This is a genomic window from Rhodococcus sp. Ni2 (assembly GCF_021352185.1).
GTDB classification, from domain to species: domain Bacteria; phylum Actinomycetota; class Actinomycetes; order Mycobacteriales; family Mycobacteriaceae; genus Rhodococcus_F; species Rhodococcus_F qingshengii.
Window position 1 is genome coordinate 2,450,062 of the sequence record NZ_WOXZ01000001.1, and the last position, 357,649, is coordinate 2,807,710.

The 357,649-nt window shown below is 62.5% G+C and carries 324 protein-coding genes, 7 tRNA genes, 1 other RNA gene and 1 pseudogene (1 of these 333 cut by a window edge); 211 read left to right on the plus strand and 122 right to left on the minus strand.

The annotated features are described in order from the left end of the window. The 3 genes from serS to GN300_RS11990 all read left to right on the plus strand — a co-directional run. A protein-coding gene (serS, locus tag GN300_RS11980) for a serine--tRNA ligase (RefSeq protein ID WP_007736032.1) crosses the window boundary here: on the plus strand, window positions 1–753 show its 3' portion. 501 nt of this gene lie to the left of the window's left edge; the window shows 753 of its 1,254 coding nt (coding positions 502–1,254); its start codon lies off the left edge, out of view; it ends in the stop codon at window positions 751–753. A 363-nt stretch (window positions 754–1,116) separates the two neighbouring features. Further along, a complete protein-coding gene (locus tag GN300_RS11985) occupies window positions 1,117–4,041 on the plus strand; it encodes an Ig-like domain-containing protein (protein ID WP_063315971.1) in 2,925 nt (974 codons plus the stop codon). A gap of 252 nt (window positions 4,042–4,293) precedes the next feature. Next, window positions 4,294–7,476 carry an Ig-like domain-containing protein gene (locus tag GN300_RS11990; RefSeq protein WP_063315970.1) on the plus strand — a complete coding sequence of 1,061 codons (3,183 nt, stop codon included), beginning with the start codon at window positions 4,294–4,296 and terminating at the stop codon, window positions 7,474–7,476. A gap of 10 nt (window positions 7,477–7,486) precedes the next feature. Here the strand turns inward: GN300_RS11990 and GN300_RS11995 are convergent, their stop codons facing one another. Continuing rightward, the gene (locus GN300_RS11995; protein ID WP_042921235.1) at window positions 7,487–8,326 is read right to left on the minus strand and encodes a hypothetical protein; all 840 of its coding nucleotides are present in this window, start codon (window positions 8,324–8,326) and stop codon (window positions 7,487–7,489) included. A gap of 93 nt (window positions 8,327–8,419) precedes the next feature. On the opposite strand from GN300_RS11995, the gene GN300_RS12000 reads away from it, so the two are divergent. From GN300_RS12000 to GN300_RS12010, 3 genes are read left to right on the plus strand one after another with little or no spacing between them, the layout of a single operon-like run. After that, complete coding sequence (locus GN300_RS12000) at window positions 8,420–9,175, plus strand: 1-acyl-sn-glycerol-3-phosphate acyltransferase (protein ID WP_042921233.1); 756 nt, start codon at window positions 8,420–8,422, stop codon at window positions 9,173–9,175. A 3-nt stretch (window positions 9,176–9,178) separates the two neighbouring features. Then, window positions 9,179–9,913 (plus strand): 1-acyl-sn-glycerol-3-phosphate acyltransferase, encoded by a 735-nt coding sequence (locus tag GN300_RS12005; protein ID WP_007731829.1) that lies wholly within the window; start codon window positions 9,179–9,181, stop codon window positions 9,911–9,913. Between the two features lie 53 nt (window positions 9,914–9,966). Next, the gene (locus GN300_RS12010; protein WP_063315969.1) at window positions 9,967–10,788 is read left to right on the plus strand and encodes a Cof-type HAD-IIB family hydrolase; all 822 of its coding nucleotides are present in this window, start codon (window positions 9,967–9,969) and stop codon (window positions 10,786–10,788) included. 37 nt (window positions 10,789–10,825) lie between these two features. On the opposite strand, the gene GN300_RS12015 is transcribed toward GN300_RS12010, so the two are convergent. Continuing rightward, entirely contained in the window at window positions 10,826–12,799 is a 1,974-nt protein-coding gene (locus GN300_RS12015) for an N-acetylmuramoyl-L-alanine amidase (RefSeq protein WP_030535825.1), read from the minus strand. A gap of 331 nt (window positions 12,800–13,130) precedes the next feature. On the opposite strand from GN300_RS12015, the gene GN300_RS12020 reads away from it, so the two are divergent. Continuing rightward, window positions 13,131–14,693 (plus strand): SpoIID/LytB domain-containing protein, encoded by a 1,563-nt coding sequence (locus GN300_RS12020; RefSeq protein ID WP_054827106.1) that lies wholly within the window; start codon window positions 13,131–13,133, stop codon window positions 14,691–14,693. Between the two features lie 102 nt (window positions 14,694–14,795). On the opposite strand, the gene GN300_RS12025 is transcribed toward GN300_RS12020, so the two are convergent. After that, window positions 14,796–16,289: a PucR family transcriptional regulator gene (locus GN300_RS12025; RefSeq protein ID WP_003943944.1), complete on the minus strand. Its 1,494-nt coding sequence runs from the start codon at window positions 16,287–16,289 to the stop codon at window positions 14,796–14,798. Between the two features lie 171 nt (window positions 16,290–16,460). Here GN300_RS12025 and GN300_RS12030 point away from each other — a divergent pair, with 171 nt between their 5' ends. The 17 genes from GN300_RS12030 to GN300_RS12110 all read left to right on the plus strand — a co-directional run bounded on the left by GN300_RS12030 (window position 16,461) and on the right by GN300_RS12110 (window position 42,722). Continuing rightward, complete coding sequence (locus tag GN300_RS12030) at window positions 16,461–17,864, plus strand: amino acid permease (protein WP_007731826.1); 1,404 nt, start codon at window positions 16,461–16,463, stop codon at window positions 17,862–17,864. Window positions 17,865–17,954: 90 nt separating this feature from the next. Then, window positions 17,955–19,136, plus strand: a complete 1,182-nt coding sequence (locus tag GN300_RS12035) for a thiolase family protein (RefSeq protein WP_007731825.1) — start codon at window positions 17,955–17,957, stop codon at window positions 19,134–19,136. Between the two features lie 2 nt (window positions 19,137–19,138). Then, the gene (locus GN300_RS12040; protein WP_063315262.1) at window positions 19,139–20,290 is read left to right on the plus strand and encodes an acyl-CoA dehydrogenase family protein; all 1,152 of its coding nucleotides are present in this window, start codon (window positions 19,139–19,141) and stop codon (window positions 20,288–20,290) included. A gap of 110 nt (window positions 20,291–20,400) precedes the next feature. Continuing rightward, window positions 20,401–21,324 carry an MBL fold metallo-hydrolase gene (locus tag GN300_RS12045; protein WP_063315968.1) on the plus strand — a complete coding sequence of 308 codons (924 nt, stop codon included), beginning with the start codon at window positions 20,401–20,403 and terminating at the stop codon, window positions 21,322–21,324. A 69-nt stretch (window positions 21,325–21,393) separates the two neighbouring features. Then, window positions 21,394–22,608 carry a UDP-galactopyranose mutase gene (gene glf / locus GN300_RS12050; protein ID WP_063315967.1) on the plus strand — a complete coding sequence of 405 codons (1,215 nt, stop codon included), beginning with the start codon at window positions 21,394–21,396 and terminating at the stop codon, window positions 22,606–22,608. After that, complete coding sequence (locus tag GN300_RS12055) at window positions 22,605–24,518, plus strand: glycosyltransferase (RefSeq protein WP_007731821.1); 1,914 nt, start codon at window positions 22,605–22,607, stop codon at window positions 24,516–24,518. The genes glf and GN300_RS12055 overlap by 4 nt, the downstream gene beginning before the upstream one ends. Beyond that, a complete protein-coding gene (locus GN300_RS12060; RefSeq protein WP_003943893.1) occupies window positions 24,499–25,032 on the plus strand; it encodes a phosphatase PAP2 family protein in 534 nt (177 codons plus the stop codon). The genes GN300_RS12055 and GN300_RS12060 overlap by 20 nt, the downstream gene beginning before the upstream one ends. Beyond that, a complete protein-coding gene (locus tag GN300_RS12065; protein ID WP_063315261.1) occupies window positions 25,029–25,934 on the plus strand; it encodes a decaprenyl-phosphate phosphoribosyltransferase in 906 nt (301 codons plus the stop codon). The genes GN300_RS12060 and GN300_RS12065 overlap by 4 nt, the downstream gene beginning before the upstream one ends. Then, window positions 25,912–27,831, plus strand: a complete 1,920-nt coding sequence (gene zomB, locus GN300_RS12070; protein WP_063315260.1) for a flagellar motor control protein ZomB — start codon at window positions 25,912–25,914, stop codon at window positions 27,829–27,831. Before GN300_RS12065 ends, zomB begins: the two co-directional genes overlap by 23 nt. A gap of 331 nt (window positions 27,832–28,162) precedes the next feature. Next, window positions 28,163–29,173 carry an alpha/beta hydrolase family protein gene (locus GN300_RS12075; RefSeq protein WP_007731818.1) on the plus strand — a complete coding sequence of 337 codons (1,011 nt, stop codon included), beginning with the start codon at window positions 28,163–28,165 and terminating at the stop codon, window positions 29,171–29,173. Window positions 29,174–29,425: 252 nt separating this feature from the next. Beyond that, window positions 29,426–31,309 (plus strand): alpha/beta hydrolase-fold protein, encoded by a 1,884-nt coding sequence (locus GN300_RS12080; protein WP_003943922.1) that lies wholly within the window; start codon window positions 29,426–29,428, stop codon window positions 31,307–31,309. 106 nt (window positions 31,310–31,415) lie between these two features. Continuing rightward, a complete protein-coding gene (locus GN300_RS12085) occupies window positions 31,416–31,967 on the plus strand; it encodes a DUF732 domain-containing protein (RefSeq protein ID WP_003943980.1) in 552 nt (183 codons plus the stop codon). Between the two features lie 9 nt (window positions 31,968–31,976). Then, window positions 31,977–32,930, plus strand: coding sequence for a cutinase family protein (locus GN300_RS12090; protein WP_003943848.1), 954 nt, complete (start codon window positions 31,977–31,979; stop codon window positions 32,928–32,930). A 205-nt stretch (window positions 32,931–33,135) separates the two neighbouring features. Next, on the plus strand, window positions 33,136–34,131 hold the full coding sequence (locus GN300_RS12095; protein ID WP_007731815.1) for an LLM class F420-dependent oxidoreductase: 996 nt from the start codon (window positions 33,136–33,138) through the stop codon (window positions 34,129–34,131). Window positions 34,132–34,313: 182 nt separating this feature from the next. After that, entirely contained in the window at window positions 34,314–36,203 is a 1,890-nt protein-coding gene (gene fadD32 / locus GN300_RS12100; protein WP_003943899.1) for a long-chain-fatty-acid--AMP ligase FadD32, read from the plus strand. 37 nt (window positions 36,204–36,240) lie between these two features. Then, complete coding sequence (gene pks13 / locus GN300_RS12105) at window positions 36,241–41,184, plus strand: polyketide synthase Pks13 (protein WP_063315259.1); 4,944 nt, start codon at window positions 36,241–36,243, stop codon at window positions 41,182–41,184. After that, the gene (locus GN300_RS12110; protein ID WP_003943957.1) at window positions 41,181–42,722 is read left to right on the plus strand and encodes an acyl-CoA carboxylase subunit beta; all 1,542 of its coding nucleotides are present in this window, start codon (window positions 41,181–41,183) and stop codon (window positions 42,720–42,722) included. The genes pks13 and GN300_RS12110 overlap by 4 nt, the downstream gene beginning before the upstream one ends. Here GN300_RS12110 and GN300_RS12115 read toward each other — a convergent pair. Then, window positions 42,719–43,630: a LysR family transcriptional regulator gene (locus GN300_RS12115; protein WP_007731813.1), complete on the minus strand. Its 912-nt coding sequence runs from the start codon at window positions 43,628–43,630 to the stop codon at window positions 42,719–42,721. The genes GN300_RS12110 and GN300_RS12115 overlap by 4 nt on opposite strands. Window positions 43,631–43,703: 73 nt before the next feature. Here GN300_RS12115 and GN300_RS12120 point away from each other — a divergent pair, with 73 nt between their 5' ends. Beyond that, entirely contained in the window at window positions 43,704–44,654 is a 951-nt protein-coding gene (locus GN300_RS12120; RefSeq protein ID WP_042447620.1) for a DMT family transporter, read from the plus strand. On the opposite strand, the gene GN300_RS12125 is transcribed toward GN300_RS12120, so the two are convergent. The 3 genes from GN300_RS12125 to GN300_RS12135 form a co-directional block, all read right to left on the minus strand. Further along, entirely contained in the window at window positions 44,651–47,953 is a 3,303-nt protein-coding gene (locus GN300_RS12125; protein ID WP_063315258.1) for an arabinosyltransferase domain-containing protein, read from the minus strand. The genes GN300_RS12120 and GN300_RS12125 overlap by 4 nt on opposite strands. A 73-nt stretch (window positions 47,954–48,026) precedes the next feature. Beyond that, window positions 48,027–51,281: an arabinosyltransferase domain-containing protein gene (locus GN300_RS12130; protein WP_063315257.1), complete on the minus strand. Its 3,255-nt coding sequence runs from the start codon at window positions 51,279–51,281 to the stop codon at window positions 48,027–48,029. A gap of 82 nt (window positions 51,282–51,363) precedes the next feature. Next, window positions 51,364–51,633, minus strand: coding sequence for a helix-turn-helix domain-containing protein (locus GN300_RS12135; protein WP_003943854.1), 270 nt, complete (start codon window positions 51,631–51,633; stop codon window positions 51,364–51,366). Window positions 51,634–51,682: 49 nt separating this feature from the next. Here GN300_RS12135 and map point away from each other — a divergent pair, with 49 nt between their 5' ends. Then, window positions 51,683–52,447, plus strand: a complete 765-nt coding sequence (gene map, locus GN300_RS12140) for a type I methionyl aminopeptidase (protein WP_063315966.1) — start codon at window positions 51,683–51,685, stop codon at window positions 52,445–52,447. 9 nt (window positions 52,448–52,456) lie between these two features. Here the strand turns inward: map and GN300_RS12145 are convergent, their stop codons facing one another. After that, a complete protein-coding gene (locus GN300_RS12145; RefSeq protein WP_063315256.1) occupies window positions 52,457–54,289 on the minus strand; it encodes a hypothetical protein in 1,833 nt (610 codons plus the stop codon). A 316-nt stretch (window positions 54,290–54,605) separates the two neighbouring features. Between GN300_RS12145 and GN300_RS12150 the strand changes: the two genes are divergently transcribed. Continuing rightward, window positions 54,606–55,295 carry an MspA family porin gene (locus GN300_RS12150; protein ID WP_063315255.1) on the plus strand — a complete coding sequence of 230 codons (690 nt, stop codon included), beginning with the start codon at window positions 54,606–54,608 and terminating at the stop codon, window positions 55,293–55,295. Between the two features lie 21 nt (window positions 55,296–55,316). Here the strand turns inward: GN300_RS12150 and GN300_RS12155 are convergent, their stop codons facing one another. The 5 genes from GN300_RS12155 to GN300_RS12175 all read right to left on the minus strand — a co-directional run bounded on the left by GN300_RS12155 (window position 55,317) and on the right by GN300_RS12175 (window position 60,866). Then, window positions 55,317–55,949 (minus strand): hypothetical protein, encoded by a 633-nt coding sequence (locus tag GN300_RS12155; protein ID WP_231915915.1) that lies wholly within the window; start codon window positions 55,947–55,949, stop codon window positions 55,317–55,319. A gap of 99 nt (window positions 55,950–56,048) precedes the next feature. Continuing rightward, entirely contained in the window at window positions 56,049–56,657 is a 609-nt protein-coding gene (locus tag GN300_RS12160; protein ID WP_003943927.1) for a TetR/AcrR family transcriptional regulator, read from the minus strand. A gap of 73 nt (window positions 56,658–56,730) precedes the next feature. After that, the gene (locus tag GN300_RS12165) at window positions 56,731–58,584 is read right to left on the minus strand and encodes a galactan 5-O-arabinofuranosyltransferase (protein ID WP_063315964.1); all 1,854 of its coding nucleotides are present in this window, start codon (window positions 58,582–58,584) and stop codon (window positions 56,731–56,733) included. Window positions 58,585–58,674: 90 nt separating this feature from the next. After that, complete coding sequence (locus GN300_RS12170; protein WP_007731800.1) at window positions 58,675–59,436, minus strand: decaprenylphospho-beta-D-erythro-pentofuranosid-2-ulose 2-reductase; 762 nt, start codon at window positions 59,434–59,436, stop codon at window positions 58,675–58,677. Continuing rightward, entirely contained in the window at window positions 59,433–60,866 is a 1,434-nt protein-coding gene (locus tag GN300_RS12175; protein ID WP_063315254.1) for an FAD-binding oxidoreductase, read from the minus strand. The genes GN300_RS12170 and GN300_RS12175 overlap by 4 nt, the downstream gene beginning before the upstream one ends. A gap of 63 nt (window positions 60,867–60,929) precedes the next feature. Here GN300_RS12175 and GN300_RS12180 point away from each other — a divergent pair, with 63 nt between their 5' ends. Genes GN300_RS12180 through GN300_RS12190 form a run of 3 tightly spaced genes read left to right on the plus strand, consistent with a single transcriptional unit; the run spans window position 60,930 to window position 63,372 of the window. Then, on the plus strand, window positions 60,930–61,406 hold the full coding sequence (locus GN300_RS12180) for a GtrA family protein (protein WP_078377459.1): 477 nt from the start codon (window positions 60,930–60,932) through the stop codon (window positions 61,404–61,406). Window positions 61,407–61,460: 54 nt separating this feature from the next. Beyond that, entirely contained in the window at window positions 61,461–62,369 is a 909-nt protein-coding gene (locus GN300_RS12185) for a PIN domain-containing protein (RefSeq protein ID WP_058038045.1), read from the plus strand. Window positions 62,370–62,388: 19 nt separating this feature from the next. Continuing rightward, window positions 62,389–63,372: an alpha/beta hydrolase gene (locus GN300_RS12190; protein WP_030535811.1), complete on the plus strand. Its 984-nt coding sequence runs from the start codon at window positions 62,389–62,391 to the stop codon at window positions 63,370–63,372. A gap of 13 nt (window positions 63,373–63,385) precedes the next feature. On the opposite strand, the gene GN300_RS12195 is transcribed toward GN300_RS12190, so the two are convergent. Next, window positions 63,386–63,994: a TetR/AcrR family transcriptional regulator gene (locus GN300_RS12195; RefSeq protein WP_158170230.1), complete on the minus strand. Its 609-nt coding sequence runs from the start codon at window positions 63,992–63,994 to the stop codon at window positions 63,386–63,388. Between the two features lie 209 nt (window positions 63,995–64,203). Here GN300_RS12195 and GN300_RS12200 point away from each other — a divergent pair, with 209 nt between their 5' ends. From GN300_RS12200 to GN300_RS12215, 4 genes are read left to right on the plus strand one after another with little or no spacing between them, the layout of a single operon-like run. Continuing rightward, window positions 64,204–64,995: a cyclase family protein gene (locus tag GN300_RS12200; protein WP_051649531.1), complete on the plus strand. Its 792-nt coding sequence runs from the start codon at window positions 64,204–64,206 to the stop codon at window positions 64,993–64,995. A gap of 53 nt (window positions 64,996–65,048) precedes the next feature. Beyond that, complete coding sequence (locus GN300_RS12205; RefSeq protein ID WP_030535808.1) at window positions 65,049–65,981, plus strand: fumarylacetoacetate hydrolase family protein; 933 nt, start codon at window positions 65,049–65,051, stop codon at window positions 65,979–65,981. Next, entirely contained in the window at window positions 65,978–67,216 is a 1,239-nt protein-coding gene (locus GN300_RS12210; RefSeq protein ID WP_082845698.1) for a thiolase family protein, read from the plus strand. The genes GN300_RS12205 and GN300_RS12210 overlap by 4 nt, the downstream gene beginning before the upstream one ends. Continuing rightward, entirely contained in the window at window positions 67,213–68,760 is a 1,548-nt protein-coding gene (locus GN300_RS12215; RefSeq protein ID WP_063315253.1) for an AMP-binding protein, read from the plus strand. The genes GN300_RS12210 and GN300_RS12215 overlap by 4 nt, the downstream gene beginning before the upstream one ends. Here GN300_RS12215 and GN300_RS12220 read toward each other — a convergent pair. The 4 genes from GN300_RS12220 to rfbA are packed head-to-tail and all read right to left on the minus strand — an operon-like array spanning window position 68,749 to window position 72,269. Then, window positions 68,749–69,609: a RimK family alpha-L-glutamate ligase gene (locus tag GN300_RS12220; protein WP_063315252.1), complete on the minus strand. Its 861-nt coding sequence runs from the start codon at window positions 69,607–69,609 to the stop codon at window positions 68,749–68,751. The genes GN300_RS12215 and GN300_RS12220 overlap by 12 nt on opposite strands. Window positions 69,610–69,643: 34 nt before the next feature. Next, window positions 69,644–70,735 carry a S1C family serine protease gene (locus GN300_RS12225; protein ID WP_063315251.1) on the minus strand — a complete coding sequence of 364 codons (1,092 nt, stop codon included), beginning with the start codon at window positions 70,733–70,735 and terminating at the stop codon, window positions 69,644–69,646. 51 nt (window positions 70,736–70,786) lie between these two features. Then, on the minus strand, window positions 70,787–71,392 hold the full coding sequence (locus GN300_RS12230; protein ID WP_042921219.1) for a dTDP-4-dehydrorhamnose 3,5-epimerase family protein: 606 nt from the start codon (window positions 71,390–71,392) through the stop codon (window positions 70,787–70,789). 1 nt (window position 71,393) lies between these two features. Next, entirely contained in the window at window positions 71,394–72,269 is an 876-nt protein-coding gene (gene rfbA / locus GN300_RS12235; protein WP_042447804.1) for a glucose-1-phosphate thymidylyltransferase RfbA, read from the minus strand. Window positions 72,270–72,365: 96 nt separating this feature from the next. Here rfbA and rfbB point away from each other — a divergent pair, with 96 nt between their 5' ends. Beyond that, window positions 72,366–73,367, plus strand: coding sequence for a dTDP-glucose 4,6-dehydratase (gene rfbB, locus GN300_RS12240; protein WP_063315250.1), 1,002 nt, complete (start codon window positions 72,366–72,368; stop codon window positions 73,365–73,367). A gap of 7 nt (window positions 73,368–73,374) precedes the next feature. Here the strand turns inward: rfbB and GN300_RS12245 are convergent, their stop codons facing one another. Then, complete coding sequence (locus tag GN300_RS12245) at window positions 73,375–74,394, minus strand: lysylphosphatidylglycerol synthase transmembrane domain-containing protein (protein ID WP_058038039.1); 1,020 nt, start codon at window positions 74,392–74,394, stop codon at window positions 73,375–73,377. A gap of 58 nt (window positions 74,395–74,452) precedes the next feature. Continuing rightward, the gene (locus GN300_RS12250) at window positions 74,453–75,169 is read right to left on the minus strand and encodes a DapH/DapD/GlmU-related protein (protein ID WP_058038038.1); all 717 of its coding nucleotides are present in this window, start codon (window positions 75,167–75,169) and stop codon (window positions 74,453–74,455) included. Between the two features lie 110 nt (window positions 75,170–75,279). Here GN300_RS12250 and GN300_RS12255 point away from each other — a divergent pair, with 110 nt between their 5' ends. Together GN300_RS12255 and GN300_RS12260 are read left to right on the plus strand one after the other, a co-directional pair. Further along, entirely contained in the window at window positions 75,280–76,380 is a 1,101-nt protein-coding gene (locus tag GN300_RS12255) for a DegT/DnrJ/EryC1/StrS aminotransferase family protein (protein ID WP_042950324.1), read from the plus strand. Window positions 76,381–76,383: 3 nt separating this feature from the next. Next, window positions 76,384–77,364, plus strand: a complete 981-nt coding sequence (locus GN300_RS12260) for a Gfo/Idh/MocA family protein (RefSeq protein ID WP_063315249.1) — start codon at window positions 76,384–76,386, stop codon at window positions 77,362–77,364. Here GN300_RS12260 and GN300_RS12265 read toward each other — a convergent pair. Continuing rightward, the gene (locus GN300_RS12265; protein WP_063315248.1) at window positions 77,319–79,529 is read right to left on the minus strand and encodes a hypothetical protein; all 2,211 of its coding nucleotides are present in this window, start codon (window positions 79,527–79,529) and stop codon (window positions 77,319–77,321) included. The two genes, GN300_RS12260 and GN300_RS12265, sit on opposite strands and share 46 nt — an antisense overlap. A 145-nt stretch (window positions 79,530–79,674) precedes the next feature. Here GN300_RS12265 and GN300_RS12270 point away from each other — a divergent pair, with 145 nt between their 5' ends. Together GN300_RS12270 and GN300_RS12275 are read left to right on the plus strand one after the other, a co-directional pair. Then, complete coding sequence (locus GN300_RS12270) at window positions 79,675–80,484, plus strand: glycosyltransferase (RefSeq protein ID WP_042921213.1); 810 nt, start codon at window positions 79,675–79,677, stop codon at window positions 80,482–80,484. Between the two features lie 68 nt (window positions 80,485–80,552). Then, a complete protein-coding gene (locus GN300_RS12275) occupies window positions 80,553–82,418 on the plus strand; it encodes a glycosyltransferase (RefSeq protein WP_082845741.1) in 1,866 nt (621 codons plus the stop codon). A 3-nt stretch (window positions 82,419–82,421) separates the two neighbouring features. Here GN300_RS12275 and GN300_RS12280 read toward each other — a convergent pair whose 3' ends face one another. The 6 genes from GN300_RS12280 to GN300_RS12305 form a co-directional block, all read right to left on the minus strand. Next, window positions 82,422–83,249 (minus strand): TylF/MycF/NovP-related O-methyltransferase, encoded by an 828-nt coding sequence (locus tag GN300_RS12280; protein WP_063315246.1) that lies wholly within the window; start codon window positions 83,247–83,249, stop codon window positions 82,422–82,424. A gap of 46 nt (window positions 83,250–83,295) precedes the next feature. Further along, window positions 83,296–84,366, minus strand: a complete 1,071-nt coding sequence (gene rsgA / locus GN300_RS12285; protein WP_063315962.1) for a ribosome small subunit-dependent GTPase A — start codon at window positions 84,364–84,366, stop codon at window positions 83,296–83,298. 174 nt (window positions 84,367–84,540) lie between these two features. Continuing rightward, on the minus strand, window positions 84,541–85,437 hold the full coding sequence (locus GN300_RS12290; RefSeq protein ID WP_054825477.1) for a glycosyltransferase: 897 nt from the start codon (window positions 85,435–85,437) through the stop codon (window positions 84,541–84,543). Beyond that, window positions 85,434–86,240 carry an ABC transporter ATP-binding protein gene (locus GN300_RS12295; RefSeq protein ID WP_007731776.1) on the minus strand — a complete coding sequence of 269 codons (807 nt, stop codon included), beginning with the start codon at window positions 86,238–86,240 and terminating at the stop codon, window positions 85,434–85,436. The genes GN300_RS12290 and GN300_RS12295 overlap by 4 nt, the downstream gene beginning before the upstream one ends. Before the next feature lie 9 nt (window positions 86,241–86,249). Continuing rightward, window positions 86,250–87,122, minus strand: a complete 873-nt coding sequence (locus GN300_RS12300) for an ABC transporter permease (RefSeq protein ID WP_029254233.1) — start codon at window positions 87,120–87,122, stop codon at window positions 86,250–86,252. Between the two features lie 64 nt (window positions 87,123–87,186). After that, a complete protein-coding gene (locus GN300_RS12305) occupies window positions 87,187–87,756 on the minus strand; it encodes a bacterial proteasome activator family protein (RefSeq protein WP_003943894.1) in 570 nt (189 codons plus the stop codon). Between the two features lie 132 nt (window positions 87,757–87,888). On the opposite strand from GN300_RS12305, the gene GN300_RS12310 reads away from it, so the two are divergent. Continuing rightward, entirely contained in the window at window positions 87,889–89,091 is a 1,203-nt protein-coding gene (locus tag GN300_RS12310) for a cysteine desulfurase-like protein (RefSeq protein WP_007731767.1), read from the plus strand. A gap of 15 nt (window positions 89,092–89,106) precedes the next feature. On the opposite strand, the gene GN300_RS12315 is transcribed toward GN300_RS12310, so the two are convergent. Continuing rightward, the gene (locus GN300_RS12315; RefSeq protein WP_007731765.1) at window positions 89,107–90,096 is read right to left on the minus strand and encodes an NAD(P)H-quinone oxidoreductase; all 990 of its coding nucleotides are present in this window, start codon (window positions 90,094–90,096) and stop codon (window positions 89,107–89,109) included. Here GN300_RS12315 and GN300_RS12320 point away from each other — a divergent pair. The 4 genes from GN300_RS12320 to GN300_RS12340 all read left to right on the plus strand — a co-directional run bounded on the left by GN300_RS12320 (window position 90,095) and on the right by GN300_RS12340 (window position 92,607). Next, window positions 90,095–91,333, plus strand: coding sequence for a lactate 2-monooxygenase (locus GN300_RS12320; protein ID WP_044480920.1), 1,239 nt, complete (start codon window positions 90,095–90,097; stop codon window positions 91,331–91,333). The genes GN300_RS12315 and GN300_RS12320 overlap by 2 nt on opposite strands. Window positions 91,334–91,461: 128 nt before the next feature. Next, window positions 91,462–91,887, plus strand: coding sequence for a MarR family winged helix-turn-helix transcriptional regulator (locus GN300_RS12325; protein ID WP_020968140.1), 426 nt, complete (start codon window positions 91,462–91,464; stop codon window positions 91,885–91,887). Window positions 91,888–91,937: 50 nt separating this feature from the next. Next, window positions 91,938–92,027 (plus strand) — tRNA-Ser (locus GN300_RS12330). A gap of 160 nt (window positions 92,028–92,187) precedes the next feature. Continuing rightward, complete coding sequence (locus GN300_RS12340; protein ID WP_156511698.1) at window positions 92,188–92,607, plus strand: phage major capsid protein; 420 nt, start codon at window positions 92,188–92,190, stop codon at window positions 92,605–92,607. 68 nt (window positions 92,608–92,675) lie between these two features. Here the strand turns inward: GN300_RS12340 and GN300_RS29985 are convergent, their stop codons facing one another. Further along, window positions 92,676–92,891: a KTSC domain-containing protein gene (locus tag GN300_RS29985; RefSeq protein WP_054827089.1), complete on the minus strand. Its 216-nt coding sequence runs from the start codon at window positions 92,889–92,891 to the stop codon at window positions 92,676–92,678. Window positions 92,892–93,370: 479 nt separating this feature from the next. Between GN300_RS29985 and GN300_RS12345 the strand changes: the two genes are divergently transcribed. Next, on the plus strand, window positions 93,371–93,811 hold the full coding sequence (locus GN300_RS12345) for a hypothetical protein (RefSeq protein ID WP_007731752.1): 441 nt from the start codon (window positions 93,371–93,373) through the stop codon (window positions 93,809–93,811). A gap of 231 nt (window positions 93,812–94,042) precedes the next feature. Here GN300_RS12345 and GN300_RS12350 read toward each other — a convergent pair whose 3' ends face one another. Both GN300_RS12350 and GN300_RS12355 read right to left on the minus strand, forming a co-directional pair. Then, on the minus strand, window positions 94,043–94,456 hold the full coding sequence (locus tag GN300_RS12350) for a hypothetical protein (RefSeq protein ID WP_007731749.1): 414 nt from the start codon (window positions 94,454–94,456) through the stop codon (window positions 94,043–94,045). 321 nt (window positions 94,457–94,777) lie between these two features. Further along, a complete protein-coding gene (locus GN300_RS12355; RefSeq protein WP_058038035.1) occupies window positions 94,778–95,272 on the minus strand; it encodes a YfbM family protein in 495 nt (164 codons plus the stop codon). A 251-nt stretch (window positions 95,273–95,523) separates the two neighbouring features. Between GN300_RS12355 and GN300_RS12360 the strand changes: the two genes are divergently transcribed. The 20 genes and pseudogenes from GN300_RS12360 to GN300_RS12455 all read left to right on the plus strand — a co-directional run bounded on the left by GN300_RS12360 (window position 95,524) and on the right by GN300_RS12455 (window position 115,273). Beyond that, window positions 95,524–96,375 (plus strand): glycoside hydrolase family 43 protein, encoded by an 852-nt coding sequence (locus GN300_RS12360; RefSeq protein ID WP_007731746.1) that lies wholly within the window; start codon window positions 95,524–95,526, stop codon window positions 96,373–96,375. 590 nt (window positions 96,376–96,965) lie between these two features. Then, a complete protein-coding gene (locus GN300_RS12365; RefSeq protein ID WP_020968149.1) occupies window positions 96,966–97,649 on the plus strand; it encodes an MspA family porin in 684 nt (227 codons plus the stop codon). 90 nt (window positions 97,650–97,739) lie between these two features. Then, complete coding sequence (locus GN300_RS12370) at window positions 97,740–98,132, plus strand: hypothetical protein (protein WP_020968150.1); 393 nt, start codon at window positions 97,740–97,742, stop codon at window positions 98,130–98,132. 62 nt (window positions 98,133–98,194) lie between these two features. Next, entirely contained in the window at window positions 98,195–98,533 is a 339-nt protein-coding gene (locus tag GN300_RS12375; protein ID WP_029254242.1) for a hypothetical protein, read from the plus strand. Further along, window positions 98,530–100,680 (plus strand): hypothetical protein, encoded by a 2,151-nt coding sequence (locus GN300_RS12380; RefSeq protein WP_063315245.1) that lies wholly within the window; start codon window positions 98,530–98,532, stop codon window positions 100,678–100,680. The genes GN300_RS12375 and GN300_RS12380 overlap by 4 nt, the downstream gene beginning before the upstream one ends. Before the next feature lie 1,022 nt (window positions 100,681–101,702). Further along, on the plus strand, window positions 101,703–102,380 hold the full coding sequence (locus tag GN300_RS12385) for an SMI1/KNR4 family protein (RefSeq protein ID WP_054781775.1): 678 nt from the start codon (window positions 101,703–101,705) through the stop codon (window positions 102,378–102,380). 330 nt (window positions 102,381–102,710) lie between these two features. Continuing rightward, window positions 102,711–102,950: pseudogene (locus GN300_RS12390) on the plus strand (hypothetical protein); the annotation flags it as partial. Window positions 102,951–103,042: 92 nt separating this feature from the next. Further along, window positions 103,043–104,038 (plus strand): hypothetical protein, encoded by a 996-nt coding sequence (locus GN300_RS12395; protein ID WP_063315244.1) that lies wholly within the window; start codon window positions 103,043–103,045, stop codon window positions 104,036–104,038. Between the two features lie 569 nt (window positions 104,039–104,607). Beyond that, complete coding sequence (amt, locus tag GN300_RS12400; protein WP_063315243.1) at window positions 104,608–106,293, plus strand: ammonium transporter; 1,686 nt, start codon at window positions 104,608–104,610, stop codon at window positions 106,291–106,293. A gap of 51 nt (window positions 106,294–106,344) precedes the next feature. After that, window positions 106,345–106,647, plus strand: coding sequence for an urease subunit gamma (locus GN300_RS12405; protein WP_007731718.1), 303 nt, complete (start codon window positions 106,345–106,347; stop codon window positions 106,645–106,647). Between the two features lie 29 nt (window positions 106,648–106,676). Further along, window positions 106,677–107,114, plus strand: a complete 438-nt coding sequence (locus tag GN300_RS12410) for an urease subunit beta (RefSeq protein ID WP_003943812.1) — start codon at window positions 106,677–106,679, stop codon at window positions 107,112–107,114. Window positions 107,115–107,149: 35 nt separating this feature from the next. Further along, window positions 107,150–108,868, plus strand: coding sequence for an urease subunit alpha (locus tag GN300_RS12415; RefSeq protein ID WP_003943847.1), 1,719 nt, complete (start codon window positions 107,150–107,152; stop codon window positions 108,866–108,868). A 9-nt stretch (window positions 108,869–108,877) separates the two neighbouring features. After that, on the plus strand, window positions 108,878–109,525 hold the full coding sequence (gene ureE / locus GN300_RS12420; RefSeq protein ID WP_050655600.1) for an urease accessory protein UreE: 648 nt from the start codon (window positions 108,878–108,880) through the stop codon (window positions 109,523–109,525). Continuing rightward, entirely contained in the window at window positions 109,509–110,222 is a 714-nt protein-coding gene (locus GN300_RS12425) for an urease accessory protein UreF (protein ID WP_063315242.1), read from the plus strand. Before ureE ends, GN300_RS12425 begins: the two co-directional genes overlap by 17 nt. 10 nt (window positions 110,223–110,232) lie before the next feature. Beyond that, window positions 110,233–110,874 carry an urease accessory protein UreG gene (gene ureG / locus GN300_RS12430; RefSeq protein ID WP_007731713.1) on the plus strand — a complete coding sequence of 214 codons (642 nt, stop codon included), beginning with the start codon at window positions 110,233–110,235 and terminating at the stop codon, window positions 110,872–110,874. Further along, the gene (locus GN300_RS12435) at window positions 110,871–111,818 is read left to right on the plus strand and encodes an urease accessory protein UreD (protein ID WP_007731712.1); all 948 of its coding nucleotides are present in this window, start codon (window positions 110,871–110,873) and stop codon (window positions 111,816–111,818) included. Before ureG ends, GN300_RS12435 begins: the two co-directional genes overlap by 4 nt. A 34-nt stretch (window positions 111,819–111,852) precedes the next feature. Then, the gene (gene yut / locus GN300_RS12440; RefSeq protein WP_030535783.1) at window positions 111,853–112,896 is read left to right on the plus strand and encodes an urea transporter; all 1,044 of its coding nucleotides are present in this window, start codon (window positions 111,853–111,855) and stop codon (window positions 112,894–112,896) included. Window positions 112,897–113,000: 104 nt separating this feature from the next. Further along, window positions 113,001–113,522 carry a gluconokinase gene (locus tag GN300_RS12445; RefSeq protein ID WP_030535782.1) on the plus strand — a complete coding sequence of 174 codons (522 nt, stop codon included), beginning with the start codon at window positions 113,001–113,003 and terminating at the stop codon, window positions 113,520–113,522. After that, on the plus strand, window positions 113,519–114,301 hold the full coding sequence (locus GN300_RS12450; protein ID WP_007731708.1) for an SDR family oxidoreductase: 783 nt from the start codon (window positions 113,519–113,521) through the stop codon (window positions 114,299–114,301). Before GN300_RS12445 ends, GN300_RS12450 begins: the two co-directional genes overlap by 4 nt. Window positions 114,302–114,346: 45 nt before the next feature. Next, window positions 114,347–115,273, plus strand: coding sequence for a D-isomer specific 2-hydroxyacid dehydrogenase family protein (locus GN300_RS12455; RefSeq protein WP_030535781.1), 927 nt, complete (start codon window positions 114,347–114,349; stop codon window positions 115,271–115,273). Here GN300_RS12455 and nac read toward each other — a convergent pair. After that, window positions 115,267–116,190: a nitrogen assimilation transcriptional regulator NAC gene (gene nac / locus GN300_RS12460; RefSeq protein ID WP_030535780.1), complete on the minus strand. Its 924-nt coding sequence runs from the start codon at window positions 116,188–116,190 to the stop codon at window positions 115,267–115,269. The two genes, GN300_RS12455 and nac, sit on opposite strands and share 7 nt — an antisense overlap. 191 nt (window positions 116,191–116,381) lie before the next feature. Here nac and GN300_RS12465 point away from each other — a divergent pair, with 191 nt between their 5' ends. The 6 genes from GN300_RS12465 to GN300_RS12490 all read left to right on the plus strand — a co-directional run bounded on the left by GN300_RS12465 (window position 116,382) and on the right by GN300_RS12490 (window position 122,192). Next, window positions 116,382–117,185 carry a LamB/YcsF family protein gene (locus GN300_RS12465; RefSeq protein ID WP_007731705.1) on the plus strand — a complete coding sequence of 268 codons (804 nt, stop codon included), beginning with the start codon at window positions 116,382–116,384 and terminating at the stop codon, window positions 117,183–117,185. Then, window positions 117,182–117,889, plus strand: coding sequence for an allophanate hydrolase subunit 1 (locus GN300_RS12470; RefSeq protein ID WP_172403470.1), 708 nt, complete (start codon window positions 117,182–117,184; stop codon window positions 117,887–117,889). The genes GN300_RS12465 and GN300_RS12470 overlap by 4 nt, the downstream gene beginning before the upstream one ends. Beyond that, on the plus strand, window positions 117,882–118,955 hold the full coding sequence (locus tag GN300_RS12475) for a biotin-dependent carboxyltransferase family protein (protein ID WP_063315241.1): 1,074 nt from the start codon (window positions 117,882–117,884) through the stop codon (window positions 118,953–118,955). Before GN300_RS12470 ends, GN300_RS12475 begins: the two co-directional genes overlap by 8 nt. Then, the gene (locus tag GN300_RS12480; RefSeq protein WP_042447696.1) at window positions 118,952–120,286 is read left to right on the plus strand and encodes an MFS transporter; all 1,335 of its coding nucleotides are present in this window, start codon (window positions 118,952–118,954) and stop codon (window positions 120,284–120,286) included. The genes GN300_RS12475 and GN300_RS12480 overlap by 4 nt, the downstream gene beginning before the upstream one ends. Before the next feature lie 95 nt (window positions 120,287–120,381). Further along, on the plus strand, window positions 120,382–121,137 hold the full coding sequence (locus GN300_RS12485; protein ID WP_007731698.1) for an SDR family oxidoreductase: 756 nt from the start codon (window positions 120,382–120,384) through the stop codon (window positions 121,135–121,137). A gap of 11 nt (window positions 121,138–121,148) precedes the next feature. Next, window positions 121,149–122,192 carry an L-idonate 5-dehydrogenase gene (locus GN300_RS12490; protein WP_030535776.1) on the plus strand — a complete coding sequence of 348 codons (1,044 nt, stop codon included), beginning with the start codon at window positions 121,149–121,151 and terminating at the stop codon, window positions 122,190–122,192. A 59-nt stretch (window positions 122,193–122,251) separates the two neighbouring features. On the opposite strand, the gene GN300_RS12495 is transcribed toward GN300_RS12490, so the two are convergent. The 4 genes from GN300_RS12495 to GN300_RS12510 form a co-directional block, all read right to left on the minus strand. Continuing rightward, window positions 122,252–122,920: a 4-carboxy-4-hydroxy-2-oxoadipate aldolase/oxaloacetate decarboxylase gene (locus tag GN300_RS12495; protein WP_007731695.1), complete on the minus strand. Its 669-nt coding sequence runs from the start codon at window positions 122,918–122,920 to the stop codon at window positions 122,252–122,254. A 25-nt stretch (window positions 122,921–122,945) separates the two neighbouring features. Continuing rightward, complete coding sequence (locus GN300_RS12500) at window positions 122,946–124,154, minus strand: aspartate transaminase (protein WP_007731694.1); 1,209 nt, start codon at window positions 124,152–124,154, stop codon at window positions 122,946–122,948. A gap of 160 nt (window positions 124,155–124,314) precedes the next feature. Then, window positions 124,315–124,719 (minus strand): DUF4259 domain-containing protein, encoded by a 405-nt coding sequence (locus tag GN300_RS12505; RefSeq protein WP_063315240.1) that lies wholly within the window; start codon window positions 124,717–124,719, stop codon window positions 124,315–124,317. Between the two features lie 24 nt (window positions 124,720–124,743). After that, window positions 124,744–125,364 (minus strand): LysE family translocator, encoded by a 621-nt coding sequence (locus tag GN300_RS12510; RefSeq protein ID WP_007731691.1) that lies wholly within the window; start codon window positions 125,362–125,364, stop codon window positions 124,744–124,746. 399 nt (window positions 125,365–125,763) lie between these two features. On the opposite strand from GN300_RS12510, the gene GN300_RS12515 reads away from it, so the two are divergent. Further along, a complete protein-coding gene (locus GN300_RS12515; RefSeq protein ID WP_063315239.1) occupies window positions 125,764–126,774 on the plus strand; it encodes an alpha/beta hydrolase family protein in 1,011 nt (336 codons plus the stop codon). Window positions 126,775–126,782: 8 nt separating this feature from the next. Here GN300_RS12515 and GN300_RS12520 read toward each other — a convergent pair whose 3' ends face one another. The 3 genes from GN300_RS12520 to hisC form a co-directional block, all read right to left on the minus strand. Further along, window positions 126,783–127,652 carry an MYG1 family protein gene (locus tag GN300_RS12520; protein ID WP_003943978.1) on the minus strand — a complete coding sequence of 290 codons (870 nt, stop codon included), beginning with the start codon at window positions 127,650–127,652 and terminating at the stop codon, window positions 126,783–126,785. A gap of 37 nt (window positions 127,653–127,689) precedes the next feature. Continuing rightward, complete coding sequence (locus tag GN300_RS12525) at window positions 127,690–129,384, minus strand: bifunctional UDP-sugar hydrolase/5'-nucleotidase (protein ID WP_030535773.1); 1,695 nt, start codon at window positions 129,382–129,384, stop codon at window positions 127,690–127,692. A 100-nt stretch (window positions 129,385–129,484) separates the two neighbouring features. Next, window positions 129,485–130,561, minus strand: coding sequence for a histidinol-phosphate transaminase (gene hisC, locus GN300_RS12530; protein ID WP_007731684.1), 1,077 nt, complete (start codon window positions 130,559–130,561; stop codon window positions 129,485–129,487). A 61-nt stretch (window positions 130,562–130,622) separates the two neighbouring features. On the opposite strand from hisC, the gene GN300_RS12535 reads away from it, so the two are divergent. From GN300_RS12535 to GN300_RS12575, 9 genes are all read left to right on the plus strand, one after another. Next, complete coding sequence (locus tag GN300_RS12535) at window positions 130,623–131,342, plus strand: dienelactone hydrolase family protein (RefSeq protein ID WP_003943860.1); 720 nt, start codon at window positions 130,623–130,625, stop codon at window positions 131,340–131,342. Window positions 131,343–131,438: 96 nt separating this feature from the next. Beyond that, a tRNA-Ser gene (locus GN300_RS12540) sits at window positions 131,439–131,530 on the plus strand. Between the two features lie 82 nt (window positions 131,531–131,612). Continuing rightward, a tRNA-Arg gene (locus GN300_RS12545) sits at window positions 131,613–131,685 on the plus strand. A gap of 46 nt (window positions 131,686–131,731) precedes the next feature. Beyond that, window positions 131,732–132,649: an AraC family transcriptional regulator gene (locus GN300_RS12550; protein ID WP_007731681.1), complete on the plus strand. Its 918-nt coding sequence runs from the start codon at window positions 131,732–131,734 to the stop codon at window positions 132,647–132,649. Window positions 132,650–132,805: 156 nt separating this feature from the next. After that, window positions 132,806–133,840 (plus strand): iron-siderophore ABC transporter substrate-binding protein, encoded by a 1,035-nt coding sequence (locus tag GN300_RS12555; RefSeq protein ID WP_063315238.1) that lies wholly within the window; start codon window positions 132,806–132,808, stop codon window positions 133,838–133,840. Then, the gene (locus GN300_RS12560; protein ID WP_063315237.1) at window positions 133,837–134,880 is read left to right on the plus strand and encodes an iron ABC transporter permease; all 1,044 of its coding nucleotides are present in this window, start codon (window positions 133,837–133,839) and stop codon (window positions 134,878–134,880) included. The genes GN300_RS12555 and GN300_RS12560 overlap by 4 nt, the downstream gene beginning before the upstream one ends. Further along, entirely contained in the window at window positions 134,877–135,929 is a 1,053-nt protein-coding gene (locus GN300_RS12565) for an iron chelate uptake ABC transporter family permease subunit (protein WP_063315236.1), read from the plus strand. Before GN300_RS12560 ends, GN300_RS12565 begins: the two co-directional genes overlap by 4 nt. After that, window positions 135,926–136,741 carry an ABC transporter ATP-binding protein gene (locus GN300_RS12570; protein ID WP_063315235.1) on the plus strand — a complete coding sequence of 272 codons (816 nt, stop codon included), beginning with the start codon at window positions 135,926–135,928 and terminating at the stop codon, window positions 136,739–136,741. The genes GN300_RS12565 and GN300_RS12570 overlap by 4 nt, the downstream gene beginning before the upstream one ends. Further along, window positions 136,738–137,367 carry a pyridoxamine 5'-phosphate oxidase family protein gene (locus GN300_RS12575; RefSeq protein ID WP_042447707.1) on the plus strand — a complete coding sequence of 210 codons (630 nt, stop codon included), beginning with the start codon at window positions 136,738–136,740 and terminating at the stop codon, window positions 137,365–137,367. Before GN300_RS12570 ends, GN300_RS12575 begins: the two co-directional genes overlap by 4 nt. Window positions 137,368–137,453: 86 nt before the next feature. Here GN300_RS12575 and GN300_RS12580 read toward each other — a convergent pair whose 3' ends face one another. Then, window positions 137,454–138,008: a DUF4352 domain-containing protein gene (locus tag GN300_RS12580; RefSeq protein ID WP_054827392.1), complete on the minus strand. Its 555-nt coding sequence runs from the start codon at window positions 138,006–138,008 to the stop codon at window positions 137,454–137,456. A gap of 357 nt (window positions 138,009–138,365) precedes the next feature. Here GN300_RS12580 and GN300_RS12585 point away from each other — a divergent pair, with 357 nt between their 5' ends. Next, entirely contained in the window at window positions 138,366–139,544 is a 1,179-nt protein-coding gene (locus GN300_RS12585; RefSeq protein ID WP_063315234.1) for a cation:proton antiporter, read from the plus strand. 1 nt (window position 139,545) lies between these two features. On the opposite strand, the gene GN300_RS12590 is transcribed toward GN300_RS12585, so the two are convergent. From GN300_RS12590 to GN300_RS12610, 5 genes are all read right to left on the minus strand, one after another. Continuing rightward, the gene (locus tag GN300_RS12590) at window positions 139,546–140,784 is read right to left on the minus strand and encodes a S9 family peptidase (RefSeq protein ID WP_063315233.1); all 1,239 of its coding nucleotides are present in this window, start codon (window positions 140,782–140,784) and stop codon (window positions 139,546–139,548) included. A 79-nt stretch (window positions 140,785–140,863) separates the two neighbouring features. Further along, entirely contained in the window at window positions 140,864–141,553 is a 690-nt protein-coding gene (locus tag GN300_RS12595) for a DUF998 domain-containing protein (protein WP_007731663.1), read from the minus strand. A gap of 10 nt (window positions 141,554–141,563) precedes the next feature. Beyond that, window positions 141,564–141,968: a very short patch repair endonuclease gene (locus GN300_RS12600; RefSeq protein WP_019746481.1), complete on the minus strand. Its 405-nt coding sequence runs from the start codon at window positions 141,966–141,968 to the stop codon at window positions 141,564–141,566. A 10-nt stretch (window positions 141,969–141,978) separates the two neighbouring features. After that, on the minus strand, window positions 141,979–142,839 hold the full coding sequence (locus tag GN300_RS12605; RefSeq protein ID WP_003943911.1) for a hypothetical protein: 861 nt from the start codon (window positions 142,837–142,839) through the stop codon (window positions 141,979–141,981). Beyond that, window positions 142,836–143,981 (minus strand): DNA cytosine methyltransferase, encoded by a 1,146-nt coding sequence (locus GN300_RS12610; protein WP_030535749.1) that lies wholly within the window; start codon window positions 143,979–143,981, stop codon window positions 142,836–142,838. Before GN300_RS12610 ends, GN300_RS12605 begins: the two co-directional genes overlap by 4 nt. Before the next feature lie 238 nt (window positions 143,982–144,219). Between GN300_RS12610 and GN300_RS12615 the strand changes: the two genes are divergently transcribed. Continuing rightward, complete coding sequence (locus tag GN300_RS12615; RefSeq protein WP_073512852.1) at window positions 144,220–144,807, plus strand: putative glycolipid-binding domain-containing protein; 588 nt, start codon at window positions 144,220–144,222, stop codon at window positions 144,805–144,807. A gap of 26 nt (window positions 144,808–144,833) precedes the next feature. Here the strand turns inward: GN300_RS12615 and GN300_RS12620 are convergent, their stop codons facing one another. Further along, window positions 144,834–145,808: a prephenate dehydrogenase gene (locus tag GN300_RS12620; protein WP_063315232.1), complete on the minus strand. Its 975-nt coding sequence runs from the start codon at window positions 145,806–145,808 to the stop codon at window positions 144,834–144,836. A 48-nt stretch (window positions 145,809–145,856) separates the two neighbouring features. Here GN300_RS12620 and GN300_RS12625 point away from each other — a divergent pair, with 48 nt between their 5' ends. The 4 genes from GN300_RS12625 (at window position 145,857) to GN300_RS12640 (ending at window position 147,335) form a co-directional block, all read left to right on the plus strand. After that, window positions 145,857–146,396 carry a tRNA adenosine deaminase-associated protein gene (locus GN300_RS12625; protein ID WP_003943823.1) on the plus strand — a complete coding sequence of 180 codons (540 nt, stop codon included), beginning with the start codon at window positions 145,857–145,859 and terminating at the stop codon, window positions 146,394–146,396. Then, complete coding sequence (locus GN300_RS12630) at window positions 146,397–146,858, plus strand: nucleoside deaminase (protein ID WP_003943976.1); 462 nt, start codon at window positions 146,397–146,399, stop codon at window positions 146,856–146,858. 138 nt (window positions 146,859–146,996) lie between these two features. Continuing rightward, window positions 146,997–147,188, plus strand: a complete 192-nt coding sequence (locus GN300_RS12635) for a CsbD family protein (RefSeq protein ID WP_003943869.1) — start codon at window positions 146,997–146,999, stop codon at window positions 147,186–147,188. Window positions 147,189–147,244: 56 nt separating this feature from the next. Continuing rightward, window positions 147,245–147,335, plus strand: a tRNA-Ser gene (locus tag GN300_RS12640). 52 nt (window positions 147,336–147,387) lie between these two features. Here GN300_RS12640 and GN300_RS12645 read toward each other — a convergent pair. Together GN300_RS12645 and GN300_RS12650 are read right to left on the minus strand one after the other, a co-directional pair. Then, window positions 147,388–148,875, minus strand: a complete 1,488-nt coding sequence (locus tag GN300_RS12645) for a DUF1254 domain-containing protein (RefSeq protein WP_231915696.1) — start codon at window positions 148,873–148,875, stop codon at window positions 147,388–147,390. Window positions 148,876–148,973: 98 nt separating this feature from the next. Next, a complete protein-coding gene (locus GN300_RS12650) occupies window positions 148,974–149,147 on the minus strand; it encodes a hypothetical protein (RefSeq protein WP_003943953.1) in 174 nt (57 codons plus the stop codon). 246 nt (window positions 149,148–149,393) lie between these two features. Between GN300_RS12650 and GN300_RS12655 the strand changes: the two genes are divergently transcribed. The 3 genes from GN300_RS12655 (at window position 149,394) to GN300_RS12665 (ending at window position 150,890) form a co-directional block, all read left to right on the plus strand. Further along, complete coding sequence (locus tag GN300_RS12655) at window positions 149,394–150,077, plus strand: YceI family protein (protein WP_063315231.1); 684 nt, start codon at window positions 149,394–149,396, stop codon at window positions 150,075–150,077. A gap of 123 nt (window positions 150,078–150,200) precedes the next feature. Next, a complete protein-coding gene (locus GN300_RS12660) occupies window positions 150,201–150,551 on the plus strand; it encodes a YidH family protein (RefSeq protein WP_003943804.1) in 351 nt (116 codons plus the stop codon). Beyond that, on the plus strand, window positions 150,552–150,890 hold the full coding sequence (locus GN300_RS12665; RefSeq protein ID WP_050655588.1) for a DUF202 domain-containing protein: 339 nt from the start codon (window positions 150,552–150,554) through the stop codon (window positions 150,888–150,890). It abuts the gene before it with no gap. Here the strand turns inward: GN300_RS12665 and GN300_RS12670 are convergent. Then, window positions 150,856–151,797 (minus strand): sterol desaturase family protein, encoded by a 942-nt coding sequence (locus tag GN300_RS12670; RefSeq protein WP_063315230.1) that lies wholly within the window; start codon window positions 151,795–151,797, stop codon window positions 150,856–150,858. The genes GN300_RS12665 and GN300_RS12670 overlap by 35 nt on opposite strands. 128 nt (window positions 151,798–151,925) lie before the next feature. Between GN300_RS12670 and GN300_RS12675 the strand changes: the two genes are divergently transcribed. Further along, complete coding sequence (locus GN300_RS12675) at window positions 151,926–152,381, plus strand: Rrf2 family transcriptional regulator (protein ID WP_003943908.1); 456 nt, start codon at window positions 151,926–151,928, stop codon at window positions 152,379–152,381. A gap of 12 nt (window positions 152,382–152,393) precedes the next feature. On the opposite strand, the gene GN300_RS12680 is transcribed toward GN300_RS12675, so the two are convergent. Then, complete coding sequence (locus tag GN300_RS12680; RefSeq protein WP_063315229.1) at window positions 152,394–153,503, minus strand: GGDEF domain-containing protein; 1,110 nt, start codon at window positions 153,501–153,503, stop codon at window positions 152,394–152,396. 250 nt (window positions 153,504–153,753) lie between these two features. Here GN300_RS12680 and GN300_RS12685 point away from each other — a divergent pair, with 250 nt between their 5' ends. From GN300_RS12685 to GN300_RS12705, 5 genes are all read left to right on the plus strand, one after another. Then, complete coding sequence (locus GN300_RS12685; RefSeq protein ID WP_007731646.1) at window positions 153,754–154,383, plus strand: TetR/AcrR family transcriptional regulator; 630 nt, start codon at window positions 153,754–153,756, stop codon at window positions 154,381–154,383. Between the two features lie 71 nt (window positions 154,384–154,454). Beyond that, the gene (locus GN300_RS12690) at window positions 154,455–156,809 is read left to right on the plus strand and encodes an MMPL family transporter (protein WP_063315228.1); all 2,355 of its coding nucleotides are present in this window, start codon (window positions 154,455–154,457) and stop codon (window positions 156,807–156,809) included. A 114-nt stretch (window positions 156,810–156,923) separates the two neighbouring features. Further along, a complete protein-coding gene (locus GN300_RS12695) occupies window positions 156,924–158,657 on the plus strand; it encodes an ABC transporter ATP-binding protein (protein WP_063315227.1) in 1,734 nt (577 codons plus the stop codon). After that, the gene (locus GN300_RS12700) at window positions 158,654–160,585 is read left to right on the plus strand and encodes an ABC transporter ATP-binding protein (protein WP_007731644.1); all 1,932 of its coding nucleotides are present in this window, start codon (window positions 158,654–158,656) and stop codon (window positions 160,583–160,585) included. The genes GN300_RS12695 and GN300_RS12700 overlap by 4 nt, the downstream gene beginning before the upstream one ends. A gap of 70 nt (window positions 160,586–160,655) precedes the next feature. Further along, the gene (locus GN300_RS12705) at window positions 160,656–161,399 is read left to right on the plus strand and encodes an IclR family transcriptional regulator (protein WP_007731643.1); all 744 of its coding nucleotides are present in this window, start codon (window positions 160,656–160,658) and stop codon (window positions 161,397–161,399) included. Between the two features lie 5 nt (window positions 161,400–161,404). On the opposite strand, the gene GN300_RS12710 is transcribed toward GN300_RS12705, so the two are convergent. Continuing rightward, window positions 161,405–162,586, minus strand: coding sequence for a multidrug effflux MFS transporter (locus tag GN300_RS12710; RefSeq protein ID WP_054780783.1), 1,182 nt, complete (start codon window positions 162,584–162,586; stop codon window positions 161,405–161,407). Between the two features lie 7 nt (window positions 162,587–162,593). Further along, window positions 162,594–163,445 (minus strand): alpha/beta fold hydrolase, encoded by an 852-nt coding sequence (locus tag GN300_RS12715; RefSeq protein WP_007731641.1) that lies wholly within the window; start codon window positions 163,443–163,445, stop codon window positions 162,594–162,596. A gap of 101 nt (window positions 163,446–163,546) precedes the next feature. Between GN300_RS12715 and GN300_RS12720 the strand changes: the two genes are divergently transcribed. The 15 genes from GN300_RS12720 to GN300_RS12790 all read left to right on the plus strand — a co-directional run bounded on the left by GN300_RS12720 (window position 163,547) and on the right by GN300_RS12790 (window position 177,248). Further along, the gene (locus GN300_RS12720; protein WP_007731639.1) at window positions 163,547–164,032 is read left to right on the plus strand and encodes a MaoC family dehydratase N-terminal domain-containing protein; all 486 of its coding nucleotides are present in this window, start codon (window positions 163,547–163,549) and stop codon (window positions 164,030–164,032) included. After that, window positions 164,029–164,427 (plus strand): hypothetical protein, encoded by a 399-nt coding sequence (locus GN300_RS12725; protein WP_007731636.1) that lies wholly within the window; start codon window positions 164,029–164,031, stop codon window positions 164,425–164,427. The genes GN300_RS12720 and GN300_RS12725 overlap by 4 nt, the downstream gene beginning before the upstream one ends. An 81-nt stretch (window positions 164,428–164,508) precedes the next feature. Beyond that, entirely contained in the window at window positions 164,509–165,798 is a 1,290-nt protein-coding gene (locus tag GN300_RS12730) for a Rieske 2Fe-2S domain-containing protein (RefSeq protein ID WP_007731634.1), read from the plus strand. A gap of 122 nt (window positions 165,799–165,920) precedes the next feature. Then, window positions 165,921–167,264 (plus strand): M20 family metallopeptidase, encoded by a 1,344-nt coding sequence (locus tag GN300_RS12735; protein ID WP_063315226.1) that lies wholly within the window; start codon window positions 165,921–165,923, stop codon window positions 167,262–167,264. Next, on the plus strand, window positions 167,264–168,220 hold the full coding sequence (locus GN300_RS12740) for a 3-(2,3-dihydroxyphenyl)propionate dioxygenase (RefSeq protein ID WP_007731630.1): 957 nt from the start codon (window positions 167,264–167,266) through the stop codon (window positions 168,218–168,220). The genes GN300_RS12735 and GN300_RS12740 overlap by 1 nt, the downstream gene beginning before the upstream one ends. 30 nt (window positions 168,221–168,250) lie before the next feature. After that, window positions 168,251–169,123 (plus strand): alpha/beta fold hydrolase, encoded by an 873-nt coding sequence (locus GN300_RS12745; RefSeq protein WP_019746500.1) that lies wholly within the window; start codon window positions 168,251–168,253, stop codon window positions 169,121–169,123. Between the two features lie 109 nt (window positions 169,124–169,232). Further along, a complete protein-coding gene (locus tag GN300_RS12750; protein WP_063315225.1) occupies window positions 169,233–170,189 on the plus strand; it encodes an NAD(P)-dependent oxidoreductase in 957 nt (318 codons plus the stop codon). A 204-nt stretch (window positions 170,190–170,393) separates the two neighbouring features. Then, window positions 170,394–171,377 carry an ABC transporter substrate-binding protein gene (locus GN300_RS12755; RefSeq protein WP_007731624.1) on the plus strand — a complete coding sequence of 328 codons (984 nt, stop codon included), beginning with the start codon at window positions 170,394–170,396 and terminating at the stop codon, window positions 171,375–171,377. Continuing rightward, window positions 171,374–172,237: an ABC transporter ATP-binding protein gene (locus tag GN300_RS12760; protein WP_197487704.1), complete on the plus strand. Its 864-nt coding sequence runs from the start codon at window positions 171,374–171,376 to the stop codon at window positions 172,235–172,237. Before GN300_RS12755 ends, GN300_RS12760 begins: the two co-directional genes overlap by 4 nt. Beyond that, window positions 172,234–173,070, plus strand: a complete 837-nt coding sequence (locus GN300_RS12765) for an ABC transporter permease (protein WP_019746502.1) — start codon at window positions 172,234–172,236, stop codon at window positions 173,068–173,070. Before GN300_RS12760 ends, GN300_RS12765 begins: the two co-directional genes overlap by 4 nt. Before the next feature lie 13 nt (window positions 173,071–173,083). Beyond that, the gene (locus tag GN300_RS12770) at window positions 173,084–173,869 is read left to right on the plus strand and encodes a class II aldolase/adducin family protein (RefSeq protein WP_054188628.1); all 786 of its coding nucleotides are present in this window, start codon (window positions 173,084–173,086) and stop codon (window positions 173,867–173,869) included. A gap of 150 nt (window positions 173,870–174,019) precedes the next feature. Continuing rightward, entirely contained in the window at window positions 174,020–175,030 is a 1,011-nt protein-coding gene (locus GN300_RS12775) for an NAD(P)/FAD-dependent oxidoreductase (protein ID WP_050655582.1), read from the plus strand. A gap of 3 nt (window positions 175,031–175,033) precedes the next feature. Continuing rightward, window positions 175,034–175,354, plus strand: a complete 321-nt coding sequence (locus tag GN300_RS12780) for a DUF362 domain-containing protein (RefSeq protein ID WP_007731605.1) — start codon at window positions 175,034–175,036, stop codon at window positions 175,352–175,354. Beyond that, entirely contained in the window at window positions 175,354–176,178 is an 825-nt protein-coding gene (locus tag GN300_RS12785; RefSeq protein WP_063315224.1) for an alpha/beta fold hydrolase, read from the plus strand. The genes GN300_RS12780 and GN300_RS12785 overlap by 1 nt, the downstream gene beginning before the upstream one ends. 167 nt (window positions 176,179–176,345) lie before the next feature. Next, a complete protein-coding gene (locus GN300_RS12790) occupies window positions 176,346–177,248 on the plus strand; it encodes an IclR family transcriptional regulator (protein ID WP_007731601.1) in 903 nt (300 codons plus the stop codon). Window positions 177,249–177,259: 11 nt separating this feature from the next. Here GN300_RS12790 and GN300_RS12795 read toward each other — a convergent pair whose 3' ends face one another. From GN300_RS12795 to GN300_RS12815, 5 genes are all read right to left on the minus strand, one after another. Continuing rightward, on the minus strand, window positions 177,260–178,783 hold the full coding sequence (locus tag GN300_RS12795; RefSeq protein ID WP_007731600.1) for an AMP-binding protein: 1,524 nt from the start codon (window positions 178,781–178,783) through the stop codon (window positions 177,260–177,262). Between the two features lie 15 nt (window positions 178,784–178,798). Beyond that, the gene (locus GN300_RS12800) at window positions 178,799–179,746 is read right to left on the minus strand and encodes a zinc-binding alcohol dehydrogenase family protein (RefSeq protein ID WP_007731598.1); all 948 of its coding nucleotides are present in this window, start codon (window positions 179,744–179,746) and stop codon (window positions 178,799–178,801) included. Window positions 179,747–179,796: 50 nt separating this feature from the next. Continuing rightward, on the minus strand, window positions 179,797–182,133 hold the full coding sequence (locus GN300_RS29900; protein WP_232329968.1) for a CoA transferase: 2,337 nt from the start codon (window positions 182,131–182,133) through the stop codon (window positions 179,797–179,799). A gap of 119 nt (window positions 182,134–182,252) precedes the next feature. Then, window positions 182,253–183,224: an ABC transporter substrate-binding protein gene (locus GN300_RS12810; protein ID WP_007731596.1), complete on the minus strand. Its 972-nt coding sequence runs from the start codon at window positions 183,222–183,224 to the stop codon at window positions 182,253–182,255. Between the two features lie 26 nt (window positions 183,225–183,250). Continuing rightward, window positions 183,251–184,042: an enoyl-CoA hydratase/isomerase family protein gene (locus GN300_RS12815; RefSeq protein ID WP_020723626.1), complete on the minus strand. Its 792-nt coding sequence runs from the start codon at window positions 184,040–184,042 to the stop codon at window positions 183,251–183,253. 191 nt (window positions 184,043–184,233) lie between these two features. On the opposite strand from GN300_RS12815, the gene tgt reads away from it, so the two are divergent. Next, window positions 184,234–185,523 carry a tRNA guanosine(34) transglycosylase Tgt gene (gene tgt, locus GN300_RS12820; protein ID WP_030535742.1) on the plus strand — a complete coding sequence of 430 codons (1,290 nt, stop codon included), beginning with the start codon at window positions 184,234–184,236 and terminating at the stop codon, window positions 185,521–185,523. Here the strand turns inward: tgt and GN300_RS12825 are convergent. The 3 genes from GN300_RS12825 to GN300_RS29990 form a co-directional block, all read right to left on the minus strand. Then, window positions 185,514–186,248: a queuosine precursor transporter gene (locus GN300_RS12825; RefSeq protein WP_030535741.1), complete on the minus strand. Its 735-nt coding sequence runs from the start codon at window positions 186,246–186,248 to the stop codon at window positions 185,514–185,516. The genes tgt and GN300_RS12825 overlap by 10 nt on opposite strands. Window positions 186,249–186,365: 117 nt before the next feature. Continuing rightward, window positions 186,366–187,331, minus strand: coding sequence for a hypothetical protein (locus GN300_RS12830; protein WP_207624207.1), 966 nt, complete (start codon window positions 187,329–187,331; stop codon window positions 186,366–186,368). A gap of 8 nt (window positions 187,332–187,339) precedes the next feature. Then, window positions 187,340–188,050 (minus strand): RDD family protein, encoded by a 711-nt coding sequence (locus GN300_RS29990; protein WP_007731590.1) that lies wholly within the window; start codon window positions 188,048–188,050, stop codon window positions 187,340–187,342. A gap of 130 nt (window positions 188,051–188,180) precedes the next feature. Between GN300_RS29990 and GN300_RS12840 the strand changes: the two genes are divergently transcribed. Beyond that, window positions 188,181–188,834: a DUF4190 domain-containing protein gene (locus GN300_RS12840; RefSeq protein WP_007731588.1), complete on the plus strand. Its 654-nt coding sequence runs from the start codon at window positions 188,181–188,183 to the stop codon at window positions 188,832–188,834. Between the two features lie 28 nt (window positions 188,835–188,862). Here GN300_RS12840 and GN300_RS12845 read toward each other — a convergent pair whose 3' ends face one another. The 5 genes from GN300_RS12845 to GN300_RS12865 all read right to left on the minus strand — a co-directional run bounded on the left by GN300_RS12845 (window position 188,863) and on the right by GN300_RS12865 (window position 193,096). Then, window positions 188,863–189,603 (minus strand): EAL domain-containing protein, encoded by a 741-nt coding sequence (locus tag GN300_RS12845; RefSeq protein ID WP_063315222.1) that lies wholly within the window; start codon window positions 189,601–189,603, stop codon window positions 188,863–188,865. Window positions 189,604–189,858: 255 nt separating this feature from the next. Then, the gene (gene gluQRS / locus GN300_RS12850; protein WP_054780786.1) at window positions 189,859–190,755 is read right to left on the minus strand and encodes a tRNA glutamyl-Q(34) synthetase GluQRS; all 897 of its coding nucleotides are present in this window, start codon (window positions 190,753–190,755) and stop codon (window positions 189,859–189,861) included. A 1-nt stretch (window position 190,756) separates the two neighbouring features. Further along, on the minus strand, window positions 190,757–191,365 hold the full coding sequence (locus GN300_RS12855; RefSeq protein ID WP_019746515.1) for a TetR/AcrR family transcriptional regulator: 609 nt from the start codon (window positions 191,363–191,365) through the stop codon (window positions 190,757–190,759). A 51-nt stretch (window positions 191,366–191,416) separates the two neighbouring features. Next, on the minus strand, window positions 191,417–191,977 hold the full coding sequence (locus GN300_RS12860; protein ID WP_050656464.1) for a TIGR03086 family metal-binding protein: 561 nt from the start codon (window positions 191,975–191,977) through the stop codon (window positions 191,417–191,419). A gap of 51 nt (window positions 191,978–192,028) precedes the next feature. Further along, entirely contained in the window at window positions 192,029–193,096 is a 1,068-nt protein-coding gene (locus GN300_RS12865) for an Lrp/AsnC family transcriptional regulator (RefSeq protein WP_064073653.1), read from the minus strand. 111 nt (window positions 193,097–193,207) lie between these two features. Here GN300_RS12865 and argE point away from each other — a divergent pair, with 111 nt between their 5' ends. Then, window positions 193,208–194,395, plus strand: a complete 1,188-nt coding sequence (gene argE / locus GN300_RS12870; protein ID WP_047271559.1) for an acetylornithine deacetylase — start codon at window positions 193,208–193,210, stop codon at window positions 194,393–194,395. 26 nt (window positions 194,396–194,421) lie between these two features. Further along, complete coding sequence (locus GN300_RS12875) at window positions 194,422–195,711, plus strand: MFS transporter (protein WP_063315220.1); 1,290 nt, start codon at window positions 194,422–194,424, stop codon at window positions 195,709–195,711. A gap of 22 nt (window positions 195,712–195,733) precedes the next feature. Here the strand turns inward: GN300_RS12875 and GN300_RS12880 are convergent, their stop codons facing one another. Continuing rightward, window positions 195,734–196,513: a helix-turn-helix domain-containing protein gene (locus tag GN300_RS12880; RefSeq protein WP_063315219.1), complete on the minus strand. Its 780-nt coding sequence runs from the start codon at window positions 196,511–196,513 to the stop codon at window positions 195,734–195,736. 39 nt (window positions 196,514–196,552) lie between these two features. Then, window positions 196,553–197,224 carry a response regulator transcription factor gene (locus GN300_RS12885; protein ID WP_007731581.1) on the minus strand — a complete coding sequence of 224 codons (672 nt, stop codon included), beginning with the start codon at window positions 197,222–197,224 and terminating at the stop codon, window positions 196,553–196,555. 134 nt (window positions 197,225–197,358) lie between these two features. Between GN300_RS12885 and GN300_RS12890 the strand changes: the two genes are divergently transcribed. Continuing rightward, the gene (locus GN300_RS12890) at window positions 197,359–197,667 is read left to right on the plus strand and encodes a DUF6191 domain-containing protein (RefSeq protein WP_007731580.1); all 309 of its coding nucleotides are present in this window, start codon (window positions 197,359–197,361) and stop codon (window positions 197,665–197,667) included. 61 nt (window positions 197,668–197,728) lie between these two features. Here the strand turns inward: GN300_RS12890 and GN300_RS12895 are convergent, their stop codons facing one another. From GN300_RS12895 to GN300_RS12910, 4 genes are all read right to left on the minus strand, one after another. Next, window positions 197,729–198,547 (minus strand): pentapeptide repeat-containing protein, encoded by an 819-nt coding sequence (locus GN300_RS12895; protein WP_063315218.1) that lies wholly within the window; start codon window positions 198,545–198,547, stop codon window positions 197,729–197,731. Window positions 198,548–198,603: 56 nt separating this feature from the next. Further along, window positions 198,604–198,822: a hypothetical protein gene (locus tag GN300_RS12900; protein ID WP_233405626.1), complete on the minus strand. Its 219-nt coding sequence runs from the start codon at window positions 198,820–198,822 to the stop codon at window positions 198,604–198,606. Between the two features lie 80 nt (window positions 198,823–198,902). Next, entirely contained in the window at window positions 198,903–200,030 is a 1,128-nt protein-coding gene (locus GN300_RS12905) for a Fic family protein (RefSeq protein WP_233405627.1), read from the minus strand. A 496-nt stretch (window positions 200,031–200,526) separates the two neighbouring features. Continuing rightward, window positions 200,527–200,614 (minus strand) — tRNA-Ser (locus GN300_RS12910). Window positions 200,615–200,750: 136 nt separating this feature from the next. Between GN300_RS12910 and ffs the strand changes: the two genes are divergently transcribed. The 4 genes from ffs to GN300_RS12930 all read left to right on the plus strand — a co-directional run bounded on the left by ffs (window position 200,751) and on the right by GN300_RS12930 (window position 204,238). Next, an RNA gene (ffs, locus tag GN300_RS12915) (signal recognition particle sRNA small type) lies at window positions 200,751–200,850 on the plus strand. A gap of 41 nt (window positions 200,851–200,891) precedes the next feature. Continuing rightward, the gene (locus GN300_RS12920; RefSeq protein WP_003943985.1) at window positions 200,892–202,184 is read left to right on the plus strand and encodes an aminotransferase class I/II-fold pyridoxal phosphate-dependent enzyme; all 1,293 of its coding nucleotides are present in this window, start codon (window positions 200,892–200,894) and stop codon (window positions 202,182–202,184) included. A gap of 98 nt (window positions 202,185–202,282) precedes the next feature. Next, entirely contained in the window at window positions 202,283–203,638 is a 1,356-nt protein-coding gene (locus tag GN300_RS12925) for a glycosyltransferase 87 family protein (protein WP_063315216.1), read from the plus strand. 18 nt (window positions 203,639–203,656) lie between these two features. Continuing rightward, window positions 203,657–204,238, plus strand: coding sequence for an HhH-GPD-type base excision DNA repair protein (locus GN300_RS12930; protein WP_003943868.1), 582 nt, complete (start codon window positions 203,657–203,659; stop codon window positions 204,236–204,238). Between the two features lie 7 nt (window positions 204,239–204,245). On the opposite strand, the gene GN300_RS12935 is transcribed toward GN300_RS12930, so the two are convergent. Then, window positions 204,246–205,154: a LysR family transcriptional regulator gene (locus GN300_RS12935; RefSeq protein ID WP_003943906.1), complete on the minus strand. Its 909-nt coding sequence runs from the start codon at window positions 205,152–205,154 to the stop codon at window positions 204,246–204,248. 101 nt (window positions 205,155–205,255) lie between these two features. On the opposite strand from GN300_RS12935, the gene GN300_RS12940 reads away from it, so the two are divergent. Beyond that, a complete protein-coding gene (locus GN300_RS12940; RefSeq protein WP_082845697.1) occupies window positions 205,256–206,302 on the plus strand; it encodes a YeiH family protein in 1,047 nt (348 codons plus the stop codon). On the opposite strand, the gene GN300_RS12945 is transcribed toward GN300_RS12940, so the two are convergent. Beyond that, window positions 206,295–207,299 (minus strand): AraC family transcriptional regulator, encoded by a 1,005-nt coding sequence (locus GN300_RS12945; protein WP_007731570.1) that lies wholly within the window; start codon window positions 207,297–207,299, stop codon window positions 206,295–206,297. The two genes, GN300_RS12940 and GN300_RS12945, sit on opposite strands and share 8 nt — an antisense overlap. Window positions 207,300–207,499: 200 nt before the next feature. Here GN300_RS12945 and GN300_RS12950 point away from each other — a divergent pair, with 200 nt between their 5' ends. From GN300_RS12950 to GN300_RS12980, 7 genes are all read left to right on the plus strand, one after another. Continuing rightward, a complete protein-coding gene (locus GN300_RS12950) occupies window positions 207,500–208,474 on the plus strand; it encodes a quinone oxidoreductase (protein ID WP_063315215.1) in 975 nt (324 codons plus the stop codon). A 30-nt stretch (window positions 208,475–208,504) separates the two neighbouring features. Then, entirely contained in the window at window positions 208,505–209,404 is a 900-nt protein-coding gene (locus GN300_RS12955) for a TauD/TfdA family dioxygenase (RefSeq protein ID WP_007731564.1), read from the plus strand. Window positions 209,405–209,456: 52 nt separating this feature from the next. After that, complete coding sequence (locus tag GN300_RS12960; protein ID WP_003943988.1) at window positions 209,457–210,509, plus strand: 3-keto-5-aminohexanoate cleavage protein; 1,053 nt, start codon at window positions 209,457–209,459, stop codon at window positions 210,507–210,509. A 97-nt stretch (window positions 210,510–210,606) separates the two neighbouring features. Beyond that, window positions 210,607–211,968 (plus strand): MFS transporter, encoded by a 1,362-nt coding sequence (locus GN300_RS12965; RefSeq protein ID WP_063315214.1) that lies wholly within the window; start codon window positions 210,607–210,609, stop codon window positions 211,966–211,968. Further along, window positions 211,968–212,591 (plus strand): alpha/beta hydrolase, encoded by a 624-nt coding sequence (locus tag GN300_RS12970; protein ID WP_042447831.1) that lies wholly within the window; start codon window positions 211,968–211,970, stop codon window positions 212,589–212,591. The genes GN300_RS12965 and GN300_RS12970 overlap by 1 nt, the downstream gene beginning before the upstream one ends. After that, window positions 212,584–214,173: a long-chain fatty acid--CoA ligase gene (locus GN300_RS12975; RefSeq protein WP_058038218.1), complete on the plus strand. Its 1,590-nt coding sequence runs from the start codon at window positions 212,584–212,586 to the stop codon at window positions 214,171–214,173. The genes GN300_RS12970 and GN300_RS12975 overlap by 8 nt, the downstream gene beginning before the upstream one ends. A gap of 8 nt (window positions 214,174–214,181) precedes the next feature. Then, window positions 214,182–214,553: a carboxymuconolactone decarboxylase family protein gene (locus tag GN300_RS12980; protein WP_020905896.1), complete on the plus strand. Its 372-nt coding sequence runs from the start codon at window positions 214,182–214,184 to the stop codon at window positions 214,551–214,553. Between the two features lie 6 nt (window positions 214,554–214,559). Here GN300_RS12980 and GN300_RS12985 read toward each other — a convergent pair whose 3' ends face one another. Further along, window positions 214,560–215,873: an ammonium transporter gene (locus GN300_RS12985; protein WP_003943791.1), complete on the minus strand. Its 1,314-nt coding sequence runs from the start codon at window positions 215,871–215,873 to the stop codon at window positions 214,560–214,562. A 162-nt stretch (window positions 215,874–216,035) separates the two neighbouring features. On the opposite strand from GN300_RS12985, the gene GN300_RS12990 reads away from it, so the two are divergent. The 7 genes from GN300_RS12990 (at window position 216,036) to GN300_RS13020 (ending at window position 233,298) form a co-directional block, all read left to right on the plus strand. Beyond that, window positions 216,036–218,255 (plus strand): DNA polymerase III subunit gamma and tau, encoded by a 2,220-nt coding sequence (locus GN300_RS12990; RefSeq protein WP_063315213.1) that lies wholly within the window; start codon window positions 216,036–216,038, stop codon window positions 218,253–218,255. 677 nt (window positions 218,256–218,932) lie between these two features. Continuing rightward, the gene (locus GN300_RS12995; RefSeq protein WP_063315212.1) at window positions 218,933–225,043 is read left to right on the plus strand and encodes a type I polyketide synthase; all 6,111 of its coding nucleotides are present in this window, start codon (window positions 218,933–218,935) and stop codon (window positions 225,041–225,043) included. Then, the gene (locus GN300_RS13000) at window positions 225,040–226,596 is read left to right on the plus strand and encodes a hypothetical protein (RefSeq protein WP_063315211.1); all 1,557 of its coding nucleotides are present in this window, start codon (window positions 225,040–225,042) and stop codon (window positions 226,594–226,596) included. Before GN300_RS12995 ends, GN300_RS13000 begins: the two co-directional genes overlap by 4 nt. An 88-nt stretch (window positions 226,597–226,684) precedes the next feature. Next, complete coding sequence (locus GN300_RS13005; protein ID WP_063315210.1) at window positions 226,685–228,496, plus strand: multicopper oxidase family protein; 1,812 nt, start codon at window positions 226,685–226,687, stop codon at window positions 228,494–228,496. A 222-nt stretch (window positions 228,497–228,718) separates the two neighbouring features. Then, window positions 228,719–229,933, plus strand: a complete 1,215-nt coding sequence (locus GN300_RS13010; RefSeq protein ID WP_007731553.1) for an acetyl-CoA C-acetyltransferase — start codon at window positions 228,719–228,721, stop codon at window positions 229,931–229,933. 45 nt (window positions 229,934–229,978) lie between these two features. Further along, complete coding sequence (locus tag GN300_RS13015) at window positions 229,979–232,120, plus strand: 3-hydroxyacyl-CoA dehydrogenase NAD-binding domain-containing protein (RefSeq protein WP_003943799.1); 2,142 nt, start codon at window positions 229,979–229,981, stop codon at window positions 232,118–232,120. A 140-nt stretch (window positions 232,121–232,260) separates the two neighbouring features. Further along, window positions 232,261–233,298: a type IV toxin-antitoxin system AbiEi family antitoxin domain-containing protein gene (locus GN300_RS13020; RefSeq protein WP_063315209.1), complete on the plus strand. Its 1,038-nt coding sequence runs from the start codon at window positions 232,261–232,263 to the stop codon at window positions 233,296–233,298. A gap of 36 nt (window positions 233,299–233,334) precedes the next feature. Here GN300_RS13020 and GN300_RS13025 read toward each other — a convergent pair whose 3' ends face one another. Together GN300_RS13025 and GN300_RS13030 are read right to left on the minus strand one after the other, a co-directional pair. Continuing rightward, window positions 233,335–234,636: a class I SAM-dependent methyltransferase gene (locus GN300_RS13025; RefSeq protein WP_063315208.1), complete on the minus strand. Its 1,302-nt coding sequence runs from the start codon at window positions 234,634–234,636 to the stop codon at window positions 233,335–233,337. Beyond that, window positions 234,633–236,036 (minus strand): FAD-binding oxidoreductase, encoded by a 1,404-nt coding sequence (locus GN300_RS13030; protein ID WP_007731548.1) that lies wholly within the window; start codon window positions 236,034–236,036, stop codon window positions 234,633–234,635. The genes GN300_RS13025 and GN300_RS13030 overlap by 4 nt, the downstream gene beginning before the upstream one ends. A 338-nt stretch (window positions 236,037–236,374) precedes the next feature. On the opposite strand from GN300_RS13030, the gene GN300_RS13035 reads away from it, so the two are divergent. Beyond that, entirely contained in the window at window positions 236,375–236,809 is a 435-nt protein-coding gene (locus GN300_RS13035) for an SRPBCC family protein (protein ID WP_003943959.1), read from the plus strand. A 54-nt stretch (window positions 236,810–236,863) separates the two neighbouring features. Here the strand turns inward: GN300_RS13035 and GN300_RS13040 are convergent, their stop codons facing one another. The 3 genes from GN300_RS13040 to GN300_RS13050 form a co-directional block, all read right to left on the minus strand. Then, entirely contained in the window at window positions 236,864–238,375 is a 1,512-nt protein-coding gene (locus GN300_RS13040) for an alpha/beta hydrolase (protein ID WP_063315207.1), read from the minus strand. Continuing rightward, window positions 238,375–238,671, minus strand: a complete 297-nt coding sequence (locus tag GN300_RS13045) for a hypothetical protein (protein WP_020905903.1) — start codon at window positions 238,669–238,671, stop codon at window positions 238,375–238,377. Before GN300_RS13045 ends, GN300_RS13040 begins: the two co-directional genes overlap by 1 nt. 84 nt (window positions 238,672–238,755) lie before the next feature. Next, window positions 238,756–239,556 carry an Rv3717 family N-acetylmuramoyl-L-alanine amidase gene (locus GN300_RS13050; RefSeq protein WP_058038226.1) on the minus strand — a complete coding sequence of 267 codons (801 nt, stop codon included), beginning with the start codon at window positions 239,554–239,556 and terminating at the stop codon, window positions 238,756–238,758. Between the two features lie 109 nt (window positions 239,557–239,665). Here GN300_RS13050 and GN300_RS13055 point away from each other — a divergent pair, with 109 nt between their 5' ends. The 4 genes from GN300_RS13055 (at window position 239,666) to GN300_RS13070 (ending at window position 242,765) form a co-directional block, all read left to right on the plus strand. Continuing rightward, window positions 239,666–240,004, plus strand: a complete 339-nt coding sequence (locus tag GN300_RS13055; RefSeq protein ID WP_003943929.1) for a YbaB/EbfC family nucleoid-associated protein — start codon at window positions 239,666–239,668, stop codon at window positions 240,002–240,004. A gap of 12 nt (window positions 240,005–240,016) precedes the next feature. Continuing rightward, complete coding sequence (recR, locus tag GN300_RS13060) at window positions 240,017–240,637, plus strand: recombination mediator RecR (RefSeq protein ID WP_003943917.1); 621 nt, start codon at window positions 240,017–240,019, stop codon at window positions 240,635–240,637. Further along, window positions 240,637–241,206, plus strand: a complete 570-nt coding sequence (locus GN300_RS13065; protein WP_054188608.1) for a TetR/AcrR family transcriptional regulator — start codon at window positions 240,637–240,639, stop codon at window positions 241,204–241,206. The genes recR and GN300_RS13065 overlap by 1 nt, the downstream gene beginning before the upstream one ends. An 86-nt stretch (window positions 241,207–241,292) precedes the next feature. Beyond that, entirely contained in the window at window positions 241,293–242,765 is a 1,473-nt protein-coding gene (locus GN300_RS13070; RefSeq protein ID WP_007731537.1) for an MFS transporter, read from the plus strand. On the opposite strand, the gene GN300_RS13075 is transcribed toward GN300_RS13070, so the two are convergent. Continuing rightward, on the minus strand, window positions 242,752–243,465 hold the full coding sequence (locus GN300_RS13075) for a TetR/AcrR family transcriptional regulator (RefSeq protein ID WP_172827063.1): 714 nt from the start codon (window positions 243,463–243,465) through the stop codon (window positions 242,752–242,754). The genes GN300_RS13070 and GN300_RS13075 overlap by 14 nt on opposite strands. A gap of 65 nt (window positions 243,466–243,530) precedes the next feature. Here GN300_RS13075 and GN300_RS13080 point away from each other — a divergent pair, with 65 nt between their 5' ends. The 11 genes from GN300_RS13080 to GN300_RS13130 all read left to right on the plus strand — a co-directional run bounded on the left by GN300_RS13080 (window position 243,531) and on the right by GN300_RS13130 (window position 255,166). Next, window positions 243,531–244,109: a MaoC family dehydratase N-terminal domain-containing protein gene (locus GN300_RS13080; protein ID WP_063315206.1), complete on the plus strand. Its 579-nt coding sequence runs from the start codon at window positions 243,531–243,533 to the stop codon at window positions 244,107–244,109. After that, the gene (locus GN300_RS13085) at window positions 244,106–244,534 is read left to right on the plus strand and encodes a Zn-ribbon domain-containing OB-fold protein (protein WP_007731532.1); all 429 of its coding nucleotides are present in this window, start codon (window positions 244,106–244,108) and stop codon (window positions 244,532–244,534) included. Before GN300_RS13080 ends, GN300_RS13085 begins: the two co-directional genes overlap by 4 nt. After that, window positions 244,531–244,944: a hypothetical protein gene (locus GN300_RS13090; RefSeq protein WP_063315205.1), complete on the plus strand. Its 414-nt coding sequence runs from the start codon at window positions 244,531–244,533 to the stop codon at window positions 244,942–244,944. Before GN300_RS13085 ends, GN300_RS13090 begins: the two co-directional genes overlap by 4 nt. Further along, complete coding sequence (locus GN300_RS13095; protein ID WP_063315204.1) at window positions 244,941–246,122, plus strand: lipid-transfer protein; 1,182 nt, start codon at window positions 244,941–244,943, stop codon at window positions 246,120–246,122. Before GN300_RS13090 ends, GN300_RS13095 begins: the two co-directional genes overlap by 4 nt. 32 nt (window positions 246,123–246,154) lie before the next feature. Beyond that, the gene (locus GN300_RS13100; protein WP_007731525.1) at window positions 246,155–247,363 is read left to right on the plus strand and encodes a DegT/DnrJ/EryC1/StrS aminotransferase family protein; all 1,209 of its coding nucleotides are present in this window, start codon (window positions 246,155–246,157) and stop codon (window positions 247,361–247,363) included. 1 nt (window position 247,364) lies between these two features. Continuing rightward, a complete protein-coding gene (locus GN300_RS13105) occupies window positions 247,365–248,219 on the plus strand; it encodes an SDR family NAD(P)-dependent oxidoreductase (RefSeq protein ID WP_042447783.1) in 855 nt (284 codons plus the stop codon). Further along, entirely contained in the window at window positions 248,216–249,346 is a 1,131-nt protein-coding gene (locus tag GN300_RS13110; RefSeq protein ID WP_042447785.1) for a steroid 3-ketoacyl-CoA thiolase, read from the plus strand. Before GN300_RS13105 ends, GN300_RS13110 begins: the two co-directional genes overlap by 4 nt. A gap of 27 nt (window positions 249,347–249,373) precedes the next feature. Next, window positions 249,374–251,584 carry an acyl-CoA dehydrogenase gene (locus GN300_RS13115; protein ID WP_063315203.1) on the plus strand — a complete coding sequence of 737 codons (2,211 nt, stop codon included), beginning with the start codon at window positions 249,374–249,376 and terminating at the stop codon, window positions 251,582–251,584. A 17-nt stretch (window positions 251,585–251,601) separates the two neighbouring features. Continuing rightward, window positions 251,602–252,807: an acyl-CoA dehydrogenase family protein gene (locus GN300_RS13120; RefSeq protein WP_047271591.1), complete on the plus strand. Its 1,206-nt coding sequence runs from the start codon at window positions 251,602–251,604 to the stop codon at window positions 252,805–252,807. Window position 252,808: 1 nt separating this feature from the next. Next, on the plus strand, window positions 252,809–253,936 hold the full coding sequence (locus GN300_RS13125; protein WP_063315202.1) for an acyl-CoA dehydrogenase family protein: 1,128 nt from the start codon (window positions 252,809–252,811) through the stop codon (window positions 253,934–253,936). Window positions 253,937–254,002: 66 nt separating this feature from the next. Beyond that, window positions 254,003–255,166, plus strand: a complete 1,164-nt coding sequence (locus tag GN300_RS13130) for a low temperature requirement protein A (protein WP_047271595.1) — start codon at window positions 254,003–254,005, stop codon at window positions 255,164–255,166. Window positions 255,167–255,172: 6 nt separating this feature from the next. Here GN300_RS13130 and GN300_RS13135 read toward each other — a convergent pair whose 3' ends face one another. The 3 genes from GN300_RS13135 to GN300_RS13145 are packed head-to-tail and all read right to left on the minus strand — an operon-like array spanning window position 255,173 to window position 258,099. After that, window positions 255,173–255,886 (minus strand): type 1 glutamine amidotransferase, encoded by a 714-nt coding sequence (locus tag GN300_RS13135; RefSeq protein ID WP_007731510.1) that lies wholly within the window; start codon window positions 255,884–255,886, stop codon window positions 255,173–255,175. Continuing rightward, the gene (locus GN300_RS13140; protein ID WP_003943457.1) at window positions 255,879–257,132 is read right to left on the minus strand and encodes a MurT ligase domain-containing protein; all 1,254 of its coding nucleotides are present in this window, start codon (window positions 257,130–257,132) and stop codon (window positions 255,879–255,881) included. The genes GN300_RS13135 and GN300_RS13140 overlap by 8 nt, the downstream gene beginning before the upstream one ends. A gap of 25 nt (window positions 257,133–257,157) precedes the next feature. Further along, a complete protein-coding gene (locus GN300_RS13145) occupies window positions 257,158–258,099 on the minus strand; it encodes an EamA family transporter (protein WP_050656967.1) in 942 nt (313 codons plus the stop codon). An 89-nt stretch (window positions 258,100–258,188) separates the two neighbouring features. Here GN300_RS13145 and GN300_RS13150 point away from each other — a divergent pair, with 89 nt between their 5' ends. After that, a complete protein-coding gene (locus GN300_RS13150; protein ID WP_003943476.1) occupies window positions 258,189–259,082 on the plus strand; it encodes a LysR family transcriptional regulator in 894 nt (297 codons plus the stop codon). Window positions 259,083–259,191: 109 nt separating this feature from the next. Here GN300_RS13150 and GN300_RS13155 read toward each other — a convergent pair whose 3' ends face one another. Both GN300_RS13155 and leuA read right to left on the minus strand, forming a co-directional pair. After that, complete coding sequence (locus GN300_RS13155; RefSeq protein WP_003943489.1) at window positions 259,192–259,569, minus strand: SHOCT domain-containing protein; 378 nt, start codon at window positions 259,567–259,569, stop codon at window positions 259,192–259,194. A 240-nt stretch (window positions 259,570–259,809) separates the two neighbouring features. After that, entirely contained in the window at window positions 259,810–261,618 is a 1,809-nt protein-coding gene (gene leuA, locus GN300_RS13160) for a 2-isopropylmalate synthase (RefSeq protein WP_003943488.1), read from the minus strand. A 270-nt stretch (window positions 261,619–261,888) separates the two neighbouring features. On the opposite strand from leuA, the gene GN300_RS13165 reads away from it, so the two are divergent. From GN300_RS13165 to GN300_RS13180, 4 genes are read left to right on the plus strand one after another with little or no spacing between them, the layout of a single operon-like run. Continuing rightward, window positions 261,889–262,254 (plus strand): hypothetical protein, encoded by a 366-nt coding sequence (locus GN300_RS13165; RefSeq protein ID WP_003943492.1) that lies wholly within the window; start codon window positions 261,889–261,891, stop codon window positions 262,252–262,254. Further along, window positions 262,254–263,207 (plus strand): hypothetical protein, encoded by a 954-nt coding sequence (locus tag GN300_RS13170; RefSeq protein ID WP_063315201.1) that lies wholly within the window; start codon window positions 262,254–262,256, stop codon window positions 263,205–263,207. Before GN300_RS13165 ends, GN300_RS13170 begins: the two co-directional genes overlap by 1 nt. Window positions 263,208–263,256: 49 nt before the next feature. After that, on the plus strand, window positions 263,257–264,522 hold the full coding sequence (locus tag GN300_RS13175) for an aspartate kinase (RefSeq protein WP_003943494.1): 1,266 nt from the start codon (window positions 263,257–263,259) through the stop codon (window positions 264,520–264,522). A gap of 6 nt (window positions 264,523–264,528) precedes the next feature. After that, a complete protein-coding gene (locus GN300_RS13180; RefSeq protein WP_042447794.1) occupies window positions 264,529–265,563 on the plus strand; it encodes an aspartate-semialdehyde dehydrogenase in 1,035 nt (344 codons plus the stop codon). Between the two features lie 62 nt (window positions 265,564–265,625). Here GN300_RS13180 and GN300_RS13185 read toward each other — a convergent pair whose 3' ends face one another. Continuing rightward, complete coding sequence (locus GN300_RS13185) at window positions 265,626–265,967, minus strand: Imm51 family immunity protein (RefSeq protein WP_063315200.1); 342 nt, start codon at window positions 265,965–265,967, stop codon at window positions 265,626–265,628. Between the two features lie 43 nt (window positions 265,968–266,010). After that, on the minus strand, window positions 266,011–266,661 hold the full coding sequence (locus tag GN300_RS13190) for a TetR/AcrR family transcriptional regulator (protein ID WP_007731498.1): 651 nt from the start codon (window positions 266,659–266,661) through the stop codon (window positions 266,011–266,013). Between the two features lie 149 nt (window positions 266,662–266,810). Between GN300_RS13190 and GN300_RS13195 the strand changes: the two genes are divergently transcribed. Continuing rightward, entirely contained in the window at window positions 266,811–268,592 is a 1,782-nt protein-coding gene (locus GN300_RS13195; protein ID WP_063315199.1) for an acyl-CoA dehydrogenase, read from the plus strand. Between the two features lies 1 nt (window position 268,593). Further along, window positions 268,594–269,526 carry an oxygenase MpaB family protein gene (locus GN300_RS13200; protein WP_081557256.1) on the plus strand — a complete coding sequence of 311 codons (933 nt, stop codon included), beginning with the start codon at window positions 268,594–268,596 and terminating at the stop codon, window positions 269,524–269,526. A gap of 88 nt (window positions 269,527–269,614) precedes the next feature. Here GN300_RS13200 and GN300_RS13205 read toward each other — a convergent pair whose 3' ends face one another. Beyond that, the gene (locus GN300_RS13205; RefSeq protein ID WP_063315198.1) at window positions 269,615–270,931 is read right to left on the minus strand and encodes an HNH endonuclease signature motif containing protein; all 1,317 of its coding nucleotides are present in this window, start codon (window positions 270,929–270,931) and stop codon (window positions 269,615–269,617) included. A gap of 273 nt (window positions 270,932–271,204) precedes the next feature. On the opposite strand from GN300_RS13205, the gene GN300_RS13210 reads away from it, so the two are divergent. The 3 genes from GN300_RS13210 to GN300_RS13220 are packed head-to-tail and all read left to right on the plus strand — an operon-like array spanning window position 271,205 to window position 275,135. Further along, window positions 271,205–272,971: a multicopper oxidase family protein gene (locus GN300_RS13210; RefSeq protein ID WP_063315197.1), complete on the plus strand. Its 1,767-nt coding sequence runs from the start codon at window positions 271,205–271,207 to the stop codon at window positions 272,969–272,971. 36 nt (window positions 272,972–273,007) lie between these two features. Beyond that, window positions 273,008–274,222 (plus strand): CaiB/BaiF CoA-transferase family protein, encoded by a 1,215-nt coding sequence (locus GN300_RS13215; RefSeq protein ID WP_007732303.1) that lies wholly within the window; start codon window positions 273,008–273,010, stop codon window positions 274,220–274,222. Between the two features lie 16 nt (window positions 274,223–274,238). Further along, the gene (locus GN300_RS13220) at window positions 274,239–275,135 is read left to right on the plus strand and encodes a hydroxymethylglutaryl-CoA lyase (protein ID WP_370852725.1); all 897 of its coding nucleotides are present in this window, start codon (window positions 274,239–274,241) and stop codon (window positions 275,133–275,135) included. A gap of 6 nt (window positions 275,136–275,141) precedes the next feature. On the opposite strand, the gene GN300_RS13225 is transcribed toward GN300_RS13220, so the two are convergent. From GN300_RS13225 to GN300_RS13245, 5 genes are all read right to left on the minus strand, one after another. After that, entirely contained in the window at window positions 275,142–275,447 is a 306-nt protein-coding gene (locus GN300_RS13225) for a hypothetical protein (protein WP_054781389.1), read from the minus strand. Between the two features lie 47 nt (window positions 275,448–275,494). Next, window positions 275,495–276,592 (minus strand): hypothetical protein, encoded by a 1,098-nt coding sequence (locus GN300_RS13230; RefSeq protein ID WP_058038241.1) that lies wholly within the window; start codon window positions 276,590–276,592, stop codon window positions 275,495–275,497. Then, the gene (locus tag GN300_RS13235; protein WP_058038242.1) at window positions 276,589–277,656 is read right to left on the minus strand and encodes a sensor histidine kinase; all 1,068 of its coding nucleotides are present in this window, start codon (window positions 277,654–277,656) and stop codon (window positions 276,589–276,591) included. The genes GN300_RS13230 and GN300_RS13235 overlap by 4 nt, the downstream gene beginning before the upstream one ends. 131 nt (window positions 277,657–277,787) lie before the next feature. Beyond that, entirely contained in the window at window positions 277,788–278,054 is a 267-nt protein-coding gene (locus GN300_RS13240) for a response regulator transcription factor (protein WP_370333094.1), read from the minus strand. Window positions 278,055–278,197: 143 nt separating this feature from the next. Further along, entirely contained in the window at window positions 278,198–278,908 is a 711-nt protein-coding gene (locus GN300_RS13245) for a LuxR C-terminal-related transcriptional regulator (RefSeq protein WP_058038243.1), read from the minus strand. A 183-nt stretch (window positions 278,909–279,091) separates the two neighbouring features. On the opposite strand from GN300_RS13245, the gene GN300_RS13250 reads away from it, so the two are divergent. The 8 genes from GN300_RS13250 to GN300_RS13285 all read left to right on the plus strand — a co-directional run bounded on the left by GN300_RS13250 (window position 279,092) and on the right by GN300_RS13285 (window position 287,715). After that, window positions 279,092–279,616: a TetR/AcrR family transcriptional regulator gene (locus GN300_RS13250; protein WP_202427151.1), complete on the plus strand. Its 525-nt coding sequence runs from the start codon at window positions 279,092–279,094 to the stop codon at window positions 279,614–279,616. Next, window positions 279,613–281,097 carry an NAD(P)/FAD-dependent oxidoreductase gene (locus GN300_RS13255; protein ID WP_058038244.1) on the plus strand — a complete coding sequence of 495 codons (1,485 nt, stop codon included), beginning with the start codon at window positions 279,613–279,615 and terminating at the stop codon, window positions 281,095–281,097. Before GN300_RS13250 ends, GN300_RS13255 begins: the two co-directional genes overlap by 4 nt. Continuing rightward, window positions 281,094–282,809 carry a GMC oxidoreductase gene (locus GN300_RS13260; RefSeq protein ID WP_007732329.1) on the plus strand — a complete coding sequence of 572 codons (1,716 nt, stop codon included), beginning with the start codon at window positions 281,094–281,096 and terminating at the stop codon, window positions 282,807–282,809. Before GN300_RS13255 ends, GN300_RS13260 begins: the two co-directional genes overlap by 4 nt. Next, window positions 282,793–283,440, plus strand: coding sequence for a hypothetical protein (locus tag GN300_RS13265; RefSeq protein WP_058038245.1), 648 nt, complete (start codon window positions 282,793–282,795; stop codon window positions 283,438–283,440). Before GN300_RS13260 ends, GN300_RS13265 begins: the two co-directional genes overlap by 17 nt. Window positions 283,441–283,725: 285 nt before the next feature. Then, window positions 283,726–284,280 carry a Fur family transcriptional regulator gene (locus tag GN300_RS13270; protein ID WP_003943517.1) on the plus strand — a complete coding sequence of 185 codons (555 nt, stop codon included), beginning with the start codon at window positions 283,726–283,728 and terminating at the stop codon, window positions 284,278–284,280. Window positions 284,281–284,311: 31 nt separating this feature from the next. After that, window positions 284,312–285,763: a catalase gene (locus GN300_RS13275; protein ID WP_003943483.1), complete on the plus strand. Its 1,452-nt coding sequence runs from the start codon at window positions 284,312–284,314 to the stop codon at window positions 285,761–285,763. Between the two features lie 269 nt (window positions 285,764–286,032). Continuing rightward, window positions 286,033–286,719 (plus strand): HAD family hydrolase, encoded by a 687-nt coding sequence (locus tag GN300_RS13280; RefSeq protein WP_003943463.1) that lies wholly within the window; start codon window positions 286,033–286,035, stop codon window positions 286,717–286,719. A 6-nt stretch (window positions 286,720–286,725) separates the two neighbouring features. Next, a complete protein-coding gene (locus tag GN300_RS13285; RefSeq protein WP_007732341.1) occupies window positions 286,726–287,715 on the plus strand; it encodes an LLM class F420-dependent oxidoreductase in 990 nt (329 codons plus the stop codon). Here GN300_RS13285 and GN300_RS13290 read toward each other — a convergent pair. Beyond that, a complete protein-coding gene (locus GN300_RS13290; RefSeq protein WP_042446646.1) occupies window positions 287,612–288,991 on the minus strand; it encodes a sensor histidine kinase KdpD in 1,380 nt (459 codons plus the stop codon). The genes GN300_RS13285 and GN300_RS13290 overlap by 104 nt on opposite strands. Then, the gene (locus GN300_RS13295) at window positions 288,988–289,692 is read right to left on the minus strand and encodes a response regulator transcription factor (protein ID WP_003943475.1); all 705 of its coding nucleotides are present in this window, start codon (window positions 289,690–289,692) and stop codon (window positions 288,988–288,990) included. Before GN300_RS13295 ends, GN300_RS13290 begins: the two co-directional genes overlap by 4 nt. A gap of 167 nt (window positions 289,693–289,859) precedes the next feature. On the opposite strand from GN300_RS13295, the gene GN300_RS13300 reads away from it, so the two are divergent. The 3 genes from GN300_RS13300 to GN300_RS13310 all read left to right on the plus strand — a co-directional run bounded on the left by GN300_RS13300 (window position 289,860) and on the right by GN300_RS13310 (window position 293,211). Then, window positions 289,860–290,324, plus strand: coding sequence for a hypothetical protein (locus tag GN300_RS13300; RefSeq protein WP_003943487.1), 465 nt, complete (start codon window positions 289,860–289,862; stop codon window positions 290,322–290,324). A gap of 219 nt (window positions 290,325–290,543) precedes the next feature. Continuing rightward, window positions 290,544–291,347 (plus strand): metal-dependent hydrolase, encoded by an 804-nt coding sequence (locus GN300_RS13305; protein ID WP_047270024.1) that lies wholly within the window; start codon window positions 290,544–290,546, stop codon window positions 291,345–291,347. A gap of 118 nt (window positions 291,348–291,465) precedes the next feature. Further along, window positions 291,466–293,211 (plus strand): cholesterol oxidase substrate-binding domain-containing protein, encoded by a 1,746-nt coding sequence (locus tag GN300_RS13310; RefSeq protein ID WP_058038264.1) that lies wholly within the window; start codon window positions 291,466–291,468, stop codon window positions 293,209–293,211. 5 nt (window positions 293,212–293,216) lie between these two features. Here the strand turns inward: GN300_RS13310 and GN300_RS13315 are convergent, their stop codons facing one another. Beyond that, the gene (locus GN300_RS13315; RefSeq protein WP_063315195.1) at window positions 293,217–293,885 is read right to left on the minus strand and encodes a hypothetical protein; all 669 of its coding nucleotides are present in this window, start codon (window positions 293,883–293,885) and stop codon (window positions 293,217–293,219) included. Between the two features lie 104 nt (window positions 293,886–293,989). Continuing rightward, window positions 293,990–295,606: a DHA2 family efflux MFS transporter permease subunit gene (locus GN300_RS13320; protein ID WP_063315194.1), complete on the minus strand. Its 1,617-nt coding sequence runs from the start codon at window positions 295,604–295,606 to the stop codon at window positions 293,990–293,992. A 120-nt stretch (window positions 295,607–295,726) separates the two neighbouring features. Here GN300_RS13320 and GN300_RS13325 point away from each other — a divergent pair, with 120 nt between their 5' ends. Next, window positions 295,727–296,203, plus strand: coding sequence for a MarR family winged helix-turn-helix transcriptional regulator (locus GN300_RS13325; protein ID WP_003943458.1), 477 nt, complete (start codon window positions 295,727–295,729; stop codon window positions 296,201–296,203). A 57-nt stretch (window positions 296,204–296,260) separates the two neighbouring features. On the opposite strand, the gene GN300_RS13330 is transcribed toward GN300_RS13325, so the two are convergent. Then, window positions 296,261–297,292, minus strand: a complete 1,032-nt coding sequence (locus GN300_RS13330) for an ABC transporter substrate-binding protein (RefSeq protein WP_003943522.1) — start codon at window positions 297,290–297,292, stop codon at window positions 296,261–296,263. 189 nt (window positions 297,293–297,481) lie between these two features. Between GN300_RS13330 and GN300_RS13335 the strand changes: the two genes are divergently transcribed. Continuing rightward, window positions 297,482–299,038 (plus strand): acyl-CoA synthetase, encoded by a 1,557-nt coding sequence (locus GN300_RS13335; RefSeq protein ID WP_007732369.1) that lies wholly within the window; start codon window positions 297,482–297,484, stop codon window positions 299,036–299,038. Here GN300_RS13335 and GN300_RS13340 read toward each other — a convergent pair. From GN300_RS13340 to GN300_RS13355, 4 genes are all read right to left on the minus strand, one after another. After that, entirely contained in the window at window positions 299,002–299,394 is a 393-nt protein-coding gene (locus GN300_RS13340) for a VOC family protein (RefSeq protein WP_063315193.1), read from the minus strand. The genes GN300_RS13335 and GN300_RS13340 overlap by 37 nt on opposite strands. 76 nt (window positions 299,395–299,470) lie before the next feature. Next, window positions 299,471–299,794 (minus strand): hypothetical protein, encoded by a 324-nt coding sequence (locus GN300_RS13345; protein ID WP_063315192.1) that lies wholly within the window; start codon window positions 299,792–299,794, stop codon window positions 299,471–299,473. A 74-nt stretch (window positions 299,795–299,868) separates the two neighbouring features. After that, window positions 299,869–299,942, minus strand: a tRNA-Pro gene (locus GN300_RS13350). 54 nt (window positions 299,943–299,996) lie between these two features. Next, complete coding sequence (locus GN300_RS13355) at window positions 299,997–300,965, minus strand: metallophosphoesterase (RefSeq protein ID WP_003943461.1); 969 nt, start codon at window positions 300,963–300,965, stop codon at window positions 299,997–299,999. Between the two features lie 132 nt (window positions 300,966–301,097). Between GN300_RS13355 and GN300_RS13360 the strand changes: the two genes are divergently transcribed. Further along, a complete protein-coding gene (locus tag GN300_RS13360; protein ID WP_003943491.1) occupies window positions 301,098–301,574 on the plus strand; it encodes a GatB/YqeY domain-containing protein in 477 nt (158 codons plus the stop codon). Window positions 301,575–301,669: 95 nt separating this feature from the next. On the opposite strand, the gene GN300_RS13365 is transcribed toward GN300_RS13360, so the two are convergent. Next, a complete protein-coding gene (locus GN300_RS13365) occupies window positions 301,670–304,030 on the minus strand; it encodes a transglycosylase domain-containing protein (RefSeq protein ID WP_047270021.1) in 2,361 nt (786 codons plus the stop codon). Between the two features lie 291 nt (window positions 304,031–304,321). On the opposite strand from GN300_RS13365, the gene GN300_RS13370 reads away from it, so the two are divergent. Then, window positions 304,322–304,645 carry a WhiB family transcriptional regulator gene (locus tag GN300_RS13370; RefSeq protein WP_007732375.1) on the plus strand — a complete coding sequence of 108 codons (324 nt, stop codon included), beginning with the start codon at window positions 304,322–304,324 and terminating at the stop codon, window positions 304,643–304,645. A gap of 18 nt (window positions 304,646–304,663) precedes the next feature. Here the strand turns inward: GN300_RS13370 and GN300_RS13375 are convergent, their stop codons facing one another. Continuing rightward, the gene (locus GN300_RS13375; RefSeq protein WP_007732380.1) at window positions 304,664–305,842 is read right to left on the minus strand and encodes an ArsA family ATPase; all 1,179 of its coding nucleotides are present in this window, start codon (window positions 305,840–305,842) and stop codon (window positions 304,664–304,666) included. Then, window positions 305,842–306,855 carry an ArsA-related P-loop ATPase gene (locus GN300_RS13380; RefSeq protein WP_037130910.1) on the minus strand — a complete coding sequence of 338 codons (1,014 nt, stop codon included), beginning with the start codon at window positions 306,853–306,855 and terminating at the stop codon, window positions 305,842–305,844. Before GN300_RS13380 ends, GN300_RS13375 begins: the two co-directional genes overlap by 1 nt. A gap of 53 nt (window positions 306,856–306,908) precedes the next feature. Between GN300_RS13380 and GN300_RS13385 the strand changes: the two genes are divergently transcribed. The 9 genes from GN300_RS13385 to GN300_RS13425 all read left to right on the plus strand — a co-directional run bounded on the left by GN300_RS13385 (window position 306,909) and on the right by GN300_RS13425 (window position 314,261). Next, window positions 306,909–307,073, plus strand: coding sequence for a hypothetical protein (locus GN300_RS13385; protein ID WP_003943454.1), 165 nt, complete (start codon window positions 306,909–306,911; stop codon window positions 307,071–307,073). A gap of 5 nt (window positions 307,074–307,078) precedes the next feature. Next, on the plus strand, window positions 307,079–307,549 hold the full coding sequence (locus GN300_RS13390) for a RidA family protein (RefSeq protein WP_003943508.1): 471 nt from the start codon (window positions 307,079–307,081) through the stop codon (window positions 307,547–307,549). Continuing rightward, window positions 307,549–308,334 (plus strand): MBL fold metallo-hydrolase, encoded by a 786-nt coding sequence (locus tag GN300_RS13395; RefSeq protein ID WP_007732381.1) that lies wholly within the window; start codon window positions 307,549–307,551, stop codon window positions 308,332–308,334. Before GN300_RS13390 ends, GN300_RS13395 begins: the two co-directional genes overlap by 1 nt. Window positions 308,335–308,460: 126 nt before the next feature. Further along, on the plus strand, window positions 308,461–309,936 hold the full coding sequence (locus tag GN300_RS13400; RefSeq protein WP_020905966.1) for a 2-hydroxymuconic semialdehyde dehydrogenase: 1,476 nt from the start codon (window positions 308,461–308,463) through the stop codon (window positions 309,934–309,936). 42 nt (window positions 309,937–309,978) lie between these two features. Beyond that, a complete protein-coding gene (locus GN300_RS13405; protein ID WP_003943526.1) occupies window positions 309,979–310,752 on the plus strand; it encodes a 2-keto-4-pentenoate hydratase in 774 nt (257 codons plus the stop codon). After that, complete coding sequence (locus tag GN300_RS13410; RefSeq protein ID WP_063315191.1) at window positions 310,749–311,201, plus strand: RidA family protein; 453 nt, start codon at window positions 310,749–310,751, stop codon at window positions 311,199–311,201. The genes GN300_RS13405 and GN300_RS13410 overlap by 4 nt, the downstream gene beginning before the upstream one ends. Then, window positions 311,198–311,719: a 3-hydroxyanthranilate 3,4-dioxygenase gene (locus GN300_RS13415; RefSeq protein ID WP_003943511.1), complete on the plus strand. Its 522-nt coding sequence runs from the start codon at window positions 311,198–311,200 to the stop codon at window positions 311,717–311,719. Before GN300_RS13410 ends, GN300_RS13415 begins: the two co-directional genes overlap by 4 nt. A 3-nt stretch (window positions 311,720–311,722) precedes the next feature. Then, window positions 311,723–312,718: an amidohydrolase family protein gene (locus tag GN300_RS13420; protein ID WP_042922846.1), complete on the plus strand. Its 996-nt coding sequence runs from the start codon at window positions 311,723–311,725 to the stop codon at window positions 312,716–312,718. 184 nt (window positions 312,719–312,902) lie between these two features. Further along, window positions 312,903–314,261 carry an MFS transporter gene (locus GN300_RS13425; RefSeq protein ID WP_063315190.1) on the plus strand — a complete coding sequence of 453 codons (1,359 nt, stop codon included), beginning with the start codon at window positions 312,903–312,905 and terminating at the stop codon, window positions 314,259–314,261. Window positions 314,262–314,319: 58 nt separating this feature from the next. On the opposite strand, the gene GN300_RS13430 is transcribed toward GN300_RS13425, so the two are convergent. The 6 genes from GN300_RS13430 to GN300_RS13455 form a co-directional block, all read right to left on the minus strand. Next, window positions 314,320–315,246, minus strand: coding sequence for a LysR substrate-binding domain-containing protein (locus GN300_RS13430; RefSeq protein WP_003943516.1), 927 nt, complete (start codon window positions 315,244–315,246; stop codon window positions 314,320–314,322). Window positions 315,247–315,296: 50 nt separating this feature from the next. Next, complete coding sequence (locus GN300_RS13435; protein WP_063315189.1) at window positions 315,297–316,589, minus strand: carboxylesterase family protein; 1,293 nt, start codon at window positions 316,587–316,589, stop codon at window positions 315,297–315,299. Between the two features lie 85 nt (window positions 316,590–316,674). Next, a complete protein-coding gene (locus GN300_RS13440; RefSeq protein ID WP_042446684.1) occupies window positions 316,675–317,235 on the minus strand; it encodes a TetR/AcrR family transcriptional regulator in 561 nt (186 codons plus the stop codon). A gap of 15 nt (window positions 317,236–317,250) precedes the next feature. Continuing rightward, window positions 317,251–317,721 carry a nuclear transport factor 2 family protein gene (locus tag GN300_RS13445; RefSeq protein ID WP_007732407.1) on the minus strand — a complete coding sequence of 157 codons (471 nt, stop codon included), beginning with the start codon at window positions 317,719–317,721 and terminating at the stop codon, window positions 317,251–317,253. Window positions 317,722–317,851: 130 nt separating this feature from the next. Beyond that, a complete protein-coding gene (locus GN300_RS13450; RefSeq protein ID WP_003943506.1) occupies window positions 317,852–318,526 on the minus strand; it encodes a Crp/Fnr family transcriptional regulator in 675 nt (224 codons plus the stop codon). A gap of 255 nt (window positions 318,527–318,781) precedes the next feature. Then, on the minus strand, window positions 318,782–319,054 hold the full coding sequence (locus GN300_RS13455) for a hypothetical protein (RefSeq protein ID WP_019746620.1): 273 nt from the start codon (window positions 319,052–319,054) through the stop codon (window positions 318,782–318,784). Between the two features lie 80 nt (window positions 319,055–319,134). Between GN300_RS13455 and nth the strand changes: the two genes are divergently transcribed. From nth to GN300_RS13475, 4 genes are read left to right on the plus strand one after another with little or no spacing between them, the layout of a single operon-like run. Beyond that, the gene (gene nth / locus GN300_RS13460; protein WP_063315188.1) at window positions 319,135–319,920 is read left to right on the plus strand and encodes an endonuclease III; all 786 of its coding nucleotides are present in this window, start codon (window positions 319,135–319,137) and stop codon (window positions 319,918–319,920) included. A 6-nt stretch (window positions 319,921–319,926) separates the two neighbouring features. Continuing rightward, window positions 319,927–320,580 carry a TlpA disulfide reductase family protein gene (locus GN300_RS13465; protein ID WP_003943500.1) on the plus strand — a complete coding sequence of 218 codons (654 nt, stop codon included), beginning with the start codon at window positions 319,927–319,929 and terminating at the stop codon, window positions 320,578–320,580. Further along, window positions 320,577–321,296, plus strand: a complete 720-nt coding sequence (locus GN300_RS13470; RefSeq protein ID WP_063315187.1) for a CoA pyrophosphatase — start codon at window positions 320,577–320,579, stop codon at window positions 321,294–321,296. Before GN300_RS13465 ends, GN300_RS13470 begins: the two co-directional genes overlap by 4 nt. Further along, on the plus strand, window positions 321,293–322,483 hold the full coding sequence (locus tag GN300_RS13475; protein WP_003946095.1) for a MarP family serine protease: 1,191 nt from the start codon (window positions 321,293–321,295) through the stop codon (window positions 322,481–322,483). The genes GN300_RS13470 and GN300_RS13475 overlap by 4 nt, the downstream gene beginning before the upstream one ends. Window positions 322,484–322,486: 3 nt before the next feature. Here the strand turns inward: GN300_RS13475 and GN300_RS13480 are convergent, their stop codons facing one another. The 3 genes from GN300_RS13480 to nhaA are packed head-to-tail and all read right to left on the minus strand — an operon-like array spanning window position 322,487 to window position 325,278. Further along, the gene (locus GN300_RS13480) at window positions 322,487–323,422 is read right to left on the minus strand and encodes an alpha/beta fold hydrolase (protein WP_007732412.1); all 936 of its coding nucleotides are present in this window, start codon (window positions 323,420–323,422) and stop codon (window positions 322,487–322,489) included. A 15-nt stretch (window positions 323,423–323,437) separates the two neighbouring features. Then, window positions 323,438–323,947, minus strand: coding sequence for a phage holin family protein (locus GN300_RS13485; RefSeq protein ID WP_007732413.1), 510 nt, complete (start codon window positions 323,945–323,947; stop codon window positions 323,438–323,440). Beyond that, window positions 323,944–325,278, minus strand: a complete 1,335-nt coding sequence (gene nhaA / locus GN300_RS13490; RefSeq protein WP_007732414.1) for a Na+/H+ antiporter NhaA — start codon at window positions 325,276–325,278, stop codon at window positions 323,944–323,946. Before nhaA ends, GN300_RS13485 begins: the two co-directional genes overlap by 4 nt. Before the next feature lie 173 nt (window positions 325,279–325,451). On the opposite strand from nhaA, the gene GN300_RS13495 reads away from it, so the two are divergent. Continuing rightward, complete coding sequence (locus GN300_RS13495) at window positions 325,452–326,843, plus strand: MFS transporter (protein WP_063315960.1); 1,392 nt, start codon at window positions 325,452–325,454, stop codon at window positions 326,841–326,843. A 55-nt stretch (window positions 326,844–326,898) separates the two neighbouring features. On the opposite strand, the gene GN300_RS13500 is transcribed toward GN300_RS13495, so the two are convergent. From GN300_RS13500 to GN300_RS13520, 5 genes are all read right to left on the minus strand, one after another. Continuing rightward, window positions 326,899–328,584 (minus strand): cytosine permease, encoded by a 1,686-nt coding sequence (locus GN300_RS13500; protein WP_063315186.1) that lies wholly within the window; start codon window positions 328,582–328,584, stop codon window positions 326,899–326,901. A 135-nt stretch (window positions 328,585–328,719) separates the two neighbouring features. Beyond that, window positions 328,720–329,778: an AAA family ATPase gene (locus tag GN300_RS13505; protein WP_063315185.1), complete on the minus strand. Its 1,059-nt coding sequence runs from the start codon at window positions 329,776–329,778 to the stop codon at window positions 328,720–328,722. A 10-nt stretch (window positions 329,779–329,788) separates the two neighbouring features. Further along, window positions 329,789–330,826 carry an aliphatic amidase gene (locus GN300_RS13510; protein WP_063315184.1) on the minus strand — a complete coding sequence of 346 codons (1,038 nt, stop codon included), beginning with the start codon at window positions 330,824–330,826 and terminating at the stop codon, window positions 329,789–329,791. A 26-nt stretch (window positions 330,827–330,852) separates the two neighbouring features. Beyond that, window positions 330,853–331,473: an AmiS/UreI family transporter gene (locus GN300_RS13515; protein WP_003946099.1), complete on the minus strand. Its 621-nt coding sequence runs from the start codon at window positions 331,471–331,473 to the stop codon at window positions 330,853–330,855. Between the two features lie 121 nt (window positions 331,474–331,594). Further along, the gene (locus GN300_RS13520; RefSeq protein WP_063315183.1) at window positions 331,595–332,674 is read right to left on the minus strand and encodes a substrate-binding domain-containing protein; all 1,080 of its coding nucleotides are present in this window, start codon (window positions 332,672–332,674) and stop codon (window positions 331,595–331,597) included. A 107-nt stretch (window positions 332,675–332,781) separates the two neighbouring features. On the opposite strand from GN300_RS13520, the gene GN300_RS13525 reads away from it, so the two are divergent. Beyond that, window positions 332,782–333,207, plus strand: a complete 426-nt coding sequence (locus GN300_RS13525) for a MarR family transcriptional regulator (protein WP_063315182.1) — start codon at window positions 332,782–332,784, stop codon at window positions 333,205–333,207. Between the two features lie 37 nt (window positions 333,208–333,244). Here GN300_RS13525 and acs read toward each other — a convergent pair whose 3' ends face one another. Next, window positions 333,245–335,176, minus strand: a complete 1,932-nt coding sequence (gene acs / locus GN300_RS13530; protein ID WP_007732429.1) for an acetate--CoA ligase — start codon at window positions 335,174–335,176, stop codon at window positions 333,245–333,247. 364 nt (window positions 335,177–335,540) lie between these two features. Between acs and GN300_RS13535 the strand changes: the two genes are divergently transcribed. From GN300_RS13535 to GN300_RS13555, 5 genes are all read left to right on the plus strand, one after another. Further along, the gene (locus GN300_RS13535; protein WP_007732431.1) at window positions 335,541–337,157 is read left to right on the plus strand and encodes an ABC transporter substrate-binding protein; all 1,617 of its coding nucleotides are present in this window, start codon (window positions 335,541–335,543) and stop codon (window positions 337,155–337,157) included. Window positions 337,158–337,282: 125 nt separating this feature from the next. Beyond that, window positions 337,283–338,209, plus strand: coding sequence for an ABC transporter permease (locus GN300_RS13540; protein ID WP_019746637.1), 927 nt, complete (start codon window positions 337,283–337,285; stop codon window positions 338,207–338,209). Next, on the plus strand, window positions 338,202–339,161 hold the full coding sequence (locus GN300_RS13545; RefSeq protein WP_063315181.1) for an ABC transporter permease: 960 nt from the start codon (window positions 338,202–338,204) through the stop codon (window positions 339,159–339,161). Before GN300_RS13540 ends, GN300_RS13545 begins: the two co-directional genes overlap by 8 nt. Before the next feature lie 5 nt (window positions 339,162–339,166). Then, window positions 339,167–340,891 (plus strand): ABC transporter ATP-binding protein, encoded by a 1,725-nt coding sequence (locus GN300_RS13550; RefSeq protein WP_087503825.1) that lies wholly within the window; start codon window positions 339,167–339,169, stop codon window positions 340,889–340,891. A 56-nt stretch (window positions 340,892–340,947) separates the two neighbouring features. Continuing rightward, a complete protein-coding gene (locus GN300_RS13555) occupies window positions 340,948–341,697 on the plus strand; it encodes a hypothetical protein (protein WP_020905979.1) in 750 nt (249 codons plus the stop codon). A gap of 390 nt (window positions 341,698–342,087) precedes the next feature. Here GN300_RS13555 and GN300_RS13560 read toward each other — a convergent pair whose 3' ends face one another. Continuing rightward, entirely contained in the window at window positions 342,088–342,906 is an 819-nt protein-coding gene (locus tag GN300_RS13560) for an HAD-IB family hydrolase (protein WP_003946123.1), read from the minus strand. Between the two features lie 312 nt (window positions 342,907–343,218). On the opposite strand from GN300_RS13560, the gene ssd reads away from it, so the two are divergent. From ssd to GN300_RS13595, 7 genes are all read left to right on the plus strand, one after another. Beyond that, window positions 343,219–344,313, plus strand: coding sequence for a septum site-determining protein Ssd (gene ssd / locus GN300_RS13565; RefSeq protein ID WP_003946126.1), 1,095 nt, complete (start codon window positions 343,219–343,221; stop codon window positions 344,311–344,313). Further along, the gene (locus GN300_RS13570) at window positions 344,310–345,491 is read left to right on the plus strand and encodes a TadA family conjugal transfer-associated ATPase (RefSeq protein ID WP_063315180.1); all 1,182 of its coding nucleotides are present in this window, start codon (window positions 344,310–344,312) and stop codon (window positions 345,489–345,491) included. Before ssd ends, GN300_RS13570 begins: the two co-directional genes overlap by 4 nt. Further along, window positions 345,488–346,276, plus strand: a complete 789-nt coding sequence (locus GN300_RS13575; RefSeq protein WP_042446714.1) for a type II secretion system F family protein — start codon at window positions 345,488–345,490, stop codon at window positions 346,274–346,276. The genes GN300_RS13570 and GN300_RS13575 overlap by 4 nt, the downstream gene beginning before the upstream one ends. Then, window positions 346,273–346,857, plus strand: a complete 585-nt coding sequence (locus tag GN300_RS13580; protein ID WP_007732447.1) for a type II secretion system F family protein — start codon at window positions 346,273–346,275, stop codon at window positions 346,855–346,857. Before GN300_RS13575 ends, GN300_RS13580 begins: the two co-directional genes overlap by 4 nt. A 65-nt stretch (window positions 346,858–346,922) precedes the next feature. After that, entirely contained in the window at window positions 346,923–347,126 is a 204-nt protein-coding gene (locus tag GN300_RS13585) for a DUF4244 domain-containing protein (protein ID WP_007732448.1), read from the plus strand. Then, window positions 347,126–347,485 carry a TadE family type IV pilus minor pilin gene (locus tag GN300_RS13590; protein ID WP_063315179.1) on the plus strand — a complete coding sequence of 120 codons (360 nt, stop codon included), beginning with the start codon at window positions 347,126–347,128 and terminating at the stop codon, window positions 347,483–347,485. Before GN300_RS13585 ends, GN300_RS13590 begins: the two co-directional genes overlap by 1 nt. Continuing rightward, complete coding sequence (locus GN300_RS13595) at window positions 347,482–347,832, plus strand: Rv3654c family TadE-like protein (RefSeq protein ID WP_003946120.1); 351 nt, start codon at window positions 347,482–347,484, stop codon at window positions 347,830–347,832. The genes GN300_RS13590 and GN300_RS13595 overlap by 4 nt, the downstream gene beginning before the upstream one ends. On the opposite strand, the gene GN300_RS13600 is transcribed toward GN300_RS13595, so the two are convergent. After that, window positions 347,825–350,113: a DEAD/DEAH box helicase gene (locus GN300_RS13600; protein ID WP_003946107.1), complete on the minus strand. Its 2,289-nt coding sequence runs from the start codon at window positions 350,111–350,113 to the stop codon at window positions 347,825–347,827. The two genes, GN300_RS13595 and GN300_RS13600, sit on opposite strands and share 8 nt — an antisense overlap. A 456-nt stretch (window positions 350,114–350,569) precedes the next feature. Here GN300_RS13600 and GN300_RS13605 point away from each other — a divergent pair, with 456 nt between their 5' ends. The 8 genes from GN300_RS13605 (at window position 350,570) to GN300_RS13640 (ending at window position 357,509) form a co-directional block, all read left to right on the plus strand. After that, window positions 350,570–350,773 (plus strand): cold-shock protein, encoded by a 204-nt coding sequence (locus tag GN300_RS13605; protein ID WP_003946117.1) that lies wholly within the window; start codon window positions 350,570–350,572, stop codon window positions 350,771–350,773. A gap of 185 nt (window positions 350,774–350,958) precedes the next feature. Next, window positions 350,959–351,543 carry a hypothetical protein gene (locus GN300_RS13610; RefSeq protein WP_003946106.1) on the plus strand — a complete coding sequence of 195 codons (585 nt, stop codon included), beginning with the start codon at window positions 350,959–350,961 and terminating at the stop codon, window positions 351,541–351,543. A 169-nt stretch (window positions 351,544–351,712) separates the two neighbouring features. After that, a complete protein-coding gene (gene topA, locus GN300_RS13615) occupies window positions 351,713–354,649 on the plus strand; it encodes a type I DNA topoisomerase (RefSeq protein WP_063315178.1) in 2,937 nt (978 codons plus the stop codon). Between the two features lie 33 nt (window positions 354,650–354,682). Beyond that, window positions 354,683–355,912 (plus strand): DNA polymerase III subunit delta', encoded by a 1,230-nt coding sequence (locus GN300_RS13620; protein ID WP_019746652.1) that lies wholly within the window; start codon window positions 354,683–354,685, stop codon window positions 355,910–355,912. A 30-nt stretch (window positions 355,913–355,942) separates the two neighbouring features. Beyond that, window positions 355,943–356,015, plus strand: a tRNA-Thr gene (locus GN300_RS13625). Between the two features lie 121 nt (window positions 356,016–356,136). Further along, window positions 356,137–356,706 (plus strand): RDD family protein, encoded by a 570-nt coding sequence (locus GN300_RS13630; protein ID WP_047270004.1) that lies wholly within the window; start codon window positions 356,137–356,139, stop codon window positions 356,704–356,706. 30 nt (window positions 356,707–356,736) lie between these two features. Next, a complete protein-coding gene (locus GN300_RS13635; RefSeq protein ID WP_007732476.1) occupies window positions 356,737–357,159 on the plus strand; it encodes a DUF2752 domain-containing protein in 423 nt (140 codons plus the stop codon). A gap of 152 nt (window positions 357,160–357,311) precedes the next feature. Continuing rightward, window positions 357,312–357,509 carry a hypothetical protein gene (locus GN300_RS13640; protein WP_054186589.1) on the plus strand — a complete coding sequence of 66 codons (198 nt, stop codon included), beginning with the start codon at window positions 357,312–357,314 and terminating at the stop codon, window positions 357,507–357,509. Window positions 357,510–357,649: the final 140 nt, after the last annotated feature.

Below are 357,649 nucleotides of genomic sequence, written 5' to 3' on the forward strand. Positions count from 1 at the left end.
GCCATGCTCCAGCTCGGACTGCTGCAGTTGGCTGCGCAGAAGGCGATCGCCAACGGATTCACGATGATGATTCCGCCGGTGCTCGTACGCCCGGAAATCATGGCCGGTACCGGCTTCCTCGGTGCTCACTCGGACGAGATCTACCACTTGCAGGATGACGACCTGTACCTCGTCGGAACTTCCGAGGTACCCATGGCCGGCTACCACTCGGGCGAGATCCTCGAACTGAACGAAGGCCCGAAGCGCTACGCCGGTTGGTCCTCGTGCTTCCGCCGCGAGGCCGGAAGCTACGGCAAGGACACCCGCGGCATCATCCGTGTCCATCAGTTCGACAAGGTCGAGATGTTCACGTACTGCCGTCCCGAGGACGCCGACGCCGAACACCAGCGTCTCCTAGGGTGGGAGCGAGACATGTTGGCAGCCATCGACGTTCCGTACCGCGTGATCGACGTCGCCGGCGGAGACCTCGGTTCTTCGGCTGCGCGTAAGTTCGACTGCGAGGCATGGGTCCCGACGCAGGGCACTTACCGCGAGCTGACATCGACGTCCAACTGCACGACGTTCCAGGCCCGCCGCCTCGGAGTTCGGTACCGCGACGAGAACGGCAAGCCGCAGACGGCCGCCACTCTCAACGGCACCTTGGCTACGACGCGCTGGATCGTGTCGATTCTCGAGAACCATCAGCAGGCCGACGGCTCGGTGCGAGTGCCCGAGGCATTGGTGCCGTTTGTCGGCACGGATGTGCTTCGCTGACACGCTGAACCAACACAATCAGGGCCGCGACGGACTCCGTCGCGGCCCTTTTCGTACTTTCGTACTGGTAGGTTTGGAACTTTTTCTGAACTGACGAAATATCAACTTTTTCCCGCCGATTGGCGCGGTGACCACCAAAAGCGTTGTCGATGGGCCGCTTTGGCGATAGTTTTGCGTTCAATCGAGTTTCCATACCCTGCTTTTCCATCCCGCGTCTGGTGATACGAGGGTGAGTCCGGGGTGAATTGGACAAGTGTCTTGCCAAAAGTAGTACACGTACTAGTTTTTTCGTTATGTTGTGACGGCGCGCACACGTTTTGTCCGAATCCACTGCTCATGTTTGCCCTTCCGAAGGAAGTGCCCATGCCCCAAATCTCTCAGTTGCGGCGATTCGCCGTGCCCATAACCGGAACCGCCATGGTCGCCGGAATGCTGCTGGTCGGCACGCCCGCGTCAGCTGCTATCTCGACCACCGGTTTCAAAACAGCGTGCGTTGCCGGATCGATTATCGGAGACGTCCACAAGGTCACCGACAACCTCATCACGGTCGACGCCCCGGCTTCTGTCCAGCCCGGCGAGACTTTCACCTACCGAATTCAGCCGAGCGGAACGTCATATCCGGACAAGGACTCCGGAGCGACTACTACGAACTTGTCACGTCTGAAAATCGACTATGCCATCCCGAGCAATGCGACGTACGTTTCCGCTACCGTCGTCGCAGGTACCTCCATCGGACTCGACAATGTCGCACCGAATGTTCTCAGAGTCAACGATTCTGGCAATGTCGACGGCAGCGGCGGGATCCTGCGGTTGTCAGGAAACAACCAGGTGATCGGCAACAGTCCGACGACGAGCACGAACTCGGAGGGTGGAATTCGAGTACCGAAGTCCAAGAAGAACCTCGATGGCTCGACAAACGGCAACGGAGACACGTGGTTCCGACTTCCCGCAGTCGACGTAACGATGGTCGCTGGTGCGACGGGAGTGATCCAGCCGAAGGTGAGGACCGCGGGTGCGGCCGGCAACCTCGGTGCCAGCGAAAACTTCAGCACTCAGCTCGCAAAGGCGAGTTTCCTTGGTACACAGTGGGCTCCGACCCGGTGCTCGCCTCGCGAGAACAGGGACACCACGCCTCTCAACGCTGGTGCAGGTCCACTCGCGACGATCAGCATTGCTTCGGCTCCGGTGGATGTCGAGACCACGACGTCACTCTCGGTTCCGGCGACGGCCATCACGGGTACGGCGGTTGATCTGACGGCGACGGTTGCTCCGAACACTGCTGTCGGTACGGTGCAGTTCAAGTCGAACGGCACTGCGATCGGTTCTCCGGTGACGGTGAGTGGCGGTGTTGCGACTCTCTCGCACGCGTTCGATGTTGCTGGTGCGCAGAGTGTTACGGCTGACTTCACCGCTGGTGCAGGGTTTGTGAGTTCGTCGGCGCCTGCTCAGACGGTGACCGTTTCTGATCCGGCTCCGGTGGATGTCGAGACGACGACGTCACTCTCGGTTCCGGCGACGGCCATCACGGGTGCGGCGGTTGACCTGACGGCGACGGTTGCTCCGAACAATGCTGTGGGTACGGTGCAGTTCAAGTCGAACGGCACTGCGATCGGTTCTCCGGTGACGGTGAGTGGCGGTGTTGCGACTCTGTCGCACGCGTTCGATGTTGCTGGTGCGCAGAGTGTTACGGCTGACTTCACCGCTGGTGCAGGGTTTGTGAGTTCGTCGGCGCCTGCTCAGACGGTGACCGTTTCTGATCCGGCTCCGGTGGATGTCGAGACGACGACGTCACTCTCGGTTCCGGCGACGGCCATCACGGGTACGGCGGTTGATCTGACGGCGACGGTTGCTCCGAATACTGCTGTGGGTACGGTGCAGTTCAAGTCGAACGGCACTGCGATCGGTTCTCCGGTGACGGTGAGTGGCGGTGTTGCGACTCTGTCGCACGCGTTCGATGTTGCTGGTGCGCAGAGTGTTACGGCTGACTTCACCGCTGGTGCAGGGTTTGTGAGTTCGTCGGCGCCTGCTCAGACGGTGACCGTGTCGGATCCGGCTCCGGTGGATGTGGAGACGACGACGTCGTTGTCGGTTCCGGCGACTGCCGTCACGGGTACGGCGGTTGATCTGACGGCGACGGTGGCTCCGAATACTGCTGTGGGTACGGTGCAGTTCAAGTCGAACGGCACGGCGATCGGCACTCCGGTGGCAGTCTCCGCGGGTGTTGCGACATTGACCCATTCGTTCGATGCTGCTGGCGCGCAGAGTGTTACGGCTGACTTCACCGCTGGTGCTGGCTTTGTGAGTTCGTCGGCGTCGGCTCAGACGGTGACCGTGTCGGATCCGGCTCCGGTGGATGTGGAGACGACGACGTCGTTGTCGGTTCCCCCGACGGCGGTCACGGGTACGGCGGTTGATCTGACGGCGACGGTTGCTCCGAATACTGCTGTCGGTACGGTGCAGTTCAAGTCGAACGGCACTTCGATCGGCACTCCGGTGACGGTGAGTGGCGGTGTTGCGACTCTCTCGCACGCGTTCGATGCTGCTGGCGCTCAAAGTGTTACGGCTGACTTCACCGCTGGTGCTGGCTTCGTGAGTTCGTCGGCGCCTGCTCAGACGGTGACGGTGTCTGATCCGGCTCCGGTCGACAAGGCGACAAAGACGGTGCTGAGTGTTCAGGGTGAAGCCAAGGTCGGACTGCCTGTTGATCTCTTCGCGACAGTGTCCGAAGATCCCTCGGACGCCCTGGTGCCTTCCGGCGGAACGGTCCAGTTCAAGATCGGTGGAGTCGATCTGGGCGCCCCGGTCGCGGTTGTTGACGGAGTTGCCAAGCTCCCGCACGTCTTCGGAGCAGAAGGCACCTTTGCAGTCTCGGCTGTATTCAGTGGATCCGGGGTGTTCACGTCGTCCACTGCGGAGTCTGTCGACGTCAATGTCACGGTTCCGACCCCGTCGGATGTCGAAAGCTCTACGTCGTTGACGGCTCCGTCCTCGGCAAAGGTCGGCACGGCGGTGCAGCTGAAGGCTGTGGTCAGTTCTTCCGGCGCGACGTCGGGAACCGTCCAGTTCTTCGACGGAACGACTCCGATCGGAACTGCCGTTGATGTTGTCGGTGGGCAGGCCGTGCTGAGCCACACCTTCACCACGACCGGCAACCATTCGATCACCGCGGTCTACAGCGGAGCCCAGGGCGTCACGGGTTCCACGTCGACTGCATCGGTTGTGAACGTCGGTAACGGGGGCGGTGACTTCGGTTCGCTCGGTTCGCTGTCGCTGCCGTTCGGTTCATGATTCTCCGATGATGTGATGCCCCCTTGCGCCCATAGGTGCAAGGGGGCATTGCTCTTCGGGAATCGCGGATTGGTCGTTAGCTGAACTATTGGCAATTCGTGAATATTTGTCTGAAATAACTGATACAAGTACTACTTTTGACGGGTACTGTACGAGCGTCCAGCTCCATTCCGATTTCCGCTCTGTTCGAGTGACCTCCTTCCGTGCGGTTCCCGATCCACGTCTGTTGCTAGCTGAGGAGAGTTCGTGTTGGTGAGAAGAAGTTCCGCGGTCGTGGTGGCGGCGTTGGTCGGTGGCGTGCTGGTGGCAGGTGGCGTTGCTTCGGCAGCTCCGACGTCATCTCCCGCGGTGGAGAACTCGATCGGGTTCAAGCTGGGTTGCGATGGTTATGAACATCTGGCTGTTGATATCGCGGATGTGTTTCATTCGACGGGTGTGACGGTGTCTGCGCCGGAGAAGGTGGTGGCGGGGTCGACGTTCACCTATCGGGTTCAGCCGAACGTGATGTCGGTGCCGACGGGTGGGCATGCAGGCCGCAGTGTCGGTAAGTGGACGCGGCTCAAGTACGACTTCGATATACCTGCAGGGGTGTCGTTGGTGGATGCTCAGGTCGTGGCAGGTACTTCGTCGAATTTGTCCGGTGTGACTCCGTCGGTGATTCGGATCAACGACGGCGGTTCGGCGGATGGCGCGGGTACGCATCTGCGTATTTCGGGGAACAATCAGGCTGCTGACTCGAACAACAAGGGCGGTAACGGCCCGAGCACGAGCAAGAACAGTGACGGTGGAATCGAGGTAGGGGCAGGGAAGACCTTCCGGTTGCCGGCGATCGACGTGACGGTGGTTGCCGGTGCCGCGGGTAGTACGGTGCAGCCGAAGTTGCGTGCCACAGATGGTGATTCGGGTGCGTTCAATTCGCCGAAGAATGCGTTCACGTTCTTGCAGTACGAGACCCTTTGGCCGGGGTACTGGGAGCGCTACAACTGCTCTCCGCGCGATTCGAGTGGTGGTGGGTTGAATGCGGGTGGTCAGGCATTGGCCACCGTCAACGTCGTCTCGCAGGCGGCGACCTCGACCACAGTGACATCCGGCGCGGCTGCAACGGTCGGTCAGTCGACCGATTTGGTTGCGCAGGTCTCCCCGGCACCGACAGGCGGCACCGTTCAGTTCAAGGATGGCGGAACTGACATCGGCGCCCCGGTGGCCGTCGTCAATGGCGTTGCCACACTGCCACATACATTCACCGCGGCAGGCGATCACTCCATCACCGCTGTATACGACGGTGTTCTCGAGTTTCTGACATCCACGTCACCAGCACGCACAGTGAGCGTGGCCGCTGCCGATGTACAGACGACTGCGTCGTTGACAGTGCCGAGTAGTGCCGTCGAGCAGACCTCGGTCGCGCTGACCGCAAACATCTCACCGGCAGCTAACGGTGGAACGGTCCAGTTCAAGGACGGTGGCATCGACATCGGCGGACCCATCGCGGTGACTGGCGGAGCGGCGACCCTGGATCACACGTTCACCACGACGGGATCACACTCGATCACTGCGGTCTACTCAGGTACTGCAGGTTTTGGTGGTTCGACCGCGCAAGCTCAGACCATCGAGATCTCGAGCTCAGCGCTGAGTACGACTACAACGCTTCAAGTTCCGGCTACGGCGGTCACGGGTACGGCCGTAGATCTGACCGCTACCGTCGCTCCGAACAACGCTGTCGGCACGGTGCAGTTCAAGTCGAACGGCACTTCAATCGGTTCACCGGTTGCAGTTACGTCGGGTGTTGCGACATTGAGCCATACGTTCGATACTGCTGGTGCTCAGAGTGTTACGGCTGACTTCACCGCCAGTGCTGGCTTTGTGAGTTCGTCGGCGCCTGCTCAGACGGTGACGGTGTCTGATCCGGCTCCGGTGGATGTGGAGACGACGACGTCGTTGTCGGTTCCGGCTACGGCAATCACGGGTACGGCTGTTGATCTGACCGCGACGGTTGCTCCGAACAATGCTGTGGGTTCGGTGCAGTTCAAGTCGAACGGCACGGCAATCGGCTCCCCGGTCACGGTTACTGGCGGTGTTGCGACTCTGTCGCATGCGTTCGATGTTGCTGGTGCTCAAAGTGTTACGGCTGACTTCACTGCCGGTGCAGGGTTTGTCAGCTCGTCGGCGCCTGCTCAGACGGTGACGGTGTCGGATCCGGCTCCGGTGGATGTCCAGACCACGACCTCACTCTCGGTTCCCGCAACTGCCATCACGGGCACGGCTGTTGATCTGACCGCGACGGTCGCTCCGAACAATGCTGTCGGTACGGTGCAGTTCAAGTCGAACGGCACTGCGATCGGCACTCCGGTCACGGTGACTGGCGGTGTTGCGACATTGAGTCATGCGTTCGATGCTGCTGGTGCACAAAGTGTTACGGCCGATTTCACCGCCGGTGCTGGCTTTGTGAGTTCGTCGGCGTCGGCTCAGGCGGTGACGGTGTCTGATCCGGCTCCGGTGGATGTCGAGACGACGACGTCGCTGTCGGTTCCGGCTACGGCGGTTACGGGTACTGCTGTTGATCTCACCGCGACGGTAGCTCCGAACAACGCTGTGGGTTCGGTGCAGTTCAAGTCAAATGGCACTGCGATCGGTTCCCCGGTGACGGTGTCCGGTGGCACCGCGACCCTCTCACATTCTTTCGATGCTGCTGGTGCACAGAGCATTACCGCGGATTTCACCGCTGGTGCCGGATTCAAGAACTCGGTTGCGAGTGCGAAGTCAGTTCAGGTCAGTGTTGCCGACCAGGAATCCGTCGTCGAACTGAATATTCCGACCGACGCCAAAACTGGTGTGGCGACCGACTTGTGGGCAACCGTCCGAACGTCGTCGGATGATGCTGTCGGCTTCGGAACCGTGCAGTTCTACGACGGTGGCGTCGCGATCGGCGGTCCTGAAGCGGTTACGGCCGGCGCTGCGGGCCTGACGCATTCGTTTACCTCTGCGGGTGCGCACAGCATCACTGCGGTCTATTCGGGAGGAGCCGGTGTAGTCGGATCCTCGGCCCAGGCGCGGACGGTGAATGTAACGGACCCTGCGCCTTCGGATGTCACCACGGAGACTGTGGTGACGGTGCCTGGTGATGCCGTGGTGAACAAGTCGGTGACCCTGTCGGCGACTGTCAGTTCGGTGCAGAACGGTGGAACGGTGCAGTTCATGGATGGGGATACTCCGATCGGTGACGCTGTTGCAGTGGTCAACGGGATCGCGGCGCTGAACCACACCTTCACCACAACCGGCACGCATTCGATTTCGGCAATCTACAGCGGGGCAACCGGATTCACAGGATCCACCTCGACGGCCCACGCAATTCAGATCAAGGCTGCAACCGGCGGTGGCACGGGCAGCCTCGGTTCAGGAAGCGCTGGCTCGAGCGATTTCCTTCCGTTCGGTTCCTGACCGGAACAGTTCAGGTCGCGGCCCCGAGGCAATATCCCTCGGGGCCGATCGACAGGGTGAACTGCATCGAGCGCGAGTTACCGGTTCCGTCGCTGACGGGCAGGGTGACACGGACGTAGTCGCCGCGAACCGGAGTGACTGTTGCAGCGTCGGCGTCGAAAGACTTGATACCGGCCAGCTGATTCGGATCGAGCTTGAGAGGCGGCTGGCCGGTGGCGCCGGTGCCGTCCGGATCCCACGGGCTGTTGCCGGGGCAGATCAGTGGATAGAACGTCTCGACGTCGCGGGTATTGACCGGCCGTCCCGTGGCGCGTGAGAGAAACCTGACGACGGCGTGGGAAGCGTCGGCCGCGGTGTAGAAGTTTGATTGCCCCGCAGGGAAGACGAACGGGCACGCATAGCCGGAAGCGATCTCCGAGCGCTTGGCGGCGACGGAGAGTCCGCCGCCGCTCCAGGTGACCGCGTACTGGCCGTCGACGCCTGGTGCGGCGATGGCCGTCAAGATGGCGGGAACATCCGAGTATCGGTCGGCGATCGTTGTGGGCGGCATCGTCCAGCATGCGTTCGTGAGCGCGTCCACGTCCAAGGACACCAGGTCCGTTGCCCAAGCTGCCAAGGCCGGCGCAGCAGCCGGATTGCCGGGCACGTCACCAACCGGAGGTGGCGCGACCGGCGCAGCGGGCGCAATTGTCGTCGTGGGTGCGAGAGTGGTTGTCGTCGTGGTTTCAGTCGTCGGCGGAGACGGTTCGTCCGTCAGGATTCCCGTCCGTCCGTCGTCCTCACATGCGGTTATCGCCAACGTCATGGCGAGTGCGACTGCCCCCACTGCCGCTCGTCCTGCCGACTTCATTCGTTCGTACGCCCCTTTTGCGACATTCTGACCAACATCCACCCCAGAACTGCTGCGGGTCAGATCACGGATTCCCGTCTACGCTAGCGAACTGTGGATCCCGTTTACAGAACAGTCATCGGCATCGCCCGTACCGTCTTCGCTTTCGAGGGCCTGAAGTTCTCCGTCAAGGGAGAGCAGAACATCCCGGCGTCCGGTGGCGCCGTGATCGCGATCAACCACACCGGGTACATGGACTTCACGTATGCGGGACTGCCGGCACGGACCCCGAAGCGCTACATCCGGTTCATGGCCAAGAAAGAGGTCTTCGACAACAAGATCTCCGGACCGATCATGCGGGCCCTCAAGCACATCCCGGTCGACCGCGGCGCGGGCGCCGACTCCTACAAGGCGGCCGTAGATTTCCTGAAGCGCGGCGAATTGGTGGGCGTGTACCCCGAAGCCACGATCAGTCGGAGCTTCGAGATCAAGGAATTCAAGTCCGGCGCCGCCCGCATGGCGATCGAGGCGGGCGTCCCGATCGTTCCCGTCGTCATCTGGGGCGCTCAGCGCGTGTGGACGAAGGGTTATCCGAAGCGTTTGGGCCGCACCAACACTCCCATCTCCATTGCCGTCGGCGAGCCGATTGCACCTTTCGAGCCGGCGAGTGAGCTGACGGCGAAGCTGCGGTCGACGATGCAGGAGTTGCTGCTCGATCTGCAGAAGAGCTACGACCATCCCGCCGGCGAGTACTGGGTGCCGGCCCGCCTCGGTGGCAGCGCGCCGACGCTCGAGCAGGCCGACAAGATGGATGCCGATGAGGCCGAGGCGAAAGCCAAGGCTCGCGAGGCGCGGAAGTCCGAAGGCTGACCGATGTCCTTCGAACCCGTTTACACCGCTGTCGAGGTAGTCGCGCGTGGTCTGAGCGGTTTCCAGGGTGTGAAGGTCACCCGCACCGGGACTGAGAACGTCCCGGTGTCCGGTGGCGCCGTCATCGCGATCAACCACACGAGCTACCTCGATTTCATACCGGCGGCCCTGGCGGTCGGTACCGCGAAACGCAAGCTCAGGGTGATGGCAAAGGCCGAGTTGGCGGACAACAAGGTCCTCGGCTTCCTCATGCGTGGATGCGGCGTCATCGAAGTCGATCGCTCTGCCGGAGCGCAGGCGTATCGAGCCGGAGTCGACGCCCTGAAACGGGGCGAACTGGTGGGCGTCTACCCGGAGGCGACGATCAGCCGGAGCTTCGAGATCAAGGAAATGAAATCCGGAGCAGCTCGGATGGCCATCGACGCCGGCGTACCGATAATTCCGCTGATCGTCTGGGGCGCCCAGCGGATCGTCACCAAGGGCGGACCGAAAAATCTGGGCCGCAATCATTTCCCGATCTCGGTGGAAGTGGGCGCACCGATCGATCCGGTCGAGCCCGCCGAAGCATTGAGCGAGATCCTGCGCATCGAGATGGATGCAATCCTGCGCCACGTGCAGGACGGGTTCGTGCACGAGCCCGGGGCGTACTGGGTGCCGCGCCGACTCGGCGGTGGCGCACCGACGCCGGAGGAAGCTGCGGCCATGGACGCACAGGAACGCGCGAAGCGGGCGCGCTGAGCGAGACCGTCGTACCGGGCAGGCACAATGGCGGTGTGAGCCCAGACCGTCGTATCAGCCCTGACCGCCCAACCTTGGTTGCGACCGATGTCGACGGCACCCTCATCGATCACGACGAGTTGGTCAGTGCCCGCACCCGCGCCGCCGTGCATGCCGTCGTCGAATCCGGCACGCCGTTCCTGCTGGCAACCGGGCGTCCTCCGCGATGGATTTCGCCCGTCGTCGAGGGCTTGGGATACGCGCCACTCGCCGTCTGCGCCAATGGAGCCGTTGTCTACGACAGCTACGCCGACCGCGTCCTCAGCGCCGCGACCTTGTCGGTCGACGCACTCACCGAACTCTCCGAGCTGGCACTGGTTGCACTCCCGGGCGCAGGTTTGGCCGCGGAACGAGTGGGGGAGAGCGCACATGACGCCGCCACCCCACAGTTCGTCAGCTCACCGGACTACGAACATGCCTGGCTCAACCCGGACAACACCGAGATGTCCGAGGACGAAGTGCTTGCGGCGCCGGCCGTCAAACTCCTGATTCGCCGTCCAGGCATGACCAGCACGGCGATGTACGACACGCTCGCTCCGCACGTCGGTGCGCTCGCCGACATGACGTACTCCACCGAGAACGGACTGATCGAACTCTCGGCGCCGGGAATCACGAAGGCGTCGGGCCTGGTTGCCGCCGCGGAGAGGTTCGGCTTCGACCTGTCGGGTCTGGTTGCCTTCGGGGACATGCCCAACGACATCCCGATGCTGGGGATGGCACGCCTCGGCGTTGCCATGGGCAACGCTCACCCCGAAGCCAAAGCCGCAGCCGACGAGGTCACCGACACCAATTCGGCACACGGGGTCGCAAAAGTCCTCGAGCGCTGGTGGTTGTAGAACCCACCAGCGCCCGAGGACGTGTACTGCTCGAGTGTCAGCCGACAGGCGCGCTGTTGGCCATTTCCTGGGCAAAGGTCTCGTTGTAGGTCTTGAGGACCTTCGTGACCATGCCGGTGATCTGGTTGAAGATCAGCGAACCGTTCTCGAAGTCGCTTCGCAGGCCGTCCGGGATCGAGTACTCGTCCGAGATCGGCAATCCCAGTTCACCCGCGTCGGAACCGAAACTCTGCCACGACTTGAAGATCTCGCCGAGCACGGTGAACACTCCGCCGTTCGGCGAGGTGTAGACAGCGCCGTTCTGGAACAGCGCACCCTGGTTGCCGAGCTTCGCCTGCAGAATTCCGGACAGTGCCTGGCCGAGGCGTCCGATCTCGCCACCTTCGGCGATCCACTTCTGCGCGAGCGGTGAATTGTCGGTGATCTGCAGAATCTGGGTGACCAGATCCGGGATCGACGAACCGGTGCCACCGGTGACCGTGTCGACCGGAGTGGTCGGCTTGGGCGCGGGTGTCGACGGATTGGAGGGGTTCGAGGGGTTCAACGTTCCCCCGATGTTCGCGGCCGCGATGTTCCGGATGTCGTTCATGTGTGCGTATGCGGCATCACCCGGGCACGCGGTGTTTCCGACGTCGCGGTGGGCGAAGATGATCGGCAGATCGACTGCTGCGCCCTGCGGGTACGGCGTGAACTCGGTGCCCTCGGAGTACATCGTCGTTCGGCCCTTGGGATCGAGTCCGGCCATGCCGAGCTTCCAACCGAGGAACTTGCCGACGGCGTTGAGCGTCGCCTGCGAAGGCTCGACGGTGGAGTAGTCGCCCATCATCGCGATACCGGTGGTGTTCTCGTTGAATCCACCCGCGTGTGCACCCTGAACTGCCTTGTCGAGTCCGCCTGCGCGGCCTTCGAAGGTCTGACCGTACTTGTCGACGAGGACGTTGTATCCGACGTCGCACCAGCCGAGCGTCTGTGCGTGGTAGGCATAGATCGAGCGGACGATGCCGGCCGATTCGGCCTTCGTGTAGTTGTTGCTACCTGCGGTGTGGTGAACGGTCGCGCCACCGATGAAGTCGTCGTAGGTGGGGGAGTCGCAGCGAAGTGACTCGTCTGCTCCCCACTGAGCACGGGTGATGACGGACGGTCCGCTGCCGCCGAGCGGCGCTGCGACGGCCTGCAGATTGCTGTCTGCCTCGCTGGCACCCGGGTCGATCAACACGGCGGTGACGGCATCTGCTGCCGTCGTCACCTGGCGAAGCGGCTTGGACACCGAAGCGGGTGTGTACCCGAGTTCGCCGGTGGCTGCGGGTGCTTCAGCGGGGGCAGCTTCCGGAGCGGGCGCGGGGGCAGCTTCCGGAGTCGGGGCCGGCACAACCTCGGCTGCGGGAGCAGCGGCACCCTGCGGCGTGAGGATCTGGATGGACTTGGTGGCGCCGACGAAGACCGGTTCGGTGGCGGTACCGGAGTTGGTGGCCTGATCCGAGCTGGCGGAGTCGATGGCGTCAGGGGTGAACCACGGGCCCCAGGTGCCGTCTTCGGCCAGGGCGCGGACCTTGGACTGCGCCGAGGCGATGGTGTCCGAGGTCAACGCGACCATGCTGAACGGAGTGTCGCGGGTGACTTCCTTGACCACGGCACCTGGCTCTTCCTCGGAAGGAACCGGAGCGGTTTCGGTCGGGGCGCCGGGAGCAGCGGGTGCCGGGAACAGCTCGGTCGGCAGCGTGATCCCGGGAGGTAGCGGGATTTCGGTCGGGAGCTTGAGGTTTCTCAGATCACCGAGGTTGATGTCGGGGAGATCGAGACCGGTCAGCTCCTTGACCGGAATGATGATGTCGGGCACCGACGCGAGGAGCACCTCTGCGATCTGGGTCGGCACTGCTACTGACGTCGTCTCGTTCGCGGAACGTACATCGGACGTAGTGCTCGTGAAGCCGTAGACCGCAAAAGGACTTGCGACAGCCACTGCGGCTACAGCCCCGAGTACGAGCGAGGGCTTCGGTCGACGGTGTGGCAAGGGATTACTCCTCGGTTGTAGTTACTTGCGAGCGAACTTCAGGGCCGATGACGGCCGTGAACGGAATCCTTCAAAACCGGATCCGAGCAGGTCGGATGCCATGTTCTGGGGTTGAACTCCAGTTTTCGGACGCGTACGTCTGCAACTCGTGATGCTGATGTGACTCGTGTGACTGGTGTTGCTAACTCCAAACACTCTTGCCACACTAGTCACAAAAGTCCATAACGCTCAACCTTAGGGTGAGACTTTAGTTAAATCGTTGTGGACTGGCCTGCGCGCGAAGTACCGACTTCGCGGACTCGTGAGGCCGGTAGCGATGAGGAGAGCATTGATGGCGAGAAGCGGAAGAAGCGGAACTGCAGGTAAGAAGCCTGTGTCCGGTCGCGCAGGTCGCTTTCTGGTGGGCGGACCCGGGAGGCGAACCTCGCTGATGCGGATCTCGGTCCTCGGTCTCGTTCCGGCTCTTGCGCTCGGCGTCGCGATCGGAGGTTTCACGCAAATCCGCGCTGACGAGCCGTCGATCCTGCACGCCGTCGCTGCCGACACGCAATTCACGCTCTCCGGGCACGGCAACGGACATGGCCGTGGAATGGGCCAGTGGGGCGCTTACGGCTACGCCAAGAACGACGGCTGGTCCGGCGAGCGAATCCTCAGTCACTACTACGGGGGAACCGTCCTGGACTCGATGCCGCCTGCCCAGATGAGTGTGCGGCTCACGGCCCAGGACAACTCGACGCTCGACGTCTACTCCGACGCCGGCCTCGTGGTCAACGGTCAGCGCACCGCGCCCGGCGAGGCTGCCCATCTCACTGCACTGCCCGGTGGCGGTGCGCAGGTAGTGGTCACCAGCGGGTGCGGTGGCGGGGTTGTCTGGGAAGCGGTCACCGACCATCCGTGGGTGGACCCGGTGGACCTCGGTCCTGATCGACCCGCCGACCAGTTCCTGAAGCTGTGCAACAACGACGCGCCCTATCGAGGCGCCCTCGGCGTAGTGCTCGACAACGGCTCGGCTCGGACAGTCAATCTCCTCGACATGGAGGACTACCTGCTCGGCGTGGTGCCGGTCGAAGCGAAGGCCGAATGGGCCGATTCCGGTGGGGCCGAAGCGCTACGGGCGCAAGCCGTGGCAGCACGCTCGTACGCTGCGACCGAGCATCGCAGCTCGTACGCCGACACCTGCGACACTCAGGACTGCCAGGTCTACGGCGGAGCGGGCAAGGAAGATCCCCGCACCACCGAAGCCGTCCGGTCCACCGCCGGCGCCGTTCTGTCGCGTGACGGCAAGATCGTTGCCACCGAATTCTCCTCGTCCACAGGAGGTTACAGCTCCGGCGGTGAATTCCCGGCCGTCGAGGATCTCGGTGACGCCCTTTCTCCGAATCATGACTGGACAGTGAATCTGACCGCAGGGCAGATTGCGGACGCCTTCGATGTGGGTGAGCTGCAATCGCTCAAGATTCTCTCGCGCAACGGATTCGGTACCGACGGCGGGCGAGTGACGGCAGTCGAGGTAGTCGGAACAAATGCAACTGTTGGCGCCACCGGAATTCAGTTCCGCCAGAAACTCGGCCTGAAATCCGACTGGTTCACCATCGGTGACGGTGCGGGTGTGGTAGTGGCACCGGATTCGGAATCGACAGTGCCGGAATCCAATTCGCCATCCGACGATCCATCGGGTACGGTTACGGAGACGCAGATCGAGAAGAAGTATCGGGAGCTCGGCGGTGAAAGCGGCTCTCTCGGTGCTCCTGCCGGCCCGGAGATGCAGTTGCCCTCCGAAGCAGGCACCTTCCGTGTCTACGAAAACGGAACCATCATCTGGACAAAGGTTTTGGGCGCGCAGGTAGTTGATGCCAACGTGCTCCGCGAGTGGATACCGACGGGCGGAAGCTAGGGGAAGGTCGGTCGGTAGCGACTCGCACGTATCGACTCTGAAGGGTCTCTGCCGTAACCCGGCGGAGGCCCTTCAGGTCGTTCAGGGTTCGTTGGTTGTCGGTCAGATGGTCGGGGCGTCGCCGAGCAGGCGGTACTCGAGCCACAACTCCGCACGTTCCGTGGGGGAGCCGAGGTCGAGCTGGAGAAGGCTCTCGATCCGAGCGAGTCTGCTGCGCAACGTATGCCGATGAATATTCAGCGCTGTGGCTGCGGCGTCGCCCACCCCGTTGTGTGCCAACCACATGGCCAAGGTCCGGTAGAGATCGCTACCGCCCTTCGCTTCCAGAAGCGGGCGCAAGTGTGCCGCCGCGAATGCCGTCGAGCGATCCTGGTCGAGAAATGCGGACAATCCGCTCTCCGAGAGTTCGGCGAACCGCATCGAAGGCAGGTTGCGGGCACCGGCCTCGGCTGCTGCCTGCGCGGCTTGGCGTCTGGCGCGCGAGAGATCGTCCCACCACAGCATGTCCGACACGCCGACGGTGACGTCGATTTCGTTGACACGGGCGAGGATTCGCCCGCTGTCGGTAGCCGAGACGACGGCAATCAGTGCACCGTCGGTGATGCCGAACGCCAGATCGCGGCTGAGACCATCGAGCAGTGAGACGGACACGCTCTCGAGCAGGCCACTCGGGCCCGCTACGTGGAAGACCTGGAAAGGCTCGACCGGAAATCCTCCCCACAGTTCCCCGGAGATGTTGCGGGCGAGCGCATTCTGTCCCTCGAACAGCTGATGCATCGCAACGGTACGAAGGTGGTTCATCGTCAGCTGTGCGTCTCGGGTTCGAGCCGTCATCAACGTGAGCAGAGACGCGGCTGCGATGACGATGCCCTGATTCAGTGAACCGACGGCGCCGGGGCAGCCGGCGACGAGGTACCCCATCAGCTTTCCCCTCGACGTCAGCAGCGGATGGGAGATGACGTCCTCGTTCTCACTCGTGAGGAAACTGACTTCCATCGGGCGGGCGTCGCGCTCGGGGGCAGTTCGCTCGATTCCGGCGGCCGCGGCGGTGTGTGAGATCTCGACGGTATGTCCGGCCGAGTCCAGCAGAGCCGCCCATCCGCCGATCAATTCCGCCACCCGTCGTACGACTGCCCGGGTGCCGTTGACCGTCACCGCAGCTTGAAGCAGTCGCCGCAGGCTCTGGTAATTGCTGCGCAGCGCTTTCATGTCGTCGTCGGATTGCGCCTTCGACACCGCTTTGGTCAGGGCGATGAAAGGTGTTCGCAATGGGACGTCGAGAAGGGGCACACTGAAACGGGTGGCCGCATCCACCAGAGTCTGTGGCGCCTGCTCGTATCCGAGGCCGGTTCCGAAACCGATTCCGGCAATTCCGGCCGCCACCAGGGTCCGTACGAATCGGGTCGTTTCCGCGGCCGTCGTCGGTAGTGACACCCCGGTGATGAGTAGTAGTTCACCGCCGTCGAGGAAGGGCGTCGGGTCGGGAAGTTCGGAGACATGTGCCCAGGTCAGGGTGCGATCGAGCTGGTCGTGCCCAGCCAGGACGCGAAGGCCGAACTGTTCGGTCGCACAAAGCTGGCGGAGCGTGATGGGCATGAGTCCAGTCTGACACCTCGAACTCGCCACTTTGTAGTGCCTGCGGTCACGTTTGTACAAAGTGGAGCCTGACGCGAGCTTGCCGAAGGTCCGACACTGGCGCTATCGAAAATGCGCTCCGGATAGAGCGCCACCGAGATCCACGTTCCGAACAGCCCACAAGGAGTACTGATGTCCAGTACAGACCAGCCGGCACTTCAGCACACGCTGAAGAAGCGGCATCTGTCGATGATTGCGATCGCAGGCGTCATCGGCGCCGGACTGTTCGTCGGCTCCGGTGTGGCGATCCAGGAGACGGGACCCGGTGTCCTGATTTCCTACGCGCTTGCCGGCGTCGTCGTCATCCTCGTGATGCGCATGCTCGGTGAGATGTCGGCAGCGTCGCCGGAAACCGGCTCGTTCTCCTCGTACGCCGACAAGGCCATCGGCCGCTGGGCGGGCTTCTCGATCGGCTGGCTGTACGCGTGGTTCTGGATCATCGTGCTCGGCATCGAGGCCACCGCCGGTGCCCTCATCATGAATCGCTGGGTCCCCGGCGTTCCCCAGTGGACCTGGGCATTGATTCTGATGATCGTGCTGACGCTGACCAACATCATCTCGGTCAAGTCGTTCGGCGAGTTCGAGTTCTGGTTCGCCTCCATCAAGGTCGTCGCCATCATCGCGTTCCTCGGCATGGGCATCGTGGCGATCTGCGGATGGATGCCCGGCGTCGAAGCACCCGGAATGACAAACCTGACCGGTCACGGCGGCTTCCTGCCGAACGGAACAGGAGCGATGCTCGCCGCAGTCCTTGTGGTCGTGTTCTCGTTCTTCGGGGCCGAAATCGCCACCATCGCCGCCGGTGAATCGGCCAACCCGCTCGAAGCTGTTCGCGCAGCCGTCAAATCCGTCGTCTGGCGAATTCTCATCTTCTACATCGGCTCGATCGCAGTGGTCGTCACCCTGCTTCCCTGGGACAGCGCGTCGGTTGCACTCAGCCCGTACGTCGCCGTCATGGACTCCTACGGCATTCCGGCCGCGGGCAACATCATGGACGTCGTCGTCCTCACGTCGGTTCTGTCCTGCCTCAACTCCGGTCTCTACACCGCGAGCCGCATGATCTTCTCCCTCGCCGGCCGCGGCGACGCCCCCAAGTCGCTCTCACGTATCGAGAAGACCGGCGTCCCGATGCGCGCTGTCCTGGTCTCGACGATCGTCGGCTTCCTGACCGTCGGCATGAACTACCTCTCCCCGGACAAGGTCTTCCTGTTCCTGGTCAACTCCTCCGGTGCGATCGCGCTGTTCGTCTGGCTGGTCATCTCGGTGTCCCAGCTGCGCACCCGCCGCAAGCTCGAAGCTTCGGGCCAGGAGCTGGAACTCAAGATGTGGTTCTTCCCGTACCTGACCTACGCCACGATCGCCGCCATCATCGCGCTCTGCATCGGAATGCTCACCCTGGACTCGACGCGCAGCCAGATGATCGTGTCCCTGGGACTTGCAGCGATCCTCGTGGGTATCGGGCTCTACCGCTACCGGAACCACAAAGACACCGACGCCGAGGTCGTGCCCGTCGCCGAGAGCGCTCCCACACCCTGACACCAACGTCCCCATCTGCGAGATACTTCGATGTCCTAGTATCGGCCACGGACAGAGAAATCGACGTGAGCACAGCAGATGGGGACAATCATGACCACACCCGAACCGATCGTCATCGTCGACGGGGCCAGGACCCCCGTCGGTAGCTTCGGCGGCGTCTTCAAGGACGTACCCGCGCACGAGTTGGGCGCCGCAGCAGCCAAGGCCGCGCTGAGCCGCGCCGGCGTTGCGCCCGAAGACATCGACGAGGTCGTCATGGGCTGCATCGGCCAGGTCGGCCCGGACGCCTACAACGCACGCCGCGTCGGCATCGCCGCCGGACTGCCCGAGAACGTCCCCGCCTACACCGTCAACCGTCTCTGTGGCAGCGGCCTGCAGGCTGTGTGGTCTGCGGCGATGCAGATGCGATGGGGCGCAGCTGCCATCACGCTCGCCGGCGGTGACGAGAGCATGTCTCGCATGCCCTTCTACGACTTCGCCGCCCGCTCGGGCTACAAGCTCGGCGATCGCAGCCTCGTCGACGGCACCGTCGCGATGCTCACCGACCCGTTCAGCAAGGCTCACATGGGTCGCACTGCCGAAGCCGTCGCCCGTAAGTACGGCGTCAGTCGCGAGCAGCAGGACGAGTTCGCCGTCGAATCTCAGCGCCGCGCGGCTACCGACGCAGCGAAGGCGGCATTCGCCGAGGAAATCACTCCCGTCGAGACCGGTGGTCGGCGCTCCGTCACCGTCACCGAGGACGAGCATCCCAAGCCCGGAACCACCGTCGAAACCCTCGCCAAGCTGCGCCCCGCATTCGAAGAGGGCGGATCCGTCACCGCCGGTAACGCGTCGGGGATCAACGACGGCGCCGGCGCACTCGTCCTCGCGACGGGCACCGAGGCAGCCAAGCGTGGTCTCACCGGACTGGTCACGCTCGAAACCGTCACGACGGCAGCCATGGAGCCCGGCCTGATGGGCTACGCTCCCGTGCTCGCTCTCGAAAAGCTCTTTGCACAAACAGGATTGAAGCCGTCCGACATCGGCACCGCCGAGGTCAACGAGGCGTTCGCTTCGCAGGCCATCGCCGTCATCCGTGACAGTGGCCTGGATCCGGAGAAGACCAACCCGTACGGCGGAGCGATCGCCCTCGGACACCCGGTCGGCGCCACCGGAGCCATCCTCACCCTGCGTGCCGCGCGCGACATGGTTCGCCGCGACCTCGAATTCGGCATCGTCACCATGTGCATCGGCGGCGGTCAGGCACTCGCTGCCCTGCTGAAGCGGGTCTGATCATGGCGACCAAGCGCAAGCCGTCGTGGCACGACGACGAGATCACCGCAGTAGCCGAACTGGCCCGTGGTTTCTTCGATCGTGAACTGATCGCCAAGCGTGAGCAGTGGGACGCTCAGCATCGCGTCGACCGGTCCGTGTGGCTCGAAGCCGGCAAGCTCGGTCTGCTGTGCTGCTCGATTCCCGAGGAATACGGCGGGGGCGGTGGAACTTTCGCGCACGATCTCGCTGTCTTCGAGGCGCAGGGCTACTGCGGTGACTATGCGCTCGGTAACTCCGTGCACAGTGGCATCGTCGCCCACTACGTGCTCGAGTACGGAAGCGAAGAGCAGAAGAAGGCCTGGCTGCCAGGTATGGCGACGGGCGAAATCCTCGGCGCCATCGGAATGACCGAGCCAGGAACAGGTTCCGACCTCAAGGCAATCACCACGTCCGCGATCCGTGACGGTGACCACTACGTCGTGAACGGGTCGAAGACCTTCATCACCAATGGTGGCAGCGCAGACATGATCGTGCTTGCCGTCAAGACCGACCCCAAGGCGGGCGCCAAGGGTGTCTCGCTCCTGATCGTGGATCTTCGTGACTGCGAAGGCTTTGCGGTCGGCCGCGTGCTCGACAAGGTCGGTCAGCACGGCGCCGATACGTCGGAGCTGTCCTTCACCGACGTTCGCGTTCCCGTCTCGAACCTCCTCGGTGAGTCCGAGGGGCTCGGCTTCGGTCAGTTGATGGCGCAGCTGGTGCAGGAACGCCTCATCATCGGCGCGCAGGCCATCGGCACCATCGAGCGTGCAGTCGAGGAGACCGTTGCATACACCAAGGCGCGTCAAGCGTTCGGGCACAGCCTCTTCGAGTTCCAGAACACCGCCTTCGAGCTGGCCGAGTGCCAGACGATCGCACGCACCTGCCGTGTCTTCCTCGACAACTGCATCGAGGATCACCTCAACGGCGAGCTGGACGGCGCAGACGCCGCGATGGTCAAGTACTGGCTCACCGAGCAGCAATGCGCCGTCGTCGACCGGTGCGTGCAGCTCTACGGCGGATACGGCTACATGCGTGAATACCCGATCGCGCGCATGTACGAGGACTCCCGCGTCCAGAAGATCTACGCCGGCGCCAACGAAGTGATGAAGGGCATCATCGCGAGGAGTCTTTGATCACCGGCGTCGAAAACCATTGACACCGACCAGGCACCCACCGAGCATTTCGGTGGGTGCCTTTGTGTGTGCCCACAAGCGGTATCGAGCTGTTCGGAAGGCAAACACTGATGAGCTTCACCATCGACGTCGGGTCGGCACGCGTCACCCAACTGACAGAGCTGGCGCACTGGCCGTTTCCGCCGCGAGAGCTCTTTCCCCAGGCGAGTGAGGCGGAGGTAGAGGAAGCGTCGGCGCGGCTGACACCGGAGTTCTTCGACGCGGGTAGCGGTGACCTCGTACTTGCCATCCACACCTACCTGGTGGAAATCGGCGGCAAGGCCATCGTGGTCGACACCGGCAACGGCAACAGCAAGCACCGGCCGAACCTCTTGCCGCATCACATGTTCGGTACCGACTACCTCTCACGCTTCGCAGCCACCGGTGTGTCCGTCGACGACGTCGATCTGGTGGTCAGCACACATCTGCACCCTGACCACTGTGGCTGGAACACCGCCCTCGACGCCGAAACCTGGCGGCCTACCTTCCCCCGCGCGACCTACATTTTCGATCGCACCGAACTGGCCGCGCTCCAACAACTCGCCGCCGACGGTCCACACGAAGGAGTGGTCTCGGATCTGGCGCAGACCTTCGAGGACAGCGTCCGTCCCGTTCTGGACGGGGCGAAGTGGGAGGCGGTCGACGACGGCCACGTCCTGGTCGAGTCCGAAGGCACACGCGTCGTCGTTCGCAGCGCGCCCGGCCACACGCCGGGCCACATCGTGATCGAGATTCGCACTGCCGACGGCGGCGCCGTCATCTCCGGCGATGTGGTCCACCATCCGATCCGGTTTCTGTACCCGGACCTCAGTCAGGGCGGCGACGCGGATCCCGAGATCGCGAGGGTCACCCGCCGCGAACTTCTCGAACGCTGCGCGTCGGAGGGACTGCTTCTACTTCCCGCACACTTCCCCGTCGACGAACCGATCGTGATCGAATTCGATTCGAGCGGTGCACCTCGTGCTTCCGGTCTGATCGGTCTTGCAACGTCCTGACTTGCCGCATCGTCCCTGGTGACGCATCCAACCCTCGGCTTCCGAACAGGTCCGATACCCTGGTTCATCGTGACCGCTGCAAATTCAGAGACCGCCCGTGCCCAGTACGACCTGATCGTCGTCGGTTCGGGATTCTTCGGGCTGACCATCGCCGAGCGTGCCGCTACCCAACTGGGTAAGCGCGTGCTGGTGTTGGATCGCCGTCACCACCTGGGGGGAAACGCATACTCGGAGGCAGAGCCGGAGACCGGCATCGAGGTCCACAAGTACGGTGCCCACCTGTTCCACACCTCCAACAAGAAGGTCTGGGACTACGTCACCCAGTTCACTGAGTTCACGAACTACCAGCACCGCGTCTTCGCGCTGCACAAGGGGCAGGCGTATCAGTTCCCGATGGGACTCGGTCTCGTGTCGCAGTTCTTCGGTCGGTACTTCACTCCCGAAGAAGCACGCGCCCTCATCGCCGAACAGTCCAGCGAGATCGATTCGAAGGACGCCTCCAACCTCGAAGAGAAGGCGATCTCCCTGATCGGGCGCCCGCTCTACGAAGCGTTCGTGCGTGACTACACAGCTAAGCAGTGGCAGACCGACCCCACCGAGTTGCCCGCCGCGAACATCAGCCGCCTGCCGGTCCGCTACAACTTCGACAACCGCTACTTCAACGACACGTACGAGGGCCTGCCCGTCGACGGCTACACGGCGTGGCTCGAGAACATGGCGAAGGATCCGAAGATCGAGGTCCGCCTCGACACCGATTACTTCGACGTCCGCGACGAACTGCGCACCGCCAGCCCCGACGCCCCTGTCATCTACACGGGCCCGCTCGACCGCTACTTCGACTACTCCGAAGGTGCACTGGGATGGCGCACCCTCGATTTCGAGACCGAGGTTCTGCCCACCGGAGACTTCCAGGGCACCCCGGTCATGAACTACAACGACGCCGACGTGCCGTTCACCCGTATCCACGAGTTCCGTCACTTCCATCCGGAGCGCGAGTACCCGACCGACAAGACCGTCATCATGCGTGAGTTCTCACGTGCCGCGGAGGCGAAGGACGAGCCGTACTACCCGATCAACACTCCAGAGGATCGCGAGAAGCTCTCCGCGTACCGCTCACGCGCCAAGAAGGAGACCGTGGAGAACAAGGTCCTCTTCGGTGGGCGTCTCGGCACCTACCAGTACCTGGACATGCACATGGCGATCGCCAGCGCGCTGACGATGTTCGAGAACACCCTGCGCCCGCATCTCGAAACGGGTGCGGAATTGGCAGGGGAGAGCGAATGAACGCACGTCATCTACTCGAAGGCGAAGATGCCGTCAGCGGCGACGAGGTGACCTACCTCGGCAAGTCCCTGCTTCAGCGGATCATCCTGCCCCGCGCCGGTGAGCCGCTCGACGTCCGCACGTTGTACTTGGAAGAGTCCTGGTCCAACAGTCGGCGGGCGCACTCGACCTCGCGCACGTCGGTAGCGCTCGGCGCCGAGACCGAGGTCTCGTTCGCCACGTACTTCAACGCGTTCCCTGCCAGCTACTGGCGTCGATGGTCCATCCTGAAATCGGTGGTCCTTCGTCTCGAGCTGTCCGGCCACGGCCGCGTCGACATCTACCGTTCCAAGGCGGATTCCTCGCGAATTCACGTGGAAGGCAAGGAATTTGCCGACGGCGATGCCGCGGTCGAGTTCGAGGTGGAACTGGCGCCGTTCGAGGACGGTGGCTGGATCTGGTTCGACATCACCACCGATACGGCAGTGGTCGTCGAGAGCGGCGGCTGGTACGCGCCCGTCGAGGCTCCCGGCGAAGCGACTGTCGCCGTTGGTATTCCGACGTTCAACCGTCCGACCGACGCGGTCAAGGCGCTTGCTGCACTGGCTTCGGATCCGCTGGTGTCGGACGTGATCAAGGCCGTCATCATGCCGGATCAGGGCACCCGCAAGGTGCGTGACGAACCCGGATTCGCCGAAGCTGCTGCAGCGCTCGGTGATCGGCTCGCCATTCACGATCAGGGCAACCTCGGCGGCTCGGGCGGATACAGCCGAATCATGTACGAGGCACTCAAGACGACGCAGTGCCAGCACATCCTGTTCATGGACGACGACATCGAGATCGAACCGGACTCGATTCTGCGTGCGCTTTCGTTCTCGCGTTTCGCGAAGTCGCCGATGCTGGTGGGTGGGCAGATGCTCAACCTGCAGGAACGAAGCCACCTCCACGTGATGGGTGAAGTGGTCGACCGCGGCATCTTCATGTGGACCGCGGCACCGAACGTCGAATACGACCACGATTTCTCGAAGAAGCCGCTGCGCGAATCGAAACTCCTGCACCGCCGCATCGACGTCGACTTCAACGGCTGGTGGATGTGCATGATCCCGCGCCAGGTCGCCGAAGAAATCAAGCAGCCACTACCGCTCTTCATCAAGTGGGACGACTGCGAATACGGTTTGCGCGCAAAGAAAGCCGGATACCCGACCGTCACGCTGCCCGGTGCCGCGATCTGGCACATGGCGTGGAGCGACAAGGACGACGCCATCGACTGGCAGGCGTACTTCCACCTCCGTAACCGTCTGGTGGTGGCCGCGCTCCACATGCCGGGCAACGGCCGTGGCCTCGTGGTCAACACGGTGAAGGCAACGCTCAAGCACCTGCTGTGCCTCGAGTACTCCACCGTCGCGATCCAGAACAAGGCCATCGCGGACTTCCTCGCCGGACCCGAGCACGTCGCGAACATGCTGCCGACGGCACTCGGTGAGGTCCACGCCCAGCGCAAGGAATTCTCCGACGCCGTCGTACTGCCGTCGTCGACTGCGTTGCCGCTGCCCTCCGGTGCGGATGTCGGAGACGTGAGCCTGCCGCTGTCGACCGTCGCGAAGATCACCCGGGTCCTCAGGGCCGGAGTGCACAACGTGAAGCCGGCCAAGCCGGAACACCTCGAGCGCCCTCAGCTCAATGTTCCGACCATCGACGCCCGTTGGTTCCTGCTCTCGCAGGTCGACGGCGTCACCGTCACCACGGCCGACGGTCGCGGCGTCGTCTACCGCAAGCGAAACCCGAAACTCGCGCTCGAACTGCTCAAGGAAGCAACACGGTTGCGCCGCGAACTCGCCGCCCGTTTCCCCGAGCTCAAGAAGCAGTACCAGGACGCCGTTCCTTCACTGACCAGCACGGAAAGGTGGGAACGTGTCTTCGGCATCTCCTGAAGTACAGATTCTGGCCGGGATTCAGTCGACCGTCGGGCAGCTGCCGGGAGCCGTCAAGGTCGCCCGCGGTATGTCTCACTTCGGTGAGCACTCCCTCGGGTGGATCGCGATCGCTGCCGTCGGAGCTGCTGTGGACAAGCCGCGTCGACGGGAATGGGCCGGAGCAGCCGTCGGAGCATTCGGTGCACACGCCGCCTCCGTGGTGATCAAACGAGTGGTCAGGCGCAAGCGACCTTCCGATCCTTCGGTGCAGGTCAACGTCTCGACACCGAGCAAGCTCAGCTTCCCGTCATCACACGCGACGTCGACGACGGCGGCGGCTGTGCTGATCGGTCGGCTCACCGGGCTACCCTTACCGGCGTTGCTGGTGCCCCCGATGATGCTCTCGCGTCTGGTCCTGGGAGTTCACTACCCGACCGACGTACTCGCCGGAGCGGCACTGGGAGCCGCATCCGCGGCGGTAGTTCGCCGGGTCGAAGAAGCCAGAGCCGAACAGAAATGTGGAGATAAATGAGCGAGGAACCGGCTACGGTCAGCGGACCCCCGAAGTCCCTGCCCGCCGGCATCGTCAAGGCGCTTCGCCCACGTCAGTGGGTCAAGAACGTCCTTGTGCTGGCAGCGCCCATCGCGGCCGGAACCGCCACCGAAGCCGACGTGCTGTTGCCCGTCGCGCTGGCGTTCGTCGTGTTCTGTATGGCGGCATCAGGCATCTATCTCGTCAACGACGCGATGGATGTCGAAGCCGACCGTGCTCACCCCACGAAGCGGTTCCGTCCCATCGCGGCCGGCGTTCTACCCGTCAGCATCGCCTACGGCATGGCAGTCGTGCTGCTTGCCGGTGCGATCGGGCTGTCCTTCCTGGCCAACTGGCAACTCGCCGTGGTCATGGGCGTGTACATCGTCATCCAGCTCGCCTACTGCTTCGGTCTCAAGCATCAGGCCGTCATCGACATCTGCATCGTCTCATCCGGCTTCCTGCTTCGAGCGATCGCCGGTGGCGTTGCCGCCGAGATCGATCTCTCGCAGTGGTTCCTGCTGATGATGGCGTTCGGCTCACTCTTCATGGCGGCAGGCAAGCGCTACGCCGAACTGCAGTTGGCCGAGAAGACCGGCGCCAAGATCCGTAAGTCCCTCGAGAGCTACACGATGACGTACCTGCGTTTCGTGTGGACGATGGCAGCGACGACGCTGGTCCTCTGCTACGGACTGTGGGCGTTCCAACAGGACGCCATCAAGGGCACCAACTGGTACGCCATCTCGATGGTGCCGTTCACCATCGCGGTGCTGCGATACGCGGTGGACGTCGACGGCGGCGAAGCCGGAGAGCCTGAGGAGATCGCGCTCGGTGACCGGGTGCTGCAACTCCTCGCGATTGCGTGGATCGGAGTAGTGGGTGTCGCTGTCTACCTCGTCTGAGCCACGCACCGAGGCCGACCCGCACGTCGACACTGCGGCGAATCGCACCACCCTCAGTCGAGGAGTTTTTCTCGGCGGGGTGGTGCTTGCTGCTGCCCTCATGTTCTGGGGTGCGTGGGAGCGTCGCTGGATCGCCGACGACGGACTCATCGTCTTGCGAACCGTCCGCAACCTGCTCGCGGGGAACGGCCCGGTCTTCAACGCGGGTGAGCGTGTCGAGGCGAACACGAGTACCGCGTGGACGTACATCGTCTACGCGTTCAGTTGGCTCACGCAGATCCGTCTCGAATACGTTGTTCTGACGATCGCGCTCGTACTCTCGACTGCTGCCGTCGTGTTGGCGATGCTCGGCACCGGTCGTCTGTACCGCGGCGTTCGGCCGTCGGCGGGCGGAACGATCCTGCTGGTACCGGCGGGTGTTCTCGTCTACATCGCGGTTCCGCCTGCGCGAGATTTCGCCACTTCCGGGCTCGAGACATGCTTGGTGATCTTCTGGATCGCGCTCCTGTGGGTACTGCTCGTTCGGTGGGCGCAGGCGTCGACGCCGTCCACGGCGTCGATCCTGACTCTCTCGTTCGTGGCCGGACTCGGACCACTGGTTCGACCCGAGATGGCGATTCCCGGTGCTGCCGCGTTGATGATGATCGTTCTCTCCGCAGGCCTGACCTGGAAGATTCGCACACTGATCGTCGTCGTCGCCGGACTTGTCCCGGTGGCCTATCAGATCTGGCGAATGGGCTATTACGCCTTGCCGTACCCGAACACCGCGGTGTCGAAGGACGCCGGTGGCGCGAAGTGGGCGCAGGGTTTTGCGTACCTGTGGAACCTGGTCGGGCCGTACCTGCTCTGGTTGCCGTTGCTGTTCCTGCTCATCGGTGCGCTGCTGCTCGTGTGGCGAAGCCGAGCGGACACACCTACCGCTACCGCAGATCAACCCGCACGCCCGCTGTGGCAGCGCTTTCAGCAGTTTCTGCGCACGCCGCGGGCGATTGTCACCTTCATTCTCGGCAGTGGGCTGATCCTCGGGATCTACTCTCTGCGCGTCGGCGGCGACTTCATGCACGGCCGCGTCCTGTTGCCGGTGCTGTTCTGCCTGCTCATCCCGGTGGCGGTCATTCCGTTGCGGGTGCCGGCGCGGGCAGCGTTCGGAAGTAATCGCGACACCGCGATCTTCGGAGTCTCGGCGGTGCTGTGGATCGGCACGATCATCTGGGCCTTCTTCGCCGCGAACACGACGGGTATGCCCGAAGGATCCGTGGTGGGTCGCTCGGGAATCGTCGACGAGCGAGCGTTCTACGCACTCAACACCGGTCACAAGCATCCGATCCTGGCCGAGGACTACCTCGACTATCCGCGAATGCGTGCCATGGTCGAGACCATCGCGCGGACTCCGGAGGGTGGGCTGCTGCTGCCGTCCGCGAGCTACGACTCCTGGTTCGTCGTCCCACCACCCGGACCGATCGAAGAGCCGGCCGAGCACGTCGTCTTCTTCCTCAACCTCGGAATGACGAGCATGAACGTCGGCCTCGACGTTCGGGTGCTCGATCAGATGGGGCTGGCGTACCCCCTGGCAGCTCACACCGAGCGACTCGAGGACGGCCGGATCGGGCACGACAAGAATCTCTATCCGGACTGGGTGGTCGCGGACACGGGAATGATCGACGTTCGACCGTGGCTGCCGTTCTTCCTCGACGAAGACTGGGTTGCGGACGCAAAGCTGGCCATCACCTGCCCGGAAACTCAGGAGCTGCTCACGTCGTACCGCTCCGAGCTGACCTGGGCCAGATTCAAACAGAACTTCCAGCAGGCATTCGACTTCGCGAAGTACCGATTCGACCGGGTTCCGGCCTACGAATTGGAACGCTGCGGTCTCGTTCCACCGGAGTCACCCAGGTGATGTGATCAGCATCACCGACTGTTGAGGGTTTGAATATTTCGATTCAGTAACACCGAATTGATTGGCCACGATGTACTCGAAGACGATTCACCTAACCTGAATCACCCCCGAGGGGTGATGAAGGTGTTGCTCGCGGATTGGGACGTAACGGTCCACCTATTTGTCACAGCTGAACCTGTGACATAAAGTCCAGCGAGCGCAGTGTGACTTGGAAGAGGTCCGCTGCCGACCCGAACTCGTTCGGGCTGGCAGAAAAGCCTGTTCCCCGACGGAATCCGCCGGAACCACTCCACCGAGTGGGTTCCGCAGACGAAGAGAGAGAGCAGTATCCATGCGTTTTGCCAGAAAGAGGCTGACCCAGCGCCTCAAGCACCGAGCGTTGGCCATCGGTGCCGCAGCACTTGTGCTCCCCCTTGCTGCAGGAGTTGCCGGTAGTGCTGTCGCCTCTGCTGCGCCTGCGCACACTGCTCCCAGCCACACCGCCCCCTCCGGCGGATACGACGAGCTGTGGGTGCCCTCCTCGATGGGCAACATCAAGGTCCAGGTCCAGTGGGCCGCTCGCGGCGGAAACGCTGCCCTTTACCTCCTCGACGGCCTGCGTGCGCGTAACGACGCCAACGCGTGGAGCTTCGAGACCAATGCGATGGACCAGTACCGCAACGACAACATCACCCTCGTGATGCCCGTCGGCGGCGAGTCCAGCTTCTACAGCGACTGGTATGCACCGTCGAACTTCAACGGCCAGCAGATCACGTACAAGTGGGAAACCTTCCTCACCGAAGAACTGCCCAACTTCCTCGCGAACTACGGCGTCTCGCCCACCAACAACGCGGTCCTCGGCCTCTCGATGGGTGGCAGCGCTGCTCTGACGCTGGCTGCTTACCACCGTGACCAGTTCAAGTTCGCCGGCTCGCTGTCGGGCTACCTGAACATCTCGGCTCCGGGCATGCGCGAGGCAATCCGCGTCGCAATGCTCGATGCCGGTCGCTTCAACGTCGACTCCATGTGGGGACCGCCGTGGAGCCCGTCCTGGCTGCGCAACGACCCGTTCGTCTTCGCACCGCGTCTGCAGGGCCTGTCGATGTACATCTCGTCGGCAAGCGGCCTGCCCGGTGAATACGACCACCCGCGCGCACCGATCGACTACTACAACACGGCTAACGGCATGGGCCTCGAGGCTCTCGCCCTGGTCAACACCCGTGCATTCCAGATCCGCATGAACTCGCTGGGTATCCCGGCCACCTACAGCTTCCCGTCCAACGGCACGCACTCGTGGCCGTACTGGTCGGCAGAGCTGTGGAAGGCTCGCGGCCAGATCCTCGACACCATGAACGCTTGGTGATCGTGCGCGATCCCGTGACCTAGTCACTTCACCAGTGCCGTTCCGGACTCCTCGAAGGAGAACCGGGACGGCACTTGTGTATTCAGGTGCTGCACAAGCGCCCGATGTCAGTAACAATTGCACCACCAGTAACAGCGCGGCTACCCCAAGCGGGGATCGTTTGCGTGTAGAAATAGTTTCAACGGGGGTCTGGCTGCTCAGGCGGCCACACGATCGACGCGCGGACCGAACGTAAGGAAAGAGAGTGAGCTCATGCGAGTAGGCCTTGCCACGGAGGACCGTCGCCGGTCCCGGGCAACCTTCCGGACAAAGGTCGTCGGCGCACTGGCAGCGATGCTGGTTCTGCCGATCGCCGCGGGCTTGACGACGGCCGGAACCGCGGCAGCCGCGCCGGCACCTGCTCAGGCCGCACCGGCCGCCACCCAGAACCCCACCGGAGCAGCGGTCACGAAGGTCGACTGGCTCAGCGAGCGTCGCGTCGCGCTGTGGGTGAACTCTCCCGCGATGGGCACCCCGATTCAGGTGCAGATCCTCTTGGCCCGCGATTGGAACGTCAATCCGTCGGCCAGCTTCCCCTCGGTCTGGATGCTCGACGGTCTTCGCGCGACCGACAACGAGAACGCCTGGACCTACGAGACCGACGCCGAGTCCTTCTACGCGGACAAGAACGTCAACGTCATCCTCCCGGTCGGCGGTCAGTCCAGCTTCTACTCCGACTGGCTCCAGCCCGACAACGGCAAGAACTACCAGTGGGAGACGTTCCTGACCAAGGAACTGCCCCCCATCCTCGAAAAGGACTGGCGGACCACGCAGACACGCGGTGTCGTCGGACTGTCGATGGGCGGCACGTCCGCCATGTTCCTCACGGCGCGCAACCCCGGCTTCTTCAAGTTCGCCGCTTCGCTCTCCGGCATCCTCACCACCACCTCGCTCGGCATGCCTCAGGCAATCCAGTTCGCGATGACCGACGCCGGTGGATACAACTCCGCCGCGATGTGGGGACCGCCGTCCAACCCGCAGTGGGCTGCACACGATCCGTACGCGCTCGCCGAGAAGCTCAAGGGCGTCAGCCTGTACGTCTCGAGTGGTAGCGGTACGACCGGCCCGTACGACCAGCCGTCGGGAATTCCCGGCGTGAGCACCAACTACGCAGGCATGGGCCTCGAGATCCTCGCTCGCCTGACCTCGCAGACCTTCGCGACCAAGCTCAACCAGCTCGGAATCCCCGCGCAGGTCAACTACCGCCCGTCCGGAACCCACTCGTGGCCGTACTGGCAGTTCGAGCTTCATCAGCTGTGGCCGCAGTTGGCCAACGCCATCGGCGTCGAGGTCGAGAAGCCGGCTTGCGGCACTTCGGGTGAGATCGGTGCGACGGCCGCAGCCAACGGCTGGATCGGTGACTGCATCACCCCCGAGTACAGCGTCGCGGGTGGCCTGGCACAGGACTTCCGCAACGGTCGCATCTACTTCACCAGTGGAACGGGCGCCCAGCCCGTCGCCGGTCGTATCGCCGGCGCGTACATGAACACCGGAGCAGCGGCCGGCCCGCTCGGCTTCCCGCGTACCCCCGAACTCGGTACCCCCGACGGACGCGGACGCTTCAACCACTTCCAGAACGGCTCCATCTACTGGACCCCGCAGACCGGCGCTCACCCCGTCAGCGGCGACATCCTCGCCGAGTGGTCCGCACAGGGTTGGGAAGGTGGCCCGCTCGGCTACCCGACTGCCGACGAGATCGCGACCCCCGGCAAGCCGGGCAAGGTCCAGGGATTCGAGATCGGCGCAATGTACAGCAGCGCCAACGGAACTCACGCGGTTCTCGGAATGATCATGGGCAAGTACGGCGAACTCGGCTGGGAAAACGGCTGGCTCGGATTCCCGAAGTCGAACGAGGTTCCGATCAAGGACAACGGACGCTTCACCGAGTTCGAGGGCGGCAACATCTACTGGAGCCCCGGCACCGGTGCATGGTCCGTCGAGAACGGTCCGCTGTTCGACGGTTGGAAGAGCGTCGGATACGAAGGTGGACGACTCGGATTCCCGATCAGTGACAAGTTCGACATTCCCGGTGGTGTCCAGCAGAACTTCCAGTTCGGCTACATCACGGTGATCGGTGACAAGACAGAAGTTCACTAACTCACAGTGGTGCACGACGGGCGGGCCCGATCACGGATCGGTGCCCGCCCGCGTGCGTTGCGTAACCTGTTGATGGACTTTCGACTGAAGGCAAGGACGGACATTGATGTCGCTTTTCTCGGGTAACCGAAACACTTGTGCACGCGCGATCGCGGTCGGCGCCCTGGCGCTCGCCACCGGTGGCGCGCTTGTCGCGTGCGGTAGTGACGACTCCACTGCAACCTCCAATCCGGTCACCACGACGTCCGCGGCGGCTTCGTCCTCGAGCGGTTCGGCATCTGCGTCCGCCTCTGCGACCACGACGGCGTCGGCTGCGCCCACCAGCCCGGGAGCCGCGGCCACCGCGCCGCCGGAGCAGCCGCAGAGCATCGAGGGCTTCCCGGGTCCCACAGTCGTCGAGGTCAGTCCCGAGGCACAGAAGTTCCTCGACGGACTGAAGGCGAAGGGCATCACCCCAGCCGGTGACGGAAGCATCGCCGTCAACACGGCCAATTACATCTGCGCTGCCGGTCCTCAGACCGACGACGAGGTCCTGACCTTCGTGACCGCCTTCGTCGGCCAGGAAGCGTCGGCGGAAGGCAAGCAGATCACTCCCGAGCAGGCAGGTGCGAACGCTCAGATCTACATCGACGTCGCCAACGCCACCTACTGCAAGTAGGCGCGGGTCATGGCGAGGTCTGGAAAGCGTCGTGGGTGCCTGATCCCGCTGCTGATCATTCTTGTGGTCGCAGCGGTTGTGATCGGCGGTTGGTACATCCTGGCCGGGCGGGTGCCTTCGCCGACTCCGATCCCGCCGAGCCCGGAGCCTCCGGTGTCTCAGCCGGCCAGTTGCCCCGATGTCCAGGTAGTAGCCATACCGGGTACGTGGGAGTCGAGCGCTACCGACGACCCGTACAACCCGACGGCCAATCCGGCGTCGTTGATGCTGAACGTGACCCGTCCTCTGCAGGAGAAGTTCGATACTTCACGGGCCGACGTCTACACCGTTCCGTATGTCGCACAGTTTTCGAATCCGGTTGCGATCCCGCCGGACGGACAGCAGTCCTACAACAACAGTCGGGCCGCGGGAACTGCTGCCACTAACGACTTTCTGATGAAGCGGCACGCCGAGTGCCCGCTCACGAGTTACGTCCTGACCGGATTTTCCCAGGGCGCGGTGATCGCGGGTGACGTCGCCGCGAGTATCGGCGACGGTACCGGCGCGGTGCCTGCCGATCTGGTTCTGGGCGTCGGCTTGATCGCCGACGGTCGGCGCGATCCGGCGTTCGGGAACACCGTTGGCCCGAGCGTTGCCGGTGTCGGCGCCGAGCTGTCGCTGAACGGGCTGAAGCTGCCCGGTCTCACGATGACCGGCCCGAGGCCCGGCGGGTTCGGTGACCTCAACGATCGGACCTATCAGATCTGCGCGCCGAGCGACGGTATCTGCGACGCGCCGGCAGCCGCTCTCAACCCGACCAACTGGCTGAGTTCGGCGCCGCGACTGCTCGAGTACTACAACAACCCTGTGCATGCGATGTACAACTCCTTCCAAGTCGATCCGAACGGCACGACGGCCACCCAATGGATGGCACAGTGGGCTGCGGAGAAGATCGACGCTGCACCGACGCCGCCCCACAGTTGAGTCACCGCCGCACTGTTGATTCGTCACAATCGGGCGTCTCGGGAGTTCGCTCGCGGGTAATCTGCTCGTTTGGTCCCGGTAGAGTGCTGCACGGTCCGGGGGCTTCCTCTACAGTGCTGTCACGTAAGTGACTGGCGAGTAGGTTCGATTTGTCCGAGTTTGTAGTTCGAGTACGACGTACGTGTCCATCACAGGAGATCGATATATGAGTTCCACCCACGGCAGCGATGCCCTACGCAAATTTCGGTTTGCGGCCGGTGGCGAGGGCAACGCCGAAGAGGGTGGTGCGCGACGCTTCGTCAAGCTCGCGCAGAAGGCCGAGGAACTCGGCTACGACTCGTTCATGATTCCGGATCACCTGGGTAATCAGGTCGGCCCGATCGCCGCTCTCGGAGCGCTCGCTGTGGCCACCGACAAGATTCGTCTCGGCACCGCCGTGTTGGCCAACGGCTTCCGTCATCCTGCTGTGCTCGCGAAGGACGCGGCGACAATCGACGTGCTGTCCGGTGGTCGACTCGAACTCGGTATCGGTGCGGGCTGGATGAAGGAAGAGTTCGACAAGGGCGGCATCGCCTACGAAAGTCCGGGCGTTCGCATCGAGAAGCTCGAGGAGTCTCTGCAGATTCTCGACGTTCTGCTGCGCGGGCAGGAATGCACTTTCGAAGGCAAGCACTATCAGGTGCGCGGCCTCAAGGGCAGCCCGCGACCGCGGCAGGGCCCGCGGCCACCGATCATCGTGGGCGGCGGAGGCCCGAAGATGCTTGCTCTCGCGGCGAAGTACGCGGACATCATCTCGGTCGCCACACCGACCAACCGTGACGGGCGGCTTCTGCTCTCCGGAATCACGATGGAAAAGACCATCGAACGTGTCGAGCGGATCCGCGAAGCTGCCGGCGAGCGTTTCGATGAGATCGAACTCAACTGGACCATCACCATGATCATGATCACCGACGATCGAGAGCAGGCTGCCGAAATGGCAATCGCCGCTCTGGACCAAGGTTTTCCGCCGAACATCGAAGTGGATCGTAAGCTGAGCGTGGAGGAGCTGTTGAACTCTCCATACCTGGCTGTGGGCACTTTCGAGGAAATCGCAGACCAGATTCGACTGGTCCGCGAGAAGACGTCGATGTCGTACGTCGGGGTCTTCCCGACGCAGATGGAAGCGTTCGCCCCGATCATCCCGTTACTGGCGGGCGAGTAGGCCGGAGAATACGGACGATGCGAATCTGTAACATATCGATGGTTTGGGATCGATGAAGTGATTCAGGTGAGTTGCGCACAAAGTGCGATTCGATTGATCGAAGATGGACCCGAGAGAGCGAAGGAAGTCTGGGGCGCAGGCATGAAAGACAGTGCTTGTGTGATCGCTTCGGAGGAGATGGAATGAACGCGCTGTTCGATGGCTTTCTCGACGAGAAGGGCCAGATCCGCCTGCAACCAGGCTTCACGCTGGTCGACTACGTCGAGCAACACTCGCGTGTCAACGCGGACGAGCTCGCGTATCGGTACATCGACTACTCACGCGAGCGTGACGGTGAAGCCCTGGAGCTGACCTGGGAGCAGTTCGGTGTGCGTCTGCGCGCTGTTGCAGCCCGTCTGCAGCAGGTCACCAAGCGTGGCGACCGTGTCGCGATTCTTGCTCCGCAGGGACTCGACTACGTCATTTCGTTCTTCGCGGCCATTCAGGCCGGTTCCATCGCGGTGCCGCTCTTCGATCCGGACGAGCCCGGTCACACCGACCGTCTTCACGCTGTTCTCGGTGACTGCAAGCCGACTGCGATTCTGACTGCCGCATCGTCGGCGGCCGGTGTTCGACAGTTGTTCCGCTCGCTTCCCGCTGCCGAGCGTCCGCGCATCATCGCCGTCGACGCGATTCCCGACACCGTCGGTGAAACGTGGGTTCGCCCCGACATCGAACTCGACGACATCGCGTACCTGCAGTACACCTCGGGTTCGACCCGAGTTCCCGCCGGTGTGGAGATCACCCATCGTGCTGTCGGAACGAACGCGCTCCAGATGGTCGACTCCATCGAACTCAACGAGGACTCACGCGGCGTCACGTGGCTGCCGCTGTTCCACGACATGGGCCTGCTGACGGTCATCCTGCCTGCTCTGGGCGGCAAGTACATCACCATCATGAGCCCGCGTGCTTTCGTGCAGCGGCCGTACCGGTGGATCAAGGAACTTGCTGCGGTTTCCGACGGCGCCGGCACCTTTGCTGCCGCTCCCAACTTCGCTTTCGAGCACGCTGCCGCGCGTGGCCTGCCGAAGGACGGCGAGACCCTGGACCTGAGCAACGTCATCGGTCTGATCAACGGCAGTGAGCCGGTCACGACGTCGTCGATGCGCAAGTTCAACGACGCTTTTGCTCAGTACGGTCTGCCCAAGACTGCGATCAAGCCGTCGTACGGCATGGCCGAGGCGACGCTCTTCGTCTCCTCGACCAAGCATTCCGACGAGGCCAAGGTCATCTACGTCGACCGCACGGAACTCAACAAGGGACGCATGGTCATCGTCGACCAGTACTCCGAGAACGCAATCGCGCAGGTCTCCTGTGGGTACGTCTCGCGCAGTCAGTGGGCGGCGATCGTCGATCCCGAGACGCTGACCGAGGTCCCCGACAATCACGTCGGCGAGATCTGGTTGCACGGCGAGAACATCGGTATCGGCTACTGGGGTCGCCCCGACGAGACGGCGGAGACCTTCCACAACAAGCTGGACAATCGGTTGAGCGAAGACAGCCACACCGAGGGCACGCCGGCGGATGCCAACTGGATGCGTACCGGCGACTTCGGCGTCTACGTCGACGGCGAGCTGTACATCACCGGGCGCGTCAAGGACCTCGTGATCGTCGACGGTCGCAATCATTACCCGCAGGACCTCGAGGCTTCGGCTCAGGAAGCCAGCCCGGCTCTGCGCCCCGGCTTCATCGCTGCGTTTGCCGTACCGGCCAACCAGCTGCCGTCCGTCGTGTTCTCCAACACGCACTCGGGTCTGAAGTTCGACGACGACGATTCCTCGGAGCAGTTGGTCATCGTGGCCGAGCGTGCTCCCGGCGCAGGCAAGGCCGATCCGCAGCCGATCGCGGACACTGTGCGTGCGGCGATTTCTTCCCGTCACGGTGTTACGGCCCGAGACATCCTGCTCGTCCCCGCGGGTTCGATTCCGCGTACGTCCAGCGGCAAGATCGCTCGCCGCGCGTGTAAGGCGAGCTATATCGAGGGAACGTTGCGAGGCGGCTATCAGCAGACCGCATTCCCCGATAGCGTTTGAGGAGCAGTCCCTTCATGATCGGTGGCTTGGTGAGTTGATGGTTGAACAAGATGGTGCGCAGAGCAAAGACGTTGTGAGCGAGATGAGTGTCGCGCAGCTGCGTGAGTGGCTTCGCAATTGGATCGCCAACGCGACCGGTCAGCCGGCGGGTTCGATCACGGACGATCGCCCGATGGAAGAGTTCGGGCTCGCCTCGCGGGACGCAGTTGCTCTGAGCGGAGACATCGAGGATCTGCTCGGCGTCACGCTGACCGCCACGGTTGCCTATCAACACCCCACCATCGCTTCGCTGGCTACTCGGATCATCGAAGGTGAGCCCGAGGCGCCGGAGGAGACCGTCGACGCCTCGTATTACGTCTCAGGCGGCACGACGGACGCTCACGACATCGCCATCGTCGGACTGTCCACACGATTCCCCGGTGCCGGGCACACGCCTTCGGACATGTGGGAAATGCTGGCGGACGGACGCGACGGCATCAGCGACCTCCCCGAGGACCGCTGGGCCGAGTTCATGTCGGATCCCGCCATCAAGGCCGCGGTCGAGAACGCGAACACCAAGGGCGGGTACCTCGACGACGTCAAGGGTTTCGACGCCGAGTTCTTCGCGATGTCTCCGCTCGAGGTCGTCAACGTCGATCCGCAGCAGCGCCTCGCACTCGAACTCGCGTGGGAAGCACTCGAGCACGCTCGCATTCCGGCCAGTGGGCTCAAGGGCAAGCAGGTCGGTGTTTTCATCGGCAGTTCCGCCAACGACTACCAGCTGCTCGCGGTCAGTGATCCGACGACGGCGCATCCGTACGCGCTGACCGGAACGTCGACGGCCATCGTCGCGAACCGGGTCTCGTACTTCTTCGACTTCCGTGGACCGTCCATCGCTCTGGACACCGCATGTTCGTCTTCGCTGGTTGCCGTTCACGAGGCTGTGCGCTCGCTGCGCAGCGGTGACTCCAACATCGCGCTGGCCGGTGGCGTCAACATGCTGCTGGCCCCTCCCGGAACCCTCGGTTTCGATCAGACCGGGATGCTCGCTCCCGACGGAAAACTGCGTGCCTTCTCCGCTCAGGCTCAGGGAATCGTTCGCAGTGAGGGCGGCGGACTCGTCGTGCTCAAGCGCCTCGAAGACGCCGAGCGTGACGGAGATTCCATCCTCGCGGTGATCGCCGGATCCGCGGTCAACCAGGACGGCCGTTCCAACGGTCTGCTCGCACCCAATCCCGATGCCCAGGCCGACGTGTTGCGTTTCGCGTACCGCGACGCCGGAATCTTGCCGACCACCGTCGACTACATCGAGGCGCACGGAACGGGTACCGATCTCGGTGATCCCATCGAGGCCGACGCGCTCAGTCGTGTCGTCGGTCGTGGTCGTGACGACGACAAGCCGGCACTGCTCGGTAGCGCGAAGACCAACTTCGGGCACCTGGAAGCAGCTGCAGGCGCCGCCGGCCTGATCAAGGTCGTTCTGGCGATGCAGGAAAACAAGATTCCCGCGACGATCAACTACCTGGGCCCGAACCCGCACATCGACTTCGAGAAGTCGCACCTGCAGGTGACGCCCGAGGCCACCGACTGGCCGCGCTACACCGGCAAGGCTGTCGCCGGTGTCTCCGGTTTCGGTTTCGGTGGAACCAACGCGCACGTCGTGGTCAAGGAGTACGTACCTGCCGAGACGGTAGTCGATGAACCGGTTGTGGATGCCCCGGTGGTCGACGAACCGGCAGCAGAGAACGAGAGCACCGTTGTGCTGGCCGTTTCCGGCGCGCTGCCGTCGCGTCGTCGCCGCGCAGCCGCTGACCTGGCCGACTGGCTCGAAACCGAAGAGGGAAGCAAGACGCCCCTCGCCGACGTCGCCCGCACACTCGCGCGTCGCAACCACGGACGCTCGCGCGCCGCTGTTCTGGCGAAGACGCGCTCCGAGGCCATCAGCTCGCTGCGCGCCGTCGCCGCAGGCAAGCCTGCTCAAGGAGTCTTCTCGGCCGACTCTCCGTCGCCCAAGGGCGCGGTGTGGGTGTTCTCGGGCTTCGGCTCGCAGCACCGCAAGATGGCCAAGCAGCTCTACACGGAGAACTCGGCCTTCAAGGCGGCCGTCGACGAGGTCGACGCGCTGATCCAGGACGAGGCCGGTTACTCGATGGTCGAGATGTTCCTCGACGATTCGATCGAGTACAACGTCGAGACAGCCCAGGTGGGAATCTTCACCATCCAGGTCGGTCTGGCCGCGTTGCTGCGTCACCACGGCGCCGAGGCCGAAGCCGTGGTTCCGCACTCGATGGGTGAGGCCGCTGCCGCGTACGTTTCCGGCGGTCTGAACCTGGAAGACGCTGTCCGCGTGATCTGTTCACGTTCACGGCTGATGGGTGAGGCCGAGGGCGCACTTGTCGGTGACGACATCCGTCTGATGGCTCTGCTCGAGTACAGCGCATCCGAGATCGAGGCGCTGCTGCCCACGTACCCCAAGCTCGAGGTCTGTGTTTACGCAGCTCCGACGCACACGGTGATCGGTGGACCACAGCCGGACATCGAGGCGATCGTCGCGGCCGCCGAGGCCGACGGCAAGATGGCGCGTGTCCTGCAGACCAAGGGCGCCAGCCATACTTCGCAGGTAGATCCGCTGCTCGGTGAGCTTGCCGCCGAGTTGGCCGGTATCGAGCCGACCACGTTGAAGCTCGGCGTCTACTCGTCCGTCGACAAGGACACCTTCTACCGCCCCGGTCACGAGCCGATCCATCAAGAGGCGTACTGGGTCAAGGGTCTTCGCCACAGCGTGTACTTCACCAACGCGGTACGCGGTGCAGTTGCCCACGGCCACACCACTTTTGTCGAACTTGCACCCAATCCGGTGACGTTGATGTCGGTGGCGGCTACTGCTTTCGATTCGGGCCTGCACGACATGGAGCTCATCCAGACGCTCAAGCGTAAGGAAGACGAGTCCGCGGGTGTTCTTGCCGCTCTCGCACAGCTGTACGTGCACGGCCATGCCGTGAACCTCGAGTCTCTGCTTCCCGCAGGCGATTTCGCTTCGGTTCCGCGTACCGCATTCCTGCGTAAGCCGTATTGGCTCGACATTCGCGTCAGTGCCGGCGGTTCGGCTCGCGTACCCGGTTCGCACGTCGCTCTGCCCGACGGCCGCCACGTGTGGGAGGTCGATGCATCCGTCGTCACCGATCTGGCTGTGCTCGTGAGCGCTGCTGCCGGACAGGTGCTCTCGGATGTCGCTCTCACCGCTGCCGTTCCCCATGGTGAGCTGGCCGGCGCTGCGACCCTGACGACGACACTCAACCCGCATCCGGGTGGAGCGTCGGTGCAGGTGCACGCTCGTGAGGGTGCTACGTTCCGTCTGCTCTTCGACGCCGTCGTCACGTCGGGTGAGCCGCTGCCCGAGCTGGTCGTCAGCGCGCCGGTCAAGACCAGTGCGCCGATGGAATCCCTGGCCGAGGTCGTCGAAGACGCCGGAGACAAGTGGGATCCGAACGGTTCGCAGAGCCTCGACGACCGCCTCAAGATCGTGGTTGCCGAGTCGATGGGGTACTCGCCGGAGGATCTGCCGGCCGAGGTTCCGCTCATCGAACTGGGTCTCGACTCGCTCATGGCGATGCGTATCAAGAACCGCGTCGAGTACGAGTTCGACATTCCGCAGCTCCAGCTCCAGGCAGTCAAGGACGCGAGCCTCAACGAGGTCAACAAGTACCTGCGCTACGCGATCGACAATCGCGAAGAGGTTCAGGCGATGGCCGACAAGCAGGCCGCGGAGAAGTTGGCGGCCGACGCTGCTGACGAGGACGTTGCTCCCGCAGAGGTGGCAGTGGAACTACCTACCACTGCTCCGGTTGCTGCTGCGCCTTCCGATCCTTCTCGAGCCGGAACTGCCGACGACGCAGGCTCGGACGTTCCGCCGCGAGATGCGGCCGAGCGCTTGACGTTTGCGACGTGGGCGGTTGTCACCGGGAAGTCGGCCAAGGGCATCTTCAACGATCTGCCGATCGTCGGTGACGAGGTCGCCGAGAAGCTTGCTGCTCGGCTTTCCGAGCGTGCCGGCGGCGAGATCACTCTCGACGACGTTCTCGACTCCACCACCATCGAAGAGCTTGCGGACGTCGTTCGCCAGTACCTCGAGGACGACGGCAAGATCGACGGACTCGTACGTACTCTGCGTGCCCGTCCCGAAGGTTCCACTGCCGTACCGGTATTCGTCTTCCATGCTGCCGGTGGTTCGACGGTGACGTACGAGCCTCTGCTCAAGCGCCTGCCCGCCGGCACGCCGATGTACGGGTTCGAGCGGGTCGAGGGCTCGATCGAAACCCGCGCTGCTGCTTACGTTCCGCTGCTGCGTGAGATCCAGGGCGACGGGCCGTACGTGCTGTGTGGCTGGTCGTTCGGTGGCGTGATGTCGTATGCGGTCGCGAAGTTGCTGCGCGAGCAGGGCGCCGACGTGCGTGTGGTCGGGCTGCTCGACACCGTCATGGCCGGCGAGGTCGTGCCGGACACCGAGGCGGAACGACGCAAGCGTTGGGAGCGCTACGGCAAGTTCGCCAAGCGCACCTACAACCTGGATGTGCCGCTGCCGCTTGACGTTCTGGCTTCCACCGAAGCCGACGAGGATCAGATCCAGATCTTGATGGACATGATCAAGATGAGCGGCGCCAAGATTCCCGGCGGCATCATCGAGCATCAGCGGACGTCGTGGTTGGACAATCGCGCCATCCAGACGGCCGAGTTCAGCAGTTACGACGGCGACGTCGTGCTCTACATGGCTGACAAGTACCACGACGAGCTGATGACGCTCGAGCCTGCATTCAAGACCCGCAAGGCAGATGGTGGCTGGGGTGACTACGTGAAGAACCTCGAGGTCGTCTACATCGGCGGGGACCACCTGCAGATCGTCGACGAGCCGTACATCGCGAAGGTTGCGGCAGACCTCACCACCAAGCTGGCCCAGATCGAGACAGCTCAGACCAAAGCAGCGGAAACCGGAGTTCAGAAGTGACGACAACCACCGCGGAGAAGCTCGCTGAACTCCGCGAAAAGTTGGAGAAGGCAAAGGAACCCGGCTCGGCTCGGGCCATTGCCAAGCGCGATGCAGCAGGGCACAGCACGCCGCGCCAGCGCATCGACATGTTGCTCGACCCCGGTAGCTTCATCGAGATCGGTGCCCTGGTGAAGATGGCGGGCGAGGGCAACCCGTACAGCGACGGCGTCATGACCGGTCACGGAACCGTCGACGGGCGTCCGGTAGCCGTGTTCGCGCACGATCAGACGGTGTTCGGCGGTGCCGCCGGAGAGATGTTCGGCCGTAAGGTCGCAGCTGTCAACGATTTTGCGCTGAAGGTGGGCTGCCCGGTCGTCGGTATCAACGATTCCGGTGGAGCTCGCATCCAGGACGCCGTTTCCTCGTTGGCCTGGTACGCCAACATGGGTTCACGTCAGGAGCCGTTGTCCGGCCTGTGCCCGCAGATCTCGGTCATCCTCGGTAAATGCGCCGGCGGTGCCGTGTACGCCCCGATCAACACGGACGTCGTGGTCGCGACCGAAGAGTCGTACATGTTCGTCACCGGACCCGACGTCATCAAGTCGGTCACCGGCGAAGAGGTCAGCCTCGAGGACTTGGGTGGAGCCCGCAAGCAGGCGGAGTACGGAAACATCCATCACGTCGCTCCCGACGAGAAGGCTGCCTTCGACTGGGTGCGTGAGTACCTGAGCTTCATGCCGTCGTCGTGCCAGGAGAAGGCGCCGCTGATCAACCCGGGCCTCGAACCCGAGATCACCGAGTCGGATCTCGAACTCAATGCGTTCATGCCGGATGCCGACAACGCCGGCTACGACATGCACGACATCATTCTGCGGATCTTCGACGACGGCACTTTCCACGAAATCGGAGCCCAGGTCGCGCACAACGTGATCACCGGATTCTCCCGCGTCGACGGCCTGCCCGTCGGTGTCGTGGCCAACCAGCCCACGTACCTCAGTGGCGCCCTCGACGCGGACAGCTCCGACAAGGCCGCCCACTTCGTGCGTCTGTGCGACGCTTTCAACATCCCGCTCGTCTTCGTCGTCGACACACCGGGCTTCCTTCCCGGCGTCGATCAGGAAAAGGTCGGCGTCATCAAGCGCGGCGGGCGTTTCCTGTTCTCGTACATCGAAGCCACTGTGCCGAAGGTGACTGTGGTGGTTCGTAAGGCGTACGGCGGCGGTTATGCCGTCATGGGCTGCAAGCAGCTCGGTGCCGACATCAACCTCGCGTGGCCGACCGCTCGTATCGCCGTGATGGGCGCCGAGGGTGCCGTCAACATCATGGGGCGGCGTCAGCTCGCCGAGGCCGGTGAGAATGCACCCGCGGTGCGTGCTCAGCTGATCAACTTCTACAACGAGTTCGTCGCGACGCCGTACATCGCGGCGGAGCGCGGATACATCGACGCGGTGATCGAGCCTTCGCAGACGCGTCTCGAGATCCGTAAGGCTCTGAAGTTGCTCGCGGACAAGACGATCTTCAAGAACCCGCGCAAGCACAACTTGATGCCGCTCTAGTTCTTTTTGTCACCGAGGGCGTCGAACTGGCGGCGTAGCGCTTCTATCGCCGCCAGGACGGCCGGCCTTTCGCTGTCTGTCCGCCAGGCGAGGTAGATGTCTCGGCCGAGCGGCGGAACCGTGTCGAGCATTCGAACACCTTCCGGCGGTACAACTCTCGCCAGACGTGGAATCAATGCGACGGCGAGGCCCTGAGCGACGAATTCGACCTGGGTGGGAAACTCGGCGACCTCGTACTCGATTCGTGGGTCGAACCCCTGCGCGCGCAGGGTCCGGACGGTGAAGGTGTGAAAGTCCGTTCCCCGTGTCCACGTCGCCCAGGCATGCTCGGACAGCTCGCTGAGCGCGACGACCTTGTTCTCCGCCAGCGGATGTGACGCCGGGAGAGCGAGCAGCGCCACGTCGTCGTACACGGGCGTGAAGGAGAGTCCGTCGGGAAGTTCGACGGGCAGAGTGCTCCAACTGTCGACCACCACGACATCGAGGTCGCGGCGAATCAGTGCGGGGAGCAGTTCTTCGGATTCGCCTTCGTTGAAGGTGATTTCGAGCTGCGGGTGCGCATGCCTGATTTCGGCGATGGCTCGCGGCAGCACCGTCCTGCTGGGGGAGACCAGGGCGCCGATACGTACGCGGCCCGTCACCTCGCTCTGCAGCGACGCGATTTCCGCCTCGGCCTGGGCGAGCGTCGAGAGAACCTCTGCGGTTCGGCGCGCGAGGATTCGGCCCGCTTCTGTGAGTCGCACACCGCGGCCCTGCGGTTCGAGGAGCGGAACACCGACCTCTCGCTCGAGCTTGTTCAACTGCTGCGAAATCCCGGAGGGTGTGACATGCAAGGTGCGGGCGGCAGCCGCCACTGATCCGTTCTCGGCGACGGCGTGCAGGGCGCGAAGTCTTTCGAGATTCAACACAGTAGCAATGCTACCGAATATACGGTCTGAACATTTGCTTGTGCTGAATAGTTAGCGGCAGGAACATTGTCGAGTGACCACACTGACCTCCGCGACCGCGCAGACACCGACACCCACCCGAACTCCTCGGGGGCGCATCGACCCTCGATTGCTCGTCGTCGGAGGCGCAGCTGCGATCTCGATCAGTTCGCTCCTCATCAAGTTGGCTGATGTCGGGCCCTCGACCGCCGTTTTCTTCCGTTGCTTTCTGGCCTTGCCGCCGCTGTTGTGGTTGGCGTGGCGGGAGTACCGCCGGGTGGGCAAGCCGAGCCGGCGGGCAGTCGTTCTGCAGGTGCTCGGCGGTCTGTTGCTCGGACTGGATTTCGCGTTGTGGTCGCAGTCGATTCTGATGATCGGCGCGGGGATGGCGAGCGTCGTCGTGAACGTGCAGGTGGTCGTGGTGCCCGCACTGTCCTGGTTGGTGTTCGGCCATCGGGTGCCGATGCGGTTCGTCTTCGCCCTGCCGTTCATGTTCACGGGAATCGCCTTGGCGGGCGGCGTGTTCGGGGGTGGGGGAACCGGCGACGACTTGCTGTGGGGAACGGCGCTCTCGCTCGTCTCCGGAATCGCCTACGGCGGCTACATCTTCGTGGTCGGCCGGACGGGCGAGGCGGATCGGGCAGCGAGCCAGGTGTTGATCTCGACGACGTCCGCGGGCATCGCCGGGTCCGTCATCGGATCACTGTGGGGCCGGATCGATTTCGTCCCGGGCTGGGAAGCCTTCGGCTGGCTCGCGGCACTGGCACTGGTCGGCCAGGTGTTCGGCTGGATGCTGATGGGGCACTCGCTCCCTCGGCTTCCCGCCGAGGTGGGCGCGACGCTCCTGCTCATGCAACCGGTTCTCGCCGTGCTGCTGGCAGTTGTGCTGCTCGGCGAACGGCCAGGCGTTGGGCAACTACTCGGGTGCGTCGTCGTTGTCGGAGCGGTCTCGGCCGTCTCCGTACGTCGCACCCGAGCAGTCACCCGAGTAGGTAGCGCAGGCTAGTGCACTCGCATCTCGCCGGGCATCCACATGCCCGAGCGGGTTGCGGTGCCCGTCTCCACCTCTGCCGGAACCGCATTGGGGAAGTACCGGTCGTACCGCTCGAGTGATCCCCAGTCCCGCGCCCAGTCGTCCTTCAGATATGTAGGAACCGTCGTCGCACCGGCAAGAACCTCGGTGAATCCGAGCGGGCCACCGTTGTCCGCGGACTGCCAGGTGTCGGTGGAACTGACCGCAAGAGGACGGTCCGGGAGGATGCGGAAGTTCGGCATCTCGGCCACACCGTTCTGATGTGTGAACGGACGTTGGCACGGGAACTGAAGGCCGACAGCCCAGTCCAGGAGGACCGGCTGCTCGTTGCCGATGTACGAGTTCAGGGACTCGAGCTTGGGCACGCGCGGCGGCGTGAATGCCATCCACTGATCGCCCGTGAGGTTGGGATCGAACGCGACCACCCGAACGGCGTCCGCGTCCGGCGCGAGTTCGTCGATCGGGATACGGACGTTGCGCCACGACGGCGCGGGTCCGATGTCTCGCGGCATGTACGAACCCTGAACCTGCACGGTTCCGTCGGGCTGAGTCTTGCCGTACTCGACCAGAAGTGACTGGCCGTACGTGATCGCACCGGTGTTGTCGACGGACCACACACGCCCGGCGACGGACATGACCACCAGCGGTGATTCTTCACTGCGAGTGGGCAATCCGTACCAACTCGAGATGAGGGAAGCAGGTTCCTGCACGCCGGGCTGGTAGCTGCCCATGACCGGCGTTTTCGACGGATCGAGGCCGAAGGGGAGCTTGGCCGTGCTGCCGTTGACGCCGACGTTGCCGGTGCCGCCGCTGGTTCCGGCACCGGAACCGGTGGCGAAGGTGGGACCGACACTCTGGCTGTCGGTATTGCCCATGCCCTGCTTGACTTCGATGTAATCCGCAGTCAGATCGCTGGGAACCCCATTGGGGGAGAAGCCCTTCGAATCAACTCCGGACAACGGATCCTCGGCATTGAATCCGGGAGCGGTCAGAGGCCGCAGATTCCCGGAATTGACGTCGGTCTCGACCAGAACGTCATCGGCCATGCCGCAGGTCTTGCCCGCGAGTGCCTCGATGTTGCTTCGGCCCAGCGAGTACGCCGGGTACTGCGACACTGCACCCTTGAGTAGCGAGAGCACCTCGAACAGGACCATCAGACCGGCAATCACGGTGAGGGGAGCGGCCGCGAACTTGCGAATTCGTCTGCCCTTGGCCGTGTTCGGCTTCTCGGGCGGGGCGGCGAATCCCTCACGCAGGTACTGCCAGGCGGCAAAGGCCAAGGCGAGAGCAAAGAGCGCGAGGAACAGGGTGTTGGATTCACGGCCGTCGTAGGAGATGGTCTTGTCGAACCACGGCACGCCGTAACTCGAGACGTACCAGTAGCCGTTGATGCCGGCGAACGTCAACGCGAGCATCAGGAGCAGTCCGGCCACGAACACCGATCGGTTACGACGCGAGCGCAGGGCGGACGCGGACACGGCCACGGCGGTCAGCGCGGCGAGAGAACCGGCGATGCCCGCGTACGCACCGAAGTGGTGAGTCCACTTGGTGGGGTTGAACATCATCAGGAACATCGTGCCGAAGACGACGCCGACCAGGCGCCACGACGGACCGGTTGCCGCGCCGGGGACGCGGCCGCGGCGCAACAACACGAAGAGCGTCGTGAAGAGGCACAGGATCATCGTCAAGAACGCGAAGCGTCGGGCAACCGAGCCGTCGACCGTCTGGACGAAGAGGTAGTAGTAGCGCAGGAAGTCCTGGTACCACTCGAGATTGGGCCCGATGATCGTTCGGACGCGCGTGGCTTCCATGACGCCGGCAAAGGTCTGGTCGGCGAAGATGACCACCAGCACGATGGTTCCGGCAGCGGCGATCGGAGCGAGAAGCGGCAGGGTGCCGACCAGTCGGTGACGCTTGACGACGATGCGCACCAACGGGCGCACACCGGCGAGAAGGGCTGCGATACACATCAATCCGGTGGGTGCGGCGGCAAGAGTGAAGGCGCCGATCAAGATTGCCGTGGCCGCGGGCAGCAGACGTCCGGTGGCGATGGCGCGCTCGATGGAGCACCAGGTGAGCAGTGCGCCGAGAGCCACGATGGGTTCGGGGCGAAGACCGTTGTTGTACGCCAGCCAGAAGGACAGGAACACCAGCCCGCCGGTCCAGAGGGCGACGTTGCTCCGGCGAACCGCCCGGCCGAGACGCGGGACGACCTCGCGGCTGATGACCATCCAGCAGAGGATTCCGGCGAGCAGAGCGGGCAGACGCATGAACGGGCTCGCGGTCGAGATCTTCGCCATCACGGCCAGCACTTCGTAATACCAACCGAACGGGGCCTCGGGAACGCCGAACCAACGGAAGTAGTTGGCCATGTATCCCGCGTCCGGTGAGACTCGGGCCATGGTGAGGAGGTAACCGTCGTCGGCGGTGTTCGCGCCGATGAAGTGCCACACGACGAGCGTGCCGACCACCACTCCGTCGATACCGGAGAACTTCCACCAGCGTGCGGGCAGGAAGCGTCGGTGCTTGCGGCCGTCGGTGCCGTCGAGGCGAGCCAGGGCGACCAGCGCGACGATGGTCGAGAGGACGGCCACGATCATCGCGACCAGCTTCAAGACGCTTGGGCTCGACGAGAAACGTGAGTCGATCGTCATCGAGAAGCCGAGGCCCTCGGGGGCAGCGCCGTCGGGCAGGTCGCTGAAGACGCCGACCACCTGCGGGCGGAAGTCACCGTCGAGTTGGCCACGAATCGGGTTGCCGTCGGGATAGGTCAGTCCGACGAACTCTGCCGTGGTTCGGTTGACGTCAGAGCTGAACGCGATGGCGCCACAGCGACTGGACTCGACGTCCTCGCGTGCCGCCGAAGCGACGACGACGTTGCGATCGAGCACGTCGACGCTCGTCGCGGACACCCGGACGAACATCGACGACAGTGCCGCGCCGTCGCCCTGTGCAGGTGCCGTCGACAGCAAGATGCCGCCGCCCTCCGGCAACGAGCTGACCGCGGTACAGGGGATCGATGCGTTGACGTCGATGGGAACCTGCGCCATCAGCGGTGCCTCGACGTCGCCGATCACGCCGTTCTGCGGCCAGTTGACCGAAGCCGTCGTCTGCACGACGGGAAGCAGCGGAGTCGCCAGTGCGAGCACGAAGCCGAGCAAGCCGGCGATGATCGCGACCCATCGCGTGCGATGGAAACGCTCGCGGGCATCCTGACCAGCAGGAGGCGGCGAACTCGAAGTCTGGGGTGAAGCTGTCACGGCGTCGGGCACGGCTACCGATGGTATGTCAGGGCTGAGCGTGGACCTACCGTGCCCAGGTGGTTGGTAGGTCCACGCGTAACAGTTACGACTGGTAACGAATCGGGCCCGGTGTCCAGGTGCCCGACCGGGTCTCGGTGGTGACGTTCATTTGCGCGGGAATCGCGTCCGGATCGAGCGGTGTGTACTGCTCGAGCGAACCCCAGTCACGATCCCAGTCGTTGTCCAGATAGGTCGGCAATGCCCTGGCCGAGAGCAGTTCGGTAGTCCAGCCGAGCGGTCCGCCGCCGTAGTGGTCCTGCCAGGCGTTGGTGGACTCCGCGCCGATGCGGTCGGGCAGGATGCGCCAGTCGGGGATCTCGGCGACGCCGTACAGGTGATCGACCGGACGCTGGCACGGGAAGGCCAGACCGACAGCCCAGTCCATCAGCACGGGATCGGTGGATCCGACGACGTCCTGCAGCGTGCGCATGGTCGGCACTCGTGGCGGTGTGACCGCCAGCCACTGGTCGGCGCTGATGTCGGTGTCACTGGCCACCAGACGCACGGTGTCGGCGTCGGCGGGCAGCTGATCGATCGGAACGCGCAGGTTGCGCCACGACGGCGACGGGCCGATGTCGATCGGATCGACACGTCCCAGTGCGTCGACGCTCCCGTCGGCCTGCTTCTTGCCGTACTCGACCTGCAGCACTGCGCCGGGGGTGACGATGCCGTCGGAGTTGACGTAGCGGATGCGTCCGGCGGCCGCGACGGTCAGGAGCGGTGCGGCGTCGTTGCGCTCGGGGAGTGAATACCAACCGGTGGTCAGTGACGCGTTCTGAGGTGCTCCGTAACTACCGAGCACCGGGGTTTTTGCGGGGTCGAGCCCGAACGGGAGCGCGACGTTGCTGCCGTTGACGCCGGCCGTCGACTGCGAGCCACCGGCGGTGCCGGATCCGGTTCCCGGCGTGGTGGTGCCGGACTGCGAGGTCGAGGTGTCGAGGCTGTTTGCACTGCCTGCCGTCGAGTCTTCTGCGTCGGCCGTGAGGTCGCCTGCAACCCCGTCCGGCGAGAACCCGGTTGATTCGCTCGCACCGAATGCACCCGCGCCGGCGAGATCGGTGGGCCGATCCGTCAATTGCAGAACGCCGGCGTTCGGATCGGACTCGACGAGTACCTCACCCGCGAGACCGCAGCTTCCGCCGAAGACGGATTCGATGTTGGACTTGCCGATCGAATACGCGGGGTACTGCGCGACCGCGCCCTTGAGCAGGGACAGCACCTCGAACAGCACGACCGCTCCGGCCGCGATGGTCAACGGTGACGGGGCGAGAAGGCGGAGTCGCCTGGTCTTCTTGACGCTGTCCTCTGTGCCGTTTCGCCGGCGCGGCTCCATGACGTGGTACCACGCGGCCAGCAGCAGCGCGAGAATCGTGAGGCCGAGGAAGGCCGTCGAGAATCCCTTGCCGGCGATTGACGGCGGCTTGTCCCACCACGGGACGCCGTAACTCGAGACGTACCACCAGCCGTTGGAGCTCGTGAACGCCACAGCGAGGATGAACAGGATGCCCGCGGCGAACAGCGCGCGGTTTCGTTTGGAACGCATGCTCGACGCACTCACACCGACGGCGGCGAGGACGGCCACCGTGGCGGCCAGACCGGCGTACACACCGAAGTGGTGAGTCCACTTGGTGGGGGTGAACTGCATCAGGAGCAGCGACGCGAACACGATGCCGAGGATTCGGCGCGAGGGCCCGATAGCGGTGCCGGGGATCCGGCCCTTGCGCAGGATCATCATGACGCAGAAGACGAGTCCGACGATCATGACGAACATGCCGAAGCGGCGTGCGAGTGAGCCGTCGGGGGAGATGGTCATCAGTGCGTCCCAACGCAACCGTTCCTCGAACCACGGAACGTTCGGCCCGACGGCCGTTCGCACTCTGGTCGATTCGAGAACTGTCGCGAGGGTTTGATCTGCGAAGACCGCGACGAGCACCACGGTTCCGGCGGCGAGAATCGGCATGATCTGGGACAGGAAGCCGACGCGTTTGCCGCGGGCGATCAGGATCTGCAGGATCGGCCTGGCTCCGGCGATCAGCGCGCCGATCGCGATCAGCCCGGAAGGCCCGGCGGCCAGCGAGAATGCGGCGATCAGCACGGCCATCGCGGCGGGCAACAGACGTCCGGTGGCGATGGCGCGTTCGATGGAGCACCACGTGAGCAGAGCGCCGAGGGCGATGATGGGCTCGGGGCGCAGGCCGTTGTTGTACGGCAACCAGAAGGCGAGAAACACGAGCCCGCCGGTCCAGATGGCAACCTTGTTGCGGCGCACCGCAACACCGAGTCGCGGGATCACCTCGCGGCTGATCACCATCCAACACAGAATGCCGGCGATCAGCGCGGGCAGGCGCATCCACATGCTCGCGGTGCTGACCTTCGCGAACAGCGCCAGCACGTCGTAGTACCAACCGAACGGCGCTTCGGGGACTCCGAACCAGCGGAAGTAGTTGGCCATGTACCCGGAGTGCTCCGAGACTCGGGCCATGCCGAGCAGGTAACCGTCGTCGGAAGTGTTGGCGCCGAACACATGCCACAGCGCCAGCGTGCCGATAACCAGGGCGTCGATGCCGGTGAACTTCCACCATCGCGCCGGCAGGAACCGCCGCGCACGACGGCCGTCGACGCCGTCGATCCGGTGCAGTGCGTACAGCGAGACGATGGTCGAGAGTGCCGCCACGATCATCGCGAACAGTTTGAGAAGTGTGGGGCTGGACGAGAACCGCGAGTCGACGTCCATGTGGGCGGACAGTCCGGCGGGCGCTGCGCCCTGCAGGTCGGTGAAGATGCCGACCACCTGTGGGCGGTAGTCACCGGTCAGGGTGGTGCCGACGCCGTCGATTCCGGTGACCGCCGCGACGGTCTGCTCGGAGTTGGTCGTGATGGTGATCGCCGTGCACCCGCTCAGTTGATCGAGCGGGGTCGAGATCAATACCGAATCGCGGGTGAGTGCTTCGAGGCGGTCGGCAGTGGTGCGGACGGTGAGGCCGCGGGCGTTTCGGTCCGGCGCCCCGTTCGGCATGGTCGAGAGCAGTGTGCCGCCGCTGCCGCCCAACTGGCCGAGAGTGGAACAGGGGATGCTGATGTCGAGCGATGTGGGCGAGTAGGAGATAAGCGGCGACGAAACGCTGTTGACGGTCCCACCCTGCGGCCAGTCGATGCTCGCGGCTTCCTGCTTGACGGGCAGGAAGGGCGTCGCGAGTGCAAGAAGCAGGCCAAGAAGGCCGGTGACTATCGCGATGAGTCGTGCCGTCCGGACTCGCTGGGAATCCGATTCTCGGGGAGCTTCGGGGCCAGTGGGCACGGGTTTCGGGGGCACTACTACTTCAGACGGCACAAGGAACGATGTTAGGCGAGTGTGGGCCCGCACATCCTGAGAGAACTACTCAGGATGCAACTTCCTGTTCGGATTGTGGTGTTTCAAGTGTTCGGGCAATGGTGTCGAGTGAAATACCCAACACTTCCGCGACCGCGCTGATGGTGAAGAAGGCGGGTGTCGCGATGCGTCCGGTTTCGATCTTGCGCAGCGTTTCGACCGAGATGCCGGCATCGAGCGCTACCTGAACCATGCTTCGGTCTCCCCGTGCAGATCGCAGGAGTTCACCCAGTCGTAGTCCTCGTTCGAGTTCTTCCGCCGTCAGCGGTACGCGCACCATGTGCTTATAGTAATACCGGTATAGTTATTCGACAAGGAAGGTGTTCGAAATGGTCGAAATCAAGACCGCAGGGGAAATCGACGCGATGGCGGCGGCTGGGAGAATCACGGCGCAGGCTCTGGCTGCGGCGCGTGAGGCGGCAAGCGTCGGGGTGACGTTGCTCGAATTGGACGCCGTTGCCGCGGAGGTTATTTCGGCGGCCGGCGCCTCGGCGCTGTTCTTGAACTACCGGCCGGCAACGGCACCGACGCCGTTCCCAGGCGCCATCTGTGCGAGTGTGAACGATGCTGTGGTGCACGGTATCCCGAATGAGTACCGGCTTCGCGACGGTGACCTGGTCAGCATCGACTGCGGCGCGAGACTCGACGGTTGGTGTGGTGACTCCGCCATCAGCTTCACTGTCGGGCGGGGGAGCAGTGAGGATCAGGCACTGATCGACGCGACCGATGAGGCACTTGCCCGTGGCATTGCCGCTGCCCAGCCCGGAAACCGATTGGGCGACATCGGTGCCGCGATCGGACAGTACGCGCGCGGCCTCGGATACGGAATGCTCGCCGATCACGGTGGGCACGGCATCGGCCGCGAGATGCACGAAGGCCCGGACGTGCCCAACGAAGGCCGAGCAGGCAAAGGCTTCCGGCTACGGCCCGGCCTGGTCATCGCCATCGAACCGATGCTCATCGCCGACGGAACCGACGACTACCGGCACGACGCCGACGGGTGGACCCTTCGCACCGTTTCGGGCGCCAGGGCTGCGCACAGTGAGCACACGGTCGCGATCACCGAAGACGGTCCGGTGATCATGACCCGCTGATCAACCCGCTCAGCTCTGGTTGGAGGTCTTGCCGCTCACGAGGTCTCGTACGTCCCACACCCACACGTCGTCGACGCGCTTGGCGTCGAAGCCGACCAGCTCGTCGACCGTGTGGCGCAGGGCGTCGTCGCCGGAGAATCGGGGAAGCACCAGTACGTCGGCGTGCCAGTACCGCAGGTCGGTCAGTGCGTTCGCTCTGGTGCCCACGTCGATCAACGGGACCTTGCCGGTTTGTTTGGCATTGACCAGCAGGGTCGAGGTGGGCCGGGACTCGGCGCCGTAGATTCCGGCGCGGGTCTTCGAATCCGGGCCGACGAAGTACCCGCCGGCGATGGGGAAGCCGAAGTCGGCGTCGACCTGCCAGCTCAGTGCGCGGGCGTCTTCGGCGCTCGCGACGGGAACCGTCACCAGGGTGCCGTCGCTGACGTAGTTCTCCCACGAGCCGCTGGTGATGAATTCGGGCGTCGCAGATCGCTGATCGGCGTCGATGGGGGTCGGGATCAGGGGAATCATCGCGACGGCGAGTGCCACCAGCCAGACACCGGCGGCCGTGCGGCGCGGTCCACGAAGTTCGACAAAAGCGCGGTAGGTGCCGAGGGTGAGCAACAGTCCGATCGCCGGAATCGCGCCCATCGCGAATCGGGATTCGAGCACCGATTCGAACAACGGCAAGTCTGCGAGGAGTTTCCACGGCAGGGTGATGCCGGTCTTGTCACCGTCGATGGTCAGTTCGGAACCGAGCGAGAGCACACCCATCACCACGATCACGGCGGCGGCAGCGCGGGTCAGACGGATGCGCCACAGCCACACCGTTGCACCGAGAAGCAGGAGTACCAACGGCCATCCGAAGTACGCGTTCTCCTCGGTCGGGTTCATTCGGAACTCGGCGCCCTCAGGATCTCCCGCAACCGACTCGGTCGGGAACGTGGTGAGGGCAGCGGTGTCGTTGCCTGCCTGACCGTGTGAGACGCCGTCGTAGCTCGCTGGGCCGAAGAACTGCGACCACAGCGGCACCGCGGTGATCAGGAGTGTGACCGCGCCGCCGATCACGAGGCCGGGCATCGCGCGCTTGATCGCCTGGCGCGACTTGGCCAGGTCGGGCAGTGCATAGGCGGCGCCGAACACCATGGCTGACATCGTGAAGATGAGGAGCGGTTCTTCGCCGAGGAAGATCTGCCAGGCGACGAGTAGGCCGAGCACGACACCGTCGCGAACCGGACGCTTGCCGTTCGAAATGCGCACTACCTGCAAGAATATGAACGGAAGTACGAAGAACGCGACGAAGTTCGGGTGGCCGTTGGCATGCGAGATCATGGCGGGCGCAAATCCGCAGAACCCCGCTCCGACGGCGGCGGCGACCTTGGAGCGGACGGAGACTCCGGTCAGTACGTGCCGCGAGAATGCCCAGTACCAAGCGATGGCGGTGCCGCCGAGGCCGGCGGTCAGCCCGATCGCATACGTGGCGGTCGGTCCGAAGATCAGCGTGATCGGGGCCAACGGGATACTGATGCCGAACATCGCGGTATTGGCCATCAGGTTCACGCCGAGTGGATAATTCTGCAGGTCACTGAACAGTGGGCTGCGGAACTGGGCGAGGGCGTGAGCGGTATCGGCGAAGAACCATTCCCACATGGCCTGGTCGCGGCCCGCGTTGAACAGATAGCCGGACTGCAGATCGCTCCACAGGTTGGACATCACGTAGATCGCCGCGACGGTGAACGTCGCCATGATCGCGAAATCGACCAGACGACCGCGCTGGACGACCGAGCGCCGCACTGCTGAACGGACTCGCCCTGGACGTGCTTCTTCGAGCAGTTGGACGTCGGGCAAGGTCTCGGTCATGCAGTCGGTGCCTTTCGGTTCTGGCGCCCATCCCTGAAGTGGCGATCTCAGAAGTTCGGGGTGGCCTACTTAGGTCTCGATTCGATAACTTCCACTGTCAGAGTAACGAACAAAACGGTTCGCGTCCGCGAGCGGGCGCAGTCAGCGGGACAAACCGGTCCGCCCGACTTGTCCGGAAAGTAATGTTTTCGTGCACCGTTTGACGGGTTCGTGACCGGGGTATCGCAACAAGGATCTTGCTCGCGTTTGTTCAGGCAGCCCCGACGAATCCCATCCTCGACGAAGAGTTGGAACCTACGTCCGGGGCCTATACCGGATGGGATGGTGCTTGTGCATGTCGAAGACAGCAGTTCGTAGTAGCGCAGTAGGAGCAGTGGCCCTGTTGGCCGTTGTCCTGGGGGGTGGGACGGCGTCGGCAGGCGTCGACAACACCAGTTCGATCACCGACGTCAAAGGAAATCGGATAGAGGTCTATCAGGCTGATACCGCTATCCACGTCTTTCCACCTCTCGACAGCTCACCGCTGAGTGTCGAGTTCTTCCACGACGGGGTTGCCGGCGTGAAGATCGACGGCCCGGATGCAGCAAGTTTCACCGGAACGAAGCTGACGATCGGTTATCAGATCGGTTACCCGATCGCGTTGACCGGCGCGACGGTCGTTCTCAACAGTCCCGGTCTCGACTGGGCGATCGACAGTGGCACCGACATCGGCATCGGACTCATCCCAGACCCGGCACTGGGCGTGGACTTCACGAATCACGTCATTCTCGGCGGGGACATCATTCCGTCGCAGGAACTTGACGTCGATCTGGCGCCCGGCGGAATCACCGACGTCGCGCTGCTCGAGGATCAGACATTCGACGGTCCCGAGGCCGCTGTCCGTCTATCCGGAGTTCACGGTTATGTACAGGGAGCAATCGGTCCGGTGACCATCAGGCCGTACGCGAAGGCTGTCACGTCGAATGGCGATACCGTCGTCACTTACGGTGTACCGCAGAGGCTTTAGCGAAAGCGGATGCTCCCCCCGTCACGCTGCAACAGCGTGATGGTGGGAGTTTTCCGCGTTCCGTGTGGTCGAATCGGCGCCACGAATCGGCGAAGCGTCCGCCCAGTGGGCACTACGGGAAACACTGACGAGTTTCGCGACCAACCGTGCCGCGATCCACACGAGGTACACGGCGGTGATCAGAAGCAGAAGTGCCCAGTCGTGCGCGAAGAATCCGACTATCCCGCCGATCGTGAACGCGAGGGCGACGAAGACGACCCGTCCGCCCACGTCGGTCTCGACCAGATATTCGGGTTCGATCGGATCGTCGGGTTCACTCGATTCATCGACGTCCTCGGATGACTCGGCCCTGGACTTCTGGTGGTGTTCGGTGGGGATCTCGAGTAGCTCGCCCCATTCGAGCACCGCAACGGTGTGCGCGGTGTCGGTCGGGATCGCGCGGTAGTCGCGGGACTCGGACACGTCGATGAGAGCCCTTGCCAGAGTGAGTACTTCGATGCGATTGCGAATCGCGACGCTCAACACTTCATGGAAAGCCTGTTCGCGCCCGAACGGTTTGCCGCGCGCAATGACCAGAACATGCTCTGCGGAATCGAGAACTGCACGATGCGGTACAAGCTCGCGGCTTTGCGCAACGAGTTCGCTCACTGTCATCACCTACCCCGCCGGTGGTTGATGCGGCCGTTTGCTCGACTGCGCTTGGAGGGGCTGAGTACCCCGGCAGTTTCGGAAACAAACTCGCCGGACAGCGTGTCAGATTTGCGCAGCCGGGGCCGAGAGTGCTCCGAGGCAACTTTCGATCAGGTCGGCAACGATCACGTGAGCACGTTCTCGGCTGTCGACGCGGCCTTCCCACGTGGCAAAAGTGACGACGGTGAGCACGGTCAGAGTTCCCGCCCGAAGTTCGGCGATCTCTGCCGGTAACGAGGACGCAGCGACTATCCGCCGCTGAACTTCGCGGAAACTCTCGGCCTGCATGTGGTCACGGATAGTCGACGACATCGCCGGGTCGAAGATCGACTGCACCAGGAACCGCGCGTACAACGTGCCCTCGCGGTAGATGGTCTGTTCCGCCAACGGCAGGACGAGAGCCTCGACGAGGGCACGCATCGTCGGTGGATTCGCGTCGAGATCGATCGTGTCGAGCAACTCACGACGACGCTCACCGGCAGGTCGCATTCTGGACTCGACGACGGCCGCCAGCAAACCTTCACGTGACCCGAAGTGATACTGCGCAGCCGATTTGTTGGCCTGCCCGGCTTCGGTCTGAACATCACGAAGAGTCAGAGCGGCCAGACCTCGCTCGGCAACCAGACGCTCGGCTGCATCGATCATCGCCGCTCGGGCATCGGTTCGGGGCACGGTATGAAGTTAGGGGTGCGTCGGGGTCGCGTCAACGACCCCGACGGTAAGCCTTTTGTGACGTATCTCCTGGTTAGATTGCGTCAGAGCGGGTAACGACCACAAACGGCCCCTGCTCGGTCACGGTGAAACGAGGATCGTCGAACAGTTCCTTGGGGAACGTGACCGTGTAGCGGCGGACGTTCGGGTCGTTGGGGTAGACGTCCTCTGCCAACCGCAGCGTGTACCCGTCGGCGCCCTGGCGGAAGACGAAGGCGTCGGGGCTGCGCCACGGCGCCGAGTCCAGCGCAGTTACCAGTTCGTCAGGCGTCTTCAGCTCCGACCACTGCTCGATCAGCGCAGCGCGCGCACGGAAATCAGCGAGCGGGTTCGCGTAGTGCGACGTCAGTCCTTGAAAGCCGAAGTACGGGTAGAAGCTCAGGAAGCCGATGTCGGCAGTGAGGACCACCGTGTCATGGGGTTCGCGTCCCAACTGCTCGCGAATGATCCGGTCGATGTCGGCGTAATTGGCTTCGGCACCCGGGGGTCGCTTGTCCCCGCGCTCGCCGTTGCCGTCGGTATCGCTGTATGCCACAGCGATATCCGGCGCCAGCACCTGCGGGATGTTCTGCGCGAAGGCGATGGCTCCGATGACACCGAGTGCAACCAGTACCGCTTTGACGCGAGGATTTTCGCTGGTGGCCAGCACGATCCAACCGGCGAACTCGAAGAAACCGAACACACCGGCGGCTGCAAGGAGTCCGATCAGGACCGGCTCCAGTCGGAAACCGAGGAGCGTACTGCCGGCGACGGTGAACGTCATGGACAGCAATGCCCACAGGTACACGGCAATGACACCGATACCGAGTGCTCGGGCGCGGCGGGAGAACAGGAACCGCGAAATCAGCCAGATCGTGCCGAGTAGGCACAGTCCACCGACGAGGGTGAAGCTCAGCATCGGGAAGGGCAGTACCGCACCGGAATCGGGGAGGTAGTGCATTGCGGTGCCGGACTCTGCGGTGGCACCGGAGAGTGCCTTCAGCAGGTACGGCGTCCAGACGGTCAGAGCCACCAGGCCGGAGATCACCGCGATCACGGCGAGCCTGACGAGGGGGCCCAGTGCGGCTTTCCACGTGTTCTGGGCGCGTGCGGCAAGTACTGCGGCAACCAAGGCCATCAGAGTCACTGCGAACGCGGCGAATCCGAGATAGAGCGTGTAGACCGTTGCGGCGAGACCGAGGAACAGGCCCGTCCCGAGTATTGCGCCGGCTCCGGCAAATCGAGATGCCCCCGGCCGGTCCAATGCGCCCCACGCGAGGATCAGCACTGGCGGGATCAGGAGGTTGATGACGGCGCCGTACGCCTCGGGGGAGTTGTACGCCAACACGACGGCAGTGACGGCCAATGCCGCGACGACGGCCCAATCGCGTCGAATCAGCTTGGTCCACAACACGAGTGCAACGACGGCGACGACAGCCAACGAGCCGATCGCATAAGGCTTGAAGGCTTCCCAGCCGTCCATTCCCAGCAGGTTCGCGACGCGTCCACCGATCCAGAACCAGCCGGCCGGGTAGAACGGCGGCAGATCCACGTACGTCATGTCCTGCAGCGCAGCCGAATCCGTCAGCCGGGTCAGGTACTCGGTCCGGAACTGCTGATCGACCGAGACGCCGTGCAGATACAGACTCGTCGCGGCCAGGGGAAGTCCGAGCGTCGTGGTGACGAAGCCGGAGAGCCCGGCCCACGAGAGGAGTTTTGCGACCCGCTCGGCCTTGCGGGCGCGGAACATCAGAACCGCAACACCGACCACTGCGATGCAGAGCACCTGCAGCACCGTCGTGACGGCCTGCGTGACATTGGAAGAGGTGAACGCCGGCCACTGCACTCGGCCGAAAGCAAAGAGCCCGACAGCGGCTACAACAGCGGCGACCAGCGCTCCGAGGGCCATTTCCACCACCGTCGCCGCGGCATTACGCCACGGCGACGGGGTCGAAAGGTCTGTACTCGGAGCAGTTGTTGTTTCTGGCACGGGAGGAGCTTAAACCGGCAACTTCCGGAAGATCGGGCGCGGCACGTGGCGAAGACCCATCATGACGAAGCGCCACGGGCCGGGAGTCCAGACGATTTCCTTGCCCTTGTCCGAGGCGGCAACAGCGAGCTTCGCGACGATGTCCTTGTTGACCGTCAGCGGAGCTTCCTTGACGTGGGCACTGAACTGCGTGCGCACCATGCCGGGGCGAACGACGGTGACCTGCGGTCCGAATTCCGCGAGAGCCTCGCCGAGTCCGAGGTAGAAACCGTCGAGGCCCGCCTTGGTGGATCCGTAGACGAAGTTGGCACGCTTGACGCGCTCGCCGGCAACCGACGACATCGCGATGATCTTGCCGAAGCCCTGAGCCTTCATCTTCTCGCCGAGAAGAACACCGACCGAGACGGAGGCGGTGTAGTTGACGTTTGCCACCAGAACGGCCTTGCGCTGGTTCTGCCACAGCTCTTCGGAGTCACCGTCCAGTGCGAAGGCGACGATGGCGACGTCGACGTCACCGTTCGAGAACGCCTGGTCGATCACCTTCGGGTGCGATTCGAAATCAACGGCGTCGAAGTCGATGAGCTCCACCGAGGTGGCACCCTTCGCTTCGAGCTGCTTGACCGCAGCTTCGCGTCCCGGATCGCCAGGGAGTGCCGCCAGAACGACGCGGAGCGGCGCCTTCTTCAGGTACTCCTCACAGATGGCGAGGCCGATCTCGGAGGTTCCACCGAGAAGCAAAACGGTTTGCGGGTTACCTACAGCGTTGATCACAGTTCCAGCCTTCTGGACATATCGGAGGCGAAAACGCCTGTGGGGTCGTACTTGCGGCGCGTCGCGATCCACTCGTCGATGCGCGGGTACATGGCGTGGAAGGTTTCCGCGGACGTCCGCGAGTCCTTGGCCGTGTACAGGCGTCCGCCGAATTCGAGGACACGCTTGTCGAGTTCGGTGACGAACTCGTTCAGGCCCGGCTTGATGCGGAAGTCGACGCAGATGTTCCAGCCCGGGATCGGGAAGCTCAGCGGCGCCTGATTGCCTTCGCCGAAGAGCTTGAACACGTTGAGGAACGAGTAGTGCCCGCTGCGCTGGATGTCGACGATGATCTTCTTGAACTCGTCGACGGCCTCCGGCGGAACCACGAACTGGTACTGCAGGAATCCGTTGGATCCGTACGCGCGGTTCCACTCACCGAACATGTCGAGCGGGTGGTAGAACTGCGTCAGATTCTGGACCTTGCCGCGATACTTGCCGGACTTGCGGAACCAGACCTCACCGATCGCGGTGAAGTTGAACTTGTTGGCCAGCCCGTTCGGGAAGACGTCGGGGAACGTCAGCAACTGCGGTGCGTCGAAGGCGAGCGGGTTCTTCTGCAGCTTGGCCGGAAGCTGGTCGAGCTTCGCCAATGACCCGCGCGAGACTGCCGCCCGGCCGAGCTTCGGGGGCGCGGAAATCGCGTCGAACCACGCGCTCGAATACTCGTAGTTGGCCTCACTGCCGTCGCTGTGCAGCGCGATGGTCTCGTCGAGGCTGTTGGTGACGTCGCCGTCGGCGATGAAGTACGCCGTCTCCGTCGGTGTCATCTTGATGGTTGCCCGCAAGATGATGCCCGTCAGGCCCATGCCGCCGATCGTGGCCCAGAACAGTGCGGCCTTCGGGTCGTTGCGCCCGCCCTTGGGGGTGAGCGTGCGAACCTTGCCGTCGGCCGTCAGCAGATCCAACGACACGACGTGGTTGCCGAAGCTGCCCGCGCTGTGGTGGTTCTTGCCGTGGATATCCGAGCCGATGGCGCCGCCGATCGTGACCTGACGAGTACCCGGCAGGACCGGAACCCACAGGCCGAACGGCAGAGCAGCCTTCATCAGCTGATCCAGATTCACGCCGGCGTCGACGTCCACCAGAGCGGTGTCGCGATCGATGCGGTGAATGCGGCTGAGTGCATTCATGTCGATGACCAGGCCGCCGGCGTTCTGCGCTGGGTCACCGTACGAGCGGCCGAGGCCGCGCGCGATGACGCCGCGTCGCAGATGCGAGGGCTTGGAATCGTTCTGTTCCGCAACCTGGGCGACCGCGTTGGCGATCACTTCCACGTCGGGGGTGGACAGCACCTGTGCAGTGGTGGCGGCGGTGCGTCCCCAACCGGTGAGGGTGCGGGTTTGGGTGTGGAGAGCCGGCTGCGGCGTCTCTTCTGCTGTCGTGGACATCAAGGTAGAGGTTACCTGGGAGTAGTGCCGACGGCTCCGACTCGAGTGGTTACTCTCGTCGTCGTGCCCGAAACACCTGCAAGTCACCAGCACGAACCCCACGTCCCGCTGCCCGTCGAGATTCCTGTCACGACGGACATCGCCGACGACGCGATGGACCTGAAAACGCAGATCGTCCGGTTCGTCGCGACGGGTGGGCTGTCGGCGGTCGTGGACTACGGGCTGTATGCATTCCTGTTCAAGGTCGTCGGCCTCGATCTGAGCGTGGCCAAGTCGATCAGCTTTATCGCCGGCACTACGACGGCGTATCTGATCAACCGGCGGTGGACGTTCAAGGCCGAGCCTTCTCGCGCCCGCTTCATCGCTGTTGTCGTGCTGTACGCGGTCACTTTTGCGGTTCAGGTCGGGCTCAACGCGCTGATGGTGCATGTGCTCGCCGACGAGTGGTGGCGCATGCCGCTGGCCTTCGTCATCGCGCAGGGCACCGCGACGGTCATCAACTTCATCGTTCAGCGGGCAGTGATCTTCAAGATCAAGTAACGGTTCGGGGTGGATTAGCGCATTCGTCCGGTTTCTCGAGAGAGAATCGAGCCCATGATCATCGTTCTCGATTCTTCGGCCCTGACCAGGGGTGCACGGTTCGACACTGCCGTCGCCGACGCTCGCGCGCTCGGACACCGCGTCGTCGTGCCGCGATTGGTCGTCCTCGAGGTTGCAAGCCGCTACCGCGAGGAATCGGCGGAGATGATCGCGGCTCTGAGCGTCCAGGCGCGCATGTACGACCGACTGGGGTTGCGGCGTGACCTCACGAGATTTGTCGACGCGGCTCACGACAAGGCCGACGGCTACGTCGACGACGTGATCGAAGACCTCGTGGCGATCGGCGTCGAAGTGGTCGATCCAGTCGACGTGTCGCATCTCGAGGTGGCCGAGAGGGCGATCTCGCTGCGTCGGCCCTATACCGACAAGAAGAAGCGAGACGGATATCCGGCGACGCTGAACTGGCTGACCGTGCTCGATCTCGCCGACCGGAACCCGGGCGTCGACGTGATCTGGGTCAGTTCCGACGCACGGGTATACGGCGACGGCGAAGACGGGGTCTGGCATGGCGATCTCGCACGTGAACTGGCGTCGCGCGGCCTCGAGTATCGGGTCCGCTGGGCGTCGGACATCCCGGTGATCGACGGACCGGTGCAGGTGGAGCAAGTGGCGGAGGTCGAGGAAGCCGCTGAGGTCGCGCCCGAGGCCCCGGTTGCTCAGGGCTTCGTGGAGCCGGAAGCGGTGGTTCCAGCCGAGGTTCCCGAACCCGCGGCACCTGCAGCAGCCCCCGCCCCCAAGCCTGTTCAGCGCGCAGCGCGGACAAGAGTTGCGCCGCAGCGCATCGAACCCGCCCCGAAAGCTCAGTCCGGTGGACTGCGCGGTCTGGGCAAGGTCATCGGCGGGCGGAAACGAAAGGTCACGATCGTCGACGATCTCGACGAAGTCGACCTCTTCGGTGCCTGATCGCTTCTAATCTGGACAGATGTCTCTGTTGCCGACAGTCAGTCGAAGGACCGGAACTCGATACGGCAGGCCGAGTATCGAATCGCAGGTCCTCTACAACGCGTGCCGATGGATGCTTCGGCCCGTGGTCGGGATCGCGCCGCTGACGCCTGGCGCCATGCGCCGCGCCGCAGTGCTGGACTCGGCCGCGGGTGTACGCATTCCGTCCGGGATCGATCGGGAAGCGATTCGCTTTCCAGGTTTCGACGGTGAACTCGTGCGGACGGCAGGCTCGACGGCTGATCTGCGCGACGGTGTTGTTCTCTACCTGCACGGCGGCGGGTTCATGTGCTGCGGGCTCAACACGCATCGGCCGGTCGTTGCAAGCATCGCCAAGCGAACCGGCCTTCCGGTCCTGCACATCGCATATCGACAGTTGCCGAGCACGAGCATCAGCGGGTCCGTCGACGACTGTCTCGATGCATACCGGTGGCTCCTCGAACAGGGAGCCTTGCCGGAAAAGGTTGTCTTCGTTGGCGATTCGGCCGGAGGCTTTCTGGTCTTCGCGACGGCACTTGCAGCTGTTTCCGCGGGGCTCGAGGTTCCGGCCGGTCTTGTCGGGCTCTCACCTCTCCTCGATCTCGATTGCACCACCAAATCAGTCCACGCCAACGCTCGACGCGACGTGATCGCCCCGGTGTCGGCATTGATGGCGATCGGAAAGCTTGGCGGACAGACGAACTCACCCGTCGACGGCGATCTGGCCGCTCTGCCGCCGTCGTTGCTGATCGCCGCCGAATCCGAGGTGCTCAGAGTCGATTCGGAGGTGATGGCGCAACGGCTCGCCGCCGCGGGGGTGCCGTGCTCGCTGCAGATCTGGAACGGCCAGGTTCACGCGTTTCCCGCCGTCTGGCCTGGCTTGCCGGAGAGCCGGGCTGCGCTACGTGACGTTGCCAGGTTCATTCGCGCCAGGCTGGATGCGGTCCCGCCCCAGGTCGCGGGCGAAAGTTGTTCGGGAAGTTGAACTTCCGGTCCGGTTAGGGATTCTCGTGTCCTGACGTTGTGGTAGGTGCCATCGCGCGGGCATAGATCGATTCGAGCTCGGTTACTGCTGAACGTCGATCGACGTTGTCGGGATCGAGGCGATGTTGGAGGTTGATCCCGAGAGTGCCGGCCAGAAGGGTGACGGCAACCAACTCCGGATTGGTGACCGGGGTGTCGATCGAACGCAGGTAGTCCGCGTACAGCGTTCGCATTGCGACGTACTGCTCTGCGTAGGTCTCGCGGATGGTGGACCCGGGAATCACGGCTTCGATCAAGATGGTCGAGAAAATTCGTGCCTCGGGGTATGACATCAGTACGAAGTTGGCTTCGATCAATGCTTCGATTCCAGTCGCCGAGGATGATGCCAACTCTGCGCGTAGCTTTTCCATGCCCCACCGGAATGCGTCCTCGACGACGGCTCGTAGAAGCCCGTCCTTCGATCCGAAGTGCCAGGCCACGGACCCTCTGCTGATACCGGATCTTTCTGCCACGGCTTGTACGGACATCGCGGTCGACCCGCCTTCGGCAGCCAGTTCGGCCGCGGCTTTCACCAGTCGCCGTCTGGTTTCCTCGGAAATCTCCTGCTTGCGTGTCGACGCCATTCGGTGTTCCTGCCTTCTTTCGTTCTCGAGTGCAGCCAATTCCGGCACGCGGTGACGTCGACGCGCCCGTCGGGGCCGAGACCTGCGCACCGCACTCATGCTACGAGGCCGGCCATCGGCCGGCCGTATTCCTCTCGCGACACCCTCTTGCCTATGTTGATCGTCCAGTTCTATGCTGAGCGTCCAATAACTTAACGGAATGGGCGGACATGGAACTCATCGATCTGACTAGAACTCTCGATCCGGCCGATCGGGAATTGCTCCCCGAGGGTTTGAAGGCACTGGCTTCCGTCGTTGCCCCCTCGGTGACCTACTCGCACCCCGCAGGTGCCGGACGCGACGAGTTCGCGGCAGCACTGCAGTGCGGAGTTCATGATCTTCCGGACGGTGAGGGGTGGGGATCGGAGATGTTGAGTGAGTTCAACAGCCATCTGGGCACACACGTCGACGCGCCGTTGCACTACGGATCAACCTCGGAGGGTAAGCCTTCTCGCACGATCACAGACATCGCGTTGGATGAATTGTTCTGCGAGACAGTGGTGCTCGACCTGCGCGGCCGGTGCGAGGCGAATCAGCCGATCTCGGTGGACGCGCTGAAAGCTGCCCTGGCGGAAAACGGTGCGTCCGTTCCCCAGGGTGGTGCCGTGTTGCTCCGTACCGGACAAGAGAGCTTCACCTTGGCTGATCCAGGGTTCTTTCAGTATCCAGGGATGAGTCGCGAAGGCACGCTGTTTCTCGCCGAGCAAGGCGCGAAGGTGCTGGGCACCGACGCTGCCGGCTGGGACTTGAGCTTTGCAGTCATGGCGCAGAAATTTCGTGACACCGGGGACAACTCGGTTCTCTGGGACGGGCACCGGGCCGGACGCGAACGTGAAGTATTCATCGTTCAGCAACTGGCGAACCTCGCCGCGCTTCCGCCCTCGGGATTTCACGTGGCGTTTTTCCCGATCAAGCTTGCGCGAGCCAGCGCTGCCCCGGCTCGTGTGGTCGCGTTCGTCTGAGCAAAATTCCTGCCTCACCTAACGAACAATTCAGTGAAAGGTATTGACTCACAGTGAAACTTGCGACCGTCGAATACGAAAAGACTCAGCAGACGGCTCTGGTGACGGGCAGCGGCGAGCAACTGTTGTTACTCGAGCGAGCTCATCATGATGTGACGGGAAAACCGGCTCCAGAACTGGAAACCATGCAAACCATCATCGAAGGTGGTCCGGCGGCACGGGAGACCCTGGATCGGCTCGCAGACGAGCCGCCGGCAAGTGCAATCGTCGACGCAGGTGATGTGCGCTGGATGTCGCCGCTTCCTCAGCCGGTCCAGATCCGAGACTTCGGCTGCTTCATGGATCACTTCCGCAACGCTCGCGCCCGAATTCAAGGGGTCGCACTCGAGGACGTCGAACTGCCGAAGATCCAGTTGGAGCGCCCGCTGTATTACATAGCGAACCGATTGGCGGTGACCGGACACAAATCTGACGTCGTGTGGCCCGAGTACTCGAGCCTGCGCGATTACGAACTCGAATTCGCCTGTGTGCTGGGGCGCGGTGGAACCGACATCTCACGCGCGGATGCCCCTGCGCATATCTTCGGTTACACCATCTTCAACGATTTCAGCGCCCGCGATACTCAGCTCGAGGAGATCTCCACCGGACTCGGTCTCAGTAAGAGCAAGGACTTTTCGAACGCGAATGTCCTCGGGCCCTGGATCGTGACGGCCGACGAAGTCGGTGACCCCTACCAACTCGAGATGACCGCGAGAATCAACGGAGACGAGGTGAGCCGAGGAACCAGCGCCGACATGGACCATCGTTTCGAGGACGTGATTTCGTTCGCTTCGACTTCCACGCGGCTGTACCCGGGTGAAGTCTTCTGTTCCGGCACCGTGCCGAGTGGATGCGGCTTGGAGCACGGGCGGTTCCTGGAACCGGGAGACGTAGTCGAACTCGAGGTCACCGGCCTCGGTGTATTGAGGAATCGAGTGGTGGCGTGAGCGGCGAAGTCATGGTTCTCGGTGTCGGCGCGACTCTCTTCGGGCGGCACGCGGATACCGCGGCCTCGGAATTGGCGGGGCGTGCGGCGATCGATGCCGTCGAAGACGCGGGCCTGACCCGCGGTGACGTCGGTGCGGTCTTCTACGCGACAGTCAGCCAGAAGGCGATCGACCGGCAGCACATGATCCCAGGCCAGATTGCCTTGAGGCCATACGGTTTCGGGGGAGTCCCGGTCGTCAATGTCGAAAATGCCTGCGCCGGCGGCGCGACTGCACTCTGGCTGGCGATCGCCCACGTTCGCGCCGGTCTGTCCGAGGTCGCGTTGGCGGTCGGGGTGGACAAGCTGGTGTGCTCGGATCCGGCTCGAAGTCTGGAGGTGTTCGACGGTGCACTCGACGTTGCGCATCGCGACGAGACGCTCGCGGGCCTTGCTTCGCTGTCCGCTCCGCTGCCGGATGCACTCGGATCGCAGGGTGAGCGGTCGGTGTTCATGGAGATCTACGCTTCTCTTGCCCGGGCGCACATGGAGAGATTCGGAACCACCGAGTTCGAGCTCGCGTCCGTAGCAGCCAAAAATCATGCGCATTCCGTGCACAATCCGCGGTCGCACTTTCGCAAACTCTTCAGCGTCGAAGAGGTGCTTGCCGCAAGGCAAGTCGCGTGGCCTCTGACAGTTCCGATGTGCTCGCCCGTCAGTGACGGTGCAGCGGCGGTCATTGTGACCAGTGCGGACTTTGCTCGAAGGCACGATTCCTCTCGGCGGGCGGCGCAGGTACTCGGTTGCAGCTTGGTGTCAGGCACGGATCGGACCGCAGATGACGTGGAGAGTCACATCGGTCGCCGTGCAGCAATGAGCGCATACGAGGAAGCCGGAGTCGGGCCAGGCGATGTGGATGTGGCAGAGGTCCACGACGCCACGGCCTTCGGTGAAGTGCAGCAGGTCGAGAATCTGGGGTTCTGCCCGATCGGTGAGGGCGGCGCGTGGTCGGCGTCCGGTGCGAGTTCGTTGGGAGGCGTGCGTCCGGTCAATCCGTCAGGTGGGCTCGAGTCCCGTGGTCATCCGGTCTCGGCAACGGGACTGGCGCAGGTCTTCGAACTTGTCACGCAGTTGCGTGGACAAGCAGGGCGGCGACAAGTTCCGGGTGCTCGAATCGCGGTCGCAGAGAACGGCGGAGGTCTCTACGGCATCGAGGAAGCCGTCGCCGCGGTCACGATCTTGGGAGGGCCACGATGAACGCGGACATCATGAACGATGAACCGATGGCGCCAGGCTTGCACGTGCAAGCGGGATATGCGGATCTGATTCTGTCGGCGCTGCGACGCCGACCAGACCACATCGCGTTTCGATTCACGGATCGGAACGGTGATCGGGCCGAGCTGACATATCGGCAGACTGCGGAACAGATCGAGCGGATTGCAGGTGTCCTCAGTAGCTTCGCTCTGCCGGACGGAGCCGGCGTCGCCCTGCTTGCGGGGCCGTGTCCTGAAGCATTCACGGTCATGGCCGCGGCGTGTCTGGCGGGCGTGCGCTACACGGCACTCCATCCGCTCGCGACCGAAGAGAACGACAGGATGGTGCTGAAAGACAGTGGTACCGATCTCCTGTTGGTTGCCGACGGACAGTTCCAGGTACGCGCCGAAGCGGCACAGACTCGAGTGATGTCACTGTCAGCCCTCGAATCAGCGTGTGAATTGAGTACGGCGGGAATAGGTTCAGGCTTAGGCGGTCAGGGGCGAGCTTTGTATCTCTTCTACACCGGTGGAACCACCGGTGAGCCGAAAGGCGTCATGCTCAGGGACCGATCCTTGGTCGCCAATGCCTGGGCCTGCACAACGTGGGAGTGGCCGGCTGAAACCACCATGCTGCTCACTACGCCGATGTCTCATGCTGCCGGTCTGCTCGTCGCACCCGGTCTGCTGCGAGGTGCAAGCTTCGAGTTGCACAGGTCGTTCGACCCGGACAGAGTTGTCGACGCCATCGAAAATGGCGGAGTCACAGCTACATTCGTGGTTCCCACGATGCTCTATGCCTTACTCGACCATCCACGCCTGTCGGATGCGAATCTGTCTGGGCTGAACTGGATGCTTTACGGTGCTGCACCCATCGACCCCACCAGGCTCGAGCAGGCAGGGGCGGTGTTCGGGCCGATCCTGAGCCAGCATTACGGTCAGGCCGAAGCCCCGAATGCGTTGACGGTACTCGATACACGTGAGCACACGGACGATCCCGCAGTTTTGGGGAGTTGTGGGCGCGCGATGCCAGGTGTCGAAGTGGTGTTGCTTGACGAGCAGGGAAACGAGACGGCGACGGGCGTACCCGGCGAGCTTTGTGTGCGAGGTCCGCTCGTGATGGACGGCTATTGGAACAAACCTGAACAAACCGCTGCAGCGCTCGCGAATGGGTGGTTGCACACCGGCGACGTTGCTCGAATCGACGAAAGTGGGCTCATCTCGATCGTCGACCGCATCAAAGACACGATCATCAGTGGTGGATTCAACGTCTACCCGCGCGAAGTCGAGGACTCACTCGGACATCATCCCGCGGTGGCAGCATGTGCGGTATTCGGTGTCCCCGATTCTCAATGGGGAGAAGCTGTTACCGCCGCAGTCGTACTGAAGACGGGATGGTCGGTCACACCCGATCAACTCATCGCGCACGTGAGATCGCACAAGGGTCCGATCTGGGCGCCCAAGGAGATTTCGATTCTGGAAGCGCTGCCGCTCACTGCTTTGGGGAAGATCGACAAGAAGGCACTCCGTGGCGCGTCACCGACCTAGTGACGCGACAACTGCCCGTGCGAGGGCGTCGGCAGATCCAGGGGCGAATGGCAGAAAGAGTTCGGGCTCGATCAATTCCACTTCCATGAGCAGTGGCTGATCCACCGGGCCCACGACGTCCACACGCGCATAAAGCAATTCGCCGGGGCCGCATGGGGTCGCGGCCAGTGCTGCGTCGGCCACCGCGAGTTCGGCGGCGGACGGTTCGTGGAGGTGGTTGGTTCCACCGTGAAATTCCTGCACGCGGAAGTCGTTGGCGGCCGGGATCTTCCGGACAGCGTGCGAGTAGCGTCCGCCGATGTGGATGATCGAGCGCTCACCGTCGACGACGTCCGAGACGAATGGCTGGACCAACGCGTCGTTGCCACTCTCGAGGATCGAGCTGAGGTGAGCGTGGGCCTGCGCGGACCCCGAGGCAAACTTTCCCACTCCGACAGCGCCGGCGGACACTGCAGGCTTGACGATGACGTCGGCACCCTCGAACGAAGGGAGGGTGAGTGTTTCGCTCTGTCCGGCAGCGATCACAGCGGTGGGGACGATAGGTACGCCGGCCGCGGCAAGTTCGGTGAGGTATCCCTTGTGTGCGTTCCACTTCACGATCGAGAGTGGATTGGCGATCGGAGCGGTCAGCTGATCGAGAACGGCGAGAAATTCGTCGAGGCGCTGGGTGTAGTCCCAGGTCGACCGGATCAGAACCAGGTCGGCGTCGATATCGAGGAGGGACGGGCTCGACCACGGCGCCATCGTCGACGCGATGCCGTAGGAGGTGAGAGCTTCCATGACGAGTTTGCTTTCGACATCCGCCTCGCGGGCGGCGCCGTCACAGGTGAGCAGGAGAACCGTGGTCATGCCACGATGCTTTCACGGCTGGCGCCCTGTACGACTAGCGAGGTGGCCCCTCGTCGAGGACCAGCGACCCGGTCCCGGGTTGCCCGGTTGCGTCCACCCACGTCACCGCGACGGTGTCGCCGGGGCGGCGCGAGCTCATCGCCGCGTTGAGATCAGCGGACGACGCGATCCGGCTGCCACCGAACTCGGTGATGACCGCACCTTTGGTCAGCCCCACCCGCTCGGCCGGCGAATCGAAGCTCACGGCAACAACTTCGGCGCCGGCCGGCATGTCCGCGTGATCCTTCACCGCGACACCGAGTACGGGTGTCGGTCCCACACGCACGTTCTCGGAGGAGCGGCCACCGAGTACCTGCTCGACGATCGGTAGTGCGGTGTCGATCGGTATCGCGTAGGACTGAGGCGCCGGTGAGGTTTCGGTGCGGTCGGTGACGGCGTTGCCCGCGCTGCTGACGCCGATCAGCTCGCCAATGGCGTTGACCAGGGGGCCACCGGAATCGCCAGGCCGGATGTCCGCGTCGACCTCGATGAGGCCCTTCAACTGGTTTCGCGATCCGTCGGACACGTTGCGGGTGTTGACGGTGACACCGAGGTTGGTGATGACGCCGGGAGCAGGGACGGGTACTCCGCCGCCTTCCGCATTTCCGATTGCGGTGACGGCATCCCCGCGAGCGGCTTCTGCTGATTTGCCGACCACAGCCACCGGCAGATCGTCAGCGCCCGCGAGTCGAAGGACGGCAAGGTCGCTGACGCTGTCGTACCCGAGGATCTCGGCGTCGTAGATCAGTCCGTTGGACATGCTGACGGCAGTGACGTCCGAAGCTCCGCTGATGACGTGGTGATTCGTGAGCACCACTCCGTCAGGGGAGAGCACGATCCCGGTCCCAGCAGTGGTGGTGAATCCGGCCGGCGCCGTGATGGTGACGATGGTGGGGACCACCCGGGCCGAGAGCTCCTCCGGCGTGAGTGGAACAACCGGCGCGGGTGGGGTGGTCGTGATGACGGTGACCGGTGCGGACTCGATCGTTCCCGGAGTCAGGGGCGGTGCGACCAGCGCGATACCACCGAGGCCGGCTGCGAGAACGACGGCCGTCCACAGGCCGCGTCTGCTCGCACGTTTGGTCATCCAGCCGTCCGTCCCGCCGGTGTCATGCCATCGAGTCGTGAAAGGTGAAGATTACCGATTCGGCGAATCTTCGGCCACAAAACCGGGCAACATGCCGTCCGCGCGGAGCGTTGCCAGGGACGGCGCGGCAGCGTCCTTTGCGGAGAGCTCGTAGGTCAGAGGGTTGCCCTTACGGTCTGTTCTCGGCCATTCGATCGCGAGTTCCGGATCGAAGGGATCGAGGTCGCGGTCCAGGTGGGGCGAGTATTCGATGCTGCACAGGTACATCACTGTCGATCCGTCTTCGAGTGAAAGGATCGCGTGGCCGAGGCCTTCCTCCAGGAACACCGCTCGTCGATCGACGTCGTCGATCACCACTGCATCCCACTCGCCGAAGGTCGGTGATCCGACGCGCAGGTCTACGACAACGTCGAGGAAGGCACCTTTCACGCAGGTGATGTACTTCGCCTGTCCGGGCGGATTGTCGGTGAAGTGGATCCCGCGGAGGCTACCGGCTTCGGAGACCGAGCAGTTGGCCTGCGCGAGGTCGAGAGTGCGGCCCGTCGCGGCGGTGAAGGCGGAGCTTTTGAACCATTCGAGAAAGACACCGCGGTTGTCGCCGAACTGCTTCGGTGTAATTTCCCAAGCTCCGGCGATCTTCAGTGGACGGATTTCCACGTCACCATTCCTTGCCGTGCTCGAGCAGCTCGAGTAGGTAGTTGCCGTACCCGGATTTGCCCAATGCTTCTGCCTGAGTGCGTAATTGGTTGGAGCTGATGAATCCTTGACGCCACGCAACCTCTTCAGGGGAACCGATCTTGAGGCCTTGGCGGTGTTCGATGGTCCGCACGTAGTTCGCTGCCTCGAGCAGGGAATCGGGTGTGCCGGTGTCGAGCCACGCGGTTCCGCGGGGGAGGACATCGACAGAAAGTTTGCCAGCTTCGAGATAGTGCTGATTGATGTCGCTGATTTCGTATTCGCCACGCGCAGAGGGCTTCAGAGTGCGTGCGATGTCCACGACGTCGCTGTCGTAGAAATAGAGGCCGGGGACTGCGTAATTGGATTTCGGTGACGTCGGCTTTTCCTCGATGGACACGGCGCGACCCGAGTCGTCGAATTCGACGACGCCGTAGGCGGTCGGATTCGAGACCCAGTAAGCGAATACGGCTCCGCCGTCGATGTCGGAGAAACGCCTGAGTTGGGTTCCGAGGCCGGGGCCGTAGAAGATGTTGTCGCCGAGGACGAGCGCCACGGAGTCGGATCCGATGTGCTCTGCGCCGAGGGTGAATGCCGTTGCGAGGCCGTTCGGTTCGTGTTGCACTGCATAGGTGAGGTTGACGCCGAATTGTGAGCCGTCGCCGAGAACCCGGCGGAATTGTTCGGCGTCGTGTGGGGTCGTGATGATCAAGATGTCGCGAATGTCGGCGAGCATGAGAGTGGAGAGCGGGTAGTAGATCATCGGCTTGTCGTAGACAGGCAAGAGTTGCTTGCTCACTCCGAGGGTGATCGGGTGCAACCGCGACCCGGTGCCACCGGCCAGAATGATTCCGCGCATGCGTGCAGTGTCCTGCACTCCTGCCTGCCGACGCAAACGGACATGACACGCCCGGCCGCTAAAGTGGGGTTCGTCCGATGAGCCTGAGGAGATGACGTGCGACTACTGGTCACCGGGGGTGCCGGCTTCATCGGTGCCAATTTCGTTCATCAGACGGTGGCGACGCGTCCCGACGTGGAAGTCACGGTTCTCGACGCTCTGACCTACGCCGGAAATCGCCAGTCCCTGGCGTCCGTCGAGGACCGGATCACGTTTGTCCACGGCGACGTGGCCGACGAGTCGCTGGTCGACGATCTTGTCTCGCGCTCCGACGCAGTCGTGCACTTCGCGGCCGAAAGCCACAACGACAATTCCATCGCCGACCCCGAACCGTTTTTGCGCACCAACGTCATGGGAACCTTCTCGCTCCTGCAGGCTGTGCGTTCGCACGGGGTCCGTTATCACCACATTTCGACCGACGAGGTGTACGGCGACCTCGAACTGGATGATCCGGCGAAGTTCACGGAGACGACACCGTACAACCCGTCGAGCCCGTACTCCGCGTCCAAGGCGTCGAGTGATCTGTTCGTGCGCGCCTGGGTGCGCTCGTTCGGGATCGCGGCGACCATCTCGAACTGCTCCAACAATTACGGCCCGTACCAGCATGTGGAGAAGTTCATCCCACGCCAGATCACCAATCTGCTCGACGGAGTGCGTCCACGGTTGTACGGGGAAGGCCGCAACGTCCGCGACTGGATTCACGTCGAGGACCACAACCGCGCCGTCTGGGACATTCTGGACCGCGGAAAGTCCGGCGAGACTTATCTGATCGGCGCCGACGGTGAAACCGACAACCGGAGGGTGATTGCGGCTCTGCTCGAAATTTTCGGACGCAAGCCGGACGATTTCGACTTCGTCACCGACCGCCCTGGTCACGATCTGCGGTATGCGATCGATTCGACGCGACTACAGCAGGAACTTGGGTGGAAGCCGCAGTACCGCGATTTTCGAAGCGGACTGGAAGCCACCGTCGAGTGGTATCGCGACAACGAGCAGTGGTGGCGTCCGCAGAAGGCCGGCGTCGAGACGCAGTATTCAGCGGCCGAGAAAGTGATCTGACCGAACGTCAGGCTTTGGTGGGGTCCGGCACCCGCGAGCGCTCGTGCACGAGTGCATTGCGCAGGCCTCGTGATCCCGACAGTGCAGCCACGACGCCGGCAAAGACCTCACAGAGGGTGAACAGCAGCCTCGACGCCAGTGCGAGGCCGAGCGCGACGCCGGCATCCATGAACGGTGAAAGCGCTGCGACGATGACGGCTTCGCGGACACCGATTCCGGACGGGACGACGAACACGAGGACGCCCGCGCACATACCGAGGGCGAGAGCGCCGATGCACTGGACGAGCCCACGGATTTCGAAGCCCGCCGAACTGGACGCGAGCAACCACAACTGGATGCCGTAGAGCACCCAGCTTGCTGCGCACCAGCCCAATGCGAGCGCAATCTTGTGCATCGTGAGCGGCTTGTGCAGCGGCGTGCGGCGGAGCAGTTTCAGCGCAAGGTTCACCAGGCGTGTGAGCACCGGCGGGTAGGCGCAGACCAATGCGATCGGTACGAGGATGATCACGCCGACCGCTGCCGCCGTGCTGACCTCGAACAGGGCAGGTAGACCGAAGAGGCCGACGACCAGCGCCGAAGTTGTGCTCAACCCCACCGTGACCAGCACTGCGACAAAGCCTGCGGCACGGGACACACCGGCGCGCCTCACGAGTTCCGTTTGCAGAACGAAGGCCCAGACACTGCCGGGAAGGTACTTGCCGAGTTGGCCGACCAGATAAGCGCGAGCGGCGTCGAAGGCCGGAATCGGTTGTTCGAGGGCGCCGAGTGCGTGTTGCCAGGCCCGCACTGCGGCACCCATACCGAGGAAGATGAACACCGACGAGGCGGCAAGCGTCCACCAGTTCAGCTCGGTGATCGTGTTCTTGACCTCGGACCATTGGGACTTCACCGCGAAGATGATCGCGACGACGATCGCGAGGGTGACGAGGACCTTGAATCCGTTGACGAGAAGGCCGCGTAGAGCGTTCGGCTCTGCGGCCGGTTCGACGTCTTCGACCGGTTGTTCAGATTCGGGAGAGGTACTCACGCGCCTGCATCCCGCCCGTTCGTCATTTCGCAGACGATACCAACCAGGATTTGTCTCGCTAAACCACGAGCGGTTTGTCGGCGCGTTCCCGCCACCAGGTGAAGGCCTCCGACAGCGAGTCCGGAATGGCCGGTGACGTGCCGAAGCTTCCCGCGGCGTACACGGCTTCGATCGCGGCGATGTCCTCCTCCGCGATTCCCGACCGACTCATTCCGACCCGGTTGACACCGTGCAACGACACCGGGTTGCCGAAGGCCTTGGAGAAGGGCGGGACGTCCTTGACCACGACGGTTCCCATGCCGATCATGGATCCGGAGCCGACGACGCGTCGTTGGTGCGCGACAGTGTGCATGCCCAGGTTGACGCCGTCTCCGACGCTGACGTGCCCGGCAAGCGTCGTACCGGAGGACACGACGCAGCGGTCACCGATCTGCACGTCGTGCTCGATTCCCACTCTGTTCATCACGAAGCAGTCTTCGCCGATTTCGGTGCGGCGTTCGCTTCCCTGATGGACTGTGCTCAATTCGCGAATCGTCGTTCGAGCACCGATTCGAATTCCCAGACCGGCGCTGACGGACCAGGACGTCGGATGTAACGCGCCGAGGATCTCGGGGGGAGCTCCCAAGACCGCTCCCGAGCCGATCCAGCAGTCGTCGCCGATCTCGAGTGGGCCCGTGAGTACCGCGTTCGGTCCGATCGTGACTCCCGCCCCGATCAGTACGTCGGCGCCGATCACGGCGGTCGGATGGATGTGGCAGTCGGCTCGTTCAGACATGCAGGTTCCGGAATCCTCTCGAAGTATCGAATCGTGTTTCGATACGCTTCCTGGGTTGTCGGGGTATTTCGTTCCGACGACGGTCGGATGAATCTATCGGAGGTAACTCAGTGATCGCGATATCCAGTATCTCGTTCGGGGAAGAAGTCGAGCGCGAGGTGCTGGACACTCTGCGATCGGGGATCGTCGCGCAGGGACCCAAGGTGAAGCGGCTCGAGGACGAGTTCGCGGCGCTGGTCGGAACGCGACACGCGGTGGCGGTGAACAACGGCACGACCGCATTGATCGCGGCTCTTCAGGTCCAGGATCTTCAGCCAGGTGACGAGGTTCTGACCACGCCGTTCACGTTCGTGGCCACCCTCAATGCAATTCTCGAGGCAGGCGCGACCGCGAGGTTTGCCGATATCTCCGAGTCCGATTTCAACATCGACCCGGCAGTCGCTGCCGATCGAATCGGTGACCGCACGAAGGTTCTGATGCCGGTTCATCTGTACGGACAGTCGGCGGACATGGGCGCATTGATGCCGTTGGCATCGAAAAACGGTCTGACTGTCGTCGAGGACGCCGCTCAGGCCCACGGAGCGACGTACGACGGGCGAGGCGCCGGCAGTTTCGGTGTGGGTTGCTTCTCGTTCTATGCAACGAAGAACCTCACGACCGCCGAGGGCGGAATGATCACGACCGACGACGACGCGATCGCCGATCGACTTCGGGTCCTGCGCAACCAGGGCATGCGGGCGCGCTACCAGTACGAGATGGTCGGCCAGAACTACCGGATGACTGACCTCCAGGCGAGCTTGGCTCTGCCCCAGATGGCGACGTACATGCAGCAGGTCGAGGCGCGCCGCCGGAATGCGGAGGCCTTGCGTGTCGGCCTGAAGGACGTCGAAGGACTGATCCTGCCGAGCGAACTGTCCGGTCGTGGACATGTCTGGCATCAGTTCACCTTGCTGCTGGCCGAAGACGCACCGATCACTCGCGACCAGTTGAGTGAGCGTCTGGCCGCGAAGGACATCGGTAGCGGCATCTACTACCCGAAGGCCGTCTACGACTACGAGTGCTACCGCGAACATCCGCGCGTCGTCATCGACGAGACGCCGGTGGCCACTTCGGTTGCGTCGCGGTGCCTGAGCATCCCCGTCCACGCTGCGTTGTCCGCCGGCGACGTCGATCAGATCGTTGCCGCGGTACGCGGCGCCATGGAGGCCTGAAAAATGACTGCTAGCAAGCCACGTATCGCTCTTGTCGGATCCGGTCAGATGGGCTCGCTGCATGCGCGGGTCATCGCGCAGTCGGCGCTGTGCGAGTTGGATCTGCTGATCGAGCCGCGCGAGGAGCAGGGCAAAGCTGTTGCTGCGCGGTTCGATACGCGTTGGGCCGCCGATTTCGACTCCCTCGACGAGATCGATGCTGTCGTGATCGCTGCTGCTACGCCGGCGCACTACGAGTTGGCCGGGCGGGTTCTCGATCTGGGGAAGCCCGTCCTGGTGGAGAAGCCGTTGGCAGCGACGTACGAGCAGAGCGTCGACCTGGTCGATCGTTCACGCGCGTCCGGTGTTCCCCTGATGTGTGGACTGCTCGAACGGTTCAATCCCGCTGTCCGCACCGCCCGTGAGTTCTCCGGCGATGTGTGGCAGGTGAACGGTATCCGCCACTCGCCGTTCGTTTCCCGCATTCCGACGGGTGTCGCGACGGACCTGCTGATTCACGATATCGACCTTGCCATCGGATTTGCCGGCTCGGAACCCAGTTTGGCAAAAGGGGAGTTCGGCTACTTCCACCCGACGTCCGTGCAGAACCGGTCGGAAGATTGCGCCGACGCCGTATTGCGCTTCGGATCAGGTGCTGTTGCAACGATTTCCGCGAGCCGGATCAGTCAGCGCAAGATTCGCCAGCTGTCGTTGCTCGAGGCCGATCGACTCATCGAGATCGATCTCCTGCGTCGCGACATCACGATCTACCGGCACATCGACGACAACATGCCCACCGATCGGGACGGCTACCAGCAGCAGACGGTCATCGAAATTCCGACGATCCGCTACAGCGAGGAACCGCTTGCCGCGCAGCTGACGCATTTCCTCGGATTGGTGCAGGGCACCGGTGACGCAGACGGTGAGCGAGCGTCGATTCTGCCCGCTCACCGCGCGGTTCACGAGGTGACGGAATCTGCGTTGGCTGCAGCGTTGTCGTCCTGACCGCTGCGTCGGCGTCGGAAGGCCCACGCTCCTTGAGACAGTGCCAGGAGCAATCCGACGCCGGCGACAGTCCAGCCGAAAGTGCTTCCGGGTGGACTGAATTCGATGGTGAGGGCAGATCCGGACGTGGCACTCGGCGGTAGATCGACCTGCAACAACCCGCCGGGGCTGGCCTTCGTCTCGACCGTCTGACCATCGACAGTCGCCGTCCAGCCCGGCCAGGCCAGTAGGGCGAATGTGACCGTGCCTGATCCGGTGTATTCGACGGTTTCCCTGGTGTCCGTAGCGGCGGCATCGCCACGTACGTCGAGACCAGGCGTCGCTGCGGATACGCGACCGTCGGGCCACTGATGCTCGGTGGTGCGATGGCCGACCGTGACCACCCGATCCGGCGATACGGTCCACTCGCCCTCGGGTAGGGCGTCGAGGGCGCGTTTTCCGCCGTACGGTCCGGAATTCTGAACGACGACCGTGTCGACTCGCATCGCGTCGAGCCAGGACACACCCGTTCCCGGCGATTCAGCGAGCAGTCGGTCGACGCCGTCCGGACACTGGACGCCGCCGTAGTAGTTCAAGCACAGTGCTTGAACGAAATCGTTGTAGCTGATTCCGGCGTAGCTGTTGACGGCATTGACTCCGGCAGGCTGCCAGGCGTTGCCGAACAGGAGGTCACCCCACTGCCCGGTTTCGTTGTCCGGCGGGATGTTGACGGGGTCGGCAATCGCGAAAGTGGTTCCCTGGTAACGGTCCTCGAACTTGGACTCCAGGAATGCCACCTGCCTGGGGAACTTCCACGGTGTCACGTTGTAGTTTCCGGTGAACCAGAAATTGGTCTGAGCACTGAGCACGACGACGATGCCGACAGCGAGGGCACCGGCGAGGTAGCGGGGCTTTCGGTAGGCCACGACCAACGCGAAGACGGTGAGAACCACGGTGATTATCAGTGATGCCGAGTGAATACCGATGTCTTCCGGGACATTCGACCAGGCAAGATAGAACTGAAGTGCCAACAATCCCGCGGTGATGATTGATCTTGTCCGGATTCGATCACGATGCAGTCCGGCAGAGAGGGCGACCGCCGTGACCACGATGGCGGGCAGTTGACCGTACTCGAGCAGTCGCGCTGGCCAACGGAACAGCCAGAGATTCGACGGTCCGAGAAGTAGTACGACGTAGATTCCGCCGAATACGAACAGCGAGACGCTGTGGCGGCCCAACTTCTTCAGTGACTTCCATTGAATCCACGGTGCGAGCGGTATGAGGAACCAGGCCAGGTACACCAGTGGAATCGTCATGGCAGGCGAAGCGAAAGCGGTGACGTACGGCTGGTTCGACGGGCCGGAGAGGTTGAGCAGATCACCGAGATCGGGTCGAAGCGAACCGTCGTTCGCGATTCCGGACTGAGTACGCACCGACACGCCGGTGGTGAAGAGCAATGGTAGATACACGATCAGCGACATCATGATGATCGCTGCCGCGCTGATCATCAGTGATTTGATGCTGCCTGCGCGTTTGATTGCGATGCATTCCGCTATGACAGCGAGGTAGACGACCGCGACACCGACAGCGCCGTACGGGTTTCCGGTGGTCATCGCAAGATAGCCGAAAACGATCGGTACCAGGGGGTTCACTCGGCCGAGGGCGCTGGCGCGGGTAGACCACCAGACGTGGGGGATCCAGGCGAAGGCGATCAGCCCGGACGCCCAACTGGAGGCGTCGAAATAGAGCGTGTATCCGGCGAACGGCATGGCAAATCCGGCGATGAAAGCCATCGACCGATTGGCGCCGTACTGGCGGGCCACCAGATAAACGCCTACCGCGAGAATCGCCATGAATTGCATCTTGACCAGGGTGATTCCGATTCCCAGGTTCGGAATGAGTGCAATGGCAACCGAATCCAGAAGGATCACGGGATTGTATGTCCCGTAAAGGGCTTCGGCTGTGACATTGCCGCCGGCCCACAATTCGGGGATGAGCGTCGGCCATGACCCGGACAGGATTCGCTCGCCGATCGTGTGCCAACCAGGCGTGAAAGCTGCTGCGCTGTCGTCCCAGTAGTAGAACCACCGATTGGAGATCAGTGGGATGGCGGCGACGATCGACACCAGAGCGGCGAGAAGAATTGGCGGCACCACGCGTTGTGCGAGCGGTAAGTCAGATTTCACGATGTGCTTTCGTCTTCGAGTCGATGGCTGTTGTTCGGAGCCTGGGTCGTGCTCTTTTTCTCGGAGCCTGGGCTGCGCCTTGTTTCTCGGAGCGTAGTATTCCGACGAGTTCGAACTGCAGTCGGGGAAGTAAGGAGATCGGGACGTGGCGACATCGCGAACGGAACCCGTTCGTGGGGAACCAGCTACGCCGGAACTCTCGGTGATCATCCCCGCATACAACTCAGGCGAGGTGCTGGAGTCGACGGTGCGTCAATTCGCCGAGTACTTCACCAGCCGCCCGGCCGAGAGCGCCGGTCAGGTCGAGATCATCGTCGTGGAGAACGGGTCGACGGACAACACTGCCGACGTATGTGCCGCTCTGGCGGCTTCCTGGTCGTGGCCGGGAGTGACTTTCCTTCCGATGAGCAGCGATAAAGGAATGGGTGCGGCGCTTCGCGCCGGGACACTTGCTTCTCGTGGACGGCGCGTGTTGCTCACAGCGGACGATCTTCCGTTCGGTTTCGGTGACATCGAAGGGGCCGACCGCGTGATGGCGGACCTAGGGTCCGTTCCGCCGGTGGTCATCGGTTCGAAGGCTCATTCGGAATCAGAGGTGGAACGTGGCCTGCTGCGTTCGGTGATGACCGGCGGATTCGCGACGCTGCGACGGGTCGTGCTGGGCACTCGCACGGGCGATCCTCAGGGAACTTTCATCGTCGACGGCGTTTTGCTGCGTCGAATCGCACCCTCATTGACCGAGCGTGGATTCCTCTTCACTACCGAATTGGACTACGCGCTCGAATTGGCCGGGGTGCGCCCGGTCGAGGTCCCGATCCGACTCAGTGACGATCATCTGGCACATGCAAGCCGTATCTCGCCGAAGGACGTGATCCAGATGGCAAAGGGATTGTTGTCGCTTCGTCGGCGAAAGACCGAGCTGCGCTCCGCCGCTGCAGTGAGTAATCACGGGTAGACCTGGTGTGACTCGGTGCCCGGGGCGCCGAGGTGCGGATTCGCGATACCCTGCGGGGCGTGGATACCGTGAACACGACCGATGACCAGTCCGATTCCGGAGTCGAGTTGATCGAACGCAGCGCGACGTCGGATCGACTGCTGGCGCAGCGGACGTTGTTCACCGGAACTTCGCCCGTCGCCAGTGACGAACTGTATGCGGTGACCAAGGTCGGAATGTCGACGCGATCGCGATTCGAGTTGCGGCTTCAGCCCGGGGCCGTCGCACACACCAACACCTTCTTCGGTCGTTTTCCGGCCAGCTACTGGCAGCGCTGGACCAACGTCACCGAGGTCACTGTCACCGCGCATGTCGTGGCCGATACCGCTTGCCGCATCCAGATCCAGGCCTCGGACATCGGTGGTCACCGCCGGATCGTGACGAACGTCGTCGTGACCGGCGACGAGCGAGTGTCCATGACCGCCCCGCTCGATACTTTCGTCGACGGCGGGGCACTGTGGCTGCAGTTCGAAGCGCAGGGTGGCGGCGCAGTGGTCGACGATGTGGAATGGACCGTCGTCTCGCCGGAGTCGATTCGCCCGGTAGCCGTGGCGATCTGCACGTTCAATCGTGCGGACGACTGTGCGCGCACGGTCGAGGCCCTCGCGTCCGACGAGCGTGTACTCGCGTTGCTCGACGCTCTGTACGTCGTCGATCAGGGAACGGATCCGGTAGAGAGCCGTGAGCTGTTCCAGGAAGTGTCGAAGAAGTTCGGTTCGCGGTTGCAATATCTGCGGCAGGCGAATCTGGGTGGTGCCGGCGGATTCACCCGGGGCCTGTACGAGGCTTCGGCGGCCGGGCCGCACGCCGACGTGATCTTGATGGACGACGACATTCTGTGCGAGCCCGAATCGGTTCTTCGACTGAGTGCGTTCGCGAACATGACGACGGAGCCGGCTTTGATCGGCGCCCAGATGCTCTTTCTGTTCAACCCCGACTTCCTGTTGGCTTCGGGTGAACGCGTCGATCTGGGCACCCTGCAGCGTGGTGTGCCGACCGACGAGCACGGTGTTCGCAACCGGAGTGTGCTCGAGGAGCTACCGGAACGCCGCGTGGATGCCGAATACAACGGCTGGTGGTCTTGCCTGATCCCTGCCGAAGCCATCGAGCGGATCGGGTTGCCACTGCCGGTTTTCTTCCAGTGGGACGACGTCGAGTACAGCTTGCGGGCCGGGCGGGCCGGGATTCCCACCATCACGTTGCCGTCGGCTGCTGTGTGGCATGCGGACTTCTATTGGAAGGACGTCGACGGTTTCGCGCACTACTTCAGTACGCGCAACGGTCTGATCACCGCTGCGCTGGACCCAGGGTTTGCACCCAAAACCCTCGCGAAGCAGCTCTCCCGGGATATTTCGCACTCGATCGTGGGTTTGCAGTACGGCCTTGCACATACGCAACTCCGGGCGATCGAGGGATTCCTCGAGGGGCCGGCAGGTTTGGCGGACGGTGGGCAGAAGGCGCTTGCCGCGATCAACCAGGAACGTAAGCGCTTCCCCGAGACTGTGACCCGCCCGGCGTCGGAGCTGCCGGGCAGGCTGCCGATCCGCCGCGTTGCGCCCAGCCCGAAACCCGGTTTGTGGACGGACCTCGTTCTGGCGAAACGCGCTGTGATGCAGGCTCGCAATCACCTCGAGCGAGGTCCGGTGGCGATTTCGTACGAGGACGCGCAGTGGTGGCACGTCGGACGTTTCGATCACGTCTTCGTCACCGATGCTTCGCAGGGAGGCGTGCGTGAACGCCGCTTCGACAGCGAGAAGGCCGCCGAGATGAGCGGTCGCCTCGCCGGCGTCATGAAGCGGTTCCTCGCCGAAGCGCCAAGTGTGGCTGAAGCATTCGCTCGTGAGTTCCCGCAGCTCACCAGCCGCGAGAACTGGGCCCGTCTGTACGAAAAGTGAGCCTCAACGCACTATCTTGGCGATGACCTGCTCGTTGTCGACGGTGTACCCGAGATATTCGAACGAGATGCCGGTGCGTGTGACGAACTCCGTCCACGCCCGGCACTCGTGCTGCTGCCACCCGGGATAGTTGAAGAATTCGTCGAAGACGACGATCGACCCGGGTACCAGGCGGTCGCCGAGGAGATCGAGCACCGTCTTGGTGGACGAGTAGAGATCGGCGTCGAGGTGCAGGAACGCAACGGGGCCGGGTTCGTCGTTCAGGAACGAGGGCAGGGTGTCCTCGAAGAGGCCCGGAACAAGTTGCGCTCCAGGTACTTCGGGGACTGATTCCTGAGCGAACTCACCAACCGGGAACCCGGTCCGCCAGGTTTCCGGAAGGCCGGAGAACACGTCGAAACCCGCGACGGTTCCCTCGCGTTCGGTGAATGCCTCCGCGATGATCCTGAGTGTGGTTCCGCTGGCAACGCCGAATTCGAGTGCCATGCCGGGTATTTCGATCAATCCCAGTGCATGGCGAAGCGTGTCGTGTGGGTGGCCGAACGTCTCGGCGACGCGAAGGTGTTCGAGGATGAATTCTGCGGTCGATGCCGTCGCTTGCAGGTCCACGGCGTAGGCCAGATCCCGTCGCTGACGAAATTCCAGTTCGTCGATCCTGGACCGGAGGCCCGCGATGTCACCGCGGGCCCCGGCCAGTTCGTCACGTGAGAGCGTCAGCGCATCGAGGATCTGTTGCGTGCGATCTGCGTTGCGCCGGTCGGCGGCCTCGACCACCTCGGATACCGCACGCTGAAGCTTGGTTCTGGCGCTGGAACGGAACTGCTCGAACATGGCAACCTCTCGTCGGGATCACTCCCATGCTGCCAGGCTTTGTTCGCTACCGGTCCCGACCGCGGTAGTGACTCTTGAGTTGTCGGGAGATCACCTTGATCTCCCGCGTCCTCTCTGCCTGCAGACGAGCATCGCTTCGCGCGGCGTTCCATGCATTCTCTCGCTGTAGTTTCCGGTAGCTCGCGAGCCTCCGCTCATCGATATCGCCACGCCCGAGTGCGCTCAGGACTGCGCATCCCGGCTCGGAGTTGTGTGCGCAATCGGAGAACCGGCACTCTGCAATCAGCTCCTCGATCTCGGGGAACGTCTTGTCGATCCCCTCCGCCGCGTTCCACATGCCGACCCCTCGCAGGCCGGGTGTGTCGATCAGTGTCCGGCCGCCGGAGAATGAGATCAACTCTCTGGTGACGGTGGTGTGGCGTCCCTTTCCGTCACCGGTCCGAACGCGACCGGTCTCGAGTCGATCGGCGTCTGTGGTGTCCGCGAGGAGGGCGTTCGCGAGCGTCGACTTACCGGCGCCTGATGGACCGAGTATCGCCACGGTGCCGTCCAGAACTGCATCGAGTACATCCATTCCTTCGTTGGTCTCGGCACTCACAGCAAGCACGGTTGCGCCGGGCGCGATGGCGCAGACTTGGGTGAGAGTGTCGGAGATATAGTGAGCTGCATCGGATTTGGTGAGTGCGATGACAGGTGTTGCGCCGCTCTCCCAGGTGAGTGCGAGTAGCCGCTCGATGCGCCCGAGATCGACGTCGCCGTCCGAAGCCGTGGCGATGACGACTGTGTCTACGTTCGCAGCCAGAATCTGGCCTTCCGATTTTCCGGATGCCGAGGATCGAACGATGCTGCTTGATCGAGGGAGTATCGAAGTGACCGTGTGCATCTCGGGTTCGCGTGAGTCCCGTAACTCGGCCACGGCGACCCAGTCACCCGTACAGAGTGGATCGCTGCCGCTGAGTGCGCGAACTGTGCCTTCGGCGACGGCCACGTCACACCGCCCTCGGTCGACGCGAAGAACGCGCCCGGGTGCGGAGTCCGGTGGGGCCAGGGCAGTGAATGTGTTCGAGAGTGTTGCGTTCCAACCGTATTCGGTCAGGGGCGTGCTGTTTTCCGGCATGGTGAGTGTGTCCTCGAGTACGAAGAAGTGTGAATGTTGACGGTGCTGAAACTGCGGAACACGACAGTCATCAATACTCACTCCTCGAAAATCTCAGGACGCACCATGCGTCGGATCAGAATCGTCTCAGCCGCAGACGCGACTGTGCAACTGAATTAACTCGGGGCGGCCGACTTAACTCGGACGTTCGAACTTCTCTTCCCGGCCGAGCTTGCGCAATCGCATCCACTCGCGCAGTCCGGCCGGATCGCGGCGTGTGATCAGGAAGTACCAGCCGAACCGAACCCATTCCTGCGGAAGCAGTTTCCGCATTCCCGGTTGGGAGAGGATGTATCCACGGTTGCGGTACGTGAAGTAGCGCTTCGTGTCGTTGTCGGGGTACTGCGTGTGCATGCGTCCGCCGAGGATCGGCTTGAACTCGTCCGCGCCGTTGGGGTGGACATAAGCAGTTTGCAGGCAGGTACCGAACTTCAGGCCGGAGCGCACGAGGCGACGGTGTACCTCGACCTCGTCGCCGCGGACGAACAGGCGTAGATCCGGAACTCCGACGGCATCAATCGCGTCGGCGGTGAACAGTGCGCCGTTGAAGAGGGACGCGATACCGGGCAGGAGATCCTCGTCGCCGAGTTCGGAACGCAACCGGCGCCACGACGTACCGCGGCGAAGTGGGAAGGCGAGGCGGTCGGGGTTGTCGATGTCGCAGACGACGGGGGAGACCTCGGCCAGGTCGTTCCGAATTGCACAGTCGAGCAGTGTTTCCAGGACTTCGGGGCCGTCCGGGCGGCCGTCGTCGTCGGCGAGCCAGACGCGGTCGGCGCCGAGTGAAAGCGCGTAGAGAATGCCAAGAGCAAATCCTCCGGCACCGCCGAGGTTGTGCTGAGAACCGATGTAACTGGTCGGCAGTGGAGCGTTGTCGACGAGCTCTTTCACATCGGCTTCGTCGGCATTGTCGACGACAACCAGATGATCGAGCGGACGCGACTGGGTGCTGAGAACCTTCAAGGATTCGGCCAGCAGTTCACGACGCTTGTGAGTGACGACGACCCCGATGATTTTCTCGGGTGCGCTCACGGGGTGTTCTCCCGTTCCATCTCCTTGATCACGTGGCGCACATGTTCGGCGGCGTCGTCACCTTCGTAGGCGCGCACGACGTCTTCGATGTCGCCTTGCATGCGGATCTGGCCGTGGTCGATCCACATCGCACTGTTGCACAGCTGAGCGAGGAATTCGTTGGAGTGGCTGGCGAATACCAGGATGCCGGAGCGTTCCACCAGCTTCTGCAGCCGGATGCGGGCCTTCTTCATGAATTCCGCGTCGACGGCACCGATGCCCTCGTCGAGAAGCAAGATCTCGGGATCGATACTGGTCACGACGCCCATGGCAACGCGAACGCGCATACCGGTGGAGTAGGTACGCAGTGGCATGGAGAGGTATTCACCGAGTTCGGTGAATTCGGCGATCTCGTCCATCTTCGCGAGCATCTGCTTGCGGGTCTGACCAAGGAACAGGCCGCGGATGATGATGTTCTCGTACCCGGAGATTTCCGGGTCCATGCCGACACCGAGGTCGAAGACGGGTGCGACGCGTCCGCGAATGCTGGCGGATCCCCGGGTCGGTTCGTAGATTCCGGAGAGCAGGCGCAGCAGGGTGGATTTGCCGGCGCCGTTGTGGCCGACGAGCCCGATGCGGTCGCCTTCCTTGAGCGTCATCGTGATGTCGCGGAGCGCTTCGACGACGACGACATCGGAGTCGTTGCGGCCGATGGATCCTCCGGCCTTGCCGAGGAAGGCCTTCTTGAGCGAGCGGGATTTCGCGTCGAAGATCGGGAAGTCGACGCACGCGTTCTGTGTGTGGATGCTGACTGGCTGACTCATGTGTTTCCTCTAGACCCAGTAGGGCACGCGTGCCCGGTACTTGCGGAGTGCCAGAATCGCGACGGCCCAGCCGACGACGGTGAAGGCGATGACGATGTACCAGTGGTATGCCTGCTGGTCGGCCCCGATGAGTGGTGCTCGGATGATCTCGAGGTAGTGGTACAGGGGGTTGAGCTCGGCAAGCCGGACTCGCTCGCTGGCTTGCCCGCCCTGGTCCTTGAGGGCCTGAGTTGTCCACATGATCGGCGTCAGCACGAACAGCAGGAGCGTCATGCTGCCCAGGATGGGGGCGATGTCGCGGTATCGGGTGGAGAAGATGCCGAAGACGATCGAGACCCACAGCGTGTTCGCCACGATCAGCAGGAATGCCGGTATCGCCGCCAGCGCAGTCCAGCTCATGTTCTGCCAGATGCTGAACGCGAACAGCAGAACTATGTAGATCGCAAAGTTGTGCGCGAAGAACAGCACCTGACGCCAAACCAGGCGATATACGTGCACGCTCAACGCCGACGGCAACTGCTTGATCAGGCCCTCGTTGGCGATGAAGACCTCGGAGCCTTCGAGGATGCCTGCACTGATCAGGTTCCACACGATCAGGCCGACCGTGACGTACGGCAGGAACTCCTTGAGCGGAATGTTCAGCAACGCGGAGTACAGAAGACCCATCGCGCCGGCCTGCACGCCGGTGGCGATCGTGATCCAGAACGGTCCGATCACCGACCGGCGGTAGCGCTGTTTGATGTCCTGCCAGCCGAGGCTGAGCCACAACTCACGCTGATTCAGACCGTCGCGAAGGTCTTTGAACGCACGACGGAACGTCTGGGAGTCGGACACGGGCGCAGGTGCGTCCGGCGTCTCGGATTCGATTGCGGATGCTGACACGGAGGTCGAGCCTACCGGCCTGGCGTCGGCGCCGGATTTCCCTCGGACCTAGCGGTGGTCCGAGTTACAGATACTGGCCGGTTCCTGGGCTCTGTTGGTCCGGATGTGCAGGCGAATGCGGAGCCCCGATGCTCATGCCGGGAGGCAGTGCGCCCTGACGCATTTGTTCGAGCTGAGCGCGCGCTGCCATCTGCTGCGCGAACAGTGCGGTTTGAATTCCGTGGAACAGTCCTTCGAGCCAGCCGACGAGTTGGGCCTGCGCGATTCGCAGTTCGGCGTCGGAGGGAATGGAGTCGTCGGTGAACGGGAGGCTCAGTCGCTCGAGTTCTTCACGGAGTTCGGGTGCCAGGCCTTGTTCCAGTTCTCGGATGGACGAGGTGTGGATGTCCTTGAGGCGCTTGCGGCTGGCGTCGTCGAGCGGCGCGGCGCGCACTTCTTCCAAGAGTTGTTTGATCATCGTGCCGATTCGCATGACCTTGGCCGGCTGCTCGACCATCTCGGCGACGGACTCGGCTTCGGATTCCGCGCCTTCGGTGGTGCCGGAGGTGGAGGCCTCTGCCTCGGCCGCCGGCATCGCGACGGGTCGACCGTCGGGTCCGATAACGAGTACCTGCTCTTTGTCGGGGTTCGTCATGCTTCCATCTTGTCGTGTGTGGGCGACAAACGCCGCGTAACCCCCAAAAAGTTAGCTATCGAATAACTGTACTGACGGGTAATTGGGTGACTGCCTTCGACTAAGCGGGCGTCTGCACCTAGAGTGTCGAGCATGGCTTACGACGTTGCCCGCGTACGGGGGTTGATTCCCTCACTCGGTGACGGCTGGATCCACCTCGATCCGCAGGCCGGAATGCAGATCCCGGACGCCGTCTCGCGGACGGTCTCCACCGCGTTCCGTGCCTCTGCATCTTCTTCCTCCGGTCGCCACGTCTCGAACCGTCGTAGTGCTGCCATTCTCGAGAGTGCGCGCACCGCGGTCGCCGATCTGGTCGGCGGAGATCCTGCGGGAGTCGTTCTCGGATCAGACCGAGCGGTGTTGTTGGCTTGGCTCGCCGAGTCGCTCAGTTCGCGGTTGGGCCTCGGAACCGGTCTCGTACTCTCGCGCCTCGACGAAGAGGCGAACGTCGCGCCCTGGCTTCGTGTGGCCAGTCGCTACGGCGCTCAGGTGCGATGGGCAGAGGTCGAAATCGAAACGTGTGAGCTCCCGAGTTGGCAGTTCAACGATCTCATCACCTCGACCACTCGATTGGTGGCCTTGACGGCCGCATCACCGGTCGTCGGTTCGGCTCCGAACGTCCGCGCCGCAGCTGATCGTCTGCACGAATTCGGCGGACTGATGGTGGTCGACGCCGTCGGTGCAGCGCCATATGCGCATGTGGACATGGCTGATCTCGGGGCGGACATCGTTGCCGTCAGCGCGCCGTCGTGGGGCGGTCCGCAGGTGGGCGCACTCGTCTTCCGCGATCCCGGACTGCTCGACCGAATTCCGGCCGTGTCGCTCAACCCGTACGCGCGTGGCGCCGAGCGACTCGAGGTGGGCGGTCATCAGTTCGCGCTGCTGTCCGGTCTCACGTCGTCGATCGATTTCCTGGCGGGCTTGGACGAATCGGCAACGGGAACCAGGCGTGAGCGCCTCGAAACCTCGATCAGCTCGCTGCAGGACTACCAGGACGGTCTGTTCGATCACCTCATGCGTTCTCTCGCAGCCCTACCCAACGTGATGGTGATCGGCGGCGCACCTACGCGGGTGCCGACGCTCAGCTTCACGCTCGAGGGCATGGCGGCAGACAAGGTCGCCGCGCATCTGGCCGACAAGCGCATCGCGACGGTCAGCGGTACGCACGGCGGTTCCAGGCTGCTCGACGCCCTCGGTGTCAACGACGAAGGCGGCGCGGTCACCGTCGGCCTTGCGCCGTACACGACGCGGTACGAGATCAATCAGCTGGTCGCCGAACTCGGCGCCCTGGGCTGATCGATCCCGCTCGGCTCACTTCACGGTGAGGATGACCTTGCCTACGGTTTCCGGCGAATCCAGCAACTGATGGGCTAATGGCGCCTCGGTGATCGGGAGTTCGGTCGACACGATCGGTTGAACCGATCCGTCTGCGATCAACGGCCACAATTTCGCGCGGACGTCGGCGACGATGTCCGCTTTACCGCCGGGGCCGGTGAGCGGACGCCCACGCAGGCCCGTCGACGTGATGTTTCCGCGCTTTCCCATCAGCTTGGCGATGTCGACCTCGCCCTTGCGGCCACCCTGCATTCCGATGATCACGACGTGGCCGTCCATGGCGAGTGCGTCGACGTTGCGCCCGAGGTACGACGCTCCCATGTTGTCCAGAACCACGTCGGCGCCGTGGTTGTCGGTGGCTTCGGCGAGTGATGCTACGAAGTCGCTGTCGCGATAGTTGATGAGAATATCCGCGCCCAATTCGCGGCAGCGGTTCAATTTGTCCTCCGAACCCGCGGTAACTGCGACGCGGGCGCCGAGGGCTTTGCCGACCTGGATGGCGTGGGTGCCGATTCCGCCGCCACCGCCATGGACGAGTAGTACCTGTCCGCGTCGTAGTCCGCCGCGCATCACGACGTTGGACCACACTGTGCACGCAACTTCCGGCAGTGACGCTGCGACACGGAGATCGACGCCAGCGGGAACGGGGAGAAGTTGTGTTGCCGGGACCGCAACCTTCTCGGCATAGCCACCGCCGGCCAGCAGTGCGCAGACTTCGTCGCCGACGGACCAACCGGTGACGTCTTCGCCGAGTTCGGTGATCACACCCGAGCATTCGAGGCCGAGAATGTCACTCGCGCCGGGCGGCGGCGGGTAGAAGCCTTGACGTTGGAGCAGGTCGGCGCGGTTGACTGCGGTCGCGGCGACCTCGACGAGTACGTGCCCGCGAGGTAGTTCAGGATCGGGCTGCTGCGCCCATTTCATGACCTCGGGACCGCCGGGCTGATCGATCGTTATGGCGTACATGGATACGACGCTAGCGAATCTCCCCGCTGACGGGTGTTTTGCCGCTACCGTCGCGGACGTGACTTACTTCGGGAACATGCAGAACGAGATTTATCTGACGGGACTGAGCGGCGCGAAGCCGGCTTTGCCGATGACTGCGGCAGGCTTGGAAGATGCCGCGCGCGAGCAACTCTCACCGGAGGCCTTCGGGTACATCGCCGGTAGCGCGTCGACCGAACGAACCGCGGTGTCGAATCTGCGGGCGTTCGACAAGCATGCGATCGTGCCGCGGATGTTGCGGGGGACTGCGGCGCCCGACGCGCGTGATCTGAGCGTCGAGGTGTTGGGGACGCGGTTGGCTGCACCGATCCTGACGGCTCCGGTGGGCGTGCTCGGCTTGGTCCACGACGACGCCGAGGTTGCGGTCGGTTCGGTCACTGCCGAGTTGGGGATCGGATCGATTCTCTCGACGGCGGCATCCTCGACCATCGAAGACGTAGCGGCGGCCTCCGGCGAGAACTGGTGGTACCAGCTGTACTGGCCGGCCGACGACGAACTTGCGGAGTCGTTTGTCCGCCGAGCGGAGACGGCGGGCGCGAAGGCTATCGTCCTGACTGCCGACACTCCCGGTATGGGTTGGCGTCCAAGGGATCTCGAGCTCGGCCACCTTCCGTTCCTGCAGGCGAAGGGTATTGCCAACTATCTGTCGGATCCGGTGTTCCGCGCCAAACTGGCGACGCCGCCCGAGGAGAGCGCAGAAGCGCTGCAGATCGCGGTTCTCACGTGGGTGTCGTTGTTCGGTAACCATGCGGTGCGGATCGCGGATATCGCGAAACTTCGCCAGTGGACGACACTTCCGATCGCAGTGAAGGGAATTGTCCATCCCGACGACGCACGTGAGGCCGTCGCGGCCGGCGCCAACGGCATTGTGGTGAGCAACCATGGTGGGCGTCAGGTCGACGGGTCGATTTCGGCACTCGACGCTCTCGGTCCCGTCGCTGATGCGGTGGGGCATGAGGTGGACATCCTGATGGACTCCGGAATTCGTTGTGGCGCAGACGTAATCAAGGCTCTGGCCTTGGGTGCCGACGCAGTGCTGTACGGGCGGCCGTGGGTGTACGGGTTGGGATTGGCCGGAGCGGACGGAGTGCGTCATGCGCTCCGGAGTCTCTTGGCCGACCTGGATCTCACCATGGGACTGGCGGGGCTGGCATCGGTCGCCGAAATCGATCGTTCGATCCTGATGTCCAATTCGTGACTTTAGGGTGAGTCTTACTGTGACGGGCGGACACAGGTCTAAACTTGGAACCTGTGACAGCTGAAGCGACAACCGAGGAGACATCGCAGGCGGCGCACGGTGAGACACCGTGGCTGACGCCGTGCGAGATGCGTGCATGGCGCGGCTACATGGACGGTAATCAGCGCCTCATGGAGGTTCTCAACCGCGAACTGCAGGATTCACACGACCTGTCGTTGGCCGATTACCGCATTTTGGTCATGCTCTCGGAGTCAGCTGACGGGTCGTTGCGGATGAGTGACCTGGCAGACGGCGTGCTGTCTTCGCGGAGCCGCCTGACGCACCAGATCAGGCGGATGGAATCTCAGGGCATCGTCGTGCGAGACACTTGCGTCGAAGATGGTCGCGGCGTGCTCGCTCGGATCACGGAAGAGGGTAGGCGTCGCCTCGCCGAGGCAGCGCCTACTCACGTGGCCGGAGTGCGGAACAATCTGGTCGATCTGCTGACTCCCCAGGAACTGGACGTGCTGGCAGACGTCTTCGAGAAGGTCGACAAAGCCATCGGCGAGCGCTGACTCCGGAGCCGTTTTCGCGGTCCGTGGGAACACCCGATAGGATCGCCCACGGAAGCGTGGCAGAGCGGCCGAATGCACTCGCCTTGAAAGCGAGCGTGGCGTTAAACCCACCGGGGGTTCAAATCCCTCCGCTTCCGCCAAAGTCCCTCACTTGTTCATGCAGGTGAGGGACTTTTTTCGATCAAAGTCAGCCACTAGTTCGCATTCTTTGAGCACGTTTTGAGCACACCCGTCTCTGAACGTGCCTGATTCAGTGAGATTCCAATGGCGTCGAGATCGTCGTCGAAGAGGTCCGCGTAGGTGTCGAGGGTCATCGCGGCCGACGCGTGTCCGAGCATGCGCTGTCGCAAGGCCGTGACCGCAGTCGAGAGCATCGGCCACACCGCTGGCACGTTCGTTCTCAGCCCTGCCGATTGGGAGAAGCTCGAGCTTGCCCGCACCGACTCAGCCGGCAGTCTCGAACTCGGTGGTCCGGTTGATCGTGCCAAGCGCACCCTCTGGGGCGTGAACATTGCGATCTGCACGGCACTGCCGGCCAAGACTGCAGTGCTGCTCGACCCGACCGCACTCGCCGTCGACACTGACGCGAACGTGGAACTCAAGTGGGACAGCTCGGGCGACAACTTCGAGAAGAACTTGATGCGTGCCCGCGTCGAGTCCCGCTACCACCTGGCGGTGTATCAGCCGCTCGGCGTCGTGAAGATCGCCACCGCAGCCTGACTCAGGCCGCACAACGGAAGCACCCCGCCTCAGAAACGAGTCGGGGTGCTTCACTACTACCGAGGTAGTTAATTGATTCGCGTTGGGACATGAGCCTTGATCCGCCGACCGGTTCGCGTCCAAGGATGGGGATGCCCATCGGTGAGCTCGTGGAACAGCGCAATGGGCACGTCAGCGTACGAGTAGCGGCGATTCTGACGGAATTCGACAACCAGAGTGCTCGTTGCCGGATCGTAGCCAGCGGCTCGGACATTGGTGGATTGTGGGATCGGGATGAGATTCACTAACAGCCCCTAGAAACGGTTGAGACAGCGGACGCGGATCGGTCCGTGCAAACTGAACGGTCACCTTGTTCGGAAGGTTCCCAAGCCAAGGGGCGTTGGCATCGCTGGGGCCTGGCCGTACGGACCACTTCCGAGCCGAGACTGCGAAATCCCTGGGCGTTGACGCCTCCCAGCGTCGTGTGCAACGCGTGCGCGAGCCCGCTCAGCGCGTAGGAGGGAGAGAACCAGTAACCGGTCATCGGAAAGGGCGTCCGTCGACGTGGACACCCTCGCAGACCTGACCGTGTTTGAAACACGGTCAGGTCGCGGATGGGGTATGTCTGGCATGCCTCATCGCCAGGTCTGCCCTCATCAGTAGTGAGTGCGGCAAAACAGACCCAGTCGAACCTGGGCCTCACGCCGCAGTGGATGTCGATAGCGAACAGTAATCTCTGTCAGGTGGAGCTCGTCAGCTCCACGCTGAGACGAGAGGCTCGCCGATGACCGAAAATTGCTGGCTCAAAACTCTGGATGGCACCGTAGTTCGGCCGTCACTGGCCGTCAGGTTCGACGTCCAGCCGGATTTCTACGATTTGGGACGCCGTGGCAGCCTCATCGTTCTACGAGTCCACGTCAATGGCCCTCGAAGCAGGGACAATGCAGCAACGACCGAAGCCCTCCATCTCTTGGAGCTGCCCAGTGAATTCGCCGGCGGACCGGGCTTCACCGAATTTGACGCGGAGGCAGACGCGCGCAACGCTGCGAAAATCGCACAACTCACAGCTCTCATCGAACCTCTGACCAATGCAATCGCCACCAACGCTGGGAACCGCGGTCTCACCACTATCGGTGTGAGCCTCGACGGAGGAGTCGAAATCCGCCGGCGCAATGAATGGACGGGCGCCGAGGTCGTCAAAGAAGCTGAGGTGAACAACGCCTGATTGGCGATCAGATCCCAAGACCCTGATGTCGGCTGTGCCGACATCAGCTAAAAGGGTGTCGGTAGTACTGACACCCATTGAGTCTTCGCCGATCGGCGAAGACTCCCACCAACGCTTCCCGGCGCCGGGAAACGTTGCGGGATCTCACAAAGGGTGTGCGTTCACCGCACGCCCTTCTTCGCAGTGGCGCGAAAAGGGTACTCACTCAGCGCGTACCCTTGACCGTTTCACCTACGTCACTGAGAAGAGACTCGCAGCCAGACCGAGAATGATGCCGAGCACGAGGCCCAGTAGCCCCGCTCGCTCAAGCCATTTGTTTGGCTCCTTCATCGCTTCTCTGTGTCCGATTACTTGCTCGAGCGCCAGGCGGACGTTTCGTACTCGCATATCCGTTTCGACCGAGGGGCGGATCATCGCCGCGAAACTTTCATCACCGCCTGCGTATTCGACAGAAAGCGGGCCTGAATCCTCGTCGATCTCATTCCAGACCTTCCAAATCACCTGAAGATTGCCCTGCAACAACTGGTCGTTACGCCGCGCACGCAGGAACTCGCGCACCACGATCACGATGCCGAAGAGTTGGAACACGCCCGCCAGTGAGTACAGCAGGTAGATCCCAGCAGACGAGTTCAGAAAATCGATCATGAGGGCACACGTTAGCCCGAAGGGATGTCTCGGGTGTCGTCACGTTCTACGTCGGATCCCACATCGAACGGTGAGGAAGGAACGAGCCGTAGTCGAGCGTTCCCTGAGCACAAATGAGCACACCTACTACAAAATGGGGGTGATTCGGCGTGACCGCACCTGACCCATTACCGCAGGTAGGGCAAAAATCGATCCCCGGCCTGCGGACGCGCAAGAGTTCAAATCCCTCCGCTTCCGTCAAAAGCAAAGGCTCTGACCTAGGACTTCTCCAGGTCAGACCCTTTACCGGTTTCGGAAGTCACACTGCTTGGGTGGTGGCCGTCAGAACCGCACCGTGAACACCACGTGGTGATTCTCTCGGGCCGCGCGCTGGAAAAAGTCCGCCACTTCCTGAAGCCAGCCCCAGGCGTACCGGCGCTCGTCGGGACCGTACTCCGGGTTGCGGTCGTCGAGAGGCATCGCGTCGTAGCGCGCGCCGAACTCGGATTCGGTGATTTCCGCCAGGTACGAGGAGACTTCGGCGACCCGATCGGGTGCCAGGTAGGTGACGAGTTGGTCGTCGGTGTCGGCGTTGAGGTCTTCGTCCCCCAAGATCACGCCGTAGGCCGGCCAGTTCTCGGGCACGCGCTCGTACCCCGTGCTGGAGAGGGCGCACAGGATCGGATCCCACGCCTTGTCCGTGTCGCACGAGAACTCGGATCGGCCCGTCTCCTCGATGTCCTCGACCACAGCGCCGAGTTTGTCGTCGTCGCCGCGCGCGTCCAGAAGTTCCGCTGCCACGCTGTCTGACAGCGCGAAATGCACCCCAAGTTCCATGGCGTGATGCTAACGGCCGACCTTGCCGCCGTCCCGCCGTCACTACAAGACGAATCGACTTAGGTAACGATCCTGCTCTGCCTCCGACCGAAGTTACCCATGGAGGGCCTGCTGTCATACATACTTCATCGGTGATTCCGACAAAACGGACCGGCCTTTCTGTTGTATCGCTGGTGATCCTCGTCGTCGCGGGGTTGCTGGTCGCAGCCCCTGCCAGCAGCGCCGCGCCGCCGCCTGACTGGAAATACACGATGGTGGCGTTCAGCAATGCCAGCGACCGCGACATGGATGTCTACGAGTCGGCTGACGGCACCGGCTTTCAGCTCGTCCAGCAGTCGGCGTACAGGCCGCCGTCTGGGCTCGTGCGTGATCCGAGCATCTTCCGGAACACGGACGGGGTGTACTACCTCACCTACACGACGGGTGGTGGGGCGAACATCGGGTTCGCACGCAGCAGCGACCGCATCAACTGGACGCCGCTGGGGAACTATCCGGTTCCGTTTTGCTGCGCCTTGATGCCTGGTACGGGAGATGGCACCGGTTCTGCGAGCCCCCCTGGCTTCTCGGGTTCGGCCGGTTTCAGCGACGGACCGTCGCTGTCACCATTCGTCACCAAGGCCTGGGCGCCTGAATGGTTTGTGGACGGCGATCGCGTCAACGTCATCCTGTCGATGTCGACCGGTGGAGGATTTGTGCCGTATCTGATGACGGCGTTGGAACCGTCGCTCCGGTTGTGGAGCCCGCCTGTTCCGCTCGCCGGGATCGGTGCGGACCACATCGACACCACCGTGGTCAAAGTCGGATCGACCTATCATGCGTTCACCAAGAACGAGACGAAGAAGGTCGTCGAGCATGCGGTCGCTCCTTCGGTGACGGGACCTTATTCGTTTGTCCCGCCCGGAAATTGGGGTTCGCTTGTCGAAGGTCCGGCCGTGGTTCAGTTGCCGAGCGGCGACTGGCGGATCTATCTCGACGCCTATACCGAAGGAAAGTATCTCTACTCCGACAGCACGGACGGGCTGAACACCTGGTCTCCTGTGCAAGAGGTTCCTGGGGTGTCCGGGACTGCACGGCATCTCGGCATCATGAGAGAACCGGCATAACGTTCGACCCTGAGTTGGTAGGGCTCTGATCAAGGACTCCGGTCTTGGTCAGAGCCTTTTCTCGTACTTGCGTACTACTTGTGTGCGTCGTCTGCGCCTATCAGTGATTGACAAGCTAACGATGCGATGCCCGTGGGTCCGACGAGTTCGCGCCGACCATGAAGTGAGTATCTCCGCGGGAGCTGTGCAGCGTTGCGCTCCCAGGCCCCGCTTGGGCGCCGTACTTCACGATTGATTGCCAGGTAATGCCTGTTAGTTTCATATTCAAGTACGCGCACTGGCTTGATGCCCGCACTTTCTGCCTTCAGCTGCTCTGAGGCCCGCAGGATGCGGGTCGAATCAGATTTGCCGCACTGTTTCTGAGGGGTCTTCTCGTCCGTAAACGGTGACCTTGCTCATAGTGGGACCTAGGTCCTTTTCGCTGCTGATAAGCCTGTCGATATATATCTGTTACCGAAAGTTCACCCTAAATCCAAGATGGGGGAGATGGCGCACTGGCGGGCAAACAGGACGATTGGTACCGTCCGGTAACTAATTCAGTTAGTTGTCGGCTACCGCTCTGGTTGCTGTGTCACGTGGAGGAGCAGTTCATGTCGATCGAATCGCAAAACGGCGTATCCCATCGTCGATCGAGGGCCGCGGTAGGGCTCGCGGCGTGTGCGGTTGCCGCGCTGTCGTCTGGTGTGGTCTTCGCAGGGAGTGCATCGGCAACGCCGACGGCGTTGGCGGACAAGTTCGCGAGCACTGTCACCGATGACGGCTGGTCGTTGGATCTCGCCGCGACGAAACTGTCGGCGAACCCGGTGCCGAACCTGGCGACGACGGCGTTCACCCGTGAGGGGTTCGTGTCGGCGAAGGTGACCGGCACGATTGGTGGTGCGGGCGATTCGGCGGTGAAGACCGGATATGTCGAGCAGGGATTGCAGATCGGCTGCCAGATCGATGTTTCCTCCGGACTTGGCTTGGGGCTTGGCTTTTCGCTCGGCCCGTCTGTCGGTGTGAGTATTTCGGGTGTCCCGTCGGCGAACGTGGGTGTGAATGCGTCGGTGAATCCGAGTATTCAGTCGACGATTGCGCCGGGCACGATCACGACGATTCCGTTGGGGAAGAAGGATCTCGAGTCGTCGAAGGCGTCGATCACGGCAGAGAACGTGCACGTGAAGGTTGATGCGTGCATGGGGCCGGTGACGATCCGCTCGTACGCACAACTCTCGGTGTCGACGGCGACGTCCGACAACACGTTGTTCGTGTACTCCGATCCCACCTGGCTCTAACCCACGCAGCCGTCGTCAGCGCTGCTGGCGACTATTCCCGATCCGTCCCGTCCAGGGGTGGTTACTCATCACGCCCACAAAGGAGAAATCATGAAGATTCGTACCTTGGCCACTGCCGGAACTCTCACCGCAGGTATCGCCCTGATCGGTGTTCTCGGCGCCGGCGTGGCATCTGCCGCAACTCCGATCGTCGAACCGGAACATGGCCGGATCGGTCTGTCGCTCTCGAATGCGGAAACCGCGGCATTGGCGGCGAGCCCGATTCCTGATGCGATTGCGAACATCGTTCCAGGTTCGCTGAGGGGGGTCTGGTTGGCGCCTGGTTCCGCGATAACTGTTACCGATGGCAAGGTCGACGCCCTCGAAGGAGCTGTGCTCGGTGAAGCAGCCGCGCGTGGTGGGCATGCCAATGTCTTTGTCTCCGACCCGAATCACCCCGCCAGTGAGGGGCACATAGTGCTGACGGAGCAGTACTGGAACTGATACCAGGCCGAACGTCGGCGACCCGTTGTCCCCGCTCTCCCTTCCTATTTGGAGTTCCAGCCATGACCGTCAACAACGCCGAACGCCGCAGTGTCCAGTCGGAATCCACTGCCGTCGATAGTAAAGACGTTGCAGACGTTGATGACTGGGATCCGGACAGCGAACTCAGTCCACTTTCCAAGGCTGTGATCGCCACCGCAGTCGGACTGGGGTTGCTGATCGCGGCATTCGCGGTGATCGGGAAGCTCGCCGGCTGGGCGAACGACTACGGGACGATCCTGGTTTACCTGGCATTCTTCTTGTGGATGTCGATCTCCGGACGGTTGTTCTGGTGGGGCGCAGACAAACTCATCGCGCTACTCCGAACGAAGAAGAGTGACAATCGTGGTGCGCACCGGTGAAGTCCGGTAGACGACTTCGCCGGACTCTCGCGGGAGTGCTTGCCGCCGGGGCGCTGTTGACCGGATCGGCCGGAGTGATCGGTGCGGGAATCGCACTCTCCGCCGCTCCGGTCAACTGCGCGGCGGTGCGGGCACGTGATCATCAGATCTACCTGAATCTCATTGCGTCGCTGCCACCTGGTGCACCCATCCCGCCAGAGATCATCAACCCGTGCCTGAGTGCGCCGTCCACGACGGCGACAGTTGCGCCGACGACCACGGTCGGGCTCCCCGGTGCGCAGGCTCCAGGCGGTGGCCCGGATGTCGGCGCGAATGCTCCGACGAACTTTCCCACCTACAACGGCACCCCCATCGTCCCTGTGCCGACGATCGAGGTTCCGCCCATTACTTCCGAGTCCCCGGCCTCGGAAACTGGTGTCGGTGCATTCCCCAATGCATCGGCATCAGCGGTTCCCTCACCCACACCCACCCCGGGTGAGGGAACCACCACCGATCGTGGTCCCGGGCCGATCCCCGCGGATTCGGATTCGAATATCGCACCGGCCCAAACGGTTCCGGACCTGGCAGCGGATGTTTCCACCGCCGGGGAGGACTCGGGCCGTGACCGGTATCTCGAACTGGTCCTCGTCGGGGCCGCGGCGTTCACCGCTGCGGGTATGAGAGTGAGGGGGCGGCCGGGACCGTTCAGTGCGCGTGTGAGCGCGCGTCCGTGGGAGTCGGTTCTCTCCCAGGTAGTCGGTACGGTCGCGAAACCGTTCATGCCGTATTTCGTCGGCGGTCAGGACGTCGTGGTCATCCCCGACCCAGGTGGCGGACAACGCACCATCTTCCTCATTCACGACGAAACCTCCTCGCATGAAGCTGAAATGGTGGTCGACCTACCACCCGGCGGACACATGAGCATCAACGACGACGGGTCCGTCGGTGTCTACGACGCGAACGGAGACTTGCAGGGCACCGTTGCCGCTGCGTGGGCGTACGACGTCAACGGCGATCCGGTTCCCACCTACTACGAGATCCGTGACGGCAAGCTCTACCAAGTCGTTATCCCGACCCCGGGCGTCATCTACCCGGTCACTGCTGACGGCCCCTACGGCGGCAGCGACCCGGTCACCGGACGAGACGTCACCGCTACACCCCTTCAAGGCGGCGGTGAGGTCGTCAACCAGTCCGGCGGACCGGTCATGGTCAACGTCCCGACAGACTCCCCCTACAACGACGTCGGCGGGATCGACCCACTGGGCAATCTCGACATGGATCCGCCGACGCAGCCGGCACCGACAACGCCTCTGCCGTTCGATATCGGATCGCCGACCGACTCGGGCACCGATACGAGCGAGCCTCCGTGGAACCCACTCGACAACCTCGACATGGACGCCCCGACGCAGCCGGCACCGACAACACCACTGCCGTTCGATATCGGATCGCCGACCGACTCGGGCACCGATACACCCGGGGGTACAGCGAGCGAGCCTCCGTGGAACCCACTCGACAACCTCGACATGGAAACGCAGACGCAGCCAGATCCTCCAATGGAATTACCATTCGGGATCTTTGACTCTGATCCCAACAACGGTTTGATCGGCCCCGCGCAGAGGGCCGCGAACCAACGGGCGCTCGCCCATGGCGACGTACCTGCTGACTTCACTGGCAACGTCCCTCTGACCGCACAGCAACAACTTGACGACCTGCAATGGCAGGTGGATCAGATGCGAGACCGCGGCTATACAGATTCCGAGATCGCAACTGTCTTGAGTAAAGGCAGCACCGCGCTCGGTGGCCCCGCCTCGGGCTTGCAATCTGCGGGCGCCCTTGCGAACACCGGTGTGCATCATGCTGGTTCGCTCCCGAGCGCTGCGCAGGCCGCTCGGTCGGCGGCAGTGGGTACTGTTTTAAGCAGATTATCGGTGGCAGTTGAGGTTGCCTCGGGTGTCATCAAGTGGCGCGAAGGCGCGCCACGTGGCGAAACTGTGGGAAATTCCGGTGGCGCAATCGCATTGGGATGGGCAGGCGGCAAAGGTGGCGCCGCACTCGGCGGGTTTCTCGGCGGCCCGATAGGTGCCGCAGTCGGGGGCGGAATCGGTGCAATCGGAGGATCGCTACTCGGGGCATACTTGGGTACCCGGGCAGGCCGATCATTTGATTGAAGCCTTAGACAATGATCGATCGCTCCAAGAGAAGGGACTGAGACCGTGCATTACCTGCTGATCGCTGCCATTGCATTCTGCCTAGCCTCGGGGGTGCTGTCGGCGCTTGATGCCGCAGCAGGCAATCCGATGCGGGGCGCGATAACCTTGGCCGTTTCGTTGACGGCTGCGAGTGGGATGGTGTTCCTCGTGACTGACAATTCGACCACCCGGATCGGCGCTGTCGCGGGCACTGCGGCGGTCCTCGTTTTGCGTTTTCTCCCGAAGAGTTCCATATACCGACGACACACCGTTCCTCAAGCGGAACCGGCACCATGACCACCTTTTATGCGATTTGTGCGATTGCTGCAGGGGCTGTGGCGTTGATCGTATCTACGCCCTACGTGATGTACCGCAGTCATGCGAGAACGATTTACTGGAGTTCGTCGATCCTTACCATCGTTTTCGCTTGGCTCACCGCTCCACAGCGGTCGATTCTCGGACCTGTCCTCTTGTGCGGTTTCGCTGCTGTGTTCGTGGCGTGGTGGTGGACCCCCTTCCTCACGCGAAGGCATCCCACCGGATTCAACGATGTTTTCGGTGCTTGGCTGACACGGGCGCTCTACCGCGAGCAGAAGGATGCACCTCCGGTAAACAGGTACGACAAATTGCACTACAAAGACACTGACCGCCAAGCACGAGATACCGATTCTGACGGAAATCAGGTCAACACCTGAGCCGGCGCGTAGAGCGCTTTGTCCTTGATACCACCCTCGCGCGTACCCGAACAGCTTGTAGTGAGATGCCGTGGGAAACAGTACTTTCCACATGGCGGCGTACACCTGCCCGGTTTGCGTAAGCTGTACAGTAACCAGGATGATCGATGGCTCGAAGCTGCTCTTCGCGCAGCCCAATTCAGTAGCTGTCAGCGCCATCGCGAGCGGTAGTCCTCTTCCCCTAGTCCCTGCAGCTCATCCCATTTTTCGAGCATCCGCCTCGTCTGGATAGTTAATGATATCTAATATATTGAATGGAGTTCAGTAGTGGATCTGGTCAAGATTTCGCGGTGTGTCGACTCGCCCGTGCTTGCGGAGATTGACGACTTGACACCACTTGAACGTATGGCGCTTCCGAATTATTGGTTGGATGCACTAAATGGTGACGTTGCAGCTCGAATTTCTGGGATATTGGACCAATGGGACGTATTTGGGCGACCGATATTGGGCGACACTTACAGAAACATTAAAGATAATCTATCTGATGTGCGGTTGCTCAGGTCTGAAAATAGGTTCTTTCTTCTATATAAAATTAAAATGGCAGACGGGACCGATCTCTACTATTTGGGTACGCCACCGGTAGTGGATGGTGATGAACTTTCAGGGTATTGGAATAAATTCCCCTCCAGTCTAAAGAATTTCTATTCAAATTTGCACAACGGTTGGTACTATATTGCCGGTAAGACTGTCGGGCCACTGCCTCTTGAAGATATGTTTCGAATTGACAGCTTTGAATGGTCTATTCTGGACGGGCTGTCCCCTGAAGAGTACCCAGATCCGGCTCGTTGCATCGCGACATTCAGATCGGGCGGCGGCGGTTATCTTTGCTTGTACTTTGGTGAGGAATCGACAAGGGGTGTTGTGTGGTCATTGACGGAACCCCCTGAACTGGTCGATTACTCCACTTACCTTGATATCTGGACCAACGTCGGACTCGGTGCCTAGAGCCTGCGCCTTGGATAGTCAGACTGGAGACAGTCTAAGCAATTTGTGTGCGGTCTTGCCCCACGTGGCACGTGCCTCGGATCCAGTCTCCAAAGAGCAGATGATCAATTTGTCTGACCAAAAGGGATCTCGAGGTCATGATCGGTTTCGGGGGTACCTCACGCATCGACTCGTTTTCCTGCACCATTGCCGACGAATCGCTGATTGCGCTGGCGTTAAGGGTCGTACGGGGGCAGGCCGATATCTGGGCCTCTCGTGTCACCGTGCTCTACCACCGGACCGAATCATCGCCTCAGCGCAACGTACCCGGCGACGCGATCGTGGGCAGTTCGGGCTCGGTGGAGCATCGGCGACTACCGGCACCTTCAGAATCGGTCGAAAGGTGAGGTGGAGGTGGGATGGGAAACATACTTCCATTCAGGAGTTACGTTCGATCGCAGCAAACTCCCCCAATCTGCGGTGGTGGAGGAACTGCCCATTGGCACGTTGGTTCGGTTGGGGGACAAGCCAATGGAGGTCGCTGCCGCCGACATCGTGGCGGTGCGGGCGGCGTTGGGTTATCCGGTGTAGGCCACGCAACGGGTCCGGAGTTCACCATTGCATCAGACGTCGAGAAATGTGTTAACCGGATGGCCTGCTTCGCCTTTCGATAGTATTGCCAGATGGCACCCCGAACCGACTTGCTCGCGTGGCTCCTCGATTCGGATCCAGCGATTCGGTGGCAGGTGGAGCGCGACCTGCTGAACGAAGCGCTCACTGTGTGGGCGGCGACGCGGGCGTCGATCGCTACCAAAGGGTTTGGTGCACGCCTGCTTTCATTGCAGGACCGAGACGGCCAATGGGCGGGTGGGGCGTTCTTCCCGGCTGAATTCGACTTTGCGGGACCCGAAGCAGCAGAACAAAGTTCGCAACCCTGGACGGCAACTACTTGGACGCTCAACTCCTTGCGTGAGTGGGGCCTCGACGCCAGTGTTCTGCGGGAGCGTCGTACTGCAGAACTGCTCGCGGAGAACTGTCGCTGGGAGTACGAGGGCCGGCCGTACTGGGACGGTGAGGTCGATTGCTGCATCAACGCCTGGACGGTGGCAAACGGTGTTTGGCTCGGCATGCCCGTTGATGAACTGGCTGATTGGTTTGTGCGGCATCAACTTCCGGATGGTGGTTGGAACTGCGAGTGGATCGAAGGTTCGACCCGATCGTCGTTCCATTCGACCCTCAATTCACTCAAAGGGCTTCTCGCGTACGAGATCGCGACCGGGGGAACAATTGAGACGCGCGCGGCTCGACGATCCGGTGAGGAATTCTTGCTGCAGCGCGGTCTGTTCCGGAGACTCTCGACCGGGGAACCGGTGGGGGACTGGATCGGCCGGTTCGCGTACCCGTTCCGGTGGCGTTACAACGTGCTCAACGCAGCCGACTACTTCCGCGAAGCGTCGTTGTCGGATGGAAATGAGCCTGATCCGCGAATGGCGGACGCGATCGAGATGATCCGGGCCGCTCGAGCCTCGGATGGGACGTGGCTCCAGGCCGGTCGCCAACCGGGGCGGGTGTGGTTCGAGGTCGACACAAAGGCGGGGGAGCCGTCGAAGTGGCTGACTTTGTCCGGCATCCGAGTGCTCGCCTGGTGGGATCAATCCTCCCCTCTAGGTTCTGCATAACAAAATAGTTACAGCGAAAATTATTTCACCTTTAAAGGTTATCGAAAGGTGATCTTCGACTTTCCGGTCGAAATATCCAGTACGGATGAAGAACATATTAACGACAGGATTGCCCTCAGTGCGGTGAAGGTTAATCATCTGAACAGGTGAGAAGATGTTCGGTGAAATTACCTACCCGATTGGATAGGCGGGTCACCGACGTTGGTAATCGCATAAGGTGCTCGCGATTGTCTTGGTTAGGGAGCTAAGTCCCGAGCTGGAAACGGCATTTCTGCTCCGAAAGTGGCGCTCACCTGCGGCTAAGTTCCCCATTTTGCAGGACTTAAACCACTTTCGGCGAGATTTAGTCTCGCAATTGTAGGTTGTGGAGCGTCCGCAATGTTTAGGCAAAGTCCCATCTTTTCCCAGAACAATGCTCTACTAAACGTGAAAACCGGGTGTTCCCCCGATTTTGCTGAGAAGGTGCAACTATGGGGCGTAGCGTAACTGTCGCAGCGAACCGGAACATCGCGAATTGCTGCTCTAACCAATGACTTTGTTCAGGTCCGAATAATGCTCGGAGGTCGTCGATGTCGATGGAAATGGTGTTAGCCGAAGCAGTGATAGATAGTGGGGACACGGCGTGGGTGCTGATCTCCGCGGGTCTGGTTCTCTTCATGGTTCCCGGACTCGCCTTCTTCTACGCCGGTCTGGTGCGTGGTAGCAGTGCGCTCGTCATGTTGCAGCAGAACCTCGTCCCACTCGGACTCGTCTCGATTACCTGGGTCGTGTTCGGATACAGCTTCGCGTTCAGTGGAGACTGGGGTTCCGGCTTCCTCGGTGACCTCAAATTGTTCGGCTTGCAGGACATACACACAGCCGCCGCCCCGGGCTTCCACCTGATCGAAGGTGCAGTCGCGGTACCGACTCTGGCGTTCGTGGTCTATCAGATGATGTTCGCGATCATCACGCCCGCGCTGATCACCGGTGCGACCGCAAACCGGCTCAAGCCCTTGGGCTGGGCCGTTCTGCTCGTGCTGTGGTCGATCATCGTCTACCCCCCGATTGCGCACTGGCTCTTCAATCCCGAAGGCTGGTTGGCGCTCCGCGGAGCTCAGGACTGGGCCGGCGGAATTGTCGTCCACGCATCCGCCGGCGCCGCCGCCCTGGCAATCTTGCTGGTGGTCGGTAAACGTCCGGGATGGCCCAACGCCGAGGCAGTCCCGCACTCGGTGCCTCTGGCGTTGATCGGCGCAGGCATCCTGTGGTTCGGCTGGTTCGGATTCAACGCAGGCGACGGATTGGCCGCCGATGGTGTTGCGGCACAAGCCTTGATGAACACTCACATCGCCGCAGCGGGCGGTATGGTCGTCTGGCTCGTCATCGAAAGGTACACCGAGGGCAAGGCCACGGCGATCGGCGGAATCACCGGCGCGGTAGCCGGTCTCGCGACCGTCACCCCTTGCGCCGGCTTCGTCAGCACCTTCTCCGCGTTGGCGATCGGCGCGCTTGCCGGACTGGTCTGCCACTTCGCGCTCGCGCTCAAGTCGATCTTCAAGTTCGACGACGCGCTCGACGTCATCGCGGTCCACTTCATCGGCGGCATCCTCGGTTCACTCCTTCTCGGTTTGTTCGGCGAAAAAGCCATCAATTCGATCGGCCGCGACGGACTCTTCTTCGGCGGCGGGGCAGGACTACTCGGCGAGCAGGCGCTGGCGTTGATCGTCGTCATCGCTTTCTCGTTCGTGGTGACCTGGCTGATCGCCACGGGCATCGAGAAGACCATCGGTCTCAAGCTGGCCCCGAAAGACCAGGTGGACATCGACCGTCGTCAGCAAGGCATGGACGCATACCGCTACAACGCCGCATTCGTGGACGCGGGTGGTGCGCCGCAGACCAGCGGGTTCGACTCGGGGGTCCTGGTCGAGGGGGCAAAACTTGTTCCGAACCTCGGCGCCCCGAAGCACGAACTCATCACCGCGGTATTGCAGACCATCGAGTCCGAGAAGCTACGGGAGGCGCTGCTGGCCGCCGGAGCGGAGTCGATAGTCGTATCGGAAGCGCATGTCTCCGCGAGTGACTCTGCCTCGCTCAAGTTCCGCGGACAACGCAACGACGTCGTGTTCACCGAGCGGTTGCGTGTCGAGGTGCTGGTCGCCTCGGAACATGCACAGGCGATTCTGGACGCGATCAACGAGTACTCGGGCGGCAGGAGGAGCGGTTTCGTCCAGCAAGCGGCCGAACCTCTCACCGAAGCGACGGAACAGGGGAGCTGACATGTATTTGACGACAGGGAGTTACCGCATGATCGACAAGGAGCGTTCAGAATGCATCTGACACCGCGAGAACTCGACAAGCTGACAATCCTCATGTTGGCGGATGTCGCACTGAGGCGAAAGGCAAAGGGGCTCAAACTCAATCACCCGGAGTCCGTCGCAGTTATCACTGCAGCCGCCCTGGAGGGAGCTCGGGAGGGCAAGACTCTCGAGGAGGTCATGGCCGACGCATCGCACGCCTTGACGGTCGACGACGTGATGGACGGTGTGGCGGAGATGATTCCACGTGTGCAGGTCGAGGCGGTGTTCCTCGACGGTAGCCGGCTCGTCACCGTGCACTCTCCGATCCAGTAGCCCGACCGAGATGTCAGGAGCACTCCAAGATGGCAAGCAAATCGACGAAGAAGGATTCCGGCGGCGAGAAGAAAGTACCGGTCGGCGGATACGTGTTGCGGGACGAGCCGATCGAACTCAACGAGGGCCGTCCACGTTTGAAGTTGCGAGTCCGAAACACCGGTGACCGTCCCATCCAGGTGGGTTCGCACTACCACTTCATGGAAGTCAATCGCGCGTTGTCCTTCGATCGTGAACAGTCCTTCGGCTGGCGCCTCGACATTCCCGCGGGCACGGCGGTCAGGTTCGAGCCGGGCGACGAGAAGGAAGTGACGTTGGTGCCGTTCGGCGGCAAGCAACGAGTGCAAGGCTTCAACGGACTTGTCGACGGTTGGGCGCCGACCCACGCCGCCTACCGGCCGAGGCTCCCCGGAGCCGTCCAGCGTGCCGAAGAACTCGGCTTCCTGTCCGAACCTCAAACCGACTGATTCTCGTTCACGGCGGACGAAGGAGAGCAACACCCATGACAAGCATTTCGAGACAAGAGTATTCGGGTCTGTTCGGGGTCACCACGGGTGACCAGATCAGGCTGGGTAATACCGACCTGTACATCGAGGTCGAGGAAGATCTTCGAACGATCGGCGACGAGTCGATCTACGGCGGCGGCAAGACGCTGCGCGACGGCATGGGCCAGGATCCGGAGTCGTGCAGCATCGACGGTGCCCTCGACCTCGTGATCACCAACGTGGTCATCGTCGATGCAACCATCGGCGTCGTCAAGGCAGACGTGGGAATCAAAGACGGCAAGATCGTCGGCTGGGGCAAGGCGGGAAACTCCAGCACGATGGAAGGCGTCACCCCGGGGCTGACCACCGGTCCGGCGACCGACGCGATTTCCGGTGAGCAGATGATCCTCACTGCAGCCGGCATCGATCCGCACGTGCACCTCGTGTCACCACAGCAGGCGTACCACGCGCTCAGTGGGGGAGTGACGACGCTGATCGGTGGCGGCATCGGCCCGACCGACGGAACCAACGGCACCACCATCACTTCCGGTATCTGGAACATGGAGATGATGCTCAAGGCCAACGAGGGTTTGCCGGTCAACGTCTGCATGTTGGGCAAGGGGAACTCGTCCGGGCATCAGTCGCTGGTCGAACAGATCAAGGCCGGTGCGGCCGGTCTGAAGGTCCACGAGGACTGGGGCGCGACACCGGCCACAATTCGTGAGTCTCTTCGGGTGGCAGACGAAATGGACGTTCAGGTCGCCATTCACACGGATACCCTCAATGAGGCCGGATACGTCGAGGACACCATCGCGGCCTTCGAAGGCCGTACCATTCACACCTATCACAGCGAGGGTGCGGGTGGTGGTCACGCACCCGACATTCTGCGGGTGACGGGCGAGGACAACGTACTTCCGGCGTCGACCAATCCGACGTTGCCGTACGGCATCAACACTCAGGCCGAGCTCTTCGACATGATCATGGTCTGTCACAACCTCAATCCCAAAGTGCCCTCGGATGTTTCGTTTGCCGAGTCTCGCGTTCGCGCGGAGACGATCGGTGCCGAGAACGTACTGCAGGACATGGGCGTCATCTCGATGTTCTCGAGTGACTCGCAGGCGATGGGCCGCGTCGGAGAAAACTGGCTTCGCGCGATCCAAACAGCGGACTGCATGAAGCGGTCCCGCGGAAAGCTGCCAGAGGATTCACCGACACACGACAACTTCCGCGTGTTGCGCTACGTCGCGAAGGTCACGATCAATCCAGCGTTGACGTTCGGTCTTTCGCATGTGGTCGGGTCGATCGGTGTCGGGAAGATGGCGGATCTTGTTCTCTGGGAGCCCGCATTCTTCGGCGCGAAGCCGAAGACGATCATCAAGAACGGTCTGATCAGCTGGCACGCCATGGGAGATCCGAATGCGTCGCTCCCGACACCACAACCGGTGATCTACCGGCCGATGTTCGGTGGATTCGGCAAGGCGTTGCCGCAGAGTTCGGTCTCGTTCGTCTCGCGAGCGGCACTCGACGACGGCATCAAGGACCGGCTCGGTCTCGAACGTCAGGTTGTCGCCGTAGAGGGCACGAGGACGGTCACCAAGCGTGATCTGGTTCGCAACTCGGCCACTCCGGAAATCAAGGTGGACCCGGAGACCTTCGCGGTGACTGCGGACGGCGTCCACGCATACGTCGAACCTGCCGAATCCATTCGCTTGAACCAACTTTACTTCTTCAGTTAGGGGTCTCCAGTGTCGGGAACAATCACACACACGCACGGCGCCGATGCGACGCCACACACGCACGGCGAGATGACCGCGCCGAGCGGAAAGCCGACGCGAGTCGACGCGCTGCTCGGGAAGGAGACCGACGAGGAGTGGGCCGGTCGACTCGACAATGCGGTAGTCGACGTCTTGTCGCTCGATCAGTGGGAAGCGCAGAAGAGTCGGTTACGACGCACCACGATCGGTGGCCGTGAATTGGCCGTCTCGCTCGATCGGGGTATTCAGTTGCAGGACGGCGACATTCTGCTGTGGGACGAGCAGGCGAACACCGTCGTCGTGGCCAGGATCAACCTCAAGGACGTGTTGGAGATCGACCTGAGCGCACTGGTCGAGGTGACGCCCGAGAAGATGATTCAGACGTGCTTGGAGTTGGGACATGCCGTGGGTAACCAGCACTGGCCTGCGGTGGTGAAGGGAATGAAGGTCTACGTTCCGTTGACCGTCGACAAGGCGGTCATGGGCTCGGTGATGCGTACGCATGCTTTCGAGGGCATCGAGTACACCTTCATCCCGGGCGCCGAGGTCATTCCCTACATCGCTCCACACGAGGCACGCCGTTTGTTCGGTGCGGCCGCGCGTGAGGGCGAGGGGCATACCCATGACCCTCTCGTCTGAGGGATCCGGGCTCAGCATCAACCGCGCGATGCGGATGATGCAGTTTTCCGATTCCATGTTCCCGGTCGGTTCCTTCTCGTTCTCCAACGGTTTGGAATCGGCCGTGGCGCAAGGAATTGTCACGGGTGGTCCGTCGCTGCGGGAGTTTGTGCTCTCGGCCGCCCATCAGGGCGCGACGTGCGACGGTATCGCCGTACTCGCAGCGCACCGGGGTGCGGCAGCCGGTGATTTCTCGGCGATCCTCGCCGCTGATCATGCAGTGATCGAACGCAAACTCAACGAAGAAGCACGCACGATGAGTACCCGCATGGGTAAGAAGTTGGCCGAACTCGGCGGGCGCTTGGCCGGTGAGACCCTGTTCAACAAGTGGTTGGCCGCGATCGCATCGGGGGAGACACCGGGTACCTACCCCGTCGGCCTCGGAATTGCTTTCGCGGAGATGGGTTCTCCGGAAGAGGACGCTTTCACGGTCAATCAGTACGGTGTCGCGATGACGTTGCTCGGCGCTGCCCTTCGTATCGTCCGAGTCGATCACCTCGCGACGCAAGAGATTCTGTTCGAGGTCAATCAGAGCGCCGGCCATGAGTACGCCGCAGTGCGTGACTACGGACTCGACGACATGTCCAATTTCGCCCCGATGATCGACATTCTGGCTGCGGTGCACGTCAAGGCGCACGTCCGAATGTTCATGAACTAGAAGGAGAACGATGAAGAAGACAACGCGCATCGGAATCGGCGGACCCGTGGGTTCGGGTAAGACCGCGCTCATCGAGGCGATCACACCGGAGTTCATCAAGCGGGGCACCAGCGTTCTGATCATCACCAACGACGTGGTCACCACCGAAGATGCCAAGCATGTGCGCAAGGCTCTCAAAGGTGTTCTCGTGGAGGAACGTATCGTCGGCGTGGAGACGGGAGCCTGCCCACACACCGCCGTCCGCGAAGACCCGAGTATGAATCTCGCGGCGGTCGAGGACATGGAGAAAACGTTCCCGGACACCGACGTGGTGTTCATCGAAAGTGGTGGCGACAACCTCACACTGACGTTCAGTCCAGCTCTGGTCGACTTCTTCATCTACGTCATCGACGTAGCCGCAGGCGACAAGATTCCGCGCAAGAACGGTCCGGGAATCTCGCAGTCCGACATCCTGGTCATCAACAAGACCGATCTCGCACCGTACGTCAACGCCGATCTCGGAGTCATGGATCGCGACTCCAAGGGGATGCGCGGCGACAAGCCGTTCGTCTTCACCAATTGCATGACAGGGGAAGGCATCAAGGAAGTGGTGGACCTCATCGTGCACGGAGTCCTCTTCGACGAAGAGGAAGTGGGAGCGAGCGCACCGTGAGCGCAACGTCCGTCCCGGGAGCATCGCGGTCGCTCCCGGGGCCGATCCCGACCATCCCGGAACTCGACCAGTACCAGGACCAGCCGAAGCAGGCCCCGGCCGGCAAGGTCGGGAAGACCGGCGTTCTCGAGATGCGATTTGTCGACCGTGGCGACAAGACGATTCTGCGGGACATGTACCGCAAGACACCGCTGCTCGTTCAGCAGGCGCTGTACTGGGACGAAGCGTTGCCGACCATGCCGTGCGTCTACATGATCTCGACGTCCGGCAGTGTGTTGCAAGGCGATCGACTGTTCCTGACCATCGAGATGGAACCGGGTTCCCTCGCGCACGTGACCACTCAGTCGGCCACCAAGGTTCACCGGATGGATGCCAATCACGCGTCGCAACTCCAGAAAGTGGTGCTCGCGGAGAATTCGTATCTCGAACTGATGCCCGGGGTGACGATCCCACACCGCAACGCGAGGTACTACGCGCGCACTGACATCACGGTGGATCCGACTGCAACGCTGTTGTTCTCGGAGATCGTGATGTCGGGTCGCAAGTACCACGACGGCGGAGAGATGTTCGTCTACGACCTGTACTCCACAATGATCAAGGCGGAGCGTCCGGACGGGAAGAACCTCTTCACCGAGAAATTGGTGATCGAACCGGCACGCTTCCCCGTGCGATACGGCGGAATCATGGGCGACCACGACGTGTTCGGCAATGTCATCCTGCTGACACCGAAGGAGCACGCCGACGCGATTCTCGAAGAGGTAGTTCCGGGCCGTGACGGCAAGGTCGTTTCCGGAGCGAGTCGGCTACCGAACGACGCCGGTCTCATCTTCAAAGTCCTCGGTCCGGAGAGCGAACCCGTCAAGGCGAAGGTTCGTGATTTCTGGGCTCTGGTGCGAAAGGCAGTTCTGGACACCACCATTCCGCCCGTCCCGCTGTGGGGATGACGCGGATCGTCGGAGAAGGATCGAGGGACGTGCGATGACCACCATCACCAAACCCTGGGACGACGTCGCGGACAAGAACGTCGTGCTCAGATTCATCGACACCAATCTCAAAGGCTCCGGGCAGGTGATGTTCCAGGGCAATGCGCTGACGGGCCTGCTGTTTCTGGTCGGTATCTTCTGGGGAGCGATAGCCGCGGACACGATCACCGTCGCAATTGGTGCCGTGGTGGGTCTGGTGGTATCCACCGTCACCGGCATGATGCTGCACTCCGACGACGATTCGATGCGTATCGGCCTGTACGGATACAACGGAGTTCTTGTGGGAGCTGCCTTTCCGACGTTCCTTGCCGGCGGTGTGATGCTGTGGATCTACCTCGTGGTGGGAGCTGCCGCGTCGACGATCGCGTTCCTGGCCGTTGCCAATGTCTTCAAGACGTGGGGCGTACCGGCGCTGACCTTTCCGTTCAACCTCGTCAACTGGTTCTTCCTCCTCGCGGCGTTCCAGTTCCTGCGGATCGAAACGTCAGACCTCAGCGCGGGCCAGTTTCCCCAGCACATCGGGGACGCGTCAGTTCATGCCGAAATTACTTTCAGCTTCCTGTGGGACACGCTGTTCCGCAACGTCTCCCAGATCTTTCTGATCAACAACACCGTCACCGGCATTATCTTCGTGATCGCGCTGCTGGTCGCGTCGCGTTGGGCGGCGTTGTTCGCGCTCATCGGTTCCGCGATAGCGATGGGTTCGGTACTGGCGCTGGGCGCAAACACCGTCGACATCGGCAATGGTCTCTACGGGCTCAGTTCGGTGCTGACGGCAATTGCTCTCGGATCGGTGTTCTACAACCCGTCGTGGCGTGTGTTCGTCTACACCGTCTTCGGAGTACTGGTGACTGTTGTCATCCACGGCACGCTGGTGTCTGCCTTTGCTCCGATCAGCCTGCCGGCCGGAACGGGCCCGTTCGTCTTCGCGACGTGGCTGTTCCTGCTGCCGAAGAAGAAGTTCGTTCCCATCCAGCACGACACCATTGAGGGTGGAGCGGCCGAGGGCAAGGATTCGATCGCGAAGGCGAACGGATAGGGCTCGAACGGGCAGAAGTTCCTAGATCGTTCCGCTATGGCACCCTCGCGAACCGGTATCACTCGAGTATTGTCTGGCCTTCGGTAGTCGGGCATGGTCGAAGCATGACCGTGCAGGTAGTTGTGATGGGTGTGGCCGGTGCTGGAAAAAGCACCGTGGCAGTGGGTCTCGCCACGTCTCTCGGGGCAGACTTCGTCGACGGTGACGATCTGCACCCCGAGTCCAATGTCGCCAAAATGCGTTCGGGGACACCGTTGACCGACGAAGACCGTGTGCCGTGGCTCGACGCGATCGCGGCCTGGCTTTCCGAGCGTGCCGATGCGGGACGAACAGGCGTCGTTGCCTGTTCGGCTCTGCGAAAGGACTATCGGGGCCGGTTGCGCCCGGACGGTCTCGACGTGCAGTTCGTCCACCTGGCCGGTGATTTCGAGACTATCTCCGCACGTATGCGTTTCCGCGCCGGGCACTTCATGCCGGAGAGTCTGCTCATCTCCCAGTTCGAGGCTCTCGAACCGCTTACAGACGACGAGCGCGGCATCACGCTGAATGTCGTCTCCGAACCGAGCACACTGGTGGGCGAGGCAGTCGACTACATCCATACATCTCAGAGGAGCGTCACAGCGTGAGTAGCACCGCAAGCCCCGGCCCGTTCGACATTTCCGGGAAGGTCGCGCTGGTGACGGGTTCGAGCCGAGGCATCGGCTCGGCCCTCGCGACTGGTCTCGCCGAGGCGGGTGCGGTGGTGGTGCTCAACAGCCGAAATTCCGACGTGCTCGAAGCCGAGCGTCGACGCATCGCCGACGCGACCGGCGCAACGGTGCACGCATACGCGTTCGACGTCACCGATTCGGCCGCCGTCCGGGATGCGGCGACACGCATCGAGGCGGAGGTCGGCCCGGTCGAGATCGTTGTCAACAACACCGGCGTGCAGCACCGCGCCCCGCTTCTCGAGTTCGGCGACGACGACTTCCGGCGTGTCATGGACACCAACCTGACCAGTGCGTTCTACGTCGGACGTGAATTCGCCCGCGGCATGGTCGAGCGCGGACACGGGAAGATCGTCAACATCTGCTCGGTGCAGAGCGAGCTCGGCCGAGCGGGAATCGCACCGTACGCAGCCAGCAAGGGCGGGCTCAAGATGCTCACCCGCGGAATGTGCGCCGACTGGGCACCCTTCGGTTTGCAGATCAACGCGATCGCACCGGGATACTTCGACACCGAACTGACCTCTGCGCTGGTCAACGATCCGGAGTTCACCGCGTGGCTCGCCAAGCGGACACCCGCCGGACGTTGGGGCCGTACCGAGGAGCTGATCGGGTCGCTACTGTTCTTGGCCTCCCCGGCTTCGGATTTCGTCAACGGTCAGATCCTCTACGTCGACGGCGGAATGACGGCCGTCGTCTGATTGTCCGCTGTTAGATCGTCCGCTACTCGAACAGAAAGCACCCACATGACAGACGCCAGCGCCCCTCGCATCCACCTCGGTCCCGTCGAGGATCCTCACGTCGCCGACGGAATACGCCGAGCCGGTGGAGTTCTCGTTCCACTGGCAGACGCCGAGGGCGTCGTGTGGGTACACGGGCCGGAGACGTTCCCGTCGTCGCTACCCGATTCGGTTCGCTGGGTGCAGTTGCCGTTCGCCGGCATCGAGCCCTGGTTCGACGCCAAGGTGATCGACGACAAGCGGGTCTGGACGTCTGCTGCCGGAGCGTACGCGGGCAATGTTGCCGAACATACGATGATGCTTCTCCTCGCCGGAGTTCGTTCTCTCCCCGAACAATTGGCGGCGCAGTCGTGGCGCAAGGAAGAGTTCGACCCGCGGGTGGGCACTTTGCAGGGCTCGACAGTGGCGATCATCGGTTGCGGCGGAATCGGCCGTGCGTTGATCCCGTACCTCGCCGCGTCCAAAGTCAAGGTCATCGCGATCACCCGCTCCGGGACCCCTGTCGAGGGTGCTTCCGAAACGCTCTCGGCCGACCGCACCGGCGAAATCTGGTCCAAGGCAGATCACTTCGTGATCGCAGCACCGTCGACATCCGCGACGCGGCATCTGGTCGGCAAGGCCGAACTGGACCAGATGTCGGAGTCGAGCTGGATCGTGAACATCGCGCGTGGCACCCTCGTCGACACGGACGCATTGGTCGACGCACTGGAAGCCGGTTCGATCGGCGGGGCGGCACTGGACGTCACCGATCCCGAGCCGTTGCCGGACGGGCATCGGTTGTGGAAGCTGCCCAACGCGATCATCACTCCACACGTCGCCAACCCGGCTACGACGCTCACCCGCGTCCTGGCAGATCACGTTGCAGCCAACGTCGCCCGATTCGCCGCAGGTGAGGACCTCGCCGCCGTGATCGATCCGTCGGCGGGCTACTGACCGCTCGCGTTGGTTCCCTTCACGTAATCGGCAACGACGGTGCGCAGAACATCGCGCACCGCCTCGGCCGGTTTGGAGAGGGGCTGATTGGCCGGGGTGCCAAGGGAGACATGCACTTCGATGCCCGGCTCGATGCGTCGTAGCTCGAGCGCTTCGACGTCCATGACCCTGCGGGCCACCGACCACGGCAGAACCGTCGCGCCCAATCCGGTGCGTACGGCCTCGGACAGCGTCATCACCGATTCCACTTCGGCCACGACGTTCGGTTGCTGCTCTGCACGGTCGAAAGCCTGCTCCACCACCTTGCGGATGGTGTGCATCCGACCCGGAAGCAATAGTGGTAGTTCGGCGATCTCGGGCAGGGAGATGTCGGATCCCGATTCGCCTGCCAGTCCGGTACCGAACGGCGCAACCACCACCAGCTCCTCGGTGAGCAAGCGTTCGAACGTCACACCCTTGATCGGGCCGGCGTCGTACAACAACGCCAGATCCATGCGACCGGTCATCATCGCTTCGCTGAGCACGCCACCGAAGTTCTCGTTGATGTGCAACAAGATATTCGGGTGCTGCTCGCGCACACGGGCCAAGAGCGGCAAGGCGATTGCCGTCGCGGTGCTGTACGGGGCGAGGCCGACCGAGACGCCACCCGCCAGCGCCCGTCCGACCACGGACACCTCGGCCTGAGCACTCTCCACCTGACGCAGAATCACCTGAGCATGCCGATAGAGTGCGTGCCCCGCATCGGTCGGCTCGACACCCTGTTTGCTGCGGATCAGAAGTTGCTGACCGAACTGCGTTTCCAGCGACGTCATCTGTTGGCTCAGGGCGGGTTGTGCGATGTGCAGGATGTCGGCGGCTCGGGTGATGCTGCCGGCATCGACAATTCGTACGAACGAGTAGAGCCTTCTCGTGTCCATGCTGTGCAAACTACCAGCTCAACGGACATATCGAATTCCGATCACCCCAACGCGAAACGGTATTAACAACCCTTTGGCGTTCCTGAGTAGCGTCCCAGAAACACCGAAGTCGACACACAGAACTTCGACAGTCGGACCAACCACGGGCAACGGCGCCCGTACGAACAAGTAAACGAACCGGAAGGACCGAAATGGCAACCAGCATCGATCTTGTCGCCGATCTCGGCGAAGGTTTCGGCACGTGGACCATGGGCGCCGACGATGCTCTGCTCGACACGCTGACTTCGGCCAACATCGCTTGCGGATTCCATGCAGGCGATCCACGAACCATGGATGCGACCGTGCGGGGGTGCGTATCGCGCGGTATCGGCATCGGCGCGCATCCGAGTTTTCCGGACCTCGCCGGATTCGGACGTCGCGCGATGGATCTCAGTGAGAACGAGGTCCGAACCGACGTGCTGTTCCAACTCGGCGCCCTTCACGCCTTTGCGGTCGCGAGCGGAACGTCGTTGTCGCACATCGCTCCCCACGGCAAGCTCGGGAATCTTGTTGCCGTACGCCAAGATTACGCGCGCGCCGTCGTCGATGCGGTCGCGGCCTTCGATCCGTCGTTGATCGTGCTCGCCCAGGACGGGGCGTTGGCCGACGAGGCGACTGCCCGCGGATTGAGCGTCGGCATCGTCGGAATCGCGGATCGCGCATACAACTCCGACGGAACTCTTGTGCCCCGCAGCGAGCCGGGAGCGGTGATTCACGACGTCGACGTTCTGGTCGAGCGGACCGTTCGGATGGTGGTCGAGGAAGTCGTCGAAGCTGTGGACGGCACGTTGATCCCGGTTGTCGCCGATACGGTCCTCGTGCACGGTGACAACCCCGGTGCCGTCGCGAACGCGAAGGCGATTCGCGCCGCGCTCGAGGCCGCCGGTGTCACCATTGCGCCGCTGACCCGGGTCGTGGCGTCACGGCGGGCCCGTGATGTCGGGTGTTCCGCGTGAAGACCTACGTCGCCGACTGCGGTGACGCCGCCGTTCGCGTCAGTGTCAGCGGCGGGACCGCCGAGCAGAACTGGAACACCGTTCGATCGATCGCTGCACGTTTCGATCTCGGTGCCGACGGCATCGTCAGCGTCATCCCGACATACGACGCCCTGCTGGTCGAGTTCGACAACCTCCTCACCGACCACGACGCCGTCCGCGGCCTGGTTCGCGAAGCAACGACTATCCCCCGACCGCTGGAAGGTGAACCTAGGACGTTCGAGATCCCCGTCGTCTACGGGGGCGAACACGGCCCGGACCTGGGTGATACAGCGCGGTTTCTCGGCGTCACCGAAGCCGAAGTGGTGCGCCTTCACTCCGCAGCCCCGTTGGTCATGCGTTGCTACGGCTCACCCGGCGGCGCCCCGATGCTCGACGGCCCGGCGTTCGGCCTTCCCATCCCGCGCCGATCGAGCCCGCGACCGCACGTCGCGGCCGGTTCCGTTGCGGTGGCCGGACGTCAGGCAGTCGTTTCGGCCAGGCCTGCGCCCGGCGGTTGGGCAGTGATCGGCCGGACCCCGCTCATCTTGGTCGATCCGGCGTCGGAGCAGATTTCTGCCTACCGCCCGGGCGATCTGTTCGTCTTCCGTGCGATCGACGCCGATCGCTGGGACGACTTCGACGGACGCTCGCTCCTGCCCGTAGGGGGTGATCCCCATGGCTGAGACCGTCACCGTCCTGACTCCCGGAATCAGCTCCGTCCAGGATTTGGGGCGTGGATCGGCGTCACAGTTCGGTCAGGCGACGGGCGGCGCAGCCGACCAGATCAGCGCGGAGATCGCCAACGCGTTGGTGGGTAGTAGGCGCGAGGCCCCGCTACTGGAGTTGACGGCCCTCGACTTTTCAGCGTCGGCGTCCACGGATCTGCTGATCGCCGTCACGGGTGCACCCGCAACGGTGACGGTGGACGGACATCGGCAACCGCAGTGGGAACCGATCGTCTGGCGAGCCGGTCAGCGGCTTGCCGTCACCGGAATCCACGACGGATTGCGCGTCTACGTCGCCGTCCACGGAGAGCTGACGGCCGACTACCTCCTGGGCAGCTGCGCTCCCGACCAGGTCCTCGGATTCGGCCGTCACTTGACCGCGGGGGAGGCGCTGGTCGTCGACACCGACTGCCCGCCGATCGACCACCCGGTCTTCCGGCTACCGCTGTTCCGGTTGTTGCCCGACCGACCGTCCTTCGGCAACGTGTGGACGCTCGACGTGACCGACGGCCCCGACATCGACGACTTCGGGGAGAGTGCAGCCGCGCTGTTCGGCACCGAATTCGTGGTGGGCGATCAGAGCAATCACATCGGGCTTCGGCTGGCATCTACCGATGAGCAGCCGCTCCCACAGCGCACCGGCACCGGCGAGGTCCTCTCGCGCGGCGTCCCCATCGGCGCCGTCGAAGTACCCGCTGGCAACGAACTTCTGGTCCTGCATCGAGGTAGAGGCGTCACCGCCGGTTATCCGGTGCTGGCAGTCGTCACCACCGTTTCACTCTCACAGCTGGGACAGGCCCGACCCGGGCACCGCGTCCGATTCCGGAACTGCAGCGTCGCAACGGCGGTTGCAGAGCACCGCGAACAGCAGCACCGCATCGCCTTGCTGAGGCGGCGTGTGGAGAACGTATTCACCACCCTCCGGATACCTCTTCACACCTCGGAAGCCCGAGTACCGAGCCACGTCGGCACCACACGCCCCGCGAGCGCTCCGCGCCGCGCGTCTATTTTGGAGACAGCATGACCAACACCATCGAAGCGGTAGACGGCCAGGTAGCCGACCCGCGCAAGGTCCGGAAAGTCGTCGCAGCGGGCTGCGTCGGCATCTTCGTCGAGCTCTACGACAACGGTGTCTTCGCGTTCATGGCGACGGCACTGGCCATCGTGTTCTTCGACGTATCGAAGTCGAGCGACGCGCTGATGCTGGTGTTCGCCGGCTACGCGGTCTCGTTCTTCGTTCGACCCCTCGGCGCGGTGGTCTGCGGCATCCTCGGCGACCGGATCGGTCGACAGAAGATGTTGGTGTTCGTCATCATGCTGATCAGCGTGGCGACCGCCGGTATCGGCTTGCTGCCCACCTACGCGGCCATCGGTATCGCGGCACCGGCACTGCTGATCTTTCTGCGGATCGTGCAGGGATTCTCCGTCGGTGGTGAAGCTGCCGGCGCCATGACGTTCCTCGCCGAACACGCCCCGGAAGGCAAGCGCGGCTTGATCACGAGCTACGCGCAGATCGCGTCGTTCCTCGCACTGCTGACCGGAACGATGATCGCGTTTGCCATGTCGCCGTGGCTCAACGCCGACGCGATCAACGGCGGCGGACTCGCATCGTGGGCGTGGCGCATCCCGTTCCTCATGGCCATTCCGATGGGAATCATCGGCTGGTACATCCGCCGCGCGATCTCCGATACCCCGAACTTCGAGCGGCTCAAGGAATCCGGCGGTTTGTCGCGCAATCCGCTCAAGGAAGCATTCTCCACTCCCGAACACCGTCGCGCCATGATCCTCGCCCTGTTCATCCCCTTGATGAATGGTTCCGGCTACTACGTTCTGTTCTCGTACATGCCCACGTTCCTCAAAGGCGATCAGATCGGATTCTCGACCGGGACAGCGCTTCTCGTCACCGCATCCAGCCTGGTCGCGATCTGCTTCGCGATTCCGTTCATGGGTGCTCTCTCCGACCGGATCGGTCGCAAGAAGGTCATCGCCGGTGCAGCTGCGGCAATGGCGATCGGAGCGATCCCCTGCTATGCCATGATCGTGACCGGCAACGTCGGCCTCGCCGTTCTCGGTGCTTGCCTCATGGCAGTGATCTTCGCCGGGCACACAGCCGTCATCCACATCCTGATCGTCGAACTGTTCCCCACGCGGGTTCGCTACTCCGCCTACGGTTTGGGTTACAACATCTCGTCCGCACTCTTCGGTGGTACCGCACCGTTGTTGATGACCTGGTTGATCCCCGAATTCGGTATCTACGTTCCCGCCTTCTACGCGGTCATCACCGCAGTCGGCACGCTGATCGCGGTCAGCACCATCACCGATCGCGCCCACGTTCCGCTACGCGACACTCTGTGACTTCTCGCGTGAGTCACTCCTGATCCGGCCCGGTGGCCGCCTGCAGTCCGCGGCGGCCGCCGGGTCATACCAATTTCTTCCTGTAGGAGCACACAATGCCTTTCTCCGATTACCGCACAGCTCTCGTCACCGGCGCCAACACCGGAATGGGTGCCGCCGTCACCGAGATGTTCACCAAGCGCGGACTGACGGTCTACGGCGTCGCCCGCAATGCCGACAAGCTCGGTGAGGTTGCCGATCGCACCGGAATGATCCCTCTGCCCGTGGACATCACCGACACCGCCGCGCTCGCCGAAGCTGTCGGCGGACTGGAGATCGACATCCTCGTCAACAACGCGGGGGTGTCCGCAACCGGAAACATTCTCGACGCCGAAGAAGCATCGGTCGACGCGATGGTGGACGTGAATCTTCGTGCGGTGCTGCACCTGTGCCGCATTCTGCTGCCGGGAATGGTGGAGCGCGATCTAGGTCATGTCGTCAACATCAGCTCCATCGCCGGCCTGTACAACTTCTACGGCCACACTGCCTACCACGCGACCAAGGCTGCGGTGCACCAGATTTCGCGCCAGCTGCGAAACGACTGCATCGGCAAGCGGATTCGAGTGACCGAGATCTGCCCTGGCCGGGTCGAGACCGAGATCTTCGGTCGCAACCTCGGCGGCACGCCCGAAGCCATGAAGGAAGCGTGGGAGACCTTCTACGAAGGCTACGAATCCATCACTACCAAGGACATCGCGGATACCATCGAGTTCGCGATCGACGCCCCTGGCCACGTCAATCTTGGTCTCATCGAGGTGCTCCCCACCTTCCAGGTGCCCGGTGGCCTCGACTTCATCCGTCGCAACGACTGAGAGAGCGCATCATGAGTTTTGTACTACCGGAAACGACGCTCGGAGTGGTGGCCCATGCGGCAGGTGACCTGCGGGTCGAGCATGTTGCGTTGACTGCGCCGACCGCCGAGCAGGCAGTGATCGAGATCGCTTACGGCGGTGTGTGTGGATCAGATCTGCACTACTGGACGCACGGCGCGGCGGGGGAGTCGATTCTGAAGGCACCGATGCTGCTCGGTCACGAGGTGGTCGGCACGGTCGTGACGGCCGCGGCGGACGGAACGGGGCCGGCAGTTGGAACTTCCGTGGCCGTACACCCCGCAACGCCCGGTGGGACCGCGCCTCGGTTCCCGAGCGATCGGCCCAACCTCTCGCCCTGCTGCACATACCTGGGAAGTGCAGCGCAGTACCCACACACCGAGGGCGCCTTCGTGAAATACGCAGTGCTCCCGACACGCATGCTCCGGGAACTGCCCGAGGGGTTGGACCTGCGGACTGCGTCGGTAGCCGAACCGGCAAGCGTTGCCTGGCACGCTGTTTCGCGAGCGGGAGACGTACGCGGGAAGAAGGCGCTGGTCGTCGGCTGCGGACCCATCGGCGCACTGGTCGTGGCTGTGCTCAGACGAGCAGGCGCGCAGTCGATCACCGCGGTCGACGTGCACGACGTTCCGCTGCAGATCGCGTCGACGCTCGGTGCGGATCGGGTTCTCGAGGCCACCGACGCCGAGGCAGTCGCCGCATCCGATGCCGACGTGGTCGTCGAGTGCACCGGCAATCATCGCGGGCTCGAATCCGCTATTCGCGGGGCGACGCGCGGTGGACGGGTGGTCATGCTCGGGCTTCTTCCGTCCGGACCTCAACCGGTACACATTTCGCTGGCGATCACGCGAGAGTTGGAGTTGGTGGGCTCATTCCGCTTCAACGACGAAATCGACGAGGTGCTGCTCGCCCTCGCCGACGGTTCGCTTGCTGTCGATGCTGTTCTCACACACGAATATCCGGTCGAGGAAGCTCTGGAAGCCTTCGCAGTCGCCAAGGATGCTTCGGTGTCGGGGAAGGTGCTGTTGCGGTTCTGAGTCCTTCGACCCTGTGCGCCTTTATTAACCGCGGGCGGTTAATAAAGGCGCACAGCAGGTTATTCGACCACCAGGCCCTTGGCTTCCAGCAGGGCAGTCAGATTGCTCACCTCGAGTGGGGTCTCGCCCCGCTTGTAACGCTCGATGTACCCGGCTTCGGCTTCGTCACGGGCACGCGAGAGTTCGATTGCCTCGGCAACCTCCTCGCGGCGGACCACGACAACGCCGTCGCAGTCACCCTTGACGACGTCACCGGGATAAATGACCTGTTCTCCGAAGACCAGGGGATGGTTGATCGGGCCGAGAGATTCCTTGACGGTTCCCTCGATGTACACGTGCTTGGAGAAGACGGGGAATCCGAGTTCGCGGATCTCCCGGGTATCGCGCACTCCGCCGTCGGTGACCAGTGCGGTAATGCCGCGCGCAACACAGGCATTGGCGAGGACATCGCCGAACTGGCCGGCGGCTTGATCACCTGAAGAGACGATCAGGACGTCACCCGGCTGTGCGTAGCTGATCGCAACCTGCAGCATGAGGTTGTCACGGGGATGGCACTTGACTGTGAAGGCGGAGCCGCAGAACTTCATGTCGCGGTCGATCGGTTTGATCGCCGGATGCAGCGACCCCTTACGTCCCTGTGCCTCGTGAATCGTGGCCGCGGAGAACGTCCCCAGTTCGGCAATCAGGTCCTTGTCCGCGCGATCAATTTTCGTCTTGACGTGAATCATCTTGTACTCCAGAAAGTATGAAAGATCAGGAAAGGCGTTCGACTGCCGCGGCGATCTGTGCCGCGGCCTTTTCGAGGACGGCCTCGGAGGTGGCGAAGGAGATACGGAAGTACGGCGATGCGCCGTAAGCCGAACCCTGAATGGTGGCAACCGACGCCTCGTCGAGGAGATAGAGGACGAGATCCTGGTCGGACTCGATCACGGTGCCATCCGGGGTCTGCTTGCCGATCAAGCCGGCACAGTTGACGAACAGGTAGAACGCACCCTGCGGCACGACGGGCTCGAGCCCGGGGACAACACTGAGGAGGTGAGCCGAGAGGTCGCGTCGTCGTCGGTAACTTCGTACGGATTCGGTGAGGAAACTCTGGTCGCCGGTGAGGGCTTCCACGGCTGCGGCCTGGCTGATCGAGGACGGGCAGGAAGAACTCTGACCCTGCAGTTTGTTGACGGCGCCGATCAATCCGGAATTTCCGAGTCCGTATCCGAGTCGCCACCCGGTCATGGCATGAGACTTGGAGACTCCGTTGGTGACCAGTACCTGATCACGGAGGTGCGGAGCGACCTGCAGCAGACTCGGGATCGGAGCGTCGCCGAAGTTGATCTCGTCGTAGATCTCGTCGACCAACACACTGACATGGGGATTGGCCTCTATCACTTCGGCGAGGGCCTGCAGCTGCTCGCGGGTGTACACAGATCCGGTGGGGTTGCCCGGGGCATTGAGGATGACCCACTTGGTGTTCGAAGTGATTGCAGCGGATAGTGCTTCGGCTGTGAGAAGAAAGTTGTCGGACTCCTCGCACTGAACGATCACCGGAGTCCCGTCGTGAGCGAGGACCATATCCGGGTACGAAACCCAGTAAGGGGCGGGAACGATAACCTCGACGCCGGCTTCGACCGTCGCCATGAGAGCGAGGAAGATGACCTGTTTCGCGCCGCCGCCGACGGTGATCTGGTTGTCCGCGTACTGGATTCCGGTTCGCGAAGCCGCGCGTGCTGCGATTGCCTCGCGTAGAGCCGGGATGCCGTTGACTGCGGTGTACTTGGTCTGACCCGTGTTGATCGCAGTGATCGCCGCAGACTTGATGTTGTCGGGTGTGTCGAAATCGGGCTCCCCGACGGTCAGGTCGAGTATTTCACGGCCCTGGGCCTTCAGCTCGCGCACTCGTTGTGCGGCAGCCACACTCGGCGACTCCCTGATTCTGTCGACGCGCGCAGCCGGAACGAAAGTCGCCATGATGGTCTGCTCCTGGGTCCGGGGTGAGCGTGGATTCCCGTCGTCGACGAGCCACAGTTCTCACTCGGTGATCCGTTCGACCATAGGGTCCTACCAGGGCATCTGACCAAGACCGAACCGTTGTGGCCCGATAAGCAAACGTGATGGAGCGGCGACGGAATCAGACCGACAGAACGCGCAGATCCTCGAGACCGTCCACGACGGGAACTCGCCACGACGCAAGCTCTTCCGGTCCCTGCTCGTCCCACAGCTCGAACAGTTCCGAATCGGTCGATGCGATGGTGCGCTCCACCATTTCGATCAGCCAGGTGAGCCGTTCACTGGTCAGAGCCGAGGTGAAGGAGTCGAGATCGAGGTCCTGGGCGGCGGGGTCGCGTTTGCGATCGGCGCGCACGATCAGCACCAATTCGAGCAAGGCGATGGCGATTTGGCCGCCGTCCACCTCGAGGTAGTCGTCCTCGAATGCCCACTCCACCGATTCGAAGGTGAAGTCACCGTGCCCGATGGACGCGATCAAATCCCCTGCACCGTCGTTCTCGAACGGTCCCGATCCCCACGCGCCCACTTCTACTCTTTTCCGATTGCCGTGTCAGCGCGCTTCGAGCGCGATCTTCGCTCCGAATCCTAGAAGAACTGTTCCGGTTATGCGCTCGAGTGCCTGTCGCACTCGGGGCTTTTCGAAGGTGCTACGCGCTCGCGAGAGAAGGACCACGTAGCCACTGAGCCACACGATGGTGATGGCTGCGTGGATGAGCACCAGCAATGCAAGCGACGGTCCCGTCGGCCACCCGGCCGGAACCAACTGCGGCAACAGTCCGGTGTAGAAGACGGCGATCTTGGGGTTGAGCAGGTTGGTGGTGAAGCCCGTCTTCCATGTCCCGGCCTTCTGCGATCGTGGAGCGTCGGCATTGTGTTGCATCCGCGACGTCCGGCTCTCCCACAGTGCTCGCACACCGAGATAGATCAGGTAAGCCGCGCCGGCGAGCTTGACCACCGTGTACGCCTCGGCCGACGCGGCGAGGATCGCCGAAAGCCCGAGGACGGTCAACAGACCCCACACCAGAAGGCCCGAGACGATGCCGGCCGCTACGCGGAAACCGGCGGATCTGCCCGCGCCGAGAGCAGCCTGCGTCACGACGGCCATGTCGGGCCCGGGGACCAGAGTCAGTAGGGCGAGCACAGCTGTGGCGGCGAGCAGAGCGGTCAGCATGCAACAAGTATGAAGTCGGGGTGGGGAGCATTGTCGGCCGGTGGTGTCGGGCCTGTGAACAAAGAGTGGCGCGGCGGTGTGAACTGCATGGACACGCCCGGAAACCGGCGTCTCGCGAGCCCTGTTCGACAAAGTTATGCACACTGTGGGGAAACGAATCGTTGCAGGTAGGAGGAATAACTCTGTTGTAATTCATCCTTTTGTCCACAGGTTATGCACAACTGGGAAGTGGATGTGAATGAAGTTATCCACACCTGTGTGTGCATCGGTGGAGAACTGTCCAACTCCATTGGATACCCGCGAGTAATAAATCCCAACCAGTGGGTTGACCCCGGGACGTTCGTCCTGTCCAATCGAGGGTCAGCGGTAGTCGTGCGATGCTCAGGGGGCGCTTGACGGATGCGGAGATTTGGGTTTGTCGGGATTGTGTTGGTCGTGCTCGCGCTTGTCGTGGGCGGAGTGGCGTATGCCGAACCGGCACCTGAAAACCCACCAGGAGATTCGGCCGGTCAGGCCGGGGCTCACATCAATCGCATAGAGCAGTTGTCGCCCACACGCAGTGCCGTGTTCGTCGAGTCGCCGGCCATGCGACGCGAGGTACAAGTGCAGGTTCTGCATCCAGCGTCGAGCGCCGGTTCACGTCCGTCCTTCTACCTACTCGACGGAGTCAGTGCCGGTTCGGAATCCGGATACTCCGAGAGCACCTGGACCCAGAAGACCGACATCGAAACGTTTTTCGCTGACAAGAACGTCAACGTCGTTCTCCCCGTGGGCGGCACCGGCAGTTTCTACACCAACTGGAAGAACGACGATCCGAACCTCGGTGTGAACAAGTGGGAATCGTTTCTCGCAGAAGAACTTCCGACGTTGATCGATTCTGCGTTTTCCGGAAATGGGACGAACGTGGTCGGCGGGGTGTCCATGGGTGCGCTCGGCGCGGCCAACCTCATCACACATCACCCGAAGCTCTACACCGGATTGGCCTCGTACAGTGGCTGTCTCGACAACTCCGAATCGTCCTCGCAGGATTCCGTGCGGCTCACCGTGGCCAGCAAGGCGGGCGACGCCACCAACATGTGGGGTCCGGCGTCGGACCCCGACTGGCAAAAGCACGACCCGTCCACCAACGCGGAAACGCTGCGAGGGAAGACGATCTACGTGTCCTCCGGTACAGGTGCGCCCGGAGAATACGACAACGTCTTCACCCCGAGTGGACTGCAGACCGCCATCGAAGGCGGACCGCTCGAGGCGCTCGCTAATACGTGCACACAACTGTTCGAAGCGAGGTTGGGCGAGTTGTCGATTCCCGCAGTATTCGCGTATCGGAACGACGGCACCCATTCGTGGCCGTACTGGCAAGACGCGCTTCACGATTCCTGGCCGACGGTGAAGACGGCGCTGGGAATATGAGCTGAGAACTACTCGGCCAGTGCCAGTTCGAGCAATTGGAGGGCGCCGTCACGGGTCTGCGCAGCCGCGATGAACCCGGCCTTGTGGCAGAAGACCGAACTGTCGACGCCCGTCTGGGCGGCAAGATCCGAGCCGTTCAGGCCGCGCCACGGCTCCGGCAACAGCTTTCGTGAACCGAACTTGGAGTCAGCAGGCTTGACCGTCTGAATCGACCAGCCGCCGTTGGTGTTCGGGAAGATGGTGAACAGCAGCTCTGGCTGGGCCGACGCGGCGCGGCCGTGGGGAACGAAGCGTTCCAGCACGACGAAGCGCGGATCCGTTGCTTTTTCGTAGGTCTCGGTGAACTCGCGCTCGGCCGCCGCGTCGCCGGCATACTTGGCGCGCAGGCGAATCAAGACCTGGGTTGCGAGAACGACGGCCAGCTCGAACTGGGTGTCGAACTCCTCGTCGGTGGACGAGATCGGATTGAAAAGGTCCAGCACGGACGACAGATCAAAAGGCTTGGTGCCGTAGTCGTTGAGGGTGTAGATCTCTTGGCCGTTGTCGACGGCGTCGATGCCCTCGACCAGTCGGCTGTCGATACGGCGGAACACGGAGGCGTCGCCTTCACAGAACTGCAGGCCGTATTCCTGCCAGAGCAGACCGAAGGCGGAGTACAGGATGCCGTTGCTGCGCTCGCCGGCATCACGCTGGTGATGGTCGAAGCGCCCCTCGGCCGGGTTGTAGCGACCGCCGACGTCGAGCACGATGTCCGCGCTGTCGAGGACGGACTCGTCACGGCTGCGAACGACGGTGGCGTCGGGGTACAGCTGCTTGAGCAGCGATACGCCGAAGACGTCGTCTGCATGGAACTTGCCGTTATGGGTCGCGATGATCACCCGTCGAGACTAGGCAATCGAGCGCGGGGATGCCTAGTCAGCCGATGGTGCGGATGCGGTCGGTGGCAGGTGGCGAGACCGGTGACCCGGCTGCGAACAGGGCGGTCAAGGCGTCGAGGTCGTTGCCAGCACCGGTCATCTGGGTGGAGTTCTTCAGTGCGGTGAAGCCGTCCCCGCCCTCGGCGAGGAACTTGTTCACCACGACGCTGTAGACGGCGTCGGGCGCGATGTCCTGCCCGTTCAGACGCATTTCCGAGATTCGCGAGCCCGGCGCTGCTCGCCGGTCCATGGCGTAGGTGAAGCCCGCGGACGGGGAGAGGATGCGCTCGGTAGCGGTGCCGTCGAGGTCGATCTGGAATTGCTGTTCGAGAGCGTCCTTCAACACCGCTCCTGTGACGGAGAGCACCTCGAGGCTGTTACCGAAGGGTTGAACACCGTAGGCCTGGCGGTAGGTGACCTGGCCGGAAGTGCCGAAGTCCAAGTCCTCGCGCATGCCGCCGGGGTTCGTCAACGCTAGTTGGGCGCCTCGTGTCGATCCGGCGGCGAGTTGAGCGTCGGCGACCAGGTTGCCGAGTGTCGATTCGCCGCTGGGGACGCGGTCGCGTGTCAGATCGGCGGTAATGGTCCCCACCGGCCGCTGAGCGCTGTCCGACGCCTCCGACCAGGCCCGGTCGGCGAGAGCCTGAATATCGGGATCCGGCGAAATATCGTGTGTCACTATCTGATTGAACGCGGACGTCTGATCGCGAACGACCTCGCGTGTGTTGCGGTCGATGGTGACGTCTGCGACGGACACGATCCGGCCGTGCGAAGCGCCCTGCATCACGACTCTGGGATTGCCTGCGGGATCAGGGAATTCGCAGTTGTACTGCTGGTGGCTGTCGGCGGTGAAGATGACGTCCACCTTCGGTGAGGCGCGGAGGGCGATGTCGCGGGCCGGGCCGGACTCGACGTTGCAGTCGTTGGGCCCACCTTCGACGGCCGGTTCGTCCCCACGGTGCAGGAGGACGGTGATGGCTTTGACGCCGAAGAAGTCGAGGACGTCGGCGGTGCGGTTGATCGCTTCGACCTCGTCGCCGAACTGCAGATCGGCGATCCCGCCCGGTGTCACGATCTGCGACGTGTTGGCGGGGGAAATCGCTATGACTCCGAGCGGAATGCCGTCGACCATGTTCACGGTGAACGGCAGCGTGGCCGGAGCGCCGTTGGTGTACGTCATGTTCGCGGCCATCAGAGGGAAGTTGGCGCCGCCGAAGGACGGACTGAACGTGCACGCATCGACGGCGGAGCAACCGCCGGACTGCATGCGACGGAACTCGGCGAGCCCTTTGTCCAGTTCGTGGTTGCCGATCGCGGAAGCGTCGATCTTCATCCGGTTCAGGAGTTCGACCGTCGGTTCGTCGTTGAACATCGCCGACTCGAGCGCCGACGATCCCCAGTTGTCACCGACCGAATACAGCAGCGAGTTGGTGGCTTGGCTGCGAAGTTGCGTCACGTAAGCAGCGAGATACGCCGCGCCACCTGCGGGAGTGAGCGAGCCGTCGGCCTGCCTGATCTCGCTGCGAACACCTTCCGGCGGGCGGAGACTGCCGTGCAGATCGTTGAACGCCAACAGACGTACCGACACCGTGTCCTGGGACTCTGCGTTGGCGACGCCACTCAGGGAGGTCGCGGTGGTGGCGAGAAGGGTCGTTGCGAGCACGGCACACGTTCGTGTCATGCGTCGCGTCATGCGTCGTGCTCCCTCACTCGGACCGGCCTCGAACCTCCCTGAGTGTGCCCGTCTGCCGAAACGAATTCCAGTCCTCGGCGTAACAGTTATGTATCGAGTGTCACGCGGTGACGCCGATGCCCGCGGCCTGCTTCGCGACGTCGGTGTTCGCGAAAGCGAGGAATGCGTCGTTCTCGTGTGGATCGCCGATGGTCATCCGGACGCCCTCGACGCCGTACTGGCGGATCAGAATGCCCGCTTCGGTACTCGCCTCAGCAAAAGCGGGAGAGAGTTCTCCGAGGGGGAGATAGACGAAGTTCGCCGACGACTCGGGGACGGTGTACCCGGCTTCGATCAGAGCGGTTCGAACTCGCGTCCGCTCGGCGATGACACCTTCGGTGCGGGCAAGCAGTTCGTCTGCTGCAGCCAGGGAAGCGATTGCGGCGGCCTGCGCGACAGCGCTCACGGTGAACGGGGTGTGCACCTTGCCGAGGGCCACGATGATCTCCGGATCCGCGACCGCGTAACCCACGCGGATTCCCGCGAGGCCGTACGCCTTCGAGAAGGTGCGCAGAACAACCACGTTGGGGCGGCTGCGGAACAGCTCGATGCCGTCGGCGTCCGAGCGTGAGTATTCGAAGTACGCCTCGTCGAGTGCGACGACGACGTGCGCCGGGACCGCGTCGAGGAAGCTCTCGAGCTCTGCCTTCGACAGTGCATTGCCGGTCGGGTTGTTGGGGTTGCATACGAAGATCAACCGCGTGCGATCCGTGATCGCGGCCAGCATCGCGTCGAGGTCGTGGCCGAAGTCCTCGGTCAGCGGAACCTTGACCGAGACGGCATGGCCGACCTGGGTGACCACGGGGTACGCCTCGAACGAACGCCACGCGTAGATGACCTCGTCACCCTGATCGCACGTGATCTGCACGAGTTCCTGGCACAGCGTCACGGAGCCGCAACCAGCGGCGACGTTGGCCGGCTCGACTTTCAAGAAGCTGGCCAGCGCCTCGATGAGTGCAACCGCGGCATTGTCCGGGTAGCGGTTGGCATTGGCGACCGCGTCGGCGACGGCGTCACGCACACCGGGCAACGGCCCTACTGTCGTTTCGTTGCTCGCCAGCTTGATCGCACCCGGAAAATTGCGTCCGGGAACGTAGGCGGGGATGGAGGCGAGGTCAGGGCGAATGTGTGCGGTCACGAGTCGATTATGCGCGCACTGATTTGGTGCGTAGCGGCCGTCTGCGTGTCAGAGTTAGAAGATGTCGGAAATCTTCCGAGCCACCGCGTATCTGCGCGGAGCCGAAGGGGAGGTCGCCACGGCTGTTCCGCTGACCGTGGTGGAGCCGGACGGCCCGACGCGGGGCGGGATCGTCGTCCTGCATGAAGCCCGGAAGTTCAGCCCGGCTCTGCTGAATCTGATGTGCGCGCTTGCCGGCGAAGGGTGGGTGAGCGTCGCACCTCACCTGTTTCACCGCGAACCCGAACACATGCAGGGTGAGGTGTTCGGTGACAACCTCTTCGCCGACTTCGACGCGACCCTCGATTGGCTCGTCGGACGCGAAGTTCTCGCAGACACCATCGGGGTGCTCGGATTCGACGACGCCGGTACCGCCGCGATGCTCGTGGCCACCAGCCGTCCCGTCGGCGCCGCGGTGAGCGTCGCCGCCCGGGGAATCGTCGAAGCCTTGTCGGTGGATGCTCAGGCGCTTGTCGACGCGGCCACTTCCCTGCAGGCGCCGTGGCTGGCGCTGTACGGCGAGGACGATCCCAGCACGCCTCGCGAACACGTGACTCTGCTCCGGGAAGCGACCGCGAAGGCCGACGTCGCGACACTGGTGGTCAGCTACGCCGGACTGGCTCACCGGGCGGACGAGCCGCCACAGCTGTCCGAGGACGCTGACCTCGACGACCCTGATTCGGCCTCGATCATCGAAGCTCAGACCCGGATCTTCGACTGGTTCGACAGCCACCTGCGGTAAGTCCACAAAACAGCCCGCTGACCACACGTTTTGCCTTTGGTGGCGAAGGGTGTGTAATCTTTCGATCCGGCGGTCCGAAAGGATCGGAACCCCCAGGGAGGCGTGCCAGAGCGGCCGAATGGGACTCACTGCTAATGAGTTGTCCCTTTTACGAGGGACCGGAGGTTCAAATCCTCTCGCCTCCGCCAAGCCGGTGATTTTGACCGGCGGGTTAGAAATGATAGAAATTACGACGGTAAGACACGCAAGACCAGCAAGACAACAGAACATGCGCCCGTAGCTCAACGGATAGAGCACTTGACTACGGATCAAGAGGTTAGGGGTTCGAATCCCTTCGGGCGCACAAGAAAGAAGGTCACAGACTTCAGGTCTGTGACCTTCTTTTTGTTGTGGTGCATACGCAATTCTTGAATGTGTGTGAGGTCACCTCGGCGATTTCGGGCGGTGATCCTCGCGATCGTGGGAACCGACAACCGATCCCCGCGACCTATGCTTTCTGCGGAGCAGCCACGCGAACCGAGGAGAACCCGTTGGAGACCGTCGACAGTCGGACGCTCCCGGTCTACTCGGCCGGGGCGGTCGAGGTGCCCTTTGTCATTGCGGGCATGGACGAACTTGTCTCCCGCGAGACCCGGTGGGATGCGCACTCGCACCCGACTCACGAATTGTTGTGGAACGAGCGGGGAGCGTCGAGCGCCACGGTGGGATCGCGCACGTGGACCATTACGCCGACCGTCGGTCTGTGGATGCCCGCCGGCGTCCTGCACTCGGCGATCGCGCCGGCCGGCACCTGGTATCGCGCCGCTCAGCTCGACATCGCATCGGTTCCTTCTCTGTCCGACGTGCCGGTGGCGATCGAGGTCACTCCGCTGCTGCGGAACCTCCTCGAGCGACTGGCAGACGAGTCACTCGGAGCTCCTTCGCGCTCGCTCACGGAGCAGATGGTGATCGACGTGCTGGCACCGTCGCCGAACGAGTTGCTGGTGCTGGTGCCGGACTCGCCACTTCTGCAACCCATCGTCGATGCGATCGGTGACGATCCGAGTGACATGCGAACGCTGTCCGACTGGGCAAGGCTCCTCGGTGTCAGCCCGCGAACCATCACCCGGGTATTTCGGTCGGAGACCGGGATGAGTTTCGGGCAGTGGGTCTCGGCTGTGCGCGCCCAACGAGCGGTGACCCTTCTTGCCCACGGCTTGGATCTACAAGAGGTTGCCGAGCGTGTGGGCTACCACTCGACCAGCGCATTCGGGGCGGCATTCCGGCGCACTACAGGCGCTACACCAGGGATGTTCCGGGCTAGCTGATCGGCCATCACACCTTGTCTCGATCGCTACACGGGGTGTCCCAAACACGCGATTGCGCCACATTGCCCTCCCGTATACGGTTTAGGCAAACCTCACCTAAGTGCCTGATTGATCCGGGTTGAGGGCCGTACCCCTTCTCGAGAGAGTTCTGTTTTCATGCGTTCAAAACGCTTCTTGGCGGTGGCCGCAGCAGCGGTCGCAGTCGCCCTCGGCATGACAGCTTGCAGTTCCGACTCCTCGGAGACCGCCGACGGCGGCAGCGCCGGAAGCGGATACAGCTCCTTCCCTGTCACGATCGAGCACGCTTTCGGAACTACGACGATCGACGCCAAGCCGGAGCGAGTTGCCACCGTTGCCTGGGCCAATCACGAAGTGCCCCTTGCTCTCGGCGTGGTTCCCGTCGGAATGGCAGCGGCGACTTTCGGTGACGACAACGGCAACGGAATGCTGCCGTGGGTCGAGGAAAAGCTCGACGACCTTGGCGCGAAGCCGCCGGTGCTCTTCGACGAGACCGACGGCATCGACTTCGAAGCCGTCTCCGATACGAACCCTGACGTCATTCTTGCCGCATACTCCGGATTGACGCAGGAGGACTACGACACTCTCAGTGAGATCGCTCCGGTTGTGGCGTATCCCGAGGGGCCGTGGGCGACGTCGTGGCGTGACGTCATCAAGTTCAACAGCATGGGCCTCGGCATGGAATCCGAAGGGCAGGAACTGATCTCCACCATCGAGAAGGAGATCGCCGACGAGGTTGCCGCGCATCCGCAGCTTGCCGGCAAGGCAACCATGTTCCTGACGCACGTCGACACCGCTGATCTGAGCCAGGTCAGCTTCTACACGGCGAACGACACGCGCGCCGCGTTCTTCGAGGACCTCGGACTTTCGACGCCGAAGAGCGTTGCCGACGCCTCGACGGGTGGTGAGTTCTCGAAGAAGGTCAGTGCGGAGCGTGTGGACGTCTTCGACGACGTCGAACTGATCGTCACCTACGGTGACCAGGCACTTGTCGACGCACTCAAGGCTGACCCGCTGCTCTCGCAGATGCCTGCCGTCGCCAACAACGCGATCGTGTTCCTCAATGGAACCGGGCCGATGGGAACGGCGGCCAACCCGACTCCACTCGCGATTTCGTGGGTACTCGGCGACTACGTCGATCTGCTCGCCGGGGCCGCTGGAAAGTCGGAGTGACTGTAACCTCGCAGGATTCGACGTCGGGCGCTCGCGATACGCGGCGCCCGACGTTCGGCAATTCGCTGTGGCTGATCGCCCTTCTCGTGGTCCTCGCGGTGCTCATGTGCGCCTCGATCGTCATCGGCTCTCGTGAGGTCGATTGGTCCGACATCGTTGCCGCACTTGGCGGTTCCACCGACAATATCGGTCAGGGCGCGATTGCCAAGCGCATTCCGCGGACGGTGCTCGCGATCGTCGTGGGAGCCGCGCTCGGTCTTGCCGGCGCTGTGATGCAGGGGATTACCCGAAACCCTTTGGCGGATCCCGGAATCCTGGGCGTCAACATGGGCGCTTCGCTCGCCGTGGTGATCGGAATGGCGTGGTTCGGATTGTGGACCCAGACCAGCATGATTTGGGTGGCCGTACTCGGTGCAGCCGGGGCGGCATTGTTCGTCTACGTAGTCGGGTCACTCGGGCGAGGTGGAGCCACGCCACTCAAGTTGGCTCTTGCCGGGGCCGCAACATCGGCTGCGTTTGCTTCGTTCATCACTGCGATCATGCTGCCGCGAAACGATATTGCGGGCAACATTCGTTCGTGGCAGATCGGCGGCGTCGGTGGCGCGAGTTTCGAGGTGATCCGGCAGGGTCTGCCTTTCCTCATTGTCGGCTTCGTGATCTGTCTGCTGTCAGCGCGCAGTCTCAACTCTCTTGCGCTCGGCGACGAGGTTGCGTCAGGTCTCGGCGAACGCGTCGCGGTGGTTCGTGCAGTGGCAGCGCTCGGTGCAGTGTTGCTCTGCGGTGCAGCCACTGCCATTGCCGGACCGATCGGCTTCGTCGGTTTGGTTGTCCCGCATCTGTGCCGCCTGCTGATCGGTATCGACAACCGTTGGCTACTACCGTTTTCTGCGCTGACAGGTGCCGGCCTTCTCGTCGCCGCCGACATTCTGGGACGAATTGTCGCCCGGCCGAGCGAAATCGACGTCGGCATCATCACCGCGCTCATCGGAGCGCCCTTCTTCATCTATATCGTCCGCCGTCAGAAGATACGTGAGCTGTGACCACTACATTCGTTACTCCCGAAGTCGAGGTCGACGCAGTCGGAGCAAGCCGTATCCGGCGAGGTAGACGCCGCCGCATCGTGATTGCCGTGCTGATGGTCCTCGTCGTCGCCTCCTTCGCGGTCACTCTGATGGTGGGAAAAACCTTCTACCCGCCGTCAGATGTGCTTCGGGTCATGCTGGGGGAGAACGTGCCTGGTGCCTCGTTCACTGTCGGCCGCCTCCGGCTGCCTCGCGCTGTCCTCGCTGTGGTCGCCGGAATCTGTTTCGGCTTGGGCGGCATCACGTTCCAGACGATGCTGCGCAACCCGCTCGCGAGCCCCGACATCATCGGAATCAGCTCCGGCGCAAGCGCTGCAGCGGCTTTCGCGATCATCTCGCTTTCACTCGGCGGTTCACAGGTATCGGTTTTTGCTATCGCCGTCGGTCTGGGCGTCGCAGTCTTGATCTACGTTCTGTCTTTCCGGGACGGTGTGGCGGGCACTCGGCTGATCCTGATCGGTATCGGCATGGCCGCGATGCTCGACAGCGTCACCGCCTACCTGCTCAGTACCGCCGCCGCATGGGATCTGCAGGAGACGATGCGTTGGCTCACCGGCAGTCTCAACGGTGCCAACTGGGGTTCGACGGTTCCCCTACTCCTGGCGCTGGTTGTCCTCGGACCGGTGCTGCTGAGCCAATCGCGCAACCTTTCGACCAGCCAGCTCGGTGACGACGCAGCACAAGCGCTCGGCGTCAGAGTGGAACGAACGCGCATTCTGTCGATCATTGCGGCCGTCGGACTCATCGCCTTTGCCACTGCCACTGCGGGGCCCATCGCCTTCGTCGCATTTCTGTCAGGGCCCATCGCCGCCCGCATCGTCGGTCCGGGAACATCACTTTTGATTCCGTCGGCGCTGGTCGGAGCGCTGCTGGTGCTAGTTGCCGATTTCTGCGGACAGTACGCCTTCGGCACCCGCTACCCCGTTGGCGTGGTGACTGGCGCGCTGGGAGCGCCGTATCTCGTCTACCTCATCATTCGCTCCAACCGAACGGGAGGTTCGCTGTGACCGAATCCCATACTCTGACTGCCGAAAACCTCGAACTCGGTTACGGAGGACGGACCGTCGTCGAATCGCTCGACCTCGCGGTGCCGCCGGGAAAGATCACGACCATCGTGGGCGCCAACGCGTGTGGCAAATCGACACTGCTGCGGTCGATGTCGCGGCTACTCAGTCCCCGAAGCGGTCATGTTCTGTTGGACGGCAAGGATGTTCATCGCCTGCCTGCGAAGAAGCTCGCTCGCACGCTCGGTCTGCTGCCGCAGTCACCGATCGCACCGGAAGGGATAGTTGTCGCCGATCTCGTCGGCCGTGGTCGTCATCCACATCAGCGGGTGCTGTCGAGGTGGAGCCGCGAGGATGACGCAGCTGTCGCCGAGGCGCTTGCGGCCACGGACACAACCGGATTGGCCGAACGATCGGTGGACGAGCTTTCCGGTGGTCAGCGCCAACGTGTGTGGATTGCGATGGCGCTCGCCCAACAAACCGATCTGCTTCTACTCGACGAGCCGACCACCTTCTTGGACGTGAGCCACCAGGTTGAGGTCTTGGACCTGCTCACCGACCTGAACCGGACTCGGGGTACAACGATTGTCATGGTTCTGCACGATCTCAATCTCGCCGCCCGCTACGCCGACTACCTCGTCGCCATGGCCGATCGCCGGGTCTACGCGGAGGGTGATCCTGCCGAGGTGCTCACGAGCGACAACGTCCGCACCGTTTTCGGTCTCGAGAGCCGAATCATCCCCGACCCCATCTCGGGTAAGCCGTTGGTGTTGCCGCTCGGGCGCCACCACGTCCTCGACGACGTGTTGACGTGACGGCGTCGAACGCCCCGGGCGGGCGGATCGAATCCGTGGAACAACTCAATGCGATTCTCGGACAGCCCCATCCGACGATCATGGAGAAGCAGACCGCTTACACGACTCCGTTGATCCGTGAATTCATCGAGCAGGCAAGGTTTTTTGTGCTTGCGACATCCGATGCGGCTGGAAATTGCGACTGCTCGCCGCGCGGCGACTTGGTCAGTCAGGTTCTGTTTCCTGACGAGAAGACGCTCGTGCTCCCGGATCGTCCGGGCAACCGGCGCGCCGACTCGTACCGGAACATGATCGAGAATCCTCACGTGGGGATCCTCTTTCTCGCGCCCGGGCACGACGAGATCGTGCGCGTCAACGGCACGGCGACTCTGTCCACCGATCCTGATCTGTTGGATTCGATGGCGATGAACGGCAAGCCTGCACAGCTTGCGGTGATCGTGCAGATCGACGAGGCGTATCTGCATTGCGCGAGAGCGATTCTGCGGGCGAAGCTGTGGGATCCGTCGACGTGGCCCGCATCCGATGAGGTGCCGAGTCTGCGCGACATGATGGCGGAGCAACACAGCCTGCGCGTCGAGGACCTCGAACCCGCCAGACAAGAGGCGTACCGCAAGTACCTGTACTGACCTCAGTCCGTTGGCCTTTCGCAGGAGAACGGACTCCACCAGCTGATCGTCAACTGGTGGAGACCGTCGTTCTTACTGTTCCGGGTTTACTGAAGCGAAATTGTGGCGCCACCGGAGAACATCGAGTCGTGTACCTCGATCTCCTTGGGGGTGGCACTGGTCGGGATGTCGAAGACAATGGTGGTCTTCCGTGTGATGCCGGGGTTTATGTCGCCGCCGATCGCGGTTTCGGCGTCGATATTGATCGCTGCCATCGTGTTGTTGGTGAACTCGCGACCTTCGGTGTCGATCAAGGTCTGATTGGATCCGAAGTAAGCCTGGGGCTTGTCGGAAGTGTTCGTGATCTCGACGTGAACGAGTACGAACTGACCCTCAGCTTGCTCTTGCAAGTAGGGATTGTCGCCGATCGTCGTGAGGCCGGTCTCGATACCCGTCACGACGAAACCGAACTTTCCGTCTCGCACTTCCTCGCCGATTCCGGGATTCGAAGACTTCGTTTCCTTGGGAGCTTCGGCCGGGGCAACTGCGGCCACGGAGGCACCGTTGTCCGCGGCTTGCGTGGTTGTGGGGGCCGCGGCGGATTCTTCCTTGTCTTTGTCCCCGCCGCCAGTGGCGATCGCGACAATCACGAAGAACGCCACGATGCCTCCGACGACCCATGGCCACTTCTTCTTTTTCGCCGGTGAAGGCGGCGGTTGCTGAAATCCACCGGCCGGCTGAGCGTACTGGCCCGGGAACGGCGCGCCAGACTGATCTGGATAAGGCTGTCCATAAGGTTGCTGAGCCGGTGGTTGCTGTCCGTAGGGCTGCTGGGGTTGCTGCCCGTACGGCTGCTGAGGCGGCTGGCCATATGGCTGGTTAGGGTCCTGCGGGGGTTGTGTCATGGCCGTTCCTTCACGTGGGATTGCTCACGCATTACTAGGTGAGCATTCGATACTTCTACCAGACTGACCGGTCGCAATGTGTGCAGAGTGGTCGGTTTTGTCCGACAATGATCCGTGCCTTCAATTGCCTCCTCGCTGTTCTGGATTGCGCTGATCGCGGCCATCGCGCCGATAGTCGCGGGCCTGATCCCGCGTCGACTGGTTCCCGAAGTGGTGTTGCTACTGGTCGCGGGCGCAGTAGTCGGGCCGTTCGCCCTCAACATCGCAGCTGACAGCGAAGCGATCGGCATCCTCCGCGAACTCGGCCTCGGCATGCTGTTCCTGCTCGCCGGCTACGAGATCGACCGACAGGAACTCAGTGGGCGCGGCGGACGTCGAGCGCTCTACACATGGCTGTTCTGCCTCGCGCTGGCGTTCACGGTGGTCTCGCTGCTGGGAATGAGGAACGTGATCTCCGCCGAAGCCGCTGTTGCCATTGCGATGACGTCGACCGCTCTGGGCACGCTGCTGCCGATCCTCAAGGACAACAAACTCCTCGACACACGCTTGGGTAAGACCGTCCTCAACCACGGGGCCGTCGGCGAGCTCGGGCCGGTCGTCGCGATGGCGGTGCTGCTGAGTGCCCGTGGTGCCGTACTGTCGCTGATCGTTCTTGCCGTCTTCGCCGTGATCGCCATCATCGTGGCGGTGCTGCCCGGCAAGCTGATTCACGAAGGCTCGTGGACACATCGCCTGGTGCGGGCAGGAGCGGACACCACGGCGCAGACGACGGTCCGCCTCACCGTTCTGTTGTTGGTCAGCCTCGGAGTGCTGTCGGCCGTGTTCTCACTCGACGTCATTCTCGGTGCGTTTGCCGCCGGCTTCATCCTGCGGCGACTGATGCCAGAGGGCGACGAGCGCCTCGAGATCAAGCTCGACGGGATCGCCTTCGGGTTCCTCATCCCGATTTTCTTCATCACTTCAGGCATGGCGATCGACGTCTCGGCGGTCGCCGCCAGTCCCGGCATACTGATTGCGTTTTTGATCCTGATCGTTGTCGTCCGGGGCGTGCCGGTGTTCTTCGTGACCAAGTTCGAGAAGGTCGAACCGCCCTTCACCACGCGCGAAAGTGCGCAAGTCGCGTTGTACGGGGCTACCGGCCTGCCCATGATCGTGGCGGTCACGGGCGCGGCCGTCGACGCGCATCAGATGTCCTCGGACAACGCGTCGATTCTTGTCGCGGCCGGGGCGATCACGGTTCTGCTGTTGCCGATGATTGCCACTCTGTTGACGAAGAAAGAGAAAGTGTCCTGATTCAGAGATCCAACTGCTCGTCGAGCCAGTCGAACATCCGCTGATCAGTCAGACGCCTCGCCATGGGCTGGCAGTGGAAGTTCGCGCCCTCGGCAGCGGTGAAGGGAACCACCGTCGTCGGTCCGCCGGCGAGGGCGGCAAGCCGCTTGGATTGACCGGGCCAGAACTGTTCACCTTCCGGATCGGTAATCAGCAGGGGAGTGGAGATCGAGCCGGCGACGTGTTCGAGGTGGTACTTCCGAACCTCGGCGAGAGTGTTGTAGTAGCCGTCGGCGAGATACGGACGCGCTCGGAAACGCCAGATCCGGGCGCTGTCCTTCGAGAATTTCATCCCCATCGCCATGTCGCGGTCGAAGGCCTCCGACTTCCCCTCGTCGAGCAGCTTCTGCATGTTCTTGGGGATATGGGCGAGCCACGACGCGGCCACGTCCACGACCCCCGGATCGGCGATCGCTGCCGCGATCCGATGCTCGAACGCCAACGACTGCGGCACCCAGTACCCGCCCTGACTGATCCCGTACATCGCCAGCTTCGACGCATCGACGTCCGGCCGGTCCACGAGATAGTCGACGACGGGCGTGATGACGGCTTCCCAGTCGTGACGGAACGGGATGTTGCGCTCGAAGAGCATCGACTGCTGACCGGGACCGTCGAACATCAACACGTTGTAGCCCCGCTCGAGCGCCCCGGCACCGCCGCTGCCCCACAGCCCGCTGATTGGGCCGTCGCTACCGTTTACCATGATCAACGTCGGCCGTCGCACGTCGCCGGGCGGCCGGAAGAAGTACCCGGGAAGGTAGGTGTCCTCGTAAGGGATCCGGACGCGTTCGACGGGCTGGGAGGTGGTGTCGACGAAGCGGTCCCACGCCTGTCGGTGACGTTTGAAAGTGGGGACCAGAACCGAATCGTCGCTGAGACCGTCGACGGCGTTGATCGCCACACCGAAGTACGACGCCGCCCGCAGGTACGCGTTGGACGCGCTTCGCGAATGCCCGGCCTCGGCTGCCTCATCGGCCTGCCCGAATACCCGTGTACCGAGGTCGAACCAGGCCTCGTACCAGCCTTCGAGGTCCTTCTCGCCGACGTGAGCGATGGCCGAGAGCACTTCGCCGGTGTCTGCCGCGCCGAAGGTGGCTTGCCCGAGAACGACTCGTAGCTCGAAGTCGAAGGACTCGTTGCGATAGAAACCAGCAGTGAACGCCTGGTGCGGATGGGCGAAGAACGACGACGCGAGAGACATGGGCACACCTTCGCTAGTTCGGGGCAGCCATTTTCAGTTGTAGTTCCAGGATCGCCCGAATCGCTTGCCGGAAAACCTGTCAGCGCGGCGACGCCGGGAGCCCGGTGGATGGCGGCCTCGACATCGCAAATGCCAGGGTGCACAACCACAACGACATTCCCAGCACCTGCGCACGTTGAGCGATACCCAGTCCGAGATTACCGCCGCCGGAGACTTCGATGCTGTTGGTCGTCAACATCCACACCGTCGCAAGGGAAGTCAGGATCAGAATGGTCAGACCCGTCGTCCGCAAAGAAGGGTGCTCGCGATACCTGAACGCTCCCACGGTGAATGCGATCATCGCGGTGAAGATCGCGAAGACCGCCACGCTGCTCGTCAACGCGTGAACATGGTGGAGCTGCGGAAGTAGACCGTCGGGTGCGCTCGACGGGCAACCCTCGCCCGAGCATTCGAGGGGGAACGACGCGTCGGCGATGGTCGCGATGCCGAACACCGCCAGCGCAATCCAGCCCGTGACGTAGAGCCTTCGCCGGGGCGTGATCAGCAGACCCAGCGCTCCGGAGATCAACATCAAGATTGCGGACAGGACATCGGCGTTACCGAAGACATCGCGGTATTTCTGGTTCTCGGCATCGAGTTCGCTGAGGAACGATGTCACCGGGTCGAGGCCGGTGTCCAGGAAGAATTCGAGAATCCACGACGAGTAGACGATTCCGCCCAGAGCCAGCGCAGCCACCAAACCCCACCGCGCAACGTTGCGTTCCTTCACGAAATCGAGCTTACGGACCGAGCAGGGCTTTCTGGACGCGTTCGGCCGCTACCAGCGGATCTTCGTGCTCCCAGATGCGGATGACGGTCCAACCCTGCTCTGCCAGACGTGCATCGGTGTCGCGGTCTCGAACCACGTTGGCGGCCAATTTGTCCGTCCACCACTGCGCGTTGTTCTTGGGAAACGTCGCATGCTGCGGGCAGCTGTGCCAGAAGCATCCGTCCACGAACACCGCGACTTTGCGGCGTGGAAATACCAGATCGGCCCGTCGGCGAACACCTTTGACAGGCGCCCGATCCACGAAGTACCGGAGTCCGCGTCGATGCAGCTCGCGTCGTAGTGCGATTTCGGGTTTGGTGTCGCGCCGACGCTGAGCGCTCATCCGAGCGCTGGTGGCAGGATCCGTCGCAGGCACCGTGGTTCCCTCAGCCGTCGGAATCTTCGCTGTCTTCGGGATCGGACCAGGTGGGCGCAAACCTGTTGCGACGCTCCACTTCACCGTGCACGACGGTCACGAAGTCGGTGAACGAGAGCGTCTGAGCTTCGGTGGGGCGTCCGTTGCGCGGCGGCGGCTCGTCGACGTCGAAGAACCGAACTGCGCCATCGGGTTCGTAGAGTCCGATGTAGACCTTCTCGAAGAGGTCGTAGCGGGTGTCCTCGGCGCCGAGATCCACCCAGGCCTTTCCCGGAACGCCGACCACCGCGCGCTTGCCTCGGCCCGAGCGCTTCGAGAGCGTCGTGACGTGGTGTGCAAAAGAGGATTTGCCGGTGTCGCTGGTCTTGGTCGGGTCGCCGTCGTCGCACGTGGCGTACGGCTCGAACATGACGGCGACCAACACGCTGTACGGCTGACGCTGATGCAGAACCATTGCCTCGCCACGCAATTCGTGGTCGTTGCGGACGATGTTCTTGGTCCACCGTCCCAGCTTGCCGCTGCGGGGACTGTAGTCCTGGAAGTTGTACGTCTTGATGGAGACGCAGAGGATCAGGCCGAGAGTGGGGTCGAGTGCCTTGACGTCCAAGCGCTTTCGGCCCTTGGCGACATCGACTGTTGCCTCCTGGCCTTCTCCGGACGCCGTCGGGGTGATGTTGGGATACAGCGGACGCAGAGCGTCGGCGACCGTCTGTGCCAGTTGATTGGACAGTCGCTGGGCGTAGTTCTTCTTCTCGCCGCGATCGGCGTCGGCCGGGGGCTTGTCGCCCGCGAGTTGCAGTGCACTCCACAGTGGTTCGTGTTCCGGCTCGGAAAACAGCGTTTCAGGTTCGGGAAACAGCGAGTCCGTCATGCTGCGGCCTCGGGGTATCCGCCCATCCGCTCGAGATGGCTTTCGACGTCCTCGATGAAACCGGGGATGAACCGAAGATTGCCCATGCGCGCGCGCTTGAGGAAGCCGGCGGTGGCCCGAGCCGACAGCAACCGCGTGTCTTCGAGGAAGCCGCTCAGATCCTCGTAGTCGTACTGGACCGGCCAGGTCGAGGTATGGACGCGGAAAGCCTGGCGGTTACGGCCCCAGGCCGCACTCGGCCAGGCGTCGCCCGGTTCGAGTGGCGTCTCGCCAGCGGCGTCGTATTCGATGGGATCGCTCAACCGGCCACCGACCCACGACGCCATCCGCACGCTCACGGCATTGCCGACGAGCTTCCAGCGATGGCTGTGGCGTAGGCCGGGAACCTCGACGGACGGCAGCGTCCAGTCGGGATCGAAACCCTGCAGTCGCTCGGCATCGACTAGACCGGGAGTGACGATCTCACCTGACGGCAACCGGACTGCCGGCTGACTGGGGATGCCGACGGACGAGCCGCCCTTGAGCGTCGGCACGGCATTGACGGCCCATCCGAGACCGCGAGTGCCTTCGGTCCAGTAGAAGCCGCAGGGGTAGTCCGCGGGATCGCCACCCAGGCGCTCGCCGGCGTCCTGGCCGAACAGGATTTCGCGGGGATCATCTGTGCGCGAGGCAAGCATGATGACTCGCTGGCGACGCTGGGGGAGTCCGAAGGCGCGGGCGTCGACCACCCGGTACGCCCAGGTGTATCCGAGGTCTTCGAGGGCGTCGGTGATGTGCCGCATGGCGGCGCCCTTGCCGAGCTGGAGCATGAACGGAACGTTCTCGATCAACAGCCAGCGCGGGCCCTTCTTGCGCTTGACCAGACGGAACACCTCGTCCACCAGGCCTGAGCGTGCGCCGGTGATGCCTGCCGTTTTGCCGGCCTGAGAGAGGTCCTGGCAGGGGAAACCGGCGGCCACCAATTCGATGTCACTGGGCAGCGCGCGAAGTTTGGTGACGTCACCGTGCAACGGCACGTCGGCGAAACGCGAACGGAGAACTGCCTGCGCGCCCGGATCGATTTCACACAGCAGTTCGGTGTTCCACCCATGTTCCGAGAGCCCCAACTCGAGACCACCGATACCGGCAAACAAACCCACCATGCTCCGCGACGACGTCACAGCACCCTTCCTCACGAACCGACCTAGAAGCACGGTACTCGAGAACTCCGACACCGTTTGCCAACTATTCGGTCCGCGGCGTGCTCCTTACGGAAGAACCGTTGTGAAACGCCTTACATCGAGATCTTCGGGGCCGATCGAAGTCCCTAAAAGGTCCCTGATCGAAGCAATAACCCGAACCAGCGGTGCTCCGTGCCCGTTCGTCCATTACCGTGGTCGGGTGAGCATCCAACCTTCCGGTGACGCGTCCTGGCCCGCGGTATTGACCTGGCAGGCCCACAACGCTCCTCGTATGGAGTCTGTTCGTGTGCAGCTGAACGGAAATCGCATCAAGGCTTCCGGCCGGATCATCGGTGGAGCCTGCAGTGAGCACCCGGCATTCAGCGCGTCGTACGACCTGGTCACCGACGAGGCCGGCATCACCCGCCGGTTGTCCGTGCGGACCGCCCTGGCCGCCGGTGAGCGTCAGATGTCGATCAGCCGGGACGAAGAAGGCACCTGGATGGTCGAGAACGGCGCCAGTCACCAGCGCTCTGCGTTCGATGGCGCACTCGATGTCGACGTGATCCTCAGCCCGTTCTTCAACACGCTGCCCATCCGCCGCGTCGGCTTGCAGAACGACATCGAAGACGCCGAGGTCCCGGTCGTCTACGTCAATCTCCTCGACCTGCGCGTCGAGGGTGCGACCATCACCTACAGCTCCGGCGCCGACGGAATCAGTGTGCTGTCCCCGGTGTCCAGCTCGACGCTGTCCGTCGACACCGAAGGTTTTGTCCTCGACTACCCGGGTCTGGCAACTCGTATCTAGGTTTCGTATCTCTAGGTTGCGTAGTTCTAGGTTGCGGATCGCCGGATGACGCCGCCGCGTCGACCGGCGTCTCGCATCCGGTTGATCCAGTCGGGTTCTCCGGCCTGAACGTCTTCGATGTCCCACCGCTCGTGCGACTCGTAGGCGCCGCGCGCCGCGAACCCTGCGTCCACCAATCGTGCCGTCGAGCCGTTGTCGAGCAGATCGGTACGTGCACCCTGCAAAAGGTCGAGCGCCTCGTCCAGCGCGACCAGCAGGGCGTCGCGGTTGCCCTCGCACATCGCCCGCACCAGGCCAGGAGCGCTCCCGGCCACGCGAGTGCCGTCGCGAAATGATCCGGCAGCCAGCCCGAGAGCCAGTTCGCCTCCGGCAGCTCCGGTGATCGCAAGCGTTTCCGCGAGCAGGTGAGGCAGATGCGAGATTCGCGCGACTGCTCGATCGTGCTCGAGAGATTCGGCCGGCACGACGACCGAGCCGCAGTCGAGTGCAAGGTCGGCGACCTGCGACCACACGTCTGCGTCGACGCCGCTGTCGGTGGCAACAACCCATACCGCGTCGACGAACAGATCGGCATCCCCGACCGCCCAACCCGAAGCTGACGTCCCCGCCATCGGATGACCGCCCACAAACTTGGCGCTCAAGCCCGCTCGTTCGACCGCGGCCTTCACTTCACCCTTGACGCTGACGACGTCCGTGATCGGATTGTCGGGCGCATGCGCGGCGATTGCCTCCAAGGTGGCGTCGACGGCAGGCATCGGCACGGCGACCACGATGATCGCGCCGCTTTCGTTTGCTCTCTGCAGCACTGAAACCAGATCGGTGTCGGCGTCGAAACCGTCGGCTCGGGCCGCGTCGGCGGACTCGCTGGAACGGTTGTAACCCCACGCCCGGCGGCCGGATCGGACGGCGGCGCGAAGTAGCGAACCGCCGATCAATCCGAGGCCGAGAACGCAGACTGGTGGGGCGGAATCGATCGCAGACACGAGTTCAGGTTGGCACATCGATGCTCGGACTTCACTCACTGGCACCAGGCGGGCTACCGTTGCGCCATGGGTGCACAGCGCGCGGGTAACAAGAGCGCCTCTTCGAACCAGTCGGAGGAGCTTGAAGGCTTCGGTGTCGCGGTGGTCCGTGAAGAGGGGCGTTGGACGGTCAAGGCACTGACGCCCGACGCGTTGACCTCGCTCTCGGCCGCCGAAACGCAGCTGCGTGAGCTGCGAAGTTCGGGTGCCGTCTTCGGTCTTCTCGACGTCGACGACGAGTTCTTCATCGTGTTGCGTCCGGCGCCGTCGGGCACGCAGTTGCTGATTTCCGACGCGACCGCCGCCATCGACTACGACATCGCAGCCGATGTCCTCGACGCCTTGCACATCGAGATCCCCGACATCGACCCGGACGACCTCGACGATGTCGAACCCTGGGAAGAGGGCGATCTGTCCGTGCTGGCCGATCTGGGCCTGCCGGAACCCGTGCTCGCCGTCATCGCGGCCGAGACCGATCTTTATCCGGACGAGCAGTTGGGGATGATCGCGCAGCGACTCGGGTTCGCATCCGAGTTCGGCGCAGCGCTCGACAAGCTCCCGCGCTAGATGACTCTCGCTGACGACCAGCGCATGATCCGTGCGGCCATCGTGGCCGCACGTTCCGCCTCCGACGCAGACGTCCCGGTCGGGGCAGTGGTGTTCGACGCAGACGGCGTCGAAGTTGCTCGGGCCTCCAATGCCAGGGAAGCGTCGTCCGATCCGACCGCGCACGCCGAAATCCTCGCGTTGCGTGCTGCCGCAAAAACCTATGGTGACGGCTGGCGCCTGGAAGGTGCGACGCTTGCCGTGACCCTCGAGCCATGCACGATGTGTGCGGGCGCTCTGGTCCTCGCCCGGGTTTCTCGGGTCGTTTTCGGGGCGTGGGAGCCGAAAACCGGAGCCGTCGGATCATTATGGGACGTAGTTCGAGATAAAAGATTGACCTATCGGCCGCAGGTGCGCGGCGGGGTCCTCGAGGACGAATGCGCTGGGCTTTTGGAAGATTTCTTCCGCGAGCAGCGGGCCTGAATTCGGCATTCCCCATTGAGAGTGATCGCACACTCGGGTAGCCGGATCCATCAATCGAGGGCATGGTGGAGGCAGATGCCGTCAGGGCATCGGCGGATCGTCGGAAGGCGATTCGTTCGCGTTCACAGAGGAGTACTCATGGGAATCGCAGACAAGGCTCAGAACAAGGCCGAAGACCTCGGGGGCAAGGCCAAGGAAGCTGCTGGCAGCGCTACCGGTGACCGGGACCTCGAAAACGAAGGCAAGGGCGACCAGGTGAAATCGGCCGTCAAGGATGCAGGCGAGAAGGTCAAGGACGCCGCGTCCAGCATCAAGGACAAGCTCACGTAATACCGCTCCACCTGGCGATTTCAGCCACGGGCACTCCATCCGGTAAAGTCACCAACGGTGGCGTGTCCGAGCGGCCTAAGGAGCACGCCTCGAAAGCGTGTGACGGGTAACCCCCGTCCGAGGGTTCAAATCCCTCCGCCACCGCCAAAGCTCCCCACCTGTTCACGCAGGTGGGGAGCTTTTTTGTGCTTGGTGGCGCCTATAGTCCCGTTGCTCGGACGACGTCAGGGAATCGGTAGGTTTCATCGAGGACTGATTTGTCGGGGACATAGCTGCGAATGATCAGTCGAAATTCGTCGTGCGGAGCGGGTAGCCAGTTGGCACGAGCATCCGGATCGGTCGGCTCGTCGTGAGACAGGTGCAAGGTGAGCTTCCCGTCACGAAAGACGAGATCGCCCGCGTCGAGATTGACGGTGCCGAGGTTGACGCGGTTACCCGGTGCGTCGGCGAGCATAAATGCGTCCTTGTCGTACATGGTCAGAGACCAGAAGCCGCCGCGACTGCGGTCGACGGGTGGGAGTGCGTCTTCTGTGAAGGTCATGGTGTACCGCTCGCGGCCGTGGAGTAACGCTCCGTCGTGGTCGGTACCCCGGATGAGGTAGACAGCCTCGTGAAAGTCGTTGACGTAAATGTAGATGACGGCCGCGAGCGCCCGTCCGAACCAGTCGGTGCCCCACAGGCCACTGTTGCGTTGCCGTTGCCATCCGTTGCCTGCGTCGACCCCGGTTTGGACGTAGCTCGCCGATTGATGGAGGGCGACGTCGGCGCGGAGCGCGGCGCGGTCGAGCAGCGCTCGGTACGACTTGTCCGAACGATACAGTGCGACAAGCGTCTTGGCTTGATCAGCCATCGGGGTGTCTGCTGCGCCCATGGTCGGGTTGAAATCGAGCATTGCTGCAAGATCGGTCCAGAAAGATTCCGGCTTCACCCATTGAGGTCGACTGGCGTCGGGATCGACCGCCAACATTTCGGCGGTGACGCCCTGAGGGTAGATCGAGTTCGCGGCGTGGGCCTCGTAGCCGAAGGACCGCGGGCCGGGTCGATCCTCGCTGAAGGGGTACATGCCGATCTGGTCGAGCACCGACCGCGCCTGCTGCTTGGACGCCTCGGAACGTGCTGCGAAACTGCGAGGGAAGACACCAGCCACGTTCGTCGGTGATCGAAGCACATCGAGGAAGTCTTCCGGCAACTCGCCATCCCAATCAGGTCCGACCAGAAGGAACTTTCCGCCGGGAGTGCCTGTCGCCGAACCAAGTTGGTGAGTCACATTGGTCAGCACGTCGACGATCTGGATAGTCCAGTAATGGCCGTCGGGTACCTCGGTCGGGGTCTGTATCACTGCGGTTTCGTCGGTGAGATCGGCGAATCCTGCGCCGTAGATCGTGTCGTTGTTGGGTGAGACGACCCACCGCTGCGCCGGGCTCATGTAGTCGGTGAGGGCACCTGTGTAATTTTTGGCGGCGCCTGGCAGAAGGCCGAGTTGGAGTCCGGTCTTGCCATCCATGATCTCCCACATGTTTGTACGGCCGAAGGTGTCCACAGCTGGATAGCCCCAGTAATAGACGATCCGGGCGAGGGCTTCCACGTAACTCTCAGCGGCGAGCGTTGCTGGAACTCCGGCCGATCTCGCCAGTTGAGCGTGTGCCGGCGTGAAACCTTGTGCGATTGAGTCGGTCGGGGAGTCCATGAAGTCATGGTGCCGGTGACCGTCCGCTGCATCATCACCCTTGCGGGGTGAACCGGTGAGGAAATCGAAAACCGGTTCTGTGTGCGCAATTCGAACGTTCAGGAGCGGCGGGCGATCCACTCTGCAGCGGCGGCATCGATGTCCTGCTTCAGCTTCTCGAAGAACGAAGGTGGCGGGGTGGGGATCAAATCTGCTGCGGTAGTGAGGGATCGACTGAGGGCGATCCGACGCTCGCGTAACTCGTCGTCGGTCAGGAGCGTCAGGTCCGCCATCGCGAGCTCCCTCGATCGGTGTGATTCGTGTTTCGGGCAGACCGTGCGCATCGGGATCGATGCATGATTCGATGCGCACGGCCCAGGCATTCCAGGCTGGGGGCCGGAATGCACAGTCGACTTTACCAAATGATTACTAATGGCTGTAGACGCGGCTCACCCTTCGGTGTTCGTGGAGCATTTTCACAGGTTTCTCCCAGGTCGTAAGTCCTGACAACTGTTGAAGCTGCAACTATCGTCGAGCCCATGAAAAAGATCTGGTGGATCGGCGGAGCAGTAGTTGTGGTCGTACTCGCCCTGCTCGTGGGGCCGTGGGCGTACGGGAAGTTCATCGCTGAAGACGATGCACCGGCGGCCGTGGTGTCCACTGAGGGCGCGGAGGCGGCGTCCGGATCGATCGACGGGCAATGGACCGTCGTCGCCGGGCAGGGGGACAACCAGACGGCAGCTGGGTACACCGTGCACGAGATTCTCAACGGATCGAGTGTGACCGTCGTCGGAACCACTGGCGAGGTGAGCGGAAACGCGGCTGTCGAGGGTGAAAAGCTCACTTCTGGCGAAGTAACGGTGCAGGTGGCAAGCATCAAGACCGACTCGGATCGGCGCGACGGCCAGTTCACGGGCAATGTGATGGATACCAGCACGTATCCGACGGCGACGTTCACGATCGACTCGCCGGTGGACTTGTCTGCTGTACCGACGGACGGAACAACGGCGACGGTCACGGTGTCAGGAACGCTGACGCTCAAGGGTCAGTCCAAGCCGGTGTCGGTCGACATGACCGTGCTGCATTCGGGTGATTCGCTGATCGCATCGGGCTCGATTCCGGTCACCTGGACCGATTTCGGAGTCGAGCCTCCGTCCCTCGGTTTCGTCACCGTCGACGGCAGCGGCTCGGTGGACTTCCTGGTCTCACTCGCCGCGAGCTGAATTACGTCCACCCGATTCGCACTGCTTCGGGGCGGGCAGGGAAGATTAAGGACATGACCTTCCTTTCTTCTTGTCCGTTCCGAAGGCAGTGTGCGATCTCTGCCCGGACGGAATGAACAGGTGATGCCCCGGTGGAGACCGTTCCGAACGGGCGAAGACCCCGATCCACGGTTCACGCTCGCCAATGAGCGGACATATCTGGCTTGGATCCGCACTGCAACGGCCTTCGTCGCGTCGGGCGTCGGACTCGAAGCGTTCGGCGGCGACATTCTCAACCCGACGGTTCGTTCCGGCTTGGCCGCGTTGTTGCTCGTCGGCGGTGCTCTGATCGCCATCACTTCCTTTGTCCACTGGATCAGCGCCGAGCGTGCACTGCGAACTGAGCGCTCGTTGCCGGTGCCGCTCATGGCGCCGGTCGTCGGCATCGTGCTGGTGATCTGCGCGACCGTCCTGGTGGTCGAGGTCGTGAACTGATTGACCGCGCTGGAACCGTCGGAAGGTGTCAAGCCTCCGGACAAGGGCTTGCAGTCCGAGCGCACATCGCTCTCGTTCGTGCGTACGAGTCTGTCGATCCTCGGCTTGTCTGCCGCCTGTCTGAGATGGTTGCCGCAGTTCGGGTCGGTGGCCCTGATCGGCCCGTCCGTCGCTGCCGTGCTCGTCGTCGCGGTGACGGTCTACGAACGTCGGTCGCGGCCCAGGCGGTTGGCCCAGTTTTCGGCCGAAAAGGCAACGCCCGCTTTGGGTATGGGAGCAACTCTCGCGGTCGCTCTGCTCCTGCTCAGTGCGACGGGGCTGTGGATTCTGCTGAAGTGACCTCGGCTTTCGGCGCCCAGCCGGGCGGGCCGAACACGTAGCCGGCTCGCTGCCGCCACGATGTCGACGCCTTCCAATCGCGAGCAATGGCAGCATATTCGCGCGTTTGGAGCTTCCAGATGTTGTACGTTCCGACCGGCGTCGTGAGTCCGTAGGTGGGGCGGTGGGTTTCGGCTGCGAAGGTTCCGAACATCCGGTCCCAGATGATGAGGATTCCGGCGTAGTTGCGGTCGAGGTACTCGGCGTCGGAGCCGTGGTGGACGCGATGGTGTGACGGCGTGTTGAAGATAAATTCGATGGGCCGCCAGAGTTTTCCGACACGTTCGGTGTGGACGAAGAACTGGTAGACGAGGCTGACGGAGAAGCCGACGAACACCATCCACGGCGGGATCCCGAGGAACGGCAACGGCAACCACATGATGATCTCACCGCTGTTGTTCCACTTCTGCCGCAGTGCGGTGCTGAAATTGAAGTACTCGCTCGAATGGTGAGCCTGGTGTGTGGCCCAGATGACTCGAACTCGGTGTGCGATGCGGTGATACGCGTAATAGAGGACGTCGATTCCGAGCAGCAGGATCACCCAGGAGTACCAGGCAGTCGGCGAGAGGTGCCACGGCGCGAGATACACCCAGATTGCGGAATAGCCGATCAGCGCCAGCACTTTCCAGAAGGTGCTCGTTGCGATCGACACGAGTCCGAGTAGAACGCTGGTTCTGGCGTCGGCGCTTCGGTAGCCGCCCTGTGCCGGCCGTGCGCGTCCGTCGGCGTCGTCGGGATGATCTTCGAGCGCACGGGCCGCGAACCATTCGATTGCGAGGAAGATGACAAACGCGGGGATTGCGAGCGTAACGGGATCATGGAGCGGTTCGAGCAGTGACTTCCATGATTCGAGAAGGGTTTCCCACACGCGATTTGTCCTGTCCTCTAGCTCTGATCGTTACATCATGCATCAAAATGTAACGTCAGGGAACCCTTTGCGGCGAAGAACTCGCAGGTTTGTTGCGACTATTCATAGAACGATGGTAGGAATTGCCGGTGCATATCACCGCGAAGGTGGACTACGCCGTGCGGACTCTGGTCGAGCTCGCGGCAGTTGGTCCTGACCCGGCCAAGGCCGAGTTTCTCGCCAAATCCCAGGTAATACCCCACAAGTTCCTGGAAGCGGTGCTCTCGGACCTGCGGCGCGGCGGCTTGGTCAACAGCCGTCGAGGCCCGGACGGGGGATACTGGCTCGCTCGGTCCGCGGACGAGATCACGATTGCCGACGTCATACGAGCTGTCGAGGGACCGCTGGCTTCGATTCGGGGTCAGCGACCGGAAGACGTCGACTACGGGGGGCCGGCGACGCCCCTCAAGGAGGTGTGGATTGCAGTGCGCGTCAACCTCCGTGCTGTGCTCGAAAATGTCACACTCACCGACGTTGCAGGTGGAGAGTTGCCCGAGTTCATTCACGAACTGACGGCAGATCCCGAGGCGTGGAATCGGCGCTGATACAGCCCGGTTTCAGGGTGCCCGTCGACGCGGAACTGCCATAGGAGCAGTGTTGGCGGTGTTGCCTCCCACGGATTTTGCGTCGTACATCAGATGATCGGCCGCAACGATTGCTCGGGAGAACTCGTTGTAGTCGAACTCTTCCTGATGTGGGATGAAAGGTAGCGTCGCTGCTCCGACGCTGACCGTGGCCAGGGGGTCGTCGGCGGCGTTCACCACGGCTTTGGGCAGCGTCGCGATTCGTTTGCGAAGTCCGTACGGGGTGCCGATCATCACAACGGTGAACTCCTCGCCGCCGGTGCGCGCGGCGTAACCGAAACCGTTCACATGCGCCTGCAGACGCGTTCCGGTCCGGATGATGACGGCGTCACCGACTTCGTGGCCGAACGTGTCGTTCACCGCCTTGAACTTGTCGATGTCGACGACGGCAACAGCAATGTCGGCACGATTTGCCGACGCGACCGACCAGATGCGCTCCGACATGTCCCACAGTCCTCGTCGGTTCAACAGGCCGGTAAGTGCATCCACTTTGGATCCCGTTGCGCGCGCGAGTAATTGCCGCCAGGTGAACTGAATCGTGGCCGGAATGAAGATCACGGCACACAGGACGACGTCCGTGCGTGCGATCACGCTGGTTGTCGAGTAGTCGCCGTTCGTCAGGCCCAGCACCGTCAGGGCGATGACAAATGTCGTGGCAAAGGCGAGATGGAAGGCCAACCAGCGGTAATCGAGAAAATAGGTGAAGTAGGCGCCGGTGGCGACAAAGAGTGCCGCGCCGAAGAGGGCGGCGTTATGACTGGTGAAGGTGATGAGAATCGAGGCAGTTCCGAGATCCGCCCACAGTCCGTAGAGCTTGAGCATGCGTGAACCTCTGATTCGGCCGACAAACCAGAGAATCGTAGGGATCAGGTTGACGGCCGCAATGCCGACGAGCCAACTGCGCGCAAACGGTCCGTCCGGGCCCTCTCCGCTGAGGAGAAACAGGAACGCCACGATCGAGAAATTGAGTGAGCAGAACCCGATGGTGAGACGGACGAGACGTAGTACGGAGCCTCGTCCGGACTTCGATCCCCACAGCATCACCGTGGACGAAACCGGCCAGGTGTGCAGGAGCGGGTCCATCAGATTCCTTCGCCGAGCAAATTGCGGTTAATTCACCGCAAAGTATGTCAGGCCATGTTGATTCACGCGTCAACTTGGCAGGGGGCGTCAGGCGGTGGACTTGCTCGCAACCCTCTCTGTCGCGCTGTTCAGGCATTTGCCGTGCGTGAGTGTGAGGTACGCCTCGAGTTTCCGTGCCGTGTGTTCGATCGCACAATATTGCAGACCTCTGCAAAGTTGCAGAGCTCTGCAAGTTCGGTACCGTGTTGGGGTGATCATCGAACAAGGCCTTCGTGACCGCAAGAAGGCAGCAACCCGTGCCGCACTCAGCGGCGCGGCAGCACGGCTCGCTCGTGCGCTGGGGATCGAATGCGTCACCGCTGACGCAATCGCCTCCGAGGCCGGAGTGTCGACGAGGACGTTCCACAACTACTTCTCCAGCAAGGAGGAGGCAGTGCTCGCCAGTTTCGAGGAATCGGTGAACCTGTGGATCGAGGCGCTTGCGTCACGGCCCGCGGACGAACCAATTCTCGACGTCCTCGAAGAACTTGTGGTCGAAATCGTGAACGACTCAGGTCCGAGTGGGAGTGAGAAGGCAAGTATCTGGCTGCTGTCGGATTCGAGTCCCGCGCTCTACCGGGATGCCGCAGACATGCATCAGCGGATCAACCGTGCAGTCGTTCAGGCATTGGCGGAGCGCACCGGTACCGACGCCGAGAAGGACCTGTACCCGACGCTCCTCCTGGGAGCGGTGGGCGGAGCCGCTAAATCGGTGATCGACGTCTGGACTGGCGGAAAGTCGGAGGCTTCCAGTCCGGAAGAGTTGGTTCACGACGCTTTTCGGCAGATTCGTGCCGGGTTGCCCGCGCCGCCGCCTGCCCCTGAGATGTCGCGTCCCTGAGATGTCTCGTCTCTGAGCCCCACACGTAATACCTGTCCACGTACACGCACCGAAACAGCAAGGAGCCCGTCGTGGCCACCTATCTTTATCGGATCGGCAAGTTCGCCTACCGGCGAAAAGGCGCGGTCCTCAGCGTTTGGCTGATAATCCTGGTCCTGATGGGCGTCGGGGCAGCGACTCTGTCCGGCCCCACCAAGGACTCGTTCTCCATTCCGGGAACCCCGGCGCAGCAGGCGCAAGACCTGATGGCGGAGCGTTTTCCCGACGCGCCCAATCCTATGGATTCGCTGAGCGCGCGATACGTAGTGCAAGCTCCGGCAGGCACGACGCTGGCCGATCCGGCGAACGTCAAGGCCATGGACGACATGCTCGCGAGTATTCGTGGCATCGACAAGGTCGCCGACTCTGCCAAGGTGGACCCGGCGACTGCCACTCCGGAACAGGCCGCGAAGGCGTTGGTCAATCCGGTTACCGGCAACGACTCCATGGTTGCGATGTTCAAGGAAAAGGCTGCTGCGGCTGGAACTTCCGAGACACAGGCCGTGGACGACGCGCGTGCGTTGTCGCCGCTCAGTGCCGACGGCACAGTCGGGTACGTCGAGGTTCCGTTCAGCGGTGACTTCGCCGATCTCGATCAGGCGTTGCGTGATTCGATCAACTCCGCAGCCGATGTCGGTCGGGCCGAGGGACTCAACGTCCAGGTCAGTGGTTCTGCTGCTCAGGAAGCGGAGATGCCCGGTGGTGTCACCGAGCTGATCGGTATCGCCGTTGCCGCTGTCGTTCTGGCCATCACGTTCGGTTCGCTTGTGGCCGCGGGGCTTCCGCTCCTCACCGCGATCATCGGTATCGCTATCGGCAGCCTCGGAATCACGGTTGCCACCGGATTCATGGATCTCAGTTCGATGACTCCGACGCTGGCGATCATGATCGGTCTGGCCGTGGCGATCGACTACTCGCTGTTCATCATGTCCAGGTTCAGGCATGAGCTCACCCTCACTGACAACCGTGCCGAAGCAGCAGGTCGCGCCGTCGGAACTGCCGGTTCCGCAGTGGTATTCGCTGGTTTGACGGTCATCATCGCGCTGGTTGCCTTGCGAGTCGTCGGCATCCCGTTCCTCTCCGATATGGGTGCGGCAGCGGCCTTTACCGTGCTGATCGCGGTTCTGATCGCCCTGACCTTGCTGCCTGCGATCCTGGGTATGTTCGGACGCAAGGCTTTTGCCGGCAAGATTCCCTTCCTCAGCAAGCGCGCTGAGGAGTCCGAAGACGAAGATTCGGGCAAGCCGAAGTTGGCTCTGCGCTTCATCAGTGCCGTCGTCCGTCGTCCGCTCGTGCCGCTGATCGGTGGAGTAGTGCTTCTGGGCGCATTGGCTCTGCCCGCAACGGGATTGAGCCTGGCACTGCCGTCGGAGGCCACCGGTGACCCGGCGACCAGTGCGCGTCAGGCATACGACCTGATCGACGAGGGCTTCGGTGACGGTCGCAACGGACCGCTCATCGCCGTTGTCGACGCGAAGGGGGCCAGCGTTCCCGCCGGGGAGGCCTTTGCGGAGGTCGTCTCGACCATCTCGAGCTTCGATGACGTCCAGAACGCACAGGTCGTCGGGGTCAACGAGGCCGGCGACACCGCGCAGGTACTGATCACTCCGAAGAGTGGTCCGACCGACCCCGCCACGATGGATCTGGTGTCCAGCCTTCGTGGAGCCGAAGGCGGACTCAACGATTCGATCGGCGTCAGCTACGGCATCACCGGTCAGACCGCACTCGAAGGCGACGTCTCGGACACGCTGAAGGATGCATTGGTGCCCTACCTGGCCGTCGTCGTCGGCCTTGCATTCATCTTGTTGCTCTTGGTGTTCCGTTCGATCCTGGTTCCGCTGACGGCGACGCTCGGCTTCCTGCTCAGCGTGCTCGCGACATTCGGTGCGACGGTGGCGATCTTCCAGCACGGTTGGTTGGGCATCATCTCGAACCCGCAACCACTCGTGAGTTTCATGCCGATCTTCCTGATCGGTGTGGTGTTCGGACTCGCGATGGACTACCAGGTGTTCCTCGTGACGCGTATGCGTGAGGAGTACGTCCACGGCGCGAGCGCGAAGGAGGCCGTGACCATCGGCTTCAACCATGGCGCCCGGGTCGTCAGTGCGGCCGCGGTCATCATGATCTCCGTGTTCGGTGCCTTCATCGCGGAACCGAACTCGTTCATCAAGTCGATCGGCTTCGCGCTTGCCGCGGCGGTGTTCTTCGACGCCTTCATCGTGCGCATGGTGATCATCCCGTCCGTCATGGCACTGCTCGGCGACAAGGCGTGGTGGTTGCCGAAGTGGCTGGACAAGATTCTGCCGAACGTCGACATCGAGGGTGAGAAGCTCAGCAAGGCCCTCCGTGAAGAAAAGGAAGCGGAGCTTCAGTCCGCATCTGCTTGATCTCTGCTGTGCGCCTTTATTAACCCCCCGCGGTTAATAAAGGCGCACAGCAGTTTTTGTGTATCGAAATATCCAGCGGCACATGTCGGCCAGGATTGGTAACCTTCGCTCACTATGCTGATCAGGCTGCTGCGCACTTATCTGATGCCGTACCGGGGTGAACTCACGGGCGTTGTCGTCCTGCAGTTTATTTCGACTATGGCGGCCCTTTACCTTCCGAGTCTCAACGCCGACATCATCGACAACGGCGTGACGAAAGGCGACACCGGCTACATCCTCTCCACCGGCGGGATGATGCTGATGGTCACGCTCACGCAGATCCTGTGCTCGGTGGGTGCCGTCTTCTTCGGTGCGCGAGTCGCCATGGGCGTCGGACGCGATCTCCGGGCTTCGGCGCTGCATCAGGTCGGGACGTTCTCGGCCCGAGAGGTCGGGCACTTCGGTGCGCCTTCGCTGATCACCCGCAACACCAACGACGTCCAGCAAGTGCAGATGATGGTCGTGATGAGTTGCACCATCCTCGTCATGGCGCCGATCATGTGCGTCGGCGGCATCATCATGGCTCTGCGCCAGGACCTGAATCTGTCCTGGATCCTGGGGATCAGCGTCCCGCTGCTCGTAGTCTCGATGGGTTTCCTGATTGCCCGGATGGTCCCCGGATTCAGGGTCATGCAGGGCCGCCTCGACGCCGTCAACCGTGTTCTTCGCGAACAGATCACGGGCATCCGCGTCGTCCGAGCGTTTGTACGGGAACCGTACGAGGTAGAGCGTTTCGGCGATGCCAACCGTGAGCTGACGGAGACTGCACTCGGCGTCGGCCGCCTCATGGCACTGATGTTCCCGCTCGTGATGCTGATCAGCAATGTCACCAGCGTCGCGGTCATCTGGTTCGGTGGCCATCAGATCAACGAGGGCTCGATGCAGATCGGCTCGCTCACCGCGATGCTCAGCTACATCATGCAGATCCTGATGGCCGTCATGATGGCCACCTTCATGGCGGTGATGCTGCCGCGTGCGTCGGTGTGCGCCGAACGTATCTCCGAGGTGCTCGACACGGATTCGTCGGTGATTCCGCCCGAGAACCCGGTCCGAGAACTGAAGGACCCGGGAGTCGTCGAACTTCGTGGCGCTCAGTTCCAGTTCCCCGGAGCCGAGGAACCTGTATTGCGCGACATCACGTTCCGTGCCGAACCCGGCAAGACGACGGCGATCATCGGCGGCACCGGATCGGGAAAGACAACTCTGCTTAACCTGATTCCGCGTTTGATCGACTCCACCTCCGGATCGGTATCGGTGGGAGGAGTCGACGTCCGCGACATCGACACGGAACTGCTCTGCTCGGTGATCGGTCTCGTCCCGCAGAAGCCGTATCTGTTCTCGGGCACTGTCGCCACCAATCTCCGCTACGGAAACCCCGAAGCTACCGACGAATGGCTGTGGGAGTGCCTCGAGATCGCCCAAGCTGCCGACTTCGTTCGCGCCATGCCCGAAGGCCTGGACACACCGGTGGCACAAGGCGGTACGACGGTATCGGGCGGCCAGCGTCAGAGACTCGCCATCGCCAGAGCGTTGGTGCGTAAGCCACAGATCTATCTGTTCGACGATTCCTTCTCGGCACTCGACCTCACTACTGATGCGAGGCTGCGTGCGGCGCTCCGGCCGGTCACGCAAGACGCCTGCATCGTCGTTGTCGCGCAGCGTATTTCCACCATCGTGGAAGCCGATCAGATCATCGTGCTCGACGACGGCGCCATCGTGGGGATCGGCACGCACGACGAACTCGTGGTCAGTTGTCCCACCTACGGCGAAATCGTCGCCTCTCAGCTAGCCGTACAGGACGCATCATGAGCAATCGACCGACTTCCTCGCCTCCCATCGGCCCGCCCGGCGGCGGCGATCCCACAAAGAAGGCCATGAACTTCGGCCCTTCGCTCAAACGTCTCCTCGGTCGCTTGAGCCCCGACAAGCCGATCGTCGTCCTGATCTTCGCTTTGGTGACGGCAAGCGTCGTACTTTCCTCGATCGCGCCGAAGATCCTGGGAAACGCCACCAACCTGATCTTCGACGGCATCGTCAGCAAGCAACTCCAGCCGGGCACTACAAAGGAACAGGCTGTCGAGGGATTGCGTGCCTCGGGGCAAGGTCAGCTCGCGGACATGGTGTCCGGCATGGCAGTTGTGCCTGGAACCGGAATCGATTTCGACGCCGTCGGCAAGGTCTTGATGATCGTGCTGCTGTTGTTCGTCTGTGCGTCGCTGTTCAGTTGGTTGCAGGCGTATCTGCTCAACATCGTGGTGCAGCGGACCGTTCGCCGGTTGCGTGAGGATGTCGAGCAGAAGATTCACCGACTTCCCTTGCGGTACTTCGATACCCATGCCCGCGGTGATGTTCTCTCGCGTGTGACCAATGACATCGACAACGTCGCGCAGAGCTTGCAGCAGACGCTCAGCCAGTTGGTCATGTCGGTGATGACCGTCCTGGGCATTCTGGTGATGATGCTGTGGATCTCACCGTTGCTCGCCTTGATCGCGGTGGCAACTGTTCCGCTGTCGATCATGGTCACAGCGTTCATCGCGAAGCGTTCACAGAAGCACTTCGTGGCGCAGTGGAAGAGCACCGGCGGAATCAACGCACAGGTCGAGGAAGCGTTCAGCGGCCACGAGTTGGTCAAGGTGTTCGGCCGCCAGCAGGAGGTCGAGGAGCGCTTCCGCAAGCAGAACGAGGATCTGTACGAGTCCAGCTTCAAGGCGCAGTTCATTTCCGGTCTGGTCATGCCGGCCGTGATGTTCCTGGGCAACCTCAACTACGTCGCCATCGCAGTGGTGGGTGGCATGCGCGTCGCATCCGGAACGATGACGCTCGGCGATGTGCAAGCGTTCATCCAGTACTCGCGGCAGTTCACCCAGCCGCTCACGCAGATAGCGTCGATGACCAATCTGCTGCAGTCCGGCGTCGCTTCGGCCGAGCGGGTCTTCGCGCTGCTCGACCAAGACGAGCAGTCGGAGGACCCGAAGAGCGCGAAGTCGCCCACTGTCGACAAGGGTCGCGTCAAGTTCGAGAACGTCACCTTCAGTTACAAGCCGGAACAGCCGCTGATCGAGGACCTGTCCCTGACTGCCGAGCCGGGCCAGATGGTTGCGATCGTCGGACCCACCGGCGCAGGCAAGACCACCCTCGTCAACCTCATCCTGCGGTTCTACGAACTCAATTCGGGCCGAATCACTTTGGACGGCATCGACATCGCCGACATGACGCGAGACGATCTGCGCTCACGGATCGGCATGGTTCTGCAGGACGCATGGCTGTTCGGTGGAACCATCCGCGAGAACATCGCCTACGGCAAGCCTGGTGCCACCGACGAGGAGATTCGTCGTGCGGCCGAGATGAGCTACGTCGACAAGTTCGTGCACTCTCTGCCTGAGGGTTACGACACGGTCATCGACGAGGAAGGCAGCAACGTCAGTGCGGGCGAGAAGCAGCTCATCACTATCGCCCGCGCCTTCATCTCGCAGCCGTCCATCCTGATCCTCGACGAGGCGACCAGTTCGGTGGACACGCGCACCGAACTGCTGGTCCAGAGCGCCACCGCGGTTCTGCGCAACGACCGAACCAGCTTTGTCATCGCGCACCGTCTTTCGACAATTCGTGATGCGAACCTGATCGTGGTGATGGAGGAAGGCCGGATCGTGGAGCAGGGGAGCCATGAGGCTCTGCTCGAATCCCGCGGCGCGTACTTCCGTCTGTACAACAGCCAATTCGTGGGCGCGGAGATCTGATGCCTCAGTAGACTGGAGCAGACTTGGTCCGCTGGGTGGACCACATTCTGTGTACTGGAGGCGCTCGGCGATGCATTCGTTGCTGGGGAAAGCGCGCCTGATACTCGATTCCTTCGATGCGGATTCGGGTGCGCTGTCGCTGACCGAACTTGCGAATCGGAGTGGTGTTGCGAAGGCGACGGTGCATCGAATAGCCGGTGAACTGGTGTCTCTTGGTCTACTGGAACGGGTCGGAACCAAGTACAGGTTGGGGTTACGGCTCTTCGAACTGGGGCAGTTGGTTCCTCGTCAACGTATTCTGCGCGAGGTGTCCTTGACGTATGTGCAGGATCTTCACGCGGCGACCCGGGAGACGGTTCACCTCGCGATTCGCGACGGCCTCGATGTTCTGTACATCGACAAGATCTCCGGTCATCACGGGGTGGACCTGCCGTCGCGGGTGGCTGGCCGGCTGCCGATGTATGCCACGGCAACCGGCAAAGCGATACTCGCGTACTCACCGGATTCCGTTTTTCGAGCGGTGACAGGCAACGGATTTGTCGAGTTCACCGATCGGACGGTGAACTCGGAAGACGGGTTACGTAGGCAACTCGACGCTGTTCGTTCGCAGCAGTTGGCGGTCGAGACCGAAGAGGTTCGCCTGGGAACATCGAGTATCGCTGCCCCGATCTTCGGTGGACTTGGTGAAGCAGTTGCCGCGATCGGTGTGTCGAGTCCGCGGTATCGAATGGACACCGAGCGTTTTGCCGAACCGTTGCGCGCGGCGGCCGAAGGGATCAGCCGGAAGGTATCGGTTCTCGAACGCTCGGCATAACCGTTTTATCGACGCACGCAGAGCAGCGCGATCACGCCGAGAACCGAAGCCCCGGTCATGGAGATGGCCACGGCAAGACTGGTGTTGCCGAGAAGGCCGACGATGGGCGCAACCACAGCGGCAGCGCCGAACTGCGCAAATCCGATCAGCGCGGCTGCTGAGCCTGCGGCTTCTCCGTGACGGGACAGTGCAACCGCCGGTGCGTTGGGCATGACAAAACCCGTTGCGCAGAGCATCAGCAGGATGGGGACGGCAAACCCGACGAATCCCCACGAGTTGGTGGCGGCAACAACAACAAATGCAGCGCCGACGGCACTACTGCCCCACATTGCCCAGATCGTGATGGAATTCGGCGACCACCGGCCGAGAAGCACGACGTTGAGCTGGGACGAACCGATCAGAACGACGGCGCCGCCGGCAAAGGCAAATCCGTATGCGGTGGGGCTCAGTCCGAACTGTTCCTGCATCACGTAGGACGACGCGGCGATGTACGACCACAAAACGCCGCGGCCGAGACCGCACACGAGCACCAACACCATGAAGTGGGCATCCTTGCCGAGCGCAATGTAGTTTCGCGCGATGGCGCCGATGCCCTTGCCCGACCGATTCTCGGGTGGAAGTGTTTCCGGCAGCGATACTGCCGCGAGTGCGATCATCGCGATGCCCAGGATGAAGAGAGCGAGAAAGACTCCGCGCCACTGTGTTACGGACATCAGTGCCCCGCCGATGGAGGGGGCCAGGATGGGCGCTACGCCCATGACCAACATCAGCCGCGAAAGTACAACTGCCGCATCGTGTCCGGTGAATAGATCACGAACGATTGCCATCGCGATCACGCCTGTCGCGGCGGCGCCGAAACCTTGAAGGGTTCGCAGCGCAGTGAGGACTTCGATGGACGGAGCAAAGAAGCAGGCCAACGACGCGCCGACGTGAATTACTGTGCCCACGAGCAGGGGACGTCGACGTCCGTAGATGTCGGACAGTGGGCCGATGAGCAACTGGCCGAAAGCCAGACCCAGCAGTGTGCCCGTCAGGGTCAGCTGAACCATCGTGTCCGACGTGCCGAATTCCTGCGTGATCTGTGGCAGCGCAGGAAGATACATGTCGACGGTGAACGGCCCGAGGGCGGTGAGAATTCCGAGAAGCAGTACCAATCGGATCCGTGCACCGCCCGTCGGGGCGATCACCGTTCGTTCAGTTGTGCTGTTGGTCAAGGAAACCCGAAACTACACTGTAGTAGTCGTATGGTCGTTCTTCCTGAAGATGATGCGACGCCTTGTCCATGATGTAGAGATGGCCATGGGGAATCATCCGCGCAAGCATGAGCGGGTAGTCCGGGGTGAGGAATGCGTCGTGCATGCCCCAGGCGAAGAGCGTCGGCGCCTGGATCTGGCCGAGTTCAGCTGTGAGATCCTGCCAATCGCCACGAGGTGAGTCCGCCGAGGCAGCCAGGGCCATTTCTTCGGGGTCGAGACTTTGCTCGTATCGCATCTGGAGGGTTTCGGCGGGCAACTTCGATCCGTCGAACCATTCGAGACTGGTGATCAAGGTGCGGAGTTTTTCGAGGGTGGGGCCGGTGCCGCCGTAGTAGACGTCGCGGGCGTTGCGGCCACGACGGCCATCCTCGGGGAGCGGCGCGAGTGGACCGTAGAAGACGGGCATGCTGCCCGTGATCACCAGGGAGCGAACGCGTTCCGGGTACTTTGCCGCAAGATTGAGCGCTATGGTGCCGCCCCACGAGTTGCAGACGAAGTCTGCGCGTTCGATTCCGAGTTCGTCGAGCAGGGCAACCACCTTGGCGGCGTGGAAGTCCCACATTGGGCCGGCGATGGTGCACTTGTCGGACCGACCGTATTGCAGCAGATCAACGAGAATCGCTCGTCGATCCGAGGCGAAGAGCGGTGCCACTGGCCCGAAGTCGGACCACGCAGTGCAGCCGGGGCCGCCTCCGTGCAGGAAAATCGTGGGGTCGCCCTCGCCGAGGTCGTAGTAATGGAATGTGACGCCATCTGCTTTGGCGTACAAGCTCTTCGGTTGATCAGCCATGGCTATACCTGACCTCGAGGTGAGCGGTATGGGAAGTATCGCGGTCCGGCAGGCGAACCCGGTTCGTGGCTGTGAGACTTCCGAATGCCTAGCGTGCTGGCATGAGAACAGAACTCGAGCACGCGCGTGATCGCGCGGAGGCGATGATCGGTACGCGGGAAACGCGAGAGTTGGGAACGGTGCGTCCGGCGGAGTCGGTTGCGTTTGCGGTTGCCACCGCCGAGACGGACCCCCGGTTTCTCGACCCGGAGCACCCGGCATTTGCCGTCCATCCGATGTATCTGCCTTCGCTTTTGCGAGGACCGCAAGGTGGCTCCGATCGAGAGTACCGAGCAGACGGCATGTTCCGTGACGAAGTGCCGGGCACAGACGGTATCGACGTGCGCTTGATGGCCGGCGGGCAGAGTGTGACTTTCTTGCGACCTGCCCCGCTGGGTGAGGCTGTCGTCGTAGGGCGAGTACTCGATACCGTGACGACCAAGGGCCGGGCTCCGGACGAGTTTCTGCTGCTCTCGGTCACCAAGACTTACCGGGGTGCGCAGTCCGGCGCATTCGCCGAGGTCGTCGAGAAGTTCATCGTCCGATGACCGAAACAGTAGTCGTGGGCACGCCGATCGAATCGGTGACCTTGGTCTGCGATCCGGTTCGGATCCTTCGATTCGGGGCGTCGACGCACAATTCGCACCGTATTCACTACGACGCCTCCTATGCGCAGACGGAGGGGTTGTCCGCACCGGTGGTCATGGCCCAGTTGCAGGGCACGCTGTTCTTTCGTGCCGCGTCACACTTTGCCGGTGGATACGAAGGAGTTGTGTCCGTCTCCTGGCAGAATCGTGCGCCCGCGCCCGTCGGAACCACACTCGAGGTGTCGGGTGAAGTGTCCCAAATCAACAGTGACCAACTAACTTTGGCATTGCGGGAGCATTCGGACAATGGCGTGCTGTGTGCCGTCGGAACCGCTGTGGTGGTCCGGGTCTGCTGAGCGAACCGAATCCATTGGCGTAGACCGCAATCTCACCCAAGATCTGTTTCATTCAAACGTTCAGTGTCGAGAGGACTTCACATGACTGGTGTCGAGGCGTCGGAAGCCACGTTCGCGCTGCCCGAGCGGCCACGAGCGGCCGGTCGGCAGGATTGGACGGCATGGCCGGGTTACAACGCAGCCGGCAGCGGATACCGCGGTTACTGGTACCCGGTCACGTGGTCGAACCACATCACCAAAGACCCCAAGAGCTTCACCATCTGTGGTGAAAAGCTGGCGATCATCCGCGACGCAGGCAAGGCATATGCCCTGCACGATCGGTGCCCGCACCGCGGCGTTCCGTTGTCCGAGGGCGATCAGCAGTTCCCGGGAACTGTCAGCTGCCCGTACCACGGCTGGACGTACCGGCTCACTGACGGCAAGCTGGCCGCGGTCATCACCGACGGTCCGGATTCCAAGATCTGCGGCAAGCTGAACGTCCAGACCTATGCGATCGAGGAGCGACTCGGTCTGGTGTGGGTGTACATCCCGATCGCCAACGAGCCGGCGCCGTCCATCGACGACCAGTTGCCGCGTGAGCTGGTGGAGAACAAGGGTATCGTCGGTGGTCGGATTCAGCCCCGAGAAGGCAACTGGCGCTTCGCATGTGAGAACGGTTTCGACGAGGGACATGCGAAGTACCTGCACCGCACCGCATTGTGGCGTCTGTTCAAGCCGATGCCGACGTGGAACATCACGAGCATCGTTCCGGAGGGACGCTGGATCTACCGCGTGCAGGAAGAGGTGTACTGGGAGGCGGAATTCCCGGGCGTGGGAACCTGGACGAACAAGCGGTGGTGGAAGAAGAAGCCGGACGAGACCCAGATTTCGCAGATCGGAAACGTCGGCGCCGGTCTGGACGTCAATCCTGTGATCGCAGCTCAGAACTTCCCCGGTTTTGCTTCACTGTCCATGCCGGGTGTCCTGCGCATCGCGTACCCCAAGTTCATTCACTACGAGTTCTACGTCCCGGTGGACGAAGACAACCACAAGTACGTCGGCCTCATGGTCAACTTCGTCTCCGGCGCAGCAAAATTGGGCTTCTACGCCAAGTACCTCGGCGCGATCCGCTGGCTGTTCCACGGTCAGTTCTCGGGTCAGGATGCGTGGATGGTCGAGGTCACCGACGCACCGCCGGAGAAGCTGTACCGACCGGACGTGTCGCTGACGACGTGGCGAAATCTCGCAGAGGAAGAGTACGCCGAGAAGATCGCCGACGCGGCCAAGCACACCCCCAAGGCGCCGGTCAGGCCCACCCGAGAGCGCCGGACGCCAACGCCCCGCTCGGCCCCTGTCGCCGACGCTCAGATTCCCACCGGCACCAGCGAATAGGAGAGATACATGTTCAAGATTCTGACGGCTGTCGCTATCGGTGCCGCTGTTGCAGTGGCAGTTCCCAAGCTGTGGCAGCTGGCCGGCGAGCGCAGCAATACTCAGGTACATCAGGTCAATCCATGACCACTGCGAGGGCCGATGCTCTCGCAGGCCTAGGCGACGAGCGCCGGGAATGGGTCGAGCGAGCCTACGCCCATGTCGATCGTGCGCGATTGCGGGATCTCGCCACTTCGGTGGTCAACATTCCCAGTCCGACGGGTGACGAAGCACCGCTGGCCCGCCACATCACGGCGGTCCTGGCAGCGTCGGGCATCGAGGCCCACACAATGGATCTCGATGATCGGCAAGCGAACTCGTGGGGAAGGCTCCGCGGTGACGGGTCCGGACCGGACCTGTTGCTGTATGCGCCGATCGACACCGTCACGACCGGCGATCCGGCGGAAGACCTGCCGTGGGTGGGAAATGAGCTGCGAGCGGATCTGACGCCGCACGCCCAGTTCGACGAAAACTACGTGATCGGATTGGGTGCGTCGAACCCCAAAGGCCACGCCGTCTGCATTGTCGCGGCGGCCGAAGCAATTGCCGCAGCCGGTATTCCGCTCCGCGGTGACCTGGTGCTCGGATTCGGCGCCGGTGGTATGCCGACCAATGCCCGCCCCGGTGTCGGAAACCCCCGACGCAACACCGGCCAGGGCGTCGGCTGCTCGTTCCTCCTGGAACAGGGAGTGTGGGCGGACTGCGCGTTGATCGCCAAGCCCGGCTGGACGGTTTCCTGGGAAGAAGTGGGACTGGCCTGGTTCGAGATCACGGTGCACGGTCTGCACACCTACGTCGGCTCGCGCCACCGGTTGCCGTACCGCAACGCGATTACCGCAGCCGGCGAGGTGGTCGCCAAGTTGGAGGAATGGTTCCCGAAGTACTCGGCGGCGCATCAGGACGGTTTGGTTGCGCCTCAGGGGATCGTTGCCAACATCCGCGGCGGGTGGGAGCGAACAGCGTCGTTCACCCCCGAGCAGGTGCGCCTTACCGTTGATCTACGGCTCAGCCCGCGGACGACGCCCACCGCGGCCAAGCGCGAACTCAAAGCCGTCGTTGCGGAGATCGCACAATCGCTGGATCTGCAGATCGACGTCGAACAGGTTCTTGCCATCCCCGGTGAGGGTTCCGACCCTCGAATGTGGTTGCGCCGCGCCGCAGTCCAGGCGTGGGAAGCTGCCGAAGGAGAGCCGCATCAGGACTTCTTCGACGCGAGTGGAGCCACTGACGCAAACATCCTGCGCAGCCGCGGCATCCCGACGATTCGGGTGGGTATGCCCAAGGTGGTCGACGCACCGTTCGAGGTGGACTTCGCGATGGGGATGAACACTGTGGACCTGGCTGCGGCGGAGAGATTTACGAAGTATCTGATCCGAGTGGCCCTCGACACCGTCACCCGCTCGCTCGAGGAAGTAGGAATCGACTGATGGCGAAGATAGTTCTGGGTATCGGTGCCTCCCACAGCACCTTGATGAACACCCATTGGGAAGAGACGACGCACAAGGCGGAGGCCGAACGCTTCCGGGACGCGCTGTATCTGAGCCGGGAGAAGATCGCGGCGTCGAAACCCGATGTTGTCTTGATTCTCGGCTCCAACCACTTTCGCGGTTTCTGGCTGGATCTGATTCCGGCGTTCACTCTCGGCGTCGGAGAGTGCATTTCCAGTGGCGAGTCAGGAACACCCAAGGGGCCGCAACGGGTCGACGTGGAGTTCGCCAGGCACCTTGCAAACGAGCTGATCGAAGGTGGCCGGTTCGATCTTGCCTACTCGGCGCGATTGCAGATCGATCATGGTCAGTCTCACGCGATTCAGTACCTTCTCGACGGAATCGATGTTCCGATAGTTCCGTTGGTGGTCAACGTATTCGCGCCGCCCCTCCCGACGTTCAAGCGATGTGAGGAAGTGGCGAAGGCCCTGCGGGATGCCGTTGCGTCGTATCCGGCGGATACCCGGGTCGTGGTGATCGCGTCCGGTGGATTGTCTCATCGTCTGCCCTGGCCGGACTGGCGGGATCCGCACGGTGAGGACGAGGATTTCATGGTTCAAGCCTGGCTGGACGGCCGGGAGAACTGGTCCGACTACGACGTCCGGCGACGCCAGATCATCCGCGCAGCCGATGCCGCGATCACTCCGGAGTTCGATGACCGAATTCTTGATCTGTTTGCCAGCGGCAAGGCAAGTGAGCTTGCCGAGTTCACGACGCAGCAGATCGAAGACGAGGCGGGCAACGGTGCGCAGGAGTTGCGGACCTGGCTCATGATGGCCGCGATGCTCGACTACGTTCCGGGTGAACGCCTTGCCTACGAAGCGATTCCCGAGTGGCTCACCGGTATGGGTGTCACGATTCTCGATCCAGCTGGAACAGACAGCGCAACAACATAATCTGCACCTTCAGTAAAGGAAGTTTCTCTGATGACAATCTGGAACGAACTTGCCGGGCTCGATTTCGAGTTGACGACCGTCGACGCCGGCGGTGTGCCCACGCGCTCTCTGCAGGCAGGATCCGGTGACGAGGCCGTGATCTTCCTGCACGGCACCAGCGGACACCTCGAGGCATTTGCACGCAATATTGCACCGCACGCCGAGTCTTACCGGGTTCACGCGATCGACATGCTCGGCCATGGTTACACCGGCAAGCCTGACTACCCGTACGAGATTCCGCGCTACGTCGAGCATTTGGTGAACTACCTCGACGCGGTCGGACTGGACCGTGTGCACTTGGTGGGTGAAAGCCTCGGTGGTTGGGTCGCTGCCTACCTGGCCAGCGAGCAGCCCGAACGTGTTCTGTCGCTGCAGTTGCTGGCAGCAGGCGGAACAGTCGCGAACCCGGTAGTCATGGAGCGCATCAAGACGTCGACCGCGAAGGCCGTCCAGAGTGACGACATCGAATTGACCCGCGCACGTATGCAGTTGCTCATGCATGATCCCGCCGATGCAACCGAGGAATTGGTTCAGGCTCGTCACCGGATCTACCATCAGCCTGACTTTGTCGCCAACATCCACAACCTCCTTTCCTTGCAGGAGATGGAGGTTCGCCAGCGGAACCTGCTGCGCCCGGATCGAATGGCACTCATCAAGGCGCCGACTCTTGTGGTCTGGGGTCAGGAAAATCCGTTCGGTGATGTTCCGGAAGCGAAGAAGATGGCCGAGGATATTCCGGGCGCTCAGCTCGAACTCTACTCGGAGTGCGGTCACTGGCCGCAGCACGAGCAGGCAGCGAAGTACAACCCGCTGAGCCTCGAGTTCTTGGCAAAGGCATCAGCCAGCGCGAAGGCAGCTATCTGAGAAGTTCCTGCCAAATATGCTGCTGCGTAATGGAGCCGGTCTCTCGATTGGGAGGCCGGCTTCCGCGTTTTCGAAGGTACAGTCATCGTCTTACAGCGAAGGAGTTCTCGTGAAGAAAGTACTTCTGCTGACGGCCGACGCCGACAACGGACTCGGTACCGCAATCCGTGACGCCGTCAGGGGTGAGGCGGAGGTAGTTCGATTACCTGAGCGCACCACGGGGGCGCTCCGTGCGGAGTTGCCGACATGCGACGTCGTGGTGGGGGACTGGAGTGGTGATCTGCCACTGGGCAAGGAGGAAGCAGAGCTCGGCCGGAATGTGCTCCTCGTCCAACAGCCTGGTGCCGGAACCAATTTCATCGATGCCGAAGCCTGGCGCGCCGCCGGAGTTCCGGTGGCGAATACTCCCGGTGCAAACGCGAACTCGGTTGCGGAGTGGGCAGTGCTCGCGGCAGGTGTGTTGTGCCGCTCCATGTTCTGGGCGCACAACGAGGTTACCGATGGTCGATGGCCACAGGAATCCATCCTGACGCGCGATTGCCGCGATCTGGCGCAGCGCCGGGTCGGCGTCGTAGGTGTTGGTTCGATCGGCCGCCGGTGTGCAGAATTGTTTGCCGCCTTCGGTTGCGACGTCTATGTCACCGCGCGTTCGAGACCGCGTGACACTGTGGCTGCGACGTTTGTGCCACTCGACGAGTTACTGCCTCTCGCGGATGTCCTGGTGCTGGCCGTCCCGCTTACGGAATCAACTCGGGGACTGATCAATTCCCATCGAGTTGCGCAGTTGCCCACCGGAGCGATCGTGGTCAATGTGGCGCGCGGCGCTGTCGTCGACGACGCGGCATTGGCGCGTGCCTTGCGTTCCAGGCATGTCGGCGGCGCTGCCCTCGATGTGTTCGACGTTGAACCACTACCGATTTCGAGCCCGCTCCGTGGATTCGATTCGACCCTCCTGAGCCCGCACGTCGCCGGCGGCAGCGCCGGAGCGCGTGCGTCGATCTATTCGATGACGGCGCAGAATGTCGCCAGTGCGCTGCGCTCGCAGACAATTCGGTGGACATTGTGATTCGGTGGACATTGTGATCGAGGGCCGTGTTACCGAAGTATTTCGGTCCGCACGTTCCTCCAGGTGCAGTGTTTCGCCGAGGTAAGTTCCTGTCCCCGGTCCGCACGGTGGACCCGGTTGGTTCTCGGGTGTAGGTACACACAGCTAGGTTTGCTCTCCACGACCCGCAACTGCGGCACAGATCACAAACAAAGGTGTGAGTAGATGGCCTCGCTGTCAAAGTTTGGAAGGACTGCTCTTGTTTCGGCTGCGCTGCTGCTGACCGTTGCAACCGGCGCATGCAGCCGCCCGGCGACGCAAAGCACAGCTGATTCTGCCGGAAGTGGACCACTGCGTATCGCAGTCGGAATCGATGCTTCCTACGCTCCGTTCTTCGTAGCGGATCAGGAAGGCATGTTCGACGCTGCCGGTTTGGACGTCGAACTCGTCCAGTTCGGTCGTGGTGGCGAGGCCGTCGACGCACTCTCGACCGGGCAGGTCCAGATCGCCGGTAGCTCCGATACGACAACGATCGCCCAGTTGCGTCAGAATCCGTCGTTGCGCGCGATGTACTCGTACGAGGCGTCGGGTGACTACATCAAGGTCGTGCTGCGTAACGGTGTCGACTCACCGGCTGCGATCAAGAAGATGGGCATCGTCCCGGGTCTCAGCCAGATTTCGACGGACAAGTACCTCGCTGCCAATTCCATTGCCCCCGGTTCGGTCGAGATGATCTCGGCGACCCCGACGGACATGCCCGCACTGCTCAGTCGCGGCGACATCGACGGGTTTGTCCTGTGGGAGCCGTGGCCGGCCACCGCCCTGGATCAGGGAACCGGCCACGTGGTGGCAGTAACCGGAGACTACGGCTGGTTCTATCATCATTGGGCGATCACGACGGCTCCGTGGTTGTCGGCCAACGAAGAGACAGCGCGAACCGTCGCGAAGGTGCTCGACGAGGCAACGCGCAAGGTCGAGTCGGATCCGGGCGTGGCAGCGTCCGCGACCAAGGCGGCTGTGAACGTCAGCGAGGATCAGACTATTGCCGCGGTGGACGAGATCGACTTCGCCGTGGTGAATCTCGAAGCTGCGGATGTCGAGTCGGCTCAATCGATCGTAGATTTCTACAAGTCGATCGGTGTTCTCAGCGACCAGCCGGATCTCGAATCGGCAATGCTTCTGGATTGGTACAAGGATGGTGCACAGTGAGTATCGCAACAAGTGGTTCAACGACCAGCTCGACGAATAGCCCGGGGACAGCCGGCCCCGGCAAGAAGAACACCGGTGTTGCCATCGACGTGGTCGACCTCGGAATCAGCTTCGGCGCGGCGGAGATCGTCGCCGGAATCGACATGCACGTGCAGCCAGGTGAATTCGTCTGTCTGCTCGGTCCGAGTGGCTGCGGCAAGTCGACGCTGCTGTCGTCCATGGCCGGCTTCGTTGAACCCAGCGCCGGCGAGATCGTGTGCGACGGAGATGTCGTCGCCGGCAGTAACCGCCACGCCGGCATGGTGTTTCAGAGCTCCGAAGCGTTGTTCGAATGGATGACCGTGAGCCAGAACGTGGCCTACGGCCCCAGGATGCGTGGAGCGAACCGCAGCGAGCAGGCGAGTATCGCGGCCGAGTACCTCGCGATGGTCGGCTTGCCCCACGCGGGTGCGAAGTTCCCCTCGCAGCTGTCCGGCGGTATGCGGCAACGTGTTCAGATCGCACGAGTTCTTGCCAACCAGCCGTCGTTGGTTCTCATGGACGAGCCGTTCGGTGCGTTGGACGCTCAGACTCGTCAGGTTCTGCAGACCGAACTCGACCGTATCTGGCGGCACACCCGCTGCACCGTGGTATTCGTGACTCACGATATCGACGAGGCACTGACGTTGGCTGACCGTGTGATCGTGATGTCGGCCGGCCCGCGGGCCCGGATCAAGAGCGTCTACGAGGTCAATGCGGCTCGTCCGCGAGACCGCAACGATCCCGAGGTGATCGAGCTCTACGAGAAGCTGCGGGACGACATTCGGGCAGAAGTGGTTGCGTCGCTGCGGAACCAAGGCATTGAGGAGGACGAGCTGTGACGGCTGTAGTGACCGGTGGTTCAGCCGGTGTGAGAACAGCGAAGGTGGCGGAGACAAAAAAGCGTTCGTCGGCGCGGCGATCCAAGATTGTCAAAGCGACGCTGATGTATGCAGCCTCAGCGGCAATCGGTTTGGGCATCTGGTCGTTCCTGGCGTGGTGGTACGGGCCGACCACCATTGCATCACCGGCCGAAGTATGGTCGGCGGCACAGGAACTGTGGGAGAGCGGCGTTCTGTGGTCGTCGATCACCGCATCGGGTCAGCGAATTCTCATCGGCTGGTTCCTGGGTGTCGTGATCGGTGCTCCCGTCGGAATTCTGATGGGCCGCATTTCCATCGTGCGACAGCTCCTCGATCCGTACATCGAGTTCTTCCGGTTCATTCCGCCTATTGCGTTTGTCACTCTCGCCGTCGTCTGGTTCGGCATCGGTGAGACGTCGAAGGTTGTTCTGATCTTCTACACCTCGGTATTCATCGTCACGGTCAGCACGATTGCCGCGACTGTAGCGATCAGCGAGAACAAACTGCAGGCAGCGGCAAATCTTGGTGCCAACAAACTTCAGATCATGAAGACGGTGGTCTTGCCGTCGTCGATCCCCGGCATCGTCACGGGCGCTCGCCTGGCGATGGGCAACAGCTTCCTCACCATCGTGTCGGCGGAGATCGTCGCCGCCGACCAGGGTATCGGTTCGATGATCTGGCAGGCTCGAAACTACGGCCGGATCGACTGGACGTTCGTCGGCATCATCGTCCTGGGCATCATGGGCTTCATCTTCGACCGGATTCTCCGCATTCTGTCCTCGCGGTACCTCGCCCGTTACGGCGTCAAATAGTCAGGAGCGCAGCATGAATCACCCGCTGAGCATTGCCGAGCAGGCCGGAATTCCGGGACCACCCGAGTTCACCGATATCGAGAGTGAGCGGCGTCGTCGCAAGACCGCTGTCATCGGCGGGTATCGGATTTTGTCGAAATTCGGTTTGGACGAGGGAATCTCGGGACATATCACCGCCCGAGACCCAGAAGATCCGGAGACTTTCTGGACTGCGCCGTTCGGGCGGCACTTCTCCCAGGTTCAGCCGGAGGAATTGCTGCATGTGGCGTCGGACGGCGCGGTCATTTCCGGAGACGGACCGCTCAACCGAGCAGCGTTTGTCATCCACAGCAAGGTTCACGAGGCTCGTCCCGACGTCATCGGAGCTGTTCACGCTCACGGTTTGAACGGTAAGGCGTTCTCCTCGCTGCACACCCGCCTCACGCCGATCACTCAGGACGCGTGCGCCTTTCACGAGGATCACTCGATCTACGAGGAGTATCACGGGGTGGCGCTGGACGAAGAGGAGGGGATTCGCATCGCGGATGCCCTCGGATCGAACAAGGCCGTGATCCTCACCAACCACGGTCATCTGACCGTCGGAACTTCCGTGGAGAGCGCAGTGTGGTGGTATGTGTCGATGGAGCGGTCGATGCAGGCGGAGTTGACGGCGCGAGCCGCCGGTGATCCGGTTGTCCTGCACGAGAAGATCGCGGCGCAGACCTACGAAGCAGTCGGCACCGAGAAGGTGGGGTGGTTTGCGTACTCGACCATCATCCAGAAGATCGCAGCAGACGAACCCGAGGTATTCGCGCACTGAATTCTTCGCGCACTGAATTCCTGCGAGCATTGGGCCCGTCGATCGAGAGGTCGGCGGGCCCTTTTCGTGTTGTCCCGCAACTGTTACCGAGGTCTGTTGAGCGGACCGGTTTCATTTGCGTGAGTCCGTCGGCGCAATACCGTATCGAGTGTGAACAAAACGTCTTCCACGGCGACCGACAACGAGATCGGCGTCGATATTCTGATCATTGGTGCCGGCCCCGCCGGGCTGTACGGCGCGTACTACGCAGGCTTCCGCGGCCTCTCGGTTGCCGTGATCGATGCCCTTGCGGAACCGGGGGGACAGGTCAGTGCGATGTACCCGGAGAAGGCGATCCTCGACATCGCGGGATTCCCTTCGGTCAAGGGACGCAACCTCATCGAGGGTTTGATGGCGCAGGCTGCCCCGTTCGATCCGGTGTACCTTCTGGGCATGCAGGCTCGTGAGCTGTCGCATGACGACGACGGCCGGGTGCGGATCACCACCAGCACGGGCCAGGTCGTGGTGGCCGGCGCGGTTGTCATCACCGGCGGCATCGGAACCTTCACCCCGCGTCCGTTGGCGAAGGGTTCGGAGTTCATGGATCGGGGGCTGAGTTACTTCGTCCCGGATTTGTCGGCGCACACCGGGAAAGACGTTGTCATCGTCGGTGGCGGCGACAGCGCGTTCGACTGGGCCGTTCACCTGGAACCGATTGCCAAGTCCGTCACCCTGGTTCACCGGCGAGATCGTTTCCGCGCGCACAAATCCACAGTCGCCAAGGTGCAGGAAAGCAGTGTCCAGGTTCTCGTCAACGCCGATGTCTCGGCGGTACGTGGAAACGGGTGGATCGGCGAGGTCGACATCACCCACAAACAAGACAAGAGCACGTCCACGCTGCCCGCTCAATCCGTCATCGCTGCATTGGGATTCACGGCCGACCTCGGTCCGATGATGGAGTGGGGAATCGAGATCGACAATCGCCACATCGCGGTGAACACACGGATGGAGACGAATGTTCCGCGTGTGTATGCCGCCGGGGACATCACGGACTATCCCGGCAAGGTCCGCTTGATCGCCGTCGGTTTCGGCGAGGCCGCGACTGCGGTGAACAACGCTGCGGCAGTGCTGGATCCGGAAGCAGAAATCTTCCCTGGACACTCCACCGAACAGGAGAGCTAGGCAATGGCATTTGTCATCGGTGAAGCATGCATCGACTACACGGACCGATCGTGCATGGAAGAATGCCCCGTGGATTGCATCTACGAGGGTGATCGCAAGCTCTACATCAACCCGAACGAATGCATCGATTGCGGCGCTTGCGAATTGGCCTGCCCGGTGGAGGCGATCACCGTCGACCGGAAAGCAGACCCGGATTTCAAGGAAGACAACAAGCGCTTCTTCCTCGAGGTCTTGCCTACCCGTAGCGAGCCCGTCGGAAATCCGGGTGGTTCGGCAAAGATCGACATCGTCGGCGTCGATACCCCGATGGTTGCGGCGTTCTGATGGCTGGCGGCCTGCAACTCGGATACGTTGATTCGTCTTTCGGGCAATTGCATTACGCGCAGCAAGGTTCGGGTGAGGCGATTCTCCTGCTTCATCAGGCGCCCCGGTCGTGGGACGAGTTCCGCGAGTTCATTCCACTCCTTGCCGACGACTTCCGCGTTGTCGCGATGGACATGCCGGGGTACGGCAACAGTGCTCCGGTGCCCGGCCCGCAGACCATCGAGACCTATGCGCGAGGCGCGTGGGAATTGCTCGACACCCTGGGCGTCGATCGAGTCACGGTCATCGGTCACCACACCGGTGCGGCAGTGGCGCTCGAGATGGCGGCATCACGCCCCGAGAGGGTGCACGCTGCCGTGCTCTCGTCGTGCCCGTGGACCGACCGCAACTACCGCGAGGGGCACTCGGGACCCGGTGGGATCGACTGCGTCGACCGGGCCGCAGACGGTAGCCATCTGACCAGGCTGTGGGAGATGCGTCGCCCCTACTACCCCGAACCAGGCACCGCACTGCTCGACAGGTTCATCCGAGACGCGCTTGCCTACCGGGTAGATCCGGCGGAGGGGCACAAAGCCTGCGCCCGCTACGTCATGGAGGCGAGAGTCGGTTCGGTGACTGCGCCGGTTTTGCTGATCGGCGCGCAGAAGGATCCCTTCTCGATGCCTAACATTGCGCCGTTGCGTGCACACCTGACGGGTGCGGCAGTGGTGGAAAAGGAGATCGTCGAATCGGGGACCGTCGCACTCGTCGAGGAGCACGCTCCGCAAATTGCATCCGCCGTCCGCATGTTTCTGGAGAATTACGCAGGTAGGCGCCCCGTGTAAACTCTGCGGGACGGGTTCACTGAGCGGACCGTGTGGCGTGCGTCTCATCGTGTCGTCACCATAGTGTCAGTCTCGAAGCACCTGCACCTAACGAGGACCCCGACCGATCTCGGTCGTTGTGGCACTCGGTCTCGGCAGGCTGTCACAGATCGTTCAGGAGGACACTCATGGCCGCTCCACAACAATCCGTCGGGTTCGGATCCGTACTACCCATCGCGTCGGAAACGACCGCTGCATCGCAGCCTGCAGGTGAACTGTCCTCGGTCCTGGGCAAGGCTCGAATGATCTTGGACGCTTTCGACACCGACCACAGTGACCTGTCTCTGACGGAGCTCACCCGGCGCAGTGGGGTCGCGAAAGCGACGGTTCACCGGTTGGCCGGCGAGCTGGTCGAGTGGGGATTGCTCGAGCGCGCGGGTACCAAGTACCGGCTCGGCCTGCGATTGTTCGAGCTGGGCCAATTGGTGCCGCGTCAGCGGATTCTGCGCGACGCGGCGCTGCCGTACATGGAGGACCTACTGCTGGCGACGCAGGAGACGGTTCACTTTGCGGTTCGTGACGGCATCGACGTCCTCTACATCGAGAAGATCATCGGACACCGCGGGCTCAATCAGCAGTCGCGGGTGGCCGGTCGGCTCCCGCTGTACTGCACCGCCACCGGCAAGATCATCCTTGCCTTCTCCCCGCAATCGGTCTTCGACGAGGTAGTCGAGCAGGGTTTCACCGCCTTGACCAGTCGAACGACGATGTCCGTCAGCGTGCTGCGCCAGCAAACCGAGCGGATGCGTAAGGAACAACTCGCGGTGGAGGTCGAGGAGACACGGCTCGGGTACATGAGCGTCGCAGTGCCGGTGTTCAGCGGCCCGCGCACTCTGGCCGGCGCGTTGTCTGTGACAGCGCCGACGGCTCGCCTCAACGTCAGCCGCATCACCGGGGCCCTGCGCACTGCCGGCGCCGGAATCACCCGAAAACTTCATGCCATGAAGTGCACACATTCGCCGAGCGACCCGCTGGCTCTGCGCACGATCTGCAGTCCGGTGATGTGTTCGTTCAACGGTTGCGGCAAGTAGCGAGGCGCGGTCTATCGCCGGGCGCGGAACACGCTCTTCTCGCAGTCCCAGGTGTGTGGGCCGACGCCCCTCTCACGTAGCACTGCTTTCTGTACCTTGCCGGTTTCGGTGAGTGGCAACGTGTCCACGACGTCGATGTACCGGGGAAGTGCAAAGTACGGCAGCTGTTGCTGGGAGAACTCCAGAATCGAAATGGGGTCGAAAGATACTCCGGGGCGCAGTATTACAGTTGCCATGACGTCGTCCTCGGCCAGATCCGACGGTACCGGGAAGACGGCAACCTGACCGACCGACGGATGCAACGCCAGAACGGTTTCCACTTCGGCCCCGGAAATATTTTCACCGCGGCGCCGAATCACGTCTTTGATGCGATCGACAAATCGGAACCAGCCGTCTGCTTCCCGAATCACCCTGTCACCGGTCTGTATCCAACTCTCCGTCGCCGGAATCTCCTCGCCCAGATAGCCCAGTGAACAGGCGCCGGGGATCGTGCTGCGGACCACCAGTTCGCCGGGCTCCCCGTCTGCGGCCGCAGTACCGTCGTTGACGACTGCGGCGTCGTAGCCACTCATCACCCGCCCCATGTACCCGGCCCGCCGATCTCCCGGAAGTGTGCCGATCACGAGATTGGTTTCGGTACTTCCGAATCCGTCCACGAGTTCTACACCGAATCTCTGGGCAAACGGTTCGATCAGATGAGCCGGCGTTGCGGGGGCAAGTGCCACGTGGACGCTGTGCTGTCGGTCTTGCGGCGATGGGTCCGCGTTCATCAACATGGCCACCATCGCACCCAGCAGGTAGTCGACAGTTGCGCCGATCTCGCGAACTTCGCGCCAATGATTGCGGACCGAAAAGCGTTGTCCCAGGAAAAAAGTAGACCCGGCCCAAAGGGACTGAACAAAGGCATTGAGAGCATTGGTGTGAAACAGCGGCAGGCAGTTGTACAGCACATCGTCCCCGGTGAGCCCGAGTGAGGCGCCGACGCCTTTGCCCCACTGCAGGAACTGCGCGTGCGGGCATCGGACGCCTCGGGGCAGACCGGTGGTGCCGGAGGTGAAGAGTATCGCGGCCAGGTCGAGCGGATCGAGGGTCTCGGGCTCACAGCCCGGATGCGAACCGGCAGTGGGGACGCACTGTTCACCCATGACCCACACGGTGCCGTCGAATCCGGCTACAGCGCCTGAGTATTCGGGTGAAACCAGGATCCGTTGTACACCAGCCTGTTCGAGTGCGCTGGCAACACTGTCGGCTCGGAGGGCCGTATTGAGTGGGACGACAACCGCACCGATCCACGCGCATCCGAGAACAAGGTCTGCCAGTTCGATCCTGTTGCCGGACAGTGCCGCCACGCGCTCCCCACGGCCGACACCGTGATTACGGAGATCCGCCCCCATCGACGCTGCACGATCCCGCAATTCGCGGTAGGTGACCGTGATCCCGTCGACGACGAGCGCCGGGTGCTCCGGACGCTCCAAAGCTCGCCTCCGGATCAAATCCGGAAGCGAGCGCGGAATGGCATGTGCGTCGTGGTGCATGGGTAATTGTATCCCTCAGGGTACGACGACGGCCCGGCCGGCAACCTTGCCCTCACCCATCAACTGCAGTGCCGTTGCGATGTCATCCAGCGGAAACTCCTGCACTGCAACGGAAATCTTGCCTTCGATGAGCAGCCGGATCATTTCAGGTGCCAGTTCGGCTTGCCGGGCAGTCTTGCGAATCATGTTGACGGGCAGGATCCGGACATCGCTGAGCAACCAGTTCGGCAAGTCCAGGGTGAGGCTCTTACCCAAGGTATATCCGATCAGGGCAGCCCGGCCACCGGGGACAACACTCGCCAGAAGGTGCGGCAAGCCGTCGCCGCCAAGCGTGTCGATCACGGCGTCGACGGAAGGCTCGGATCCCACCACTCCGGCAAGTTCGTCGCCTTGCCCGACGACGGGACGCACACCCTCCGGAAGCAAGGCAGCCTGATCTTCGCGCGGTACAACACCGATTACCTCGGACGCTCCGGCAAGCAGAGCGAACTGTGCTGCCATCGATCCGACAGCGCCGGATGCTCCGGCGACAACAACTCGTTCGCCGGGAGCGACGGCTGCAATGTCGTTGACGGCAACATAGCCGGTTGTGCTGGGCAGGAAGAAGGTTGCGGCGACGGCCGGCGACAGTGCGGGATCAAAGGGTGTGAACGCCTTGTCTGCCGCTACCAGATACTCAGCCCAGCAACCGTTCTTGAACAGGCCGACTCCGCCGCCTCGGACCAGAAGGCGGGTGCCAGGCTCATAGGTGTCGGATTCGATTACCGTCGCCGCTCCGTCTGTTCCACCGATATGTGGCAGGTTCGGCTTGACTCCGAAGTTTCCGCTCGCGACGGTGATGTCGAGATGGCCGAGCGCGGCAGCGTCGATGCGCACGAGCGTCTGACCGGATTCACGTGTGGGAATGTCGATGTCGTCGATGACCGGTGAAGTGCCGAACTGATGGAGTCGGGCCGCGCGCATTGTGTCTCCTAGTAGCGATCTGTGAATGGATGTACTGAATATGAGTGCGGTCAGGACAGGATCGACTGGTCGCGAAGTCCGGCGATCAGTTCGTCGCTGTATCTGAGCACCGACTCGAGGACGTCGTCGGTGTCCGCGCCCAGCACCGGCGCAGCGCGTCGGATCGAGCCGGGTTCGGAGTTCCGGCGAACGGGGATGCCTTCGTGGAGGAATGTTCCGGCGAGGGGATGTTCCTGTGCCGAATAGAAACTGCGTGCCCGAAGATGTGGATCGCTCTCGACCAGGTCGCGTCCGTCCTGGACGGTGCCGGCCGCGATACCCGCCGATTGCAAGCGTTCCATGACGGTTTCGGGTGACAGAGTCCTGGTCCAGTCGGCGATGGCGTCGTCGATACGTTCGTGATCGGCTTGGCGGCTTTCTGCACTCGCGAAGTCAGGATTGCCGATCCATTTCTCTGCTTCGATGATGCGGCACAATGCATTCCATTCCGTGGTATCGCGAACGGCAATCGAGCACCACCGGTCGCTGCCGAGGCACGGGTACACGCCGTGTGGTGCCAATTCGTGATGGCTGTTGCCGATCGGATCGGGGGACTGTGACCGGGCGGCTCGGAGAACGCTGGTACCCATGTGCGCTGCCATGGCTTCGAGTTGTGACAGGTCTACGTGCTGTCCCCGGCCGGTCCGGTCGCGGTAGTCGAGGGCTGCCAGCATCGCGACGCCGGCTTGCAGTCCGGCGACGATGTCGCCATGGCCGTAGATGACTCCGACAACGTCATCGGCGTTCCAGCCGGTCAGTGCGGTCAAACCGGTACTTGCCGAAACGATGTCGGCATACGACACCCAGTCCTTGCGAGGACCGGTGTGACCCATCCCGGACATCGACACGTAGATGATGTCCGGTTTGAGCTCCCGGAGTTGTTCGTAGCCGAGCCCCATCTTGTCCATGACCGACGAGCTGAAATTCTCGACCACGACGTCGGAGTTCCTGATCAGGTCGCGCAGTACCGAAAGGCCCTCTGCGGATCGGGTATCGAGTGTGATGCTGCGCTTGTTGCGGTTGACGTCGTTGAAGTACCCGCTGGTGTTCGGATTGTCGTGCGGTCCTCGCGAGAGATGCATGAACGGTGCAAAGCGAGTCGGGTCCGGGCGTCCGATCGATTCGACCTTGATGACATCGGCACCGTGGTCGGCAAGGATTCTGGTGCCGTACGGGCCCGCCAACACCCACGTGAGATCCAGGACGCGGACACCTTCGAGGCTGGGCGTGCTGCCACCGCTGAACTCGTGGGTTTCGTTCACTGCCACAGGCGAGGTGGCCTTCAAGAGTTCCTGATGCTGGCCCAACCGGGCAGCCTCGAGCGTTCCGATGCGCCGGCCTTCGGGGAAAGCGAAGCCGAACCCGAGATCGCGGTAGGTACCGTGATCTCCGGTCACGTCGGTGAAGAAGTCCCGGTCGTTGAGTTGCGGGTTACGCAGCAGTTCTTCGGGCCGGTCGACCGCTGCCCACGGCAACTTGCGTGACTGCGCGCTGACCGCGAATTCTTCCTTCGGCCACTTCGCGATGAAGGCGGACAGAACGTCGAAAATGTGTTCCTGATGCGTCTTTCGGTAGACCGCGTCGGACCACTCCGGTTGATCGAGATCGTCCTGAGCATCGTTGTCGATCAGCCAGGCCAGCATGCCGTCCCACATGCGGGGGCTACCGCCGAGGCCGCCACCGACATAACCGTCGGCGGCCTGGAACAGTCCGTGCGGAACGAGCGGATGTACCCGGCCCGGACGCGGTGGTACGCGGTCCTCGTGAATGTAGGCAAGAGTGCCCGCTTCCAGCGCGGCGGCAACACATTCCTGAGCGCTGATCTCCAGCAACGGGTTGTGGCCCTTGGATCGCGAACGCAGTCCGAGAAGCACGCCGATTGCGGCATTGATTCCGGCGAGCTGCTCAGCCTGGAGTTCGGGGAGCAGCAGTGGAGGGTGCTCGGGATCGCCGACCTGGGCCATCATCCCGCCGAGTGCCGCGACGGTCAGATTTGTTGCCTTCCAGTCACTTCGCGGTCCGGTTGTGCCGAAGGGTGTCACTCGTACGTGAACGAGAGATCCTCGGTTGTCGCGTAGAGCGCCGGTCGCGCTGCCGTCGAGCAGGACGTCGGCACTGCGCAGCAGTGCTTCGAAAGCGAGGCGATCGTTGCTGTCGTCGATATCGAGGACAACGGACTTCTTGCCCGCATGCCAATGCAAGTACGAATCACCCTGGGACTCGGTGCGACTGGGGTCACCGGTGGGTGGTTCTACCAGAATGACTTCGAAACCCAGCCCGACCAGGATGCGCCCGGCGAATCGCGCAAACGGACTGGAAATCTCTACGACCCGTACCGGGGGATGCACCACAACTACTCCGTTTCAATCGAAAGATATCGCCGAACCGACTGGTGTCGAACGTAGTTCTGCGGCCCGGTGGGCGACATGATTTCGGTCTGCCCACCGGACCCGTTCTCACTCTCCGCTCAGGCGGCGTTCTGCTCGAACCATCCCGAGAGGAGGACAGCGGACGGATCGATGTCCGCGGAGATCTTGCCCTGCTCGCGGAAGAATGCAACAAGTTCGTTTGCGCGCTCCACGTCGTCCTCGGTGAATCCGCGTCCACCGAAATCGATTTGGGTCACCCGGTCTGCGGCCTCGGCCGGGTCCATCTGTATAGACGCGGCAATTGCGGTTGCAGCCCGATCCGGATCCGAGTTCACGATTGCCGACGCTTCCGAGATCACCTTGAACACCTTGCCTGCGGTTTCTTCGTTCGCGGACAACCAGTTGTCCGAAGCGATGATCCATTGGGCGTACTTGGCGCCGAAGTCGCCGGTCGTGGCAACAACGCGCCCGCCGGTATTGACACTCTGCGTCACCCAGGGGTCGAAGGACAGGAAGCCGTCGATGTCACCGCGCGCCAGCAAAGCAGGCTGTTCGGGCGGGCTTGTGCTCACGAGTGTGACCGTCGTGGGGTCGATGCCGAGACTGGCCAGGTACTGGTTCGTGAAGTAGAGACCGATGCCGGGGAAGACGCCCATGGTCTTGATCGACTTCGGTTCGACGCCGTTCCTCAGTACAACCTGGAAGTACCGGTCGGATTCCTGAAATACGCCCAGCGCCCGCAGGCTCGGATTGGCGGCCATGACGGACAGTGCCGTCGAGTCGGCATTGCCGGAGAGTTCCGAAGTTCCGGCTACGACGTTCTGGGCGCCCGCCGCCCCGCCTTCCGTCTGGATGACCTGGACGTCGAGGCCGGCGGCCTCGAACATGCCCTCGTGGTCGGCCAGGAAAATCGGGGCGTACGACGGGTCTACACCCACCGCGATCCGTACCAGGCCACCACTTTCGGCGGAGTTGTCGGTAGCGGGGCGGGTGCATCCGCTGACGGCGATCGTCAGGGCGGCGAGAGAAGCGACTGCGCCCACCCATTTCTTCTGAAATTTGTTGAGCATGATGGCCTCTCGGTAAATGGGAGCTGTCAGCGTCCCGTGAAGGTGGGGGACCGCTTGTCGAGGAATGACTGAAGTCCCTCAGCAGCGTCGTCCGTCTTGATCAGGTCGAGCACTGCCTCGAATTCGAGATCCAGCGCTTGATCGAGCGGCAACGACATGCCCTCGTCGACAATGCGTTTGATCATTCCGATGGTGGCAGTGGGTTTCGTCGCGAGTTCGCGTGCGAGGTCAGCGCAATGCGCATCGAGGTCGGCGTCCGCAACGACGGTGTCGACCAGGCCGATATCGAGTGCATGCTCGGCGCTGAGGCGCTTGCCTTCGATCATGAGCACTTTGGCTCGGTGAGCCCCGATGAGGCGTGGAAGTCGCTGGCTGCCACCGGCACCCGGAAAAAGCCCAAGTCCGATCTCGGGGAAGCCGATGGTCGCCGACTGCGCCATGATGCGGAAGTCGCAGGCCAACGTCAGTTCTGCTCCGCCGCCGAGTGCGTGCCCGTTGATCTTCGCGACGACAGGTTTGGGAGCCGACTCGAGGATCCGCTGTACGTCGACCCACGGGCGCATCGCGCGCTGAGTTTCTTCCGTCAGCTCGCGCATCACGGTGATGTCCGCACCGGCGACGAAGAACCGTCCAGTGCCCGTCACGACAATGACGCGGACGGTCTGGTCCGACGCGAGTACCGGCAGTATCTCCAGAAGCTCGGCGATCATGCTGGGGTTGAATGCGTTGGCTGGAGGTTTGTCGATAGTCACGGTGGCAATCGAGTCTGTGACGTCGACGGTGACGAAGTTGTAGGTCTGGCCGGTCTGTCTCGTCAAGTGAGCTCCTGTCAGCGGGTTGGCGGGGTAAACCGGTCGAGCCGGGGGATGTGTAGTGGGAAGTATGGTGGGGACCCTCACGCGGCGGTACCGCTCGGGTTCGGTCAGTAGACCAATGCGGATGCTGATCGCGTAGGAACTTTCTTCGCTGTGATCACGGCGATATTTGCTCCTGTGACAGGATTGAGCCCGTGACTTCTGCAGTACCGACACCGCCCGAGCCCGTCGTCGACAAGCGTCCCGAGTCGATTTTCACGATAGGGACCAGGCTCGAGGACCGGCTCGGACGAACCGGAACCATCCACACACCGCACGGCGATATCGCGACGCCGTCGTTCGTGGCCGTCGGAACCAAGGCCACGGTCAAGGCCGTGCTGCCCGAGTCCATGAAGGAACTCGGTGCGCAGTCGTTGCTCGCCAATGCGTACCACCTGTACTTGCAGCCGGGACCCGACATCGTCGACGAGGCCGGCGGGCTGGGCAAGTTCATGAACTGGGACGGGCCCACCTTCACCGACAGCGGTGGCTTCCAAGTCATGTCGCTTGGTGTCGGGTTCAAGAAGGTGCTCGCGATGGAGGCCGTCGGTGTGCAGTCCGACGACGTCATCGCGAAGGGCAAGGAGCGTCTCGCGACAGTCGACGACGAGGGCGTGACGTTCAAATCGCACCTCGACGGCAGTAAGCATCGCTTCACCCCCGAGGTGTCGATGCAGATCCAGCATCAGCTCGGCGCCGACATCATGTTCGCGTTCGACGAGCTCACAACGCTGCTCAACACCCGCGGCTACCAGGAGCGATCGGTCGAGCGCACGCAGGCGTGGGCGATCCGCTGTATCAATGAACACGAGAAGCTCACCGCCGAACGCGCTGACAAGCCCTATCAGGCTCTCTTCGGCGTGATCCAAGGCGCGCAGTACGAAGATCTGCGACGTCAAGCCTGCCGCGGACTCGAGTCGATCGAAGGCGAGAACGGATACGGCTTCGACGGCTACGGCATCGGCGGCGCCCTCGAGAAGCAGAACCTCGGAACGATCGTGCGTTGGTGTAACGAGGAACTACCCGAGAACAAGCCGCGTCATATGCTCGGCATCAGTGAACCGGACGACTTCTTCGTCGCAATCGAGAACGGTGCGGACACCTTCGACTGCGTCAACCCGTCGCGTGTTGCTCGCAATGCTGCGATTTACGTCCGCTCCGGCAGGTTCAACATCAACACCAGCCGATTCCGTCGTGACTTCACGCCTATCGACGACGAGTGCGACTGCTACACGTGCGCCAATTACACCCGCGCGTACATCCATCACCTGTTCAAGGCGAAGGAAATGCTCGCGTCGACGCTCTGCACCATCCACAACGAGCGATTCACCGTGAAGTTGGTCGACGATATCCGAGCCAGCATCGAAGGTGGGTATTTCCACGACTTCAAGGCGGACATGCTCGGAAAGTTCTACGCGGCGAAGACGCCTGCACCTCAGGCGTAGGTCGGTTCGCGCTTCTTCACGTATGCGATGACGCGGTAGGTGATCGGCATGACCAGAACCTCGACAAGCGTCTTCCACAGGAAGCCGACCAGCACGTAGTTGATGAAGTCTTCCCATGTGCTGATGCCGATGACACCGGCCGCGATGGAACAGAAGATGAGGGTATCGGCGAATTCGCCGACGACGGTCGAGCCGATCAGCCGCGCCCACAGATGCTTCTCCTGCATGCGCTTTTTCATCATGACCAGAACCAGTGAGTTCAGTAGCTGTCCGACGAGGTAGGCGGCCAAGCCCGCGACCAGTAGCCGGGGAATGACACCGACCACGGTTTCGAGGGCGGCCTGGTTCTCGTAGAACTCTGCCGACGGGAGTTGCACTGCAATCCAGAAGCACGCAGCGGCAAGAATCAGTGCGCCGAAGCCCAGGTAGATCGCGCGTCGGGTCGCTTTGAAGCCGTAGACCTCGCTGAGCACGTCACCGAGGACGTAGGCGAGCGGGAACAAGAAGAATCCACCATCGGTGATGATGGGCAGAATCTGCAAGGGACCGAGCGAGAAGTCGGAATCCGCAAAGAAGGCGACCCCCTTGGTCGCCGCCACGTTCGAGATCAGCAGCGTTGCGGTGAAGAGCGCGACGATCGTCGGGTAATAACCCCGGCTGACGTGCGCAAATTTGGTTTCGTGGGTCGATTCGTCTTGCTGATCCTGAGCTGTCACGTCCGTCATCCAAGCACCACAAGGCGCTCGGATGCGAGTTGGCGACCGTCCAGTTGCGCAGAACACACCGAAGGCCCTGCGGTTTCACGTGGAACCGCAGGGCCTTCGGTGATGCAAACGAACTGATCAGGCAGCTACATGACCGCCGGTCAGCACGCGGTATGCGTAGGTGCTGGCGATCAGTGCGACGGGCGCCGTCACCAGAAGACCGATTCCACACAGCAGCGCGCCGATGATGTTGATACCGATCAGAGCGAGCGCCAGCAGGACCAATGTCCCGACGTTCGACGAGGTCAACGCGTAACTCGATTTGATGCCCGAAATCGCATCCTGATTCTTGTCCACGATGAAGGTCAGCGTGTAGTAGAGCAGGAACGCCGCGATGATGCCGGGAATGATGCAGAGAGCCAAACCGACGTAAGTTGCCACTGCTACCAGGAAACCGCCGAGAACAACTGCGCCGATGTTGGTGAATTGGAAGAAGGTGCCGAAAGCCGGCTTGATTCCATCCAATTCGCTCAACGCTCCACGAAGGAATGCGGCTTGGATGATGTAGCCGACGATAGCGGTGACCAATCCACCCACAATGGACAGCGCGCTGAACTCTGTGTTGGTGTAGTCGAAACCGTTGAAAGCGCCCTGGATCAGTCCGGCGATCAAGAACGCGATGATCGAGATTCCGATCCAAACCAATGCGTTGTCTTTGAACTTGTTCCAGCCGTAGGTAATTGCGGCGCCCACGGAAAGCTGCGGTCCACCGAATCCTGCGCCGTAGTCATTGGCGGGCGGCGGTGGGAAGTTACCGCCTCCGGGAGGTGGCGGGTATCCACCGGGCGGTGGGTAGTTGCCTCCGGGAGGGGGATAGCTTCCACCCTGCGGAGGCGGCGGATATCCACCTGGCGGCGGGTAATTGCCACCTTGAGGAGGTGGGGGGTATCCACCAGGCGGCGGGTAGCTTCCGCCCTGCGGAGGCCCCGCCGGCGGGGGATAGCTCCCAGGAGGAGGCGTTCCCTGCTGGCCGTAGGGATCCTGGGGCGGGAATTGCTTTCCGTCCTCGGGATTCTGGTTGGGGTCGTGCCCACCGGTTGTCATATGCGCACCTAACCCTTGACTACCTGAGTTCCACCAGCGAGCTCGTCATGCTTGCCCTGCTTGGTGGGGCTGTTGTTGATGGTGACCGCGATGACGATGTACGCAACGAGCGAGAGAAGTCCTCCGATGATCGGAATGATCGACAAGAGGTTGAATGCGTTGCGAATTGCGGACTGCTGCGGAGTGGGAAGGCCCGCGCCTCCCGGGGCCTTCACCGACAGCCCAAGGAGCTTCTTGCCTGGGGTCCAACCTTGTGTGACCTCGAACCCAACGAAATATGCGAATGTCAGAAGGGCAGTCAGCAGGCCTGTTATCCAGTATCCCGAATCGACGAAGATGATCAGGAGCCCGACCACTAGGCCGAGAATGATGTAGTCGATAAGGCGAGCGCCGAATCGAATACCCAGTCCACCGGCTTCGGCGCCAGAGGGCAGCCGGTTTCCTCCGCCGTACGCACCTTGGTCGTTGAACTGCGGAGGCGGCGGGAAGTTTCCGCCCTGGGGCGGCGGCGGGTATCCACCGGGAGGCGGGTAGTTGCCACCCTGAGGGGGCGGGAAGTTTCCGCCCTGAGGGGGCGGGTAGCTACCTCCCTGCGGGGGGCCTGCGGGTGGTGGGTAACTTCCGGGAGGAGGTGTTCCCTGCTGGCCATATGGATCCTGGGGTGGGAATTGCTTCCCGCCTTCTGGATTCTGGTTGGGGTCGTACCCACCGGTTGTCATGTGTTCCCCTCAGTCGTAAATATCGCGCTCGAGTGTGACAGTGGATATGACCCTACTGGGATCAAAGAGCGATGTGGATGACATCTGCTCACTTGGATTCGGAGGTCACCTGTGGTTTAGGCTGCGTTGTATGACGAGTTCCGGGGGCAACAACGACGATTCTTCGAGCGATTACCAGGCAAAACCTGGGTACGGAGAATTTCCGAGCCTGCCTCCTGAGGGGTACGGCGTGTCCCCGTCCGAAACGCAGTCTTCACCTGAAGTTCCCGGATATACCACTCCCAACGAGCAGTACCCGGGTTATCCACCGCCGTCGTACAACCCGCCCGGTAATAACCCCCAGCCGGGCGGAATCGGTGAACCGAACCCGTACCTGCCGCCGCAAAATTTCGGACCGCAGAATCAATATCAGCAGAATCAATATCAGCAACCCGGACAATACGGACAAGCTCAATACGGACAGGCTCAGTACGCTCAGCCGCCGAATGCGTACGGTCAACCGAATCAATTCGCGGGTGGGTACGCACCGCCGATGCAGCCAGTCGGCACCAATGGTCTCGCAATTGCATCGCTGGTTGTATCGCTTGCGGGTGGTTGCTTCTACAGTCTCGGCGGAATCGTCGGAATCATTCTGGGAATTGTCGCGCTCAATCAGATCAAGCAGACAGGTCAACAGGGGCGCGGGCTTGCGATAGCCGGAATTGCGGTCGGCGCGGCCTTCTTGGCAATTTTTGCCGTGATTCTCGTAGTCGCACTCATAGCCAGTGCATCGTCGTCGTACTGAAGTGTCGTCGTGCTGAAGTGGCGAGCGCTCACACGGGAGTGACGATGGACGACGCAGGAAGTGGCTTGCCGAAGTAATAGCCCTGGCCCATATCGCAGCCGGCCCGCAAGACGTTGGCTGCGTGTTCCGCGGTCTCGACGCCCTCGGCGATCGAATCAAGCCCGAGCTTCCGAGCGATGTCGGCGATGGACTCCATGACCATGAAGGCACGGTCTCCAGCACGACCCGCTGCGCTGACGGCCCAGGTCAAGGATTGGTCGATCTTGAGAATGTCGAGCGGCAATTCCGACAATGCGGAGAAAGACGCGAAGCCCGCCCCGAAATCATCCAGCGCGATTCGAATTCCCTCGTTGTGCAAGACGTGGAGTGTCTCGGCGGCATGCCGGCCTACGACGCCGAGTTCGGTGACTTCCACGATTATTCTGCTCAGTGGCGTTTGTGAACTGTCGAGCGCTCCGAGGATCTCGTGAGCGGCGTGCGGGGTAGCGAGTTGGCGAGGCGAAAAGTTGACCGCGACCATCATGTGCTCAGGCCACGACGCTGTTTGGGCACAAATCATTTCCAGAGCTTGTAGCCCGATGGGAATGATGAGCCCAGAGGATTCGGCGGAGCGCATGAAATCTTGAGGTTCGATCAACCCTCGCAGCGGATGGCGCCAACGCAAAAGAGCTTCATAGCTGATAATTGCTGACGAGTTCAGATTGACCTGGGGTTGATACAACACCTCGAATTGATGGTCGTCGAGTGCCTCGCGAAGCTCGCGGACCATGCGTATTCCTTTTCGTCCTGAGTCGCCCGTGCCGCACGTGCGTGTCAGCGTGGATGCTGCAAGTGGGTACTGTGGTCGGATTCCAGGTTCAGATCCCGGGCGTGGTTTTGCAGGAACAACTCGCCCGGAATTTCCTTCGCCAGTCTCGACCGTACTTCACTATTCGAGAATTGCCAACGAATAGCTATTGCGGACGGCTTTGTCATATCGGACAATCGTAGTTTTGTTCCGACGAGGCACCGATTGATACGTCACTTACTTCGCCGGGAAAATCCACGGGGTCCGGGGGATCTTGCGAGAGTCGAATCGATCCGCCAATTGGGGTGGTGTGACAACCTCGCCGGGTTCGGCGAGACCGATGCTCGACGCGATCATCGTCAGAACCTGCTCGGCACTGCGTCCGGCCTCGAGTTGATCTGCCAGAGTCACTGCGCCGTCGCGCTTCGCGAGTCGCTTGCCTTCACTGTTCAAGGCAAGAGGAACGTGGGCGTACGACGGTGGTTCGATGTCGAGCAGCCGGGCAAGGTATGCCTGACGTGGAGCCGAGGTCAGGAGGTCGTCGCCGCGAACCACCTGGTCGATGTTCTGTGCACCGTCGTCGACGACAACGGCAAGGTTGTAAGCGGGCACCCCGTCTCCGCGGAGCAGGACGACGTCGTCGACTGGTCCCGTCACCTCGCCGAACAGTTCGTCATGGACGGTGAACGAGTCGATGCCGGCCCGTAGCCTCAGCGCGGGAGATCGGCCACTTGCCGATTTCTCGGCGCGTTCGGCCTCCGAAAGGTTCCGACACGTGCCGGGGTAGGCGCCGTCTGGAGCATGGGGCGCTGACGGTGCCTGCAGGATCTCCTTGCGTGTGCAGAAGCAGGGATAGGTCAGGTCACGCTCGCGCAATTGGTCGATAGCCTTGTGGTACAAGGGAAGACGGTGTGACTGCAATACGACTGGGCCGTCCCACGTGAGGCCGAGCCTGCGCAGATCGTCGAGTTGTCGTTCCATCGCGCCGGGGCGGACACGGTCGAGATCCTCTACCCGAATGAGGAAGTCGCGCCCGCTGGTGCGGGCGAAAAGCCAAGCCAAGAGGGCGGTTCGGAGGTTTCCCAGATGGAGATCGCCAGACGGGCTCGGCGCGAAGCGTCCTGCTCCTTCCACGTCAGCTGGCGAGCCCGACGGAGGCGAGCGGGTTCTCGGCGTCGTGCAGGGTGAGGCGGATCTGGGTTTCCAAAGCGTGATCGAGGTACTGCGGCGGATACATGGCGGGGCTTCCGAGTGCGTCGAGTGCCAATCCATTGACGGTTGAAAGCAGAAGTGCCGCTCTGGTTTCCGCTTCCGGAGTTCCGATGCCGATCAGAACTGTCGAGATGCCGGTGCGGATTGTGAACAGGGTTGTCCGGCGAATTTCGGAGAGTGACTCACTGGTTGCGGCGCGCACGGCAAACGCGGCGAGCACATGCGCCTCACGCGTGCGTTGCTCGTCGAGGGGCAGGAGTTGCGAGAGCGCCTGGAACAGGGCGGTATGCGGGTCCGCGTCGGCGGACGATTCGGCCAGTCGCGTCAACAATCGATCGACGAGTGTTCGCAGTGCGAATGCGAACATCTCGTCCTTGGTCGAGAAATGATGTTGCACTGCGCCGATCGAGACACCCGCCCGTTTTGCGACCTCGCGAACGCTGGCATTTTCCAGTCCGGATTCCGCGGCGACATCGAACAATGCCGCCGCAAGCAGGTCTGGACTCGTGGAGGATTTTCGGCGTTCCGGCATACCGCGACATTACATGCGTATGGAAGTAATGCCCACGTCAGGGGTGCTTTTTCACGCCTTCCGGCCGAGGAAGGCAAGGAGTTTCGTCGCTTTGTCAGCGTTGTCCGGAACCTGTATTTCCGGGCCGCACACACCGCTCATGCGGATCGACTCGCCCAGGCCCGCGGCGATCTCCGACACCCACTCCACGTCCGCGTCTCGCATCGTCGTATCGGTGCCGGTTGCGGCCGCGAGGTCCCAACCGTGGATGACCAGATCGAAACACAAGAACCCCTCGACCGTGGCCCCGAGGTTGGTCCTGCCGAAGTGTCCGTCGTATTCCAGGGTGGACTTTGCCGGATCGTCCAGAATTTCCTGCATCGAATTGCGGACGGCCGCCCAGGCTGCCGACGGGTCGTCGTCGACCGACGGACCGGGTGCCAATTCCAGGCCGACTACCTTGACCATGTCTCGTTCGCTGTCGAGCACGTGTCTCACCACGTCGCGGGCGGTCCAGCCCTCGCAGGGGGAATCGTCGTCCCAGCGGTCGGCGGGTACGGCGTCGATCCGGGCCGTGAATCCGGCAGCCAGATCCCGATAACGCTGGGCGGGGGAGATCTCTGTTGAAGTCATGACAACAATCCTTCACCGCCACAGCGCATCGTGATTGATTATTTCGGACATTCACTCGATCTCCGGGGCTTCCGCCCAGATGTCCATCGGTACGACCCCGGCACTCTTGCCCTCGTCGTCGAGAAGTCGGCCCACCCTCTTCATCGATCGCAGCACCACTGACCTGTTCAGCACCACCAGGCCCGGTGCCTCTTGTGCGAGTTGTACTTCGGTAATGGGAGTTTCGCGAAGGGAGTGTGCGGCGATCGCGAGCAGTGTGTTGGCGCGTCCACCGGATATCCGCATGCACACCCGCGTTCCCGGCACTCGCTCCACCAGGGCACGAATCGTCGACCGGTCCGTGGGATCGACATATCCCCACACCCAGGTCACGAGGGGCCAGCCGGACAGTGGCAGAGACACGTCGCAGCGGAACACGATCTGGTTGCGCGACGTCAATTCGGCAAGTCGCCGCCTGACCGTACTTTCGCTGAGGCCGGTACCGACCGTGAGCTCGGCAATCGACGATCGACCGTCCTCACCCAGTTTCAATATCAATTGGCGGTCGACAGCGTCGAACGTCTTCCCGTGATGGCGCTGATCCGTCGGCGCGTATTTGTATCGCACAGGCCGGTCTGTCATCGTCGCTCGCTGCGCGGCATCGAGTACCTGCAATTTCCAGTCGTCTCCGATCGCGAAGACCTCGGTGACGAGGTGTGCACGCGAACTGACGATCCCGGGTACCGACGCGAGCGACCGAAGCAGGAAGCGCGACAGGAAAGCCATGTCTCTGACCTCGACGAGAAGTGTCAAGTCGCCTGGGCCGCTTGTGTGTTCGACGCTCAGTACGTGCGGCCAGCGGGCAAGTCGTTCTGCAATCGTCAACGCGTTCGAAGTCGTGCAGTCGACTTCGACAAAAGCCAGACACGACTCCGGACGGCCATGGCCGGTTGCCCTGGCAGAGACCCAGGCGGTGCCGGAATCCTGTAACCGCTGCCAGCGGCGAGCCACGGTAACCGGATCCACTTTGAGCGCGTCGCCAACCGTGCGCCACGACGCTCGCGGGTCGAGTTGCAGGCAATTGATCAGGGCGAGGTCGACGTCGTCCAGTACGGCGGAATCCTGCGTTTCTTCGATCATGGTGCAAGTATCCTGCATCTTCATTGTGTCTGGGATCACTTCATTCATGCTCGAAGGGCAGAACGCGGTGGCGAGTGCCCACCGCGTTCATGCTGTGAAAGGAGAAACCAGATGTCATCGACCACGTTGCCCGCTGTTCCGACCGAGAGAAGCCTCGAGTGGGTGCAACGCCTCATCGGAATCGATACGACGAGTGCCGTGAGCAATCGACCGTTGATCGATCTCATTGCGGCGGAACTACGTCGCCATGGGGTCGAGCCGGTACTTGTTGCCGATGACGAGGGAACGAAGCTCAACTTGTTGGCAACGTTCACGCCTCCTGACGGAAGTACTGCCGGCGGTGTGATGTTCTCCGGCCATACAGACGTAGTGCCAGTCGACGATCAAGACTGGAGTAGCGACCCTTTCACGCCCGACGTTCGCGACGGAAGCCTGTACGGACGTGGCACGTGCGACATGAAGTCGTTCATCGGGATCGTCGTCGCTGCGATCCCCGACATCGTTGCTCGGCCGCTGGCGAAGCCGATTCACTTTGCATTCTCCTACGACGAGGAAGTCGGCTGCATCGGTGCGGCCGGGTTGGTCGAGGAGGTTGTTTCCCGGAACCTGCGCCCTGATGTGTGCGTCGTCGGAGAGCCGTCGGAGATGCGGGTCATTCGCGCACACAAGTCGATGAACGTCATACGTGTTGATCTGCATGGTGTTTCGGCGCACTCGTCGCTTACTCCGAAAGGAGTCAACGCGATCGAATACGGCGCGGAGTTGATTCGATTCGTCAGAAGCGCGGCCGACGAGCTCCGTGCGTCCGGCCCGTACGACGACGCATTCGACGTTGCCTGGACGACGTGTTCGGTCAATCTCGTATCCGGCGGGATCGCAGTGAACACTGTCCCCGAGGATTGCTCCATCACTTTCGAGTTCAGGAGCATCAGCTCAGCTGGCGCCGCAGATTTGCTCGAACGCTTTGCCGCCGAGACGAATCGGATCGAGAACCTGATGCGGGAAGAAAACCCGTCAGCCTCCGTGACGATGCACGTGTCGGCCTCGGTCCCTCCCCTGGAGACGGATGCGAATGCTTCGGCGGCCGCACTGGTCGAACAATGGGGTGGTCGGGCATCGGACGAAAAGGTCGCGTACGCCACCGAGGCCGGGATGTTCGCGACTATCGGTATCCCCACTGTCGTGTGTGGGCCGGGAAGCATCACTCAGGCGCATGCACCTGACGAGTACGTGACACTTGACCAATTGGCACAGTGCGAGCAGTTCGTTCGGAACGTCATCGCTCACGCCCGCGCCTGACCCACCCTGACCCCCTAAGGAAAACCATGTCCACGGCAACTACGCCAACCTCCGGAACAGTCACCCCGGAACGCCTGGCCGCTGCTCGCAAGGCGGTGATCAGCAGTTCGCTCGGCGCTGCGCTCGAATGGTTCGACGTCATCGTCTACGCATCATTCGCAGTGGTGATCGCCCATAATTTCTTTCCCGGCGGCGACAACACGCTCGGTTTGATACTGACGTTCGCGACGTTTGCGATCTCGTACGTCATCCGGCCGCTTGGCGGGATGGTTCTCGGTAGCTACGCCGATCGTCGCGGGCGCAAGAACGCCTTGACGTTGACGATGATGCTGATGATGATCGGCACGCTCATCATGGCCGTGGCGCCGACGACCTCGATGATCGGACCGTGGGCCGGCGTCGTCATCCTTGTTTCGCGTCTCATTCAAGGATTCTCCGCCGGCGGTGAATTCGGTACTGCTACAACCTTCCTCGTGGAGACTGCGCCACACAAGAAGGCGTTCTACTCTTCCTGGCAAGTTGCCAGCCAGGGTGCCTCGGTTTTCCTGGCATCGCTGTTCGGATACGTGCTCAACACCCACCTTTCGCATGAAGCGCTCTACTCGTGGGGCTGGCGCGTTCCGTTCTTCTTCGGCATCATCGTCGGGCCGGTCGGACTCTACATCCGTGCCAAGCTTGACGAAACGGACGATTTCAAGACGAGCGTTCCGGAAAGGGCTCCGCTGAAGACGACGCTGACCAGGCATCTCGGCCGGGTGCTGACCGGTGCCGCAGTAGTGGGCGTCGCGACGATCTCGATCTATCTCATCTTGTACATGCCGACGTTTGCCGTGAAGAACCTCGGAGTTTCCGCCTCTGCCGGCTATCTCGGCGGCATCGTCGCCGGACTGGTCACCTTGATCACCGTGCCGTTGATCGGGCATCTTGCAGACCGGGTCGGACCGGCGAGAGTTATGACCTGGGCCGCCGTTGCGGCAATCGTCTTGGCCTGGCCGCTCTTCAAATTGATGGTCGATCACCCGTCGACTCTGACCCTCGTCCTGGTTGTTTCGGTCCTGGGTGTCATCATGGCGTTTGCCTTCGGTCCCTTGCCTGCCTTGATGAGTTCGCTGTTCCCGGCAGAGATCCGGGCTACCGGCATGTCATTGTCGTACAACCTCGGAGTGACCTTGCTCGGCGGAATCGCGCCGTTGGTCTTGACCTGGTTGATCAGTACAACAGGCTCGCTCGACGCCCCGAGCTACTACTACATGACCGTCGCAGTGCTCTCCCTCGGCGGGCTGTGTTCGGCAAGAACGCTTTTCAGGCAGAAGTGACGGCGGGGGAGCGCGGTCGGGATTACGCGACCGCGTCTCCCTCTGCTAGCGCGACAACGGTATCCGACCCGTGCCAGTCGGGGGCTTGAGTTCGGAGTAGAGCTGCCGGGGTCAGTGAAGAGATTCGGCGGCATTCACGAGTCAAATGGGCCTGATCGCTGAATCCGCAGTGCGCTGCGGATTCAGCGAGTCCCAGCGCGGGTCGACTGCGAGCGAGCGCCATGAAGCGCTGGAGGCGCAGGATCGAGCGCAGCGTTGCCGGGCCGTATCCGAAGGCGTCGTTGCATCGACGTTGGAGTTGGCGCGAAGTCAGTGCCGCCGCGTCGGCGAGAGAGCTGACATTCCACGAATGTTCGGACAGTGCGGTGCGAACGTGGTTGATCACCGGATCGTGACGGAAACTCGAACTTACCCAACTCCGAACAGCGCTTTCGAGGATGGAGACCTGTTCGTGGTCTTCGGAATTTTCCAAGCGGTTCAACAGTATTCGTTCCGTGCGTGCGTCGGTTACATCGCTGAGATCGGCGCGAGAATCCCGAAGCTCGGACGCCGAGGTTCGCAACATCGGCGATGCCGATCCAGGGCGGAATCGAACACCCACGGAGCGTGTTCCGGGCGGAAGAGTGAATGACCATGCAGCGGTTTCGGGGCCACAGACGCGTATGCCGACGCCGCATATCCACAGCACGTCCATGCAAGCATCGGGCACGAGGAGGTGTTCTCCTTCTGCGCACGCCGTCCAGCCACACACCAGGATGTCGGAGAGATCCGGGGCGACCGATTGTGGTGTGTACCAACCCATGACAAGAGCTTATCGAGCGGCACCGACACGAAGGCGACTTCAGTCGACCGGGCCGAAGCGGTATCCGAATCCCCTGATGGTTTTGATGTACTTCGGTTTCGCGGGATCGGATTCGAGTTTGGACCGCAGGCTGAGAATGGTTGCGTCGACTACACGCGTCCTTTCGTGGTCGGAACCCCACACGTTTCGGATCAGGTGATCACGTGAGTACACGCGCCCAGGCTCGGTCGACAGCTCCAGGAGTACCCGCCATTCGGTCCGACTGAGGACCAGCAGCTTTCCGCCCATCGTCGCCGTCATCGCACGTCGATCGAGGAGCAGGTCACCGTGACGTTGGTGTTTGCCGGGGGCGGGATGTGCGGTTTCACGAAGGATTGCGGTGACCCGAAGATCGAGCGCGTGAGAATCGATCGGGTTCAGCACAAAGTCCGAGACAGCGCGATGTGGTGCTTCGTCGATGTCCTCGTAGGTATCCACCAGCATCATGATCGGCATCGAACTGCGCAAGCGGATCTGCCGTGCGATCTCGTAGCCGTCGATGTCCGGCAGAAGGAGATCGATCACGGCGATATCGAAACTGTCGGTGTCCAGGTCATCGAGTAGTCGACGCCCGGTGCGGACGAGCTGTATCTGGTGCCCGAAATGTATTAATTCGGTACCAAGCGTCTGGGCAAGCTCCGAACGATCGGTAGCTGCAAGTATCAAGCTCACGTGAAATCCTCCCCCCGAAGGTGTTACTAGTCGTAACAGCTTGCATTGTGGCAGATCATCGACCGCGGGACCAGACATAGGGCGGCCGATCGGAAGTCGAGGGGACCGGGGGCGTTCGTCGCTAGACTTCTTTCATGGGCACTCTGTTCGCGTTGACGCTGCCAGGCTTGCTCGTGCTGCTGGTCCTGTTCGCTTTCGCCGAGACTCTCTGGAACCGGCTCACCGGCGGCCGGGCACTGCCGTGGACTCGGGGACGTACGACTCGTCCGGTCTCGGCCGCGGGCTTCGAAGAGGTTGCTGCCCTGTTTCAGGGGTCCAAGCATCATGAATTCGAACAGCGTCAGAGCGCATTGATGCATCGTGAGGACGGAACGGACGGTGACCCGCCGTGGGTGTCTGTCGATCCGGAAGCTAACAAGGTCGTTCTCCGTCGACGGAGTTGACAGTCGCCGACAGTCGACGGAGTTGACAGTCGCCGACAGACGACGGAGTTGACAGTCGGGTTCAGGCCCAGTGGCTGGGGCGGGTCAGTGAATCGGGAAGTGTGGTAGCCGAATCGCCGATCGCCCCGTTGATCTGGAACTGAGTGAGAAAGATACTGCCGCGGAGTTTTGTGCCGCGAATGTCGGTGCCGCGTAAGTCTGCACCGATCAGATCGGCTCGATCGAGTTCGCAGTCGCGGAGGTCTGCACCGATCAGGTAACTCCCGCGAAAGTTGGCCCCACGTAGATCGGAACCACGAAATTTGGCGCCGATGAGGTCTGCGCCGCGGTGGTCGAGTTTTCGACCCTTCTTGGTTGAGATCGGTGAGCGCACAAGGTTACTCGTCTGCAAGAGCAGTGTGTTGACTGCCGCTCGGTGTGCTGAGACGTCGACGGTTTGAATCTGCGAAGGTGTGCCGTTGGTCAGGCTTTCCGTCTCTGCGAGTGCAGCGTCGAGTTCCTTTCGTATCGAGTGGGTTTGCTTCAGCGAGCGGGCTTCGGCGAGATACCAGAGCAGTTCGTGCAACTGGCGTATGACAGGGAAGGTTTCGAACATGTCTGACGCGGTCTCCGGGGCATCACGCCAGCTGACGCCGTCGTAGGTCTGCTGTGAAACCTTCTGTCCCGCACCGAAACAGTCGTAGACGGTGCAACCGGTGAAGCCCTTCTTTCGCAATCCGGTGTGAATGCCGCAACGGAAATCCTGCTGCAGGTTCTTGCAGGGGTCGCCGGCATTCTTGTTGGTCGCGAAGTCGGAGGACTTGGAAAAGGGGAGTGCGACGCAGCACAGACCGAAGCAACTGCTGCAATCTGCGAGCAGATTGGTCTGGCCGGCAATCACGCGTACTCCCGATGGTTGGGTTGGACGGAAAGTCTGTCCTCGGGTTTGTGAGTCTGTCAAACGAAATTGCGTGGTTCGGCAGCAAGAAGTCCAGCGGTTCCGAGGTCGTATCCCGCGCAAATTGCGGGGTACCAATCCGGCAGACGTGATTCTGGACCACGCTCGTGAAGTAGGTCGAAAATCGGGTGGACGGCCCAGCTCGCTGCAACCAATCGCCGTGCGGTACCCGGCGGCAGAACCAGTGCGCCGACGAAGACCACAAATGTTGCGGCCACTGCACTCCATTCGCGAGTGGGAATGGAAACGTCGATCGTGCGCCCAATCGCCACCTAGCCCATCTGCGACCTGGCGAAAATCACTCCCCATCCAGATCGAGGAGCGATACCCCCCGTGCCGTGAGCCGGAAGCGCAGCGGTCTCTTCGTAACCGTCTCAATGATCCCGGCATCGTCCAGGCGCTGAAGTCGCGGGCGGGCGAACTGGCTGGATCGACCCACCACCTCGACCAGGGTGTTCAACTTGATGGCGCGGTTCGCCTCGAAGCAGTGGGTCTGACCCAGGGTGAACAGGACTGCGCCGATGTGGTTGCTATCAACCGGCGGCGTCGACTCGCGATCGAGTCCCAAGTTCAGCGGAAATTCCTCATCCTCCACCAGAACGCGGATACGCGCCTCGAGTGTGTCGATCTTATGCCGCCTCTCGGAGAGGTCGAGCAGCAGTCGATGTTGCGCCTCGGCGATGATCTCCAGCATATCGATCAGGTAGGGCGTCAGATCTCCGCGGTTCAATGGATTCTCCGCGTCAGAGAATGCTTTGTAGTAACGATCCTTGTTGTCGGCGACGGTCGCCGACAATGCCAGGCTCGTATACGGAGCCAACACCTGTCGAAGGTCCAGCGCGAGAAGGTAGCGTCCGGTTCGGCCGTTGCCGTCGTAGAACGGGTGCGTGTACTCGAAGATGAAGTGCGCGACCACTGCCCTGATCAGTCGTGGAATCGAGTCGTCGCCCCCCTGGCTCAGCATGAGGGTCAGCGCGTCGTCGATCGCTGACTCGGGTACCACACCGGTGTGCACGACCTTGATTCCTGACGTGATCGATACTGGCCCTTGCCGGAACCGCTTCCCATCGGGGGCGTCCTCGTCGCGAATCTCGCCCCGAGTTACCGCGTCGTAGACGTCTCGGATGTCGTCGAGCGTCTGTGGACTCTCGGCCTGGTCGTTGCCGATATTGAGATAGAGCCGCACCATCTCGGCGAACCGCTTGTTCGCGAGGGGTTGCTCCGCCCACACCATCTCGATTGCCTCGCTGATCTCCTTCCGGGTTGAGCGGACCTGTTCGATCTCGTTCGTTGCCTGGATCTCGTCGATCACCATGCGATGCAGGTAGTGGGTGCGCGCGAGGGCCGGCAGCCCGTTCCACTCAGCCCGGATCTTCGGCTCGAAGCTCATGATCCGTTCGATCAGCGCTGCGACTTCGGGTGTCATCAGTGCGAACGTCGAGTGTTCGCCGATCAGTAGGTCCCAGTGGACGGCGGCGGGAGAATCGCGTCGCGCTCGCTCCTCAGCATCGGCACCAGCACGATCTCGTTGGTGAAAGATCGATTTCAACGTCCTGTACGCCATCTGGTCTCTCCCTGTATCCACGCTATATTGCCGCCTTGCTTTCCATGCCTATCTTATCCAGAATGGGATCTGGATAAATAAGACTTGCGGCGCGGGTGTCATTTCATGACCAACGCGGGCTGCAGGAGCAGATGTGGCCATAGCTTCCCGAATCGGGTTCGGGCCATCGGCGGGCCACTCGAAATCACGCAGCAGCATTCCGATTCGGCGCGCTGCGGGATCGAAACCACCACGAGTCGGCAGACCGTCTGAGCTCGCAGAACATCGAGCTGAACCGAGACCCTGTTGCATTACTCGTTGCATGAGGACAGAAAAGAACCCCTGTGAACCGCTTCTCAGCAGTTCACAGGGGTTCCTTTGGCGGAGGATAGGGGATTTGAACCCCTGAGGGCGTTAACCCAACCCGCGTTCCAGGCGAGCGCCATAGGCCACTAGGCGAATCCTCCGTGGAGCAGCATACCCAATTGCGGGCGCGAAGCGTTAAACGGGTACCTGACCTGCGAAGAACCGGTGGAACTCGATGTTTGCATCTCGGCCCCGGTAGGTGGTGTGTAGCGGCCGGCGAAAGCCGTCTACACTGTTCATTGGATCCCGCGCGGCGCGCATCCTGTGAACTCCCCCAGGGCCGGAAGGCAGCAAGGGTCAACGGGCTCTGCCGGGTGCGCGGGGTCCTCTATTTTTTCACATACCCGACCCCGCCTCGTCGGTGAAAGGCCGCTCCGGATGCCTATCCAAACCCAGATCGGGTTGATGAGCCATGAAGAACTCACCTCCGAGCATGAGAGCCAGAGCGCGAAGTACACGCAGCTCCAGGCGCAGAAGCTCGCACTCGATCTGACCCGCGGTAAGCCTTCCCCGGAACAACTCGACCTTTCCGCAGAGCTGCTGACGCTGCCCGGCGACGGTGATTTCCGTGACGGAAGCGGCACCGACTGCCGTAACTACGGCGGACTCACCGGTCTGCCGGAACTGCGCGCCATCTTCGGTGAGCTGCTGGGTATCCCCGTTGCGAACCTTCTCGCCGGAAACAACGCGAGCCTCGAGATCATGCACGACAACGTCGTGTTCTCACTGCTCCACGGCACTCCGGATTCGGCCCGGCCGTGGGCACAGGAAGAGAAGATCAAGTTTCTCTGCCCCGCACCGGGCTACGACCGCCACTTCGCGATCACCGAGTCCCTCGGCATCGAGATGATCGCGGTGCCGATGAACCACGACGGCCCGGATGTCGTCAAGATCGCCGAACTTGTTGCGTCAGATCCGCAGATCAAGGGCATGTGGGCGGTTCCGGTTTACGCGAACCCCACCGGGGCCGTGTACTCCGAAGAAATTGTCCGTACGCTCGCGTCGATGCCGACGGCCGCGCCCGACTTCCGCCTGTACTGGGACAACGCGTACGCCGTACATCCGCTTGTCGGCGAGACTGCGCCTTCCTACGACATTCTCTCGATGGCAGCGGAGGCCGGACACCCCAACCGTCCGCTCGTGTTCGCGTCGACGTCCAAGATCACTTTCGCCGGCGCTGGTGTGAGCTTCTTCGGTAGCTCGGCGGAAAACCTTGCCTGGTACCAGAAGTTCCTGGGCAAGAAGAGCATCGGACCGGACAAGGTCAATCAGCTTCGCCACCTGCGTTTCTTCGGCAATGCCGACGGCGTTCGTGCGCACATGGAGAAGCATCGCGCGTTCCTCGCGCCCAAGTTCGAGCTCGTACTGCGGATCCTCGAGGATCGTCTCGGTGCATCGAAGGTCGCGTCTTGGACCGAGCCGAAGGGCGGATACTTCATCAGCCTCGACGTGGTCGACGGCACGGCCAAGCGGGTCATCGAACTGGCGAAGAACGCGGGTATCGCGCTCACCGCTGCCGGATCGGCTTTCCCGTACAGCACGGATCCGGATGACCGGAACATCCGGTTGGCCCCGAGCTTCCCGTCCAAGGCTGAACTCGAAGTTGCCATGGACGGCGTGGCTACGTGTGTCCTGCTCGCAGCCACCGAATCGCGTCTCTCCGAGATCTGAGTTCTCGAAGCGGCGTGCCCGGTCGGTACTTTTCGGTCTCGTCTTGTACCGTTCGGAGCATCAATTCCCGACATAGGGTGTAAATCCCGGAGGTTGTAGTGACGGGCGCGATCAACGCTTCGGATGGGCCTTCTTTCGAGGCGCACACCGCGAAATCAGAGTCGGTCATCGAAGCTGACATACCGCGACGCACGCTCCGTGTCGGTGTTCTCGGATTCTCTTTGCTCGGTGTTCTGGCAGTCGCGTCCGTGCTGATGGTTCTTTTCGCCGTGCCGATGAATACGCGGTACTGGGGGATCTTCGAAAATTTCCTCGATCTCGACGTCTACCGCCACGGCGGCAGCGTTGTGGTTCAGGGCCTTCCGTTGTACGACGGGCCAGTCCTGGACGGGATGATGTTCACGTACACCCCGTTTGCGGCTTTGCTGTTCACGGTGTGGGCGGTGCTCTCGTTCAAACAGGCGATTGTTGTGTGGACGGGTTTGAACATCGCTGCGTTGTTCGCAGTGATCTTGTTGTGCTGGAAGTACCTCGGTTATCGGCTCGACGTGAAGGCGTACGCCGTGAGTGCGTTGGCGACGACGATCTTTCTGTTCATGGAACCGATACGTACGACGCTCTGGCTCGGGCAGATCAACATCTTCCTGCTGCTCTTGATCGTGTGGGACCTCGGTCGGGACGAGAAGAGTCGGCTCCGAGGAATCGGGGCAGGCATCGCCGCCGGCGTGAAGCTCACTCCGGCCTTCTTCTGGGCGTACCTCTTCATCACTCGTCAATGGCGTGCGTTGGTGACGGCCGTCGTGACGTTCGCTGCGACCGTTGCGATCGGCTTCGTCGTGATCTACAACGATGCGTACAAGTACTGGACCGGCACTCTTGTCGACAGCGAACGCGTCGGACCGACGGATGCTCCGAGCAACCAGTCCGTGTCCGGTCTGATCGCTCAGCTCACTCACACTCCGACGCCGTCGCGGGTCCTGGTCCTAGTCTTCAGTGCGCTGGCGGTATGCCTCGGACTCGGTGCCGCGTGGATTGCTCACCGGCACGGCCAGAAATTGCTCGGCCTCACCATGACGGGGTTGACTGCGACCACTGTCTCGCCGTTCTCGTGGGGCCATCACTGGGTGTGGTTCGTCCCGCTGGTCGTCCTCGCCGCGCACTACGCGATGGTGTCGAAGAAGCGCTGGGCGTGGGTGGCGCCGTTCGTTTTCCTGCTCCCGGTCTTGAACTGGTCTCACACCTGGTGGGACCCGTCGGTCATTCCGGGTACGGATCGCTTCATCGGAATGGGCCTGTTCATGTTCGTGCCGCCCGAGTATCTGCGGATTCCGACCGTCGGCGTCTACCTCTGGGTCTTCACGCTTGCCGCGGTCTCGACGGTGGTTCTGTTCGGCTGGAAGAAGTGGAAGATTCCGGCCCCGGATGCGTCGGCGCCGGTCACAACTGCCGCCTGACGTGGCAGTATCGGACTCATGGCACTTCAACTGAACCTTGTCGGTGACCCCGAAGCTGATGCTCTCCTCGCCGAGGACCCGTTGGCGTTGTTGATCGGAATGCTTCTCGATCAACAGGTTCCGATGGAAACGGCCTTCCTCGGTCCGAAGAAGCTGGCGGATCGGCTCAGCGGTATCGACGTCAGGCGTATCGCCGACATGGACACCGACGAGTTCATCGCCGTCTGTGCCGAGCCTCCGGCTGTGCACCGATTCCCCAAGTCGATGGGCGAGCGTATCCAGCTCATGTGCCAGTTCATCGTCGAGAACTACGACGGCGACACCGCGGCGATCTGGACTTCGGGAAATCCCGACGGCAAGGAAGTGCTGAAGCGGCTCAAAGCCCTACCCGGTTACGGGGATCAGAAAGCCCGGATCTTCCTGGCGTTGCTCGGAAAACAGATCGGCGTCGAGCCGAAAGGTTGGCGCCAAGCGGCCGGCGACTACGGGCTCGAAGGTTCGAGGCGCTCGATTGCAGACGTGGTCGACGAACAGTCTTTGCTCGAGGTCCGCGAGTTCAAGAAGGCCGCAAAGGCAGCAGCGAAGGCCGACAAGAAGTAAGCCGCTTTCAGGATTTCCGGGACCCGCTCGCACGCACTACTTTCATCAGGTCTCCTGCGGGACCCTCGAGCTGACGCGGGGGACGCCACACTGCGCGCAGGGATCGGTCGAGTTCCAAGCCTTCGACGGCTACCACCCGAAGTTCTCCCTGCTTCACCTGGTCCTCGACGGCCAGCGTGCTCAGTACCGCCGGGCCGACGCCACCGAGCACGCTGGTTCGAATCGCGGCCGAACTACCCAGTTCCAACAACGGTGCACCGCGCTCGTATTCGTGTAACGCCAGGTCGAGAGTCGTTCTGGTTCCCGATCCGGGCTCGCGCACCAGCAGCGGCGTCGCTGCCAGTTCGGCGACGGTCAGCGGCTTTCGTCGACGCGCCCATGGATGATCCGGATGAACGACCACGACCAGCGAGTCACGCGCGACGGTGACGCTGGACAGGCTCTTCGGAACGGTCGGTGACTCGACGAATCCGAGGTCGCACATTCCCACCTCGACAGCCTCGAGGACGCGGGTCGAGTTGTAGACCTGAAGGTGGACGGTGACACCAGGATGTAGTGACCGAAAGATACCGAGCCAGGCCGGAATCAGATGTTCGGCGACGGTCATGCTGGCACACACGGTCAATTCCGCGGATCGTTCGGTCCGCATCCCTTCGGCGACGTCGAGAAGCTGCCTCGAGTTGGCGAGGACGCGGCGCGCCCAGTGGACGATGACGGTCCCCTGCGGAGTCAAAGTCGCCCCCGTCGACCTTCGGTGTATGAGTGGCATCCCGAGCTGCCGCTCGAGGGCTTTGACGGCGCGGCTGGCATTCGGCTGCGCAATGTTTGCTGAACGGCTTGCCGCACTGAGACTTCCGTGATCATCGATGCCGATGAGTAGCTCGAGAGTGGTGAGGTCGGGCCACCGTCTGGTCATGCAAACAGGCTATACCGAACTTCACGTTCATATCGATTTGATATGCCGTGATGGTAGAAATCGCCCTACCGGAGCGATGGTGGCTCAAGGACGCTGGATGAGTGAACCGTGATGTGAAGTCCGTGGCCGAGAAACCCGCAGTCGCACCTTCGTCAGAAGTACGACGGTGGTCCAGTGTGGCTGCATTGGTGCCCGGAGTTGCGTTGTGCGCCTTGGGGGCCACGGTCGCGCTGATAGCCGGTCAGTTCACCTCCGCCGTGAGTCCGTTGCTGATTGCGATCGTGGCGGGTGCGGTGTTGGCGAATACCGTCTCTTTGCCGGCGAAATTCCAACCTGGCCTGGCATTCTCGGCGAAACGGCTACTTCGGGTGGGTATCGCTCTGCTCGGGCTGCAATTGATATTCTCCGACATCGTCGGTTTGGGCTGGGGAGTGATCGCCGTAGTGGTGGCGATTGTGTTCCTCGGTATCGCCGGGACCATGTATGCCGGAAAACTTCTCGGATTGAGTTGGTCGCAGAGAATTCTGATTGCCTGCGGCTTCTCGATCTGTGGCGCTGCCGCCGTGGCTGCTGCGGACGGTGTGGTGAATGCGCGAGAGGAAGAGTTGCTCACCGCTGTTGCGTTGGTGGTGATCTTCGGAACTCTGATGATTCCGACAATCCCACTGTTGGCCAACGCTTTCGGTATGAACGAGGTCGGTGCAGGCATGTGGGCCGGTGGGTCGATCCACGAAGTGGCGCAAGTGGTGGCTGCCGGCAGCGCTCTCGGCGCCACCGCGTTGGGTGTCGCGACCGTGGTGAAACTTGCGCGCGTGTTGATGTTGGCGCCGGTCATGGCATTTCTGAGTATCCGGCAACGCAGGATGGTCGACAGCACTGCCGCCAAGCGTCCCCCGCTGATTCCGTTGTTCGTCGTGGCATTCATCGGCTGCATGGGCTTGCGCTCCACGGGCATCTTGCCGGATGAGCTTCTGGGGCTGGCGAAGACGGTGCAGACGGCGCTGTTGGCGGTCGCGATGTTCGCACTCGGGCTGGGGGTGCGGTTGAGCGTCATTCGTGGAGTTGGCGCCCGGCCATTCGTGCTGGCCGCGATTTCCACTGTGTGGGTGGCAACGATCGCCTACGTCGGAGTCGTGCTGGTCAGCTGATCGAGCGCTGAGTCCGCCACGCGCTCGGGCTCATCGAGAACTGAGTGCGAAACCAGCGCGAGAAACTACCCTGCGTCGAAAACCCGAGGTGCACAGCCACTTCGGTCAACGAATAGCGAGGGTTGGAGACAAATCGTTCCGCGAGGGAGCTTCGAACCGAATTGAGAACGGCCGTGAACGTATCTCCGGATTCGGCGAGATGACGGTGCAGTGTCCGCCGGTCGAATCCGAGACTGCGTGCCACCTGCTCGACAGAGCAGCGGCCGGTCGGAAGCAGAACTTCGATCAATTCCTTGGTGCGGCTGAGGGTATCGGAGGTTTCCGAGGCGGGAAGCGAGTCGAGGAACTGGCGAGCGTACGGCCGGAGTAACTCGTCGGAAAGTTGGTTAGCCGCATCCAGGTCGGCGGCGAAGAAAACGATACCGGTGAACTCGTGATCGAATTCCACCGTCTCGCCGAGGATTCGCCGATGCGTGCTCGTGTCTTTCGGGGCATTGTGCGTGAATCCCACGCTGACCGGTTGCCATCGAGAACCCAGGAAACTCCGCAGGATCTGCAGTGTCGCGCCGACTGCGAGTTCGACGCTCTGTCTGGTGTCGACCGGTTCGCCGACCTCGAGCGAGATTCGCAGGGTGGCGAGTCCGTTGACCTCGTTCAATCGAATGCGTAATGACTCGTTGTACGTGTGCTCGTATCGCATCAATACGTCGAGTGCGCTCCTGACGTCTGGCTCTTCCCTGATGACCAAGCTGAGGGGGCCGAGATTGGACAGTCGACGCAGGCCGGCGAGTAGAAGCCCGAAGTCTTCGTGTCCGGACTCCGCTGCCGATCGCTCCAGGAGCGATGCGATGGAGGCGGCCGGTACCCATTGGTCGGGGTTCGCCAGGCTTGCCGGGCTCAGGCCGACACTTCTCATGAGGGCCACAGCGTCCACGTCCACTGTTCGGCACAGGTCGACGTATCGGTTCAGTGACGCGTAGCGGGCGAGTGGCTTCATAGGTCCCCCTTTACTCGATGTCCCGAAATGTTGTGTTGTGTGTCTCGTCAAGTTAAGCATGTGAGCCGGATCTCACATAGTTTTGTCCACATCAGTTCGGCACGACCACGAAGCCGAGCACCGACTTCTGGAAGTTGTTGCGTGCGAATACTGCTCGACCGTAATCGAGTCGAGCCCGCCCACAGAATTGGAGAGCAATGATGGCAAACGCCATTCGGTTCCACGAGATCGGCACACCGTCCGTCATGCGTTGGGAAGAGATCGAGGTAGGACGACCGGGCGCCGGAGAGGTTCGGGTTCGTCATGAAGCGGTGGGGTTGAACTTCGCCGACACCTACTTTCGAAGTGGCCTCTATCCTGCGCAATTGCCTGCCGGGATGGGCGTCGAGGGCGCGGGTGTGGTCGAAGAGATCGGCGAGGGAGTAGTCGATTTTGCAGTGGGGGACCGTGTGACCTACACCGGCAGTCCGCTGGGTGCGTACGCCACCGAGCGGATCATGGCGTCGTCCGACCTGATCGCGCTACCCGACGGCATCGCCTTCGACACCGCGGCCGCCATGACCATGCGAGGACTGACTGCCGCCTACCTTCTACGTCGCATCTACCCATTGAAAGCGGGAGACACCGTGTTGCTACATGCTGCGGCGGGCGGGGTTGGACTGATCTTCACCCAGTGGGCAAAACTGTTGGGAATCAATGTGATCGGAACGGTGTCGAGCGACGAGAAGGCGAGCGTTGCCCGAGCTCACGGTTGCGATGAAGTCGTCATCTACACCCGCGAGGACGTCGTCGCGCGTGTCAAGGAGATCACCGGGGGCGTCGGCGTGCCGGTTGTCTACGACAGTATCGGGCAATCCACGTTCGACATCTCTCTCGATTGCCTTGCCAGGCGGGGGCTGCTGGTGTGCTTCGGAACGGCGTCCGGACCGATTCCGCCGATTCAGGCAATGCAGTTGGCAGTCAAGGGATCACTCTTCCTCACACGTCCGGCTCTCGCCGATTACATCGCGGATCCCGAAGAACGTGCCGAACTGGCGGGCGAACTGTTCTCACACGTCGAGTCCGGGCGAATCAAGATCGAGATCAACCAGCGGTACCCCCTCGAAGATGCGGTGCGTGCGCACCACGACATGGAGTCCGGTCGCAGTATCGGTTCCTCCGTCTTCTCCGTCTGAACCGAAACAGCACTTCCCAGAGGAATTGTCATGACCAACACCGCAACGCTCACAGAAAACCTTCCCTCGTCGAGGAATACGATCCGCGTCGAGAAATTGACCTGTTCGATCGGGGCAGAGTTGTCCGGGGTGGATCTCGGCGAGGTCGCGCGAGATGATGCACTCTTCGCCGAAATCAAGGCATTGTTGCTCGAACACAAGGTTCTGTTCTTTCGCGACCAGACCTTCTCCAAAGCCGAGCACGTAGAACTTGCCCAGCGATTCGGTGAACTCGAGGATCATCCGGCTCTGGGCAGCGACCCCGACCACCCGGGCCTGGTCCGCATCTACAAGGATCTGGACAGCCCGCCGGAGCATTTCGAGAATGCATATCACTGCGACGCCACCTGGCGCGTTAACCCGCCCATGGGATGTGTATTGCGTTGTGTGGAAACACCTCCTGTCGGCGGCGACACGATTTGGGTGAACATGGCACTCGCCTACGAGAATCTGCCGGCGCGGGTCAAGGAGCAGATCAAGGATCTGCGTGCCAGGCACAGTATCGAGTCGACCTTCGGCGCTCGGATGCCGATCGAACAGCGGCACCAGCTGAAGGAACGCTTTCCCGACGCCGAACATCCCGTGGTACGAACACATCCGGAGACCGGCGAGAAGATTCTCTTCGTCAATTCGTTCGCCACACACCTCGTGAACTATCACACGCCCGAGAACGTCCGCTATGGAATCGATTACGCCCCCGGCGCCGGGAATCTGCTCACTTACCTGGCGAGCCAGGCTCAGATTCCCGAGTACCAGGTTCGGTGGCGTTGGACCGAAAACAGCGTCGCGATCTGGGACAACCGTTCGACACAGCATTACGCGGTGCAGGACTACTGGCCCGCGGTTCGAAAGATGGAGCGCGCCGGAATCATCGGCGACGCACCGTTCTGATCTCTCTTCCCAGCCCCGAAGATAAATTCATTCACTCGATCGGAGTCACGCTATGCATTTCCACGACGATTCACTGTTCCCCGAAACCCAGGACAAGCTTGTCATCACCGTTGCTCCCTACGGACCGGAGTGGGAGCCGGACGATTTTGCAGAAGACCTCCCTCTGTCGATGGACGAGCACGTCCAGCAAGCCGTCGACTGTTTCAACGCCGGTGCCACAGTTCTCCACATCCACGTGCGTGAACTCGACGGCAAGGGCTCGAAGCGTCTGTCGAAGTTCAACGAGCTTCTCGGTCGCTTGCGTGAGGCCGTTCCCGAGATGATTCTGCAGGTCGGCGGGTCGATTTCGTTTGCCCCGGAGGGGGAAGGTGCCGATGCGAAGTGGTTGTCCGACGACGTGCGTCACATGCTGGCGGAATTGGAGCCGGCTCCCGATCAGGTGACGATCGCGATCAACACCAGCCAGATGAACATCATGGAACTGATGACCGACGACGACATCGCGGGTACGTCGATGCAGCGTCCGGAATTGGCCGATACGTATCGGGAAATGACTGTGCCCGCCGGTCCGGAGTGGGTGGCAGAGCACCTGCGCCGGTTGCAGGCCGCTGGAATCCAGCCGCATTTCCAGTTGTCCAGTATTCCGCAGCTCGAAACGGTGGAGCGGTTGATCCGACGCGGCATCTACACGGGTCCGGTCAACCTCACGTGGGTCGCAATCGGCGGCGGCTTCGACGGCCCCAACCCGTACAACATGATGAACTTCGTCCAGCGTGTTCCCGACGGTGCGTGCCTGACGCTGGAAACGCTGATGCGTAGCGTCCTGCCGGTGAACACGATGGCCATCGCGATGGGCTTGCACGCTCGTTGCGGCAACGAGGACACCATCTGGGGCCGCAAGGGCGAGAAGATGACGTCGGTGCAGCAGATCGAGCAGTTGGTGCGCATTGCAGGCGAATTGGGCCGCGAGGTGGCTACCGCGAAGGAAGCTCGGGACATCTACCGGATCGGCGAGACGTATGCCGACACCGACGAGACGTTGGCGAAGCTGGGTTACGCGCCCAACCGCCGTATCGGCCAGCTGGGATTCACGCAGCACGCCTGAGTTCACACCCTCTCGTACAACAGTTCCGGGGGTACGAACCGCGACGGTTCGTACCCCCGAATCCCCCCGTCTACCTCGAGTACTTCCTAGGAGAGTCATGGGACTGCAAGCTCCCGCCACGCCACGTGTGGACACCGCGCTCGGAATCGGCGGACGACGAAAGTTATACCCGTGGATCGTTTTCGCCCTGGCTTTCGGTCTTCTGCTCTCGGACTACATGTCGAGGCAGGTGCTCAGTGCAGTCTTCCCGATCCTGAAAGCGGACTGGGATCTCTCCGATTCGCACCTCGCCTCCCTGAGCAGCGTGGTGGCATTGATGGTCGGGCTGTTGACGTTCCCGTTGTCGCTGCTCGCGGACCGCTGGGGCCGCGTCAAGAGCTTGATCTTGATGGCGGTGTTGTGGAGTGTCGCGACGTTGCTGTGCGCAATCGCTCAGACCTACGAACAGATGTTGGGCGCCCGGTTCCTGGTCGGTGTCGGTGAAGCGGCGTACGGCAGCGTGGGTATCGCCGTGGTCCTCAGTGTGTTTGCGCCCCGCGTGCACGCAGCTCTTGCCGGTGCCTTCATGGCCGGTGGATCGTTCGGTTCGGTCATCGGTGTGGCAATCGGTGGGTTCATCGCAGTCCAGTTCAGTTGGCGGTGGTCTTTTGCCGCCATGGCGATCTTCGGTCTGATTCTGGTCGCGCTCTTCCGTGCCCTCGTCACCGAGAAGAAGCTCACCGCTTACGCCGTCGAGGCCGCGCCGGATGCCGCCGGGGAAGCGGTGAGACACGACGGTTTTCGTGCGCCGGTGTCCTCGCTGTTCACCAATCCCGCCGTGTTGTTCGCCTACATCGGTGGTGGTCTCCAGATGTTCACCGCCGCTGTACTTCTGGCGTGGTTGCCGAGCTTCTTCAATCGTTACTACGATTTGGCCCCGGACAAGGCCGGCGTCACGGCTTCCGTGTTCGTCCTCCTGGTCGGAAGCGGGATGGTGGTCTGCGGTTTCATCACAGATAGATTCAGCCGCGACGATTCGGCGCGAAAATGGACCACCGCCATTGTCTACTGCGCCATCTCGTTGGTGACGCTGAGCATCGGGCTCCGGTTGGGCACGGGGACAGCACAACTCGTGTTGCTCGGTATCGGTGCATTCTTCTCCGCCGGTTCGTCGGGGCCGACGGCAGCGATGGTCGCGAACCTTACCCATCACTCGATTCGAGCGTCGGCCATGGGAACGCTCACCGTCGCCAACAACCTTCTCGGGCTGGCGCTCGGTCCCTTCGTTGTCGGCATCCTCGCCGATCACCTGGGTCTTCTCGGTGCTCTACAGCTTTCGCCCTTCGTCTATGTCGTCGCGGCCCTCGCGTTGGTAGCCGGCAAGCGTGCCTGTCCCGCCGGGATGAGGCGGCTGGCGACGTTGCAGAATCGGCCCGAGATCCCCGGCGCCACTGAAGTAACAGACGTTCGGAGCTCATGATGAATGAATCAACTACGGTAGTAATGGTTCCCGGTCTGCGGGATCATGTCGAAGATCATTGGCAGACTCACCTCGCGCGCAGGCTCGACAACGTTCTGACGGTTCCTCCCCTCGAGACCGACAAGCTCAGCCGCGATGCGCGGGTTGCGGCATTGAACGAGGTGCTGACAAGTGTCTGCGGGCCGGTGGTCCTGGTCGGGCACAGCGCCGGAGTCATGACAGTTGCTCACTGGGCGAGGGCGCATCATCGAGAGGTTGCGGGCGCACTTCTGGTCACGCCGGCGGATCTCGAACTTCCGCTGCCCGAGTCTTATCCGTCTCTCGAAGATCTCGACCGACACGGGTGGCTACCGATACCGCGTCAGCGTCTGCCGTTTCCGAGCACGGTCGCGGCGAGTCGGAACGATCCGCTGGCCGGGTATCGCCGAGTTGTGGGTTTGGCTGAAGGATGGGGGAGTCGGTTGCTGGATCTGGGCGAGGTCGGACACCTCAATCCGGCGTCCGGATACGGGTATTGGCCGCGGGCGGAATCGTTGGTGTTGGAACTGCTCGAGTCGGTGTCGCACGCCGCCTCGTCTCATGCCACGGATTCCGAGGCGCAGGAGGAACACAGTCGTGCTTGATCTTGCTGCTCTGCTGGAAGATTCGGCCCGGCGATACCCGGAACGGGATGCGCTGGTTCTCGGGGAAGCGAGGCTGACGTATGCGCAGTTCGACGCCTACGCGAATCGCATCGCCCATCTGCTCGTCTCGCGGGGTGTCGAGCCAGGTGACAAGGTGGCGTTGTCCTGCCCGAACGTTCTCGAGTTCCCGATCGTCTACTACGGCATTCTCAAGGCCGGCGGCGTCGTCGTTCCTCTGAACATTCTGCTCAAGGGGCGCGAAATCGCCTATCACCTGGCTGATTCGGAAGCAAAGCTGTACTTCTGTTTCGAGGGAAGTCCCGAATTGCCGATCGCCGAGTACGCCATCGCCGGGTTCGAGCAGAGCGAGACCTGTTCGGCCCTGATCGTGATCAGCGCCGAGTCGGGTGCACCGTCGTCGATCCTCGGAGTCGAGACTCTAGGCGAAGCACTGGCATCCGTGTCCGGCACGGAAACGCCTGCAGTCGCGGTTGTTCGTGAACCGACGGACACCGCGGTCATCCTCTACACCAGCGGCACTACCGGAAAGCCCAAGGGCGCCGAACTCACTCACTGCAACATGGTCTTGAATGCACTGTCGACCAACCGGTTGTTCGAGAGCGTTCCGTCCATGCATGAGCGTTATCTCCTGACTTTGCCGTTGTTCCACTCGTTCGGCCAGACAGTGACCATGAATGCGGGAATCTGCGTCGGTGCCACCTTGGTGTTGATGCCGCGCTTCGATGCGACCGCGGCACTCGAGATCATGGAACGCGAAAAGATCTCGGTCTTCGCGGGCGTCCCGACCATGTATTGGGGACTGCTCGGCGTGCTGGACGAGGTAGTGAAATCCGGAGTGGATATCGAGACCGTTGCACAGAACATGCGGTGCGCGATCTCCGGTGGCGCAGCGCTTCCCGTGGAAATATTGACACAGTTCAGGGAACGCTTCGGTGTTCAGATCCTCGAAGGGTACGGGTTGTCCGAGACCTCTCCGCTGGCCTTGTTCAGTGACCCGGAGAGCGACCCCCGGCCCGGTTCGATCGGCGTGCCGATCTGGGGCGTCGAAGCGCGGCTTGTCGACGACTCTTGGCACACGATCGCCGGCCCCGATGAAGTGGGAGAGTTGGCCATTCGCGGGCACAACGTCATGAAGGGCTATTTCAACCGACCAGAGGCGACGGCGGAAGTCATGCGCGACGGATGGTTTCGCACCGGCGATTTGGCACGGGTCGATACCGACGGAAATTACTACATCGTCGATCGCGCGAAGGACATGATCGTGCGGGGCGGATTCAACGTCTACCCACGCGAAATCGAAGAGGTTCTGCTCACTCACCCAGCCGTCTCACTCGTCGCCGTCGTCGGGGTGCCGGACTCGAGCCTCGGCGAAGAAGTTGTCGCGTTCGTGATCCGAGAGCCGAGTGAAGAGATCTCCGAATCGGATCTCGTGGAATGGACGCGGGAACAGATGGCCGCCTACAAATATCCGCGTCGCATCGAGTTCGTGCCGTCGCTGCCGATGACGGCAACCGGAAAGATTCTCAAACGTGAACTGAATCAAGCATTTTCGATGGTCTGAGGAGATCGATGACTGACGTTCGAGCAAGTGAAGCTTTTCCCGTGACCCAGGCCATGAAGGATTCGGGTGGCTGGAATCCGTTGTGGGACGGACTTTCGGAGCTGGATCCCGAGTGGACCGAGCTGTACATGAAGACAGCGATGCAGCCCTGGAACAGCGGGGTGCTGTCACCTCAGGTGATCCAGTTGCTGTGCATAGCCGTCGATGCGGCGAGCACACACATGTACGCACCCGGCGTACGACGCCATATTCGCGCCGCGCTCGACATGGGAGTGACCCCGAAGGAGATTCTCGAGGTGCTGAAACTGACCACCGTCGTCGGGATTCATTCCTGCAATGTCGGCGTTCCGATCCTGATGGAGGAAATCGCGAACCGGTGAGGGCGGTCAGTCCCGCTCGCGGTTCTCCCGTTCCTCCCGCTGACGCTGGAGGAACGGGCTCGGGTTCTGTCCGCCGATCGGACCGTGGCCGAGGACTCCGTGCTCGTAAGCCGACTCCGCGTGCAGGGCAACGTCGATTCCGCGGGCCTCGTCTTCACGCGAAATGCGGAAGCCGAAGGTCTTGTCGATGAGCTTTCCGAGACCGTAGGTCACACCGAAGGCATAGAGCGCGACCACGACGACGCCGACGAACTGCTTGCCCAACTGTGCGAATCCACCGCCGAAGAACAAACCTTCCGGACCGCCCGTCATCACGGCCGTCGCGAGGAGTCCGATCAGCAACGAGCCGACGATTCCACCGACGAGGTGCACGCCGACGACGTCGAGGGAGTCGTCGTAGCCGAGCTTGTGCTTCCATCCCACGGCGTACGAGCAGACGATGCCGGCGATCAGACCGATGACGAGCGCACCGAACATGTTCACCGTTCCGCACGACGGGGTGATCGCGACCAGACCGGCGACGACGCCCGAAGCTGCGCCGAACGTCGTGGGGTGTCCGTCACGATTCTGCTCGACGAACAGCCAGCCGAGTAGTCCGGTGCAACCGGCGACGAGTGTGTTGAGGAAGATCTGCGAGGCCATACCGTCGGCCGCAAGGGCCGAGCCGGCGTTGAATCCGAACCAACCGAACCAGAGCAGGCCTACGCCGAGCAGGACGAACGGCAGATTGTGCGGACGCATCGACTCGGCCTTGAAACCCATCCGCTGGCCGAGGACCAGTGCCAATGCCAGACCCGACGCTCCGGACACGATTTCGACGACGAGGCCACCGGCGTAGTCGAGTGCGCCCATCTGTGCGAGCCATCCCTGCGGATTCCACACCCAGTGAGCGACGGGGACATAGACGAGCAAGGACCAGATGGGGACGAAGATCATCCAGGCGGAGAACTTCGCGCGGTCGGCGATCGCACCACTGATGAGCGCTGCAGTAAGGATTGCGAACGTCAATTGGAAGGTTGCGAACAACACTTCCGGGACATTCCCGTGCACCGTCGACGGGTCGATGCCCGCCATGCCGATGTGCTCGAGTCCGCCGATGATGCCACCGTGATCGTCGCCGAACACGAGGCTGTAGCCCACGAACAACCACGCAACCGTGACGAGTGCGATCGAGACGAAACTCATCATGATCATGTTGAGTACGCCCGTCGAGCGGACCATGCCGCCGTAGAACAGTGCGAGTCCTGGCGTCATCAGAAGTACGAGTGCAGTACTGACGAGCAACCAGGCAGTTGCTCCGGCATCGATGGTGGCGGGCACAGTTTTCTCCTCACGCACGCGGACCAGCCCGCGTGCACGGAACCCACGATGGGTGCGTGCGGTTTCCTCCGCACTGCGATTGTGTTGCGAACATGTTTCGGGAGAAGTCGGCGTTGCACCCGCACCGGACCACCTGTCGTGGGTCGCCGGTAGTCTTTGCGCGTGGCCCTGTACCGGAAGTATCGACCCGCGTCCTTCGCCGAGGTGGTGGGGCAGGAGCATGTCACCGCACCGCTCAGCACGGCCCTCGACACCGGACGCATCAACCATGCCTACCTGTTTTCCGGCCCGCGCGGCTGCGGAAAGACGTCGTCGGCGCGAATCCTGGCGCGTTCGCTGAACTGTGAGCAGGGACCGACGTCGACGCCGTGCGACGTGTGCGACTCGTGCGTTTCGCTGGGCCCGGGCGGCACAGGCAACCTGGATGTGACGGAACTCGACGCCGCAAGTCACGGTGGCGTCGACGACACCCGAGAACTCCGAGACAAGGCGTTCCACGCACCCGCCGCATCTCGCTACCGCGTCTTCATCATCGACGAGGCACACATGGTGACGGCGGCGGGTTTCAATGCGTTGCTCAAGATCGTCGAAGAGCCGCCGGAACACCTCATCTTCATCTTTGCGACGACGGAACCGGAAAAGGTTCTCCCGACCATCCGTTCGCGTACACACCATTACCCGTTCCGCCTGTTGGCGCCGTCGACCATGCGCGGACTCCTGGAAAAGATCTGCGCCCAGGAGGGCGTACCGGTCGAGCCTGCGGTGTATCCACTGGTCATCAAGGCCGGTGGCGGTTCCCCTCGTGACTCGTTGAGTGTCCTCGATCAGCTGCTCGCGGGCGCAGGAGAAGAAGGTGTCACGTATCCGCGCGCTCTCTCTCTTCTCGGAGTCACCGACGTCGCGCTCATCGACGAAGCAGTAGACGCCCTGTCTGCCAGTGACGGGGCCGCGTTGTTCGGCACTGTCGATCGCGTGATGGACGCCGGTCACGATCCACGCCGATTCGCGCTCGATCTTCTCGAGCGCCTGCGTGATCTCATCCTGATGCAGGCTGTTTCCGATGCCAGCGAACGAGGATTGGTCGACGCTCCGGAAGCGGAGCTGGTCACGATGCGTGAGCAGATTCAACGAGTCGGCCCGGCCACGCTCACCCGCTTCGCCGAGACTGTCCATGCCGGACTCAGCGAAATGCGTGGTGCGACGGCGCCGCGGCTACTGCTCGAAGTGATGTGCGCGCGAATGCTGCTGCCGTCGGCCTCCGACACCGAGTCAGCTGTATTGCAGCGGCTGGAGCGCCTGGAACAAGGTATTCCGGCTGCCGGAGTCGCGGCTGCTCCTCGCGCGGCAGCAACGCCGGCACCCACCGTGCCGCCGCTCGAACCGGAGATTGCTTCCAAGTTCCAACGGCCCTCTCAACGCAAGGCCGAGCCTGAGGCACGGCCGGAACCAGCCCCGCCTGCTCCAGCTGCGGCGCCGCCGGTTGTGGAGGCTCCTGTCGTCGAACCTCCGGTAGCGGCAGTTCCCGTCGTCGAGACTCCCACTGTCGAGATCGTGGAACCGCCGGTTGCCGAAGCTCCGGTGGTTGAAGCTCCGGTTGCCGAAGCTCCAATAGTTGAAGCTCCTGTGGTTGAACCACCGGTTACTGCTCCTGTCGAGGCGGAAGAGCTGATCGGGCTTGCCGAGCCGGAACCCGACTACGAGCCCGAGCCCGAGCCCGAGTTCGACGAGCCGGCGGTTGCCGAAGCTGCGCCGGTCTCGGCAGGCCCCACAGTCGAGACTCTCCGTGAATCGTGGAACACCTTGCGCAACAAGGTCGGTGAACGAAACAAGGTTCTTCCGGCCATGCTGTCCGCTGCGACGGTTCACGACGTGCGTGGACATGTCGTTGTCATCGCTCACGGCTCACCGGTCCTGGGTGCTCGTGTGACGCAACCGCACAACGCGGCGGTCATTTGCGAGGTCCTTGCCGAAATGTTCGGTGGCACTTGGCAGGTCGAGTATCAAGAAGGTGCGCCTACAGCGCCGACAGTATCGAGCGCAACCAAGGCGACGGAAGCTCCGAGCCGCCCTGCCGCTGCGCCCCGCTTCTCTCGCCCCAGTCAGGAGCGCGCAGCGCAGCAGCCCAAGGCCCCGCAGCCCCAGCGCGGAGATTCGGACGACATTCCGCCGCCCGAGGCCCCCGACTATCCGGAAGACCCTGGACCGGCCCCTGCTCCTGAGGTCGACTACGAGGCAACTCCTCCGCCTGCAACGCCGGAGGACGAGGACGAGATGTTTGCGGAGGCGGCGGAGCCCGCTGATCCGACTGCCAGACGTGATCCCGAGGATGTTGCAAAGGAACTCCTCAAGGACGTCCTCGGAGCTCGCCGCCTCGAAAGCTGAGTTGCCGAGTCGGTCCGTGTGCGTGAAACAGCTGTCGGAATCCAGCTGCACCACTGTGTGATCGAATTGTTATAAGTGCCGTTCCCTTTGTGCGCGCGCGTCTCGAAAGCGCGCCGGCTCGGCCTCGCAAAGCTGAATTGTATGTGGCTGGTTTGCTGGCACATTCGTTCGCTCAGTTCCGGTGTAACGAAACGTCGATTCGGACGATGGTCGCCGAAGAATATCTGGAATTTCTCGTTGTCTGATGCGCATTCGAGTGCTGCTGTTAAATTTCGGTGTGTCACGAATGTTCAGATTGATAGTTGTCGGATGTTTGATTTGCGGGGATCGACCAATTTGGGACATTCGGCGAATTGGCCACATATTCGGCATTGCGGCATTTCGGTGCATATTCAACTGAATATTTGCCGATCGCGAGAAAATGGCGGCCGTGAAACCGGGATCCGGTACGGATGTTCAAGCAGGAGCATGACCGGTTGCGAAGCAAATAAGTAACTCCGAGTTACAGCTAACGCTCGATTGCTGTCAAATTGCTGAAACACGTTCATTGCGCCGAACAACCCTTGTTATTTGTTTATGCCTTGAGGTGAATCTGCGTTTTACACACCGATGAGGGCGTGGTTAGTCTTCGATCGATTGAGTCTCCCGTGGATGCGCGCGAAAATAGGAAGTGTAAGATGACTGAAGATTCAACTAATCCTGCGATTGCGATAGTCGGGATGAGCATGTGGTCCCCCGGTGCACATGATCTGCAAGGATTTTGGGAGAACGTCCTCGCGCGTCGGATGCAATTCCGAAAGTTTCCGGAGTCACGGATGTCCCTCGACGACTACTGGAGCGCGAGCCCTGACGACGTCGACAAGACATACGCCGATCGCGGCGCGTTCATGGATGGTTTCGAATTCGACTGGGTCGGTCGCCGGATACCGGAGCGGACCTTCAAGTCGACAGATCTCACACACTGGTTGGCTCTGGAAACAGCACTCGGGGCTTTGACCGACGCGGGCTACAGCCGAGGATCGGTACCCACTGGACGCAGCGCCGCAATCGTCGGCAACTCCCTCACCGGAGAAGAATCCCGGATGTGGTCGATGCGTTTGCGTTGGCCTTACGTCAAGCGCGCACTCGCTGTGGCAGCCGAAGCGCGCCAGTTGGACAGTTCCGTCGCCGATGCTCTCGCCGAGACGATGGAAGAGGTCTACAAGGGCCCATTGGTGGAGCCGAGTGAAGACACTCTCGCCGGCATGTTGTCGAATACGATTGCCGGCCGGATCTGCAATTATCTCGACTTCAACGGCGGCGGGTACGTCGTGGACGGTGCGTGCGCGTCCGGAATGCTCGCGGTGGCGACTGCAGCCGAAAAGCTGGCGTCCGGCGCGGCCGACTTCGTCTTGGCAGGGGGAGTCGACGTCAGCTTGGATCCTTTGGAACTGGTGGGATTCGCCCGTTTGGGTGCACTGACCCGTGGCGACATGAACGTGTACGACGCAAGCCGAAGCGGATTCATCCCGGGTGAAGGTTGCGGATTCGTGGCCTTGAAACGACTCGAGGACGCCAGGGCGGACGGCGACTACGTGTACGCGACGATTCGCGGCTGGGGTATCTCCACCGATGGCAAGGGGGGAATCACCAAGCCCCGCGCCGAAACTCAGGCCGAGATGATCCGTCGCGCATACTCGCGAGCGGGATTCGCGGCCAGCGAGGTTGCCTTTGTCGAAGGACACGGAACTGGTACTCCCGTCGGAGACCCCGTCGAACTGGCCGGCGTCCAGCAGGCCGCTCAGACGGACGGGCCGGTCGAGGCTCGTAGCATCGGCATGACGTCACTGAAGTCGTTGATCGGGCATACGAAGGCGGCGTCGGGCATCCTTGCGCTGATCAAGGCGACCATGGCCGTCAATCAACGAATCCTTCCGCCGCTCGCCGGTTGCACCGACCCGAACCCGGCGTTCGGAACCGAAGCGCCGGCACTCTTTCCGCTCGTCAACGGTGAGATCAGAGATCCGTCCGAGAAGATGCGTGCCGGTGCGCAAGCCATGGGTTTCGGCGGTATCAACTGCCACGTCGCGATCGAATCGGCTGATGCACCATCCAGCAAGCTGACACCCTCGCAAGACGTCCGCACGATGATGGCGTCGTATCAGGACACCGAGGTTTTCGTACTTTCTGCAGATTCCGCGGTGGACTTGGCGACCCGAGCGCGGGATGTTGCAGATCTGGCGGTTCCGTTGAGTGTTGCCGAGCTGCTGGACTTTTCGGCGAAACTCTCTCGAGTGATCTCGCCGACCGCGCCCTTCCGTGCCGCAGTGGTGGCCGGACGTCCCGCGCAGTTGGCCGAACGCATGCGTCAGCTTGCCGTGATCTGCGAGAACTCCGCTCCTGCATCCGGTCAGGTGAAGGTCGTGAGCAACGAGATCTCGATCTCGAACGCCGTCCACCACGACATCGGATTCCTGTTCCCGGGACAGGGATCCCAACAACTAGAGATGGCGCGCGTGCTGATCGAGCGCTTCGAGTGGGCACGCGAACTGGCGACCGAGGCGGACGGCTGGTTGGAGGGAGTTGGAGCGGAGGCGATCACGCCTCGAATTCTGCGGAACCCGGTCAAGAGCGCTGACGCTGCGGAATTGGCGAAGTGGAAGCGGGATCTCGCCCAGACGCAGTTCACCCAGCCTGCCGTCGCTTTGGCTTCGCTGCTCTGGTTCGAGTACCTCCGCCGATTGGGTGTCACACCCAGTGCTGTCGCCGGCCACAGTCTCGGCGAGTTGACCGCGCTCTACGCGGCAGGAGCTTACGACCAGAAGACGCTGATCACCTTGGCTGCGGCGAAGGGTGCGGCCATGGCTGTCAGTGGTGGTGGAAACGGCGCGATGGCGAGCCTGACCTGCGACCGATCGACGGCTGAGGCGATCATCGCGGAAACAAAGGGTTACGCGACCGTCGCGAATCTGAATACGCCTACACAGACCGTGGTTTCGGGCACCAAAGACGCGGTCGACGATGTGGTTGCCATCGCGAAGACGCGCGGAGTGTCGGCTCAGGCGCTTGCCGTGTCGAATGCTTTCCACTCCGAGATGATGAACGAGGCCGAGCGGGAGCTGAAGTCCACTGCGCCCGTTGACGAGCAAGTCGATTCGCTGACTTGCCCCGTGTATTCCTGCGTCGAAGGGAAACGCGTACAGACGCCACTGGCACTTCGCGAATTGGTCACCAAACAGGTTGTCTCACCGGTCGACTGGGTCAAGACGGTAAGTGGAATCTCGCAGGACGTGGACCTGCTCGTCGAGGTCGGACCCGGCCGTGTGCTGACCGGGCTCACCAAGGCGATCAATGGGACCGACGGCGTGCGCTGCTTCCCCGTTGCGTCCAAGTCCGGACGCGACGAGGACTTCAATGTCGCACTGGCCGCGATGTACGTCCACGGCGCTCAGGTCCGATGGAACGAACTTTTCGACGGCCGGTTCGTGCGCGAATTCGTTCCTGCCGATCAGAAGGTGTTCATCGAGAACCTGGCCGAGGCGAAGCTGACGGTTACCTCTGCTCCCGAACCGCTCGCACTTGGTACGTCCGGCGGGGATCCGGCTGCGGCGCTGGCCGATTACCTGAGCCGACGCGGGACCTTCCTCGTCGACGTGATTCGTGCTGATGTAGGCAGTGGAGCGACTTCTCCGTCTTCTCCATCTGCTCCGACTTCGCGGGCAGTCACCAACGGCCACGAATCCGTGGCAGCGAAAGCTCCTTCGCCGGTTTCGGCTCCGGTAGTCGTAGAGCCGGCTGACGCGGGCGCTGGGTCCGTGGAAAGTGAGCTGATCAGGATCCTCGCCGATACGACGGGATTCCCCGCCGAGTCGATCACGACGGATCTGCGTCTGCTCGATGATCTGAATCTCGACTCGATCAGTGCGGCAGAGGCTATTTCGAAGGTTGCGCATCAGTTCGAGGTTGTCGACCTCGACCCTGCCGAGTTGGCCAATGCCACGATCGGAGAAGCAGCATCGCTGATCCTTGCGGCATCACCGAATCCCGGTTCTGCCGTTCCAGCAGCGAGTTCGGTGCAGTCGGACGTGTCGCGAATACTGCTCGAGGTAATCGCGGAGGACACCGGATTTCCGGTGGAGTCTCTCGATGTGGATCTCCACCTGCTCGACGACCTGAACATGGACTCGATCAAGGCTGCCGATGCGATAGCAACTGTGGCAACGCGATTGGGTGTTCAGGGTGATCTGGATCCGGCCGAACTCGTCAACGTCAGCCTGGGTGAACTCATCGAAGTGCTCGATCGATCCGCGAAAGAGAAGTCGGGGCAGCAGCAGCCGGTTGCGCGGGCGCTGCCGGTGAAGGCAAAGGGTCTATCAGCCGACAGCTTCACCTGGGTTCGCGATTACACCCTGGAAAAAGTTCGGAGCGAGACAGCGTTGCACGGAGTCCGAGACCTCACGGACACGACGTTTGTCGTCATCGGTGACGACGCCGGTTTGGTCGGAAGGTTGGAATCCGAACTGCGAGGGCGTGGTGCTCAGGTCGACATTCGCACATTCTCCGACGGCGCTCCTGCGAATGCACAGCACGTGGTTGCCGTAATGCCGCGTGTGACCGATGATTCCGTCACCGAAATCGGCTTGCGCCGTGGGATCGAACACATGCACAAGATGGTTCCGGCGCAGCAAAGTGGAGGCGCACGAACCACATTGGCAGTGATTCAGTTCACCGATGTCGAGTTGGGCAATCCGGAGCCGGTACCGAGTGCGGCGGCTTTTGCCGCTTCGGTGCATCACGAGCGCCCCGAACTGGATGTCCGCGTCATAGGATTCGACGGCTCGACTGCGGACGCGGTGGTGGCAACCACCGTCGTCTCCGAGTTGGATTCGGTTGCATCCTATGTGTTCGCGACTTACGACACCGAGATGGGACGCACGGCACTGCAACCGCGGGTTCTCGCCTCGAGCGACTACACCGTCCGCGAGAGCGGGTTGGGGAGTTCGGATGTAGTGGTCGTGACCGGTGGCGCGAAAGGCATCATGGCGCAATGCGCTCTGGCTCTCGGCCGAAAGACAGGCGCCGAACTAGTGCTGATCGGAAGCTCTCAGCGACAAGCGGGTGACGAAATCGCTTCCACTCTTGCGGACTTCACGTCTGCTGGTTTGAGCGCTCACTACTATCGCTGCAACGTCACGGATGCTGCGGCGGTGGCCGGCGTCGTCGCCCAGATCGAGGTCGAGGTTGGGCCGATCACCGGGTTTGTCCACGGTGCGGGGGCGAATGTTCCGCGGCGGTTCGAGAGAGTCGACAGCGCTGCGGCTTTCAAGGAGGTTGCACCTAAGGTCCTGGGCGCAGCCAACTTCGTCGAAGCGCTCGCTGATCGCGACTTGAAGCTGTTCGTGGGCTTCTCCTCCATCATCGGATTCACAGGTATGCCCGGAAACAGCTGGTATGCATACGGAAACGAGCTTCTCGACGAAATGGTGATGCGATATGCCGCCGGGCACCCGAAGACTCGGACGTTCTCGCTCGCGTACAGCGTGTGGGGAGAGACCGGAATGGGCGCCCGCATGGGCAGTGTCAACCACCTCGCGAAGATGGGTGTCATGCCGATTTCGACGGCTGCGGGAGTGGATCATTTCCTTCGCCTGGTCGACAGCGGACCCGAGACAAGTCGTATCGTCGTGACCAGTCGACTCGGCGGTCTCGACACCTGGGCACCGGCAGCACCGGCTCTGCCGGCGGTGTCGCGCTACATCGACCAAGTGGTGACCTTCGAGCCGCAGGTAGAACTGGTTACCCGGACGACGTTGTCCACCTCGGCAGATCCTTTTGTCCTCGACCATGTCTGGAAGGGATCGGCGCTGCTTCCGACGGTGTTCGGGCTCGAGGCGATGTCGCAGGCGGCGGCCTATGTCACCGGACGCGTGACTCTGGGCCGCGTCCGCATCGACGACATCAAACTGGATCGACCGATCGTCGTCGACACCGTCGAGGGCACCAGAGTCGAGATCAAGGCAAGCGTCGTGGAGCAGGATCGTGATGCCGCAGGAACGCGGGTGCATGTCACGATCGGCACCGAACGGACCGGGTACGGGCGGCCCCATTTCTCGGCCGACTTCATCTTCGGACTGGACGAAACACTGCCGGAGTTCGAGAAGGAGTTGCCGCGACCGGTGCTCGACATCGATCCGTTGGACGATCTCTACTCGTGGTTGCTGTTCCAGGAGGGCGATTTCCGCCGACTCGAAGAGATCTCGAGCCTCGATTCCGAGCACATCCTCTTCAGCGCTATTTCGCGAGCCGACCGTAAGCAGCACCTCCTCGGTGATCCCTACTTCCTCGATTCCCTGCTCCAATCGGGCCAGATCATGGTTCCGCGGGAGATCTGTCTTCCGGTCAACATTGCGCGAATCGACATGTACGACGGACGATTCGAGGCTCGTTCGTTCACCGCGTACGCCTACGACAAGGTGCAGACCGAGACCCACATGCAAGCCGACGTGGCGGTGGTGAAGGACGGACGAGTGGTGATGCAGCTCGAGGGATATCGCTCCCAGATTCTCTCCCACGACGAAAGCCGTCCTACGGCTGAGGAAATCGCGGATCCGACTGCGCGCGACGCACAGATCATTCTCGACAAGCTCGCGCAACACAGCCGGGCGTTGGGAGTGAAGAGCCCGCGGGTTGTGGTCGCGCATACCCCGGGGATTCACGAGTTGACCAAGTCGGAACGCCACGAGCAGGAGAAACCGATCGCCGAGGCGGCCGTGAACATTCATCTCGATGAGGATGTGGTGATCAAATGAGTAATGCCTTTGCCATCGAATGGCAGGAAACCGGAAAGCCCGTCGTCGTCGGTGATATTCCACCCTCTGTGGATGTCTCGCTCTCGCACGACGGCAGTAAGTCACTCAGTTCGGCCGGCGACTGGCCTCAGGGATGTGACATCGAACCGGTTCGCGCCCGAACAGTCATGCAGTGGAAGGCGCTTCTGGGTTCGGCGCGGATTCCGCTGCTGGACGAGTTGATCGCGGGCGGCGAATCACTCGATCGTGCGGGAACCAGGCTGTGGGCGGCGGCCGAGGCGATCCGAAAGGCCACGGGGCAGAGGTCGGTTTCTCTGGCGATGGGCGCCAGGGAGGACGACGCAGTGACCTTCCGCGGCGGCGCAGACGGAAGCGTGGTGGTTCTGACTTTTCCAGCTCTGTTGACGGACAACGAGGAGCGGATTCTCGCGTTTGTGACTCATGAGGAGGATGCGGAAGAACCGGCGCAGGACCCGGCACCGCAGTTCGACTCCGGACCGTTGTCAGCGAAGTCTCTCGCGCAGTTCGATCCGATGGCCTACGGCTCCGACGTGCATGTGGTGGCCCGGAGCGGCTATCCGGCGGTGTCGATCCGGTTCCCCGTCGGGTTCCGGGACGCGTGCAACGTCGGTGGATCAGTGGGGTTCGCGAGCTTCGCGCTGTGGTTGGGCGCTTTGCGAGAGAGGGGAACCGGACCGATCTCGAAGCAGATCGTGGAGGACATGGCGACGGGTCGTTGGGGCATGGTGACCAACAACTCCGAGGTGTTCATCGATGCGAACCTGTACACCGACGACATTGTCGAGGGGACGATCTGGATCACCGAGCTCACCGGTCCGGATCGGGCAACCACCAATCTGCATGTCGAATGGTGCCGGGTCGACGGCGAGACGCGCACTCACATCGGGTGGAGTGCGATGCAGACGACGTGGGTGGAAATCCTCTCCCACGGTGTGGTGGCGGCACGGCCGATGCCGCAGTACTTCCACGATTTCATCGAGCCGATGACGATTCCGACGGGGACGAAGAACATCGCTGTTCCCACCGAACCGAAGAACGTCGATCGTGGTTCCGTGATCCGCTCGGCTCCGATGGTGCCGCGCAATCCGTACCTGCTCGAATCCGAGGTGTTCTCGACGACGATGCAGGACGGAAACGTCGTGGGCAACATCTACTTCGGCAACTATTACATCTGGCAGTCGAGGGTTCGGGACAAGTTCCTGGTCCGTTCTCAGCGTGAGGCCATGGCGGCCAGAGGCGCCCTCGGGGAACTTCGTTGTGTGCACACCAGGGTTGAGCATCTGCGCGAGGTCATGCCGTTCGACGACGTCCTGGTCACGATGTCCCTGTCTGCCCTCTACGAGAGGGGGATCGACCTCGAGTTCGAGTACTTCAAGGTCAATGAGGACGGATCACGGGAGAAGCTCGCGATCGCTCGGCACAGAACTGTCTGGACGATGCCGGGCGCTCCGGGAGAACTGGAAATCTCTCCGCCGTCGAAACTTCCACAGTCGCTGATCGATTCGGTGCTGGAGGCGATCGACGGAAAGTAGGCGGGGGATTTTCCGAGATCGAAGTGGAGAGACGGGTTGCGTTTTCCTTGCGGGAGAACGCAACCCGTTTCGATGGGGAGGGGAATGTATGGGTATCGGGGTTTCCAGAAGATCGGTTCTGAAAGGGTCGGTAGTCGGCACAGCGGCTGTTGCTTTGGGTGCAAAGGCAGGTGCTGCTCCGGCGGGGAGTGTGGATATCGAGTCTCCGTTGATTTTTCATTCGCCGGAGTTCGAGCCGTTCTGTGACGAACTACCGTCGTTGTCAACGCTTTCCGGAAACGAGATCACACTGACAGCGCAAGTGGGGCAACATGCCTTTCATCGGGATTTTCCCTCGTCCCCAGCACTGTCGTACCGCAGCGGAGAGATCGGTGGCGGTTATCTGGGCCCTACCGTCGAGGCGCATTCCGGCGAGCCGATCATGTTGACGTTCGAGAACGATCTGACCGGACATCCGTTGGCAGCGGACATGGATATGACGCTGCACGGAATGCAGGCAGACTTTCGCGCTAACCCGCCGACGTCGTTGCACTTGCACGGGGGAGTCACTTCACCTGAGAGCGACGGCCATCCGGAGCTGCTGGTGATGCCGGGACAGGCTGCGATGCATCACTTTTTGCACGGTCAGGAAGCCGCCCACCTCTGGTATCACGATCATGCGATGGGCATCACCCGGCTCAACGTCTACGCCGGTCTGATCGGCAACTATCTGATCAGGGATGAATTCGACACCGGCGAACTGGGAAATCCGTTGGGGTTGCCGGCCGAGGAATTCGAGATCCCGTTGATCCTGCAGGAGAAGATCTTCACGCCGACAGGCGCCCAGAACGGCCGATCCACCATCTTGATCCCGGAAGGATCGTGGGAAGGCGGCGCGGTGGGCGACGTCGGCTTGGTCAACGGCAAGGTGTGGCCGGAACTGTCCGTGGCTCGGGGCCTTTACCGCTTCCGCATCGTCAATGCGTCGTCGGCAAGTGTGTGGAATCTTCACTTCTCGAACATGATGACGTTCTGGGTCATCGGCAACGACGCCGGAATGCTCGACGCACCCGTCGCGGTCAATGCCTTCCGCTGCGCACCGGGGGAGCGGTACGACCTCCTCGTCGATTTCACCGGACTGTCGGAGGGTTCGACGGTGGAGCTTCGCAACGACGAGGCGCCCCCGCTGCCCGCCGCTGTCATCGGTGAAGTGACTATGCCGCTGTTCTGCCGGTTCCGCGGTGACGCCAGGCGCGGATTCACCGGTGGTGTTCCGTCGCAACTGCGCGGTGGGCGCCAACAACGTGACGTTCTCGCCCCGTTGGAGCAGCCGACGGTAATTCGCACGGTGACGGTGAGCCAGCAACTGGAACTGCGGAATCCACCGGCTCAGATGACGTTGAACAACCTGACGTTCAGCACCACGGACGTCGAGAGGCCGCGGCAAGGCACCGTCGAGCAGTGGAACATCGTCAACACCACGCCGGACCCGCATCCGATACACCTGCACTTGGTGAATTTCCGGATTCTCGGCAGAACACCGATGCGGACGCTGGAGTACTTGATCCGCCATCCGCAGCCGGTGATCGGCAACAAGTGGACTCCGTCGCCCGACGGGTTCGAGGCGGGGCCGATGATCGCGCCGGCGCCGTGGGAAGCGGGGATGAAGGACACCGTCAGGGTGGACGGCGGCACCGTCACCCGGATCATCGTGCGATTCCCCACCGCGGATGAGCTGGGTTTCGATCCCGACGCGATGTTCGATCGTCTTCCGAGCGGTGTGATGACGGGTAGTGGGATGACGGGCGGCGGGCGCCACGATATGGCTGATTCTGGTCGACTCCAGGGATACGTGTGGCATTGCCATCTACTCGATCACGAAGATCACGACATGATGTTGCCGTATCGCATCGTGCCGTGAGTGCTTCCGGGGGCGCTCTCGAAATGAACCGAAGCGGGCAGGCGTTCGCGCACCTGATCACCTCGGTCACCTAGCAGGATCGCTTCGGTCCTTCCCATGAATTTGGAACACGTTCTACAGTGAAAGGGCTGAGGTCTGTACCTCGGCCATGCGCCACCACCGAAGGTGGCGCGGACGATCTGCAGACCGGTTCGACGAATTACACGGAAGGAACACCTCACAGTGACCACAGAGGCATTCATTTATGAAGCCATCCGTACCCCGCGAGGCCGCGGCAAGAAGACCGGGTCGTTGCACTCGGTCAAGCCGATCTCGCTGGTCACGGGTCTGATCCAGGAACTGCGCGTGCGCTTTCCCGACCTCGACGAGGACCGGATCTCCGACCTCATCCTGGGCGTCGTCACCCCCGTTGGCGATCAGGGAATGGACATCGCCCGCGTTGCAGTCAACGATGCGGGACTGCCCGACACCGTCGGTGGCGTTCAGCTCAACCGTTTCTGCGCTTCCGGCCTCGAGGCCGTGAACATGGCTGCTCAGAAGGTTCGGTCCGGCTGGGACGAACTGGTGATTGCCGGTGGCGTCGAGTCGATGTCCCGCGTTCCGATGGGATCCGACGGTGGACCGTGGGCACTCGACCCCGCCACCAACTACGACAACTACTTCGTGCCGCAGGGCGTCGGCGCAGACCTCATCGCCACCATCGAGGGCTTCTCGCGTGACGACGTCGACGCATACGCCGTGCGCTCGCAGGACCTCGCCGCCAAGGCGTGGACCGGCGGATACTTCGCCAAGTCGGTAGTGCCGGTCAAGGACATCAACGGCATCACCATCCTCGACAACGACGAGCACATGCGTCCGGGCACCACGGCAGAGAACCTCGCCGGCTTGGCTCCCGCGTTCGGTGTGATCGGTGAAATCGGCGGATTCGACGCCGTGTCGCTGCAGAAGTACCACTGGGTCGAGAAGATCAACCACGTTCACCACGGCGGCAACAGCTCGGGAATCGTCGACGGCGCTGCCCTCGTGCTCGTCGGTAGCGAGCAGGCCGGCAAGGACATGGGTCTGACGCCGCGCGCTCGCGTCGTCGCCACCGCCACCAGCGGCGCCGACTCCACCATCATGCTCACCGGCCCGACGCCGGCGTCGAAGAAGGTTCTGGCAGCTGCCGGCCTGACGGTCGACGACATCGACCTCTTCGAGATCAACGAGGCATTCGCTTCCGTCGTCCTGAAGTTCCAGAAGGACCTGAACATCCCGGACGAGAAGCTCAACGTCAACGGTGGCGCGATCGCCATGGGTCACCCACTCGGTGCAACCGGCGCGATGATCACCGGAACGATGGTCGACGAGCTCGAGCGTCGTGGCGGCAAGCGCGCCCTCATCACCCTGTGCATCGGCGGCGGTATGGGCGTTGCCACCATCATCGAGCGCGTCTGACGCGGCGTCCGTCCTTCCAACGAGGCTTACCAGGAGTCAAGCAAAGTGACTGATCAGAACATCATCAACTGGGACCAGGACGCCGACGGCATCGTCGTGCTCACCATCAACGATCCCAACCAGGGCGCAAACACCATGAACGACGCGTACATCGCGTCGATGAAGGCCACCGTCGACCGTCTGGTCGCCGAGAAGGACTCCATCACCGGTGCCGTCATCACTTCCGGCAAGAAGACCTTCTTCGCCGGTGGCGACCTCAAGAACATGATCAAGGTCGGCCCCGAGCAGGCCGAGGAGATCTACAACCACAGCGTCGAGATCAAGGCAGACCTGCGTCGTCTCGAAACTCTCGGCAAGCCGGTCGTCGCCGCCATCAACGGCGCGGCGCTCGGCGGCGGTCTCGAGATCGCTCTCGCGACCCACCACCGCATCGCGGCAGACGTCAAGGGCGTCAAGATCGGCCTGCCCGAGGTCACCCTCGGCCTGCTGCCCGGTGGCGGCGGCGTCGTGCGCACCGTGCGGATGCTCGGTCTGCAGAACGCGCTCATGGGCGTCCTGCTCCAGGGGCAGCAGCGTGGACCCGTTCAGGCCAAGGAAGTCGGCCTCATCGACGAGGTCGTCGGCTCGGTAGAGGAGCTGGTTCCGGCTGCGAAGGCATGGATCAAGGCCAACCCCGAAGGCGGCGTTCAGCCGTGGGATGTCAAGGGCTACAAGATCCCTGGCGGAACTCCGTCCACTCCGGCATTCGCTGCCAACCTTCCGGCGTTCCCCGCGAACCTGCGTAAGCAGCTCAAGGGTGCTCCGATGCCGGCTCCGCGCGCCATCATGGCCGCAGCCGTCGAGGGTTCGCAGGTCGACATCGACAACGCGCTGCTCATCGAGGCTCGCTACTTCACCTCGCTGGTGACCGGCCGCGTCGCGAAGAACATGATCCAGGCGTTCTTCTTCGACCTGCAGTCGATCAACGGCGGCGGTTCACGTCCGGCAGGCATCGAGAAGTCCACCATCAAGAAGGTCGGCGTCCTCGGCGCAGGCATGATGGGCGCGGGCATCGCGTACGTCTCCGCGAAGGCCGGCTTCGACGTCGTCCTCAAGGACGTCAGCATCGAGGCTGCCAACAAGGGCAAGGCGTACGCCGAAGGCATTGAGGCCAAGGCGCTCTCGCGCGGCAAGACCACGCAGGAGAAGTCCGACGCACTCCTCGCCAAGATCACCCCGACGGCTGACCCGGCAGACTTCGCCGGCGTCGACTTCGTCATCGAAGCAGTCTTCGAGAGCCAGGAACTCAAGCACAAGGTGTTCCAGGAGATCGAGGACATCGTCGATCCCAAGGCACTGCTGGGCTCGAACACCTCGACGCTGCCCATCACGGGTCTCGCCACCGGCGTGAAGCGTCAGGAAGACTTCATCGGCATCCACTTCTTCTCGCCCGTCGACAAGATGCCGCTGGTGGAGATCATCCGCGGTGAGAAGACCTCCGACGAGACTCTGGCTCGCGTGTTCGACTACGTCCAGGCGATCCGCAAGACGCCGATCGTGGTCAACGACTCGCGTGGCTTCTTCACCTCGCGTGTCATCGGAACCTTCATCAACGAGGCCATCGGCATGCTCGCCGAGGGCGTCGAGCCCGCCACCATCGAGCAGGCCGGTATGCAGGCCGGTTACCCGGCTGCGCCGCTTCAGCTTTCGGATGAGCTCAACCTCACCCTCATGCAGAAGATCCGCAAGGAATCTGCCGACGCCGCCAAGGCCGAGGGCAAGGAACTGCCGGCAGATCCGGCCGGCGAGGTCATCAACACCCTCGTCGAGAAGTTCGATCGTAAGGGCAAGCTCGGTGGAGCCGGCTTCTACGATTACGCCGAGGGCAAGCGCACCGGCCTGTGGTCCGGACTCCGCGAGAACTTCAACTCCGGAACCTCCGATGCTCCGATCCAGGACCTCATCGACCGCATGCTGTTCATCGAGGCGATCGAGACGCAGAAGTGCTTCGACGAGAACGTCCTGATCACCACGGCGGACGCCAACATCGGCTCCATCATGGGCATCGGATTCCCGGCCTGGACCGGTGGCGTTCACCAGTTCATCGTCGGTTACGAGGGCGGCACGGCTGGCTTCGTCGCTCGTGCAAAGGAACTCGCTGCGCAGTACGGCCCGCGGTTCACCCCGCCGGCTTCGCTAGGGGCATAGCCCCCGTGCGCCTTTTTGGTAGTTACGGCTACCAAAAAGGCGCACAGGGGTTCATCCCCAGCTGGTGAGTTATCCACAGACGAACTCCGACAGCGAATTTCACGTCAGTCCTGTCGGAGTTCGGCCTGACGCTTGGTGCCATGACTGCGTCTCATGGTGGAAGCGAGTTTCTCCGGATTCTCGATGCGCAATCCGGTCTGGTACGGCAACAGCAACTCTCGTCATTCGGATGCAACCGAGGGATGCTGCGGAACTTTCTGGACCGCGGCGAATGGCAGCGCGTTCTACAAGGCGTGTATGCAGTGACCGCTGGCCCGCTCACCAGAGAAATGATCTTGAACGCCGCTTGGCTTTATGGTGGCCCGCAAGCGATTCTGAGCCACGACACTGCAGCTGAGGAATGGGGAATGCGTCGCATCGACGCAGACAAGCCAGTCCATGTCACCGTGCCATACGGCAAGTCCGCTCGCTGTCAGTCCGCGACAATCCGCCGAGTTCCAGTGCGAACGTCGGGTGCACTTGTCAGAGTGGGTGGCGTGGTTCACCCTGGGGTAGTCGTCCACCGATCCCGAGCCCACCGATACATCGGCGTGCCGTCAGTCATACCTCGAACGTCGCGGGCGGATACCGCGATTGATCTTGCGACCGCCGAATCCACAGCGCGAAGCGCCTACGTTTCACTCATCACCACAGTCACAAATGCGCGAATTCCGTTGAACGATGTGCGTCGTCGGATTGACGAACGAACACCACATCGATTCAAGGGTGCGCTTTCCGATGCGGTACGACTCCTGGCAGACGGGGTGCAGTCAACGCTCGAATACCACTATGCGGTCGACGTGGAGCAGGCGCACGGGTTGCCGTCGGCCAGACGCCAGTCTCCGGTCCGCGTCGACGGCCGCACGTTGTACGAGGATTGCGACTACAGCGAAGTCAGTGTGCCGCTGATCGTGCGTCTCGACGGTCGGTGGGCGCATTCCATGGCAGAAGTGGCATTTCGTGATCGCCGCCGTGACAATGCGGCAGAGCTGGCAGGTCGTCCGCGGTTGGTCTACGGATTCGACGAGGTGATGAAGACCCCGTGCCAGGTTGCGCACGAGGTGGAGACGGTCTTGCGGCGGGGAGGTTGGGTGAGGACGCAGTCGGGTGCCTGCGGCACCTGTGCGCCTTTTTGGTAGTGCCGACTACCAAAAAGGCGCACAGGGGCTTTGCCCCTAGGCCTTCCACCACGGGCGAAGCGGCACATGCGCCTCACCCTTGGGGCCGAGCTTGACGGCCAGAACCTGGTGCAGCTGAACGACATTGCGCTCGAACCCGAGTCGTGAGCCGGCCATGTACAGGCCCCAGACGCGGGCGGTTCCTTCGCCGACCTCGGCGACGCAGGCGTCCCAGTTGTCGACGAGATTCTGGCACCATCCGGCGAGCGTCAGTGCGTAGTGCTCGCGAAGGTTCTCTTCGTGACGCACCTCGAGGCCGACGTTCTGGATCTCGGAGATGATGCGACCCGAACCGGTGAGCTCCCCGTCGGGGAAGACGTACCGGTCGATGAATCCGCCTGCCTTGGCGCTGCTTCGGTTGTCCGGACGGGTGATGCAGTGGTTGAGCAGACGCCCACCCTCACGCAGCTTGCCCTTGAGGAACTCGAAGTACGCCGGGTAGTTTCCGACGCCGATGTGCTCGGTCAGGCCGATGGAGGACACTGCGTCGAATCCGGTCTCGGCCACGTCGCGGTAGTCGGAGAAACGGACCTGGGCGAGATCGGCGAGGCCCTCGTCCTCGATGGCCGTCTGTGCCCAATCCGCTTGCTCGCGAGAGAGAGTCACGCCGATCACCTTGACGCCGCGCCTGGCCGCGTAGCGGACCATCGAGCCCCAGCCACAGCCGATGTCGAGAAGTCGATCACCCTTCTGGAGTCCGAGCTTCTCGAACACCAGGCGGTACTTGTTCTCCTGGGCTTCTTCGAGCGTCTGTTCCGCATTGTCGTAAGCGGCACAGGTGTACGTCATGGACGGGCCGAGGACGTACTCGTAGAAGGTGTTGGAGACGTCGTAGTGGTGATGGATGACTTCGGCGTCACGAGTCTTGGAGTGACGCAGTCCTTCTGCGACGCGACGCCAGCGAGGGAGATGTTCCTGGGGCGGCGGGGCGATGGGCCGCAACAGATCCCAGCCCAGGGAGCGCGTGATGCTGGCGAGCGTCAGTGCGGACGGGCGCTTGAGGTGGAGTTCGTCACCCATGATGCGCAGGATCTCGTACGGATCACCGGGGTGGACGCCCTCGGCTTCGAGATCGCCGGAGACGTACGCGCGGGCCATGCCGAGGTCACCGGGAGCTGTTGCGAGATAAGTGGTTCCGCGAGTCGACTTGAGGTGCAGTCCGTAGTCGGCATCTTCGGGGCCGGCGGTGCTGCCGTCGTACGCGGTGAATCGAAGCGGCAGCATGCCGTCGGAAAGCGTCTCGAGAATCTCGGCAATAGAGAGCTTGTCCTGGCTTTTGGAGTCTTTGAACGTGGTCATTTACGTTGCACCGCCTTAGAGAATAGATCCAATAAACGGGATTTCGGGTCGTAGCGTTCCTTGAGTCCGATGTACCGGTCGCCGCCGTAGTACAGCTCCTCGAAGTCTTCCTTCGAGTAGTAGGAGTCGGAGTAGAGCGATTTGTGTCCGTCGAAATCGCTGACCTTTTCTTCGATCAGTCGATTTGCTGCCCCCTCGCGCTCACCGGGAACGATCGGCACCGAAGACCAGAAGCCGATGTTGACGTAGGTGCGCTTGGGTTCGAGGGGGTAGAGGGGCCACGGCCGTGATGCAGAAGCGGCGGCCGGGCTTGGCTCACGAAGACGCAACGGGCACAACCACAGTGGTTCGATCGGGATTTCCTCGAGGAACCACGAGACGAAGTCCGCGGTTCGTTCGATGGGTACCTCGACGTCCTGGACGACGCGTTCGCGCGGGGGCTTGCCCTTGCGCTTTTCGAGGCGATCTCCGATGTCGTACTTGTGGTCGAGGGCGATCAGCTTCCAGTAGAAGCTGCTGCGCAGGTACTGCTTGGGCCAGAAGCGCCGGATCTTCGGGTTCTGTGCACCGAAAGCTCGTGAGCACCAGAACCAGTCGGTGTCCCAGCGCCACAGGTAGTCGCGAATGGTCAAGCGATCCGTCTTGGGCTGGGTGAGTGACGAATGCTGGATCGACCGGTAGAAGATGTCCTGGTCGGTGTAATCGCTGACCGGGCCTTCCTCGTCGGTTTGCACGCCGAGTGTGAGGTAGCTCTCGGAATCGGTGAAGACCACCCCGTCGAGATAGTCGACGGCGATCCCGTCGTACTCGCGTTCGGTGACGATGCGATCCATCGTTTCTTCGAGTTTCTTCAACGAATCGAAGCGCACGTGGCGCAAGGCGACGTACTTCTTGACGGGTTCGAGTGCGATCTTCAATCGCGTCGAATAGCCAAGGGTGCCGTAGGAATTGGGGAAACCGAAGAACAGTTCGGCGTGTTCGCCGTCCGGTGTTGCGGTGATGATCTCGCCGCTTCCGGTCAGTACGTCGATTTCGAGTACCGACTCGTGCGGCAGGCCGTTGCGGAACGAGGTGGACTCGATGCCCAGGCCGGTCACCGCACCGCCCAGGGTGATGGTCTTGAGTTGAGGCACGACCAGGGGCGCCAGCCCGTAGGGCAGCGTCGCGTCGACGAGGTCCTCATACGTGCACATGCCGGCGACGTCGGCTGTGCGCGCCTGCGCATCGACGGCGATGACACCTGCCAGACCGCTGACGTCGAGGCCGGGGGCCGACGTCTTGGCGCGAGCGCGGAACAGATTGGATGTCTTCTTTGCCAGGCGTACAGAAGCATCGGCGGGAATGGCGCGGTATGACGCGAGTAGGCGTTCGACGCCTTCTCTGTGCTGCTCGAACCCCATTTCACGCGCAGCATCGGAACCCGGGCCTTGCTTTGTCCGGATTCGATCTAACTTCTGAACTACCCCATTGAACGAGAGAGTCACACCCTGACGCTATCGGTAGTTGCGTGTGCAAGCTATCCGGAGGGGTATTAATGCCCGAATTTGATCGAGTTGTTGCAATCGAACTCGGTAAATGCTCCGAGTGGTGAACCAGCTCACACGGAATGGGTAGATGGTCGAGATACCCGGGCGCAGCAGGCAGTATGGAAAGGAATATCTGCGCAGTTCGAGGTGCGGATTCGGGTAGTCATTCGCGGTATCGAGCCGCGTTGGTCGAGCAAGGAGACGTAGGGCATATGGGTCAGGTCAATGCAATGAGTTCGACAGTCGTCACAGCAGCACCCGACAAGGTGCTCGCGGCGCTCTCGGACTACGAGACGGTTCGCCCGCGAATCCTGTCCGAGCAGTACCTCGACTACAAGGTCGTCGAAGGTGGCCAGGGTGACGGAACCGTCGCGCAGTGGACGCTCAAGGCGACGGAAAAGCGCTCGCGCAACGTCAAGGCGACAGTGACGGTCGACGGCAACGTCATCACCGAGAAGGACGCGAACTCCAGCCTCGTCACCACCTGGACCGTTGCCCCCAACGGCACCGGAACGACGGTGACGACGCTCACCCAGTGGCAGGGTGCCACCGGTATCGGCGGCTTCTTCGAGCGCACGTTCGCTCCGAAGGGTCTGCAGCGCATCCAGGCCCAGGTCCTGGACAACCTCAAGCGCGAACTCGTCTAACCGATCCTGCATCACCGAGATGGCGTCGTACCTTCACCGGTACGGCGCCTTCTTTCATGGGCCGGTAATGATCCGTCCGAATTCGGTGAGTGCGGGGTTTCCGCTTTCCCAGTAATCGCTGTGAACTCCGAACCCAGGCTCCCCGGGAGATCCGGTGAATACCTGCGCGCCGAATTCCGGATCCGACGGGTCGAACCCGTGGACTCCGAGGATCGTGGGGATCAATTGGACCGGATCCCAGAAGGCCGTCGTCGAATGAACATGGCGAGCCATCTCGGCCGAGTCGACGCCGTCCAGGCTCAGTTCGTTCACGCGCTCGGCATCGACGCCGGGGCTTGCGACAAAAACCAGTTCGTCGACGTCGAGGGAAGCGCCACGGGTAGTCGCAGCACCGATGACGGTGCTGCCGTAGGAATGACCGATCACCACGTTGTGCGAAGGCGGACCGTCATGCGAGGTTCGTAACCCGTCCTGGAAGCTGTCGAGCCTCGGCGCTGCGGAGGTGGCGTACCGATCCGAGGCTGCGTCGGGAATGCCTGGGGGAGCGTCGTATCCGGACCACAGGATCACTGATGTGGCTTCCGTCGGTGCTGCCCTTACGGACGCGTCGTACATGGCCTTGGTTCGTTGCAGGTCTCCGCCGACGCCCGACAGCCCGGAGCCGGTTCCGGGAACCAGTGTTGCGACGTTGCCGGCGGCATCGGGATTACCGACTGCCACGACGGCATGCCCATCCGTGACCGAGAGAAGGAACGTGTCCGGTCGAAGTTCGCCGCGCACGGCCGTGTATCCGGCAGCGACCGTTCGATCCGGCAACTGCTCGAGCGCAGAGAGGTACCGCCGGTTGTAGTAGTCCCGGTCGAGAGCGGGAAGGCCGTCGCGGCTACCGATGGACGGATCCCACCTCGCCAACGCGTCTTTCTCGTTGGGCGTGAGCGATTCCCAGAGTCGGTGTAGCTCCGTTGGTGTCCCGGGGAGTGTCGACCTCCCGTCGAGGATGTCGACGACAGTGCGGTCGAGGCGATCAGGCTGATTGCCAAGGTGTGATCCGATCTCTCGGAATGCCGCACGCAGAGCAGTCGCGGCCCGGTTGTCTTCGTCGTCGAGTGCCGTCAATGCAGTGGAGATCTTCTGCTGAAAAACCTGTGCAGCCGTGGCGTTTTCGGAATCTTGCATGGCGTCGGCCAGATTCCATGGCTGCTTCGTCTCAGGTGCCGATACCGCTCCACTGTCTGACACCGTCAAGCCGTGTTCGAGAGTCGCCTCCTCGACCAGGTCCAGAACTGATTTTCGCGCCGCACCGATCGTATTGGCCGCTCCGCCATACAGATCCGCAACTACGCGAACTGCAATCGACAGCCGCGACGAGGAAAGCGAGATACCAGACCACTGCACTGCCGCCGCGCTCGACGCTTGTCCCTGCCAGAATTCGCGGACGGCGTCGATGCTGCGTCCGGCGTCATTGCCGAGGACTTCGATCTGCCGGTCGATGTCGATCAATTCCGAAGCGCTTGTGCGCAATTTCTCCGGTGACCATGTTCGAAGCTGAGAGACGGTGGGCTGCATCAGTAGGCTCCGCGCAGTTCGGACACCACTTCGCCCTCGGCAGCGTCGTACAGACGTGCTGCGGCAGCGGTTCCCGACGCCATGAGTCCCAATTGCGTAGCCAGGTACCGGTACGCGTCGGCGATGACGCCGGCATTCCCAGTCGACACAGCCGCGACAGCGGACGAGTTCAGGGCCGCCGCGGCTTCGAAAATCGGGCCGGCGGAATCGATCCCCGAGATCTGATCCGCGATTCGAGACAGATCAGCCGAAAGTTGCTGCAGAGCAGCGAAATCTACCTGAAGTATCGGCCCCATGGCAGAACCGTATCCAGGTGAGCGGGCTACTTCGGCGGTGCCGACATACCTGTGGACAAGTGGAATTTCTCCACAGAAGACAGGTCAGGGGGTTGTGAGGAAGGCCGTGACTCCGCTGGTGACGGCGGACGCATATTCCTGCTGACCGTCCGGGCTCGTCATGCGCGCTGCCTCGTCGGCATTTCGCATGTTGCCGAGTTCGACCAGAATCGACGGCCGCTGCGACAGATTGAGTCCCGTCAGATCGGCGCGTGGTGCCAGCCCGTCGTCACCGATGTAGGTCGACGGGGTGAGTCCGGCTGTGACGAGTGAGTCGCGCATGGTTTCGGCAAAGGTGACGGACGGGCCTGCCTGCACCGCGTTCAGCGGGGGCGCGGAGTAGCAGACGTGGAAGCCCTCGGCTGCGGCTGCTGCGCCGTCCGCGTGAATGCTCACCACTACGTCGGCGCCGGAGGAATTGGCAGCTTCGGCGCGTGCGTCGACGCAAGATCCGACGCTGATGTCGTCCGGTCGACTCAGGACCACTGTGGCGCCTTGGCCTTCGAGTTCGCTCTTGACCAGGCTCGCGACTTCCCAGTTGAAGGTGTGCTCGGGGAACCCGGCATCGGTGTTGGTGCCGGTGGTCTGGCAGTTCTTGGTGCCGCCGCGGCCCGTGGGGACCTGGGTGTTGATGCTGTCGTCGTTCGCCCCGCTGTGCCCGGGATCGAGGAAGACGACCTTGCCGGTGAGCGCAGCGGGGACGTCAGCGGCGACAGTGCTCAGCGGAGACACCTCGACCGAAGTCGTGGCCTCGGCAGTCTCGGTCGGAATCGTGCACGCAGCGCTCAGAAGCCCGGCCCCGACCACGGCGATCAGGGCAGTGGAGCGGAACACACGTGATGCCATGTTTGACCCTCTTGACGGTTTTACGGTGTCTGACTGGTTCCGGCGCACCCGCTCACGGTAGCGCGCACCGACTACGCTGGTGGGGATAACTCTGTAGAAAGGACCGCTCGTGCAACCAGGTGGAGCACCCGACATGTCTGCTCTGTTGGCTCAGGCTCAGCAGATGCAGCAGCAATTGATGGCGGCGCAGCAGGAAATGGCTCAGGCCGAAGTGACCGGTCAGGCCGGTGGCGGACTGGTTGTCGCCACGGTCAAGGGCACCGGCGAGGTTGTCGGTCTGCAGATCGATCCCAAGGTCGTCGACCCCGAAGATGTCGAGACGCTGCAGGATCTGGTGATCGGCGCGATCGAGGACGCTTCGCGTAAGGCACAGGAAGTCGCTGCTGAGAAGCTCGGCCCGTTGGCCGGCGGACTCGGCGGAGGCCTTCCCGGTCTCCCCGGCTTCTAGAAACGAGAACGCGTGTACGAAGGTCCGGTTCAGGATCTGATCGACGAACTCGGGAAGCTTCCCGGAGTCGGGCCGAAGAGCGCTCAACGCATCGCTTTTCACCTGCTCTCCGTGGAGCCTCCCGAGATCGACCGTTTGAAAAATGCATTGCAGCGCATCCGTGACGGCGTTCAGTTCTGCACGGTGTGCGGAACTGTCTCCGATCAGGAGAAGTGCCGCATCTGCGCCGACGCACGTCGCGATCGCACGGTGATCTGCGTCGTGGAGGAACCGAAGGACGTTCAGGCCGTCGAGCGCACCCGTGAGTTCAAGGGTCGCTATCACGTGCTCGGCGGTGCGCTCAATCCGCTCTCGGGGATCGGGCCTGACCAGTTGCGTATCCGGGAGTTGTTGGCTCGCATCGCAAATCAGGAGGACGGCGTCGACGTGTCCGAGGTCATCATCGCCACCGACCCCAACACGGAGGGTGAGGCGACAGCTACCTATCTCGTTCGCATGATGCGAGACATTCCGGGGCTGACGGTGTCTCGGTTGGCTTCGGGTCTTCCGATGGGTGGCGATCTCGAATTCGCAGACGAGTTGACGCTGGGTCGGGCATTGTCCGGCCGTCGTGAATTGTCGCGGAACGCTTGATGAGCGGCACGGAGCAAGGTCAGCAGGTGCGTCGTACGTCCGAGCAGACGCGTGCGCAGATCATCGCGTCGGCCGGGAAAGCATTCGCGACTCGGCCGTACCGCGAAATCACGCTCAAGGACATCGCCGAAGACGCAGGCGTCAGCGCGCCTCTGATCATCAAGTACTTCGGTTCCAAAGAGCAGTTGTACGACGAGTTGGTCGACTTCCGGGCAGCGGCGGTCACGGTCTTCGATGCCCCGAACGACTCGCTCGGCGAGCGCATGGTCTCGCTGTTCACCAAGCCGTTGGAGTCGTACAAGCCGCTGTCCATGAGCTTGTTGTTCATGAGCGGCGTCAGTGAAGAGAGCAACCGCAAGCTGCGCGAGAACTATTCGACGCAGATGATCGACACCCTCGCCGCTCGCCTGTCCGGCCGCGACGCGAGATTGCGCGCGGAACTGGCGATGTCGATGGTGGTCGGAGTGGCGATCATGCGCCGACGGATGATGGCCGGCCATGCCACCGGCACCCAGGACGAGGTGGTTGCGCTGTACGCACCGCTGGTGCAAAAGCTGCTCGACGGGTGAGCGGCGTCACAATTCTTGCTAGGTAAATATCCGTTCACCTAATGTAGGTGAACGGATATTTACCTAGTGAGAACAGGCGGTGTGGGGTGACGACGCTCGACCGTCCGCCGGGCACGCCTGCAGTCACCACCTCCGATGCGGGACTCGCGCAGCCGCGCTCCCGCTTCCTGTTCCCCATCGTTGTCGCCGCCGCAGTGTTCCAGGCTGTTCTGCAGACGGTCATCGTTCCACTGCTGCCGGAGTTGCCGCACTTCACAGGCGCTGGACGTACGGCCGTGTCCTGGCTGGTGACCGTCACGTTGCTGGTCGGCGCGGTGGTCACTCCCATTTTCGGCAGACTCGCCGACATGTTCGGCAAGAAGAAGATGCTTCTGGTTGCTTTCTCGATGATGACTCTCGGCTCGATGTTGTGTGCGCTGTCGTCGGACATCGCTGTCCTCATCTTCGCGAGAGCGTTGCAGGGAGCCGGGTCGGCGGTCATCCCCATCGGAATCTCCATGCTCCGTGACGAATTGCCACGCAACAAGGTCAACGGCGCAGTGGCCATGATGAGTTCGACGCTCGGCGTCGGAACCGCTTTGGGCATACCGTTTTCTGCGATGATCGCGCAGTACTCGAACTGGCACGTCCTGTTCTGGGTAACCACCGCCATCGGGCTGTCCGTGACTCTTGCTGCGGTGCTGTTCATTCGAGAGTCCGAGCCGAATCCGTCGGGAAGATTCGACGGCGTCGGGGCGGTTGGTCTGAGCGCCGCGATGATTGCTCTGCTTGTGCCGATCACTCAGGGGTCGAGTTGGGGGTGGACCAGTGGAGCGGTGATCTCCATGCTGGCCGCGTCGGCGGTGCTGTTCACGCTCTGGGTAATTCAACAGCGGCGCAACGTCAATCCGCTGGTCGACGTCCGTGCTCTCGTGAAACGTGCGGTGTTGATCCCGCATCTGGCGGCTCTGCTGGTCGGGTTCGCGTTTTTCGGGAACACACTGATCACCACACAACTGCTGCAGGGGATGAAGGGGCCGGGTGCCGGGTACGGCCTGTCGATCATCGCGGCAGCGCTCTGCCAGATTCCGGCGAGTATCGCGATGGTGCTGTTCTCACCGGTTGCGGTGCGTATCACCGACCGCTTCGGTTCACGGACCGCGATGTTGACCGGCGCCGTGTTCCTCGCCGGCGGGTACGGGATTCACGCCGTTGCCGGTAAGCCGCTGTGGGGAGTGGTTGCAGCACTGGGTATCACAGCGGTCGGGACTGCCATCGTGTACAGCACGCTCTCGCTGCTGATTCTGGTTGCCGTACCTCGTCAGCGACTGGCGGCTGCCAACGGGGTGAACTCACTTCTGCGGACGTCCGGAAGCACGATCTGCAGTGCGACGGTGGCAACCATTCTCGCTGCATTCGTGATCAGCGGTTCGGAACATTCCACGTCGTGGACCGGATTCTCCGTCGCCTACCTGGTGTGCGCGGGCTGCGCGGTGGTCGTGTTCGCGGTGTCGATCCTGTTGCCGCAGGGACGAACCCCGAAACATCTGGATTTGCCGGATCTGGTCAGGCGACCCTGAATCCCGAGAGGAAGAGCGTGATCATCAGATCCGCGAACTCGTCGGTGGTGTACTTCTGGCGATCCGGCCAATGCGTTGTCGACCACAAGGTGTCTCGTACCGATCGATAGAAAATTTCCGGTGCCACGTCTTTGCGGAAGATTCCCTGATCGACGCCTTCGGCAATCGCTTTCATCCAATGCTCGCGGACTTGGCGGGAAGGCCCGTCGACGGATTGCAGGAGATCGTTGTCGCGAAGATAAGCCCGATCGTTCTGGTAGATCGCCGTCGGGTGCGGGTGTAGTTCGATGACGACCAGCGTCTCGCGGATCAAGCCGCGCAGGACTTCCTCGGGGTCGTTTGCCGTCTTCTCCACCTGATCGAAGCGGAGCTGAATGTCGGTGATGAAGCCGCGCATGAGCTCGGCAACTATCGCATTCTTCGACTTGAAGTAGTGGTAGAGGCTGCCCGAGAACACACCGGCGGCGTCGCCGATCTCGCGAACGGTCGTGGTGGCGACACCCTTCCTGGCAAACAGCTCGGCTGAGCTCTCCAGGATCTTCTCCCGACGATCTGGTGATGCCACTGAAATCTCCACTGGTTGTCGGTCCTGCTCAGGGCAGGGTTTCGGGGGTGCCGGGCTGCCGGCGTCGAACGTAGCGCAATCCTGCCTGATAGCTCCGGCTCGAACCAATTCGTCGGTGAGATCGCGTGTTTCCACTTCCGGATTCCTATGCTAGCTTCAAAATCAAGCGCTTGCTCAACTTTCGTTCACGGAGGATTTCAGTGCAGAGCCTGCAGACGCAGTTTCCGAATTTCATCGGCACAGAGGCAGAACCACCCCGCGTCGCCCGCTACGCCGTCAACGAGGCGATGATCCGCAACTGGGTCGAGGCGCACGACGACCGCAACTCGATCTACGTCGACGCAGAGGCCGCCCGCAGTACCGGTCGTCGAGACGTCGTCTGTCCGCCCGCCATGATCTCGACCTGGGTGATGGCGGGTTACCGACGTTATCGGCAGGTCCAGCAACTTCGTGCCGACGGAGTCTCCGAGGACTTCGCCTATTCACGACTGCTGGCGCTGTTGGACGAGGCCGGATACACCTCCGTTGTCGCGACCAACGTCGAGCAGGAGTATTGCGCGGAGCTGAGCCCCGGTGACCACGTCACCGCGCATTTCACCATCGAAGCGATCTCGCCGTTCAAACAGACGGCTCTCGGTCACGGGTGCTTCATCACTCTGTTCAAGAAGTACGTGGACCAGGACGGAAAGACGCTGGTCGAAGAGCGCTTTCGATTGCTCAGATTCAAACCAGATGCCCAGACAGATACCAAGCCCGAAGCCCAGGAGGTAATCGCATGAGCGAGACTGGCTCCCGCAACACCGCGGTGCCGAGACTCACCGTCACCGATGACAACGATTTCTTCTTCTCCGCGGCCAAAGAGGGTCGCCTCGAAATCCAACGGTGTGCGGATTGCAAGACACTGCGCCACCCGCCAGCGCCCGCCTGCCCGGAATGCCGCTCGTTCAGTTGGGACACAGTCGAATCCACGCGTCGATGCACGTTGCACAGCTTCACAGTCATCCATCACCCGAAGGATCCTGCCTTCGAGTACCCGCTCGCCGTCGGACTCGTCGATCTCGAAGAAGGCACGCGACTGGTTGCCGACATCGCGGGGATCGATCACGAGGAACTCGAATTCGGCATGGAACTCGAAGTGGCGTTCTCCGAGCACGCTCACGGCGAGATGCTGCCGCAACTGAGGCGACGGGGATCGGTGCAATGACGAAACTGCTTGACTGCGAGGTGGGTTCGGTCCTCCCCAGCCTCGAATTGCCGTTGGATCGAACGCTGATCGTCGCCACTGCGATCTCTTCTCAGGATTTCGAGGACGTGCATCACGATCCGGGCAAGGCCCAGGATCGCGGAACTCCCGACATCTTCATGAGCATCAACACCACCAACGGGCTCATCGACCGCTACATCACCGACTGGTCCGGCCCGGGATCGCGAATCGTCAAAACATCACTACGGCTTGGTGTTCCGAACTTCCCCGGAGACACAATGACATTCACCGGCAAGGTCACCGCCGCAGACGGTCGGGCGCTCACCGTGACAGTTCTCGGGCAGAACGCGCGCGGAACACACGTGACGGCCGACGTGACTCTCGAACCGGTGGAAAGGGTAATCGCATGACACGAGGATTTTCGAGGCAAGCCGCCATCGCCGGGATCGGCGCCACCGAGTTCTCCAAGAACTCCGGCCGCAGTGAATGGCAGTTGGCGTGCGAATCCGTGATCGCCGCGCTCGACGACGCTCACATCGAGGCAGAAGAGGTGAACGGATTTGCGCTGTTCACCATGGAGAACAACCCCGAGATTGCGGTCGCACGCGCCCTCGGGATCCCGGAACTGACGTTCTTCAGTCGTATTCCACACGGTGGCGGCGGTGCCTGCGCACCGGTTCAACAAGCAGCGCTTGCCGTCGCCAGTGGTGTCGCAGACGTCGTGGTCGTCTACCGTGCCTTCAACGAAAGATCAGGTCACCGATTCGGCGCCGGCCCGCCACCTTTTGCGTACAACGCGTCGACGGACCAGGAGTATCGGAACTGGATCAACCCGTACGGGCTTCTGACCCCGGCGCAGCAGGAAGCCTTCCTCGCCAAGCTGTACATGCACAAGTACGGGGCAACAAGTGCCGACTTCGGCCAGATCTCGGTCCTCTCACGCAAGCATGCGGCGAACAACCCCAAGGCCTGGTTCTACGAACGCCCGATCACTATCGAGGACCATCAGAACTCACACATGATCGCCGACCCCATCCGCTTGCTCGACTGCTGCCAGGAAAGTGACGGCGGACAGGCGCTGGTGATCGTCAGTGCGGAGCGCGCCCGCGACCTGCCGCACAAACCTGCGGTCATCAGTGGCGCTGCGCAAGGTGTAGGTCCGCAACAGATTTCGATGAGCAGCTACTACCGAGACGACATCGACAGCATGCCGGAAGTCGAACTCGTGGCGCGCCAACTGTGGGACCAGGCCGGTATCGGGCCGGACGACATCGATGCCGCAATTCTCTACGACGCTTTCACCCCGATGGTTCTGCTTCAACTCGAGGAGTACGGATTCTGCGGTCGTGGCGAGGCAAAAGACTTCATCTCCGACGGCAATCTCGAGCTGGACGGTCGCCTGCCGATCAACACCCACGGCGGTCAACTCGGTGAGGGATACATCCACGGCGTCAACGGTATTGCCGAAGGTGTTCGCCTGATCCGCGGCACCTCCACCAATCAACCGACCAAAACTCTGGACAACGTGCTCGTGACCGGCGGCTCTCCCGTCCCGCACAGTGCGCTCGTCCTCTCGGCAGATCGCTGAATCTGCCGCCTATTCGAGAAAGCAGGAACAAGATGAGCGAGCGGATCACCTACGCCAGGGCCACCCACGGCGAGGAAGAAATACAGGCTGTTGTCGACGTCTTGCGCAGCGGGCATCAAGGATTGCGCATCGGCAAGAACGTCTTCGAGATGGAAGAACGTATCGCGGCCTTGGCCGGCAAGAAGTTCGGCGTCATGTGCAACTCGGGATCCTCGGGTTTGTACTTGGCAGTCGAGCTGCTTGGACTGCCTGCGGGAAGCGAGATCATCACGTCGCCGTTGACGTTCTCCACCGATATCGCACCGATCGTGCGTGCCGGTCTGGTGCCGGTGTTCGTGGACGTGGAACCCAACACGTTCAACGTCGACGTCGCCAAGATCGAGGCAATGGTCACCGAAAAGACCGGAGCCATCCTGATGCCGAACCTCGCCGGCAACTGCCCGGACTGGGACGTCATTCGTGATATCGCTGATCGCCATGGACTCAGAGTGATCGAGGATTCGTGTGACGCGATCGGTGCCACGCTCCGCGGTACTCCCACCGGGTCTCGGGCGGACATCGTCGTCACCAGTTTCTCGATGGCACACATCATCACGTGCGCGGGAACCGGTGGAATGGTGTGCGTCGACGACGAAGCCAGCCGTGACAAGGCGTTGCTGCTTCGCCGCTGGGGCCGTCGTAGCGAGCCGAACCTGTTCGGCAGTACCAAGTCCGGCCGAGTCTTCCGTGAAGAACTCGACGGCGTCGACTACGACAACGACTTCATCTTCGAGCTCATGTCGTGGAACTTCGAGCCCTCCGAACTTGGCGCAGCTTACGGCGTCGTGCAGCTCGACAAGCTGGAACAGAACTACAAGACGCGTAAGGCAACATTTGCGGCCTTCTCGGCGGCATACGGCGCCCATCCTGAATTCTTCACGACGCCGGTAGAACTCGACGGTCTCGACACGGCGTGGCTGTGTTACCCGGTGATGATCAACGAGAACGCCCCCTTCACGCGCAGCGACCTGCAGGAAGCCATCGAGGCCGACGGCATCGACACCCGAACCGTGTGGAGCGGCAACGTCACTCGTCACCCTATGATGAACAACATCGAATTTCGCCAGCCGGCCGAAGGTTTGCCGGAAGCGGACGCAGTTTTTGCCCGCGGCATGACACTCGGCATGAGCCACGGTTTGCGTGACGACGAAGTTGCTCGGATTGCGGAGAGCATCAATCGCTTCGCCGCGAAGTGGAAGTAGCATGACCGATCGCTTCGAAGGACGCCGAGCGCTTGTCACCGGTTCCAGCCGCGGAATCGGTGCAGGCGTCGCAGAGAGGCTGGCAGCGGAAGGCGCTGACGTCGCTCTCGTGGCCCGGACGCTCGGTGCACACGCAACCCTGCCGGGCAGTCTCGAAGAGACTGCGGCTCGAATTGCCAAGTACGGAAACAAAGTCGAGATAGTTGTCGCAGATCTGACGGACGAGCAGCAGCGCGACACCGTTGTGCCGCTGGCGATCGAGAAGCTTGGCGGGACGATCGACATCCTGGTGAACAACGCGGCAGCGGCGATCTATCAGCCGCTCTCGGATTACCCACTGCGGCGGCGACGGTTGATGTTCGAGGCAAATGTCCATGCACCGCTCGATCTGATGCAAGCCGTGGTGCCGGGGATGGTGGCAAACGGATACGGCTGGATCGTGAACGTGTCCAGTGGCACCGTCAAGCCGTGGCATGGCCCGCCGTTCACGTGGGTCGAACCGGGAACTGCCATGACCGTGTACGGCGCGTCCAAAGCAGCGCTCAACAGGATGAGCAACGGCATGGGCGTGGAACTCTACGGCCAGGGGGTTCGCGTCAACACGGTTCAACCGCGGGCAGCGGTGCTCAGTGAGGGCGCCAGAGTCCTGGTCGGTGAGACTATCCGGCCGGATCAGGTCGAATCTATGGAAGAAATGGTGGAAGCGGTCACAGCGCTGTGTGATTGCGACACCGAGTTCACCGCGCGCTCGAGCGTCAGCTTGGACCTGATCGACGAGTGGTCCCTGACCGTGCGTGGTCTGGACGGCGCAGCATTACCGGAGAACCCAGCATTACGAACCGAGGAGTTGGCATGAAGCCCGTCATCGTGGACGCAGCACGAACGCCGTTCGGCAAGCGTGAGGGTTGGCTGTCCGGAGTCCACGCGGCGGAACTGTTGGGTTATGCGCAGAAAGGCGTGCTGGATCGGGTGGGCGTGGATCCTGGCGCGGTCGACCAGGTCATCGGCGGCTGTGTGACGCCTCTCGGTGAGCAGTTCGGAAACATCGTGCGTACGTCCTGGATGCATGCGGGCCTTCCGTTGGAAGCGGGCTGCACCACGATCGACGCGCAGTGCGGAACCGCGCAGCAATCGGTGCAGTTGATTGCCGGGCAGATTGCCATCGGTGCAGTCGACGTGGGTGTGGCGTGCGGTGTGGAACTGATGTCGCGGGCACCACTCACCTACAAGGTGGGTACCGGCCTCGGAACACCACGTCCGGAGTCGTGGTCACTCGATACCGTCGACCAGTACACCGCAGCGGATCGGATTGCTGTCAAGCGCGGTTTCAGCCGCGAGGATCTCGACTCCTTCGGGCTGCGCTCGCAGCAGCGAGCCGCAGCAGCATGGGAGGCAGGACGCTTCGACTCGCACATCATCGATGTGGTCGCTCCGGGCTCTGACGCTCCGGTTCATCGGGATCAGGGTCTGCGCGAATCGAGTCTCGAAGGACTCGCGAAACTGCGGACCGTTCAAGAGGGCGGATTGCACACCGCTGGAACGTCTTCGCAGGTCTCGGACGGTGCGAGTGCCGCTCTGCTGATGTCCGAGGATCGAGCCAGGATGCTCGGGGTGCGGCCGCGGGCAAAGATATTGGCGCAGTGCGTCATTGGCGGAGACATCGAGTTCATGCTCGACGGTCCCGTGGACGCGGCAAACATCGTGCTCGGCCGCACCGGTCTGACGATCGACGACATCGACCTGTTCGAGGTCAACGAGGCATTTGCTTCGGTACCGATGTCGTTCGCGCAGGTTCACGGCGTCGATCCCGAATTGCTGAACGTCAACGGTGGTGCAATCGCGTTGGGCCACCCGGCCGGTGCAACCGGAATCAGACTGTTGGCCAATGCCATCGACGAACTGGAGCGCCGGGACAAGTCCATCGCGCTGATCGCGATCTGCGCGTCCGCCGCAACCACCTGCCTGATTCTCGAACGTATCTGACAAGAACCGAAGATTGAGGAACCTGCCATGGCACTGCCCCTGCTCGAAGATCACCGTGACCTGGCGGAAGCGGTAGCCGCATTCGCGAACCGCTTCGGTGGAATCGCCGATACGCGGAGCAACGTCAAGCGGTACGCCGCCGGTGATCGGCCGGACTCGTGGAATGGATTGGTCCGTCAGGGACTGCACGCAGTGCACCTGCCGGAGCAGTACGGCGGTGACGGGGCAGGGCTTGCCGAACTGGCGGTGGTAGTCGAGCAATTGGGTGATGCGCTTTACCCGGGACCGTACGTTCCGACGGTCATCGCCAGTGGGATCCTCGCGAAAGCTGCCGGCCCGGCTGCGGAATCAATGCTGACCGAATTGGCTGCCGGTGCAACCGGAGCAGTCTGCACCGGCGTGGGATTGCGCGCGGCTCGCAGCGATGCAGGGTGGACCGTGAGCGGTTCTGCCGACCCGGCTCTAGGTCTGCCCGGAGCCGATGTCGTTCTCGTGCAAGCGAACAGCGACGACGGCGAGTTGTGGTTCCGGCTCGAGCAGTCGTCTTCCGCTGCGGTGGAGGTCGAAGACGGAGCGGATCTGACACGCTCGATCGGGACACTGACGTTGACCGATCACAAGGTCGACGCTGGGCTGATCGTCGAGGGTCTCCAGGCGCACCGAGTCGAACTGATCGTCAACACGGTGTTGGCTGCGGAGGCGAGCGGTATCGCCGGGTGGGCGCTACGCACCGCGGTCGACTATGTGAAGTCCCGGCAGCAGTTCGGCCGTCCGGTCGGAAGCTTCCAGGCAGTTCAGCACAAGGCGGCCATGATGCTGGTCCGCTCCGAGATTGCCTGTGCCGCAGCGTGGGACGCCGCTCGGTCCGAAGAGCACGACGAGGATCAGCACAGACTTGTCTCGGCTCAAGCTGCGTTGGCCGCTTTGCCCGTCGGCATCGAGAACGCCCTCGAATGTGTCACGTTGCTCGGCGGAATCGGATTCACCTGGGAGCATGACGCGCATCTGTACTGGCGCCGGGCAATCAGTATCGCTGCGGTGGCGGGATCCGAGGTGAAGTGGGCACACACGTTGGGAGACCGGTCCGCCGATTCGGAACGGGATTTCTCCTTTGTCGACCCGGACATGCTGCCGGAACTACGAGAGCAGGTTCGCAGGGTTCTGGACGAGGTTGCGCTGCTGCCCGACGACGGAACCACCAGCGCCAGTTGGGCGCCGGCCAAGGGGAGCGCTCGACGCGCCCGATTTGCCGACGCCAAACTGGTTGCCCCACACTATCGGGCGCCGTACGGGCTGGGAGCAGGACCGAGAGAACAGGCCGTCATCGCACACGAATTCGCGATGCGAGGTTGGGCTCAACCGTCCACGGTGATCGGGGAATGGGTGCTGCCCACGATTCTCGAACACGGCAACGCCGAGCAGCAGGACAGGTTCGTCGAGCCTTCGCTGCGCGCCGACATCATCTGGTGCCAGCTGTTCAGTGAGCCGGGCGCGGGATCAGACCTGGCCGGTCTGAGCACGAAAGCGCGCAAGGTCGACGGTGGCTGGGTCCTGTCGGGTCAGAAAGTGTGGAACTCGGGCGCGCACGAGGCCGATTGGGGAGTATGCCTGGCGCGTTCGGACGCCGACGCTCCGAAACATCGTGGGCTGTCGTACTTCCTGGTCGACATGACCTCGAAAGGCATCGACGTACGTCCGCTGAAACAAGCCACCGGTAAGTCGGAGTTCAACGAGGTATTCCTCGACGACGTCTTCGTCCCGGACGACTGCCTGGTGGCGGAGCCGGGGCAAGGGTGGAAGCTTGCTGCGACAACGCTGTCCAACGAACGCCTGAGTATGGGCAGCACGCTGCACCACGGTTCGAGTCGGCTGTTCCGTCAGGTTATTGCCGACGCGAGCCACGACTGCCCTCGCGAAGATGCAGTGGAGGGCCTCGGCCGCAGTATCTCTCGTGAGTTGGCACTGTCCGCGATGAATCTACGCGGGGTGTCGGCGCGACTGGCGGGTCAGGAACCGGGCTCCGAGATCAGCGTGTCGAAGGTGTACAACGCCCTGGCGCAGCGTGAGGGCTCGCGGGATCTGTTGCGACTGCTCGGACCTCGTGCCGCCGTTGTCGACCCGTCGGCGAATTACGCGATAGACCACATCGGACTTCCCTCGATTCTGTTCGGCGGCGGAACCGTCGAAATTCAACTCAACGTCATCGCGCAGCGCGTACTCGGCCTGCCGCGTTCGTAGATCTTAGGAGTTTCACCATGTACTTGGATTTGTCGGAGGAGTCGAAGACTCTGCGCAAGGAATTGCGGGCGTACTTCGCGGAGATCATCAACGACGAAGACCGCCGTGCTCTCGTGGATCAGACCGAAGGCGGCCCCGTCTTCGATCGCATTCTGCGCCGAATGGGTAAAGACGGTTGGCTGGGCTTGGGGTGGCCGGAGGAATTCGGCGGTCGGGGCGAGAACCCCGAAGCTCTGTACGTGTTCTACGACGAGGTGATTCGCGCCAATGCGCCGCTGTCGCTGGTCACGCTGAACACCGTCGGACCCGCTCTGATCAAGCACGGGACGCAAGCTCAGAAGGACTTCTTCCTGCGTCCGATCCTGGCGGGCGAGTTGATCTTTGCCATCGGCTACACCGAACCCAATGCGGGCACCGATCTCGCGGCCCTCGAAACACGCGCCCGCATCGAGGGTGACGAGCTTGTCATCAACGGCAACAAGATCTTCACCAGCGCCGGTGTGTTTGCCGACTGGGTCTGGCTTGCCGTTCGTACTGATCCTGACGCGCCGACGCATCAGGGCATTTCCGTGGTCCTGGTACCGACCAGCTCGCCGGGGTTCTCGGTCACCGAAATTCACACCGTGGGCGGAATCAGCACTTCGGCAACCTATTACGAAGATGTTCGGGTGCCGATCACCAATGTCGTCGGTGAGCTCAATCAAGGGTGGAAGCTCATCACCAACCAGCTCAACCACGAACGTGTTGCCCTGGCCGCACGCGGTGGTATAGCCAACGAGCTCTTTGCCGAGGTGGTCGAATGGGCAAAGACCGAACCCGCCGGTGACGGCCACGTCTACGACATCGGTTGGGTACGTGAGAAATTGGCGGAAGTCTACGCGCTGCTCAGTGCTGCCGACCTGATGAACCTGCGACTGGTGGCGGACGTCGCCGCCAACACCTTGGGCGGCGGGGATTCGGCCGCGGCCAAGATCTTCGGTACCGAAGCCGTCGTCAGTGCGTACGGCATGCTGCAGGAAGTGCTGGGCGCCAAGGGCTTACTGCGCCCCGGCACACCCGGAGCGGTACTGGAAGGGCGGGTCGAGAACCTGGGTCGACGCGCCCAGAACAACACCTTCGGCGGTGGTACCAACGAAGTGATGCGTGAAATCGTCGCCGCAAAATGTCTGGGCATGGCGCTTGCTGCGCGTCGCCGGCCCGCTGCACAGAACGAAAAGAGCTGACATGGAATTCGAATTCGACGACAACTTGTCCGCCGTGCGGGATCTGAGTGAATCGATCTTCTCGGCGAAGTCCGGAGTGGACCGCCTGCGGGAAGTGGAGGGCGCCGGCGGTTTCGACGCCGAACTGTGGAAGCTCCTCGCCGATTCCGACGTTCTGGGGATTGCTCTGCCAGAGGAGGTCGGGGGAGCGGGACTCGGAATGCTCGGCCTGGCAGCGGTGCTCGAACAACAAGGCCGCCGGGTCGCCCAGGTGCCGCTCTGGTCGGTGATTTCGACGGCAGCGCTGCCGATTGCCGAGTTCGGCAGTAAGGAGCAGAAAGCGTCGTGGCTTCCGGGACTGCTCGACGGCTCGGTGATCGTCACCGGCGCCTTCGACACCGGCTACAACGCCGAGACGGCAGTTCGCGCCGAGCCGGCTCCTGACGGCTGGGTTCTGTCGGGCCACGTCGACTCCGTACCGGCCGCCGAGTTCGCTGCCGCACTGGTGGTTCTGGTGACGATGCCGGACGGCAGTGTCACCGTGATGATCGTGCCGACGGACCGGGACGCGCTGGTGCGTACACCGCTTGCGGTGACGAACCGCGAGAGCAACAGCGCTGTGCAGTTCGACGGGGTTGCGGTTACTGCAGCTGACGCACTTCCCGCGGACGGCGCGGTGGTTCGAGACTGGACGTTACGACGTGCGCGGGTCGCTCTGGCGGCCCTGGCTACCGGCGTCTGCGAGGAAGCGCTGGCGATGACGGCGAAATACACCTCCGAGCGAGTGCAATTCGGACGTCCACTCTCGACCAACCAGGCAGTTGCCGTCCGGGCCGCCGACGCGTACCTCGACACCGAGAGCACAAGATTGACCACCCACCGCGCTGCCTGGCTGATGGACAGCGGAGTCGAGAGTGAAGCGGAAGCGGCTGCGCTGGTCGCCAAATGGTGGGCGTCGCGCGGCGGTTTGCGCGTGGTGCACGCGACCCAGCACATGCACGGCGGAATCGGCGCGGATGTCGACTATCCGATTCACCGCTATTTCCTGTGGGGACGGCAGATCGCCTTCACTTTGGGGAGCGCGGGGGCGATAGGCGCCGAACTCGCCGATCAGTTGGAGATCCGAGCCCAGATCGGGGCGTCGGCGTGAATATCTGAGACGACAGGTTCCAGTCACGGGCAGCGCGTCGGCAATCATCGCGCTACTCTGCCCTTCGTGAATCGCACTAGTTCGTTCATCAGGCCGTTGGTTCCGCGGGACCCGCACGAGCCGCACCGGGTGGCGACGCCGCTCGAACTGCTCACCGACCTCTGCTTCGTCGTGGCGGTCGCTCAAGCGGCCACCGGTCTGCACCACGCGATCAGCGAAGGGCATGCGGCTTCGGGCGTCGGGCACTTCGCGATGGCTTTCTTCGCGATCTGGTGGACGTGGCTGAATTTCACGTGGTTCACCTCGGCGTACGACAACGACGACGGAATCGCCCGGCTGCTGACCATATTCCAGATCCTCGGATCGCTGGTCCTTGCAGCCGGCATCGTCCGCTTCTTCAACGACGACGCCCTGCTGATCATCGTCGGCTACGTCATCATGCGAATAGCCCTGGTCATCCAATGGCTCAGGGTCTCGCGGAACGACCCCGAGCATGCGCTCACGGCGCGTCGATACGCTCTCGGAATCGTGTTGGTCCAGATCGGTTGGATCGGTTTCTACTTCGTGCCGTCCGCCGTTTACGTCCCGACGTTCCTGGTGTTGGTTCTGTGCGAATTCGCGGTACCGATCTGGTCGGAGAAGCCGGGCATGACGCCGTGGCACCCGCATCACATCGCGGAGCGGTACTCGTTGTTCTTCATCATCGTTCTGGGCGAGACGATCCTTTCGACCACCATCGCGATTCAGGACGCCGTGGACGGTGAGCATCCGGCAGCGCAGGTCACCTACGTCGTGATCGGCGGCATTCTGATTGTCTTCAGCCTGTGGTGGTTGTACTTCCAACGCAATGCAGGCGAAGTGATCGGCGGTGACAACGTCTCACCCTTCGTCTGGGGGTTCGGTCACTACTTCATCTTCGCCGCCGCTGCCGCCATCGGTGCGGGGTTGGCCTCGCGCGTCGACTTCTGGACTCATCACGGTGACGGCAGCGCGTTGGTGACGGGTGCTGCCGTCACCGTTCCGGTCGCGGTCATCCTTGCCGCCTTGTGGTTCATCCACATTCGACTACACGACTCCTCGGTACGCACCCTCGTGCCGTTCTCGGTCGCGATAGTCGTCGTGCTCGGTGGTACCTACACCGCGGTGCCCGAACTGGTCGCGGGACTGGCCTGCGCCGCGCTGTTGGCCGTGGAACTGATTCTGACCGAGGGCAAATCCGAAACCGTCTGAACCGGGTCAGCGAATCGCGAGTCGCTCCTTGCGGAGCTTGTCGACCTCGGGCAGATGCAGGGGTTCAAGCTCGTTCACACCCAAGGCGCGCATGAGCAGGAGGTCCGCGAGTTCGGGGTTGCGAGCCAAAGCGGGTCCGTGCATGTACGTCCCGATCACCGAACCCTGCACGACGCCTTCGAATCCGTCGCCGACGCCGTTTCCGACACCATGGGTGACACGTGCGAATCCAGAGGCTGAGCTACCCAGAGTTGTTCCGCCGCGGTGATTCTCGAAACCTGAGAGGGGCGCGGTGAGTCCGTCGATCAGCGGCTTCGTGATGACTTCGCCGATGGAACGCTTCTCCTGCGGCGAGGTTGTGACGTCGAGCATCGAGACACCGTCGACGCGTTCGCCGCTGGAGGTTTCGTACCAGTTGCCGAGCACCTGAATGGCAGCGCAGATCGCCAGAACCGGTGCGCCACGCTCTGCGGCGCGTTGCAGACCAGGGTATTTCGCGAGGTGACGCGTTGCGAGGCGCTGAGCGGAATCCTCGGCGCCACCCAACGTGTACACGTCGAGCGAATCGGGGACCGGATCGCTGAGGGTGATGTCCACGATTTCGGCGTCGTAGCCGCGCATCCGCAGACGCTGACGCAGGATCAGGGCATTGCCGCCGTCGCCGTAGGTGCCCATGACGTCGGGGAGTACCAGACCGATGCGAACTGTCGAGTCAGACATTGCGAGACTCCTTCGCGATGGCAGTGTTGAGGTCACGGAAGGCCGTGTAGTTCGCCAGTACCTCCACACGTCCGGGAGGGCAGGAAGCGATGGCGCGCAACGGGTCCGGGTCGAGAGTGTGCTCGACGCCCGCGTACGTGAGGCGAACTGCCAGATCTGTTCCGCGTTCACCGGCGGCCACTACCTTGACACCTTCGAAGTGCTCGAACTTCACGTCCCACAGCCAGGAGAGGTCCTCGCCGTCCGGCACCTGACCGTTCACCGCGATGACCAGACCGTCCACCGTGGGATCGATCATCGACAGCGCTTCCTGCCAGCCGGCGGGATTCTTCGCGAGCAGCATGTGAACGGAGTGCGGTCCGACCTCGACGGTGCTGTATCGACCTGCGACTTCTTGAACCGTCGATGCGGCGGCAACTGCCCCGACCGGATCTGCACCCAAAGCCGCTGCAGCCGCTACGGCCTGAGCTGCGTTGCCGCGGTTGGCTTTTCCGGGGAGGGTCAACGTCATCGGAATCTTCAGGCCGTCGGGGCCGTAGAGATTGTCGTCGTCGAGCCACCAGGTCGGCTCGGGCCGCGCGAAGTCGGAACCGGTACTGCGCCAGTGCTTTCCCTCCCACACGATGGGTTCGCCGGTGCGCGGGCAGCTGACGGAATCGCCGGCCCAACCGCCGCCGGCAGCAACCCACACGACGTTGGTGGCGTCGTATGCCACGGAGGTGACCAGTACGTCGTCGCAGTTGGCGACGATCACCGCATTCGGATGCGCGTTGACGCACGCGCGCAGTTTCCGTTCGATCATGTTGATCTCGCCGACCCGGTCGAGCTGATCGCGGCTGAGATTCAGCAGCACGATCACTTCCGGGTTCACGGCGTCGGCTACGTGGGGGACGTGCAGTTCGTCGACCTCGAGTGCCGCCAGCGTCGCATCGGTACGCGCGGCCAGGGCGGCCACGATCCCGGCATCCATGTTGGCGCCGTCGGCCTGCGTGGCGACGTCACCGAGTGTCGCGAGCGCTGCGGCGGTCATACGCGTGGTCGTCGACTTGCCGTTGGTGCCGGTGACCACGACGGTGCGCTTGCCGCGTCCGAGCTGAGTCATGAGCGTCGGGTCGATCTTGAGGGCGATCAGCCCGCCGATCATCGAACCCTTGCCGCGACCGGCCTTCTGCGATGCCCAAGATGCTGCTGCGGCAGCTCGCATGGCGAGCTTTCCGCGCGCTGTGATCGATAGTCCAGTTCCCACGGCCCGAGTTTGGCACAGGGCGTCGTCAGACGCCGAGTCGCGCCGGTGGTGAGGCTGCAGGTGTGTCCGAGAAAACAGTGTTCGCGGGCTTACGTCTCATCTGTGCGGCGCTCGCTCCGGCGATCACGATGACCGCCCCGACCAGTGACAACGGGCTCGGATCCTCGTGCAGGAACAGCCAGGACGCGCCGATTCCCACGACTGGCACCAGCAAGGAGAGCGGCGCCACCATGCCGGCGGGATAGCGGCCCATGAGCATCGTCCAGAGCCCGGATCCGGCGATGGTGCCGAGCAGAATGATGTAGGCCAGCCCGACCAGCGACGGCCAGGCGTCGGCGCTGAATGCGGTGCCGAGTGCGTGCCAGCCGACTGTGGGGCCCTCGACCACGGCTGACAGTGCGAGCATCGGCAACGGCGGGATGACACACATCCACAACATCAAGCGCATCGGTGCAGGCTCGCCGACGGTGTTCGCCGCGGCCAAGCGGCTGCCGAGATTGCCGAACGCCCAGGACAGGCCGCCGAGGAGCGTGAGGATGACGGGCAACAGTGCCGCGTGGTGCGAGCGGTCCCAGCCGATCAAGGACATCCCGCCAACGGCGACGGCGATACCGGAGACCTGCCAGACGCTGAGCTTCTCGCGGAGCAGGAACGCGCCGAGTAGGACGGTGAACGGTGCTGACGACTGCAGGACAAGTGATGCAAGGCCCGTCGGCATCCCTGAATGCATCGCCCAGAAGAGGAAGACGAACTGGCCGAATCCGAAACCGAATCCGTAGAGCAGCAGCCAACGGAGCGGCACCTGTGGACGCGGCACGAAGATGACCACCGGAATCGCGATGATCAGAAACCGCAGCGCTGCGAAGAAGAATGGCGGGAAATGATCCAGGCCGACGCGAATGGCCAGGAAGTTCAGACCCCACAAGACGATCACGGTCAGGCCGAGGAGACGGTCGCGGGGAGTCATGCGTTAATCGTGAGCCTTACGAAGCATCAGAACAAGCGAATATAGATGCACTATCCATGTAGTTTTGCTACATGGATATTCGTCACCGTATGGATGCCACGCGCTTGCGAATCCTCCGCGAGCTCGCCGACCGAGGAACCGTCGGCGCTACTGCTCTCGCCCTCTCGATGACGCCGTCCGCCGTCTCGCAACAACTCAAGATCCTCGGACGAGAAGCGGGGGTCTCGCTCCTCGAACCGGACGGGCGCACGCTGCGCCTCACCGACGCGGGTCGAGCGCTGGTGCTTCGCGCCGACGACGTGGTGGCGGCGCTAGACCGGGCGGCGGACGAGATGGCGTCGTACCGAGGCTCGCCGCGGGGAAAGGTGCGAGTCGCGTTCTTTCCCTCCGGCGCGGCGCTCCTGCTGCCCGGTGTCCTGACGGCGCTGAAGAACTCGGACGTGGACATCGACGCCTACGACGTCGACAAACCGGCGTCCGCCGTCCCTGGGCTGTTGGCCGATCACGATGTGATCCTCACTCACCGTGACGAACGCGGAGCCGAGACGTCGTTTCCCCGGGTAAGCGTGCAACCGCTGATGCGTGAACCGATCGATCTGGTGCTGCGGCCTGATCATCCACTCGCCGAGCAGGATTCGGTCCGGCTGGAACAATTGGCCGACGAGAACTGGATAAGCGTGCGCGGCGGGTTTCCGGTCGACGACGTTCTGCTGTCGGTTGCGTCGGTAACCGGCGTCCAGCCTCGCGTCGCTCATCGGATAAACGATTTCCGCGTCATCGAAGAACTGGTGGCGGCGGGCCACGGCGTGGCTTTGATGCCGCGATACGCGATCACGCATCCCGGAGTGTCGAGGAAACCGGTGGCGGGAGTGCGCGCTGCACGAGTTTATGAATTGGCAACTCGGTTACACGCCAACCGCAGTCCGGCTATCGGAGTCGTGCTCGACGCCTTTCGTGACGTCGCGCGTGCTGTCGGTGAATGAGCAGCTGTTGGTGAATGAACACAAAACGGGAGCGACACGATTAGTGTCGCTCCCGTTTCGGTAGTGCAATCCTCACGGTTTAGTGAGGGTCGCTTAGTGAGGGCCGGTATCAGGCGAGAGCCTTGGCCTTCAGTGCTGCGAATTCTTCTTCACTGATGGTGCCGGCGTCGAGAAGTGCCTTTGCATCTGCGATGGATTCGGCCGGGGACTTTCCGGCAACCTCACGGATGTAGCTGTCCTGTGCGTTCTTGACCTGCTGCGCAGCCTCGAGGGACCGCTGTGCCATTCCGTCACTGCGAACGATCAGGTAGACGAGCGAGGTGAGCAGCGGAATGAAGAACAGGAAGACGATCCAGATTGCCTTCACCCAGCCGGAGGTCTTGTGATCGCGGAACAGGTCGGTGATGATCGAGAAGAGCAGGATCAAGTACGCGATGAACGCGAAGCTGATGATGATCAGCCAGAGGAAGTCCCAAAAGGAATCCATTGTCGAGCTCCATTTCACAAGTCGGATTTGTCTGAGCTGACTATCTCACGCGCACGTGGCGTCTGCATCATCCTCGATGGGTGAATTCTTTTTGTTAACTTCGCTAACCGACTCTTTCGGGACCAATGTCATGCCGAATCGAAAACATCGACCGAAAATCTTCAGTGCTCTGAAAACGACCCTGGCCCCACCCGAAAATCGGGTGAGACCAGGGATTGTTCACGAGTCAGGAGCTGAGTGTCAGCTGGCGCGGTTCACTGCCGAGACCACAGCGCGCAGCGAGGCCGTCGTGATCGACGTGGCGATACCCACACCCCAGACGACGGTGCTCTGACCCTCCGGGCCCGTCACGGCGCACTCGACGTAGGCCGCGGCCTGGGCGTCGTCACCGGCGGACATCGCGTGCTCGGAGTAGTCGAGGACACGAACGTCGAAGTTGATGCTTCCCAGCGCGTCGACGAAGGCAGCGAGCGGGCCGTTGCCGGTTCCCGAGATCTCCTGCTCCTTGCCGTTCACCTTGACGATTGCGGTGATCGCATCGGTGCCGCCGTCCTCCTCGGACGCGGTGACCTTCTGCTTCATGCGCTCGAGCGGGGTGATGGGAGCGAGGTACTCCTCGTGGAAGACGTCCCACATTTCCTTCGGCGAGACCTCGCCGCCCTCGCCGTCGGTGATCTTCTGGACCGACTGCGAGAACTCGACCTGCAGACGACGCGGCAGCACCAGACCGTGATCGGCCTTCATGATGTATGCGACGCCGCCCTTGCCGGACTGCGAGTTCACACGGATGACGGCCTCGTAGCTGCGGCCGACGTCCTTCGGGTCGATCGGCAGGTAGGGGACCTGCCAGAGAATGTCGTCGACGTCGGAGTTCTGGCTGTCGGCGTCGACCTTCATGGCGTCGAGGCCCTTGTTGATCGCGTCCTGGTGGCTGCCGGAGAACGCGGTGTAGACCAGGTCGCCGCCGTACGGATGACGCTCGTGGACGGGCAGCTGGTTGCAGTACTCGACCGTGCGACGGATCTCGTCGATGTTCGAGAAATCGATCTGCGGGTCGACGCCGCGCGTGAACATGTTCAGAGCGAGAGTGACCAGGCAGACGTTGCCGGTGCGCTCACCGTTGCCGAACAGGCAGCCTTCGATGCGGTCCGCGCCGGCCTGGTAGCCCAGCTCGGCTGCAGCGACACCCGTGCCGCGGTCGTTGTGGGGGTGCAGCGACAGGATGACCGAATCGCGGCGGGCCAGGTTGCGGTGCATCCACTCGATGGAGTCGGCATACACGTTGGGTGTAGCCATCTCGACGGTGGCGGGCAGGTTCAGGATGACCGGGTTGGCCGGCGTCGCACCCAGGGTTTCGGTGACGGCGTCACATACTTCCTTGGCGTACTCGAGCTCGGTGCCGGTGTAGGACTCGGGCGAGTATTCCCAGCGCCAGTTCGTGTCCGGGTACTTCTTCGACTCGGCGAGGACCAGTTCGGCGGCGTCGGTGGCGATCTTCTTGATCGTGTCCTTGTCGGCGCGGAACACGACGCGGCGCTGCAGAATCGAGGTGGAGTTGTAGAAGTGCACGATCGCGTTCTCGGCACCTTCACAGGCCTCGAACGTGCGCTTGATCAGCTCGGGACGCGACTGCGTCAGCACCTGGATGGTGACGTCGGACGGGATGGCGCCGTCCTCGATGATCTCGCGAACGAAATCGAAGTCCGTCTGGCTCGCGGACGGGAAGCCGACCTCGATCTCCTTGTAGCCCATACGAACCAGGAGATCGAACATACGACGCTTGCGCGCCGGGCTCATCGGATCGATCAGCGCCTGGTTGCCGTCGCGCAGGTCAACGGCACACCACTGGGGTGCTCGGTCGATGATCTTGTCCGGCCAAGTGCGGTCGGGCAGCGTGACCGTCTCGACCTCTTCGGCGAACGGGCGGTAGCGGAACGTCGGCATCGACGAGTTCTTCTGCGTGTTCCACGCAGGCTGGTCGGACGGTGCCGGCTTCGTGGGCGGGGTGATGGTGCGAGTGCCGGTGGTGAATGCGTCAGCGGGGGACATGGGTGTGATCTCCAGGATTGTGGACCCGGCCTGTTGACCTGTTGGTCAAGACCATGAGTCCGGAAGGCTTGGTCGACCGGCGCACAAAAACCCCGCGGCGGGAGGCCAGTCTGGATCAGACCCCGTCGCGGCAACCAAGAAGGAGTGCGCGCTGCATGCACAGCACTCTACTCCTGGATTTCGCGAGAAATCGGTGGGGTTCGCCCTCATGTCCAATTTGTCGCCGAATTGTGCTGCCGTTTCGGCCCCGAAAATGGTGGACTGTCGTCCATGGATCCCCGAATCGCCGTGGCGAGCACGTACCTCGACGCGCTCCGCAGTCACGATGGCAGTTCCGTACCGCTGGCCCCGGACGCGGTACGCCACGAGGTCGGGCTCAAGACCGGATTTTCGGGGAATCATTTGCGGCGCAGCCTTTCCGGAGGTCCTCAGTATCGCGTGATCCGCGACATTCGTGAGGTGGAGTGGACGGTCGACGGGGACGACCTGACGGCTGACTACCTCCTCGACGCCGGGTTGTTCGGGCGGAACCTGATGACCGTTCGGGTTACCGAGACCTTCCGGATACCCGCTGACGATCACCGCATTCACCACATCACCGCGAAGATTCGACCGGCGCGCGCCAAGCACACGTGATGCGCTCGATCCGCTGGATCGTCTGTTCACTGCTGATCGTTCTCGCTGGTCTCGGTGCTGCCGGCTCGGTGCTCGCGCTGTTCGTCCACACCCAGGTGAACGACACCGACAGTTACGTCGAGACGGTTGCCCCGTTGGCTTCCGAACCTGCTGTCCAAGCGGCTGTCGTTGATCGGCTGACCGAGGAACTGACGCAGCGGTTGGACCGGTTTCCGCAGGTGGTGACGAGACAAGCCGAGAAACTTGTTCGGGAGGCGGCTCAGTCGTTGGTCTCCAGCGACCAGTTCGCGACGCTCTGGACCGCGGCCAACCGTCAGGCGCACGCGCAACTTGCTGCGATGGTGACCGGCAGAGCCACCGACGGCATCGTTCGGTCCGACGACAGCGGAACAGTCACCTTGTCCCTCGAGCCGATCATGACAGAACTGCGGACGAACCTCCGCGATCGCGGATTCACCGTCGTCGATCGTCTTCCGACGTTCGATCCGCAGTTCGAGATCCTGCAATCCGACGAGCTGGTGCGGGCCCAGGACCTCTCGGACACTCTCGACCGGGCAGCGGCCTGGCTGCCGTGGGTGTCGCTGGCCTGTGCGATCGCGGCCGTCGCAGTTGCGCCGAGGCGAATGCGCGCACTGTCCCTGGTCGGGCTGGCGACGGCGGTGGCGATGATCGCCCTGTTGGTGGCGCTGGCCGTCGTGCGGCGAGTCTATTTACAGAATTCAGACATACCGTCATCTGAGGCGGCAGTCGCGGTGTACGACGCGCTGGCAGTTTCGCTGGTCAGCAGTATCCGCGTGCTTCTCGCCTGCGGAGTTGCCGTCACGGTGGTCGGTTACGTTGCCGGTGGCTCGCGTTCTGCGACGTTGATGCGATCGCGGATCTCGCAACTGATCCCGCGCGGATCTGAGGCGAACAGCAGTACGCATCGGGAAGTCCCAGGACCACCTCGGTAAGCTCGACCTCTGGTATCTGTAAACAATTTCGACCTGGAGGTAGAAACGCGTGGCTCTCGTCGTCCAGAAGTACGGCGGATCCTCGGTGGCAACCGCCGAGCGCATCCGACGAGTCGCTGAACGGATCGTCGAGACCAAGAAGGCCGGCAATGATGTCGTCGTCGTGGTGTCAGCGATGGGCGATACCACCGATGAGCTGCTCGATCTGGCTCAGCAGGTGTGCCCTTCCCCGCCGGCCCGTGAAATGGACATGCTGCTGACCTCGGGTGAGCGCATCTCCAACTCCTTGGTAGCGATGGCAATTCACTCCCTCGGCGCCGAAGCTCGTTCGTTCTCGGGCTCACAAGCCGGAGTCATCACGACCGGCAGCCACGGAAACGCCAAGATCATCGACGTCACGCCGGGCCGTGTTCGCACTGCGCTGGACGAAGGCTCGATCGTTCTGGTCGCCGGATTCCAAGGCGTCAGCCAGGACAGCAAGGACATCACGACGCTCGGACGCGGTGGCTCGGACACCACTGCCGTGGCGTTGGCAGCTGCACTCAACGCCGACGTCTGCGAGATCTACACCGACGTCGACGGCGTTTTCTCCGCCGATCCGCGCATCGTCCCCGACGCTCACCGCCTCGAGACGGTTTCCTTCGAGGAAATGCTCGAACTCGCAGCGTGTGGTGCCAAGGTGCTCATGCTCCGGTGCGTCGAGTACGCCCGTCGTTACAACGTGCCTGTGCACGTCCGTTCGTCATACACCACCAAGCCCGGAACAATCGTGTCCGGATCGATGGAGGACATTCCTGTGGAAGAGGCCCTGATCACCGGAGTCGCGCACGATCGCGGCGAAGCCAAGATCACCGTTGTCGGATTGCCGGACACACCGGGACACGCTGCCAAGGTGTTCCGCGCAGTCTCCGATGCCGAGATCAACATCGACATGGTGCTGCAGAACATCTCCAAGGTGGAGACAAACAAGACGGACATCACCTTCACGCTTCCGACGGCCGACGGCCCCCGCGCCGTCGAGATCCTGACCAAGCGTCAGGAAGACATCGGCTTCACGCAGATCTTGTTCGACGACCACATCGGCAAGGTTTCCCTGGTCGGCGCCGGAATGCGGAGCCACCCGGGCGTCACCGCCACGTTCTGCGAGGCGCTGGCCAAGGCAGACATCAACATCGACCTCATCTCGACCTCTGAGATCCGCATCTCAGTGCTGGTCAAGGACACCGAATTGGACGACGCTGTACGTGTCATCCATGACGCTTTCGGGCTCGGTGGCGAAGAAGAAGCAGTAGTACACGCTGGAACGGGACGGTAATTTCTCATGACGACTATCGCTGTTGTCGGTGCGACCGGTCAGGTCGGCATCGTCATGCGCACTTTGCTCGAAGAGCGGAACTTTCCCGCGGACAAGGTGCGGTTCTTCGCATCTGCACGCTCCGCCGGTAAGAAGCTGCCCTTCCGCGGCGAAGAGATCATCGTCGAGGATGCGGCCGCCACATCGGATGAGGACCTGAAGGGCATCGACATCGCCCTGTTCTCAGCCGGTGCGACGCTCTCGCGCGCCCAGGCTCCGCGCTTCGCTGCTGCCGGCGCGACCGTTGTCGACAACTCTTCGGCATGGCGCAAGGATCCCGAGGTTCCCCTCGTGGTCAGCGAGGTCAACCCGCAGGACACGAAGAACCTGGTCAAGGGCATTATCGCGAACCCCAACTGCACCACCATGGCAGCGATGCCGGTGCTGAAGGTTCTGCACGACGAAGCCGGTCTGCAGCGTCTGATCGTCTCCAGCTACCAGGCCGTGTCCGGTAGCGGCATCGCCGGCGTCGAGGAACTCCTCGGCCAGGTGCGCGCCGTAGTCGGCGACGCGGAGAAGCTGGTTCACGACGGCAGTGCCGTCGACTTCCCGGCCCCGAACAACTACGTCGCCCCCATCGCGTTCAACGTCCTGCCGCTGGCAGGTTCGCTGGTCGACGACGGAAGCGGCGAGACCGACGAGGATCAGAAGCTCCGCAACGAGAGCCGCAAGATCCTCGGACTTCCCGATCTGTTGGTTTCGGGCACCTGCGTGCGCGTTCCCGTCGTGACCGGGCACTCGCTCGCGATCAACGCAGAGTTCGCCAACCCGCTCTCGGTTGCTCGCGCCAAAGAGATCCTCGCCGACGCTCCGGGCGTCGAGCTGGTCGAGGTTCCGACGCCGCTGGCCGCTGCCGGTGGTAACGCGTCGCTGGTCGGTCGTATCCGTCAGGATCCGGGTGTCCCGGAGGGACGCGGACTCGCGCTCTTCGTTTCGGGCGACAACCTGCGTAAGGGTGCCGCGCTCAACACGATTCAGATTGCCGAGCTGTTGGTCGGCTAGATCTTTCGTTCGGTACCGGCCCCGCATCTAGGTGTGGGGCCGGTGTCGTTTCGACAGGCGCTCTAGTCGAGTTCGGAAATGGCGACCAGGCCACCGAGGTACTCGGCATCCGAATACGCTTTGGCGAGTAGCGCTCCGAGCTCACCGAGAGCTTCGGTGTCGCTGCCGTACGCAACAAACATGCCCGCTTCGGGATCGGTGCCGAAGCGGCCCTCCAGATGCGGTGCATCGCGGCCTACCACTGCGTGGGCGACCGACGCCCAGTCGTAACCGGAGCCTTCGAAACCCTCTACCTGCTCGAATATCGATGCCACCTTGCCGAAATGCTGGTCGGTGAGCATCAGTGACCAGTTGCCCGGAGACGTTTCGAAAAGCTGTAGCGGTTCGATCGATGGTGATGTCATGCGTGTATTGAAGCAGATCCGACCGACAGGTTTCAGTCGGCCGCTAACGCCCGACCGATTGTGCGAGAGCCACGGCAAAACTGGAAAGTCGTTCTCGGGTATAGGTTTCGGGATCACTGACGGCCAGTCGTCCGAGCATTTCGGCGAACGACATCATGGTGTGTGCGAGGAGAACCGGATCAAGGCCTTCGAGCTTCGACTCGAGGGCAATCCCGGCGCGGGCCAGTTCTTCGGCGCGGGCGAAGACAGCTCCGCGAGAGAGCTTCAACAAGCCGTGATACTCGCTGGGGGCGTTCTCGACAGACGTCAGAATCAGGCGCCAGCGCGTCGGGTTCTCCAGTACGGCGTCGACGAAGGCGCCGACGGTCCCGGTGTACGACGCCGCTGGGCCGAGTTCGCTCAGATCTGTCGGCATGGTTTCGAGCACCTGAGCGATGGCTCGCTCGTGCTCGCGGCGCAGCAGTGCAGCGACGAGATCGGTCCTGGTATCGAAAATCGTGTAGAGGACGGGCTTGCCGACACCGGCTTCGGCAGCGACGGATTCCATGCTGAGGTTGTGCAGGCCAACGCGGCCGGTGACCTCGAATGCTGCGTCGAGGAGCTGCTCGCGACGTTGCTCCGGCGCCATGCGAGGGGCGTACTTGCGCCGCGGTGTATCCGTTGCGTCAGCTTGTGACCTGGTCATCGTGTGCATCACCTCCGCTCTCACCCTAATCTGCCTGCCACTTCTTCGTGAATAATACGCAACCGTTGTATTCATCGTCTGCAATTGTTACGGTGGCGTTGTATTCGAATGGTGCTCAGTGAGGCGCCTCTGCCGAGATCTCGAGGAGAACAACCGCTATGACAGCGTCGACCTCTTTAGTGCCGAATGATCTGCTGCTCCATCCCTCCACGTACGATCGGCCGGAGTTCGACGCGACCACGCGGAGACTGCTGGGCGCGACCGTCGACTGGTTCGAGGCGCGTGGAAAGAACCGACTCCTGGCCGACTATCACGACAAGATCTTCTACTCCGATTTCCTCGATTTCGCGGCGAAGGAAGGTCTGTTCGCCACATTTCTGACGCCCGCCCGCGACAGTGGTGGCGACTCTGACAAGCGCTGGGATACCAGTCGTATCGCCGCGCTGTCCGAGATCCTCGGCTTCTACGGACTCAACTACTGGTACCCGTGGCAGGTGACCATCCTCGGTCTCGGGCCGGTGTGGCAGAGCGACAACGAGACGGCAAGGGCGCGAGCAGCTTCCGCTTTGGCTTCCGGAGGCGTTGCGGCATTCGGACTGTCCGAGAAAGAGCATGGCGCGGACGTCTACTCCACGGACATGGTCTTGACGCCCAACGGCAGCGGCGGGTACCTGGCCAGCGGTTCGAAGTACTACATCGGAAATGGCAACTGCGCCAACACGGTCTCTGTCTTCGGCCGTGTCGACGGAGTGGAGGGCACTGATCAGTACGTCTTCTTTTACGCCGACTCGGACCATCCGGCATTCACCGTGGTGAAGAACATCGTTCCGGCCCAGATGTACGTAGCGGAGTTCTCACTCGTCGACTATCCCGTTGCGGCAGAGGATATCCTGCATACCGGCGAGGCAGCATTCAGTGCCGCACTCAACACCGTGAACATCGGAAAGTTCAACCTGTGCTTCGGCGGAATCGGTATGTCGACTCATACCTTGTACGAGACGATTACCCACGCGCACAATCGAATCCTGTTCGGCAATCCCGTCACGGCGTTCCCACACGTACGACGTGAATTCGTCGACGCGTACGCGCGCCTGCTGGCGATGAGGCTCTTCTCGGATCGTGCGGTGGACTACTTCCGCACCGCATCGCCCGAGGACCGCCGCTACCTCTTGTTCAATCCCGTCACCAAGATGAAGGTGACAACCGAGGCACAGAAGGTGATCGGACTGCTCTCCGACATCGCTGCGGCAAAGGGCTTCGAGAAGGACAGCTACCTCGCGGTGGCCAAGATGGATGTCGACGGGCTGCCCAAGCTCGAGGGGACCGTCGCCGTCAATCTCGCCCTGATCGCCAAGTTCATGCCGGCGTACCTCTTTGCCCCCGAGTCATTTCCGGCGATTCCGACGCGCAACGATGCAGCCGACGACGAGTTCCTGTTCCGTCAGGGCCCGGCACGGGGGTTGTCGAAGGTTCGATTCGACGACTGGCGAGCGGTGTACGCGAAGTTCGCGGATGTTCCCAACGTTGCACTGTTCATGGAGCAGGCAGAAGCGCTCGTGACCCTTTTGGCCGAAGCTGCACCGGATGCGGCGCAGCAGGTCGACTTGGACTTCGGCCTGGCGATCACCGAACTCTTCACCCTCGTCGTCTACGGCCAGTTGATCCTCGAACAAGCCGAGATCTTGGGATTGGACGAGGGGCAGCGGAGCGGTGGGGTGCTGGATCAGATCTTCGATGTCCTGGTCCGCGACTTCAGTGCTGCAGCGGTGGAGTTGTACGGAAAACCCAGCGCCAGTGAAGATCAGCAACGGTTGGCACTGGCATCTATTCGGCGCCCCACGTTCGCGGCGGAGCGATTCGAGTACGTCTGGCAGCAAGTAGTCGCCTTGTCTGGTGCCTACGAAATGAACGGTGCCGGCTCAACGAACGGGGAGGAATGAAATGTCTGAACTGACGATGAATCGACCGCGTGAGGATTACGGCTTCTTCGGCCCAGGATCACCCAGTTGGAAGATCTGGGCCGCGCCGACAGCGCTGATCGGGTTCCAGCGGTCGGTGGTGCTCGAGCACTTCGACCCCTTCTTGGCTGCCGCAGTGGCAGACATGAGCGGGATTTACAGCGATCCGGCCGGGCGACTCGACCGAACCTTGGCGTACTTCCTGACCGTCGCCACTGCCGACGGGCGGACAGCACTGGCGCTGTCCGACCACCTCATGACAGTTCATGCTCAGGCTACGGGCGTTGAACCGATCACCGGAACTCGTTACAGCGCAAACAATCCGGCGTCACAACTCTGGATCCACGTGACGGGTTGGCATTCGGTGCTCAAGTGCTACGAGATGTATGGGCCGGGCCCGCTTTCAGCTGTCGAAGAGCAGCGGTACTGGGAAGAATGCGTGATCGCTGCCGAACTACAGACATGCAAGACCTCCGACGTTCCACGCTCCCGAGACGAGGTACGTGAGTACTTCGCTGAAGTCAGGCCCAGATTGTGTACCTCCGAGCGTGCCAACCGGGCGATGCACTACTTGTTGAGAACACCGAGAGCGCAGGGGAAGACGAAGTTCGCGACATTCAGCCGATTGGTCGCGCCGGCCACTATCGCGACTTTGCCCGGCTGGATGCGAACGATGGGTGGGTTCGATCAGCCAGCGTTGTTGGACAGAGCAATTGCGCCCGCGGTGCGAACGGCAGTCCGGTTGGGTAGTTCACCGAAGAACATGACCACTGCTCTGAAAGTCATTGCGCCGATGACGGGCAAGGTGTTGGAGCGCCACCTGCGTGACGAGCAACCCCTGGACCCGAGAGTTGTCACGCCAGCGGAGATTCGGGAGCGATTCCCGCGAGCCGCCAAGGTTGCGCAGGCCGTCTGACGGGTTCGCCACGGCCTGTTGGCACCGCATCGGGGGGATCCCTTCGATGCGGTGCTCGGCCGTGTTCTGTTGTGCCTGAGGTTCGTTCTCAGGTTTTGAAGGTGGTGTTCGCCGGCCGCGGGTGCTGCTGCGGGTCGATCGAGGGCGGCGGGATGAACCAGGGTTTGTTGTCGACTCCGATTCGGATTTCCCATTTCCCGACGAACCCTGATTTTCGGTGCATCAGCCGGTGATGTGAACGGCACAGCAGGACCAGGTTGTTCATCACCGTCGGCCCACCGTTCGCCCAGTGCCGGATATGGTGCGCATCCGTCCAGGCCGGTACACATGTGCAGCCCGGGAAGGCGCAGCCTTTGTCTCGGGCGATGAGGGCGACGCGTTGTTCGGCGGTGACCAACCTCTTCCCTGGTTGCGCATCCAAGGGCGCGCCGTGATCGTCGAGCAGAACGGTCGAGAGGAAACAATCACACCCGAGAAGTCGGGTCTGCGACACCGACAGTGGCCCGAGCCAGGGCATGTGCCCGACATCAAGATCCGACAAGTCCAGATCGGGTGAGCCTTCGTCGTCCACATCAGAAGGCGACGCGGCGCAATCCCGATGCTCAGCCAAATCACGAGCATTGATGTGCACGTTCACGTGCGGGCGTTGACCACCGTCTGTGCCTGTTTTGGCGCAGTCGAGATAGCGGCGGATCAGTTCGGTGAACCCGTCGGCAGTTCGTTTCGCTGCCGACCGAGCATCCGGGGTTCCATCGGGTGCCGGGGTGGGCATCGTCAGATTCGACAACGCCGACAACAGCATTTCGCCGGTGAGGGCGTCGAAATCCCCGCGCACCACCACTCGACCGTTCAATGTCGACGCGATCCGCAGCTCATTCCGGTCGACGTCTTCGGCGGGTGGAATTTCATCGGATTCGAAGATTCGCTCCAAGGTCGCGATCACGTTCCGCACTTTCGTGGTCGTCGCTTCCACGCCCGACGCAGCCGCAAGCAGTAGGTCGATACAGCGAGGGAGCGCGGCGTCTGGCATGCCTTTCGGTGGTGATTCACAGAACGCCACGATCAACACGGCATGCTCGAAGGAGCAGTCCCCGCCATCGAACCGAGCAGCCACCGCCGGAAACGGCCGCAAAGCTGCACCTAACGCGGCGATCTTCTTCCCGTCCCGAACCTGCAACATGGTGTTCGCCGCCAACCAGGACCCCACACCGCGACTGGCAATCACCTGATCATCCGGGCGCAACGACAACTCGTCCACCACCGCCACACGCACAGCTTCGAGACGAAGAATCTCCGCACTCGCCGACACCGCAGCAGCGCGCAACTCGGCAGCAGTCAACCGCCACAACCGTCCGCGTAACCCCACCGCAGAACCAGACACCACGTCCGACAACAAGACAGTCATTGAACCCCCCGATCCCCTCCCCAAATCATACTCGAACATACGTTCGAGTCAAGGGCATATTCGAATCTTCGGCTTCTCGCAAAGCTGCAAGAGTGCATCCGTTGTCCGCAAACGTGTTTCGTCGGGACGGAGGAGGTCGTCGAGTACGGCGACCGGTGCGGTGGGGTAAGGGTCGCCGATTCTTGAGCTTTGGTTGGAGAATGTCGTTGGTGTTTGACCGTGCGAGCACGCGGGTAACCCGCTCCGGATGCCGTCAGCGTGAGGGGGCCGTGAGTGGACGAGTCACACAAGATCCGTCGCCGATCGTTTGTTCAAGGGCTTGGCCTGCTGGCCGGTCTGAGCGCGTTGTCCGCTGGATCAGCGACGGCTCGACCACCTGATGTCGATCCACTGCGCCCGTTCCAACTTCCGTCGCCCCGTCTGGAACCGTTTCGGGAGACCCTTCCTGTCCTGCCGGGCATTTCGGGTGGCAACCTGGAGCTTCGTGCGGCATCGTCGATGCACCGATTCCATCCGGACCTACCGTCGTCGCCGTCGCTGGGTTACGGCGGAATGGATTATCTGGGCCCCACCATCGAAGCTCACGTCGATCAGCTCGTCACAGTCCGATATGCCAATGACATTTCTGCGTATCCGCTTGCCGCGGATGTCGATCCGGGTCTGCACGGCGTCAGCGACCTCGACCGCACACAGGTCCCCACCTCGCTTCACCTGCACGGAGGAGTTACTGCACCGCAGTTCGACGGGCATCCGGAGCTGATCCAGCGTCCGGGCGAAGGTTTGGTTCACGAGTACACGAATGGTCGTGCAGCCGGCAATCTTTGGTATCACGATCACGCCATGGGAATGACGCGCCTCAACGTCTACGCCGGGCTGGTCGGGATGTATTTTCTCCGTGACGACGCAGATACAGGCACCACCGGGAATTCTCTCGGCTTGCCGTCCGGCGAATTCGAGCTTCCGATGATTCTGCAGGACAAGGTCTTCACCTCCGACGGTCAACAGAGTGTCCGTTCCACGTGGCTCACTCCGCAGGGTTCCTGGGATCCGGCGACTCCCGGTGACGTGGGTGTAGTGAACGGCGTCGTATGGCCGAAAGTGGAGGTGGCTCGCGGACTGTACCGATTGCGACTGCTCAATGCCGCAACCTATTCGGTGTGGAATCTGCACTTCGCAAATCGTATGCGGTTCTGGGTGATCGGTTCCGAAGGAGGATTTTTGGCCGCTCCTGCGCCGACGGATCACGTCCGGCTGAGTCCGGGTGAACGCGCTGATCTGCTTGTCGACTTCAGTATGCTCGAGCCGGGCACGACGGTGGAATTGCGCAACGACGAACCGGTACCCCTTGCGGTGGCGCAACGCGGCACGCAGGTGATGCCGGTCTTCTGTCGGTTCGACGTGGGCAGCGCAAAGGGATTCACCGGCTCGATCCCGCAGCAGCTGAATTCCGTTGCTGCCGAACCGGCGTCCCCGGATGTGGTGCGAAATCTCACGATCATGCAGCTGTCGCGTCCCTCGGATTACCCGTCGATCACTATGTCGCTCAACAATTTGCGGTTCACTGATTCGGATATCGAACTGCCGCGTCAGGGAACCATCGAGCAATGGAATCTGATCAACATCACCACGGAACCACATCCGATTCATCTGCACCTGGTGGCGTTCCGCGTTGTGGGACGCCAAAGCCTCGACACTGCAGCACTGATGCAGCGGTATCCGGTGCCTGACTTGGGGGTCCGGTGGACGCCGTCGGCAGAGGAATTCGTGACCTCTTCGCTGCGGCCTCCCGAAGTGTGGGAAACGGGGGAGAAGGACACTGTCATCGTGGATGCCAACTCGATCACCCGCGTGATCGTGCGCTTTCCGACGGCCGACGAGTTGGGCTTCGATCCGGATGCAACTTTCGCGAGAGGTTCCATGGCAGACCACTCGGCACACGGAGAAGCCGGTATGGGGGACCTGCAGGGGTACGTCTGGCACTGCCACATGCTCGATCACGAAGACCACGACATGATGTTGCGATATCGGGTGGTGACGTAGCCTTCAAGGGGAGAAAAGTTCCCAGAGGAGGCAGCTGTGTCGGAAGGTGCGCCCACCGGGCCCCTGGACGGATATCGGGTGATTGAACTCGGAACCTTGATCGCCGGGCCCTTCGCCGGGAAACTGCTCGGCGACATGGGCGCCGACGTGATCAAGATCGAATCGCCGGACCGCCCGGACCCGCTTCGTACCTGGGGTCAGGCCGAGCAGGACGGTCATCGATTCTTCTGGACAGTTCACGCCCGCAACAAGCGGTGTGTGACGTTGGACCTTCGCGTCGACGCGGGACGAGACCTGTTTCTGAATCTGATCGAACATGCCGATGTGGTGGTCGAGAACTTCCGGCCGGGCACCCTCGAGAAGTGGGGCCTGGGATTCGACGTTCTCAGTGCGCGCAATCCGAAGTTGGTGTTGGCCAGGGTATCCGGTTACGGGCAGAGCGGACCGCAAGCCAAGAGCGCCGGCTACGCCTCGGTTGCCGAAGCGGTCAGCGGATTTCGGCATCTGAACGGTTATCCAGGGCAGGCGCCTCCGCGTATTGCCCTTTCGCTCGGAGATTCTCTCGGCGGGATGTTCGCCGTTCAGGGAGTGCTGGCGGCGTTGCTCTCACGAGAGCGGACCGGCCGTGGTCAGGTGGTCGACGTTGCCCTCACGGAATCCTGTCTGGCGGTGCAGGAATCCACGATCCCGGATTACGATCGGGGCGGGATCATCCGGCAGCCCTCGGGAACGAGATTGGAGGGTATTGCGCCGTCCAACATCTATCAGACCTCTGAAGGAAACTGGGTGGTGATAGCAGCCAATCAGGACACGCTCTTCGTGCGTCTGTGCACCATCATGGGGCGACCGGAACTAGCGCATGACGACCGCTTCTCCAATCATGTTGCGCGTGGCAAACATCAGGACGAGCTCGACGAACTGATCAGTGCCTGGGTCGCGCTCCAAGATCCCACCAGCCTGGTGGAACGCCTCACCGAAGTGGGAGTTGTTGCCGGGCCGATCAATACGGTTGAAGATGTCGTCAAGGATCCGCAGCTGATCGAGCGGGGGATGCTCGTCGACCACTACGACGAGCGGATCGGTGAAAACGTCCTCGGCCTGGGCGTCGTGCCTACCTTCAGTGAGACACCCGGATCCGTGCGCAACGCGGGAGCGTCGGCGCCGGGTCACGACAACTCCTCGGTGTGGGGCGGGCTCCTCGGACTCTCGGACGACGAGCAGGCAGAACTGAAGATGAAGGGCGTGATCTGACATGTCGGTACCTGGCGTGGGTATTCCAGCAGTCAGTATTCGTGAAGTCGGACCACGGGACGGGTTGCAGATCGAAGACCCGGTGTCGCTGGCCGAGAAACTTCGTCTTGTCGACGCTCTGGCTGCGACGGGTGTTTCGCGTATCGAGGCGACGTCGTTCGTCTCACCGCGCGCTGTGCCGGCGTTGGCCGACGCGGAATTGTTGGCAGCAGAACTGCACCAGTGGCCCGGCATCGAGTTCTCGGCATTGGTCGCCGGAATCGGTGGAGCGAAACGGGCCGTCGCCGCAGGAATGAAAACCGTCGAATATGTTGTGTCGGCATCGAATGGCCACAGCGAGGCCAACACTCGGTCGACGACGGAGCAAGCGACCGAACGTATCGGAGAGGTCGTCCGGATCGTCCACGACGCCGGAGGACGGGTGGAGGTCATCGTGGCCACAGCCTGGGACTGTCCGTTCGACGGTCCAACCGACCCGGATCGTGTTCTGCGGATTGCGGAGCAGGCCAAGGAGTTCGGTGCTGATCAATTCTCGATCGCAGATACCATCGGCACTGCCACGCCGGGGCGTGTCGGACGATTGATCGACGCTGTGGGCGAAAGAGTAGGTGACTTCGGCTTGGGTGCGCACTTCCACAACACGCGTGGCGCTGGTCTTGCTTGCGCGTTTGCGGCTGTGCAGCACGGTGTTCGAAACCTGGACGCGTCCACCGGAGGTCTCGGTGGTTGTCCGTTCGCTCCCGGTGCCAGTGGCAACATCGCGACGGAGGAACTGGTCTACATGCTCGAAGACATGGGCATCGCGACAGGTATCGACTTGGATGCGAGCATTCGTGCCGCTGCCGTTGCAGAGGAGATAGTGGGCCATACGGTTCCCAGTAATCTTCTCCGCGCCGGCGATCGGAAGCGGTAGGGACCTTTACTCTTCTCGGTTGGGTGATACCAGCTGCAGTCTGACCAGCTGCTCGTGCGCCGCCGGCGGCCAACCGATGCGCTGCTTCTCCAGATACCAGGCACCGGCGGCAAATGCGATCGCGAGGACGATCCAGATCGAGACGCTTCCGATCTGAGAGCCCAGGTCGCTCGACGAGGACACTTCGCCTGTGCTGTAGTCGTATTCCGTTGTCGTGGTGATTCCCTCTACTGCGAAGGTCCACAGAATCGGAAGGGCACACAGTGCGGCGAGGGCACGTGCGACATGCGCTGGACGCAGTTCGAAGATCATTCATTTCTCCTGGTGATCGACCCGGTGAATCTCACTCTCCTCGAAAGCTATTCGGGTTCGACGGCGCTGTCTGTAGTCGGATCGACGGACATGGACGAGGTGCCGAGCTCTCCCCGGCCCCCCTGCCGTAGCAGCTGCATTCCGTTGTGATCGAACTCGATTCGTCGAACGTCTTCAGTATCGACCAGCATCGTGGCCATAGCGGTACGCCGAGGTGGAAGGATCCGTATGGTCACTTTTCCTCGCGTGATCGCGGTGAGTTCCCGGACGATGCTCGAGTGGATTCGGTCGCGCACGTCGGCGTTCGCGCCATCCATTCCGTGGTCGTCGAGCAGGACTACTTCGACGCCGCGGTTTCGAGCGGCACGCACAGCATCGATGACATCTGTCTGTTGTAAGCCTGTCGCCCTCAGTGAATCTCGGAGTTGCGCCTCGAGGAGTTCGCATTCTTGCCGCTCGGTGGTTGTCAGTGGAACCCCGGAAGCGACCCGTTCGAGGAGCGGGCGTGCAAGGACATCGAGCCTGTCGAGTTGAGCGTCGCGTTCCTCGAGAATCGCAGCACTGGCGGATGCAGAGGCAATTCGTTGGGTGGACTGCTCACGAAGTTCGTAGATAACCCTGGCTTGAGGACGGATGGTGTATGCGAAGAAGGTCGACATCAGAACAGGGCCCGCGTTGATGACCGTCAACGACACTCCGTACATGGCCCCCTGGCCGGTGGTGGAGGACCAGATGGCGGTCACCAACACCATGAGTCCAAGCCCGAGCCACGCGAGTGCTGTACGCCCACGAACGCACATGAAGGTGAAGACTGCCGTCGACATCCCGAACATCCAGAGTTGAGTCATGTCGTTGACGGGGACTGGAACCACTGACAACACCAGGCCGCTCGTGACGGCGCCGGTCAGAGACACCAGAACGCTCTGCCCCAGCGGCATCGGGTCGCCTCTGCTCAGAACGAGTGTGAAAGCCGCAGTCGAGCACACGATAATTGCCAAGATCATCGGCCAGACTGCGCGGACGTCGGACGACGTGTAGGCGACCGAGATCACGCAGGTGAGCGCGAAGCATGCAGCCATGAATCGAGCAGCACGGCTGTGCATGCCGAGAAGATCGCGGACATCTCGTCCGTCCGGTCTGGTCATGTCATCACCGCTACGGGCAAGCTCAACGTCAGAGTCACCGAAGTGCCGCGGCCGGGTGACGATCGAATGGTTGCCGATCCGCCGTCGAGTTGACGCATTCTGCCGCGGATGCTGACAGTGATTCCGAGGCGATGCGTCTCGACGGAGCTCGGATCGAAGCCGACGCCGTCGTCGGTGACGACTACTTCGAGGTGGGTGGCGGTTGCCGTGACCGTGACCGAACGCCGTGCACTGCTTCCTGCGTGTTTGACGCTGTTGCGCAGTGCCTCGGCCATCGCACCGGCCATCGCACGAATCGAGTCGGGTGCGTATCCGCTCGGATCAGACCCGTCGGAGAGGGCGGTCTCGAACGTGATGTTTTCGTCCACTTCCGAAGCGGCTGAACGCAACTGAGCGAGGATTCCGTCGAAGTCGAAACTCGTCTCGTGGTCGGTTCCGGAGCGCAGTTCGTCGAGTCTTGCCACCGTCGTTCGCGCCTGAGCGACGACCGAGGGATCGGCATCGTTTCTCGAAGCAGCGAGCAGAGTCGACATCACGGTGTCGTGGATGAGTGCGTCGAATCTCTCGCGTTCGACGGATTTGGCCTCGGCCGCGGCGGCGCCGGCGGCAGCGGCATGAGTGGTGGCGATGGTCGCATCCAGTACTCGTCCGGTTCGCAAGGCCATGACGGCCGCTGCTACGAAAACCGCGCAAAATGTCCAGGCGAAGGCGAGGTCGGGAACCAACAGGTGCGTCGTGGGACTCGTCCGGATTATGTGATTGGTCAACTGTGCGAGTGTTGCCACTACGAAAAGGTGCACGACGGCAGCGGCCGGTCGCCAAGCTGCAGCGGCAGCAAGGCTGGCGACGCCGGGGAAATTGGAAATCCACAAGGTGAAATCTGTGACGTGGTCACCATTCCACGCCGGCCACCACAGGAGGATGACCACGACGTAGAGAACCGCATTTGCGCTCGCAGTTCGTTTCACCCATCGGGTGTCGGCGTGGAACGTCGATGCTCCCAGCGCCAGCCCACTACCGAAAGTCGTGACCACCGCCAGTGGAGTCCACCACGACGCAGACATCGTGGTGGCTTCTGCAATCGCAGGGGCAAGCAATATCAAATAGCAGACATAGCCGGCGCCGATGAAGCGGCCGAAGAGCCTCAGAATTTCGTCAGAAGCACTGGCTGTTTTGTCGAAAGCAACTCTGTCGATCAGAGTTCGTCGATCGTCACTATCTGATCTTGTATCGCTCGCACGAGTAATTCGCATTTCGTCGGTGCGTTCCTTCCAACGTCGGCATACTTCTCGCGAATCCGCGACAGGTGGGTCCCCACCGTTCCCACGCTGATGTAGAGGTTTTGAGCAACGCGTGACTTCGAATCACTCAGTAGCCATTCCCTGAGAACCTCGATTTCGCGCTCCGAAAGGTGCGGTCCGACGGGATCCTGTGCCATGCAGTTTTCCACAGTGACTGTCATGAGTTTCGTCCTTACTTCTCTGTAGCGGAATGACAGACCCCCGACAGTGCCGTCTTCTTGTCAGATGAATGTAATTCGAAGAGGGAAATTTTTCCCAGACATCAATTCCTCTGCCCATATTTTCAGGGGCAGCGCTGTGAGAGTTATTGTTGCCGAACCTCATTGTTAGTCAAAGTCAGCTTTTTTCCGGAAGTAGGCCGTTCAGGAATTGGTAATACCCCGTCTTCGACCGCGCGTTTGTACAAATCCGTTTTTGTCGGTGCGGGTCGTCCGACAGCCGCATATTTCTGCCTGATGCGCTGGAGGTAGTCGTTAACCGTCTGCGGCGCCAAACCGGTGAGTCGCGCAACTCGATCCGCCTTCTCTCCGGATGCGTAAAGTTCGAGGACCTCGAGTTGTCGAGGGCTCAGACCCACTTCGTCGAGACCTGGATCCCCGTCGATTGCGGCAGCCCACTCTGTCGTCACCACCTGCCTTCCCGACGCGGCGGCGCGTATCGCATCAACCACGACGGCAGTCGGTTCGGACTTGCGTACAACACCCAGCACGCCGGCACGGGCGGCCGAGCGAACGAGGTACGGGTTTTCCGCCCCGGTGAAGATCAATGTCTCGAGCCCGGCGGACCGCAGTTGCTCGACATTGCTCTTGGGCGATGACCCGTCGGCCAGTCGGAGGTCGAGGATTGCCAGATCCAAGGCGACGTTCTGAGCGAGCATCTCGGACACAGTGGTCGCGATGCACACCAATTCGAGGTCCGGCTCGTCCTCGAGCATCACAGACACGCCGATTGCTACCGACTCGTGGTCTTTCACCAACCCGACACGGCGGTGTGGAAATGCTGTTTGCTCTGGCATAGCGATTGTTTCCCTCCGCTCGATGCGAGGACGTTATCAGGCAGAGCTGACTGACCGGTATGTTACGTGTCAAGATTTGAAGTCAGCCTGGACTGTTTTACGTTTCGGCTCTACAGTTGTCTTGTGACCGAGACCACTTCCGATGCGAAAGTAAGCCGTACCCAGGCCGAACGTACAGCGGCGATGCGTGGGCGCCTCCTCGACGCCGCCGTCGAATCGTTGGTCGAGCTGGGCTACGCACGGACCAGCACGCAAGAGATCGCCCGCCGCGCAGGCGTCTCGCGGGGTACGCAACTGCATCATTTTCCGACCAAGGAATCGCTGGTCGTCGCGGCCGTCGAGTATCTGGTCGACAAGCGGCTGGAAGAAATCCTCACCGCTGAAGTGGATCGTGGTCGAGGCCTCGAGGTCCTGTCGGACGCGTTCTCCGGGCCGCTGTTCTATGCCGCCCTCGAATTGTGGGTCGCGGCGCGGACCGATCCCGTTCTGCATGCGGCGACGGTGCCCCTCGAACGCAAGGTGAGTGAGGCGCTCGAGTTCGGCAGCGCCGAGTTGTTCGGTGATCGGTTCGATTCCGAGTCGGTCGAACTCACCATCGAACTCGTTCGTGGGCTTGCCGTCTCAGCCCTGTTTCGTACATCCGAAGCCGACGACGCGCTCAGAGCGCGACTGTTGCCGGCCTGGCAATCCCGAGTGGAGAAGAAGTGAAGCTTCCCGAACATGTCGAAACGCTGATCGTCGGTGCCGGATTTGCCGGTATGGGCTTGGCGGCCAGAATGCTTCGCGACAATCGCGCTGCAGACGTCGTGTTGATCGAGCGTGGAGCTGACATCGGCGGCACTTGGCGCGACAACACCTATCCAGGCTGTGCCTGTGACGTGCCGACGGCGTTGTACTCGTATTCTTTTGCGCCGAGCGCCGATTGGAGTCATACCTTTGCTCGTCAACCCGAGATCTACAACTATCTGAAGAAGGTGGCCGCAGACACCGGCATCGTGGAACGCGTAGTCCTGAACTGCGAACTCGAAGCTGCTGTGTGGGATGAGGATGCGGCGCTGTGGCGTATTCGGACATCTCGAGGGTCGTTGACGGCCAAAGCTCTGGTCGCCGCGACCGGAGCGTTGTCGACGCCCAAGATTCCGGGTTTTCCCGGTCTCGACCAATTCTCCGGGACCACTTTCCATTCGGCGACGTGGAACCACGAACACGAACTGCGTGGTGAGCGCGTAGCCGTGATCGGAACGGGAGCGTCGGCGGTTCAGTTCGTTCCCGAAATTGCCGACCCTGCTGCCCATGTCACCGTGTTCCAGCGAACTCCGGCTTGGGTGATCCCTCGGATGGATCGCACCCTGCCTGCTGCACAGAAGGCCGTGTACTCGCGGATTCCCGTTACACAGAAGGTGATTCGAGGGTGGGTTTACGGCTTCCGCGAGCTACTCGGTGCCGCGATGTCGCACGCGACGTGGGTGCTGCCTGCCTTCGAGGCGGCCGCGCGCCTTCATCTGCGCAGACAGGTGAAAGATCCGGAGTTGCGCCGGAAACTGACTCCCGATTTCACGATCGGTTGCAAGCGCATGCTTCTGTCCAACGACTGGTTGCGCACCCTTGACCGCGCGGACGTGAGTCTGGTCGACAGTGGGCTCGTCTCGGTCACCGAAAACGGAGTGGTCGACGGAAGCGGCGTCGAGCACAAGGTCGACACCATCATCTTCGCCACGGGGTTCACGCCGACGGAACCGCCTGTTGCGCATCTGATCACCGGAAAACGTGGCGAGACGCTGGCCGCACATTGGAACGGTAGTCCCAACGCGTACAAGGGTACTGCGGTCAGCGGGTTCCCGAATCTGTTCCTCATGTACGGTCCGAACACCAACCTCGGACACAGTTCGATCGTGTACATGCTCGAGTCCCAGGCCGAGTACGTCAACGACGCCGTGAACACCATGAAGCGAGAGCGGATCGATGCCCTCGACGTGAACGAGACGGTGCAGGTGCACTACAACAAGGGAATTCAGCACGAGTTGCAGCACACGGTGTGGAACAAGGGCGGATGCTCGAGTTGGTACATCGATCCGGAGGGGCGCAACTCGGTGCAGTGGCCGACGTTCACTTTCAAATTCCGTTCGCTGCTGGAGCATTTCGATCGGGAGAACTACTCCGCTCGCAAGATCGAAAGCGTCGAGGCATGACCGCGACGCACTACGACGTGGTGGTTATCGGTTCGGGATTCGGTGGCAGTGTCGCCGCTCTTCGCCTGACGGAGAAGGGCTACCGCGTCGGGGTGCTCGAAGCCGGTCGACGGTTTGCCGACGACGAGTTGCCTGAAACCAGTTGGAGACTTCGAAAGTACCTGTGGGCGCCGTGGATCGGATGTTATGGGGTTCAGCGCATCCATCTTCTTCCGGATGTGCTCGTGATGGCGGGGGCCGGCGTCGGAGGTGGGTCGTTGAACTACGCCAACACGTTGTATCAGCCACCCAATCGGTTCTTCGAAGACCGTCAGTGGGCGCATATCACTGACTGGCACGACGAACTGGCGCCGTACTACGACCAGGCCAAACGGATGTTGGGTGTTCGCACCAATCCGTCCTTCACTCCTGCCGATGCGGTGATGAAGGACGTAGCCGAAGAGATGGGCGTGGGGGAGACCTTCACGTCCACCCCCGTCGGGGTTTTCTTCGGGGAGGCAGGAGTTTCCGTGCCGGACCCGTTCTTCGGCGGAAAAGGACCCGAACGCACAGGTTGCACGGAATGCGGGGGATGTATGACCGGGTGCCGAGTCGGTGCGAAGAACACGCTGGTCAAGAACTACCTCCATCTCGCCGAGCAAGCGGGCGCCAGGGTTCATCCGCTCACGACCGTCACCGACCTTCGGCCGGCGGCAAGCGGTGGTTACCGCCTGCTCGCGAGGCGAACGGACGGCGTCCGCCGGCGAGAAGTTCGGTTCACCGCCGATCAGGTGGTGGTTGCCGCCGGAACGTACGGAACGGCGAGACTGCTGCTCGGTATGAAGGAATCCGGTGCCCTGCCGGGCCTGTCGGACACTCTCGGCACCGTCGTACGTACCAATTCCGAAGCCGTACTGGCCGCAACGTCGAAGTCGCGTCGACGGAACTTCACGCAGGGCGTAGCCATCACGTCGTCCTTTCACCCGGATGATCACACGCACATCGAGCCGGTGCGATACGGCAAGGGCAGCAATGCAATAGGACTTCTGCAGACCGTCCTGAGTGACGGCGGTGGGCGAACTCCCCGGGTGCTGAAGACTCTGGCAGTCGCGGCCCGGCACCCAGGAGCGTTTTTGCGATCGTTGTCGGTACGGAACTGGTCCGAGCGAACCGTCATCGCGCTGGTGATGCAGACCGACGACAACTCCCTCGAACTTTCCAAGAACACCAAACGATTCGGGCGCTCCCTCACCAGTAGACCGGGACCGGGCGATCCACCTCCTCAGTGGATTCCGCAGGGTCATACAGCCATTCGCAAGGTCGCCGAGAAGATCGACGGCGACCCGGGTGGTTCCATCGCCGAGATCGTGAACATCCCGATGACGGCACACTTTCTGGGTGGCTGCGCGATCGGTGACAGCGCGTCGAGTGGCGTCGTCGATCCGTATCTGCGTGCATACGGTCACGAGGGACTGCACGTCATGGACGGTTCGGTGGTGAGCGCAAATCTCGGAGTGAATCCTTCCCTGACCATCACTGCGCAGGCGGAACGAGCGTGCGCGATGTGGCCGAACAAGGGTGGCGCGGACGCCCGCCCGAAGACCGGCGAGCCATACGTACGTATCGATCCGACTTTGCCGTCCGATCCGGTGGTGCCGACGCATGCACCAGGCGCTTTGCGGCTTCCCCTGACCATTCGAGCTGAGAAGGTGTCCGATGTGGAGCGTGCCTGAATCGACAAGTGACCGCGTCGACTGGCCGGTGAGTGATCCGCCGCCGTGGCCGGCTCGCGTTCGCGCGACACTGTGGTGGCACCGCAGTACGTCGGCGGCACGCGAGCTCGGCCCGGATGGTCGAACGATTCCGATGACGGTGGCCATGATGGTGGACTACCTCGCTTCGCCGGTCGGCCCGTATCGCGAGATCCTCGCCAGTCCGGTCTTGCATGCGCCAGGGAAACGGATCGGGCCTATGCCGCGGATGGCGGTCCCTTTCATCGCGGTGGATTCGGAACCGTCGGTGCACGGTGGGCGAGTCCACTGGCAACTACCCAAGGTTCTGGCCGAGTTCGACGGAGACGTGCAGCAGAAATTTACTGCGACCGGCGACGGATGGCGGGTGCGTTCGGATACGCGGATGCTCGGGCCGCGTCTGCCGATTGCCGGGGCGTTGGGATTTGCGCAGCCGGAGTCCGGTGGAGGTCTGGCGATCGCGTCGGCAAGGCTGACGGGATCGTTCCGATACGCGCGCGTGAGCGTCGAGGCAGAGGGGCAGACCCTGCCGGACTGGTTGGCTGCGGGCACCCATCACGGCGTCGTGATTCTGGGCGGAAAAATGACTACGGGAGCGGCCAGGCGTCGGTAACGGGGGTTTGACCTGCGAAAAGCGACCAAGGCCGCCCGTCAGTGACCGGGCGGCCTTGGTCGTGTGGTGTGAAAGTCAGGTGTCGACGTCCCACAGGCGCCTCTCGGCGGGTGGTCGCTCGCAGCGACAAAAGGGGTGGGGCCCGGGGCTTGTTCGGACGCCGACAGGGTGTTCAACGGCGGTCTCCCCGGATTTGTTCCCGTCCTTGATATGTGACACCGGTCTCGATTCAACTTAGGCAATCCTTTTCTTGACTAATTCCAGAAAAGCGGCATACTGGGAAACATGCGAGACGGAGAGCATGACTTCGACCCCCGAGCGCAATTGCGCGCCGTCGGGTTGAGGGTCACTGCTCCGCGCCTCGCCGTGCTGGATGCGGTTACAGCCCAACCGCATTCAGACGCCGATTCTGTTGCAGCACTCGTGCGGCAGCAGCTCGGATCGGTATCCACACAGGCCGTTTACGACGTGCTGAAGGCATGCGTGAACGCAGGATTGCTGCGACGCATCGAGCCGGCGGGTTCGCCCGCACGGTTCGAGACGAGGACTGGTGACAACCACCATCACCTCGTCTGTCGCGGCTGCGGCAAGGTCGTCGACGTCGATTGTGTTGTCGGCCAAGCTCCCTGCCTCGAACCTTCCGATAATCACGGCTTCGAAATCGACGAAGCCGAGGTCGTGTTCTGGGGCCGTTGCGAAGATTGCCTGAAGAATTCTGCCGAATCCGACACCGAGTCGGACGCGGTCTCGCAGAATCGAATTGATGCGTCCAGAACCTCCGAGTCAGCCACCTCGCATGCAGCCCATGCGTTCGACTCGGATGCAGCCCCGCTCCTCTGACGCCCAGCCCACAACGCTAGGAGGCTTCGCCATGACCAAGCCCACCACCAACAATTTCGGTATCGCGGTCGCAAGTGATGACGAATCGCTGACCGCGGGTATTCAGGGGCCGGTGCTCCTTCACGACCACTACCTGATCGAGAAGCTCGCGCAGTTCAACCGCGAGCGTGTCCCGGAGCGCATCGTCCACGCCAAGGGCGGCGGCGCTTTCGGTGAACTCGTCATCACACACGACGTCAGCAAGTACACCAAGGCCGCGTTCCTGCAGCCGGGTAAGAAGACCGAGTCACTCGTCCGCTTCTCCACCGTCGCCGGTGAGCAGGGCAGCCCGGACACCTGGCGCGATCCGCGCGGTTTCGCGATGAAGTTCTACACCGAAGAGGGAAACTACGACCTCGTCGGCAACAACACCCCGGTGTTCTTCATCAAGGACGCCATCAAGTTCCCCGACTTCATTCGTTCGCAGAAGCGACTGCCCGGCTCCGGTCTTCGTGACCACGACATGCAGTGGGACTTCTGGACTCTGCGTCCCGAGACCGCTCACCAGGTGACCTGGCTGATGGGTGACCGCGGTATCCCGAAGACCTGGCGCAACATGGACGGCTTCGGATCGCACACCTACCAGTGGGTCAACGCTGCGGGTGAACGCTTCTGGGTGAAGTACCACTTCAAGACCGATCAGGGCATCGAGTTCCTGACGCAGGCCGAAGCAGACAGCCTCGCCGGTAGCGATCCCGACTACCACCGCGCGGATCTGTACAACGCCATCGAGGCCGGTAATTTCCCGAGCTGGACACTCAAGGTTCAGATCATGCCGGTCGACGAGGCCGAAGGCTACCGCTTCAACCCGTTCGACCTCACCAAGGTCTGGTCCCAGAAGGACTACCCACTGATCGAGGTCGGCAAGTGGACGCTGAACCGCAATCCGGAGAACTTCTTCGCGCAGATCGAGCAGGCTTCGTTCGAGCCGTCGAACGTGGTGCCCGGCATCGGATTCAGCCCGGACAAGATGCTTCTCGGCCGCGTCTTCTCCTACGCCGACGCACATCGTTACCGCATCGGCACCAACTACGCCGACCTGCCGGTCAATGCCCCGAAGAACGAGGTGAACTCCTACTCCAAGGAGGGCGCCATGCGTTACAGCTTCAATTCCCCGTCGACGCCGGTGTACGCACCGAACTCGTACGGCGGACCGCATGCCGATCCGTCGGTTGCCGGTGACGAAGGACTGTGGGCGTTCGACGGCAAGGCAGTGCGCGCCGGATACATCGAGCACGCCGAGGACGGCGACTTCACGCAGGCCGGAACGCTGGTCCGTGAAGTTCTCGACGACGCAGCTCGTGAGCGCCTGGTGAGCAACATTGTCGGCCACGCCCTTGCCGGCGTCAGTGAGGAAGTTCTGTTGCGTGTCTTCGAGTACTGGAAGAACGTCGACGCAGATTTGGGCAAGCGCGTCGAAGAAGGTGTACGCGCAGGTCAGTGACCCGCTGACATGAGCATCGCCTAGGTCTACCGAATGCGGACCGCTGCAAGGGAAATCACTTCCCGGCAGCGGTCCGTTTCCGTCTACCCAACTACAGAAGCGCAAACCAATAGACGAAGCATGCGAGAAGGAATACAACGACTGACTCCATGACGACACCCCTGTTCGACGTGCACTTCTGCTGTTCGCACTCTCCATGATCCGCTTCTCGAGCTGAGAATGCTCGGGGCACAAGTTTCGCGAACCGAGGTGTTGGGCAGTCAATTCCCATGGCAATAGGTGCGGTTCTCTTCGACATCGACGGAACGCTCGTCGATTCCAACTATCTGCACGTAGAAGCGTGGTCGCGAGCTTTCTTCGAGGTAGGTCGCCCGGTCGACGCGTGGCGGGTACACCGCAGCATCGGCATGGACGGAGACCAACTACTGGAGTCCTTGCTCGGCGAAGACATCGACGGGTGCGGACCGCGAGCCAAAGAACTTCACACCACGTACTACCGGCAGTCGGCCGACCGTCTCCGAGTACTGCCGGGAGCGCGCGAGTTGATCCGCCGAGTTCACTCGCTCGGACTGCATGTGGTGCTCGCTACCTCGGCGCCGGACGACGAACTGAAGTTGCTACGCCGGACGCTCGACATCGACGAAATGATCTACGCCGCCACCTCTTCGGAATCCGTCGACGAGGCCAAACCTGATCCGGACCTGATCGAGGTCGCGCTCGCGAAGGCAGGTGTCGACGCGGGCAATGCGGTCATGGTCGGGGATGCCGTCTGGGACATGAAGGCGGCGACATGGGCGGGCGTTGTGGCTGTGGGAGTGCGCAGCGGCGGCATGTCGACCGACGAACTCGAAGGTGCGGGTGCGGCTGCCGTGTACGACGACGCCCGCGACCTTCTCGACCACCTCGACGGCAGTGTGATTTCCGAACTCGTTTCAGGCCTAGATACCGGGAGTTGATCAGTGATGGCACGATTCGGCTACACCTTGATGACGGAGCAGGCAGGTCCGAAAGAACTGGTTCGCCATGCAGTTCGGGCCGAAGAAGTCGGCTTCGACTTCGAAGTGATGAGTGATCACTACTCGCCGTGGCTGACCGAGCAGGGGCATGCACCCTACGCCTGGTCGGTGCTGGGGGCAGTCGCCCACGCCACCGAGCGAGTCGGTTTGATGACGTACGTGACTTGTCCGACCGTGAGGTACCACCCCGCCGTCGTCGCTCAGAAAGCTGCGACGATCCAGATCCTCGCGGACGGACGCTTCACCCTGGGATTGGGAAGTGGCGAGAGCCTGAACGAGCATGTGGTCGGCGAGGGTTGGCCGTCCATCGACACCCGCCAGGACATGCTGCAGGAGGCGGTGAGCATCATTCGCGCACTGCTCGCCGGAGATCTGGTGAGCTGGAAGGGGGAGTACTTCGACGTCCAGTCCGCCAGGATCTGGGATCTCCCCGAGAACCCGGTTCCGCTGGCGCTGGCCATGTCCGGAGACAAGTCCGTCGAGCGTTTCGGTCCGATGGCCGACGATCTGATTGCCGTGCAACCGGATTCGGAGCTAGTGCACTTGTGGAAGCACGTGCACGGCCGAGCATACGGATTGGCTCCCGCAGGCCGGACCATCGGTCAGATTCCGATCTCGTGGGACCCTGATCGCGACACGGCAATTGCACGAGCTCATCAGCAGTTCCGGTGGTTCGGCGGAGGGTGGTCCGTGAACTCCGAACTGCCGACGCCGGCGAGCTTCTCGGGTGCGACTCAGTTCGTGCGCAAAGAGGATGTAGCTGAAAGCATTCCGTGTGGTCCCGATCTCGATGTGATCGTCGAAGCGGTCAAGGCATACACGGACGCCGGATTCACCGATGTGGCACTGGTACAGATCGGTGGAGATACCCAAGACCGATTCTTCGACGAGGCGGCCAAGCCGCTGCTCGAGGCTCTGCACGTCGAATTGGGTTGATCGAGAAGATCAATCGAGTTCCGCCGAGTGGGCTCTTGTCGAGTCGCGCGCTACCGCCGTGCAGCCTCGCCTGCTGCGCGACGAGGGCCAGTCCCAAACCGCTTCCGGCGTCGCCCGCACCGGTACCACGAACGAATCTCTCGAACATAGCTTCGCGTTCCGAAGGCGCGATCACGGTGCCGTTGTCGTCGACGAAAACCGTCGCCGAACCCGTCGCAGCCCCTGATCGGACGGTGATCTCGACTTCGTCGGCATTGCCGTGCCGAACGGAATTGGTGACGGCGTTGGTCAGCACCAGACGGATACCCGCGGGAAAGGCCTGAACCGAAAGTTCTTCCGGTGCTTTCAAACGAACGTCGACCTGCGGGTGCAGACGGCCGGCGTCAGCGACGGCGCGATCGGCAACCTCGACGAGATCGACGTCGGCACAATCCTCGGGATCGGCCACGTCACCCAGGGCTAGAGTCTCGAGGTCGGTCAGGGTGCGCTCGATCTGGCGCTGCGCTTCCAACAATTCGCCGGACAGTTCGCGCCGTTGGCTTTCCGTGAGATCGAGTGTTGCGAGAACTTCGAGATCGGTACGCATCGACGTGAGAGGTGTGCGCAGTTCGTGGGCGGAGACGCGAGCGAAATCGCGTGCCGACTCCAACGCCTCCTCGGTGCGGCTTCGATCGCTTTCGATGCGACTGAGCATGCTGTGGATTGCCTCCGACAGTTCTTCGGCTTCTCGCGTTCCACGTACCGACGGTGCCCGGCGCGAGAGTCCGTCGACGTCGAGGTTGTTGCCGATCGAACTGGTGGTCTCGGTCAATTGCTGTAGTGGCCGGACGGCTCGGCCGGTGAGGAACCAACCGAGCCCGGCCGCGGCAAGGATGGCGACCACTGCTGCAGCGGCCACTTGGAACTGCTGCTCACGGATTGCCTGGGTCAGTGGGTCTTCGGGGATGCTGACGGCCAGTGCGGCGCCGCTGTCGCCGGGCACCAGAACATCACGACTGCGAACATCGGTGGTAGCCAAGGCGCTGACGGTCGCGGCGTTGAATCCGGGGCTGACCACGGATGGTTCTGTTGTTGCAGTTGGTGTTTCGATGAATAGCGGGCTCGGCGCACTCGCCGCGACGCCCAGGGTGACGGAATCGAGAGTGCGTTCGAGTTGTTCGGATCCGTTGACACGCAGAAAGACCGCGAACGCAATTCCGATCGCGGCAATCACGATTCCGGCGGCCAGGCCCGAGGCGATGGCTACGCGAGTCTGAAGTGACAGCGGCCGCTTCATCGTTCGGCCCTCAGGACGAAGCCCACCCCACGCACTGTGTGGATCACGCGGGGCGCTCCGTCGACTTCGAGTTTCTTGCGTAGGTAGGTGACAAAGACGTCGACGACATTGGTGTCGGCGGCGAAGTCGTAACCCCAGACGAGTCGCAGGAGTTGTGCGCGACTGAGTACGACACCGGCGTGCTCGGCGAGTACCGACAACAGGTCGAATTCTCTTTTGGTGAGTTCGATTCGTCTACCGTCGATGTGCGCTCGATGGCCACGGAGATCGACCGTCAGCGGTCCCACCGTGATCGGATGGTCGACCGACGGGGTGGCTCGCGTCGTGCGTCGAAGCAATGCGCGGAGTCTGGCGACGAGCTCGGCCAACTCGAAGGGCTTGGTGAGGTAGTCGTCGGCGCCCGCCTCCAGCCCCGCGATGCGATCACCCACGGAACTTCGGGCGCTGAGCACGCAGATCGGAACCTCGTTGCCGATCGCGCGCAGGGCGGTCACCACCCCGACGCCGTCGAGGCCGGGCATGTTGACGTCGAGAACGAGCGCGGCCGGGCATTGCTTGTTCACCGATGACAAGGCCGATCGTCCGTCGACGGCAGTTGCCGTGTCGAAGCCCGACAATCGGAGTCCACGTTCGAGCGAATTCAGAACCTTCGCGTCGTCGTCAACGATCAGGATGCGCTCGCGTGTACTCACCCCAGCCATGGTGCCATCGGATCAAGGCCTGGGGCCTCGCTCGGAGCGAGGGCCGTCGCATTCTCATCAACTCCTAAGAAACCGACAACAGATCTGCAGTGTTGGCTTCATAACCTCGGGTTTCTCGGATGCGACCGCGCCGAGAACTCGAGAACGTTCGATCAAGGAGAACAACGATGACGCGATTGAAAGTGAACGGCAAGCGGGCCCGCCGGACCGGTGTGGTGGTGGCGTCCGTGGCGGTCCTCGGTATGGCAGTGGCGCCGGGAATCGCCTGGGCTTCCAACCCGATTTCCGACGGGTCACCGGTGGCGGTGCGGTCGATCGCGACCGCTCCAGCCGAGTTGGGTGTGGCTCCCGAAGTAGCGTGTGGTGTCGCGGCGCCGATTTCCGACGAGGAGCTGCAGAAGCTCATCGACGAGGGGAAGGTCGTGCGCGCGGAGGAGGCCGGTACGGCCGCAGTCACTATCGAAGTGCCGAGCGAAGCTGCGACATTCGTTGCGCGTGAAGGGGTGCCGGCGTTGCCGACCGTCGAGTGGGCTCCGACGACCGAAGGTGTTCCGGCAGAGGTGCTCGACATGGCCGGTGTCGCTCCGCTGGAGGAGGGCGTTGCCCTGTCATGCACGGTTGCCGCGGGCTGACGAGCGAAAAAAGCTCCGCATGAACCGCTTTGACCTGGAACGGTACGGCCGTACTCAACTGGGTCTGGAGGTTGGTCAAGCCTGTCGGTAGCACTTGCTACGTTCGGGGCGGTCTCGGCGAGCATGCCGGGGCCGTCGCCGACGGCGTCATGTGTGTGGTGTCTTGCAGAGGTGCGGTACGGCCTGATGCGGGGCGCGTTTCGAAAGGTGTTGTGTTTCATGGTCATGGGCCCCACCCACGCGATGTCCGGTGCTGCTGTGGGGTTGGTGGTTGCGGAGTTGTTGCCTCTCGACTGGGGAGGGCCCACATCCACTGCGGAAACTTTGACCTTTGCCGGGGTGTGCGCCGGAGCCGCCTTGCTTCCCGACCTCGATACCGGTCAGTCGACGGTTTCGAGGTCATTCGGTCCGCTCAGCAAGGCTCTGGCCAAAGGCATCGACGCAATTTCGGTGACTTTCTACCGCATCACCAAAGGCAAGAAGGACGGCAAGCGTCGTGGTGGGCATCGGACGCTCACGCACACCGCGCTGTTCGCCGCCGGGTTGGGTGCCGGGGTCTCGGCGCTGGTTGTTCAGTTCGGGAAGCCAGCCATCATCATCACCCTGTTCTTCTGCCTCGGGTTGGCCATCCGAGGATTGGCGGGTGAATTGGCCAAGGAGAAGGGATGGCTCGCGGTCTCCGCCGTTGCGTTGGTGCTCTCTGCCCTCACCTGGCAGTGGTATCCCAGCGAGGCCGGATCCACGGGGCTAGGTGTTGCGGTGGCACTGGGCTGCGCCACGCACTGTCTCGGCGATGCGATCACCAAGGAGGGAGTGCCGTTTCTTGCACCTCTGATCCCGCTCGGCGGCAAGCGATGGTGGGAGCAACGGCTGCCGTCATTCCTGTCCATCCGTGCAGGTGGGAACCTAGAGAAGGTTCTGATCGGGCCGGCTCTGACGGTTCTGACTGCCTGGTTGATCATCAGTGCGTTCGACGGTGCCCCGGAAGCGATCTACGCGGTATTCGCTCCGATGGTGCAGTGAGCTTCGGAAAACTTTTATTACGGAACCACTGGCATCGTAATCATATTTGTTCTACGTTCGTCCCTGACATGAACCGAGTCGGCTGACGGAGTGAGCAGTGGTGCATCAAGCAGAGCGCATGGCAGAGCACAGCTCGAGCGAAGACGGTGTGAGCCGGCGCGGATTTCTCGCAGCGAGTGCCGGCGCAGCTGCTCTCGCGGGCATTTCCTGGGCACCGGCAGGAGCAGTTCCCTGGGGCTCGGCATCGACCATCGCGCCACCGCCCGGATATCCGTCGGACATTCCGTTGTCACAGTCGGCGTACGCGAACTGGTCGCGAGAAATCATGCTCGACAGCGTGTGGACGGCCACGGCACGTCACAGCGACGACGTCGTCACCCTCGCCAACTGGGCGTTCGACAACGGGTACACAGTGCGTGCGAAGGGAACGATGCACGGGTGGAGCCCGTTGACGGTGGTGCCCGGCGCGCCTTCGGATCGAGTTCTGCTGGTCGATACGATGGCCAACTTGAATTCGGTTGTGGTGCAGCACGGCACGCCCGCAACGGTCACGGCGGGCGCCGGCGCCAGTATCGAAGCGATTCTGACAGCGCTCGAGCGAGAAGGGCTCGGCTGGGCCAACTCTCCGGCGATCGGTGAGCTGTCCATCGCCGGCGCGCTGGCGATCGGTGCTCACGGGGCAACCTATCCGGCGGTGGGGGAGACGATCACCCCTGGTCAATCGTATGGTTCGCTGAGCAACCTGATCACCGAGATCACGGTGGTGGCGTGGGACGAAGGCATCAATCGGTACGCACTGAAGACATTTCACCGATCGGACGTCGAGAGCACCGCCTTCCTGACCCATCTGGGTCGAACCTTCGTCACCTCCGTGACGCTGCAAGCCGGGGAGAATTATCGGCTGCGGTGCCAGAGTTTCACCGACATTCCGTGGCAAGAACTCTTTGCTGCTCCCGGTTCGCCAGGGCGTACCTACGAGAGTTTCGTCGAGAAATCCGGACGGGTGGAAGCAATCTGGTTCCCGTTCACGCAAACACCGTGGCTCAAGGTCTGGACACCGACCCCGGTCAAACCGCCGGAGTCCCGAGAGGTGAGCGGGCCGTACAACTACTTCTTCTCCGACGCGATTCCCGAAGAGGTCACCACCCCGTTGGGGATGGTGGCACAGGGTCTCCAAGGTGCGACACCGCTGTTCGGCGCCTCTCAGTTCGGCGCTGTAGCAGCAGGATTGGTGCTGACCGACACCGACGATCTCTGGGGCTGGTCGAAAGACGTTCTGTTCTACCTCCGGCACACGACCTTGCGCGTCGTAGCCGGGGGCGGAGCCGTGATCACCAAGCGGTCCAACATCGGCCGAGTCGTCCACGAGATGACGAGTTGGCTGAACGAACGAATGACGCACTACGCGTCGCTGGGGCAGTATCCCGTCAACATGCCGTTCGAAGTGCGTCTCTGCGGTGTCGACGATGACGGCGAGGTGTTGGTCGACAGCGCCGGAGTGCCGGACCTGTCAGCGGTGCGGCCGCGGGCGGATCGTCAGGACTGGGACACAGCGATCTGGATGAACGTGGTCTCGATTCCCGGCACCGCGGGATTGCCTGCCTTCCTTCGCGAAATGGAACGGTGGATGGTCGCGAACTACTCCGGCGATTACGCGACCTTCCGTCCGGAGTGGTCCAAGGGGTGGGCATTCACCGATCAGGCGGCGTACCAGGACGACGAATTTCTCACCAGCACAGTGCCTGCCACCTTTCGTGCCGGTGGCGACGGGAATTGGGACTTCGCTCTCGCCACTCTCGACGAGCACGACCCGCACCGCGTCTTCAGCAATACGTTCCTCGACCGCGTATTGCCACCCAGCTGAATCTCCTACTGCGGAAGCGGTTTGCGCCAACATACGTCGGTGACACGGATACGCTGATTGTTGTCACCGTTCCAATCGACGCTCAGTCCCTGAGTTCGGAGTGCGTCGGCTACCTGGCGCCCGACGGTCTGATCGGTGTGCGCAATCATATGTGCCTTGGCGGTTTCGTCGCCGCCGAAGGCAGCGGCGACCAGCGCGGGATCGAGATCGTGGGCCGGACGAAACGCACTGTAGGACAAGTAGAGATCGGACGGCTCGTCGCCGAGACGCTCCGCATCTTGCATGTGGAAGAACGTGTACGCCCACTGAGCAAAGGGATACCCGTTCTCGTCGGGTTCGGACGGCGTGCGTTCGTCGTCGATTTCGGTAGTGCCGCACTGCATGCAGCAGGTGAAGTTCATCCGGGCCACGATGCCGTTGCGTTCGAGTTCGGCGAAGGCTGCGGAGAGGCGCTCGAAGTCTCCGGGAGCCGTCCACTGGGTCTGCTCCTCGACTCTTCGGTCCCAGACCTCACGCACTACTGCGTCGATCTGTCTGCCGAGTTCGTCGTTCTCGAAGCCGCCCTCGACACAGTCTCGGGCGGCTTCGCAGATTTCGTCGAACGTAGCGAAACCTGGGACTACCAGTTCGCGTGCTTGCTCACGTACGGCGACGATGTCGGCCTCACTGAGCACCGGTGCTGACCGTGACTGTGCAGACCGTGACTGTGCTGACCGTGACTGTGCTGACCGTGACCAGGGCAATCGCATACCGGCACCGTACTGCACCGATCCGACCGTCAGGCGACGTCGGCTGCTGCTTTCGTTTCCTCCTCGTTTGACGGGGCAGGCTTGTTCGGGATGAGCGCCGTGGCGATCAGGCCCACCACGACAAATCCGGCCGCAAGGTATCCGCCGAGTGTGATGCCGTGAGTCATCGCAGATTGGGCAGCGTCGGCGACGAAGGCAGTGTTCGGTGAACCGGCCAGCGAGTCGATGGCGGCGCCTGCGCTGTCGGTGACTGCCCGCGTCAACTGATCAGCCTGAGCTTGGTCGACACCGGATCCGGTGAGGTCGTTGTTCAGCGTCGAATTGAGAGTGCTGAAGAAGACCGTGGTGAGGACAGCGATGCCCAGTGCGGACCCGAGTTGGCGGAACGCGCTCTGAATGCCGGAGCCTTGACCGGCGCTCTGCTCGGGAATCTCCTCGAGCACGACGTTGGTCACCTGCGCAGTCGCAAAACCGACGCCGATTCCGTAGAAGAACAGCACTGCGGCGATAGTCCACCAGGGGCTGTCTGTCGCAGCGATGAATCCGAGACCGGCGAGACCGAGCGCCTCGAGAGCCAAACCGATACGGACCAAGCCCAACGGCGAGACCTTCGATGCCAGCCCGAAGCTCGCACCACTGGCGACAAAGCTGCCGATGGCAATGGGAACCAGTGCGAGCCCTGCCTGGAGTGCGCTGTATCCGAGCGTGAACTGGAGCCAGAGAGGAAGCACCGCAACGATTCCGAACTCGCCGAGCCCGATGATCAGCGTCGCGATGTTGCCGTTGCGGAACGACGAGATGGAGAACAACCGTACGTCCATCAGCACCCGCGACGGATCGGCGCTGCGGGTGAGCATGGTTTGACGGTAGGCGAACGCACCGAGCGACAGAACGGCGAGAACCAACGCCACCAGAACCGGCGACGGGCCGCTGGACCATGACAGACCGAATAGATCGAAGGGTTCCTTCGTCGTCAGCCACCCGTACGTTCGTCCCTCGACGAGTCCGAAGGCCAGCAGGCCCAGGCCGGCGATGGACAGTGCCGCTCCGGTGGCGTCGACGCGCCCTGCGGTGCGCGTCGAGGGTGCGATGAACAGCACTGCGCCGATGAGAATGAGCGCAGCAAGCGGAATGTTGATCCCGAATGCCCAACGCCATGAGGCATGTTCGGCAAGCCAGCCGCCGAGCAATGGGCCGAGGGCGGATGCAGCGCCGATGGTGGAGCCCCAGACCGCGAAGGCCTGGCCGCGCGCCTTTCCGGTGAACATCGCGTTCAGAAGCGACAGTGACGTGGGCAGGATCATGGCCGCGCCGGCGCCCTGCAGGAATCGCGCTAGGATGAGCAGACCGCCGTTCGGCGCCAGTCCGGCCAGCAGGCTCGTTGCGCCGAACACGACGACACCGGCGATGAAGATGCGACGGGCGCCGACCAGGTCGGCAACTCTGCCGACCAGAAGCAGGAGTGCTGCGAACACGATTGCGTAGGACTCTTGGATCCATTGAGCCTGAACGGAATTGATCCCGAGATCTTCGATGATCGAGGGAACTATGACGTTGACGATCGTGGTGTCGACGACGATCAGTGCCACGCCGAGTGCAATGGCGATCAGGCCCAACCACTTGCGGGTGGTGGGTGAGATGTTCACGAATAAACCTCCATTGTGAAGTAACTTCATTATGAAGGTATATTTGAGGCGGTAAGTTGTCAACGTGCGCGCTGGGCTCGACCGGCCGCCGTCTGGCACAGGAAAGGTGGGATCACCGAGGTGGAGGCACCGCGCGACATCTCCGTGGAGCGGGAGCGGCTGATGGACGAATTCCGCGCGTACGGTGGCACGTTCACCGAATTCAGCCATCGATTCGCGTCGTGGCTCGGCCTGCATTCCACCGACGCGACTGCCTTGATGGAAATCACCGCTGCCGAGGAGAAGGGGACGCCGCTCTCACCCGCCCGACTCGGAGAGCGGATCTCGCTGACGTCGGGTGCAACCACCGCGTTGCTCAACCGCCTGGAGAAGGCGGGACATATCGTCCGGACCCGAGAGAATGCCGACCGGCGAGTGGTCACGCTGCACAGCAGTGCGCATGTGCAGGACCTGGCGGACGAGTTCTTCGGGCCCCTTGCCGTGCGACTCGACGCCATGATGGCGAAGTACCCGCCCGAACTGCTCAGTCGATTCGAGGAATTTCTCGTCGACCTTCACTCGACGATGAACGAACACCTCGAGCAGGACAACCGCTGAACAAAAAACGCCGCTCGACTCCGGAGAGTCGGGCGGCGTTCTTTGTGCCGGTGACGGCTACTTGCCGAGCTTGGCCTGCAGGTCGTCGAGAACCAGGCCGGCACCTGTCGGGCCGAGGCCCAGGAACCAGGTCTCGTCGCTCACCTCGGTGGCGCGTCCTTCCTTGACTGCGTCCATGCTGGCCCACAGCGGTCCGGCAACAACCGTGGTCTGGCCCGTGTCGGCGGGATTTCCGTAGCTGGAGTAGAAGATTCGGTCACCCTCCGCCTCGGTGATCGTTTCCGGGCTGACCTCGACGGCCAGTTCGTCGATGTCCTGGATCGCCGGGCGGGGCAGACCGACGTCCTTCAAGATGACGCCGATGAACGACAAATTGCCGTACAGGCGCAGCTTCCCGGACATGAAACGAACCAGTGAAACGGTCGGGGAGCCGTCGATCGACTCACGTACCTTGTCGGCGTGCTCTTGGTAGTCGTTGAGAACCTGCTCAGCCTTGGTCTCCTCGCCGAGTGCGTCACCGGCAAGGAGGAAGTTCTCCTTCCACGGAAAGCCGGGGCGGATGCTGAAGACCGTCGGAGCGATTGCCGCGAGTTGCGGGTAAAGCTTGTCCTGGCGCAGCTTGCTGCCGAGGATCAGATCGGGCTGCAGTGCGGTGATCGCCTCGAGGTTGAGGTTGTTGGTCGTGCCGACATCGGGGACACCGACCAACTTGTCCGCCAGGTACGACGGCTGACCGGCGGCGCTTTCCGGGCTGGCGATGCCGACCGGGGTGATCCCGAGCGAGAGAACCTCGTCGAGTTCACCGCTGTCGAGGACGACGACGCGGGTCGGCTTGGCCTCGAGGGTGGTCTCGCCCAGGGCATGGGTGATGGTGCGAGGGAACTCGCCTGGCGCGGCATCGCTGCCGAGCTTCGCGGTTTCCGTGTCGGCGGTGCTGAACAGCTTGCCGCCGGTCGCGACATCGGTGTTGCCGTTTGCGTTGCCGCCGGCGTCGGAAGAGCCGCAGGCCGTAGCGGCAAAAACAGTCGCCAAGGCAACCATGGCGACTCGGACCGACGTGCGGCTCCGGAGAGTGGTGCGTGAGTGCATTAGGCTACCCTACCTTTCGGCTATCGGGCTTGGTCAGGGAGGTATCCGCACCGTTGATGCCAGGTGAGCGGCGCGTCAGGTCTCGCTCAGCGGGACCGCTACGCAATTCGGACTACAGGGTGCGACCAACGTGTTAGCTTCGCGAAAGACCTGTACTGGTAAGCGAAGACGCGTGTAGTGAGGATTTCGATGACCCTGAACATTGCCGATCTGTTCGAGGCCGTTGCCGATGCGATCCCCGATCGAGTTCCCTTGATTCTGGAAGACGTGCGATTGAGCTACGCCGAACTCGAACTGCGATCGAACCGACTCGCTCATCACCTGCAGTCGGTGGGCGTCGAGCCTGGGCAGCACGTCGGTATTCACATGCGTAACTGCGTCGAGTACGTCGAAGCGCTCCTGGCTTGCTTGAAGATCAGAGCGGTACCGATCAACGTCAACTTCCGCTATACCGATGCAGAACTCCTGTACATCTACACCAACTCTCAAATGGTGGCACTGCTGGTCGAAGAGGAATTCGCGCCGACGGCATTGGCCGTGGTTCCGCAGTGTCCGGAGATCACCCACGTGCTGATCGTCGGCGAAGACTACGAGAACGCCCTTGCCGCGCAGACTGATACCCGCGACTTCGGCCCTCGCAGCAACGACGACCATTTCATCATCTACACCGGCGGCACAACCGGAATGCCCAAGGGTGTGGTGTGGCGGCACGAGGACTTCTTCTTTGCCGCCCTGTCCGGAGCGAACCTCAGCGGGCCGCCGCGTCGTAGCCTCGAAGAGGTTGTGGATGCAGCTGTAGCGAACACCAATCCAACTGTGCTGCTACTCATCCCGCCGCTCATGCATGGAGCCGCAATCTATTCACTGCTCACGGCATTCCTCATGGGAGCTCCCCGAGTGCTGACCCGCAGCTTCGATCCGATGGAAGTGTTGCGACTGGTCGAGGCCGAGAAGATCACCGGAATCACCGTCGTCGGCGACGCAATTGCTCGGCCGATCGCCGACGCCATTACCGCAAGCGAAGGGCGCTACGACCTTTCGACTCTCCAACTGATCGGGTCGGGTGGCGCGTTGTTCTCCCCGAACCTGAAAGCAGAACTGACAACCCGACTACCGGGGTTGGTGATCAAGGATGCATTCGGTGCTTCGGAATCCGGCAACGACGGCGTCGTCGAATTCGGTGAGGACGGTTCCAAGCGAATTCGATCCAACCCCAACATGATTCTTGTCGACGACGAATTCCGTCGCATCGAACCAGGCTCGGACACAGTCGGTTTCATCGCCCGGGCCGGCCATGTTCCCGTTGCCTACTTCGGCGACCCGGCCAAGACTGCTGCAACTTTTCCCGTCGTCGACGGGGTGCGTCTGGCGGTACTCGGGGACATGGGCACGATGGAAGCCGACGGAACCATCGTGCTGCTCGGGCGCGGTTCGATGTGCATCAACTCCGGCGGCGAGAAGGTCTACCCCGAAGAAGTGGAGCAGGCACTCAAAACTCACCCGGCAGTTTTCGACGCTTTGGTGGCGGGTGCGCCCGACACTCGATTCGGTGAGAAGGTCGCCGCGGTGGTGCAGGTTCGACCGGGATTCGAAGATGTTGCGACGGAATCATTGTCGGAGCATTGCCGCACCCACGTCGCCGGGTACAAGATCCCCCGCTCGATCGTGCTCGTACCAACCATCCTCCGCTCGCCCAGCGGTAAGGCCGACTACCGTTGGGCTCGCGAAACCGTAGCCGGAGCGTAAATCACCCTTCCGGCACTTCGGACGACGCACCATTCGTTTCCCTCGGGATCCAGTAGCACCTGAAAGGTGCCGGCCGGGTCCTGCTGGACAGTGCCGACCCGAGTTGCGCCGAGGCGCTCGGCAGCTTCGGTCGCAGCGACGACGTCATCCACACTGACGTCGATGTGTAGACGATTCTTCGTCAGCTTGGATTCCGGTACACGCTGGAAGGCGAGGCGAGTCCATCCCGGAGGGTCGACAAACGCCCACTCCGCGCTCCGCTCCACCGGCTGCCCACCGAGGATTCCGGCCCAGAAGGTCGCCAACTGGGCTGGTGCGGAGCAATCCACAACTACTTCATCGACGTGCCCGATCACCGCTTCACAGCTCCGCTGAATTCGGCTGTCACAGCTGCACTCAATTCGGCTGTCACAGCTGCGCTGAATTCGGCTGTCACAGCCAGGGCTCGATCGGCTTCTTCACCCACATGATCTTTTCGTCCGGATGCTTACGCCGAGCTTCGGGACGGTCTGGGTTGGCTGCTGCCCATACGGCTTTCTCGTCGAGCAGTCCGGCCGCGATCGTCCAGGTCTCCCGCGTGCTCGGCGGATTGGCGCCCGCCGCCCGCGCAAGCTTGCGCAGCCGATCGTCGGGCATGTCGAGCAACTCTGCACTACTGATATCGCGATCCCAGGCGAACTTGGCAAGACCGACAGCTTTCTCACGTCGGCTACGGCTCGCCATGTCGTTGTGCGCGAAGTCTGGTTCGGATGCCACGGCTTCACCTTATCGTCAACGAAATCGAGGCCCTCCCGCGTAAGCGGAAGGGCCTCGATTTCTGTTCTTCACTGTCGGGGTGGCGGGATTTGAACCCACGACCTCTTCGTCCCGAACGAAGCGCGCTACCAAGCTGCGCCACACCCCGTGTCGAACCTCGGTTAGCTTACATTACCGAGTCGACTGACATTAAGTCCGCAGGTCAGTTGCGTAGAACCGACGCTGGAGACTCTGCGGAACTGTGTGCGGAGACATGCTCCGGTTCGCGCCTGGTCGCCGGAACCAAAGTCAGCAGAGTTGCCTCGGGGCGGCAGCAGAAGCGTGCCGGAGCCCACGGCGAAGTGCCGATGCCCGCTGAGACGTGCAGCTGGGTGTGCGCGCCCCACTTCGATGGTCCCTTGACCCGGGATCGGTCTATCTGGCAGTTGGTGACCAGCGCGCCGTAGAACGGAAGGCACAGCTGACCACCGTGCGTGTGGCCGGCGAGCACCAGGTCGTAGCCGTCGTCGGCGAACCGGTCGAGAACTCGAGGTTCGGGTGAGTGCGTCAGGCCGAGCTTGAGCTGGGCGACGGGATTGGGTGTTCCGGCGACGGTGTCGTAGCGATCGCGCTTCAGGTGCGGATCATCGACGCCGGCGGCAGCAATGCGAATGCCGGCCACTTCGAGTTCGCGGCGCACGTGGGTCATGTCCAGCCATCCACGTTCGGTGAACGCGGCCCGCAGATCGCCCCAGGGGAGGGGATCGCCGGTGATGCGCTTGTCCTTGTTGAAGATGTAGCTCAGTGGATTTTTCGGTTTCGGAGCGAAGTAGTCGTTGCTGCCGAAGACGAACAGACCCGGCCGAGCCAACAGATCGCCGAGCGCCTGGACCACTGCCGGGACGCTGCGCTGATGCGACAAGTTGTCGCCGGTGTTGACCACGAGGTCGGGGTCGAGGCCTTCGAGTTCACGCAACCAATTCTGTTTCAACCGTTGGTTCGGCATCATGTGCAGGTCGCTGAGATGGAGGACCCGCAGCGACGACGAACCGGGCGCCAGGACTGGCATCGTCACCTCACGCAGTGCAAATGCATTGCGTTCGATGCCGGATGCGTACCCGATCCCTAGTGCAGCGGCGCCCGCGGCACCAAGTGCGGTGCGGGTCAGATTGGTGCGGAACTGGGAAGACACCTCTCAAGGATACGGGTGTGGCGTTCTTCTGCGTCGCTCTCGCTGCCTTTTACAGCTATTCCACAGAGAATTGTGTCCGGGCGGAGGTAACTATCGGCACGCTCGAAACGCCGAGCGCGTAGCGTTTCCACCATGTCCGACACGACACCATCGCTCAAAGCCACCCTCCGAACCGACATGGTTGCATCCATGAAGGCGAAGGATCCGCTACGTACAGCCACCCTTCGGATGCTCATGGCAGCCATCCAGACCGAAGAGGTTGCAGGTAAGGAAGCACGGGTCCTCACCGACGAAGAAATCATCAAAGTCCTTGCAAAGGAATCGAAGAAGCGCGGCGAATCGGCCGAGATCTACACCGAGAACGGCCGCGGTGAACTTGCCGCGAAAGAGCGCGCCGAAGCTCAGATCATCGACGAGTACCTGCCGACGCCGTTGACCGACGCCGAACTCGTCGACGTCGTCGACACCGCCCTCGCTCAGGTGTCCGAGGAGCTCGGTGAGCGTCCGGGTATGCGTCAGATGGGCCAGGTCATCAAGGCCGCCAGCGCGCTGGCCAAGGGCAAGGCCGATGGCGCCCGTATCTCTGCAGCAGTGAAGTCCCGCCTGTAGTAGCGCGCCACCGGAAACCGAAAACGGCCGCGAACTCCGAGTCACTCGGAGATCGCGGCCGTTCTTGTTTTCAGAGCCGTCAGTTTTCAGGGCCGTCAGTTCGGTGGGGTCCCCGCAGGCGGTGCGGGTTCGCCTCCCGGCGGAGTCGCATCCGGGGGAGTCGCGCCCGGTGCCGGAGCCGCGGGGGATGCGGGTGCTGCCGGAGCCCTCACGGAGCCGTCACTGATGTAGATCGTGACGGTCGAACCCGGGATCGCGGACCCGGACGGCGAAACTCCGGTGACCGTTCCCGCCCGTGCTCCGGATGCCGTGGTCACGGAATTGACCGTGAAGCCGGACGCCTGCAACCTCGACGTCGCCGCCGACTGGCTCAGGCCGACAACCTCGGGAACCTGGCCGTTCTGTGATCCCCGTGCGTACTTCTCGTCGATCGGGGGCAGCGAGGTGGGCCCGAAGTTGTTGGCGACCGGGTTCATTGCCGCGAACCAGGATCTCGCCGGTTCGGTACCGCCGTACAGGTTGCCGCTGTAGCAGGGGCGTAGCGGGCTCGAGCAGATCTCGCCGGGCGTCGGGGAGTCGCCGAAGATGTAGACGGCCGCAGCGAGGTTGTTGGTGAAGCCGAGGAACGCCGAGGACTTGTGGGTCTCGGTGGTACCCGTCTTGCCCGACATCGGCAGGCTCCATCCGGCGCTGCTCGCGGCACCGGCAGACGTACCGGCGCCGACGTCGTCACGGCTCATGGCGTTGGCCAGTGTGTCTGCCAAGCCGGGCTCGACGACCTGCTCACAGCCCTGCTCGGTGACGGCCACCGGCTTGCCGTAGCGGTCGAAGACCGAATCGATGGGACTCGGCGGGCACCACTTGCCGTGCGAGGCGAGAGTGGCCGCGACGTTGGAGAGTTCGAGCGGGTTGATCCAGGTGGGGCCGAGGGTGAACGAACCGAGGTTTTGTTCCTTCTGGAAGTCGGCCATGCTGCGCTCGTCGAAGCCCGAGGTGTTGGGATCGGCGTACGAGCGCATGCCGAGACGGACAGCCATGTCGACGGTCGGCGTGACGCCGGTCGCCTCGATGAGCTTGACGAAAGCGGTGTTTGGGGACTGTGCCAGGGCGTCGGTCACGGACAGCGTCGGCGGATAGTTGCCGGCGTTCTCCACGCAGTACGTCGAGACCGGGCAGCCTGCCGCACCACCGCTACCCATGCCCTTGGCTTCGAAGCGCTTGGGCACGTCGAGGGTCGCGTTGATGCCGAGGCCCTTCTCCATCGCCGCAGCGGTCGTGAAGATCTTGAAGACGGAACCCGCACCGTCACCGGCAAGGGAGTACGGCTGCGCCTGGACGGTTTCGTCGGCGTCGGCATTGAGTCCGTACGTGCGACTGCTGGCCATCGCGATGACCTTGTGTGAATCCTGGCCCGGCCTGATCACGTTCATCACGTTCGCGATGCCGTCGAGGTTGGCGCTCGCGTTCGCGTTCAGTCCGGCCTTGGTGGACGCCTGGACCTGCGGATCGAGAGTGGTCTTGATGAGGTAACCACCCTCGTTGATCTGGTCGCGGGTGATTCCGGCATCCGAGAGGTACTTCAGTGCGTAATCACAGAAGAATCCGCGATCGCCTGCAGCGATGCAGCCGCGCGGCAAGTTGTTGGGGGTTTCGAGGACGCCGAGGGGCTCTTCCTTGGCTGCACGGAACTCGTCGGCACGATCCGGAATGTTCGTGATCATGGTGTCGAGCACGGTGTTACGACGCTCGGTCACGCCCTCGACGTTCGTGTACGGGTTCAGCGCGGAGCTGGACTGAACCATGCCGGCCAGCATCGCGGACTGCGGAACGGTCAGATCTGCGGCGTCGACGCCGAAGTAGGTCTGAGCCGCGTCCTGAATGCCGAAGGATCCGTTGCCGAACGGTACGAGGTTGAGGTACCGGGTGAGGATCTCGTCTTTCGTGAGTTCCTTGTCCAGCGTCAGCGCCATCCGGATCTCGCGGATCTTTCGGGCCGGGGTGGTCTCGATGGCAGCGCGGCGCTCGGCATCCGTCTTGGCCACGACCAACAGTTGGTAGTTCTTCACATACTGCTGATCGAGTGTCGACGCGCCCTGCTGCACTTCACCGGTCGTCGTGTTGGTGAGGAAGGCGCGCAGCGTTCCCTGCCAGTCGACGCCCTTGTGGTCGGGGAACCGGCGGTCCTCGATGGAGACGATCGCCAACTTCATGTTGTTGGAGATCTTCTCGCTCGGGACTTCGAAGCGTCGTTGGTCGTACAGCCAGGCAATGGGATTGCCTGCCGCATCGACCATGGTGGACACCGCGGGGACCGTGCCTTCGACCAGTTCGGCCGAGACATTGTCGACGGTATCGGCAGCGCGATTGGACGCGAATCCGAATCCGCCGGCCACCGGGAACATCACCCCTGCGACCAGGACACCCGCCAATGCGGAGCTTCCGGCGAGCTTCGCCACTGTTTTTGCAATCGACACGATCTACAGAGTACGTGTGCCCACCCATTGGAACCGGTTTCAGTGTTTTGCGGGTGTTCAAAACCTCCTGAACACGCGCTTTGTACTGCCGTACCAAAAAATGCTCCCGACCGTCTTGCGTTAGGGGCGTTCTTTACCTAAATTGTGATCAGTGTGATCGACGTAACACTCGATCACGAATGTGTCTCAGCTTTCACGTGCTACCGCGAGACGGCTGAGATGGTGCGCTGCTCGCCTCATGGCGACGGTCAGACTTTGTAGAGGGGACCCAGAATGTACACAGCCACCCCGAGTAGCCGTTTGGACATCGAGCAGGCCGAGGCACGAATTGCCTGGGTAACTCAGGCGCGATGCCGCGAGGTCGATCCCGACCAACTTTTTGTTCGTGGCGCCGCACAGCGCAAGGCAGCCACCATCTGCCGTCACTGCCCGGTCCTCATGCAGTGCGGAGCAGATGCTCTCGACAATCGTGTCGAGTTCGGTGTGTGGGGCGGAATGACCGAACGTCAGCGCCGTGCACTGCTCAAGCAGCACCCCGACGTCGACTCCTGGTCCGAGTTCTTCGAGGACCAGCGCCAGCATCACTCAGCAGTCTGATCCAGGTCGATCGGGGGATCAGCCCTTACGAGTGAGCTGATCTCCCACCGCGCGCAGCGCCTCGAGGTCCGAGACCTCGAACGGTAGCGACGGAACACCGATCAGCGGCACCCTCGGGTGAGCTGCGGTGAATCGACTCAGCAAGGCGATTTCTCGCTTCGCGATCACTGCCCGATGGGCATGGATGCGGAGAACGGCTGCGGTGAGGGCCTCGGCCTCGGTCGCATTTTCCTTCGCTTCCAGTTTGTCGGCGGCGGTCACCGCATGATCGGCAGGCAGAGCCGTCAACGTCGGGTGAGTGCGGTTGAGAACCAGACCGGCCAACGGCATCGAGTCACCCGCAAGGCGATCGACGAAGAACGCCGCCTCACGGAGAGCGTCGGGCTCGGCCGCTGCGATCACCAAGAAATGAGTCCCCGGCTGACGCAGCAACTCGTAGGTCTTCGTGGCGCGTTCACGGAAACCGCCGAACATCGAGTCGAGCGACTGCACGAATGCCGATGCATCCGAAAGCATTTGGCTTCCCACGATGGTCGAGACACCCTTCAGGGCCAATCCCATCGCGCCGGCCACGAGCCTGGTCAGGCCACGGCCGGGTGCCGAGAGCAGCCGGATCATCCGTCCGTCGAGGAATGTTCCGAGCCTCTGTGGAGCGTCGAGGAAGTCGAGCGCATTGCGCGACGGCGGGGTATCGACGATCACCAGATCCCACGCGTCGTTCGACGCCAGCTGCCCCAACTTCTCCATCGCCATGTACTCCTGCGTTCCGGAGAACGATGTGGCAACGGTTTGGTAAAAGGGATTCGCCAGGATCTGCTCGGCCTTCTCAGGGCTCGAATGCTCGATGACCATCTCGTCGAAAGTCCGACGCATGTTCAGCATCATCGCGTGGAGTTCGCCCGTAGCCTCGGGACCCAGCTTCACCGGCTGCGGAGTGTTGTCGAGTTCGGCCACACCCAAGGCCTGTGCGAGGCGACGGGCCGGATCGATGGTGAGGACGACTACGCGTCGGCCCTCTTCGGCTGCCCGCAACGCCAGCGACGCAGCCGTCGTGGTCTTGCCGACGCCACCTGCGCCGCAACACACCACGATCCGGGCCGTCGGGTCCTTGATGATCGCCGAAATATCGAGGGCAGGAGCTGCGCGTCGGCCGGTCCTGGAACTGCCGACCGTCACGTTCTCGGTGGTCTCGGTCATCACACGCCCTGTTCCGTGAGGTATTCGGCCAGCTCGTAGAGCCCACCGAGATCGACGCCGTCGGCGAGTGCGGGAAGTTGCACCCGCGCGCCGTCGATCTCGCGGAGCTTCTCCGCACTGGATTCTTGAGCTTCGAGCACCGACGCGTGCTCGATCGTCTCGGTGAGCAGGCCGGCGAAGTCGTCGTCGGACAGATCGATGCCGACATCGGAGAGCGTCGACCGGATCGAAGCCGCATCGATGTTGCCGGCTGCAGCACCGGAGAGTTGGTCTTCGGGCAAGAACCTCGGGCTGGCGCGGTTGACGATGATGGCACCGAGGTTGAGGTCGTCACGCGCCAGTTCTGCGGCGGCGTCGGCGGTTTCCTGAACGGGCAGCGCTTCGAGAAGCGCAACAAGATGTACGACGGTCTCCGGCGAGTGCAGCAGCCGAACGACGCCTTCACTCTGCGAATGCACCGGGCCGCCCTTGGCGAGGTCGGCCATCGCCTTGGTGACGTCGAGGAAGCTGCCGATCCGCCCGGTCGGGGGAGCATCGACGACAACGGCGTCGTACACGCGTTTGCCGGTTCGATCGGTGCGGATGACGCACTCCTTGATCTTGCCGGTGAGCAGAACGTCGCGAAGGCCTGGAGCGATTGTGGTGGCGAATTCGATGGCGCCGAACTTACGCATCGCCCGGCCGGCGAAGCCGAGGTTGTAGAACATTTCGAGGTATTCGAGGAACGCGGTCTCGATGTCGACGGCCAGAGCCATCACTTCACCGCCACCTTCGGCGGCCGCGACCTTGGTCTCCTGCGGTGGAAGCGGTGGTACGTCGAAGAGCTGCGCGATTCCCTGGCGGCCCTCGACCTCCACGAGGAGAACGCGCTTGCCGCCTTCGGCCAACGCGAGCGCCAACGCGGCGGCAACCGTGGACTTACCGGTTCCGCCTTTACCTGACACAAAGTGCAGGCGGGCCTTCGTCGCAGACTCGGGCCAGGTCCTGCTCAGCTCATCTTGGGATGCAACCACACCGCGAGCCTATAAGTCTGGGGCCGAAGATGTACGCGGGATAGGCTCACCGCATGAGCGAAATAACTTCCTGGGAATACACCGTGACTCCGTTGCTGGTCCACAATCCGAAGGCAATTCTCGACAACTGGGGTGTCGACGGCTGGGAACTCGTCGCCGTCCTGCCGAGCGCGTCGGGCGAGCAGCACGTCGCGTACATGAAGCGTCCGAAGGGCTGAATCACATGGCAGAGGCAACACAGACCTGGTCGGAGCGTCTCGCCGAACTGGGCATTGCACTTCCCGCCGTCGCGGCACCCGTCGCTGCTTACGTTCCCGCGGTTCGCAGCGGCAACCACGTGTACACGTCGGGTCAGCTCCCGTTCGTCGACGGAAAACTGGCGCTGACCGGCAAGCTCGGCGCGGGCGTGTCGGATGAGGACGCCAAGGCCGCGGCTCGCACCTGCGCGCTCAACGCTCTTGCTGCCATCGACGCCCTGGTCGGCATCGACAACGTCGTTCGCGTCGTCAAGGTTGTCGGCTTCGTGGCATCCGCCGAAGGATTCACCGGCCAGCCCGGCGTGATCAACGGCGCATCCGAGTTCCTCGGTGAGGTGCTCGGCGACGCCGGTATCCACGCCCGTTCGGCAGTCGGCGTGGCAGAACTTCCCCTCGGCTCTCCGGTCGAGGTGGAACTGATCGTCGAAGTTCGCTGATGTCGACTGTCCATCCCGCCTACGCGCAGCTTCGCCGCGTCACCGACATCGCTTCGGTCTTGCTCGAGAACAACCCGGGCATGATGACGCTGGACGGTACGAACACTTGGATTTTGCACGCTCCGGGCAGCGTCGAGTGTGTTGTCGTCGATCCAGGCGACAACGACGAGGAACACCTGCAACGTGTCGCTGGTATCGGTCCGGTAGCGCTGACCTTGATCACGCACCGGCACTACGACCACACCGGCGGGGTGGACCGTTTCCACGAATTGACTTCGGCTCCAGTGCGTTCCGTCGACCCAACTTTTCTTCGCGGGGGCGCTTCGGCGCTTGTCGACGGTGAAGTGATCGAGGTAGCGGGCCTGAAGTTGCGGATCCTCGCGACGCCGGGCCATACCGCGGATTCGGTGTCGATAGTCATCGAGAACGATGCGAGCGTGCTGACGGGCGACACCATTCTCGGCCGCGGCACGGCAGTTCTCGACGACTCCGACGGCGATCTGGGGGACTACCTCACCTCGCTGCGATCGCTGGCCGCACTCGGCGAAGGACTGACGGTTCTTCCCGGGCACGGTCCGGACCTACCCGATCTGCAGGCGATTTCGCAGCAGTACCTCGCCCACCGCGAGGAGCGTCTGGATCAGGTGCGGGCCGCTCTGTCGACGTTGGGCGAGTCGGCCTCGGTGCGCGACGTAGTCGAACACGTCTACTCCGACGTGGACCCGAAGTTGTGGCCGGTCGCGGAGAAATCCGTCAACGTGCAGTTGGCGTATCTGCGACGCTGAGGCGCTCGGCGCCGACATGCAGAGCTGAGTTGTGTGGCCGAACTGCCGCCATCTATGCCGATCGAGGTATAGCTGGCGGCAGTTTTTGCATTTGTTTGATATGGGTCACGGGCCAATAGTTAGTCCATGACCTCACAATGCGACGGATGGATCCGCAATTACGTGGACGGCTCCTATGTCGAACCCGACGAGTCGTCGAGCTTCGATCAGGTCGACCCAGCAACGGGCCGTGTTCTCGCCCGGGTCCACGAGGCCGACAAGGCCCTGGTCGATCGGGCCGTGACCTCTGCCAGACGTGCTCTGGACAACGGTTGGGCCGATACGCCGGTTCGAGAGCGGACGGCTCTGCTGCGACGCGCCGCCGACCGGATCGAGGAGCGATTCGAAGAGTTCGTCGCCGCAGAGATGGCGGACACCGGCAAGCCGATCACGCAGGCACGCGAACTCGACGTCGCGCGCGCCCTGACGAACTTCCGCACCTTCGCCGACATCGTCGCCGCGGCGGGACAGGAATCGTTTGTCACGGATCTCGCGGGCGGCAAGCAGGCGCTGAACTACGCGATCCGCAAGCCGCTCGGCGTCGTCGCCGTGATCGTTCCGTGGAACCTGCCGCTGCTTCTCCTGACCTGGAAGGTTGCGCCCGCGCTCGCGTGCGGAAACTCCGTGGTGGTCAAACCCTCCGAGGAGACCCCGGCGACTGCGTCGTTGCTGGCCGAGGTGCTCGAAGAGGTCGGCCTGCCTGCCGGCGTCTACAACGTCGTCCATGGATTCGGTGCGAACTCGGCCGGCGAGTTCCTCACCACGCACCCCGGTATCGACGGCGTCACCTTCACCGGATCTTCGGCAACGGGTTCGCATGTCATGAAAACCGTTGCCCCGCGGGTCCGTCCGGTCTCGTTCGAGCTCGGCGGCAAGAACGCCGCGATCGTGTTCGACGACGTCGACATCGACGAGGCTCTGACGGGTCTGACCAAGTCGGTGTTCACCAACACCGGCCAGGTCTGCCTGTGCACCGAGCGGGTGTACGTGCACCGCAGCATTTTCGACGACATCGCCGGTGGACTCGTCGAGCGGGCAGCAGGACTGCGTCTGGGCGACCCGACGCTCGATGCAACGACGACCGGACCGCTCATTTCGCAGGCACACCGGAAGAAGGTACTCGACTACTTCGAGATCGCCGAGCAGGAAGGCGCGAAAGTGCTGACCGGCGGCGGTATTCCGGACCTCGGACAGGAACTGTCGGGCGGATCCTGGATCGAACCCACCCTGTGGACTGGCTTGACCAACAAGGATCGCGTCGTGCGTGAGGAGATCTTCGGACCCGTCGCAGCACTCATTCCGTTCGAGACCGAAGCCGAGGCAATCGCCCTCGCAAACGACACCGAGTACGGCCTTGCTGCCTCCGTGTGGACCAACGACCTGCGCCGCGGACACCGCGTCGCGCAGAAGATGAACGTCGGAATCTCTTGGGTCAACACGTGGTTCACCCGCGAACTGCGATCTCCCTTCGGCGGCATGGGCCTGTCCGGCATCGGACGTGAGGGCGGCGAGTCCTCGCTGCACTTCTACACCGAACCGACGAATGTATGTGTGCAACTGTGAACATCGAAACCGCAAAAGTTTTCCAGAAATGAGCGAGGCGTGATGACAGCCCCCGAAGACACCGTATCCGCGCTCGCGCGTCGCCTCGACGACGCTGCGCAGACGCGCACCGACACCCCGAGCCTCGCCGACGAACACACCATCGACATCGACCAGGCCTACCGGATCCAGAACGAACTCCTCGAACGGCGCACCAGCCGTGGTGAATCGATTGTGGGCATCAAGCTCGGCTTCACGAGCAAAGCGAAGATGGCGCAGATGGGTGTCTCCGAAGTGATCGTCGGTCAGTTGACCGACGCGATGTGCGTGAGCAACGGCGGCGAAGTCGACCTGAGGACGTTCATTCATCCCAAGATCGAACCCGAAGTGGCATACCGCCTGTCGAAGGACGTCGATCTCGACGATCCGAACGTCGACATCGAAACCTGCGTCGACGCACTGGCTCCCGCAATGGAGATCATCGACTCGCGGTACCGCGACTTCCGCTTCACCTACACCGACGTCGTCGCTGACAACACCAGCGCTGCCGGGTACGTGATCGGGAGGTGGCTGCCGCTACAGAACGTCGAAGACCGTTCCGTACGTATGGAAGTCGGCGGCGAGACGGTAGTCGGTTCCACGTCGGCCATTCTCGGCGATCCGGTGCGAGCTCTGCATGCACTGCTCGACATCGCTCGTCGACGCCGAATCCCGTTGCGCGCCGGGCAGGTAATTCTGGCCGGTGCCGCCACAGCAGCTGTGCGACTCGACGAGGGCGTCGCACAGTGCACGATCGACGGACTCGGAACCGTCACGGTGAAAGGTGTGAAGCGATGAGTGGGGCGCAGGTCATCGAGAGGCTGGCGAAGCCGCGCGGAAAGTTCCCCCACGTCAAGGTGGTCGGCGATTTCGTCTATGTCTCCGGGACCAGTTCGCGTCGGCCCGACAACACGTTTGTCGGCGTCGCGGTCGACGAGATGGGGACCACGGCGCTCGACATTCGGGCGCAGACGCGTGCCGTCATCGAGAACATCGCGGCGATTCTCGCCGAAGTGGGTGGAGAACTGAGTGATCTGGTTCAGGTCACCTCCTACCTGGTGTCGATGAACGACTTCGGCGGATACAACGAGGTGTACGCCGAACTGTTCGACGAAAACGGTCCGACGAGAACGACTGTGGCTGTTCACCAGCTGCCCCACCCTCACCTGCTCATCGAAATTTCCGGCGTGGCGTACGTGCCCGCCTCCCGACGCTCGGCGTCCGAAGATACGGAGAATGCATCATGACCACGATTCCTCCCGTCATCGACTTCAAGAAGTGGATCGACGACAACCGCCACCTCCTGCAGCCGCCAGTCAACAATCAGACGATGGCGCTCGGAGACGATTTCATCGTGCAGGTCGTCGGCGGCCCCAACCAGCGGACCGACTACCACCTCGATCCGTACGAGGAGTGGTTCTACCAGCTCGAAGGCGACATCCACGTCAATGTCATGACCGAAGACGGTCCTCAGCGCGTCGACATTCGCGAGGGTGAAACTTGGTTGCTGCCAGGAGACATTCCGCATTCGCCGCAGCGTCCCACCGCGGGCTCGATCGGCCTGGTCATCGAACGCGTCCGCAAGGAAGGCACGCTCGAGAAGTTCCAGTGGTACTGCCTCGAATGCGATCACAAGATTCACGAGGTCGAACTTCAGGTGCGCGACATCGTGGCCGACCTTCCGCCGGTGTTCGTCAAGTTCTACGAGAGCGAAGAAGCCCGCACGTGTGACAAGTGCGGCACGCTCCATCCCGGCAAGGGCTGAGCTATGAGCAACCTGATCGACATCCACACCCACTACGTGCCCAACGGGTGGCCGGATCTGACCGAAGACGCGGGGCCGCAAGCGCCGTGGCTGAAGGTCGAGTCGGAAACCGAAGCAATGATCATGATGGGCACCAAGGAGTTCCGCCGCATCCAGTCCGATGCCTGGGACGCCGAGGTGCGGCTTCGGGACATGGATGCCGACGGCGTGCAGACGCAGGTCGTCTCACCTACTCCGGCGTTCTTCAACTACGGCCGGAGCGGTGAGCAGGCAAGTCGCATTGCACGGATCTTCAACGACCTCGCACTCGAGATCGTGGAGCCGGCGAAGGATCGTTTGATTCCCTTCTGCCAGGTGCCTCTGCAAGACACCGACGCGGCGTGCCGTGAGTTGGAGCGGTGCATCGCGAACGGGCACCGCGGTGTCGAGATCGGCAATCATGTCGGCGATCTGGACCTCGACAGCGAGGGCGTGGTGACGTTCCTGCAGCACTGCGCGTCGCTGGACGTGCCGGTATTCGTGCACCCGTGGGACATGGCCAACTCTCCGCGCCTCGATCGCTGGATGGCGCAGTGGCTCACTGCGATGCCGGCCGAAACGCACCTGTCGATACTCGCACTGATTCTCGGTGGGGTGTTCGACAAGATCGACGATCGTCTCAAGATCGGATTTGCGCACGGTGGTGGATCTTTCGCGTTCTGGTTGGGACGGATGGAAAACGCCTGGCACGGCCGCAACGACATCATCGGTACGTCGCAGTTCCCGCCGTCGCACTACCTGGGAAGGTTCTACGTGGATTCCGTCGTCTTCGACGAGCGTGCGCTGCGACTGTTGGTGGACACGGTGGGGGTGGACCGTGTGATGGTGGGTAGTGATTACCCGTACCCCTTGGGGGAGCGTCCGGTCGGTGAGGTGGTTCGCAAGAGTGAGTTCTTGGACGATACTGCGCGCCAACTGATTTCGCGGGGGAATGCCGAACGCTTCCTGGGTCTCGTCTGAGGCCCCGGCTATACCTTTTCCGGTATGGCGGACGGTGAATTCGGCATTTGTGAGTCATGTCTCGAGCGAGCACAATTCCAAACACAACGATCGACGACGCTCGTGATACCGACAATCCCGAAGACGGGGTCGGTGACTACAGACTTCATCGTCCGCCTGCCCCATCCAATCGATAGGTTCCGCGATGTCAGACAAGATATCCAACAGCACTACGAGCGACGGAAAGCCGTTGCCGGAGAAAGCGGCCCGTAGCCGAGTTGCCATGGCAACCCTGGCCGGCACAACTCTCGAATGGTACGACTTCTTCCTCTACGGCACAGCCGCCGCGTTGATCTTCAACAAACAATTCTTCCCGAGCCTGAGCCCCACGGCCGGCACGCTGGCTGCCTTCAGCACCTTCGCCGTCGGGTTCATTGCACGGCCGGTGGGTGGACTCGTGTTCGGGCACTTCGGTGACCGGATCGGGCGCAAGGCCACGCTCGTGGTCTCATTGGTGATGATGGGCATCGGGTCCACACTCATCGGCCTCATCCCGAACTACGACTCCATCGGTTTCTGGGCGCCCGTCCTCCTGGTGGCGATGCGCGTCGTTCAGGGCATCGGTCTGGGCGGTGAAGGCGCCGGCGCGACACTCATGTCGATGGAGCACGCGCCGGCGGGGCAGAAGAATCTCTATGCAGGTTTCCCTCAGATGGGCACACCCGCCGGACTGGTTCTCGCCAACGGCATCTTCCTGACGACCAACGCCGTGATGTCGGACTCGGCATTCGCTTCGTGGGGTTGGCGAATCCCGTTCCTGCTCAGCTTCGTTCTGGTGGCGATCGGTCTGGTGATTCGCCTGCGCGTCACCGAGTCGCCGTCATTCGCCGGGATCATGGAGAAGGGCGAAATAGTCCGCTTCCCGCTGCGTGAGTCGCTCAAGGTCGGCTTCCCCCGTTTGTCTCTCACGCTTGCCGCGTGCTTGGCGAACTCCGCCGTGGCGTACGCCTTCATGGTGTTCACCCTGTCGTACGGAACTCAACATCTGGGCTACGACAAGCAATTCCTGGTGCTCAGCGTGACCGCGGCAGCAGTCCTGTGGTTCCTTTCCATCCCGTTCTGGACAAAGATCGCCGACAAGTACGGGCGTCGGCACATGTTCATCGGCGGATCTGCCGCAATCCTGTTGTGGTGCATCGTGTTCTTCCCGCTCCTCAACACCGAGAACAAAATGGTCGCCGTCATCGCGTTCCTGGGCATGGGCCTGATCGTTCCGGTCACACATTGTGTCCAGGGCAGCATCATCGCCGATACCTTCCCGGCCAAGGTCCGCTATTCCGGCTCGTCTCTGATCCTCCAGAGCGGTGCAATTCTCGGCGGTGGACTGGCACCGATGATCGCCACGGCTCTGCTCGACGCCACCGGATCTTCGGTCGGTGTGACCTGGTATCTCGCCGGGGTGTGCACGATCAGCCTGGTCGGCGCCATCGCACTGTTCAAGATTGTCCCCGATTCGTCGCTGGGCTTGGAGCACGAGGAGATTCGCGTCTCCGAAAACGCCTGAGTCCTGGTTGATCCGACATCGGCCCGTTCCCTCTGGAGGGAACGGGCCGATCGGCGTTTCACGGTCGCATGAGCTCAGTTGCAAAGGACTCCAGCGTCGCGATCAGGGCCTGCGCGGACGGACTCGACGTGCGAGTCGCCGACGAGGTGATGCCGACGCTGTGCCCGATCGGATCGAGTGTGATGGACAGGGTGGTCAAGCGCGCATCGTCGCGGGGGATGAGGCTCGGTAGTACCGCGATCATGTCGGTCTCGACCAGTAGCTGACGCACGGTGAGGAAAGAGGTTGCCTCGACCCGATTTTCGGGCAACGGCAAGCCGTTGCGGGCGAAGAACTCCTCGAGTTCGCGGCGGAGCACTGTCTCGACCCCGGGAAGGATCCAGGGGAAGCCGCGTAGTTCTTCGAGTTGGACGTCCTCGCGGTGAGCGAGCGGGTGATCTACGCGGGTGACGAGTTCGACGGATTCGGCGTAGAGGTTCCGTCTTGTCGCGGTGTCATCGGTAGGTGAGGTGAGCCGGCCGACGATCAGGTCGATTCGGCCCGCTTCCAGATCGGTGAGCAACTGCTCTGGCGTACCTTCGCGCACGACGACGGTGAGCAACGGGTGGTGAACCTTCAGGCGCGCGATAGCGCCGGGAAGCAGCACGTTGGATCCGGCGAGATGTGTTCCCACGATGACGGTTCCGCGATTGGCGTCGGCAAGTTCGACGACGTGTCGCCCGGCTTCGGTCAGCTGCGCGATCACGGCCCGTGCATGAGTTGTGAAGGCCTCGCCGAAAATGGTCGGGGTGATGCCGCGAGGGCCGCGGTCGAAGAGCGAGACGCCGAGAATGGACTCGATGTCGTGCAGACTCCGAGTCGCGACAGGTTGCGTGATGTGAAGTGCGGCAGCGGCGCCGACCACACTGCCCTGACGGCTCAATGCGTCGACGAGCAGGAGATGGCGGAGTTTGAGTCGCCCGTCGAGGAGCTTGGGCATGTCCATGGAGCAATCCTAGACGGGATTTCTCCGGGTGGGTAGGCGCCCGAAGTTGCTCAGGAGAAGGTGATTCCGATCGATTGGGACGAGGTGTACTTCTCCCAGGTTTCGCTGCTGTCCGGACTTCCCGTGTGCGCAAACGACGTCCAGTGCCGGCGTATCCGACGGCCCAGTGCGTCGATGCTCTGCCAGTCGCTGCTGCCCAGCATCGGTGAGCCCTGCCAGGACTGCTCGGTTCCCAACACGAAGGGTAGTTCTATGCAGTGAGTTGCTCCGAAGACGTCGTCCGTCGGTGCCCAGTCGAAGCGGTACGTGTACACCGACGCGCCGGCCGCTGTGAAGGTCTCGGCCAGCTCCATTGCCGGTTCGGCAAACATGTTCTGTGTCAGTGCCTTTTCGGCGACGTGTTCGGGATCGGGTACTCCCGCTACGTCGCGCACGAAAGCAGATCCCTCCTCTCGGGTGTATCCCACGATGACGTCAGGCGCTGTTTCGAAAGTTCGGATCACCGGTTCCAGTTCGGAGATCGGCGCGAAGGGCGGTTGCACGACATTGGGGGACCGCCGGCTGAACTCGACAGCCGTGCCGCGGAATGCGTCGAGAATGTGGGAGAGCGGTGCGGTCCGAGGATCTCCGTCGAGCAGTCGGGCAAACGTCTCCCCGTTCTCGATCGCGGCAGCCTGCGTGAAGTTGAGGTCCGGCCGTGGGGTGCTCTGCAGAATTGCTCGATGGAACAGGGTTCGAGAGTTGTTACTGCTCAACAGATTCACAATGGAATGGGCGCCGGCCGACTGCCCGAATACGGTGACCGAGTCTGGGTCGCCGCCGAATGCCTCGATGTTCTCGCGCACCCACTCGAGCGCCGCGATCTGATCGTGTACCCCGAGATTGCCTTCGCTGACGCCGTCGAGGAGGAGGTATCCGAGCACGCCGACGCGATAGTTGACCGACACCACGACGACGTCGCCCTCGGCTGACAAAGCGCCGCCGTCGTACCAGGGGAGTGAGCCGCCGCCACTGGAGTACCCGCCACCGTGAAGCCACACCATCACCGGGCGATGACCGGTCAGCGACGGGGTTGTGACGGTGACGGTGAAGCTGTCCTCGCTGTGCCCCGGTTCGGGGAGCGGTGGCCCCATGATGCGTTCGAGTCGTGAAGGTGGTTGGGGGAAGACCGTTCCAAGCGCTGTGGCGTCGAAGACGTCGGAGAACGGTTCCACCGGTCGCGGCTTCTCGAAGCGCGGTGCGCTGGCGTAGGGGATCGCACCGAAGTAGTAGGAACCGTCACGCTTTCGGCCGCGGACCTTCCCCGAAGGGGTGGATGCGATCACCGTCTCGAACGAGGGCATGGGTTCCTTTCTTCTTGTGCATGCTTTTTCGAGCATGCCAGGTGGATGCCGCGGCACAAATGCCTTTGTGGTCGTGCGGTATGCGTTACGGCGTGAGTGCCTGTACCAGTCGATCTTCGAGTCGCGTCGTCACTCGGCTGTATACGGAACCGTCGTCCAGGGCCCGGGACATCACGATCGCCCCTTGGATCCCGGCCACGGCTTCTTCGGCGAGTCCGATGGAATCTTCGGCACCGACGAGTGCCGCCTCGAGAGCCGCTGTCCATTCGTCGAAGTATGTTCGGACCCTGGCGCCGAAGCGGTTTCGCTCTTCACCGAGTGCAAATGCGCCGAACAGGCAAATGCGTTGCCCTGACCGAAAGTAGTCGCCCGCGGTAGCGAACATGCTCTGGATGCGCTGCCTCGGTGGAACCGATTCTGCTCGAAGAGGTTCGAAGACTTCGGCGCGAAACCATCCGTCGACCTCGTCGAGTACGGCCTCGGCCATCTCTTCCTTCCCGCGCGGAAAGAAGTTGTAGAGACTGCCTTTGCCTAAACCGGTGTGTTCGGTGATGACGGCCAGGCTTGCTCCGTCGAACCCGTAGGTTCGAAACACGTTTGCGAGAGCGGGAATCGTGTCCGAGCGTTCAGCTACCTGTCTGGCCATGGATTCATCCTTTCATCACAGACCCAACTCGCTCAGGCCCGGATGATCGTGCGGGCGTGGTCCGGTCGGATCCCAGAAGAACTTTCGCTCGGACTCCTCGATGGGAACGTCGTTGATGCTGGCATGACGGTGGTGCATGAGTCCGTCGGCGTCGAATTCCCAGTTCTCGTTGCCGTAGGAGCGGAACCACTGCCCGTCGTGATCGTGCCACTCGTACGCGAATCGCACGGCGATGCGGTCGTCGCTGTGTGCCCACAACTCTTTGATCAACCGGTAGTCCAGTTCGCGGGTCCACTTCTCGGTCAGAAGTTCGACGATCTCGGATCGGCCGGTGACGAACGTCGACCGATTACGCCACCAACTGTCCGGCGTGTAGGCCAGCGACACCTTGTGCGGGTCGCGTGAGTTCCATCCGTCCTCGGCGAGGCGGACCTTCTGGACGGCAGTTTCGTGAGTGAAGGGCGGAATCGGTGCTCGGACGGTCATTGCGGGGCCTCTCGATCAGATATGTACCTATCGGTACAGACTTTACCGATAGGTACAACAAGAGTCCAGTGAACGACTTCGGCCGCCCCCACCGAAGCGGGAGCGGCCGAAAGAGTCGAACCGGAAGAAACTAGCGCGCGCGACGAGCGAGACGCTCGGAATCCGAGATCAGGACGCTCTTGCCTTCGAGGCGAAGCCATCCGCGGTGTGCGAAATCAGCGAGCGCCTTGTTGACGGTCTCGCGGGAAGCGCCGACGAGCTGGGCGATCTCTTCCTGCGTGAGGTCGTGAGTGACGCGCAGGGCGCCACCTTCCTGAGTGCCGAAGCGCTGCGCGAGCTGCAGGAGCGCCTTGGCGACACGGCCGGGAACGTCCGTGAAGATCAGGTCGGCCAGGGTGTTGTTGGTACGACGCAGACGGCGGGCGAGAACGCGCAGAAGCTGCTCGGCGATCTCGGGGCGCTGCTGGATCCATGCCTTGAGAGCGTCGCGGTCCATGCTCACGGCGCGAACCTCGGTGACGGTCGTAGCCGTCGAGGTGCGGGGGCCGGGGTCGAAGATGGACAGTTCGCCGAACATGTCGGACGGGCCCATGATCGTCAGCAGGTTCTCGCGACCGTCGGGTGAGCGTCGACCGATCTTCACCTTGCCGGACACGATGATGTACAGGCGGTCACCGGGTTCACCTTCGTTGAAGATGACATGTCCACGGGGGAAGTCGACGGGCTGCAGCTGCTTTGTCAGCGCCGCTACCGCTGAGGGCTCGACTCCTTGGAAGATGCCGGCTCTTGCCAGGACGTCGTCCACGTGCGCTCCTTGTTGGGATTTGTTCGTTTGTGGTGTCATTTTTGCGCTATCTATCTTTGTACCCGCGCTGCGCACAAACCGTCGTACACAGGCTCAGCCCTCATGAGTGAGACACTGTGTCCAATGCAATCTGTGTTCAATGCAACAGGTACGGCATCGAAGTCTACGTCCCGTTAGCTCGCGACGAGTGATTGATGCCACGTAAGAGCCGAAAATTCTTCCGGAATCCGCTGCGGTGACTACTTTGTATGGCCGTCAACTTGCCCGTTGTGTCCGGATTTCGCCCAGGCTGGCGCTCTCGGGAGCCTCCGACTGACGGCCCTTACGCTTCCGGTGGAAGCGGGCGAACGCATGGGGAAACCCATCGCTTGCCAGGCGGGCGACGTCGTCGTGACTTGCCTGGTCGAGGAAGTCTTCTACTTCATGCTCTTGGACCGAGAGCCGACGCAATCGCCCTTCGACTCGTTCCATCGCCAGGGCAAAGAGCATAAGCAGTAGCGGAAAGAGAATTACTGCGAGTCCTTGCATAGGGGGAAGTAAACACGTCGAAGGTCTCAGAATCGACACGACGGAGTCTCCACTCATGTCGTATCCGTACAGTTGTCTGAGTGCAGACCACCCCGACAGGCAGTTCAGAGCAGCGGAAGAAACCGCGTTCGGGGGTTGCGCGGAAGGAAGAATCACACCTCGGATTGGTACGCCGGGCGCGTCGGATGAATCGTGAGCTCGCTGTGGCTTTCCCACACGTGTACTGCGAACTCGACTTCACGACTCCGTTGGAACTGGCAGTGGCGACAATCCTGTCGGCGCAATGCACCGACGTCCGCGTCAACATGGTCACGCCGGCACTCTTCGCCCGTTATCCCGACGCAAAGGCATACGCGGAAGCCGATCGGACCGAACTCGAGGAGTACATCCGCTCCACCGGCTTCTACCGGAACAAGACGACGTCGCTGATCGGACTCGGTCAGGCGCTACTCGAACGCCACGACGGGCAGGTCCCGAACAAGCTCGAAGATCTGGTGAAACTCCCAGGCATCGGACGCAAGACCGCGAACGTCGTGCTGGGCAATGCCTTCGACATTCCGGGAATCACCGTCGACACCCACTTCGGTCGGCTCGTGCGTCGGTGGAAGTGGACCGAGGAAGAAGATGCCGTCAAAGTGGAACACGCCGTCGGGGCACTGATCGAACGTAAGGAATGGACTCTGCTCTCGCATCGCGTGATCTTTCACGGCCGACGGGTCTGCCACGCGCGCAAGCCCGCGTGCGGTGTGTGTGTTCTGGCCAAGGACTGCCCGTCGTACGGTCTCGGCCCGACCGACAAAACCGAGGCCGCGGCCCTGGTGAAAGGCCCCGAGACCGATCATCTGCTCGCCCTGGCAGGGTTGTGATCGCCGATGACAAGTGCCGGAAGATGGTCTCTCGCTGCGCTCGTGGTCGTCGCGGCTCTCGTCGTGGCGATCTGGCCGCGCGGGGGAGACGACACGACGCCCACGTCGACGGGCCCGTCCTCGTCCGCGTATCAGCCGCCGACGTTCACTCCGTCGTCGGAATCGCTCGATCAACTCCGTAGCCAGGCGGCTCTGGCCTCCTGCCCGACTCCGACCGGCGAAGCGCCTGCCGGCTCGGCTCTCGCCGGAATCACCCTCGACTGCGTCTCCGACGGAGCGCCCGTCGACCTTGCCGCAGCGGTGGGCGGAAAGCCGACCCTGCTCAATCTGTGGGCGTACTGGTGCGCGCCATGCGCCGAAGAGCTTCCGTACCTTCAGGAATTCGCGGAGCGCGCCGACGGCAGCATCAACGTGCTGACCGTGCATTCGGATCCGAATCAGGAGAACGCTTTGACGCGACTCATCGACTACTCGGTGCGTTTGCCCGGCGTCCAGGACGGTGACGGCAAGGTACGGATCGCAGTGGGCGCACCGCCGGTGCTGCCGGTGTCGGTGCTCGTGCGCGCGGATGGAACAGTCGCCAAGGTCTTGCCCCAACCCTTCCGCAGTGCGGACGAGATCGCCGCCGCTGCGGCGCAATATCTGGGAGTCGTCGTATGAGTACACCGGTTCCCGAGTGGTTGCGCGCTGTCGCCAGCACCCAGCCCACCGATCCCCATCGGATCAACCCAGTCCTCGCGCGTCGCGCGCCGCGCGGCACCGTGACGCGTCCGGCCGCGGTGCTCGTGCTCTTCGGCGGACCGCGTGAGGCAGACCCTCTCGCCGTCGGCGGCTTGCCGGAGGGCGCAGACGTCCTGCTGACCCAACGGGCGTCGACGATGCGTCAGCACAGCGGACAGGTCGCATTCCCCGGCGGTGCCGCCGATCCGGGCGACGACGGCCCCGTCGGCACCGCGCTGCGTGAAGCGCAGGAGGAGACCGGGCTCGATCCGAGCGGAGTTCAGCCCCTCACCGTGCTGCCGGAGATCTTCATCCCGCCGTCGGGTTTCGACGTGACGCCGGTGCTCGGCTACTGGGAGCAGCCGACGACGGTGGGCATTCAGGACGAGGGCGAGGTCGGACGGGTGGCCAGGGTGCCGCTGCGCACGTTGCTCGACCCAGACAACCGGTTTCAGGTTCGACATCCCCTCGGGTACCAGGGCCCGGCGTTCCGCGCCGACGGCATGCTGGTCTGGGGGTTCACAGCAGGAATCCTCGCGGCGCTGTTCACGGTGTCGGGCTGGGAGATTCCGTGGAACTACGAGGACGTGAGAGACCTGGACACAGCGCTGTCCGAGTTCGGTGAAGGTGTCGAGGATTCGGCGGTGCCGCGATGACAGGTTCTCGTTGGGTGGACATCGCCATCGTTCTGGTTGCCCTCATCGCGGCCACGTCCGGATGGCGTCAGGGCGCGGTGGCGTCGGCGCTGGCGTTCGTCGGCGTGATCCTCGGTGCCGTCGCCGGGATTCTGTTGGCGCCGCACCTGCTCGTGCACGTCACCGAAGGCAAGCTGCGCATCCTCGCGGGCATCTCGCTGATCGTCGTGTTGGTCATCATCGGCGAGGTCGCCGGCATGGTGCTCGGACGCGCGGCGCGCAGCGGAATGCACAGTCCGACGGCGCGATCCGTCGACAGCGTCATCGGTGCGGGTCTACAGGCGGTGGCTGTCGTGGTCGCGGCGTGGTTGCTCGCGATTCCGCTCACTTCCTCGTCGCAGCCGAATATTGCCGCCGCTGTTCGTGGTTCGGACGTTCTCGCCAGCGTGGACGAAGTGGCGCCGCAGTGGCTGCGCCGCATCCCGACCGAGTTCTCGGCGCTGCTCGACACCTCCGGCCTGCCTGACGTCATCGGCCCGTTCGGGCGCACGCCCATCACCGAGGTCGAAGCACCCGACGCGAGCGTTCTCGCCAGTCCGTTGGCGGCGCAGTTGCGTCCGAGTGTTCTCCGCATCAACGGCGTCGCACCGAGTTGCCAGCGCGCGCTCGAGGGATCCGGATTCATCGTCGCCCCCGAACGCGTCATGACCAACGCCCACGTGGTTGCCGGAACCGAGAGCATCACCGTGGACACCATGGAGGGCGCACTGCCCGCGCAGGTGGTGCTCTTCGACTCCGCCGTGGACATCGCGATTCTGGCGGTTCCCGGATTGGACGCGCCGGTGCTGCCGTTCGCTCCGGAGCAGGCTCGGACCGGTGACAACGCGTTGGTGCTCGGTTACCCCGGCGGTGGTCCGTACACGGCCAGCGCAGCCCGCGTTCGTGAGGTCCTGAACCTGAACGGGCCGGACATCTACAAGGCCGGAACCACCCAGCGTGAGGTCTACACCGTGCGCGGATCCATCCGGCAGGGCAACTCGGGTGGACCGATGGTCGATGATCAGGGGCGGGTCCTCGGCGTCGTGTTCGGTGCTGCCGTCGACGACAGTGACACCGGATTCGTCCTCACCGCGCAGGAAGTCTCGCGCCAGTTGAACGCGGCTGCCTCGGCATCGACGCCCGTACCGACGGGCGCGTGCATCCTGTAGCGGTCACTTCTCCGTAAGGAGGAAGTCCCCGAGTTCGCGATTGACGCGCTCGGGGGCTTCCTGATGCGCGTAATGACCGACTCCGGCAATGGTGCGCAGTTTCTCGCCGGGAGCCCAGTGCTTGTCGCGACGCACAGTACGGGTGAGCACGTACGGGTCGAGTTCGCCGTGAATCTGGACGATCGGAATGCGAAGAACCTGATCCATCAAACGCATGAAACGTCGGCCCTCGGGGCGGAGCTGGCTGCGGAAGGCCCAACGCTGGTACTCCAACGTGGAATGCGCGACGCCCGGGATCCGGATCGCGGACCGCATCTTGCTCATGACGTCTGCGAATTCGGGTTGCTGCGGCCAGGTGGGGCCGGACCGCGAGCGAACCAGACGCTCCACTTCGGCGCCGTTGTCGGCCGTCAACCGACGTTCCGGGCGTAGCGGTACCTGATAGGCCAGGAACGAGGGCAAAAGCGCGCGGCGCTGATAGGGGTCGCGGACGACTGCTTTCTTGAGCGCCATCGGGTGTGGTGACGAGATCAGCGCTATCGACCGCACCAGGCGTGGATGCAGGAGCGCGGTCGCCCAGCACACCAACCCGCCGTCGGCATGACCGATCAGCGTGGCCTTGCCGTAACCCATCGCACGAATGAGGCCGGCTACGTCACCGGCGAGCGTCCAACCGTCGTAGCCGCGAGGGGGCTTGTCGGAATCGCCGTACCCACGAAGGTCCATCGCGACGACGCGGAATCCCTGCTCCGACAGTGCCGTCAACTGATGGCGCCAGGACCACCAGAAATCGGCGAATCCGTGCAACAGGACCACCAACGGAGCATCCGGCTCCGCGTCGCCTACCTCGACGACGTGAAACCGGATGCCGTTGGCGTGAATGTCCCGGTGAATCCAGGGGCCGTCGAACCTGACGGTGGATGGATCTGGGGCTGCCACTTTCGATCAGACTCGCTACCGGCGCGCGTTGAAATCGACAGACGGCTTTGCGTCGTCATGGCTGCCGGGGATGACGTTCTTGGCCTGCTTGAGCGATTCGATCGTCTTCTCCGGAGCCCTCAACTTGCGCACGCGCAGATAACCGAGCAGCGCCAGAATCGCGGTGGTCACCACCATGATCAGGAAGACGATGAGGAACGCCAGCCAGCGCGGCACCCAGGTGTCGAGCATCTCGGCCAGGAAGAAAAAGAAGAAGAACGAGCTGAACAGCAGAACCGTGAAGGCCAGGATGAAGAAGACGCTGCCCTGCAGACCCTTCTTGACCTCGCCCGTCACCTCGGCCTTGGCAAGTTCGACCTCGGCGCGCACGAGGGTGGAGACCTGTGCGGTCGCGTCCTTGACGAGGGCCCCGATGGTGGCCTCGCCCGGCGTGCGGGCGTCCACATCGGTGAGAGGGATGGAAGAGACCGTGTTCGGTACTCCATCTCCGGTGAAGCGCTGGCTCTCTCCGTTGGTCAAGCTCACTTGTCGACCTCTCCAGGTAGTTCTCTCGCGTCCGTGGCAATGGCGGTGGAAGCGTCGTCTCGAGCCGCATGAACTCGTCCACGTCGCCACAGCAGCGCTGATCCGATCAGCGATGCCACCAACGATGTCACGAGAACTGCGGCCTTCGCTATCTCGGCCTCGCTGCCATCGCCGACCCCGTCCAATGCGAGGTCTGCTACAAGCAGGCTAACGGTGAACCCGATGCCACCGAGAACTGAGAGGGCAAACATGTCTCTCAATTCCAGTGTCTTGGGTTTGGTTGCTATCCCCAATTTGATCGCGAGCAGGGAAATTCCGAAGATTCCGACGGTTTTGCCGACCAGAAGACCGACGACGACCGATTGCCCTACTGGGTCGGTGAAAATGTCGCCGAGTACCGCCGCGTTGATCGGAACACCGGAGGCGAACAGTGCGAAGACGGGGACACAGAAGCCTGCGGAGTAAGGCTGAATGCGGTGCTCGAGACGGCTACCGGGCGCGTACTCCTCGTCCGGATCGCGCCTCACCCGGGTGAGTAAGCCGAGCGCGACGCCCGCGAGTGTGGCGTGTATCCCCGCTTCGTGCATCGCGTACCAGGTCAGTAGTGCCAGCGGGACGTAGAGGAACGGCGTCGTGATGCGTTTGTGTTGGGCGTAGGCGTAGGCAGCCAGGGCTGCGGCCGCGGTCAGCAGCCACAACATCGCGAGGGAACCGGTGAACAGTACGGCGATGAGGATGATCGCGAGCAGATCGTCGACGACGGCCAGGCTGAGCAGGAAAACTCGGGCGCTCGCCGGGATCTTCGAGCCGGTCAGCGCGAGCACGCCGAGGGCAAAAGCGATGTCCGTCGCGACGGGAATGGCCCAGCCCTTGTCCATGCCGGGCGTGCCGAAACCGATGGACGCCGCGATGATCGCGGGAACCAGGACGCCGCCGCACGCCGCGATGATCGGGAGCATCGCGGCTTTGCGGTCCGCGAGTTCGCCGACCACCAGTTCACGTTTGAGTTCGAGGCCGGCGACGAAGAAGAAGACGGCAAGCAGTCCGTCCTGCGCCCACGTGCCCAAGCTGAGGTCGAGATGGAGTGCGGACGGACCGATCTGGAAGTCACGTAGTGCGATGTAACTCTCACCGAAAGGAGAGTTCACCCAGATCAGAGCGAGGGCGGCAGCGATCAGGAGGATCGATCCGCCCACCGTTTCGGTGCGGAGGTAGCGGGACAGTTCGGAACGCAGGGTGGAGATCACGCGTGGGGACGACCTTTGTTCGTGCAACCGAATTCGGATGCAACAGACATGAACGTGATCGACGTTGTGACGCATCGAATGCACGTGCCGACCAGACTTCCCGGCTCACCTTTACGGAATTTTATCGCGGATTGCCCGCTGAGCCGAATTCGCGAACCGAATTTGCGTCGGAAAACCCCGCGGGTGTTCAATTCCTACTGATTGGGACACTATCCCACCAATTGGACATCTTTCGTATAACGGCGCAGGAGCATGTTTTGAGTACGTCAGTCAGTGAGAATCCACCCAAGCCGGAGGGCGGCGACGCAGATACCGTCGCCGGAGTGCCGCGCAGCCGAATCGTGGTCGCCAGCATGGTGGGTACGTCCATCGAGTTCTACGACTTCTACATCTATGCAACAGCGGCAGTATCGGTGTTCCCGCACCTGTTCTTCCCGAAGGGCAACGACACCACCGCGCTTCTCGCGTCGTTGGCGACGTTCGGACTCGCGTTCGTCGCCCGTCCCCTCGGTTCGATTCTCTTCGGACACTTCGGTGACCGCGTCGGACGCAAGGCAACTCTGGTCGGCTCGCTGCTGACGATGGGCATCGCGACCTTCCTCATCGGACTGCTGCCCACTTATCACCAGATCGGACTGCTGGCCCCGGCGTTGTTGGCGCTCATGCGTTTCTGCCAGGGTCTCGGGCTCGGCGGCGAATGGTCGGGTGCGGCGCTGCTCGCGACCGAGACAGCCAAGGAAGGCAAGCGGGCCTGGGCGGCGATGTGGCCGCAACTCGGTGCGCCCATCGGCTTCTTCATGGCCAACGGACTGTTCCTGATCATCACGTTGTTCATGAACCACGACAATTCCAGCCCGGACCTCGAGGGCGCCTTCCTGAGCTGGGGATGGCGAATTCCGTTCCTGCTCAGCGCAATCATGGTGATGATCGGCCTGTACGTCCGGCTCAAGCTCGAGGAAACCCCGGTGTTCGCGCGTGCAGTCGAGCGCGGCGAGAAGGTCAAGACTCCGGTCGCCGAGGTATTCAAGACCAGCTGGCGTCAGCTGATCGTCGGTACGTTCGTGATGCTCGCGACGTACACGCTGTTCTACATCATGACCACCTGGGTTCTCAGCCACGGAACCGGCAAGACGCCGGCCGACGGTGGAACCGGTGCGGGCTTCAAGTACACCGATTTCCTTGTCCTGCAGTTGATCGCAGTCGTGTTCTTCGCTGCCGCCGTGCCGGTCTCGGGTTGGCTCGCCGACCGTTACGGGCGTCGTATCACCTTGCTGATCATCACCGGTCTGATCATGGTGTTCGGCTTGACCTTCGGTGTCTTCCTCGAACCGGACGGAATGAACGACGGTCGCATGTTGGCGTTCCTCATCGTGGGCATGCTGCTCATGGGCCTGACCTTCGGCCCGATGAGTGCCGTTCTCCCGGAACTCTTCCCGACCAACGTCCGCTACACGGGCTCGGGAATCGCGTACAACACGGCCAGCATTCTGGGCGCAGCGGTGGCGCCGTTCATCGCCGTCTACCTCGCGAAGAACTACGGCGTCGGTTGGGTCGGCATCTATCTTCTCGTAGCGGCGACGCTGACTTTTGTCGCGCTGCTGGTCATGCGTGAGACGAAGGGTGAGTCGCTCGACGATGTAGGGGCATAACCCTGCTGTGCGCCTTTATTAACCCCCGGCGGTTAATAAAGGCGCACAGCAGTTGTCAGGGAAGCTGAGCAGGCAGGACGTGCTCACCGGTCTTGTCGGTGCTCAAGGCCAGGGAGCTGATGTACTGCTTCTCGCCGTTCGGACCGGGCACGTTCGACGCGAGCATGTCGGGACGCTCGAATTCGATTCCGCTGACGCAGCACAGAAGCGTTTCACCGGAGGGGTTCCCGTACTCGTCGAACATCGGCAGATCGATGCCGTCGTCGGTGCGTCGTAGGTAGTACTTTCCCTTGGTGGCGACGGCCAGGACCGGCGGCATCACCAGCGCGATGACGATTGCGACGATCGGGGAGAACGGCTTGATCGCCGAACCGAAAGCACCGAAGAACACCAGGATCGAAATGCCCGCGGCCAGCAGCATCGACACGAAGCCGACGGGGTTGACGTCGTAGAGCATCCCGCGTCGGAACTCGGGGACTTTCGGGGAGAGCTTCAACCAGTACTTGTTGATCGCGATGTCCGAGGCGACGACCACGACCCAGGCGATACCGCAGTTGGCGTAGAAGCCCAGGATCGTGTTGAGGAAGTCGAACATGTTGGCTTCCATCAAGATCAGTGCGATCGCCAGGTTGACCAGAACGAAGACCATGCGTCCGGGGTAGGTCTTGGTGACGCGGGTGTACGAGTTGGTCCAGGCCAGTGAGCCGGAGTACGCGTTGGTGACGTTGATCTTGATCTGGCTGATGACAACGAGGATCACGGCCAGCGTCATGGCCAGCCAGTGCGGCATCATGTCCTGGTAGATCTCGAGGAACTGGTGCACGGGTTGGTTGGCGATCGAAGATCCGTCGACGACGTTCGCGATGATGTACACAGCGAGGAACAGTCCGACGATCTGCTTGAACGCGCCGAAGATGACCCAGCCGGGCCCCGCGAGAATTACTGCAGCCCACCAACGACGGGTGTTCTCCGGCGTCTTGGGCGGCATGAAGCGTAGGTAGTCGATCTGCTCGGCGATCTGTGCGATCAGCGACAAGCAGACACCCGCGGCCAGCATCACCGATCCGAAGTTGACGCCCTTGCCGTTTGCGCCGTCCTCACCGCCGAAGGCGAAGAACGCGCTCACCGAATCAGGGTGCTTGAACAGCAGATACAGGAACGGCAGCACCATCATGGCGAGCCACAGAGGCGTCGTCCACACTTGGAGCTTTGCCAGAGCCTTCATTCCGTAGATGACCAGTGGAATGACCATCAGGGTCGAGACCGCGTAGCCGATCGAGAGTGGGATCCCGAGCCCCAGTTTCAAACCCTGGGCCATGATGGAACCCTCGAGCGCGAAGAAGATGAAGGTGAACGTCGCGAAGATGACGTTGGTGACCACCGAGCCGTAGTAGCCGAAACCGCTTCCGCGAGTGATCAAATCGAGGTCGATATTGTATCGCGCGGCATAGTAGGCGAGTGGGAAGCCGGTCGCCATGATGACGACGGCAAACACGGCGATGCCCAGAAGTGCGTTACCGGTGCCGTACGAGATGCCGATGTTGGCGCCGATCGAGAAGTCTGCGAGATACGCGATTCCGCCGAGCGCGGAGGTCGCGACGACGCCGGTTCCCCATTTGCGGTAGCTGCGTGGCGCAAATCGGAGGGTGTAGTCCTCCAGCGTCTCCTTCAGTGCGGCGTTCTCACCGAGATCTGCCCTGTCCGGTGCGCCGGCGGACACCTGCTCGTTCACTGCTGTCATGACGTCACTTCCCCTGGGTGCCTGTGCATGTGCACTTTGTGGTGCAGGCACCCAACCTAGGGAGGTGGCGTTACGCGGACATGTTTGAAATGTGTCGCCCACGTTGCGGATTCGATCCGCAACGTGAGCGAGCACTCATGGGACTTTCTTTACCTGTATCTGATCACCAACTGCCCGCGCCTGCAAGGCGAGTGGTTGCGTCCCGACCGGCCGAAGGTCGAGAACGGCGGCGGCCACCGGGTCGGCCAAGACGTTCCGGATGGTGCGGCGCAGGCCACGTGCTCCGTACACCGGGTCGAACCCGCGCCGTTGCAACAGGGCGACGGCGCAGTCCTCTACCTCGACGTCGATGCCTCTCCTGGCCAACCGAGTCGTGATCAGTTCGATCTCGAGACGGGTCACTTGTTCCGCGGTCTGTTCGTCGAACTCGTCGAGGATCACGGTTTCGTCGATGCGGTTGAAGAATTCGGGGTCGAAGAACTTCTCCAACGCGCGTTGCACCAGATGATGACCATGGCGCGGTCGATCGATCCGGACGCGATCGGCGAGCTGCCGCAGGTGGGATCGCCGACGTTCTGCCACCGCAGCAGAGCCGAGATTCGAGGTCAGGAACACGTAGCTGTTGCGGAACGAGATCTTCTGCTGACCGTTCGCCAACCGGAGTTCGCCGTTGTCGAGGACCTGCAGGAGCGCACGCAGCACGGTGGGGTCGGCCTTCTCCACTTCGTCGAACAGGACGATTCCGGGGGTGTACGGATCGCCCTCGACGGTGTTCTTGTCGAACAGCGTGAAGGACTCCTTGCTACCGGCATATCCAGGTGGAGCCCCGGAGAACGACGCCGCATAATGCTCTTGCGCAAGAGCATTCATGTCGATGCGGCACAGATCATCGGGTCCTGACCGTAGTTCTGCGGCCACGCGCCGCACCAATTCCGTCTTGCCGACGCCGGTCGGGCCAACGAGAAGGATGTTGGCGAGCGGACGCGTCGGATCCGTGGCACCGACATGCGCGATCGAAATCGCACGAACCACTGCGTCGACGGCGGCCTGTTGTCCGACGATCTTGGAACTCAGGGCTTTCGAGAGCTTGCGAGCGTCGAAGGCCCCGACCGGTACGGGTTCGGTTCGTTCCTCGGCCGGCGGTGGTGCTGCTGCACTGTTCCGGTCATGGAGCATGTCGGTGATATAAGGCACAGTGAGATCCTTACGCTTCGATTGTCTTCTCGACCGGCAGGTTTCCGACGCGACAATCCGCTACACCCACTGTGTCTCGGGTGATGGCCTCGACGCGTTCCTGAGCCTTCTGGGCGTCGGTGACCCACAGCTTGTAGAACTCGAACGGGCAGTCCGCGACGCCCTTGTCTCCGTCACCTGCTGCGTGGACACCGGAGTAGCCGCGATGGAGGAGTTTGAAGATGTGGTTCTGGGACTGATCGTTCTCGCGTGCGTCGCGAATGGCTGAGACGGAAAGCTGCGCGTACTGGATTCCGTATTCTTCTTCGCCGGTTTCACCCAGCGTCCGGCCGTCGAATCCGATGATCGCGGAGTGTCCGAAGTAGGAGTAGACGCCGTCGAATCCGGCCGCATTGGCAACTGCCACATAACAATTGTTGGCCCAGGCCATTGCCTTGGACATCATCACCTGCTGGTCCTTGGCGGGGTACATGTACCCCTGGCAACGGACGATCAGTTCTGCACCCTTCATCGCGCAGTCGCGCCAGATCTCCGGGTAGTTGCCGTCGTCGCAGATGATGAGCGAGATCTTCAGCCCCTTCGGGCCTTCGGTGACATACGTCGTGTCTCCCGGGTACCACCCTTCGATGGGGCACCAGGGCAGGATCTTTCGGTACCTCTGAACGATCTCGCCCTTGTTGTCGATGAGGATCAACGTGTTGTACGGGGGCTTGTTCGGGTGGTCTTCGTGCTGTTCGCCGGTGATGGAGAAGATTCCCCACGTGTTGGCTTCGCGGCACGCTGCGGAGAAGATCGCGGTCTCGTCGCCCGGGATGGTGGCTGCTGTCGCGTACATCTCCTCCTCGTTGTACATGATTCCCTGCGTGGAGTATTCGGGGAAGACCACCAGATCCATTCCGGGGAGGCCGGTCTTCATGCCGATCATCATGTCGGCGATCTTGCGCGCGTTCTCGAGGACACCGGCGCGATCGTGCAGGCGGGGCATCTTGTAGTTGACCACTGCTACGCCGACCGTGTCGTTGCTCGAGGAGATGTCACCGTGTCGCATTGTCTTTCACTCCTTGGTTGTGTCGATCAGTTGAAGACTGGACGGGATTGGGGTACTGCGGTTTTGGGTGCAGCGAGGATCTTGGCCAGGCCCAGGAGAACCAGAAGCGCTCCGGCCCAACCGGCCGCGACGGCGGGTGTGGTGTGGAAGTTGTCGGTCAGGATCAGAAATGCGGGGACCGTGCACGTGGGCTGGCTCAGAAGGACCGCTGCCCAGCCGGTGAAGCGACTGAGATTCTCGCGGCCGAGCCCGAGTACCAGGAAGAACAGCGTCCACAGCGCTGCCCATGCGAGCCAGATGACCCCGAAGACTGGGTCGTTGCTCACTGTGAAAGAGAGGAAGGAGTACACGAGCGCGGCGCACGCGACGAACAGCGAGAACCACCCGATTCCTTCCGGCTCGAAGCCGGCGAGATTGCTGATGCCCACGTAGAGATAGGTGAATCCGAACAGGTAGAGCCCTGAGGCCGCCAGGACGGCACTCGAATCTCCCTGAGCCTGAATCAACATGACGGTGGGGACGACGCATTGAAGTGCGCCGACGAAGAGGTTGAGGACCGAGGCGGATCGAACGGGAACTGTGCCGAGCAGCATCAGTCCGTTGACGAAGAGGACGGCTCCCACGTAAAGCAAACCAACACTGCCCATCGGGCACCTCCGGTTACTTCGGGACGGTTACTTCGGGACGGTTACTTTCAAATGAAATGATTCCAAATGAAACTAAGTGATGCGCGCCACAGAAGTCAAGAGGGAGATCTCAGGGAAAATCTCAGAGCGTTGCGATGATCGAGAAGTCGAGTCCGTCGGCGACGGCGAGCTGAATCTTCTGCCGTGCAACACGATCACGAAACTCGACGGTTCCGCGAGGCCCGTCGTACGCGGCACCCTCGACGACGGCGTCCAGGTCACGCGGATGTGTGCTGTCGGCGCGTCGAACCAGGGCCGAAAGGGTATGTATCCCTTCGTAACACGACTCGGCAGCGTTGTTCAGTGCCGGAGCGTGCGCGCCGTGCAGTGCGATGTAGCGCCCGAGCAGGTCCATGGAGTTACCGTCGACCATCGAGCGGAAGTACGCCGCCGAGGCAAACAGGTTCCGGGTTGCGCGGGGGCCGCTCGCGAGCAGCATGTTTTCTTCCATCAACGGGCTGAACCGGATCATCGACTCGTCGAGGCCTCGGCGGGCGAAGGCTCGGTTGAAGTCGACGGCGTCCTGCCCGACGAGGAGCATGATCACGCCGTCGCAACCGGAGTTCGAGACGGTCTCGACCAACTGCTTCATGTTTCCGCGCCCGAGGTCGACAAACGAACCGCCGACCAGGCTGAGATCGAGTTCGGTGGCGAATTGCCTCACGGCTCCGAGAGAGCTGTGCGGCCAGATGTAGTCGTCCCCGACGACAAACCACTTACGCGCTCCGACGTTGTCGCGCAGCCACTTCAGCGCCGGCGCGATCTGCTGACGTGGTGTCTCACCCGAGCAGTAGATGCCGGGCCTGACCTCGCCGCCCTCGTAGAGCGAGGTGTACGAGTACGGAATACGGCCTGCGACCACCGGTGCGAGTGCGTGGCGGACCGAGGAGATGTGCCAACCGCTGACGGCGTCGATGTCACCGGCGTCGAGTAGTTGTCCCACGCGGGCGGCGACGACGCTCGGCGAAGCGCCGCCGTCGATCACTTCGATCTGGACTTCGCGTCCCAGCACGCCACCGGAGTTGTTGAGGTCGCGGGCGGCCAACTCGCTGATTGCTTCGCAGGAGGGGCCGAACAGTCCGGCCGGCCCCTGAAGGGGAACCACCATGCCCAGGCGCCACACCGCGCTGCGCGCGCGTTCGAGCGCGCCGGTAGCGCTCATGCGTCGCCGCCGGAATCGGGAGTCAGCGGCCTGGCCTGGGTTACTATCATTTCATTTGAAAGTATTGCCCGAGAAGTGTGAACTGCGCAACAGCGGGGGAGCGATCAGTGGGAAAAAGTGACTCCGGAATTCTTGATGCGTCGCTGACGACTGCGCTGGTCCGAGCAGCTCGAATGGCCGCGGCAGCGGCGGAGAAGGCGCTGGCGGCAGAGAATCTCACTCTTGATCACTGGATGACGCTCGAAGCCCTGGCGTCGACCGAGGGGCTGACGATGGCTGAGCTGCGCGATCGAACGGGAACACCGGCTCCGACCCTGACGCGAGTTGCGGACAAGTTGGTCTCGCTCGCGCTCATCTACCGCGAAGTCGGGGAGGACGACCGTCGGAAGATACGCGTGTTTCTCTCCTCGCGCGGAAAGTCCTTGCACAAGAGGGTTGCCGCAGACATCCGCGTAGCCGAGGAGTCCTGGCTGACGTCGAAAGAGGAAGTGAAGTTGCGAGAGGGGCTTCGCCCCTGTGTGCCTTTCCGGTAGTGGGGACTACCAAAAAGGCGCACAGGGGCCGAAGGCCCTACTTGCCGCGGATGGCGTCGAATACCTTGGGGTCGACCAGGGTCGAGGTGTCTCCGAGGTCGCGGCCTTCGGCGACGTCGCGCAGGAGGCGGCGCATGATCTTGCCGGACCGGGTCTTCGGCAGTTCCGGCACGATCGTGATCTGACGCGGTTTGGCGATGGGGCTGATGTCGGTGGAGACCTGAGCCTTGAGTTCGGCGATGAGGACGTCGCCGGTGTTCTCGACGCCTTCACGGAGGATGACGAACGCGACGATGCCCTGTCCGGTGGTCTCGTCGGCGGCACCGACGACGGCGGCTTCGGCGACTCCGTGATGGTTCACCAGTGCTGATTCCACTTCGGAGGTGGAGATGCGGTGACCGGAGACGTTCATGACGTCGTCGACGCGTCCGAGGACCCAGAGTGCGCCGTCGTCGTCGTACTTGGCGCCGTCACCGGCGAAGTACCAGCCTTCTTCGGCGTAGCGGGACCAGTAGGTGTCGCGGTAGCGGTCCATGTCGCCCCAGATGCCGCGGAGCATCGCCGGCCACGGCTCGTCGAGGACGAGGTAGCCGTTGCCGCCGGGGCCGAGGGGCTTGGCGTCGTCGTCGACGATCTTCGCGGAGATACCGGGCAGTGGGGCCATCGCGGATCCGGGTTTGGTGGCGGTGATACCGGGGAGTGGGGAGATCATGATCGCGCCGGTCTCGGTCTGCCACCAGGTGTCGACGATGGGGGCTTTGTTGCCGCCGATGACCTCTCGGAACCAGCGCCACGCTTCGGGGTTGATGGGCTCGCCCACAGATCCGAGGAGGCGGATCGAGGACAGGTCATGGGCGTCGGGGATCTCGCGGCCCCACTTCATGAACGTCCGCACGAGGGTGGGTGCGGTGTAGTAGATGGAGACGCCGTACTTCTCGATGATGTCGAAGTGGCGGTGCTCGTTCGGGGAGTTGGGGGTGCCTTCGTAGACGACCTGGGTGACGCCGTTCGAGAGGGGTCCGTAGACGATGTAGGAGTGTCCGGTGACCCAGCCGATGTCGGCGGTGCACCAGTAGACGTCTTGTCCCGCTTTGTGATCGAAGACGTTGTGGTGGGTGTACGAGGCCTGGGTGAGGTAGCCGCCGGAGGTGTGGATGATGCCCTTGGGCTTTCCGGTGGTGCCGGAGGTGTAGAGAATGAACAGGGGATGTTCGGCGTCGAAGGCCTGCGCCTCGTGCTCGGGTGAGGCCTGTGCGACGGTTTCGTGCCACCACAGGTCGCGGCCGTCGGTCCAGTCGACGTCGATGCCGGTCCGGTTGACCACCAACACGTTCTGGACGGATTCGGCGCCGGCGACGGATTCGTCGACCGCTGTTTTGATGGGTGCTGCTGCGCCGCGTCGCCACTGCCCGTCGACGGTGACGACGAGTTTGGCTTGGGCGTCGTCGATGCGCGAGCGTAGGGCGGTGGCGGAGAATCCGGCGAAGACGACCGAGTGGGTCAGGCCGAGGCGGGCGCAGGCGAGCATGGTGACGATCGCTTCGGGGATCATCGGCATGTAGATCGCGACGCGGTCACCGGCGACGAGGCCGAGGTCGGTGAAAGTGTTTGCGGCGCGGCTGACTTCGGCGAGGAGGTCGTTGTAGGTCAGGTCGCGGGAATCGCCTGGTTCGCCTTCGAAGTGGATGGCGACGCGGTCGCCGTTGCCGGCGAGGACGTGGCGGTCGACGCAGTTGTAGGCGACGTTGAGTTTTCCGCCGACGAACCACTTGGCGACGGGGGCGTCGGTCCAGTCGAGGACGTCGGTCCATTTCTCGTGCCAGTGAAGGCGCTCAGCCTGATTCGCCCAGAAAGCGAGGCGGTCGGTATCTGCGGCAGCCTGCAACTCCGGTCCCGCGTTGGCGGCCGCAGCGAACTCTGCGCTCGGCGGATATGCCTGGGGGACGTCTGTTTCGGCTGCGCTTGTCATGGCTGACGGCCTTCTTTCCACTTTGATCGACACTTTTCTGACTCCGTGTGAGGGTAGTCACAAGCTCGCGTAAACGCACCGTTGCATCACGTTGCAACCCGTTGTCCTGCGACGATCGGTCGAATTGATGCGACGGGTGGTCGCTTCCGCCGACGAGTGAATGGGCGCGGACAGATTTCCCTCGGAATTGCGGACAATGGGTGCGATGCGCGCCCCGCGTCGGATGTGTCTATTGTCAAACCATTATTCGACCACAACTCGAAGTCACGTTCACTTTCAGTTGTAGGCGACACGACGCCGGCAGTTACGGCTGTCGGCAGGCCGCGAGCATGCTCGGGGTCACTTAGATGTGGAAGGAATTCCTTTGCGTATCTCACGCATAGCGACGGGCGCGGTCGCGCTCGGAATGACGGCAGTGCTGATCACGGCATGTTCGTCCGGCGATTCGTCGGGCGGATCGTCCAGTGGCGTCGTCAACGCCTGGGCGGGCGAGCCTCAGAACCCGTTGATCCCCACGAACACGAGTGAGAACATGGGCGGCCGCGTCCTCGACTCGCTGTTCTCCGGTCTCGTTTCGTACACCGCAGACGGCGGTACGGAGAACGAGGTTGCCGAGTCCATCGAGAGCACCGACGGTCAGAACTTCACCGTCAAGCTCAAGGACGGTTGGACCTTCACGGACGGCACCCCCGTCACCGCGAAGTCGTTCGTCGACGCGTGGAACTACGGCGCCCTCTCCACCAACGCTCAGCTTCAGGCATCGTTCTTCGATCCGATCAAGGGCTACGACGAAGTTGCCGCCGAGGTTCCGACGGCACAGACCATGTCGGGTCTGAAGGTTGTGGACGACTCCACCTTCACCATCGAACTCAAGCAGCCCGAGTCGGCGTTCCCCGATCGCCTCGGCTTCACGGCGTACTACCCGCTGCCCGAGGTCGCGTTCAAGGACATGACCGCCTTCGGTGAGAACCCGATCGGCAACGGCCCGTACAAGCTCGACGGAACCGGCGCGTGGCAGCACAACGTCCGCATCGACACCGTCGTGAACCCGGACTACAACGGCAACCGTAAGCCGAAGAACGCCGGCGTCGACTTCATCATGTACAACAGCCTCGACACGGCGTACACCGATCTCCTGGCCAACAACGTCGACGTTCTCGACCAGGTTCCGCCGAGCGCCGTCACGACCTTCGAGTCGGACCTGCCCGGACGCACCGTCAACCAGCCGTCGGCAACCATCGAGACGTTCACGATCCCGGGTCGCCTGCCGCACTTCAGCGGCGAAGAGGGCATGCTCCGCCGTCAGGCGATCTCGATGGCGATCAACCGCGATCAGATCACCCAGCAGATCTTCAACAAGACCAGGACGCCTGCACTCGACTTCACCAGCCCCGCAATCAAGGGCTGGAACGACTCGCTGACCGGTAACAGCAACGTGAAGTTCGATCCCGAGGCGGCCAAGGCTGCTTGGGCCAAGGCCGACGCCATCGCACCGTGGTCCGGCAGCTTCGAGATCGCCTACAACTCCGACGGCGGACACCAGGAATGGGTCGATGCCACGGCGAACAGCATCCGCAACACCCTCGGTATCGACGCAAAGGGCAAGCAGTACGCCACCTTCGCTCAGATCCGCACCGAAGCCACCGACCGCACCATCCAGAGCTCTTTCCGCTCCGGTTGGCAGGGCGACTACCCGCAGCAGTACGGCTTCCTGGCGCAGAACTACCAGACCGGCGGCAGCTCCAACGACGGTGAGTACTCCAACCCCGAGTTCGACCGCCTCCTGCGCGAATCGGCCGGCCAGACCGATCAGGCGAAGGCTCAGGAACTGCTCGATCAGGCCCAGGAAGTCCTGCTCAAGGACCTGCCCGCAGTTCCGACGTGGTACCGCAACGCTGCCAGTGGATGGTCGGAGAACGTTTCCAACGTGACCATCAGCTGGAACGGTGTTCCGGTCTACGAAGACATCGAAAAGAACTGACGCGTAGAACGATCCGCATCTGAAACGTGAGTTCGGGGCGGCAGGCGCCCTGCCTGCCGTCCCGAACTCGTGTTCACACCGGACTGTCCGCTGACGTACACGATCATCGACAAGGAGGTGATCCGATGCTCTGGTACATCGGTCGCCGAGTGCTTCAAATGATCCCGGTTTTTCTCGGGGCCACTCTTCTGATCTACGCCATGGTCTTCCTGCTTCCCGGTGATCCGATTGCCGCGTTGGCGGGCGACAAGGCGCTCAGTCCGGCTGTGGCAGCACAGCTTCGGGAGCGCTACCACCTCGATCTCCCCTTCTATCAGCAGTACCTGCTGTACCTGAAGGGCATCTTCACGCTGGACTTCGGCACGTCGTTCTCCGGACGACCTGTCAGTGAAGTTCTGGCACAGGCATTTCCGATCACGATGAAACTTGCCTTCATGGCACTGATCGTCGAGACCGTCTTCGGTGTCGGCTTCGGCCTCATCGCCGGCCTGCGTAAGGGCGGATTCTTCGACAGCACCGTCCTGCTGTTCAGCCTCGTTCTCATCGCCATCCCGATCTTCGTGATCGGCTTCCTGGCTCAGTTCTTCATCGGCGTCAAATGGGGCATCGTCCCGCCGACGGTCGGTGGCAACACCAGCTTCACCAATCTCCTGCTCCCTGCCCTGGTTCTGGGTTCGGTCTCGTTTGCGTACGTACTGCGACTGACCCGAACGTCCGTGGCGGAGAATCTGACTGCCGATTACGTCCGCACCGCTACCGCCAAGGGACTTTCCCGTGGACGAGTGGTTCGCGTGCACGTGTTGCGCAACTCGCTGATCCCCGTGGTCACGTTCCTGGGTGCCGACCTCGCAACGTTGATGGGCGGCGCCATCGTCACCGAGGGCATCTTCAACATCAACGGCGTCGGCGGCACGATCTACCAGGCCGTGACCAGAGGTGAAGCGCCGACGGTGGTTTCGTTCGTCACCATCCTGATCGTGATCTACCTGATCGCGAATCTGCTCGTCGACCTCTTGTACGCCGCGCTCGATCCGAGGATCCGCTATGTCTGAGACCGTGAAGACCGGACGCGCAGTCCGGCAAAGTCATTTCGTGGCACCGCCCGAAGTTGCGGCACCGGGGGGGGAGACGGACGCCGTCAAACTCGATCAGGCGCCGACCAGCATGTGGACCGATGCGTGGCGCGACCTACGCAAGCGCCCCCTGTTCATCATCTCGACGATCATCATCCTCGCGGTCATCGTCATCGCAGCGTTTCCGAGCTTGTTCACGAGCACCGATCCGCGGTTCTGCGACCTGACCTACAGCATGCAGGGGCCGACCTCAGGGCACTGGTTCGGTTTCGACCGCCAGGGCTGTGACGTGTACTCGCGCACCATCTACGGTGCTCGCGCATCCGTACTCGTGGGCGTCGGCGTCACGGCGTCGGTGCTGGTGATCGGCGTGATCTTCGGTGCGCTGTCCGGTTTCTACGGCGGATGGACCGATTCGATCCTCTCCCGTGTCGCCGACATCTTCTTCGGCATCCCGCTGATCCTGGCTGCCATCGTCCTGATGCAGCTGTTCACCGATCGCACCATCTGGACCGTCGTCGGCGTGCTGGCGCTCTTCGGCTGGCCGCAGATGGCAAGAATCGCTCGAGGCGCGGTGATCTCGGCGAAGAACAACGATTACGTCATGGCCTCGGAAGCGTTGGGTGTCTCGAAGCTCAAGACACTGATCCGCCACGTCATCCCGAACTCGTTGGCGCCCATCATCGTGGTCGCCACCATCTCGCTCGGTACGTACATCGTTGCCGAGGCGACGCTGTCCTTCCTCGGTATCGGTCTTCCGTCCACCGAGGTTTCGTGGGGCGGCGACATCAGCAACGCTCAGGTGACGCTGCGTCAGGGTTCGACCATTCTGTTCTACCCGGCAACGGCTTTGGCGATCACCGTTCTCGGATTCATCATGATGGGTGACGCTCTGCGCGACGCCCTCGATCCCAAGTCGCGGAAGCGGTGAGCACGATGACCACCAAGGAAACTCTCACCTCGGAGGAAACTCCGTTGCTCGAGATTCGTGATCTCGAGGTGTCTTTCCAGTCCAATTCCGGTCCGGTTCCGGCAGTTCGAGGCGTCAGCCTGACCGTCTACCCGGGTCAGACGGTCGCGATCGTCGGCGAATCGGGTTCGGGTAAGTCCACCACCGCCCACTCGATCATCAATCTGCTTCCCGGCACCGGCAAGGTGACGGCAGGCGAGATCATCTTCGACGGCAAGGACATCTCGAAGGTCTCGGAGAAGGACTTCGTCCACATCCGGGGAAGCCAGATCGGTTTGGTTCCGCAGGACCCGATGTCGAATCTGAATCCCGTGTGGAAAGTGGGCTTCCAGATCGAGGAAGCACTGGCCGCCAACGGGATCGCCAAGGGCAAGGCAGCCAAGGTTCGGGCCGCCGAACTGCTCGAGGAGGCAGGACTCGCCGAAGCCGAGAGCCGGTTGGGGCAGTACCCGCACGAGTTCTCGGGCGGTATGCGTCAGCGCGCACTCATCGCGATCGGGTTGTCCGCTCGTCCGAAACTCCTGATCGCGGACGAGCCGACGTCGGCGCTCGACGTCACCGTCCAGCGTCAGATCCTCGACCACCTCGACGGTCTGACTACGGAACTCGGCACCGCCGTTCTGCTCATCACTCACGATCTTGGCCTGGCCGCCGAGCGCGCCGAGCATCTGATCGTGATGAGCAAGGGTCGTATCGTCGAATCCGGTCCGGCACTGGAGATTCTGAAGCGCCCGCAGCATCCGTACACGCAGAAGCTGGTCGCGGCTGCGCCGTCGTTGGCGTCGAAGCGGCTCAGCTCGTCGGTGGCGCGCGCCGAGATTCGCGAACAGGCGGAAGAGGTCGCCGAAGCGGTCAAGGCCGAGGAAAGTGCGGCAGAGTCGTTCGGCAAGGTGACCGACGACGTTCTTGTCGTCGATCATCTGACCAAGGTGTTCAAGCTGCGCAAGGGTTTCCGCAAGACCACCGACTTCACAGCCGTGAACGACGTGTCCTTCAAGGTCCGCCGCGGAACCACGACGGCGATCGTCGGCGAATCGGGTTCCGGTAAGTCAACGGTCGCACAGATGGTCCTCGGTCTGCTCGAGCCCACTGCAGGCAACGTGGTCTTCGACGGTCAGGACGTGTCGAAGCTCGGTGCGAAGGAAACATTTGCGTTCCGTCGACGAGTGCAGCCGATCTTCCAGAACCCCTACGGCACACTCGACCCGATGTACTCGATCTACCGCACGATCGAGGAGCCGCTGCGTACCCACAAGGTCGGGACCAAAGCCGAGCGTGAGGCTCGCGTCCGCGAACTTCTCGACAAGGTGGGTCTACCGCAGTCGGTCATGCGTCGGTTCCCGAACGAACTCTCCGGTGGACAACGTCAGCGCGTCGCCATCGCGCGAGCACTGGCCTTGCAACCGGAGGTCGTGATCTGCGACGAGGCGGTCTCCGCTCTCGACGTGCTCGTGCAGGATCAGATCTTGACCCTGCTCAACGACCTGCAGGCAGAGTTCGGGTTGACGTACCTCTTCATCACGCACGACCTGGCCGTGGTTCGTCAGATCGCGGACAACGTGTTGGTGATGTCGCGTGGCTCGATCGTCGAATCGGCACCGATCGACGACGTGTTCGGTAATCCGCAACAGGACTACACCCGCAAGTTGCTCGACGCGATTCCCGGTGGGTCCATCAAGCTGGGAAGCTGACGCAACAGGTAGGTAGGCAAGTCCGCAGAGGGGCTGCAAGGGTACCGTCGTTGATCGTGACGGACCCCTTGCAGCCCCTCGTCGATCTTCCAGGCGTACGCGCCGCCGCCGACCATGCGCGCGACGCTCTGGGTGAGGTTCATCGGCACAAGACCAACCGTCGCGGTTGGCCCACGACTGCCGCCGAAGCCGCGGTTCGCGCTGCGCGAGCCTCCGCATCGCTCGCCGGAGGCACCACCGAATTGCCGGCCGAGGGCATGGCCGGTGACCCGATTCTCGCGGGTGCTCTGCGCGTGGCTCAGGCTCTCGACGGCGACAGCCTTCCGCTCATGGAGTCGACGTGGAAGCGAGCCCCACTTCAGGCTTTGGCCCGGCTGCACCTGTTGGCCGCGGCGGATCTCGTCGAGGACGCAGATCAACTGGGGCGGCCACGGTCGGATCGCGGAGTGGGGGAGCGGTTGGACGCTCTCGCCCAACTCGTTACTGGCGGAACCAGTGCACCGGCACCTGTTCTGGCAGCCGTCGTACACGGAGAACTCTTGGCGCTGAGCCCGTTCGGCACCGCTGACGGCATCGTCGCCCGCGCGGCCTCGCGTCTGGTTGCGGTCTCGTCGGGGCTGGATCCGCACAATCTCGGGGTCCCCGAGGTCAGTTGGCTTCGGCGGCCACAGGCGTACACGGACGGCGCGGCAGGATTCGCTTCGGGAAATCCGGCGGGCGTCGGCAGCTGGGTGATTCTGTGCTGTGGTGCTCTCGAAGCCGGTGCGCGAGAGGCGACTTCGATTGCCGACGCCGCTACCGGATAGTCCGGCAAATTGCCCCTGCCGGACATAACGAACGGGCGGCGCTGCCGATAAATCGACTTCGCCGCCCGTCAGCACGGACTACTCGTTACCAAGCGTGCTCGGTGGGTTGTGTGGGTGGCCTCGGCGAGGGATCGCACTTTCTGAGGTCGTCCCCGCAACCTGTGCGGGGTCCTCGCTCAAATTGAACGAATCTCGCAGGCCCACAACGCTTCTGCCCTTATAGTGGCTTGTGCTCCGCGTGGGTGCCCTAGTGCCCGTGCTAGGAATTTCGGTTGGGGAAACGGTCCTTCTCTTCCGAGCCGTTCCTGGCCTTCCGTTCTTCCGTAACTCCTTTGTACCCTGTGTCCGGGCTCACAGCAAGTACCAATTTTTGTTTGTGGGCCTTGGATTTCAGCGTTTCCGGCGCAGTAGCCCGAAGGTCATGGCGCCGGCCACCAGAGCTGCGATTCCCACCGCAGCGGTAGTGGCCACCGTGGTCGTGGACTGGGCCGACAATCGGGCACGAAGTGAGACCGGATTCGAGAAAGTCAGTATGGGCCAACCGTTTACGGCCGCTTCCTTGCGCAACGCTCGATCGGGGTTGACTGCGGTCGGATGTCCGACAGCCTCGAGCATGGGTAAATCCGTCACCGAGTCGGAGTAGGCGTAACTGGCGGCGAGGTCGTAACCGTACTCCGCGGCGAGTTTTTCCATGGCTTCGACCTTGCCGGGGCCGTAGCAGTAGAAGTCCACCTCGCCGGTGTAGTGGCCGTCTTCCTCCCTCATCGACGTCGCGACGGAATGGGTGGCGCCGAGGGCGCGGGCGATCGGTGCGACGATCTCTTCACCCGAAGCAGACACGACGATGACGTCGTGTCCACGCAGCTTGTGATCTGCGATCAGATCGGCCGCCTCGGCGAAGACGAGTGGATCGACGATGTCGTGCAGAGTCTCCGCGACGACGGCCTTCACCTGTTCCACGTCCCAGCCCGCACACATCGCCGTCAGATGCTCGCGCATGCGCTCCATCTGATCGTGATCGGCGCCGGACAGTAGAAACAGGAATTGCGCATAGCTGCTCTTGAGAACCGAGCGTCGATTGATCAGACCCTGTGCGAAGAATGGCTTGCTGAACGCCAGGGTGCTCGACTTCGCGATGATCGTTTTGTCCAAATCGAAGAAAGCGGCTGTCCGCCCGGTATTCAGTCCGTTCGCAGGCTTGTCGGTCACAGGATTGAGGATAGTCCGACAGGCGGTTCGTGTGCTCTTCGGCAAGCGTCCTCTTTCGGCGAAAAACAGCAGTTCAGTGCAGCTCAGGCTTGCATTTCTCGCCGATGGCGGGTGTAAGATCGTTGCTGTTCGATTCGTTCGAACTAGTTCAGCCCGACCCCCCGGGGCTGAACTCAGACGGCCCCCGCCTCCTCCCCCCATTGGCGGGGGTCGTCCTCTGTCTCAGGCCTGTTTCTCCCCAACCTCCCAGTTGTCCACAGGGTTGTTCGGCCCACTGTTTTCGGTGCCGGTGCTCGTTCAGGCTCTGCAGTCATGAACACGACGATCAGCTCTCAGGAAACCGGGGCTCCCATTCTGGTTCTCGTCGACGACGCGAAAATCCTCGCGAGCGTGCGACGCGTCGCTGCCGCGGTGGACCGCCGGCTGGACGAGGCCGAACATCCCGTGTCCCGGCAACAGTGGAACCGGGCCTCGGCGGTGGTACTGGACGCGTCGGCGGCGCGAGATGCTCTGGCTCGTTCCCCCAAGCGAACGCGAGTGTTCCTCGTATGCGACGGCACACCGACCGTCGACGATTGGAAGAGCGCCACCGCGATCGGAGCCGACAGCGTTCTGTCCTTGCCCGAGGAAGAGAACGCGCTGGTCGCAGTTCTGGCCGACCACGTCGACGTCAGTGGTGACGGCACCGTCGTGAGCGTGGTGGGTGGTTGTGGCGGCGGCGGAGCCTCGGCAACTGCTGCGGCAGTCGCGTTGACGTCGGCGGCACGTCACGTCCCGACGCTGTTGGTGGACGTCGACGCACTCGGTTCCGGCGCCGACGTGCTGTTAGGTATCGAGACTGCTCCCGGATTACGTTGGGGTGCACTGACCGTCGAGGGCGGGCGGTTGTCCCCGGATGCGCTGCGCGATGCACTGCCGGCGAAGGGAAAGTTTCTGAGGGTTCTGGCGAGCAGTCGCCGGGAGATCGACGGTCCGACAGTGACCGCCGTTCGCGCCGTGCTTGACGCAGGTCGCAGTTCCGGCGGGCTCGTGGTCTGCGACGTGCCACGGCATCCCAGCGAGGTAGGTCAGGCCGTGTTGGAGATGTCGGATTCGGTGCTCGTGGTGGTTCCGGCCACCGTGGCCGCATGCGTCGCGGCCGAGAAGGTCGGAGCCTGGGTGGTGCGACACAACTCCAACGTCGGTCTCGTCGTGCGTGGGCCGGCACCGGGAGGCCTACGCGGCGCCGATGTGGCAGACATGCTCGGCCTGCCCCTGACGGCCGTGATGCGCGGCCACCGATCGCTGGCGCCGATGCTCGAGCGTGGTGGCCTCGAATTGACCCGCGGTTGTCCGTTGAGTGTGGCGGCAACAGCGGTACTCGACGCCGTCGAATCCGGCGCACGCCCGCGCAGGGCTGCGGCATGAGTGCGTTGGTCACGGCCGAACTGCTCGACCGAGTTCGCGAGCGATTGACGGCGTCGTCGGTCGCCGAGCCGACGGCGGCCACCGTTGCCGATGCCGTGCGAGCCGAGTCCTCCGGCGTTCTGGCGGACACGGATCTGTTGGAGGTCGTCAGGGTGCTCCAGACGGAACTGACAGGCGCGGGGCCGCTCGAACCTCTACTGCACGAACCCGGGGTCGCCGACGTACTGGTGACCGCGCCGGATCAGGTCTGGGTGGACCGCGGGGTCGGCCTCGAAAGGTCGGGGGTCCGGTTCACCGACGAGGCAGCCGTGCGTCGACTGGCGCAGCGGTTGGCACTGTCGGCAGGTCGACGCCTCGACGACGCCCAACCGTGGGTCGACGGCCGCCTGCGGGGCGTCGGCGACGGGCACTTCGGGGTACGACTTCATGCCGTACTCGCACCCGTGGCCCAGGGTGGAACCTGCGTGTCACTGCGAGTGTTGCGGCCCGCGACCCAGGGTCTCGACGCCCTGTCCGCCCACGGCGCCGTGGAACCGGACGCGCGGGAGCTCCTCAATCGCATCATTTCTTGTCGCTTGGCTTTTCTGGTGATCGGCGGGACCGGTGCGGGAAAGACCACGTTGTTGTCCGCCATGCTCGGCGCGGTCGACCCGCGCGAGCGAATCGTCTGTGTCGAGGACGCGGCCGAACTGGCGCCGCCGCATCCACACGTCGTCCGCCTCGTCGCCAGAGCTCCCAACGTCGAGGGCGTCGGAGAGGTGACGGTGCGCGATCTGGTTCGGCAGGCACTACGAATGCGTCCCGATCGCATCGTCGTCGGTGAGGTCCGCGGCGCAGAGGTGACTGATCTGCTCACGGCGATGAACACCGGCCACGACGGCGGCGCCGGCACCGTTCACGCCAATTCGCCCGAAGAGGTGCCGGCCAGACTCGAGGCGTTGGCGGCGCTCGGCGGGATGGATCGCCACGCGTTGCACAGTCAACTTGCCGCGGCAGTTCAAGTGATCCTGCACGTGCACAGATTGGCTAACGGATCGAGGCGTCTCGAACAGATCGGTGTCATCGACCGCGGTGCGGACGGGTATGTACGAATCATGCAGGCGTGGCCGGACGGCGGTTCGGGTCGTGAGCGGCTCGAGCGGATGTTCCGGCTTCGCAATCGAGAGGTCGGGACGTGACGGTTTCCCTCTTGGCCTTCGCGTTGGCGGTCTCGATTGCGCCGGTGCGGGATTCACGTGCTCGGCTCGCCACGTACACCCCGAGCGTCCGCAAGTCCTCCCGGCAGATTCCGTGGCAGTTCGTCGCCGCATTTCTCGCGATTTCGGCCGCGTGGATCCTCGGAGGTCTTCCGGCAGGGTGTGCGGCTGTCGTCCTCGCCGGGACCCTGATCCTCCGTGGCCGACGCGCGAATGCAGCCGAAACCCGGGATCTCTCACAGAAGATGCTGCTCTCCGGTCTGGAGGTGCTGATCGCCGAGCTGAGCGTCGGCGCGCATCCTGCAGCGGCCAGTTCTGTTGCAGGCGAGGAATGTACCGGAGAAGTGAGTGCCGTATTCCGTTCCGCTGGGGCCAGGGCGCGTCTCGGTGGTTCTGCCGCAGCGGCCTTCGCGGTACCGGATTCGTGCATCGAGCGTGAGTTCTCCCGCATCGGATCCGTCTGGCGGGTCGCCGACCAACACGGGCTGGCACTGGCGGAACTACTCGGCGCCGTCCGGACGGACATGTTGGGACGTAGACGCTTTCGTCAGCGTACCGAGGCCGGGTTGGCGGGCGCTCGGGCGACCGCTGCGGTGTTGGCCTTTCTCCCGCTGTTGGGGATCGGTCTCGGGCAATTGATGGGTGCTTCGCCGCTGCGCGTGCTGTTCGGAGGTGGGCTCGGCGGCGTGCTCCTGGTGATCGGAACCGCTTGTGTCTCAGCTGGTCTGCTCTGGACCGACCGGATAACTGCGAAGGTCACGTCGTGAGTTGGGCATCCGTGGCGATGATGGCGTTGGCGTTCGCGATCATTCCCGCTCGTCGCGGTGCTTCGGCCAGGGCGGCAGAAATTCTCTTCGCGGACACAACAACAGAAGATTCGGTTCCAGTCCCGGACAAGCCGGATCCACTCGCAGTTGCCGCAAGTCTCGACCTTCTCGGGGCCTGCCTACGAGCGGGGCTTCCCGTCTCCGCCGCGATCACAGCGATGGCGTCGACGGCACCGAAACCGATGGCCGACTCGCTTCGTCGCGTCGCCGACCTTCTGGCGCTCGGTGCCGATCCCGACGCCGCGTGGAGCGAAGCCGCTCTCGATCCCGATACCGAGGCGCTCGCCAGAATGGCTCGGCGTTCCGCCCGTTCGGGTTCGTCGCTGTCCTCGTCCATGGCCGAACTCGCCGAGCGCAGTCGAGGTGACGCCGAGGATCTTGCTGCTGCCGCAGCCGAACGCGCGGGAGTGCTGATCAGCGGTCCACTCGGGCTGTGTTTCCTGCCGGCGTTCATCGCCTTGGGCATCGTCCCTGTGGTGATCGGGCTTGCCACGACTGTGCTCGGTAACGGCCTGCTGTGAGCCGGATCCGAGTGAAAGCTCCTGCGGCAGAAGTGCTGCCACAGGTTTCGATTGAAGGGGGAGAAATGATCTCGAAGACGCTCAGGACGGTGTCGGCCAGATTTGCGCTGTTGGTTGCCGAGGACGACGGCATGTCCACCGCGGAGTATGCGATCGGCACGATTGCGGCTGCCGCATTCGGTGCCGTCCTGTACACGGTTGTCACTGGCGACTCCATTGTCTCGGCGCTGACAGGCATCATCGACAAGGCGCTCAAGACAGCTGTGTGATGTTGTCCACGAGAGGTATTCGGCAAGCCGACGACGGCGCCGTGACGGTGGAGGCCGCGATTGCTCTGGCTTCGATCGTCACGGTGGTCGTGCTGTGTGTCGGTGGAGTCCTGGCGGTGTCGATGCAGGTTCGGTGTGTCGACGCCGCTCGTGAGGCCGCGCGGTTGGTGGCACGTGGTGATCGTGAGTCTGCGGTCACCACGGCCCGCCTGATCGCACCCGAAGATGCGTCGATCTCGGTGGAGATCGTGGACGGCTTTGCGGTGGCCGTTGTCAGCGCCGAGAGTGCGTTGCTGCCGTTGGTCGACATTTCTTCCGAGGCGGTGGCAGCAGTGGAGTCGGGAGTGGAGGAGGGGTGAACCTACGTGACGACGAAGGTGTTGCCACGGTTCTGGCGTGCTGCGTTCTGGCGGCGATCGTGATGGTGACCGGCGGGATGCTGCATGTCGGTTCCGCAGTGGTGGCTCGGCACACGGCTCAGTCGGCCGCTGATCTTTCGGCTCTCGGCGGTGCGGGCGCCTTGGACGGCGGCGACGAGTCGGCGTGTGAGATGTCCGCGGTGATCGCGGAGCGGATGCGCACGGTGCTCGAGGAGTGCGACGTCCAGGGGTGGGATGTAGTCGTCGAGATACGCGCACCGGTGTTGTTGTCGGGCTTCGGGATCGGGGATGCGCAGGCTTACGCTCGTGCAGGTCCGGTCAGCTGATCGTGTCGATCACGGCGGTCAGAACCTTGACCGCGCCGTCTTTGTCGAGTGGGTCGTTTCCGTTGCCGCACTTGGGTGAATAGACGCAGGACGGGCAACCGTGAGCGCACTCGCAGGACAGTATGGCGTCGCGCGTCGCGGTGAGCCATCGGGACAGTTCGCTGTGCCCTCGGTCGGCGAACCCGGCGCCGCCGGCATGACCGTCGTAGACGAAGACGGTCGGGAGTCCGGTGTCCGCGTGCATCGCGGTGGACACTCCGCCGATGTCTCCGCGGTCGCAGATCGCCACCAGTGGCAGCAGGCCGATTGCGGCATGTTCGGCGGCATGCAGTGATCCGGGGAACCGTTCGGGCGGGACCCCGATGGATTCGAGGAGTTCCGGCGTGACCGTGTACATCACTGCCCTGGTGGGCAAAGTGTGTGCGGGCATGTCGAGTTCGATCGAGTCGAGGACTTCACCCGAAGTCAACCGTCGTAGGTACCCGACGACTTGATGTGTCACCTCGACCTGGACGAGAGCGACGGCGATGTCGCCGTAGTTCTTGTGCTCGAGTTGTTCGGTGATCGTGATTTCGGTGGTCTCGCGAGCCGAGGTGGTCCAGTCCGGATTCTCGGTGTGCACCAGTGCGAGTCCGACGTCGAGGTCCAGTTCGTCGACGACGTAGGTCTCGCCTTGATGGATGTGCACGGCGCCGGGATGAACTGTGGCCGGAGCGCGGCCCGCGTCGACAGTGCCCAGCATCCGGCCGGATTCACCGTCGACAATGGCCACCTGAGTTCCGATGCCGCCGCGAATGTCCAAAGAGCCGTGGGGGTTCGAATCGGCGGTGACGAACCATCCGTGCTTTCGGCGCCGGATCTTGCCTTCCTCGGACAGTCTCGTCAGAACCTCGAGAGCCCCGAACGCGTCCACCTCGGCATCGGAAAGTGGGAGTTCCATTGCAGCGCAGAGAAGTTGTGGTCCCAGGACGTACGGATTTCCGGGATCTGTCACCGTCGCCTCGACGGGTTTGTCGAGTACCGCTGACGGATGGTGAACGAGGTAGGTGTCGAGTGGATCGTCGCGGGCGATCAACACGACGAGTGAACCCTCACCGCGTCGCCCGGAGCGACCCGCTTGCTGCCAGAACGAGGCGACGGTGCCCGGGAAGCCTGCCACGACAACGGCGTCGAGGCCTGCGATGTCGACGCCGAGCTCCAGTGCGTTGGTGGTGGCTGCGCCCAGCAGTGTGCCGTCGGCGAGTGCAGCTTCCAGTTCGCGTCGGTCCTCGGCCAGATATCCGGCGCGATACGACGCGACTCGCTCGGCGAGGTCCGGGTCCACCTCGGCGAGTAGACGTTTGGTGGCCATCGCGGTCAGTTCGGCGCCGCGGCGGGAGCGGACGAAGGTGAGAGTGCGGGCGCCTTCGATCATGAGGTCGGCCATGATCCGCGCGGCTTCCGCGCCCGCGGGACGTCGTACCGGGCTACCGTTTTCGCCGGTCAATGCCTCCAGTAGCGGTGGTTCCCACAGGGCGACGGTGCGTGGGCCGTGCGGCGATCCGTCTTCCGTGACCTCGGTGCAGTGTGCGCCTATGAGCCGCGAGGCCGCCGCGCCGGGATCTGCTGTGGTCGCGCTGGCCAGGATGAAGGTGGGTTCGGCGCCGTAACGGGCTGCAATTCTGCGTAATCGCCGGATCACGAGCGCGACGTTGGATCCGAAGACTCCCCTGTAGGAGTGGCATTCGTCGATGATCACGTATTTCAGGTTGCGGAAGAAGTGTGCCCATCGCTGATGGGTTCTGAGCAGAGAAATGTGGATCATGTCGGGGTTGGTGAAGAGCCAGCGTGAGTTCTCACGTGCCCAAGTGCGGAGTTCCTGCGAGGTGTCGCCGTCGTACGCACTGGCGTTCGTGCTGCGAAGTTCAACGTCGAAGTCGGTGAGGGACAGCACTGCTCGCAGTTGATCCGAGCCCAGCGCTTTGGTGGGGGAGAGGTACAGGGCAGTTGCGAGCGGATCGGTCGCCATGGCCGTCAGCACCGGGAGTTGGTACGCCAGTGACTTACCCGACGCCGTACCGGTGGCCACGACCACGTGTTTTCCCGCGTAAGCGAGGTCGGCGGCCTCACTCTGGTGGATCCACGGGGACCGCACGCTGTGCTCGGCGAGCGCACGTACGACGCTGGGGTGCACCCACTCCGGCCATTCGGTGAACTCGGCTACGCGAGCAGGTAACTGCGCGGTGAACATCAGTGGTTTTTCGCTTCCACTGACCCCGGCGACGACCCGATCGAGCAGCATCTGCCCGTAGGTCTCGCCAGGCTTCCCTCCCGGGGCGGGAGTCGGGGAAGGTGCGTTCACGTGACTCTCCGGGCTCGGCGTTGGGGTGTGGCGGCAATCGGAAACTGTCGCTACCTGCAGTTTTGATGATACGCAACGGTCGGCGGTCTTGGTGGAACCGGGTGCTCGGCGCGCGCGCGGGAAACCACGATCGTGGGCTGTTTTTCTCGTAGCGAACTTTTAACGTTTTTAGTTCCCTTTTCGACTGTTGTGCACGCGGAGAACATGGTTGACTGACAATCGGTCGCAGCTTCTGTGTTCGTAGGCTTGAGAAAGTGCACGCTCGCAGGATCGTTGTTGCGGGCGCGGTGCTCTGCCTTTCCTGAGGGGGAAATAAAGACGTACAGCGGTCGGAACCGGCCCGGTGGACTGTAAGGGCTGTTCACCGAATCCGGTGTTAGAAAGAGAAGGAAAAGCATGGCACAGGGCACTGTGAAGTGGTTCAACGCTGAAAAGGGCTTCGGCTTCATCGCTCCCGAAGACGGTTCCGCAGACGTCTTCGTTCACTACTCCGAAATTCAGGGCAACGGCTTCCGTACCCTCGAGGAGAACCAGCGTGTGGAGTTCGAGGTCGGCCAGGGCACCAAGGGTCCCCAGGCTACCGGCGTTCGCGCGGTCTGATTTTTCCGCTCACTTGCTGAGCGAATAGTTCGGACAGTATTTGTCCCCCATCGCATCCGTGCGGTGGGGGACAAATCTTTTCGGGCTGAGTTAGTACTTTCCCTGTCCGAGGTGAATGCACGCAGCTGTTCGGCCACGGCCGGTCGTCTATGCCGTCGATACCTTCGTGGCTTACGTTTCACTCTGTGAGCCAACTGTCCTTTTTCTCTGCCGAGTCGATTCCACCTGCCGTGACGGACCTTGCCGGAATGCTGGCCGGACCGGGGCAGGTCGTGACCTCGGAGGATCGCGCGCGGATCTCGATCGTCGTGGATCGGGACTGGAGAGCGCAGGCCGTTGCCGAGTTGATCGCGCAGTGCGGACTCGGGGCCGAGGTGACGCGTAGCGAAGAAGGCAGCCCACTCGTCCGAACTCAGTCGACGCCCGCACTCCTTCCGCTGTCCGTGCAATGGACCAAGGGAGCAGTGAAGGCCGTGCCGGTCGGGTGGGTTCCTAATTCTCGCCAACTCCGAGTGTGGGCCGTCGCCGCCGGCCGCCTCGAAGAAGGCGGTGAACGATTCGTGTTCGGCCTCGACCCCCATGCGAAAGAGACACACGCACCGCTGGCTCAGGCCTTGATGAGGGTTGGTATCGCGCCGACTCAACTGGGTAACCGGACACCGGGTCCGGGGCTCCGTGTGTCGGGAAAGAAGAGACTGACAAAGCTCGTCGAATACCTCGGTGAGGCGCCGAAACACGTCGACACCTCTGTCGCCTGGCCACACGTCTGACAGTGCTCATGCCGCGTGTCCGACGGAGCCCATACTGTACTGATCTGCACGAATGTCTTGCGGGTATGTCACTCTGTAAAGAGAGACACGGGGTATAACTTGCTCCACACGTCTAGTTCTGAAGATCTGCCGACGGCAGTGAACGTCCAAAGGAAGGCTCGGGCAGCAGGTGGCTAAAGCGGACAACGGCAGCGGTCAGGGAGCGTCCGGTAACCCTCGTCGCCTCGTGATCGTCGAGTCACCGACCAAGGCGCGCAAAATCGCTCCCTACCTCGGTAAGGACTACGTCGTCGAGGCATCGGTCGGTCACATTCGCGACCTGCCACGAGGCGCAGCAGACGTTCCGGCCAAGTACAAGGGCGAGTCGTGGGCCCGTCTCGGCGTCAACGTCGATCACGACTTCGAGCCGCTCTATGTCGTGAGCCCGGAAAAGAAGGGCAAGGTCGCCGAACTCAAGTCTCTGTTGAAGGACGCCGACGAGCTCTTCCTCGCAACTGACCCCGACCGCGAGGGCGAGGCAATCGCCTGGCATCTCCTCGAGACTCTCAAGCCCAAGATTCCGGTTCGTCGAATGGTCTTCCACGAGATCACCGAGCCGGCAATCCGTGCTGCCGCCGAAGACACCCGCGAACTCGACACCGACCTCGTCGATGCTCAGGAAACCCGCCGCATCCTCGACCGTCTCTACGGTTACGAGGTCAGCCCGGTTCTCTGGAAGAAGGTCATGCCGAAGCTCTCGGCCGGCCGCGTCCAGTCGGTGGCCACTCGCGTCATCGTCCAGCGTGAACGCGAGCGCATGGCGTTCAAGTCGGCGTCGTACTGGGATATTTCCGCGACGCTCGACGCCGGTGCAGAGGCCAGCCCGCGTAGTTTCGGTGCTCGCCTGGTCTCCGTCGACGGTTCGCGTGTCGCCTCCGGCCGTGATTTCGGAGCTGACGGAAAGCTCAAGGGCAGCGCGGTCACTGTGCTCGACGAGGCGTACGCGCGTCGTCTCGCGGAAGCATTGCAGGGCGTCGACCTCACGGTTTCCTCCGCCGAGGACAAGCCGTACACCCGCAAGCCTTACCCGCCGTTCATGACGTCGACGCTCCAGCAGGAAGCCGGACGCAAACTTCGTTTCACGTCCGAGCGTGCAATGCGCATCGCACAGCGTCTGTACGAAAACGGCTACATCACCTACATGCGTACCGACTCGACGACTCTCTCGGAGTCGGCGATCGCTGCCGCTCGTGCGCAGGCCACCGAGTTGTACGGTCCGGAATACGTGCATCCGACGCCGCGTCAGTACACCCGCAAGGTCAAGAACGCGCAGGAAGCCCACGAGGCGATCCGCCCCGCCGGCGACGTGTTCCAGACCCCGGGTCAGCTGCACTCCAAGCTCGATTCCGACGAGTTCAAGCTGTACGAACTGATCTGGCAGCGGACCGTCGCTTCGCAGATGGCCGACGCCCGCGGTACGACGTTGACGCTTCGCATCTCCGGCACGGCAGGCACCGGCGAGGACTGCACGTTCTCCGCTTCGGGTCGCACCATCGTGTTCGCCGGCTTCCTCAAGGCTTACGTCGAGAGCGTCGACGAAGAGGCCGGCGGTCAGTCCGACGACGCCGAATCCAGGCTTCCGGTGCTGGTCAAGGGTCAGGAAGTCACGGCCACCAAGCTCGATCCGGACGGGCACAGCACCAACCCGCCCGCTCGCTACACAGAAGCCAGCCTGATCAAGACGCTCGAAGAACTCGGCATCGGCCGTCCTTCGACCTACTCGTCGATCATCAAGACCATCCTCGATCGCGGATACGTCTACAAACGTGGCAGCGCGCTGGTTCCGTCCTGGGTGGCGTTTGCCGTCATCGGACTGCTCGAGGTGCACTTCGGCCGGCTGGTCGACTTCGACTTCACGGCAGGAATGGAAGACGATCTCGACGCGATCGCCGGCGGCCGTGAGCAGCGCGGCAACTGGCTGAGCAGCTTCTACTTCGGCGGCGAGACAGGCGCCGAAGGTTCGGTCGCCCGCGAGGGCGGGCTGAAGAAGATGGTCGGAGTCAACCTGGAGGAGATCGACGCTCGCGAGGTCAACTCCATTCGTCTCTTCGACGACGCCGAGGGCCGCGAGGTTCATGTGCGCGTCGGCCGGTTCGGGCCGTATCTCGAGCGCATGGTTCAGAATCCGGACGATCCCGAAGGCGATCTGATCTCGCAGCGGGCAAATCTTCCCGATGACCTGCCACCGGACGAGCTCACTCCCGAGTACGCCGAGAAGTTGTTCTCGACACCTCAAGAGGGCCGCAAGCTGGGCGTCGACCCACTGACGGGCCACGAGATCGTCGCGAAGGAAGGCCGCTTCGGTCCCTACGTGACCGAGATCCTGCCCGAACCGCCGGCCGAGCCGGAACCGGACATCGTTCCCGTCACCGCTCCCGAGCCGGAAGAAATCAGTTCGGGCAGCACCAAGACTGCGGTGAAGAAGGCCGCTGCCAAGAAGGCGCCTGCGAAGAAGGCTGCCAAGAAGGTCGCGGGCCCGAAGCCTCGGACCGGATCGCTGCTCAAGTCCATGGATTTGGCGACGATCACCTTGGAAGATGCGCTGCGTCTGCTGTCGCTTCCGCGCGTCGTGGGTGTCGACCCCGAATCGAAGGAAGAGATCACCGCGCAGAACGGCCGTTACGGTCCGTACCTGAAGAAGGGCACGGACTCACGCTCGCTCGCCAACGAAGAGCAGATGTTCACCGTCACGCTCGACGAGGCGCTCAAGATCTACGCCGAGCCGAAGCGTCGTGGGCGTCAGGCGTCTGCAACGCCTCCGTTGCGTGAGTTGGGCGTCGATCCGGTCAGCGAGAAGCCGATGGTGATCAAGGACGGCCGTTTCGGTCCGTACGTCACCGACGGCGAGACCAACGCCAGCCTTCGCAAGGACGACGACGTCGAATCCATTTCCGATGCTCGTGCATCGGAGTTGCTGGCTGATCGTCGTGCGCGCGGCCCGGTCAAGAAGAAGGCAGTGGCCAAGAAGGCTCCGGCAAAGAAGGCCGCTGCCAAGAAAACAGCCGCAAAGAAGGCCCCGGCAAAGAAGGCCGCCGCCAAGAAGGCTCCGGCGAAGAAGGACTCGTAAGGCTTCGTCGGTGCCGACGGTTAGGGTTTTTGCATGAGTACTGAAGTGGCCGAACGAGGTGTGTTCGGTCGGCTGGTGGGTCAGCACGACGTCGAGCAGAGCCTGCGTGATGCTGCACTGTCGGCTCGTGGCGATTCCAGCGGCTCGGAGATGACCCACGCGTGGCTCTTCACCGGGCCACCCGGCTCAGGTCGTTCGGTGGCTGCTCTCTGCTTCGCCGCTGCCCTGCAGTGCACCTCCGACGGTGCACCAGGGTGCGGTGAGTGTCATGCGTGTACGACGACGATGGGTGGAACCCACGGTGACGTACGACGGATCATCCCCGACGGCCTGAGCATCAGCGTCAAAGGCATGCGCGAGATAGTCAACATCGCTTCGCGTCGACCGACGACGGGGCGGTGGCAGGTGATCGTGGTCGAGGATGCCGATCGTTTGACCGAAGGCGCAGCCAACGCCCTCCTGAAGGTTGTCGAGGAGCCGCCGGACCGCACGGTCATCCTGCTCTGCGCGCCGACGACCGATCCGGAAGACATGTCTGTCACCCTCCGATCGCGGTGTAGGCACATGCCGTTGGTGACGCCGTCCGTCGAATCGATCGCCCAGGTACTGATCGACCGCGACGGGCTGGATCCGGAACGGGCGAGAATCGCCGCATCGATCAGCGGCGGACATGTCGGCCGGGCTCGGCGTCTCGCCACCGACGAGAGCGCGCGCGACGAGCGTCAGCGTTCGCTTCGACTAGCCGCCGACGCGATCGGGGCTTCGACGGCGTACAAGGCCGCAGAGAACTTGGTGAAGTCGATCGAGGCTGACACCAAGGCGTTCTACGCCGAACTCAAGGAACAGGAGCTCGAGGAGCTCAAGGTTTCCTTGGGTGGTGGTGGAACCGGCAAGGGAACAGCCGGGACTCTGCGCGGATCGGCTGGTCTGATCAAGGACCTCGAAGCGCGTCAGAAATCGCGCGACACCCGGGCCCGCCGCGATCTTCTCGACCGGACGCTGATCGACCTGGCCGGCATGTACCGGGACGCGCTTTCCTATTCGCTGGGGTCGACGTCGACGGCGACCCATCCCGACATGGCTCGGCAGGCCGCCGAGTTGGCTGCACGAACGTCCCCGGAGGGGTTGCTCAAATGCATCGAAGCGGTGCTCGAATGCCGCGAGGCCGTCGACTTCAACGTCAAGTTGCAGTGGGCGCTCGATGCGATGGTTGCCTCCATCGGAGCCGCTTTCCGACCCCCGTTTTCGCGATCCGGGGGTTGACCAGATAGACTCGCCACCGCCGAAAGGCACGCTGCCTTAGCTCAGTCGGTAGAGCATTTCACTCGTAATGAAAAGGTCGAGAGTTCGATTCTCTCAGGCAGCTCAGCCAAGAGCCCCACACCCGGAAATCCGGATGTGGGGCTCTTGTCGTTAGTTCCCAATTCTTGCGTATGTGCGGTTTATCCTGAGTTCGGCGAACACGTGCCTGAACAGGGGAGACCTCGATGTCGGATCAGAACTGGGGACCAGGTCAACCATCGCAGAATCAGCCGCCGTACGGGCAGATGCCGCCGATGCCGCCGCAGGGTTATCAGCCGCCGACGCCCGCCTATCCGTACGCAAGCTGGATCTCGCGGGTGTTCGCGTCAATCCTCGACGGCTTTGTCGTTCCGCTCCCGGGCGTCATCCTCGCGATCATCGGGGCGGTGATCGCGTTCTCCGGATCCGAAGTGACCACATACGACGACGGCAGCGTGAGCGCTGAAGGCGGCAATCCGGTCGGCGTGATCGTCATGGTCGTCGGCATACTGGCGATCTTCTTGATCGAGGTATGGAACCTCGTCTTCAGACAAGGGAACACCGGACAGACACTCGGCAAGAAGTGGCTGGGAATTTCGGTGATTCGGGAGTCCGACGGTGTACCGCTCGGCCCGGTGATGGCGCTGCTTCGTTGGATCATGATGGCGATCCTGGGTGGGGCATGCTTCCTCAACTATCTCTGGCCGCTCTGGGACTCGAAGCACCAGTGCTGGCACGACATGGTGGTCCGGTCGGTAGTCGTTCGCGCCCGCTAGTCGCTGCCGGGGTCTCTTACAGTGGGTGCCATGGAGTTGGAAGCGGTCACAAGTCGACGACGCTCGCTGGCCGCACCCGTCGGTGTTGCTGCAGTGGCCGTGACGGCCGCCGCGGTACTCCACTTCCGTGATCCCCACAGCGCGGGTAGTTACGGCGTTTGTCCGATGTACGCGTTGACGGGATTGTGGTGCCCGGCGTGTGGTGGCCTTCGTGCGGTCAATGACCTGACTAATCTGGATATTGGCGCCGCAGTGTCCAGCAATGCCTTGATCGTGCCGTTTATCGCGGTGTTGGTGATCGCGTGGATCGGTTGGACAGTGCGCCGTTGGAAAGGCACGCGGGATCGCATGATCGTGCTTCGGCCGACTGTGACGATCGTGGTGCTCGGAGTTCTCGTTGCATTTACGGTTGTTCGAAACACCCCGTGGGGGAGCTGGCTCGCGCCGGCGTGACGGTAAGAGGTCGACATGGCACTGCAGGTTTTTTCGCTCATCGTTCTGCTCGGCGCGCTGATCATCTTGATTCCGACGGCACGACGTGTCTTCGGCAAGAAGGACGACGAGTAGGCCTCGACAACTGGGCCCGCGCGGCACATGCTGGCGGTATGGCTGATTCGTTGAAAGCCCGCGTCAAGGAAAAGTTGCTGAGGCAACTCGCCGAGGACGGTCGGCACCCGATTCAGGAAGCTGAGGGTGACGATCCGCGGTTGGTGTCGATCAACGACGATCTCGAAGCGTTGGAGCATGCCGAGGAAGGCGATCCGATCGTCGAAGAACTGGCCGAGAGGTACTGGGTTCCGTGAAGTTAACCGACCGCAGTGCTCTGACCTGGCGATTTGGTGTTGTGTTGATCTTCGCGTAACTTTGTCCAGGTCAGAGCGACACGGACACCGACTCCCACCTGCGAGGGTGAGTGACACGAGGTTGTACGAAGTGCCTGGCG

Bases quoted from the DNA above. Each gene is read 5' to 3' on its own strand.
- GN300_RS11985 (WP_063315971.1), top strand. From the start codon at position 1,117: ATGCCCCAAATCTCTCAGTTGCGGCGATTCGCCGTGCCCATAACCGGA.
- GN300_RS11995 (WP_042921235.1), bottom strand. From the start codon at position 8,326: ATGAAGTCGGCAGGACGAGCGGCAGTGGGGGCAGTCGCACTCGCCATG.
- GN300_RS12005 (WP_007731829.1), top strand. From the start codon at position 9,179: ATGTCCTTCGAACCCGTTTACACCGCTGTCGAGGTAGTCGCGCGTGGT.
- GN300_RS12020 (WP_054827106.1), top strand. From the start codon at position 13,131: ATGGCGAGAAGCGGAAGAAGCGGAACTGCAGGTAAGAAGCCTGTGTCC.
- GN300_RS12025 (WP_003943944.1), bottom strand. From the start codon at position 16,289: ATGCCCATCACGCTCCGCCAGCTTTGTGCGACCGAACAGTTCGGCCTT.
- GN300_RS12030 (WP_007731826.1), top strand. From the start codon at position 16,461: ATGTCCAGTACAGACCAGCCGGCACTTCAGCACACGCTGAAGAAGCGG.
- GN300_RS12035 (WP_007731825.1), top strand. From the start codon at position 17,955: ATGACCACACCCGAACCGATCGTCATCGTCGACGGGGCCAGGACCCCC.
- GN300_RS12040 (WP_063315262.1), top strand. From the start codon at position 19,139: ATGGCGACCAAGCGCAAGCCGTCGTGGCACGACGACGAGATCACCGCA.
- GN300_RS12045 (WP_063315968.1), top strand. From the start codon at position 20,401: ATGAGCTTCACCATCGACGTCGGGTCGGCACGCGTCACCCAACTGACA.
- GN300_RS12055 (WP_007731821.1), top strand. From the start codon at position 22,605: ATGAACGCACGTCATCTACTCGAAGGCGAAGATGCCGTCAGCGGCGAC.
- GN300_RS12065 (WP_063315261.1), top strand. From the start codon at position 25,029: ATGAGCGAGGAACCGGCTACGGTCAGCGGACCCCCGAAGTCCCTGCCC.
- GN300_RS12075 (WP_007731818.1), top strand. From the start codon at position 28,163: ATGCGTTTTGCCAGAAAGAGGCTGACCCAGCGCCTCAAGCACCGAGCG.
- GN300_RS12080 (WP_003943922.1), top strand. From the start codon at position 29,426: ATGCGAGTAGGCCTTGCCACGGAGGACCGTCGCCGGTCCCGGGCAACC.
- GN300_RS12085 (WP_003943980.1), top strand. From the start codon at position 31,416: ATGTCGCTTTTCTCGGGTAACCGAAACACTTGTGCACGCGCGATCGCG.
- GN300_RS12090 (WP_003943848.1), top strand. From the start codon at position 31,977: ATGGCGAGGTCTGGAAAGCGTCGTGGGTGCCTGATCCCGCTGCTGATC.
- GN300_RS12095 (WP_007731815.1), top strand. From the start codon at position 33,136: ATGAGTTCCACCCACGGCAGCGATGCCCTACGCAAATTTCGGTTTGCG.
- fadD32 (WP_003943899.1), top strand. From the start codon at position 34,314: ATGAACGCGCTGTTCGATGGCTTTCTCGACGAGAAGGGCCAGATCCGC.
- pks13 (WP_063315259.1), top strand. From the start codon at position 36,241: ATGGTTGAACAAGATGGTGCGCAGAGCAAAGACGTTGTGAGCGAGATG.
- GN300_RS12135 (WP_003943854.1), bottom strand. From the start codon at position 51,633: ATGGTGCGCGTACCGCTGACGGCGGAAGAACTCGAACGAGGACTACGA.
- map (WP_063315966.1), top strand. From the start codon at position 51,683: ATGGTCGAAATCAAGACCGCAGGGGAAATCGACGCGATGGCGGCGGCT.
- GN300_RS12145 (WP_063315256.1), bottom strand. From the start codon at position 54,289: ATGACCGAGACCTTGCCCGACGTCCAACTGCTCGAAGAAGCACGTCCA.
- GN300_RS12150 (WP_063315255.1), top strand. From the start codon at position 54,606: ATGGGATGGTGCTTGTGCATGTCGAAGACAGCAGTTCGTAGTAGCGCA.
- GN300_RS12155 (WP_231915915.1), bottom strand. From the start codon at position 55,949: ATGACAGTGAGCGAACTCGTTGCGCAAAGCCGCGAGCTTGTACCGCAT.
- GN300_RS12165 (WP_063315964.1), bottom strand. From the start codon at position 58,584: ATGGCCCTCGGAGCGCTGGTCGCCGCTGTTGTAGCCGCTGTCGGGCTC.
- GN300_RS12175 (WP_063315254.1), bottom strand. From the start codon at position 60,866: ATGTCCACGACAGCAGAAGAGACGCCGCAGCCGGCTCTCCACACCCAA.
- GN300_RS12185 (WP_058038045.1), top strand. From the start codon at position 61,461: ATGATCATCGTTCTCGATTCTTCGGCCCTGACCAGGGGTGCACGGTTC.
- GN300_RS12190 (WP_030535811.1), top strand. From the start codon at position 62,389: ATGTCTCTGTTGCCGACAGTCAGTCGAAGGACCGGAACTCGATACGGC.
- GN300_RS12195 (WP_158170230.1), bottom strand. From the start codon at position 63,994: ATGGCGTCGACACGCAAGCAGGAGATTTCCGAGGAAACCAGACGGCGA.
- GN300_RS12200 (WP_051649531.1), top strand. From the start codon at position 64,204: ATGGAACTCATCGATCTGACTAGAACTCTCGATCCGGCCGATCGGGAA.
- GN300_RS12215 (WP_063315253.1), top strand. From the start codon at position 67,213: ATGAACGCGGACATCATGAACGATGAACCGATGGCGCCAGGCTTGCAC.
- GN300_RS12220 (WP_063315252.1), bottom strand. From the start codon at position 69,609: ATGACCACGGTTCTCCTGCTCACCTGTGACGGCGCCGCCCGCGAGGCG.
- GN300_RS12225 (WP_063315251.1), bottom strand. From the start codon at position 70,735: ATGACCAAACGTGCGAGCAGACGCGGCCTGTGGACGGCCGTCGTTCTC.
- rfbA (WP_042447804.1), bottom strand. From the start codon at position 72,269: ATGCGCGGAATCATTCTGGCCGGTGGCACCGGGTCGCGGTTGCACCCG.
- GN300_RS12250 (WP_058038038.1), bottom strand. From the start codon at position 75,169: ATGTCTGAACGAGCCGACTGCCACATCCATCCGACCGCCGTGATCGGC.
- GN300_RS12260 (WP_063315249.1), top strand. From the start codon at position 76,384: ATGACTGCTAGCAAGCCACGTATCGCTCTTGTCGGATCCGGTCAGATG.
- GN300_RS12280 (WP_063315246.1), bottom strand. From the start codon at position 83,249: ATGTTCGAGCAGTTCCGTTCCAGCGCCAGAACCAAGCTTCAGCGTGCG.
- rsgA (WP_063315962.1), bottom strand. From the start codon at position 84,366: ATGCCGGAAAACAGCACGCCCCTGACCGAATACGGTTGGAACGCAACA.
- GN300_RS12295 (WP_007731776.1), bottom strand. From the start codon at position 86,240: ATGAGTCAGCCAGTCAGCATCCACACACAGAACGCGTGCGTCGACTTC.
- GN300_RS12305 (WP_003943894.1), bottom strand. From the start codon at position 87,756: ATGACGAACCCCGACAAAGAGCAGGTACTCGTTATCGGACCCGACGGT.
- GN300_RS12310 (WP_007731767.1), top strand. From the start codon at position 87,889: ATGGCTTACGACGTTGCCCGCGTACGGGGGTTGATTCCCTCACTCGGT.
- GN300_RS12320 (WP_044480920.1), top strand. From the start codon at position 90,095: ATGGATACGACGCTAGCGAATCTCCCCGCTGACGGGTGTTTTGCCGCT.
- GN300_RS12315 (WP_007731765.1), bottom strand. From the start codon at position 90,096: ATGTACGCCATAACGATCGATCAGCCCGGCGGTCCCGAGGTCATGAAA.
- GN300_RS12325 (WP_020968140.1), top strand. From the start codon at position 91,462: ATGCGTGCATGGCGCGGCTACATGGACGGTAATCAGCGCCTCATGGAG.
- GN300_RS12345 (WP_007731752.1), top strand. From the start codon at position 93,371: ATGACCGAAAATTGCTGGCTCAAAACTCTGGATGGCACCGTAGTTCGG.
- GN300_RS12350 (WP_007731749.1), bottom strand. From the start codon at position 94,456: ATGATCGATTTTCTGAACTCGTCTGCTGGGATCTACCTGCTGTACTCA.
- GN300_RS12355 (WP_058038035.1), bottom strand. From the start codon at position 95,272: ATGGAACTTGGGGTGCATTTCGCGCTGTCAGACAGCGTGGCAGCGGAA.
- GN300_RS12360 (WP_007731746.1), top strand. From the start codon at position 95,524: ATGGTGGCGTTCAGCAATGCCAGCGACCGCGACATGGATGTCTACGAG.
- GN300_RS12365 (WP_020968149.1), top strand. From the start codon at position 96,966: ATGTCGATCGAATCGCAAAACGGCGTATCCCATCGTCGATCGAGGGCC.
- GN300_RS12370 (WP_020968150.1), top strand. From the start codon at position 97,740: ATGAAGATTCGTACCTTGGCCACTGCCGGAACTCTCACCGCAGGTATC.
- GN300_RS12375 (WP_029254242.1), top strand. From the start codon at position 98,195: ATGACCGTCAACAACGCCGAACGCCGCAGTGTCCAGTCGGAATCCACT.
- GN300_RS12395 (WP_063315244.1), top strand. From the start codon at position 103,043: ATGGCACCCCGAACCGACTTGCTCGCGTGGCTCCTCGATTCGGATCCA.
- amt (WP_063315243.1), top strand. From the start codon at position 104,608: ATGTCGATGGAAATGGTGTTAGCCGAAGCAGTGATAGATAGTGGGGAC.
- GN300_RS12405 (WP_007731718.1), top strand. From the start codon at position 106,345: ATGCATCTGACACCGCGAGAACTCGACAAGCTGACAATCCTCATGTTG.
- GN300_RS12410 (WP_003943812.1), top strand. From the start codon at position 106,677: ATGGCAAGCAAATCGACGAAGAAGGATTCCGGCGGCGAGAAGAAAGTA.
- GN300_RS12415 (WP_003943847.1), top strand. From the start codon at position 107,150: ATGACAAGCATTTCGAGACAAGAGTATTCGGGTCTGTTCGGGGTCACC.
- GN300_RS12425 (WP_063315242.1), top strand. From the start codon at position 109,509: ATGACCCTCTCGTCTGAGGGATCCGGGCTCAGCATCAACCGCGCGATG.
- ureG (WP_007731713.1), top strand. From the start codon at position 110,233: ATGAAGAAGACAACGCGCATCGGAATCGGCGGACCCGTGGGTTCGGGT.
- yut (WP_030535783.1), top strand. From the start codon at position 111,853: ATGACCACCATCACCAAACCCTGGGACGACGTCGCGGACAAGAACGTC.
- GN300_RS12445 (WP_030535782.1), top strand. From the start codon at position 113,001: ATGACCGTGCAGGTAGTTGTGATGGGTGTGGCCGGTGCTGGAAAAAGC.
- GN300_RS12455 (WP_030535781.1), top strand. From the start codon at position 114,347: ATGACAGACGCCAGCGCCCCTCGCATCCACCTCGGTCCCGTCGAGGAT.
- nac (WP_030535780.1), bottom strand. From the start codon at position 116,190: ATGGACACGAGAAGGCTCTACTCGTTCGTACGAATTGTCGATGCCGGC.
- GN300_RS12465 (WP_007731705.1), top strand. From the start codon at position 116,382: ATGGCAACCAGCATCGATCTTGTCGCCGATCTCGGCGAAGGTTTCGGC.
- GN300_RS12475 (WP_063315241.1), top strand. From the start codon at position 117,882: ATGGCTGAGACCGTCACCGTCCTGACTCCCGGAATCAGCTCCGTCCAG.
- GN300_RS12480 (WP_042447696.1), top strand. From the start codon at position 118,952: ATGACCAACACCATCGAAGCGGTAGACGGCCAGGTAGCCGACCCGCGC.
- GN300_RS12485 (WP_007731698.1), top strand. From the start codon at position 120,382: ATGCCTTTCTCCGATTACCGCACAGCTCTCGTCACCGGCGCCAACACC.
- GN300_RS12490 (WP_030535776.1), top strand. From the start codon at position 121,149: ATGAGTTTTGTACTACCGGAAACGACGCTCGGAGTGGTGGCCCATGCG.
- GN300_RS12495 (WP_007731695.1), bottom strand. From the start codon at position 122,920: ATGATTCACGTCAAGACGAAAATTGATCGCGCGGACAAGGACCTGATT.
- GN300_RS12500 (WP_007731694.1), bottom strand. From the start codon at position 124,154: ATGGCGACTTTCGTTCCGGCTGCGCGCGTCGACAGAATCAGGGAGTCG.
- GN300_RS12510 (WP_007731691.1), bottom strand. From the start codon at position 125,364: ATGCTGACCGCTCTGCTCGCCGCCACAGCTGTGCTCGCCCTACTGACT.
- GN300_RS12515 (WP_063315239.1), top strand. From the start codon at position 125,764: ATGCGGAGATTTGGGTTTGTCGGGATTGTGTTGGTCGTGCTCGCGCTT.
- GN300_RS12525 (WP_030535773.1), bottom strand. From the start codon at position 129,384: ATGACGCGACGCATGACACGAACGTGTGCCGTGCTCGCAACGACCCTT.
- GN300_RS12535 (WP_003943860.1), top strand. From the start codon at position 130,623: ATGTCGGAAATCTTCCGAGCCACCGCGTATCTGCGCGGAGCCGAAGGG.
- GN300_RS12555 (WP_063315238.1), top strand. From the start codon at position 132,806: ATGCGTTCAAAACGCTTCTTGGCGGTGGCCGCAGCAGCGGTCGCAGTC.
- GN300_RS12590 (WP_063315233.1), bottom strand. From the start codon at position 140,784: ATGTCTCTCGCGTCGTCGTTCTTCGCCCATCCGCACCAGGCGTTCACT.
- GN300_RS12605 (WP_003943911.1), bottom strand. From the start codon at position 142,839: ATGACGGACTCGCTGTTTCCCGAACCTGAAACGCTGTTTTCCGAGCCG.
- GN300_RS12610 (WP_030535749.1), bottom strand. From the start codon at position 143,981: ATGGTGGGTTTGTTTGCCGGTATCGGTGGTCTCGAGTTGGGGCTCTCG.
- GN300_RS12620 (WP_063315232.1), bottom strand. From the start codon at position 145,808: ATGTGCCAACCTGAACTCGTGTCTGCGATCGATTCCGCCCCACCAGTC.
- GN300_RS12625 (WP_003943823.1), top strand. From the start codon at position 145,857: ATGGGTGCACAGCGCGCGGGTAACAAGAGCGCCTCTTCGAACCAGTCG.
- GN300_RS12630 (WP_003943976.1), top strand. From the start codon at position 146,397: ATGACTCTCGCTGACGACCAGCGCATGATCCGTGCGGCCATCGTGGCC.
- GN300_RS12635 (WP_003943869.1), top strand. From the start codon at position 146,997: ATGGGAATCGCAGACAAGGCTCAGAACAAGGCCGAAGACCTCGGGGGC.
- GN300_RS12645 (WP_231915696.1), bottom strand. From the start codon at position 148,875: ATGGACTCCCCGACCGACTCAATCGCACAAGGTTTCACGCCGGCACAC.
- GN300_RS12650 (WP_003943953.1), bottom strand. From the start codon at position 149,147: ATGGCGGACCTGACGCTCCTGACCGACGACGAGTTACGCGAGCGTCGG.
- GN300_RS12655 (WP_063315231.1), top strand. From the start codon at position 149,394: ATGAAAAAGATCTGGTGGATCGGCGGAGCAGTAGTTGTGGTCGTACTC.
- GN300_RS12660 (WP_003943804.1), top strand. From the start codon at position 150,201: ATGCCCCGGTGGAGACCGTTCCGAACGGGCGAAGACCCCGATCCACGG.
- GN300_RS12680 (WP_063315229.1), bottom strand. From the start codon at position 153,503: ATGGACCCGCTCCTGCACACCTGGCCGGTTTCGTCCACGGTGATGCTG.
- GN300_RS12695 (WP_063315227.1), top strand. From the start codon at position 156,924: ATGCTGATCAGGCTGCTGCGCACTTATCTGATGCCGTACCGGGGTGAA.
- GN300_RS12700 (WP_007731644.1), top strand. From the start codon at position 158,654: ATGAGCAATCGACCGACTTCCTCGCCTCCCATCGGCCCGCCCGGCGGC.
- GN300_RS12705 (WP_007731643.1), top strand. From the start codon at position 160,656: ATGCATTCGTTGCTGGGGAAAGCGCGCCTGATACTCGATTCCTTCGAT.
- GN300_RS12715 (WP_007731641.1), bottom strand. From the start codon at position 163,445: ATGGCTGATCAACCGAAGAGCTTGTACGCCAAAGCAGATGGCGTCACA.
- GN300_RS12720 (WP_007731639.1), top strand. From the start codon at position 163,547: ATGAGAACAGAACTCGAGCACGCGCGTGATCGCGCGGAGGCGATGATC.
- GN300_RS12725 (WP_007731636.1), top strand. From the start codon at position 164,029: ATGACCGAAACAGTAGTCGTGGGCACGCCGATCGAATCGGTGACCTTG.
- GN300_RS12730 (WP_007731634.1), top strand. From the start codon at position 164,509: ATGACTGGTGTCGAGGCGTCGGAAGCCACGTTCGCGCTGCCCGAGCGG.
- GN300_RS12735 (WP_063315226.1), top strand. From the start codon at position 165,921: ATGACCACTGCGAGGGCCGATGCTCTCGCAGGCCTAGGCGACGAGCGC.
- GN300_RS12740 (WP_007731630.1), top strand. From the start codon at position 167,264: ATGGCGAAGATAGTTCTGGGTATCGGTGCCTCCCACAGCACCTTGATG.
- GN300_RS12745 (WP_019746500.1), top strand. From the start codon at position 168,251: ATGACAATCTGGAACGAACTTGCCGGGCTCGATTTCGAGTTGACGACC.
- GN300_RS12755 (WP_007731624.1), top strand. From the start codon at position 170,394: ATGGCCTCGCTGTCAAAGTTTGGAAGGACTGCTCTTGTTTCGGCTGCG.
- GN300_RS12770 (WP_054188628.1), top strand. From the start codon at position 173,084: ATGAATCACCCGCTGAGCATTGCCGAGCAGGCCGGAATTCCGGGACCA.
- GN300_RS12780 (WP_007731605.1), top strand. From the start codon at position 175,034: ATGGCATTTGTCATCGGTGAAGCATGCATCGACTACACGGACCGATCG.
- GN300_RS12785 (WP_063315224.1), top strand. From the start codon at position 175,354: ATGGCTGGCGGCCTGCAACTCGGATACGTTGATTCGTCTTTCGGGCAA.
- GN300_RS12790 (WP_007731601.1), top strand. From the start codon at position 176,346: ATGGCCGCTCCACAACAATCCGTCGGGTTCGGATCCGTACTACCCATC.
- GN300_RS12795 (WP_007731600.1), bottom strand. From the start codon at position 178,783: ATGCACCACGACGCACATGCCATTCCGCGCTCGCTTCCGGATTTGATC.
- GN300_RS12800 (WP_007731598.1), bottom strand. From the start codon at position 179,746: ATGCGCGCGGCCCGACTCCATCAGTTCGGCACTTCACCGGTCATCGAC.
- GN300_RS12810 (WP_007731596.1), bottom strand. From the start codon at position 183,224: ATGCTCAACAAATTTCAGAAGAAATGGGTGGGCGCAGTCGCTTCTCTC.
- GN300_RS12825 (WP_030535741.1), bottom strand. From the start codon at position 186,248: ATGACGGACGTGACAGCTCAGGATCAGCAAGACGAATCGACCCACGAA.
- GN300_RS12830 (WP_207624207.1), bottom strand. From the start codon at position 187,331: ATGACAACCGGTGGGCACGACCCCAACCAGAATCCCGAGGACGGAAAG.
- GN300_RS29990 (WP_007731590.1), bottom strand. From the start codon at position 188,050: ATGACAACCGGTGGGTACGACCCCAACCAGAATCCAGAAGGCGGGAAG.
- GN300_RS12840 (WP_007731588.1), top strand. From the start codon at position 188,181: ATGACGAGTTCCGGGGGCAACAACGACGATTCTTCGAGCGATTACCAG.
- GN300_RS12845 (WP_063315222.1), bottom strand. From the start codon at position 189,603: ATGGTCCGCGAGCTTCGCGAGGCACTCGACGACCATCAATTCGAGGTG.
- GN300_RS12855 (WP_019746515.1), bottom strand. From the start codon at position 191,365: ATGCCGGAACGCCGAAAATCCTCCACGAGTCCAGACCTGCTTGCGGCG.
- GN300_RS12860 (WP_050656464.1), bottom strand. From the start codon at position 191,977: ATGACTTCAACAGAGATCTCCCCCGCCCAGCGTTATCGGGATCTGGCT.
- GN300_RS12865 (WP_064073653.1), bottom strand. From the start codon at position 193,096: ATGATCGAAGAAACGCAGGATTCCGCCGTACTGGACGACGTCGACCTC.
- argE (WP_047271559.1), top strand. From the start codon at position 193,208: ATGTCATCGACCACGTTGCCCGCTGTTCCGACCGAGAGAAGCCTCGAG.
- GN300_RS12875 (WP_063315220.1), top strand. From the start codon at position 194,422: ATGTCCACGGCAACTACGCCAACCTCCGGAACAGTCACCCCGGAACGC.
- GN300_RS12880 (WP_063315219.1), bottom strand. From the start codon at position 196,513: ATGGGTTGGTACACACCACAATCGGTCGCCCCGGATCTCTCCGACATC.
- GN300_RS12890 (WP_007731580.1), top strand. From the start codon at position 197,359: ATGGGCACTCTGTTCGCGTTGACGCTGCCAGGCTTGCTCGTGCTGCTG.
- GN300_RS12905 (WP_233405627.1), bottom strand. From the start codon at position 200,030: ATGACACCCGAAGTCGCAGCGCTGATCGAACGGATCATGAGCTTCGAG.
- GN300_RS12920 (WP_003943985.1), top strand. From the start codon at position 200,892: ATGCCTATCCAAACCCAGATCGGGTTGATGAGCCATGAAGAACTCACC.
- GN300_RS12930 (WP_003943868.1), top strand. From the start codon at position 203,657: ATGGCACTTCAACTGAACCTTGTCGGTGACCCCGAAGCTGATGCTCTC.
- GN300_RS12935 (WP_003943906.1), bottom strand. From the start codon at position 205,154: ATGACCAGACGGTGGCCCGACCTCACCACTCTCGAGCTACTCATCGGC.
- GN300_RS12945 (WP_007731570.1), bottom strand. From the start codon at position 207,299: ATGAAGCCACTCGCCCGCTACGCGTCACTGAACCGATACGTCGACCTG.
- GN300_RS12950 (WP_063315215.1), top strand. From the start codon at position 207,500: ATGGCAAACGCCATTCGGTTCCACGAGATCGGCACACCGTCCGTCATG.
- GN300_RS12955 (WP_007731564.1), top strand. From the start codon at position 208,505: ATGACCAACACCGCAACGCTCACAGAAAACCTTCCCTCGTCGAGGAAT.
- GN300_RS12960 (WP_003943988.1), top strand. From the start codon at position 209,457: ATGCATTTCCACGACGATTCACTGTTCCCCGAAACCCAGGACAAGCTT.
- GN300_RS12965 (WP_063315214.1), top strand. From the start codon at position 210,607: ATGGGACTGCAAGCTCCCGCCACGCCACGTGTGGACACCGCGCTCGGA.
- GN300_RS12970 (WP_042447831.1), top strand. From the start codon at position 211,968: ATGAATGAATCAACTACGGTAGTAATGGTTCCCGGTCTGCGGGATCAT.
- GN300_RS12980 (WP_020905896.1), top strand. From the start codon at position 214,182: ATGACTGACGTTCGAGCAAGTGAAGCTTTTCCCGTGACCCAGGCCATG.
- GN300_RS12995 (WP_063315212.1), top strand. From the start codon at position 218,933: ATGACTGAAGATTCAACTAATCCTGCGATTGCGATAGTCGGGATGAGC.
- GN300_RS13000 (WP_063315211.1), top strand. From the start codon at position 225,040: ATGAGTAATGCCTTTGCCATCGAATGGCAGGAAACCGGAAAGCCCGTC.
- GN300_RS13005 (WP_063315210.1), top strand. From the start codon at position 226,685: ATGGGTATCGGGGTTTCCAGAAGATCGGTTCTGAAAGGGTCGGTAGTC.
- GN300_RS13020 (WP_063315209.1), top strand. From the start codon at position 232,261: ATGACTGCGTCTCATGGTGGAAGCGAGTTTCTCCGGATTCTCGATGCG.
- GN300_RS13025 (WP_063315208.1), bottom strand. From the start codon at position 234,636: ATGACCACGTTCAAAGACTCCAAAAGCCAGGACAAGCTCTCTATTGCC.
- GN300_RS13030 (WP_007731548.1), bottom strand. From the start codon at position 236,036: ATGGGGTTCGAGCAGCACAGAGAAGGCGTCGAACGCCTACTCGCGTCA.
- GN300_RS13035 (WP_003943959.1), top strand. From the start codon at position 236,375: ATGGGTCAGGTCAATGCAATGAGTTCGACAGTCGTCACAGCAGCACCC.
- GN300_RS13040 (WP_063315207.1), bottom strand. From the start codon at position 238,375: ATGCAGCCCACCGTCTCTCAGCTTCGAACATGGTCACCGGAGAAATTG.
- GN300_RS13045 (WP_020905903.1), bottom strand. From the start codon at position 238,671: ATGGGGCCGATACTTCAGGTAGATTTCGCTGCTCTGCAGCAACTTTCG.
- GN300_RS13050 (WP_058038226.1), bottom strand. From the start codon at position 239,556: ATGGCATCACGTGTGTTCCGCTCCACTGCCCTGATCGCCGTGGTCGGG.
- GN300_RS13065 (WP_054188608.1), top strand. From the start codon at position 240,637: ATGAGCGGCACGGAGCAAGGTCAGCAGGTGCGTCGTACGTCCGAGCAG.
- GN300_RS13085 (WP_007731532.1), top strand. From the start codon at position 244,106: ATGAGCGAGACTGGCTCCCGCAACACCGCGGTGCCGAGACTCACCGTC.
- GN300_RS13090 (WP_063315205.1), top strand. From the start codon at position 244,531: ATGACGAAACTGCTTGACTGCGAGGTGGGTTCGGTCCTCCCCAGCCTC.
- GN300_RS13095 (WP_063315204.1), top strand. From the start codon at position 244,941: ATGACACGAGGATTTTCGAGGCAAGCCGCCATCGCCGGGATCGGCGCC.
- GN300_RS13100 (WP_007731525.1), top strand. From the start codon at position 246,155: ATGAGCGAGCGGATCACCTACGCCAGGGCCACCCACGGCGAGGAAGAA.
- GN300_RS13105 (WP_042447783.1), top strand. From the start codon at position 247,365: ATGACCGATCGCTTCGAAGGACGCCGAGCGCTTGTCACCGGTTCCAGC.
- GN300_RS13110 (WP_042447785.1), top strand. From the start codon at position 248,216: ATGAAGCCCGTCATCGTGGACGCAGCACGAACGCCGTTCGGCAAGCGT.
- GN300_RS13115 (WP_063315203.1), top strand. From the start codon at position 249,374: ATGGCACTGCCCCTGCTCGAAGATCACCGTGACCTGGCGGAAGCGGTA.
- GN300_RS13120 (WP_047271591.1), top strand. From the start codon at position 251,602: ATGTACTTGGATTTGTCGGAGGAGTCGAAGACTCTGCGCAAGGAATTG.
- GN300_RS13125 (WP_063315202.1), top strand. From the start codon at position 252,809: ATGGAATTCGAATTCGACGACAACTTGTCCGCCGTGCGGGATCTGAGT.
- GN300_RS13135 (WP_007731510.1), bottom strand. From the start codon at position 255,886: ATGTCTGACTCGACAGTTCGCATCGGTCTGGTACTCCCCGACGTCATG.
- GN300_RS13145 (WP_050656967.1), bottom strand. From the start codon at position 258,099: ATGACTCCCCGCGACCGTCTCCTCGGCCTGACCGTGATCGTCTTGTGG.
- GN300_RS13150 (WP_003943476.1), top strand. From the start codon at position 258,189: ATGGATGCCACGCGCTTGCGAATCCTCCGCGAGCTCGCCGACCGAGGA.
- GN300_RS13155 (WP_003943489.1), bottom strand. From the start codon at position 259,569: ATGGATTCCTTTTGGGACTTCCTCTGGCTGATCATCATCAGCTTCGCG.
- leuA (WP_003943488.1), bottom strand. From the start codon at position 261,618: ATGTCCCCCGCTGACGCATTCACCACCGGCACTCGCACCATCACCCCG.
- GN300_RS13165 (WP_003943492.1), top strand. From the start codon at position 261,889: ATGGATCCCCGAATCGCCGTGGCGAGCACGTACCTCGACGCGCTCCGC.
- GN300_RS13170 (WP_063315201.1), top strand. From the start codon at position 262,254: ATGCGCTCGATCCGCTGGATCGTCTGTTCACTGCTGATCGTTCTCGCT.
- GN300_RS13180 (WP_042447794.1), top strand. From the start codon at position 264,529: ATGACGACTATCGCTGTTGTCGGTGCGACCGGTCAGGTCGGCATCGTC.
- GN300_RS13185 (WP_063315200.1), bottom strand. From the start codon at position 265,967: ATGACATCACCATCGATCGAACCGCTACAGCTTTTCGAAACGTCTCCG.
- GN300_RS13190 (WP_007731498.1), bottom strand. From the start codon at position 266,661: ATGCACACGATGACCAGGTCACAAGCTGACGCAACGGATACACCGCGG.
- GN300_RS13195 (WP_063315199.1), top strand. From the start codon at position 266,811: ATGACAGCGTCGACCTCTTTAGTGCCGAATGATCTGCTGCTCCATCCC.
- GN300_RS13200 (WP_081557256.1), top strand. From the start codon at position 268,594: ATGTCTGAACTGACGATGAATCGACCGCGTGAGGATTACGGCTTCTTC.
- GN300_RS13205 (WP_063315198.1), bottom strand. From the start codon at position 270,931: ATGACTGTCTTGTTGTCGGACGTGGTGTCTGGTTCTGCGGTGGGGTTA.
- GN300_RS13225 (WP_054781389.1), bottom strand. From the start codon at position 275,447: ATGATCTTCGAACTGCGTCCAGCGCATGTCGCACGTGCCCTCGCCGCA.
- GN300_RS13230 (WP_058038241.1), bottom strand. From the start codon at position 276,592: ATGACCAGACCGGACGGACGAGATGTCCGCGATCTTCTCGGCATGCAC.
- GN300_RS13235 (WP_058038242.1), bottom strand. From the start codon at position 277,656: ATGTCTGCGTCGTGGTGGACTCCACTGGCGGTGGTCACGACTTTCGGT.
- GN300_RS13240 (WP_370333094.1), bottom strand. From the start codon at position 278,054: ATGACAGTCACTGTGGAAAACTGCATGGCACAGGATCCCGTCGGACCG.
- GN300_RS13245 (WP_058038243.1), bottom strand. From the start codon at position 278,908: ATGCCAGAGCAAACAGCATTTCCACACCGCCGTGTCGGGTTGGTGAAA.
- GN300_RS13250 (WP_202427151.1), top strand. From the start codon at position 279,092: ATGCGTGGGCGCCTCCTCGACGCCGCCGTCGAATCGTTGGTCGAGCTG.
- GN300_RS13260 (WP_007732329.1), top strand. From the start codon at position 281,094: ATGACCGCGACGCACTACGACGTGGTGGTTATCGGTTCGGGATTCGGT.
- GN300_RS13265 (WP_058038245.1), top strand. From the start codon at position 282,793: ATGTGGAGCGTGCCTGAATCGACAAGTGACCGCGTCGACTGGCCGGTG.
- GN300_RS13270 (WP_003943517.1), top strand. From the start codon at position 283,726: ATGCGAGACGGAGAGCATGACTTCGACCCCCGAGCGCAATTGCGCGCC.
- GN300_RS13275 (WP_003943483.1), top strand. From the start codon at position 284,312: ATGACCAAGCCCACCACCAACAATTTCGGTATCGCGGTCGCAAGTGAT.
- GN300_RS13280 (WP_003943463.1), top strand. From the start codon at position 286,033: ATGGCAATAGGTGCGGTTCTCTTCGACATCGACGGAACGCTCGTCGAT.
- GN300_RS13285 (WP_007732341.1), top strand. From the start codon at position 286,726: ATGGCACGATTCGGCTACACCTTGATGACGGAGCAGGCAGGTCCGAAA.
- GN300_RS13290 (WP_042446646.1), bottom strand. From the start codon at position 288,991: ATGAAGCGGCCGCTGTCACTTCAGACTCGCGTAGCCATCGCCTCGGGC.
- GN300_RS13295 (WP_003943475.1), bottom strand. From the start codon at position 289,692: ATGGCTGGGGTGAGTACACGCGAGCGCATCCTGATCGTTGACGACGAC.
- GN300_RS13300 (WP_003943487.1), top strand. From the start codon at position 289,860: ATGACGCGATTGAAAGTGAACGGCAAGCGGGCCCGCCGGACCGGTGTG.
- GN300_RS13305 (WP_047270024.1), top strand. From the start codon at position 290,544: ATGGTCATGGGCCCCACCCACGCGATGTCCGGTGCTGCTGTGGGGTTG.
- GN300_RS13310 (WP_058038264.1), top strand. From the start codon at position 291,466: ATGGCAGAGCACAGCTCGAGCGAAGACGGTGTGAGCCGGCGCGGATTT.
- GN300_RS13330 (WP_003943522.1), bottom strand. From the start codon at position 297,292: ATGCACTCACGCACCACTCTCCGGAGCCGCACGTCGGTCCGAGTCGCC.
- GN300_RS13335 (WP_007732369.1), top strand. From the start codon at position 297,482: ATGACCCTGAACATTGCCGATCTGTTCGAGGCCGTTGCCGATGCGATC.
- GN300_RS13360 (WP_003943491.1), top strand. From the start codon at position 301,098: ATGTCCGACACGACACCATCGCTCAAAGCCACCCTCCGAACCGACATG.
- GN300_RS13370 (WP_007732375.1), top strand. From the start codon at position 304,322: ATGTACACAGCCACCCCGAGTAGCCGTTTGGACATCGAGCAGGCCGAG.
- GN300_RS13375 (WP_007732380.1), bottom strand. From the start codon at position 305,842: ATGACCGAGACCACCGAGAACGTGACGGTCGGCAGTTCCAGGACCGGC.
- GN300_RS13385 (WP_003943454.1), top strand. From the start codon at position 306,909: ATGAGCGAAATAACTTCCTGGGAATACACCGTGACTCCGTTGCTGGTC.
- GN300_RS13390 (WP_003943508.1), top strand. From the start codon at position 307,079: ATGGCAGAGGCAACACAGACCTGGTCGGAGCGTCTCGCCGAACTGGGC.
- GN300_RS13395 (WP_007732381.1), top strand. From the start codon at position 307,549: ATGTCGACTGTCCATCCCGCCTACGCGCAGCTTCGCCGCGTCACCGAC.
- GN300_RS13400 (WP_020905966.1), top strand. From the start codon at position 308,461: ATGACCTCACAATGCGACGGATGGATCCGCAATTACGTGGACGGCTCC.
- GN300_RS13405 (WP_003943526.1), top strand. From the start codon at position 309,979: ATGACAGCCCCCGAAGACACCGTATCCGCGCTCGCGCGTCGCCTCGAC.
- GN300_RS13410 (WP_063315191.1), top strand. From the start codon at position 310,749: ATGAGTGGGGCGCAGGTCATCGAGAGGCTGGCGAAGCCGCGCGGAAAG.
- GN300_RS13415 (WP_003943511.1), top strand. From the start codon at position 311,198: ATGACCACGATTCCTCCCGTCATCGACTTCAAGAAGTGGATCGACGAC.
- GN300_RS13420 (WP_042922846.1), top strand. From the start codon at position 311,723: ATGAGCAACCTGATCGACATCCACACCCACTACGTGCCCAACGGGTGG.
- GN300_RS13425 (WP_063315190.1), top strand. From the start codon at position 312,903: ATGTCAGACAAGATATCCAACAGCACTACGAGCGACGGAAAGCCGTTG.
- GN300_RS13430 (WP_003943516.1), bottom strand. From the start codon at position 315,246: ATGGACATGCCCAAGCTCCTCGACGGGCGACTCAAACTCCGCCATCTC.
- GN300_RS13435 (WP_063315189.1), bottom strand. From the start codon at position 316,589: ATGCCCTCGTTCGAGACGGTGATCGCATCCACCCCTTCGGGGAAGGTC.
- GN300_RS13440 (WP_042446684.1), bottom strand. From the start codon at position 317,235: ATGGCCAGACAGGTAGCTGAACGCTCGGACACGATTCCCGCTCTCGCA.
- GN300_RS13445 (WP_007732407.1), bottom strand. From the start codon at position 317,721: ATGACCGTCCGAGCACCGATTCCGCCCTTCACTCACGAAACTGCCGTC.
- GN300_RS13455 (WP_019746620.1), bottom strand. From the start codon at position 319,054: ATGCAAGGACTCGCAGTAATTCTCTTTCCGCTACTGCTTATGCTCTTT.
- GN300_RS13465 (WP_003943500.1), top strand. From the start codon at position 319,927: ATGACAAGTGCCGGAAGATGGTCTCTCGCTGCGCTCGTGGTCGTCGCG.
- GN300_RS13470 (WP_063315187.1), top strand. From the start codon at position 320,577: ATGAGTACACCGGTTCCCGAGTGGTTGCGCGCTGTCGCCAGCACCCAG.
- GN300_RS13475 (WP_003946095.1), top strand. From the start codon at position 321,293: ATGACAGGTTCTCGTTGGGTGGACATCGCCATCGTTCTGGTTGCCCTC.
- GN300_RS13500 (WP_063315186.1), bottom strand. From the start codon at position 328,584: ATGACAGCAGTGAACGAGCAGGTGTCCGCCGGCGCACCGGACAGGGCA.
- GN300_RS13510 (WP_063315184.1), bottom strand. From the start codon at position 330,826: ATGCGACACGGTGACATCTCCTCGAGCAACGACACGGTCGGCGTAGCA.
- GN300_RS13515 (WP_003946099.1), bottom strand. From the start codon at position 331,473: ATGGGCAGTGTTGGTTTGCTTTACGTGGGAGCCGTCCTCTTCGTCAAC.
- GN300_RS13520 (WP_063315183.1), bottom strand. From the start codon at position 332,674: ATGAGCGCTACCGGCGCGCTCGAACGCGCGCGCAGCGCGGTGTGGCGC.
- acs (WP_007732429.1), bottom strand. From the start codon at position 335,176: ATGACAAGCGCAGCCGAAACAGACGTCCCCCAGGCATATCCGCCGAGC.
- GN300_RS13540 (WP_019746637.1), top strand. From the start codon at position 337,283: ATGCTCTGGTACATCGGTCGCCGAGTGCTTCAAATGATCCCGGTTTTT.
- GN300_RS13545 (WP_063315181.1), top strand. From the start codon at position 338,202: ATGTCTGAGACCGTGAAGACCGGACGCGCAGTCCGGCAAAGTCATTTC.
- GN300_RS13550 (WP_087503825.1), top strand. From the start codon at position 339,167: ATGACCACCAAGGAAACTCTCACCTCGGAGGAAACTCCGTTGCTCGAG.
- ssd (WP_003946126.1), top strand. From the start codon at position 343,219: ATGAACACGACGATCAGCTCTCAGGAAACCGGGGCTCCCATTCTGGTT.
- GN300_RS13570 (WP_063315180.1), top strand. From the start codon at position 344,310: ATGAGTGCGTTGGTCACGGCCGAACTGCTCGACCGAGTTCGCGAGCGA.
- GN300_RS13585 (WP_007732448.1), top strand. From the start codon at position 346,923: ATGATCTCGAAGACGCTCAGGACGGTGTCGGCCAGATTTGCGCTGTTG.
- GN300_RS13590 (WP_063315179.1), top strand. From the start codon at position 347,126: ATGTTGTCCACGAGAGGTATTCGGCAAGCCGACGACGGCGCCGTGACG.
- GN300_RS13600 (WP_003946107.1), bottom strand. From the start codon at position 350,113: ATGCTGCTCGATCGGGTCGTCGCCGGGGTCAGTGGAAGCGAAAAACCA.
- GN300_RS13605 (WP_003946117.1), top strand. From the start codon at position 350,570: ATGGCACAGGGCACTGTGAAGTGGTTCAACGCTGAAAAGGGCTTCGGC.
- GN300_RS13620 (WP_019746652.1), top strand. From the start codon at position 354,683: ATGAGTACTGAAGTGGCCGAACGAGGTGTGTTCGGTCGGCTGGTGGGT.
- GN300_RS13630 (WP_047270004.1), top strand. From the start codon at position 356,137: ATGTCGGATCAGAACTGGGGACCAGGTCAACCATCGCAGAATCAGCCG.
- GN300_RS13635 (WP_007732476.1), top strand. From the start codon at position 356,737: ATGGAGTTGGAAGCGGTCACAAGTCGACGACGCTCGCTGGCCGCACCC.
- GN300_RS13640 (WP_054186589.1), top strand. From the start codon at position 357,312: ATGGCTGATTCGTTGAAAGCCCGCGTCAAGGAAAAGTTGCTGAGGCAA.